At 64.6% G+C, this 409014-nt stretch carries 346 protein-coding genes, 1 rRNA gene and 2 other RNA genes; 131 read left to right on the top strand and 218 right to left on the bottom strand.

The features are described from left to right. Positions 1-138, top strand: a 138-nt coding sequence (locus tag KUV74_RS18360) for an IS3 family transposase (protein ID WP_409996594.1), incomplete at its 5' end; no start/stop codon positions are given. A gap of 233 nt (positions 139-371) precedes the next feature. Here the strand turns inward: KUV74_RS18360 and KUV74_RS18355 are convergent. The 4 genes from KUV74_RS18355 to KUV74_RS21015 all read right to left on the bottom strand — a co-directional run bounded on the left by KUV74_RS18355 (position 372) and on the right by KUV74_RS21015 (position 5008). Continuing rightward, entirely contained in the window at positions 372-1184 is an 813-nt protein-coding gene (locus tag KUV74_RS18355; protein ID WP_222517039.1) for a glycosyltransferase family A protein, read from the bottom strand. Further along, complete coding sequence (locus KUV74_RS18350) at positions 1156-2367, bottom strand: hypothetical protein (protein WP_222517038.1); 1212 nt, start codon at positions 2365-2367, stop codon at positions 1156-1158. The genes KUV74_RS18355 and KUV74_RS18350 overlap by 29 nt, the downstream gene beginning before the upstream one ends. A gap of 652 nt (positions 2368-3019) precedes the next feature. Next, positions 3020-4429, bottom strand: a complete 1410-nt coding sequence (locus tag KUV74_RS18345) for an MBL fold metallo-hydrolase (RefSeq protein WP_261395557.1) — start codon at positions 4427-4429, stop codon at positions 3020-3022. A 96-nt stretch (positions 4430-4525) separates the two neighbouring features. Next, a complete protein-coding gene (locus KUV74_RS21015) occupies positions 4526-5008 on the bottom strand; it encodes a prepilin-type N-terminal cleavage/methylation domain-containing protein (protein WP_222517037.1) in 483 nt (160 codons plus the stop codon). Positions 5009-5384: 376 nt separating this feature from the next. Here KUV74_RS21015 and pilB point away from each other — a divergent pair, with 376 nt between their 5' ends. Both pilB and KUV74_RS18330 read left to right on the top strand, forming a co-directional pair. After that, on the top strand, positions 5385-7190 hold the full coding sequence (gene pilB / locus KUV74_RS18335; RefSeq protein ID WP_261395556.1) for a type IV-A pilus assembly ATPase PilB: 1806 nt from the start codon (positions 5385-5387) through the stop codon (positions 7188-7190). A 370-nt stretch (positions 7191-7560) separates the two neighbouring features. Next, positions 7561-8700, top strand: coding sequence for a type II secretion system F family protein (locus KUV74_RS18330; RefSeq protein WP_315900865.1), 1140 nt, complete (start codon positions 7561-7563; stop codon positions 8698-8700). 137 nt (positions 8701-8837) lie between these two features. On the opposite strand, the gene KUV74_RS18325 is transcribed toward KUV74_RS18330, so the two are convergent. Both KUV74_RS18325 and KUV74_RS18320 read right to left on the bottom strand, forming a co-directional pair. Continuing rightward, entirely contained in the window at positions 8838-9356 is a 519-nt protein-coding gene (locus KUV74_RS18325; protein WP_222517035.1) for a L,D-transpeptidase, read from the bottom strand. 21 nt (positions 9357-9377) lie between these two features. Continuing rightward, positions 9378-10058: a TetR/AcrR family transcriptional regulator gene (locus tag KUV74_RS18320; protein WP_222517034.1), complete on the bottom strand. Its 681-nt coding sequence runs from the start codon at positions 10056-10058 to the stop codon at positions 9378-9380. A 309-nt stretch (positions 10059-10367) separates the two neighbouring features. Here KUV74_RS18320 and lexA point away from each other — a divergent pair, with 309 nt between their 5' ends. Both lexA and dinB read left to right on the top strand, forming a co-directional pair. Continuing rightward, the gene (gene lexA / locus KUV74_RS18315) at positions 10368-11033 is read left to right on the top strand and encodes a transcriptional repressor LexA (protein WP_108132779.1); all 666 of its coding nucleotides are present in this window, start codon (positions 10368-10370) and stop codon (positions 11031-11033) included. Positions 11034-11072: 39 nt separating this feature from the next. Beyond that, complete coding sequence (gene dinB / locus KUV74_RS18310) at positions 11073-12131, top strand: DNA polymerase IV (RefSeq protein WP_222517033.1); 1059 nt, start codon at positions 11073-11075, stop codon at positions 12129-12131. Here dinB and KUV74_RS18305 read toward each other — a convergent pair. Together KUV74_RS18305 and KUV74_RS18300 are read right to left on the bottom strand one after the other, a co-directional pair. Beyond that, entirely contained in the window at positions 12120-12665 is a 546-nt protein-coding gene (locus KUV74_RS18305) for a hypothetical protein (protein WP_222517032.1), read from the bottom strand. The genes dinB and KUV74_RS18305 overlap by 12 nt on opposite strands. A gap of 28 nt (positions 12666-12693) precedes the next feature. Next, on the bottom strand, positions 12694-12996 hold the full coding sequence (locus KUV74_RS18300) for a succinate dehydrogenase assembly factor 2 (protein ID WP_045994570.1): 303 nt from the start codon (positions 12994-12996) through the stop codon (positions 12694-12696). 238 nt (positions 12997-13234) lie between these two features. Between KUV74_RS18300 and KUV74_RS18295 the strand changes: the two genes are divergently transcribed. The 3 genes from KUV74_RS18295 to lapB are packed head-to-tail and all read left to right on the top strand — an operon-like array spanning position 13235 to position 15070. Beyond that, positions 13235-13531 carry an integration host factor subunit beta gene (locus KUV74_RS18295; protein WP_045994571.1) on the top strand — a complete coding sequence of 99 codons (297 nt, stop codon included), beginning with the start codon at positions 13235-13237 and terminating at the stop codon, positions 13529-13531. 54 nt (positions 13532-13585) lie between these two features. After that, positions 13586-13891: a lipopolysaccharide assembly LapA domain-containing protein gene (locus KUV74_RS18290; RefSeq protein ID WP_045994572.1), complete on the top strand. Its 306-nt coding sequence runs from the start codon at positions 13586-13588 to the stop codon at positions 13889-13891. Next, the gene (lapB, locus tag KUV74_RS18285; RefSeq protein WP_045994573.1) at positions 13892-15070 is read left to right on the top strand and encodes a lipopolysaccharide assembly protein LapB; all 1179 of its coding nucleotides are present in this window, start codon (positions 13892-13894) and stop codon (positions 15068-15070) included. Between the two features lie 100 nt (positions 15071-15170). Here lapB and pyrF read toward each other — a convergent pair whose 3' ends face one another. After that, entirely contained in the window at positions 15171-15872 is a 702-nt protein-coding gene (gene pyrF, locus KUV74_RS18280) for an orotidine-5'-phosphate decarboxylase (RefSeq protein ID WP_146164658.1), read from the bottom strand. Between the two features lie 317 nt (positions 15873-16189). Here pyrF and KUV74_RS18275 point away from each other — a divergent pair, with 317 nt between their 5' ends. Then, the gene (locus KUV74_RS18275; RefSeq protein ID WP_308812428.1) at positions 16190-16549 is read left to right on the top strand and encodes a ComEA family DNA-binding protein; all 360 of its coding nucleotides are present in this window, start codon (positions 16190-16192) and stop codon (positions 16547-16549) included. A gap of 120 nt (positions 16550-16669) precedes the next feature. Here KUV74_RS18275 and KUV74_RS18270 read toward each other — a convergent pair whose 3' ends face one another. Next, entirely contained in the window at positions 16670-17728 is a 1059-nt protein-coding gene (locus KUV74_RS18270) for an Rpn family recombination-promoting nuclease/putative transposase (protein ID WP_222517031.1), read from the bottom strand. Positions 17729-17800: 72 nt separating this feature from the next. Beyond that, on the bottom strand, positions 17801-18562 hold the full coding sequence (locus KUV74_RS18265; protein WP_045994575.1) for an SDR family NAD(P)-dependent oxidoreductase: 762 nt from the start codon (positions 18560-18562) through the stop codon (positions 17801-17803). A gap of 441 nt (positions 18563-19003) precedes the next feature. On the opposite strand from KUV74_RS18265, the gene KUV74_RS18260 reads away from it, so the two are divergent. From KUV74_RS18260 to KUV74_RS18240, 5 genes are all read left to right on the top strand, one after another. After that, complete coding sequence (locus tag KUV74_RS18260) at positions 19004-19549, top strand: FxsA family protein (protein WP_108132773.1); 546 nt, start codon at positions 19004-19006, stop codon at positions 19547-19549. Between the two features lie 505 nt (positions 19550-20054). After that, entirely contained in the window at positions 20055-20348 is a 294-nt protein-coding gene (locus KUV74_RS18255; protein ID WP_045994577.1) for a co-chaperone GroES, read from the top strand. A gap of 69 nt (positions 20349-20417) precedes the next feature. Beyond that, positions 20418-22061 (top strand): chaperonin GroEL, encoded by a 1644-nt coding sequence (gene groL / locus KUV74_RS18250; protein ID WP_045994578.1) that lies wholly within the window; start codon positions 20418-20420, stop codon positions 22059-22061. A gap of 189 nt (positions 22062-22250) precedes the next feature. Then, positions 22251-23186 (top strand): homocysteine S-methyltransferase family protein, encoded by a 936-nt coding sequence (locus KUV74_RS18245; RefSeq protein WP_261395555.1) that lies wholly within the window; start codon positions 22251-22253, stop codon positions 23184-23186. A gap of 132 nt (positions 23187-23318) precedes the next feature. Further along, positions 23319-24146 carry an RNA methyltransferase gene (locus KUV74_RS18240; protein WP_222517030.1) on the top strand — a complete coding sequence of 276 codons (828 nt, stop codon included), beginning with the start codon at positions 23319-23321 and terminating at the stop codon, positions 24144-24146. 64 nt (positions 24147-24210) lie between these two features. Here the strand turns inward: KUV74_RS18240 and sodC are convergent, their stop codons facing one another. From sodC to KUV74_RS18175, 13 genes are all read right to left on the bottom strand, one after another. After that, complete coding sequence (gene sodC / locus KUV74_RS18235; protein ID WP_222517029.1) at positions 24211-24744, bottom strand: superoxide dismutase family protein; 534 nt, start codon at positions 24742-24744, stop codon at positions 24211-24213. 273 nt (positions 24745-25017) lie between these two features. Then, positions 25018-26376, bottom strand: a complete 1359-nt coding sequence (locus KUV74_RS18230) for a Na+/H+ antiporter family protein (RefSeq protein ID WP_222517028.1) — start codon at positions 26374-26376, stop codon at positions 25018-25020. Positions 26377-26826: 450 nt separating this feature from the next. Next, positions 26827-27870, bottom strand: coding sequence for a branched-chain amino acid transaminase (locus KUV74_RS18225; RefSeq protein WP_222517027.1), 1044 nt, complete (start codon positions 27868-27870; stop codon positions 26827-26829). Continuing rightward, positions 27867-29078 (bottom strand): class II histone deacetylase, encoded by a 1212-nt coding sequence (locus KUV74_RS18220; protein WP_222517026.1) that lies wholly within the window; start codon positions 29076-29078, stop codon positions 27867-27869. Before KUV74_RS18220 ends, KUV74_RS18225 begins: the two co-directional genes overlap by 4 nt. Positions 29079-29086: 8 nt before the next feature. Continuing rightward, positions 29087-29443: a RidA family protein gene (locus KUV74_RS18215; RefSeq protein WP_108132815.1), complete on the bottom strand. Its 357-nt coding sequence runs from the start codon at positions 29441-29443 to the stop codon at positions 29087-29089. Between the two features lie 91 nt (positions 29444-29534). Next, a complete protein-coding gene (locus KUV74_RS18210; protein WP_045994862.1) occupies positions 29535-30569 on the bottom strand; it encodes a histone deacetylase family protein in 1035 nt (344 codons plus the stop codon). Between the two features lie 41 nt (positions 30570-30610). Beyond that, positions 30611-31888, bottom strand: a complete 1278-nt coding sequence (locus KUV74_RS18205) for a TRAP transporter large permease (protein ID WP_108132764.1) — start codon at positions 31886-31888, stop codon at positions 30611-30613. Then, on the bottom strand, positions 31885-32529 hold the full coding sequence (locus tag KUV74_RS18200; RefSeq protein ID WP_261395554.1) for a TRAP transporter small permease: 645 nt from the start codon (positions 32527-32529) through the stop codon (positions 31885-31887). Before KUV74_RS18200 ends, KUV74_RS18205 begins: the two co-directional genes overlap by 4 nt. 64 nt (positions 32530-32593) lie before the next feature. After that, positions 32594-33646 (bottom strand): TRAP transporter substrate-binding protein DctP, encoded by a 1053-nt coding sequence (gene dctP, locus KUV74_RS18195; protein WP_045994863.1) that lies wholly within the window; start codon positions 33644-33646, stop codon positions 32594-32596. A gap of 510 nt (positions 33647-34156) precedes the next feature. Continuing rightward, positions 34157-34921, bottom strand: a complete 765-nt coding sequence (locus KUV74_RS18190) for a helix-turn-helix transcriptional regulator (protein ID WP_108132813.1) — start codon at positions 34919-34921, stop codon at positions 34157-34159. Positions 34922-35075: 154 nt separating this feature from the next. Then, positions 35076-35369, bottom strand: coding sequence for a hypothetical protein (locus KUV74_RS18185; RefSeq protein ID WP_108195016.1), 294 nt, complete (start codon positions 35367-35369; stop codon positions 35076-35078). 19 nt (positions 35370-35388) lie between these two features. After that, the gene (locus tag KUV74_RS18180; RefSeq protein WP_045994856.1) at positions 35389-35571 is read right to left on the bottom strand and encodes a hypothetical protein; all 183 of its coding nucleotides are present in this window, start codon (positions 35569-35571) and stop codon (positions 35389-35391) included. A 181-nt stretch (positions 35572-35752) separates the two neighbouring features. Further along, entirely contained in the window at positions 35753-41908 is a 6156-nt protein-coding gene (locus KUV74_RS18175) for a carbohydrate-binding protein (protein WP_222517025.1), read from the bottom strand. Between the two features lie 522 nt (positions 41909-42430). Here KUV74_RS18175 and KUV74_RS18170 point away from each other — a divergent pair. The 4 genes from KUV74_RS18170 (at position 42431) to KUV74_RS18155 (ending at position 46913) form a co-directional block, all read left to right on the top strand. Continuing rightward, the gene (locus KUV74_RS18170; protein WP_222517024.1) at positions 42431-44239 is read left to right on the top strand and encodes a type I secretion system permease/ATPase; all 1809 of its coding nucleotides are present in this window, start codon (positions 42431-42433) and stop codon (positions 44237-44239) included. After that, positions 44236-45606 (top strand): HlyD family type I secretion periplasmic adaptor subunit, encoded by a 1371-nt coding sequence (locus KUV74_RS18165; RefSeq protein WP_222517023.1) that lies wholly within the window; start codon positions 44236-44238, stop codon positions 45604-45606. Before KUV74_RS18170 ends, KUV74_RS18165 begins: the two co-directional genes overlap by 4 nt. A 231-nt stretch (positions 45607-45837) precedes the next feature. Continuing rightward, the gene (locus KUV74_RS18160) at positions 45838-46239 is read left to right on the top strand and encodes an MbcA/ParS/Xre antitoxin family protein (protein WP_222517022.1); all 402 of its coding nucleotides are present in this window, start codon (positions 45838-45840) and stop codon (positions 46237-46239) included. Beyond that, positions 46236-46913: an RES family NAD+ phosphorylase gene (locus tag KUV74_RS18155; protein ID WP_222517021.1), complete on the top strand. Its 678-nt coding sequence runs from the start codon at positions 46236-46238 to the stop codon at positions 46911-46913. Before KUV74_RS18160 ends, KUV74_RS18155 begins: the two co-directional genes overlap by 4 nt. A gap of 421 nt (positions 46914-47334) precedes the next feature. Here KUV74_RS18155 and KUV74_RS18150 read toward each other — a convergent pair whose 3' ends face one another. Next, positions 47335-62100, bottom strand: coding sequence for a carbohydrate-binding protein (locus KUV74_RS18150; RefSeq protein ID WP_222517020.1), 14766 nt, complete (start codon positions 62098-62100; stop codon positions 47335-47337). Between the two features lie 759 nt (positions 62101-62859). Here KUV74_RS18150 and KUV74_RS18145 point away from each other — a divergent pair. Next, on the top strand, positions 62860-64632 hold the full coding sequence (locus tag KUV74_RS18145) for a type I secretion system permease/ATPase (protein ID WP_108447747.1): 1773 nt from the start codon (positions 62860-62862) through the stop codon (positions 64630-64632). Continuing rightward, positions 64629-65945: an HlyD family type I secretion periplasmic adaptor subunit gene (locus KUV74_RS18140; RefSeq protein WP_108132754.1), complete on the top strand. Its 1317-nt coding sequence runs from the start codon at positions 64629-64631 to the stop codon at positions 65943-65945. Before KUV74_RS18145 ends, KUV74_RS18140 begins: the two co-directional genes overlap by 4 nt. A 74-nt stretch (positions 65946-66019) precedes the next feature. Here the strand turns inward: KUV74_RS18140 and KUV74_RS18135 are convergent, their stop codons facing one another. Then, positions 66020-66910: a helix-turn-helix transcriptional regulator gene (locus tag KUV74_RS18135; protein WP_222517019.1), complete on the bottom strand. Its 891-nt coding sequence runs from the start codon at positions 66908-66910 to the stop codon at positions 66020-66022. Between the two features lie 157 nt (positions 66911-67067). On the opposite strand from KUV74_RS18135, the gene KUV74_RS18130 reads away from it, so the two are divergent. From KUV74_RS18130 to KUV74_RS18065, 14 genes are all read left to right on the top strand, one after another. After that, entirely contained in the window at positions 67068-67766 is a 699-nt protein-coding gene (locus KUV74_RS18130; protein ID WP_108132752.1) for an ABC transporter permease, read from the top strand. Further along, positions 67763-68488, top strand: coding sequence for an ATP-binding cassette domain-containing protein (locus KUV74_RS18125; protein ID WP_108447746.1), 726 nt, complete (start codon positions 67763-67765; stop codon positions 68486-68488). Before KUV74_RS18130 ends, KUV74_RS18125 begins: the two co-directional genes overlap by 4 nt. A 50-nt stretch (positions 68489-68538) precedes the next feature. After that, positions 68539-69387 carry a substrate-binding domain-containing protein gene (locus KUV74_RS18120; protein ID WP_222517018.1) on the top strand — a complete coding sequence of 283 codons (849 nt, stop codon included), beginning with the start codon at positions 68539-68541 and terminating at the stop codon, positions 69385-69387. Between the two features lie 172 nt (positions 69388-69559). Then, entirely contained in the window at positions 69560-70063 is a 504-nt protein-coding gene (locus KUV74_RS18115) for a cupin domain-containing protein (RefSeq protein WP_045994996.1), read from the top strand. A gap of 445 nt (positions 70064-70508) precedes the next feature. Then, positions 70509-71678 carry an isovaleryl-CoA dehydrogenase gene (locus KUV74_RS18110; RefSeq protein ID WP_108132750.1) on the top strand — a complete coding sequence of 390 codons (1170 nt, stop codon included), beginning with the start codon at positions 70509-70511 and terminating at the stop codon, positions 71676-71678. Between the two features lie 12 nt (positions 71679-71690). Continuing rightward, positions 71691-73298 (top strand): carboxyl transferase domain-containing protein, encoded by a 1608-nt coding sequence (locus KUV74_RS18105; RefSeq protein WP_222517017.1) that lies wholly within the window; start codon positions 71691-71693, stop codon positions 73296-73298. Positions 73299-73318: 20 nt separating this feature from the next. Further along, on the top strand, positions 73319-74185 hold the full coding sequence (locus tag KUV74_RS18100) for an enoyl-CoA hydratase-related protein (protein ID WP_222517016.1): 867 nt from the start codon (positions 73319-73321) through the stop codon (positions 74183-74185). Next, entirely contained in the window at positions 74182-76332 is a 2151-nt protein-coding gene (locus KUV74_RS18095; RefSeq protein WP_222517015.1) for an acetyl/propionyl/methylcrotonyl-CoA carboxylase subunit alpha, read from the top strand. Before KUV74_RS18100 ends, KUV74_RS18095 begins: the two co-directional genes overlap by 4 nt. Continuing rightward, the gene (locus tag KUV74_RS18090; protein ID WP_222517014.1) at positions 76332-77246 is read left to right on the top strand and encodes a hydroxymethylglutaryl-CoA lyase; all 915 of its coding nucleotides are present in this window, start codon (positions 76332-76334) and stop codon (positions 77244-77246) included. Before KUV74_RS18095 ends, KUV74_RS18090 begins: the two co-directional genes overlap by 1 nt. 156 nt (positions 77247-77402) lie before the next feature. Next, a complete protein-coding gene (locus KUV74_RS18085) occupies positions 77403-77612 on the top strand; it encodes a hypothetical protein (RefSeq protein ID WP_108132745.1) in 210 nt (69 codons plus the stop codon). A 17-nt stretch (positions 77613-77629) separates the two neighbouring features. Then, on the top strand, positions 77630-77800 hold the full coding sequence (locus KUV74_RS18080) for a hypothetical protein (protein WP_157033145.1): 171 nt from the start codon (positions 77630-77632) through the stop codon (positions 77798-77800). Between the two features lie 369 nt (positions 77801-78169). Further along, a complete protein-coding gene (locus KUV74_RS18075; protein WP_222517013.1) occupies positions 78170-80086 on the top strand; it encodes a cation:proton antiporter in 1917 nt (638 codons plus the stop codon). Between the two features lie 104 nt (positions 80087-80190). Beyond that, entirely contained in the window at positions 80191-80532 is a 342-nt protein-coding gene (locus KUV74_RS18070) for an MliC family protein (RefSeq protein ID WP_108447738.1), read from the top strand. Between the two features lie 138 nt (positions 80533-80670). Beyond that, on the top strand, positions 80671-81081 hold the full coding sequence (locus KUV74_RS18065) for a RidA family protein (protein WP_222517012.1): 411 nt from the start codon (positions 80671-80673) through the stop codon (positions 81079-81081). 53 nt (positions 81082-81134) lie between these two features. Here KUV74_RS18065 and KUV74_RS18060 read toward each other — a convergent pair whose 3' ends face one another. Next, a complete protein-coding gene (locus KUV74_RS18060; protein WP_045994283.1) occupies positions 81135-81746 on the bottom strand; it encodes a LysE family translocator in 612 nt (203 codons plus the stop codon). Positions 81747-81853: 107 nt separating this feature from the next. On the opposite strand from KUV74_RS18060, the gene KUV74_RS18055 reads away from it, so the two are divergent. The 5 genes from KUV74_RS18055 to KUV74_RS18035 all read left to right on the top strand — a co-directional run bounded on the left by KUV74_RS18055 (position 81854) and on the right by KUV74_RS18035 (position 88633). After that, on the top strand, positions 81854-83251 hold the full coding sequence (locus KUV74_RS18055; protein WP_222517011.1) for a PLP-dependent aminotransferase family protein: 1398 nt from the start codon (positions 81854-81856) through the stop codon (positions 83249-83251). A 287-nt stretch (positions 83252-83538) separates the two neighbouring features. Next, entirely contained in the window at positions 83539-85077 is a 1539-nt protein-coding gene (gene hutH / locus KUV74_RS18050) for a histidine ammonia-lyase (protein WP_222517010.1), read from the top strand. A gap of 91 nt (positions 85078-85168) precedes the next feature. Next, on the top strand, positions 85169-86584 hold the full coding sequence (locus KUV74_RS18045) for a YfcC family protein (RefSeq protein WP_222517009.1): 1416 nt from the start codon (positions 85169-85171) through the stop codon (positions 86582-86584). A 25-nt stretch (positions 86585-86609) separates the two neighbouring features. Further along, positions 86610-87812: an acetylornithine deacetylase gene (argE, locus tag KUV74_RS18040; protein ID WP_162816360.1), complete on the top strand. Its 1203-nt coding sequence runs from the start codon at positions 86610-86612 to the stop codon at positions 87810-87812. Next, positions 87809-88633, top strand: coding sequence for a phytanoyl-CoA dioxygenase family protein (locus tag KUV74_RS18035; RefSeq protein ID WP_108447733.1), 825 nt, complete (start codon positions 87809-87811; stop codon positions 88631-88633). The genes argE and KUV74_RS18035 overlap by 4 nt, the downstream gene beginning before the upstream one ends. A gap of 87 nt (positions 88634-88720) precedes the next feature. Here the strand turns inward: KUV74_RS18035 and KUV74_RS18030 are convergent, their stop codons facing one another. Then, a complete protein-coding gene (locus KUV74_RS18030; protein WP_108447732.1) occupies positions 88721-89170 on the bottom strand; it encodes a carboxymuconolactone decarboxylase family protein in 450 nt (149 codons plus the stop codon). Positions 89171-89367: 197 nt separating this feature from the next. Here KUV74_RS18030 and KUV74_RS18025 point away from each other — a divergent pair, with 197 nt between their 5' ends. Further along, complete coding sequence (locus tag KUV74_RS18025; protein ID WP_222517008.1) at positions 89368-89841, top strand: secondary thiamine-phosphate synthase enzyme YjbQ; 474 nt, start codon at positions 89368-89370, stop codon at positions 89839-89841. 129 nt (positions 89842-89970) lie between these two features. Here the strand turns inward: KUV74_RS18025 and KUV74_RS18020 are convergent, their stop codons facing one another. Beyond that, positions 89971-90630 carry a DNA-3-methyladenine glycosylase family protein gene (locus KUV74_RS18020; protein WP_108132734.1) on the bottom strand — a complete coding sequence of 220 codons (660 nt, stop codon included), beginning with the start codon at positions 90628-90630 and terminating at the stop codon, positions 89971-89973. 558 nt (positions 90631-91188) lie between these two features. On the opposite strand from KUV74_RS18020, the gene KUV74_RS18015 reads away from it, so the two are divergent. Further along, positions 91189-92487, top strand: a complete 1299-nt coding sequence (locus tag KUV74_RS18015; RefSeq protein ID WP_045994275.1) for a cation:proton antiporter — start codon at positions 91189-91191, stop codon at positions 92485-92487. 163 nt (positions 92488-92650) lie between these two features. Here KUV74_RS18015 and KUV74_RS18010 read toward each other — a convergent pair whose 3' ends face one another. After that, positions 92651-93859 (bottom strand): methyltransferase, encoded by a 1209-nt coding sequence (locus KUV74_RS18010; protein WP_222517007.1) that lies wholly within the window; start codon positions 93857-93859, stop codon positions 92651-92653. A 376-nt stretch (positions 93860-94235) separates the two neighbouring features. Between KUV74_RS18010 and KUV74_RS20925 the strand changes: the two genes are divergently transcribed. Next, positions 94236-95495 (top strand): ChaN family lipoprotein, encoded by a 1260-nt coding sequence (locus KUV74_RS20925; protein ID WP_261395553.1) that lies wholly within the window; start codon positions 94236-94238, stop codon positions 95493-95495. 11 nt (positions 95496-95506) lie between these two features. On the opposite strand, the gene KUV74_RS18000 is transcribed toward KUV74_RS20925, so the two are convergent. Beyond that, positions 95507-96043: a DUF523 domain-containing protein gene (locus KUV74_RS18000; protein WP_181248637.1), complete on the bottom strand. Its 537-nt coding sequence runs from the start codon at positions 96041-96043 to the stop codon at positions 95507-95509. Positions 96044-96209: 166 nt separating this feature from the next. On the opposite strand from KUV74_RS18000, the gene KUV74_RS17995 reads away from it, so the two are divergent. Continuing rightward, positions 96210-96488 carry a peptidylprolyl isomerase gene (locus KUV74_RS17995; protein WP_045994272.1) on the top strand — a complete coding sequence of 93 codons (279 nt, stop codon included), beginning with the start codon at positions 96210-96212 and terminating at the stop codon, positions 96486-96488. Positions 96489-96708: 220 nt separating this feature from the next. On the opposite strand, the gene KUV74_RS17990 is transcribed toward KUV74_RS17995, so the two are convergent. Then, complete coding sequence (locus KUV74_RS17990; protein ID WP_222517006.1) at positions 96709-97161, bottom strand: cupin domain-containing protein; 453 nt, start codon at positions 97159-97161, stop codon at positions 96709-96711. A 384-nt stretch (positions 97162-97545) separates the two neighbouring features. Between KUV74_RS17990 and KUV74_RS17985 the strand changes: the two genes are divergently transcribed. The 4 genes from KUV74_RS17985 to KUV74_RS17970 all read left to right on the top strand — a co-directional run bounded on the left by KUV74_RS17985 (position 97546) and on the right by KUV74_RS17970 (position 101299). Continuing rightward, on the top strand, positions 97546-98091 hold the full coding sequence (locus KUV74_RS17985; RefSeq protein ID WP_222517005.1) for a cytochrome b: 546 nt from the start codon (positions 97546-97548) through the stop codon (positions 98089-98091). Positions 98092-98257: 166 nt separating this feature from the next. Next, on the top strand, positions 98258-99190 hold the full coding sequence (locus KUV74_RS17980) for an ABC transporter ATP-binding protein (RefSeq protein ID WP_108132730.1): 933 nt from the start codon (positions 98258-98260) through the stop codon (positions 99188-99190). Beyond that, the gene (locus KUV74_RS17975; RefSeq protein WP_108132729.1) at positions 99187-99948 is read left to right on the top strand and encodes an ABC transporter permease; all 762 of its coding nucleotides are present in this window, start codon (positions 99187-99189) and stop codon (positions 99946-99948) included. Before KUV74_RS17980 ends, KUV74_RS17975 begins: the two co-directional genes overlap by 4 nt. Positions 99949-100180: 232 nt before the next feature. After that, complete coding sequence (locus KUV74_RS17970) at positions 100181-101299, top strand: nucleoid-associated protein (RefSeq protein WP_222517004.1); 1119 nt, start codon at positions 100181-100183, stop codon at positions 101297-101299. A gap of 154 nt (positions 101300-101453) precedes the next feature. Here KUV74_RS17970 and KUV74_RS17965 read toward each other — a convergent pair whose 3' ends face one another. Further along, a complete protein-coding gene (locus KUV74_RS17965) occupies positions 101454-101642 on the bottom strand; it encodes a hypothetical protein (protein WP_222517003.1) in 189 nt (62 codons plus the stop codon). A gap of 165 nt (positions 101643-101807) precedes the next feature. On the opposite strand from KUV74_RS17965, the gene KUV74_RS17960 reads away from it, so the two are divergent. After that, a complete protein-coding gene (locus tag KUV74_RS17960) occupies positions 101808-102656 on the top strand; it encodes an alpha/beta fold hydrolase (protein WP_261395551.1) in 849 nt (282 codons plus the stop codon). Here KUV74_RS17960 and KUV74_RS17955 read toward each other — a convergent pair. Together KUV74_RS17955 and KUV74_RS17950 are read right to left on the bottom strand one after the other, a co-directional pair. After that, positions 102653-103420 (bottom strand): metallophosphoesterase family protein, encoded by a 768-nt coding sequence (locus KUV74_RS17955; RefSeq protein ID WP_222517002.1) that lies wholly within the window; start codon positions 103418-103420, stop codon positions 102653-102655. The two genes, KUV74_RS17960 and KUV74_RS17955, sit on opposite strands and share 4 nt — an antisense overlap. 22 nt (positions 103421-103442) lie before the next feature. After that, the gene (locus KUV74_RS17950; protein ID WP_222517046.1) at positions 103443-104084 is read right to left on the bottom strand and encodes a LysE family translocator; all 642 of its coding nucleotides are present in this window, start codon (positions 104082-104084) and stop codon (positions 103443-103445) included. Positions 104085-104317: 233 nt separating this feature from the next. On the opposite strand from KUV74_RS17950, the gene KUV74_RS17945 reads away from it, so the two are divergent. The 6 genes from KUV74_RS17945 (at position 104318) to KUV74_RS17920 (ending at position 110016) form a co-directional block, all read left to right on the top strand. Further along, positions 104318-105235, top strand: coding sequence for an NAD(P)-dependent oxidoreductase (locus KUV74_RS17945; protein WP_045994265.1), 918 nt, complete (start codon positions 104318-104320; stop codon positions 105233-105235). An 85-nt stretch (positions 105236-105320) separates the two neighbouring features. After that, positions 105321-106166, top strand: a complete 846-nt coding sequence (locus KUV74_RS17940) for an AAA family ATPase (protein ID WP_045994264.1) — start codon at positions 105321-105323, stop codon at positions 106164-106166. Further along, a complete protein-coding gene (locus tag KUV74_RS17935) occupies positions 106166-107344 on the top strand; it encodes a vWA domain-containing protein (RefSeq protein WP_045994263.1) in 1179 nt (392 codons plus the stop codon). The genes KUV74_RS17940 and KUV74_RS17935 overlap by 1 nt, the downstream gene beginning before the upstream one ends. Positions 107345-107501: 157 nt before the next feature. Next, positions 107502-108134, top strand: a complete 633-nt coding sequence (locus KUV74_RS17930; protein ID WP_045994262.1) for a hypothetical protein — start codon at positions 107502-107504, stop codon at positions 108132-108134. Continuing rightward, positions 108131-108937, top strand: coding sequence for a DUF3307 domain-containing protein (locus tag KUV74_RS17925; RefSeq protein ID WP_222517001.1), 807 nt, complete (start codon positions 108131-108133; stop codon positions 108935-108937). Before KUV74_RS17930 ends, KUV74_RS17925 begins: the two co-directional genes overlap by 4 nt. Before the next feature lie 104 nt (positions 108938-109041). Then, positions 109042-110016: an N-acetylmuramoyl-L-alanine amidase gene (locus KUV74_RS17920; protein ID WP_315900863.1), complete on the top strand. Its 975-nt coding sequence runs from the start codon at positions 109042-109044 to the stop codon at positions 110014-110016. A gap of 19 nt (positions 110017-110035) precedes the next feature. On the opposite strand, the gene KUV74_RS17915 is transcribed toward KUV74_RS17920, so the two are convergent. Continuing rightward, positions 110036-110629 (bottom strand): helix-turn-helix domain-containing protein, encoded by a 594-nt coding sequence (locus tag KUV74_RS17915; RefSeq protein ID WP_045994260.1) that lies wholly within the window; start codon positions 110627-110629, stop codon positions 110036-110038. A 264-nt stretch (positions 110630-110893) separates the two neighbouring features. On the opposite strand from KUV74_RS17915, the gene KUV74_RS17910 reads away from it, so the two are divergent. Beyond that, positions 110894-112105, top strand: coding sequence for a benzoate/H(+) symporter BenE family transporter (locus KUV74_RS17910; RefSeq protein ID WP_083970565.1), 1212 nt, complete (start codon positions 110894-110896; stop codon positions 112103-112105). Positions 112106-112239: 134 nt separating this feature from the next. Here KUV74_RS17910 and KUV74_RS17905 read toward each other — a convergent pair whose 3' ends face one another. Further along, entirely contained in the window at positions 112240-112725 is a 486-nt protein-coding gene (locus tag KUV74_RS17905; RefSeq protein ID WP_253029412.1) for a hypothetical protein, read from the bottom strand. 305 nt (positions 112726-113030) lie between these two features. On the opposite strand from KUV74_RS17905, the gene KUV74_RS17900 reads away from it, so the two are divergent. Continuing rightward, positions 113031-114752 carry a proline--tRNA ligase gene (locus tag KUV74_RS17900; RefSeq protein ID WP_045994237.1) on the top strand — a complete coding sequence of 574 codons (1722 nt, stop codon included), beginning with the start codon at positions 113031-113033 and terminating at the stop codon, positions 114750-114752. A gap of 162 nt (positions 114753-114914) precedes the next feature. Here KUV74_RS17900 and ccoM read toward each other — a convergent pair whose 3' ends face one another. The 3 genes from ccoM to rfaH form a co-directional block, all read right to left on the bottom strand. Further along, complete coding sequence (gene ccoM / locus KUV74_RS21010; RefSeq protein ID WP_286985057.1) at positions 114915-115028, bottom strand: cytochrome c oxidase subunit CcoM; 114 nt, start codon at positions 115026-115028, stop codon at positions 114915-114917. Positions 115029-115223: 195 nt separating this feature from the next. Further along, positions 115224-115730: a peptidylprolyl isomerase gene (locus KUV74_RS17895; protein WP_222516999.1), complete on the bottom strand. Its 507-nt coding sequence runs from the start codon at positions 115728-115730 to the stop codon at positions 115224-115226. A gap of 22 nt (positions 115731-115752) precedes the next feature. Continuing rightward, positions 115753-116295 carry a transcription/translation regulatory transformer protein RfaH gene (rfaH, locus tag KUV74_RS17890; RefSeq protein WP_045994239.1) on the bottom strand — a complete coding sequence of 181 codons (543 nt, stop codon included), beginning with the start codon at positions 116293-116295 and terminating at the stop codon, positions 115753-115755. A 215-nt stretch (positions 116296-116510) separates the two neighbouring features. On the opposite strand from rfaH, the gene KUV74_RS17885 reads away from it, so the two are divergent. Next, positions 116511-117887, top strand: a complete 1377-nt coding sequence (locus KUV74_RS17885) for an AmpG family muropeptide MFS transporter (RefSeq protein WP_222516998.1) — start codon at positions 116511-116513, stop codon at positions 117885-117887. Positions 117888-118105: 218 nt separating this feature from the next. On the opposite strand, the gene KUV74_RS17880 is transcribed toward KUV74_RS17885, so the two are convergent. After that, complete coding sequence (locus KUV74_RS17880) at positions 118106-119947, bottom strand: SEC-C domain-containing protein (RefSeq protein ID WP_108447713.1); 1842 nt, start codon at positions 119945-119947, stop codon at positions 118106-118108. 68 nt (positions 119948-120015) lie between these two features. After that, on the bottom strand, positions 120016-121260 hold the full coding sequence (locus tag KUV74_RS17875) for an ABC1 kinase family protein (RefSeq protein ID WP_108132716.1): 1245 nt from the start codon (positions 121258-121260) through the stop codon (positions 120016-120018). A 206-nt stretch (positions 121261-121466) separates the two neighbouring features. Between KUV74_RS17875 and KUV74_RS17870 the strand changes: the two genes are divergently transcribed. The 7 genes from KUV74_RS17870 (at position 121467) to KUV74_RS17840 (ending at position 130385) form a co-directional block, all read left to right on the top strand. After that, positions 121467-123401 (top strand): DNA topoisomerase III, encoded by a 1935-nt coding sequence (locus tag KUV74_RS17870; protein WP_222516997.1) that lies wholly within the window; start codon positions 121467-121469, stop codon positions 123399-123401. Continuing rightward, the gene (locus KUV74_RS17865; protein ID WP_222516996.1) at positions 123398-124411 is read left to right on the top strand and encodes a ketopantoate reductase family protein; all 1014 of its coding nucleotides are present in this window, start codon (positions 123398-123400) and stop codon (positions 124409-124411) included. The genes KUV74_RS17870 and KUV74_RS17865 overlap by 4 nt, the downstream gene beginning before the upstream one ends. A gap of 363 nt (positions 124412-124774) precedes the next feature. Then, positions 124775-125434, top strand: a complete 660-nt coding sequence (locus KUV74_RS17860) for an outer membrane beta-barrel protein (protein WP_222516995.1) — start codon at positions 124775-124777, stop codon at positions 125432-125434. Positions 125435-125609: 175 nt separating this feature from the next. Next, positions 125610-126863: a M20 family metallo-hydrolase gene (locus KUV74_RS17855; RefSeq protein WP_222516994.1), complete on the top strand. Its 1254-nt coding sequence runs from the start codon at positions 125610-125612 to the stop codon at positions 126861-126863. 136 nt (positions 126864-126999) lie between these two features. Beyond that, on the top strand, positions 127000-127200 hold the full coding sequence (locus tag KUV74_RS17850) for a hypothetical protein (protein ID WP_213228762.1): 201 nt from the start codon (positions 127000-127002) through the stop codon (positions 127198-127200). Beyond that, positions 127197-128789: a sodium:solute symporter family protein gene (locus tag KUV74_RS17845; RefSeq protein ID WP_222516993.1), complete on the top strand. Its 1593-nt coding sequence runs from the start codon at positions 127197-127199 to the stop codon at positions 128787-128789. The genes KUV74_RS17850 and KUV74_RS17845 overlap by 4 nt, the downstream gene beginning before the upstream one ends. A gap of 120 nt (positions 128790-128909) precedes the next feature. Continuing rightward, positions 128910-130385 carry a sigma-54 interaction domain-containing protein gene (locus tag KUV74_RS17840; RefSeq protein ID WP_222516992.1) on the top strand — a complete coding sequence of 492 codons (1476 nt, stop codon included), beginning with the start codon at positions 128910-128912 and terminating at the stop codon, positions 130383-130385. A gap of 127 nt (positions 130386-130512) precedes the next feature. Here KUV74_RS17840 and ppc read toward each other — a convergent pair whose 3' ends face one another. The 5 genes from ppc to cysM all read right to left on the bottom strand — a co-directional run bounded on the left by ppc (position 130513) and on the right by cysM (position 138732). Beyond that, positions 130513-133161: a phosphoenolpyruvate carboxylase gene (gene ppc, locus KUV74_RS17835; RefSeq protein ID WP_222516991.1), complete on the bottom strand. Its 2649-nt coding sequence runs from the start codon at positions 133159-133161 to the stop codon at positions 130513-130515. 80 nt (positions 133162-133241) lie between these two features. Then, positions 133242-134132 (bottom strand): nucleoside triphosphate pyrophosphohydrolase, encoded by an 891-nt coding sequence (gene mazG / locus KUV74_RS17830; protein ID WP_222516990.1) that lies wholly within the window; start codon positions 134130-134132, stop codon positions 133242-133244. Beyond that, positions 134129-136387: a GTP diphosphokinase gene (gene relA, locus KUV74_RS17825; protein WP_108132708.1), complete on the bottom strand. Its 2259-nt coding sequence runs from the start codon at positions 136385-136387 to the stop codon at positions 134129-134131. Before relA ends, mazG begins: the two co-directional genes overlap by 4 nt. Next, positions 136380-137834 carry a TRAM domain-containing protein gene (locus KUV74_RS17820; RefSeq protein WP_222516989.1) on the bottom strand — a complete coding sequence of 485 codons (1455 nt, stop codon included), beginning with the start codon at positions 137832-137834 and terminating at the stop codon, positions 136380-136382. Before KUV74_RS17820 ends, relA begins: the two co-directional genes overlap by 8 nt. A gap of 1 nt (position 137835) precedes the next feature. Further along, positions 137836-138732, bottom strand: a complete 897-nt coding sequence (gene cysM, locus KUV74_RS17815) for a cysteine synthase CysM (RefSeq protein WP_222516988.1) — start codon at positions 138730-138732, stop codon at positions 137836-137838. Positions 138733-138881: 149 nt separating this feature from the next. Between cysM and KUV74_RS17810 the strand changes: the two genes are divergently transcribed. Next, on the top strand, positions 138882-141764 hold the full coding sequence (locus KUV74_RS17810; protein WP_222516987.1) for an ATP-binding protein: 2883 nt from the start codon (positions 138882-138884) through the stop codon (positions 141762-141764). A gap of 133 nt (positions 141765-141897) precedes the next feature. On the opposite strand, the gene acpS is transcribed toward KUV74_RS17810, so the two are convergent. The 12 genes from acpS to rpoE all read right to left on the bottom strand — a co-directional run bounded on the left by acpS (position 141898) and on the right by rpoE (position 153749). Next, complete coding sequence (gene acpS / locus KUV74_RS17805) at positions 141898-142278, bottom strand: holo-ACP synthase (protein ID WP_108132704.1); 381 nt, start codon at positions 142276-142278, stop codon at positions 141898-141900. Between the two features lie 84 nt (positions 142279-142362). After that, entirely contained in the window at positions 142363-143184 is an 822-nt protein-coding gene (gene pdxJ, locus KUV74_RS17800) for a pyridoxine 5'-phosphate synthase (RefSeq protein WP_222516986.1), read from the bottom strand. A 384-nt stretch (positions 143185-143568) separates the two neighbouring features. After that, a complete protein-coding gene (gene recO / locus KUV74_RS17795) occupies positions 143569-144267 on the bottom strand; it encodes a DNA repair protein RecO (RefSeq protein WP_108132702.1) in 699 nt (232 codons plus the stop codon). A gap of 79 nt (positions 144268-144346) precedes the next feature. After that, on the bottom strand, positions 144347-145246 hold the full coding sequence (gene era, locus KUV74_RS17790) for a GTPase Era (protein WP_045993485.1): 900 nt from the start codon (positions 145244-145246) through the stop codon (positions 144347-144349). Continuing rightward, on the bottom strand, positions 145243-145932 hold the full coding sequence (rnc, locus tag KUV74_RS17785) for a ribonuclease III (RefSeq protein WP_045993484.1): 690 nt from the start codon (positions 145930-145932) through the stop codon (positions 145243-145245). Before rnc ends, era begins: the two co-directional genes overlap by 4 nt. 57 nt (positions 145933-145989) lie before the next feature. After that, the gene (lepB, locus tag KUV74_RS17780; RefSeq protein WP_045993483.1) at positions 145990-146793 is read right to left on the bottom strand and encodes a signal peptidase I; all 804 of its coding nucleotides are present in this window, start codon (positions 146791-146793) and stop codon (positions 145990-145992) included. Positions 146794-146886: 93 nt separating this feature from the next. Further along, entirely contained in the window at positions 146887-148704 is a 1818-nt protein-coding gene (lepA, locus tag KUV74_RS17775; protein WP_045993482.1) for a translation elongation factor 4, read from the bottom strand. A gap of 206 nt (positions 148705-148910) precedes the next feature. After that, positions 148911-150332: a DegQ family serine endoprotease gene (locus KUV74_RS17770; protein ID WP_222516985.1), complete on the bottom strand. Its 1422-nt coding sequence runs from the start codon at positions 150330-150332 to the stop codon at positions 148911-148913. 181 nt (positions 150333-150513) lie between these two features. Further along, a complete protein-coding gene (locus tag KUV74_RS17765; RefSeq protein WP_222516984.1) occupies positions 150514-150939 on the bottom strand; it encodes a SoxR reducing system RseC family protein in 426 nt (141 codons plus the stop codon). After that, entirely contained in the window at positions 150936-152039 is a 1104-nt protein-coding gene (locus KUV74_RS17760) for a MucB/RseB C-terminal domain-containing protein (protein ID WP_222516983.1), read from the bottom strand. Before KUV74_RS17760 ends, KUV74_RS17765 begins: the two co-directional genes overlap by 4 nt. A 91-nt stretch (positions 152040-152130) precedes the next feature. Then, complete coding sequence (locus KUV74_RS17755; RefSeq protein WP_045993479.1) at positions 152131-152871, bottom strand: sigma-E factor negative regulatory protein; 741 nt, start codon at positions 152869-152871, stop codon at positions 152131-152133. A 275-nt stretch (positions 152872-153146) separates the two neighbouring features. Further along, positions 153147-153749: an RNA polymerase sigma factor RpoE gene (gene rpoE, locus KUV74_RS17750; protein ID WP_045993478.1), complete on the bottom strand. Its 603-nt coding sequence runs from the start codon at positions 153747-153749 to the stop codon at positions 153147-153149. A 301-nt stretch (positions 153750-154050) separates the two neighbouring features. Between rpoE and KUV74_RS17745 the strand changes: the two genes are divergently transcribed. After that, positions 154051-155124: a 3-deoxy-7-phosphoheptulonate synthase gene (locus KUV74_RS17745; protein ID WP_045993477.1), complete on the top strand. Its 1074-nt coding sequence runs from the start codon at positions 154051-154053 to the stop codon at positions 155122-155124. A 181-nt stretch (positions 155125-155305) separates the two neighbouring features. Here the strand turns inward: KUV74_RS17745 and dinG are convergent, their stop codons facing one another. Both dinG and rhlB read right to left on the bottom strand, forming a co-directional pair. Further along, positions 155306-157453 carry an ATP-dependent DNA helicase DinG gene (gene dinG / locus KUV74_RS17740; RefSeq protein ID WP_045993476.1) on the bottom strand — a complete coding sequence of 716 codons (2148 nt, stop codon included), beginning with the start codon at positions 157451-157453 and terminating at the stop codon, positions 155306-155308. Positions 157454-157555: 102 nt separating this feature from the next. After that, positions 157556-158830, bottom strand: a complete 1275-nt coding sequence (rhlB, locus tag KUV74_RS17735) for an ATP-dependent RNA helicase RhlB (RefSeq protein ID WP_124804378.1) — start codon at positions 158828-158830, stop codon at positions 157556-157558. A 214-nt stretch (positions 158831-159044) separates the two neighbouring features. Between rhlB and KUV74_RS17730 the strand changes: the two genes are divergently transcribed. Beyond that, positions 159045-159308 carry a hypothetical protein gene (locus tag KUV74_RS17730; protein ID WP_045993474.1) on the top strand — a complete coding sequence of 88 codons (264 nt, stop codon included), beginning with the start codon at positions 159045-159047 and terminating at the stop codon, positions 159306-159308. Continuing rightward, positions 159308-160123: an exodeoxyribonuclease III gene (xthA, locus tag KUV74_RS17725; protein ID WP_222516982.1), complete on the top strand. Its 816-nt coding sequence runs from the start codon at positions 159308-159310 to the stop codon at positions 160121-160123. Before KUV74_RS17730 ends, xthA begins: the two co-directional genes overlap by 1 nt. Before the next feature lie 148 nt (positions 160124-160271). Here the strand turns inward: xthA and KUV74_RS17720 are convergent, their stop codons facing one another. From KUV74_RS17720 to KUV74_RS17670, 11 genes are all read right to left on the bottom strand, one after another. Continuing rightward, positions 160272-160925: an SCO family protein gene (locus KUV74_RS17720; RefSeq protein ID WP_315900860.1), complete on the bottom strand. Its 654-nt coding sequence runs from the start codon at positions 160923-160925 to the stop codon at positions 160272-160274. 135 nt (positions 160926-161060) lie between these two features. Then, positions 161061-161498, bottom strand: a complete 438-nt coding sequence (locus KUV74_RS17715) for a copper chaperone PCu(A)C (RefSeq protein WP_222516981.1) — start codon at positions 161496-161498, stop codon at positions 161061-161063. Positions 161499-161598: 100 nt separating this feature from the next. Then, positions 161599-161934, bottom strand: a complete 336-nt coding sequence (locus KUV74_RS17710) for a hypothetical protein (protein ID WP_045993471.1) — start codon at positions 161932-161934, stop codon at positions 161599-161601. 51 nt (positions 161935-161985) lie between these two features. Further along, positions 161986-163200 (bottom strand): hypothetical protein, encoded by a 1215-nt coding sequence (locus tag KUV74_RS17705; protein WP_222516980.1) that lies wholly within the window; start codon positions 163198-163200, stop codon positions 161986-161988. Positions 163201-163233: 33 nt separating this feature from the next. After that, complete coding sequence (locus KUV74_RS17700; RefSeq protein ID WP_108132695.1) at positions 163234-164055, bottom strand: energy transducer TonB; 822 nt, start codon at positions 164053-164055, stop codon at positions 163234-163236. Further along, complete coding sequence (locus KUV74_RS17695) at positions 164052-164462, bottom strand: ExbD/TolR family protein (protein ID WP_108132694.1); 411 nt, start codon at positions 164460-164462, stop codon at positions 164052-164054. The genes KUV74_RS17700 and KUV74_RS17695 overlap by 4 nt, the downstream gene beginning before the upstream one ends. Then, on the bottom strand, positions 164455-164994 hold the full coding sequence (locus tag KUV74_RS17690; protein WP_222516979.1) for a MotA/TolQ/ExbB proton channel family protein: 540 nt from the start codon (positions 164992-164994) through the stop codon (positions 164455-164457). Before KUV74_RS17690 ends, KUV74_RS17695 begins: the two co-directional genes overlap by 8 nt. Beyond that, the gene (locus KUV74_RS17685) at positions 164972-166438 is read right to left on the bottom strand and encodes a MotA/TolQ/ExbB proton channel family protein (RefSeq protein WP_261395548.1); all 1467 of its coding nucleotides are present in this window, start codon (positions 166436-166438) and stop codon (positions 164972-164974) included. Before KUV74_RS17685 ends, KUV74_RS17690 begins: the two co-directional genes overlap by 23 nt. Next, positions 166438-167292 carry a DUF3450 domain-containing protein gene (locus tag KUV74_RS17680; protein ID WP_222516978.1) on the bottom strand — a complete coding sequence of 285 codons (855 nt, stop codon included), beginning with the start codon at positions 167290-167292 and terminating at the stop codon, positions 166438-166440. Before KUV74_RS17680 ends, KUV74_RS17685 begins: the two co-directional genes overlap by 1 nt. A 305-nt stretch (positions 167293-167597) precedes the next feature. Then, the gene (locus tag KUV74_RS17675; protein ID WP_045993417.1) at positions 167598-168524 is read right to left on the bottom strand and encodes an electron transfer flavoprotein subunit alpha/FixB family protein; all 927 of its coding nucleotides are present in this window, start codon (positions 168522-168524) and stop codon (positions 167598-167600) included. After that, on the bottom strand, positions 168521-169273 hold the full coding sequence (locus KUV74_RS17670; RefSeq protein ID WP_045993416.1) for an electron transfer flavoprotein subunit beta/FixA family protein: 753 nt from the start codon (positions 169271-169273) through the stop codon (positions 168521-168523). Before KUV74_RS17670 ends, KUV74_RS17675 begins: the two co-directional genes overlap by 4 nt. 379 nt (positions 169274-169652) lie before the next feature. On the opposite strand from KUV74_RS17670, the gene KUV74_RS17665 reads away from it, so the two are divergent. Then, complete coding sequence (locus tag KUV74_RS17665; RefSeq protein WP_045993415.1) at positions 169653-171320, top strand: electron transfer flavoprotein-ubiquinone oxidoreductase; 1668 nt, start codon at positions 169653-169655, stop codon at positions 171318-171320. A 316-nt stretch (positions 171321-171636) separates the two neighbouring features. After that, the gene (locus KUV74_RS17660) at positions 171637-172896 is read left to right on the top strand and encodes a dicarboxylate/amino acid:cation symporter (RefSeq protein ID WP_222516977.1); all 1260 of its coding nucleotides are present in this window, start codon (positions 171637-171639) and stop codon (positions 172894-172896) included. 201 nt (positions 172897-173097) lie between these two features. On the opposite strand, the gene KUV74_RS17655 is transcribed toward KUV74_RS17660, so the two are convergent. The 15 genes from KUV74_RS17655 to KUV74_RS17585 all read right to left on the bottom strand — a co-directional run bounded on the left by KUV74_RS17655 (position 173098) and on the right by KUV74_RS17585 (position 187001). Continuing rightward, positions 173098-173958, bottom strand: coding sequence for a sulfurtransferase (locus KUV74_RS17655; protein ID WP_045993413.1), 861 nt, complete (start codon positions 173956-173958; stop codon positions 173098-173100). Positions 173959-174071: 113 nt separating this feature from the next. Beyond that, positions 174072-176276 (bottom strand): ATP-dependent helicase, encoded by a 2205-nt coding sequence (locus tag KUV74_RS17650; protein ID WP_222516976.1) that lies wholly within the window; start codon positions 176274-176276, stop codon positions 174072-174074. Then, a complete protein-coding gene (locus tag KUV74_RS17645; protein ID WP_124804368.1) occupies positions 176276-176866 on the bottom strand; it encodes a DUF1285 domain-containing protein in 591 nt (196 codons plus the stop codon). Before KUV74_RS17645 ends, KUV74_RS17650 begins: the two co-directional genes overlap by 1 nt. Before the next feature lie 95 nt (positions 176867-176961). After that, on the bottom strand, positions 176962-177798 hold the full coding sequence (locus KUV74_RS17640; RefSeq protein WP_045993410.1) for a TatD family hydrolase: 837 nt from the start codon (positions 177796-177798) through the stop codon (positions 176962-176964). Between the two features lie 106 nt (positions 177799-177904). Beyond that, positions 177905-178906: a DNA polymerase III subunit delta' gene (locus KUV74_RS17635; RefSeq protein ID WP_108132685.1), complete on the bottom strand. Its 1002-nt coding sequence runs from the start codon at positions 178904-178906 to the stop codon at positions 177905-177907. Continuing rightward, positions 178897-179577: a dTMP kinase gene (gene tmk / locus KUV74_RS17630; protein ID WP_222516975.1), complete on the bottom strand. Its 681-nt coding sequence runs from the start codon at positions 179575-179577 to the stop codon at positions 178897-178899. Before tmk ends, KUV74_RS17635 begins: the two co-directional genes overlap by 10 nt. Positions 179578-179609: 32 nt before the next feature. Next, entirely contained in the window at positions 179610-180614 is a 1005-nt protein-coding gene (gene mltG, locus KUV74_RS17625) for an endolytic transglycosylase MltG (protein WP_108447681.1), read from the bottom strand. 106 nt (positions 180615-180720) lie between these two features. Then, complete coding sequence (gene pabC, locus KUV74_RS17620) at positions 180721-181539, bottom strand: aminodeoxychorismate lyase (RefSeq protein ID WP_222516974.1); 819 nt, start codon at positions 181537-181539, stop codon at positions 180721-180723. Positions 181540-181542: 3 nt separating this feature from the next. After that, positions 181543-182781 carry a beta-ketoacyl-ACP synthase II gene (gene fabF, locus KUV74_RS17615; RefSeq protein ID WP_108447679.1) on the bottom strand — a complete coding sequence of 413 codons (1239 nt, stop codon included), beginning with the start codon at positions 182779-182781 and terminating at the stop codon, positions 181543-181545. Positions 182782-183047: 266 nt separating this feature from the next. Beyond that, on the bottom strand, positions 183048-183281 hold the full coding sequence (gene acpP / locus KUV74_RS17610) for an acyl carrier protein (RefSeq protein ID WP_021820799.1): 234 nt from the start codon (positions 183279-183281) through the stop codon (positions 183048-183050). Positions 183282-183402: 121 nt separating this feature from the next. Next, complete coding sequence (gene fabG / locus KUV74_RS17605) at positions 183403-184146, bottom strand: 3-oxoacyl-ACP reductase FabG (RefSeq protein ID WP_045993432.1); 744 nt, start codon at positions 184144-184146, stop codon at positions 183403-183405. Positions 184147-184206: 60 nt separating this feature from the next. Next, the gene (fabD, locus tag KUV74_RS17600; RefSeq protein ID WP_045993431.1) at positions 184207-185154 is read right to left on the bottom strand and encodes an ACP S-malonyltransferase; all 948 of its coding nucleotides are present in this window, start codon (positions 185152-185154) and stop codon (positions 184207-184209) included. Positions 185155-185163: 9 nt separating this feature from the next. Next, complete coding sequence (gene plsX, locus KUV74_RS17595) at positions 185164-186237, bottom strand: phosphate acyltransferase PlsX (RefSeq protein ID WP_083970469.1); 1074 nt, start codon at positions 186235-186237, stop codon at positions 185164-185166. A 34-nt stretch (positions 186238-186271) separates the two neighbouring features. Beyond that, complete coding sequence (gene rpmF, locus KUV74_RS17590; protein WP_010627954.1) at positions 186272-186442, bottom strand: 50S ribosomal protein L32; 171 nt, start codon at positions 186440-186442, stop codon at positions 186272-186274. A 25-nt stretch (positions 186443-186467) separates the two neighbouring features. Further along, complete coding sequence (locus KUV74_RS17585) at positions 186468-187001, bottom strand: YceD family protein (RefSeq protein WP_045993405.1); 534 nt, start codon at positions 186999-187001, stop codon at positions 186468-186470. Positions 187002-187151: 150 nt separating this feature from the next. On the opposite strand from KUV74_RS17585, the gene KUV74_RS17580 reads away from it, so the two are divergent. Beyond that, positions 187152-187772, top strand: coding sequence for a Maf family protein (locus KUV74_RS17580; RefSeq protein WP_108132680.1), 621 nt, complete (start codon positions 187152-187154; stop codon positions 187770-187772). Here KUV74_RS17580 and sppA read toward each other — a convergent pair. From sppA to KUV74_RS17560, 4 genes are all read right to left on the bottom strand, one after another. Beyond that, on the bottom strand, positions 187760-188992 hold the full coding sequence (gene sppA, locus KUV74_RS17575) for a signal peptide peptidase SppA (protein ID WP_261395547.1): 1233 nt from the start codon (positions 188990-188992) through the stop codon (positions 187760-187762). The genes KUV74_RS17580 and sppA overlap by 13 nt on opposite strands. A gap of 68 nt (positions 188993-189060) precedes the next feature. After that, positions 189061-189705, bottom strand: a complete 645-nt coding sequence (locus tag KUV74_RS17570; RefSeq protein WP_108447678.1) for an HAD-IA family hydrolase — start codon at positions 189703-189705, stop codon at positions 189061-189063. 158 nt (positions 189706-189863) lie between these two features. Next, positions 189864-191090: a bifunctional alpha/beta hydrolase/OsmC family protein gene (locus KUV74_RS17565; RefSeq protein ID WP_045993401.1), complete on the bottom strand. Its 1227-nt coding sequence runs from the start codon at positions 191088-191090 to the stop codon at positions 189864-189866. A 232-nt stretch (positions 191091-191322) separates the two neighbouring features. Then, complete coding sequence (locus KUV74_RS17560) at positions 191323-192270, bottom strand: RluA family pseudouridine synthase (RefSeq protein ID WP_045993400.1); 948 nt, start codon at positions 192268-192270, stop codon at positions 191323-191325. Positions 192271-192839: 569 nt separating this feature from the next. On the opposite strand from KUV74_RS17560, the gene KUV74_RS17555 reads away from it, so the two are divergent. Then, positions 192840-196445: an Rne/Rng family ribonuclease gene (locus tag KUV74_RS17555; protein ID WP_222516973.1), complete on the top strand. Its 3606-nt coding sequence runs from the start codon at positions 192840-192842 to the stop codon at positions 196443-196445. Between the two features lie 109 nt (positions 196446-196554). Here the strand turns inward: KUV74_RS17555 and murB are convergent, their stop codons facing one another. The 7 genes from murB to KUV74_RS17520 form a co-directional block, all read right to left on the bottom strand. Continuing rightward, the gene (gene murB, locus KUV74_RS17550) at positions 196555-197526 is read right to left on the bottom strand and encodes a UDP-N-acetylmuramate dehydrogenase (RefSeq protein WP_261395545.1); all 972 of its coding nucleotides are present in this window, start codon (positions 197524-197526) and stop codon (positions 196555-196557) included. Positions 197527-197552: 26 nt separating this feature from the next. Then, positions 197553-198023 carry a low molecular weight protein-tyrosine-phosphatase gene (locus KUV74_RS17545; protein WP_222516971.1) on the bottom strand — a complete coding sequence of 157 codons (471 nt, stop codon included), beginning with the start codon at positions 198021-198023 and terminating at the stop codon, positions 197553-197555. Between the two features lie 23 nt (positions 198024-198046). Further along, positions 198047-198826 carry a 3-deoxy-manno-octulosonate cytidylyltransferase gene (kdsB, locus tag KUV74_RS17540; protein ID WP_213228679.1) on the bottom strand — a complete coding sequence of 260 codons (780 nt, stop codon included), beginning with the start codon at positions 198824-198826 and terminating at the stop codon, positions 198047-198049. Positions 198827-198840: 14 nt separating this feature from the next. Beyond that, a complete protein-coding gene (locus KUV74_RS17535; protein ID WP_045993429.1) occupies positions 198841-199062 on the bottom strand; it encodes a Trm112 family protein in 222 nt (73 codons plus the stop codon). A gap of 41 nt (positions 199063-199103) precedes the next feature. Next, positions 199104-200156 carry a tetraacyldisaccharide 4'-kinase gene (gene lpxK / locus KUV74_RS17530; RefSeq protein ID WP_222516970.1) on the bottom strand — a complete coding sequence of 351 codons (1053 nt, stop codon included), beginning with the start codon at positions 200154-200156 and terminating at the stop codon, positions 199104-199106. Then, positions 200157-201893 carry a lipid A export permease/ATP-binding protein MsbA gene (msbA, locus tag KUV74_RS17525; protein ID WP_045993428.1) on the bottom strand — a complete coding sequence of 579 codons (1737 nt, stop codon included), beginning with the start codon at positions 201891-201893 and terminating at the stop codon, positions 200157-200159. A gap of 146 nt (positions 201894-202039) precedes the next feature. After that, positions 202040-204385 carry a DNA internalization-related competence protein ComEC/Rec2 gene (locus KUV74_RS17520; RefSeq protein ID WP_261395544.1) on the bottom strand — a complete coding sequence of 782 codons (2346 nt, stop codon included), beginning with the start codon at positions 204383-204385 and terminating at the stop codon, positions 202040-202042. A 248-nt stretch (positions 204386-204633) separates the two neighbouring features. Here KUV74_RS17520 and KUV74_RS17515 point away from each other — a divergent pair, with 248 nt between their 5' ends. Beyond that, positions 204634-205167, top strand: coding sequence for a DUF2062 domain-containing protein (locus tag KUV74_RS17515; protein ID WP_045993394.1), 534 nt, complete (start codon positions 204634-204636; stop codon positions 205165-205167). A gap of 204 nt (positions 205168-205371) precedes the next feature. On the opposite strand, the gene KUV74_RS17510 is transcribed toward KUV74_RS17515, so the two are convergent. Then, the gene (locus KUV74_RS17510; RefSeq protein ID WP_045993393.1) at positions 205372-206103 is read right to left on the bottom strand and encodes an ABC transporter ATP-binding protein; all 732 of its coding nucleotides are present in this window, start codon (positions 206101-206103) and stop codon (positions 205372-205374) included. Continuing rightward, entirely contained in the window at positions 206096-207337 is a 1242-nt protein-coding gene (locus KUV74_RS17505) for a lipoprotein-releasing ABC transporter permease subunit (RefSeq protein WP_222516968.1), read from the bottom strand. The genes KUV74_RS17510 and KUV74_RS17505 overlap by 8 nt, the downstream gene beginning before the upstream one ends. Positions 207338-207479: 142 nt before the next feature. On the opposite strand from KUV74_RS17505, the gene KUV74_RS17500 reads away from it, so the two are divergent. Then, positions 207480-208532 (top strand): agmatine deiminase family protein, encoded by a 1053-nt coding sequence (locus KUV74_RS17500; protein ID WP_222516967.1) that lies wholly within the window; start codon positions 207480-207482, stop codon positions 208530-208532. Continuing rightward, positions 208529-209431 carry a carbon-nitrogen hydrolase gene (locus tag KUV74_RS17495; RefSeq protein WP_108132669.1) on the top strand — a complete coding sequence of 301 codons (903 nt, stop codon included), beginning with the start codon at positions 208529-208531 and terminating at the stop codon, positions 209429-209431. The genes KUV74_RS17500 and KUV74_RS17495 overlap by 4 nt, the downstream gene beginning before the upstream one ends. 210 nt (positions 209432-209641) lie before the next feature. Here the strand turns inward: KUV74_RS17495 and KUV74_RS17490 are convergent, their stop codons facing one another. The 4 genes from KUV74_RS17490 to KUV74_RS17475 form a co-directional block, all read right to left on the bottom strand. After that, positions 209642-210589 (bottom strand): Nudix family hydrolase, encoded by a 948-nt coding sequence (locus KUV74_RS17490; protein ID WP_045993389.1) that lies wholly within the window; start codon positions 210587-210589, stop codon positions 209642-209644. A 234-nt stretch (positions 210590-210823) separates the two neighbouring features. After that, positions 210824-212041 (bottom strand): bifunctional glutamate N-acetyltransferase/amino-acid acetyltransferase ArgJ, encoded by a 1218-nt coding sequence (argJ, locus tag KUV74_RS17485; RefSeq protein ID WP_222516966.1) that lies wholly within the window; start codon positions 212039-212041, stop codon positions 210824-210826. A gap of 76 nt (positions 212042-212117) precedes the next feature. Beyond that, a complete protein-coding gene (gene secA, locus KUV74_RS17480; RefSeq protein ID WP_213228685.1) occupies positions 212118-214859 on the bottom strand; it encodes a preprotein translocase subunit SecA in 2742 nt (913 codons plus the stop codon). A gap of 70 nt (positions 214860-214929) precedes the next feature. Further along, positions 214930-215274: a hypothetical protein gene (locus KUV74_RS17475; RefSeq protein WP_222516965.1), complete on the bottom strand. Its 345-nt coding sequence runs from the start codon at positions 215272-215274 to the stop codon at positions 214930-214932. Between the two features lie 163 nt (positions 215275-215437). On the opposite strand from KUV74_RS17475, the gene KUV74_RS17470 reads away from it, so the two are divergent. Next, positions 215438-215914: a DUF721 domain-containing protein gene (locus KUV74_RS17470; protein WP_045993385.1), complete on the top strand. Its 477-nt coding sequence runs from the start codon at positions 215438-215440 to the stop codon at positions 215912-215914. A 225-nt stretch (positions 215915-216139) separates the two neighbouring features. On the opposite strand, the gene lpxC is transcribed toward KUV74_RS17470, so the two are convergent. The 17 genes from lpxC to rsmI all read right to left on the bottom strand — a co-directional run bounded on the left by lpxC (position 216140) and on the right by rsmI (position 235433). Then, positions 216140-217051: a UDP-3-O-acyl-N-acetylglucosamine deacetylase gene (gene lpxC, locus KUV74_RS17465; RefSeq protein WP_045993384.1), complete on the bottom strand. Its 912-nt coding sequence runs from the start codon at positions 217049-217051 to the stop codon at positions 216140-216142. A 126-nt stretch (positions 217052-217177) separates the two neighbouring features. Next, positions 217178-218365, bottom strand: coding sequence for a cell division protein FtsZ (gene ftsZ, locus KUV74_RS17460; RefSeq protein WP_045993383.1), 1188 nt, complete (start codon positions 218363-218365; stop codon positions 217178-217180). A 34-nt stretch (positions 218366-218399) separates the two neighbouring features. Beyond that, positions 218400-219689: a cell division protein FtsA gene (gene ftsA, locus KUV74_RS17455; protein WP_045993382.1), complete on the bottom strand. Its 1290-nt coding sequence runs from the start codon at positions 219687-219689 to the stop codon at positions 218400-218402. A 230-nt stretch (positions 219690-219919) separates the two neighbouring features. Next, positions 219920-220645 carry a cell division protein FtsQ/DivIB gene (locus KUV74_RS17450; protein WP_108132665.1) on the bottom strand — a complete coding sequence of 242 codons (726 nt, stop codon included), beginning with the start codon at positions 220643-220645 and terminating at the stop codon, positions 219920-219922. Position 220646: 1 nt separating this feature from the next. Then, complete coding sequence (locus tag KUV74_RS17445) at positions 220647-221573, bottom strand: D-alanine--D-alanine ligase (protein WP_222516964.1); 927 nt, start codon at positions 221571-221573, stop codon at positions 220647-220649. After that, positions 221570-222982: a UDP-N-acetylmuramate--L-alanine ligase gene (gene murC / locus KUV74_RS17440; protein ID WP_045993379.1), complete on the bottom strand. Its 1413-nt coding sequence runs from the start codon at positions 222980-222982 to the stop codon at positions 221570-221572. Before murC ends, KUV74_RS17445 begins: the two co-directional genes overlap by 4 nt. 64 nt (positions 222983-223046) lie before the next feature. Beyond that, positions 223047-224099, bottom strand: a complete 1053-nt coding sequence (gene murG, locus KUV74_RS17435) for an undecaprenyldiphospho-muramoylpentapeptide beta-N-acetylglucosaminyltransferase (protein WP_222517043.1) — start codon at positions 224097-224099, stop codon at positions 223047-223049. 29 nt (positions 224100-224128) lie between these two features. Continuing rightward, a complete protein-coding gene (gene ftsW / locus KUV74_RS17430) occupies positions 224129-225373 on the bottom strand; it encodes a putative lipid II flippase FtsW (protein ID WP_045993378.1) in 1245 nt (414 codons plus the stop codon). Next, positions 225370-226785 (bottom strand): UDP-N-acetylmuramoyl-L-alanine--D-glutamate ligase, encoded by a 1416-nt coding sequence (murD, locus tag KUV74_RS17425; protein WP_222516963.1) that lies wholly within the window; start codon positions 226783-226785, stop codon positions 225370-225372. The genes ftsW and murD overlap by 4 nt, the downstream gene beginning before the upstream one ends. 7 nt (positions 226786-226792) lie before the next feature. After that, entirely contained in the window at positions 226793-227875 is a 1083-nt protein-coding gene (gene mraY / locus KUV74_RS17420; RefSeq protein WP_108132663.1) for a phospho-N-acetylmuramoyl-pentapeptide-transferase, read from the bottom strand. A gap of 9 nt (positions 227876-227884) precedes the next feature. Further along, positions 227885-229270: a UDP-N-acetylmuramoyl-tripeptide--D-alanyl-D-alanine ligase gene (gene murF / locus KUV74_RS17415; protein ID WP_222516962.1), complete on the bottom strand. Its 1386-nt coding sequence runs from the start codon at positions 229268-229270 to the stop codon at positions 227885-227887. Beyond that, positions 229267-230775 (bottom strand): UDP-N-acetylmuramoyl-L-alanyl-D-glutamate--2,6-diaminopimelate ligase, encoded by a 1509-nt coding sequence (locus KUV74_RS17410; protein ID WP_222516961.1) that lies wholly within the window; start codon positions 230773-230775, stop codon positions 229267-229269. Before KUV74_RS17410 ends, murF begins: the two co-directional genes overlap by 4 nt. 23 nt (positions 230776-230798) lie before the next feature. Next, complete coding sequence (locus KUV74_RS17405) at positions 230799-232466, bottom strand: peptidoglycan D,D-transpeptidase FtsI family protein (RefSeq protein WP_371931872.1); 1668 nt, start codon at positions 232464-232466, stop codon at positions 230799-230801. 53 nt (positions 232467-232519) lie between these two features. Then, complete coding sequence (gene ftsL, locus KUV74_RS17400; protein ID WP_052704393.1) at positions 232520-232843, bottom strand: cell division protein FtsL; 324 nt, start codon at positions 232841-232843, stop codon at positions 232520-232522. Positions 232844-232852: 9 nt separating this feature from the next. Continuing rightward, positions 232853-233809, bottom strand: coding sequence for a 16S rRNA (cytosine(1402)-N(4))-methyltransferase RsmH (rsmH, locus tag KUV74_RS17395; RefSeq protein ID WP_213228693.1), 957 nt, complete (start codon positions 233807-233809; stop codon positions 232853-232855). 142 nt (positions 233810-233951) lie between these two features. Next, positions 233952-234303, bottom strand: an RNA gene (gene rnpB, locus KUV74_RS17390) — RNase P RNA component class A. Positions 234304-234578: 275 nt separating this feature from the next. After that, entirely contained in the window at positions 234579-235433 is an 855-nt protein-coding gene (rsmI, locus tag KUV74_RS17385) for a 16S rRNA (cytidine(1402)-2'-O)-methyltransferase (protein WP_222516960.1), read from the bottom strand. Between the two features lie 46 nt (positions 235434-235479). Between rsmI and KUV74_RS17380 the strand changes: the two genes are divergently transcribed. From KUV74_RS17380 to KUV74_RS17365, 4 genes are read left to right on the top strand one after another with little or no spacing between them, the layout of a single operon-like run. After that, on the top strand, positions 235480-237234 hold the full coding sequence (locus tag KUV74_RS17380) for a penicillin-binding protein activator (RefSeq protein ID WP_222516959.1): 1755 nt from the start codon (positions 235480-235482) through the stop codon (positions 237232-237234). Then, a complete protein-coding gene (locus KUV74_RS17375) occupies positions 237221-237595 on the top strand; it encodes a YraN family protein (protein WP_222516958.1) in 375 nt (124 codons plus the stop codon). Before KUV74_RS17380 ends, KUV74_RS17375 begins: the two co-directional genes overlap by 14 nt. Positions 237596-237638: 43 nt before the next feature. Beyond that, on the top strand, positions 237639-238232 hold the full coding sequence (locus tag KUV74_RS17370) for a phosphoheptose isomerase (RefSeq protein ID WP_045993370.1): 594 nt from the start codon (positions 237639-237641) through the stop codon (positions 238230-238232). 1 nt (position 238233) lies between these two features. Beyond that, positions 238234-238824, top strand: coding sequence for a BON domain-containing protein (locus KUV74_RS17365; RefSeq protein ID WP_108132656.1), 591 nt, complete (start codon positions 238234-238236; stop codon positions 238822-238824). A 204-nt stretch (positions 238825-239028) separates the two neighbouring features. Here the strand turns inward: KUV74_RS17365 and KUV74_RS17360 are convergent, their stop codons facing one another. The 8 genes from KUV74_RS17360 to zapE all read right to left on the bottom strand — a co-directional run bounded on the left by KUV74_RS17360 (position 239029) and on the right by zapE (position 245652). Then, positions 239029-239535 carry a ClpXP protease specificity-enhancing factor gene (locus KUV74_RS17360; RefSeq protein WP_222516957.1) on the bottom strand — a complete coding sequence of 169 codons (507 nt, stop codon included), beginning with the start codon at positions 239533-239535 and terminating at the stop codon, positions 239029-239031. A gap of 91 nt (positions 239536-239626) precedes the next feature. Further along, positions 239627-240253, bottom strand: coding sequence for a stringent starvation protein SspA (gene sspA, locus KUV74_RS17355; protein ID WP_045993367.1), 627 nt, complete (start codon positions 240251-240253; stop codon positions 239627-239629). Between the two features lie 177 nt (positions 240254-240430). Next, a complete protein-coding gene (locus KUV74_RS17350) occupies positions 240431-241201 on the bottom strand; it encodes a cytochrome c1 (protein WP_045993366.1) in 771 nt (256 codons plus the stop codon). Next, positions 241201-242460 (bottom strand): cytochrome b, encoded by a 1260-nt coding sequence (locus KUV74_RS17345; RefSeq protein ID WP_045993365.1) that lies wholly within the window; start codon positions 242458-242460, stop codon positions 241201-241203. Before KUV74_RS17345 ends, KUV74_RS17350 begins: the two co-directional genes overlap by 1 nt. Further along, complete coding sequence (gene petA / locus KUV74_RS17340; protein ID WP_045993364.1) at positions 242460-243059, bottom strand: ubiquinol-cytochrome c reductase iron-sulfur subunit; 600 nt, start codon at positions 243057-243059, stop codon at positions 242460-242462. Before petA ends, KUV74_RS17345 begins: the two co-directional genes overlap by 1 nt. 373 nt (positions 243060-243432) lie before the next feature. After that, positions 243433-243822 carry a 30S ribosomal protein S9 gene (rpsI, locus tag KUV74_RS17335; RefSeq protein WP_045993363.1) on the bottom strand — a complete coding sequence of 130 codons (390 nt, stop codon included), beginning with the start codon at positions 243820-243822 and terminating at the stop codon, positions 243433-243435. Between the two features lie 13 nt (positions 243823-243835). After that, positions 243836-244264, bottom strand: a complete 429-nt coding sequence (gene rplM, locus KUV74_RS17330) for a 50S ribosomal protein L13 (protein ID WP_045993422.1) — start codon at positions 244262-244264, stop codon at positions 243836-243838. A 221-nt stretch (positions 244265-244485) separates the two neighbouring features. After that, the gene (gene zapE / locus KUV74_RS17325; protein ID WP_045993362.1) at positions 244486-245652 is read right to left on the bottom strand and encodes a cell division protein ZapE; all 1167 of its coding nucleotides are present in this window, start codon (positions 245650-245652) and stop codon (positions 244486-244488) included. 215 nt (positions 245653-245867) lie between these two features. On the opposite strand from zapE, the gene KUV74_RS17320 reads away from it, so the two are divergent. After that, entirely contained in the window at positions 245868-246311 is a 444-nt protein-coding gene (locus KUV74_RS17320; RefSeq protein WP_052704392.1) for a YhcB family protein, read from the top strand. A gap of 80 nt (positions 246312-246391) precedes the next feature. Here KUV74_RS17320 and KUV74_RS17315 read toward each other — a convergent pair whose 3' ends face one another. Continuing rightward, entirely contained in the window at positions 246392-247153 is a 762-nt protein-coding gene (locus KUV74_RS17315; RefSeq protein ID WP_222516956.1) for a Nif3-like dinuclear metal center hexameric protein, read from the bottom strand. A 122-nt stretch (positions 247154-247275) separates the two neighbouring features. Here KUV74_RS17315 and KUV74_RS17310 point away from each other — a divergent pair, with 122 nt between their 5' ends. After that, the gene (locus KUV74_RS17310) at positions 247276-248529 is read left to right on the top strand and encodes a Do family serine endopeptidase (RefSeq protein WP_222516955.1); all 1254 of its coding nucleotides are present in this window, start codon (positions 247276-247278) and stop codon (positions 248527-248529) included. Between the two features lie 156 nt (positions 248530-248685). On the opposite strand, the gene hisD is transcribed toward KUV74_RS17310, so the two are convergent. The 9 genes from hisD to KUV74_RS17265 form a co-directional block, all read right to left on the bottom strand. Next, a complete protein-coding gene (gene hisD, locus KUV74_RS17305; RefSeq protein WP_108447962.1) occupies positions 248686-249999 on the bottom strand; it encodes a histidinol dehydrogenase in 1314 nt (437 codons plus the stop codon). 66 nt (positions 250000-250065) lie between these two features. Then, a complete protein-coding gene (hisG, locus tag KUV74_RS17300) occupies positions 250066-250716 on the bottom strand; it encodes an ATP phosphoribosyltransferase (RefSeq protein ID WP_045993265.1) in 651 nt (216 codons plus the stop codon). A gap of 88 nt (positions 250717-250804) precedes the next feature. Next, positions 250805-252067 (bottom strand): UDP-N-acetylglucosamine 1-carboxyvinyltransferase, encoded by a 1263-nt coding sequence (gene murA, locus KUV74_RS17295; protein ID WP_045993264.1) that lies wholly within the window; start codon positions 252065-252067, stop codon positions 250805-250807. A gap of 13 nt (positions 252068-252080) precedes the next feature. Then, complete coding sequence (locus KUV74_RS17290) at positions 252081-252335, bottom strand: BolA family protein (protein WP_045993263.1); 255 nt, start codon at positions 252333-252335, stop codon at positions 252081-252083. Between the two features lie 283 nt (positions 252336-252618). After that, positions 252619-252954 (bottom strand): lipid asymmetry maintenance protein MlaB, encoded by a 336-nt coding sequence (locus KUV74_RS17285; RefSeq protein ID WP_240184120.1) that lies wholly within the window; start codon positions 252952-252954, stop codon positions 252619-252621. After that, entirely contained in the window at positions 252951-253601 is a 651-nt protein-coding gene (locus KUV74_RS17280; RefSeq protein ID WP_045993261.1) for a phospholipid-binding protein MlaC, read from the bottom strand. The genes KUV74_RS17285 and KUV74_RS17280 overlap by 4 nt, the downstream gene beginning before the upstream one ends. A gap of 34 nt (positions 253602-253635) precedes the next feature. After that, positions 253636-254100 (bottom strand): outer membrane lipid asymmetry maintenance protein MlaD, encoded by a 465-nt coding sequence (gene mlaD, locus KUV74_RS17275; protein ID WP_045993260.1) that lies wholly within the window; start codon positions 254098-254100, stop codon positions 253636-253638. Positions 254101-254117: 17 nt separating this feature from the next. Then, positions 254118-254900, bottom strand: a complete 783-nt coding sequence (gene mlaE, locus KUV74_RS17270; RefSeq protein ID WP_045993259.1) for a lipid asymmetry maintenance ABC transporter permease subunit MlaE — start codon at positions 254898-254900, stop codon at positions 254118-254120. Continuing rightward, complete coding sequence (locus KUV74_RS17265; RefSeq protein WP_045993258.1) at positions 254897-255709, bottom strand: ATP-binding cassette domain-containing protein; 813 nt, start codon at positions 255707-255709, stop codon at positions 254897-254899. Before KUV74_RS17265 ends, mlaE begins: the two co-directional genes overlap by 4 nt. Positions 255710-255958: 249 nt before the next feature. Between KUV74_RS17265 and KUV74_RS17260 the strand changes: the two genes are divergently transcribed. From KUV74_RS17260 to bioA, 13 genes are all read left to right on the top strand, one after another. Next, positions 255959-256909 carry a calcium/sodium antiporter gene (locus KUV74_RS17260; protein ID WP_222516954.1) on the top strand — a complete coding sequence of 317 codons (951 nt, stop codon included), beginning with the start codon at positions 255959-255961 and terminating at the stop codon, positions 256907-256909. A 30-nt stretch (positions 256910-256939) separates the two neighbouring features. Beyond that, a complete protein-coding gene (locus KUV74_RS17255) occupies positions 256940-257938 on the top strand; it encodes a KpsF/GutQ family sugar-phosphate isomerase (RefSeq protein ID WP_108447960.1) in 999 nt (332 codons plus the stop codon). A 32-nt stretch (positions 257939-257970) separates the two neighbouring features. Continuing rightward, the gene (locus KUV74_RS17250) at positions 257971-258537 is read left to right on the top strand and encodes a KdsC family phosphatase (RefSeq protein ID WP_222516953.1); all 567 of its coding nucleotides are present in this window, start codon (positions 257971-257973) and stop codon (positions 258535-258537) included. Then, the gene (lptC, locus tag KUV74_RS17245) at positions 258534-259109 is read left to right on the top strand and encodes an LPS export ABC transporter periplasmic protein LptC (RefSeq protein WP_108447662.1); all 576 of its coding nucleotides are present in this window, start codon (positions 258534-258536) and stop codon (positions 259107-259109) included. Before KUV74_RS17250 ends, lptC begins: the two co-directional genes overlap by 4 nt. 12 nt (positions 259110-259121) lie before the next feature. Further along, entirely contained in the window at positions 259122-259652 is a 531-nt protein-coding gene (gene lptA, locus KUV74_RS17240; protein ID WP_083970449.1) for a lipopolysaccharide transport periplasmic protein LptA, read from the top strand. After that, entirely contained in the window at positions 259652-260377 is a 726-nt protein-coding gene (lptB, locus tag KUV74_RS17235) for an LPS export ABC transporter ATP-binding protein (RefSeq protein WP_045993254.1), read from the top strand. The genes lptA and lptB overlap by 1 nt, the downstream gene beginning before the upstream one ends. A 270-nt stretch (positions 260378-260647) precedes the next feature. After that, the gene (locus tag KUV74_RS17230; RefSeq protein ID WP_222516952.1) at positions 260648-262060 is read left to right on the top strand and encodes an RNA polymerase factor sigma-54; all 1413 of its coding nucleotides are present in this window, start codon (positions 260648-260650) and stop codon (positions 262058-262060) included. A gap of 159 nt (positions 262061-262219) precedes the next feature. Further along, positions 262220-262528, top strand: a complete 309-nt coding sequence (gene hpf, locus KUV74_RS17225; RefSeq protein WP_108447660.1) for a ribosome hibernation-promoting factor, HPF/YfiA family — start codon at positions 262220-262222, stop codon at positions 262526-262528. Positions 262529-262533: 5 nt separating this feature from the next. Next, positions 262534-263019: a PTS IIA-like nitrogen regulatory protein PtsN gene (ptsN, locus tag KUV74_RS17220; RefSeq protein ID WP_045993251.1), complete on the top strand. Its 486-nt coding sequence runs from the start codon at positions 262534-262536 to the stop codon at positions 263017-263019. 53 nt (positions 263020-263072) lie between these two features. Beyond that, positions 263073-263954 (top strand): RNase adapter RapZ, encoded by an 882-nt coding sequence (gene rapZ, locus KUV74_RS17215; protein ID WP_222516951.1) that lies wholly within the window; start codon positions 263073-263075, stop codon positions 263952-263954. Positions 263955-263956: 2 nt separating this feature from the next. Continuing rightward, positions 263957-264226 carry an HPr family phosphocarrier protein gene (locus tag KUV74_RS17210; protein WP_045993249.1) on the top strand — a complete coding sequence of 90 codons (270 nt, stop codon included), beginning with the start codon at positions 263957-263959 and terminating at the stop codon, positions 264224-264226. Positions 264227-264277: 51 nt separating this feature from the next. Then, positions 264278-264802, top strand: a complete 525-nt coding sequence (locus KUV74_RS17205; protein WP_124804346.1) for a hypothetical protein — start codon at positions 264278-264280, stop codon at positions 264800-264802. Between the two features lie 194 nt (positions 264803-264996). Continuing rightward, positions 264997-266271: an adenosylmethionine--8-amino-7-oxononanoate transaminase gene (bioA, locus tag KUV74_RS17200; RefSeq protein ID WP_222516950.1), complete on the top strand. Its 1275-nt coding sequence runs from the start codon at positions 264997-264999 to the stop codon at positions 266269-266271. A 192-nt stretch (positions 266272-266463) separates the two neighbouring features. On the opposite strand, the gene KUV74_RS17195 is transcribed toward bioA, so the two are convergent. From KUV74_RS17195 to KUV74_RS17180, 4 genes are all read right to left on the bottom strand, one after another. Further along, on the bottom strand, positions 266464-267879 hold the full coding sequence (locus KUV74_RS17195) for a 4Fe-4S binding protein (protein ID WP_315900854.1): 1416 nt from the start codon (positions 267877-267879) through the stop codon (positions 266464-266466). 107 nt (positions 267880-267986) lie between these two features. Continuing rightward, a complete protein-coding gene (locus KUV74_RS17190; protein WP_222516949.1) occupies positions 267987-268829 on the bottom strand; it encodes an FTR1 family protein in 843 nt (280 codons plus the stop codon). Continuing rightward, the gene (locus KUV74_RS17185; protein WP_231498632.1) at positions 268826-269224 is read right to left on the bottom strand and encodes a cupredoxin domain-containing protein; all 399 of its coding nucleotides are present in this window, start codon (positions 269222-269224) and stop codon (positions 268826-268828) included. Before KUV74_RS17185 ends, KUV74_RS17190 begins: the two co-directional genes overlap by 4 nt. 12 nt (positions 269225-269236) lie before the next feature. Then, entirely contained in the window at positions 269237-269782 is a 546-nt protein-coding gene (locus tag KUV74_RS17180; RefSeq protein ID WP_222516948.1) for an iron transporter, read from the bottom strand. Between the two features lie 223 nt (positions 269783-270005). Between KUV74_RS17180 and KUV74_RS17175 the strand changes: the two genes are divergently transcribed. Beyond that, the gene (locus KUV74_RS17175) at positions 270006-270323 is read left to right on the top strand and encodes a helix-turn-helix domain-containing protein (RefSeq protein WP_213228702.1); all 318 of its coding nucleotides are present in this window, start codon (positions 270006-270008) and stop codon (positions 270321-270323) included. Between the two features lie 50 nt (positions 270324-270373). Here KUV74_RS17175 and KUV74_RS17170 read toward each other — a convergent pair whose 3' ends face one another. Continuing rightward, positions 270374-270724 (bottom strand): hypothetical protein, encoded by a 351-nt coding sequence (locus tag KUV74_RS17170; protein WP_222516947.1) that lies wholly within the window; start codon positions 270722-270724, stop codon positions 270374-270376. A 110-nt stretch (positions 270725-270834) separates the two neighbouring features. Here KUV74_RS17170 and KUV74_RS17165 point away from each other — a divergent pair, with 110 nt between their 5' ends. Next, positions 270835-271740: a cation diffusion facilitator family transporter gene (locus tag KUV74_RS17165; protein ID WP_213228704.1), complete on the top strand. Its 906-nt coding sequence runs from the start codon at positions 270835-270837 to the stop codon at positions 271738-271740. A gap of 11 nt (positions 271741-271751) precedes the next feature. On the opposite strand, the gene KUV74_RS17160 is transcribed toward KUV74_RS17165, so the two are convergent. From KUV74_RS17160 to KUV74_RS17120, 9 genes are all read right to left on the bottom strand, one after another. After that, positions 271752-272291, bottom strand: coding sequence for a GNAT family N-acetyltransferase (locus tag KUV74_RS17160; RefSeq protein WP_213228705.1), 540 nt, complete (start codon positions 272289-272291; stop codon positions 271752-271754). Between the two features lie 85 nt (positions 272292-272376). Next, positions 272377-273162: a diguanylate cyclase gene (locus KUV74_RS17155; protein ID WP_222516946.1), complete on the bottom strand. Its 786-nt coding sequence runs from the start codon at positions 273160-273162 to the stop codon at positions 272377-272379. Continuing rightward, a complete protein-coding gene (gene siaC / locus KUV74_RS17150) occupies positions 273159-273551 on the bottom strand; it encodes a biofilm regulation phosphoprotein SiaC (RefSeq protein WP_249742852.1) in 393 nt (130 codons plus the stop codon). Before siaC ends, KUV74_RS17155 begins: the two co-directional genes overlap by 4 nt. A 15-nt stretch (positions 273552-273566) precedes the next feature. Continuing rightward, positions 273567-274097, bottom strand: coding sequence for a biofilm regulation protein kinase SiaB (gene siaB, locus KUV74_RS17145; RefSeq protein ID WP_108132639.1), 531 nt, complete (start codon positions 274095-274097; stop codon positions 273567-273569). Further along, positions 274085-276154, bottom strand: a complete 2070-nt coding sequence (siaA, locus tag KUV74_RS17140; RefSeq protein ID WP_213228708.1) for a biofilm regulation protein phosphatase SiaA — start codon at positions 276152-276154, stop codon at positions 274085-274087. Before siaA ends, siaB begins: the two co-directional genes overlap by 13 nt. Positions 276155-276414: 260 nt before the next feature. Next, positions 276415-278226, bottom strand: coding sequence for an acyl-CoA dehydrogenase C-terminal domain-containing protein (locus KUV74_RS17135; protein ID WP_222516945.1), 1812 nt, complete (start codon positions 278224-278226; stop codon positions 276415-276417). 121 nt (positions 278227-278347) lie between these two features. Continuing rightward, positions 278348-279109 carry an SDR family NAD(P)-dependent oxidoreductase gene (locus KUV74_RS17130; protein WP_213228710.1) on the bottom strand — a complete coding sequence of 254 codons (762 nt, stop codon included), beginning with the start codon at positions 279107-279109 and terminating at the stop codon, positions 278348-278350. A gap of 106 nt (positions 279110-279215) precedes the next feature. Next, positions 279216-280868, bottom strand: coding sequence for an AMP-binding protein (locus KUV74_RS17125; RefSeq protein WP_213228712.1), 1653 nt, complete (start codon positions 280866-280868; stop codon positions 279216-279218). Between the two features lie 388 nt (positions 280869-281256). Next, positions 281257-281823, bottom strand: a complete 567-nt coding sequence (locus tag KUV74_RS17120; RefSeq protein ID WP_045993235.1) for a TetR/AcrR family transcriptional regulator — start codon at positions 281821-281823, stop codon at positions 281257-281259. Positions 281824-282054: 231 nt separating this feature from the next. On the opposite strand from KUV74_RS17120, the gene KUV74_RS17115 reads away from it, so the two are divergent. Together KUV74_RS17115 and KUV74_RS17110 are read left to right on the top strand one after the other, a co-directional pair. Further along, a complete protein-coding gene (locus KUV74_RS17115) occupies positions 282055-283239 on the top strand; it encodes an acetyl-CoA C-acyltransferase (protein ID WP_108132634.1) in 1185 nt (394 codons plus the stop codon). Positions 283240-283412: 173 nt separating this feature from the next. Beyond that, positions 283413-284603, top strand: coding sequence for an MFS transporter (locus KUV74_RS17110; protein WP_108132633.1), 1191 nt, complete (start codon positions 283413-283415; stop codon positions 284601-284603). A gap of 163 nt (positions 284604-284766) precedes the next feature. Here KUV74_RS17110 and pstB read toward each other — a convergent pair whose 3' ends face one another. The 6 genes from pstB to KUV74_RS17080 form a co-directional block, all read right to left on the bottom strand. Beyond that, a complete protein-coding gene (gene pstB, locus KUV74_RS17105) occupies positions 284767-285606 on the bottom strand; it encodes a phosphate ABC transporter ATP-binding protein PstB (RefSeq protein ID WP_108447959.1) in 840 nt (279 codons plus the stop codon). 33 nt (positions 285607-285639) lie between these two features. Continuing rightward, positions 285640-286806 (bottom strand): phosphate ABC transporter permease PstA, encoded by a 1167-nt coding sequence (gene pstA, locus KUV74_RS17100; protein ID WP_108132632.1) that lies wholly within the window; start codon positions 286804-286806, stop codon positions 285640-285642. A gap of 18 nt (positions 286807-286824) precedes the next feature. Further along, positions 286825-288081, bottom strand: a complete 1257-nt coding sequence (pstC, locus tag KUV74_RS17095) for a phosphate ABC transporter permease subunit PstC (protein ID WP_108132631.1) — start codon at positions 288079-288081, stop codon at positions 286825-286827. 106 nt (positions 288082-288187) lie between these two features. Next, positions 288188-289201, bottom strand: a complete 1014-nt coding sequence (locus KUV74_RS17090) for a substrate-binding domain-containing protein (protein ID WP_222516944.1) — start codon at positions 289199-289201, stop codon at positions 288188-288190. A 318-nt stretch (positions 289202-289519) separates the two neighbouring features. Beyond that, on the bottom strand, positions 289520-290290 hold the full coding sequence (locus KUV74_RS17085) for a sulfite exporter TauE/SafE family protein (protein WP_308812435.1): 771 nt from the start codon (positions 290288-290290) through the stop codon (positions 289520-289522). Continuing rightward, positions 290287-291486: a Bcr/CflA family multidrug efflux MFS transporter gene (locus tag KUV74_RS17080; protein WP_222516943.1), complete on the bottom strand. Its 1200-nt coding sequence runs from the start codon at positions 291484-291486 to the stop codon at positions 290287-290289. The genes KUV74_RS17085 and KUV74_RS17080 overlap by 4 nt, the downstream gene beginning before the upstream one ends. A 132-nt stretch (positions 291487-291618) precedes the next feature. On the opposite strand from KUV74_RS17080, the gene tal reads away from it, so the two are divergent. Next, a complete protein-coding gene (gene tal / locus KUV74_RS17075) occupies positions 291619-292557 on the top strand; it encodes a transaldolase (protein ID WP_108447650.1) in 939 nt (312 codons plus the stop codon). Between the two features lie 210 nt (positions 292558-292767). Here the strand turns inward: tal and KUV74_RS17070 are convergent, their stop codons facing one another. The 9 genes from KUV74_RS17070 to KUV74_RS17030 form a co-directional block, all read right to left on the bottom strand. Further along, the gene (locus KUV74_RS17070) at positions 292768-293277 is read right to left on the bottom strand and encodes an STAS domain-containing protein (RefSeq protein WP_045993227.1); all 510 of its coding nucleotides are present in this window, start codon (positions 293275-293277) and stop codon (positions 292768-292770) included. After that, positions 293264-294457 (bottom strand): PP2C family protein-serine/threonine phosphatase, encoded by a 1194-nt coding sequence (locus tag KUV74_RS17065; protein ID WP_045993226.1) that lies wholly within the window; start codon positions 294455-294457, stop codon positions 293264-293266. Before KUV74_RS17065 ends, KUV74_RS17070 begins: the two co-directional genes overlap by 14 nt. 12 nt (positions 294458-294469) lie before the next feature. Continuing rightward, positions 294470-295240 (bottom strand): VacJ family lipoprotein, encoded by a 771-nt coding sequence (locus KUV74_RS17060; protein ID WP_045993225.1) that lies wholly within the window; start codon positions 295238-295240, stop codon positions 294470-294472. A 160-nt stretch (positions 295241-295400) separates the two neighbouring features. Beyond that, a complete protein-coding gene (locus tag KUV74_RS17055) occupies positions 295401-296528 on the bottom strand; it encodes a beta-ketoacyl-ACP synthase III (protein ID WP_222516942.1) in 1128 nt (375 codons plus the stop codon). Positions 296529-296620: 92 nt separating this feature from the next. Then, positions 296621-300559 (bottom strand): ATP-dependent RNA helicase HrpA, encoded by a 3939-nt coding sequence (hrpA, locus tag KUV74_RS17050; protein ID WP_409996593.1) that lies wholly within the window; start codon positions 300557-300559, stop codon positions 296621-296623. A 240-nt stretch (positions 300560-300799) separates the two neighbouring features. Then, entirely contained in the window at positions 300800-302488 is a 1689-nt protein-coding gene (locus KUV74_RS17045; protein ID WP_222516940.1) for an AMP-binding protein, read from the bottom strand. Positions 302489-302613: 125 nt separating this feature from the next. Beyond that, positions 302614-303399: a class II glutamine amidotransferase gene (locus KUV74_RS17040; RefSeq protein ID WP_108132628.1), complete on the bottom strand. Its 786-nt coding sequence runs from the start codon at positions 303397-303399 to the stop codon at positions 302614-302616. Continuing rightward, positions 303392-305206: a vWA domain-containing protein gene (locus KUV74_RS17035; RefSeq protein WP_222516939.1), complete on the bottom strand. Its 1815-nt coding sequence runs from the start codon at positions 305204-305206 to the stop codon at positions 303392-303394. The genes KUV74_RS17040 and KUV74_RS17035 overlap by 8 nt, the downstream gene beginning before the upstream one ends. A 180-nt stretch (positions 305207-305386) precedes the next feature. Continuing rightward, entirely contained in the window at positions 305387-305839 is a 453-nt protein-coding gene (locus tag KUV74_RS17030; protein WP_222516938.1) for a hypothetical protein, read from the bottom strand. Between the two features lie 70 nt (positions 305840-305909). Here KUV74_RS17030 and KUV74_RS17025 point away from each other — a divergent pair, with 70 nt between their 5' ends. Together KUV74_RS17025 and KUV74_RS17020 are read left to right on the top strand one after the other, a co-directional pair. Then, positions 305910-308093 (top strand): S9 family peptidase, encoded by a 2184-nt coding sequence (locus KUV74_RS17025; protein ID WP_222516937.1) that lies wholly within the window; start codon positions 305910-305912, stop codon positions 308091-308093. A gap of 57 nt (positions 308094-308150) precedes the next feature. Then, on the top strand, positions 308151-309029 hold the full coding sequence (locus KUV74_RS17020) for a hypothetical protein (RefSeq protein WP_222516936.1): 879 nt from the start codon (positions 308151-308153) through the stop codon (positions 309027-309029). A gap of 97 nt (positions 309030-309126) precedes the next feature. Here KUV74_RS17020 and KUV74_RS17015 read toward each other — a convergent pair whose 3' ends face one another. The 6 genes from KUV74_RS17015 to KUV74_RS16990 form a co-directional block, all read right to left on the bottom strand. Then, on the bottom strand, positions 309127-310461 hold the full coding sequence (locus KUV74_RS17015; protein ID WP_124804330.1) for a purine-cytosine permease family protein: 1335 nt from the start codon (positions 310459-310461) through the stop codon (positions 309127-309129). A 208-nt stretch (positions 310462-310669) separates the two neighbouring features. Beyond that, on the bottom strand, positions 310670-311674 hold the full coding sequence (locus KUV74_RS17010) for a biotin-dependent carboxyltransferase family protein (RefSeq protein WP_222516935.1): 1005 nt from the start codon (positions 311672-311674) through the stop codon (positions 310670-310672). Then, complete coding sequence (locus KUV74_RS17005; protein ID WP_222516934.1) at positions 311664-312578, bottom strand: 5-oxoprolinase subunit B family protein; 915 nt, start codon at positions 312576-312578, stop codon at positions 311664-311666. The genes KUV74_RS17010 and KUV74_RS17005 overlap by 11 nt, the downstream gene beginning before the upstream one ends. Further along, the gene (locus KUV74_RS17000; RefSeq protein WP_222516933.1) at positions 312575-313963 is read right to left on the bottom strand and encodes an acetyl-CoA carboxylase biotin carboxylase subunit; all 1389 of its coding nucleotides are present in this window, start codon (positions 313961-313963) and stop codon (positions 312575-312577) included. The genes KUV74_RS17005 and KUV74_RS17000 overlap by 4 nt, the downstream gene beginning before the upstream one ends. Then, on the bottom strand, positions 313960-314217 hold the full coding sequence (locus tag KUV74_RS16995) for an acetyl-CoA carboxylase (RefSeq protein WP_222516932.1): 258 nt from the start codon (positions 314215-314217) through the stop codon (positions 313960-313962). The genes KUV74_RS17000 and KUV74_RS16995 overlap by 4 nt, the downstream gene beginning before the upstream one ends. 81 nt (positions 314218-314298) lie before the next feature. Then, entirely contained in the window at positions 314299-315054 is a 756-nt protein-coding gene (locus KUV74_RS16990) for a 5-oxoprolinase subunit PxpA (RefSeq protein ID WP_222516931.1), read from the bottom strand. Positions 315055-315186: 132 nt separating this feature from the next. On the opposite strand from KUV74_RS16990, the gene KUV74_RS16985 reads away from it, so the two are divergent. Then, a complete protein-coding gene (locus tag KUV74_RS16985) occupies positions 315187-316095 on the top strand; it encodes a LysR substrate-binding domain-containing protein (protein ID WP_045993213.1) in 909 nt (302 codons plus the stop codon). Between the two features lie 95 nt (positions 316096-316190). Here KUV74_RS16985 and KUV74_RS16980 read toward each other — a convergent pair whose 3' ends face one another. The 6 genes from KUV74_RS16980 to dnaX all read right to left on the bottom strand — a co-directional run bounded on the left by KUV74_RS16980 (position 316191) and on the right by dnaX (position 321656). Beyond that, a complete protein-coding gene (locus KUV74_RS16980; RefSeq protein WP_045993212.1) occupies positions 316191-316649 on the bottom strand; it encodes a YcgN family cysteine cluster protein in 459 nt (152 codons plus the stop codon). A 4-nt stretch (positions 316650-316653) separates the two neighbouring features. Beyond that, positions 316654-316956 (bottom strand): YcgL domain-containing protein, encoded by a 303-nt coding sequence (locus KUV74_RS16975; protein WP_083970450.1) that lies wholly within the window; start codon positions 316954-316956, stop codon positions 316654-316656. A 117-nt stretch (positions 316957-317073) separates the two neighbouring features. Next, positions 317074-318207, bottom strand: coding sequence for a ribonuclease D (gene rnd, locus KUV74_RS16970; RefSeq protein WP_045993211.1), 1134 nt, complete (start codon positions 318205-318207; stop codon positions 317074-317076). 36 nt (positions 318208-318243) lie between these two features. Further along, positions 318244-318849, bottom strand: a complete 606-nt coding sequence (gene recR / locus KUV74_RS16965; protein ID WP_045993210.1) for a recombination mediator RecR — start codon at positions 318847-318849, stop codon at positions 318244-318246. Between the two features lie 92 nt (positions 318850-318941). Beyond that, positions 318942-319268: a YbaB/EbfC family nucleoid-associated protein gene (locus tag KUV74_RS16960; RefSeq protein WP_045993209.1), complete on the bottom strand. Its 327-nt coding sequence runs from the start codon at positions 319266-319268 to the stop codon at positions 318942-318944. Between the two features lie 39 nt (positions 319269-319307). Beyond that, on the bottom strand, positions 319308-321656 hold the full coding sequence (dnaX, locus tag KUV74_RS16955) for a DNA polymerase III subunit gamma/tau (RefSeq protein ID WP_222516930.1): 2349 nt from the start codon (positions 321654-321656) through the stop codon (positions 319308-319310). A gap of 281 nt (positions 321657-321937) precedes the next feature. On the opposite strand from dnaX, the gene KUV74_RS16950 reads away from it, so the two are divergent. Further along, complete coding sequence (locus KUV74_RS16950) at positions 321938-323215, top strand: hypothetical protein (RefSeq protein ID WP_222516929.1); 1278 nt, start codon at positions 321938-321940, stop codon at positions 323213-323215. A gap of 18 nt (positions 323216-323233) precedes the next feature. On the opposite strand, the gene KUV74_RS16945 is transcribed toward KUV74_RS16950, so the two are convergent. The 4 genes from KUV74_RS16945 to KUV74_RS16930 form a co-directional block, all read right to left on the bottom strand. Continuing rightward, positions 323234-324265: a histone deacetylase family protein gene (locus KUV74_RS16945; RefSeq protein WP_045993206.1), complete on the bottom strand. Its 1032-nt coding sequence runs from the start codon at positions 324263-324265 to the stop codon at positions 323234-323236. Between the two features lie 205 nt (positions 324266-324470). Continuing rightward, positions 324471-325214, bottom strand: a complete 744-nt coding sequence (locus KUV74_RS16940) for a tellurite resistance TerB family protein (RefSeq protein WP_108132614.1) — start codon at positions 325212-325214, stop codon at positions 324471-324473. 249 nt (positions 325215-325463) lie between these two features. Next, a complete protein-coding gene (locus KUV74_RS16935; protein WP_222516928.1) occupies positions 325464-326834 on the bottom strand; it encodes an NAD-dependent succinate-semialdehyde dehydrogenase in 1371 nt (456 codons plus the stop codon). Positions 326835-327005: 171 nt separating this feature from the next. Then, entirely contained in the window at positions 327006-328031 is a 1026-nt protein-coding gene (locus KUV74_RS16930) for an aldo/keto reductase (protein ID WP_222516927.1), read from the bottom strand. A gap of 221 nt (positions 328032-328252) precedes the next feature. Between KUV74_RS16930 and KUV74_RS16925 the strand changes: the two genes are divergently transcribed. After that, positions 328253-329215: a hypothetical protein gene (locus KUV74_RS16925; RefSeq protein WP_045993201.1), complete on the top strand. Its 963-nt coding sequence runs from the start codon at positions 328253-328255 to the stop codon at positions 329213-329215. A gap of 305 nt (positions 329216-329520) precedes the next feature. Here KUV74_RS16925 and ffs read toward each other — a convergent pair. Then, positions 329521-329617: signal recognition particle sRNA small type (ffs, locus tag KUV74_RS16920), an RNA gene on the bottom strand. 324 nt (positions 329618-329941) lie between these two features. Here ffs and KUV74_RS16915 point away from each other — a divergent pair. Both KUV74_RS16915 and KUV74_RS16910 read left to right on the top strand, forming a co-directional pair. After that, positions 329942-331165, top strand: coding sequence for an acetyl-CoA carboxylase biotin carboxylase subunit family protein (locus tag KUV74_RS16915; protein WP_045993197.1), 1224 nt, complete (start codon positions 329942-329944; stop codon positions 331163-331165). Between the two features lie 174 nt (positions 331166-331339). Next, positions 331340-333361: a hypothetical protein gene (locus tag KUV74_RS16910; RefSeq protein ID WP_124804319.1), complete on the top strand. Its 2022-nt coding sequence runs from the start codon at positions 331340-331342 to the stop codon at positions 333359-333361. Positions 333362-333614: 253 nt separating this feature from the next. On the opposite strand, the gene KUV74_RS16905 is transcribed toward KUV74_RS16910, so the two are convergent. From KUV74_RS16905 to KUV74_RS21095, 5 genes are all read right to left on the bottom strand, one after another. Then, on the bottom strand, positions 333615-334178 hold the full coding sequence (locus tag KUV74_RS16905; protein WP_222516926.1) for a GNAT family N-acetyltransferase: 564 nt from the start codon (positions 334176-334178) through the stop codon (positions 333615-333617). 83 nt (positions 334179-334261) lie between these two features. Beyond that, entirely contained in the window at positions 334262-334645 is a 384-nt protein-coding gene (locus KUV74_RS16900) for a VOC family protein (RefSeq protein WP_315900852.1), read from the bottom strand. A gap of 641 nt (positions 334646-335286) precedes the next feature. Further along, complete coding sequence (locus tag KUV74_RS16895) at positions 335287-335697, bottom strand: VOC family protein (protein ID WP_124804317.1); 411 nt, start codon at positions 335695-335697, stop codon at positions 335287-335289. A gap of 166 nt (positions 335698-335863) precedes the next feature. Continuing rightward, the gene (locus tag KUV74_RS16890; RefSeq protein WP_261395562.1) at positions 335864-336211 is read right to left on the bottom strand and encodes a GFA family protein; all 348 of its coding nucleotides are present in this window, start codon (positions 336209-336211) and stop codon (positions 335864-335866) included. 133 nt (positions 336212-336344) lie between these two features. Beyond that, on the bottom strand, positions 336345-336749 hold the full coding sequence (locus KUV74_RS21095; RefSeq protein ID WP_222516924.1) for a GFA family protein: 405 nt from the start codon (positions 336747-336749) through the stop codon (positions 336345-336347). Between the two features lie 1011 nt (positions 336750-337760). On the opposite strand from KUV74_RS21095, the gene KUV74_RS16880 reads away from it, so the two are divergent. Next, positions 337761-338519 (top strand): TlyA family RNA methyltransferase, encoded by a 759-nt coding sequence (locus KUV74_RS16880; RefSeq protein WP_222516923.1) that lies wholly within the window; start codon positions 337761-337763, stop codon positions 338517-338519. Between the two features lie 129 nt (positions 338520-338648). On the opposite strand, the gene mscK is transcribed toward KUV74_RS16880, so the two are convergent. Then, positions 338649-342083 (bottom strand): mechanosensitive channel MscK, encoded by a 3435-nt coding sequence (gene mscK, locus KUV74_RS16875; protein WP_222516922.1) that lies wholly within the window; start codon positions 342081-342083, stop codon positions 338649-338651. A 151-nt stretch (positions 342084-342234) separates the two neighbouring features. Between mscK and KUV74_RS16870 the strand changes: the two genes are divergently transcribed. The 5 genes from KUV74_RS16870 to KUV74_RS16850 all read left to right on the top strand — a co-directional run bounded on the left by KUV74_RS16870 (position 342235) and on the right by KUV74_RS16850 (position 345594). Continuing rightward, a complete protein-coding gene (locus KUV74_RS16870) occupies positions 342235-343359 on the top strand; it encodes a phospholipase A (RefSeq protein ID WP_108132605.1) in 1125 nt (374 codons plus the stop codon). Positions 343360-343495: 136 nt separating this feature from the next. Further along, the gene (locus KUV74_RS16865) at positions 343496-343885 is read left to right on the top strand and encodes a YqjD family protein (RefSeq protein WP_045993309.1); all 390 of its coding nucleotides are present in this window, start codon (positions 343496-343498) and stop codon (positions 343883-343885) included. Continuing rightward, positions 343885-344301, top strand: a complete 417-nt coding sequence (locus KUV74_RS16860; protein WP_222516921.1) for a phage holin family protein — start codon at positions 343885-343887, stop codon at positions 344299-344301. The genes KUV74_RS16865 and KUV74_RS16860 overlap by 1 nt, the downstream gene beginning before the upstream one ends. A 38-nt stretch (positions 344302-344339) precedes the next feature. After that, the gene (locus tag KUV74_RS16855) at positions 344340-344639 is read left to right on the top strand and encodes a YqjK-like family protein (RefSeq protein WP_045993311.1); all 300 of its coding nucleotides are present in this window, start codon (positions 344340-344342) and stop codon (positions 344637-344639) included. 220 nt (positions 344640-344859) lie between these two features. Further along, a complete protein-coding gene (locus KUV74_RS16850) occupies positions 344860-345594 on the top strand; it encodes a ParA family protein (RefSeq protein WP_124804312.1) in 735 nt (244 codons plus the stop codon). A gap of 62 nt (positions 345595-345656) precedes the next feature. Here the strand turns inward: KUV74_RS16850 and KUV74_RS16845 are convergent, their stop codons facing one another. The 6 genes from KUV74_RS16845 to KUV74_RS16820 all read right to left on the bottom strand — a co-directional run bounded on the left by KUV74_RS16845 (position 345657) and on the right by KUV74_RS16820 (position 354241). Continuing rightward, positions 345657-346691, bottom strand: coding sequence for a CHAD domain-containing protein (locus KUV74_RS16845; RefSeq protein ID WP_222516920.1), 1035 nt, complete (start codon positions 346689-346691; stop codon positions 345657-345659). Positions 346692-346744: 53 nt separating this feature from the next. Next, positions 346745-348679 carry a vWA domain-containing protein gene (locus KUV74_RS16840; RefSeq protein WP_222516919.1) on the bottom strand — a complete coding sequence of 645 codons (1935 nt, stop codon included), beginning with the start codon at positions 348677-348679 and terminating at the stop codon, positions 346745-346747. A 206-nt stretch (positions 348680-348885) separates the two neighbouring features. Beyond that, the gene (locus tag KUV74_RS16835) at positions 348886-349449 is read right to left on the bottom strand and encodes an RNA polymerase sigma factor (RefSeq protein ID WP_197037111.1); all 564 of its coding nucleotides are present in this window, start codon (positions 349447-349449) and stop codon (positions 348886-348888) included. A gap of 277 nt (positions 349450-349726) precedes the next feature. After that, complete coding sequence (locus KUV74_RS16830) at positions 349727-351913, bottom strand: TRAP transporter permease (protein ID WP_222516918.1); 2187 nt, start codon at positions 351911-351913, stop codon at positions 349727-349729. Between the two features lie 97 nt (positions 351914-352010). Continuing rightward, complete coding sequence (locus tag KUV74_RS16825) at positions 352011-352988, bottom strand: TAXI family TRAP transporter solute-binding subunit (protein WP_045993315.1); 978 nt, start codon at positions 352986-352988, stop codon at positions 352011-352013. Between the two features lie 188 nt (positions 352989-353176). Continuing rightward, complete coding sequence (locus tag KUV74_RS16820; protein WP_045993316.1) at positions 353177-354241, bottom strand: tartrate dehydrogenase; 1065 nt, start codon at positions 354239-354241, stop codon at positions 353177-353179. 124 nt (positions 354242-354365) lie between these two features. Between KUV74_RS16820 and KUV74_RS16815 the strand changes: the two genes are divergently transcribed. After that, a complete protein-coding gene (locus tag KUV74_RS16815) occupies positions 354366-355268 on the top strand; it encodes a LysR family transcriptional regulator (protein WP_045993317.1) in 903 nt (300 codons plus the stop codon). 20 nt (positions 355269-355288) lie between these two features. On the opposite strand, the gene KUV74_RS16810 is transcribed toward KUV74_RS16815, so the two are convergent. Continuing rightward, entirely contained in the window at positions 355289-356464 is a 1176-nt protein-coding gene (locus KUV74_RS16810; protein WP_222516917.1) for an NAD(P)/FAD-dependent oxidoreductase, read from the bottom strand. A gap of 435 nt (positions 356465-356899) precedes the next feature. Here KUV74_RS16810 and KUV74_RS16805 point away from each other — a divergent pair, with 435 nt between their 5' ends. Together KUV74_RS16805 and KUV74_RS16800 are read left to right on the top strand one after the other, a co-directional pair. Further along, positions 356900-358024, top strand: a complete 1125-nt coding sequence (locus tag KUV74_RS16805) for an efflux RND transporter periplasmic adaptor subunit (RefSeq protein ID WP_045993319.1) — start codon at positions 356900-356902, stop codon at positions 358022-358024. Continuing rightward, positions 358024-361137, top strand: a complete 3114-nt coding sequence (locus tag KUV74_RS16800) for an efflux RND transporter permease subunit (RefSeq protein ID WP_222516916.1) — start codon at positions 358024-358026, stop codon at positions 361135-361137. The genes KUV74_RS16805 and KUV74_RS16800 overlap by 1 nt, the downstream gene beginning before the upstream one ends. Positions 361138-361161: 24 nt before the next feature. Here KUV74_RS16800 and KUV74_RS16795 read toward each other — a convergent pair whose 3' ends face one another. The 5 genes from KUV74_RS16795 to KUV74_RS16775 form a co-directional block, all read right to left on the bottom strand. Continuing rightward, positions 361162-362169 (bottom strand): ArsA family ATPase, encoded by a 1008-nt coding sequence (locus tag KUV74_RS16795; protein WP_222516915.1) that lies wholly within the window; start codon positions 362167-362169, stop codon positions 361162-361164. Between the two features lie 165 nt (positions 362170-362334). Further along, positions 362335-362601 carry a cory-CC-star protein gene (locus KUV74_RS16790; protein ID WP_045993347.1) on the bottom strand — a complete coding sequence of 89 codons (267 nt, stop codon included), beginning with the start codon at positions 362599-362601 and terminating at the stop codon, positions 362335-362337. A 17-nt stretch (positions 362602-362618) separates the two neighbouring features. After that, positions 362619-364292: a carbon starvation protein A gene (locus tag KUV74_RS16785; RefSeq protein WP_222516914.1), complete on the bottom strand. Its 1674-nt coding sequence runs from the start codon at positions 364290-364292 to the stop codon at positions 362619-362621. Between the two features lie 172 nt (positions 364293-364464). Continuing rightward, on the bottom strand, positions 364465-364956 hold the full coding sequence (locus KUV74_RS16780) for a VOC family protein (RefSeq protein ID WP_222516913.1): 492 nt from the start codon (positions 364954-364956) through the stop codon (positions 364465-364467). Between the two features lie 259 nt (positions 364957-365215). Next, positions 365216-365740, bottom strand: coding sequence for a hypothetical protein (locus KUV74_RS16775; protein WP_213230607.1), 525 nt, complete (start codon positions 365738-365740; stop codon positions 365216-365218). 281 nt (positions 365741-366021) lie between these two features. Here KUV74_RS16775 and KUV74_RS16770 point away from each other — a divergent pair, with 281 nt between their 5' ends. Next, positions 366022-366453, top strand: a complete 432-nt coding sequence (locus KUV74_RS16770) for an STAS/SEC14 domain-containing protein (protein WP_045993324.1) — start codon at positions 366022-366024, stop codon at positions 366451-366453. 21 nt (positions 366454-366474) lie between these two features. Here the strand turns inward: KUV74_RS16770 and KUV74_RS16765 are convergent, their stop codons facing one another. From KUV74_RS16765 to KUV74_RS16735, 7 genes are all read right to left on the bottom strand, one after another. Beyond that, on the bottom strand, positions 366475-367713 hold the full coding sequence (locus KUV74_RS16765; RefSeq protein WP_108132597.1) for an alpha-hydroxy acid oxidase: 1239 nt from the start codon (positions 367711-367713) through the stop codon (positions 366475-366477). Next, on the bottom strand, positions 367710-368732 hold the full coding sequence (locus KUV74_RS16760) for a 2-hydroxyacid dehydrogenase (protein WP_222516912.1): 1023 nt from the start codon (positions 368730-368732) through the stop codon (positions 367710-367712). Before KUV74_RS16760 ends, KUV74_RS16765 begins: the two co-directional genes overlap by 4 nt. Further along, complete coding sequence (locus tag KUV74_RS16755) at positions 368725-369666, bottom strand: dihydrodipicolinate synthase family protein (protein ID WP_261395532.1); 942 nt, start codon at positions 369664-369666, stop codon at positions 368725-368727. The genes KUV74_RS16760 and KUV74_RS16755 overlap by 8 nt, the downstream gene beginning before the upstream one ends. A gap of 76 nt (positions 369667-369742) precedes the next feature. After that, entirely contained in the window at positions 369743-370864 is a 1122-nt protein-coding gene (locus KUV74_RS16750) for a mandelate racemase/muconate lactonizing enzyme family protein (protein ID WP_222516911.1), read from the bottom strand. A 99-nt stretch (positions 370865-370963) separates the two neighbouring features. Beyond that, positions 370964-372472, bottom strand: coding sequence for a tripartite tricarboxylate transporter permease (locus KUV74_RS16745; RefSeq protein WP_045993329.1), 1509 nt, complete (start codon positions 372470-372472; stop codon positions 370964-370966). A 79-nt stretch (positions 372473-372551) separates the two neighbouring features. Next, on the bottom strand, positions 372552-373070 hold the full coding sequence (locus KUV74_RS16740; protein ID WP_222516910.1) for a tripartite tricarboxylate transporter TctB family protein: 519 nt from the start codon (positions 373068-373070) through the stop codon (positions 372552-372554). A 57-nt stretch (positions 373071-373127) separates the two neighbouring features. Beyond that, a complete protein-coding gene (locus tag KUV74_RS16735; RefSeq protein ID WP_045993331.1) occupies positions 373128-374099 on the bottom strand; it encodes a tripartite tricarboxylate transporter substrate binding protein in 972 nt (323 codons plus the stop codon). A gap of 331 nt (positions 374100-374430) precedes the next feature. On the opposite strand from KUV74_RS16735, the gene KUV74_RS16730 reads away from it, so the two are divergent. After that, positions 374431-376185: an IlvD/Edd family dehydratase gene (locus KUV74_RS16730; protein ID WP_222516909.1), complete on the top strand. Its 1755-nt coding sequence runs from the start codon at positions 374431-374433 to the stop codon at positions 376183-376185. A gap of 107 nt (positions 376186-376292) precedes the next feature. Continuing rightward, positions 376293-376985 (top strand): GntR family transcriptional regulator, encoded by a 693-nt coding sequence (locus KUV74_RS16725; protein ID WP_108447591.1) that lies wholly within the window; start codon positions 376293-376295, stop codon positions 376983-376985. Between the two features lie 136 nt (positions 376986-377121). Here the strand turns inward: KUV74_RS16725 and KUV74_RS16720 are convergent, their stop codons facing one another. After that, complete coding sequence (locus KUV74_RS16720) at positions 377122-377799, bottom strand: GntR family transcriptional regulator (protein WP_045993333.1); 678 nt, start codon at positions 377797-377799, stop codon at positions 377122-377124. Positions 377800-378071: 272 nt separating this feature from the next. Between KUV74_RS16720 and KUV74_RS16715 the strand changes: the two genes are divergently transcribed. The 8 genes from KUV74_RS16715 to KUV74_RS16680 all read left to right on the top strand — a co-directional run bounded on the left by KUV74_RS16715 (position 378072) and on the right by KUV74_RS16680 (position 386635). Next, on the top strand, positions 378072-379526 hold the full coding sequence (locus KUV74_RS16715; RefSeq protein ID WP_222516908.1) for a Na+/H+ antiporter NhaC family protein: 1455 nt from the start codon (positions 378072-378074) through the stop codon (positions 379524-379526). Positions 379527-379764: 238 nt separating this feature from the next. Next, positions 379765-381426 (top strand): gamma-glutamyltransferase family protein, encoded by a 1662-nt coding sequence (locus KUV74_RS16710; RefSeq protein ID WP_261395530.1) that lies wholly within the window; start codon positions 379765-379767, stop codon positions 381424-381426. Positions 381427-381429: 3 nt separating this feature from the next. Further along, complete coding sequence (locus KUV74_RS16705; RefSeq protein WP_222516907.1) at positions 381430-381996, top strand: chromate transporter; 567 nt, start codon at positions 381430-381432, stop codon at positions 381994-381996. After that, positions 381996-382526 (top strand): chromate transporter, encoded by a 531-nt coding sequence (locus tag KUV74_RS16700; RefSeq protein WP_045993337.1) that lies wholly within the window; start codon positions 381996-381998, stop codon positions 382524-382526. The genes KUV74_RS16705 and KUV74_RS16700 overlap by 1 nt, the downstream gene beginning before the upstream one ends. Positions 382527-382653: 127 nt before the next feature. Beyond that, complete coding sequence (locus tag KUV74_RS16695) at positions 382654-383655, top strand: Bug family tripartite tricarboxylate transporter substrate binding protein (protein ID WP_222516906.1); 1002 nt, start codon at positions 382654-382656, stop codon at positions 383653-383655. Next, positions 383652-384185, top strand: coding sequence for a tripartite tricarboxylate transporter TctB family protein (locus tag KUV74_RS16690; protein WP_052704387.1), 534 nt, complete (start codon positions 383652-383654; stop codon positions 384183-384185). The genes KUV74_RS16695 and KUV74_RS16690 overlap by 4 nt, the downstream gene beginning before the upstream one ends. A 30-nt stretch (positions 384186-384215) precedes the next feature. After that, on the top strand, positions 384216-385715 hold the full coding sequence (locus tag KUV74_RS16685) for a tripartite tricarboxylate transporter permease (protein WP_249743023.1): 1500 nt from the start codon (positions 384216-384218) through the stop codon (positions 385713-385715). A gap of 110 nt (positions 385716-385825) precedes the next feature. After that, entirely contained in the window at positions 385826-386635 is an 810-nt protein-coding gene (locus KUV74_RS16680; protein ID WP_124804274.1) for a transporter substrate-binding domain-containing protein, read from the top strand. A 126-nt stretch (positions 386636-386761) separates the two neighbouring features. On the opposite strand, the gene KUV74_RS16675 is transcribed toward KUV74_RS16680, so the two are convergent. After that, the gene (locus KUV74_RS16675) at positions 386762-387700 is read right to left on the bottom strand and encodes an oxidoreductase (RefSeq protein WP_222516905.1); all 939 of its coding nucleotides are present in this window, start codon (positions 387698-387700) and stop codon (positions 386762-386764) included. Positions 387701-388107: 407 nt separating this feature from the next. On the opposite strand from KUV74_RS16675, the gene KUV74_RS16670 reads away from it, so the two are divergent. After that, positions 388108-389055 carry an alpha/beta fold hydrolase gene (locus KUV74_RS16670; protein ID WP_222516904.1) on the top strand — a complete coding sequence of 316 codons (948 nt, stop codon included), beginning with the start codon at positions 388108-388110 and terminating at the stop codon, positions 389053-389055. A gap of 279 nt (positions 389056-389334) precedes the next feature. Next, on the top strand, positions 389335-390306 hold the full coding sequence (cysK, locus tag KUV74_RS16665; RefSeq protein ID WP_222516903.1) for a cysteine synthase A: 972 nt from the start codon (positions 389335-389337) through the stop codon (positions 390304-390306). Positions 390307-390419: 113 nt separating this feature from the next. Here cysK and KUV74_RS16660 read toward each other — a convergent pair whose 3' ends face one another. Continuing rightward, positions 390420-391271 (bottom strand): SDR family oxidoreductase, encoded by an 852-nt coding sequence (locus KUV74_RS16660; protein WP_222516902.1) that lies wholly within the window; start codon positions 391269-391271, stop codon positions 390420-390422. Between the two features lie 309 nt (positions 391272-391580). Between KUV74_RS16660 and KUV74_RS16655 the strand changes: the two genes are divergently transcribed. Then, complete coding sequence (locus KUV74_RS16655) at positions 391581-393554, top strand: acyl CoA:acetate/3-ketoacid CoA transferase (protein ID WP_213230575.1); 1974 nt, start codon at positions 391581-391583, stop codon at positions 393552-393554. Between the two features lie 136 nt (positions 393555-393690). Here the strand turns inward: KUV74_RS16655 and KUV74_RS16650 are convergent, their stop codons facing one another. Then, on the bottom strand, positions 393691-403101 hold the full coding sequence (locus KUV74_RS16650; RefSeq protein WP_222516901.1) for an immunoglobulin-like domain-containing protein: 9411 nt from the start codon (positions 403099-403101) through the stop codon (positions 393691-393693). Positions 403102-404362: 1261 nt separating this feature from the next. After that, a complete protein-coding gene (locus KUV74_RS16645; RefSeq protein ID WP_222516900.1) occupies positions 404363-404803 on the bottom strand; it encodes a hemerythrin domain-containing protein in 441 nt (146 codons plus the stop codon). 639 nt (positions 404804-405442) lie between these two features. Between KUV74_RS16645 and KUV74_RS16640 the strand changes: the two genes are divergently transcribed. Beyond that, complete coding sequence (locus tag KUV74_RS16640) at positions 405443-406495, top strand: c-type cytochrome (protein WP_222516899.1); 1053 nt, start codon at positions 405443-405445, stop codon at positions 406493-406495. Here KUV74_RS16640 and KUV74_RS16635 read toward each other — a convergent pair. The 3 genes from KUV74_RS16635 to rrf all read right to left on the bottom strand — a co-directional run. Further along, the gene (locus KUV74_RS16635; RefSeq protein ID WP_108447578.1) at positions 406482-406970 is read right to left on the bottom strand and encodes a DUF2938 family protein; all 489 of its coding nucleotides are present in this window, start codon (positions 406968-406970) and stop codon (positions 406482-406484) included. The genes KUV74_RS16640 and KUV74_RS16635 overlap by 14 nt on opposite strands. Before the next feature lie 371 nt (positions 406971-407341). Then, positions 407342-408220 carry an MBL fold metallo-hydrolase gene (locus KUV74_RS16630; protein WP_124804256.1) on the bottom strand — a complete coding sequence of 293 codons (879 nt, stop codon included), beginning with the start codon at positions 408218-408220 and terminating at the stop codon, positions 407342-407344. A 694-nt stretch (positions 408221-408914) separates the two neighbouring features. After that, positions 408915-409014 (bottom strand): 5S ribosomal RNA (rrf, locus tag KUV74_RS16625); the annotation flags it as partial.

Genomic DNA, 409014 nt, shown 5'->3' with positions numbered 1-409014 from the left:
GGCGAGCGACTCACGACCCGAGAAACCATGCGACGGCAGGTGTTCGAGGACATTGAGTTGGACTACAACCGGCAACGCCGGCACAGCGCGATCGGGATGATCAGCCCAGAGGCCTTCGACGCTCGAATGATCGCTTAGACCTGTGTCCACCAGTGCTGGGTAAGATAATAGATCTGGTATCGTTGGGTCTGGGTCAGCTATCGGTATCCCATGCTCTGCTTCACTTTGGACGGTGAGCCGAGAAGGGTACCGGCGCTGCCCCTCCTGCCTCTACCTCGTGGGCCAAAGTGCTGCGGTTATTCTATGTATCCAGGAAAAACAGCTGGCAGAAATGGTGTTGAAGTGTAAAGTTTTAACACTAACTCTCACAATCATTCAAAAAAAGAATTAAAGAAGTAAAGTATTTTTAGCGGACACCGCCTTTTAAAGTTTATTATAACTGACATAAAAAAAGATTTAAAAATAACCAAGAACGAATAGAACATCGTTTCAGCCCCATGGTTTGCAAAAAAAGCCTTTTTAGATATTATCGAAACGTATCCAAGGCCTTCCAAACCGTCGGAATAACTGGTAGCAGTACTCTCAGTGGTATCATAATAGTAATAGGCCTTATCTATCGATTCAATGCTCCCCCTCGTCATGGCCATCAAAAGAAAACCGATATCTTCTCCGTGCTTATACCTTTCATCAAAATACACCTGGCTTGTTAATAAACGAGAATTAAAAATGCTCGAACAAACACTAAAAGGCCAATCACCAATAGCCATACATTTCAATGAATAAGATATTAACTTATCACCTTTTATTTCTTTGCATTTCTTTCCTTTAACTGGCGTAGCAATTACATCTTTACCACTTGGGTATACTCGATTGACCATCAAGTCATCAAGTACGTCGGAATCTACCCAGTCATCAGCGTCCACAAAAGTGAAATAATCCGTCGAAACATATTTCAAACCAATGTTTCTAGCAGATGAAACCCCACCATTAATTTTTTTTAACAGCTTAACCTTACCTAGAACAATGTTTTTTCTAAACTTGTCGCTTATAAAATCCAACCCACCATCGCTAGACCCATCATCTACCACTACGACACTAACAACCTGATTTGAAGAGAGAATACTTAACAGACATCTCTCAACTGTTCTTTTATTATTATAAATTGGAACTATTACTGTCAACATTTAACAATATTCCTATTGGGAAAATAAAATCCACAAAAATATAAACTACCAAGAAAGAAACAGAGGCGCCCAAAAGACCAAATTCATTCGCTAAAAACGGGAGAAGCAACGTATACAATGCAACTCCAACTATTAGCTTAAGAGCTTCGCTTCCTGCCCTATTATTCAAAAAAACCAACTTACTAAAAAACTGTCCCCAAAAAATAAATAAAGCTGCATACTTGACAATGGAGAATGATGAACTAACTCCATACCATTTCTCTTTGAACAACATGGAAAAAAACAAATTTATAAAATCTTCCAGAAGCAGCATAACAACAAGACTCGAAAAAAACATAGAAACAATTAAAAGCAAACACTTATTCTTATTGTCTAAAAAGAAATTATAAAAGAATTTTGAAGAAACAGCACTCATAACAGCTCCAATCGCAGCGACCGGCAACACCACCCTAACTGCACCAATATAGTACGTAAATTGTTCATCTGTAAGAAACTGCTTCGCAATCACCACATCGATATACATAAAAATCGAAGATAAAGCGGTCGCCAGAAGCAGCTTCTTATCACTCAATATTAAACCAACTGCTTCTCTAATATAGAAAACTCGGGAATCAATCTTTCCAAAGACTTGCATAAATACCAAGAGCACCATAATGAAAAAAATCATTGACTCAAATAAGTGAGCGTAATAAAAAGAAAAATCAAAATATACAAGCGAAGCTAGTAGCAATATAAAAACAGCACGACCAACAACAGACGAACAAGCCACCCACATAACTTTCCCACGGTTTAGCAATGCATACTGAAATATCTCAACCCTTCTTAACAACGTGATAATGGATACAACTATTGCTATTAATATAGGAATCTCTGAATATTCAGCAACTAAAACAAGCACAATTGATACGAGCACCACCATCACTAACTGTACAGTGAAATAGCCTCCCCAGAGATTTACATCGTAGTTTTCTGAAACTATTTCTTTATTTACCCTTACAGACACTCCTAGATTATAAAAAAAACCCAACGCCCCCATAAATGACAACAGGTAAAAAAAATCAGCTATCTCTTCTTCATTATAGTTCCCAAAAATTATAGAAATCCCAGCAAACGAGCATACTAGGTACAGAATTTTTTCCAGGCCCGCCAAAACGGGCTTTATGACTATTAGTACCTTGCGCATTTTTACTCTACAGGATTCTCAGGCATAACCAGTGAAGGAGTTTTGCCTGATTGACAAAATTCTAAAAAAAACTATAAAGAAACATTGTAAGCACATCTCTCAGCCAAACCCTAATTACTTTGAGAGACTGCTTGTCCGCAAAATCGGAGTGCAACACATTACTAAAACGGGCAAAAGTAGCACTCAGAATTTACGCCCAGACTGCTTTTCGCTGAGCCTTCCAGCATCAACCAGCCCGTGTCTTAGATGGCTTAGGAAAAGATATATAATGTGCGGTCATTTAGATCCATTCATTCCAGTGTGAAGGCCAATTGCTTAAGACACCGGCGTTTGTGACTCAGGCAATGGCAGAACGAAAACAGGCGCGCCAAGGCACAATTTGATTGTCGTCATGATTAATGTCGCGCCAGAGTGGCTCTGACACTCACCAGATTCGCTTAATAGCCCGCTTAAGAGGGAACCGTATGCTGAGGCAGTTCCCTGAACATTGTACCAACCTCCCGCCCACGTTGCTTTATGATGGAGCGTATCAAGAGACCTTCACGTATCCGCATGATAATGGTGACACGTTCGTCAGCAGCAATGAGTTATAACATAGCCGTCTGATCGATAAGCACTTACCTCCTGCTCATGGATGCGGTCCATTTCCTACTCAGTCAGAATAGTTAACTCCGGATTTACAGCTAAAATCAATGTTTGCAACATACGTTCTGAGTGCTTCCAGCAACTTGCGCTTGCTTTTACACGCTCCATGAACCAGTCGTACGTTAACAACCAGCGGACACGATTGAGAGACAAAATCAATCAAGTTCCTTTGATCTGCATGTGCTGAAAACCCCGAAATACTCTTGACGTAGGCATTCACCGCCATGCGATCTCCGTCGACAACGACTTCGCTTCCAGGTTTCGCTCGCTGAATCTTCCTTCCAGGCGTGCCCTCGGCTTGATATCCAACAAACAATACAGTGTGGCGAGGATCAGGAAGGAACCGCTTCAAGTAGTTGACCACCCTGCCCCCGGTGGCCATGCCGCTGGCGGCGATGACGATGGCCCAGGTGTTGGTGGTGGCGAGGTGCTCGACCATGGCGAGATGGTCGTCGTGGCTATCGACGGTGACGAGGCCATCGAAGCTCAAGGGATGGCGGCCTTCATCAAGCCGCGCCTTGGCTTCGCTGTCCCACCAGGGCTTGAGGTCTCGGTATACTTCGGTGAAGCGGGCAGCCAGCGGTGAATCGACGATAATCAGGGGGCGCTCGCCTTTCTCTCCTTCCTTCCGCTCGTGCAGAAGGGTCTCGATTTCGTAGAGCAACTCCTGGGTGCGGCCGATGCTGAAGGCTGGAATGACCACGCTACCGCCCTCGCGCTGTGCACGATAAATCATTTCCTTGAGCTGTGCGCGCCGCGTCCTGCGACCTTCATGCCTTCTATCGCCGTAGGTGCTCTCGAGCACCAGCACGTCTGCCCGCTCCAATGGTGTGGGATCCGGCAATAGCGGAGTGTCGGGCGGCCCAAGGTCCCCCGAGAAGACGTAGCGATTATCCAGACTCGCGCGCTCGTCCTCAACATCAATTTCGACGTATGCTGAACCGAGTATATGCCCCGCGTTCTGTAGACGCACCTTGACCTTGTAACGCTCATCGTTCAGCAAGCTTTTCCAAGCACCATAGGGACTTGGATCAAGATGCATCTGAACGGTATCAAGAAAGCGCTCGATTAGCCTGCGGTCACGGGTAAAGCCGATTTTAAGGGCATCCTCGATCACCAGCGGCAGCAGCCGCGCACTCGGTGGGGTGCAGATGATAGGGCCCTTGAACCCTGCTGCCATCAGGTAGGGCAGGCGACCGATATGGTCGATATGGACGTGGGTCACCACCAGGGCGATGACGTCGTCGATCGGAAATTCGATCTGGTGTCGCTCGAAGCTGGACTGGCCCTTGAGGTCCTCTCCCTGAAACAGCCCACAGTCGATCAGGATGGCGTGGTCAGGAGAAATCTGTAGCCGGTGGCAGCTTCCGGTGACGCCATCGGCGCCACCGTGGTGGATAATGGACGGATATTCCAATAGATCCTGCTCCTTGTTGACTGAATCCAGGTGCCAGGCTCCGACGCCCGCTTCCTGGCGCCTGGGAGCACGCGATTGGAGCTTCCCCGCCCGATCTCAAGGACTATCGATATCAATGACCTTGGGCAGGACGAGGGTGGCGGCATTCTCTGCTACCGCGAATTGGCTCGGGGATGGCCAGCCCAGGAGCGAACCTTCTTCCGTCGTGGTTGGAGCGGTATAGGCAATACTTGAATCCAGACATGCAGACCACGCATACGCATTGGCCATGTCGGGCGAGGCTTCATCAAAGGTCCCATCAACCGCCAACGCCGTCCTGGCCGCCGCCAGCTCTTCCTTGCAGGCATTCACCGCGGCACGCTTCTGAAAGTTGGTGTACTGCGGTATGGCGATGGCTGACAGCAGCCCGATGATCGCCACCACCACCAACAGCTCTATCAGGGTAAAGCCGCCCTGCCCTGCCGGTATCACGGTTCCGCTCTGCTCAGAATTACTGATACTGATACTGGTACTGGTACTGGTACTGGTACTGGTACTGGTACTGGTACTGGTACTGGTACTGCTTTTACTGTCTTCCATGTCTGATGCTCCCTGTTGGCTTTTTGCCGTTTCACGGTGGTGCACTTCCTGACCGGTGGTGCGGCATGGCGAAAATGGCGCTGAGCCAGGCCATCAACCCCCATAACGCCGCCCTACCGGGTTCGGAGCATATTACTTGGCGCTGGGAGCGCCTCTGAGGGCTATACGCCCAAACCTTGACGCCGATTCGGGTTCGGACAACAAAACCGCCTGTGCGGCCTCTATGGGCGTTCTATCGCGGGGTAGACTGACGGCTAGATTCAGGATGTCGCCGACGGGAGCTATCGGGCCCATCTTGGGGCCCACTTCCAGGGAGGGTGCAGTGCCATTTGACCAGGGGTTCGGAAACGGCTCGCCGCAGGGGCCAAACAGTGGATTGGCCCAACGGCTGGTGTCACAGGGGTTACTGAGTCCTCCGGCGGCGCTGCGGGCCGAGCGGGAGGCCCAGGACAGCCACAGCACGCTGTTGCGCTACCTGGTGGAGCATGAACTGGTGAGCGTAGGGCCAGCGACCCGAGCAGCGGCAGAAGAATACGACCTGCCATTTGTCGATCTACAGGAGCTGGAGCCGAGCGAACTGCCGGCGCTCTCTCACTTCCCCGAAGCCCTGTTGCGCGAGCATTCAGTGCTGCCGCTTAGCCTCGATGATCATCAATTGCACGTGGCGGTACCCTACCCTTCTACTCTTGCTCGCCTGGGTGAGCTTCAGTTCGTCACCGGCAAGAGCTTGAAGCCGGCGCTGGCACCGCTGGATCAGATCCGCGTGCTGCTCGACGCCTACCTGGGTGCAGATCGCCCTGATGACGGCGCCATCGCCGTCGCTCTGGGCGCGCTTGGTGCCTCAGGCGCGAACAGTGCGGGCGCCGACGAGCGTAGGGGGAAGATGCATCCGTCACGGCAGTCGGATCTGGCTTCTGGCCAGGGCGTGGCTTTCGATACTGAAAAGGATGCAGATCTGGACGAGGAGCTCCATGCCGGGCTGGGTTCCGGGCTGAGCTCCAGCCTGAACGACCAGGCCGATGACGCGCCGGTGGTGAAGTTCGTCAACACTATCCTGCGTGACGCGGTAAGAAAGCGTGCCTCGGACATCCACTTCGAGCCCTTCGAGGAGTCCTTTCGGGTGCGCTTTCGCATCGATGGCCTGCTCCACGAGGTGGCCCAGCCGCCGCTTAACCTTCGCGGGCGCATCGCCTCGCGCCTCAAGGTGATGGCGCGAATGGACATCTCGGAACGCCGCCTGCCCCAGGACGGCACCATCAAGGTCCAGCTCGACGATGGCGAGGACATCGACTTCAGGGTCAACTCGCTGCCTACCGTCTACGGCGAGAAAATCGTGCTCAGACTGCTGGGCGCCAAGTCGGCACGCCTGGGTATCGAGCAGCTCGGCTTTTCACCGGACCAGCGACGGCTGTTCGAGACCGCCCTGGCAAGTCCCCAGGGGATGATTCTGGTCACCGGTCCCACCGGCAGCGGCAAGACGGTGACGCTGTACACCGGCATCCATCAGCTCAACGCCGTCGAGCGCAATATCTGTACCGCCGAGGACCCGGTGGAGATCAAGCTGTCCGGGATCAACCAGGTCAATGTGGCGCCACGCATTGGCCTCGACTTCGCCAATGCACTGCGCGCCTTTCTGCGCCAGGACCCGGACGTGGTGATGGTTGGCGAGGTGCGCGACCGGGAAACCGCCGAGATCGCGATCAAGGCCGCCCAGACCGGCCACCTGGTGCTGTCCACGCTGCACACCAATTCCGCCGCCGATACCCTGTCGCGACTGTCGAACATGGGCATCGAAGCCTTCAATATCGCCAGTGCGGTCAGCTTGATCGTGGCCCAACGCCTGGCCAGACGCCTGTGCAGCCAGTGCCGGTCCCCGGTCACCCTGCCTGTAGAGGTGCTGGTGCAACGGGGCCTGACCCAGGCCGAGGCCGACACCGCCCAGCTGTACGAGGCCGTGGGCTGTCGTCACTGCACCCAGGGCTACAAGGGGCGGGTCGGGCTATTTGAGGTGGTGCCCGTGGACCAACACATGCGCCGGCTGATCCTGGAAGGGGGCAGCGCCGATGACTTCGACGCCCTGGCCCGCGCCCAGGGCTACCCGAATCTTCGTCGCAGCGGCCTTGATCGGGTGCTCGAAGGCGTGACCAGCCTGGCCGAGGTCTGCCGCATCACCGCCGCATGAGACCGCCATCTTTCCCCCGTCCACCACTCGAGTCCACCGACACGTGCCCTTTCGTCATCACTCGCCTTCTACGGCTCCGCCTGCCTCTTCGTCCCTGTCGTCGTCCTCGCCGGCCTCGCCTCCTGGCCCCCCCGGGCAGGCGGGTGGCTACCCGCCTGATGCGACGCCGGGGGGGCCAACCTCTTCTGCCTCAGGTGGATCGGGTTCCCACGCTGGCCACAGCCACCTTTCAGCCGGGTCAACTGGGTCAAACGGGTCAAGCGGGTCACGCGACCACCTGCGCAGTGCACGCCGTTCCGCCCCCCCGCATCCGCGCCAGAGGTGCTGGCACTGGAAAGGCGAGGATCGCCAGGGCCAGCGGCGCAGCGGGGTGCTGCTGGCAACTGGCCGTCCCGAGGCCCAGCGCCAGTTGCATCAGCTTGGTGTGATCCCGCGCAAGCTGCGCCAGGGCGGCACGCTTGCACGCTTCGAGCGCCAGATATCGCCCCGGGATCTCACCCTGTTCTCGCGCCAGCTGGCGACCCTGCTGACCGCCGGCGTGCCGTTGTTGCAGGCCTTTCACGTGCTGGGCGAAAGCCTTTCAAAGCCAGCCATGCGGCTAGTCGTTCAGGCACTGGGCATGGACGTCAGCGCCGGGGCCAGCATGGCCCAGGCGCTGTCCCGCCACCCGCTCACCTTCGATGCACTGTACGTCAATCTGGTCGCCGCCGGTGAGCAGTCGGGTACGCTGAACCGCATGCTCGAGCGTTTGGCCGGCCACCTGGAAAAGCGCGAGCGATTGAAGGCGCGGGTTCGCAAGGCGCTGTGGTATCCCTCCACGGTGGTGGCGGTGGGCATCGCGGTCAGCGCCATCCTGCTGATCAAGGTGGTGCCCCAGTTCGAGCAGATGTTCGAGGGCGTCGGGGCAAGCCTGCCCCCGCTGACTCGCCTGACCATCGAGCTTTCGGAGTTCGCCCAGCAATGGTGGCTGGTGCTGCTGGGAAGTGCAGGCGTGATGGCCGGTGCGGCGAGATGGTGGATCAAGCGCTCGGCCAGGGCGCGCTTCGCCGCTCACGGCCTGGCGCTCAGGCTACCGGTGGTAGGGACGATCCTGGAACAGGCCTCGGTCGCACGCTTCTGTCGCACCCTGGCCACCGCCTTCGCCGCAGGCGTGCCCTTGGTGGAAGCGCTGAAAACCGCTGCCGGGGCCTGCGGCAATGACGTCTACTGCCAGGCGGTGGCGGCAGTGCAGACCGAGGTCGCCAGTGGCCAGCGACTCCACCTGGCGATGCGGGCGACGAGGCGCTTCCCGCCACTGGCGCTGCAAATGGTGGCCATAGGCGAGGAAGCCGGCGCGCTGGACAGCATGCTGACGCGGGTGGCGGATCACTTCGAGCGCGAGGTGGACGATCGCGTCGACACCCTGACCAGCCTGCTGGAGCCGCTGATCATCGTGGTGCTGGGCGTGGTGGTGGGTGGCCTGGTGCTGGCGATGTATCTACCGATCTTCCAATTGGGCAACGTCATCTGACCAAGCCCCGGACTGATGAATCCAGGCATGTCGAATGCCGACCTGAGGAGCCCAGGCTCGACGAAGCCTGAGCCGACGAGGACTTCGCTCAGTGACGCCTTTATTGACGTCTGTATTGGCTTGATCAGTGGACGTGATCAGTCATGCAGCCACACCGGCGTGCCGGGCGTGGCTTCATCGAACAGCCGCAACAGGTCGTCGTCACGCAGGCGAATACAGCCATGGGAGTCGGCCACCCCCATGGGCTTGTCAGGCGGGGTGCCGTGAAAATAGATATAGCGGCGCTGGGAATCGACGTCGCCGCCTCGATTGAAGCCCGGCTCCAGACCGCTGAGCCAGAGGATCCGGGTCAGGATCCAGTCGCGCTCTGGCTGGGCCTGGCCTAGTGCCACGCTGTAGACCTCACCGGTGGGCCGACGGCCACGAAAGACACAGCCCACGGGCTGCCCCTTACCGATGGCCGCACGGATCTGGTGCCAGCCCAGCGGGGTCTGGCCACTGCCCTCTTGCTGGCCGGTACCGGCAGCACCGGTGGACACCAGGCATTGCCAGGCAGGGGCTTCGCCCCGCCATAGCGTCAGCTGCTGGCGGGCGGTGTCGACCTCCACCCACACACCTTCGGTGGGGGGAAGCGCTGCCAGTTGCGGGGTATGCATCACCCTGACTCCCTTTTCGGCTTATGCAGTTGGCTCGCGCGTCGGCGGTGGCATCGTCGGCGCCGGCTCCGGCAGTGGCGCCTTCAGCGCTGACACCACCACCGGCATCATGCGGCGCACCAGATCGCGCACCGAGACGTGCTCGTCGTAGTCCTTCTCGGCGATGTCGCGCAGGGCATCGAGCCCCGACAGGGTAAAGATCACGGTGCCCAGCGCAAAGTGCAGACGCCAGAAGCGCTCGGAGTCCGGCAACTCCGGCGTGGCCTTGCGCACCAGCGCCACGAAACGGGTGAACACGGTGCCGTACTGGTCCTGAATATAGCGACGCAGATGCCCCTGGGCCTGACTGTAGGCCAGCCCCAGCAGGCGCATGAACACCTTGAGGCTGTGCCGTTCGGCCGGTACCTCGAGCACGGTGCGGGCCATGGTCTCGAGCAGCACCTCCAGCGGAATCACGCGATCACCATAGCCGCGCTCGAGCTCATCGATGGCGGCATGAAAGCGATCGGAGAAGGGATCCAGGTAGCGGGAGAACACCGCCTGGATCAGCGCCTTCTTGGAGCCGAAGTGGTAGTTGACGGCGGCCAGGTTGACCTTGGCCTTGCCGGTAATGTTGCGCAGCGACGTTTCCGCGAAGCCGCGTTCGGCGAAAAGCACCTCGGCGGTGTCCAGGATGCGCGTCACGGTATCGGTCTGGGCCATTCGCGGGCTCCGTCCAGTCTTGTCAAGGGCAGTTGGAAACAATTGTTTGAATACTGGCTTGAGTGTAAGGGAGCCGCCCTTCTCGCACAATCAACCCTGGCTCCACCCTGTTTCAAACGAATGCATCAGGCGGCGGCCCACTACACCAATGCCCTGGCACACTATTCCTGGCCTTTCGCGGTTTTACTGGATGTACATCCATACTGTACACTTCACCAAGGGCGAGCATTGACGCCCTCAGCATTGGCAAGTGCCGGCAGCAAGCCGCCGCCAAGCCACCCTGTTCCATCGCCGCCCGTGGGAGGCCGCATGACACGTCCCCTGACCCCTCGCCAGCAAAATGTCTATGACTTTATCGTCAAGACCATGAACGAGCTGGGGTACCCGCCCACCCGGGCGGAGATTTCACGCGCCCTGGGCTTTCGCTCCCCCAATGCTGCCGAAGAACACCTGCGGGCGCTCGAGCGCAAGGGCGCGATTCGCGTGATTCGTGGTACCTCTCGCGGCATCCGCCTGCCGGCCCAGGAGGCCGACTCCGGCGCCGCCAACGAGTCGCCCCAGGAAGCCAGCCCCTCACAGGGACTGCCGATCATCGGCGAGGTCGCTGCCGGCAGCCCGATCCTCGCCGCCGAGCACATCGACCGCTACTGCCCGCTGCCGCCGGACTACTTCACCCCCCGCGCAGACTATCTGCTGCGCGTGCGCGGGCTGTCGATGAAGGACGTCGGCATCCTGGAAGGTGACCTGCTGGCGGTGCATCGCACCGAGCGCATCCGCAACGGCCAGATCGTGGTAGCACGCCTGGAAGATGAGGTGACGGTCAAGCGCTTCCAGCGTGACGGCCATCAGGTCACCCTGGAGGCCGAGAACCCCGACTTCGCGCCCATCACCCTGGACCTGCGTCGCGACAGCCTGGATATCGAGGGCGTCGGGGTTGGGGTCATTCGCGGTGGCAACGGCCAGGCCCTGGGCTAGTCGCCGTTTCACCGACGTCGTGCCAGCGCCTGCCTGCCCATGCCAGCACCCGTACGCAAGATTCTGCATGCCGACTGCGACTGCTTCTACGCCGCGGTCGAGATGCGCGACAATCCCGCCCTGCGGGACATTCCGCTGGCGGTGGGCGGCGCGCGCGAGGGCCGCGGCGTCATCACCACCTGCAACTATCCGGCGCGCAAGTTCGGCATCCATTCGGCGATGCCGACCGCCCGCGCGCTGCGCCTGTGTCCGGAACTGACACTGGTTCCGCCGGACTTCGACAAGTACCGCGAGGTGTCGAGGCAGATTCAGGCGATCTTCCATGAGCTGACGCCACTGGTCGAACCGCTGTCGCTGGACGAGGCCTATCTGGACGTCAGCGATGTCGAGGGGTTCAAGGGCAGCGCCACCTGGATGGCCCGCTGGCTGAAGGAGGAGAGTCTGGCGCGCACCGGCATCACGGTGTCGGTGGGGGCGGCACCGTCCAAGTTCCTGGCCAAGATCGCCAGCGACTGGGACAAGCCGGACGGCCTGACGGTGATACCCCCCGACCAGGTAGAAAGCTTCGTACTGGCCCTGCCGGTGCGCAAGCTGCACGGCGTGGGGCCCGCCACCGGCGCCCGTCTGGACGCACTGGGCATCACCACCTGTGAGGAGCTGCGCGAACAGCCCATCGACAAGCTGCTGGACGAGTTCGGCAAATTCGGGCGACGCCTCTATGAACTCGCCCGCGGCATCGACGAGCGCCCGGTCAAGGTGGAGCGCGAACGCAAGTCGATCAGCGTCGAAAGCACCTACGGCCGGGACCTGCCGGATCTGGCCGCGGCCCAGCAGGCGCTGGTCACCCTCTGCGAGAAGTTGAAGGCGCGCATCGACCGCAATGGCCGCCCGCCCCTGGCCGGTGTGTTCGTCAAGGTGCGCTTTGACGACTTCACCACCACCACCCTGGAGTCGAAGGGCCTGGAGCCGGATCTCGCCAGCTACCGCCAACTGCTCGACCAGGCCTGGCAACGCGCCCACCGCCCGGTGCGCCTGCTCGGCGTCGGCGTGCGTCTGGTGCCACAGGAAGCCAGGCAACAGCTGTCATTACCGTTTTGACGTCTGAGAACCCAACGCCACTGGCATGCCAAGCAGGTAGCGTCTCAGCACGCGGTGCTCTTCGGGTGTCATCGAGTCGGGCCACAGCCAGTGGGTGTGCCCCTGCCAACGCAGGGAGATCAGCCTGGCGCCGACGCTTTCGCAGGTCAGCTCGATCTCGCGCCAGTCAGCGTCATCCGAATAAAGCCTCCCGGATTTGTACGCAGATGGCGCCAACGGACACCACTGCCAACGCCCAGGCACCGGGGCCCTGGGCTTGCCCCACCAGCGCATAAGCGCCTGACTCAGGGCGCGCAGAAGGCGTCGCTGCCGACGCTGCCATACGGAAAGGCCCACCTCTTCGGTTTGCTCGTCATCCACGGCGCCCAGCGTTGCCCCAGCTGTCGCTGCTGGCTCACTCTCGACCAGGCACCTTAGCTGACCCTGAAACGGATGGCGGTGGGCATGAATCAGTCTGCTGCAGAGAACTGCGGTGAGTAGCGCCCCCACCGGCGAGGGCGTGGCGCCGGCGACGACCAGCGCGATGGTCGCCACCAGCGCCCCCTGGAAGAGATGCTGCTGCTCAGAGGCCCCGATTGTGACCGTGACCGCTGGTCTCGGCATAGTCCACGATCATCTGCACGATACGGCGACGGCTGGGCTCTTCCGGCCACTCGCGACGCATCAACCACATGAACAGGTCCTGGTCCTCTTCGGTGATCAGCTGGCGATAGGCGGCCTGATCGGCCTCGTCGAGTTCATCGTAGCAATGCTCGAGAAACGGCAGCAGCAAGAGGTCCAGCTCCCACATGCCACGGCGGGAGTGCCAGTGCAGTCGCTTGCGCTCGGCCTCGAGGCGGGAGGCCACGGAAGACGGTTGATCCAAGGGGAACCTCGTCAGGGATGGAATGTGTGGCCTCAGTATACCGCAGCACGATCCGCCAGGCAGCCGCCGGCGTATCCCGAAGGTGACCCGGCGCAAGATCATTGCCACGAATGTAGTGCGTTGTTTTCTCAAGACTTGAAAAGTATGCTATCTAAAAACAAGAGGCTGTGACGGATACGGCCTTCGCCACTGGCTTGGCCAGCGCTCAACACCCAGGTGGGACTCACGGAGACAACCGATGACAAAGTCCGAACTGATAGAGCAGATCTCCATGCGGCAGCCGGAGCTGTCGATCAAGGACGTCGAGGCCGCGGTGCGCCTCATTCTGGACGACATCACCGATACCCTCGCCGATGGTGGGCGGGTCGAGATACGGGGTTTTGGCAGTTTCTCTCTGCACTATCGGGAGCCCCGGGTCGGCCGCAACCCCAAGACAGGTGAAGCGGTGGAGCTGGAAGGCAAGTTCGTGCCACACTTCAAGCCCGGAAAGGAGTTGCGCGAACAAGTCGACGCCAGCCGTGCGCTGGGCTACTGAGTTCGCTGGCAACCGCTCTCTCCGTTCTCTTTGTCTCACTATGGGAAGTCACACATGCGTTGGCTAAAAGGCCTGATCATGGCCATCATTCTGCTGGCGGTACTGGTCATCGGTATCCTGTTCGCGACCAACAACCAACAGGCCCTGCCGCTGAACCTCATCTGGTTCGAATTGCCCGAGGCCTCCCTGTCGGTGTGGCTGCTGGCCTCCCTGGCTGTCGGTGTGCTGCTTGGCATGCTGGCGATGAGCGGCGTCTACATTCGGCTGCGCGCCCTGCTGACTCGCGCCCAACGCCATAACCAGCAGCAGCGCAAGGAACTCGATCGTCTTCGCGTGCAGGAGATGAAGGAACTTCCCTGAATGCCCGATCTTCTGCTGCTGGGCCTGCTGGTCGTCGCCCTCGCCATTGGCTGGGCGCTCGGCCGGCGGGAGAGTCGACAGCAAGAACGCCCCGCCCCAAGTCTTCACCGCGACTACTTTGTCGGTCTGAACTACCTGCTCAACGATCAGCAGGACCGGGCCATCGAGACCTTCATCTCTGCGTTGGAGGTCAACAGCGATACCATCGAGACCCACGTCACCCTGGGCAACCTGTTTCGCTCTCGCGGTGAGGCCGACCGCGCCGTCAAGATTCACCAGAACCTGCTCGCACGTCCTTTCCTGGACGGCCACCAGGGAGCCTGGGTGCAGCTCGAGCTGTCCCGGGACTTTCTGCAGCTGGGTCTGCACGATCGCGCCGAACGGCTGCTGAAGGGGCTGGTCAAGGAAGAAACCCACGCCGAAGTACGCCACCATGCCAAGCGGCTGCTGGTGGACCTGTTCGAGCGCGAGGGTGAATGGCAGCAGGCGATCGACGAGGCCGTTCCCCAGTTGACCCGACGCCATGATGACCTGCGTCGGGCCGCTGCCCACTGGCACTGCGAACTGGCCGCAGAGGCGCGAGCATCCAATAGCCACGGCATCGCCAGAAAGCACCTGAAGCAGGCGCTTTCCATCGACGAACGCTGCATCCGCGCCAACCTGATCCAGGCCGAGTTGTGCCACGACACCGGCCAGTACCGCCAGGCGCTCAAGCATCTGGATCGCATTCCCCAGCAGGACGCCGACTTTATCCCGACGCTGCTTGAGCCGCTGGAACGCACCTATCAGCTTCTTGACGACGCAGAGGGACTGATCGCGCACCTGCACCGGCTGCTGGAGCTGAATCCCTGCACCAGCGTAATGCTGCTGTTGGCGCAGACGCTGCGCCAGGTGCGAGGGAGTGATGAGGAGGCGATAGCGCTGATCACCGAACAGCTCAGGAAGGAGCCGAGCCTTGGTGGGGTGGACTACCTGATGGGGCTGTACCAGCGTAGCGAGGCAAGCGAAGGCGATCCCCGTTTCGACCTGCTGCGCCAGCACACCCAGCCGCTGATCAAGGCGCTCCCCCGCCACCGCTGCCGGCGCTGCGGCTTCTCAGGTGAACACCTGCACTGGCAGTGCCCCAGATGCAGGAATTGGGGCACCACCAAACCCATCACCGGTATAGAGGGAGAGTAGCGGTCACTTGGCCTCTAACTCCTTCTCGATCGCCTCGAGTGCGGCCATCGGATCTTCTGCCTGACTTGATCCGGATCGTAACCAGCCGACTCCGACTGGGTTACGCCTCTTTCAGCTCCTTCTCGATCGCCTCTAACGCCGCCATCGGGTCTTCTGCCTGAGTGACAGGTCTTCCCACCACCAGGTGCGTGCTACCGGCGTCCATGGCCTCGCGCGGGGTCATGATTCGGCGCTGATCGCCGGCCTGGGCAAAGCTCGGGCGAATACCCGGGGTGACCTTGAGGAAGTCCTCCCCACAGGCTGCCTTGAGACGCGCCGACTCCTGCGCCGAGCACACCACACCATCCATCCCGCTGGCCTTGGCCAGTCGCGCCAGGTGCTCCACCTGCTCGTCCAGGGCTACCGAAACATTAGTAGCTGCAAGTTCCTCGGCGGTCATGCTGGTCAGCACCGTCACCGCGATCAGGCGGGTCGCAAGGCCCTCTCTATCGAGCCGTTCGCGCGCCGCTTCCATCATGCGGGCGCCGCCGCTGGCATGAACATTGACCATCCACACGCCTTGCTCTGCCGCCGCCTGAACGGCAGCCGCCACGGTATTGGGAATATCGTGAAACTTGAGGTCGAGAAAGACCTCGAAACCCCGGCCATGCAGCGCTTCGAGCACATTGGGGCCGCTGCGGGTGAACAGCTCCTTGCCAACCTTGAGACGACAGCGCTCGGGGTCCAGTCGGTCCGCCATGCACAGCGCGGCGTCCATGGAGGGATAATCGAGTGCGATGATCAAGGGCGATGAGGTAGTCACGGAGGCCTCCGGCACAGTGGAATCGAAGGGCGCACCTGCGGCCTGCATGACGTGAGCCAAGCCGGCCCGGTCGCGAGACACAGGACCCGGAGCGCCAAAACGCCGCAGTATATCAGCCCAAGCGACTTCCGCGCGGCCCTATGGCTTCATCTGAATATCTAATTCCACTGATATTTTTATAAGTAATTTCTTATAACTGGATTCGTCGCTCGGCGCCTAAGGTGAAAGTCGAGACCCAACGGCATCACGTCGAACGGACTCGAAGGGGCAAGCCCCCTACGTCATGAAGACGACTTTCAACACCAAGGAGATGTCCGATGCAGACCCACAACGCACAACAGGCTGTTCGCCATCCATCGATGAACGACAACTCGAGCACCCTTTCCGCAAGCAAGCGGTCCAGGTTATGGACTATCGCACTACTGGCACTGACCTGGATGTTGCTGGCACAGCCAGTCATGGCCGAAGAGCAGCTGAGTATCGAGCCGATCAACATCAACGAGGCCAGCGTCGAGTTGCTGGCGGAACTCCCCGGCATCGGCCCAGGCAAGGCTCAGGCCATCGTCGAAGACCGCCAGGCCAATGGCCCCTTCACCACCATCGAGGACCTGACTCGAGTAAAGGGCATCGGTGACGCCACCGTCGCTCGGCTCAAGGATGAAATCAGCCTGCGCTAGACACCGGCTGCACCCAAGCCCTCCGCCGCGCAGTGCTGCGGAGGGCTTGTGGGGGTGAGGAATAATCAACACTTCAGGCAACGGGATTTCTGTTAGCAACCAACAGGCCATGATAGACCATCAGCTGGAGCGCTCGATTTGCTCTCGCAGTTCGCTGACCAGTTCTATCGAAATCTCGGCCACTTGCGCGATCGTCTGATCATCCAGCGAAGTCTGCTGAATCATATTGCGGGCTACCTCTAGCTTGCCTTCTTCGCGCCCTTCCTGACGCCCTTCCTGACGCCCTTCCTGACGCCCTTCCTGACGACCTTCCTCGCGCCCTTCCTCGCGCCCTTCCTCGCGCCCTTCCTCGCGACCTTCCTCGCGACCTTCCCGACGGCCCTCCGCCAGCCCCTGCTGCTTCCACTGCTCAGGCCACCGCTTAGCTCTTTCTGCCAGCATATTGTGCACCTCGCTCAATTCATTCAGGGCCTGCCATCCGCCCTGTTCCTCATTTGACACCCAGTTTGGCAATAGTACTCGCTTGATCCAGATGACGAAGTGTCGACGCAAATCTGCCTGCTCTGGTGTCTGCAACCATTTCACCAGCAACCCGATCAGCTCAACCGCATCTGCGGGACTCCGGTGATGCTCCAGCTGGAAGATGGCCGACACCACATTACGCGCTTCGCTGGAGAACTGCTGGTCGGCAACGAGGGCACCTTCATCCAATAGCAGAAAGGACAGATCCGGTCGGTATTGCGCCAGGCTGCCAGGCCCTGCCTGAATGAGATCCCGAACGTTGACAGGCGCGCTCCAGCGACGCTCTCCATTATAGAGCACGATAGGCAACACCGGCGGTAGCTTGCCCGACCGAGTCAGCTGTTTCTGCTTGACCAGATCCTGGTAGAGCAACCCGACGTAGGTCATGGTGCGAAGCGCCATGAAACGATCCACCGTGCTCTGAAATTCCAGCAACAGGTACACGTAGCACCACTCATCACCGAAGCGCGCGCGCCAGATGACATCGTTTTCGCGATCACGCAGGTCATCAGTGACGAAGCTGCCACTGACCCGCTCCAGCGAGTCGAGGTCCAGCTTCTCGATCCAGTCTTCACCGATAAAGCCGGTCAGCAGGTCTCGGATCACCCTCGGCTCGCTGAATAGCAACTTGTAGCTTTGATCATGCTGGTTTTTCATGGCGTGCCCGGCCAGGCGGCCGGCCTCTTCCCTTGGCTAGACCTAGCCCTAGACCTAGACCTAGACCTAGACCTAGAGCCGCAGCCCCCCGTCCACCTCCATGACACGGGCGGTGAAGTAGTCATTGTCAAAGATGAAGGCAACGCTCTCGGCGATGTCGGCAGGGGCGCCAAGGCGGCGCAGGGGCACGCCTGCGGTCAGTTTTTCGAGCATGTCGTCACGCATGGAGGCGGTCATCTCGGTTTCGATGAAGCCAGGTGCCACCGCGCCCACGCGAATACCATGACGGGCCAGCTCCTTGCCCCAGGTGACGGTCAGAGCGGCAACGCCGGCCTTGGCCGCGGCATAGTTGCTCTGCCCCATGTTGCCGGCGCGCGAGATGCTCGAGATATTGACGATGACACCCCGACGATCATCCTCGATCATGGCCGTGGCGGCGGCACGCCCGCACAGGAATACACCGGTCAGATTGACATCGATGACCGCCTGCCACTCGTCCAGTCCCAGCGTCTTTTCGACCTTGCCGTCGCGCGCCTTGACCAGCAGGCCGTCACGCAGGATACCGGCGTTGTTGACCAGACCGTCGAGCGGCCCCATGTGCTCGCGAATGTCCGCAAAGGCTTCAGTGACAGAGGCCTCGTCTGCCACGTTAGCCACGAAGGCTCTGGCGGTGATGCCGGCATCGAACAGACCATTGACGGCCTGGTCCAGCTGGTCGTTGTCGGTATCGATGAGCGCGACCCGCGCTCCACGGCGTCCCAGATGGTGCGCCATGGCCAGGCCGAGTCCACGGGCTCCGCCGGTGATGGCGATCAGGGCATCGTTGAGTTGCATGCGGTTTCCCCTTGCAAGACGCGTCATACACGCGCGTTTTCAGATGGTTTTTTGGTAAGGCGCCAAGGCGTGACAGGCCGCACCTGCCGCCAGGCAAAGCGGCCGCGTGATACACCAAAGCACCACATATGAGCCCACTAACCATTGGTGCACCGCATCATGACAACCTTTCAAAACCCCCGCCACTCTTCCTTGGTCTAGCGCAAGCCTGCGCAACCCCCTGCGACCGAATCGGGCAAAAAAAGAAGATCTTTGCCACGCCGAGCGGCTGAAACCGTAAGCACGACTGCGCGAGTGGCCGCGCCAGAGTCGGCAAGGCGCTGCCAGCAAATGAAAGCCGCCGCCAGCAAAACAAAGGCGCAGTCAGCAAAAGCCACAGCAACGCTTGAACTCCGAGGAGGCCACCCCCATCTTGAACGGAGATCACAACGCGGAGCTGACATGCCCTTTCTTCTTATCTTCACCATCTTCGCCCTGCTCGACTTCGCTGTACTCTTTTCGGTGGGTAGCGAAATCGGTCTGCTTTCCACCCTGGCGCTGGTGCTGGCCACCGGCTTCATCGGTCTGCACCTGATCCGTCGCGAAGGTGTGGCCACCTTCGCACGCGCCCAGGAGCGGATGTCACGCGGCGAGATCCCCTCCTCGGAGCTGATGACCGGTGCCGCGCTGATCTTCGGTGGCGCCCTGCTGATGGCGCCGGGTTTTCTGTCTGACGCACTCGGCTTCATGTGCCTGATTCCCAACGCTCGCCGCCTGCTGGGCAAGGCGCTGGCCAAGGTCGGGGTGCGCATGAAGGGCTTCCAGATGGGCGGCACCCATTTCGGCGGTACCGAGGAAGGGGGCTTTGCGGGCCCGAAGGCCAATGCCGATGGATGGGACGAGGCTTCCGGCCGCCGCCGGGATGACACCAGCTGGCGCGAAAGTTCGGCCGGCGATGAAGAACCGCTGGAGGGCGAATTTATCAGCAAGGATGAGCGACGCCGCTAGGGCTTGTCTGAAAAGTGTCTGCGCTCGGTAATACGGCGTTAAAAATCGGATCAAAATGCTCATTTACACCACGTAAACTGCGCTTTCTCACCGATTTTTGCCTTGTCTAACCTTCGCTCGTCGACTTTTCGGACTGAGCCTGAGGCTTGCGCGGCGGACCCACCCTTGCCGCATCATCGTCTTGTCCCACGCATCGGCACCCTTCGGGGTGCCGATGCCGTTTCATGGGCCCCGTCAGCCTTGGATGCAAGAAGACAAAAAAATTTTCATCCAAGCCCTTGAAAGCCCCCACTCCAGCCCCACTTACCAGAGCAGCACCAAGCTTCGGTGAGGGAGCACGCTCCCCCGCCATTGACAGGAGGGCCGACAAGGGCCTGCCACTTCATCGGCAGCCCGGCAATGACCTCCAGCTCTCGCCGAGTCGCAGGGCGTCACGACGAGAGTGAACAATGAACCGCCGGGGTGGATGCCCCGGCCTTGCAAAACCATCAGGAGAACGTGAGCAATGAACATCCGTCCCTTGCACGATCGCGTCGTCATCCGTCGCGTTGAGGAAGAGCAGAAGACCGCAGGCGGCATCGTGCTTCCGGGCAACGCCCAGGAAAAACCGACTCGTGGCGAAGTTCTCGCCGTCGGTAACGGCCGGATTCTCGAGAGCGGCGACGTGCGTCCTCTGGACGTCAAGGTCGGCGACACCGTGATCTTCAAGGATGGCTTCGGCGTCGAAAAGCAGAAGATCGACGGCGAGGAAGTCCTGATCATGAGCGAGTCCGACATCCTGGCGGTCGTCGAGGGCTAAGCCCTGCCCCGCAGACTCACTCGTTTCAACGTTCACTTTTGACGCTTAGATTCTAAGGAAGTACAGAAAATGGCAGCGAAACAAGTCAAGTTCTCTGATGATGCCCGCAAGCGCATGGCGCGTGGTGTCGATGTCCTGGCCAATGCCGTCAAGGCTACCCTGGGCCCGAAAGGTCGCAACGTGGTGCTGGAGAAGTCCTTCGGCGCGCCGACCGTGACCAAGGATGGCGTCAGCGTCGCCAAGGAAATCGAACTGAAGGATCGGTTCGAAAACATGGGCGCGCAGATGGTCAAGGAAGTGGCTTCCAAGACTTCCGACGTGGCCGGTGACGGTACCACCACCGCTACCGTGCTGGCCCAGGCCATCGTCGCCGAAGGCCTGAAGGGCGTGACCGCCGGCATGAACCCGATGGACCTCAAGCGCGGCATCGACCAGGCCGTCATCGCTGCGGTCAAGGAAATCCAGGCTCTGTCCGTGCCCTGCACCGACTCCAAGGCCATCGCCCAGGTCGGCACCATCTCCGCCAACGGCGACTCGCGCATCGGCGAGATCATCGCCGAGGCGATGGAGAAGGTCGGCAAGGAAGGCGTCATCACTGTCGATGAAGGCCGTGGCTTCGAAGACGAGCTGGACGTGGTCGAGGGCATGCAGTTCGACCGCGGCTACCTGAGCCCGTACTTCGTCACCAACCAGGACACCATGGCCGTGGAACTGGAAGATCCGTTCATCCTGCTGGTGGACAAGAAGATCTCCAACATCCGCGAACTGCTGCCGACCCTGGAAGCCGTCGCCAAGGCTGGCAAGCCGCTGGTGATCATCGCCGAAGACATCGAAGGCGAAGCGCTGGCTACTCTGGTGGTCAACACCATGCGTGGCATCGTCAAGGTCGCCGCCGCCAAGGCGCCTGGCTTCGGTGATCGCCGCAAGGCCATGCTGCAGGACATCGCGATCCTGACCAACGGCACCGTGATCTCCGAGGAAGTGGGTCTGAACCTCGAGCAGGCCACCCTGGACCACCTGGGCACCGCCAAGCGCGTGACCATGTCCAAGGAAAACACCACCATCATCGATGGTGCCGGCAACGATGGTGACATCGAAGCACGCGTCAACCAGATCCGCGCCCAGATCGAAGAGACTTCCTCCGACTACGATCGCGAGAAGCTCCAGGAGCGTGTCGCCAAGCTGGCCGGCGGTGTTGCCGTCATCCGCGTCGGTGCCGCTACCGAAGTCGAGATGAAGGAGAAGAAGGCCCGCGTCGAGGACGCCCTGCACTCTACCCGCGCCGCGGTCGAGGAAGGTGTCGTGCCTGGCGGTGGTACTGCCCTGATCCGCATCCTGACCAAGATCGCTGGCCTCAAGGGTGACAACGAAGACCAGACTCACGGTATCGCCATCGCTCTGCGCGCCATGGAAGCACCGCTGCGTCAGATCGTCACCAACGCTGGCCAGGAAGCCTCCGTTATCGTCAACCGCATCAAGGACGGTGAAGGCAACTTCGGCTACAACGCCCAGACCGGCGAGTACGGCGACCTGTTCGAGATGGGTGTGCTGGACCCGGCCAAGGTGACTCGCAGCGCGCTGCAGTCCGCTGGCTCCGTTGCTGGCCTGCTGATCACCACCGAAGCCATGATCGCCGACGATCCGGACGAGAAGGACGCTGCTCCGGACATGGGCGGCATGGGTGGAATGGGCGGCATGGGCGGCATGATGTAACGCCTGTCCCGGGCAGCTCCGGCTGCCCGACCCGCGCACCCCAAGCGCACAAAGCCCTGCCTGATGGCAGGGCTTTTTTGTGTTCCACCATTCATCGAGCCGCCTCATCCAGAGGTTGAGGACTTTTCAATTTATTCCCGCCCCCGGGACATGATTCACTATCGGCTGGATCAACTTGCAGGCAACATCATGGATTTGACGCTACTGGACGGCGGCATGGGGCGCGAGCTCAAGCGTATCGGCGCCCCCTTCTCACAGCCCTTGTGGAGCGCCCAGGCGCTGATCGAAGCTCCCGACCGGGTCATCGAGGCCCACCTCAACTTTATCCGGGCCGGCGCCCGAGTGATTACTGCCAACAGCTACGCCTGCGTGCCGTTCCATCTTGGCGAGCGGCGCTATCGAGAAGAGGGGCCGGCACTCGCTTCTCTCGCGGCACGATTGGCAGCGCAAGCGGCAAGCCGCTGGCAGGAAGAATCCGTCCAGCCACCATCGCAAGCCAATGCCCCAGAAGCCTCGATCAGCGTAGCCGGCTGCCTGCCTCCCGCCCTGGGCAGCTATCGTCCCGATCTGTTCGACCCCAGCCGCGCTAGAGAGATCACCACCGCCCTGTATCATGCGCAGGACCAACACGTGGATCTGTGGCTCGCCGAGACACTGTCGAGTCTTGCCGAGATCTCGGTCATGCAGGAGGTTCTGGCGGCTTCCGAGAAGCCTCGCTGGTACGCCCTCACCCTGCAGGACGAGGTGTCCGACATCGCACGCCTGCGCTCCGGAGAGTCCGTTGCCGAGGCGACCCAACAGCTATGTCAGGGCGGCGCCGACGCCATCCTGTTCAACTGCTCGATTCCGGAGGTCATGGCGCAGGCACTGGTCGACGCCGGCGACGCCATGCAACGACTCAAGCTATCGCGCCCGCTGGGCGCCTACGCCAACAGCTTCTCGCCGATCGGCGATGCCCACCGGGCCAACACTACCTTGACGGCAGACCGGGAGCTGACCCCGGCAGGCTACCTGGACTACGCCAAACGCTGGCACTCCCTGGGAGCAAGCCTGATCGGCGGATGCTGCGGCATCCATCCGGCTCATATCGAGCGGCTTAATGAGTGGTGCCAAACACATCGCTAGTCACTGAAGCTACAAAGTCTCCAGCCCTCACCCCCCTCTTTGGCGCTCCAAGTGCTCTGACACCATCCTTCGCTTTGGGCGAAAGTGGCGGTATGGTGTCGCTCGTTTTCCCATCGACGGTTGCCGTGCTCCATGACTCAAGCCTTGCCCTTCGCCAATCTGCGCATCGTTCTTGTCCAGACCTACCATCCCGGCAACATCGGCTCCGCCGCTCGCGCGATGAAGACCATGGGACTTACCGATCTGGTGCTGGTCAATCCACGCGTCTTTCCCGATGCAGAGGCCACCCGCCTGGCCGCAGGTGCGGCAGATGTGGTCGAAAACGCCCGCGTGGTGGAACGTCTCGAGGACGCCATCGATGACTGTGTCAGGGTGGTCGGGGCCAGCGCCAGGCTGAGAAGCCTGCCACTGCCCCACTATGACGAACCGGACGAGATGGCCCAGGCGCTGGTGAAGGACGCGGTGCATGACCCGGTGGCACTGGTCTTCGGCCGCGAGCGCTTCGGTCTGACCAACGACGAAATCCGCCTGTGCTCGCATCAGGTCAGCATTCCGGCCAATCCCGATTACGGCATCCTGAACCTATCCCAGGCGGTGCAGGTGCTGGCCTACGAGTTGCGCCGGGCCTGGCGCCGACTCCCCTGCCCTGATGTCGCCGTCGATAGCGATGCCGACACGGATACGGATACCGACACCGATACCGACAGCGTCGCCACCTCGGCGACACCACCCAGGCTTCGCCAGCCCACCCGAGAGCAGGTCGCCCACTTTCAGGCACATCTGGGCCGGGTAATGCGCGACAGTGGTTTTATTACCCAGCCCCACGCTCGCACCGAGGAACAGCTCCAGGCGCTGTTCGCCCGGGCCACGCCCACGCGCAAGGAACTCTCGCTGCTGCGCGGCCTGCTGTCATCCCTCGAGACACACCTGCCCCCTTACAGCGACGATCGCCAGGACTGACGTCACTACAGCAAAAGGCCCCACCTGAGCGGGGCCTGGATGGCCATGTCGGGCGTGGTGTCGATCAGCCTTCGATGACGCCACAGGCGACGCGGGCACCGCCACCGCCGAGCTTGGGCTGGTCGGAGTAGTTGTCACCACCGGAGTGAATCATGATGGCGTGGCCTGCCAGGTCATCCTCGCTGATGCGCGGCGCCAGGGTCGGCAGTGTCGCCTCGCCCTGCTGTCCCACCGCCAGCGCCGGCAGGTCACCTAGGTGGCCGTCACCGTAAGGACCCTGGTGGGTGCCGGTGTCCTCCGGGTCGAAGTGGCCTCCGGCGCCAGCCGCCGCTACCGTCTCGCCATCCTTCTCGGCCGGCTCGCAGCTCGGGTTCACGTGAACGTGAAGGCCGTGGATGCCGGTGTCCAGACCCTCGAGGTCGGGCGTGATCCTGAGACCATGCTCACTATCCTCGAAACTGATGGTGCCGAGGGAGTCGCCAATACCGTCGGTGCTAACGCTGTGCATCTCCACCTCCGTGGCGGCGTGGGCGGCGCCAGTTACCAGCAGGCCTGCCCCCAGCAAGCACGATCCGGCAAACACGCGTGCCTTCAACATCTTGTCGCTCCTGTCCATGTGTCGATCCTCTCCATCTGTGAACAAGTGTCTTGCTGCGCCCTGGGCTCGATAACTCCTTCATCTTCCCGGGAGCGCCACGACCCACCGGTCGATGAGTCTCCCCCAGCGTGGACCATATCGACGGATCTGCACAACCCGTAGCACTCATGTCTCACTATTGCGGTGGCTCACCCGTCGGTGTTCGGGCCGGGCCTTGCGCACAAAAAAACGCCCGCGCGAATAGCGCGGGCGTCTGAGCTTTCCGGTGGGCGATCACAGCGTCATCGCCGCCAGCCAGCCAAAGCCGATCAACGGGATGTTGTAGTGCACGAAGGTCGGCACCACGCTGTCCCAGATGTGGTCATGCTGACGATCCACGTTGAGGCCGGAGGTCGGCCCGAGAGTGGAGTCCGACGCCGGGGAACCTGCGTCACCCAGGGCGGCGGCGGTGCCGACCAGGGCCACCGTCGCCAGATCGGAGAAGCCGAACTGTACCGCCAGCGGAACGAAGATGGCGGCGATGATCGGGATGGTCGAAAACGACGAGCCGATGCCCAGGGTGATGAACAGCCCCACCAGCAGCATCAAGAGCGCCGCCAGGCCACGATTGTCGCCGATCACCTCGACGCTGGCGCTGACCAGGGTCTCGATCTCGCCGGTGGCGGTCATCACGGCAGCGAAGCCGGAGGCCGAGATCATGATGAAGCCGATCAGGGCCATCATGCGCATGCCGCTGGTGAACAGATCATCGGCTTCGCGCCAGCGGAAGATGCCACCCATGGACAACAGCGAAAAGCCCACCAGGCCACCCAGGATCATCGAGCCGGTATAGAGCTGGATGCCGAGCGCAGCGACGATCGCTATCACCGACATGATCAGGCCCAGGGTGTGAGGCTCCTCGATCTCGCTGTAGTCGTGGCCATGGCCGTGGGCCGGCGTATTGCCAAGCTCCACCTCGTCATAGACCCGAGGCTTGCGGTAGGACAGGAACACCGCCACCAGAAGGCCGAGGAACATGCCGGCGACCGGCACGCCCATGGCCATGGGGACCATGGCGCGGTCGATCTCGAGGCCCAGTGCGGCGCCAGCCTCGTTGATGTTGGCCAGCAGGATGTCGTTGAGGAAGATTGCCCCGAAGCCTACCGGCAGCAACATGTAGGGCGCGGTCAGGCCGAAGGTCAGGGTACAGGCGACCGCGCGGCGGTCCATCCTGAGCTGATTCATCACCTTGAGCAGCGGCGGAATCAGGATCGGAATAAAGGCGATGTGGACCGGGATCAGGTTCTGGGAAGAGATCGCCACCAGCAGCACGCTACCGATCAGCAGGTACTTGACCGTGGCCTGACGGGACGCGCTGGACTCCTGCCCCAGCAGAGTGATCAGGCGGCGTGCCAGCAGGTCCGGCAGGCCCGAGCGAGAGATCGCCACGGCGAAGGCACCGAGGGTGGCGTAGGCCAGCGCCACCTTGGCACCGCCACCGACACCGTCGTTGAAGGCCGCCAGGGTGTCCTCGATGGACAGACCACCGGCCAGGCCGCCCACCAGCGCCCCTACCACCAGGGCCAGCACCACGGAGACCCGCGCCAGCGACAGTCCCACCATCACCAGCACGGCAAGGATTACAGCGTTCATAGACGAATCCAGGTTTATGTTCGAGAGAGGGTTTGCGCGATCAAGGCTTGTCGGAAAAGCACCTGCGCTCGCCGGCTTTTCGTGCCATGCCTGGTGCCTGGCGAGACGGCCTCGACTGCCGTACGCGACGGCGCCTGGGCATTTCGCCGGTAACAGGCGGCGCGAATGGTACCAGAAAAGTCCTGTGGCCGGGATGTCACCAAAGGGTCATGAGGCGGTTATCTGAGTGACACACGCCTGGCCGATACTATCTCTGTGTTCAGGCGACACCGGGCAAGGGACACTGCCCCTCGAGCGTCACGGAGGCGACGGCGCGGGAAGCGCCAAGGGAGCAACACGGGCACAGGGAAGCTGCCCCAGGGAGGAAAGACGGCTAGCTGCGCCACGACTCAAGGGTCGTGGCGCCTTTCTTTGTGGCCATCGTGCAGCCGCCTGGTTGTGTAAACCGTCCTAGTCACTGTCCGTATCGCTGTCTGTGTCGATATCCACTTCGTTATCCGTCGGGACCAGGCTCAGCCAGTCGGCGTAGCGGGCCAGGTCATGGCGATCTCCGTTGGTCGCCGGTGACAAGCGACCTCGACAGACGTCGCGATACAGTCGCTGCAGTCTTGCCGTCAGGCTATCGGCGGCTATCGGCTCAGCGACCCCGGGTGCCCCGGCACGGGCGCCGATATGGCGACCATCGAGCTCCCGCAACGGCAGTATCTCGGCGGCGGTGCCGGTAACAAAGGCCTCGTCGGCGATGTACAGCTCATCGCGGGTGATGCGGCGCTCCTGCACCTCCACGCCCAACACCTCACGCGCCAATCGGATCACGCTGTCCCGGGTGATCCCCTGCAGGCAGGAGGTGACCTCCGGGGTGTGCAACACCCCGTCTCGATAGAGAAAGACATTGGCCGCGCTGGCCTCGGCCACGTAGCCTTCGGCGTCAAGCATAATCGCCTCGTCAAAGCCCGCCTTCACCGCGGTATTCAATGCCAGCATGCTGTTGACGTAGTGGCCGCTGGTCTTGGCCCGACAGGCGCTGATATTGACGTGATGGCGCGCCCAGGACGAGGTCAGGGCCCTGAGCCCGACGGCAGCGGTCTCGGCGCTGACGTAGGGTCCCAGGTCCCAGGCCACCACCATCATCTGACAGCTCAACGCCTTGGCCCGCAGCCCAAGGCCCTCGGGACCGAGAAACACGGTGGGCTTGAGATAGGCATCGGTCAGTCCGTTGCGGACCAGGCACTGGCTTTGCGCCTCGATCAGCTCTTCATGGCTCCAGGGCACCTCGAGGTCGAGGATATGGGCGCTGTCCAGCAGGCGTCGGGTATGCTCGTGGACCCGAAACAGCCGGGCATTGCCGTTGTCGTCACGATAGGCGCGCACGCCCTCGAAGCAGCCCATGCCATAGTGCAGCGAATGAGTCAGCAGATGGGTCGTGGCCTCCCGCCAGGGCAGCCATTCGCCGTTCTTCCAGATCCAGCCGTCGCGCTGGTGCAGTCCACTCATGTGCCTGGCTCCCTGTCCCTGTTCCTGTTTGCGTCGCTGTCCCTGCCACAGACGCAGGCGATAGCCTCTTCAGCCTGGCTATCGTCGCGGGCCTCGGTGATCTGCCCAGGCCAGTCGCGCCGCCAGCCATCGATCAGTTCACGCTGGTGGGGCTGCAGTGCCTGATAGCCCCAGGCGGCGATCTCGTCGTTCTGTGGGTCATCCACGCCGATGTCGCTGTCGGCCAGCGCCTGAATCACGGCGTGGCCACACAGCGGGACATAGCCTTCCGAGTAGCCGCCTTCGTGGACGACCACCAGGCGCCCTTCACAACATCGCTGAGCCAGCGCCTTGACCGACTGGGCCATGCGCCCGAAGGCATCGCTATTGAGCAGCATCTTGCCCAGCGGGTCCTTGGCGCAGGCGTCATAGCCACAGGCCACCACGATCAGATCCGGCGCGAAGGCCTCGATGGCCGGCAGCACCAGGCGCTCGACCGCATAGTCGTAGGCGCCAAGCCCCGAGCCCGGCGGCAACGGCAGATTGAGACAGGACCCCGACGCGCCCTCACCGCCCTGCTCGTCGAAGCCACCGGTCTCGAGCGGATAGTTGCCGGCCTGGTGCAGCGATACCGTCAGCACATCAGGGTCGTCCCAGAAGGCGCTCTGCTGGCCGTTGCCGTGGTGCACGTCCCAGTCGAGGATCGCCACCCGCCGCACCAGCCCCAGTGCCTTCGCTCGCATCACCGCCACCGGAATATTGCCGAGCAGGCAGAAGCCGCGACCGCGATCGGCTTCGGCGTGGTGCCCCGGTGGACGGCACAGCGCATAGGCGCTGGCGTGGGTGCCACGGGCCACCGCCTCCACCGCTGCGATGGCAAGCCCGGCGGACTGCCGGGCGCTGGCAAGGCTGCCCGGGCGATAGGGCGCAGCCTCGCCGGCATCGCCACCCAGGCCCGCATCACCCGCCTCCAGCGCATCAAGGTAGCCTTTCGTGTGGAAGCGCTGCAGGTCCTCGCGGCCGGCCGCCGGCGGCTTTACCACCTCAAGCTCGTCGATCAGCCCGCTGACCTCCAGCAGGTTCTTGAGACGGCGCTTGCTCTCCGGGCTCTCCGAGGCCGGCTGGGGCTGCAGCCAGGGCCCTGGCGCCGAAAATACCCCGATCGCCCCCTGGTCGTGCCAGAAGCAGCGCTCGTGCCAATAAAAACCGGTCGTCTTGCTGTGGCTCATGGGTGACCTCAGGCCTGGGGCAAGGCGGCCACCACCATGATCTCGACCTTCCACTCCGGCCGGGCCAGGCGCGCTTCCACCGCGGCACGCACCGGCGGACGACCGGGGCTGACCCAGGCGTCCCAGGCGGCATTCATCTCGTCAAACTCGGCCATGTCGGTAACCCACACCTGGGCCGAGATCAGTCGATCCTTGGAGGTCCCGGCCTTGGCCAGCAGTTCGTCGATTCGCGCCAGCACCTGCTCGGTCTGGCCGCGCATGCCTTGGCTGGCGTCCGCCGGTACCTGGCCGGAGAGGTAGACGGTGCCATTGTGAACGGCGATCTGGCTCATGCGGTCGTTGCTGTCGTGAAGGGTCGGGCTCATGGTGTTTTCCTTGTGGGAGATCATCCGCGGGATGATCGTTGGGCTAAGTATTGAGCTGTTCAGGGCTGTATCAGGCTTTTTCAAGCTATGGTCAGGCGTCGTTGAATCCGCGCAGGAAGGCGGCCAGGTTATGGCTCAAGGCCGCGGTCGGATAGCCGCCCTCCTGCACCAGCACGGTGGGCAGGCCCAGCTCACCGATCTGGCGACCGATGGCGACGAAGTCCGGGGTTTCAAGCGTCAGCCCCGCCAGCGGGTCGTCCTTGTGGGCATCGAGTCCCAGCGCCACAACCAGCGCGTCCGGGCTGAAGCTCGCCATGGCGTCGAGCAGCTCATCGAGACCGGCCTGAAAGGCCTCGATACCGCTGCCTAGTGCCAGCGGCACATTGAGGTTGGCGCCGAGTCCAGGACCGATACCGGTCTCGCCGGCTCCGCCCCAGTAGTAGGGATAGAAGTCGCTAGGATCGACGTGCAGCGATCCTGTCCAGACGTCGCCACGGTCGTAGAAGATGTCCTGGGTGCCGTTACCGTGGTGGAGGTCGATATCGAGAATCGCCACCTGGGACACATGCTCGCGCAGCACCGTGGCCGCGAGGGCCGCGTTATTCAGAAAACAGAAGCCCCCGGCACGATCGGGGCCGGCGTGGTGCCCCGGCGGACGACACAGAGCGTAGGCGGTGCCGCCGCCGGCGACGATGCTCTCGGCGGCGGCCTGGGCGGTAGCGGCACTGGCCAGGATGCCCTGAAAGCTGGTCTCGGTCATCGGACAGGCCATGTCGTGCATGTGCCAGCCCACCTGCCCCACCGGATGGCGCGGGTAGTGCTTGCCGCCGCCGCAGGGATGGACGTTCGGCGCCACGAATTCGGTGGCGTCCGGCAACGCCTGCCAGCGGGCATGGATGGTCTCGAGAAAATCCAGGTAGCGCTCGCTGTGGATCTCCTTGAGACGCTCCCTGAGCGTGGGACTGTCGACCTCGGCCGGCGCGGTCAGGGCCAGGCCGACCTCGGCCAGGCCTTCGCTCAGAAGCTCCGCCCGGCGGGGCCCTTCGGGGGAATCGGTGAGGGCTCCACGCTTCAGGAACTGAGGCGGCGCGTGACGTTCCTGGTCAGGATGGTAGAAAAGTTTCATCTGCATCTGTCTCCGGTGATGACGCTCCGTCACTGCTCACATCAGTCGAGCAGCGAGGGGATCCATGTCGATAGTGCCGGAAAACCCGCCAGCAACACCACTACCAAGATAAAGGCGGTATAAAACGGCAGCGACGCCAGGATCGCCTTTTCGTAGGGGACCTGGGCGATTCTTGCCGCCGTCATCAACGTCATGCCCACCGGTGGCGTGACGTTGGCGATGTTGAGGGTGACGATCATGACGATGGCGAAGTGCAGTGGATCGAAGCCCAGGCTGACCATCGCCGGCACCACCACAGGGCCGATGACCACTAGCGCCGGCAGTACATCCATGACCGTGCCGATGACGATCAGCAACAGGCACACCAGCAAGATCTGCACGAAGGCGACATCGCTCAGGGAGGTGATCAGGCTCGCCGCCTCCCGGGCGACGCCAGAGCGGGTGACAAACCAGCCGAGCACCGCCGAGGTCGCCAGCAGAAAGAACACGACACCGGAAAACTTGACCGTGGTCACGAGCGCCTGGGCCACCTTGGCCAGAGTCAGGTTGCGATAGAACAGCATGCCGATCAGGATCGCGTACACTGCGGCAAAGCCTGAAGCTTCGGTGATGGTGGTCATGCCCGAGAGTATCCCGCCGAGGATGATCAACGGCACCAGCATGGCCGGCAGCGCCGAGAAGAATGCCAGCAGAGCCATCTTCAGCGGTGTCGGCGCCTGCTTGGGGTAGCCCCGCCGCCAGGCCAGCACGATGCTGGTGGCCAGCAGCGCCACGGTCATCAGAATGCCCGGCACGATGCCTCCGGCAAACAGGTCGATGACCGAGACGTCCCGCAGCAGGGTGGCGTACACCACCATCACCACGCTTGGGGGAATGATCGGCCCGATGATCGAGGAACAGGCGGTGATCGCCGCCGCGTATTCGGCGTCGTAGCCCTGCTTCTTCATCTCCGGAATCATGATCTTGCCGATCGCCACGGTATCGGTGATGGCGGCCCCGGTCAGCCCGGCGAAGAACAGCGACACCGTCACGTTGACGTGAGACAACGCCCCCCTCACCCGACCGAACAGCGCATTGTTGAAGGCGATCAGCTTCTGGGTCAGCCCGCCCTGGTTCATCAACTCGGCGGTAAAGATGAAGTACGGCACGGCGATCAGCATGTAGCCGGAGACACCGGAGAACATGCGATCGGCGATGATCCCCACCAGGCGCTCGCCGCCCAGCTCATAGACCCCGGCAACCCCCGAGATCGCCATGACCACGGCGACCGGGGCGCCGATCGCCAACACCAGGATAAAGGCCAGAATCGCGGCGGTCATGGGCGTGGCTCCCGGGCGACAACGTCGCCTTGTGATGAAGAGGGATCGGAGGATTCGACACGGCTGTCGACCGCCTGCTCGGCGTTGCTGCCGGCGCCATTGTCATTGGAATGAATCGCCTGCTCGATCACCGCGTCGCTGTCGATGAAGTGCTCGAGCAGTGCAAAGCCGTTCACCAGATGCAGTGCGATGATGGCGCCGGTCAGCGGCACCGCGAAGGTGGTCCACTTGTAGGAAATCTGAATACTGTCGGACACCATGTAGCTCTGGCGGGCGTTGGAGAAGAAGTCCCAGCCGTAGAACATCATCAGCACCGCCAGCGCGCCGATGACGGCCAGGGTCGCGCCGGCTGCCAACACCACCAATGGGCGCGGCAGCAGCTTGACCAGCAGTGTCATGGCCACGTGCTCGCCGGAATGCAGCGCGATGGTCGAGGAGATCAGCCCGATCCACGGCAGGAACAGGCGGGCCAGGGAATAGGTCCAGCTGAGCGCCCCGCCGGTAAACAGGGTGTACAGAAACCCGGTGAACGAAATACCCAGCATGGCCAGGACGCAGCCGACGCAGAACACGATGGCGAGGCGATTGACGCCGTTGCTCAGGCGCTGGAGCCAGGCCTGAAGAGATCGCAGTGATGACATGACAGGAGAACTCGGGCAAGGCGGTGGGCACTGGCGGGGCGGCCTGGCCGCCCCGCCGCGACAATCACTGGCCGTAGCGGCTGTAGGCCTCTTGCGGCAGCGACTGGCGCAGGCCATCGACCTCGGCCAGCAGGTCGTCGATCAAGGCGGCGTCGAGTCCGAAGTCATCGACGATCCAGCTCTTCCAGGCCGGACGCGCCACCTCTGCCATGCGCTGGCGCTCTTCTGCCGGCATCAGGTAGCACTCCTCGAAGATCTCGCAGGACGTCTGCCAGCTGGCGGTCGCCAGCATGCCGGAAGCGCCATGGCTCAGGCTGACCGCCTCACGGGCGGCGTTGGTGATGACCCGCTGGTGCTCCTCGGGCAGCTCCTGAAACCAGCTCTCGCTGACCATCCAGCTGGCGCTGTTGTACACGTGCCCGGTCAGGGTGGTGTAGTCGGTCACCTCGTCCAGGCCGAAGGTGGTGTTGATCACCGGCGCGTTGAACTGACCGTCGGCGAGTCCGGTCTCCAGCGCGGTGATCAGCTCGCCCCACGGCAGCGGTGTGGCGGAGGCACCCAGCGCCTCCATGGTGGCGACGTGGGCCGGGTTTTCCTCGGTGCGGATGTTGAGCCCCTCGAGGTCATCCACGGTCTTGATCAGCCGCTCGTTGTTGGTGAAGGCGACAAAGCCGCCACCATCATCGAAGGTCCCCAGATAGCGCATGTCCGCCTGTTCGATGGCGCCCTGCATGAAGTCGGCGAACCACTCGCCATCGAAGAAGGCCCAGGCCTGGCGCCAGTCATCGAACAGGAAGGGGGCCGTCACCGCCTGATACTCGGGGTAGAACGACGACATCGCGCCGGAGGTCAGAATGGCGGACTGCAGCGCCCTGCCACCGGCCTGGACCTGGGAACCGGTCTCGACTTCGGAGCCCATCTGGCCGCCACCGAAGATGCTGACGGTGACGTCGCCTTCGGTGCGACTTTCCACCAGTTCCTTGAAGTGGACGAGGGCAGGATAGATGGCGTTGTTGGTCAGGTTCTCGGGGATCAGGGTAGCGATGGCCATCTCGTAGGACTGAGCCTGCGCCTGGGACGCCATCAGCGCCAGCGGCAACGCCGCGAGCGCCAGCATCGGCGCTCGTCGCCGCTGTCTGGCCCGTTGGCCACGCCGGGCGCCTACCTCGTGGTTATCGTGCGAGCGGCGGTCAGCCGCAATGCGGTCGTCAGTGCGGGCGGAGGCAGGAAGGGAGGTCGAAGACATCAGTAACTCCGGTTGTTGTCATGGTTGTTGTCATTGTTGATGGCGCCAAATCAAGGCCGGCGCCGAGTGACTCCTTTTCAGGCTATGCGCGAAACCCATCGTCAACTTGCCCGAGACTACGAAAACCTTGCCCGGGACTCAGGCAAACCGTGTCGTCGGACCCAACGTCACCGCGACGAGAGGAGAAAAGTGACAGGTGGCGGAGCGCGAGAGCCGAGAGAAGCTGGCTGAATCGCTGTCCAGGCATTGTTTGAAAAGTCGGCGAGCGATGGTTAGACAAGGCAAAAATCGGTGAGAGAGCGCAGTTTACAAGGTGTAAATGAGCACCTTGATCCGGTTTTTAACGCCGTATTACCGAGCGCAGGCACTTTTCATCAAAGCCTATGGATCTGTGCGCTCCCGGGAGGGCGCTACCCCATGAACCCTGCGATAAGCTCGGGAAAAACTGCCCTGGTCACGAAAGCCCACCAGCGCCCCAATCTGCCCCAGCGGCAACTCGCTGTGACGGATCAGCGCCTGGGCGTGGCTCAACCGGCGTCGGCGAACATAGGCCTGCGGCGTCATCCCGGTGGCCTGGCGAAAGCTGGCGTGGAAGTGACCGGGGCTAAGCGCGCACAAGGACGCCAGGTCATCCACGCGAATGTCGCTGGCCAGGTGCCTATCGATCCAGTCGTCCAGCAGACGCAGATCGAGCCGACCGCTGACGCCCGTCGATCGTGTTGGGGCACAGGTTTCGCTGGAAGCCTCCAGATGGAGATAGAGCGCGCGTAACAGAAGCGCTGCGATATCGTTGCCCAGGGTGGGGAATTGATCCAGTTGCCGCATCAGGCTGTCGGCAAGTCGCTGCAATTCGGGGGGCACCGCAAAGAAACGCGGTCGCTCGAACAGTCGGGCCACGTCGACGTCTGGCAGCCCGAAGACCACCGGCACGTCGAGCACGAAGGTACGATTGTTGCCGTCTCCCAGGTAGTCGTGATGGCAGTTGCCTGGAATCAGGCAACCACGCTCGGCGGTGACCCGTTGCTCCCGCCCCTCAAGGGATAGTTCGGTACTGCCGCAGGTGGGCAGAATCAACTGGTGGTAGCCGTGCACGTGGGACACGTGCTCGTTGGCCAGGGTCTTGGTCCTGAGATCGATCCGGCTCACGATCGCCTCGCCTGAAGAAGATACCTCTACCATGCCGCTCACCGAACAGCCTGACAAGCCGGGGCGAACGCCCGGCTTCACGCGACCTCAACGCTTGTCGCCTGGGCATCCTTGTGGCGGGGGCATGGCGGCCGTTGTCAGACTCGGCGTCTTCTCAACAGCGACCCTTCTTGGCCTGTCCCGGCGGGCAGAAGTCGCCACGCCGATCGTGGTCGTCGTAATAGCGATCATGGTCATGATCGTGATCATCGTGGCGATGGCGGTCATGGTCCCAATCGCGATCATGCCAGTCGTCATCACGGTGGTAATCGCGGTCACGGTGGTAGTCGCGGTCACGATGGTCGTCGACGACGATCAAGGGCTCTGCACTGATCCGTGCGGGATCGTAACTGCATCCCGCAAGACCCATCAGCACGAGCAAAAGTACGGCTGTACTCACTGTCTTCATGCGCACTTCCCGGCCACCTTCAGCAACGACCCTTCTTGGCCTGTCCCGGCGGACAGAAGTCGCCACCGTCATGATCTCGATGGTCGCGATGATCGTCATCGATGATGATCAGTGGCTCCGGCGAGACCCGTGCGGGGTCATAGCTGCAGCCCACCATCAACACGGCCATCACCAGGAAAACAATCCATCCAGCGGTTCGCATATGCATGACTCCTTCCGTTCAAATTGACACCAGCCTAACGCAAAGGTCGCCTTTTCGCCGCTGTCGACGCCCTGCAACACCCGGTGTCTGCCAACAGCGACAACTACTCTCTGGATCCGGCGCCCAGAAAAATGCCGCTCCCGGGGGAGCGGCATTCACACGGTTGACAGTGGCAAGCCTGTCAGAACAGTTCGTCGGGTTGCTGCTGGGGCAGGCCCTGCAGATCCAGCGGATCGACCACATCGGGCACTTCCTGCGCAGACTCACCCTGCTCGGCGGCCACGGTGAAGCGCGACGATGGCACCACCTGGTCGGTTTCCTCCGGCGGGACACCGTTGCCTTCGTACATCGGCTTGATACCCTCGATAACGAACATGTTGTCGTTGTAGTCGAGGTTGGATCCGGAATAGTCCTGAAGCACCAGATAGGTATCAGGAATCTCGTTACCTTCATCGTCCAGCGCCTTGAACACGCGAACGTAGTAGCCACGCTCCAGATCCGGCGAATCCGCCGGTGGCTTGCCCTTGCCGGGAGGATTCAACGAGGGATCGGAGGACAGGGTGGCCACCTCGAGGCCGAACAGATCGTTGCCTCCCCAATTGTCAGGAATATCGTCTCGGGTGAAGGTGGCTGCCGGTTCCTGACGATCAAGATAGGTCAGCGGCAGAAAGGACTGGTTCTGGTCCGCATCGTGGCGGATCAACTTGATATCCTGGGAGGTATTCTTGAAGGCGTGGAGTCCGAAGGCAGCCACACCCGCCCCATGCAGTGCGACTATCTGACTCACCTTGGCTTCATCGACCCCGTCGGCCAGGGTCCAGTAGCGCGACAGCACTTCCTCCTCGCTGACGGCGCGATAGAAACCGTAGTCATCGAAGGCCGAGCCTCTGGCGCCACCGTCCGTCGGAATACCGCCGATCCGGTTGCCGAATCCGGCCACATTCCAGACCTCGTCGACGGTCGGTTCCCAGCCGCCCTCATCCTGAGCCTGCCAGAACCCGGCAAGCGTCAACTCCTGGACCGGGGCATCGGCGTCGTTGGTCACCAACCTCAGACTCCCGAAGAAGCTGCCGTCATCGGCGTTGCTGGCGGGCGGACGATAATTCGCGCGATCGAACAATACATCGATCTCGAGCGATTCCCCCGGTGCCAGTGTCACCCCTTCAAGGGCCGCCGCGTCAGCAAGCACGAAGGGGCCATCCAGTGAGACATCAAGAATGGTCAGCGGGTCGCTGCCATCATTGGAAATGACGGCGGTAGCACTTTCCTTGAAGTCCCGATCCGGGCCACCAAAGTCGTTTTCATCGAGATAGTTGAACAACAGGCGATCACTGAAGTAATTGACGTCACCACTCTCCAGGTGGGCCACGGCCTCGGCAGTGACGGCGACTGGCGTCACATCCAGGTAGTCGATGCGCTGACTGCACAGATCATCGGACACCATGTGCAGGCGGTACTCGATCCCGGGCTCCAGCTCGACGTAGTAGGACTCTTCACCCGCCGTTCCTGCTCCGGGAAAGGACATCACGGTCAACGGCTTGCCATTGAGACTGAGGGCCAGATCCTCGCCACGCAGCACACCGGCATTCGCCGCCAGATCGAGCCGGTAGAGGCCTCGAGTATCGACCTCGAAGAAGAAGTCAGCGCTTCGCGGGTCGACGCTGAGCGCCGAGATGCCATCCTCAAGCTCGATGCGCACGCCATCGGTGGCGTCGGCTGGCCCTAGAACGGCGGCCCGAATCGCTTCCAACGACTGGTCGGGCACCCACAACAGGTCCATGTCCGGCCCAACCGCCGCCGGCGCGGTCACTACCAGGGTATTGATCCCCGCCTTCAGGCTGACCAGCACGTTATGATAGATCCAGTCAGCGTTATTCTCACTCAGCCCTGCGAAGTCGAGTTCATCCTGGGCGACACCGTTGATACTGAAAGACAGCGGTCGATCCGCCTTGGTCTGAGAAAGGTTGTAGCGGAAACCGATTTCATAGGTTCCCGCTTCTTCGACACGAATCGACCAGGTGATGGTCTGGTCTTGCGTGCCCCTGAAGTCGGCGTAGGCGTTCTCCGAGACGTCGCGCACGTCACCCACTTCGATCACTCGAGGACCGTTGAGCAGTGCATCCTCGGCCTCGTAGATGCCGAAACCGGGCGAAGGCTCGTGCACCACTTCCAGCTGATCCACGTTAGGCCCAGCCCGGGACACCGACTGCAAACGCACCTCGACATCGCCCGGCGTCAGGTTCACCTCGATATCCTGGGTCATCCAGAAACGCCAGCGGTCGGAACCCTCGAGGCTGTCCGGTGCCGGTGGAAAGTCGGCGATACCCACACTCAGGCCATTGACGAAGACCTCGAGAGGTCGATCCGAAAAGCCACCATTGGCATAGCGCACCCGCAGTACGGTGTCACCACCATCACCGGCTTCCAGGGTGAAGCCAAAGGTGATGGCATCGTCCGAGTTCCTGCCGAAATCAGCGTAACCGCCACCGACCCCGTCGTTGTCATCCAGATTGCCGTCATTGCCAAAGCTGCCCGGCTGTAGCCCCGGCACCTCACTGGCGATCCCTTCACGGATGATGATCTCGGCAGCGCCGCCCTCGCTGATGGTGGCGCTGGTGCCGTCGTCAGGGGTGTTGTCCTCGGCCTGGATGGTTGCCAGTATCCTCATCGAGTCAGTGCCAGCCCCTCCGGACGACATGGGTTCGACGGGATCCAGGCGGACCAGCTGACTCTCGCCGGTCCGGCGGTTCAGGGTGACCAGATACAGGCGCCCTGTGGCGGGGTTCTCTATGATATCCAGAGGATCGGTATAGGTGATGACCTTGCCGGCGGCATTCCGAAGAACGTCGTCACCGATGACCTTGCCTTCGGCATTCACCGTGATCCAGCGAATGTCGTCTCCTCCGGAATACTCGGTGATCAGCAGACTGCCCTTGAAGGCATTGCCGAAGGTATCACCGACGTATTCGGTCGCGCCGTTGGCAGAGCGGTTCTCCCCCAGCGAGTAGGCATCGTCGATGCGATAGTTGGGGTCGGGCTCGATGCCTGGATCGTAGGACGTGACCTCGTTGATGTCCTCCAGCCGGGTGGGGTTACCGCCGTTAAGGATGTACTCGTCCTGCAGAGGATTCGGGTGGCCGTAGTACCCCCCCTGCTCGACCTTGAACAGATAGTCATCCTGCTTGACCACGTTGGTCGCCGATTCGTCGATCAGCGTCGAGGGGTCATCCGGCACGGCACCGCCCGCCGCCGAGCCATTGGTCGGCGTGTACAAGTAGCCATTGGAGTGCCAGACCAGATCGTAGGCGTTGCGGACCCCGGTGGCGAAGATCTTGACCACGGCATCATCGACGAAGGGATCGTAGAAGCTCTCCAGCACGAGGCCATCAGCGTCCTGGACGCTGGCGACACCCTTGTCGTCAAACACCAGAAAGCGCCCTTCCTCCATGGGAATGGGGGCATTTTTCAGGTCATTGTCGACGTCGAGGAAGCGTGTCTGGTCTTCCGGCAGGGGCTCGGTGGTGACATCGAAGCCACCAGCGGGCGGCGAGCGCGTCGGATCCACCTCCAACACCGCCGCAGACAGCAGACGTTCGGGCCTATTGCCCCAGGCACTGTCGCCGTCCCCCATGGCGGTATTGGACCCCTGGGTCAGGTAAAGCAGATGCGAGGGTTCAGTGGGCGACGCCTCTGCATCAAACGCCGGATTTTCCCGAAACTCGATGCTGTTGGTGACGTGGTCCGCCACCGAACGGGGAAGTCCGGTCAGGTAGACTTCGGCACTACCGCTGAAGTCGTCTCCCTCGTCCAGGGTAATCTTCAACAAGCGACCGCTGAAGTCGGGGGTCGAGGTGTCGCGTCCGGACAGCGGGATCGGATAGTTGTCGGTCACCCACAACACCTTTGGATCGGTCGGGTCCACCGCGATGCCGATGATACCCCGCCGATTGTTGAAGGCGTCGGCGTCGGGCTCCATGAAGGGATCCAGGGCCAGCGACAGGGCCTCCCCGGGGCCCAGCGAGCCGTCCTCAGGGTCCAGCGCGTAGCGCACGATCTGGCCGCCCATGCTGACCACGTACAGCGCATCACCCCCGGCGCTGACCTCGAGGGAGGTAAAACCGAAGGCTCCGTCGACGGAACCGTTCAACTCCACCGTTCCCTCGAAGGCCACATCACTGGGCAGGATATCCGGTTCTGGCCCGGTAACGAAGGTATTGGTGTACTTCAGGAATTCCCGGGTCGGCAAACTGCTGTCGGTGTTGTCGCCACGATCCTGAAAGCCATCGATCACCAGGCTATAGCTGGTGAAAGGCTTCAGCGTTTCCTTGGGGGAAAGGGTCAGTGAATCGAAACCGCCGGTGGTGTTGATATCAAACGCCACCTCGATGCCGGTGACGGTCTCGAACAACCGTACCGAACCATCGCTCAGGCTCTTCAGGAGTGCGCCTCCTCGGCCCTCGACCACCTGAACGCCGACGAAGATATCGGAGGTGGGATCGACTCCGGTGGGCAGGCTACCGTCTTCCCTGTCCAGATCCACGACAACGGTATTGGTAGCAACACCGGCGATGGCCCGGGCATCGGTAAAGTGCGCATAGTCGAGGCTCGCTGGCTGGTCATCTTCCGGAGTCAGGTCCGGCAGCGGTCGGATCTCCAGATACTGCAGCTTGACGTTCTTGCTGTCGACGTCGAGCGCATCCAGCGTCAGACGACCATCGGTCACCTCAACCACCCGGGTGACCAGATCCGAACGCAGGCCCTCGGTGTCATTGGTCGGCGTCGCATCGATGGAAAAGTCGTCTGGACGCCCTGGGGTAAAGGCATCGGTGAAGGCAACACCCTCCGCATTGACCCCGTAGAAGGCGTCGAAGTTGCCGGAAGCATCGCCCACCGACAGGGTCACCTCGTAGAAGCCGGGCTCCAGCTCAATTTCCCAGCCTGCATCGACGAAGCCGTCGCGCTCGCTGGTCATCTGGGCAAAGGTCGCCTGGCGCGGGTCCAGGCCGACGAAGCGCTCGGAGCGATCCACCAGGGTAAAAGCACCCTGACTCGCCAGCGACAATGGATCGGTGCCGTTCTCAGTTCCGTCGGCAATGCTTTGCTCGGTGACCCAGCCGTAGCGGTAGGTCTTGCCGTCCACTTCCAGCATCTGTGTTCCAAAGGCCTGGCCGGTGTCCGCGACATAGCCCTCGGGAACGTCGGCCCCCTGTGGCTGGAAGTTGATCTTCAGTGTCGGACGCTCGCCGGGCTCGACGACGAGCGGAGACAGCTTGACCAGGTCAAGGTTGGCCCCCCCTGACGTGAGATTCTCAAGGCGAACAGAATGGGTCCCGGCTTCGAGCTTGAGTTCAAGCGACTCTTCCCGCCAGCGTTGCCAACCATCATCACCAGCCCCGGTGGAAGCAAACTCGAACTCGCCTACCCTGACGCCATCAATGTAGAGCGCCATGGGGCGATCAGCGTTGCCTCCATTGGCGTAGCGGGCGTCCAGTCGGAAATTGCCGCCTTCCTCCACGGTGACTTCGAATACCCCGGCATCGCCGACATCGTTGCCCAGGTCAAGGTAACCCTCGCCACTGTAGCCAGGCCTGAGCGAATCCACGCCATCGGCTTCCAGACGCGCCGTCGTATCGGCCGGGCTGCCTGGATCCGACTCCTGATCGTCGATGGTAAAGGTTTCCGCCTCGAACGACATGATGCCTGTTTCCGGCTCCGGATCGGGATCGGGATCGGGATCGGGATCGGGATCGGGATCGGGATCAGGATCGGGATCGGGATCGGGATCAGGATCAGGATCGGGATCAGGATCGGGATCTGGTTCGTCTTCCACCTTTACCAGTGTCAGCTGATCCAGGTTGGGTCCCTGGCCCACGCCACCCTGTTCCGCCGTGGGGATCGACAAAAACAGCTGATGCGACCCCGGCTCAAGCTCAAGTTCGACCGTCACCTCCTGCCAGCTGCTCCAGCCACCGGTTCCAGGAAAGCTCACCGACGTCGTGACGCCGCCATCCACCTGAAGCGCCAACGGACGATCACTGTTGCTGCCGTTGGCATAGCGCAGGGTCAATTGGTAGCTGCCTGCCGTATCGACGCTGATGTCATACTGGACACCATCACCGGGATCCCTGCCAAGATCCACATAGGCATTGTCGACAGCACCGGGCCTGGCGTTGCTACCCGACACCACTTCGGTGACAGCGCCGGAGGGTCTACCGCCAACGTCGATGATGGTGCCCTCTTCCGCCTGCCAAACCAGAAGATCGGCATCCTGTGGCACCACCAACATCTGGGCGGTTCTTCCCGTGATCGGGCTGACCATCTCATCGTTACTGCTCATGGTGACTCCATATATTTTCTACATGTCATGCCCCATGAAAACCGTTTTACATTCGGAAACAAATAGCAAATATCTTACACCAACATCAGAAGTTGAGGGTTTTTTTTGACCCAACTACTTCGTCTTGATCAACTCGCCCTTCCATAACAGAACTTTTTTGACGCATCCAAAATCGGCCAAAAAACGATTAACACCCTCTAAAAACAATGACTTCAATATTCCTCACAATAATCGTCGACAAAATCAGCACAGAATTCTTCAAAAATTCAACAAAAGAATACGGAAACATCTATTGCGATTCTTCATTTTTATGCCGTTTTACATAGATTTGTAAGCTCTAAAAAAGTCGTTTCGGCGAACTTCTCCCTAGCCTCTCACTCCCTGCCAACTCCATACTTCATTCCATCAGATTTCGGACACCCTGCACGACAAGGTGCTAAACGACGTCAGGCATCGCTCTTCGCTCCGGCTGCCAACACCACCAGAACTTCGCCGCAAATCCAGAAAACGAGACGCCTTTACATGACCCCCACCCGTTACAATATTCGGGAGGCGATACTTCGCTGCCGACGCGGCCTCTTCGACGTCGGACTGTTCAGCCTGTTCATCAACCTGTTGATGCTGGTGCCTTCGCTATACATGCTGCAGGTGTATGACCGGGTGCTGGCCAGTCGCAGCGTCGAGACCCTGGTCATGCTGACGTTGGTAGTGGTGTTCCTGTTCGCCGTCATGGGCGGACTCGAGTGGGTTCGCTCGCGACTGCTGGTGCGCATCGGCAATGCCCTGGATGAACGGCTCCAGCCGGCTGTCCATCAGGCCATCTACGATCAGGCCCTGCGCCGTCCGGGTGCCACCTCGACCCAGGCGCTGGATGATTTGGCCACGCTGCGCCAGTTCGTCTCCGGCCCCGCCCTGCTCGCCTTCTTCGACACGCCATGGATCCCCCTCTACCTGGGGGTACTGACGCTGTTCCATCCGCTCTACGGGCTCTTTGCCCTGGCCGCCGGCATCCTGTTGCTGGCCCTGGCCGCGATCAACGAGGCCTGCACCCGGGGTCTGCTGAAACAGGCTGGCGGCCACCAGGTCGCCAGCCGCGACGAAACCGCCGCCAACTTGCGCAACGCCGAGGTGCTCCATGCCATGGGCATGCTGGAGAGCGTAAAGCGACGCTGGCAGTCGCAACACCGTGACTCCCTCGCACTGCAATCCCGGGCCAGTGATCGTTCAGGTGTACTCACCCACCTTTCGAAGATACTAAGGCTGCTGTCCCAGTCGCTGATCCTCGGCCTGGGGGCATGGCTGGTACTGAAGGCGGAGTTGACCCCAGGAATGATGATCGCTGGCTCGATCCTGCTGGGGCGAGCTCTGGCCCCCATCGATCAACTGATCAATGGCTGGAAGAGCTTTATCGCCGCCCGTAACGCCCGCGAACGCCTGGGCCAACTCATCGACAGCGAGGCGCCATCACCACCGATGCCGCTGCCCGCCCCGAAGGGCCAGCTTTCCCTCCAGCAGGTATGTGCCGGCCCACCTGGAGCGACCATTACCTCACTCAACGCGATCAGCGTCGACCTCAAGGCTGGCGAACAACTCGCTATCATCGGCCCGAGTGCCTCGGGAAAATCGACCCTGGCACGGGTAGCCCTGGGCATCTGGCCGAGTCTCGACGGATGCGTACGCCTCGATGGCGCCGACATCCTGCGCTGGGAACGCAGCACCCTGGGGCCCCACCTGGGCTATCTGCCCCAGGACGTGGAGCTGTTGGCCGGAAGCATTGCAGACAACATCGCTCGCTTCGGCCCGGTCGACGCCGACGCAGTACTCAAGGCAGCCCACCTGGCCGGCGTCCACGAGTTGATCCTCAAGCTCGACGAAGGCTACGACACCACCATCGGACACGGCGGCACGGGTCTATCCGCCGGCCAGCGTCAACGCATTGGCCTTGCCAGAGCCCTGTACGGCGAACCATCGCTGGTGGTGCTGGACGAACCCGATTCCAATCTGGACGAAAGCGGTGAGCGAGCCCTGGTGGAAACCCTGGTCCGCCTGCGCCGGCTCGCCACCACTACCCTGGTGATCACCCACCGACAGCGCCTGCTGGCCCAGGTCGACCGGGTAATGTTCCTCGACAACGGCCGAGTGACGTCCCTGGCTCCTCCCTCCCCGGCCGGCGGGGCAAGACTCAAGGGAACGGTGTCCTCGGCACGGGTGGTGAAGCAAGTCGCCGGTGCCGGCACGCCCTTTTCTCAACGAGCCCCGTCCGGCGTTGCGCCATCGAACCCACTGCCAACGGATCCCCCTTCATCCAACAGCTCGAGGACACCACGATGAGCGCTCAAGTCTCTACTTCGGTGCCCGTCGAGACCGCCGCCATCGACTCGAGCTCGGCCACCGCGAGTCCTGAGAATCAAGTACCGGTGGACCTTCGGCCCTATCGCCGCTGGGGCCTTGCCATCCTGCTGGTGGCCTTCGGTGGCTTCGGAGTCTGGTCGGTCACCGCTCACCTGGCGGTGTCGGTGGTCGCCCCCGGTTCGGTCTCGGTGGAAAGCTTCACCAAGACGATCCAGCACCTGGAAGGCGGCATCGTCGCCGACGTGCTGGTCGAGGACGGCGATCACGTGGAAGCCGGCGACCCACTGATCGTGCTGGACGACACCCAGGCGCTGGCGCAACAGCGCATCGCCGAAACCGAGTACCTGATCACTCGGGCCAGCGAGGTGAGACTGCTGGCGGAACAGGCCGACAGCGACAGCCTGGTCTTTCCACAAGAACTGATCGCGTCCAGCAATTCGCGGGTTCAGGAGGTGCTGGGCGTGCAGCGGCGGCTGTTCGAGGTACGCCGGCAATCGCTGGACGATACGCTGGCCGCCCTGGACCAGCAGATTCTTCAACTGGAAGAGCAGATCACCGGCCTGGGGCAAACCCGTTCGATCACCCAGCAACGCATCGACTCGCTGGAGGGTGAGGTCGCCAACCACCGCAAGCTGTTTCGTGACGGAATGATCAGCAGCCAGCGTCTGCGTGAGCTGGAACGCGAGAGCCTGGAGTACCAGAGTGACAACGCGGGACACGCCTCGGAGATCGCCCGACTGCGCGCCCAGATCAGTGAAAACACCCTGAACAAGCAGATTCGCCTGCAGGCATTTCAACAGCAGGTGGGCGAAGCGCTACGTCAGGTCCAGGCCGAGGTCGCCGACGCCGAAGAGCGCCTGGTCGCCCTCAATGACACCCTCGCGCGCACGCGGATCACGGCCCCTGTTGCGGGTACCGTGGTGGACCTGCAGGTGCACACCCTGGGCGCCGTGGTACGTGGTGGCGACCCGCTGCTTGACCTGGTCCCGGCCGGCGACGGTTTCGTGATCGAGGCCCGCGTCCCCAACCACGATGTGGATCACCTCTACCCCGGCCAGTCGGCGGAAATCCGCTTCAGCGCCTTCAACCAGCGCCTGTCCAATGTCATCGACGGCGAGGTGATCCGCGTCAGCGCCGACAGCTTCGAGGACGAGGCCACCCGCCAGCGCTACTACAAGGTCCGCGTCGGCGTGACCGACCTGGGCAAATCGCAGCTGACCGACAACATGCGTCTTGTCGCAGGCATGCCGGCAGAGGTGATGATCCTCACCGGGGAGAGAAGCTTCGCCAGCTATATCACCAAACCGATCAACGATATGCTCGCCCGGGCCATGCGTGAGGAATGACGAAAGAGCAATCACCAAACCACTGATTCAATGGCGACATGCTCGCTAGGGCAATGCGCGAGGAATAGGTGAAGAGCGATCACCAAACCGCTGATGCAATGGCGACATGCTCGCTTGGGCCATTCTCCCCACCACCGTGACACCGGCCGCCAAATGAGCGACAATTTCTTAACTTTTACCATTTGGCGTCCATCTTCCAACAACCAGTGCCGTCAATGCGAGGAGGTTGTCATGGCGATTGCGCAACTGACCGCTGACAAGCGTCGCGACATGGGTGCGGCTGCGATGAGGACCTACCCCAACATCATCCGTGACTGGGGGCTGCCGGAACAGGACGCCGCAGTGTTGCTCGGGCTGGCCGATTCCACCTATCGACGCTGGCGCAAGGATCCAGAGTCTGCGCGATTCGATGTCAACCATCTGGAGCGCATGTCGCTGATCATGGGGATCTACAAGGCCCTGCAACTACTGCTGCCGCGCACGGATGCCGCCGATTCTTGGCTACAGCGTCCCAACAGCAACCCGCTTTTCGGTGGACGTCCCCCTATCGAAAGGCTACGCCAAGGCCAAGTGTCGGACCTCTATGTCGTGCGCCAGCATCTCGATGCGGCAAGAGGGGGCGGCCACGCGTGACCTTTCCGGTCTCTCGGGTGACCTGGCGTCCCTGCTACCGAATCGTACCCTCACGCTTCCCACCGATCGACCTGTTCGAAAGGGTTGCCGAGCCCGGTGATCGGGAGCTGCTCCAGGAGCTCGAGGGGGCGACTTCCCCGCGCCTGAGGGAGCAGGCCGGTGAGATACACCTGGTGAGGGACGAAGATCGTCGCTATGGCCCTGGCTGGACACCGGTGATGGCGGCTTTTTGCCATTTCAACAGCCGCGGGACCAGATTCACCGATGGCACCTTCGGCGCCTACTACACGGCGATGAGCGAGGCTACGGCCATTGCAGAAACGCGATATCACACAGAACGGTTCCTGAGAGAATCCGATGAGCCTCCCATGCAGGTGCAACAACGTGTCTACCTGGCCAATCTCGACGGCGAATTGCTTGACCTGAGAGGAAGCCCGCCTGGCGCCGAGACTCTGCTCGCACCAGATGACTGGAGGGCCAGTCAGGCCTTTGGAAGACGCGCCTGGGAAGACCGCAGCGACGGTATCGTATACCCCAGCGTGCGCGACCAGGGAGGCCAATGCGCCGCGATATTGCGGCCTCCTGCCGTATCCGCGACATGGCAGGGGCGTCACCTCGGGTATGAGTGGGATGGACACCAGATCCGGCACGTTCTCGAATTGCGGCTCGTATGAAGTACGCTTTAGCGCTGGTTCGACGGCGCCATGCACACGCGCAGACTGCCAGTTCCAGGAAGGGGCCCCCCAGAGGGATCAAACAGTGCGATCAAGCAGAGGGATCAAACAGTAGGATCAAGTACTGGGATCAAGCAGAAGAAAATGACGAGGACCGAGTTGGACCACTCGGCTCGTTGATGGCAAGAAAAAGAACTGCGCGGACCAAGGTTCAGGGGGGGACGGTCCGCGCAGGGCCAGCTCCCTGCCGGCACGGGACACCATGACAGCGACTCTGCTGCATCTTTCTGGAGCATAGGATGGCCCCCCGGCCATCCTCCCTCCTCCATTTTTCTTGTTGTCAGACCCCGTTGCCGGGGCCTGACATGGCTTCCTCCCTCGTTTTTCTGTTCCGCCTTGGCTTGTTCTCCAAGCCTCAGCCTCAGAAGCCGGCGTCGTCCTGCTGAACGCCCTGGACCCCGACATCGTCGCTCATCGGCTGACTGTCGATACCATCGTCGGCCTGGCTGGCGAGCGGATCGTCCGCCAGCAGCAGACTGGCGCTGGCCGCGTTGGCCGCCGCCACGTCCGGATCACGGGTCAGCTCGAAGGACGCGATGTCCTGGGAACCGCCGTTGAAGGTCAGTCGCAGCACCTGCACGCCTGCCTCCAGATCCAGGGTCATCGACGCCGTGTCGACGAACACGCCCCAGTCGCTAGTCACCGGCGTGTCGACGCTGCCCTGCTCGTAGACACTGCCGTTCTGCTCCACCGAGGCGGTGATACTGCGTCCGCCATTGGGGCCAGAAGTGACGAAGGACAGGGTATGGCTACCGGCCTGCTCGACGTTGATGGTGTACTCGAGCCACTCGCCATCCTCGATCCAGCCCACGGCCTCACCCTGGCCGACGATATCTACCGGGGTATCGCGGAAGTCACTGCCGAACTGCGCCGCGCTCAGCTCGTTGAAGGCCTCGCCCTGCTCGCCCTCGTCGAACTGCACCGCATCCAGCGCAAGGCCATCGTCGGCGTCCACCAGCCAGGGGGTACCACCGGCGTTGAACGCCTGCTGCCCATCCCGTGACAGCGAGAAGCCCTCAAGGTCCATGGACCCGCCGTTGAAGGTCAGGCGCAGCACCTGCTCGCCGGCCTCCAGCGTCACCTGGGTGCTTTCGGTCTCGACGAAGTTGGTCCAGCCACCGGTGGGCTCGACCCCCACCGGCGTGGCGGTGGCGTAGGGCGTGCCGTCGTCCTTGGTGAAGCTGGCGGTAATCGAGCGCTGCCCACCGCCGGTGGTACCCAGCGAGGCCAGGAAGGCCATGTCGTAGGTCCCCGCCTGCTCGATGTTCAGGGTGTACTCCACCCATTCGCCATCCTCGATCCAGCCGATGGCGCTGCCGCCGTTGGACAGATCCACCCCCTCGCCGCGCACGTTGCTGCCGAGCTGCGCCTCGCTGGTGTCGTTGTAGGCGACGTCCTGTCCGCCCTCGTCATAGTTCACCGCATCGAGGCTGAACTCGCTGCCCACCTGCCAGGGCTGGCCATCGTCGGTGAATGCCTGCTGGCCATCGTCCACCGCTCCCACCGGCGCCAGGGTAAAGCTCGCCAGATCCATGGAGCCGCCGTTGAAGGTCAGGCGTACCACCTGTTCGCCCGCCTCCAGCGCCACCTGGGTGGTCTCGGTCGGCACGAAGTTGCTCCAGCTACCGGTGTCGTTCACCGCCACCGGCGAGGCGCTCACGTAGGGGCTGTCGCCGCCCTTGGCAAAGCTTGCGGTGATGGTGCGCGGCCCGGGGAAATTGGTGTCCATTGAGGTCAGGAAACCAAGATCATAGAGCCCGTCCTCGGCCACGTTGATGGTGTACTCGACCCACTCGCCTTCGGTGATGTAGCCGATGGCCAGTGACGGCGTGGAGATGTCCACCGCCTCGTCCGAGCGGAAGCCATTGCCCTGATGCGCCGCGGTGGAGTCGTTGTACGACACCCCCTGACCGCCGCTATCGAACAACCGCGCCTCCAGGGTCAGACCGTCGGCGTCCACAAGCCACGGCGTCTGGGTGTCGTTGAACGGGTCCTGACCGTCGTCCACCGGCTCCACCAGATCCAGGCTGAACGATGCCAGATCGAGCTGACCGCCGTTGAACGTCAGCCTGAGCACCTGCTCACCCTCTTCCAGATCGAAGGTCAGGGGACCCACCTCGGTGAAGCTGGTGAAGCTGCCGGTGTTGGGCAACGCCTGCGTCTGGGCATCGGTGTAGAAGCTGCCATCCTGCTCGAAGGCCGCGGTGATCGACTTGCCACCTGAGACCGCCGAGGTGGAGAAGTTCAGCGTATAGGTGCCCGCCGTCTCCACGTTCAGGGTGTACTCCAGCCACTCGCCGTCGGCCACATAGCCGATGGCCAGGCTACCGTTGGAGATGTCCACCGCCTCGTCGGAGCGGAAGCCATCGCCCTGGTGCGCGTCGGTGGTGTCGTTGTAGGCCACTCCCTGACCCCCGTTGTCGAAGAACCTCGCCTCCAGGGTCAGGCCGTCCGCTCCGACGGCCCAGGCGCTCTGGTCGTCGTTGAAGGCGGTCTGTTCCACCGGCGTCGGATCGTCGAGGAAGTTCGGGGTACCGTCGCCATCATCGTCGTCGTAGAGGTCCACGCGGCCGTTGCCGTCGGCGTCCTCGGCGCCGGTCGGATCATAGGTGGTGACGTTCTCGACAAGGAAGATATTGTCGTTGTAGTCGTAGTTCACCCCCGCGTAGTCCTGGATGACGATATAGGTGTTCGGGATCACGTTGCCGTCGGCGTCCTTGGCCACGTACACCCGGATCAGGTGACCGTCGTTCTCGTCCCAGTTGAGATTGGCCCCCGGGATACCGATGGCATCGATGGTGTCCTCGTAGAGGTTGGCATCGGGATCGGACCAGGAGATGTATCCCGGACGATCGGAGATCTCGGCATAGAAGCCGAAGGGATCGTCACGATCCAGGGTCGCCACCGCCAGGTTGTCGCCATCGTTCAGGGTACGCGGCAGCAGGGTCTGACCGTCGGCCTCGTCATGGGCGATGATCTCGTCAATGTCGCGGCTGTCGACGTCGTGGATGAACAGCCGGGCGATGTCACCCTGGCCATGGTAGGCCGCCAGCTGGGTGATGGTGATCGGCGAGGCCCCGTCGGCGCGCTGGAAGTACGGCGCCAGAACCTCGTCGCCGTTGGCCTCCACCAGGCCGCCCTGGTTCATCTGTCCCTGGGCCACGTCGGTGGAGTAGCCGAAGGCGTTGACGATCTCCTGCACCGTCGGCTCCTGGCCGCTCTCGGACTGGTTCTGGCTGATACCGGCCAGTTCGATCACCTTCTCGGCCTCGTCGGCGTCGCTTGAGCTGATGATCAGGCTGGCCTCGTAGAGCGAACCGTCGTTGGGGTCATCGGCGATAAAGCGCACCGTCACCTCCACCGACTCGCCCGGCGCCAGGGTCACCGCGCTGAACTCCTCGGTCAGCTCGAACAGCGAGGTATCGCTGACCTCGACGTCGTCGATGGTCAGGGCATCGAAGCCGTCGTTGGACAGGGTGATGGTGACCTCGTCGTGGACCTCCTGGGCATCATTGACCGGGTTCTCGATGCGCGACATCACCAGCCGCTCGTCGGAAGGCACGCCGTCGTTGTTGGTCACGGTCAGCGAGCCACCGGACACCGGCTTGACCCCTTCGATCACGAACATGTTGTCGTTGTAGTCATAGTTGATGCCGGTGTAGTCCATGATCCCCAGGTAGGTATTGGGGATCACGTTGCCGTCGGCGTCCAGCGCCCGGAACATGCGCACCGTGTAGCCCCGCTCGATGCCGTCGGCGTCCGCCGGCGGCGTGCCTCCACCCTGGGGGTTGAGCGACGGATCGGTGGAAAGGCCGGCCATCTCGATGCCGAAGACCTCTTCGCCGGCCCAGCCATCGGGGATGGTATCCCGGCTGAACGTCGCGGTGGCAAAGTCACCGTTGTTGACCAGCGGCAACAGCGTCTGGTTGTTGTCTCCCTGGTGGTTGGTAAAGATGATGTCCTGGTTCTTGTTGCCCGGCGCATGGATACCCAGCGTCGCCCCGCCACCACCGTGGTAGGCGGCGATCTGGGTGATCTTGGCGTCGCTTACGCCGTCGGCCAGCGACCAGTAGCGCGACAGCACCTCGTCGTCGTTGACCGGCCTATACAGGTCGAAGTCGTTGAGCACCGAGTTCTGGCCGCCACCGGTGGTCGCCAGACCATCGATCTGGTTGCCGAAGCCGAACACCTCCCAGACCTCGTTGACGTTGGGTTCCCAGCCACCCTCGTCACGCGCCTGCCAGAAGCCGGCCATGTGGATCTCGGCAACCGGCGAGTCCTGGTCATTGGTCACCAGTCGAATGCGACCCTCGAAGACACCATCCGCGGCGTCGGTGGTCGGCGCCGTATAGGCGTCCCGGTCGAACAGCACCGTGACCGTGAGCGACTCACCGGCAGCGAGGGTCAGGCCGTCGAACGCGCCCGGATCGGCCAGCACGAAGGGCCCGTCGATATCGGACTCGAGAATCTCCAGCGGCTCGCTGCCGCTATTGGAGATCGTCACCGTGGCGCTGTCCTTGAACTCGCGATCATCGTTCGAGGCGCTGTTGTTCTCCAAGTAGCTGAAGTGCAGGCGGTTGGCGAAGTAGGCAGCATCGCCGCTCTGCACCTCGATATCGGCGTTGTCGTTACCGGTCAGCGGCGACACGTCGAGGTAGTCGAGGTCATCGGCACCATCGGCGCTGGATACCGCGCGCAGGTTGTACTCGATGCCGGCCTCCAGCTCGACGTAGATGCCCTGCTCGCCGGCGTCACCCACCCCGGGATAGGCCAGGCTATCGATGGTCTGCCCATTGAGGGTCAGCGCCAGCGAGCCACCGTCATCGGCACCGGCGTTGGCCGCCAGGTCCAGACGATAGAGACCGTCGCTGTCCACCGTGAAGTAGAAGTCGGCGGTCAGCTCATTGACGGTACGCGCACTGTTGCCGTCCTCGAGCTCGATGCGGCCACCATCGGAGACATCGGCGTAGACCGGGATGAAGATGTCACCACTGTCGTCCGGCACCCGCAGCAGGTCGATATTGGGGCCCACTGCATTCGGCGCGGTCAGCACGATGGTGTTGCTGCCGGCTTCCAGGTTGACCAGCACGTCCTGGAAGAACCAGTCGGTCTCGTCGTCGTTGCTCTGGCCGACGAAATTGAGCTGGCCCAGGTCATTGCCGTTGATGGTCAGGCCCAGCGGACGGTCGGCCTTGCTCGCGGCCAGCGCGTAGCGGAAGCCGATCTCGTAGCTGCCCGCCTCGTCCACGTTCACCGTCCAGGTGATGGTCTGGTCCCCGGCACCGGCAAAGTCGACGAAGCCATCACCGGAGGCGTTGCGGTCGTCCTGGCTCTCGGGGACTACAACGGCCCCGCCGAGCGCGGCGTCCTCGGCCTCGTAGAGGGTGAAGCCGGGCGTTGCATCCTCTTCCTGGAGGATCGCCAGCTGGTCGATGTTGGGCCCGGTGTTGTCGGTGGCCTGGAAGCGCACCGTGTTGAGACCGGCTGCCAGATCGGCATCGATATCCACCGTCAGCCACTCGGCCCAGCGCGAGTCTGCGTCATCAAGTGCCGGGTCCTGGGGCGGCGGGAAGGATACGACGCCCACCGAGACGTTGTTGATGAATACCTCCAGAGGACGATCGGCATTGCCGCCGTTGGCGTAGCGCACCCTGAGCACCGAGTCGCCGGCCTGATCGGGGTCCAGCTCGAAGCTGAAGGTGATGAAGTCCTCATTGGTGCTACCGAAGTCGGCGTAACCGCCGGGCACACCGTCATCGTCGACGTCATTGCCATCGACCCCGAAGGCGCCGGGGCGCAGGCCGTTGGGCAGATCTGCCTGGTTCGGCTCGGGATTGTTGATGTCGCGGATCTCGATCTCGGCGCCAGCACCGGAGGCCACGACCACCGAGGTGCCGTCATCCGGGGTCATGTCCTCGGCCTGGATGGCCAGCACCATGACCAGATCATCGACGGGATCGGGATCCGGATCGACGGGACCGGTGGTGCCACCCGGGGCCGGGTCGAGGCGAATGATCTGGCTCTGGCCGTTGCCGCGGTTGAGGGTCAGCAGGTAGAGCTGGCCGGTAGCCGGGTTCTCGATGATGTCCAGCGGGTCGACGTAGGTGATGACGTTACCGTCGGGATCACGCAGTACATCGTCGCCGATGACGTTGCCGTTGGCGTCCAGGGTGATGGAGCGCACGTCGTCACCGCCGGAGTACTCGGTGAACAGCACGTTGCCCTGGAGGTTGCCGCCGAACACACCGCTGGTGTATTCCACCGCGCCGTTGGGCGAGCGGTTCTCGCCCAGCGAATAGACCCCGGCGATGTCGTAGGTGCCCTCGGGAATGGTGCCCGTCGGGTACTTGTCGACCTGGTTGGGGTCGTTGGCACCGGTGGGATTGCCGCCATTCAGAATGTACTCGTCACGCAGCGGGTTCGGATGGCCGTAGTAGCCGCCCTCCTCGATACGGAACAGGTAGTCATCCTGCTTCTCGACATTGGTATAGCGCTCGTTCTCCGGCGTGGAGGGATCGTCCGGCACGTTGCCACCGGCCGCCGAGCCGTTGGTCGGCACGTAGAGGAAGCCGTTGGAGTGCCACACCAGGTCGTAGGCGTTACGCGCCCCGGTGGCGAAGATCGTCAACACCGCGTCGGGGGCGTAGGGGTCGTAGTAGGTCTCCAGCACGTTGCCGCTGGCGTCCTGGACCGTGGCTACCCCGCGATCGTCGAACACCAGGAACTCGCCGTTGCCCATGGGGATGGGATCATCCTTGGGATGACCGTCGGGGTCATCGAAGCGCCGATTCAGGCCATCGTCGGGCAGCGGTTCGGTGCTGACGTCGAAGGGGCCATTGGACACGTCACGGGTCGGATCGATTTCCAGCACCGCGGCGTTCAGAAGACGCTCGGGACGGTTGCCCCAGGCGCTGTCCGGCTCGCCCATGGCGGTATTCGAGCCCTGGATCAGATACAGCAGATGGCTCGGCACGTCCGGGTTGGTGTCCGGGTCGTAGTCCGGGTTCTCGCGGAACTCGAGGCTGTTGGTCACGTGGTCGCCGTTGGAGCGCGGCAAGCCGGTGATATAGGCCTCGGCGGTACCGGAGAAGCCGGGTCCATCATCCAGGGTGATCTTGGTGATCCGTCCGCTGAAGTCCGGCACACCGTTGTCACGTCCGGTCAGCGGGATCGGATAGTTGTCGGTGATCCACAGCACATTGGGATCGGTGGGGTCCACCACCAGACCGATGATGCCGCGCTGCTGACTCTGTCCCGGCTGGTCGAAATAGTCGTTGGGCAGACTCAGATCCTGGCGATTGGACAGCGAACCGTCGATCGGGTCGACGTCGTAGCGCAACAGTTCACCGCTGATGGTGGCGATGTACATGTAGGCGCCATCCGGGCTCATCTCCAGCGAGGTGAAGCCGAAGGCACCGTCGGCGGCGCCGTTGAGTTCCACCACGTCGTTGAAGGCCACGTCGCGCGCGACCACCTCCGGCTCGGCGCCGGTGACGAAGGTGTTGGTGTACTTCTGGAACTCGCGGGTCGGCGCGCTCGCATCGTCGTTGGGGCCACGGTCCTGGAAGCCGTCGATCACCAGGGTGTAGCTGGTGAACGGCTTGAGGGTCTGGCTCGGCGAGATGGTCAGCGAATCGAAGCCGCCGGTGGTGTTGGCGTTGAAGCTGACTTCCTGACCGGTGACGGTCTCGAACAACCGGATCGAGCCGTCGCCCAGGCTTTCGAGCAGGGCTCCACCACGTCCGTCCACCACTGAGATGCCGACAAAGATGTCGGAGGTCGGATCGACCCCGGTGGGAATGGCACCGTCATCCGGATCGAGATCCACCTCCACCTCGTTCTGGCCGACCCCGGCGATCGCCCGGGCGTCGGTGAAGAAGGCGTAGTCTTCGGCGGCATCGCGATCGTCCCCAGGGGTCAGGTCCGGCAGGGCCTGAATCTCGATGTACTGGATCTCGGTGTTCTCGTTGTTGAGCCCCATCGAATCCAGGGTCAGACGACCGTCGGTGACCTGGACGATGCGGGTGACCAGGTCAGAGCGCACGCCGTCGGTGTCGTTGGACGGGTTGGTGTCGGCCGGGAAGTCATCCGGGCGGAACGGGGTGAAGGGGTCGTTGAACAGCTCGCCCTCGGCGTTGAGCACGTTGTTGCTGTCGTAGGGCCCACTGGTATCACCGATGGAGATGGTGACCTCGTAGAAGCCGTCTTCCAGCTCGATCTCCCAGCCGGCCCGCACATAGTTGGGTCCCGGCTGGTCGAAGTGGGCGTAGGTTCCCTGACGCGGGTCGAGGCCGGCGATGTCATCGGTGCGATCATTGACCGCAACGCTGGTCAGCGAACTGATGTCCAGTGGCTCGGTGCCGGGATCGCCATCGTAGATCGACTCCTCGGTGACCCAGCCGTACTGGTAGGTCTGGCCGTCGACGGTGACCGACTGGGTGCCAAAGGCCTTGCCGTTGTCGGCGATGTAGCCATCCGGCACCGCGGTGCCCTCGGGCTGGAAGTTGATCTTGACCGAGAAGCGATCGCCCGGCTCCACCGGACGATCCGGTGCCACCCCGTCACGACTCACCGTCAGGCTGTCGATGTTGGGGCCAGCGTTGCCGATATTGGCCAGACGAATGGTGTTGTCGCCGGCCTCAAGCTCCACCTCGATGGTGGTGGTGGTCCAGTTCTCCCAGCCGGCCGCGTCGGTTCCGGTGGAGGCAAAGTCCAGGCTGCCCTGGCTCTGGCCGTCGACCAGGATATCCATGGGACGGTCGGCGCCGTTGGTGCCGGCGTTGGTATAACGCACCTCCAGGGTGTAGGTGCCGGCCTCATCGACGCTCACCTGAAACTCGGCGGCGTCACCGGCGTCGGCGCCCATGTCCAGGTAACCGCTACCGGAGAAGCCATTCCATAGACCGTCGGGGCCGGCTGCGGTGTTGGTTTCCGGATTGTCGGCGTCGCGCACCTGGGTGTCGCCGTCGGCGTCGACGATGGTCAGCGCCTCACCCTCGATGGCGAAGTTGAACGCCGGGGTGCCGACGTCGGCCTCGTTGAAGTCGAACACCACCTGGTCGATGTTGGGACCGCCGGTGGCGCCCGCGGGCATGGTCAGGGTGAAGGTGTTGGCGCCCTCGACGAGATCCACCTCGACTTCCAGGGTCTGCCACTCGTTCCAGGCGTCCGCGCCGGTGGCGTTGGGGAAGCCGAGCTGACCCTGATCATCGCCGTTGACGGTCAGATCCAGCGGCCGCGGGGCATTACCCCCGTTGGCATAACGCACGGTGGCGGTGTAGCTGCCGGCCTCCACCGCGTTGACGTTGAAGGTGATCTGGTCGCCGGGGTTGGAGCCGAAGTCCAGGTAGGCATCACCCACCGCGCCGGGACGATGATTGCCGAAATCGTCGGGATTGTCCGCGTCGACCGGCCGGGTGACCTCGCCCTGGGCGGTACCGCCCACATCGACGATGTCGGCGTCCTCTCCCTGCAGGGTGATCGGCGCCACCACCACGTCGTCGTCCTCGAAGCTGACCACTTCGGTGGCGCTGGCCTCGTTGCCGGCGGCGTCGGTGACAAACAGCGAGACGGTGAGATCACCGCTCTGGTCGTCGAGCTGACCGCTCAGGTCCAGGGTAATGTTGCCCGAGGCATCCGGCGTCACCTGGGTGCGGGTCGCGCCACCGTCGAAGGACACCTCGACGGTGGTGACGTCGTCATCGACGCCCAAGACATTGAACACCGCCGCCGCCAGCTGGCTGGCGTCGAGGGTATCGTCGTCGGCGACGATGGCGAGATCGCCGTCCTCGTCGGCGCTGACGTCCTCCGCAATCGGGCCGCTGCCGCCTTCGGTCACCTCGATGCGATCGATGTTGGGACCGGTATTGGCACCTGCCGGGATCGCCAGGGCGATGGTGTTGCTGCCCGCCTCCAGGGTCACGGTGACGGTCTCGAACTGCCAGTGGTCGAAGCCTTCCTCGGGGCCGGTGCCGTCCGGATCGGTGCTGACCATGGCCAGGGCGAGCGGATCACCGCCGTTGATCACCAGATCCAGCGGACGATCGGTATTGGTGGCGTAGCGCACGCTGATGTCGTACTGGCCGGCCTGGGCCACGTCGATCTGCCAGCTGACGTTGTCTCCCGGGGTGTCACCGAAGTCCAGATAGCCGGTGCCACTGAACCCCGGACGCAGTCCGGTGGGCTGGTTCGCCTCGGGGTTGTCCGGGTCGCGAACCTGGGTGTCGGTGTTGTTGGGGTCGGTATCGAAGCTCTCGACCACACCGTCCTCGGCCTGAAGGCTCAAGGGCGAGAAAGGCGCCTCGTCGACGTCGTTGACGGTGACCGACACCAGCTCGGTGGTGGAAAGATCGCCGTCGCTGACGCTGACCTCGACCTCATAGACGTTGTCTTCGTTGGCGTCCGCCGCCAGCTCGAAGTCGCGCGCCGAGGTGAAGGCCAGCGCTCCGGTATCAGGGTCGATGGTGAACAGCGGCGCGTCGACACCACCGGTGATGGCAAACACCGGCGCCGTCAGGGTGGCCGGCTGACCGTCCTCATCGAGCACCGAGATGGACCCGATCTCGGTCAGGTTCTCGTCGATGGCAAGTGCGGTTGCACCGATCGAGAGACTCTCGTTGACGTCGTTGACCGTGACCAGAGTGGCCTGGGACACGCTGTCTTCGCCGTCGCTGACGATGACCGTCAGCTCATAGACGCCGTCTTCGTTGGCGTCGGCGGCGAGCTCGGCGTCCGGGGCATTGACGAAGCTCAGTACGCCGGTATTGGCGTCGAAGCTGAACAGCGCGGCATCGGCGCCCTCGAGGGTCACCGTCAGAGCGTCACCGTCCAGGTCGTCCAGTGTCAGGGGCGCCACGGCACTGGTGTTTTCATCGACACTGACGCTGTCGTCGAGGCCGTCAATCGTCGGGGCGTTGTTGACCGGCTCCTCGATGCGCAGGAGGTCCAGCGAGTCGATGCGCATCAGCTCGCCGCCCTCGCCTCTAAGCTCCAGCGACAGCAGCGAATCGGCGGTAATCTCCACCGGGGTCTCGAACACGATCTCCTTGCGGTTGCCGCTCTGACCGGCGTTGCCCCGGCCACCACTACCCACCAGGGTGCCGAAGTCGTCGCTCAATACGACGTCGGAGGTCAGGCTGTCGCTCGACAGATTGCGCGCCTCGAGGGCATTGCCGTCGATGGACAGGGTCAGTTCACCCTCACCGTCGGTCTCGTCGAAGACGTAAAGGGTAACGCGATACCAGCCCGGCTCGACGCCTGCGGCCGCAAGCTCGGTGCCCACGGTGGCGGGCGCGTTGCTGGTCACCCGGATGAGCTCGTTGCCCGAGGCGCTGGCGTTACCGGTGGCGATGACGTTGTCGGCGTCCAGGTCGGTAAAGGCCTCGGCCTCGATGGTCACGACGTCACCGATATCGGTGCCCTCGATCTGGAACTCCAGCACCTGGGTCGCCGACAGACCGCCTGGATCGGTGGCGCGCAGGGTCACGCTGAAGTTGCCGCCCTGGGAGGGCGTGCCCTGGATCACGCCATTGACCACCTCGAGTCCTTCCGGCAAGTCTTCGACCGTCAGGGTCAGGTCGTCACCGTCGGGGTCGGAGAACAGCGGCGCGAAGTCGGCGATCGCCACCTGACCGAAGGCCTCGCCGACTTCACCGAAGAACGGCTCCAGCGCCGCCGGTTCCGCTACCGGGGCGTCGTTGACGTTATCGATGGTCAGCACAAAGCTGTCGGAGGTCTCGATCTGCCCGTCATCGGCAAACAAGGTAACGGTATAATCACCGGGTTCCAGCCCGTCCAAGCTGCCGCTCAGCACGCTGCCGTCGATGGCAAGACCAGCGGCGTCGACAGGCGCACCATCGGCGTCGGCCACCTCAAAGCGGTAGCTCAGGTCGTCGCCGTCGGGGTCCTCGAAGGCCAGGTCGACCTCGAGGGTGGAACCTTCATCGAGGGCAAGGTCGGCGACGCCACCACCGACCACCTGCGGCGCCTGATTGACGTCGCCGGTGGTGGCCTCGCTCAGGGTCACGTTGGAGAAGCGCGCGCTGCCCTTGGCGCCCAAGTCGTCGTCGTTGACGAACACCAGCGAATCGATGGTGGTGCCCGCGTGGGCCGACAGATCGATGGTAAAGCTGACGACGCCATCACCGTCGTCATCGACGCCCTGTCCACGCAGGTCGACAAAACCACCCTGGCTCTGGGTGCCGGCCAGCTGGTAGGCGCTGTTGCCACCGTTGAAGGGGTTGTCGTCGAGGTCAAAGCCGATCGCGATGATTTCCGACACCGGGGTGTCAGAGGCGCTGAGTTCGAGCGTCAGGCGGGTGTCGGCGGTGATCTGGTAGCTTTCGCCCAGGGCCACCCGCTTCCACACGTTGTCGGTCAGGGCGAGCGTCGCGCCGGCGTCTTCCACCGCCGCGCCGGTGCCCTGGGACGGGTTGTCCTGGTTGCCGCCGTAGGACGAGATCGCCCCCGCCGAGAAGTCCACCGTCAGCGGGGCATCGTCGGCTTCCAGGGTGACCTGGGTGCTGGTGCTGGCTTCGTTGCCGGCGGCGTCGGTGACGTAAAGGGTGACGTCCAGGGTGCCGGCGTCCTGGCCGGACAGGTCCAGCTGGACGCTGCCGCCATCGACACCCACCGGGGTGCGGGTGGTGCCGCCGTCGAAGCTTACCTCGACGACATCGGCGTCGGTGTCCAGCCCCGCCAGGTTGAAGGTGACAGCGTCGCTGTCATCCGCGGCTACCGGATCGACCGGGCCGCTGAGCGCCAGGTCAGCACCCTCGTCGGCGGTGGTATCCAGCGTCAACGAAAGCTCGCGAGTCGCACGGTTGCCGAAGGCATCCATCGCGATCAGGCTGGCCGCCAGCGGCCCATCGGCCTGGCCGGACAGGTCGAGGCTGAAGTCACCGTTGGCGTCCGGGGTGACCTCCTCGACGTTGACGCCGCCATCGAAGCTGACGCCGACGAAGACGATGTCATCATCCAGCCCCGTCACGTTGAAACCCGCCGAGGCAGCGGCGTCGGCATTGATCAGGGCGGAAGCGGAGCTGAACGACAGGTCGTCGCCTTCGTCGCCCTCGACATCGCCGACCGGACCGGTACCCGACGTGGTGACCTCGAGACGATCGACGTTGGGTCCATTGTTGCGGCCAACCGGGATCGCCAGGGTGATGGTGTTGTCGCCGGCCTGCAGGCTCGCCGTCAGGGTCTGATAACCCCAGACATCGAATCCCTCGGGATCGACATTGCCGGCGTTGGGGTCGGTGCTGGCAAAGGCCTGGGTCGAGGCGTCTCCCCCGTTGATCGACAGATCCAGCGGGCGCGCCCCGTTGCTGGCGTAGCGGAAGTTCAGGTCGTAGTCACCCGCCTCGGCCACGTTGACGGTAAATGTCAGGCTGTCGCCGGGTGCGCTGCCGAAGTCCACATAGCCGGTGCCGGAGTAGTCCGGGCGCAGCCCGACAAAGCCGCCGCTCTCGGGGTTCTCGGCGTCGCGCACCAGGGTGGCGGCACCGTTGTCGACGCCGAGCTCGGCGTCCTCGGCCTGCACCACCAGCGGGTCGATCACTGGATGGGTGACCGCAGCGCTGACCAGGGCCAGCTCGATCTTGTCGATATTGGGGCCATTGGTATAGCCGCCGCCCAGACGCAGGGTATTGGAACCGGCAGCCAGCTCGACCTCCAGGGTCTCGACGGTCCAGCCTTCCCACTCGCTGCTCTGATTGGGCCGGTTGGCAGCGTCGAGATCGGACTCGACATCGTCGGGGTAGTAGTCCGGCGCCGTGGTTGTCGCGAAGGCAAAGGTGCCCAGGGTGGTGGTGGTCGCGCCGTCCACCAGTATAAGGTCCAGCGGGCGGGGGCTGGAGGTAGCGTAGGTGATGCTTACCGTGTAGGTGCCGGCGGTGGCCACGTCCAGGGTGAAGTCAGCGCTGGCATTGGCATTACCGAACGCCCAATCCAGGTAGCCGGCGCCTTCGGCGCCGACCCGGAAGGTCTCGTTGCCATTGGTGAAGTCAACGATGCTGTCGAGCGTCGCCACCCGGTTGGTACCGGTGTCATTGACGTTCTCGGCGGGCGACAGCAGCATGTCCTCGCCTTGCACCACGTAGCGATCGGGGTCCGGGGCGGTGATTTCCAGATAGTCGATGTTAGGCCCGCTGGCCCCGTTGGAGGTCAGCGTAATGGTGTTGGTGCCCTGGGCCAGGGTCACCCGTACCGGCTGGGTCAGCTCGAAGTTGGTGAAATCATCGCCGGTAGCGGGCAGGTCGAACATGCGGTCGAACAGCTCGCCGTTGACGTCCAGGCGCAGGGGACGGTTGCCGTCGCCCATGGCGTAGCGCAGCACCAGGTCGTATTCACCGGCCTCCGGCGCCTCGAAGGTAAAGGTCAGGCTCTCGCCACCGGCCACGCCGTTGCCGTAATCCACGTAGGCGTTGCCCTCGGCATCGGCGGCATCAGGGTTAGCCGGATCACTGACCACGGCGATTCCGGTATCGCCGGAAATACTTGCCGAGGCGCCGTCGCTGGCGTCATCGTCCTCGGCCTGGATACGTAGCGAAAAGCCGATCGGTGCGGCTGCGGCCACTATTGAGGGGGTGGCTGAAAGCGCCGCGGCTGGGGTGGTAGAGAGCGCCGCGGCTGGGGTGGTAGAAAGCGCCGCGGCTGGGGTGGTAGAAAGCGCTGCAGGGGTTGCTGCCGAGCTTGATGCTGGGGTTGCCAAAGGCGCTGCGCTATCGGACGCAGCAGGCGCGCCTGGTGCCGACGCCGGCGCGGCATCTGCCGGGATGCCCTGATCACCAGACGCTTGATCCGCTCCTTCCAGACCTGCACCGTCCTGCCCCGCTTCCACCTGGCCACTCGGGCCTGCGTCTTCATCGTCACTGGCAGCCTCCGCGTCCTCGATGAGCACGTCGAAGGCGGCACGAAGTCCGCCCAGAGCCTGCCCTTGCCCGTCGAGAGCATCGATCACCATGGCCAGCTTGCCCGGTTGCGGCGTCGGCAGATGGTCAAACACGAAGGGCCGTTCGAAACGCTCGAAGACGCTTTGTGCGCCGGAGGCATCTTTCCAGGTCATCCGCACGGCTTCGACCGCGTCCCGCCATTGGCCAGGATGCGGTGCGACCACCAGATCATGCATCTCGAAATCTTTTGTCCGAAATTCCGCCTTCTCTGCCAGACGCTTTTGAAATGACTTTTGCCCACGGCTCACAAATGACATGGAAAACATGGCCTGCCCCCTGACGATTATTTTGGATAGTGATTGCCACCAACTACCAACAAGAACCCATCGACTTTCTTCGAAGATCTCTCTCGCCGCTTTACAGTCCGCCCAGACGAATCCCCAACTTCCGCTGAGACAACAAACGAACCGGCAGCCAGAAAGAGATGGCTCTCTCTGATTCTATAACCCGACGGAGGTACATCAAGATTTTTTTGACAGCGCTAACCATGCGAAATAAACGGTAGAGAAACCCTCATCAACGGTGCGTTATCTAATTGTTTTTCAATGTTTTATTAAATTATTAACCTCTCTGCATGCAGTATACCCACCACCGTAAAACCAAGAACAAGACACCTTGAAGACCAGCGTAACAACACTCAAACATGAGACTTTTATTATGCCAACATCGGATATATATTCAGATTTTCACTATTAAAAAATCAGAGATACAGCCCGCAGATAACTGGGGAATAAAATCCAAAGAATAACTAGGCAAAAGCCCCTATAAAGTAGTTGCAAGGTAGAAAAATCCGCATAACATCTTTAGTCATTCGACGTCCGAGTTGACCCACGACATTCACCATCCATGGGCAAATGGCCCAACCGATTTTCAAAAAAACGGCGCAATGTTCGCCAAACAAGAAAAATGACGTAACGTCCAGGGGGAGCGGGAAGATGTCTGCGGAACACAACGATCTGCGCAAGGTGCTGGCCTTCTGCCGGCGCAGCTTTGGCTATGTGGCCCTGTTCAGCCTGTTCATCAACCTGCTGATGCTGGTGCCGCCACTCTATATGCTGCAGGTGTATGACCGGGTGCTGACCACCCGCAGCCAGGAAACCCTGTGGATGCTGACGCTGGTGGTGGTGTTCCTGTTTCTGGTGATGGGTGGGCTCGAGCTGATGCGCTCACGCATCCTGGTCCGGGTCGGCAATCGCCTCGATGCGCTGATCAGTCCCCGGCTCTACAGCGCCATGTTCAAGCGCACCCTGTCGAGTCCCGGCAAGCCCTCCGCCCAACCGCTCAACGACCTGACCAGCCTGCGTCAGTTCCTCTCCGGCAACGGCCTGTTTGCCTTCTTCGATGCGCCCTGGGTACCGGTCTACATCGGGGTGCTGGCACTCTTTCATCCGTGGTTTGGGCTGTTTGCCCTGGGCGCCGGCGTGATCCTGGCCACCATCGCGGTCATCAACGAGCGTATGACCAAGCAACTGCTGACCGAGGCCAACGGTCGCCACGTGCAGTCCCAGGACCTGGCCAACAGCAACCTGCGCAACGCCGAGGTGCTGCACGCCATGGGCATGCTGCCCGGCATCCAGGGCCGCTGGGCGGCGCGCCATCGTGAATACCTGGTGCTGCAATCCCAGGCCAGCGATCGTTCGGGCCTGCTGACCAATACCTCCAAGGTGCTGCGGCTGATGTTCCAGTCGCTGATCCTGGGCATCGGTGCCTTTCTGGTGCTCAGGGGCGAGCTGACCCCTGGCATGATGATCGCCGGTTCGATCCTGATGGGCCGCGCCCTCGCCCCCATCGACCAGATGATCAACGGCTGGAAGGGCTTTTCCGGGGCACGCACGGCCAAGGGACGACTCGAGGCGTTGCTCGACGAGGTGCCCGCCGATCCGCCGACCATGCCGCTGCCCCGGCCCCGCGGTCAGCTCAGCCTGGAAGGCGTCAGCGCCGCGCCTCCCGGCGTGCGCCTGCCGACCCTGACCAACATCGACCTCAAGCTTGCCAAGGGCGAACACCTGGCCGTGGTCGGCCCCAGCGCCTCGGGCAAGTCGAGCCTTGCCCGGGTGGTGCTCGGGCTATGGCCGGCTCAGCTTGGCTGCGTGCGCCTGGATGGCGCCGATATCAACAAGTGGGATCGCACTGCGCTGGGCCCCTACCTCGGCTATCTGCCCCAGGACATCGAGCTGTTCGACGGCAGCGTGGCCGAGAACATCGCCCGCTTCCAGGAGGTCGACCCCGAGCAGGTCGTACGTGCCGCCCGCCGTGCCGGCGTGCATGAACTGGTGCTGAAGCTGCCCGAAGGCTATGACACCTATCTGGATCACGGCGGCACCGCGCTGTCTGCCGGTCAGCGCCAGCGTATCGGCCTGGCCCGAGCGCTCTACGGCGACCCCGCGCTGATCGTGCTGGATGAACCCGACGCCAATCTGGACGATGCCGGTGAGGCCGCCCTGGCCGAGTGCCTGCTCCAGCTGCGCCAGCAGGGCACCACCGCGCTGGTGATCACCCATCGCCAACGCCTGCTGAGCAACGTCGATCGTATCCTGGTACTCAAGGACGGCCAGATCGCCTCGCTGACGCCGCCCCGCCGCAACACGCCGGCGGCCGCCGTGGCCACCGCTGGACGGCGCTCGCCCGGCGTCACCACCCTGCACCCCAGCGCCCGGGGGCGCTCCCCCGTCAACCGCCGCAGCGGCGGTGAGGAGACCTCATCATGAACAGCCCCTCCCCTTCCCAGGACGACCTGCCGCTGCAGGACACTCGCTATCGGCGCATGGGCCTGATCATCCTGCTGGTCGCCTTCGGCGGCTTCGGTAGCTGGTCGGTGATGGCCAGCCTGGCGGTCTCGGTGGTGGCTCCAGGCTCGGTGTCGGTGGAGAGCTTCACCAAGACGGTGCAGCATCTCGAGGGTGGCATCGTCGAGCAGATCCACGTCGAGGATGGCAGCCAGGTCGAGGCCGGCGCACCGTTGATCACCCTGGATGACACCCAGGCGATGGCCCAGAGTCGTATCGTCGAGACCGAGTACCTGATCGCCCGCGCCAGCGAAGTACGCCTGCTGGCCGAACAGTCCGGCGCCGAAACGCTGGTCTTCCCCCAGGCCCTGATCGATTCGGACAACGCCCGGGTACAGGCGGTGCTTGAGGTTCAGCGACGGCTGTTCGAGGTACGCCGCGACTCGCTGGAGGGCACCCTGGCGGCGCTCGACCAGCAGATCCTCCAGCTCGAGGAGCAGATCACCGGACTCGAGGAGACCCAGGTCATCACCCAGCGGCGAATCGACTCCCTCAACGGCGATGTCGCCAACCACCGCAAGCTGTTTCGTGATGGCTTGATCAGCAGCCAGCGCATGCGCGAGATGGAGCGCGAGAGCCTGGAGTACCAGAGCGACAACGCTCGTCACGTCTCCGAGGTGGCCAGGCTCAGGGCCCAGATCAGCGAGAACACCCTGAACAAGCAGATTCGCCTGCAGGAGTTCCAGCAGCAGGTCGGCGAGGCGCTGCGCCAGGTGCAGGCCGAGGTGGCGGACGCTGAAGAACGTCTGGTGGCGCTGAACGATACCTTGAAGCGCACCCAGATCACCGCCCCGGTAGCGGGCACCGTGGTCGGGCTCAAGGTGCATACCCTGGGCGCAGTGGTGCGCGGCGGCGACCCGCTGATGGACCTGGTGCCCATGGGCGACGGCTTTATCGTCGAGGCCAAGGTGGCCAACCACGACGTCGACCATCTGTACCTTGGCCAACCGGCGGAAATCCGCTTCAGCGCCTTCAACCAGCGGCTGTCCAACGTCATCGACGGTGAGGTCGTCCACGTCAGCGCCAACAGTTTCGAAGACGAGGCGACGCGCCAGCGCTATTACAAGGTACGCATCCAGGTCACCGAACTCGGCGAGAAGGACATGACCGAGAATATGCGGCTGATGGCCGGCATGCCGGCAGAGGTGATGATCCGCACCAGCGAAAGAAGCTTCGCCAGCTACGTGGCGAAACCGATCGTGGACATGCTGGCACGGGCGATGCGGGAGGAGTAAGTAGGGAGACCGCCTTTTCACGCGACACCCTTGCGCGCGTGAAAGGCGGAACACCAAGGATCACCGACCTCGCATCAGGCGTTGAAGCGAATCGTCCCGATCCGCGAAACCTCGTAGCCGCCAAGGCTTTCCGCCTGGTCGCGTAAACGCTCACCCCGGGCGAAGGCGAACAGCCGCTGCAGGGCATCGCTGAAATAGCTGCGTCGCCGCAACAGCAGGTCGAAGGACTCCTGGTGCAGGGGCAGGAAATAAAGCCCCTGGCGCCTTGCTGCGGCCTCCACACCAAGCCCAACGTCCGCCCTGCCCTGGGCAACGGCAAGCGCCAGGTCGTCCTCGCTTGTCGCCGGATGCTCCAGCATATCCAGCCGCTCAATCTCGATGCCCTGCCGCTCCAGCAGCCAACCCAGCAAGCGGTGGGCGCCGGCACCCTCGGGTCGCCGACCGATACGCAGCCCCGGCCTTGCCAGGTCACCCAGGCCTTCGAGGCCAAGCGGGTTGCCCGGCGCCAGCATCAGCCCCTGGGTACGTCTGGCCCAGTGCACCACCACCAGGTCCCGCATGCCACCGAGGCCAAGCTCCGAGGGCACATTGTAGCGCCCCGCCCCGTCCAGCAGATGAGCCCCCACCACCATGGCCTTGCCCGCCAGCAGCCGCTGGATGCCGTCGCCGCTGCCCAGGCAAAGGCTCGCCAGGCCACAGCCGCTCTCGCGCATCGCCCAGTCCAGCAGCGGATCCTGACTGCCGGCCATCACCTCCAGCGGCTCGGTCGCGGAAGACTGATCCCCCTCCAGGTGATTCATCAGCCACAGGTCGATGGCGTGACGTGGAAACAGCAGTTTGCCGGTGGCACGGGTGCAGGGAATCTGCCCCTGGCGGACCAGATCGTAGACCTTGCGTGGCTTCAACCGCAGATAGTCGGCCACCTCTGCGGTGGTGAGGTAGCGAGGCAGGACGGGTTCGACCATCGGGTTACCTCCAAAAGGTGTAGAGGACCACTTTGCAGCAAGTGGTCTATGGCTGCATATTTTACGGCCATGGGGTGCGCGCCGCAGTAGATCATCACATCATGCCGGTAGACCGGAAAACGGCAAGCACCCGACGCCCCAAATCGACCGAGACACGATGACCGACTCTGCCTTCCTTACTGCCCTTGAACTCGTCATCGGTCTGGACGCCGACCTGCTCGACATCGTCGGGCTATCGCTGAAGATCTCGCTGACCGCTGTCGCCATCGCTGCCCTGCTGGCCTTTCCATTGGGGGCGGCGCTGGCGCTGTTTCGCTTTCCAGGCCGTGCCCCTCTTATCGTCACCCTCAATGCCCTGATGGGCCTGCCGCCGGTGGTGGCGGGGCTCGCCGTCTATCTATTGCTGTCCCGGGCAGGGCCGCTGGGTTCACTAGGGCTGCTGTTTACCCCCACCGCCATGGTCGTGGCCCAGGTCATCCTGGTGCTGCCGATCCTGGCGGCCCTGACCCGTCAGAAGGTCGAGGAGCTCCACGGCGAGTACGCCGAACAGCTCGCCTCCATCGGGGTTTCTCGGCGGCGCCGTATTCCGACCTTGCTGTGGGACGCCAGGCTGTCGCTGATCACTGTGGTGCTGGCCGGCTTTGGCCGCGCCAGCGCCGAGGTCGGAGCGGTGATGATCGTCGGCGGCAACATCGATGGCGTCACCCGGGTCATGACGACGGCCATCGTGCTGGAGACCAGCAAGGGCAACCTGCCCCTGGCGCTGGGCCTGGGTATCGTGTTGCTGACACTGGTGGGGGTCATCAATGCATTGGCACATCTGCTGGGCGAAGCGACGCGGAGGCAGCTCGGATGACCCATTTGACCCTTTCGGTGCCGGCCACGACGCCACGCCTGAACTTCGATCGCGTCAGTTACGCATCCCGTGGGCAGACGCTGCTGGGGCCGCTGTCGCTGAACCTGGAGGGCCATCGCCGCACCCTGATCATGGGGCCCAACGGCGCCGGCAAGAGCCTGCTGATGCGCCTGGCCCATGGTCTGCTGCAACCGACGTCGGGGCGCCTGGTGTGGGAAGGCGCGGCGCCACGCCAGGCCATGGTGTTCCAGCGCCCGGTGCTGCTCAGACGCTCGGCCCTGGCCAACCTCGAGTATGCCCTGGCGGTGCAGCGGGTGCCGCGGCGTCAGCGCCGCGAACGGGCCGGGGAGGCGCTGACACGATTTGGCCTGGAGGCGCTCGCCCGGCGACCGGCCAGGGTACTGTCCGGCGGCGAACAGCAGCGCCTGGCGCTGGCCCGGGCCTGGCTGCTGTCGCCCGAGGTGCTGTTTCTCGATGAGCCCACCTCGGCCCTGGATCCCGCCGCCATTCGCGCCGTGGAGGCCGCCATTGGCGACTTTCACCGCCAGGGCGTACGCATCGTGATGACCAGCCATGACCTTCATCAGGCGCGCCGACTGGCCGACGAGGTGATCTTGCTGCACCACGGCAGGCTGGTCGAACAGAGCCCTGCGGCGACCTTCTTCGACGCCCCGGTCACCGCCGAGGGCCACGCCTTTGTCCACGGCGAGCTGCTCGATTGAGCGGCCTGCCCCATCCAGAAGTCCGATCAACCCACGCAAGGAAGGCCCCCATGACAAGATATCCAGACTCCACTCCTGCCAGTGCTCTGCTTTCCGGCGCCCTGCTGATCGCCGGTCTGGCGGTGTGCGCCACCAGTGCCCAGGCCGAGGATGAGCCCCCTTTTATCACCCTGGCCTCGACCACCTCGACCCAGAACTCGGGGCTGTTCGACGCCATCATCCCGAGCTTTACCGAGGACTCCGGCATCGACGTCCATGTGGTCGCCGTGGGCACCGGACAGGCCTTCGAGATCGCCAGGCGCGGGGACGCCGACAGCCTGCTGGTGCACGACACCGCCGGTGAAGAGGCCTTCGTGGCGGACGGATACGCCACCGAGCGCGCCGACGTCATGTACAACGACTTCGTGCTGATCGGCCCGGCCGAGGATCCCGCAGGCATCCGTGACGCCGACAGCGCCGCCGAGGCGCTCAACCTGATCGCCGAGCACAAGGCGCCCTTCGCCTCCCGTGGCGACGACAGCGGCACCAACCGGGCGGAGCTGCGGCTGTGGGAGTCGGCGGGGGTCGAACCCGGCGGCGACTGGTACCGTGAACTGGGCAGCGGCATGGGGGCCACCCTCAACACCGCGGCGGGCATGGGTGCCTACGTGATGTCGGATCGTGCCACCTGGGTGGCCTTCGATAACCGTCAGGATCTCGAGCTGCTGTTCGAAGGGGACGAGGTGCTGTTCAACCAGTACGGCAGCCTCAAGCTGTCACCCGAGCGCCATCCGGAGCTCAAGCACGACCTGGCCAACCAGTGGCACGACTGGCTGTTGTCCAAGGCGGGCCAGCAGGCCATCGGCGACTTCGAGGTCAAGGGCCAGCAGCTGTTCTTTCCCAACGCCGACGGCGAGTAATCGCTGGCTTGCGCTGAAGCCGGCGGCCGCGCCCGAGGCAGCAACGTCAACTGACCAGGGTCGTAGCGGGGTCATATATCTCGGTCTAGGCTGATACATGGATTGACGCGAGACGGGCGAAGGCACGCGATCGGCGTGCTTCGTTCGTCCCCATGACCGACAAGGACCCTCAATGCGAGCTCGCATCCTCTCTCTCTGCCACTGCCCGATCCCCCGCCAGGACCACCAGCACGGTGACAAGGTCGATGCCAAGATCATCAACCTGACGCCGGTGCTGGGCATGCGCGACCTCGGCTGTCGCCGAGTCACCCTGGCACCTGGCTGCCACGCCTGGCCTTTCCACTTCCATCACAACAATGACGAGATGTTCATCGTGCTCAAGGGCAAGGGCAGCGTGCGTCTGGGTGAGAAACGCTACCCCATCGTCGAGGGGGAGCTGATCGCGGCCCCCGCCGGCGACGCCGACTGCGCCCACCAGATCATCAACGACTCCGACGAACCCCTGACCTATCTGTGTATCAGCAGCATGAACGCACCGGACGTGATGGAGTATCCCGACTCAGGCAAGTTTGGTGTACTGGCCGGCAGCGCTCCGGGCGGCGACAAGGCCGAGCGCAGCTTCGAACACTACGGCATGCGCCAGGACGCGGTGGACTACTGGCAGGACGAAGGTTGATGGGACGGGCGTGCCTGGCGGCAGATGGCTCACCCTCGCCGTATCGCTCCATGCCTCGTGCCAGACGCGCTTTCTCAGACGTTGCCGATCTCGTCCCTGAATCTGGCCTGGCATTGAACCACTGCCATTATCCTGATCCCGATCTGAACCGCACGGCCACCCTGTTCACCCCATGGCCCTGACCCGAAGGCGTCGTCTGGCGCTTCTGGTGGCGACCCACTGCCGGGCGCCTGCCGCTCGACTACCCGCACCTATCTACCAACTTTGGTCGCAAGCATCACAAGCTGCACTTTACGTTAACGTAAACCTTGCCTAGTCTTCTTGTCATCCCGTGAACGCTCACCGCCTGCGGTGCCGTTTCACCTCGTCACCAACACCATCAATAAAGATGGTCCGGCCCCCTCCTGGCGCCGTATCGACCATCAAGGATGCCCCGGAGCCCATCATGTTCAGCCCCTACACGCCTCTCGATTTCGGCCTCGACGAAACCCTGGTCATGCTGCGCGACCAGGTCAACGCCTTCGCCCGCGACGAGATCGCTCCCCGCGCCGGCGAAATCGACGAGAAAAATGAATTCCCCGCCGACCTGTGGCAGAAGTTCGGCGACATGGGCCTGCTCGGCATCACCGTGTCCGACGAGGACGGCGGCACCGGCATGGGTTATCTGGCCCACTGCATCGCCATGGAAGAAATCTCCCGGGCCAGCGCCTCGGTGGGCCTGTCCTACGGCGCCCACTCCAACCTGTGCGTCAATCAGCTGAAGATCAACGCCTCCGCCGAGCAGAAGGCCAGGTACCTGCCCAAGCTGATCTCTGGCGAGCACGTGGGCGCGCTGGCCATGTCGGAGCCGGGCGCCGGTTCCGACGTGGTGTCGATGAAGCTGCGCGCCCGCAAGGACGGCGACCGCTACATCCTCAACGGCAACAAGATGTGGATCACCAACGGCCCCGACGCCGACGTGCTGGTGGTCTACGCCAAGACCGATCCTGACGCCGGCTCCAAGGGCATGACGGCCTTTATCATCGAGAAGGGCTTTGCCGGCTTCTCCACCGCCCAGAAGCTCGACAAGCTCGGCATGCGCGGCTCCAACACCTGTGAACTAGTGTTCGAGGACTGTGAAGTCCCCGCCGAGAACGTGCTGGGCGAGGTCGGCAAGGGCGTGCGCGTGCTGATGAGCGGGCTGGACTACGAGCGCACCGTGCTGGCTGCTGGCCCCATCGGCATCATGCAGGCGGCGATGGACGTGGTGGTGCCTTACATCCACGAGCGCAAGCAGTTCAACCAGTCCATCGGCGAGTTCCAGCTGGTCCAGGGCAAGGTCGCCGACATGTACACCACCCTGAACGCCTGCCGCGCCTACCTCTACACCGTCGCCGCCGCCTGCGACCGCGGCCAGACCTCGCGCAAGGACGCCGCCGGGGTGATCCTCTACTGCGCCGAGAAGGCCACTCAGGTGGCGCTGGACGCCATCCAGCTGCTCGGCGGCAACGGCTACATCAACGAGTATCCGACCGGGCGCCTGCTGCGTGACGCCAAGCTCTACGAGATCGGTGCCGGCACCAGCGAGATCCGGCGCATGCTGATCGGGCGTGAGCTGTTCAACGAATCCAAGTAAGGGGAGCCGGTCATGGCGATTCTGGACACCAAGATCAACCCGCGCTCCGAGGACTTCAAGGCCCGGGACGCGGCCATGCGCGCCGAAGTCGGCAAACTGGCCGAACTGACCGCTGCCATCCGCCGTGGCGGTGGCGACAAGGCCCGTAGCCGGCACGAATCCCGCGGCAAGCTGTTCGTGCGCGACCGCATCGACCACCTGCTCGACGAGGGCTCGCCCTTCCTCGAATTGTCGGCGCTGGCCGCCCATGAGGTGTATGACACCGAAGTGCCGGCGGCCGGCATCGTCACCGGCATCGGCCGCGTTTCGGGCGTCGAGTGCGTGATCGTCGCCAACGACGCCACCGTCAAGGGCGGCACCTATTTTCCGCTGACGGTGAAAAAGCACCTGCGCGCCCAGGAAGTCGCGCGCAAGCATCGCCTGCCCTGCGTCTACCTGGTCGACTCCGGCGGTGCCTTTCTGCCGCGCCAGGACGAGGTATTCCCCGACCGCGACCACTTCGGCCGGATCTTCTACAACCAGGCCACCCTGTCGGCGGAGGGAATTCCCCAGATCGCCGTGGTGATGGGCTCGTGCACCGCCGGTGGCGCCTATGTGCCGGCCATGGCCGATGAATCGATCATCGTGCGCGAGCAGGGCACGATCTTTCTCGGCGGCCCGCCGCTGGTCAAGGCCGCGACCGGCGAGACCATCAGCGCCGAGGACCTGGGCGGCGCCGACGTCCATACCCGGATCAGCGGGGTCGCCGACCACTACGCCGACAACGACGCCCACGCCCTGCAGATCGCCAGGCGCTGCGTGTCCCGCCTGAACTGGCAGAAGCGCGGCGAGCTGGCGATGGCCGCTCCGCGCCCGCCCAGCCTCGACCCCGAGGAGCTCTACGGTATCGTCGGTACCGACCTCAAGAAGCCCTTCGAGGTGCGCGAGGTCATCGCGCGGATCGTCGACGGCTCCGACTTCGACGAGTTCAAGCGCTACTACGGCGATACCCTGGTCACCGGCTTCGCCCATATCCACGGTCATCCGGTGGGCATCGTCGCCAACAACGGGGTGCTGTTCTCGGAGAGCGCGGTCAAGGGCGCCCACTTCATCGAACTGTGTGCCCAGCGCAAGATTCCGCTGGTGTTCCTGCAGAACATCACCGGCTTCATGGTCGGCTCGAAGTACGAGCACGAGGGCATCGCCAAGCACGGCGCCAAGCTGGTGACCGCGGTGTCCTGCGCCAAGGTGCCCAAGTTCACGGTGCTGATCGGCGGCAGCTTCGGTGCCGGCAACTACGGCATGTGCGGCCGCGCCTTCGAACCCAACCTTTTGTTCATGTGGCCCAACGCCCGCATCTCGGTGATGGGCGGCGAGCAGGCCGCCGGCGTGCTGTCCCAGGTCAAGCGCGAGCAGATCGAACGCGCCGGCGAGTCCTGGTCCGCCGAGGACGAAGAGGCCTTCAAGAAGCCGACCCGCGAACAGTACGAACACCAGGGCCATCCCTACTACGCCAGCGCCCGACTGTGGGACGACGGTGTGATCGACCCGGCCCAGACCCGCGATGTACTGGGCCTGTCGCTGGCCGCCGCGATGAATGCCGAGATCGAACAGACGCGCTTCGGCGTCTTCCGCATGTAATGCCCTCAAGGATGGATCCCATGTCAGACATGTCCCAACTACGGATCGACGACCGGGGGGTTGCCTGGTTGACACTGACCCGCCCCGAGGTGCACAACGCCTTCGACGACGCCCTGATCGGCGAGCTCAACGCCCACCTGGATCAGGTACGCCAGGCCGCCGACAGCGGCAAGGTACGAGTGCTGGTGCTGGGTTCAGAGGGCAAGAGCTTCTCCGCCGGCGCCGACCTCAACTGGATGAAGCGCATGGTCGACTACAGCGTCGACGACAACCTGGCCGACTCGCGTGAGCTGTCTCGCCTGATGCACGGCCTCGACAGCCTGCCCTGCGTGACGGTGTGCCGGGTCCAGGGTGCGGCCTTCGGTGGCGCGGTAGGCCTGGCCGCCTGCTGCGACATCGTGATCGCCTCCGACAGAGCCAAGTTCTGCCTGTCCGAGGTGCGCATCGGCCTGTCGCCGGCGGTCATCAGCCCCTACGTGCAGCGCGCCATCGGCAGCCGTCAGATGCGCCGCTACGCGCTCAGCGCCGAAGTCATGGACGCCGACACCGCCCAGCGACTGGACCTGGTCCACCGGGTGGTCGCCGCAGAGGAACTCGACGCCGCCATCGACGCGATGCTCGACACCCTGCTGGCCACCTCGCCCCAGGCCAGCCGGGCCACCAAGGGCCTGCTGGCGGAAGTCGCCAGGGACACCGACAGCGACGCCACCCGCGAGCGCACCTGTCAGGTCATCAGTGAACTGCGCACCAGCGCCGAAGGCCAGGAGGGACTGGCGAGTTTCCTCGAGAAGCGCCGTCCGGCCTGGGCCGACACCGCCTCTTCCACCAGCCCCCCTTCATCCGCCAGCCCCCCCTCATCCACCAACAAAAAAGGGAGCGCCTCATGAGCTCGAATCCGTCAGACCGCCAGCCGCGCTTCGACACTCTGCTGGTGGCCAATCGTGGCGAGATCGCCTGTCGTGTCATGGCCACCGCCCGGGCCATGGGCCTGAAGACGGTGGCGGTGTACTCCGACGCCGATGAAGGCGCGCGCCACGTGCGCGAAGCCGATGAGGCGATCCGCATCGGTCCGGCGCCGGCCCGGGAAAGCTATCTCGATGTCGACAAGGTCATCGCGGCGGCCCGCCGCAGCGGCGCCGGCGCTATCCATCCCGGCTACGGTTTCCTGTCGGAAAACGAGGCCTTCGTCAGCGCCTGCGAAGACGCCGGTATCGTCTTCGTCGGCCCGCCCGCCTCCAGCATCAAGGCCATGGGCGACAAGTCCGCCGCCAAGGCCCGCATGATGGACGCCGGGGTCCCGCTGGTGCCGGGCTACCACGGGGATGATCAGGACGACGACCTGCTCAAGCGCGAGGCCGACGCCATCGGCTATCCGGTGCTGCTCAAGGCCAGCGCCGGTGGCGGCGGCAAGGGCATGCGCGTGGTCGAGAACGCCGACGAGTTCCAGGCGGCCCTGGACGGCTGCCGACGGGAGTCCCGCGCGGCCTTCAACGACGACCGCATGTTGATCGAGAAGTACCTGACCCAGCCTCGCCACGTCGAGGTCCAGGTGTTCTGCGACAGCCACGGCGGCGGCGTCTACCTGTTCGAGCGCGACTGCAGCGTGCAGCGTCGTCACCAGAAGGTGCTCGAGGAAGCCCCTGCACCGGGCATGACCCTGGAACTGCGCCAGGCCATGGGCGAGGCGGCGGTGCGCGCGGCCCAGGAGATCGGTTACGTCGGCGCCGGCACGGTGGAGTTTCTGCTCGACGCCTCACCGGGGCAGGACGGCTCCTTCTATTTCATGGAGATGAACACCCGCCTGCAGGTGGAACACCCTGTCACCGAGATGATCACCGGGCAGGACCTGGTCGAGTGGCAGCTGCGCGTGGCCATGGGCGAGCGCCTGCCGCTGAGCCAGGATGAGCTGACCATCAATGGCCACAGCTTCGAGGCGCGGCTTTACGCCGAGGACGCCGACCAGGACTTCCTGCCCGCCACCGGCCTGCTCAGCCACTTTTCGCTGGACCTCGAGGGCGCCTCGCTGGACCCGGCCAGGGTGCGCCTGGACAGCGGGGTCGAAAGCGGTGACATGGTGTCGATGCACTACGACCCCATGCTGGCCAAGCTGATCACCCACGGCCCCGACCGCGCCTCGGCGCTGGCGACCCTGAACCGCGCCCTGGCGGCGCTGGACGTGCGTGGTGTGGTCACCAACCGCGGCTTCCTGCAGCGCCTGGCCACCCACCCGGACTTCCAGGCGGCCAACCTCGATACCCGCTTTATCGAGCGCCACGAGGACAGCCTGTTCGCCTCCCGCGGCCTCGACCAGGACAGCCTGGCCAGCGCCGCTCTGGTGGCGCTGCATCAGCTGTCTCGGGAGTGCGAGAGCGACTCGCCCTGGGACCGCCACGACGGCTTTCGCCTGAACGGCCCGCGCCAGATTCGTATCGCCCTGTGCGACCCGCGCGAGGCGCTGGACGCCGAGCCTGCCAGCCTGGCGCTGGTCGAGGGACGTCATGGGGCCAGCGACGACGCCTGGCAGCTCAGCATCAGCGGGGCCAATCGCGACGAGGTTCAGCAGGTATCGGCGAGCCTCACCGATCTGCCCGGCGACGCCGTGGCGATCACCCTGGACGGCCACCGCCGCCGCCTGCAGGCGCGCCTGGTGGGCGAAGGCAAGGAGCGCAACGAGATCGTGCTGTCGAGCCCCGAGGGCGAGGTCCGCCTCTACTGGCGGCGTATCGACGCCATCGACCACGGCCAGCACGAGGTCGAGTCGACCCTGACCGCGCCCATGCACGGTACCGTGGTGGCGCTGCTGGTTGCGCCCGGTGCTGCCGTTGCCAAGGGTGACGCCCTGATGGTGATGGAAGCGATGAAGATGGAGCACACCCTCACCGCCCCGGCCGACGGCGCCGTGGCCAGCTTCCACTTCGCCGCCGGCGACACCGTCGGCCAGGGCGACGTGCTGCTGGAGTTCGACGCCGGCGCGTCGTCAACAGAGGCGCAGTCAGAGACACAGCCCGAAACCGAGCAAAAGGAGTCCCGCTGATGGCCCTTCCCGCCAGCGTTCGCATCGTCGAAGTCGGGCCTCGCGACGGCCTGCAGAACGAGCCGGACCCGATCACCACGGCGACCAAGCTCGAACTGGTCGAACGCCTGGCCAAGGCCGGCCACCGCCATATCGAGGCGGCCAGCTTCGTGTCGCCCAAATGGGTGCCACAGATGGCCGACCACCGCGAGGTGATGACCGCCCTGATGCGAGAGGGCAAAGGCCAGCCAGGGGTGCGCTATTCGGCGCTGACTCCCAACCTCAAGGGACTGGAGGCGGCCATCGAGTGCGGCGTCGATGAGGTGGCGGTGTTCGGCGCGGCCTCGGAGTCGTTCTCGCAAAAGAACATCAACTGCTCCATCGCCGAGTCGCTAGAGCGCTTCGCCCCGGTGGTGGAACGCGCCCGCGATCAGGGGATCCAGGTGCGCGGCTATGTTTCCTGCGTGCTCGGCTGCCCCTACGAAGGCGAGATCGCGCCAGAACAGGTGGCGGCGGTCGCCCGGGCGCTGGACGAGATGGGCTGCTACGAGGTGTCACTGGGCGACACCATCGGCACCGGTACCCCAATCAAGGCCCGGCGCATGCTCGAGGCGGTGGCCCGTGACGTTCCGGTCGAGCGTCTGGCCGCCCACTTCCACGACACCTATGGCCAGGCGCTGGCCAATCTGGCCGCGGTGCTCGAGGACGGCGTCCAGGTGATCGACAGCTCGGTGGCTGGCCTCGGGGGCTGCCCCTACGCCAAGGGCGCCAGCGGCAATGTCGCCACCGAGGACGTGGTCTACCTGCTTGAAGGCCAGGGCATCGAAACCACGGTGGACCTCGAGCGCATCGCCGCCGTGGGCGACTGGATCACCCGCGCCATCGGGCGTCCCAATCGCTCCAAGGCCGGTGTGGCGGTGGTTGCCAAGGGCTGACCAATGCCGAGGGGGAAGGAGGAAAGCGAGAAACAGGGCCTGAGCGATTCTTCCCTCCCTTCCCTCTCTCTTTCCTCTCTCTTCCGCTTCCTTTCCATCCCGCGACATACATCGCATCGTGCTATTCTCAGTGTCAGTCCATGAGAGGAACAGGACATGAGCGCACAGGGCCAACGCATTCTCGAGCAGATTCAGCAGCAGCTGCAGCAATCTACCGAGGCGGCAGAGACGGCAGGCTGGGATGACGTGGATATCACTGCCTCGGGTACCGTGGTGGTGCGCAGGTACGCCAGCAAGGACGCCGCCGAGCTCGAGCGCCAACGCATCGACCAGAGCTTCCCCCTGGCTTCCCACGAAAGCCAGTAGCAGCGTAGCCGCCCACCATGATCGGGCTGCTCATCTTTCCCGTGCTGGTGTGTGGCTATATCTACCTCACCGAAAGCCCTGCCGAGCGCATCCGTATCAGCCTCTACCATGGCTGGTCGCTCTACATTCGTGCCGCGCAGTTCGGCATTCTTATTGTCGCGGTGGTCGCCTTGCTGTTCGCCAGCTGATGGCAACCGGACTTTATCTGCAACGCCTCCTCCTCCCGCCACCATGGCATCGCTTCCGATTGCTTCATTCCTCACGAACAGAACACGCAGGGCGAACACTTCCCCGCCCTCGGTAGTACGAAGGCTCCTTCAATGCCTGCGTGGCGCAGGCCCCTGAGCCTCCAGGCAACTGTGCCGATCGGGTCGCAAGCGTTTACAGGGTTGGTTGTGAATGCAGCGGGCGCCGCCTAGCGTTAGATGGCATCGCTTGCCGACTTTGCGCGCCTGACTTGTCGTGCCTGACGTTTCGCGCTCGACGTTGCGTAGCCAGCCTGGTTGGCAAAGTATTGGCTGCACTGACTGCACCGATTGGACCACAGGGAAGCCCTCATGACCCCCGTTCTCGTCTTCTGCCTGATCGCGGCGCTCGGTATCGGCGCCCAGTGGCTGGCCTGGCGCTGGAAGGTGCCGGCCATCGTCCTGCTGCTGCTGAGCGGCGTACTCATTGGCCCGGTAACCGGCGTGCTCGACCCACGTTCGGTATTCGGCGACTTGCTCGAACCGCTGATCGCGGTCGCCGTGGCGATGATTCTGTTCGAGGGCGGCCTGACGCTGAACCTGACACGGCTGAAGGGCGCGGAGCTTGCGGTGAAGCGCCTGGTGTTCTTCGGCGGCCCGCTGGTCTGGCTGCTGGCGACCCTGTCGGGCCACTACATCGGAGGGCTGACCTGGGCATCGGCCTCGGTGCTGGGCGGTATCCTGATCGTCACCGGCCCCACCGTCATCATTCCCCTGCTGCGCCAGGCCAGCCTCAAGCGACGACCGGGGGAGATCCTGCGCTGGGAGGCGATCCTCAATGACCCGGTGGGCGCCCTGGCGGCGGTGCTGGCCTTCGAACTCGCCATCGTCCTCAACTCCTCTCACTCGCTGTCGATGACCCTCGGCCATATGGCGCTGGGAATCGCGGTGGCGAGCGCGGTGGGACTGGCCACCGCCTGGGGCCTGATCCGCGCGATCAAGGGCGGCCATATCCCCGAGTTTCTCAAGGTGCCGGTGATCATCTTCTTCGTCATGGCCACCTACGCCCTGCCCAATGCCCTGCTGCATGAAAGCGGCCTGCTGGCGGTCACCGTGATGGGCGTGGTGATCGGCAATTCGTCGCTGTCGTCGCTCGACGAGATCCGCCGCTTCAAGGAGAACATCACCGTACTGCTGGTCTCCGGGGTATTCATCCTGCTGGCCGCTCAGGTGGACCTGGGCACCCTGGCCACCCTGACGACCCGCGAAATCCTGTTCGTCGCAGTGGTACTGCTGCTGGTCCGCCCGCTGGCGGTCTTCATATCGTTGATCAAGGTCGACCTGCCCTTCGGCGAGAAGCTGATGGTCGGCTGGATCGGTCCACGCGGGGTGGTCGCGGTGGCCATCGCCGGTCTGTTCGGCGCGCGCCTGGTCGACATCGGCATCGAGGACGCCGCCCTGCTGTCGCCATTGGCCTTTGCCATCGTCGCGGTCACGGTGCTGCTTCACGGCTTCTCGCTGCAACCCCTGGCCCGTCGCTTCAATCTTCAGTCCACCGATACCAAGGGGCTGTTGATCATCGGCGCCAACCCCTTCACGGTCGCCCTGGCCGAGGCCATCCAGTCCACCGGGCGCCCGGTGCTGATCGCCGATCGCAACTACAACCATCTGCGCCAGGTCAGAGGCCGCGACATTCCCACCTACTACGGCGAGGTACTCACCGAGGAGGCCGAGCTGACGCTGGAGTTCAGCCGCTTCGACAGCATGGTGGCGCTGACCGACAACGACGACTACAACGCCCTGCTGTGCATGCACTATGCTCCCGAATTCGGCCACCATCAGGTGTACCGCTTCGCCCCGGGGGGCGGTGCCGGTGGCGATCATCTGGAGCAGACCCTGGGCGGGCGCTTCTTCGCCAAGGAACTCGACTTCGAACAGGCCACCAACTACATCCGCGAGGGCTGGTGCGTCCGTCTGACGCGCCTCAGCGAGAGCTATTCGTTCGAGGACTATCGACGCGACAACCCCGACGCCCGGGTGATCTCGACCTACAACGAGGATGGCGAAGTACGCGTCATGCACAAGGATGAAAGCTTCGATGCCGGTGACGGCGAGACCCTGCTCGCCCTGGTGCCCGACGACACCCATCGCGGCAAAGCAGAGCGCCACGCCAGACGCCAGGAGCAACAACCAGCGGATGTCAGCGTTGACGACGGGGCCCATGACGATGACGACGGCGACTCCCGCGGCAACACGACTCCCGGACGCGAACCGCCCGAGCAGGGCTGATCCGGCGAGGTATCGTGGCGGATGCGGAACTTGTGTAGCCTGGGAAGGCCTAACGCCAGGCGAGCCTTTTCCACGGCTCCCTTCATATGACAAGGAGATGTTTCATGAACGCCAGCTGGATCCCTGTTGCCGCCTTCACTGCGCTGTTCACCGCCCTGGCCGGCTGTGCCGGCGGCAGTGGCCATGATGACAGTGCCGACGCCGCAGCCTCGCCCTCTGCCGACTACATCTGCCAGGATGGCAGCCAGTTCACCATCGTCTTCGACAGTCAGGACAGCGCCGAGGTACAGATGCACGGCGACAGCTTCCCGCTCGAACGCCAGCCCGCCGCCTCGGGCATGCACTACGCCTCGGAAAACGGCCAGCACGTCTTCCGTGGCAAGGGCAACGAGGCCACCTGGACCATCGGCCGGCGCATGCCGGTGCAGTGCGAAGTCAGCAGCTGACGCCCGCGCTATTCCCGGACGCTCTCCGCGGTCAACCGACAAACGCATTTCCGCCGCCTGCTTTCCGCAAGGAAAGTCGGCGGCATTCGCCAGACATTTCTCCAGCGGCACAACGACCAGGCCGCAGCAGGAGGCAAGATGGCACGCTACTTCAACGACCCCACCCTACCCAGCCCCGAGTTTCCGGGCTCCCATCTGGTCATGGACGAACACTACGTCCATCTGTCGGGGCTGACCGCCGCCGATATCCAGGGCAGTGACGCCATTCTCGGTGACGCCGCCGAAGAAACTCGCTGGATCCTCAGGCGACTGTCTCACCTGCTCGAGCAGGCGGATTGCACCCTGGCCGACACCGTGCGTGTTCAAGTGCACCTCACCGACCTGTCGCTGCAACAGGCGGTGGATGATGTCTACTCCGAGTGGTTCGAGGCTGCGCGCTATCCGGCGCGTACCTGCACCGTGTCGCCACAGCTGCATGGCGGCGCCGCCGTGGAGATCACCCTGACCGCCCGGCGGCCCGAGGGGGCATCGCCTGATGAGCCCAGCTAGGGCTGAGTCTTGTCGACCAAGCCTCAGGCTCCGATCGCGCCAGGCTGAATGGTTCAGGCCAGGATCATCACCACGCAGGCCGCGGTGAGCGCTCCCATCACCCCATTGAACACCCGCCAGGATCGGTCGCTCTTCAACAGGCGGCCGATGGCGGTGCCAAACCCTGCCCACAGAGCGATGCAGGGCAGCCCCACCAGTTCCGCCACGCCCGCCAGCAGCAGGGCGTTGACCCAGGGGTTGCCGCCGTCCGGCAGGAACCCCGCCATCAACGCGATACCCATGACCCACGCCTTGGGGTTGGCGAACTGGAACGCCGCCGCCTGCACGAAGGACAGCGGGCGGGCATCGCCTACCCGCAGGTCCGGCGGTGGGGCCGTCGCGATCTTCCAGGCCAGGTACAAGAGGTACAGGCTGCCGACCAGCTTGAGTCCGCCCTGCACCACCGGATAGCGCTCGAACACCACCCCGAGCCCGAGCGCTATCGAGGCGAACAGCACAAAACAGCCGCCCAGGATGCCGAACAGGTGTGGCAGGGTACGCAGGAAGCCGTAGTTGGCGCCGGAGGCGGTCAGCATCACGTTGTTGGGACCCGGCGTGATGGTCATGGACACCATGAACAGCGCTGCCGGAAGCAGAAAGGCGAGCTGACTAGCGGTCTCTTCCATGATTGTACCCCTACAATTTTTGCATTATGGTGTGAAACAAGGTGAATTGACCCCGGTTTTTAAAGCATACTCAGGCAACAATTGCCGTCAAAGAGTTTATTGTCACCATGACAATCTGGACTCCCTCCCTCGAATTCGACTCCAGCTCGGCCCGCTATCGTCAGATCGCCTCGGCCATCGGCGAGGCCATCGACCAGGGCCAGCTCGCCGCCGGCGATCGACTGCCCCCGCAACGGGCCCTGGCCGACGCGCTGGGCGTCACCGTGGGCACCATCACCCGCGCCTACAGCGAAGCCCAGCAACGGGGCTGGGTATCGTCCCGGGTCGGCAGTGGCACCTACGTCAATGACGCCGCCGCCGGCAACAGCCCCTTCGATGTACACGTCGCAGCCGACTCCGATGGCGTGGTCGACATGAGCCTGAGCTTTGCTCCGCCGCACCCCTGGCGTCATCAGTGTCTGCAGCAGGCCCTGGCGGAGGTGACCGAGGACCCGGCCTGCCTTGCCATGGTCGCCGCCTACCAGCCCGACATCGGCACCCGGCAGCACAGAGAGGCGCTGTCACGTTGGCTTGAGGATCTCGGCTTTCCCCTGCACGAGGTGCTGGCGATCACCCAGGGCGGCCAGCACGGCATCGACCTGTGCCTGAGAGCCCTGACCCGCCCCGGCGACAGCGTGGCCGCCGACGCTCTCACCTATCCGGGGTTCAACGCCGCCACCCGCCACGCTCACCTCAAGCCGATGGCGGTGCCCCTGGACGACGACGGCATGGACATCGATGCACTGGCACGCCTGTGCCAACGCCAGGTGCCCCGCCTGGTCTACCTGACCCCGGACCAGAACAACCCCACCAGCGCGGTGCTTTCGCCGCAGCGCAGGGAACAGCTCGCCGCCCTGGCGCGCCGACATGACTTCTGGCTGATCGAGGACGCCGTCCAGTACCTGCCGCGGGAGGATCGCGGTGTGTCTCTGCTGGAACTGGCGCCGGAACGCACGCTGCAGGTATTCAGTACCTCCAAGGTGCTTTCCGGTGGCCTCAGGGTCGGCACGCTGCAGATGCCGGCCACCCTGCGCGAGCGCATCGGCAGCCTGCTGCGGGCGCAGCTTTGGATGTGTCCGCCGCTGATGACCGAGGTGGCGCGGCGCTGGATCGCCTCGCCCCGCTACCCCGAACTGCTGGCCTGGCAGACCGCAGAGCTGGCCGCTCGGCAGCGTCTGGCACGGGCAAGCTTCGAGGCCCTGACGCCCCGCCATCTCACCCACGGCGCCAACTTCTGGCTACCGCTGCCCGAGGGCCGCCGGGCCAGCGAGGTACAGGCCCTGCTGAAGAGCGAAGGCGTGCTGGTGGCAACGCCTGAACCCTTCTGTACCGGCAGCGAGCCGGCGCCCCAGGCCATTCGCCTGTGCGTGGGCGCCCCCGAAAGCCGCGAGTCCCTGCAACAGGCCCTCGCCACCGTGCGACGTGTGCTGGAACAGGGGGACACCAGCCCCTGGGCAACACTGTAGCGACGGTCCGACACCTGCCTGAATTCGCTGACGTTGTGAACCAGGTCCAGACGTCCATCACCCCATCCCTGCGCTAGCCGACCCGGTCGCTGCCCCCGATCATGTCAGCGGCAAAATCTGTATAGAAGATCGGGCACAATCTGTAACACACATCGTCACTCCCCCCTGGCGATTCTTGCCTGCCGTTCGACGATAGCCGCCTTGACGCCGCGCCATTGCCCTGCTGTTAATGTATATACATTAAAGTTTTCCCATCATGTTCGGCCACGTCTCGGGAGCTCGCCACCATGCATCGACTCGTCATCACCCCAGGCCAACTCACCCTCCAGGACATGCGCCGGCTCCTCACGTCACCGACAGTGGTGTCTCTGGAGCCCTCGGCATACACCGCCATCGACGCCTCGGTGGCGACGGTGGCTGGCGTCATCGACGAGGGGCGCACCGCCTACGGGGTCAACACCGGCTTCGGCCTGCTGGCCCAGACCCGCATCGAGCGCGAACGCCTGGAGGACCTGCAGCGCTCGCTGGTGCTATCCCACGCCACCGGCGTCGGTGAACGCCTGGACGACGGGCTGGTAAGGCTGATCATGACGCTGAAGGTGGCAAGCCTGGCACGCGGCTACTCCGGCATTCGCGGCGAAGTCCTGGACGCCCTGATCACCCTGATCAACACCGAGGTCTGGCCGGTCATCCCCGCCAAGGGCTCGGTAGGTGCCTCGGGCGACCTGGCGCCACTGGCCCATATGAGTCTGGTGCTGCTGGGCGAAGGCCAGGCACGCCACCGTGGCGAGACCCTCTCGGGACGGGACGCCCTGAACGTGGCTGGCCTGTCGCCCCTGACCCTGGCACCCAAAGAGGGCTTGGCGCTGCTCAATGGCACCCAGGTCTCCACCGCGCTGGCGCTGCGCGGTCTGTTCGAGGCCGAAGATCTGTTCGCCAGCGCCACCGTGTGCGGCGCCCTTAGCGTAGAGGCGAGCCTGGCCTCGCGGGTTCCCTTCGACGCCCGCATCCACGAACTGCGCGGCCAACCCGGGCAGATCGACGTTGCCAGGGCCTATCGTCACCTGCTCGAGGACACCAGCGAGGTGGGGGCCTCCCACGCAGACTGTGACCGCGTCCAGGACCCCTACTCGCTGCGCTGCCAGCCTCAGGTCATGGGCGCGGTGCTCGACCAGATCCGCCACGCGGCCAGGGTGCTCGAGATCGAGGCCAACGCCGTCACCGACAACCCGCTGGTGTTCGCCGACAACGGCGACATCCTCTCGGGCGGCAACTTCCACGCCGAGCCGGTTGCCCTCGTGGCCGACAATCTGGCGCTGGCGCTGGCGGAGATCGGGGCCCTGTCGGAACGACGCATCTCGCTGATGATGGACACCCACATGTCCCGGCTTCCCCCCTTCCTGGTGGAAAACGGCGGCGTGAATTCCGGTTTCATGATTGCCCAGGTGTCAGCCGCCGCGCTGGCCAGCGAGAACAAGGCTCTGGCCCACCCTCACAGCGTCGACAGCCTGCCTACCTCGGCCAATCAGGAGGACCATGTGTCCATGGCGCCGGCGGCGGGACGGCGACTCAAGGAGATGGCGGCCAATGTTCGCGGCGTGCTGGCAATCGAATGGCTGGCAAGTTGCCAGGGCCTCGACATGCGCGAGGGGCTCGCCTCGACACCTTTGCTGGAGCAGGCCCGTCAGCGACTGCGTCGCCGGGTGACCCACTATGACCACGATCGTTACTTCGCACCGGACATCGAGGCCGCCACACGTCTGCTGGACGAAGGCGCATTGTGTGACCTCGTTCTCGACGATCTTCTGCCCAGCCGCGCGCCCTGACTCGACAGGCTTCGCTGGTTCGGACTAAACCGAAAGGATCAATGAACTCAGCCCCAGGCGCCATAAACCCGCCACCAGCGAGAGCCAGCCGATGAATCATGACAAGATGGCCGCCAGACCACACGTCGAGCAACAGAGGCCGCTGCCCCACGCCTTCGTCATCCTCTTCTTTCTCGCCCTGCTGGCGGCCATCGTCACCTGGTTCGTCCCCAGCGGAAGCTTCGAACGCATCACCAACGCCGACGGGCGCTCGGTCATCGTCGCCGGCACCTACCAGGCCATCGACTCCCCGGGCATCGGTCCCTTCGAGTTCTTCAACGCCTTCTTCGAAGGGATGAAGAGCGGCTCGTCGATCATCTTCTTTCTGGTCATCGTCGGCGGTACCTTCGGGGTCCTGAGGCGCTCCCGCGCCATCGAAGGGCTGGTCCACTTCCTGCTGGTGAAGCTCAAGGGCCGCGAGATCCTGATCATCCCGCTGATGATGACCTTCTTCGCCCTGTGTTCCGGTACCTACGGCATGATCGAGGGCAGCATCGTCTACATCTTCATCCTGCTGCCGCTGGCGCGACGTATCGGCTACGACGCCGTGGTCGCCGCCGCCATCCCGCTGATCGGCACCGCCATCGGCTACACCGGCTCCTTTCTCAATCCCTTCAACGTCGGCGTCGCCCAGAGCATCGCCGAATTGCCGCTGTTTTCCGGCATGGGCTACCGCTTCGTCTGCTGGCTTGCGTTCGTCCCCCTGAGCATCGGCTACGTGATGTTCTACGCCCGTCGCGTGCAGGCAAGGCCAGAGCGCAGTGTGGTCTACGGCCTGGCCCCGCCCGATGAAGAAGGACCGGGCGATCACGTCGACCTGACCCCTCGCCACCTGCTGATCCTCGGCGCCTTCGCCCTGGCCCTGGTGGCGATCATCGCCGGAGTCAGTGCCTTCGGCTGGTACCTCAAGGAGATGGCCGGCGTCTTCCTGCTGCTGGGTATCGTCACCGGGCTGCTCGCCGGCATGCGAGCCAACACCATCGCCGGGGCCTTTTCCACCGGCTGCAAGGACATGATGGACGGCGCCCTGGCGGTGGGCCTGGCCTTCACCATCGTGGTCATCGTGCAACACAGCGAGATCATCGACACCATCATCCATTCGCTTTCCACGCTGATCGGCGACACCTCGGCGTCGGCCGCAGCACTGGGCATGTTCGCCATGCAAAGCGCGATGAACTTCATCGTCACCTCGGGCAGCGGCCAGGCGGCGCTGACCATGCCCATCATGACGCCCATCGCGGACCTTGCCGAGGTACACCGCCAGGTCGCGGTGCTGGCCTTCCAGTTTGGCGACGGCATCTCCAATGCCTTTACTCCTACCGCCGGCTGGTTGATGGCGGGACTCACCATCGCCGGCATTCCCTGGAGCCGCTGGATGCGTTTCATGCTGCCGCTGATCGCCCTGCTCTATGCCCTCGGCGCTGTGCTCATCCTGCTGGCGACCCTGGTGGTCTGGCCCCTCGCCTGACGGTCTGCACTCACGGAGCCTCGTCTTGACCAGCAACACGCTACCCTTGAGCCTTGCGATGATTGAACGCCTGGTGGCCTTCGACACCACCAGTCATCGCTCCAACCTTGAACTGATCAACGACGTCGCCGGCTGGCTCGAGGCGCGTGGGGCGGCGGTGACCCTGCTCTACAACGACAGCGGCGACAAGGCCAATCTGATCGCCGAATTCGGCCCCCACGACGCCCCGGCCCTGCTGGTTTCCGGCCACACCGACGTGGTGCCGGCAAGCCCCGCAGACTGGCGCGTCACCGCCCCGTTCACGCCGAAACGCCACGCTGAACGCCTCTACGGTCGCGGTACGGCGGACATGAAGGGATTCATCGGCGTGGCCCTGACGAAACTGGCCGCCTGGCAGGCAGAGCACTCGCGTCACTCGGTGTTGCTGGCGCTGTCCTTCGACGAAGAGGTCGGGTGCCTGGGTGCCCCGCTGATGCTGCCGTTTCTCGAGGCCCACAAGGAACGCCTGCGGGGCATCATCGTCGGCGAGCCCACCGCGATGCGCATCGCCAACGCCCACAAGGGCCACGTCGGCATGCGCGCCACCATCGAGGGTGTGGGAGGCCACTCGGGCTACCCGGGGCGAGGCGTCAACGCCATCGACGTCGGCGCGGGCGTGGTTGCGCAGATCCGCCAGCTGGCACGGGAAAAGCGCCTGATGTCGCTCACCGATCAGCGCTTCGATCCCCCCTACTCCACGGTCCACGTCGGGCTGATCGAGGGTGGCAGCGCGCTGAATCAGATCCCCGAGCACTGCCGCATCGACTTCGAGATGCGCCCGCTGCCCGGGCAGCCCGCCATGGAAATCCTCGAGCGCCTGCGCAAGGACTTTCCCTGCGGCCTGGATCGCGACCTGATCGGCCTCGGCCGTCGCGCCAGACTGACCCTGGAATGCCGCGGCCAGTACCCACCGCTGGACGAACGCCGCCAAGGCTACCTGTCATGGATCGCCGAACTGGCCGAATGCAGCGTCGAGCCGTTGGCGCTCGGCTTCGGCTGCGAGGCCGGGCTGTTCGCCCAGCTGGGCGTCCCTACCGTGATCTGCGGCCCCGGCAGCATCCATCAGGCCCATCAGCCAGACGAGTTCATCGCCTTCGATCAGATCACGAAGTGCGAAGGCTTCTTCGACCGGCTGTTGTCACAGCTGTCCTTTCCTCTTCCTGACTTCCACCGCCTGGAGGCCCCATGAACCTGCGCATCCATCCCGACACCATGGTCAGCGACGAAGACGTCGCCGCCTTCCAGCGCGACGGCGCCATCTGTCTACGCGGCATCTTCTGCCCTCAGGAGCTCAAGCGACTAGCGGAGGGCATCGAGGACAACCTGCGCGATCCCAGCCCCCGGGCCAAGGTCGCCAGTCGACCCGATGACCCAGGCTGGTTCTTCGAGGACTTCTGCAACTGGCAGACCAACGAAGCGTATCGGGGTTTCATCTTCGACTCGCCGCTGGGGCTTATCGGGCAACGCCTGATGGGCTCACGCCAGGTACGCCTCTACCACGACCATCTACTGGTCAAGGAACCGGGCACGCGCCAGCGTACCCCCTGGCACCAGGACCAGCCCTACTACAACGTGGAAGGCAGTCAGAACGTCAGCATGTGGCTACCGGTGGATCCGGTATCCCGGGCGGCCACCCTGGAGTTTGTGGCCGGGTCCCACAAGGGGCCCTGGCTGATGCCACGGACCTTCATGGACCACCAGGCCAGCTGGTTCCCCGAGGGCAGTCTGGCCGAGCTGCCTGACATCGAGGCCCAGCGTGAACGCTACTCCATCCTTGGCTGGGCGCTGGAACCCGGCGACGCGGTCTTCTTCAACATGCTGACCCTGCACGCCTCGGGCGGCGTCAGCGGCCCTCATCGCCGTCGCGCTTTCTCGGTGCGCCTGCTGGGTGACGACATGGTCCACGCACCGCGGGCCTGGACCACCTCGCCGCCTTTTCCCGGCCTCGCCGACGAACTGCCCGCGGGCAGCCCCATGGAGCACCCGCTGTTTCCGCTGCTGGCAGGATGATCTTTCGCGCCGGCCAGCTTGGCGGAGCATAGTGGCAAGACGACGTCACCTACCAGCGCGGGAGACGTTCGGTCGCGCCGCAGCACGTCACTCCACCGGGAAGGCGAACGCCAGCGCGATCCGGTTCCAGGCGTTGATGGAGACCACCAGCGCCGTCACGTTGACCTGCTCTTCGGGGGTGAATTCCGCGGCCAGGCGGGTGTAGTCGCCGCCGCCGATCTCCTGGCCGCTGACCAGCGTCAGCGCCTCGGTCCAGGCCAGCGCTGCCTGTTCACGGCGACTGAAGAGCTGGGTCTCTCGCCACGCCGACAGAACATCCAGACGCGACTGCTGCTCACCGTCCTCGCGTGCTTCCTGGCTGTGCATGCGCAGACAGAAGGCGCAACCGTTCAGCTGGGAGGCGCGCAGCTTGATCAGGTGCACCAGCTCAGACTCGATGCCCGCCTCGGCCACGGCACGCTCGAGTTCCACCAGGGACTTGGCCAGCATCGGCTGGTGGCGAAAGACGTCGGCCCGGGTCAGACGTTGATCTTTCATTCGGGACTCCTCACAGGACGGGAAAGGAGGTAGTCTTTGCGCGTTTAAATTCCTTACCGCTGGCCGCCTGATGGCGCCTGTCTGCCTCGAGCGATGGCCCTGCTGCACAGGGGCTTTCCTGCACAGGGGCTTTCCTGCGCAGGGGCCTTGCCCTGCCATGGCCTCCAGCGTCAACGCCGACAACGAGACCGTCCTAGATGTGGTTCCAGAGCACCCTTCGCCTCGCTGCCCGCCCCCGGGGCTTTCACCTGATCACCGATGAGGTCGTTCAGGCACTGCCGGACCTGCCGAGCATGCGCATCGGCCTGCTCCACGTCTTCATCCAGCATACCTCGGCATCGCTGACCATCAACGAAGACGCCGATCCCACGGTACGTGGCGACTTCGAGCGTCACTTCAATGTGATGGTGCCGGAGGACGCACCCTACTACCGCCACACCCAGGAAGGCAGCGACGACATGCCGGCCCACCTCAAGGCCAGCCTGCTGGGGCCCTCACTCAGCATTCCCGTCACCGAAGGGCGCCTGGCGATGGGCACCTGGCAGGGTATCTATCTGTGCGAGCACCGCGACCACGGCGGGCCTCGCCAGCTTGTGCTGACCTTGAACGGCGAGCGCGCCCGCTGGCGCCCGGAACAGGCGATGCCCGACCCCTACCGCCGTCGCAACTAAGTCACCCTGCTGTCGCCATCAGCGGGTACCGCATGCGCAGCAACGGCTGCGAACCCTGCACGGCTGTCGCCGGTCATCCTCGCTGCTGCCTCTGCTCCTTCCTTGCCTTCTCGGCTTGCCTGGCCCGGTTCAGGACTTCGCCAGGCGTCGGTAATCCGGTTGTTCGTTGCAGCGCCACAGATACCAGGACGCCACCGAGCGCCAGGGCCTGCAGGGTTCGCACAGCTCGCGGGTCTCCCTTGGCGTCGGCATGCGTTCCCAGCCGAACAGGTAGCGCGCGCCGTCGCGGATGCCCAAGTCATCCACCGGCAGGATATCGGGACGTCCAAGGGTGTTGATCAGCATCATCTCGACGGTCCAGCGGCCGATACCCTTGATGGCGGTGAAACGCTTGATCAGCTCTTCGTCCTCCATCTCGGCGGCCTGTTCGCGGTTGGGAATTCGACCGTCCAGTGCCGCCTCGGCGAGGCCCTGGAGGGTCGCCTGCTTGCGTGCCGAGAAGCCACAGGCTCGGAGCTCCTCCGAGGAGAGCTCGGACAGTTGCCGGGGACTGGGGAAATCCTGCCCCGGGAACAGCGCCGTCAGACGGCCGACAATCGCCGCCGCCGCCTTGCCATGGAGCTGCTGATAGGCCACCGCCCTGGACAACGACTCGTAGGGGCTGCGATCGAGGGCGGTGGTCAGTCCGCAGTCGCCCACCCGATCGATCAGCCCCGCCCAACCGTCATCCAACTGGCGCAGATGGGCCTGGGCAGGACCCAGGTGTACGGCGATATCGTGTACTTGCATAGAGGTTCCTTGTCGTCTGGGCGCTCGCTTGAACCGAGCGACACACGCCTTTGGTTTCAGACCTTTGTCGTAGACAAGCCAGGCGCCTGTCAATCCTCGCCCACGCGCTTCAAAAAAAGCGACATCCGGGATGTACCCGCACCGCGACCCGCGTATACTTTGTTGCACTGCGAAACGCCGATATAGCCGACTCGTGTCTCACGCGTCGAAGGCCTGGACGCCTGGCTTCAGCGCCTCCGAGCATGACGCCGCAGATGCTGACCGCCGGGACATCCGTATCCAGCGTACAGGCGCTATTCGCAAGCCCAGTTTGCAAGACCTGTTCGCAAGCCCTATCCGCTGCCCCTGGTCCAACCGGCCAGGGCGTAGCACACCACGCTCAGGACCGAACTCCCGCGATGGACACGTCACAATCGCCTCCCCCGTCACACCAGCGCCTGACCTCCTCGGGTGATGCGACGGGCCGAGCCGATGTGCCTGCTGCTGCCCCCCTTTTACGGCCTCGAGCCAGCGCTCGAGCCGACACGACTCACCCATCCTACCTAGAGGCCTCCCTCCATGTCGGTGTACGACACCCTTTGCCTGCTCGCCGCGATGGCGATGGTGATCTCCCTGATCAACGGCAAGATCGGAAAATTTCAGACCACCATCGCGATCACTGCTGGCGCTCTGATACTGTCGCTGGCCATCGTCATCGCCGGTCACGCGGGCTGGTTCGCCCTCGACGAAACCGCTAAAACCGCCATCAATCAGTTGAATTTCGAGGATTTCCTGCTGAAGGGCATCCTCGGATTTCTGCTGTTTGCCGGAGCGCTGGGGATCAAGCTCCCCCACCTGCGTGACCAGAAGTGGGAAATCGCCATCCTTGCCATGGGCAGCACCCTGTTCTCGACCTTCTTCATCGGCTACAGCCTGTGGCTGCTGGTGGGCTGGCTGGGTATCGACTTCGATCTGATCTACTGCCTGCTGTTCGGCGCCCTGATCTCTCCCACCGATCCCATCGCGGTGCTCGCCATCGTCAAGAAGATGAACGCGCCCCGGCGCATCTCGACCCAGATCGAGGGCGAGTCGCTGTTCAACGACGGCTTCGGTCTGGTGCTCTTCGTCACCCTGTTCGCCGTCGCCTTCGGCGGCACCACCCCCACGGTAACCAGCGTCGGCCACCTGTTTCTGCAGGAGGCGCTCGGCGGCATCGTCTACGGCTTCGTGCTCGGTCAGCTGTTTCATCAGTTGATCCGTCACACCGACGACCACTCCATGGAACTGATGCTGACGCTGCTGGTGCCCACCACCGGCTACGTGTTCGCCGAGTTTCTCGAGGTCTCCGGGCCCCTGGCCATGGTGGTGGCCGGCATCATCATCGGCAACCGTACCCGTCGCAAGGGCTTCTCCGAGGAGTCCCGGCAGCATCTCGACCACTTCTGGGAGCTGGTCGACGAGTTCCTCAATGGCGTGCTGTTCCTGCTGATCGGCATGACCATGCTGTCGTTCAGCTTCCACCCGGAGGACTGGGTGCTGATGATCGCCGCCGTGCCGCTGGTGCTGCTGTCGCGCTATCTGAGCGTGCGCCTGGCCTACCTGGGCTTCCGGCGCTTTCGTCGCTACAACCCCTACTCGGTGCGCATCCTGACCTGGGGCGGACTGCGTGGTGGTCTGGCGCTGGCCATGGCGATGTCGATTCCGTCGGGGATCACCGTGATTCCCGAAAAGAACATCGACGTGCGCGAGATCATCCTGGTAATGACCTACTCGGTGGTGGTGTTCTCGATCCTGATCCAGGGATCCAGCATCACCCCCTTGATCAAGCGCGCCAAGGTCTGGGAAACCGAGCAATTCAGGCGTAGCAAGCGCAGCTGATCCGGCGTGCGGCGCCAGCCGAGCTATCCCCTCCCTTGAAGAAAACACGGCCCCGGACAGTTCAAGTGTCCGGGGCCGCCTCGTCTCGACCACCAGGGCAGCGCCAGTAACTGGACTTGCCGCGCCTGCGGGAACGTCGTGACCGGCTGGTGATCACGCGGCCTTACGTCGGTTGCGCCACCAGGGCAAGATTACGCGGGGTCAGCGCGCGCGGGCAGAACTGGCTCAGACTGACCTCGAAGCCGGCCTCCTCGAGCCACAGGGCCCGGTCCAGCACCAGCCACACCTCCAGCGGCCGGCGAAACAGATGGCGCACCAGCTCGAGTCGATTGACCCGCTTCAGACACGCTTCGCCACGACGTCGATAGGCGTCCCAGTCGATCCCGTCGGGCACTGTCAGTCCCTTCTCCCGGGCGGCCCAACGGCAGAAGTCCTCGAAGCGCTCCGGCATCCTGCCGTAGGCCAGACTCGGCACCGCCAGATAGTCGTCGACCCCGCGCAGCCGGCGCTGAAGAGCATCGAAACCCAGTCGCCAGGCGTTCGCCTGTTCACGCTTGCGTCGCTCTCCCTGGCTGGCGGTCACGGTCTCCTGCACCGACAGCGCCAGCGCCTCTCGATCCAGCGACAGACCATGGCGCTCTGCCTGTTGCTGCGCCTGACGCGACAGGGGGCGATAGATCTTGTCACGGGTACGCTGGTAGCAGCAGGGAGCCAGACTGATCGCCACCTTCTGTTCACGTGCCAGCTCCAGCAGGCGCACGTGAAGATCGCCACAGGCATGCAGCGCCACCACCCGATCGGCGTCACCGAGGTGCCGGCTCACGCTGGGCGCCATCACGTCCTGCTCGACCAGCGTCACCTCCAGTCCCTGCCGCTCGGCCAGCGCCTGGCCGCTTTCGCACAGCGCCGGCTGCCACTCCAGCGCGCAAATGGAGCCGTCGTGGCGGCGCGCTAGCAGGCGCGACAGGTGTCCCTTGCCAGCACACCACTCGACAAGCGCTTGCCCCTGGCCGATCGCCACCTGGGGCGCAAAGGCCAGCATCTGCTGCCACTTGCGACCTCCCACGTGGGCCGCCCACGCCTCGGGCGCCTGGATCGGCGGCGCTCCATCGGGAACCCTGACCAGGCGCGCCAGTTCATCCACCGGTAGCCAGGCGGCCAGCGGCGAGGTATCGAAGGGGCGTTGCTGCAAGCGCTGGCACCGAGCGTCGTCCAGCGCCTGCAGGCAGGCGGCGATATCGCCGGCGGGCGCCCGCTCGGGCCAGGGAGCCCCGGCATGGGTAAAGGGCGCCGGCGACCAGAGCCAGTGCCAGTCGGCGAGCAACCGAGTCAACGCCTCGAGGCGCTCGGCGTGGGGCAAGGGAGTGTTCATGCATTCGCGAAGATCATGGTGGCTAAAGGTGGGTGTTGGGCGATGGACAGTGGACGGCGTGCGTCATGGTACCAGCAGGGCGCAGGCGGGACATCGATCAAGCGATGGACAGGCCACACTGGATCGTCGGCGCCGGGGCGGCTAGCCTGAACCTTTTCGACTCTCGCTTCGGTCTGGTTTCGGCTTCGTTCCGGTCCGAAGCTGCGCTGGTTCCGCTCTTGGTTCACTCTTGGTTCACTCTTGGTTCACTCTTGGTTCTCTCTTGATTCACGCTGGATTCACGCTGGCCCCGCTCATGCCCCTTCTGCGATTTCGACCGTCACATCTCTGCTCTCTCCCGCGCCGATGGGCGACGCCGAGGCTGGCTACTCTGACGATGCTGCTGGTGCTCGGCCTCGATGCCCAGGCATCCTGCACCAGCACTGCAACAGGCGCTGGCCTGGCGCCAGGCGACTGGGTCACGCCCGGCGACACTCGCGCCCATACGGCGCCGGCGATGGGCTGGCCGATGCTTGCCCGCCAGCAGGTGGTCCTGCTGGGTGAACAGCACGATCGTCCCGACCACCATCGTTTCCAGCTGGCGAGCCTGGCCGCCCTGCACGCCCATCATCCGAATCTGGCCATTGGCCTTGAGATGCTGCCGAGGGAAAGCCAACCGGCACTGGACGCCTGGATCGCCGGTGACATCGAAGAGGCCGCCCTGCTCGAGCAGAGCCAGTGGTACCGCTACTGGGGCTTCGACCCCGAGCTGTACCTGCCGGTGCTGCGCTTTGCCCGGGACCAGGCGCTGCCGCTGAAGGCACTGAACGTCACCCCTGAGCTGCGCCAACGGCTGGTCGAGGATGGCGTCTCCACACTGCCGCCGGCACAACGCCACGGCATTCCCGAACCCGTACCGGCCATGCCGTCCTACCGTGAACGGCTCGAGGCGAGTCTCGAGGAACACGCCCTGGAACTTGCTGGCGAAGGCTTTGGCGAGGGCTTCGACGACGACATGATCGACGGCTTCGTCTACGCCCAGCAGGTGTGGGACATGGCCATGGCCCAGGGGCTCGCCGCCCTGGTCGAAGATGGCCACCTGGCGGTGGGCCTGGTGGGAATGGGTCACGCCAGCCACGGCGAGGGAATCGAGGCACAGCTTAAGAGCCTGGGTATCGCCGATGTCGCGAGCCTCTTGCCGCTGTCTGCCGACGACGCCTGCGAGGCCGAAGCGGGACTCGCCGACGCCGTCTTTGTGGTACGCGAAGACAAGCAGAGCGAGGGGCCGCGACTCGGGGTAGGTGTCGAATCAAGCGAGGACCGACCGGGCCTGGTGGTGACCGAGGTGGTCCCGAACAGCCCCGCCGAGGCCGCGGGGCTGCGCGTCGGCGACCGCATCCTGAGCTTTGCCGGGCATGGCATCGCGCATCCCTACCAGCTCAAGGCACTGGTGCCTCGCGTCCTGCCAGGTACCCAGGCCAGCATCACGGTGACGCGCGATCACCAGCGCCAGACGCTGACGGTGAGTTTCCCGATCGTGGCATCTGGCCCGGACGTCGAGCGAGGAGATGGTACTCGACAGCACCAGCGACCCGCACTGCAACAAGAGCAGCAACAAAAGCAGCAACAAGAGCAGGAACAGGTGCCTCAAGAATAGCGCTCCGGCGTTCAACGCCGCCGGTCGGTATCCAGCTCGACCAGACGGCGAGCCAATTCCTCTAGCTGATGCGGGGCGAAGACCTCGATGCCGGCATCGCGCAACAGCGCGGCGGTCACGCCTTCACCGGCGATCCTGCTGCCACTGAAGCGGCCATCGTACACCTGAGTGCTGCCACAGGACGGACTGGCGTCGGTCAACAGCGCCAACCGGCAGTGGTAGCGCCTGGCGGTGGCGAGCGCTCGCCTGGCGCCCGCCACAAAGGCCTCGGTGGGATCACCGCCGTCGATGTCGACGATCCTGAGTTCGCCTGCCAGCACCTGAGCGCCGCTGCCTCCTGCGATCTCCGCCGCGGGGCGCGGTGTGGGCAGGCCTCCCGCCACCTCGGGGCACACCGGCACCAGCCGTCCCTGGTCACGCCATTGGGCCAAACGCTCGTCGCCGAGCCACTTGTGCCCGGCGTCATATCGCACCGGATCCCCGAGCAGGCAGGCGCTGACCAGAAGTGGGGTCAGTTCTGCGGCGGCGGATGATGATTTCGGGTCCATCGTATCTACTCGTTCTACACAAGAGAGGGCGCAAGGGCGGCGACGACAGTCCCATGGTGCACCGGACCTGGACACAGACCAAGCCCGGTGCCGCCTCGGCGGCACCCGTGGTAAGCTCGCGTCTCGCAACATCAGCCAACCTTCAGTGAAGTTCAGGAGTCATCCCATGGTCCAGGCCACCGCCCGCCACATCCTCGTCGACAGCGAAGAAAAGTGCCAAACCCTCAAGACCGAGATCGAGAACGGTCGTGATTTTGCCGAGGTTGCCCGCGAGCACTCCTCCTGCCCGTCCGGCCGCCAGGGCGGCGACCTGGGCAGCTTCGGCCCCGGCCAGATGGTGCGTGAGTTCGACGAGGTCGTCTTCTCCGCCGACCTCAACAAGGTGCAGGGCCCGGTGAAGACCCAGTTTGGTTATCATCTGCTGGAAGTCACCAGCCGCGGCTAGGCTTGCCGAAAAGGCGCCTGCGCTTGGCGACCTTTCGACCGAGCCTCAGGCTTGCCTGAGCAGCAACGACAACGCCGCGAGAGATCGCGGCGTTGTCGTGTCGGCGTGTCGAATAATCCGCAGGGCACGGTCCAAGCGGGGCTATCAGAGCGATGCCGTCAGAGCGATGCCGTTAGAGCGACGCCGTCGGAACGTCGCTATCAGAGCGACGCTTTCAGCGTCATTCCACCCGGGTCAGGGGTTCGCCCCGGGTGTGGATCATCACCACGATCAGTTCCGCCGGTGTGTCGTCGCTGGCATTGACCAACTGTACGTGGCGCACGCCCTCGGGCTCTCGCCATTCGTCTCCGGGGCCAAAGCGTTCTTCTTCCCCCCCTTCAAGCTGCGAGATCACCTCACCGGTGGCCACCTTGACGTAGGCCGGCCCTGCGTGACGGTGAGGCGGCAGGCTGGCCCCCGGGTCCAGGGTGACCAGCACCATGGTCGAGATCAGGTTCGAGTCATCGGACACCCACTTCTGCTGCATGATGTTCTGGGACACGCTCGGCGTTACCTGCTCGCCCGCCTGCGCCGACGCCTGGGGCGAGACCGCGACCATCAGCGCCAGGCCGAGCCCCAGCAGCACCAGCGATCGCCAGGGTGACTGCACCAACGCCACTGCCCTGCTCGCCATTGGCTGACTTGCCATTGCACTGCTGGCCAATGCACTGCTTGCCATAGTACCGCTTGCCATAGCACCGCTTGCGATTGCTCTGCTTGCCATTGCTTCAGCCACATTTTTTTTATACGTCAGGGGGGACACTCGAGCCATGGATCGATCCTCTTGCCGAAGACGCCGTCGAATTGGGAATCCTTGAGTAGCGCGGCTGCGGCCTTCCTTACACGAGTCTGTCCAACGCACATCGTCGAACACCGTGTTCCACGCGTGACTGCCGGTTCTTGCACAGTCTCTTGGGAGAATTCACCCGCCTGGTCCGCAGGGCTGGGTTAGCCTAGGCAAAAAACAAGAACCCATGGACCGCGACGCTATCTGTTACCCGATGATGAGGACCCCCCTATGCCGATCACCGACACTCCCGACCGTTACGGCAGCATCAGCCGTTTCTTCCATTGGGCCATCGCCGCGTTGGTGGTGTGGCAGCTCGTTACCGCCAGCGCCAGGTTCCTGTTCGAGGACTCCTGGCTGGATGAACTGCTGTGGGGCAGCCACAAGCCCGTGGGATTGACGATTCTGGTGCTGATGCTGCTACGCGTGAGCTGGGCGCTGATCAACCAGCGGCGTCGCCCGGCACGGGTCAACCTGGCGTCGCACCTTGGCCATGTCGCGCTCTATGGACTGCTGATTCTCATCCCCTCCATCGCGCTCCTTCGCCAGTACGGCTCCGGCCGCGCCTTCTCGCCTTTCGGCATCGAACTGATGGCCGGCTTCGAAGGAGACGAGATCGCCTGGATGGAGGCCCCCGCCAACCTGCTCCATGGCTGGCTGGGCTGGGCCCTGTTCGCCCTCGCCCTCGGCCATGTGGTAATGGCGATGCTCCATCGCGTCAGCCGCCACAGTCCCGACGTACTGCCGCGGATGACCAACGTCACCCCACGCGACTGAGACGCGCCGGGACGGCGCCCGACTGTGTGCAGATCAGAGCGGTCGCGCTAGGATGGGCGGGGTCAATCGATAAGGACGTCTCCATGCCTCGCCCGCATCCCTCAGCATCTCTATCCGCCCGGGTCGCACCCGGGCGGCCTGTACCTGCCGCCGAAGGGGCCCAGACATGAGCGCCCCGATCATCGACGTCAAGGGACTGACCAAGGTCTACAACGGCGGTTTCGAGGCGCTCAAGGGCATCGATCTTGAGATTCGTCGCGGCGAGATCTTCGCCCTGCTCGGACCCAACGGCGCCGGCAAGACCACCCTCATCAGCGTCATCTGCGGCCTGGTCAATCCGTCCTCCGGGCGTGTGCTGGTCGATGGCCATGACATCCTCGACGACTTCCGCGCCGCCCGCTCGCGCATCGGGCTGGTGCCCCAGGAGTTGACCAGCGAGGCCTTCTCCACCGTCTGGGATACCGTCTCCTTCAGCCGCGGCCTGTTCGGCAAGCCGAAGGACCCGGCGCATATCGAGAAGGTACTGCGCCAGCTGAGCCTGTGGGAGAAACGCAAGAATCGCCTGATCACCCTGTCCGGCGGCATGAAACGACGAGTACTGATCGCCAAGGCGCTGGCCCACGAGCCCCAGGTGCTGTTTCTCGACGAACCCACCGCCGGGGTCGACGTCGAACTGAGGCGCGACATGTGGGAGGTGGTACGTGGACTCAGGCAGAGCGGCGTCACCATCATCCTCACCACCCACTACATCGAAGAAGCCGAGGAAATGGCCGAGCGCATCGGCGTGATTCGCGCAGGCGAACTGGTGCTGGTCGAAGACAAGCAGACACTGATGGCGAGCCTGGGGCGCAAGGAGCTGACCCTGCACCTGCGAGAACCGCTCTCCCAGTTGCCCGAGGCGCTCGCCCACCGCAGCCTGACCCTGGCCGATGACGGCCACGCCCTGGTCTATCGCTACGACGGTGCCGACGACGGCGAAGGCGCCATCGCCGACCTGCTGGGCGAGGTCGACGCCGCCGGCATCACCTTCAAGGACCTGCACACCCGTCAGAGCTCGCTGGAAGAGATCTTCGTCAATCTGGTCAAGGAACGGACATGAACCTCACCTCGGTCAAGACGCTGTATCGGGCCGAAATGGCCCGCAGCCTGCGCACCATCCTGCAGAGCGTGGTCTCTCCGGTGCTGTCGACCTCGCTGTACTTCGTGGTGTTCGGCTCGGCCATCGGGTCCCGCATCAGTGAGGTCGAGGGCATTCCCTACGGGGCCTTTATCGTGCCTGGCTTGATCATGCTGATGCTGCTGACCCAGAGCGTCTCCAACGCCTCTTTCGGGATCTTCTTTCCACGCTTCTCCGGCTCCGTCTACGAAATCCTGTCGGCGCCGATCTCGCCGCTGGAGATCGTGCTGGGCTTTGTCGGCGCCGCCGCCACCAAGTCGATCGTCCTGGGGCTTATCGTGCTGGGTACCGCCAGCCTGTTTGTGCCCTTTACCATCGAGCATCCACTGATGATGCTGCTGTTTCTGGTGCTCACCGCCCTGACCTTCAGCCTGCTCGGCTTCATCATCGGTATCTGGGCCGACGGCTTCGAGAAGCTCCAGCTGGTGCCACTGCTGGTGATCACCCCGCTGACCTTCCTCGGCGGCACCTTCTACTCCATCGACATGCTGCCACCGCTATGGCAGACGGTGACCCTGTTCAATCCGGTGGTCTATCTGGTGTCGGGCTTTCGCTACAGCTTCTACGGGCTCGGTGACGTCAGCGTGTGGATCAGCCTGGGCATGATCCTGTTGTTCATGGCCGTGGCCCTGGTGGTGATCCACGCCATCTTCAGAAGCGGCTATCGACTCAAGCCCTGAATCCAGGGACCCTTTCGACCCAACGGAGCAAGGGAAGCGCTGAAGAAATGTCGCGAGCGAAGAGAGGTCAGCTGCCGCCGGAGCGGAAAGTTTCTATTTTACATATGCTTAAATGAGAAGCTTGAACACCGCCGGCGGCCAATGGACGGCCCGTGAGTATCGAGCGCAGCAATTTATGCAGTGGTTCCCAATTGCGTTATCATCTGCCGCCGCCCCTTCCCACGAGGTCCCCATGCCGATATCCGCCTGTGTCATCCAGCGCCTCGAGAAGAGCGCCAGCGACAGTCCGGCAACCCTTGTGCCCGCAAGCGAACTGCATCCCGACAGTGACGCCCTGGACAGCCTGGTCACCCGCCTGACCGATGCCTACCACGGCAAGGCCAAGCGCTGGGGACGGCTCAATGAGCATACTGTCGCGGTGAGCGAGGTAGAGCAGGACGCTGTGGGCGCCAGCGATGCCTCTGTTGACGAGCCCCCGGCTGATGATACCCCGCCCTGGGACGACGCCGCGGCTGAATCCACCGGCCTGGTCGCCACGTCCAGCCGCTTCCCGGCCGAGTTCAAAGCCTACCTTCAGGACGAACGCGACCTGCAAACGCTCGCGGCGTCTCTGGGTGAAGCGATCAAGACACTGGTCGACGACCACCTGCCCACCGGTGGGCACCTGATCCTCGCCGACCAGCGCCAGGGCGAAACCCGTCACCTGTTTCTGGCGCTGGTGCACCATCGTGACGGCTTCGTCATCGGTGACGACGGCCGCGTCGCCATTACCGGGCAGGTCAACCACAGCCAGATGTCGCTGGCCTTTCGCCTCAACCTGACCCAATGGCAGGAAGGCGGCCCGTCGAGCCAGTACCTGTCACTGCTGGCCGACCGTGGTGCGCGCAAGCTGGCGGACGACCTGCAGGCGCTGCTCGGCGCCAGCGAAGGGGTCGACCCGAAGAGCGAGACCCGCACCCTGCTCAAGGCGTTCAGCGACTACGTGGAGCGCGAGGACATGGCCGAGGAGACCTCCCGCGAGAAGACCGACGCGCTGATCGACTACGCCCAGGATCAGGCCAGCCGTGGTGAGGCCATGACCCTGGACGAGCTGTCCGCGCTGGTGGACGACGACAAGCCGCGGGCCTTCTACGAGCACATCCGCAACGCCGACTACGGGCTGTCGCCGGAGATTCCGCCGGACAAGCGCACCCTGAACCAGTTCCGCCGCTTCACCGGCCGCGCCGAGGGCGTCTCGATCAGCTTCGACTCCCATCTGCTCGGCAACAGCATCGAGTACGACGAGGAGCGCGACCGGCTGATCATCAAGAAGCTGCCCAACAAGCTCAAGGAACAGCTCCAGGGCGGCTAAAAGTCCTCTATCAGGGCCAAGAAGGCTCGCCAGAAGAGCCTTCTTGGCCCTGCTTCAGCCTCAGTGCATGACGATCCCTGGCCAACGACGAGAGCGGCGACCATCCGGTCCCCTGTCGTCGCTCTTCTCGCTGCATCCAGTTCCTTCCCGCAACTCACGTCTCTTGCCGCAACGCCCCTCCCTGCAGCTCTTCTTGCTGCAACGCCCCTTGCCGCAACGCCCCTTTCTGCAGCTCCTCTTGCTGCAACGTCCCTTGCCACAACGCCCCTTTCTGCAGCTCCTCTTGCTGCAACGTCCCTTGCCACAACACCTCTTCCCACAACGCTTCATGCCGCAACGCCATGGGTCCTGCATTGCGGGCATGCACATCTCTTGAACCATTTTAGAGCGATCACTCAAAAATAGTTTGAGTGATCGCTCAATGACCGTTAGGGTGACGACGCGACATCGCAAAGGTCAGTCCGTGACCTCAGGTACATCGACGCACCGCCACCAAGGTGCAAGGGAGATGAGCAACGTGAGCGACGTAATGGAACATGTCGAAACGCGCCATACTTGGATCGAAGGCCATCGCCTCGCCTACAAGGAGATGGGACAAGGCCAGCCGCTGCTGCTGATCCACGGCATTCCGACCAACAAGTTGATGTGGCGGCATGTGATGCCGGAACTAGCCCGGCAGTATCGCGTGATCGCACCGGATATGCTCAATTACGGCGAGTCGGACATGCCCACGGATGCCGACGTCTCCATCAATGCCCAGGCCCGCCTCCTCGTGAAGCTGATGGATGCCTTGGGAGTGCCCAGCGCCGACATCGTCTCCCACGACATCGGTGGTGGCGTCAGCCAGCTGATCGCGGTCAACCATCCAGAGCGGGTACGCCGCCAGGTACTCATCGACAGCGTGTGCTTCGATTCCTGGCCGATACCAGAGTTCAAGCAGATGCTGGAGCCGGGGGTCGAGGCGTCCACCAGCGTCGAGGAGTTCATCGCGACCATGCGCGACTTCATGCCCAAGGGCGTCCACGATCCCGAGGCGGCGACCGAGCGCCTGAAGGAAATCTACGTCGAGCCGTGGAACAGCGCCGAAGGCAAGGCGGCCTTCTTCCGCAACATGCGCCGCCTCAACAAGGAATACACCCAGGCCATCGCCGGTGAGCTGAAGAACCTCGAGATCGATACCCTGGTGCTATGGGGCGACAAGGACAACTTCCAGAAGCCGGACTACGCGCCGATGCTGGCGGATGCCATACCCGGCGCCAGACTTGAATGGATCAAGGACGCCGGCCACTGGGTGACCGACGAGCAGCCGGAGGCGACCAGCCGTCATATCCTCGAATTTCTCGACAGGTCTGCCTAGACCTCGACCACACGATCCAGGCGCAGGTCATCCTCCGGGCGCTCGCCGGGATAGCCGCCGGGCACGGCCACCACGCGGGTGTCCCCCACCGTCAGCATCACCGGGTCGTGGACGTGGCCGTGGACCCACAGCGCCACGCCCTCCATCAACGCCTCGAGGCGCGAGGCGAAGGCCGGCGACAGCGGGTCGCCCTGATAGTGGGCGGGAATGCACTCGGCCAGGGGGGCGTGGTGGCTGACCACCACCGTGGCACCGCCAAACGGCCTGGCGAGCTCGGCCTCAAGCCAGGCCCGGTCCTCGCGGTGCAGCTCGACGCTGCGTTCCGGCGAGAAGACCTCACCTTCGGGTTCTTCGATGACCGCGAAGTCGGGCATCTGTCGCAGTGCAGCGGACAGCGTCTCGGTGGGGATGTCCTGCGGGTCGGGACGCTCGTCGTAGAGCGCGAAGTCGGTCCACAGTGTCGTGCCCAGAAAGCGCACGCCGCCGAGTTCCAGACTGGCATTGTCGAGCAGGTGAATGCCAAGCTCCCCGGCCCGTGTGGCCATCTCCCGGCGCAGGGCGCCCATGCGGTGCTCGTAGAATTCGTGGTTGCCGGGCACGTAGATCACCGGCTGATCCGCAAAGCGCCTGGCCGCCCACTCGAGCCCCTTGAGCCCGAGGTGAATGTCCCCGGCCAGGATGACCGCGTCGGCTTCGATCTCCGGTAGCTCGCGATCTCCGTCGAAGTGTTCCAGGTGCAGGTCGGACAGTATTCTCAGGCGCATGGTGTCGCCTCCCGGTTCCCGGCTAGAGGTTACGCTCGGTCAGGGCAAGCCTCGCGCCCAATCCCACGAACAAGGCACCCAACCCTCGTTCACACCATAGCCCAAGCCTGCGACTGCCGCGCAGGGCCTTGGCCAGCCTGGCCCCGGCGATCACCAGCGGAGGCTCGACCACGGCCGCTACCAGGATGATGGCCAGCCCGTGCAGCGCCAGCTGTAGGCTGACGGGTCCCGCCCCGGCCACCACGAACTGGGGCAGGAAGGCCAGAAAGAAGATGGCGACCTTGGGGTTGAGCAGCGAGATCATGATTCCATGGCGATAGATGCGGGTGCCGCTGGCAGGCACGACAGGCACTGCGGCGTCGTCCTCTGTCCCCCGCGCCAGCAGCGACTTGAGCCCCATCCACACCAGATAGGCGGCACCCAACCACTTCACCAGACTGAAGGCCAGCGCCGAGGTGGCGAGGATCGCCGACAGACCCAGCGCCGCCATGACGACGTGCAGCCCCGCCCCGCTCCATACCCCGAACATGGCGGCAAAGCCGCCACGGCGGCCATGGCGTGCGGTCTGGCCCAGCACGTAGGCCATGTCCGGCCCCGGGGAAAGGTTGAGCAGCAGTGCCGCCGACAGAAACGTGACCCAGTGGGCCAGGGAGTACTCGAGCATCGCGGTCTTGGCCTGGATAAAGATGGAGTATCGAATAAAGGAACACGCCAGACGCCCCGATGGGGGCATGGGGTGAATCCCCAGACTAGGTCGCGCGTCCGGGCGCGTCCACACTATCAGTTGAGGGAGCACGACCGACTGACGCATGCTAGACGCTTCCCCCCACTCACGCCCCCCCCTGGCACTGGCCAACCGGGGTGTCACGACCACCCGCCCCTGCACAGGAGTTCGTCATGCCGCTTCCCCGCTCGACCACATCATCTACGCTGCCTCACCTCGGCTTTATCGGTATCGGCCTGATGGGCGATCCACTCAGCCGCCGGCTGGCCGAGGCCGGGCATCCGTTGACGCTGTATAACCGCACCCGGGCCAAGGCCGAGGCGGTGGCCGCCGACACCGGTGCCCGGGTAGCCGACAGCGTCGCCGAGCTGACCGCCGAGGTGGACGTGATCCTGAGCTGCGTGGCCAATACCGAGGTGCTGCGCGAAGTGATGCTCGGCAGCGACGGCGTCATCGCCCGGGCGCGACCGGGACAGCGCATCATCGACATGACCAGCGCCGACCCCGCCGCCACCCGGGAGCTGGCCCAGGCCGCCAGCGAGGCGGGCGTGAGCTGGGTGGATGCGCCGGTCTCCGGCGGCGTGGCCGGCGCCGAAGCGGGCAGCCTGGCGATCATGTGTGGCGGCGACGCGGCGGACGTGGAGGCGGCCCGTGAGGTCCTCGCCCCGCTGGCCTCGCGCATCACCCACATGGGCCCGGTGGGCTCGGGCCAGGTCACCAAGCTGTGCAATCAGCTACTGGTCGGCTGCACCACCGCAGCCATCGCCGAGATGGTGGCGCTGGCCGAGGCCAGCGGGGTCGACGCCAGTCGCTTGCCCGACGCCCTGGCCGGTGGCTTCGCCGACTCGACGCCCTTTCGCATGCTGACCCCGCGCATGGCCAGTCGCGACTTCGAGGCGCCGAGCTGGCACCTGCGCACCCTGCTCAAGGACGTCGACATGGCCACCGCCCAGGGGCATCGTCAGTCCAGCGCCACGCCCATGGCGGCCCTGGCTGCCCAGCTGATGCGCAGCCGGCTCGCCCGCGGCGAGGGTGAAAAGGATCCGGCGACGCTGATTCGCCTGTATCGAGACGACGAGGCCCAGCACTGACGCCGAGGATTGTTCCGCCCACGGGGCTACCGTACACTCGTTTGAAATCACTTCGTTGCCACTTCGTTATTCAGGATCCTCGCCCATGGCGTTTGACTCGACTTCCACCTACGTCGCCACGGATGCCCTCAAGCAGGCCGTCAATGCCGCGGTAACGCTGAAGCGCCCGCTGTTGATCAAGGGTGAGCCGGGCACCGGCAAGACCTTGCTGGCCGAGGAGCTCGCCGCCTCGCTCGGCACCCGGCTGATCACCTGGCACATCAAGTCCACCACCAAGGCCGCCCAGGGGCTCTACGAGTACGACGCGGTCAGCCGCCTGCGCGACTCCCAGCTTGGCGTGGAAGGCGTCGACAACGTCGCCAACTACCTGCGTCCGGGCAAGCTGTGGGAAGCCTTCACCGCCGACGAACGGGTGGTGCTGTTGATCGACGAGATCGACAAGGCCGACATCGAGTTCCCCAACGATCTGCTGCAGGAACTCGACCGCATGGAGTTCTTCGTCTACGAGACCGGAGAGACCATTCGCGCCCGTCACCGGCCCATCGTGGTGATCACCTCCAACAACGAGAAGGAGCTGCCCGACGCCTTCCTGCGCCGCTGCTTCTTCCACTACATCGAGTTTCCCGACCGCGCCACCATGGAGCGCATCGTCGCTGTGCACTTCCCGGATATCGCGCCGCGGCTGGTCAGCCAGGCGCTGGAGGTGTTCTTCGAGCTGCGCGAGGCGCCGGGGCTCAAGAAGCGCCCGTCGACCTCGGAACTGGTCGACTGGCTGAAGCTTTTGATGGCCGACGAGGTCGCCCGCGAGGCCCTGAGCCAGCGTGATCCGGCCAAGAGCCTGCCGCCGCTGGCCGGCGCCCTGGTCAAGAACGAGCAGGACACCGCTCTGCTGGAGCGCCTCGCCTTCATGGTGCGGCGTCAGGGTCGCTGATGTTTCTCGATCTATTCGACACCCTGCGCCGTCACCAGGTGCCGGTCTCGTTGCGCGAGCTGCTGGATCTGCACGCCGCCGTCGAAGCCGGCGTAGTATTCGCCGATATCGACGACTTCTACCGGCTGGCGCGTACCGTGATGGTCAAGGACGAGCGCCATTTCGACCGTTTCGATCGCGCCTTTGCCGCCTGGATGGGGTCGGTGGAAGGCCTCGATGCGGCCATCGATGCGTTGATCCCGGACGACTGGCTACGCCGTGAATTCGAGCGTCAACTCAGCGACGAGGAGAAGGCGCAGATCCAGTCGCTGGGTGGGCTTGAAAAGCTGATCGAGACCTTCAAGCAACGCCTGGCCGAGCAGAAGGAGCGCCACGCCGGCGGCAGCAAGTGGATCGGCACCGGCGGCACCAGCCCCTTCGGCGCCTACGGCTACAATCCCGAGGGCGTACGCATCGGCCAGGATGGCTCGCGCCATCGGCGTGCGGTCAAGGTCTGGGACGAGCGGCGCTTTCGCGACTACGACGACGACCAGGCGCTGGGGCCGCGCAACATCAAGATGGCGCTGCGTCGCCTGCGCCGCTTCGCCCGCCAGGGGGCGCTCGAGGAATTCGACATTGACGCCACCATCCGCGATACCGCACGGGACGCCGGTCTGCTCAACCTGCGCATGCGCCCGCCGCGTCACAACGCGGTCAAGGTGCTGCTGTTTCTCGACGTGGGCGGGTCCATGGACGACCACATCCGCGTCTGCGAGGAGCTGTTCTCGGCGGCGCGCTCCGAGTTCAAGCACCTGGAGCACTTCTACTTCCACAACTGCCTCTACGAGGGCGTCTGGCGCAACAACGCCCGACGCCACAAGGAGCGCTTCTCGACCTGGGAGTTGATGCGCACCTACGGTGCCGACTATCAGGTGGTGGTGGTCGGCGATGCGTCGATGTCGCCCTACGAGATCACCCACCCCGGCGGCAGCGTGGAGCACTTCAACGAGGAACCGGGCGGGGTCTGGCTCAGGCGCCTGGCCGAGCGCTACCCGCGGCTGGTCTGGCTCAACCCCAACCCGCCGCGCTATTGGGAGTACACTCCTTCGACCCGGCTGATTCGCGAGCTGATCCACGAGCGCATGTATCCCATGACGCTGGAGGGACTGGATGAAGCGATGCGCGAACTGGCGCGCTGACCATGGTGTTGCTGGGGGACCGGACAGTTGGCACCACCTCGCCGTCGCCCGCAATCACCGCATCAGGCAATTTCGTGAGAAAATAGCCGAATCAAGCTATAAATAGGCGTAATAGGTCTCTAGCGCTATCCGCGCTCACCACGGAGCCATCCGCGTCATGTCCGATCCCATCATCGCTGTACTCACTGGCGACCTGATTGCCTCTCGTCAACGTGATCGCGAGGCCCTCTACCGCTGCCTCGATGACACCCTCGAGGCCCTGGCCAGACGCCACGACGGCGACTTCCACCGCTTTCGTGGCGATGGCTTCCAACTGGCCATCCGCCAGGGCGACCGGGGCCTTGAGGCGGCGGTGGCATTGCGCGCCAGCCTGATCGGCCAGAGTCCAGCCCACGAACGCTGGGACGCCCGTATCGCCGTCGCCCGGGGCCCGGCGGGCTGGGCCCCGGGCGCCCCCCTGGCCGACGCCGATGATCCCCCCTTCATGGCCTCAGGGCAGGCCCTGGACGGTCTGTCCGCCCATGGCGCTCACCTTGGCTTCGACCAGCCCGAGACCACCGCCGAGTCGCTGCTGATACGCTATCTCGACGAGATGATCGACGCCTGGTCCAGCCCCTCCGCTCAGGTGGTGGCCCTCAGCCTGGCCGAGCCCGAGCTGACCCAGGCCGAGATGGCCGGCCGACTGGGCATCCGCCAGCCCAGTGTCCACAAGCGACTGAAGACCGCCCGTTGGGCACTGCTGAGCGATACCCTGGCCTGTCTGGCGTCGGCGGCGCAGGAGCGCACATGAACACTCTGGTCCTGGATCTCGCACCAGCGTCATCGTCGTCGCTGTCGCTTCTACTGGCCCTGCTGCTGGCGCACCTGCTTGGCGACTTCGTGCTGCAACCGGATCGCTGGGTAGCGGATAGACAGACCCGCGGCATACGCAGTCCCTGTCTGGCACTGCACGCTCTGGTGCATGCCGTCCTTGCCTGGCTTGCGTTGTGCGCCTTGCGGTCTGTCGCCGGTATCGACGACGGCATCGACGCCACCATGGCGGCCGTGATGCTGGGGCTCGCCCACTGGACGATCGATGCCGCCAAGGCCAAGGCGACGCGCCGCTGGCCCACCCGGCAACTTGGCCTGTTCATGCTCGACCAGGGCCTGCACGGCGCGACCATCGTGCTGGTGTGGCTGTGGCTCGTCGGTAGCCTGTCGCCACTGACAGCGATGCTTGCACACCTGAGCACACCGTCCTCGCTGCTCCTGCTGCTCGCCTATCTGCTGGTCACCCGGCCCATGGCGGTCGCCATCGCCCTGGCCATGGCCCCCCTGGCTCGACAACTCAAGGCACCCGGTACGCTGGATCGGGCCGGCGCCCGCATCGGCATCCTCGAGCGCCTGCTGGTACTGACCCTGACCCTGCTCGACCAGCTCACCGCCGGCGGCTTTCTGCTGGCGGCCAAGTCCGTGCTGCGTTTTGGTGACCTGAAGGAGAGCCGAGACCGCAAGTTGACCGAGTATGTGCTGCTGGGAACCCTGGCCAGCGTCACCAGCACCCTGGTGCTTGGCCTGCTGGTGCGACTGTGGCTTGGAGGCCAAAGCGGATGACAGAACGGATGCCAAAGTGCATGACAAGGTGGCTGACCAGGTGGCTAACCGGGTGGCTGACCAAGTGTATAAGGAAGTGGACAGGGCAAAACGCCACGATCTTCGTGACTGCGCCGGGGCATCTCCGCGATCGACGCAGGCCCGCGCTGCTCGTCAGTACACTGCTCGTTTCACTGATCGGGCTTGCCGGCTGCGACCTTGCCGGCGGCCTGGCCACCGAGGCGCTGATCCAGCGGGGCCCCGCCCTGGAGCCGCGCGACGGCTATGTGGTGGACCATCGCCACCCGGCTCGGGGCCACAATAGCCGCGTGCACTTCCTGATCCTGCACTACACCGACGAGAACCAGGCCGACTCCCTGCGCGCCCTGACCGGGCCCCGGGTATCGAGCCACTACCTGGTGCCGCTGCCCACACGCCGCCTGCAGAATACCCCGGTGGTGTTCCAGCTGGTGCCCGAGAGCCGCCGTGCCTGGCACGCCGGCGCCAGCCGCTGGGGAAATCGCGTGGGGCTCAACGACACCTCCATCGGCATCGAGATCGTCAACCAGGGGCCCGATCGCCCCTGGGTCGGCAGCGAGCTAGATGCCCCCGAGGGCCCGGTGCGCTGGGCAAGCTACCCCGATGACCAGCTCAACGCCTTGATTCCGCTGGCCCGGGATATCATCGAGCGTCACCGGATCGCCCCGGAGCACGTGCTGGCGCACTCCGATGTGGCACCGCTGCGCAAGCTCGACCCGGGGCCGGCCTTTCCCTGGCGCAAGCTTCACGAGGCCGGCATCGGCGCCTGGCCCGAGGCCCCGCGCGTCGCCCACTACCGCAGCCGCTTCGAGCGTGAACCACCGGCGCTGATCGAATGGCAGCGGGCGCTGGCCGCCTGGGGCTACGGGATCGAAGCCAGTGGCGTGTGGGATGACGCCAGTCGCGCCACCCTGCGGGCCTTCCAACTGCACTTTCGACCGGCGAACTTCGATGGCCAGCCAGACGCCGACAGCGCGGCAAGGCTATGGGCCCTGCTCGAGCGCTATCGACCCGAGGCGCTGGAGCAATTGGAACAAGGAGCGCAACGGAAAGCACTCTGACGACGTGACGGGACGAGCTTCAACCGGAACCGTCGCTGGCGGCACCGGGTAGATAGTGGATCACATCGTGAAAGCGCAGCGTCCCCGGCCCCTCATTGCGCATCAGGTGGGGACGATCGGCGAAGAAGCGCAGCCCTTCCCCCGCCTTCAACAGATGCCAGTCGTCGTCGATCGCCAGCACCAGCTCGCCCTCCACCACCACCAGATGCTCCACCACCCCCGGCGCATGGGGACTCGAAGCGCTCTCGGCGCCTTCGGCCAGCTCGATCTCGAACATCTCGAAACCCAGCATGGGATCATAGGGAAACAGCAGCTTGGCGCGCATGCCGGCGCTGTCCCTGCCCCATACCGAATCGTCGATACTCACGCGCCGTTCTTCCAGGGGGCCGTCCATGGCCCGTGTCGGGCTCCCGAACAGCGACGAGAAGCTGACCCGAAAGCCGCTGGCGATACGCCATAGCGTGGCGACGGTGGGACTCGACTCGCCACGCTCGATCTGGCCGAGCATGGCCTTGCTGACGCCGGTTTCGCGAGCGGCACGCTCGAGACTCCAGCCCTGAGCCTGGCGCAGTCCCTTCAGGGTGGTGGCGATATGGTCGGCAATATCCTGCATGGCGGCCTCCAGAAAGGTCGGCCCAGTATACGCAAGGTTTACGCCGCTGGCCCGCCGTCGCTTGCGGTCAGCACACCACACCTTACGCGCCACGACTCCTGCCTCTTGTTCCTCTTCTCTTGTTCCTCGTCTCTCGTCTCTTCTCTCTTCTCTCACTTCAGCATGCTTGTGCGTTATAACGTCCACTGCTAGCCTTGGACGTTATAACGCACAAGCACCAATGTACCCGCTCCGCGGTTTCCCTGGCTTTTTCTGGACCGTCTCATGAAAGCTTCGCCAAGTTCACTGGCCGCCAAGGCTGGCCAGACGCATCGCCCGAAGATGCTCGACGACCTTCATCCCTCCACGCTGGCCGCCGGGTTCGCCGCGGTCTTGATCGGCTACGCCAGTTCCGCCGCGATCATCTTCCAGGCGGCCCAGGCCGCCGCTATCGATCAGGCCCAGATCGGCTCCTGGATGTGGGCCCTGGGCATCGGCATGGGTGTGACATCGCTGGGGCTGTCCTGGCGCTATCGCATGCCGCTGCTGACCGCCTGGTCGACGCCCGGGGCGGCGTTGCTGGTGACCCAGTTGCCCGGCGTGCCCTTCGACCAGGCCGTCGGTGCCTTCCTGCTGTCATCGCTGCTGATGCTCGCCGTCGCCGCCAGCGGCCTGGTCGAGCGCATTATGGCGGTGGTGCCGGCGTCGATCGCCTCGGCCATGCTGGCCGGCATCCTGTTGCCCTTCGTGCTGGAAGTCTTCACCACCGTGCAGACGGACCCCTGGCTGCCGCTGGCTCTGCTGGGTGTATGGATGCTGTGCCGCCGCCTGGCGCCACGCCTGGCCATCGTCACGGTCCTGGCCGCGGGGGTGGCGCTGTGCCTGGGCCGCGGCGACTTGAGTCTGGCGGGTGTTGCCGTGAGTCTGACCCGTCCCGCCTGGGTGACCCCGGCCTTCGATCCTGTGGTGTGCCTGGGTATCGGCATACCGCTGTTCGCGGTCACCCTGACCACCCAGAACCTGCCGGGGTTCGCCATGGTCAGAAGCGCGGGCTTTACGCCGCCGGTGGCGGCAAGCCTGGGGGCCACCGGCCTGGCGTCGCTGCTGATGGCACCCTTCGGTGGCCACGGCGTCAACATGGCGGCGATCAGCGCGGCCCCCTGCCTTGGCGAAGAGGCCCACCGCGAGCCTGGGCGACGCTACACCGCCGGCATTGCGGCGGGAATGGGCTATCTGCTGCTGGGCGCCCTGGGGGCGACGGTGGCGTCGTTGTTCGACGCCCTGCCCAGCGCCATGATCGCGGTGGTGGCGGGACTTGCGCTGATGGCCACCCTGGGCGGTGCGCTACGTACCGCCTTCAGCGACGGCGACAACCTGGACGCGGTGCTGGTCACCTTCGCCATCACCGCATCGCCATTGACCCTGGCGGGCATCGGCTCGGCCTTCTGGGGCCTGGTGGCGGGGCTGATCGTGCTGAGACTGCAGCGCAGGCGCTGAGTCGGGGGCGGTAGAGATTGCGGGAAGGATGCTGCGGGGGCGGCCGCTCAGGCGGCGATGGAAGGATCACAAGACAAGGGAAGAACCACAGGAGCAGCCGCCGGGTGCTGCGCGCGCACCCGGCGTGATCGATCTCAGCCGTCCAGCGACACGCTGTCGGGCGAGGCACTGGCTGGCAAGGCACGGGCTGGCAAACCACGGCCAGCGTGGGTCGCCTCGTCACTGGCCATGCGCACCATGGCCAGGGCCTCATCCAGGCTCTCGACCTGCTCGACACGCACCAGCTCGTCGCTCAGCTTGACCTCGGTACCGACACGTTCGCTGACCAGCCGCTCGAGGCTCGCCAGATCGCGTCCCTCGCCCATGGGCAGAGAATCGACGCTGGCGGAGCCCGTACCCGGCAGGTAGATGGTGCCGTTGGAGAAGTCCACCGCGTAGGCGATCACCCCGGGCACGATAAAGAACAGCAGGCCGACGCCGTTGGCCACCGCCACCACCGGGTCGATGCGACCACTGATCTGCCCCTTGCGTTCAGGGTGAAAGACGGTGCCGCAGCCGACGAGCGAGGTCAGGGTGGTGGCAAGCACCAGGCCGGTAAGCAGACGGGGCGGACGCAGCATGAACAACTTCCTCTTGCAGTAATCTGGCATAAATGACGGAAAGCGGTGCCGACAACGACTCGACCGCTGCCCAGCATGATAAAACTCATGCGCATCCTACCACGTTCGCCACCCGTCGCTCCTTGTCGCCACCAACGGTGGCGGTTGCTTTTGCCGGCATGACACCTTCCCCGTACAATGCACGTCACTTTCATGGCCGGATGCGAGTCGCCGAGGATGCCCCTCGACGGCCATCGACGGGACAGCCTGCTGTCCTGCTCGCCTCCAGCGCTTACCAGACTCGATGTGAAGGAACCTGCGGACCCATGCGCGCCACCGAACTTCTGATCAGTACCCTGAAGGAAACTCCTGCCGACGCCGAGGTCATCAGCCACCAGCTGATGCTGCGCGCGGGCATGATTCGCCGCCTCACCTCCGGCCTGTACACCTGGCTGCCGCTGGGCCTTCGCACCCTGCGCAAGGTGGAGCGTATCGTGCGCGAGGAGATGGACCGTGCCGGCGCCCAGGAGCTGCTGATGCCGGCGGTGCAGCCGGCCGAGCTGTGGCAGGAGTCCGGCCGCTGGGAGCAGTACGGTCCGGAACTGCTGCGCCTGAAGGATCGACACCAGCGTGACTACTGCGTCGGCCCGACCCACGAAGAGGTGATCACCGACCTGGTACGCAAGGAGATCGCCAGCTACAAGCAGCTGCCGGCCAACTTCTACCAGATCCAGACCAAGTTCCGTGACGAGATCCGTCCGCGCTTCGGGGTCATGCGCTCGCGTGAGTTCATCATGAAGGACGCCTACTCCTTCCACCTGGACGAGGCCTCGCTCAAGGACACCTACCAGAAGATGTACGACGCCTACGTGCGCATCTTCACTCGCCTGGGTCTCGACTTCCGTCCGGTGATCGCCGACAACGGCTCCATCGGCGGTACCGGCTCCCACGAATTCCACGTACTGGCCGACTCCGGCGAGGACGATATCGTCTTCTCCACCGAGTCCGACTACGCCGCCAACATGGAAAAGGCCGAGGCCCTGCCTGCGCCCCTGGACAGCGATGCCCGCCGCGCCGAGCCCGCCGAGGAGCTGAGGCTGGTCGACACCCCCAATGCCAAGACCATCGCCACCCTGGTCGAGCAGCACGGCCTGCCCATCGAGAAGACCATCAAGACCCTGATGGTGCACGGCCACGAGGGCGGCCTGGTGGCGCTGCTGGTGCGCGGTGATCATGAACTCAACGAGGTCAAGGCCGAGCACCTCGAGGAGGTGGCGACGCCGCTGACCATGGCCAGCGAAGAAGAGATCCGCGCCGCCGTGGGCGCCGGCCCCGGCTCGCTGGGCCCGGTGGGGCTCGAGATGCCGATCGTCATCGATCGCAGCGTGGCGCTGATGAGCGACTTCGGCGCCGGTGCCAACGTCGACGGCAAGCACTACTTCGGCATCAACTGGGAGCGCGACGTGGCCCTGCCCAAGGTCGCCGACCTGCGTAACGTGGTCGAGGGTGACCCGTCACCCGACGGCAAGGGCGTGCTGTCGATCAAGCGCGGCATCGAGGTAGGCCACGTGTTCCAGCTCGGTCGCAAGTACAGCGAGGCGATGAATGCCACCGTGCTGGGCGACGAAGGCAAGGCGGTTCACCCCTGGATGGGCTGCTACGGCATCGGCATCACCCGCGTGGTGGCCTCTGCCATCGAGCAGAACCACGACCAGGGCGGGATCATCTGGCCCGACGCCATCGCCCCCTTCCATATCGCCATCGTGCCGATGAACGCCCACAAGTCCCAGCGCGTGCGCGAGACCAGCGAGCGCCTGCACGACGAACTCAGCGCCGCCGGCTTCGACGTGCTGCTGGATGATCGTGATCTGCGTCCCGGCGTGCGCTTCGCCGATCAGGAACTGATGGGCCTGCCCCATCGACTGGTGGTGGGCGATCGCAGCCTCGACAAGGGTGAGCTCGAGTACAAGGGTCGCCGTGACAGCGAGGCCACCATGGTGCCCGCCGACGAGATCGTCGAGTTCCTCAAGCAGCGCATCGCCCTTTAAGGCCCCGCGTGGCGCGCCGCGGCTTGTCGCGGCGCGCCTGGCAGGCGGATGGAATTCAGGCGAGTTCAGGTGATCTCAGAAGCAATAAACCAAAAAAAACCGACCCCGAAGGGTCGGTTGAAAAAGGGGGATGACTCCCCCTCCCCTGACGCTGGTTGACGGCTATCGCTTGCGACGGTGAGCGTCGCGGATGATAAAAGCGATCCAGCCGGCCATGAAGGCCACAGAGAGAGCGACGGCACCCAGCCCGAAAATGACGGCGTTGTCGACGTACATGGCGCTGTCCTCCTGTCTCTGTGTCGATGAATTCATGGTACCCGGTCGGCCCTTGAATTGTGCTGACCTGCGTCAAGGGTGACCGCGAGACATCGGCCCGCCATGACGACGAAAAAGCCGCCTTCAAAAGGCGGCTTTTTCGTCGTCTGTGGCACCCTTTCAGCGAAAGCGCCTCCAGCTACCGCTGCCGGGACCCTAAAGGACCTTGCGGTCCTCCACCTCGGAGGCCTCGGTACCCGGCGGCAGCGGGTGCCCCTTGGCCAGTTCGGCTCGGGTGGCCTGGCGAATTTCGAGCACCTCAAGGCGATACGACAGGGTCTCCCCGGCCAGGGGGTGGTTGGTGTCCACCACCACGCTGTCCCCCTTGACCTCTACCACGCTGACGATCTGCGGGCCGGCATCGCCGGGGGTCTGGAAGCACATGCCGGGGCGCAGATCGGTGCCGGGAAAGGCCTGGCGCCCCACCTCGCGCACCAGCGACTCGTCGCGCAGGCCGTAGGCCTCGGCCGGGGACAGGGTGACGCTGAGGCGGCTGCCGACCTCGGCGTCGACCAGAGCGCGCTCGAGGCCTTCCATCAAGTTGCCGTGGCCGTGCAGATACTCCAGCGGCTCATCGCGCTTCCAGGAATCGTCCAGGACGTCGCCCTGCTGGTTGCTCAGGACATAGTGCAGACGCACCACACACTGGGGAGAAATTCTCATCTCGGGCTCCTTGGAGTCGACATCAGTCCTGGCGCTTGAGCGCGGCGACGGGCATTTCCAGGCGCTGCTGGCGATGCAGCATGTTGAGCAGCACGATCGCCCGCTCTTCGCCCTTGTGGCTCTCGAACACCGCCTTGAGGTCCTTGAAGGGTCCGTCGGTAATCTCCACCGACTCTCCGGCCCGGAAGTAAAGCTGGCCAGGATCGTCGTCCTTGGCTTCGCCGTGCTGGCGCAGCAGGTCGATCAGCTCATCGCTGACCGGCACCGGCATCGACAGCCCGAAGGTCACGATCTTCAACACTCCGCGGGTCGAGCGAATCGGGCGCCAGTTGCTCTCGACCTGGTCGAGCCGCAGAAACAGATAGTAGGGGAACAGCGGCTCCTCGACCCAGGTCAGCTTGTTGCGGCGCTTCTTCTGCACCTCCAGCACTGGATGAAAGAGCTCGTATCCCTGGTTGGCCAGATGCTCGGCGGCCCGGAACGACTCTCCGCCCTTGCACTGGACCACGTACCAGCGCGGGGTGGCATCGCCCCCCAGGCCCGCCTCGATATTGCTGTGACTCATGTGACTCCTTCCAGACTCAACCACCACCAGCCACCAAGCCGGCAGTATCGCCTGTCATTGACGCGGTTCCCGGTGCGTTGCCGACGACCCTTGATGATCACCGCTGGTATCGCCCCTGCGGCTTTGCAACAATTCGTCGAGCCGCACCGAGATGTTGCGCGCATTTTACCATTCGGAAGGCGGCCTGTGGCCGACCAACTGCAAGGAGGCTATCCATGCCCACCTCGTCCGGCCAGCATCCCTGGGTCGACGCCCTGCGCGTCTACCTGCGACTACCCGTGCTGGCCATGCTGTTTCTGGGCTTTTCTGCGGGCCTTCCCTTTCTGCTGGTGTTCTCCACCCTGACCACCTGGCTGCGTACCAGCGGGGTCGAGGTTGCCGCCATCGGTTTCTTCTCGTGGATTGGACTGCTGTACTCGATAAAGTTCTTCTGGGCACCGGTGGTGGACGCCTTCCGCCTGCCGCTGCTGACCCGCCTGCTGGGCCAGCGGCGCAGCTGGATGCTTGCCGGCCAGGCGCTGATCATGGGCGGCCTGCTGGGCCTTTCGTCGCTGGACCCGGCCTCCCAGCTCGGCGCGGTGGCGCTGTTTGCGCTGATGGTGGCCTTCGGCTCGGCTACCCAGGACATCGCCATCGACGCCTTTCGTATCGAGTCGGCCGAGGACGAGGTCCAGGCAGCGATGGCGTCCACCTACATCATCGGCTATCGCGGCGGCCTGATCATGGCCGGTGCAGGGGCGCTGTATCTGGCGTCGGCCTTCTCCTGGCAGGTGTCCTACCAGTGCATGGCGGCACTGACGGCGGTGGGCATGATCACCGTATTGCTGCGTCCCGAGCCGCCGCGCCAACCGCTGGCCAGTCGCCTGGCCAAGGAGCCCCGGGTGCGCGCCTTCCTGCGCGCCAGCCGCGGCCGGCCCGCATGGGTCCGGCGCACCGGCGCCTGGTTGATCGGCTCCGTGGTCTGCCCCTTTCTCGACTTCTTCGGGCGCTTCGGACTGGGCGCACTGGGACTTTTGCTGTTTATCGGCATCTATCGCATCAGCGACCTGGCGATGGCCTCGATGGCCTATCCGCTCTACGTCGACCTGGGCTTCAGCCTCGACACCATCGCCACCGTGACCAAGGTGTTCGGCGTCATCATGAGTCTTGTCGGCGGGTTGGTCGGCGGGGTGCTGGTGGTGCGCTACGGCATCGGACGCATCCTGGTGCTCGGCGCTACGGCCACCGTGCTGACCAACCTGATGTTCGCCTGGCTGGCGCTCAGTGGCGCCCAGCACTCGCTGCTGGTGCTCACTATCGTCGGCGACAACCTCAGCAATGGCCTGGCAAGCGCAGTGTTCATCGCCTTCCTGTCGAGCCTGACCTCGCGGGCCTACACCGCCACCCAGTACGCCCTGTTCTCGTCGTTGATGACCCTGCCCGGAAAGTTCCTGTCGGGCTTTGGCGGGCTGGTGGTGGAGGGAATGGGCTACCCGAGCTTCTTTGTGCTGGCCTCGGCGCTGGGCGTACCGGCCATCCTGATGGCGCTGTGGGTCTGGCGATACCATGTGCGCGACCCAGGGGATCACGCCGTCAGCCTCGACAAGCCATGACGCCATCGATGCAGCGTGCATAACCAAAAGAGGGCCGACATTGTCGGCCCTCTTTTTCCATGGTACTTCAGCGTTTGGCCCCGTAACTGGGGGTCTGAGTAGACCTTCGGCGCTACGCGCCCCCAGGCTCGGTCGGAACCGTCATCCAGCGCAGGCACGTGACCAATCCCACCTTGCTGAGCCCGCCTTGTAGTGCATCCCTTGAACAGGGCTTGCGATCAACCGCGCCGTCCGCTGCGCTCTTCCAGCCAGGCCAGCGCGCCCGGTGTGCTGCGCCACTGATCGCGCATCAGGGTACGGTACTGCCAGGCCTCGGCGCGGGTGCCGGGCTCGGCCAGCTGGCCATTGCCGGGGATGGCGCCACGTTTGGGGTTGTCGCTGCAGAGAAGCGCCACCGCGTGGGCGTTGTGGCGCTGGGCGCTTTCCAATGCCAGGGCCGCGTCGTCGAGCTGGCCCAGTCGGTACAGCGCCAGCACCTGCCCCATGTACATGCCCAGCAGCGGCGTCTCGTCATCGGCAGGGCCGACCTCCAGGGCCTGGCGGCTGATCTCCAGCGCCTCGTCGTCGCGGCCTTCACGCAGCAACTGGTCGAGCACCAGCTCGCGCAGCCCCAGACTGTCCTGCTCGTCCAGCGACAGCAGCAACTCGGCCAGTTCCCGCGAGTGCTGGCGGGAGCCACGTTCCATGCCCACCACCAGTGCTAGCCCCGCCCGCAGCAGCTGAGCGTTGTCTTCCTGGTCCCACTGGAAGGCGCCGTCGCCACTCTGACGAATCTGTAACAGCCAGCGCTCGAGACGCTCGGCCAGGGGCTCGAACAGACTCGGCGCCATCCACGGCAGACTGCCAAAACGGCTGGTCAGCGCCAGCGACACCGACTGCAGCACCGCCGGTGAATCAAGCTGTTCGGGGTTGGCACACAGCGCCGGCAACCAGGCTGCGGCATTGAACCAGGGATCTCCGAGAAAGCCCATCGGCGCATCCGGATCCACGTCGACCTGAAAACCCTCCTGGAAGGCGGCGAACAGCGTGTCCTCCCGCGCCGTGGAGCGATACAGCAACTGCCCATCTTCCTCCACCACCTTGATCGGCGGGGGCGGCGGCAACTCCGCCAGCAGGGTCTGCAGACCCACCAGGGGCTCGCCGAGATCCTCTTCGGCGCACAGCAGCTGATCGGCCAGGGTGGCGCCGGGGTTGTCGGCCAGGTCGGCCAGGAACTGCAGCTGGTCGGGGTCGAGATCACCCTGGCGGGTCAGCCGCCGCAGCCAGAAGCGCGAGCGCTCCATGGCTTCCTCGTCGTGACCTTCGTGGAGCAGCAGCATGGCCTCGATATAGGCCAGGGTCGGCGAATCGGGAAGGGCCTGCTGGGCACGCACGAAGGCCGAGCGAGCACTGTCGAGATCGTCGTTGTCCAGGTGCATCAGACACAGCCGCTCCAGCGCCACGCCACGCAGGAACATCGGTCCCCGCTCCAGCACCTCGTCCAGCAGCGCCTCGCGCTTGCGGTGGAAACCGCGCTCCTGGAAAAGGTCCAGCAGGATCTCGAAGGCGGGCTCGGCCTGTTCCGGCAGGCGCTCCCAGTCGGCATTGTCGAACAGTGACTCGAGGATCTGCTGGGCACGTCCTCGCTGGCCCGATTCGGCTGCGATCAGCCCCGCCTCCAACAGCGCCTGGGCAGGGGCGCGACCACTGGCCAGGGCAGCCTTCAGCGTCTCCCCTTTCCACTCGCGCAGCGACAGCATCCACATCAGATGAGGCGGCAGGTGACCGGGCAGGCTGACGGCACCGCAGCACTGCTTCATCTTGCGTCCAGAGTCGCACCAGCAAGGCTCGTTGCGGCCAGGGCGTGCCAGGGTTTCACAGGCGAAGTCGAGACGTGCCAGGGGCGTCTGGGACCACAGTTCGGGAGCCAGCGCCTGGGCCAGGGCCTTGTCACCGCCCACGCAGGCAGGCCCCTCCTCGCGCGCCCAGCTCATCAAGCTCGGATAGCGTTCATCCTGCCGAATGGCTGCCAGGGCGCCCGCGGCAAAACCCAGCAGTTGATCCACCCATAACGCCAGCATCGCTATCTCCCCGAAATTGAAAACGGCACAGTCTAACAGTGCATGCACCGGCTGGGCAGACCCGCGCCTCAGACGGCGTAGGCATCCAGCAACTGTGCACTCCGTGAATGCATGTCCAGGCGCCCCTCGAGCCGCACCAGGTTCCAGTAATGACCATTGAGCGTACGCGCCAGCAACAGCATGCCGGCAGGGGGCTGCAGGCGGTCCAGCGCGCCCCACACCCGGGGGCTCAGCTCGCGCAGACGCCGATGCACCCGTACATCGCCGAAGTCCTGCTCACCGGGCGCGAACAGCGGCGACACCGCTTCCGCGGATTCGCGATACAGCGCCAGCGGCGCGCCCTCTCCCTGTCGACCGCCGAGCCCGCGCACGGCCTCATCCATGGCCATGGGGTCGCCGTCCAGGGTTGCCCCAAGTAGCGCCACCAGACCGGCCAGCCGCTCCCGGGGGACCGCGATCACGGCGCCCAGGTCATACACCACCAGCCGGCCCTGTTCATCGACGGCAAAATTGCCGGCGTGGGGATCGGCGTGCAGTTCATGGTGGGTGAACAGCTCCTCGGTGATCCAGTCCGCCAGGGTGCGCGACACCCGCTGACGAAGGGTATCGTCGGCACCTTCGAGGTCACGCAGGGGCGTCCCCGGCAGATACTCCATCGCCAGCACCCTTGGACCACTGAGCTCCTTCACGGGCTGCGGCATCACCAGGTCGGGGTGATCGGCATAGCGCCGCCGGTAGCGCTCCAGTGCGTCCGCTTCGGCGCGATAGTCGAGCTCGCGCCGCAGTCCATCGGCGAGTTCGTCGAATAGAGCATCGAGGCGTGCCTGGGACACCTTGAGCCAGCGACCCAGTCGCAGCAGCCTTCTGACCTGCACCAGGTCCTGTTCCAGCACCCGATCGAGCCCCGGGTACTGCACCTTGAGCACCAGGGTACGACCGTCCCGGGTCCGGGCCCGATGCACCTGTCCCATGGAGGCGCTGGCAAAGGGCTCGGGCTCGATCTCGTCGAACAGGGCATCGAGGTCGCCGAGCTCTGCCTCAAGCGCCACCTTGATCTCGGCCCAGGGCGCCGGAGCAGCATCCTTCTGTAGCCGGGCAAGCTCTTCGGCCAGGGCCGGGGGCAGCAGGTCATCCCACTGGGACATGACCTGAGCGATCTTCATCGCCGGCCCCTTGAGCTCGGAGAGGCCTTCAAACAGCGACTCGCCGAGCGCCTGCCAATCGGCCTTGCCGCCGATTCTCGAGCGCAGCAGGGTCGATCCGGTACGAGCGGACAACCCGAGCATCCGGCGTGTCCGGCCTGACTGACGCATGCTGCCTCCTGCCCGTACGGGCGCCCTGCAAGATGCTGGCAACGCTGGCCTCACCGGGAGGATAGCGCGTCACAAGACGGTCACCTTACCCGCATCTGCACACAAAAATGATATAGGACTTGTACACTTTTCACTCCATGGTACACCTGGCATCTCATCACACATACTGGAAGAATATCCAGACGATTCACCCGCACCGGTGCGCTATGCGATTGATCATTGCGGAAAAACCGAGCCTGGCTCGCTCCATCGCCGAGGCGCTGCCCGGGGCAGCACAGAAAAAAGACGGCTACCTGTCCGTCGGCGACACCGAGGTCACCTGGTGCCTCGGCCACCTGCTGGAGCAGGCGCCGCCGGATGCCTACGACCCGGCCTTCAAGCCCTGGCGACGCGACCACCTGCCCATCGTGCCCGGTCAGTGGAAGCTGGTGCCCAGGCCCAAGGCCCGCGGTCAGCTGTCGGTGATTCGTGCGCGCCTGAAACAGGCACGCCAACTGGTGCACGCCGGCGACCCCGACCGCGAGGGCCAGCTGCTGGTCCAGGAGGTGATCGAGCACCTGGGCTGGAAGGGGCCCGTCCAGCGTCTGCTGATCAACGACCTCAACCGGCCTGCGGTGGCTCGAGCACTCGGGCGGATCGAGGACAATGCCAGGTATTACCCGCTCTACCGCGCCGCCCAGACCCGCGCCCGCGCCGACTGGCTGTACGGCATCAACCTGACCCGCGCCTGGACCCTGATCGGCCGCCAGGCGGGCCACGATGGCGTGCTGTCGGTGGGGCGCGTGCAGACGCCGGTGCTCGGCCTGGTGGTGCGCCGCGATGAGGAGATCCGTCATTTCACGCCCTACCCCTTCTATGTGCTGTGGGCTCACCTGCGCGTCGGCGCCGGCACCTTGAAGGCCTGGTGGGTCCCCGGCGAGTCCCATCGCCTGGACGAGCGCGGTCGACTGCTCGACGCCGCTCCTGCTCAGACGCTGGCAGAGCGCCTGCCGGGTGCTGAAGGCCAGGTGAGCAGCGTGGACTCCCGTCGTCGTCGCCAGCCGCCGCCCTTGCCTTACTCTCTGTCGGCGCTGCAGGTCGATGCGGCACGCCGCCACGGGCTCTCGGCCAAGGCGGTGCTGGACATCTGCCAGCGCCTTTACGAGCGCCATCAGTTGATCACCTATCCGCGCTCGGACTGTCGCTACCTGCCGCGTGAACACCTGGCGAGCCTGCCGGGCCAACTGGCCAGCGCCTGTCGCGATGACACCACCCTGTCCGGTTGGCTGGCCAACGCCGACATGGGGCTTCGCTCACGCGCCTTCGACGACGCCAAGGTCGGCGCCCACCACGCTCTTGCCCCCACCGGCAAGCCCTTCGTTGCCGAGCGCCTGTCGCGTCAGGAAGCCGACGTCTACCGTCTGATCGCGCGCAACGTGCTGGCCCAGTTCTATCCGGCGCTGGAAACCCAGGAGGTGAAGGCCGAGTTCCGCCTGCTGGACGAGCGCTTCCAGGCCTCCGGCCAGACGCTGCTGGTGCCCGGCTGGAAGCCCCTGTTCACCACCCGTGACGAGCCACCGCCGTTGCCGGCGCTGGTCGAGGGCGAGGCCTGTCAGGCACTGGAGGCCCAGGTCGAACAGCGCGAGACGCGCCCACCGGAGCCGTTTACCGATGCCAGCCTGATCAAGGCCATGATGAATATCGCCCGCTACGTGGAGGACCCCGAGGTACGCCGCACCCTCAGGGAAACCGACGGTCTGGGTACCGAGGCCACCCGTGCCGGCATCATCGAGACGCTGCTGGAGCGCGGCTATCTGGTGCGCAAGGCCAAGGCGCTGCGCGCCACACGCCTGGGGGTGGGTCTGATCCACTCGCTGCCCGAAGCGGTCAGCCGCCCGGAGCGCACCGCCCTGTGGGAACAGCGGCTGGAAGGCATCGCCGAAGCCCAGGCCGAACCGGAACCCTTCGTCGCCCAGCTGGTCGAGGACCTTCGCACGCTGGTGGGCAGCGCCGACAGTCAGCGGCTGAGTGCCGCCCTCGGCGCCGCCCAGGGCGAGTCGCCGGAAGCCGGCCCCGCCAGCAAGCGAGGCCGCCGCACCAACTCGCCACGCCGCAGCGCCGGGCGTAAACGCCGCCCCTCCCGTAAAGGCAGCACCACATGACCACACTGATCATCGGTCCCGGCGCCATCGGCCGCCTGCTGGCCTGTCGGCTTGCCGCTGGCGGCCAGAGCGTGCGCCTGCTGGGGCGACGACCGCTGCCGACGATCCAGACCCTGACCTCACCGGATGGCACGACCCAGCGCCTTGAACTGGCCACCACCACCGAGCCACGCCTTGCCTGCGTCGATGTCGACCAGGTCATGCTGACCACCAAGGCCTACGCCGCCAGGGCAGCCTTCGCTGCGGTGGCCGACCATCTGCCTGCCGCCACACCGCTGGTGCTGTGGCAGAACGGGCTGCGCGTGCAGCGACCCTTGACCGATACCTGGAGCGGGCCGGTGCTGTGCGCCTCCACCACCGAGGGCGCCTTTATCAGGGCGGACGACAGCGTCGTCCACGCCGGCCAGGGTCAGACCGTCATCGGTCATCTCGACGGCGGCCTCGACGGCCATCCAGGCGAAGGCCACGGCCCCCATACCCAACCCCTCCGGACTGACGCTCTCCAGACCCAAGCCCTCCAGACCCAAGCCCTGGCCAGTTCGCTGGCCACCACCCTGAGCGCCGCCGGCCTGGCCACCGAGGCGGTGGACAATATCGCCACCCGGCTGTGGCACAAGCTGGCGGTGAACGCCGCCATCAACCCCCTGGTGGCACGCTACCGACTACGTAATGGCGAGCTGCGCGGGCATCCTTACCGCGACATGGTCGACGCCACCGTCGACGAGGTGGCGCAGATACTGGCGGCACTGGAGATTCCCGCTCCCGCCATCGACGTTCCCTCCATCAACATTGCTGCCAACGACGTCAACGATGGCAACCGCGCCTGGCGCGCCCTGGTCTGGCAGGTCATCGAGCGGACCGCCGCCAACCGTGCCTCGATGCTGCAGGATATCGAGGCAGGCCGGCCCACCGAACACGACGCCATCCTCGGCCCGCTGCGCGAGGCCGCCACACGCCTGGGCCTCCCTTGCCCCCAGCTCGACGCGCATTGGCGCTTTCTGAATGCCTGAAACGAGCAAGCCCAGGCTGGCGGTACACAAAAGCGATTGCTATTTTAACGGTTGGCAGTGATTCGACTCCCACCTGAATATCGACTCGAATCACCTTGCCGGGCCGGCCCTCGAACAAGTCTGTGTCCCTGCATACGGTCTTGCCTTTGTGAGCCATGTTCACTACGAGCTGCGTTCACACTGCGCCGTGTTCTCAATCAGCCTCGTTCAATATGAGCCGCGTCAAGATTGAGAGCCAAGGTGAGAGCTGAGGTTGCTGAGATTTAAGTTGGCTGAGTCTAGAATTGAGAGCCGAGCCCTTGAATAAAACCGAAGCATGATCGATCAGGTGCCACCCGCGGAGGCTATTCCGCCAGGACAACCATGATGACTGCTTGTCGCTTGCCCTCTCTCCCCGCTCGACGCCCCACGTCGCACACCTTGCTGGCGGGTCTGCTTGCGGCACTGACCCTTGTCGCCTTCTCGGCCCCTGTCCTGGCGAGCGAAGACGCTGCCGACCCGCTGGCCGACAATGACGCCGCCCACTCGGCCACCCCGGCCTTTTCCGGCATGGGCCAGGAAATCGTCAGGCTCGACAGTGGCGTCCTGGTGCAGGGCGACAAGGTCCACACTCCCGACGGCTACACCTCCGGCTTCCGCCTGACCGCCGGCATGGCGCCACAGCAGGAAACCGGCTGGGACCTGGGGGCCGAGCTGCGCTATCGACAAAGCGATGACGTCCCCATGTCTTCCAGCGACAGCCAGCATGTCCAGGACGTGACCAGCCTGGGGGGCAGCCTGGTCGCCGGCTTCCGTGTCGGCCACTTCGGCGTCTACGGCAAGACCGGCATGGCCCAGTGGGTCAGCGATCCGGTCACCGGTCGCAACACCTTCGATTCCACCAGTGGCTCCACCCGGGTCCAGGGTCTCGGGGCCCGCTGGATGACCCGCAGCTGGATCGGCCAGGTCGAGTTCGAGGAGGTCAATGACCCCGAGCTTGAGCATCTGAATATGATTACGGCCTCGTTCCACCTCCCCTTCTAGCCCCGCCGGCAAACCGAGTCGAAATCGACTCGATCGCGTTACACGCAGTGACTTTTGACGTCGCCTTGCGCCACGCCTCATCTTTATGCGCTTGTTTTAAAGACATTTTTCTGAGCACGGCATGAGAATAGCTTGGTGGTTTGGCATAACACCAAATCACAAGGAATCTCCTGCCATGTCATCGATCCCCCACCGCTCCATCGATATCGACGCCAACCGCCTGTGGGACAGCCTGATGCAGATGGCCGAGGTCGGCCCTTCCCCCAACGGCGGCAGCCGCCGTCTTGCCATGACCCCTGAAGACGCCGATGGGCGCCGCCTGCTGCTGGACTGGGTCGAGGCGCTGGGCTGCACCTGGCAGCGTGACAAGGCCGGCAACCTGTTTATCCGGCGTGCCGGACGCGAGGACCACCTGCCCCCGGTGTCCATGGGTAGCCACCTGGACACCCAGCCGCTGGGCGGACGCTTCGACGGCGTGCTGGGGGTACTGGCGAGCCTGGAGGTGCTGCGCAGCCTTCACGACAACGCCATCACCACCCGCCGACCGTTGTCATTGATCGTCTGGACCAACGAGGAAGGCAGCCGCTTCGCCCCGGCCATGGGCGGCAGCGGCGTCTGGACAGGCCGCCTCGATGAGGCGACCTTCTTCGGCGCCAGCGACAGCAAGGGCGTCACCTTAGGCGAGGCCATCGCGGCCTGCGGCGAGGCCGGCGATCTGCCCCTGGGCGAACCCGAGCTCGACGCCTACTTCGAGCTGCACATCGAGCAGGGCCCGGTGCTCGAGGAGCAGGGCCATCCCCTCGGCATCGTCACCGGGGTCCAGGGCATCCGCTGGTACGACCTGAGTCTGCGCGGTCAGTCGGCCCACGCAGGCCCCACGCCGATGAGCTATCGCCGTGACCCATTGCTCGCCGCCACCGCCATGATCCAGCGCATGCGCGAGGTGGTCATGGCGGACCCGGACGGCGCTGCGCGCCTGACCGTGGGCGACTTCCAGGTGGTAGAGCCCTCGCGCAACGTGGTCCCCGGCGAGGTCCGCCTGCTGCTGGACCTGCGCCACGTCAGCGACGAACGCCTCGATGCACTGGATGCCGAACTGGAACGTCTGGCCAGGGACGCCGCCGACGCCGAGGGCGTGGAGCTGACGTTCGAGCGCCGCTGGCATTCTCCGGTCACCCCCTTCGACGACGCCCTGATCGACTCCCTGCGCGAGGCCGTCAAGGCGCGCGAGCTCGACGCCCCCTGCATGATGAGCGGCGCCGGGCACGACGCCGTGCACCTGTCCCACGTCACCCCCACGGTGATGATCTTCGTGCCCTGCCGCGACGGCATCAGCCACAACGAGGCCGAATACGCCGAGCCTGAGCACTGCGCGCTGGGCACCCAACTGCTGTGCGACGCGGTGCTGGCACGCGCCGAGCGCGACTGAGATCGCCATCAGTGCCCTGAACAATCCACAATGAATCGATTTCGATTCATCGAGTCGGAATAGCATCAAAGGCCCTTTGCCCGATCAGCCGACTCGCTCCCCGGACGCTCAGGCCATTCACAACAAGAGATACCTTATGGACATCAACTCCCATGTGCTGCTGCTGTTTGCCAACGCCTTTCTGACCACCGCCCTGTCGGTGGTCATCGTCGGCGTCATCCTGCTGCGCGAATACCGGCCGACCATTCGTCGCCTGAAGGACGAGGCGGCGGCTTCGTCTTCAGCCGACACGACCAACCACAACAAGACTTCATCTGACCTGAGAGACCCGTCATGACCCTGGCCATCTTCGCCATCGTACTGACCGCCTACGTGGCGGTGGCGGCCCTGCTGGCACGCCGTATCAAGAACAAGGACGACTTCTACGTCATGGGTGAGCAGGGCTCGACGCTGCTGATCGTCGGCACCCTGGCCGCCACCTTCCTCAGCGCCGTGACCCTGATGGGGATCGCCGGCATCTCCTACAGCGAAGGCCCGCTGGTGATCGCGGCGCTGGGCTCCTTCGGCGCCTGGGTCGGCACCCTGATCGCGGTGGTGCTCATCGGTCGCAAGCTCAAGGCGCTGAACTGCCGCACCATGATGGACTTCTTCGACTACCGCTTTAACAACAAGTGGGTCAGCGTGGTCGCACTGATCCTGATGGTGATCGGCCTGCTCGGCTACGGCATCATCCAGCTGATCGGCGCCGGCCTGGTGCTGGCCGAGATCATCGATATCCCCTTCCCGGTGATCATCGTCGCCTTCACCCTGGCACTGCTGGCGTTCTGTTCGCTGTCCGGCATGTATGGGGTGGTCTACACCGACACCATGATGTTCTTCACCATGCTGGCCATCGCCTTCGTCATCGCACCGATGTTGATCGGCGACGCCGGCTTCGAGGCGATGAAGGGCCTCGGCGAGACCCTGCCCGGTTTCTGGACCGTGGGGGGCGCCAACGACCGCCCGCTGGGCTGGTCGATCTCCCAGTTCCTGGTGTGGATCCTGTTCTTTGCCTGCACCCCGGCGCTGGTGTCCCGCGTCTTTCCGGCCAAGAACGACTTCGTCATCCTCAAGGTGGCGGTGATCGGCGTGTTCTTCGCCCCGGCCATGCAGCTGCTGGTGTTTCTGGCGGCCAGCGCCATGCAGGTGATCCAGCCCGGCATCGAGCCCACCGACCGCGCCATGATCGTCGGCTTCATGGAACACACCAACCCGACCCTGGCCGGTATCGGTCTGGCCGGCCTGATGGCGTCGATCATGTCCACCGCCTCGACACTGTTCGTGCTGACCGGCTTCGCCCTGGCCCGCGACCTCTACGAGAAGTTGTTCGACCGTGAGGTCAGCGAACGCAAGGGCGTGGTACTCGGCCGCATCTCCCAGGCGGTGGTAGCGCTGGTAGTGTGCGCCGTGGCGATCTCGCGCCCGGCGGGTATCTACTGGATATCGATCTACGCCGGCGCGATCTTTGCCGTGGCCTGGCTGCCGACCATCGTCGCCGCCATGCACTGGCGTCGGATGAACGCCAACGCCGCGCTGGCCTGCATGCTGGTGGGCTCGATCACCTTCATCGTGGTGGGCGAACTCGAGCGCCACGGCCTGGTCAGCCTGCCGCTGCATATCGACAACCTGCAGGTGGCCATCCTGCTCGGCACCCTGGCGCTGATCGCGGTGGGACTGAAGAGCCAGCCTTCCGAGTACGAGCTCAAGGTATTCGACGACATTCGTGCAAGACGACTGTCCGACACCACCATCCGCGACATCCTGGCCCGCCCCGATGGCGCCCGCGAGCTGGTGCGCGAATACCGCCAGGTATGGGGCATCATGGTGCTGTTCGTGATCATCGCAGGCGCCCTGTGGGGCTACCTGTTCAGCAAGCTGGGGACCTGAGCCCACCGTCACCGCTGCTGTCACTGATCCACCAGGCCGGCGCCGTGAGGCGCCGGCCTGGCTTTACTAACACGCGCTCCCGGCACACCATTGACGTTCTCGACCCTGCCTGGAGCCTCGATGAACCACGGCCCCCTCATGCCCCGACAGCTACTGGCCATCCTCAACGCCCTCGAGGACGGCATCTTCATCACCGACCTCAAGGGACGCCCGCTGTGGGTCAACCAGGCGAGCCTGTCGCAGCTCGATGCCAGCGCGGAACACCTCTACCAGAGCGACGTCTACCGGCTCGAGGAGGAAGGTGTGTTCTCGCCCTCGGTCACCCGCTTCGTGATCGAGGAGCGGCGACCGGTCAGCGTGGTGCACCGTTATCGCGGCAAGGACTACCTGGTCAACGGCAGCCAGTTTCACTTGGGCGGCGACCCTTCCGGTGAACCCGATGCGGTGCTGGTCCAGGCCCGCAACCTGGACCGCGACGTGCTGGCCTCGCGCTCGCCGGACACCACCCAGGCGCTGCTCGATCACGTCATGCATCAGCTCAAGCGCATCCGCCAGGAACAGGTAGCAACGGGGGCAAGTCCCGCCTCATCCAGCCGCAGCCCGCGCTATCGCCGGTGTCTGGAGCGCCTCGAGCGCGCCGCCGCCAGCGATACCACGGTGCTGCTCAGCGGCGAGACCGGCGTCGGCAAGAGCTGGCTGGTCAATCGCCTGCACCAGTTCAGCCCGCGCTCGGACAAGCCGCTGATTCACGTCAACTGCGCGGCGATCCCCGAGGCCCTATTGGAAGCCGAGCTGTTCGGCCACGAGAGCGGCGCCTTCACCGGCGCCCATCGCGACGGGCGGGTCGGTTACGTGGCCCTGGCCGAGGGCGGCACCCTGTTTCTCGACGAGATAGGCGAACTGCCGCTGACGCTGCAGCCCAAACTGCTGCAATTACTTCAGGAACGTCAGTACCACCCGCTGGGCGGCAAGCCGCGCAAGGCCGAGGTACGCATCGTCGCCGCCACCAACGCCGACCTGGCCGCCCGGGTGCGGGATGGCAGCTTCCGCGCCGACCTGTACTACCGACTCAATATCGTACCCATCGAGATCCCACCGCTGCGCGAGCGCGCCGAGGACATCCCCGGTCTGGCCAATCAGCTACTGGCCAGGATATCCCGCCGCCACAAGCGCCGTATCACCCTGGAGCGCGACGCGCTGAGAGCGCTGACCCACCACTCCTGGCCCGGCAACGTGCGAGAACTGGAAAACCTGCTCGAGCGCCTCAGCGTGTTCTGTGAAGACGACACCATCGGCATCGACGATCTCGCCCTCGACCACCCGGAGCTTGTGCCCGCTAGCCTTGCCGACCGCGTTTCCCTCAACGGCTCGCGCAAGAGCTCCTGGCAAGACGACGGCCAAAGCGACGGGGCTCTGTCGCTGCCACTGGACGATTCCCGCCCCCTGCCCGAGCGCTTGGCCGAGATCGAACGCCAGGCCATCGATGACGCTCTGTCCCGCGCCGGCAGCACCCGCAAGGCAGCCCAGGACCTTGGCGTCAGCCAGTCCTGGTTGATGCGACGGCTCAAGCGCGATCGGTCGAGCTCGTCCGACTGAAACGTCGGCATCCACAACACATCCCGAAACGCCCGACCGACACACCCAACCGATGCGCTCACCCAAGACGCCAGCGCCCGGCCATCTGGCCGGGCGCTGGGTGTTCAGGGTATCGCTCGCGGTGGCGTCAGCCGGTGTTGCGAAGGCCAGCGGCGATCCCCGCCATGGTCACCATCAGGGCGCGGGACAGGTCCGCGCTGATGGCGCCGTCGGCGTCGCGGTTACGCTGCAGCAGCTCGGCCTGCAAGCCATGCAGCGGGTCGATGTAGGGGTTGCGCACCTCGATGGCCTGGCGAATCAGCGGCGTCTTCTCGAGCAGCTCCTGCTGATCGAGGATCTTCAGAAGTTCCTCGTTGAGCTTGCCGAAACGCTCCCGCAGGCGGTTGCCCAGGGCCTCCAGGCTCGGCTCGTCCACCAGGCGATGCTCGTAGTAGGCGGCCAGTTCCACGTCGGCCTTGGCCAGCAGCATCTCGAGCATGTCCAGGTAGGTGCCGAAGAACGGCCACTGCTCGCGCATCTCCTGCAGCACCTCGAGTCCGCCGGGCTCGGCCAGGCGGGTGGCGAAGGCCTCGCCGGTGCCGAGCCAGGCCGGCAGCATCAGACGGATCTGGGTCCAGGCGAAGATCCAGGGGATCGCGCGCAGGGTCTCGACGCCGCCGTCCTGACGTCGCTTGGTCGGCCGTGAGCCCAGCGGCAGGCGACCGAGCGCCCCTTCCGGGGTGACCGCACGGAAGTACGGCACGAAATCGGGGTCCTGGCGCACCACACCGACGTAGGCACCGTGGGCGATCTCGGCCAGGCGGTCCATCTCGTCGCGCCAGGCCGGCTTGGGCTTGGGCGGCGGCAGCAGCGACGCCTCCAGTACCGCGCAGGCGTAGATCTCCATGGAGCGCAGGGCGATATCGGGCTGGCCGAACTTGAAGCGGATCATCTCGCCCTGCTCGGTCACCCTGAGGCTGCCGTTCACCGAGCCTGGGGGCTGGGACAGGATGGCGGCGTGGGACGGACCGCCGCCACGGCCCACGGTGCCACCGCGGCCGTGGAACAGGGTCAGGTCGACACCATGGCTTGCGCAGACGTCGACCAGCGCCTCCTGGGCCCGGTACTGGGCCCAGGCCGCCGCCAGCTGGCCTGCGTCCTTGGCCGAATCGGAGTAACCGATCATCACCTCCTGGCTGTCACCGGCGAACTGGCGGTACCCGGGTAGCGCCAGCAAGCGGTCGATGACGTCACCGGCGCGGTTGAGGTCGTCCAGGGTCTCGAACAGCGGTGCGATGGGCATGCCGACACGGCCCCCCACCTCCTTCATCAACAGCGCCACGGTGAGCACGTCCGAAGGCTGCGCGGCCATGGAGATGATGTAGGTACCCAGCGCCTCGCCATGCTCGGCGGCGACCACCTGGAAGGTGTCCAGGGTCTCGCGGGTCTCGGCGGAGCACTCCCAACGCCGCGGGATCAGCGGCCGGGTCGACTCGAGCTCCGCCAGCAGGAAGGCCTGGCGCTGCTCCTCGCTCCATTCGCGGTAGTTGCCCAGGCCCAGGTCGTGGGTCAGTTCTTCCATCACCAGGGCGTGGCGGCTGGCCTCCTGGCGCAGATCGAGCTTGGTCAGGGTGACGCCGAATACCGCCACACGGCGCAGGGTGTCGAGCAGCACACCGTTGGCGATGGTGTCCAGGCCGACGTCGCATAGCGAACGGTAGCAGGCCAGCAGCGGCGCATAGAGCTGGTCCCGGGTCTCGATGATCGGCCCACCGTCATAGCTCTTGCCGTCGAGCTCGGCCTTGGCCCAGTCGCGGGTGGCCTCGACCTTCGCCACCAGACGCTTGAGTAGCTCGCGATAGGGCTCGGCGACGTTGCCGACCTCGGCACGCAGGGCACTGTTGGTGCTCCACATGGACAACTCGATCTTGAGCTGCTCGAGATCACGCAGGTACAGGTCCGCCGCCATCCAGCGGCCCAGCAGCAGCACCTCCCGGGTGACCCGGGCAGTGACGTTGGGGTTGCCGTCGCGATCGCCACCCATCCAGGAAGCGAAACGCAGCGGCGCGGCGTCCAGCGGCAGACGCTCGCCGGCGCTTTCCAGCAGCAGGTTATCCAGGTCCCGGTGGAAGTCCGGCACCGCCTGCCACAGTGAATTCTCGATCACCGCAAAGCCCCACTTGGCCTCGTCCACCGGGGTCGGCCGGTCGTGGCGGATCTCGTCGGTGTGCCAGGCCTGGCTGATCAGCTCCTCGAGCCGCCCCTTGGCCCTGGCCGCACGCTCGGGGTACTCGCTGGAGGACTCGATGGCGGTGAGACAGTCATCGATGGCGTCGTACTTCTGAATCAGGGTGCGCCGGATGACCTCGGTGGGATGGGCGGTCAGCACCAGCTCGACGCGCATGTTGGCCAGCGTCTCGACCAGGGTGCGCGACGAGTGGCCTTCGCGCCGGGCGCGCTCGAGCAGCTCACCGAGCACCGGCTGCATCCCCGGCTTGTAGTCCTCGACCCGACGAAAGCGGGCACGGTAGTGCTGCTCGGCGATGTTGGCCAGGTTGAGGAACTGATTGAACGCCCGGGTCACCGGCAACAGGTCCTTCTCCGGCAGCCGGCGCAGGTACTCGATCAGCTCCTGCTGGCCGGCCTCTTCGCCCTGGCGGCCCCGCTTGGCCAGTCCGCGAATCGTCTCGATGCGTGACACGAACTCGGGTCCGAGATCATCGGCGATGGTGCGTCCCAGGCTGTCGCCGAGGATGCGGACGTTATCGCGCAAGGATTCGTGCAGATCGTGGCTCATGGGGTCTCCTTGGGTGTGGTGTCCAGCGGGTCCCGAGCGTGCGGCCCCGCCTTGTTATCGATAGGGTCTGGCCGGCCTCGTCAGTCCATGGTCGGATCGAACGGATCGGACGGCTCGGCGCGTTCGGCACGCTTGGCCTGCTGCCAGTGCTCTTCCATGCGCTCCAGCGAGGCCCGGCCGAGCGGCGTGTCCTGGGCTTCCAGGGACCGCTCCATATGGCGAAAGCGGCTCTCGAAGCGCTGATTGGTGCCTCTCAGGCAGGCTTCCGGGTCGACTCCCAGGGTGCGCGCCAGATTGACGGTGGCGAACAGCAGGTCGCCCACCTCGGTGGCGGCGTGGTCGCGATCCCCGGCCGAGAGCGCCTCGCGAATCTCGCCCAGCTCCTCTTCGAGCTTGTCGAGCACCCCGTCGGTGTCCGGCCAGTCGAAGCCCACCCGGGCCGCGCGCTTGGACAGCTTGGCGGCGCGGCTAAGCGCCGGCAGGGTCCGCGGCACGTCATCCAGCGCCGAGACAGAAACCACCGCTTCGGCCTCGCCCTGCTGCGGGCCGCTGCGTCCTTCCCGTTCCTCGGCCTTGAGCGCCTCCCAGCGGGAGTGGACCTGACGGGTCTCGACCTCGGCGGCACTGACGCCCTGGCGGCGGGATTCAAGGGTGCCGTCGGGAAACACGTGGGGATGGCGACGCAGCATCTTGTCGGTCAGCGTGTGCACCACGTCATGGAAATCGAAACGCCCTTCCTCGCTGCCGAACTGGCTGTAGTAGACCACCTGGAACAACAGGTCGCCGAGCTCCCCCGGCAGCTCGTCGAAGGCGCGTCGCTCGATGGCGTCGGCGACCTCGTAGGCTTCCTCGAGGGTGTGGGGGACGATGGTGTCCCAGTGCTGCTTGACGTCCCAGGGGCAGCCCTGCTGGGGGTCCCGCAGCACCGCCATCAGGGTCAGCAGGTCATCGATGGAATAGCGCCGGCTCATGTGCGACGCCCTCCCTGACCGCGCTTGCGCTTGACCTCGATGATATTGGGCAGCTGCTGGATGCGGGAGAACAGCCGGCCCAGGGTCTCCAGTCCGTCCACCTCGGCGGTGATCGAGATGCGCGCGATGCCGTCGTCGGTGTTGGTCAGGGTGTTGACCGAGAGCACGTTGACCTTGTCCTGGCCGAGCACGGCGGTGACGTCGCGCAGCAGACCGGAGCGGTCCCAGGCCTGGATCTCGATATCCACCGGGTACTGGCTGCTGGAGCGCTCGCCCCACTCCACCTCGATCACCCGCTGGGGCTCGTCGACCCTAAGCTGCAGGATGTTGGGGCAGTCCTGGCGATGGATCGACACGCCACGGCCCTGGGTAATGAAGCCGACGATCGGCTCGCCGGGGACCGGATGACAGCAGTTGGCCATGTTGGTCTTGAGGTTGCCGACGCCCAGCACGGTGATCTCGCCGTCCGGGGTCTTGGCCGGCTTCTGACGCGGCTTGGCCAGCAGCCGGTCGAGGTGCTCTTGCTCGTCGCTGTCGCCGAACAGCTGCTGGGCCTGGTGCAGCACCTGACCGATACGCAGGTCGCCGGCGCCAAGCGCGGCGTACATGTCGTCGGCATTGGCGTAGTTGACCTTCTGGGCCAGGGTGGCGAGGTCCATGTCGTGGACGTCGAGACGCTTCATCTCGCGCTCGAACAGCGCCTTGCCCTCTTCCAGGTTCTGGTCACGCGCCTGGTGCTTGAACCAGGACTGGATCTTGGCCCTGGCCCGGGAGGTGCGCACGAAGCCCAGGTTGGGGTTGAGCCAGTCACGGCTCGGGGCGCTCTTGTTGGCGGTCAGGATCTCGACCTGCTGACCGGTCTTGAGCTTGTAGGTCAGCGGCACGATGCGACCGTTGACCTTGGCGCCGCGACAGCGGTGGCCCACCTCGGTGTGCACGCGGTAGGCGAAGTCGATGGGGGTGGCCACCCTGGGCAGGTCGATGACGTGACCGTCCGGGGTGAACACATAGATGCGATCCGGCGCCACGTCGCTGGTCAGGCCCTCGCGCAGGTCGCCGAATTCGCCGATCTCCTCGTGCCACTCGAGCACCTGACGCAACCAGGCGATCTTTTCCTCGTAGCTGTCGCTGCGGGCATTGGTATCGTGGCCCTTGTAGCGCCAGTGGGCGCAGACCCCAAGTTCGGCCTCTTCATGCATGGCGAAGGTGCGGATCTGGATTTCCAGCACCTTGTTCTCGGGGCCGATGACCGCCGTATGCAGGGACTGGTAGCCATTCTTCTTGGGGTTGGCGATGTAGTCGTCGAACTCGTCGGGCACGGTGTGCCAGCGCGAGTGGACGATGCCGAGCATGGTGTAGCAGTCCTGCACCGTGGGCACCAGGATGCGCACCGCGCGTACGTCGTGAACCTGGGAGAAGTCGATGCGCTTGCGCTTCATCTTTCGCCAGATGGAGAAGATGTGCTTGGCCCGACCGTCCACCTGGAACTGGTGGATGCCCTGGGCCGACATCAGCGACTTCAGAGTCTCCACCACCTCCTGGATGTAGCGATCGCGATCCAGGCGCTTCTCGGCCAGCTGCCGGGCGACGGTCTTGTAGTCGTCCTCGTGGAGGTAGCGGAAGGACAGGTCCTCGAGCTCCCACTTGAGGTGGCCAATGCCCAGGCGGTGGGCCAGCGGAGCGTAGATGTCGAACACTTCGCGGGCGACCCGCACCTGCTTCTCGCGCGGGGCATCGCGGACCTGGCGCAGGGCGCAGGTGCGCTCGGCGATCTTGATCAACGCCACCCTGACGTCGTCGATCATGTTGACCAGCATCTTGCGCAGGTTGTCCTGCTGATCCTGCTGCTGCAGGCCGGCGGTGGTGGCCTGGGTATTGCTGATTGCGGCCATCTGCAGCACGCCCTCGATCAGGCTCGCCACCTCGCGGCCGAAACGCTTGGCCACCTGCTCGGGCTTGATCAGGTTCTCACGCACCGCGCGATACAGCACGGCGGCTTCGATGGCGGTCTGATCCAGGCGCAGCTCACCGAGGATATCGGCCATCTCGAGGCCCATGCGAAAGCTCGAGCCGTCCTTCAACCAGGACTTGTGGGGCCGCTCGGAGGCCTGCTCCAGCGACTGCGCCAGCTGGCAGGCCTCGACCAGTTCATCGGCGTCGGCCAGCTTGACGTCGTCCTGCAGCCGCGCGACCCACTGATCGATATCGACCCGACCATCCGCGGTCAACGGCTGGTCTTCCCGCACTTTAACCATCTTTCCTGACTCCTTGGCGTGGCGACGGCCCCTGGCGTTCGAACAGTACCATCGACTCGAGGTGCGAGGTGTGCACGAACATGTCCGCCATGGCGACCCGTTGCAGACGATAACCTCCCTGCAACAAGTGTGCCGCATCGCGAGAAAGCGTGGCGGGATCACAGGCAATATACAAGACCCGGGACACCGTACTTTTGGCCAGTGCCCGGCACAGCGCCTCGGCCCCCTCGCGCGGTGGGTCCAGTACCACCACCTCGGCATCATGGGTACGCAACAGCCTTGCCACCTGCCCTTCGTCATGCAGGTTGCCCTGGAGGGCAGCCACGTCCAGATCCGCGCCCGCGGCGTTGTCGGCCAGGCGCGCGGTCATCTCCGGCGAGCCTTCCACCGCGCTCACCGCGTAGCCCGACGCCGCCAGCGGCAGGCTGAAATTGCCGATCCCGGCGAACAGATCCAGCAGGGGTTCATCGACCCGGCGAGGTGTTCCCAGCCAATCCAGCGCGGTCTCGATCATGCGCTGGTTGACCTGGGCGTTGGCCTGCAGGAAGTCGCTCGGTCCGACGCCGAGGCTGAGCGGGCCACGCGCCGACGGGACCGTCACCTGGAGTCCTCGGGGCGGGGTCACCAGCCACTCGAAGCGCACCTGTTCACGGCCTGCCAGCACGCCGACGGCGATGCCTCGCTCATCGGCCCATGCACGCCAGCGTGCCAGGTCCGCGGGTTGCTCGCGCAGTTGGCGGATCACCAGGGTCACCTGGCCGTCGCTGGCCAGCAGTTCCAGATGGCCGACCTGGCGTGGCGCCTCGAGGCTCGCCAGCTGCTGGTGCAACGGTGCCAGCAGCGACGACAGCTCCGGCACCAGAACGGTGCAGCTCTCCACCGATACCAGCCGGTGACTGCGCCTGGCGCGAAAGCCCAGATGGATGCCGCCGTCGGCATCGACCCTGACCCCCAGCCGAGCACGGCGGCGATAGGCGACGTCATCACTGGCCAGCACCTCGATGCGTTCGAGGTCGACCTCGACGCCCTGACGGGCCAGCAGCTCCGACAGTACGACGGCCTTGTGACGACGCTGGGCGTCGAGTTCCAGATGCTGCAGATCACAGCCGCCACAGCGCTCGATGTAGGGACAGGGCGGCGTCACCCGGGTCGGCGCGGCCTCGATCAGCTCACGCAGGTGGGCCTCGTCGTAGCGCTTGCGGGTGCGATGCACCGCCACCCTGACCCGCTCGCCGGGCAAGGCCCCCTCGACAAACAGGGTCTTGCCGGCGGGCGAACGGGCAATCCCGCGGCCATCGTGGGACAGCCCCTGAATCTCGAGCTCGTCGGGCAGCTCATCGGACGTGTCGGTCTGGTAGGCCCGGCGAGTGTCCGACGGGCGCTTGTGAGCAAGCCCCGAGACACCGGAGCGCTGACGCGGCGGACGGCGTTTTCCTAGTCCAGCCACCTCAGGAGTCCGGCGCCAGCAGACCGGTGGAGAGATAACGGTCTCCCCGGTCGCAGACGATGAACACGATCACCGCGTTCTCGACCTCTTCGGCCACCCTGAGCGCCCCGGCCAGGGCGCCCCCCGAGGATACCCCCGCCAGGATCCCTTCTTCCCGGGCCAGTCGGCGCATGTGTTCTTCGGCCTCGTGCTGGCCGATGTCCAGTACCCGATCGACCCGCTGGGGTTCGAAGATCTTCGGCAGGTAAGCCTCGGGCCAGCGACGAATCCCGGCGATGCTGGCGCCGTCCTCGGGCTGCAGGCCGATGATCTCGATGTCGGCGCGCTGCTCTTTCAGGTAACGCGACACCCCCATGATGGTGCCGGTGGTCCCCATGGAGCTGACGAAGTGGGTAATCCGACCGTCGGTCTGCTGCCACAGCTCGGGGCCGGTGGTGCGATAGTGACCCAGCGGGTTGTCGGGATTGGCGAACTGATCCAGCGACTTGCCCTCGCCTCGAGCGACCATGCTATCGGCCAGGTCACGGGCCTCTTCCATGCCGCCTTCCTTGCTGACCTCGATCAGCCTGGCACCGTAGGCCGCCATGGCCTGCTTGCGCTCGCTGGAGGCGTTCTCCGGCATGATCAGCACCATGCGATAGCCCTTCATCGCCGCGACCATGGCCAGGGCGATGCCGGTATTGCCGGATGTCGCTTCGATCAGGGTGTCGCCGGGGGCGATCTCGCCGCGCTTTTCGGCCTCGTCGAACATCGACAGGGCCGGCCGATCCTTGACCGAGCCCGCCGGATTGTCACCCTCGAGCTTTGCCAGCAGCACATTGTTGCGCCCGGCGCTGATGCGCTTGAGGCGGACCAGCGGGGTCTTGCCGACCAGCTGGTCGAGGTAGGGGAATTCCATAAGACTTTCCTTGTAACGTCATCTGACGCCATTATATCGACGCCCCTCGCCACTGGACAGGCATGGTCCCATGGGGTGACATGGAGACGTACGAGACGGCGGTGGCCGCTCTTCGTCCGCGCCTATTCCCGGCCAGGAACGCAGCGCCTATGAGTTTGAGAACACGGTTGATGCTAGCCCTCGTGGGGCTGCCGCTGCTGCTGCTGGGGCTGGCGATCAGCCTCGCCTTGTATCAGGACCATGGCCTGCGCGAGGCCGCCATGGAAGAAAACCTCTCTACCGCCACGCGGCTGGTGGCCCCCGAGCTGGGCGAGGCCCTGTCGCTGGACGATATCGCCGGCGTTCAGGCGGCTGCCAATCGCCTGATGGATATTCCCAGCGTCCGTGCCCTGCGCCTGGTGCAGCAGGATCAGGTGGTGCTTGAACTCGGTCGACTGCGGGCCGAAGCGCTGAACGTCGAGGCTCCCAGCCAGGGGCTGTTGACCCAGCACTATCGCCAGTGGGTGTTGACGACGCCGATCACTGCCGTGGACGGCGCCTACCTGATCCTCGATATCGACGCCTCGCTGCTGTTGCTCGCCACCTACAGCGATATCGCCAGGGGCGCCATGATCCTGCTGGTCTGCGGCCTTCTGCTGTTTCTGGTGGCCTTCACCCTGGGCCGCCGCCTGACCCAGCCGCTGGATGACATCGCCCACCTGCTCGACCAGCTGGCCGCCGGTCGTCAGCCCCACCACCTGCCGCTGGACCACCCGCTGGAGCTGGCCGAGCTGGGGCGCCGGGTCAACGCCCTGATCGACCACCAGGCGCGGGCCCGCGAAGACCTGCAGCAGCAGATCGAACACGCCACCTCGGAACTTCAGGAGTCCATGGAGACCATCGAGGTGCAGAACATCGAGCTCGACATGGCCCATCGCCAGGCGGTGGAGGCCAACCGGGTCAAGTCGGAGTTTCTGGCCAACATGAGCCATGAGATCCGCACGCCGCTCAACGGCATCATCGGCTTCTGCCGGCTGCTGGGGCGCTCGTCGCTGGACCCGCGTCAGCGCGAGTGGCTCGACCAGGTGCAACGGGCCTGCGACAACCTGATGTCGCTGGTCAACGATGTGCTCGACTTCTCCAAGCTGGAAGCCGGTCGTCTGGTGCTGGAACAGGTGCCGGTGGACCTCCAGTCGCTGGTCGACGAGGTGCTGGGGCTGCAGGCGCCACTGGCCCAGCAGAAGGGCCTGCAGCTGCTCAGCCTGATCTATGACGACGTACCGGCGGAAATCACCGGTGATCCGCTGCGACTGCGCCAGATCATCACCAACCTGGTCAACAATGCCATCAAGTTCACCGACCGCGGCGAGATCATCGTGCGGGTCATGGTCGAACAGTCCCGTCACGAGCGCTTCACCCTGCGCATCAGCGTCAGCGATACCGGCATCGGCCTCAGTGACAGCCAGCAGCGTCGACTGTTCCAGGCCTTCCGCCAGGCCACCGCCGGACACAGTCGCCAGTACGGCGGCACCGGCCTAGGGCTGGCCATCTCGCGGCAACTGATCGAGCAGATGGGCGGCACCATCGGCGTGGACAGCACCCTCGACCACGGCTCCAACTTCCACTTCACCCTGCCCCTGACCAGCACCGCAAGCCAGGTGCGTGCGCCCGAACTGGCGCTCGACCAGGCCTCGATCTTTGTCGAGGAACCCCACGGCCCCACCCGCAGGGCCCTTTTGCATATGCTCGAACAGTGGGACGCCCGGGTTGTGGCGAGCCCTCAGCAGGCCGCGCTGGCACTGGAAGCCATCGCCATCGAGGAGCTCGAAGAGGGCCGCATCGGCGAGCTGCGCACACGACTCAGGCAGCGCAACTGCCCCACCCTGCTGTTGATCAATGCAGGACTTCCGGATGTGCCCGGACTGGGTCTGCCCGATGGCTCGAGCGTACTGTCCAAGCCGTTGGCTCGCCAGACCCTGGCGGAAGCGGTGGAGGGCGCCCTCGCCGGTACTCGCCACAGGCCGAGCCTGCCTGCGCCGACGTCCCCGCCGGCGCTACCGTCTCGCCAGCCCTATGTGCCCGACGAGACGTCGACAGCGGCCCCGGCTGCACCGCCCCAGTGGAACAACTCACAGACCCCGCCGCCTTCGCCGGACACGCAAACCTCTATGGCCAGCCTGCTGATCGTCGATGACAGTGAGACCAACCGCCTGCTGCTGCGAGAACTGGTGGAAGGCCCGGAGCGTCGCGTGACCCTGGCCACCAGTGGGGAAGAAGCCCTGGCACTGGCCCAGCAGCAGCTCTATGACATGGTACTGATGGATATTCGCATGGGTGGCATGGATGGTGTGGAGACGACCCAGGCGATCCGCCAACTCAGCCCCGCCTGGGCGAAGAGACCGATCATCGCGGTGACCGCCCACGTGCTGGAACACCAGCGCCGAGCGCTTCTGCAAAGCGGCATGGACGATGTGCTGATCAAGCCACTCGACACCGAGTGCCTCGACCGCCTGCTTAGAGAAAGGCTGGGCAGCGGACTGACGGAAACGACCCCGGCGCCGAACTCACCGGTCACCGACAAGTATCGACAGGACGCCGGTGACGCTGATGACTCGGTCGAGCCGGCCGTCCCAGACCAGGCCCATGGCAAGGACCAGGGCCAGACCCGTGACAACAGCGATGACCAGGGCAACGACCTGCCCGACATCGACATCGCCCTGGGCACCCGCCTGGCGGGTGGGCGCGAAGCGCTGGCCAGGCAATTGCTGGCAAGCCTGGGGGCATCGCTGGACGAGACCCGTCGAGAGATCGAGGCGGCGCTGGCGGCCGAGGACGAAGAGGCCCTGCTCGATAGCATCCACGCCCTCAACGGTGCCTGCCGCTACTGCGGTGTACCGCGCATGGCGCTGCTGGTGGAAACCCTCGAGACCCGACTTCGCTCACGAGGGATCGACGGCGTTCGTCCGCTGCTGCCCACCCTGGAGCAGGCCATGACCCAGGTCGAGCGCTGGCAGCAGGACAGCGGAGAAACCCCACTGAAGGGACCGGTTTAGCCGACGCGGACAACTGTCGCTCGCAACTTTCGCTCGCAACTATCAACTATCGCTCGCACTTCGGGCGCCAGCGCCTGATCGTGCAACGACCGATCTTGCAGCGCCCCCCGTGCAGCGGCGCCCCCCGCAGCGATCAACGCCTTTCGAGCACCACGAAGGCCAGTGCCACATCGCTCTCGTCGCTGAGACTCAGGTGACAAGCGCCGACACCCGCCTGGTCGGCCAGACGTAGCGCTTCCCCCGAGACCACCAGCTCCGGCCGCCCCAGGGGATCGTTGACCACCTGTATCTCGGTCCAGCGCATGCCATGGCGAAGACCGGTGCCCAGTGCCTTGAGCCAGGCCTCCTTGGCGGCGAAGCGCTTGGCCAGAAAGGCCGAAGGCCGTGGCGCCTCGGTATAGCGCTCGGCTTCCAGCGGCCCCAGGATACGCTCGGCGAAGCGCGCGCCATGGCGCGCAATGGCCGCATCGAAGCGTTCGATCCGCGCGATATCGGTGCCGATGCCGAGGATCATGCCAGGGCTCCGACAGACCCGGTATTCCCGGGCAAGGCCCCGACAGACAGACCTCCTCGAGCCGGCGCTGACATCGGCAACGCCTCAGTGCTGATGGTCGTGGTCGTGGTCGTGGTCGTGCTCATGCTCGTGCTCTTGCTCAAATTCGTCGATGGCCGCGACCAGCCCCGCCTCGTAGCCGGCCAGCATCAGTCGCTTCATCTCCGCCACCGCCTCCTTGAGGCCGACGAACAGCGCCCGGGCGATGATGGCGTGACCGATATTGAGCTCGTTGAGGCCGGGGATGGCGGCGATGGCCTCGACGTTATGGTAATGCAGGCCATGACCGGCATTGACGATCAGATCGAGCTCGACGCCCATTTCGGCGGCGGCCACGATGCGCTGGTACTCGCGCGCCCGATCGCTGTCGTTATCGGCCTCGGCGAAGGCGCCGGTGTGCAGCTCGATGGCCGGAGCACCGGCGCGCCTGGCGCTGGCGATCTGATCCGGATCGGGATCGATGAACAACGATACCTCTGCCCCCACGGCGGCCAGTCGGCGACAGGCGGCTTCGATGGCGTCGAACTGGCCGACCACGTCCAGGCCACCTTCGGTGGTCAGCTCCTCGCGCTTCTCCGGCACCAGACAGACGTGGGCCGGACGTACCTCTTCGGCCAGCGCCAGCATCTCCTCGGTCACGGCCATCTCGAGATTCATGCGGGTGTTGAGAACCTCGGCCAGCAGGCGCACATCGCGTTCCTGGATATGACGGCGGTCCTCCCGCAGATGGACGGTGATGCCATCGGCGCCGGCTTCTTCGGCGACCAGGGCCGCCTGAATCGGGTCGGGATAGCGGGTACCGCGGGCCTGGCGCAGGGTCGCGATATGGTCGATGTTGACGCCGAGCAGCAGTCGAGGGGGATGCATCAAGGTTCTCCGTCATGGGGATGAAAGACGAGCCCTATGGTAGCACCGCCGACAGGCCGGCGGTCACCCGCGGCCAGGCGATATCAGCGCGCTGAAGCGTCAGCGAGACTGGCGGCGACGCTCGGCCATGGCGACCATCAGCGCACGGGAGCGCAGCGGACGGTCGCCAAGCAACGGCGCCAGGGCGACAAGGGTCAGCGCGCCTGGCGGCGACGCTCGGCCATGGCGACCATCAGCGCACGGGAGCGCAGAGGACGGTCGCCAAGCAACGGCGCCAGGGCGACAAGGGTCAGCGCGCCTGGCGGCGACGCTCGGCCATGGCGACCATCAGCGCACGGGAGCGCAGCGGACGGTCGCCCAGCAACGGCGCCAGGGCGACAAGGGTCAGCGCGCCTGGCGGCGCCGCTCGGCCATGGCAACCATCAGCGCACGGGAGCGCAGCGGACGGTCGCCCAGCAGCGGCGCCAGGGCCGCACGCGATAGCGCCTTGGCCGGCCCCGCGAGCCCGGCCTCGCCCCAGTCGGCCCCGGCCAGCAGGCGCAGGGTGCGCCCGTCGATGCCGCGCTCTGCGACGACAAAGGCCCGACTGCCGGGCTCGAAGCGGTAGCGCCGCTGGGGATCCAGGCCGCCACCGTCGGGCGTGGTGAAACGCGGCGCGGCGTCCAGCGCATCGAGTAGCGCAAATTCGAGCCGACGCAGGGCCGCAGCGCGGGAGGCCGGCGTCGCCAACTCGTCCAGCGCCGAGGTGTAGAAGGCGAACACCTGCCCCACCGGCAACTCCACCGGCAGCAGGCGGGTCAGCAATTCGTTGGCGTAGAGACCGCACAGCAGCCCCTCGCCGGCGAGCATCGCCGCCGGGCCACGGGACTCGATCAATCGCAGCCGCTTGAGCTCGCGATCGCCCTGCCAGGTCAGGTGCAGGGGCGCGAACGGCTGCATCTGACTGCGCGAGCGACTACCGGGACGCTGCACGCCCTGGGCCACGGCGCGCACACGACCGTGGTCCAGAGTCAGCAGTTCGACCAATGCACTGGTCTCGCGGTAGGGACGCTTGTGGAGCAGAAAGGCGGGCTGGGGCTGCATGGGGATCCCGACGTCGGGGCAACAGGATCACAACAGGACCATCGTCGTCGATGATCCTGCCGGGGCGCGGGGGAACGGCTCAGTCGAGGTCGTAGCCGAGGCTCTTGAGGGCGCGTTCGTCGTCGGACCAGCCACGCTTGACCTTGACCCACAGGTTGAGCATGACCTTCTTGTCCAGCGCCCGCTCCATATCCAGGCGTGCCTCGCGGCCGATCTTCTTGATGCGATCGCCGCTGTCGCCGATCAGGATCTTCTTCTGGCCCTGACGCTCGACCAGGATCAGCGCGCTGATGTGCACCACCCGGGCCTCGTCACGAAACTCCTCGATCTCGACGGTCATCTGATAAGGCAGCTCGTCGCCGAGCTGGCGCATGACCTTCTCGCGTACCATTTCGGCAGCCAGAAAACGCATGCTCTTGTCGGTGACCTGATCTTCCGGGAAGAAGTGGATACCCTCGGGCAGGTGCTTGTCGATCTCGGCCTCGAGCTCCGGCACATTGGTGCCGTGCTGGGCGGCGATCGGCACCACCGCGGCGAACTCGCGCTTGTTGCCGAGCTCGGCCAACCACGGCAGCAGGGTGGCCTTGTCCTGCAGGCGGTCCACCTTGTTGACCGCCAGGATCACCGGCGCCTCGACGTTGGCCAGGCGGTCCAGCACGATCTGGTCTTCCTCGGTCCAGCGGGTGCGGTCGACCAGAAAGACCACGCAGTCCACGTCCCGCAGGGCCTGCACCGCCGCCTGGTTCATGAAGCGGTTGATCGCCTTGTTGCGGTCCTTGCCGAGGATATGGATACCCGGAGTGTCGACGAAGATGGCCTGAGCGTCGCCTTCGGTCTTGATCCCCAGCACCTGGTGGCGGGTGGTCTGCGGCCGCCGCGAGGTGATCGAGATCTTCTGTCCGAGAATACGGTTCATCAGGGTGGACTTGCCGACGTTAGGACGGCCGACAATGGCCACGAATCCACAGGTCTGACTCATGCGCTGACTCCCTTGGGATCGAGGCGTTGCAGGGCGCTTTCGGCGGCCATCTGTTCGGCGTGGCGGCGGCTGGCGCCGGTGCCGACGGTGTGTTCGTCGAGCATCTCGACGTGGCACTCCACGGTAAAGGTCTGGGCGTGGGCCTCGCCTTCCACCGAGGTCACCTCGTAGCGAGGCAGCGGTGCCTGACGGGACTGCAGAAACTCCTGCAGGCGGGTCTTGGGGTCCTTCTGGGACTGCTTGAGGTCGATGCGCGCCAGGCGCTCCTCGAACCAGGCCAACACCCGCGTGCGTACCGCGTCCATGCCGGCGTCCAGGTAGATGGCACCGATCACCGCCTCGACGGCGTCGGCGAGGATCGATTCACGCCGATGGCCGCCACTTTTCATCTCGCCGGAACCCAGGCGCAGGCATTCGCCAAAGCGCATCTCCCGGGCCAGCTCCGCCAGGGTCTGGCCCTTGACCAGGCGCGCCCTCAGGCGCGAAAGCTGGCCTTCACGGGCCTCGGGAAAGCGCTCGAACAGCGCCTCGGCGATGACAAAGTTGACGATCGAGTCACCCAGAAACTCGAGGCGTTCGTTGTTGCGCCCACCGAAGCTGCGGTGGGTCATGGCCAGTTCCAGCAGACTCGCGTCCTGGAATTCATGGCCGATGCGGCGACTGAAGGGGGTCAGGGAATTGCTCACGACGCTCCTGTTAACTCTTTGTGCTGGCGATGGAAGAACCAAGCGGCGTTGAAGCGATCACGGGATCGTCCTCACGCTGGAAAAGCTCGGCAGTCCACCGTCCCAATGCATCCATACCGCGAAGGCCTTGCCGACGATGTTGGCTTCCGGGATAAAGCCCCAGTAGCGGCTGTCATTGGAGTGGTCCCGGTTGTCGCCCATGGCGAAGTACATGCCCTCGGGCACCACGACGTCGTGGACCAGCGGGCCGCGATCGCGGGGATTATTGTAGATCTGATGCTGATGTTCGCCCAATTGCTCGGAGAACAGCAGCTCACCTGGCGCGCTCTCCGGAGCGTCGTCGAGCAGCGTCTTGGGCACCGGCTCGCCGTTGACGTAGAGCTGTTTGTCGACGTAGCGCAGGGTATCGCCGGGCAGCGCCACCACGCGCTTGATGAAATTCACCGCCGGGTCCTGGGGATAGCGGAAGACCATGACGTCACCCCGCTCCGGCTCGTTCAGATCGAGGATCTTGGTGTTGGCCACCGGCAGCCTCAGGCCATAGGTGAACTTGTTGACCAGGATGAAATCCCCGACCTCCAGCGTCGGGCGCATGGAGCCTGACGGAATCTGAAACGGCTCCACCACGAAGCTTCTGAGCACCAGCACCACCAGCAGCACCGGAAAGAACGACTTGGCGTAGTCGACCGGCCAGGGGTCCTTGCGCGAAAGCTCCCGAGCGGACAGATCCACGCCTTCGGTGGTGCCGGTTTCGGCAGCTGCGGTGACGGCTTGACGCCGGGGGCGCCACCAGACCAGGTCGAGCAGCCAGATCAGACCGGTGACGGCGACCGCGATCACCAGCAGCAGGGAGAAGTCCATATCAGTGTTTCCAGGTGGCTTGTAAGTCGGTATCTGAGGGAGGGGCAAGCCGTCCCGGCGTCACACCGGGACAGATCGACCGCCGCTGGGGCATCAGTCGTTCACCTTGAGCACGGCGAGGAAGGCGTCCTGAGGGATCTCCACGCGACCGACCTGCTTCATGCGCTTCTTGCCGGCCTTCTGCTTCTCGAGCAGCTTCTTCTTGCGGGTCATGTCGCCGCCGTAGCACTTGGCGGTCACGTTCTTGCGCAGCGCCTTGACCGTGGAACGGGCCACGACCTGGCCACCGATGGCGGCCTGGATCGCCACGTCGAACATCTGACGCGGGATCAGCTCTTTCATCTTCTCGACCAGCACACGACCACGGCTGTGGGCGTGATCGCGATGGATGATCACCGCCAGGGCATCGACCCGGTCGCCGTTGATCAGCACGTCGAGGCGTACCAGCTTGGCCGCCTCGAAGCGCTCGAAGTTGTACTCGAGCGAAGCATAGCCCTTGGAGATGGACTTGAGCCGGTCGAAGAAGTCCATGACGACTTCGCTCATCGGCAATTCGTAGGTCAGCTGGATCTGGCTACCCAGGAACAGCATGTCCTTCTGGGTGCCGCGACGCAGCTCGCACTCGCTGATGACGTTGCCGACGAATTCCTGGGGCACCAGGATGCTAGCGCGCACGATGGGCTCGCGCATCTCCTCGACGTCGGCCATGTCCGGCAGCTTGGACGGGTTGGAGACGTAGCTGACGTCACCGTTCTTCATCGCCAGTTCGTAGACCACCGTCGGCGCGGTGGTCAAAAGGTCCAGGTCGTACTCGCGTTCCAGACGCTCCTGCACGATCTCCATGTGCAGGGTGCCGAGGAAGCCGACGCGGAAACCGAAGCCCAGGGCGTCGGAGTTTTCCGGCTCGTAGTCCAGCGAAGCGTCGTTGAGCGCCAGCTTCTCGAGCGCATCGCGGAAGTCTTCGTAGTCGTCGGCGCTGACCGGGAACATGCCGGCGTAGACCTGGGGCTTGACCTTCTGGAAGCCCGGCAGGCGCTTGACGTCCGGCGTCTTGGCGTGGGAGATGGTATCCCCCACCGGAGCCCCCTGAATGTCCTTGATACCGGCCACCACGAAGCCCACTTCACCGGCGCGCAGGATGTCGGTCTCCTTGCGCAGCGGGGTGAAGATGCCGACCTCGTTGGCCTGCCAGTCACGTCCGGTGGACAGGATGCGAATCTTGTCGCCCTTCTTGAGCACGCCGTCGAAGATCCGTACCAGCGATACCACGCCCAGGTAGTTGTCGAACCAGGAGTCGATGATCAGCGCCTGCAGCGGCTTTTCGGGGTCGCCCTTGGGCGGCGGAATATCGCGCACCAGCCGCTCGAGCAGCGCATCGATGCCCAGACCACTCTTGGCCGATACCTGACAGGCGTCGGTGGCGTCGAGACCGATGATCTCCTCGACTTCGTGGGCGACCTTGTCGGGGTCGGCCTGGGGCAGGTCCATCTTGTTGAGCACCGGCAACACCTCGAGACCCTGCTCGATGGCGGTGTAGCAGTTGGCCACCGACTGGGCCTCGACACCCTGGGCGGCGTCCACGACCAGCAGTGCGCCCTCGCAGGCATACAGCGAGCGCGACACCTCGTAGGAGAAGTCGACGTGCCCCGGGGTATCGATGAAGTTGAGCTGGTAGGTCTCACCATCGTTGGCGTGGTAGTCCAGCGTCACCGACTGGGCCTTGATGGTGATGCCGCGCTCGCGTTCCAGATCCATGGAGTCCAGCACCTGATCCTTGAGCTCGCGCTCTGACAGGCCACCGCAACTCTGGATCAGGCGATCGGCCAGGGTGGACTTGCCATGGTCGATGTGAGCGATGATCGAGAAGTTACGTATATTATTGATTACCTTGCGGTTATCAGGATCAGACATGCAGGATGATTCCATCTTGAGAACGCACCGGACAGCGACAGGCTCGCCCTGCCCCGATGACGCGGAAAAAAAAGTTGGCGCTATTGTACCGGCATCCCCTGCCCCGCGCATCCCAAGCCGTTGCGGCGGCTCGATTCGATATCACAGGACGACAACGCCCGAGGGCCATGGCGGCCCTCGGGCGTCGTCGGTCAGCGGGACGCGCCTCAGTCGTCGGCCAGGCGCAGCGCCACGAACAACGAGCGGCCGTCACGGTACAGACGAACCGGCACCGCCTGATCGGCAGGCAGCTCACGCACCAGCTGGCTCAGCTGGCGACCGCTTTCCACCGCGACCTGGTTGACGCTGACGATGATATCGCCACGCCGGATGCCGGAAGCCGCCGCCACGCCACGCGGGTCGACGTCGCTGACCCGCACGCCGGCGTCGATGCCGTACTTGTCACGCTCGGCGTCGGACAGCGACTGCACCGCCAGACCCAGGCGTGCCGGCGACGCGCTGCCGGACGACTGACCGCTGCCACCGGCCAGCTCCTCGGGCCAGTCGCCAACGGTGACGCTGAGGGTCTTGCGATCCCCGGCGCGCAGCACGGTCAACTCGACCTCGCTGTCCGGAGCGACACGGCCGATCAACCGCGGCAGGTTGCTGGAGCGCTCCACCGTCTCGCCATTGACCGCGAGCACGATGTCACCGGCCTGGACGCCGTCACGCGCCGCCGGCCCGTCGGGATCGACGTCGGCGATCAGGGCACCCTCGGGGCGGTCCATGCCGAACGACTCGGCCAGGTCCTTGGACACCGGCTGAATCATCACACCGAGCCAGCCCCGGGTGACGTGACCTTCGCTTCGCAACTGGTCGGCGATGTCCATGGCGACATTGATCGGAATGGCGAAGGACAGCCCCATGAAGCCACCGCTACGGGTGAAGATCTGGGAGTTGATGCCGATCACCTCGCCGTCGAGGTTGAACAGCGGTCCGCCGGAGTTACCTGGGTTGATCGCCACGTCGGTCTGGATGAAGGGCACGTAGGCATCACGCGGCAGAGTGCGGTTGATCGCCGAGATGATGCCTGCGGTGACCGAGTGATCGAAGCCGAACGGCGAACCGATGGCGGCCACCCACTCCCCCACCTTGAGGTCGTCGGAGTCACCCAGGGATAGCGTCGGCAGATCGCTGGCATCGACCTTCAGTACCGCCACGTCGGTCTTCTCGTCGGCCCCGACCAGCTCGGCCTTGAGGTCACGACGGTCATTGAGGCGCACCATGATCTCGTCGGCGCCCTCCACCACGTGGGCGTTGGTCATGATGTAGCCGTCCGCGTCGATGACGAAGCCGGAGCCCAGCGACTGACGCTCCTCGGTGCGACCACCGCCTCCGCCGGGCGGTACCGGGAAGCGATCACCGAAGAAATGACGGAAGATGTCGGGGATTTCCTGGCCACCGAAATCGCCGAAGGGCGTGGAGTAGCCCTCGGTGACCCGGGTCGTCGAGATGTTGACCACGCCGGGGGCGGCCTCTTCGACCAGTTCGGTGAAATCAGGAAGATCCCTGGCCAGGCTGGATTGGGCGACAACCATTCCCACCACCAGCGTCATCCACATGGACAGGGTGCGAGTCATTGGCTTCATGCAAGGCTCCTGCGTAAGACTCAGATAGGACTCAGAGTGCATTTGACGCAACCTCGAGGGTCGCTTCTTGTAGTACCGTCACGCCGCCAAAAGGTTCAGTCATTAGCGGGCAAAATAACGCGACAAGGGCCCGTGAAGTGTTCGGGCAAAGGGCTATCACAACAGAGCTATCACAACGGGGCTAGAGCACCAAGGTCGGCCGATACGCCTCGGCGCGGCGGCGCAGATGCCGACGCAGCACCACGCCGCCAAGGGCCAGGCCCGCGATAAACACCAGCGGCAGCGACCAGTGATCCGGCGACTGGACGTTGACGGCAAGGGTCGCCCCCAGCGCCAGCCATAGCGGCAGGCCGTAGACCAGCACGCTGGCGCGCACCAGGCTCGTCCGGGACAGGGCCAGGGTCACCGTCTGCCCGATGGCGGGACGCTGCTCGGTTTCGATCTCGAGCTCACGCCGATCGTCGCTCCTGCGCAGCAGCCAACGCGCCCCGCAGCCGCCCCGCGCAGCGCAGCGCCCGCAGCCGCCGGTTGCCGCCAGCGCTACCCTGACCCCTGCGGTCGTCCAGCCCACCACTCGCGCCTCTGCGGTCGCGCAGTCGGTGCTCATGACGACGCTTCCTGATGGACATTGCTCACCGCCTCAGGGCGCGCACCATCGCTCACACCCTGCGACTGCCCCTCGGCCAGCTCAAGGGTTTCGGCCACCTTGACCAGCACGTTGGGGGGCAGCTCGCCTACCGCCACCACCTGAAGCAACTGGCCTTCACGCTGCACTCGGCGCACCGCGGCGTGACTGGCGCCCAGTCGATGGACACCCGGCCTTAGTACCCGGGAACCCGCTACCGGTTCGACGAACAGGCTGATGGTCGACAGGCCATCGCTGTACAACTTGTGGCGGCGAGGCCCATCGCTGTCGGATGCCATCGCCATCAACGGCTGGGCAACAAAGCCGCGAGGCAGCCAGCCTGCGCGCCAGTCGAGCCTGGCCGAGGACGGCGGCCGGCGCAGCTCCACCTTGCCGTCGTAGCGTTCCGGCGGCGTCATCGCCACCAATTGGAAGGTATCCAGCACCTGGCCCCGCTCATCGATCAGGGTGCGCTTCAAGGGGATGGCGGTCTCGCGGTCGAGCCAGATGCGATAGCCGTAGCGCATGGCGTCAAGCGGCAACAGTTCCAGACGGATCGCGTGACGATTGGCGATGCGCTCCTCGCCGTCGAAGCGCAGCCGATAGAAGCGTGACAGGTGCTCGACCAGCGCCTGGGGAGAGGCCGGCGCCGCCCCCTGGCTATCACCGAGCTCGAAGCGAAAGGCGCCCCCCTCTCGCAGCAGCGAGCGACTGGGGCCATCGAGGAAGTGGAGGCGATCGCGCTCGACGCCCTGCTGGATGTCGCGAGCCACCGACAGCGTCACTACTTCCTCATCGACGATGCGAACGGCGCGCGCCTGATACTGGTAGCAATGGGAAGCCCAGACACTGCGCTCGAACCAGTCTCCCGGAGACTCGGGAGGTGACAAGGCGGTCAAGGCGCTGCAGTCGTAGACGCTCTGGATACTATTCGGATCAGCTACCGAGTCAGCCGAGGCCTCGGCGTTCGCCGTTACGGCGTCGACACCAGGGTCGGCAACGGCCTGGGCGGGAAGAGAAAGACAGACAAGGGAAAGCGTCAGCCAGCCGGCCAACGCTGCAAGCGACCCCTGATGTGGCATAGAAATCATGTCCTGACAGGCACTGCTGAGAATGCGCTCGGCCCCACAGGGCCGAGCAGATCATTGCTATCTCGATGCCAGATCGATCACCTCAACGGGCTTCCGCCGGGGTGCTGCGCAGCATCGGCATCCAGTTGTCGGCACTGCTGAAGGCCGCCCCCTGGGCATGACGATCGAGGTACGACTGCAACAACTGGGCCTGCGCCTGGTCACTGACCCGCGACTGCTGGGCAGATGGCGACAGCATCATCGGCGAGGCCACCTGGGCGCCGACGGTCATCAGGCCATTGCTGGAGCCTGTGCCGGACTGAAACATCGGCAGATCCATCAGCGAAGGCCGAGACGCCGCTACGCTGGCGAGCTCTGCACCTGGCACGGCGGACGCTGTCTGTGCTGCGCCGCTATTTACGCCGCCGCTTACGCCACCCGCAGCCCCGCTGCTGGCCACACCGGCACCGGAACCGTCGATGGAGCCATCGAAGGCGCCGTTATAGAACTGAACCCCGCTGATCACCATCAACGAGACCGCCGCGGCAATACCGGCACCGCGTGCGAGCCCCATTCCGCCGCGCTTGGCGACCGCGCCGTCGGCGGGAGCCTCCATCTGCGGCGCAGGCTCATCCTCGAGGCGAGCCAGGATACCGGCGGACAGATCCACCGAGGGGTCACTATCGGTCTCGCGGCGCAGCGCGGCACGCATCAAATGGTAACGACGCCAGCTCTCGGCGCTGTCCTGGTCGCTCTCGAGCGACTTCAGCACTCGACGCAATTCCAGCTCGTCACCTTCATTGTCCATCAGGGCTGAAAGCGATTCCCGTGCGTTCAGACTCATTCTCCACACCTCATTTCGACGAAGCGTCGCGCCTCCAGCTCCATAGACCACCGGAGATGCGCCAGGTTCCGCCACCGATTCTCGGTTACTCGCCACCGGCTCGAGCGCCAGGTGACGACCGTCGTTGATTGTTGCATCGGGCCGGTCACTGGGTAAGACGCCCAATCTGGCGAACAGTTCATCCCAATTTGAAAAAAATGGGGAATTCGGCAGCAAAAGGGGTCCCCTGCCTCACCCCTGCGCCCACGACCAGCTCACAGGCTCACGATAGCGAATCAGGAAAGTGACTCGGCGTTTCGCGAGGTCGTCATCAGCGGCTGAATATGTTGATCCACCGCCTCCCTGGCGCGAAAGATGCGCGAGCGCACGGTACCCACCGGGCACTGCATGATCTGGGCGATGTCTTCATAGGAAAGACCATCGAGTTCGCGCAGGGTAATGGCGGTGCGCAGGTCATCGGGAAGATTCTCGATCGCCTCGAATACCGCCGCCTCGAGCTGGTCCCTGGCGATGGACGCCTCCGGTGTCTCGATATCGGCCAGCCGGCCACTCATGTCGACGATCTCGGCGTCATTGATATCCAGATCGCTGCCCGGCGGACGACGCCCGCGGGACACCAGATGATTCTTGGCGGTGTTGATGGCGATGCGGTACATCCAGGTATAGAAGGCGCTCTCGGCGCGAAACTTGCCAAGCGCCCGGTAAGCCTTGATGAAGGCCTCCTGGGCCACGTCCTGCACCTCGGCGTGGTCGCTGATGTAGCGGCCGATCAGGCCCAGAATCTTGTGCTGGTACTTCTTGACCAGAAGGTCAAAGGCTCGGGTATCGCCCTTCTGCGCGCGCGCCACCAGCTGCTGGTCCGTTTCCTTGGGCGTCATGTCTCTCCTCCCCGACGATGTCGGGCTGACGACGCCGGACCCTCGGTCTGGCCCTTGGCAACAGGGTGCCACCTTTCGCCTGTCGGCGATGTATAGGTCATGGGTCTCGTCATGATAAAAGGCACAAGTGTTCCTGTTTCCTTGGCTCGCATCAAGCGTTCTCTGAGTGCATCTCTCGACGCCGCTCCGACATCGGGTGCGCGACAAGGTTCCCTCAGGCGATTGAATTTACCCCTCCCTCAAGGGATAGTAGAGCCACGCAGAAACGTCAGCGCTGACACGATACACACAGGTAGACCTCATGTCCGACAAGCAGGTGAACAACCTCAACGTCCTGGCCCAGGATGTTCTCGTCACTCCTGAGCAGTTGAAGCAGGAAATTCCTCTTTCTCCCGAGGCCGAGGCCACGGTGATCGAGGGCCGCAAGACCGTGCAGAACATCCTCGACGGCACCGATCCCAGGCTGCTGATGGTGGTGGGCCCCTGCTCGATCCACGATGTGGACGCCGCGCTGGACTACGCACGTCGCCTGCGCCGCCTGGCCGACGAGGTGAAGGACAGCCTGTACATCGTGATGCGCGTCTACTTCGAGAAGCCGCGCACCACCGTGGGCTGGAAGGGTCTGATCAACGACCCCCACCTGAACGGCTCCTTCGAGATCGAGGAAGGCCTGCACATCGCCCGTCGCCTGCTGGTGGAGCTCTCCGAGCTGGGCCTGCCGCTGGCCACCGAGGCACTCGACCCGATCTCGCCCCAGTATCTGCAGGACTGCATCAGCTGGTCGGCCATCGGCGCCCGCACCACCGAGTCCCAGACCCACCGCGAGATGTCCTCCGGCCTGTCATGCCCGGTGGGCTTCAAGAACGGCACCGACGGCAGCCTCGACGTGGCCGTCAATGCGCTGCAGTCGGTCGCTCACCCGCACAACTTCCTGGGCATCGACCAGCAGGGCCAGGTGGCGATCATCCGCACCCGCGGCAACGCCTACGCCCACGTCGTGCTGCGCGGGGGCAACGGCAAGCCGAACTACGACAGCGTGAGCGTAGCGCTGGCCGAGCAGGAGCTGAAGAAGGCCGGGGTCAAGCCCAACATCATGATCGACTGCTCCCACGCCAACTCCAACAAGGACGCCGCCCTGCAGCCGCTGGTGCTCGACAACGTCACCCACCAGATTCTCGACGGCAACCGTTCGATCATCGGCCTGATGGTCGAGTCCAATATCGGCTGGGGCAACCAGAAGATCACCGAGGACCTGAGCGAAATGGCCTACGGCGTCTCCGTGACCGACGCCTGCATCGACTGGGACACCACCGTGGAGGCCTTCCGCAGCATGAACGAACGCCTGGCGCCGGAGCTGGCAAAGCGGGTGAATTGATTCGCCCCTGGTGCGAGGTAAGGGGCTGAAAGGCCCCGACGCCAGGCGCCAGCGGCGCCATCATCCCCAGCGCCAGCGACGCCTGCAGAAGCAACGCCCACGACAGCAAGGAGCCCGCCAAGTTGGCGGGCTCCTTGTTTTTGGCCGGTGTATCACGCCTGCTCGCGAGGCGCGGCTTCCCTCAGCCGGCCTGGCTTACGCCGTCGATCTCGCGCACGAAGGGCGGTAATGCGTCGAGCAGCGCGCGGCCGTAGCGGCGAGTCAGCACGCGGCGATCCAGCAAGGTGATGCGGCCACGGTCGGCCTCCTTGCGGATCAACCGACCACAGGCCTGGACCAGCTTGATCGAGGCATCCGGCACGCTGATGCGCATGAACGGGTTGCCGCCCTGGCTCTCGATCCATTCCGCCAACGTCGCTCCCACCGGGTCGTCCGGCACGGCGAACGGCAGCCGCGTGATCACCACATGGGTCAGGTAGTCGCCGGGCAGGTCGATGCCCTCCGCGAAGCTCGCCAGACCGAACAGGATGCTGCCCTCGCCGGCGTCGATACGCTGGCGATGGCGGCTGACCAGCTCGCGCTTGGGCAGACGGTCCTGGGCCAGCACTCGCTCTCGACGCTCCCGCGACAGGGCCTTCTCCACCCCGCGCAGCTGGGCCCGGGACGAGAACAGCACCAGCACCGCTTCCTTGTCGTCGAGAGCCTCGACGAAGTCGACGATGGCCCGCTCGTGGCCGTCACGGTCGGCGGGGTCCACCGCCTCCCGGGGCACGCTGAGCACCGCTCGGGAATAGTCGAAGGGACTCGGCAGACGCTGGTAGCGATAGCGGTTGGCCAGCCCCGCCCTCTCCTGCAGGCGCTCGAAACGGCCCAGGGCGGTCAGGGTGGCCGAGGTCACCACAGCGCCGTGACAGCGCCCCCACAACGAACGCGCCAGGGTATGGGCGGCAGATACCGGGCTGGCCGAGAAGATCAGCTCGGGCTCGCCCTGGAAGCGCTCCAGGGTCAGCCAGCGTGCCCGCGGCGGCGCGTCCGCCGGATCGCCCTCGGCAAAGGCCTGCCACAGGGCGTGGGCCTCCAGCGCCCGGCCGTGCAGCAGCGCCAGCAGCGGCAGCCAGGCCTCGGCCTGCTCCCGGGCAAGGCCGGTGGACTTCTCCGGGTCCAGGCTCTCGCGCAGGATGTCGGTCATCGACTCGAGCAGACGGCAGAGCTCGGCGAAGGGCACCACCAGCGCCTCGGCCTGGGCCCGCAGGGCCTCGGGCACACGCCCCATCTCGAAGCGGTGCTGAGCACCGTCCTCGTCGTCGTTGAGCCCATGGGGCCGCTCGGCCAGCTGGTGGCCCAGCGCAAACACCTCGCCCAGGCGTGGCTCCAGCGCTTCCATCGCGGTGGGCAGCGCGCCCAGCAGTCGCGCCAGGGTCGGCTGCACGCCCAGGGCCGTATTCAGCTCGGTCAGCGAGCCCCTGAGGTTTCTCAGCCAGCGCAGCCCGCCGCCCACGCTGAAGCGATGGGTAAAGTGGGAGATCGCCTTGTCCGGCAGGTGGTGGCCCTCGTCGAAGACGTAGATACAGTCGGCAGGGTCGGGCAGCACCAGGCCGCCGCCGAGCGCCAGATCCGCCAGCACCAGATCATGGTTGGCGACGATGACGTCGGCCTGATCCAGGTCGCGCCGAGCACGAAAGAAGGCACAGGCACCGAAGTGCCCGCAGCGGCGATTGGTGCACTGGCGGTGATCCACCGTCAGTCGCCGCCAATGGCTATCGTCGATGGCTTCGCCCCAGCTATCGCGATCCCCTTCCCAGCGACCGTTGCCGTAGGCGTCTCCCATGGCAGCCACCAGCGCCTTGAAGTCATCGCCGGTGGCGGCGTCCAGGCTCTGCTCGAACAGCGACAGGGTCGGGTTTTCCTCGGCGCCGTCCATGGCCGCGTCGAGCTTAGCCACGCACACGTAGCGCCCGCGCCCCTTGGCCAGGGCAAAGTCGAAGGACAATCCGCTGTGGGCCTTCAGCGACGGCAGGTCCTGGTGCAGTACCTGCTCCTGCAGCGCCACCGTGGCGGTGGCCAGCACCAGGCGCTTGCCGCGCGCCTTGGCCACCGGCAACGCCGCCAGCAGGTAGGCCAGGGTCTTGCCGGTACCTGTGCCCGCCTCCAGCACGCAGACGTGCTCGTCGCTCACCCGCTTGCCATCCTCGTCGGTCTCGATGCCGGCCAGGGTGCGGGAGATCTCGGCGATCATCAGTCGCTGGCCGTAGCGCGGGGTCAGCTCCAGCGCCTCCAGCACCCGACGATAGGCGCTTTGAATCTCGCTCTTGAGGGCGTCGTCTAGCATGGCGGGTCCACGACAATTGAGAAAAAGGACAGGGGGAAGAGACGCAAAGGGCCGGCGCTGGGCCGGCCCTGACTGCGTACAAGCGTCAAACGCCTGACGGGCTTACAGAAGCCCTTCCGGCGGATGCTCGCAGGGCAGCTTGTCGCCGATGAAGCGCTCGATCTCGGGCAGCGAGAAGGCGTCTTCTTCACCCACGAAGCTGATCGACACGCCCTTGGCGCCGGCACGGCCGGTGCGCCCGATGCGGTGGACGTAGTCCTCCGGATCCTCGGGCAGGGTGTAGTTGATCACGTGGCTGACGTCCTCGATATGGATGCCACGGCCGGCCACGTCGGTGGCCACCAGCACCTGAATCTCGCCCTCGCGGAACTGCTCCAGGGTGCGGATGCGCTGGTTCTGCGGCACATCGCCGGACAGCATGGCCACATTGATGTCGGCCTTCTTCAGCAGGTCCAGCAGCTTGCGCACCAGATCGCGGCGATTGCCGAACACCATCACCCGGTCGAACGACTCCTGCTGCAGCAGGTTGACCAGCAGTCGCTGCTTGTCTTCGTCGCCCACCATGTACACCCGCTGATCGATATCGGCGGCGTTATCCACGGTGACCGCGATCTCGACGTGGGCCGGCTGATGGGTCCACTGGCTGGCCAGGTTGAGGATGTCCTCGGTGAAGGTCGCGGAGAACAGGAAGGTCTGCCGCTCTTCGGTCTTCGGCGTGTAGCGGATGATGCGCTTGACGTCGGGAATGAAGCCCATCGACAGCATGCGATCGGCCTCGTCCAGCACCAGCACCTCGACCTGACCGAGGTCGATGTCTCGCTTCTGCTGGAAGTCCAGAAGGCGGCCCGGAGTGGCCACCAAGATATCGACGTTGCCGGCAAGCCCCTCGCGCTGCTTCTGGTAGTCCATGCCACCGACGACGCTGGTCACCTTGAGCGAGGTGAAGCGCGCCAGGGCCTTGGCGTCCTTCTCGATCTGCAAGGCAAGCTCGCGGGTCGGCGCCACGATCAGTGCGCGCGGCGTCCCCGGCTTCTGGCCATCCGGCACCTCCTCCTCGAGGAAGTAGGCCATCATGGAAATCAGGAAGGCGGCGGTCTTGCCGGTACCGGTCTGGGCCTTGCCCACCACGTCTCCACCCATCAGGGTGTGGGTGAGGGCCTCGGCCTGAATCGGCGTGCAGTACTCGAACCCGAGCGCATGGATGGCGCGCATCAGCGGCAGCGGCAGATCGAAGTCGTGGAACCGCCACTTGCCCGCCACGGCGGGCACCTGAAACTGGCGCAGATCCCAGTTGGACTGGCGGCGCCTCGGCTTGCGGCGACGACGCTTGGGCTTGCGGCTCTCGGCCGGTGCGGTGGTCTGTTCCGACTCGCTCATAGGCTGTGCTGTGTGTCCGTCTCGAAGAGAAGTTGAAGGAAAGCGGAAAGCGTCGAGGCAACGGCACAGGGCCCCCTCGAGTTTCCTCAAGCCGGGTATTGTACCAGCGTCTGGCCGTTTGGGCTTGCCCGATGCGCATCGAATCGTGTCTAGCGGCTGTCCTGGCGGCCCCGCACTGATAGAATGTGCCCATTGAATACAGGAGCCCCGCGTCATGACACGCCGCAAGAAGACCCGTTCCCTGGCCGACAAGGTGACCATCCGTACCGGTCGGCGCAAGGACTACAAGCAGTGGCGCCACGAAAATCCCGATGAGGTCACCTCATCACGGCGCTTCTCCGCCAAGAAGCGCCAGCAGCGCAAGGCCCAGGCCGCACGCCGGCTGGAGCGCATGCGCGCCGCCCCGTCGATCGAGATTCACCCCGAAGGCAAGGGGCCGGACAGCAGTAACAGCGACAGCAACAAGGGAGAGCAGTAATGCGCCTGGTGTGCTTCAACATCAACGGCATCCGCGCACGCCTGCACCAGCTCGAGGCGCTGATCGCCTCCCACCAGCCCGACCTGATCGGTTTGCAGGAAACCAAGGTCCAGGACAGTGAATTCCCCCGCGAGGCGGTGGAAGCCATGGGCTACCAGGTGCACTTCCATGGCCAGAAGGGTCACTACGGCGTCGCCATGCTGACCCGCGAGGCCCCGGAGGAGGTTCGCTATGGCTTTCCCGACGACGGTGAAGACGCCCAGCGCCGCATGATCGGCGTGCGTCTGCGCGCCGCCGACGGCGAGCATGTATGGGTCTACAACGGCTATTTCCCCCAGGGCGAGAACATCGAGCACCCGACCAAGTTTCCCCACAAGCGCGCCTTCTACGCTCAGCTCCAGCGCCTGCTCGACGAGGACCACTCCCCCAGCGAACGCCTGGCCGTGATGGGCGACTTCAACATCTCGCCCGCCGACATCGATATCGGCATCGGCGAGGCCAGCCGCAAGCGCTGGCTGCGCGAAGGCAAGACCAGCTTTCAGCCGATCGAGCGCGAATGGCTGGATGGCATCAAGGCCTGGGGCCTCGAGGACAGCTATCGCCGCCTCTACCCCGAGGTGGACGATCGCTTCAGCTGGTTCGACTATCGCTCGAAGGGCTTCGATCGCGAACCCAAGCGGGGCCTTCGCATCGACCATATCCTGACCACGGCATCGCTGTCCGAGCGCGTCACCGACGCCGGCATCGACTACGACCTGCGCGCCATGGAAAAACCCTCGGACCACGCCCCGGTGTGGACCGAACTGAATCTTTAGAACTTCACAACACCACGCGCGGCACCAGAGACTGCATCAAGCTGCCACGCAGCGAGGCGTGAAGGCGCGTTACCATCGAGACGCGAAAGGGCCACTTCAGGTGGCCCTTTGCTTTTCCAGCTGCATTTTTGCAAGAAGATGGGGACCTCTACCCCTTCTCCACCAGCCTTCGGATGTCTGCGGCGATGGAGTCCACCGGGTCGGTGTCACGCATCAACAGACGGGCGTCGCCGCCAGAATCGAAGGCGAAGATGGCGCTGGAATGATCGACGTCGTAGCTGCCGTCGGCCTCGGGTTCGCCTAGACGATAGCTGACGCGGTAGCGGTTGGTGACCGCGTCGAGGGCCGCCTTGTCGCCGGTCAGGCCGATAAAGCGCGGCCCAAAGGCTTCGGTATAGGCGTCGAGCACCTCGGGGCTGTCGCGCTCGGGATCCACCGAGACGAACAGCACCCGGACGGCGTCGCGGGTGGGCTCGTCGAGTTCCCGAATCGCCGCTGACAGCCGCGCCAGCGCGGTGGGACAGACGTCCGGGCAGTGGGTGAAGCCGAAGTAGACCAGGGTCGTCTTGCCAGCGTAGTCACCCTCATCGACAGGCTGGCCGTTCTCGTCGATCAGCTCGAAGTCCAGCGCCGGCATGGCGTCGGAGATGTCGGTGCCACGCCAGTTGACGTCCTCGCAGCCGGCAAGGGCAAACAGCGCTGTGGTAAGCAGCAGTGCCGCACCAGCCCTGGCGACTGCCTGGCTCGCACCAGCTCCCCTTCTCTGCACCCTGCCATTGCCGCCGGTCCTGCCCTGTCGCATTGCCAACCTCGTAGCTTTCATTTCATGGGCCGTTGTCTCGGCTCTACTTTGCAGCCCCTGCTCCCGACACCGTTCTCTCGACATCACTTTGCCCACCCAACTGTCTCAGCAGTCTCAGCTGTATCAAGACCGTCGTTACAGCGCCGCCGGCGAGACCACCTCGAAGGTCGTCTCGATGCGCTCGTCCCCTTCGAGGATCAGGCGGACCTCGACTTCATCGCCAATGTTCAGCGACTGTTGCGGCTTCATGAACATCAGGTGATAACCCTGAGGGGCGAACTCGCGGGTCTCGCCGGGGGGCACTTCGAAGCGCTCGACGCCGTGCATCATGGCCATGCCGTCTTTCTCCATGCTCATGTGCAGCTCCACCGAGGCGTAGGCGTCGGTCTCTGCTCCGACCACCGCTGCCGGCTCGTCGCCCGCATTGTAGAGCTTGAAGTAACCGGCACCGGGGCGGTCGCCGGGCAGCATGCGCAGCCTGGCGTCGCTGATCTCTAGCTCGGCGGCAAGCACCGGGGTAGTCGCGAGCAGCGACAGCAGTCCGGCAACCAGGGTGCCCTTGAACATGCGCATGAAAACGTCTCCTTGAGAAAGTGCCGGCACGAGCCTGTGTCGACGAAGGTGGCTCAGTCGTCAAACGCCAACCAACACCGGTCACCGTCGATGGATACCATCAGCACAGCGCCGACAGGCCACAGTGGGTATTGAAACGACGGGAGTTGACGTCCAGCTCCACCTCGCCGCTCTGGGTATCAAGATAGAAGGAGGCAAAGCCTTCGTCCGATGCCAGCCGATAGGAGCCGCACACGCCATAGCCGTAGCGCACCTCCTGCAAGTTGGCGAGCTCGATCGGTGCCGAGGTCTGAAGTGACGCCGCCAGGGCGGCGCGCGCGTCATCGTCCAGACGGCTGTCGGACATCGCCTGGGAGCCAAAGATGGCCGCCCCGAGCAGCACCACGGCCACCGCGGGAACGATGACCAACAATATGAGGCTTCTGGAATTCTTCATGGGGCGAATTCTACGCTGAGGGTCATTTTTGCCACAAGGCAGCGAGCCGCCTCAGCCAGCGCCTTCATCGGAGGGTCGAGGTGACTCCGTGGCGCCAGCGCCAGGTTCAGCGGCCGCGCCCTGCCCCGTCTGCGAGCCCGCGGACAGCGCGCCCAGCCAGGTTTTCGCCTCGTCCTCGCCCTTGGCGAGTGCGCGGTTCAATGCCTCGCGCGCGGTCTGTTCGCGGCCCCAGCCTGCGGCAATCTGTCCCAACCGGAGCCAGTCCGAGCCAGCGTCGGAACGCTCGGCAAGGGCCAGCCAGGCGTCCAGCGCCTGGTCATGGTCGCGAGCCTGAAACCAGGCCTCGGCCAGCAACCGGCGACGTTGCTCGCTATCCTCGAGGACGCCTTCCGCCAGCGCCCGTTCGAGCAGCTCGGCGGCGCGTGCGGGGGTACCGGCGGCCAGGTGGAGCTCGATGCGACGTTCAAGGTCATCGTTGCCGGACAGGGCGCCCTGACGCCAGCCGGCCTCCCACAGCGCCGCGGCCCGGACCGGATCCCCCAGGCGCTGGGCCATGGCCGCGGCCCGGCGCCAGGCATCGGCATCAGCAGGATCGGTGGCAAGCCGCGCCTCCAGGGCCGCCAGGGCCTGATCGAGACGACCGCTCTTGTGCATCACGCCACCGGCGAAATCGAGCCGCGCCTGACTCGGCTGCGGGTCCGCCGCCTTGGCCCGTTCGACCCCGTCGGCGGCGGCCTCCCAGTCCTCGTCGGCGGCCGCCAGCTCGGCCAGGGTCCACAGCGCCTCGACATCCTCGTGGCGCGATAGCCAGTCTTCCAACAGCGTTCTCGCCTGCTGACGTTGCTGCGCCTGGATGCGCTGTTCAATCTCCTGGCGCAGCCAGCGATCTCGCTGGGCCTGCTCGACCCCATCGATCCGGCGGGCGCTGGCCAGGTGATCGGCCGCCTCCTCGGGCCGGTTCTGGGCCGATGCCGCCCCGGCGGCAAGCTGCAGGTAGAGCGCCCTGGCCCAGCGGTCCGAGGCGTTGCCTCCGGTGAGCCGCTCGGCCTGGCTCTCGGCCTTGGCCTCGACCCCTGCCGGGTCGTCGGCCAGGCGCTGCTCGAGGCTCTTGAGGTCGGCGATGATGCCACCGGACAGGGTCGGCGCGGCGCTTGCCGCAGGACTTGCCAGTGCGCCGGCCAGACCCGCCATCAGGCCCAGCGCCAGGGCGGCACCAGTGCCTTGCAGGTAGCGCCCCAGCGGGTTGGTCTTCAACAGTACTGCCATGGCGATCGACCCCTTGTGTGGCTATCTCGACATCTATCTCAACTGGAACTCGAGTCGTTGACGCGCCCGCCGAAGCCCTGACGCCGCCTCGAAGCGCCAGCCGGCGATGGCCTGACGCGCAGCGTCCTCGAATACCCGGCGGGGGCTGGCCTCGAGTACCTGAATGCTGCCGCGATCGACGCTGCCGTCGGCGCGGATGATAAATTGCATCACCACATAGCCCTCGAGCCCACGACGCTGGGCCCGGCGCGGGTACTCCGGCGGCACCTTGCGCGTGGCCCGGGCCGAGGTGCCCACGTCCACCGGCTCGTTGGACGCAGGCGCGGCGGCGCCGGCCCCCGCCGCGCTGGCGCTGCCCGTGTTGCTGGTCGCATTGGTGGCCACGCTGGGCGCTGGCGTTGGCTGTGGTGCGGGCTCGGGCTGCGGTGCGGGCTCAGGCTGCGGCGTCGGCTCCGGCCGGGGTTTCGGTTCGGGCCTGGGCTCGGGTTCGGGCTCAGGTTCAGGTTCTGGCGGCGTCTCGGTCAACTCCGGCAAGGCGCTGTCCAGTGCCTTGGGCTCTCGTGGCGGCGGTACCACCTCGGGGTCCGGCAGCTGGATCTCGCTGACAGCGGTCTGGGCCGGGCTCGGCGGCGGCGGCGCGGCGGCCACCGGTGGTGGAGGTGGCGGCGCCGATGCCGAAGCAGCGGAGGCCTCCGCCGGGGCCTCGGCCTGGGGCGCCACCGCCTCGGCCAGGCTCAGGGTGATTTCCTCGCGCAGCTCAGGCTCGGCCTCCGGTGGCACCACCAGCAGCGCCAGCAGGGCGAACAGTACCAGGGTCAGCAGGCTACCCGCCGCCAGAGAGACCACTCGCCTCATGCGTCGGAGCTCCTTTCGGCGGCGACGGCAACCTTGTCGACACCGGCGTCGCGCAGCCGGTCCATGGTCTCGATCAGCACCCCGGTAGCGGCGTTGCGATCGGCCTGGATCACCACCGAACCATCCTCGGAGAGCATGCCGGCGACGGTGGTGCCGACGCGATGGATGTCCACCGGCTCACCGTCCACCCACAAGGCGCCTTCCGGCGTGATCGCCACCAGCACCTGGACGTCGGGACGGGAAGAGGCGGCGCTGGACTCGGGGCGCTCGATCTCCACCCCGCTCTCCTTGATGAAACTGGTGGTCACGATGAAGAAGATCAGCATGATGAAGACCACGTCCAGCATCGGGGTCAGGTTGACCTCGCTGGCCTCTTCGGCGCCGGCGGACAGTCGACGTCTACGCATGTGCATCCTCCGCGGCGCGGGCAAGGCGGTCGTGCAGCCGCTGATCCTCGCGCCGAATGATATGTTCGAGCCGTGTAATGAACAGAAGCCCCACCACCGACACCGCCATCCCGGTCAGGGTCGGCAAGGTGGCCCGGGCAACGCCGTCGGCCATGGCGCGGGCCTGGTTGCTGTCGGCCATGGACAGACTGTCGAATACCGTGATCATGCCGGTCACGGTGCCGAGCAGCCCGAGCAGCGGGCAGATCACGACCAAGAGCTTCAACCAGGGCAAGGGGCCACGCAGGCGCCTGATCAGCTCCGTCACCCAGACCTCGCGCAGGGTGTGGGCACTCCAGCTCTGGTGGTCGGGCCTCTCGACCCAGCGGCGCATCAGTTCGGCCCGGGCCGGGCGATAGTGGAAGCGAAAGAACCACCAGCGCTCGAGCCCCACCGAGAACAGCAGCATGGCCACCACGGCGATCACCACCAGCACCGGCCCGCCGGCGTCGATCAGCCGGACGAGGGGATCAAGCCAGGGGTGCATCGGCATGGCGCCTGCTTCCTTGCTTAGCGTCGGTGGCCGGCTGCAGGGCCTTGCGATCGGCTTCCAGACGGTCGGCCAGCACGGCGCTGGCGCGGCCTTCCATGGTGCCGATCAGGGCGCGCGAGCGTGACGACATGGCGGTATGGGCGAACAGCAGCGGTACCGCGGTGATCAGGCCCAGCACCGTGGTCACCAGCGCCTGACTGATACCGCCGGCCATCAACTGGGGGTCGCCGGTGCCGAACACCGTGATCGACTGGAAGGTCACGATCATGCCGGTCACCGTGCCTAGAAGGCCCAGCAGCGGCGCCACCGCAGCGAGCATCTTGACCAGTGCCTGGCCGCGCTCGAGACGCGGCTGCTCGGCCAGCATCGACTCGTCCAGACGTGCCTCCAGGGCTTCGGGGGCATGGCCGGCACCGAAGGCATGGAAGCGCTGGAGCACCCGGCCCAGGGGGTTGTCATTGGACAGCTCATCCATGTTGGCGAGCTGGCGACGGGTGGTCATGCTGACCCGCAGCAGGTACAGATACTGGCCAAGGGCGATCAAAAGGCCCAGGGCGCCCAGGGCGACCACCACATAGCCGACCGCACCGCCCTGATGGAAGCGCTCGAGCAGCGTGGGCTGGCGCGACAGCGCCTCGATCACCCGTCCGTCGACGGGATCCACCGGCAGCAGCTGGCCATCGCCTGACTGATAAGCGTCGAGCACAGCGCCGACGCGCTCAGGCGTGTGTTCGAGGGCGGAGAGCCGCCCTTCTTCGCCGACCCGCTCGAGCAACTGGCCGCCGCCAAAGGCCATCAGGTCACCCACACGGGTCACCTGACGTGGCGCGACCTCACCGCTGCCTGCGGCCACCGGCGCCTCGAATCGACGCACCAGCCCGGTCTCGGCGGTCAGCCCCATCAGGCTGTCGGCCAGGGTCTCGATCTGGGCGACGGTCAGGATGGCGTCGTCGTCCAGCCGCGGCGGCAAATCGACGTCGGCGCCCAGGGTCAGCAGGCTCTGGCCGAGATCGTCTCTCAGTTCACCACTGGTGCCGGCCACCGCGCTGAACACCGCGTTGAGGTCGCCGCCCTCGGCATCACGCTGGGCACCGATCTCGTCCAGCACCTGACGCGCCTCGGCCATCTCGGCCTCCAGACGCTCACGCTCTTCCCGGGCGGCGTCACGACGGGCCTCGGCCTCCTCGAGCGAGGCGGACAGCGCGTCACTGTCCTCCACCAGCTCGGCCAACCTCGCCTGATCACGTGCCTCGGCGGCCTCTCGCTCCAGCTTGAAGCTCGACAGTACGCTGTCGCTATCGCTGTGCTGCTGGGCCATGGCGGCAGGCGCAGCGGCGGCCAGCAGCGCGGTCACGGCGGCACCCAGCACCAGCCTGCGGGCGAGGCCCTTGCCCATCGAGTTGTGCCGATTCAGCGACACCGGGAAATCCGTCAAAGACACCATCAGGAACGCTCCTCGATCGGTTGGGTCAGCGGCAGCGTCAGCAGTTCCGGTGCACGCTGGTCACGCACGATCTGCAGGCCCTTCTCCACCTGGTCGCGCTCGGCAGCGGACAGCGACTGCCAATCTCCGTCGTTCCATACGCCACCGTTCTGGCCATCCGGGGTCAGGTAGTACCAGCCCACGCGTCCCAGTCGCAGGAAGTCGACCTCGCGGGTCTGATCGCCCTCTTCCAGGGTGCCGCGCCAGGCATCGAGATCGCGCCCATAGTCGAGCTCGGCACGCCAGGCCGCCAGCACCCGCTCAAGCTTCTCGGCTGCGGTCAGCTCGGGGTTGGCCAGGGAGGCCTCGAGCGACGCCACCCGGGCCTTGCGCTCGCCATGGAGGAATGGCACGTCCTGATCGACCCAGGCGTCGAGGCGGCGGGTCATGCCGTTCAACAGGCCCGGCAGGGCGTCGCGGGTCTCGGCCATGGTCGCCATGCCCTGACTGCGCTGCTCGAGGGTCGCCTTGAGCTGCTCGAGCTGGGGGGCCAACGCCTGGTTGTAGGACTGAAGCCGCTGGGCCTCCTGCTCGGCCTGGCGCAGCGCCTCGATACGCTGACGCACCTCGTCGTCGGCCTGGTCGATCCGCGCCTGCAGCTCGGCCTGGGTCGTCTGGGCCGCCAGGGCCTCGTCGCCGAGATTGTCCGCCGTGTTCTGTGCCTGGGCTACCCCGCTGTGCCCCAGCGCCAGCGCCAGCGCACAGGAGACGCCCAGCAGGCTGTTCCTTGCCGCTGCGCCAGCCGTCACCACATCGCTGGGGCTAGCCTGTGATGGCCCGGCGAAGGGCCGCCCGTTGATCTGCTTGTTCGCCATTCCAAGGCCTCCGACCTGCTCTCGCGCCGCCTTGGGGCGCCGCGTCAAATGCCACGACAGTACCCGAAACACGAATTGTTATCAATGCGAGCAAGGTGCCTCTACCCCGAGTTCATCGCTGTCAACACCTCCCGAGCAAGGGCATCGACGCCCCTGTCCGACAGCGGATCGGCACGCCTGGCGAGGGGTTGGCGGCCATGCACATCGATGCCAGACACCCACCAATAAAAACGCCGTGGCGTTGGCCGCCACGGCGTTTGTCAGCGTTGCCGGCCTAGCCGGCACACCGTTTCTACATCTTGCACTCAGAGCTTGCTGTCGAGTTCCGGAATGGCCTCGAACAGATCGGCCACCAGGCCATAGTCGGCGACCTGGAAGATCGGCGCCTCCTCGTCCTTGTTGATGGCGACGATGACCTTGGAGTCCTTCATCCCGGCCAGGTGCTGGATGGCACCGGAGATGCCCACGGCGATGTACAGGTCCGGCGCCACGATCTTGCCGGTCTGGCCGACCTGCATGTCGTTGGGCACGAAGCCGGCATCCACCGCCGCACGGGACGCACCGATGGCGGCGCCCAGCTTGTCGGCGATGTTGTCGAGGATCTTGAAGTTCTCGCCGCTGCCCATGCCGCGACCACCGGAGATGACCACGCGGGCAGCCCCCAGCTCGGGACGATCGCTCTTGGCCAGCTCTTCACCGACGAAGCTCGACAGGCTGTTGTCGATGCTCGCCTCGACCGGTTCGATGGCAGCGGAGCCACCCTGGCCGACGGCGTCGAAGGCAGTGGAACGCACGGTGATGACCTTGAGCGCGTCCTCGCTCTGGACGGTGGCGATGGCGTTGCCGGCGTAGATCGGACGCTTGAAGGTGTCGGCGCTCTCTACCGCGATGATCTCGGAGATCTGTGCCACGTCCTTCAGTGCCGCCAGGCGCGGCAGCACGTTCTTGCCGGTGGTGGAAGCGGCCGCCAGCACATGGCTGTAGTCGTCGGCCAGGGCCACCAGCAGGTCGGCGGTGGGCTCGGCCAGCAGGTGAGCGAAGGTCTCGCTGTCGGCGACACGCACCTTGCTGACACCATCCAGCTTGGCTGCGGCCTCGGCCACGGCGGCCACGTCCTGACCGGCGACCAGCACGTCGATATCACCACCGATAGCCTGGGCGGCGGCCACCACGTGGGCGGTGGCGTCGGCCAGCTGGCCGTCGTGGTGTTCTGCCAGAACCAGAATGCTCATGAAATCACCTTCGCTTCATTCTTCAGTTTGTCCACCAGCTCGTCCACCGAGCCCACCTTGACGCCACCCTGGCGCTCGGCCGGCGGCTCGACCTTGACCAGCTTGAGACGGCTGGCCACCTCGACGCCCAGATCGGCCGGGGTCATCACGTCCATCGGCTTCTTCTTGGCCTTCATGATGTCCGGCAGCTTGGCGTAGCGCGGCTCGTTCAGGCGCAGGTCGGTAGTGACCACCGCCGGCAGCTTCAGCGACACCGTCTGCAGTCCGCCATCGATCTCGCGGATGACCTTGAGGGTCTCGCCTTCGACTTCCACCTCGGAGGCGAAGGTGCCCTGGGCCATGCCGGTCAGCGCGGCCAGCATCTGACCGGTCTGGTTGTTGTCGGAGTCGATCGCCTGCTTGCCGAGGATGACCAGCTGCGGCGCTTCCTTCTCGACCACCTTGGCCAGTGCCTTGGCCGCGCCCAGCGATTCAACGCGCTCGTCGCTCTCGACGTGGATGGCGCGATCGGCCCCCAGCGCCAGGGCCGTGCGCAGCTGTTCCTGCGCCGCCTTCGGCCCCACGGTCACCGCCACCACCTCGGTCGCCACGCCCTTCTCCTTCAAGCGCACCGCCTCTTCCACGGCGATTTCGCAGAAGGGATTCATGGCCATCTTGACGTTGGTCAAGTCAACGTCGCTGCCATCCGGCTTGACCCGGATCTTGACGTTGTAGTCGATGACGCGTTTGACCGCGACGAGTACTTTCATGTTGTCCTCGCTTGGTTCATCTGGGGAACCTTGAATGTAAGGAAGGAACCATCAACACGTTGGCGGTGACGGGCACCGCATCGATTTACGCATCGCGTGTCCCGAGAGGACACCACGATTGAGAACTTTTCGCTATGCCCTTATGCGTTTCATGCAAGCGTTTGATAGGGGCTCGGTGCGTACCTTCAATGTGCCACAGGCCGGGCCTTGGCAACAATCCCCGCATGCCGAGTCGACCATTGGGGAGGGTCGACCATCGTAAGGATGACCCGACGACGCTATTATGCCTATCATGGGACACACCGTGAAGCAAACGACCGTTTAAAATCTGTACGACGTTGGTGGCACCCCAACGTCACGCCGAGGAGGAAAGCACCCGATGGCAGAACAAGTAGAACGCGACACCATGGAGTTCGACGTGGTCATCGTCGGCGCCGGTCCGTCTGGACTGGCCGCCGCCTGCCGACTGATGCAGCAGGCCAACGAGGCCGAGCAGGAGCTGACCGTCTGCGTGGTCGAGAAGGGCTCCGAGGTGGGCGCCCATATTCTGTCCGGAGCGGTGCTCGAGCCCCGCGCGCTATTCGAGCTGTTCCCCGACTGGGAGGAGCGTGGCGCCCCGCTGACCACCCCGGCGGTGCGTGACGAGCTGTACCTGCTCAAGGACGCCGAGAAGGCCCAGAAGCTGCCCAACGCGCTGGTGCCCAAGAGCATGCACAACACCGGTGGCGACATCACCCGCTATGTGATCAGCGCCGGCAACCTGTGCCGCTGGCTGGCCGAACAGGCAGAGTCCCTGGGCGTCGAGATCTTCCCGGGCTTCGCCGCCCAGGACGCCATCGTCGAGGACGGCGTGGTACGCGGCATCCTGACCGGCGACATGGGCGTGGCCGCCGACGGCAGCGAGAAAGGCGGCTACGCACCGGGCATGGAGCTTCGTGCGAAATACACCCTGTTCGCCGAGGGCGCCCGTGGCCACATCGGCAAGCGCCTGATCCGCGAATTCCGCCTGGACGAGGGCAAGGATCCCCAGCACTACGGCATCGGTCTCAAGGAATTGTGGGACGTACCGGCGGAACAGCACGAGCCAGGGCTGGTGCTGCACGGCTCCGGCTGGCCGCTGGACAAGAACACCCACGGCGGCTGGTTTCTCTACCACGCCGAGAACCAGCAGGTGGTGGTCGGCCTGATCATGGACCTGGCCTACCAGAACCCCTACCTGTCGCCGTTCGACGAGTTCCAGCGGATGAAGCACCACCCGGTGCTCAAGCGCTACCTGGAAGGCGGCAAGCGGGTGGCCTACGGGGCCCGTGCCATCGCCAAGGGCGGCCTCAACTGCCTGCCGAAGATGACCTTCCCCGGCGGGCTGCTGATCGGCTGTGACGCCGGCACCCTCAACTTCGCCAAGATCAAGGGCATCCACACCGCCATGAAGTCCGGTCTGGTGGCGGCAGAAAGCGTGTTCGAGTCGCTCAAGGACGGCAACGAGGGCGGCGACGAACTCAAGGCGTTCGAGGCCAGGTGGCAGGACAGCTGGGCCTACAAGGAGCTCGAGCAGACCGCCAGCTTCGGTCCCGCGATCCACAAGTACGGCACCGTGGGCGGTGGGGCCTACAACTTCGTCGATCAGTTGCTCGGCGGCAAGCTGCCCAGGGTCCACGACACCACTGCGGACCATGCGGCGCTCAAACCCGCCAGCGAGTTCGAGAAGATCGACTACCCCAAGCCCGACGGCAAGCTGTCCTTCGACAAGCCCTCCTCGGTGTTCCTGTCCAACACCAATCACGAGGAAGACCAGCCCTGCCACCTCAAGCTCGAGGATTCGGAAATTCCGATCCACAAGAACCTGCCGGAGTACGCCGAGCCCGCTCAGCGCTACTGCCCCGCCGGGGTCTACGAAGTGGTCGAGGGTGACGATGGCCAGCCGCGTTTCCAGATCAACTTCCAGAACTGCGTCCACTGCAAGACCTGCGACATCAAGGACCCCGCCCAGAACATCACCTGGGTCGCCCCTGAAGGCGGCGGTGGTCCCAACTATCCCAATATGTGATCGCGGGCGGGCCGCGTCGCTGCCGAACGCGGCCCAACCATGACCCAGGGCGTTGACACGCCCGTTAGCCAACACCCTCAGCGGACGGGCCCAGCCCCGTCCGTTTTTTTATTGCAGGGCATACACTTAACGTCATAACAAATCGGTCTATTGGGCTTCTTGCCAAGACATCGCCGAGCCCTAATAGTGTGCCCCCTTATCGATCGCCCCCCCTGCCGAACACCCGCCTTGTCATCGGCCTATCCGGCCGAACTCCAGGCCAGGGCCAGGGACAGCGACAGGGCAGCCGTGATCGAGGCCGCTACAGGGAGATACCATGGCCCACACCCGTCAAATACTGCTGGCCCTGATCCTCGGGATCCTGGCCGGCGGCGCCGTCAATCTGTTCCTGCCCCAGTGGGCGGGCGTCCTGGATACACAACTGCTGACCCCACTGGGTCAGGTATTTCTGCGCCTTCTGCAGTTTATCGTGGTGCCTCTGGTGTTCTGCGCTCTGGTACTGAGCTTTACCCAGGTCGATCGCAGCGAAAGCGTCGGGCGCTACGCCGGCAAGCTGCTGATGCTCTATGTGCTGACCAGCGCGGTGGCCCTGGCCATCGGCATGGGCATGGCCGCCTGGCTGACCCCGGGCCTCGGCGTGGACAGCGCTCAGGCCGCCGGCGTCGAGGCCCGCGACCCGACCCCGCTGGCCCAGTGGCTGGTGGGCCTGGTACCGAAAAACCCCTTCGAGGCGCTGGCCGAGGCCAACCTGCTGCAGATCATCCTGGCCGCCGCCCTGGTCGGCGTGGCCGCCCGCCAGCTACCGGAACAGAGCCGGCCGCTGGTCTCGCTGCTGCAGAGCGGCTACGACGTGACCCTCAAGATCCTGTCGATGGTACTCAAGCTCGCCCCCATCGGTGTGTTCGCGCTGATCGCCTCGGTGGTGGCCACCCAGGGGTTCGACCTGCTGTTGAAGCTCGGCCTGTACGTGATCGGCCTGCTGGCGGCCATCGGCGCCATGGCGGTGTTCTATCTGGCCCTGCTGGCGATCACAGGTGCCCGCCCCATGGCCTACCTGCGCCACTTCGGCGAGGCCCTGAGCTTTGCCCTTGGCACCGCCAGCTCCAACGCCACCCTGCCGATCGCCCTCAACAATGCCCGGGCCTACGGTGCACCACACCAGCTCAGCGCCTTCGCCCTGCCCTTCGGGACCGCCCTCAAACGTGACGGCGCCGCCGTGCTCCAGGGCTTCAATGCGCTCTTCGTGGCGCAGCTTTTCGGTGTCGAGGTGACCCTGACCCTGGCCGCCACCATCTTTACCACCGGCCTGCTGGTATCCTTCTCCACCGCTGGCGTGCCGGGCGCTGGCCTGGTGGCCATGAGCACCGTGCTGTCGGCTGCAGGGCTGCCACTGGAGGGCGTCGCCGTGGTCGCCGGCGTGGACCGCTTCACCGATGGCTTCCGCACCTCTCTGAACGTGATGGGCAATACCGCCAACGCCATGCTGCTGAGCCGTCTGGAGGGCCGCCACCATGCCGCCCACCCAGCCGCCCACCCAGACTCTGGCCAGACAGGCGCCAGCGAGGCAGGCCGCTAGACGATGAATCGACAGGGCCCGGCTGCGCAGGAGAGCCAGGCCCCACCTCGACCAGGTACTGATGATTCAGCGACATGCTGATAGTCCAACGAGCACGGCCCCGTCACCTGATGACGGGGCCGTGCTCGTTGATGGTGTTGACGCTAAAGGACCGCTGTAGGCGCCACAAGGCGGCGCCAGCAAGGGACGTCAGCAGTGGCGTCAGGAAGCGGTGGCGGGGCCGGTCTCGGCCGGGCGTGCGGGATCGCCGCTCCACTCGCTCCAGGAGCCGACATAGAGCCGCGGGGCCGGCAGACCCGCCAGGCGATAGGCGAGAATGTCATGGCAGGCGGTAACGCCGGAGCCGCAGTAGGCAATCACGCCAGGATCCTGCTGCGACGTCTGGGGCAGTTCTCTTGCTAAAGCCTCCGGCGACTTGAAGCGTCCATTGTCGTCGAGATTGAGGCTACAGGGGCGATTGACCGCACCAGGGATATGCCCCGCTCGGGGGTCCATCGGCTCGACCTCGCCGCGGTAGCGCTCACCGGCCCGGGCGTCCACCTTCAGCGCCGCAGTCGACGCCATCTCCTCGAGGACGACGAAACGACTGTCGTCGAATTCGGGTGTCCACTGCGACGGCGCAGGAGGCGCACCCTCCCCCACCTCCCAGTCGCCATTGATGCCCTCCCAGGCGGCGAGGCCACCGTCGAGCAGGCGCACCCGCGGGTGGCCGGCCCACTCGCTCAGCATCCACCAGGCCCGCGCCGCCGCCAGCTGGCCGCCGGCATCATCGAGCACCACCACCTCGCGCTCAGGCGCAACGCCCAGTCGCCGAAGGGTCGCGGTGAAGTCGGCGTGGCTCGGCAACGGGTGTCGTCCGCCTGCCCCGGAGCCAGCGTCCCTGGGTCCGGACAGGTCACGGTCCAGATCCAGGTGCAGACTGCCGGGAACATGGGCCTGACGCCACAGCGCCGCCCCGGCCTCGGGGTCGTTCAAGCGCACGCGGCAGTCCAGCACCAGCGGCGGGGTGTCGCCGTCTAGCGCGTGTCGCAAGCTATCGGCGTCGATCAAGGGATGGGTCATGACGAACTCCTTCTCATGTCAGAACACTGTCTGGTGGCGCAAGGCTTTCTCGCACCGGAGCCTTATCGTATCGAAGCGTTTTCGCGCGTCTCGACAAGTGGCCCGCGCCCTGATCAGGCGCTCGACAGCCGCTCGATCGGGGCGCGATGGGCGATCAGGCGGCGCTTGCCGGCACGATCAAAGCGCACCTCGATGACCGGATTGGCGGGGTCGCCTTCCACCAAGGCGACCTCACCGTCACCGAAGACGCCGTGGCGAATGCGCTCACCCACCTGGTAATGGCCATTGCCTGGCGCTCGCTCAAGCGCCTTGATCGGCAGCGGCTGCCCCAGGGCATTCAGATAGCGCCCCACCAGTGCCGGCTCGGCGACGCTCACCTCCTCGGGCTCGGTTCCGTCAGCGCATCGGTACAGCGCCCTGGCCACGGCGCTGGCGTCGCGGCAGGCGCTCTCCTGGATAAAGCGGCTGGGACGATGATCGCCGCCATCGTGGAGGATGACCAGGCGTTCGATGGCCCGGGTGATGGCCACATAGTAGAGCCTGCGCTCTTCCTCGAGACGCTCGGGGGACAGCGGGTTGTCACGACTGTAGTGGGGAAAGTCCTCTTCATTGACCGCCCCCACCATCACCAGCGGCCACTCCAGGCCCTTGGCGCCATGAACCGTGTTGATCAACACCCCTTCGTCGCGGTTCTGCACCGGGCGTCGCAGCAGCTCGATAAAGGTGGCGATGTCGCCGACCTCCCGAGCCTGCTCGATCAGGACATCGAGCAGGCGCACGTCCTCCTCGCCCTTGTCGCGGCGGGAGGCGGCGCGCTTGAGCACCTTTTCCGCCTCGACCTCCGCGACCACATGCTCGAGCAGCGCGTCGGCGGACAGATGGGCAAGCTTCGGCAGCTCGCACAGCAGTTGCCAGCGACGCTTGAGGGTGCGCTTCTGGTGGGGCTTCAGTCGCGCCAGCAGCGCGTCGCCCGGCCCTGGCCAGGTCTGGGTGTCGGCCAGGCGCTGAACCAGGCCAGCGAGCACTTCACGTGGTACGAAGCAGGTCGGCTGGGCAAACATCGGCATCAGCGCGCCGGGGTCGCGCAGCTGCTCGGGCGACAGCGCCAGCGATAGATAGCCGGCCAGAGCCTCCACCAGCGGCAGGCGAAAGACGAAGCGATCCTCCCGGGCCAGGCGAAAGGGAATGCCTTCGCGCAACAGCGCCAGCTGCATCGGCACCGACAGGGTCCAGCTACGTACCAGCAGACAGGCTTCGTCGAGACGACGGCCGGCTTCCACCCAGCGCTTGAGTCCATCGAGGAAGGCACTGGCGCCCCGTGCCACCTTGAGCTCGGTACGCGGATTGGTGGGCGCCGCCAGGCATAGCTGGTCCGGGCGACGCGGGTTGCCGGCGATGGCATGATTGGCGGCCAGCGCCAAGGCGTGACCATGGCGAAAGGTGGTCGACAAGGGGTAGTCGGTGGCGGCACCGAAGATCCGGGTAAAGTTCTCGAGCATGGCCTCCGGGTGGGCGCCGCGCCATTCATAGATGCACTGGTTGGCGTCACCCACCGCCATCACCGAGGCCTGGTCGCCGGCCAGCACCGCCAACAACCGCTGCTGAGCGGCATTGATGTCCTGATACTCGTCGATGATCACATGGTCGAGGAAGCCCTGAACCCGCTGGCGCAGCGCGGGATCACCTTCGAGTGCCAGCAGCGGTCGATACAGCAGATCCGAATAGGTCATCACGCCGTGATCGGCCAGCAAGGTCTCGAGGCACTGGTGGGCGACGACGAAGTGGCGAGTCCCCTCGCCGAGCTCGAGCCGCTCATACAGCAACTGGGGGTCGATCACCTCGGCCTTGACCAGCGAACAGAAGTGGGCGAGTTCCTCGATGCGATCGGGCTCGAGCGCGGCGTCGCGATCCTCGTCGACCTGGGCCAACGCCTCCAGGGTCGCCTGGCGCAGCAGTCGCTCCTGCTGCCAGTCTGCGGTCAGCAGTTCGCGCCGTGGCAGCGCGCCCCAGCGGGTCAGGCTCTGACTCAGACGATGACCGAGAGAGTGAAAGGTACGCACCTCCGGCAGTTCCATACCGGGTTCGGCCATGGCCACCAGACGGCGCTGAAAGTCTTCCCGGGCGGCGCGGTTGAACATCAGCACCATCATGCGCCGGGCGCTGACTCCGTGGGACAGCAGGTGCAGCACCCTGGCCACCAGGGTGGTGGTCTTGCCCGCTCCGGCCACCGCCGCGACCCTGGCGTGGCCTGCCGGGTGGGCGACAACGCAGCGTTGTTCGGGCGTCAGCGCGAGCCGCTCCAATGCAGGTGAAGCCATCAGTGCGCGTCACCCTCCAGGCGTCCCAGCGGCTGCCACACGCCGTCGCTGGTAAGCCCCAGCTCGCCGCGCTCGGTGCACGCTTCGGCCTGCTCGACCAGACGGTAGAAGACGTTACGCCCGAGTCGAGCACTCACGCCATAGGGCAGGCACACCTCGGGCACCTCCTCGCCCGCCGGTGTCGTCGACAGCGACAGTCGATACTCATGACCCAGGGCGATACGCTCGCCGACGTTGGTGGTCAGCCACCAGCGCTTGTCTACGTGGTCTTCTGGCTGGCCTTTTGACTGGCCTTCCCGCTGAGCGTCTGCCTGCTCGGCCTCCAATACCACGAAGGCGGTGTCCTCGACGCTGATCCGCCACTTTTCGATAGGCGTGACCAGGTAGTGGTGGCCGTCGTCCTCCCGTCGCAGGATGCGCGCGAACAGGCGCACCAGCTCAGGACGCTGGATCGGACTGCCTTCGTGGATCCAGCGCCCGTCTCGGGCGATCACCAGGTCCATCTCGCCACTCGCTTCGGGCTGCCAGTCGGACAAGGGCGGGCGCTCACCAAGCTCGGCGATGCCGTTCAGGATGTGATCGAGTTGCATGGAGGCTACCTCGTCGAGTTATCGCTCAAGGCCCGGCCAACAGACCGGTGCCAGTGCCGACCGGGGCCGTGGGCCCTGTTCACAACAAAGCCCGCTTAGCCCTGGTCCACAAAGCCCGCGTCGCGAAGGGCCTGCTTGAGGTCCTCCGGGGCGGCAGGCTGGGCCTTGGGAAACAGCCGGTAGAAGTTGGCGGTGGTCTGCATCGCCACCTCTTCCACGCTGATTCCTCGCTCGTCGGCGATGCACTGGGCCACGTCGACCACCCAGGCCGGCTCGTTAGGCTTGCCACGGTGCGGCACCGGCGCCAGATAGGGACTGTCGGTCTCGATCAGCAGACGATCCAGCGGTACTTTTCTGGCCACCTCGCGCAGCGACTCGGCGGTGCGAAAGGTGACGATCCCCGACAAGGAGATATAAAAGCCCAGGCGCACCGCATCCCGCGCCATCTCGAGGTCCTCGGTGAAGCAGTGCAGCACCCCGCCGACCTCGGGATCGCTGTACTGACGAATCAGCGAGAGCGTGTCCTCCCTCGCTTCCCGGGTATGCACCACGATCGGCAGCGACAGCTCGGTGGCGGCCTGCAGATGGCGAGCGAAACGCTCGTGCTGCACCTCGGCGGGAACACTGTCGTAATGATAGTCCAGTCCCGATTCGCCGATGGCCACGGCGCCATGCTCCTTGGCGCAGGCGACAATCTCGGCAACGCCGGGTTCGTGCTCCACCTGATGCAGTGGATGCACCCCGGCGGAGATCACCACATCGTCGTGGGCCTGGCGAATTGCGGCCAGTTCGGGTACGCCGTCGAGGGTCACGCTGATGGCCAGGAACTGCTGGACGCCGCGCGCGCGGGCGGCGTCCAGGGCCCGCGACAGATCGCCGCCATGGGTATCAGGAGAAAGGCGATCGAGATGGCAGTGGGAATCGACGAACATGAAGATCTCTCGGGGCTTGAATACGGATGTCAGGGACGAATACCGGCGACGATGATCAGAGACGCCAGCGAGCCTCCGGGGAGGACGTCTGGGCACACGACGTCGCTCAGGAACGCAACAGGGCCGCCCAGCGGACCAGCCAGGCCTCGAGCACCAGTTGCGGGTTGGGATTGCCGCCTTCACTGAGCAACCGACGCTGCTCACGGGCGTAGTCGAGCAGGCGGAACCAGTCGCGCACCCGGCCATTTTTCACCGCCTGACGATAGAGCGGTGCCAGGTCGGGGTTTCTGAGGCCTTCAGGCTCGCCGGAAAGCCCCAGGCGAATCAGATCCTCCAGCCAGGCGATACCGTACCACAGGATGGCATCGATGGCCTGGCGGTCCAGCCGGGCCGCCTCGGCCACCGGTTCGGCGCCACGTACCAGGGCGTCGAAGGTCTCGTGCAGCTGTTGACGCAGCGCCCGCGAGCCCGGCTCGGCAAGCTGTCGCGCTGCCAGCGGCAACCCACCGGCGGCTCGAAACCAGAAGCGTGCTTCGTCCTCGGAACCGAGTTCCTTCGACAGCCAGTCCAGGCAGTCTTCGAGTTCCGGCGGCTTGAGCGTCCACTGCTGGCAGCGCGAACGGATCGTCGGCAGCAGGTGGGACGGCATGTCGGAGACCAGCACGAACAGGGTGTCCTGCCCCGGCTCCTCCAGGCTCTTCAGCAGGGCGTTGGACGCGGCCACGTTCATCGCCTCGGCAGGACGGATCTCGATGACCCGGTGCCCACCCTGCTGAGCGGTCTGGGAGACGAAGCCATTGACCTGACGGATCGGGTCGATGCGAATCATCCGCTTGCCCTCCTCCGGCGCCACCCGAAGCAGGTCAGGATGGTAGCCCGAGGCCAGCATATGGCAACTGTGGCACTCACCGCAGGCGGTCTCGCCTGGGCGGGCACACAGGGCGCGGGCAATCAGTGCCTCGGCCAGGGACTGCTTGCCGAGCCCGCGGGGGCCCGACAGCAGCACGGCATGGGGCAGACGACCGGCGTCCATCAGCCGCACCAGTTCGTGCCAGCGCGGCGCCAGCCAGGGCATCGGCGGCTGGGCGACGCTACTACTCACGTCCATTGCGCCACCCGCTCGTCCAGTACCCGCGTGATCCGCCGCTGCACCTCTTCGAGGCTGGCGTCAGCGTCGATCCTGACCATCCGCTGCGGTGCCTGCTCGGCCCGGGCCAGGTAGGCCAGGCGCACCCGCTCGAAAAAGTCGCGGCGCTCCTGCTCGAAGCGATCCTTGCGCGTGCCGGTGCGGTCCAGACGACCCGCCAGGCGACGCTCCGCCGCGTCCAGCGGCATGTCCAGCAACAGCGTCAGATCCGGCGTCAGTTCTCCCTGGACCAGACGTTCGAGCTGGACGATGCGCTCGAACGGCAGGCCTCGACCGCCACCCTGGTAGGCAAAGGTGGCGTCGGTGAAGCGGTCGCTGACCACCCAGGCGCCGCGCTCCAGGGCCGGGCGAATACGCTGGGCAAGATGCTGGGCCCGTGCCGCGAACACCAGCAGCAGCTCGGCGTCACTGTCCAGCGGCTCGTCGCTGGACGCCAGCAGCAGTTCGCGAATGGCCTCGGCCCGAGGCGTCCCTCCAGGCTCGCGGGTCTGTACCACCTCGATGCCACGCGCCTCGAGGGCGGCGACCACGAAGGCCAGGTTGGTGGACTTGCCGACGCCTTCTCCGCCCTCCAGGGTAATGAAGCGCCCGCGTGCGCCGGAGGTGGGCTCGGCCGGTCGTGTCTGCGTCATGGATACCACTCCTGGTTCGGGAGACGTCCGCGTTAACGGCGCCGAATATAACGATTGACGGCGTTATTGTGCTCACGCAGCGTGCGGGAGAAGTGGTGGGTGCCATCTCCCTTGGCGACGAAGTACAGGGTGTCGCCCTCCTCTGGGTCGACGGCGGCCTCCAGTGCAGCCCGCCCCGGCAATGCGATCGGGGTCGGCGGCAGGCCATCGATCACGTAGGTGTTGTAGGGGGTGGCCTCGCGCAGGTCGGCCCGAGTGATATTGCCCTCGAAGCGATCGCCCATGCCGTAGATCACCGTTGGATCGGTCTGCAGCCGCATGCCACGCTCCAGGCGGCGCTTGAACACCCCGGCAATCTGACGCCGCTCTTCGGGGGCGCCGGTCTCACGCTCGATCAGCGAGGCCATGATCAGCGCCTCATACGGCGTATCGATGGGCAGATCCTCGGCGCGATCGGCCCACACCTCCTCAAGCAGGGCCTCCATGCTCTGATTGGCCTGGCGCAGAATCTCCAGATCCTCCACCCCCTTGTGGTAGGTGTAGGTATCGGGGAAGAAGCGCCCTTCCGGATGCTCGCCCTCGTGGCCCAGCGCCGTCATGATCTCGTCGTCGCTCATCTCGGCACTGGCGTGGGCCAGCTTCTCGGCCTCGGCCAGGGCCGCGCGCATCTGCTGGAAGGTCCAGCCCTCGGGAATGGTCACGCTGTAGGTGACCACCTCGGCGCTGGCGAGCTTATCGAGTACCTGCATGCCACTCATGCCTGGCTCCAGCGAGTACTCGCCGACCTTCAGCGACGGCACACGATCAGGCTCCACTCGCGTCAACAGCTTGAAGGCCCAGGCGTCGGCCAGCACACCCTGGGCCTCGAGATCATCCACCACCCGATTGAAACCGGCCCCGGGCGGCACCTCGTAGAGCATCGGTTCATCGAGGGTGATCGGGGCCTGTAGACGCGTCTGCCAATAGTGATAAGCGCCGTAGCCGCCAATAGCGGCAATGACGACAAGAGTGAGCAAGACCTTGAGCGCGGTGCGCATGGAAGTTCCTTAGTCTGGTCGCGCCGGCGCACGGCGCTTGTCTGAAGCGGTCAGAATAGTACGGCAAAGCGGATGCAGGCACCCCGGCTGGAAGCGCCCGGGTGACTCAGTCGGCCCCGGCATACCCCAGCAGGCGGTGGGCTCGGTGCTGAAAGGCGCGATGGACATCATTCAGCTCCCAGCCATGCTGGGGCTGCCCTTCGCTGTCGTCGAGCCGCGCGACGGGCCACACCCCCTGGACGCTGTTGCCAAGCCATACAGCCTCGCAGGACGAAAGCTCGTCGGCCAGCAACGGCGCCTCCACCACCGCGCCCTGTTCCAGCAAGGCGGCCCGCAGGGTACCTGCCACGCCACACTGATCCAGCGGCGGGGTCGATACCTGTTCGGCGCCCCGGGCGAGAAAGAACACGTTCATGGCGGTGGCTTCGACAAGCTGGCCTCGATCATCCTCGAGAAGCCCCTCGGCGATAGCGGGGCCCCGCCACTCGGATCGTGCCAGCACGTTCTCGAGACGGGCCAGATGCTTGATCCCGGCCAGCACGGGCTGGCGTGCCAGGCGCAGGCGGCAGCGACGCACCCTGACCCCGGCTGCCCAACGCTGTTGATCGGGTGCGAAGCTCGACCACAGCGCCTCAAGCCTGGGGTCTGAGGACGCCGGCGGCGCGTAGCCCCGTCCACCGCTGCCCCGGGTGTAGACCAGCTTGAGCACACCAAGCCCCGGCCCCGCGCCAGCGAGGGCGGATGCCAGGGCCTCTGTACGGGGCGGGGGCAGGTCGAGCACCCGGCAGCCCTTCAGCAGTCGTGCCAGGTGCTCAGACCACAACAGCGGCGTGCCGTCGCGAACCAGCACCGTCTCGAAAAGGCCATCGCCGTAGGCCAGCCCCCGGTCACTCAGGGGCAATGTCGGCTCGGACGGCCTATTCATCCATCAGGCCTTCTTGAACACCAGGGTGCCGTTGGTGCCGCCGAAGCCGAAGGAGTTGGACAGGGTCACGTCGACCTTGGCATCGCGGGCGGTATGCGGCACGTAGTCGAGCACGCACCCTTCCTGGGGGTTGTCCAGGTTGATGGTGGGCGGCAGCGCCTGATCACGAATCGCCAGGATGCTGAAGACCGCCTCCACCGCACCGGCGGCGCCGAGCAGGTGGCCGATCATCGACTTGGTGGAGCTGACCGCGACGCTTTCGGCGGCGCTGCCCATGACCTTCTCCACCGCCCGGCTCTCGGCCAGGTCACCGGCGGCGGTCGAGGTGCCGTGGGCGTTGATGTAGTCGATCTCGCTGGCGTCGATACCGGCGTCCTTGATCGCGTTGGCCATGGAGGCCGCCGCGCCGCGACCGTCTTCCGGCGGCAGGGTCATGTGGTAGGCATCATCGCTCATGCCGAAACCGATCAGCTCGGCGTAGATGGTCGCCCCACGTGCCTTGGCGTGTTCGTACTCTTCCAGCACCACCACGCCGGCGCCGTCGGACAGCACGAAGCCGTCGCGATCCTTGTCCCAGGGGCGACTGGCCGCCTGGGGATCGTCATTGCGGGTGGACAGTGCCCGCGCGGCGGAGAAGCCGCCCAGCCCCAACGGTGTGGTCGCCATCTCGGCACCGCCACAGACCATCACGTCGGCGTCGCCGTAAGCGATGGTGCGGGCGCTGTAGCCGATATTGTGGGTGCCGGTGGTGCAGGCGGTGGTGATGGCGATATTGGGACCACGGAAGCCGTGCTGAATCGCCAGATTGCCCGAGATCATGTTGATGATGGAGCCGGGCACGAAGAACGGCGAGATACGCCGAGCACCGCTCTTGTTGAGCGCGTTGTGGTTGTGCTCGATCATCGGCAGCCCACCGATTCCCGAGCCGATGGCCACGCCGATGCGATCGGCATTTTCCTCGGTGCACTCGATACCGGCGTCCTCGATGGCCTGAGCCCCCGCGGCAATGCCGTACTGGATGAACAGGTCCATCTTCCTGGCATCCTTGGGGTTCAGGTAGGGGCTGATATCAAAGTCCTTCACCGAACCGCCGAAGCGCGTGTTGAAGCCGCTGACATCGAAGTGCTCGATGGGCGCCACACCGCTCTTGCCGGCCAGGATGCTGTCCCAGCTTTCCTTGACGGTGTTGCCCACCGGTGTGACCAGGCCGAGACCCGTCACCACTACCCTTCTACGAGACATCAGCTTTCCTCCAGACATCCAAAAAGTTACGGCCCAACTGTGGAGGACCGTCGGTTGCGCGCATTATACCCGAGACACAGGCCGCTGTGCTCCCCCCGGCGCCGAGGCTTTACCGGGAAGGCTGGCACAGGACCCTGCCTTCGAGGCCTGGACACGCAAAAGCCGCCCTGGCGAACCAGGACGGCTTCCGCGGGGATTGCATCCCCGCCTTTCAGCAAGCGGCCATCGCCGCCACCGGCAGACTGACTCGGAACACCGAGCCGGTCTTACTGGTTGGCGTTGACGTAGTCGATCGCTTCCTGAACGGTGGTAATCTTCTCGGCTTCTTCATCAGGAATTTCGGTATCGAATTCCTCTTCCAGCGCCATCACCAGCTCAACGGTGTCCAGGGAATCAGCGCCCAGGTCCTCGGTGAAGGAAGAGGAGTTCTGAATATCTTCTTCCTTGACGTTCAGGCGCTCTGCCACAACTTTCTTCACGCGCTCTTCGATGGTGCTCATTTAGACATACTCCAGTCGTTCACGTTAGCCGTTCTGATGACCAGCTGGTTAATTCCGCAAGTAAACTGCGGGGTAGTTTATAGACCCCTTCGGGTCGACGCAACACACGCAGGAAGCGCATTCAGCGCATGTTCATCCCGCCATTGACGTGCAGGGTTTCGCCAGTGATATAGGCTGCGCTATCGCTGGTCAAGAACCCGACCGCCGCGGCGATTTCCTCGGGCTGCCCCAGACGCGCCAGAGGCACCTGCCCCTTGAGCATCGTCTGCTGATCCTCGGACAGCGCCTGGGTCATGTCGGTGGCAATAAAGCCAGGCGCCACGGCGTTGACGGTGATGGCACGGGAGGCCACCTCGCGCGCCAGCGCCCGGGTGAAGCCTTCCATGCCCGCCTTGGCGGCAGCATAGTTGCTTTGGCCGGCGTTGCCCATGGTGGCGACCACCGAACTGACGGATACGATACGGCCCCAACGAGCCTTGCTCATGCCACGCAGGCACGCCTTGCTGAGGCGAAAGACCGACTTGAGGTTGGCGTCGAGTACACCATCCCACTCATCTTCCTTCATTCGCATCAGCAGATTGTCACGGGTAATACCGGCATTGTTGACCAGGATGGTCGGCGCACCAAACTCGTCATTGATCGACTTCAGCAGTGCTTCGACGCTGGTCGGATCGGTGACATCTAGGCGGCGCCCTGCGCCCTGAAACCCCTGCTCCTTGAGGTCCGCATCGATGCGGTCGGCACCGGCATCGGTGGTGGCGGTGCCGATCACGATGCGACCCTGCCGCCCCAGCTCGTGGGCGATGGCACGGCCGATACCGCGGCTGGCCCCGGTAATCAGGGCGACTCTAGGCTCGGTTGTCATGGTCACTTCCATTGCTTCGTCGTTGTCGCCCGGCACAGCGCCGGGCCAGGAGGCTTTCGATCAGTTGATCTCGCGAGCCAGCTCAAGGGCTGCACTGAGACTGTCGGGATCATTCACCGCCAGTCCGCGACTGCCCCGGGCAATACGCTTGTTGAGGCCGGTGAGGACCTTGCCGGGCCCGCACTCGATGAACACCTCGGCACCGCCGTCGACCATCTTCTCGACGCAGGAGACCCAACGCACCGGCTGGTAGAGCTGCTCGATCAGGCGAGTGCGCAGGGTGGCCACATCGGCATGGGCCTGGGCATCGACGTTCTGCACCACGGTATAGCGCGGCGCCTTGAGCTCGATATCACCAAGCGCCTGCTCCAGCCGCTCGGCAGCCGGCCGCATCAGGTCACAGTGGGAAGGCACCGATACCGGCAACGGCATCGCGCGCTTGGCCCCGGCCTCCTGACAGGCGGCGATGGCACGATCCACGGCGGCCTTGCTGCCGGCGATCACCACCTGCCCGGGAGCATTGTAGTTGACAGCAGAGACCACGTCCCCGTCGGCCGCCTTGGCGCAGGCCTGCTCGACGGCCGCGTCGTCCAGACCGAGAATCGCTGCCATGGCGCCCTGCCCGGCCGGCACGGCCTGCTGCATGGCTTCGCCGCGCAGGCGAACCAGACGAACCCCTTCCGCAAAGGAAAGCGCGCCGGCGCACACCATGGCGCTGTATTCGCCGAGACTATGGCCGGCCATGGCACCGGGGCGCGGGCCCTCGAGTTCCTGCCACACGCGCCAGATCGCCACACTGGAGGCCAACAGTGCCGGCTGGGTGCAAGCGGTGGCATTGAGCGCCTCCGCAGGACCTTCCTGGACCACCTGCCACAGGTCGTAACCCAGCGCCTCCGAGGCCTCCTCGAAGGTCGTCCTCACCACGCTGTAGCGTTCGGCCAGATCGCGCAGCATGCCGACCTGTTGCGACCCCTGCCCAGGGAAGATAAGGGCAAGCGGTTGAGTCATCTTGATCACCTATAGCTCTTGTTGGCCATCATCCATATCCACACTGCCCCCTGACAAGGGACCGGAAGATGGACGACGATGGTCGAGCTCGGCCTCCAGCCGGCTCGGCAAGTCACGGCTGACCTCCTGGGAGGCGCGCTTCAGGGCGTAGTAAAAACCCTGAGCGTCACAGCTGCCATGACTCTTTATCACAATACCCGCCAGCCCCAGCAGGCTGGCGCCGTTGTAGCGAACCGGATCCAGTTCACTCTTCAATCGTCTGAGCGCTGGACGGGCCAGCATCCCCACCAGCCGACTCCCCCAGTGCGCCTCGAAGGTCGCCTGGACGCGACCGACCAGCATCTTGGCCAGGCCCTCGCTGGCCTTGAGCAGCACATTGCCGACAAAGCCGTCACAGACCACGACGTCCGCCTGACCGGCAAACACGCCATCGCCCTCGATAAAGCCAAGATAGTCGATCCCGGCCACCTGGCGCAGTGCCGCATCGGCCTGCTGTACCGCCAAGGAGCCTTTGGTCGACTCCACCCCAACGTTGAGCAGGGCAATCCGCGGAGCCGCCAGACCGTCGACGTGGCGCGCCATGATATCGCCCATCAGGGCGAAGTCCACCAGGCGCTCCGCCGACACATCCACATTGGCACCCAGATCAAGCAAATAGCAGCGTCCGTCGCCTCGCGTCGGAATCGCGGTACTGATGGCCGGGCGCGGCACGCCCGGAACCATGCCAAGGGCGCGGCGCGACAGCGCCATCAAGGCGCCAGTATTGCCGGAACTGACGCCGACATCGGCCTCACCCGCCGCCACACAGTCAAGCATGCGAGCCATGCTTGAAGCATGACCTCGGCGCAGCGCCTGAGAGGCGCGCATATCGGCGGGGATGATATCGGGTGCGTCACACAGGTGCAGATGCGACGCCGCCGCGGCCAGAGGCCGCGGCAGGCGTGAAATCTCGTCATCCAGCAGGCCCGCAGGGCCAAACAGCTGAATGTCGAGCTGCGGGTCCTCGATGACTGCCCTGGCCGCCCCCGCCACGGTGGCGCGGGGACCCTTGTCCCCGCCCATGGCATCTACGGCAATCCGCATCCCGGCGGCCAGGCGCTATCGAGGCGTCGTCAACTTATACGTCGACGACCTTGCGACCGCGATAGAAACCGTCCGGGGAGACGTGGTGACGCAGGTGAGTGGTGCCGGTCTCCTTGTCCTGGGACAGGGTCGGTGCACTCAGGGCGTCGTGGCTACGACGCATGCCGCGCTTGGAACGGGTCTTACGGTTCTGCTGAACTGCCATGGGAAATCACTCCACAAAAAATCGATCAGGTATCGGTGTTGCCCTTGAGGCGCTTGAGCACGTCAAAGGGACTGCCAGAGGGCGCTTCCGAGACTTCGGCATCCGCCCCGCTGCTCAGCTGGTCGCGCGAGACAGGACACTCTGACTCGTCGTGGTAGACCACCTGGGGCAGACTGAGGATAAGTTCATCCTCGACCACACCCAGCAGGTCCAGCTGTTCATTCTCCACCAGCACCGGTTCATGGGTGCTCGGCAGATCGGCGGCCAGGTCGTCACTGCTGACGAGCCCGAGCAGGAAGTCGCTCGTGACATGTTGGGCCATGGGCTCGAGGCAGCGGCGACACGGCAGCTGCAGATCGGCCTCCAGGCGCCCCCGGATCACCCGACGCCCCTGAGCGTCGATGGCGAATTCCAGCCAGGCGCTGGCATCGCCCTGTTGAGCGCCGACCTCTTCGGTCAGGCGGCTCATGTCGGCCAGCGCCACCAGGCCTTCGAGGTGTTCGGCTTGGGCGGCGAGCTTGTAGGGCTCGACCCGGCCGGGCAATCGTGAGGTCAACATAGGCGCGCAATGATAGGCACTCGTTCCGCCCCTGTCAAAGCCCTGTGCTCAATAGGTTACCATGTCCCGGGATCCGCTCGAACCCGACGAGCACAACCTGCCCATAGCGGGCCTCCCCGACACGACTCCACACATTGCAAGGAAGGACGCATGACCCCACTGGTGCTTGCCTCCAGCTCACCCTGGCGCCGCGAACTGCTTGAACGGCTGGGCCTGCCCTTCTCCTGGGCGAGCCCGGACATCGACGAGACCCGCGGCACGGACGAGACGCCCACATCATTGGTGCAGCGGCTGTCGCTGACCAAGGCCGAAGCGCTGGCCGACGCCTACTCGCGCCACCTGATCATCGGCTCCGACCAGGTAGCCCTGTTCGACGACCAGATCCTGGGCAAGCCCCACACCCAGGAGCGCGCCTGCGCACAACTGCGAGCCTTCTCGGGGCAACGGGTGCGTTTTGTCACCGGACTGGCGCTGCTCGACACCGCCGAGCATCGCCATTGGGTCGGCTACCAGCACTATGACGTGGTCTTTCGCCGTCTCACCGACACCGAGATCAGCACCTACGTCGCCCGCGAGCAGCCGCTTCAGTGCGCTGGCAGCTTTCGCATGGAGGGTCTCGGCATCACCCTGTTCGAGCGCCTGGAGGGTGACGACCCGAACAGTCTGATCGGCCTCCCTCTGATTCTGCTGTGCCGGTGGCTGCGCGAGGCTGGCGCCGACCCCCTGGCGGCATCCGCCACCGATGTCGCGAACGGCGATCAGGGCAACTGATAACGCACCGGCGATGACGCCTGCGGCAGCCCCATCCACTGGGCCACGCCCACACCGAAGCGCCGAGCCAGGCGGTCGAAGGGGTCCTGGGATGGGGTGTAGTCCTTGATTCGTGGCTGGTCGAGCCATTCATGGGCCTCTTCGTCCAGGGTACCCAGGCGATCCACCAGGCCCAGCTCCAGCGCCTGCTCTCCGGTCCAGATCAGGCCGCTGAAGATCCGGGGATCATCGGCCAGACGATCACCGCGCCCTGCCTTGACCGCATCGATGAACTGCTGATGGGTCGTATCCAGCACCTCTTGCCAGAACGCCTGCTGTTCGGGACGCATCTCGGAGAAGGGATCGAGAAAGGCCTTGTTGTCGCCTGCGGTGAAGACGCGCCGCTCCACACCCAGGTCATCGATGGCCCCCTCCAGCCCGAAGCCGGCGTAGATGACGCCGATAGAGCCGACCAGACTGGACGGCGCAGCGACAATCTCGTCCGCCGCAGACGCCATGTAATAGGCGCCGCTGGCCCCCAGGTCCTCGACCACCGCGACGATCGGCTTGTCGCCGCGCTCGCGCAGGGCCATCACCGCCTTGTAGACCCGCTGGGACTGCACCGGACTGCCGCCCGGACTGTTGATATGCAATACCACCGCGGCGCTGCTGGGCGACTCCCAGGCGGCTTCGATACCTTCGATCAGGCGCTCGGCATTGGCCGGCGACTCGCTATCGATCACACCGTCGACCTTGACCACCCCAAGATGCCTGGCCTGCTCTCGCTCATCGCCAGGCACCATCAGCAGTGCAAAGCCCACCAGCGCCGCCACTCCCAGCAGCAGCGCCAGCCAGGCGAAACGAAAGAACAGCTTCCAGCGCCGACTGCGCCGCTGCTCGACGAGTACGCTCTGGATCCAGCGGTCCATGCTCTCGATCTGGGCAAGGCGCTGGCGCTCCCGCAATACTTCGGCGCTGTCGCCGGACGATTCAGCCGGCCCGCTGCCGCCGGGTTCAGCCGGCCCGCTGCCGCCGGACGATCCAGCCGGCCCGCTGCCGCCGTGCTCAGCCGGCCCGCTGCCGCCGGACGATTCAGCCGGCCCGCTGCCGCCGGACGATTCAGCCGGCCCGCTGCCGCCGCTCTTGTCCGGCCCACTACCGCCGGCTGCCGCCGCTCCCTTGCCGCTGGAAGACGACATCTCCCCCTGGGTCCAGGGGTCATCCTTGGGGGTATCCGACATCCCACCACTCCTTGCAAGCCTGGCGACAACCAGGAATAGAAAACGATTTGCCAGACGATCGACGCGATCTAGCCAGCCAGGTGATCCAGCACCTGATCGAAGCGATCCGCCACCAACAGCGGCTCACTGCGCGACAGCCGCTGCACATCGTGCACACCATACGAGACAGCGATGCGCGGCATGCCGATGGCACGCGCCATTTCCATATCGTACTCGGTATCGCCGATCATGACGGCGCGGGAGGCGTCGACGCCGCACTCTTCGAGCAGCTCGACCAGCATCAGGGGATCCGGCTTGGAACGCGTCTCGTCGGCGGTACGACTGGCACGAAAGAAGCGACCGGTGTCGCTCTGGCGGAAGATACGATCGAGCCCGCGACGGCTCTTGCCGGTGGCCACGGCCAGCGCCGAGGTCGAGGATAGCGAGGCCAGACCCGCCTCGACGCCGGGATAGAAGGTGACCGGGGTGGCATCACCCTCGACGAAGTGCCAGGCATAGCGTGCCTTCAAACGCTCGGCCTGCTCCGGCTGGATACCCGGACACAGTGTGGCGATGGCTTCCGGCAGGCCGAGACCGATGATATCGCGAATCTCGCCCTCCCCCAGCTCGCCCCACTCGGCCTCGCGGCCAGCCGCCTGCATGCAGGATACGATCCGGGCGATGGAATCCATCAGGGTGCCATCCCAGTCAAAGATGGTCAGGTCATAGCGCAAGAGACAACTCCTCGAGAGACGACGGCGTCCACGCCATCGCCCATGGATAAATGCCTCTTCCCCGATGATGGGTCACTCAAGCACGCAGACCGGCTCGGCGCAGCACCAGAGAACCAGACGCCACGACTAACAGTGACAGCGGCCTGCGCCCGTCAGGACTAGTCTGCCAGCCGAGTCACCACCCTAGCCTTGCCCTCCAGCGTCAGATGCACCGGACACAGGTCAGCGATGGCCAAGAGCTTGTCGCGGGCCTCCTGGTCGAGATCCCCCGTCAGGAAAAGGACACGTTCGAAGTGGTCGATTTTGCCACTGGTCGCCTCGCACTCGCCACAATCCTTGGCGTGAATCTTGTCATGGGAGACGTCCACGGTGACATCATCGAGCGGAAGCTTCTTGCGCCTGGCGTAGCTGCGCACGGTCATCGCCGTGCAGGAGCCGAGCGCCGCCGCCAGCAACTGGTACGGCGTAAAACCGAGATTGGTCCCACCGTAGGAAAGCGGCTCGTCGGCCAGCAGGTGGTGCGCACCCGCGACCACATCCTGACGAAAGCCTGCAGGATCGGCTTCGGATACTCGGGTGACGCCTTCAGGCGCTCCCGCGGGGGGCTTCGGCGCCTCCAGGCCCAGATAGCGCGACGCCCAGCCGACGATGACCTCGGCGGCGTACTCGGCGTCCTGGGGCCGGGTCAGCAGATGATCGGCGTCATCCAGCGAAACAAAGCTTCTGGGATGACGGGCGGCGGTGAAGATGGCCGAGGCGTTTTCGATCTCCACCGTTTCGTCGTTGGGCGCGTGCAGCACCAGCAGCGGACGCCCCAGGTTCTCGATGCGCTCGTGCTGACGCTGACTCTGGAGATCCTCGATAAAGGCCTTGCGGATGGTAAAGGGACGACCCGCCAGGACCAGCTCGGCCTCCCCTTCGCGTTCGATGACGTCGAGGTTCGAGCCGAAGTTATGCACCACATGAGCCGGGTCGTAAGGCGCCCCGACGGTGGCCACCGCCTTGACCCCGGGCAGTCGCTCGGCGGCGGCGATCACCGCCGCGCCGCCCAGCGAATGACCGACCAGCAGAGACGGCGACAGCCCACGCCCCTCGAGATGCTTGGCGGCGGCCACCAGGTCATCGACGTTGGAGCTGAAATGGGTATTGGCGAACTCACCCTCGGAATGACCAAGACCGGTGAAATCGAAGCGCAATACCGCCACGCCCCGCGACACCAGTCGTGCGGCGATACGCTTGGCGGCGAGGATATCCTTGGTACAGGTAAAGCAATGGGCGAAGATCGCCACCGCCTGGGGCTCACCCACCTCCGGCCGGTCGAACCTCGCCGCCAGCTGGTTGCCGTCGTGACCGGGAAACTGTTCTCTTTCGCTGATGACACGCATGACCGTCCTACCCTCCGAAGACTCATGGGCGCATCGCCGGCACAAACCGCCGATGCCTTACCTGAATCCTTGGCCGAGGACGATCGTTTGGCAACCTGGCTCGCCTGCCCGGCGCGGGCTCACCACGTCCGCCAGACACAGCGATTCACCCACACTTGCTCATTTAGCGCACTGTAATTTCAGTCTTTCTTGCCACAAGGCGGGCACCAGGCAAGGCCGCCGGCGACATCTTTCACTGTCGCCGCCGAGCCTTGTCGAGCACAGTTTCCAGGGCATCGTCGAGGGGAGCGCGAATCTGCACCGGCCGCTGACTGGTCGGCTCGGGGAAGGTCAGCGAGGCAGCATGCAGAAACAAGCGATCCAGCCCCAGTTCGCGCCCAAGGCGAGCGCCCTCTCGGGTACCGTACTTGTCGTCGCCCAACAGCACGTGTCCGGCGTGGGCAGCGTGGACGCGAATCTGATGGGTACGCCCGGTGATCGGCTCCGCCTCCACCAGGGTTGCACCGGCAAAGGTCTCACGCACACCAAAGCGGGTCCGAGCCACCTTGCCCTGCGGATCGACCCTGACTCGACGCTCGCCGTTGCCGGCGTCGTAGCGATCCAGGCGGGCACTGACGAAATCCCGACGGGCTGGCCAGCGGCCTGCCACCAGCGCCAGATACTGCTTGTTCATCTTGTGCTGCTTGAGCGACTGGTTCAGCGCAAGCAGCGCCGGCCGGGACTTGGCCAGCAGCAGACACCCTGAAGTATCCCGATCCAGCCGATGCACCAGCTCCAGGAAGTCCAGGTCCTCGCGCACCTGCCGCAGCGCCTCGATCAGTCCGATCTTGACACCACTGCCGCCGTGCACCGCCAGTCCCGACGGCTTGTTCAAGACCATCCAGTCAGGCCCTTCCAGCAGCACGCTGCCGGCCAGCAGATTACGCAGATTATCGCTGACCTCGCGCACTGCCTCCTGCGGTGCCAGCTTGAGCGGGGGAATACGCACCAGATCGCCAAGCGCCAGACGGGTATCCGCCTTGACCCGCTTCTTGTTCACGCGCACCTCACCCTTGCGCACGATGCGATACACCAGCGAACGGGGGGCGCCCTTGAGGCGACTCATCAGAAAATTGTCGACGCGCTGGCCGACCTGGCCTTCGGTCACTTCCACCCACTGCACTTCACGCCCTTCGGCCACGCTGTCACCCCACTCGAAACCCGCAATAAAGCGCCATTCTAGCGCAGCTTGTCGCCAATTGCTGACCCCTGGCATTGCTGTTATATTGCTTGTTCGCTCCCCGGGTCCGATTGACCCCTGCAAGCGCCTGCACGACTAGACACGCAGGCCCGAGCGAAACGTGACTGACACAGCGTTTGCCACAGAGGCCGCGACGACCCACAGAGGTCCCGCCGCCGATGTCAAGTGACAACACCGAGCCCGGCGCGCTCCACCCCAGCTGGATACCTTTCCGAAGGGGTGGGCCGTCGCCGGGAGACGTACAACACCGTGCCGGAGGCCGGCAGCGGTGAATCGATGAATGCCAGGTGTTGGCGGTGACGGCAGGACCGGATGGGCAAGGCCCCACCGAGACACGTCCTCCCTCCGCCCCGTACTCAACATGATCATGCCGTGACGTTCCTGATGAAGTAACGTCGCGGCCGGGCGCAGCTTCCGCGACATGCGCTGAGCACAAGCACGCTGCACCAACGGTTCACCCTTGCCGTTGCCCATGGGCGCCCTCCGGCGCGCCCATATTGCGAGACAACATGAAACGGATGCTCATCAACGCGACCCAGCCCGAAGAGCTGCGTGTCGCCCTGGTGGATGGACAACGCCTGTACGACCTGGACATCGAATCCGGTGCCAGGGAACAGAAAAAAGCCAATATCTATCGCGGCAAGATCACCCGCGTGGAACCCTCCCTCGAAGCCGCCTTTGTCGATTTCGGCGCCGAACGCCACGGTTTTCTGCCCCTCAAGGAAATTGCTCGCGAGTACTTCGTCAAGGAGCCTTCCGGCCGCCCCAGCATCAAGGAAGTACTGAAGGAAGGTCAGGAAGTCATCGTTCAGGTCGACAAGGAAGAGCGTGGCAACAAGGGCGCCGCCCTGACCACCTTTGTCAGCCTGGCCGGCCGCTTCCTGGTGCTGATGCCCAACAACGCCCGCGCAGGCGGCATCTCGCGTCGCATCGAGGGCGAGGAACGCGCCCAGCTGAAGGAAGCCATGGGCCAGCTCAGCGTGCCCGACAAGATGGGCCTGATCGTGCGTACCGCCGGTATCGGTCGTTCGCCCGAAGAGCTGCAGTGGGACCTCGACTATCTGGTACAGGTGTGGGAATCCATCACCGAGGAAGCCGGCAAGCGCGCCGCCCCCTTCCTGATCTACCGCGAGTCCAATGTCATCATTCGCGCCATGCGCGACTACCTGCGCCAGGATATCGGCGAGGTACTGATCGACAGCCCCGAGGTGCACCAGGAGGCGCTGGCCTTCATTCGCCAGGTGATGCCGTCCTACCAGCAGAAGATCAAGCTGTACGCCGACGAGGTGCCGCTGTTCTCGCGCTTCCAGATCGAGTCGCAGATCGAGACCGCCTACGAGCGTGAAGTGAAGCTGCCCTCCGGCGGCTCCATCGTGATCGACCACACCGAGGCACTGGTGTCCATCGACATCAACTCGGCGCGAGCGACACGCGGCAGTGACATCGAAGAGACTGCGCTGCAGACCAATCTGGAGGCGGCCGACGAGATCGCTCGCCAGTTGCGCCTGCGTGACATCGGCGGCCTGGTGGTCATCGACTTCATCGACATGGGGCCAGCACGCAACCAGCGCGAGGTCGAAAACCGCGCTCGCGACGCCCTCAAGCTCGACCGTGCCCGGGTACAGATCGGCCGTATTTCGCGCTTTGGCCTGATGGAAATGTCGCGTCAGCGTCTGCGTCCGTCCCTCGGCGAAACCAGCGGCGTGGTATGCCCCCGCTGTGACGGCCAGGGCACCATCCGTGACGTGCGTTCGCTCTCGCTGTCGGTCATGCGCCTGATCGAAGAAGAGGCCATGAAGGAGCGCAGCGCTCAGATCCGCGCCATCCTGCCGGTGCCTGTCGCTACCTACCTGCTTAACGAGAAGCGCGCCATCCTGGCCGACATCGAGCGTCGCCAGGGCGTCCGCGTGGTCATCCTGCCAAGCCCGGACATGGACACCCCCCACTACGACGTCCAGCGTCTGCGCGACGACCACGTCGACGAGGAAGGCACCGCCAACGCCTCCAGTTTCGAGCTGTCCACCGACACCGAGGTCGGCAAGGAGCCCGACGCCGCCTTCGGCAAGCCGGTGCAACGCGCCGAAGCCGCGGTCAAGAGCGTGGTCCACAACGCCCCTGCCCCCGCTTCCTTGAGCCAGGAAGAGGCTGCCAGCGAGGACAAGCCCGCACAGCCCAGTCGTCAGCCCAGCGCTCAGGGCGCTCAATCCGGTCGCCAGGCCTCGTCGTCCAGCCGCAGGCAGAGCAGCCCTCAGGCTAATCGCCAGTCAGGCCGTCAGAGCCCCGCAGAGTCTCGTCAGGCGGTTCAGAACGCCGGCCTGTTCGGTCGACTGGTCAAGGGCTTCGCTCGCTTCCTCGGCGGCGAGGAAGAAACCAGTAACGGCGCCACGAGCGGCAGCCAAGGCTCGAGCAGCACTCGCACTCAGTCCTCGAGTCGCGACGACAATGCTCAGCGCGGCGCCCAACAGCGCAGCGACAGCGGCCAGCAGCGCGGTAGCGACACGCGACAGCGCAATCGCCGTGGTGGCAGCCAGAACGGCCAGCGTCAGAGCAGCAACAGATCCAACCGTAGCGATGGCAACAGCCAGGACCGTCGCCAGCAGGATCGCCGCCAGCCGGCCGCCAAGAGCGACGGCCGCAGCGAGACTCGAAACGACGCACGCACCGACAGCAAGGCAGACACTCGAGCCGACAGAAATGACGGCAACGACAACCGCCAGCGCTCTCGCCGTGACGACAATCGTCAGCAGGACAACCGCCAGGCTGAAGGACGTCAGCAAGAGGGTCGTCAGCAGGAGGGTCGTCAACAGGAAAGCCGCCAGCCGGATAGCCGCAAGAGCGACGACAACAAGTCGCCCCGTTCGGCCAGCCGCGGTGAAACGCAGCAGGCAGATGCTGCCAGCAGCGATGCTGCCAAGGACAGCAAGCCCAAGCGCACCCGCAACAATCCGCGCAACCGCAGCCGCAAGCACGCCATCAACCCCGAGGCGCTGAAAGAGCAGCAACGCCTGCAGGCGGAAGCGGCCGCGGCTCAGGAAGCTCAGCCCGATGCGGGCCAGGCAAGCGCTGCGGAAGCTACGGCCGAACAGACCAAGCCCGAAGCAAAAGCCGAAACAAGAGCCGAAGCAAAAGCCGAAGCAAAAGCCGAAGCCAAGGCCGAAGCCCCCAAGGCTGACGCCAAGGCCGAGGCTCCCAAGGCTGGCGACAAGCCCGTCGAGAAAGCTGCAGAGAAAGCCAAGCCAAAAGCCGAAGCCAAGGCCGAGACTTCCAAGGCTGACGACAAGGCCGACGCCAAAGCCGAAGCCCCCAAGGCGGATACCAAGCCCGTCGCCAACGCCGAGGCTCCCAAGTCGGACGACGCCAAGCCCGTAGAGAAAGACGAGCCGAAGACCGAAGCCAAGGCCGAGGCTCCCAAGGCTGACGCCCAGCCTGAAGCTGCAGCCAAGGCTCCCAAGGCTGACGCCCAGCCTGGAGAGAAAGCCGAGCCGAAAGCCGAAGCCAAGGCCGAGACTCCCAAAGCTGACGCCAAGGCCGTCGAGAAAGCTGCAGAGAAAGCTGCAGAGAAAGCCGAAGCCAAGGCTGAGGCTCCCAAGCCCGAGGCTCCCAAGACTGAGGCCCCCAAGGCTGACACCAAGCCTGCAGAGAAAGCTGACGAGAAAGCCGAGCCGAAAGCCGAAGCCAAGGCTGAGGCTGAGGCTCCCAAGTCCGAGGCTCCCAAGCCCGAGGCTCCCAAGACTGAGGCCCCCAAGGCTGACACCAAGCCTACAGAGAAAGCCGAGCCGAAAGCCGAAGCCAAGGCCGAGACGCCAAAGGCCGAGACTCCCAAGGCTGACACCCAACCTGCAGAGAAAGCCGTAGCGAAAGCTGCAGAGAAAGCGGAGGCACCCAAGGCCGATGCCAAGGCGGAAGAGAAAGCCGAGGCGCCCAAGACTGACGCCAAGGCCGACGACGCCAAGACAGAAGCCAAGACTGACGCCAAGGCCGAAGACGACGCCTTGAGTGGCGCCACTGATGATGGCCAGGCGCCTCGCCGCCGTCGCCGTCGCCGGGCCCACAACGACCCGCGCGAGCGTCGCAAGCTCGAGGCCGATAAGGCAAGTGACGGCCACAACAGCTGATCACTCGCCGTAAAGCAAAACGCCCGCGTCCAAGGACGCGGGCGTTTTCATTTATGCGCTTTCGTTACTCACACAGCGCCTCCGGTGCCGGCAAGTCAGGTGCTACAAATCAGGCCAGGCGCGGCTCTCGTTCGAGCGTCACACCGAAGCGTTCGGCGACCCGCGCCGACACCTGGTCGGCGAACGCCAGCAATTCCGTGGCATTGCCGCCACCGTGGTGCACCAGCACCAGCGCCTGACGATCATGGACGCCAAAGTGACCCTGTCGCCAGCCCTTGAGGCCGCACTGATCGATCAGCCACCCCGCCGCCAGCTTTACCCGTCCGTCTTCCAGTTCATAGGCCGGCATACCCGGATAGCTCTCGCGCAGTGCCCCGGCACGCGCTGCCTCGACCACAGGATTCTTGAAGAAGCTGCCGGCATTGCCGAGCTGCTCGGGGTCGGGCAGCTTCTCGCGGCGCACCTGGCAGACCGCCTCGGCCACCGCCAGAGGAGCGGGGGCCTCCCCCACCCGGGACGCCAGATCGCCGTAGCCAAGCTTCGGCGCGCCGTGACGGCTGACCCTCAAGGTGAGGTCGGTGATGATGACCTTGCCGTCCCACTCCCCCTTGAAGCGGCTCTCCCGATAGCCGAAGCCACAGGCACCAGCCGGCAAGCTTTCCACCGCACCACTGTCGCGATGGACCAGGGTCACCGACTCAAGCACATCGGCCAGTTCGACCCCATAGGCACCGATGTTCTGTACCGGTGCCGCACCACAGTGCCCGGGTATCAGCGCCAGATTCTCGATGCCCCACCACCCCTTCGACGCCAGCGCCATGACCAGTCGATGCCAGTTGACCCCGGCACCGACATGCACCAGCGCATCCTGTCCGCGCCGCTCGACCCACCAGTAATCGAGCCGCGGTCGCAGCGTCATCCCCGGCAGATAGTCGGGCAGAATCAGATTGCTGCCGCCGGAGAGCAGGGTCAATCGGCGGTCTCCGACCTGCCTGATCAGGGAGGCGAGCTGATCACGACTGAAGACGTCGACGACCTCTTCGGCGACACAGGGCAGCCCCAGGGTGTTGGCTCGGGTCAAGTCCTGATCGAGGCCTATGACGGGCCTCAAGACGACGCCCCCAGACGCTGCGACAAGGTGGCCACCAGGCCATCGGCGGCACGCTCGATCATCGCGTAGACACCATCGAAGCCGCCCTCGTAGTAGGGGTCCGGCACCGCAACGCCGGGCTCCCCGGCGAACTCCATCAAGAGGCCGATATGGGCCTGGCAATTCGCCGGCGCCTGGCGCTCGAGCACGCTCAGGTTGTCGGCGTCCATCGCCAGCAGGTAGTCACACGTTTCGAAATCGGCGACCTCGAGCTGGCGACCGCGCAGGGCCGACAGGTCGATACCCCGTTTGCACGCGGCCTGCTGGGCGCGGGCATCCGGTGGCTCACCCACGTGCCAGGGCCCGGTGCCGCAGGAATCCAGCACCACCCGGTCCGCCAGACCGTGCTCCTCGAGTCGCTGCCTCACTACCCCCTCGGCGGTGGGCGAGCGGCAGATATTGCCCAGACATACGAACAGTACCCGCATGCTTGTCTCCTGATCGTTGGCCTTCACTGGTCCGGCGACGTCTGCTGGCCGGCGAAATGGGCGCGAACCCGCTCAAGATCCTCGGCGGTGTCCACCCCCGCCCCGGGCGTCTGCTCGGCCAGCGCCACCTGGATGGCGTGCCCATAGTGCAGCGCGCGCAACTGCTCGAGCTGTTCGAGCTGCTCGATGGGAGCCGGCAGCCACTGGCTGAAGGCCCGCAGAAAGCTCGCTCGATAGGCATAGAGGCCGATATGGCGTAGCCAGGCGTCGGTGGTGAGCAGCGCTGGCGGCTCACGAAAGCCCTCCCGGTCCCAGGGCATCGGGGCGCGAGAAAAGCTCAGCGCCCTGCCCGATGCGGCCCGGGTTACCTTGACCACATTGGGGTTGAACAAGGTATCGACGTCGCCGATGGACTCGGCCAGGGTCGCGACCGAGGCGCCCTCGTCGCGCATCAGCCGCCCCGCCACCTGATCGATCAGTTCGGGCGGCAACAGCGGTTCGTCCCCCTGGACGTTAACCAGCACCGCCTCGTCCGGCAGCGCCAGGCGCTCGACCACCTCCGCCAGCCGATCGGTCCCGGTGGTATGGTCCTCGCGGGTCATCACCACCTCGGCGCCCAGCTCGAGCATCACGCTTTCGATGCGCGCATCGTCGGTGGCGATCACCACTCGACTCGCCGAGGAGCGCCGGGCCTGATCCCAGACCCGGGCGACCATGGGGCGGCCGGCGATATCTGCCAGCGGCTTTCCGGGCAGACGACTCGAGCCGTAACGCGCCGGTATGACAACGATAAAATCCTGCATCGGCTAGCGCTCCTTCACGTCTGGTCCGTGCTGGAGGCGCCCCGCCCGGGGTTGGTCTTGAGGGTCTCGTCGACCTCCATGACCCGCGCCTCCTCGACCAGCATCACCGGGATGCCGTCACGGATCGGATAGGCCAGGCCATCGAACTGGCAGCACAGCTCGCCGGCATCGCGGTCGTAGCGCAGCTTGCCCTGGCACTGGGGGCACACCAGCATCGCCAGTAGTTCCTTGTCCATCATCGTTTCTCCTGTTGAATTTGAGCCTTCGGCGGCAGCGCTCAGTCACTCTGCCGCTGCGCGATCCCGGTATCATGAGCGACCCGCGCATCGTCGGTGCCTCGCCAGGCGGACACTCGCCGATCGAACCAGGCCACGAAGGACGCCTCGGGTCTAGCCTCGACATCCAGGGCCCAGCAATCGTCGGGAACAAAGCTTCGACACTTGACCGCATCCTTGGCGGTCATCACCACAGGTCGCTGGTCGCTGGTGGTCAGGTCGGCCGGGCTGAACCGGTGGTGGTCGGAAAAGGGGGCCGGTCGATGGGCGACCCCCAGCTCCGACAGGGTGGTAAAGAAACGCTCCGGATGACCGATCCCTGCCACTGCGGTGACCGGAGTGGCGAAAGGCAGCGGCGTCAGTGGACGCCGCTCGTCGTCACCGACCCTGCGCCAGCAGGCGGGCTCCAGTTGCATGGTGAAGCCGTCAGCGGCAAGCGCGCTCGACGATTCGCCGTTGACGATCAGTGCGTCGATGCGCTCCAGCCGCTCCAGCGGTTCGCGCAGCGGCCCTGCCGGCAGGCAGCGCCCGTTGCCGAAGCCTCGCTTGGCGTCCACCACCACCACCTCGAGATCACGCCCCAGGGCATGGTGCTGAAGACCGTCGTCGGTGACGATGACGTCACAACCGGCGTCGATCAGGCATTGGGCCCCACGCGGGCGGTCCGGGTCGACCACCACCGGCAGCCCGGTCTGATCGGCCAGCATTCGCGGCTCATCGCCGCTGGCCGCTACTGGTGTATCGGCGGCAAGGTGCAGGGGGTAGCCATCGGCCTTGCCACCGTAGCCCCGTGACAGAATCCCGGGGCGAAAGCCGCGTTCGGCCAGGTGCCGCCCCATCCAGGCGACCAGCGGCGACTTGCCGGTGCCGCCGAGAGTCAGGTTGCCGACCACGATGACGGGTACCGAAGCGCGCCACACCGGCTTGTCGCCACGCGCAAAGGCGTCGGCTCGCCGGCGTACCTCGCGGCGATAGAGCGCCTCCAGCGGCCGCAGGACGGCAAGCCAGGGAGCCCCACGATAGGCCGCCTCGAGCCAGCGCTGCCCAAGCCCCATCTACGCCTCCTGGAATTGCAGCTGGTGCAACGCGGCGTAGGCACCGCCATCGCGTTCCAGCAGCTCGGCGTGGGAGCCCTGCTCGATGATCTCGCCCTGCTCCATGACCAGGATGCGGTCGGCCCGTTCGATGGTCGACAGGCGGTGGGCGATGACCAGGGTGGTGCGGTCCTTGCAGACCTCTTCCAGGGCCGCCTGGATATGGCGCTCGGACTCGGTGTCCAGCGCCGAGGTCGCCTCGTCGAGGATCAGGATGGGAGCATCCTTGAAGATCGCCCGAGCGATCGCCATGCGCTGACGCTGACCACCGGAGAGCATCACGCCGTTGTCTCCGACCAGCGCCTGGTAGCCGCCGGGCATGCGCTCGATGAACTCATGGGCGTGGGCGGCGCGGGCCGCTGCCTCGATGTCAGCAGGATCGGCATCGGGGACCCCGTAGGCGATGTTCTCGGCGATGGTGGCGTTGAACAACGTCACCTGCTGGGACACCAGCGCAATCTGCTGTCGCAGCGCCGTCAGCTGGTACTCCTCGATGGGGGTGCCATCGATCAGGATACGCCCGCCCGTCGGTCGGTAGAAGCGCGGCAACAGGCTGACCAGGGTCGACTTGCCGCTGCCCGAGCGGCCGACGATGGCCACCATCTCGCCCTTGCGCACGTCCAGGTCGATGCCCTTGAGCACCTCGGGCTGATCGTCTCCGTAGGCGAAGCGCACCTGTTCGAGCTGTATCCGCCCCTGCAGGCGCTCGGGCATCAGGGTTCCGGTGTCGCGTTCCTCAGGCTCGTCGAGCAGCCCGAACAGTTCACTGGAGGCAGCGATACCCTTCTGGATGGTGCCGTTGATCTCGCTGAGCGAGCGAATCGGCTTGGCCATCAGCGAGGCGGCGGTGATGAAGGCCACGAATTCGCCCGGCGTCATGTTGTCCATCAGCGCCGGTGACATGGCAAGCCACACCAGCAGCGCCAGCGACAGTGCCACCAGCATCTGGATGACCGGAGTGCTGGTGGCCTTGGTCAGGGCCTCCTTCAGGCTCTGGCGACGGTTGACTTCACTGGCGTCGTGGAAGCGCCCCATCTCGTATTTCTCGGCGCCGTGGGTACGCACCACGCGGTAGCCGGTCAAGGCCTCGGAGGCGACGTGGGTGACGTCCCCCATGGAGCGCTGGATGCGCTTGGAAATGCGCCGAAAGCGCTTGCTGGCGTAGCTCACCACGCCACCAATCAGCGGCGTCACTGCCATGAACAAGAGCGTCAGCATCCAGTTGGTCCACAGCAGATAGCCCAGCAGGCCGAGCACGAACAGCCCTTCCTGCAGGATTACCGTGATCGCCTTGGTGCCTGCGCCGGTCACCTGCTCCACATGGTAGGTCACCCGCGAGATCAGGTGGCCGGAAGAATGATTGTCAAAGAAGCGCCCCGGCAGGCGCAGCATATGGTTGAAGACGTCACAGCGCAGCGCGTGCACCATGTTGCGTGCAACGTTGCTCATGAAGTAGGTGCCGAGAAAGGTGCCGACACCCCTGGCGCCGAACATGCCGACGACGAACAGCGGCAGAAACAGACGAAAGGCGGCGTCGGGATTCTGGATGCCATCGATCAGGCGCTTCATCATCTCGGCCAGGGCGGTACTGGACGCCGCGTAGATGGCGTAGCCGACCACGGCGACGAGAAAGGACTTCCAGAAGGGTTTGACGTAACCAAGAAGACGCTTGTAGAGCGTCCAGCCGGAGTATTCGATCACGTTGGCTCCAGTTGCGAGGGAATCGGTCCTGTCTGGCCGCCGCGGATGGTCCAGGTGGCGATCACCCGGACCCGCACGGCCGTCTGCCGCCGACAGCGGACGCGGCGTCGCTCCTGGCCGGCCGACACACAGGGCAGTGAGATTCAGTGCCGCGATTCTACCCCATGGCAGGGGCCTTCGACACCGCCACCGGTCAGACGGGGATGGATACCCTGCGCCGCCGCTATCCCGACCTGCGACAGGAGGATGTTCACTCGCCCATCCACAGCGGTGTCCATCAGGCAACTGCCGACGCGTCGCAGGCGACGCACCACCTGGTCGGCAGGATGACCGAAGCCATTGTAGGCACCGCGGGAAATCACCGCCAGGCGGGGCGGCCTGGCCGTCACCAGGGCCTCGCCGGTGCTGTCCGCGCTGCCATGATGCCCCACCACCAGAACCGCAGGCGCCAGCGGCAAGCGCGGGATCAGGAAGCGCTCGACGCGTTTTCCCGCATCGCCGGTAAGCAACACGCTGCCACCGGCGGTACTCACCAGCAGCACGCAGGAGCGATCATTGCTGCCATGCCCGGCAACGTCGCTTGCCGTTGCGCTGCCGGCCGAGGCAGGCGGCCACAGAAAGGTGAAGTCGACACCGTCCCAGCGCCACCCCTCCCCGGCATGACAAGGGTGTCGCGGCGTGTGCGCCGACAGCGCCAGCGTCTCGCCCTCGGGGTACCACCAATGAGCCACCCGATGATCACGCACCAGGCTGGCGAGTCCTCCTGCGTGGTCCTGGTCGGCGTGGCTGATCACCACCTCGTCAAAGGCTTGCGGAGATGCCCAGATGGACGCCAGCGGCGTAAAGCCGGAGCGAAAGCGAGGACCGCTGTCGTACAGCAGTCGATGACGGGCGGTGATCAGCTCCACCATCAGTCCCTGCCCCACGTCCCAGACCATCAGCCGCACCTCGCCCGGTCCGGGCCTGCCACCGAAGGCCGGAATCATCGCCATGGCCGCAACAAGTGCCAGGACGCTTGCTGATCGCAGCCCGGCACCCAGGCCAGGTAGCAACAGCAGCGCGCCCAGGCCCAGCAGCAGAATACCGAGTGTCCAGCGCCCTCCTTCTCGCAGCGACAGACCGGGTGACAGTTCGGCGAACATCCGCAACGACGCCAGCATCACCTCAAGGCCCGCTTCGAACAGCCACCAGCTCGCCATCGCCGCCTCAGACGACACCGTCGACAGCACCCAGCCCAGCATCCCCAGCGGCACCAGCACCAGCGTCACCAGGGGCACCGCCAGCAGATTGGCCAAGGGGGCCAACGGCGCCACTTGACCCATCGCCAGCAGCACCAGACCCGCCATGGGTAGCGCCAGCAACAGCTGGGTACGCAATAGCGCCGCCAAGGCACCCTTGAGCCCGGACGGCACCTGCCTGCCCTGCCACATCAGGATCAGCAGGGCTACAGCACCGAAGGACAGCCAAAGCCCGGGGCGCCACAGCGCCAAAGGATCCCACAGCACGACCACCGCCCAGGCCAGTGCCCAGCCCTGCCACGGCGAAGGAGAATGCCGCCCCCCGGCCACCCAAAGGGCGATAAGGACCATCACCAGTGCCCGCAGCGCCGGCGGTTCGGCGCCGACCAGCCAGACAAAGCCGCTGGTGGCCGTTGCGGCGGCCAGCCACGGCCAACGCAAAAGCCGCCAGCGCCCCGGCTGAATCAACCGCGCCACCAGGCGCGACAGTGTCAGCGCCAGCGCTGCCACCAGGCCCACGTGCAGCCCGGACACCACCGCCAGATGGGTCGTCCCGGTGGCGTTGAGCAGCGCCCAGTCGTCGGCCTCGAGTCGCTCGCCACGCCCCAGGGTCAAGGCCGCCAGCCAGCGCTGCGTCGTCTCATGCAGCGGCTGGCCATCGAGCTGTCGCAGTAACACTCGGCGTGGGTCCCGGGGTGCGGCGGCCAAGCGTTGCGGCGGCGGTTGTCCGATGACCGACCCGGTGGCGTGGATGCCTTCCCGCCACAGCCAGCGGCGATAGTCGAAGCGCCCGGGATTGGCGAGGCCACCAGGTGGGCGTAGTCGTACATCGAACCGCCAGCGCTCACCGACGGCCATCATCGTGTGCGCTGTTGCCGACGCGGTCCCGACCTCGCCGTCCATGGTGCTATAGCGACTGACCCGTATCCGCTCGAGTCCCGAGCAGTCAGGCAGCCCGGCTTCCAGGGGACGGCAGCTCTCGACCCTCATGGTCAGACGCTGCAGGCCATCGCTCTGGCGACTTGCCAACACCCGCCCCTCGACCGTCAGCGGCACCCCGGCAAGCCCCGAGGGCAAGCGGGCCGCCTGCTGCTGCAACAGACAGCCAAGCACCCACAGCCCGGCCAGACAGACCAGCAGCGCCGCCGTCCGGCGCAAGGCCAGTGATACCAGTGCCGCCACTGTCAGCAGATTCAGGCCGAGGGCGGCCTCGGGCAGCGTCAGACCGGCGCCTCCAAGGACGCTGCCCAAGGCCAGCGCCCATGCCAGCGAGAGGGAACAGGTGCCTTGACAGGAGCGGCCTGGCGGCCGACGTATCGATCGTTGCCAATCTTCGTCAGATTCCATCGCCCTCTCTCTGGAGCCCTGGAGGCTTGGGGCCCCGAAGCCCGACAGCCTGTCGGCGGCGTCACGCATGCCCATCGTTGGCCGACGTCATGGCAAGGGCGGCGGCTTGTATGGATAATAGCCACGCATCCGCAGCCTCGAGCTGATTCGCCATGCCGCGTCGACTACTCAAGCGCTATCTGCCCTCGCCGGACGCCCTGCGCCGGCAGCGCTCGCTACGCTTCATGGCGCACCTGATCGCCGACCCCGCCCTGTGGGTGCTGACGCGCCGCAGCGTGGCCAACGCCTTCAGCGTTGGCCTGTTCAGCGCGCTGCTGCCGATCCCGTGTCAGATGGTCGTCGCCGCCCTCGGCGCCCGTGTCGGACGCTGCAATCTGCCGCTGTCGGTGGCTCTGGTGTGGATCACCAACCCGCTGACGATGCCGATCATCTTCTACGCCAACTACTGTCTCGGCGCCTGGCTGATGCAACGCCCGGCGCTGGAGGCGCCCCATCGGCTGACCACCGACTGGCTGCAGTCCCAGTTGCTGGACATCCTGCCGTCCCTCCTGATCGGCTCGCTTGTGGCGGCGATCGCCGTCGGCGGCCTGGCCAACCTGGTGATACGCCTGCTATGGCGCTGGCAGGTGGCACGCAGCTGGAAGGCACGCGCGCGCCGGCGACGCCGCAGGACCCAGCCGCACTGAACCAACCACACTGACTCAACCGCATCGACCCAGCCACACTGCCCCAGCCGCACTGACTCAGCCTGCGCAAAAGGCCCTGCTCGGCCCGGCGCCGTTCCCGCTGGTCTGCCGAGAAAGCCCGGACAAGCAATCCCCTACGAAAGAAGGCCCCGATGCGATTGCATCGGGGCCTTCTTCTGGCTTCTTCTGGACGCTGCGAAAGACCTACTCGGCGTGCAGCTTGCCGTTGTCGAGTCTCAGCACGCGGTCCTGATGGGCGGCCAGGGCCGGGTCATGGGTGACGATGACGAAGGCGCAGCGAGCGCTGGCGGCAAGCTCATCCATCAGCGCCAGGATGCTGGCGGCGGTGTGCTTGTCGAGGTTGCCGGTGGGCTCGTCCATCAGCATCAGGCTGGGATCGGTGACCAAGGCCCTGGCGATCGCCGCACGCTGGCGCTCACCGCCGGACAGCTCGCCGGGCTTGTGTTCGGCCCTGGGGCCCAGCCCTACCTTGTCCAGCAGAGCACGCGCCTTGTCCTCGGCGTCACGCTTGCGGCTACCGCGAATGATCAACGGCAGCGCCACGTTCTCCAGCGCCGAGAACTCCGCCAGCAGATGGTGGAACTGGTAGACGAAGCCGATGTGGCGATTGCGGAAGCGCCCGATCTCGGCGTCGCCCATCTTGTGCAACACGGTGTCGGCCACCCGTACTTCGCCGGCGCTGGGGCTGTCGAGGCCTCCGAGCAGGTTGAGCAGGGTGGTCTTGCCGGAGCCGGAACTGCCGACCACCGCGACTCGCTCGCCGGCGTGCACCTTGAGCTCGAGCTGGTCGAGCACCACCAGGTCGGCGGGACCTTCATCGTAGACCCTGGACAACTCGCGGCACTCGAGCATCAGATCGTTGCCGGCGGGGGTCGACGCCTCGACACCAGGCTTGGCGATTACCGAATCATTCATAGCGCAGCACCTCGGCAGGCTGGACCCGCGCCGCGCGCCAGGCCGGATACAGGGTGGACAGGAAAGTCAGCACGAAGGCGGCCCCCACGATCTGATAGACATCGCTCCAGATCAGCTGGGACGGCAGGTCACTGATGAAGTAGACCCCCGCGTCGAGGAAGTGGATACCCAGGGTCGACTCGACGAAGGCAATGATATCGGACACCGTCAGCGCCAGCAGAATACCCAGCGCGACCCCGATGACGATACCGATCACCCCGATGGCGATACCCTGGACCATGAAGATGCCCATGATCGAACCCGGGGTGGCGCCTATGGTCCGCAGGATGGCGATGTCGGCGTGCTTGTCGGTCACCACCATCACCAGGGTCGAGACGATATTGAAGGCAGCCACGGCGATGATCACGGTCAGCAGCAGGCCGATCATGCGCTTTTCCATCTGGATCGCCTGGAACAGGTTGCCCCGGGTGAAGGTCCAGTCGTAGCCGCGATAGCCACCGCCCAGCTCATTGACGATGGCCTGGGTCTCCTGACCGGCCAGGAACAGATCGTCGAGCTCCAGACGCAGCCCGCCAATGCTGTCACCCATGCGCGCCAGGGTCTGCATGTCCTCGATGTTGGCGTAGGCCAGGTTGGCGTCCAGGTCGGCACCGACACTGAAGATGCCACTGACGGTGAAGCGCTTGAGCCTGGGGAAGACGCCTGCCGGGGTGATCGAGGCCTCCGGCACCAGCAGGGTCACGCTGTCCCCCACGTCGACGTTGAGGTTGTTGGCGAGGATGGAGCCGAGCACGATGTGCCACTCCCCTGCCTTGAGGTCGTCCAGCGAGCCACGCGACATGTTCTCGTCGACGATTGACACCCGGCTCTCCCAGTCGGGCTCGATGCCGTTGACCATGGCGCCCTGATTGCGCCCGGCCACCGAGAACATGCCCTGCTGCTGGATATAGGGCGCCGCCCCGATGACATGTTCGCGCTGGGTCAGGCGCTCGGCCAGGGGCTGCCAGTCGGTCATCCCACCGGCCTGTTCGATCTGGGTGTGGGGCACCATGCCCAGCACCCGCTGGCGCAGCTCCCGGTCGAAGCCGTTCATCACCGAGAGCACCAGGATCAGCACCGCCACGCCCAGGGTAAGACCCAGCATGGAGGTCAGCGAGATGAACGAAATGAAGTGGTTGCGTCGCTTGGCTCGCACATAACGCAACCCGATCAGAAAGGGCAATCGATCAAGCATGGACTCGTTCCTTGTCGGCGGGCCGTCATGGTACGGTTTTTTGCGAGCGACTGCATCGCCACGGCAGAGGAATTGCGAGATCCTTGCATCTTCGGTCACAGCCGCCTACATTTCGCCGTTTCTTGGCCCCAGGACATCACCCATGCCCCGCCTGCTACCCGAATGGCACCCTCAGGATGCCGTCCAGCTGACCTGGCCCCGCCGCGACAGCGACTGGGCGCCGACGCTGCCCGCCATCGAGGCGATGCTCGAGCAGCTCGCCCTGATCATCAGTCGTTATCAGAGCGTGATCATCGGGGTGCCCGACCACGCTACCGGCGAGGCGCTGTCAGGCCGCCTGGTGGCCCGAGGCGCGCCACCCGAGCGTCTGCGCCTGACCGTGGTCGACGCCGACGACACCTGGGCCCGGGACCATGGCCCGCTGGCGACCGGTGACGGCAACGGCGTTACCTTCCATGACCTCGGCTTCAACGGCTGGGGCGGCAAGTTTCCGGCCGATCGCGACAACACCCTGACCCGCCAGCTCAAGGATGCCGGCTTGATCGCCTGCGCGACAAGCGATAGCGCGGTGATCATGGAGGGCGGCGCCCTGGAGACCGATGGCGAGGGGACGCTGCTGACCACCGAGGCCTGTCTGCTCAATCCCAACCGCAACCCCTCGATGTCACGGGCCGATATCGAGACCTGGCTGGCCGAGACGCTGGGCATCCACCGGGTGCTGTGGCTCTGCCACGGACATCTCGAAGGCGACGATACCGACAGCCATATCGATACCCTGGCGCGCTTCTGTGATCCCCAGACCATCGCCTATGTGCGCTGCGATGATCCGAGCGATGCGCACTACGCCGAGCTCGCCGCCATGGAGCGCGAGCTCAAGGCGCTGACCCGCGCCGACGGCTCGCCCTATCGCCTGGTACCGCTGCCCTGGCCTGGCGCCTGCCATGACGCCGAGGATGGCCACCGCCTGCCGGCCACCTACGCCAACTTCCTGATCATCAACGGGGCGGTGCTGGTGCCGGTCTACGGCGATCGTCACGACCTGGCGGCGCTAGACGCCCTGGCCGGAGCCTTCCCCGACCGGGATATCATCCCGGTGGACGCCAGCGCCGCCATCGTTCAACACGGCAGCCTGCACTGCCTGACCATGCAGTGGCCCCAGGGCACCCTCACCACCGCCGAAGGAGACCGCCGATGACACGCCAATTGACCGTGGGCCTGGTCCAGCAACCCGCCTGGCCCGACAAGGCCAGAAGTCTCGACGCCAGTGAAGCGAGCATCCGCGATCTCGCAGGCCGCGGTGCCAGACTGGTGATGCTGCAGGAACTCCACGCCACCCACTACTTCTGTCAGTACGAGGATCCGGCGCTGTTCGACCTGGCGGAGCCGCTGGACGGGCCCACCGGCACACGACTGGCCGAACTCGCCGCGGAGCTCGACATCGTGCTGATGGGCTCGCTGTTCGAGCGCCGCGCGCCGGGCATCTATCACAACACGGCGGTGGTCTACGACGGCGCCAAGGGCGCGGTGGGTCACTACCGCAAGATGCATATCCCCGACGACCCGGGCTTCTACGAGAAGTTCTACTTCACCCCCGGAGACCATGACGCCTCTCTCGGACAAGGGTTCACCCCCATCGACACCTCGGTGGGCCGGCTCGGGGTACTGGTGTGCTGGGATCAGTGGTACCCGGAGGCCGCGCGCCTGATGGCCCTGGCCGGTGCCGAACTGCTGCTCTACCCGACCGCCATCGGCTGGGCGCCGGGCGACGACGACGCCGAAAAGACGCGCCAGAAGGACGCCTGGACGCTGATCCAGCGCAGCCACGCCGTGGCCAACGGTGTCCCGGTGCTGGTCGCCAACCGGGTGGGCCACGAGGAGGATCACTCGAAGGTCAGCGAAGGCATCGACTTCTGGGGCGGCAGCTTTGTCGCCGGGCCCCAGGGTGAGCTGCTGGCCCACGCCGGCACCGAGCCCGAGACCCTGCTGGTGACCCTGGATCTCGACCATGGCGAAAACGTGCGGCGGATCTGGCCCTACCTGCGGGACCGGCGCATCGACGCCTATGGAGATCTGACCCGCCGCTACCGCGACTAGGGCTTGCCGCCAAAGAGCCGGGCTTCGTCGACTTCTCGCATAAAGCCCAGGGCTTGTACGAAAAGCGCCGACGCTCCTCGAGCTTGAGAACAGAGCCACGCGGCAATGGAACGACATGCCCCTGAACGCAAGAAACCCCGCCAGGTCTCCCTGGCGGGGTTTCTTGCATCTGGTAGCTAACGGCCGGTGCTGGCCCTTTTCGCCAATGCCCTAGCGCCAGAAGTCACGGATGGACGCGATCCCCTGGGCCCCCACGGCGCGGGCATGGCTGGCGTCGTGGCGCGTCATGCCACCCAGCGCGTAGACCGGCATGCCGGCGCGTTCGACCAGTTGCTGGAAGTCATGCCAGCCGATCGGTGCCACTTCCGGATGGGACGGAGTGGTGCGCAGCGGTGACAGGGTCACGAAGTCGCAGCCAATGGCGTGGGCCTGGTCGAGCTGGGCCTTGTCGTGGGTCGAGGCCGCCAACCACTTGGCCTCGGCGATGGGGCGACGCTCCAGGCCCATCAGCCGCTCGCTGGTCAGATGGATACCATCGGCATCGATCCGCTCGAGCAGCTCCGGTTCACCGTTGAGCATCAGCTTGGCACCATAACGACGGCACAGCGCCAGGGCACGCTCCGCACGGGCCACGTAGGCGTCCTCGTCGAGGGTCTTGGCGCGCAGCTGAACCAGACGCACGCCATCTTCCTCGAGGGCCCGCTCAAGCTTGGCGTCGAAGGCGTCCTCGTCGGCTTCCTCGTCACTGATCAGGTATTCCGAGGGCAGCATCACCGCACGCAGGATCGGCAGGTTGGCGGCCGGGAAGGGATAGCCAATCAGTTCGCCCATGGGCACCCAGCGTACCGCCTGTCCTTCTCGACCGAAGGGCTCACCGGAGAAGTCCTTGACCTGCCAGACGTCGAGCAGAATGTGCTTGTCGGAGTACTCGTGGTGGATGCGAATCAGCGGTTGGGCGCGACGAATTTCGATGCCGAGTTCTTCGTGCAACTCGCGCTTGAGCGCCTCAAGCCCGGTCTCGTAGGGCGCCAGCTTGCCACCGGGAAACTCCCAAAGGCCGCCGTGGTCCACATTGGAAGGACGCCGGGCCAGCAGCACTTCGTCACCGTTCGGGCTGATGATGGCGGCCGCCGCCACGTGCACCCTTCTCTTCACCATAGTGTTCATTCAACAATACCAGCTTCGGTTCGCGGGCCACGCCCGCACCAGTTTTCAGTCGGGAGGGCGATAAAAGTCGGCATAGGATACCGATTCGCTCGCCGAGATTCATCTGCCGCTGATGCATCGCCGATGGATCGGCTCCACCGCTACCCGCCGGACAGGCAAAAAAGACGACACAGGATACCGATTCACTGGCCGAGATTCATCTGCCGCCGACGAACCCATGCGGAATCAACTGCGGTAGTCGGCGTTGATCGAAACATAGTCGTGGGACAGGTCGGAGGTCCACACCCGCGCGGCAGCGTCACCACGCCCCAGATCGATGGCAATGGTGATCTCTTCTGCCGCCATCACCGCACTGCCGGCGTCCTCACTGTAGCCCTCTGCACGCCCACCGTTCTCGACCAGGCGCACATCGCCCAGATCGATGGTCACCCGATCGACATCGAAGTCCTCGACCCGGGCACGCCCCACCGCGGCGAGGATACGGCCCCAGTTGGCGTCACTGGCGTACAGTGCGGTCTTTACCAGCGGCGAATGGGCCACCGTAAAGGCTACCTCGCGCGCCTCCTCGACGCTCAGGGCGCCGCTGACGTCCAGGGTGACGAACTTGGTCGCACCCTCGCCGTCGCGAATGATCGCCTGGGCCAGCTCCACCAGCACCTCATCGAGGGCCTGACGAAATATCCGCTCGTCATCGTCATCGGCGAGTGCTGCGCCCTGGCCGGTGGCGATCAGCATGCAGGCGTCGTTGGTCGAGGTATCGGAGTCCACGGTGATGCTGTTGAACGAGCGCTTGACGCCCTCCCTGAGCAGGGCATCAAGACGCTCGGACTCGATCGCCGCGTCGGTGGCGACAAAACCCAGCATGGTGGCCATGTCGGGACGGATCATGCCCGACCCCTTGGCGATGCCATTGAGGGTGACAGTGCCCTGCTTGAGCGTTACCTGGCGGGTCGCGCCCTTGGTCCGGGTGTCGGTGGTGAGGATGCCTTCGGCCGCCCGAGCCCAGGCGTCGCCACCGTCGTCGAGCTGGTCGAGCGCCTCTGGCAGGCCACCGAGAAGTCGCTCCATCGGCAGCGGTTCGCCGATCACGCCGGTGGAGAACGGCAGCACCTGGTCGGCCGACACCTCGGCGAGTTCGGCCAGCGCCTGACAGGTGGCGTGGGCGTCGCGCATGCCGATCTCGCCGGTGCCGGCGTTGGCATTGCCGGTATTGATGACCAGGTAGCGAACCGCGTCGCCCGCGGCCAGATGCTGGCGGGCCACATGGACCGGCGCCGCGCAGAAGGCGTTGCGGGTGAAGGTGCCGGACACCCTGGCGCCCGGGGCCACCTCGATCACCACCAGATCACGCCGGCCCGGCTTCTTGATGCCTGCCATGGCACTGCCCAGGCGAACCCCGGGGATCGGCCCCATTGCCGGAAAAATGCTGTCACCGACTGCCATTGTTTTCTCCTTGCGTCAAAGACGACCCCAGGCCTTGAAGCCCGGGGTCGCCGTCGTCATGGGTTGCGAGGCTTGCTCAGCTGAGCTTGCCGCAGCACTGCTTGTACTTCTTGCCGGAGCCGCAGGGGCAGGGATCATTGCGGCCAACCTTGGGGGCGTCTCGACGCACCGGGCGCTGATCGGCAACCTCGTTGACGTGACGCTCGCCGCCCTCGTCGGCCATCTCGGCGTCCGTCGCGGCAGGTGCGTCGTGGCGACTGGCCGCCTGGGCGCTCTCGCGGGCAAGGGCCTCGCGACGCTGACGCTCCAGGGCGTCCACCTCCTCGGGGGCACGCACCTGCACGTGACTGAGGATACGGGTGACGTCGGCCTTGATATTGGTCAGCAGGTTCTGGAACAGCTCGAAGGATTCGCGCTTGTACTCCTGCTTCGGATTCTTCTGAGCGTAGCCACGCAGATGGATACCACGACGCAGATGGTCCATGGACTGCAGGTGTTCCTTCCAGCGGGTGTCCAGCACCTGCAGCATGACCTGCTTCTCGAAGCGCCGCATCAGCTCCTCGCCAGCGATGGCGACCTTGGCCTGGTAGGTCTCGCGATGCTGGGTCTGCAGGCGTTCGCGCAGCTGCTCCTCGTGGAACCGCTCGTCCTCCTCGGCCCACTGCACCACCGGCGCGTCCAGCTGGTACTCGCTCTTGAGGTGAGCCTCGAGCCCCGCCAGGTCCCACTGCTCGGGCAGGCTCTGGGGCGGCACGTAGGCACTGATGGCCTCGTCCAGCACCTCTTCACGAATGCCCATGACGTTGTCGGAGACGTCGCTGGCGGCCAGGATCTCGTTGCGCTGCTCGTAGATCACGCGACGCTGATCGTTGGCCACGTCATCGTACTCGAGCAGCTGCTTGCGGATATCGAAGTTGCGTCCCTCGACCTTCTTCTGAGCACGCTCGACGGCGTTGGACACCATCTTGTGCTCGATGGCCTCGCCCCGCTCCAGGCCAAGCGCCTGCATCAGCTTCTGCACCCGTTCGGAACCGAACAGACGCATCAGGTTGTCTTCCAGCGACAGGAAGAAGCGGGTCGAGCCCGGGTCGCCCTGGCGGCCACTACGACCACGCAGCTGATTGTCGATGCGCCGTGACTCATGGCGCTCGGAGCCGATGACGTGCAGACCACCGGCGGCCAGCACCGCCTCGTGGCGTTCGCGCCAGGCCTCCTTCAATGCCTCGACCTCGGCGTCGCTGGCGTTTTCCAGCTTGGCCGCTTCGGCCTCCCAGTTGCCGCCGAGCACGATATCGGTACCACGACCGGCCATGTTGGTCGCGATGGTCACCGCACCTGGGCGCCCGGCCTGGGCGATAACCTCGGCCTCGCGCTGGTGCTGCTTGGCGTTGAGCACGTTGAAGTCGATGCCCGCCTTGCGCATCAACTCGGCCAGGTATTCGGACGTCTCGATGGACGCGGTACCCACCAGCACCGGACGGCCGGCCTCGACCTGGACCTTGACGTCCTCGATGATCGCCTCGAACTTCTCTTCGGCGCTGAGGTAGACGAGGTCGTTCATGTCCTTGCGCGCCAGCGGCCTGTTGGTGGGGATGACCACCACATCGAGCCCGTAGATCTGACGGAATTCGAAGGCCTCGGTATCGGCGGTACCGGTCATCCCGGACAGCTTCTCGTACAGGCGGAAGTAGTTCTGGAAGGTGGTGGAGGCCAGGGTCTGGCTCTCGCGCTGGACGGTCACACCCTCCTTGGCTTCCACCGCCTGGTGCAGGCCCTCTGACCAGCGACGTCCCGGCATGGTACGCCCGGTGTGTTCGTCGACGATGACCACCTGTCCCTCGCTGACGATGTAGTCGACGTCAGGGTGGTACAGGTGGCGCGCACGCAGCGCCGAGTGCATATGCTGCAACAGGTTGAGGTTCTGGGCGGCGTAGAGCGAGTCGTCCTCGCCGAGCAGCCCCTGGGCGCGCATCAGCTCCTCGACCTTGTGGTGGCCGCGCTCGGTCACCTCGACCTGCTTCTGCTTCTCGTCGAGGGTAAAGTCGCCGCTTTCGGGATCTTCCTCGTCGCTGCAGGGCGTGAGCTCCCTGGCGAGCCGATCCACCACCTTGTACAGCTCGGTGTTCTCGTCCACCGCACCGGAGATGATCAGCGGCGTGCGCGCCTCATCGATAAGGATGGAGTCGACCTCGTCGACGATGGCAAAGTGCAGTTCCCGCTGAACCTTGTCTTCCAGCGAAAACGCCATGTTGTCGCGCAGGTAGTCGAAGCCGAACTCGTTGTTGGTGCCGTAGGTGATGTCGCAGGCGTAGGAGTCACGCTTCTCCTCGGAGGTCTGGCCGGAGTAGATCACGCCTACCGACAGGCCGAGGAACTCGTACAGGGGGCGCATCCAGTTGGCGTCACGCCGGGCCAGGTAGTCGTTGACCGTGACCACGTGCACGCCCTTGCCGGGCAAGGCGTTGAGGTACACCGCCAGGGTCGCGACCAGGGTCTTGCCCTCACCGGTCTTCATCTCGGCGATCCGGCCGCGGTTCAAGGTCATGCCGCCGATCAGCTGTACGTCGAAGTGACGCATGCCCATCACCCGCTTGCTGGCCTCGCGCACGGTGGCAAAGGCTTCGGGCAACAGGGCGTCGAGCGACTCACCGGCCGCCAGACGCTCACGGAACTCAGCGGTGCGGGCGGCCAGCGCAGCGTCATCGAGGGCTTCGAGGCTCGGCTCGAGCTCGTTGACGGCGCGAACCTGGCGGGACATGCGCTTGACGTCGCGGTCGTTCTTGGAGCCGACGACTTTACGCAGCAGAGAATTGATCATGAAACTTCCTGAAATCTGGAACCTGAAAAAGAGGCCGCCAGGCATTGGCGACCGTCACGCTTCATCGAATTCAGGCGATGTCAGGAGGACCCCGGCGGGACACCACGTCGAGGGCGGCCACCGGCACCAGCATTGGCGCCGACCAGGCCACCGTCGGGGACGATGGTTTGGGCAGGGTCTTGAGGGGATGTCGGGCCAGCCGATGGCGGCAGGCCTTGAGCATGGTATGGGCCCGGATGACCGCCGGCGCCATGATGCAGATCTGCACCAGTCGCTCGGTGGCTCGGGGAGATTCGGCGGCGCTCAGGCTCGCCGGCAGCAGGCAGCCCACCAGCAGCCCTGCCAACCACCATCTAGCCACCCGACGGGCACGAGCCTCGCGGGGGCAGCAGCGATGTGGGTCGATGGCAGTCATGCTGTCGGGGAACTCCCTGGCGTGCTAGTCTCGGGCCGGCGCCATGCCGGCTGCCCATCACTCGAGCGGCCATCATGCAAACGGCCATGACACCTGCGTTCCACAGACGAACGCCGCCGAGCAACAAATTCATTGATCCTGGGGCATCCCAAGACACAAGCACATGAGTATAAAGGTTAAGCGGTTCCGCGCCCAGTCCATGACAGGGCTTCTTCAGGGCCGCGGCGAACTGGGCGGACTGATGCGCATGGCGCGCCTGATCGAGCGCGCTCAGGAGCATCTGCGCAATGAACTCTCGCCCACCCTGGCGGAACACCTGTTTGTCGGTGGCTTCCGTGACGGCCGCCTGACCCTGATCACCGACGGCGCAGCCTGGCTGACCCGTCTGCGCTACGAACAGCCGCGTCTGCTCGACTGCCTGCACCAGTTGCCGGAGTTCCAGGCGGTGACCGGCTTCCACCTCAAGGTACGTCCGGTGCGCCCGGCCAAGGTGGCGCCGCGCCAGGTAAGGCGCCTGCCCGCCCAGGCCGGTGACGAGCTCTCGAGCTGCGCCGCCGATGTCGAGGATCCGCGACTCAAGCGCGCCCTGGAGCGCCTGGCGGCCCACGCCGAGTCGCCTTCAGGGAAAGACGACGCCTAACCCCATCGGCGTTCCCCGCACATGAATCGCCGCGGCCTCCCGACCCTGCCCGCGCCGCTTGGCGACGCCGAACATGACGTGAACATGAGGCGAACATGAAACCCCAGACAGCAGAACGCCGCCCCGAGGGGCGGCGTTCATGCGAGTGATGGCCGAAGACAAGTTGCTACGGGAGACTGGCGATCTGCGGGGCTAACCTTGGCCTGGCCATCACCGAGGCTCGCATCACGCCATGGCCGGTGCCGCGTAGGAAATCGGCGCCGATTCGGCTTCGCTCTCGTAGGTCACGATCTCCCAGGCCTCGGGCTGCTCGATGAGCGCACGACACAGCTGGTTGTTCAGCGCATGGCCGGACTTCACGCCACGGAACTCGCCGATCAGGCTGTGGCCGAGCTGGTAAAGGTCACCGATGGCGTCCAGCACCTTGTGCTTGACGAACTCGTCGTCGTAGCGCAGACCACCGTCGTTCACGATGCGGTAGTCGTCCACCACGATGGCATTGTCGAGGCTGCCACCAAGCGCCAGGTTGTTCGAGCGCAGGTACTCGAGATCACGCATGAAGCCGAAGGTCCGCGCGCGAGACACCTCCTTGACGAAGGACGTCGTGGAGAAGTCGACCATGGCGGTCTGCTTCTGGTCCTCGAACACTGGGTGATCGAAGTCGATGGCAAAGGAGACCTTGAAGCCCTGATGGGGCAGGAAGACGGCTTCCTTGTCGCCTTCGCTGACCTTGATCTCACGCTTGATGCGGATGAACTTCTTGGCCGCGCTCTGCTCCTGGATCCCGGCGGACTGGATCAGGAACACGAAGGGTCCGGCACTACCGTCCATGATCGGCACTTCGGGCGCGCTCACATCGACGTAGGCATTGTCGATGCCGAGACCCGCGAAAGCGGACATCAGGTGCTCCACGGTCGCGACCTTCTCACCATTCTGAGACAGGGCGGTGCAGAGAGTGGTGTCGGTCACATTCAACGCCTGGGCGGGAATGCGGACCTCCGGCTCGAGGTCGGTGCGCACGAACACAATGCCCGTGTCCACCGGCGCGGGGCGAAGCGTCAGGTAGACCTTCTTGCCGGAGTGCAGTCCCACGCCCGTGGCGCGGATGACATTCTTGAGGGTACGTTGTCTGATCATTGTGCAGTCGCCAGGCAGTCGTTGGTTATCAAACACCGTTCACTATAACACCAAACGGACGTTTCAACAAAAAAACATCGCCTTTCGATCCCTGCACCCCGGAAATTTCGCGCACTCTGCTCTCGATCAGTCCGCCTGACGCCGCAGGAAGGCGGGAATATCGAGATAATCGTCCAACTCCTGAGACTTGCGCTTCTCGGCCTGCGGTCGCGGTGATTCCTGCGCCTCTGGCTTGCTCGCTGCGGCCACACCGGCGCCGCCCTGGGCGCGATTGATCGCACTCTGCTGAGGACGCTGGCGCGCCTCGGGACGACGAACCTGCTGCTGCGCCGCCGGCTTCTGCTGGCGTGACACCTGATTGTCGAGACCCGCCGCGACCACGGTGACCCGCAGCTCGTCGGTCATATCCATGTCGATGGAGGTACCCACGACGATGGTGGCGTCCTGGGAGGCGAACTCCTGCACCGTGGCGCCGACGTCGTTGAACTCACCGATCGACAGATCCGGCCCAGCGGTGATGTTGACCAGGATGCCGCGAGCGCCGTGCAGATCGATATCCTCGAGCAGCGGGCTGCGGATCGCCTTCTCGGCGGCCTCGCGAGCGCGATTTTCGCCGGTGGCACCACCGGTGCCCATCATCGCCATGCCCATCTCTGACATCACGGTGCGCACGTCGGCAAAGTCGACGTTGATGATGCCCGGGCTGGTGATCAGCTCGGCGATACCCTGAACGGCACCCAGCAGGACGTCATTGGCGGCGCTGAAGGCAGTCAGCAGTGTCGCGCTCTTGCCAAGCACGGACAGAAGCTTCTCGTTGGGAATGGTGATCAGCGAGTCGACATGCTCGGACAGCTCCTTCATGCCCTCTTCCGCTGCGCGCATGCGCTTGGGGCCTTCGAAGGGGAACGGGCGGGTGACCACCGCGACGGTCAGGATGCCCAGCTCCTTGGCGACCTGGGCGACCACCGGTGCCCCGCCGGTGCCGGTACCACCACCCATGCCGGCGGTGATGAAGACCATGTCGGCGCCACCGAGCAACTCGGCGATCCGCTCACGATCTTCCATCGCGGCCTGACGACCCACTTCGGGGTTGGCACCGGCGCCAAGCCCCTTGGTGATCTCGCTGCCGAGCTGCAACACGGTCTTGGCGGAGACGCGCTTGAGCGCCTGGGCATCGGTATTGGCGCAGATGAACTCCACCCCTTCGATGCTGCTCTCGACCATGTGATTGACGGCATTGCCGCCGCCGCCACCGACGCCGATGACCTTTATGACCGCGCTGCTTGAGGGCGCGCTATCTACGACTTCGAACATTTGCCCCGTCTCCTGAGCCGCTTGTGCGGCCCTTTCAGAAATTTCCTTTGAACCAGCCTTTGATCTTTTCCAGCGCCGGAGTCCTTTCCTCTGGTCCACGCCGGGAGACGTCCTCGCGTCTCGATTGCGACGAGATGGTGCCACCCTGCCCCTGGTGGACACGACCCTGACGGGCCTCATGTAGAGCGTAATGTAACAAACCGACACCCGTCGAATAAATCGGATTTCGCACCACGTCAGCCAGGCCCCTCACATTCTGCGGACAAGCGACCCTGACCGGCATGTGAAATATCTCTTCGGCAAGCTCCACCACACCTTCCATGCGTGATGTGCCACCGGTCAACACCACCCCTGCGGCGACCAGATCCTCAAAGCCGCTGCGGCGCAGTTCGTCGCGCACCAGGGTGAACAATTCCTCGTAACGCGGCTCGACCACTTCGGCCAGCGACTGTCGAGACAGGTCTCTGGCGGGACGGTCGCCGACACTCGGTACCTTGATCATTTCGTCGCTGGAAGCCAGCTGGGTCAGCGCACAGGCGTACTTGACCTTGATCTCCTCGGCATACTGAGCCGGGGTACGCAGCGCCATGGCGATATCGTTGGTGACCTGGTCACCGGCGATGGGTATCACCGCAGTGTGGCGGATGGCGCCCTCGGTGAATACCGCGATATCGGTAGTGCCCCCGCCGATGTCGACCATGCAGACGCCCAGTTCACGCTCATCCTCGGTCAGCACGGCATGACTGGAAGCCAACTGCTCGAGGATGATGGCGTCGACGTCGAGCCCACAGCGACGCACGCACTTCTCGATGTTCTGTACCGCGTTGAGTGCGGCGGTCACCAGATGAACTCGTGCCTCCAGACGCACACCCGACATGCCCAGCGGCTCACGGATACCGCCCTGGGTGTCGATGGCGAACTCCTGGGGCAACACGTGCAGCACCCGCTGCCCTTCGGAAATGGCCCTGGCCCGCGCCGAGTCGATCACTCGCTCGATATCGGAAGGCGCAACTTCGCGCTCCTTGATCGCCACGACCCCGTCGGAATTCATGGAACTGATATGACTGCCGGCAATGCCCACATAAACCGAATGTATGTCGCAACCGGCCATCAACTCAGCTTCTTCAACCGCACGCTGAATCGACTGGACCGTGGATTCGATATTGATCACCACTCCCTTCTTCATGCCACGGGAGGGATGAGAGCCGATACCGGCAATTTCGATACCACCATCGTCGGTGGGTTGCCCCACGATCGCGACGACCTTGGATGTTCCGATATCCAGCCCGACTACCATATTGGACACGTTGGATGGACCTGCCATGAGCCGGGAAATCTCCTTGAACGGATTCCGTTACCTCGGAACCTGCCTCTGTTATAAAAAAACCTGGGACGATTATAGGAACAATAGCGCTTGTTCGACCAGCCCGGGGCGTACATTCATTCCACGATACGGACACATTTAAACAAAAGAAACCGAGAAAACTTTGCCGATGGCCGGAAAAGTGTCGCCATATAATTCCGTTCTCGCGTCTGATCCATGCCGTCTTTTCGTTAACCGCGAGTCGCGGCCTCATCATCGACCGGCTCCGTCTCGCCATGCCAGGCCACGGCGACGCCGTTGGGGTAGCGCAGATCGATGTAGCGAATGTGCGACGCGACCTCACCCAGTTCACGCCGCCAGGCCGCCTCGAGACGCCCGAGGCGGGCGTCCAGATCTCCACGGCCGAGCATGATCCAGACGCCGCTGTCCAGCTGAAAGCGCCAGGCGCCGCGGGCTTCCAGACGTAGCTGGTCGATCCCGAGCCCCATCTTGTCCAGCCGCTGCCCCAGGTCATCGAAGTAGGCCAGCACCTCGGGACCGGCGCCACCGGGTCCCGCCATATCCGGTAGTCCCATGGGCGGCTCCACCGGGGCAAAGACAAAGGGCTCGCCATCGCCGTTGAGCAGTTGATCGTCGTTCCAGCGCGCCACCGGGCGCTGCTCCTCGAGCTCGAAGGTCAGTGCATTGGGCCACTCGCGACGAATGCGCACCTCCTTGAGCCAGCCCACCTGCAATGCCTGCTCACGCAGCGCTTCCAGGTCCACCGACAGCCAGGTCCGGCCCCTGACCAGCGGCGCCAGCTGGCCCTTGAGGTAGCTGGCGTCCACGTGGTGCAACTCACCACCGATGGACACCCGCTCGATGGGCCGATCCAGCCACAACCACAGCGCCTTGCCACCGGCGCCCACCAGGGCAGCCAGCAGCACGACGCCAAGCCAGGTGCCGCGCCTGGCCATCTCAGCCGCGCTCCCTGGCGGTATCGAGAATACGCAGGACCAGCTCGTCGAAGTCGATGCCGGCATGGGCCGCCGCCTGGGGCACCAGACTGTGATCTGTCATGCCGGGCACGGTATTGACCTCGAGCAGCCAGAACCGACCTTCAGCGTCGCGCATCACATCGACACGGCCCCAGCCCTGACAGCCCACCGCCTCGAACGCCGCCAGGCACAGCTCGCCCAGCGTGGTCTCCTGCTCGGCATCCAGACCACAGGGCAGGTGGTAAAGCGTCTCGTTGGACAGGTACTTGGCCTCGTAGTCGTAGAAGCCGCTGGGCACCTCGACGCGAATGGCCGGCAGCGCGCTGTCGCCAAGTACCGACAAGGTAAATTCGTCTCCCGACACAAAACGCTCGGCCATCACCCGAGTATCGAAGGTGGCGGCCTCACGATAGGCGGTTTCGAGTTCATCACGGCTGTTGACGATGCTGATGCCGATGGTCGAACCCTCATGGACCGGCTTGACCACCAGCGGCAGACCCAGTCGGTCGGCCACCTCGTTCCAGTCGGCTTCGGGCGACAGCAGCACGCTCTCGGGCGTCGGCAGACCCAGGGTCTGCCACAGCGCCTTGGTCCTGAGCTTGTCCATGCCCAGCGCCGAGGCCAGAACACCGCTGCCGGTATAGGGGATTCCCGCCAGCTCAAGGGCCCCCTGCAGACAGCCGTCCTCCCCTCCCCTGCCGTGCAAGGCAATGAACACCAGATCGGGGTTCAGCGCCTGCAGCCCGGCGACGCCGCCCTCGGCAAGGTCATAGCCGGTCACTTCAAGGCCCTGGCGCTGACACGCCGCCAGCACGGCGGCACCGCTGTTCAGCGACACTTCTCGTTCGGCGCTATGGCCACCGTAGATGACCACCACATGGCCGTAGGACTGTACTTGTCGTGTCACAGGATCACCTCGTCGAACTGAAGCTGGGCATCCGCCAGACGCTGGGAGATGCCACCCACGTCACCGGCGCCCTGGGTAATCAGGATATCGCCGGGTCTGAGCACCTTGGCCAGCAGCGCCGGCAATTCCGCCTTGTCCTGGGCGAAGATCGGATCGACTTCGCCACGCTGACGGATGGAACCCGCCAGGCTGCGACCATCGGCGCCGGGCAGCGCGGCTTCGCCGGCACTGTAGACGTCGAGCAGTACCAGCGTATCGACGCCAGACAGCACCCTGACGAAGTCCTCATAGAGATCGCGCGTGCGTGAGTAGCGATGAGGCTGGTAGACCATCACCAGCCGGCGCTCGGACCAGCCATCGCGCACCGCCTTGATGACCATCTCCACCTCGCGGGGGTGGTGACCATAGTCGTCCACCAGCATCACCTCACCTTCACCGTTCGGCGCGGCGAAGTGACCGTGTACCTGGAAGCGACGGCCAACCCCGGCAAAGCTCGCGAGTCCCCGCAGAATCGCCTCGGCGTCGACCCCGGCGTCGCTGGCCACGGCGATCGCCGCCAGCGCATTGAGCGCATTGTGACGGCCCGGCATGGCCAGACTGACATCGAGATCCTCGAGGTTGCCGGGCCGCACTGCGGTAAAGCGGACTTCGCCGGCACTCTGGGTGAAGTTCTCGATGCGATAGTCGGCGTCGTCGGAGAAGCCATAGGTGACGAACTGGCGATTGATGCGGTCGAGCAGGCCACGCACGTTGTCGTCATCGATGCACAGTATCGCCAGACCGTAGAACGGCAGGTTATGCAGAAACTCGATGAAGGTGTGCTTGAGACGCTCGAAGTCGCCACCATAGGTGCTCATATGGTCGGCATCGATATTGGTGACGATGCTGACCATTGGCTGCAGGTGCAGAAAGGAGGCATCGGACTCGTCCGCCTCGGCCACCAGGTAGTCGCCCTGCCCCAGCTGGGCGTTGGTGCCGGCGCTGGTCAGCTTGCCGCCGATGACGAAGGTCGGGTCCAGCCCGCCCTCACCCAGAAGAGTGGCGGTCAGGCTGGTGGTGGTGGTCTTGCCATGGGTCCCGGCCACGGCGATGCCGTGACGGAAGCGCATCAGCTCGGCCAGCATCTCGGCGCGACGTACCACCGGCACGCGATGCTCGTGGGCCCACACAAGCTCCGGGTTGTCCGCGTCCACGGCGGTGGATACCACCACCACATCGGCACCGGCGGCGTGCTCGGCAGCGTGTCCGATGAACACCTGGGCGCCGCACTGTTCGAGTCGCGCCACCACCGACGAATGACGCAGATCGCTGCCGCTGACCTGGTAGCCCTGATTGGCCAGCACCTCGGCGATGCCGCACATGCCGGCGCCGCCGATGCCGACGAAGTGGATACGACGAATGCGCCGCATGCCGAGACCGGGCCTGGTGGCAGCGGATGAGCTCAGTTGGCCGGGGACCGGCCCTTGGGTCGAATTACTCAAAACCTGTCTCCATACAGCCCGCCACCAGCCGTTCCACAGCGTCAAGGTGGGCCTCGGCCCTTGCCTTGCTCGCCATGGCCGCCAGGGTGTCGGGCTCAAGCAAGGTCCCCAGGCGCTCGGCCAGGGACGTCGGATTCATGTCACGCTGCTGAATAAGCGCCGCGGCACCGGCACCGACCAGCGCCTGGGCGTTGGCCGTCTGATGATCATCCACGGCGTGGGGGAAAGGTACGAACAGCGCCGGCTTGGCCGCCGCCGCCAGCTCCGCCACGGTCAGCGCGCCGGAGCGACAGACCACCAGATCCGCCCAATCGTAGGCGTCGGCCATATCTGCGATAAAGTCGCTGACCTCGGCGTCAACGCCGGCAGCCTGATAGCCCTCGCGGGTCGCCTGGTCCTTGTCTCTACCGGCCTGGTGGCGCACCTCGGGACGCGACTCGGGGGGTAGCTCGGCCAGCGCTCTGGGCATCTGCTGGTTGAGCGCCAGCGCCCCCAGGGAGCCACCGACCACCAGCAGACGAAGGCGTCGTCCGCGCATCTGGTCGGCCACACGTGCATGCTCGCCAAGGGCGGCGATGTCATCCCTGACCGGATTGCCGACGACCTCGGCGCGGCCACCGAAGGCCTGGGGAAAGGCGGCGTAGACTCGCTTGGCCAGGTGCGACAGTGCACGATTGGTCAGCCCGGCCACGGCGTTCTGCTCGTGGATGACCAGCGGTCTGCCGCACAGTCGGGCGGCAAGCCCGCCGGGACCGCTGGCAAAGCCTCCGAGCCCGACCACCAGCTGTGGGTCGAACTCGCGAATCACGCTTCTCGCCTGGCACACGGCGCGCCCAAGGCGCACCGGCGCCTTGAGCCAGCCCGCCAGACCGTTGCCCCTGAGGCCGCTGATGGCGATCTGGTGAAGCACTATGCCGGCCTCGGGCACCAGGCGATTCTCGATACCTCTGGGACTACCCAGCCACGCCACCTCGACGCCCTGCTGCTGCAATCCCCTGGCCAGCGACAGCGCCGGGATGACGTGCCCCCCGGTGCCGCCGGCCATGATCAGCGCTCGCCTTCCCTGTGTGTCACTCACGGCTTCACTCCTGCAGCCTTGGTTCTCCTGGGCGCTTCGCGGGCCTGGTCACGCCGCGCCGCCGGCGACTGCCGACGCTGGCGCTCGCGCGTCTCGATGTCCACCCGCAGCAACAACGCCACCATGATACAGCTCACCACCAGGCTCGACCCACCGTAGGACAACAGCGGCAGGGTCAACCCCTTGGTCGGCAACATGCCGGTACTCACCGCGATGTTGATAAAGGCCTGGGCGCCGATCACCAGGGCGATGCCATAGCTCAGGTAGGCGGCAAACGGCAGCCTCGCAAGCTCGGCCCGACGCCCTACCGCCATGGCCCGCCACACCAGCAGTGCGAACAGGCCGACCACGGCGATCGCGCCGACCATACCGAGCTCTTCGGCGAGCACCGCAAAGACAAAGTCGGTGTGGGCCTCCGGCAGGTAGAACAGCTTCTGTACGCTGTTGCCGAGGCCCATGCCGATCAAGTGGCCGCGACCGAAGGCGATCAGCGCCTGGGTCAGCTGGTAACCGCTGGCGAACTGGTCCGCCCAGGGATCGATGAAACTTGTCAGTCTCGCCATGCGGTAAGGTTCGGCCACCGCCAGGATGGCACCCAGGGTTCCCACCAGCACGAACAACAGCAGAAAGCGCCCCCAGGGCGCCCCGGCCATCAGCAACATGCCCATGACGCAGCTGGTCATGACCACCACACCGCCGTAGTCGGGCTCGAGGATCAGCAGCACGGCCACCACTCCGACCACTACCAAGGGGCGCAGAAAGGCCCCCCACTGACGCCTGACCTGTGGCAGAAAGCGCTCCAGATAGCCCGCCATGTAAGCGATCAAGCAGAGCTTGGCGACCTCCGAGGCCTGTAGATTGAAGGGCACCCCGGGGATCGACAGCCAGCGGCGGCTGCCGTTGACCTCGCGCCCCACCAGCAGCACCAGCAACAGCAGCACCAGTCCCACCACCAGCAGCAGCGGGCCATTGGCCTTCCACCAGGCCAGGGGGACGCGCAGCGCCAGGCACCCCACGGTCAACCCGCCCAGCACGAAGATGCCGTGGCGAATACTGAAGTACCAGGCGTTGCCGGTCAGGCTCGACGCCACCTCGGTGGAGGCCGACGTCACCATCACCCAGCCGATCAGCAGAAGCGACAGAGTAGCCACCACCAGCCAGCCATCGAAGGCATGGTCGCGGGTGGAAAGACGCTCGCGCAGGGCACCGAGGCGCTGGCGAGATCGGGCGAGACGACTCATGGCTTGGCTCCGCTGGAAAGGTCCTGCACCCAGGCGCGAAAGGCGTCTCCCCTGGCCTGATAGTTGACGAACTGATCGAGGCTGGCGCAGGCCGGTGACAGCAGCACCGCATCACCGGGCCTGGCCACCTCCCGTGCGCGACACATGGCGGCGTCCAGATCGTCGACGCGGGTGATGGCGACCGCTCCCTTCAGGGCCTGGGCCAGCGCCTCGGCGTCGCGGCCGAACAGCACCACCTCACGGGCGTAGCGCGACAGCGGGGCGGCCAGCGGCGAGAAATCGGCACCCTTGCCGACACCGCCGGCCAGCAGTACCAGACGCCCATCCAGGGTCGGGCCGAGTCCGGCGATGGCGGCCAGGGTCGCGCCCACATTGGTGCCCTTGGAGTCGTTGATCCAGTCGACGTCGTCGATGGTGGCGAGCCACTCGCTGCGGTGGGCAAGCCCGCTGAAACGTTCGAGCACCCGGGCCATGGACTCCAGCGGAAAACCCAGACGCTGGCCCATGGCCAGGGCGGCCAGCGCATTGGCCTGGTGGTGACGACCGCTCTGGCGCATGCGAGCCACCGGCAACAGCGGTTGGTCCGCGTGGAAGAACCAGGGCTCGCCCTGGTGCTCCACCACGCCCCAGTCGTCGCCGGATTGCGGGGCCGTCACGCCAAAGCGCGACAGTGCAGGCAACGCCTCGTCCGGCCAGGTCAGGGGGTCCTCGGCGTTGACCACCGCGTGCCTGGCACCACGAAAGATCGCGAGCTTGGCGCGGCGATAGCCGGCCATGTCGCCGTGGCGATCAAGGTGGTCCTCGCTGAGGTTCAGGAAGGCGGCACTGTCGGCCCCCAGACACGGGGTCGTCTCGAGCTGAAAGCTGGACAGCTCCAGCACAAAGAGATCCGCCTCGGGTTCCTGCACCAGCAGGTCCAGCGCCGGGGTACCGAGGTTACCCCCCACGGCCACCCGCCGCCCCGCCTCGCGGGCCATCTCGCCGACCAGGGTGGTGACGGTGGACTTGGCGTTGGCACCGGTGATGGCCGCCAGCGGCGCGCGACAGGCCCGCCGGAACAGCGCGATCTCACCCACCAGACGGGGCTCGCCGGTATCCGGATCGATGCGCCTGGCCGGCGCCTCGAAGCACGCCTGATGGGGGTCGATGCCGGGGCTCAGGATCACCTCCCGCGCGTCGTCCAGCACCAATCCATCGAGCGGCCCCAGGCGCACCGGCACCCCCGGAAAGTCCGCAAGGAAGACGTCGAGTCCCGGCGGCGCCTCGCGGGTATCCACCACCATGAAATCGCGGCCTTCACGCTTGAGATGACGACAGATCGCCATCCCCGAAAGGCCGAGCCCTACCACCACGCTAAGGTGGGCGGGCACGACATGGCGTTGCGGCAGTCGCACATCCTGACTGGCGTCCATGGCCACCTCAGCGGATCTTGAGGGTGGCCAGACCCAGCAGGACCAGCACCACGGTGATGATCCAGAAGCGCACGATCACGCGAGGCTCGGGCCAGCCCTTGAGCTCGAAGTGGTGATGCAGCGGCGCCATGCGGAAGATACGACGACCGGTCAGCTTGTAGGAGCCGACCTGCAGGATCACCGAGATGGTCTCCATGACGAAGACGCCACCCATGATGAACAGCACCACTTCCTGGCGCACGATCACCGCGACCACGCCCAGGGCCGCCCCCAGCGCCAGGGCGCCGACGTCACCCATGAACACCTGGGCGGGATAGGTGTTGAACCACAGAAAGCCGAGTCCGGCGCCGGAAATGGTGGCGCAGAATACCGCCAGCTCGCCGGCACCGGGGATCATCGGAATCTGCAGGTACTCGGAGAATACCGCGTTGCCGCTGGCGTAGGCGAAGACGCCAAGGCCCATGGCGACCATCACCGTGGGCATGATCGCCAGGCCGTCGAGGCCGTCGGTCAGGTTGACTGCGTTGGAGGAGCCGACGATCACCAGGTAGGTCAGCAGGATGTAGAAGCCACCCAGGGGCAGCACGAAGTCCTTGAGCAGCGGCAGGATCAGACTGGTCTCCACCGGCGAGGCCGCGGTCAGGTAGAGCACCACGGCGGCGCCCAGGCCGATCACCGACTGCCAGAAGTACTTCCAGCGGGCCGGCAGCCCACGCGGGTTCTTTTCCACCACCTTGCGATAGTCGTCGACCCAGCCGATGGCGCCGAAGCCCAGCGTGACGACCAGCACCACCCACACATAATGGTTGGTCAGATCGCCCCACAGCAGGGTACTGACGGCCATGGCCATCAGGATCATGGCGCCGCCCATGGTCGGCGTACCGGCCTTGGACAGGTGGGACTGGGGACCGTCATCGCGCACCGCCTGGCCGATCTGACGCTCCACCAGACGGCGGATCATCAGGGGGCCAAACCACAGACACAGCACCAGCGCGGTGATGGTCGCCAGAATCATCCTCAGGGTGAGGTATCCAAAGACGTTGAAGGCGCTTTGATAGTTCGCCAACAATTCAGCCAGGAAAAGCAACATGTATCAGGTTCACCTTGAAACATCCGGCCGCAAGGCCGCCACGACGCCTTCCATCCCCGCGGCGCGGGAGCCCTTGACCAGCACGCTGGCCGCCTCGGGCAGATGTTGACGCACATGGCGGACCATCGCCGCCTGATCAGAAAAATGGTACCCGCCTTCGCCGAAGGCTCGGGCGGCGGTCTCGGCCGCCTCGCCCAGAGTACCGAGAAATGTGATGCCGCGTTCCCGCGCGTAGCGTCCGATCTCTGCGTGCAGATCGGCAGACGCTTCACCCAGCTCTCCCATGGCGCCGAGCAGGCACCAGTGCGGGCCGGGCAGTCCCAGCAGGGCGTCGATGGCCGCCTTCATCGCCCCCGGGTTGGCATTGTAGGTATCATCAAGCAGCCGCGCACCGCGTAACCCCTCCTCCACGGTCAGGCGTCCCGGCGTCGGCACCACCTCGCCAAGCCCCGCCACCACGTCGGCGGCGGGAAGTCCCATGGCCAGCGCCCCTGCCGCAGCCGCCAGGGCATTGGACACGTTGTGACGGCCCATCAGCGGCAGCTCGACACGACCCAGCACCTGAGCGTCGAAAGTCAGCGTGAAAGCATAGCGCCCGAGCGTATCGCAGACCAGCTCCCCGGCATGGAGGCGCGCCTCGGGCGTCAGTCCGAAATCGATCACCTCACGGGGCGACGCCAGGCGCTGCCACAGCGAGAAGTAACGGTCGTCACGGTTGAGTACGGCGACGCCCTCGGGGCCGAGTCCGCCGAGAATCTCCCCCTTGGCCTGGGCGATGCGCCCCATGCCACCGAACTCGCCGACGTGGGCCCCGGTGACATTGGTGATGATGGCGACCTGGGGTTCGGCCAGCGCTACCGTCCAGGCGATCTCGCCCAGGTGATTGGCGCCGAGCTCCACCACGGCTCTCTGGTGATCCGAGGCAAGCGCCAGCAGCGTCAAGGGCGCGCCGATATCGTTGTTGAGGTTGCCGTGGGTGGCGAGGGTCTCGCCCTGACGAGCCAGCAATGTCGCCAGCATCTGCTTGACCGTGGTCTTGCCACTGTTGCCGGTCACCGCCACCAGCGGACCACCCCAGGCCCGGCGCCGCTCGCGGGCCAGCAGCCCCAGCGCCATGCGGGTATCGCCCACCACTAACTGGGGCAAGGGGTCGTCCACCGGGTGCTCGACCACCGCCGCCACGGCGCCGCCTTCGCGGGCCGTGGCAATAAAGTCATGGGCATCGAAGCGCTCGCCCTTCAAGGCCACGAACAGGGTGTCCGCCGCCACCCGACGGGTGTCGGTGACGATGGCGGCTATCGGCGAGTTGGCAAGCCCCTGAAGGCCGCCGCCCTCTCCATCGACACCCAGCGCCCGGCACACCGACCCCAGCGACGCGAGCCCTGGCGCGCTCATTGGTCCCGCCCCTGTCGACGCTGGTCCAGGGCGGCTTCAGCCTCGGCCAGGTCGGAGAAGTCGTGGCGCACGCCCTGAATCTCCTGGTAGGCCTCGTGTCCCTTGCCGGCGATCAGAATCACGTCATCGGCGCTCGCCTCGGCGATGGTACGGGCGATGGCGTCACCGCGACCGGCGATGTTCCATGCCTGCTGGCGGGCCTGGCCCTCCAGCCCCGCGAGCATCGTCTGGCGAATGGCGTCCGGGTCCTCGCTTCTGGGGTTGTCGTCGGTGATCACCAGTCGATCGGCCTGGCCTGCGGCCGCCTGGGCCATCAGCGGGCGCTTGCCGCTGTCGCGATCACCGCCGCAGCCGACCAGGCACCACAGCGCCCCGCGTCCGGGCAGATGGGCGCGAAGCGCCGCCAGGGCGTTGTCCAGCGCATCCGGCGTGTGGGCGTAGTCGATCACCACGGTGGGAGCCCCGGGCCGCGTCAACGCCTGCATCCGTCCCGGCACCGGCGTCAGGGTCGCGGCGGCAGTCACCAGCTCGTCGATGCCGACACCCAGACCGTAGAGGGTGGCCATGGCCAGCAGGACGTTGTCGAGATTGAAGCGACCAAGCAGCGGCAGCACCACCACCTTCTCGCCTTCCGGCGTGGCGATCAGCGCACGCTGCCCACCGACGTCGGGCTCGACATCCAGCACCCTGAGCGAGACGGCATCGTCTTCACCACAGGCCAGCACCCGGGTGCCCTCACCGATGCCCGCCAGCATCAGCCGAGCCAGGGGATCGTCGCCATTGACCACGGCCAGACTGATCTCCGGGCGCTTGAACAGCTTTGCCTTGGAGGCGGCGTAGGCGATCATGCTGCCGTGATAGTCGAGGTGGTCGCGGCTCAGGTTGGTAAATACCGCGGCAGTGAAGCGACAGCCCGCCACCCGCTCCTGCTCCAGGGCGTGACTGGAAACTTCCATGGCTACCCGAGTGATGCCCTGGTCGGCGAGCTCACCCAGCTGGCGCTGCAGCGCCAGTGGCTCGGGGGTGGTCAGCATGCCCTGGGTCAAGGCACCCGGGCGGCCGTGACCCAGGGTACCGATCAGGCCACAGTCGCTGCCCGTGGCGCGGGACAGCTCGGCAATATAGTGGGTCACCGAGCTCTTGCCGTTGGTGCCGGTGACACCGATCAGTTCGAGCCCATCGGGCACCTGATACAGGGTGCGCGCGAGCTCGCCGAGTCGGGCGCGCAGCCCGGGCAGCCACATTACGCGACCATCGACCCGCGGCGGGGCGTCTTGCGGGCCTTCCGCCAACACCAGGCAGGCGCCGGCCTCCAGTGCCTTGTCGATGTAGTCGCGGCCATCGGCGGCGACGCCGGGGATCGCGACAAAGGTCGCGCCGGGCGACACCTCGCGGCTGTCGGTAGTGAGCCAGGTCGCCACCTCGCCGGCGACCGCGGCGTTCGGCGCAAGCTCACTCCAGAACTGGGTCAGCACGTCGTCAAGACGCGCCAGGGATAAGGTCATGGCGGATTCCGTCGCCTTCTGCGTCATGGGCTGTCGCCCTCCTGTTCGGGGCGATCCGGCGGTACGTCGAGGATGCGCAGGGCACTGCCCGCCACCCGCGAGAACACCGGGGCAGCGATGGCGCCGCCGTAGTAGGCGTCGCCCCGGGGATGGTCGATCATTACTACGGTGATGATGCGCGGGTCGGAGACCGGGGTAATCCCGACAAACAACGACCGGTAGGCGTTCTGCTCGTAGCCACCGCTGCCGCTCTTGCGCACGGTGCCGGTCTTGCCGGCCACACTGTAGCCGGGCACCAGCGCGCGCCGGGCGCCGGTGCCTGGTGCCACCACCTCATCCATCATGGCCAGGACGCGGTCGGCGACCTCGGGCTCGATGACCGGCTCGCCCTGGGCGGCGCGGTTGAGGCGCAGCAGTGACGGCGGCAGGCGTTCGCCATGATTGGCGATGGAGGTATAGGCACTGGCCAGCTGCAAGGCGGTGACCGACAGACCGTAACCGTAGGACAGTGCGGCCCACTGACTGCTCGACCACACCGCCGGCGCCGGCATGTTGCCGGTGGCCTCTCCCGGGAAGCCGGTGCCCGGGGCCTGGCCGAAGCCCAGCGCGCGGTAGCGATCTGGCACCACCGGGTCGTCGAGCTGCAGGGTCAGCTTGGCCATGCCGATGTTCGAGGACTTGCGCAGGATCCCGGCCAGGGTCAGCTCGCCATTGTTGGAAACGTCGCGGATGGTATAGCGGTCGATTCGCATCCAGCCCGGCGACGTATCCACCACGGTGTCACGTGGAAAGCGACCGGTCTCGAGCAGCGCCGACATGGCCAGCGGCTTCATCACCGAGCCCGGTTCGAACACGTCGACCATGGCCCGGTTGCGCAGCCCCTGGGGGTCCAGGCCGGCGCGATTATTGGGGTTGTAGGAGGGCTGGTTGGCCATCGCCAGGACCTCGCCGCTGCGCGCGTCCATCATCACCAGTACGCCGCCGTCGGCGTCGTTTTCATCCACGGCAGCCTTGAGCTCACGGTAGGCCATGTACTGCAGGCGCTGGTCGATGGACAGCGTCAGGTTGCCGCCTGGCTCTGCCTCCTGCAGCACCTCCAGATCGCGCACCAGACGTCCACGGCGGTCCTTGAGCACGCGGCGCTTGCCGGGCTCACCGGACAGGTAGGATTGATAGGCCAGCTCCAGTCCTTCCTGGCCCTGGTCGTCGACGTTGGTGACCCCCAGCAACTGGGCGGTCACCTCGCCGGCAGGATAGTAGCGCTTGTACTCTTCCCGGGCGTGGACGCCAGGCACCCGCAGCTTGAGCACCTCCTCGGCCTGGGCCGGGGTCATGCGCCGACGCAGGTACATGAACTCCCGTTCGCTGTAGCGGGCGATACGCTCGTTGAGGGCATCGAGGTCCTGGCCCAGCGCCTGGGCCAGGCGCAACCGCTGGATGTCGTCGGCGGGCAGGTCCTGGGGGTTGGCCCACAGCGTCACCACCGGGGTCGAGATCGCCAGCGGTTCGCCGTGACGATCGGTGATCATGCCCCGGTGGGCGGGGATCGGATCGGTTCTGAGGGTACGGGCGTCCCCCTGCACCTGAAGAAAGTTACGATCGATGACGTGAAGATCGACGATCCGCCCGGCCAGCAGACCCAGGCCCAGCAGGATCAGCGTCATCATCACCACGTAGCGCGCCCGCCCCATCGGCTCCATCGGCGGCGGGCGGCGAGGTGTCACGCCCCGGGGGAGTTCCGCGGTCATGGCGTGATCACCTCGATGTCATGGATATCGGGCAGCCGCATCTCCAGACGCTCCACCGCCAGGCGTTCGACACGCGACGGCGTCGACCAGGCGCTCTCCTCCAGCAGCAACTGCCCCCACTCCGTCTGCAACTGCTGCTGTTCACGCTCCAGCTCCTGGAGCCGAGCATACTGCTGGCGAGTCTGGTGACTGACGCTGATCACCGCCAGCGCCGACACCAGGCATGCCAGCAGCAGCGCCACCACCAGCAAAAGGCGTGGCGACATGGTGCGCGGCAGCGGCCAGCCAAAGGCGTTGATATCCAGTCGTCCTTGAGCCATGGAAGGTCCTCAGTAGCGCTTGCGCGCCATGCGCATGACGGCGCTGCGGGAGCGTGGATTGGCCTCGACCTCTTCGGCGCTGGCCTTCATCGCCTTGCCCAGTGACTCCAGCCGTCGCGCGATCTGATCGTCGCGCAGCGGTATTCCCCGGGGCACCTGGGTATCGCCCTTGACGTGATCGCGGATAAATCGCTTCACCCGTCGATCCTCCAGCGAGTGGAAGCTGATCACCACCAAGTGTCCGCCGGGCGCCAGTGCCTCCAGCGCGGCTTCCAGCGCCTGATCGAGCTGATCGAGCTCACCGTTGACCTCGATACGCATGGCCTGGAACACGCGAGTGGCAGGATGCTTGCCCTTCTCCCAGGCGGGATGGGCGGCCTTGACCACCTCGGCAAGATCGGCCGTGCGGGTGAAAGGCCGTTCCTGGCGCCGAGCGATGATGGCCCGCGCCAGCCGACGAGCGTAGCGCTCCTCGCCGTAACGCTTGAACACCGAAGCCATCTCGGCCTCGCCCACACGCGCAATCCACTGGGCCGCGCTCTCGCCCTGGGTCGGATCCATGCGCATGTCCAGCGGGCCATCGCGCAGAAAGCTGAAACCGCGATCGGGATCGTCAAGCTGAGGGGAGGACACGCCAATGTCGAGCAGGATACCGGACAGCTTGCCATCCAGGCCGTGATCGCGGGCAACCTCTCTCAGCCGCGCAAACTCGGCACGTTCGATGGTAAAGCGTGGGTCATCGATGCTGGCCGCCTCGGCGATCGCCTGGGGGTCGCGATCAAGGGCCAACAGGCCACCGTCTTGTGCAAGGCGGGAAAGGATGGCGCGGGAATGACCGCCTCGTCCGAAGGTGCCATCCAGATATACGCCAGCGGGATCATGCACCAGGGCGTCGACGGCACCGTCGAGCAGGACGCTTTCATGAGCGAAGCCGCGCACGGAGGATTCAGGGGAAGGTGACGGCATGCGGGTCTCGTTCGACGGCGGTGTTCCTACGCGCGGCCAGCCGTCAGCGCCGTCAGCGGTGGAAAACCCTCACGCCACTGGACTCCTGGCCGCACAAACTCGTGATCGCGCCGCTCGAGCCAGGCCCGAGCGCGCAAGAAAAATGGGGAGTCGGCCGATAAGCCGGGTTCTGTCGAGGACAGTCATTCCTCTAGGAGCAGTGTCACCACTGCCCTCAAGCAACCTACCCGAACCCAGCGCGGGCCACGCCAACGGGTTCCTATTTGGTCTTGCTCCGAGTGGGGTTTACCGTGCCACGCACTGTTGCCAGGCGCGCGGTGCGCTCTTACCGCACCCTTTCACCCTTGCCGGCCTCCCGAGGGAGACGTAGGCGGTCTACTCTCTGCTGCACTTTCCGTCGGCTCACGCCGCCCAGGGGTTACCTGGCACTCCGCCCTATGGAGCCCGGACTTTCCTCCCCCGCATCAAGCGGCGGCGACTGTCTGGCCAACTCCCGCGGCAAGCATACCAGTGCCCTGCCACCCCCTCAATCCCCGCCTTGCCGTGACGGGCCTGGGACAACCCCCAGCCTCTTCAGGCGATCGCTCCTGATGCCCTCTCGATGCCCTCGATCCCCGCCTTGCCGTGGCGGGCCTGGGACAACCCCAGCCTCTTCAGGCGATCGCTCCTGATGCCCTCTCGACGCCCTCAATCCCCGCCTTGCCGTGACAGGCCTGGGACAACCCATAGCTCGTCCTAACGGCTGCCTGGCAGCGAACCGGGGCTGGATTCAATCGGCGTCCTTCAATGCCTGCGCCTGGGCGTACCACTGTTTCTTCGGCCCGCCGAGCACGCGCGCGGCCACGGCCGCGGCCTGCTTGACCCCCACCCCTTCGGCCAGCAGCGCGCGCAGCAGCGCTTCATCATCCACCGCTCGCTGGTCCGGCGCCGGCCCCGAGGCCCCGGCCACCATCACCACGAATTCGCCACGTGCCTGATCAGGGTCAGACTCCATCAGTGTCAGCAGCTCCGCGGCGCTGCCGTCGAGGAAGGTTTCGAAGGTCTTGGTCAACTCACGCCCGAGCACGACTCTGCGCTCGCCCAGTACGGCGGCGAGATCGGCCAGGGTGTCGCGGATACGATGAGGTGACTCGTAACAGACCTGGGTAACGGCCGAATTCCTCCAGGCCTCGATGCGCGCTCGCCGCCCCGCACCCTTGGCCGGCAGGAAGCCATGAAAACTGAAATGATCGGTAGGCAGTCCGGCGGCACACAGCGCAGTGACCAGTGCGCAGGGGCCGGGGATCGGCACCACCCGAAAACCCGCCGCCCTGAGTTCTCGCACCACGACGTAGCCGGGATCGCTGATCAAGGGAGTACCGGCATCACTGATCAGCGCCACGTCGTCGCCCTGGGCAAGCCGCTGCCTGAGCGTCTCGACTCGGGACGCCTCGTTATGGTCGTGCACGGAAATCATCGCCGGCGACAGACCGAGATGACGCATCAGGCGGGCACTGTGGCGGGTATCCTCCGCCGCGACTAACGCCACCTGGCCCAATACCTGGGCGGCGCGGGGACTGAGATCATCCAGATTCCCAATTGGCGTGGCGACCACGTACAATGAACCAGCTTTCGCTTCTGACATCTTGGCTCCCTGGGCTGCCATCCGGAACACGGACAAGGAAGGATTCATGAGGACTTTGACTCGCGGCCCCGTGGCCGCCGCTGTACTGGCCATCACGCTGGCCGGCTGCAGCTTCACGCCGAGCATCGTACAGCGGGCCATGGACGACGACCCGGACCAACTACTGGCGCAAGCCGCCCAGCAACAAGGCGCCGAAGCGGCACAGACCCGGCTGAGGGCGGCCGACATCCTAGCACGCTCCGGACGCCGCCCCCAGGCACTGGAAGTCCTCAACAGCCTGGACGACAGCCAGCTCTCCGGCGACAGCCGGCGTCAGTGGGCACTGCTGCTGTCCGAACTGGGGGACAGTGAGGGCGATCCCCAGGCGGTCGTCAGAGCCGCCAGCGTGCTCGACGAGATGCAGCTGCCCAACGACGAAGCCAATCTGCTGCGCCTGCGCCAGGGGCTGGCGCTGGGCCAGCTGGGCGAACCTCTCGAGTCGGCTCGCCTGCTGATGCAGGTGCAGAGCGCCACCGGCCGCGAGGACATCAACGACGCCATCTGGGACCAGTTGAGCGCACTCAACGGCCGCCAGCTCGAGGCACTTGAAGAGCCCGACAACGCCATCGTCACCGGCTGGCTCGAGCTGACCCGCCTGGTCAACCAGAGCGGCGGTGACATCCAGAGGCTATTCGCTCGCCTCGATGACTGGCGCGTGGCCAATCCGGACCACCCCGCCAACCGTCGCCTGCCTACCCAGATCACCCAGTTGCGCGAACTGCGTGGCAAGAGCGTGCAGAACATTGCGGTGCTGCTGCCCGAGTCGGGCCCGCTTTCCGGCGTCGCCGACGCCATCGAAAAAGGAATTCGCAGCCACCAGGCCAATGTGGTCAACGGCGGCGGAAACGGGGCCCAGCTCAGCTTCTTCGACGCCTCCAACGGCAACCTCGACGAACTCTATCAGCAGGCCCAGAGCAGCGGCGCCCAGGTGGTCATCGGCCCGCTGGACAAGAGCGACGTGACTCGTCTCGAAAGCCGCGCCGAGGTGCCCCTGCCGACCCTGGCACTGAACTACGGCCAGTCCGCCTCCAACCAGACCAAGAACCTCTACGAGTACGGCCTGTCGGCAGAAGACGAAGCCCGCCAGGCGGCCCGCCGCGGCTGGCAGGACGGCCACCGCAGCGCCTCCATGCTGGTACCCGACAACGACTGGGGTCAGCGGGTCGGCGAGGCCTTCTGGAACACCTGGAGCGAACTGGGCGGCGATATCGCCACGGCGGTGCGCTACAACCCCGGCGCCTCGGCCACCGACAGCACCCGCCGCGCCATCAGCAACCCGCGTCCGGACATGCTGTTCCTGCTGGCCCTGCCGGACTTCGCCCGCCAGGTGCCGCCGACACTGGAATACTATTCGGCCTCCGATCTGCCGGTGTACGCCACCTCACACCTCTACGAAGGCACCCCTCAGTCGCGCCTGGACCGCGACCTCGACGGCGTGCAGTTCCCCGATATTCCCTGGAACATTCCCGACGCCGCCGTGGGCGGTGCCGAGGCTCTCCCATTCTACGACACCTATCAAGAGCTCAAGGCCGAGAACAGGCCAGCCATCTTCCGCCTGATGGCGATGGGCGTCGACGCCTACGAACTGGCACGCCGCATGCCGCAGATCCAGGCCCTGCCGGGTTCACGCATGCAGGGCGCTACCGGCACCCTGAGCGCCGCCGGCGATGGCCGCATCTACCGCGAACTGCCATGGGCGCAGTTCAGCAGCGGCGTGCCGGCACCCGTGTTCAGTGACGGCCTCGGTGATGCGGCGCCCTGACGCCATAGACGCCGTCGCCCGCGGCCAGGCCATCGAGCGTCACGCCGAGGCCTGGCTGTGCCAGCGTGGACTGATACCGATCTCGCGCAACCAGCGCGCCAAGGGAGGCGAGATCGATCTGGTGATGCGCGACGGCGAGACCCTGGTGTTCGTCGAGGTGCGCCACCGCCGCAGCATCCGCCACGGCCATCCTGCAGAAACAATCACCATCACCAAACAACGCCGCCTGATCCAGGCGGCGCGTTTTTATCTCCACCGCAACGGGCTATCATGTCCTTGCCGCTTCGATGTCCTGGCCGTTACCGGCTCGTCACCGAGCCTCGACATCCAGTGGATCGCCGGTGCATTCGAAGCAAACTGACACAGCGGGCTCCCGGCGAGCCCCCATGGACCAGGAAGGCAGCATGGATTTCCAGAGCCGAATTCTCGGACAGTTCAACGACAGTATCGACACCAAGACCTACGCCAGCGAAGTGCTTCCACCGTTCATCGAGGTCGCGAGCCAGATGATGGTCCAGAGCCTGGTCACCGACGGCAAGATTCTCGCCTGTGGCAACGGCGGCAGCGCCGGCGACAGCCAGCACTTCTCCTCCGAACTGCTCAATCGCTTCGAGCGCGAGCGCCCCAGTCTGCCGGCCCTGGCCTTGACCACCGACACCTCGACGTTGACCTCCATCGCCAACGATTACAGCTACAACGAGGTGTTCTCCAAGCAGGTGCGCGCTCTGGGCCAGCCTGGCGACGTGCTGCTGGCGATTTCCACCAGCGGCAACTCGGCCAATGTCATCCAGGCCATCCAGGCCGCTCATGACCGTGACATGACGGTGGTGGCCCTGACTGGACGGGACGGCGGCAACATGGCCTCCCTGCTGGGACAGGACGATTGCGAAATCCGGGTGCCGGCCACCTCCACAGCCCGTATTCAGGAGGTTCACCTGCTGGTGATCCATTGCCTGTGTGACCTTATCGACGAACAACTCTTTGGTGCGAGTGAATAACATGACGCAACGCGATTCCCGTTCGACACGCCCCCTGATGACCGCCCTGCTGCTGTCCGCCCTGCTGGCCGGCTGCACCACCGTAACCTCGGTGACCAACCCCGGCACCATCGACGAGGATTACGGCGAGCGCACCCTGGGCGCGACCGTCGAGGACGAGAGCATCGAGACCAAGGCCGCCCACAACCTGGGACGCGTCGATGCACGCCTGAAGGACGCCAGGATCAACGTCGACAGCTACAACGGCGTGGTACTGCTGACCGGCCAGGTCCCCAGCGAAGAGCTCAAGCAGCGCGCCGAAGAGATCGTCAGCCAGGTGCGCAACGTTCGCCGGGTCCACAATGAACTCAGCGTGGCGGCCAACCTGCCCACCAGTCAGCGCCTCAACGACGCCTGGCTGGACACCAAGGCACGTACCGCCCTCGCCACCAGCGATCAGGTCGACTCCGGCCGCATCACCGTGGTCACCGAGAACGCTACCGTCTACCTGATGGGCCTGGTGACCCACGCCGAGGCCGACCGTGCGGTCAATGTGGTATCCAACGCCGGCGGCATGGAGCGTATCGTCAAGGTATTCGACTACATCGACTGATGGCGACAGGCGTGCCCTCGCAAGAAGGCACGCCCCTCAAGCGCAAAAGATGCACAAAAAAGCGGTGAGCCTGAGGGCTCGCCGCTTTTTTGAGATACTGCTTGTGAAGAGATCACACTTGTAAAGAGGTCACGCTTTTCCAGCAGATCAAGCCGACGACAGCTCGCCGCCGACCACCTTTCGAGCACGATGCGCCCGATGGCCTTACTTGATCACCCTGAGGGATGGACGCCCCTTGCGAGGCGGCTTGGACCTCTCGACACCTCCATCCACGCCATCGCCGCCATCGGACTCACCGCCTGCGTCCTCATCGGAAGCGGCAGGAGACTCCTCCTCTGACGAATCCTTGACGCTCTCCAGGGCCGGCGCATCGACGTCGTTGGCCTCTTCGACGGGAAGCTCAGGCTCGTGACCAAAGACCATGCCGACGCCGTTCTCGCGGGCGTACAGGGCAATCAGTGCAGGCAGCGGTACAAACAGCAACTCCGACTTGCCACTGAAGCGCGCCGAGAAACGAATCACGTCGTTGCCCATGTCCAGATCACGCACGGCGGTAGGGCCAAGGTTCAGCACGATCTGGCCGTTCTGCACGAACTGCCTGGGAACCTCGACGTTCTCGTACTCCGCATCGACGACGATATACGGCGTCAATTCATTGTCCAGCAGCCACTCGTACAGCGCCCTGGCCAGGTAGGGACGGCTCGACTTCATGATATGGCCCTCTTGGTTGGCGAATGGGAACTCGGGCGACTCCGGTGGCGACCGGACACACACGGCTCAGGCATTCCGTTCAAGCAAAACATCAGGGACGAATTTCGCGCTCGGCCTCGGACAGCGCAGCACGGAAGCCATCACGGGCGAACACGCGCTCCATGTAGCCCATCAGCGGCCGCACCTGCTTCTCGGGCAGCTCGATATTGAGCGCAGGAAGACGCCACAGGATCGGCGCAAGGCAGCAGTCCACCAGGGTGAACTCCTCGCTCATGAAGAAGGGCATGTCCTCGAAGATCGGCGAGATACCGATCAGGCTTTCACGCAGCTCCTTGCGCGCCTTGTCGGCTTCCTTCTTGCTTCCGGACAGGATGCGATCGACCATCGGGCACCACTCGCGCTCGATACGATGCATCCACAGTCGGCTCTGGGCACGCGCGACAGGATAGACCGGCAGCAACGGCGGGTGCGGGAAACGCTCGTCCAGATACTCCATCATGACCTTGGACTCGTAGAGCACCAGGTCACGATCCAACAGCGTGGGGACGCTGTTGTAAGGGTTCAGGTCCGCCAACTCCTCGGGATGCTTGTCGTCGGTCACCTCGACAATATCCACGGCCACGCCCTTCTCAGCCAGCACGATCCGTACACGATGGCTGAAATGGTCCTCGCCACCGGAGTAGAAGATCATCGACGACCGCTTGGCCACTACACCCATGAAACAATCCTCGCATCAGTTCAAGCCGGGATGATAACACGACAACCCCCTTCTCGGGGGGGCATCAGGGGCACATCTTTGCTCCCGCAGCGGGTCCGCCCGGGCGCAACGATGATACCAGAAAAGGCAACGGGCGCGTGGTCATCGACCCCGCGCCCGCCATGGTGGACCAATCGGTCAGTGAATGTCTCGCCAGTACTCGCGCTTGAGGAAGTAGGCGATGATGCCAAACAGCAGGATGAAGATCAGCACCTTCGGTCCCAGCGCCTGGGCATGCAGCTTGGACGGCTCGCCCACGTAGGCCAGGAAGTTGGTCAGATCATACACCGCCTGCTCGAACTCCTTGGGCTCCATGCTGCCCGGCGACGTCACCTGCAGGGTCTCGCAGGACTGGTACTTGCCGGTCAGCGGATCGAGTTCGGCGTCACCGACCGCATGGTCGGAGGCTGCACAGACCTTCTCCTGCACCCCCTGCAGCGGCTCGAGCACGTTGGGCATGCCCACCGCCGGGAACACCACATTGTTGACCCCGGTGGCACGCTCGCTGTCACGATAGAAGCTCAGCAGATAGCTGTAGATCCAGTCGGTGCCGCGCAGCCTGGCTTCCAGGGTCAGATCCGGCGGCGCCTTGCCGAACCATACCTCGGCATCCTCGGCGCTCATCGCCTTGTGCATCTGGTCGTTGTACCCCAGTTCCGGCGAGAAGATCAGATTGTCCTCGACCAGATCCTGGGGCATCCCCAGATCCTCGGCCGCGCGGGAGAAACGCTGGTACTCCAGGGAATGACAGCCCATGCAGTAGTTGACGTAGAGCTTCATCCCGTTCTGCAGCGAGGCCTGGTTCTCCAGATCCGGCGACATGCTGCGCAGGTGCACCCCCTCGCCGCCCGCGGCGAAGGAGCAAAGCGGGACCAGCGCGAAGAGCAGTGCGAACAGTTGCTTTTTCATTAGCCAGTCACCCTTTCAGGAACGGGTTTGGTCTTCTCCAGCCGCGTATAGATGGGCATCAACACGAAGAAGGCGAAGTAGATCACGGTGCAGATCTGGGCCAGCAGCGTCCTGGCGCCGGTCGGCGGCAGCACCCCGAGCACCCCGAGGATGACAAAGCTGATCGCGAACAGCACCAGCATCACCTTGGAGATCCAGCCCTTGTAGCGCATGGAGCGCACCGGAGAGCGGTCGAGCCAGGGCAGCACGAACAGCACCGCAATGGCCGCCCCCATGAAGATGACCCCGAGGAACTTGGCGTCCAGCCCAAACAGCGAGAAGGTGATGGCGCGCAGGATCGCGTAGAAGGGCGTGAAGTACCACACCGGGGCGATATGATCCGGCGTCTTCAGCGGGTTGGCCGGCTCGAAGTTTGGCTTCTCGAGGAAGTAGCCGCCGCCTTCGGGGAAGTAGAAGATCACCGCGCAGAACACGAACAGGAACACCGCCACTCCGACGATATCCTTCACCGTGTAGTACGGATGGAAGGGAATGCCGTCCAGCGGCTTGCCGGTCTCGTCCTTCTTGGCCTTGATATCGATGCCGTCGGGATTGTTGGACCCCACCTCGTGCAAGGCAATGATGTGCAACACCACCAGCGCCAGGATCACGATAGGCAGCGCCACCACGTGCAGGGCAAAGAAGCGGTTCAGCGTGATCCCGGAGATCAGATAGTCACCGCGCACCCACTGGGCCAGGTCGGGACCGATACTCGGGATGGCGGAGAACAGCGAGATGATGACCTGGGCACCCCAGTAGGACATCTGTCCCCAGGGCAGCAGATAGCCCATGAAGGCTTCGGCCATCAGCGCCAGGTAGATCGCCATGCCGAAGATCCACACCAGCTCGCGCGGCGCCTTGTAGGAGCCATAGAGCAGGCCGCGGAACATGTGCAGGTAGACCACCAGGAAGAACGCCGAGGCGCCGGTGGAGTGCATGTAGCGGATCAGCCAGCCGTACTCGACATCACGCATGATGTACTCGACGGAGGCGAAGGCACCCTCGGCGCTGGGGTTGAAGCTCATGGTCAGCCAGACACCGGTGAGGATCTGATTGACCAGCACCAGCAGCGCCAGGGAGCCGAAGAAGTACCAGAAGTTGAAGTTCTTGGGCGCGTAGTACTCGGACAGATGCTCCTGCCACATCTGGGTGGCGGGGAAGCGATCATCGACCCAGCGCATGAAACCGCGTTCGGCCTTGGCCTTGTTGGGATTCGCCATTATGCGCCCTCCCCGTCTTCGCCGACCACGATGACCGACTCGTTGACAAAGTAGTAGGGTGGAACTTCCAGGTTCACCGGAGCGGGCACATTGCGAAACACCCTGCCCGCCAGGTCGAAGCGCGAACCATGGCACGGGCAGAAGAAGCCACCGGGCCAGTCATCGACACCGACGCCTTCGGCGTTGGGCTCCGGCTTGAACAGCGGTGAACAGCCCAGATGCGTACAGATGCCGACCAGCACACCGATCTCGGGCCGAATGGAGCGCAGCGAACCGCCGGCATAGTCCGGCTGCATCGGCTTGGCGGAATCCGGATCTGCCAGCACCTCGTCGGTCAACGCCTCGGTACGTTCGATCATCTCCGGCGTGCGATTGATGACCCATACAGGACGGCCCCGCCACTCGACGGTCATTCGCTGCCCGGGTTCGAGCTTCGAAATATCCGCCTGAACGGGCGCACCCGCCGCCCGAGCCCTGGCACTAGGCTGCCAGGAAGCCACAAAGGGTACCGCTACCCCGACGGCGCCGACTGCTCCAACTACGGAGGTCGCCCCTACGAGGAAACGGCGTCGCCCTTTGTTCACGCCGTTGTCTGCCATGATCTGGTTTCTCCCATCAGACTTTATCCGTTGTTGTTTTCACGGCCCCTTGAATGTCCGTGACCACGGATACAAGTGGATTGTATGTTAGGAAATCCCCCCCACCGGCACAAGAAGCCGGCTGACCCAGACCCCCTGCGCAAGCCCCAGACAATTGACGTGGAACAACTTTATACCACTGTGCCTGTTCGCCTTGAGGGACAGGGCGGCTCAAAAGGCATAGACGATGACAGATTAACGAGGGAAACAAGCGCCGCCAGGCGACCCGATGATCCCCACCACCAGAGCACTACAGCACACAATTTTTCGAACCCCGGACACGACAACGCCCGGGCCAATGGCCCGGGCGTTGTTGATCGGCAAGCGTGGCTGATTAACGCTTGGAGAACTGCGGGCGACGACGCGCCTTGCGCAGACCGACCTTCTTACGCTCGACTTCACGTGCGTCACGAGTGACGTAGCCGGCAGCACGCAGCGGCTGACGGAAGTCCTCGTTGTACTGCATCAGGGCACGGGTGATGCCGTGACGAATGGCGCCGGCCTGGGCGCTGCCGCCGCCACCCTTGACGGTGACATAGACGTCGAACTGGCCGAGGGTCTCGGTCAGTTCCAGCGGCTGGCGAACCACCATGCGGCCAGTCACGCGACCGAAGTATTCGTTCAGGTCACGGCTGTTGACGGTGATCTTGCCGGTGCCCGGCTTGAGGAAGACGCGCGCGGTTGAGGTCTTGCGGCGCCCGGTACCGTAATACTGCTGTGTCATGGCGAAGATCCCCTCAGATGTTCAGTTCTTGCGGCTGCTGGGCAGCGTGCGGATGTTCGGAACCGGCGTAGACCTTGAGCTTGGCGTGCATGGCACGGCCCAGCGGACCCTTCGGCAGCATGCCCTTGACGGCACCTTCGATGACACGCTCGGGAGCGTGGTCGATCAGCTGGCTGAAGGTCATGGAACGCAGGCCACCCGGGTAACCGGTGTGACGATGGTACATCTTGTCGCTGGCCTTGTTGCCGGTGACCTTAACCTTCTCGGCATTGATCACGACGATGTAGTCGCCGGTATCAACGTGAGGAGTGTATTCCGGCTTGTGCTTGCCACGCAGGCGGCGAGCAATTTCGGTAGCCAGACGACCGAGCGTCTTGTCCGCGGCATCGACGACATACCAGTCGCGCTGGACGGACTGCGGCTTAGCACTGAACGTCTTCATGGATGAAATCACCAATTCGATGTGTTGGATCCCTTTCGTCGTGTTGTGGACACCCGACAGGTGTTCAGCGAGACCACGCCGCGAAGAGATCATCCCTATTTTTCTTGGTTGCGCGGCACCCGGAAATCCGGACGATGCCGCCACAACGGTCGAGCGAGCGCGCATTCTACATGAGCGAAAGCGTGCCGTCACCCCCTCGGACACACGCAATCACCGTCGGTTCAAGGCTTGTGGGGCAGCGCCAGGTACTCCCGGGACTGCATCTCCTGAAGTCTGGACAGAGTGCGCTCGAACTCGAACTCCAGCTTGCCACCCTCGTACAGCGCCTCTGCCGGCGCTTCGGCGGACATCAACAGCTTGACGCCACGGTCGTAGAACTCGTCGACCATGTTGATGAAGCGCCTGGCCTGATCGTCGGTGGCGGCGTCCATGCGCCGCACACAGGACACCAGGACCGTGTGGAACTCGCGAGCCAGCTCGATGTAGTCGTTCTGACTGCGCGGCCCGTCGCACAGCTCGAGAAAGTCGAACCAGACCACGTCCTCGTGCAGTCGACGCGCCTTGAGGATGCGATGGTTGATCTCCACCGGCACCTGCTCTTCCCCCGCCTGACCGGCGATCTCGCGAAAGCTGCGCTCGAGCTCCTGATCCGCCGCCTCGTCCAGCGGCGAATGGAAGATCTCGGCGCGCTCCAGCGCCCGCAGTCGATAGTCGACGCCGGAATCGACGTTGACCACCTCACAGTGGCGCTTGAGCAGATCGATGGCCGGCAGGAAGCGAGAGCGCTGCAGGCCATCCTTGTACAGATCGTCCGGCACGATGTTGGAGGTGGCGACCAGCACCACACCGCGCTCGAACAACGCCTCGAGCAGATTGGCCAGAATCATGGCATCGGTGATGTCCTTGACGAAGAATTCGTCAAAACAGATCACCCTCGCCTCCTCGGCAAACTTGCCGGCGATCAGCCGGAGCGGGTTCTTCTCGCCCTTGCAGTGATCCAGCTCGTTGTGGACACGCTGCATGAAGCGATGGAAATGGGTGCGCATCTTCTGGGGAAACGGCAGCGCTTCGTAGAAGGTGTCGACCAGGTAGGTCTTGCCACGACCGACGCCGCCCCAGAAATAGAGCCCGGAGATGGCTGGCAGCGCCGGCTCCTGCTCTTCCTCCTTGCGCCCGAACAGGCCCTTCACCTTCGACGCCCAGCCGTCACGCGCCGCCGCCGGCGCCTTGGCCTTGGGCGCTGCCACCAGCTCGTCATACAGTCGCTGCAGATGCGCCACGGCATTGGCCTGGGCGGCATCCTCCGTGAAATCATCACGTTGGAGGTCGCGCCGGTAGCGTTCCAGCGGAGTTTCTGGCCGACCACTGCTCGACGGGGAAGAGCTCATGTAGCGTCCTGACTGTCAACAAGTTCGGAGCCGCATTATACGCAGACCACACAGGAATGGCAGGTCCCAGGCCGCGACCGGCAACAGCGCATCACGCCAGCACGACAAGGGAGGCCCCAGGCCATTGACCCTTTATGAGCCAACGCCTCTATAATGGGCCGTCGGCCAGGCCGGCGGCGGCCGCGGGTCGTCCGAAAGAGCTCAGGGAGAACTACGTGGAACCAAGCAACTTCAACATGATCCTGGCGGCGGCTTGCCTGGTGGCCGGAATTGGACTCGGCGCACTGGGCTACCACCTGCTCAACGGCGGCGCACGCAGTGCCCAAAGGCTGCGCCTCAAGCTGACCGAACGGGAACGCCAGCTGACCGAGTGGAAAGACGGTGTCGACGATCACCTGCAACAGATGGACGACCTGGCCCGGCAGGTCTGCGATGACGCCCTCACCCTGCAGCGCCAACTTCACGAGTCGGCGCGCCAGCTTGGCAGCAAGGCCATCGGCGGCGAGGTGACACCGCCCAGCGAACCCGGCGAGACCAGCGATGATATCGCCATTCCGCGGGACTACGCCGACGGCAACCGCGGCACCCTGTCAGAGGACTTCGGTCTGCGCCAGGCCAATGACGACCAGAACGCAGAACCGCGCCCGCCACGTTACTGACCACCCCGCCATGACTGAGCCCGCACACGGTGCGGGCTCTGGCGTTGGCAGCGACACAAGCGGTCGATGGCGCTTGCTGCTCAAGCAGGGTTGTCGATGTCGACGAAGCGGTGCTCGACACCAAAGCGCTGCGCCAGCCATTCCCCCAACGCCTGGACGCCGTAGCGCTCGGTGGCGTGATGACCCGCCGCCAGATAATGGATCCCCATCTCCCGCGCCAGGTGGGTGGTGCGCTCGGATATCTCGCCCGAAACGAACACCTCGGCACCGGCCTCGGCGGCCGGGATGATCATGTCCTGGGCGCCGCCGGTACACCAGGCGATTCGACTCACCGCGTCGGTACCAGGCGCCTCGATCACCAACGGCTCGCGTGCCAGCGACGCTCCTACCTGGGCAGCCAGCTCGGCAACGCCCATTGGCCTTTCCAGCCGACCGTGCCACAGAAGCCCTTCGCCCATGGGCGCGTCCAGCGTTCCCTCCACCGTCCACCCAAGGCGCTGCGCCAGGGTCGCATTGTTGCCAAGCTCGGGATGGGCGTCCAATGGCAGGTGGTAGGCCAGCAGGTTGATGTCGTTGGCCAGCAAGGTCGCCAGCCGCCGGCGCTTCATGCCGGTAACCGCCACCGGCTCGTTCTTCCAGAAGTAGCCGTGGTGCACCAGCACCAGATCGGCCTGCCAGCGCACCGCCTCGTCAAGCAGCGCCTGACAGGCGGTGACGCCGGAGAGCACACGGGTGACCGTGCGTGCGCCCTCCACCTGCAGCCCGTTCTCGGTGTAGTCCTTGAAGCGCCGGGCCTCCAGCAGCTGCTCGCAGGCCGATACCAGTTCGTCGCGGTCTATCATGAGATCTCCTGAAATAGCTCCAAACAAGCATCAGGTTGGCGATGCTACAATGGCGCACATTGTACGCACCGCCCCGCCGGCCCGCGACCGCCTCACTGCCAAGCGCCAAGGATCATCGCCGCATGCGACGCACCCTCTCGACCTATATCTGGCCGGTCCTCATCGGCATTCTGCTCGCCATCGTGCTGATCAATGCCTTCCCCGAACGGCTCGGCAGACTACCGTCACCGAGCGGTGACAGCCTGACGGTAGTTCCCGCCACGCCACCAGCGACACCCACCGAGCAGCAGGCACCGCAACGGCCTGCCCCTGAGGTCAAGGAAGCTGCGCCGCTGGACCGCCGTGGCGGCCCCGTGAGCTACGCAGAGGCGGTGGAGAAGGCCGCGCCCGCGGTGGTCAACGTCTACTCCTCGCGGGTCGTGGAACGGGAAACCCACCCGCTGATGTCAGACCCCTTCTTCCGCCAGTTCTTCGGCAACAATGACGTGCCGTCGCGCCAACGTATGCTTTCGAGCCTTGGCTCCGGCGTCATCGTCAGCGAGGACGGCTACGTGCTGACCAACCACCACGTCATCAGCGGCGCCGACCAGGTCCAGGTGGCGCTGCGCGACGGCCGCGAGACCCTGGCCCGGGTCATCGGCACCGATCCCGAAAGCGACCTGGCGGTACTCAAGATCGATCTCGGCGACCTGCCGGTGATCGAGCTGACCGACTCGCGCAAGGTCGCGGTGGGCGACGTTTCGCTGGCCATCGGCAACCCCTTCGGGGTCGGCCAGACGGTGACCATGGGCATCATCAGCGCCACCGGTCGCAGCCATCTGGGACTCAACGCCTATGAGGACTTCATCCAGACCGATGCGGCGATCAACCCGGGCAACTCCGGCGGCGCCCTGATCAACCCCGACGGCGCCCTGGTCGGCATCAACACCGCCATCTTCTCCCGCTCGGGGGGCTCCCAGGGTATCGGTTTCGCGATCCCGGCCAACCTGGCCCGCAGCATCCTCGACGAGCTGGTCACCCACGGCCGGGTCATCCGCGGCTGGCTCGGCATCGAGGCCCAGGAGCTGAACCAGGAACTGGCCGCTTCCTTCGGCCTGCAGGCGCCAGCCGGGGTAATCATCGCCGGCGTGGTGTCCCAGGGACCGGCCGACCGGGCGGGACTGAAACCCGGAGACGTACTGCTCGAGGTCGACGGTCGCGCGGTGATCGATCCGCGTCGGACCATGAGCGACATCGCTGCGGTGGCTCCCGGCACCACCCTGACCGTCAGCGTCGCCCGCGACGGCAAGCCGATCGAGGTGGAACTGGAAGTCGGCGAGCGCCCCACGCCCCAATCCCAGTCGCAGCAGACCGGCAGCAGCCAGTCAGCCCCCTGAGACGCACTCCGAGGTGGGTAACGCAGAGGCAGTGTCCAGGCGTGCCCCACCGTCCAGACATGAAAAGGCCCGGAATTGCTCCGGGCCTTTTCATGTCTGGATGCCTGTCTGGGGCCGGGGGCGCTCGGTCACAACGACCACCGGCCCTGCGTCGCTTCAATCCTTGATGCGGTACTCCGCCGAACGCGCGTGGGCGGTCAGCGATTCACCACGAGCCAGCACCGAGGCGGTCTTGCCCAGGGTAGACGCCCCCTGTGGCGAGCAGTGAATGATCGAAGAGCGCTTCTGGAAGTCGTAGACGCCAAGCGGTGACGAAAAGCGCGCCGTACCCGAGGTCGGCAGCACGTGGTTGGGACCAGCGCAGTAGTCGCCCAGCGCCTCAGCGGTATGCCGTCCCATGAAGATGGCTCCGGCATGGCGCACCTGCTCCGCCAGTCGCTCCGGGTGCTCCACCGACAACTCCAGGTGCTCCGGCGCGATGCGATTGATCAACTCCAGCGCCTCGCCCTCGTCACGACAGGCGATCAGCGCACCGCGCGTACGCAGCGAGGCCCCGGCGATGGCTTCGCGCTCGAGCGTCGGCAGCAGCCGTTCCATGGACGCTTCCACCGCCGCCAGATGCTCCACGTCCCAGCTGACCAGGATCGCCTGGGCGTCTTCGTCGTGCTCTGCCTGGGAGAACAGGTCCATGGCCAGCCAGTCAGGATCGGTCTGGCCGTCGGACACCACCAGGATCTCGGAAGGCCCGGCGATCATGTCGATCCCCACCTGACCAAAGACCGCGCGCTTGGCGGTGGCCACATAGATGTTGCCCGGCCCGACGATCTTGTCGACCCTGGGCACGCTTTCGGTGCCATAGGCCAGCGCCGCCACGGCCTGGGCACCGCCCAGGGTAAACACCTTGTCCACCCCGGCTAGATGCGCCGCCGCCAGCACCAGATCGTTGACCACGCCGTCGGGCGTGGGCACCACCATGATGATCTCCCGCACTCCCGCCACGTGGGCCGGCACAGCGTTCATCAGCACCGATGAGGGATAGGCGGCCTTGCCGCCGGGCACGTAGATACCGGCGCGATCCAGCGGCGTGACCTTCTGCCCCAGCACGGTGCCGTCGTCTTCGGTGTACTGCCAGGAAGTGGGCTTCTGGCGTTCGTGGTAGACGCGGATACGCTCGGCGGCGGTGGCCAGCGCCTGACGCTGGTCGTCGGGCAGAGACGCGTAGGCGGCCTCGAGACGATCAGCCCCCAGGGTCAGATCCGCCATGCTCGAGGCCTCGAGGCGATCGAGGCGACAGGTCAGCGCCACCAGGGCGGCATCCCCCTCCCGACGCACCTGGCTGATGATCTCGGAGACCGCCTGCTGGACACCATGGTCCGACACGCCTTCCCACGCCAGCAGGTCGGTGAGACGGGACTCGAAATCCTCGTCTCGGGTCGAGAGTCGGGCCACCAGGGGCGTGTCTTGGCTCATGTCGGAAATCTCCGCTTCTGTCTTGGCCATACGTTGAGAACCCTCGGGTTCCGTTGGCTGGTGCGCTCAGCTTGCCGCCTGCCGCCGCGCCTCGACGGCGTCGCTCAAGCGGCGCAGCAGCGGTTTGATCTGATCATGCTTGATGGTCATCGAGGCCTGATTGACCACCAACCGGGTGCTAATATGGGCCATCAGTTCCCGTGGCTCCATACCGTTGGCACGCAGCGTATTGCCGGTATCCACGATATCGACGATCTCGTCGGCCAGGTTCATCAGCGGCGCCAGCTCCATGGCACCGTACAGCTTGATGACCTCGGCCTGGATGCCCTGCTCGGCGTAATAGCGCCGCGCCACATTGACGAACTTGGTCGCCACCCGACGCCGGGCACGGGCGGGCTCGGCACCCTGAATACCAGCCGTCATCAGCTTGCAACGCGCGATATTGAGGTCCAGCGGCTCATACAGCCCCTCGGCACCGTGCTCCAGCAGCACATCCTTGCCGGCCACCCCCAGGTCCGCCGCCCCCAGCTGCACATAGGTCGGCACATCGGTGGCACGAATCACCACCAGCTTGACGTCTGGCAGATTGGTGTCGAACAACAGCTTGCGACTCTTGCCCAGGTCCTCGGCGGGCCGGATGCCGGCATCCGCCAGCAGTGGCAGCGTCTCGTCGAGAATGCGCCCCTTGGAGAGCGCCACTATCAATTGCTTGCTCATGGTCTCGCCCGGTTGTCGGGTTGGAAGTCAATGTGGCGTGTTTCCCCGCGCCGGCTCGGGCAGTCCGAGCCGGCTGGGCGAAGAAAGCTCAGCCCGGGACGCGCTTGATCCGAGCACCCAGCAGGTGGAGCTTTTCCTCGATGCATTCGTAGCCGCGATCGATGTGGTAGATACGATCGACCAGGGTCTCGCCCTTGGCCATCATCGCCGCGATCACCAGTGAGGCCGAAGCGCGCAGATCGGTGGCCATCACCGGTGCACCGGACAGATGCTCGACGCCTTCGATGACGGCAGTGTTGCCTTCCAGGGCGATGTTGGCGCCCATGCGGTTCAACTCCTGCACGTGCATGAAACGATTCTCGAAGATCGTCTCGACCACTCGCGAGGAGCCCTCGGCCACCGCATTCATGGCCACGAACTGGGCCTGCATGTCGGTGGGAAAGGCCGGATACGGAGCGGTCCTGATATTGACCGCCCTGGGCCTGCGCCCTTCCATGTCCAGCTCGATCCAGTCCTCACCGGTGGTAATCCTGGCCCCCGCCTCCTCGAGCTTGGCCAGCACCGCCTCGAGAATGTCGGCACGGGTACGACGCACCCGAACGCGGCCACGGCTGAGCGCCGCTGCGACCAGGAAGGTGCCGGTCTCGATACGGTCCGGCATGACGTCGTGGCGAGCTCCATGGAGCCGCTCCACCCCTTCGATGGTGATGGTGTCGGTACCGTGACCACGGATATCGGCACCCATCTTGATCAGGCATTCGGCCAGATCCACGATTTCGGGTTCCTTGGCGGCGTTCTCGAGCACCGTGGTGCCGTCGGCCAGGGTCGCGGCCATCAGCAGGTTCTCGGTACCGGTCACGGTCACGGTATCGAAGAAGATGGTGGCGCCCTTGAGGCGGCCCGGCGTGGTAGCACGGATGTAGCCACCCTCGACCCGGATATCGGCACCCATGGCCTCGAGGCCACGAATGTGCAGGTCCACCGGACGCGAGCCGATGGCGCACCCGCCCGGCAGCGACACGTCGGCCTTGCCGAAGTGGGCGAGCAGCGGTCCCAGCACCAGGATCGAGGCGCGCATCTTCTTGACCAGCTCATAGGGCGCGTGGCAATCGCTGACCTGGGCTCCGTTGAGCTGAATGCACATCTTTTCGCCCATCACCGCCTGCACGCCCATGTGGCCGAGCAGTTCCAGGGTGGTGGTGATGTCCTGCAGATGGGGAAGATTGCCGATGGTGACCGGCTCTTCGGACAGCAGGGTGGCGCACAGGATGGGCAGCGCTGCATTCTTGGCGCCACTGGCCCAGACGTCGCCCTCGGCGGGTCCGTTGCCGGTAATGATCAATTTGTCCATGAAGGCGGTACCATCAGGCTCCGGTGTTTTCGGCGGCAGCCTGCCACTGTGCGGGGGTATAGGTCTTGATGCTGACCGCATGAAGGGCGCCGGAGGCGATTTCCTCGGACAGCGCACCATAGATGACCTGCTGACGCTTGACCGGTGACAGCTCGGCGAAGCGTTCGCCCACCGCAATCACCTGAAAGTTGCAGCCTTCACCCTGGATATGAAATTCACAGCCGTCGACACGGCTCTCGAGCAGCGCTTTGACGTCGCTGGGTTGCATGCACCTGCTCCTTGACCAGACCAATGACGGGAGACGCCCACGGCCTCGCCGTGACGTCCCGAAAAAACTCAAAGGGCATATGGTAAAGAAAAGCGGCGCGCTTGGCGATGACGCAGCGAGGTTTCCACCTATACATCCGTCACAAAAAAGACACCCCCGGCCACCTTGCGGTGGTCGGGGGTGCCGGAAGGGCTAGCGGCGAGGACGAGCAGCCCAGATCAAGGCGCTGGATTCAGACGTCGAACCAGGCGCATCACGGACACCAGCAGCCAGACAACCGCCGCTAGGCGGTAACGGTGCTGGAAGGCAACAGATCATCCAGACCGGCCAGCTCGGTCAACTGCCTGAGCTGCGCCGACAGCTTGATGCTGTTGAGCGACAGCCCGATCCGACGAATGGTACGCGCCCACTCGAGCATCATGGTCAGCGCCGCGCTGGAGACGTGCTCCACCTCGCTCAGGTCGAGGCACACCGAGGTGCCCGATGCCCGACTCTGGAGCCACTCACGGCCTGCCTCGGCCATGTCCGCGGCCCCGTCGAAGTCGACCTTGCCACACACCCGGAGTGTATTTCCGTCCTCGAGCAGGCGGGCCGACGCCACTTCCATCAACACGCTCACGCACCGCGCTCCAGTTCGTCGACGCCGACATCCGGCGACCAGTTGTTGATCACGGCGTCGTAGTCACGGTTGTGGTCACGCATGGCCTGATCGAACTGGTTGCGGAAGGTCAGACCGAGATTGATGCCGTTAACGATGACATTGACCACCCGCCACTGGCCGTTGGACTTGCGCAGGGTGTAGTTGACCGGGTAGATGGTGCCATCGGTGGCCACCACTTCCATCTCGACGCTGTCCTGATCGTCATAGCGTGAGGCGGACTGGTTATCGAGCACGCGAACTTCCTTGTACTCGAAGGTCACCAGGCCCTTGGCATAGGTGTCGAGCAGGGTCTGCTTGAACACCTCGACGAAGCGCGAACGCTGCTCCGGCGTGGCATTGTTGAAGTAGCGGCCCATCACACTGGCGCCGATGTAGCGAAAGTCGGCGACCCCACGCAGACTCTCGTCAACCATCTGCTTGAGCTCGTCGGGACGGTCCATGAAGTAGGCCTCTCGGCCGCCGATCATCCCCATCAGATCATTGACGCTGTCGCGAATCAGCTGTTCGGGGGATTGCTGGGCCATGGCCGGCAGACTGGCCAGCACCATCATCAGCGCCATCAACCAGCGGCGCAGGTGAACCATTGCGGGCAAAGAACGGGTCATGGGTTGCCTCCTTGTATCTCCGGAAACTGCCGGATCAGTCTTTCGTCAGATTGGACACGAACTGCTGGATCAGTTCCTCGAGCACCAGCGCGGACTGGGTATCACGAATCGCCTCACCCTCGGCGATCATCTCCGGTGATCCCCCGACCGACAGCCCGATGTACTGCTCACCAAGCAGGCCCGAGGTAAGGATCGCCGCGGTGCTGTCGTCCGGCAGCTTGCCGGCCAGGGAGCTGTCCAGCGACATCACTACCACGGCATCGTAGAACTCGGTATCTAGCTCGATGCTCTCTACCCGTCCCACGGTCACCCCGGCCATCGTCACTCGTGCCCGCGGCTTGAGCCCACCGATATTCGCGAAGTTGGCCCGGAGCTCGTAGGTGTCGTCGGCACGTTGCAGGTCCAGGCCGCTGACCTTGAGCCCCAGGAATACCAGCCCCAGGATACCGGCCAGCATGAACAGGCCCACACCAAACTCCATCGTCTTGCTGCGCTTCATGGACAGTCTCCGCAGAATCAGGAAAGCCCGCCGAACATCACGGCGGTAAGAACGAAATCCAAGCCCAGCACGGCCAGGGAGGAATACACCACGGTACGGGTGGTGGCCCGCGAAATACCTTCCGAGGTCGGCACCAGATCATACCCCTGGAACACGGCAATCCAGGTGACCACTATGGCGAACACGATGCTCTTGACCACGCCGTTGCCGATATCGGTAAAGAAGCCGACGCTGGCCTGCATGTTGCCCCAGTACGAGCCTTCGAACACCCCGAGCCACTCGACCCCGACCAGGTAGCCGCCGTACACGCCGACCACGCTGAAGCCGATGGTCAACAGCGGCAGCGAGACGAACCCCGCCCACAGGCGTGGCGCCACGATACGACGCAGCGGATCGACGCCGATCATCTCCATGCTGGTCAGCTGCTCGGTGGCCTTCATCAGGCCAATCTCGGCGGTCAATGCCGAGCCCGCGCGCCCGGCGAACAACAGCGCCGCCACCACCGGCGCCAGTTCACGCAACAGGGCCAACGACACCATCTGGCCGAGCGCGTCCTCGGCACCGAACCCGACCAGGATGGTGTAACCCTGAAGCGCCAGCACCATGCCGATGAACAGCCCCGACACCAGCACGATGGCCAACGACAGCACACCGACCGCATAGACCTGGGCCACCCACAGGCTGAACCCTTCTGCCGAGGGGCGCCCCAGCATGGACTGGCCGAGAAAGATGCTGGCCCGGCCGACGGCCTCCAGCAGGTCGCAGCCGCGCCGTCCCATATGGGTGATTCGTTCGATCATGGACGGCTCCCCTGGCCCAGAATGTCATCGTGAAAATCGTTGGCCGGGTAGTGAAACGGCACAGGGCCATCCGGCTCACCATGCACGAACTGACTGACTCGGGCGTCCTGTTCCACGTCCAGCGACGCCGGCGTGCCGTGGGCCATGACCCGCCCGTCGGCGACCACGTAGACGTAGTCGGCGATGGACAGGGTCTCCTTGATATCATGGGAGACCACCACCGCCGTCAAGCCCAGCGCCTGATTCAGCCGTCGAATCAACTGGACCAGCACACCCATGGAGATCGGATCCTGGCCGACGAAGGGCTCATCGTAGAGAATCAATTCAGGATCCAGCGCCACCGCCCGCGCCAGCGCCACACGCCGTGTCATGCCGCCGGACAGCTCTGCTGGCATCAAGTCTCTGGCCCCACGCAGCCCCACCGCCTCGAGCTTCATCAGCACCACGTCACGCACCATGCTTTCCGGCAGATCGGTGTGGACCCGCAGCGGAAAGGCCACGTTCTCGTAGACACTGAGATCGGAAAACAGCGCGCCACTCTGGAACAGCATGCCCATGCGCCGACGCATCTGGAACAGATCCTTGCGCGACAGGCGATGGACGTCCTGACCATCGATCAGGACGCGTCCGCCACTGGGGTTGAGCTGCCCCCCGATCAGTTTCAGCAGGGTAGTCTTCCCGGTGCCACTTGGCCCCATGATGGCCGTGATCTTGCCGCGGGGTATGGAGAGATCCACGCCGCGAAAGATATCCCTGTCGCCGCGCGTGAAATGCAGATTCTCCACCTCCACCAAGGAGGAAGCCGTCATCGCAGTCCCTATAGAGTCAGTATCACCGTGAACCGGCGGTTCAGACCGGACGCCCGCCCCGAATCCTCGGATTCGACGCCTGGCCAGACCTGAGCCCGAACCTTGAGAATAGAGCGCCTTGAGCCGCGCTCGGTTTTCGAACATCGTATCTTAACTCAAATGCAGCATGCCAGTGCCCCGGTTGCGCGCTTGCGCGCAGGTTTATCTAAGGGTTCAATGGGCGCCCTTTCTGCAACCAAGTCGTTCTCCATGCTGTTACCGTCTGTCGTCGTCGCCCTGGGCCTGGTGGGCCTGCTCTGGAGCGCGGATCGCTTTGTCGGCGCCGCCGCCGCCACCGCCTACCGCGCCGGCATGAGCATCATGCTGGTCGGCATGACCATCGTCTCCATCGGCACCTCTGCCCCGGAAATCGTGGTCTCGGTGATGGCCTCGCTGGATGGCGCCCCCGACCTGGCCACCGGCAATGCGCTGGGCTCCAATATCGCCAACATCGCGCTGGTACTGGGCGTGACTGCACTGGTGGTGCCGATCCCGGTGCGCTTCACCATCGTGCGCCGCGAGCTGCCACTGCTGTTGGGCGCCACCGGCCTCGCCGGCTACGCCCTGGCCGATGGCAGCCTCGAACGCCTCGACGCGGCCCTGCTGATCGCGCTGCTGGTATTCAGTCTGTGGTGGCTGTTTCGCGCCGACGAGGCCGAACAGGAGATGGCCGACGACATTCCCGGCATGGCACTGGGCAAGGCCATCGGCTGGCTGGTGCTGACCCTGGCGGTGATGATCGCCAGCTCCCGCGCCCTGGTCTGGGGCGCCACTGAGCTGGCACGCACCTTTGGCGTAAGCGAGCTGGTGATCGGTCTGACCGTCGTCGCCATCGGCACCAGCCTGCCGGAACTCGCCGCCTGCGTGGCCAGCGCGCTGAAGCGCCACCACGATCTGGCCATCGGCAACGTCATCGGCTCCAACCTGTTCAATATGCTGGCGGTACTGCCGGTACCGGCGCTGCTGGCGCCGGGAGCCACCGATCCCGCAGCCGCCGGCCGCGACTTTCCGGTAATGCTTGGCCTGACGCTGCTGCTGGCGGCGCTGCTGCTGTGGCAACGCCGAGGGCGCCTGGGGCGCTGGATCGGCGCGCTGCTGGCCTGCACCTATGCGCTTTATCTGACCTGGCTCGGCCTTTCGGTCGCGGCAGGCCCCTTGTGACAACGGCAGTAAACGGCAACAATCATGGCCATGAGCAAACACCCCTCCTCGGCGCAGACGCCGACCCTGAGCGTCCGCGATATCGCACGACGCACCCTGGAGCTGGAACGTGACGCCATCGACGCCCTGATCGGGCGTCTCGACGGCGACTTCGACCGTGCCTGCCAACTGCTGCTGGCCTGCCGCGGCCGGGTGGTCGTCACCGGCATGGGCAAGTCGGGACATGTCGGCGGCAAGATCGCCGCCACCCTGGCCAGCACCGGCACGCCGGCCTTCTTTGTCCATCCCGGCGAAGCCAGTCATGGTGACCTGGGCATGATCACGCCCGGCGACGTCGTCCTGGCACTGTCCAACTCCGGCGAAACCGCCGAGGTCACTGCCCTGCTGCCGCTGCTCAAGCGCATGGGCATTCCACTGATCAGCATGACCGGCCGAGCACAGTCGACCCTGGCCCGCCACGCCGAAGCCCATCTATACGCAGGGGTCGAGCGCGAGGCCTGCCCACTGGACCTGGCCCCGACCTCTTCGACCACCGCAGCGCTGGCGCTGGGCGACGCCCTGGCGGTGGCGCTGCTCGAGACCCGCGGCTTCACCGCCGAGGATTTCGCCCTGTCCCACCCGGGCGGCAGCCTGGGCAAGCGACTGCTGTTGACCGTGGCCGACCTGATGCATACCGGCGACCGGCTGCCCTCGGTACCGTCGGGCTCGCCGCTGCGCGACGCCCTGCTCGAGATCACCCGTCAGGGACTCGGCTTTACCTGCGTGGTGTCCCCCGACGGCACCCTGGCCGGGGTCTATACCGACGGCGACCTGCGCCGTACCCTGGATCGCCATCAGGACTTCAGCTCGCTTACCGTGGATGACGTGATGACCACCCCCGGGCGACGCATCGGCCCCGCCACCCTGGCGGCGGAAGCCGTCAAGCTGATGGAGGAAGGCCGGATCACCGCCCTGGCGGTGGTCGATGACGAGCAGCGCCCAGTCGGTGCACTGCATATGCACGACCTGCTGGCCGCCGGTGTCATCTGAGCCTCATTTATCCCTTTACAAGGAACGCCGTCATGTCTCACGAGCTTCTCGCCTCCCTCGCGCCGGAACTGGTGGAGCGCCTGCGCCACATCAAGCTGCTGGCGCTGGACGTGGACGGCGTACTGACCGATGGTCGACTGCACTTCCACGCCGACGGCTCCGAGTTGAAGGCGTTCAACACCCTGGATGGCCACGGCCTCAAGCTGGCCAAGCGCGCCGGTATCCAGGTGGCCCTGATCACCGGGCGCAGCTCCCCCATGGTCACCCAGAGAGCCAGAGCACTCGGCATCGAGCACGTACAGCAAGGGGTCGAGCGCAAGCTGCCCGCCCTTGAATCGCTGTGCGATTCGCTTGGCCTGACCCTCGACCAGGTCGCCTACTGCGGCGATGACCTGCCCGACCTTCCCTGCATCCATCGCAGTGCGGTCGGCATCACCGTGCCAGGCGCCCCCTGCTATCTTCGTCAGCACGCCGACTGGGTCACCCAGGTTGCCGGCGGACATGGCGCGGTGCGCGAGATCACCGACACCCTGCTGATGGCCCAGGGCCGCCTCGACGATATCATCGACAGCTACCTGAGCAACGGACCGCTGACATGAAACTGAGCGCACTGCGTCCAGGCTTTCGCTTCTGGCTGGTCATCCTGCTGCTGGTACTCGGTGGCGGCCTGACGTTGCTCGACCCCCGCGAGAGCAACGTCCCCGACCTGGTACCCAATGACAAGGCCGGCGAGCCCGACTACTACCTGGTGGATGCCCGCCTGACCCGCTTCGATGCCCAGGGCACCCCCCACCAGCGCATCGATACGCCACGCCTTGTGCACACACCGCTCGACGACATCACCCGGGTGGACCAGCCGGACCTTGCGCTGATCGACGACAGCGGCCGAGAGTGGATCGCCGACGCCGACAACGGTGAACTGGGTCCGGACGGCAACCCCCTGACCCTGTCGGGCGACGCCCATCTCGAGGCCCCCGCGGAGCGTTGGCAGCTTGATACCGAGGTATTGGTCTACGACAGCGACAGTGGCCATGTCTGGAGCGAAACGCCAGCCGTCCTACGCCAACCCCCTCAACAGATGCAAGGGGAGCGCTTCGACGCCTGGATCCATGACAATACCGCTCGCCTGACCGACAATGTCACCGGTCATCATCCGCCAGAGCCTCAATAAGGAGCCCCTTCCATGATGCGTCCAAGTCCCGCCCTCCTGCTTGCCCTGGCCCTTGGCCTGGCCGCCGGCGCCACCGGCAGCAGTGTCCTGGCGCTGGAGAGTGATCGCAGCGCACCGATTCAGGTGGAGGCCGACCAGCTGGATCTCGATGATCGCGCCGGTACCGCGGTCTATACCGGCGACGTGCGCATTGTGCAAGGCAGCATGATCCTCACCGGCGAACGCGTCGAGATCCAGCGCAACGACCAGGGACAACTGTCACTGGCGACCGCGACCGGCTCACGTGCCTACCTCGAGCAGAAGCCATCCCCGGAAGAACCGGTGGTCAAGGGCTGGGGCCGCAAGGTGATCTACCACGTGGCCGAACGCCGCATGGAGCTGATCGACCAGGCTGAGCTGCACAAGGCCAATGACACCTTCGACGGTGCCTATCTGGAGTACTTCCTCGATCGCCGCGTGGTCCAGGCCCGCTCCAGCGCCCAGGGCGTCCAGGGCGAGCAGCGCATTCGCATGACCCTCGAGCCGGAAAGCCAAGGAAACTGATGAAGACTCTCCACGCTCGCCATCTGGCCAAGAGCTACAAGAAGCGTCGCGTCGTCCAGGACATCAGCCTGTCGATCGAGCAGGGCAGCATCGTCGGTCTGCTGGGCCCCAACGGGGCCGGCAAGACCACCTCCTTCTACATGATCGTCGGCCTGGTCAGAGCCGACGCCGGCAGCATCAGCATCGATGATCGGGACCTGAGCCGCGCGGCCATGCACCAGCGCGCGCTGGCCGGTATCGGCTACCTGCCTCAGGAGGCTTCGATCTTTCGCAAGCTGTCGGTGGCCGACAACATCATGGCGATCCTCGAGACCCGCAAGGACCTCGACCGCGAGGGCCGAGAAGCACGTCTCGAGCAACTCCTCGAGGACTTCCACGTCAGCCATATTCGCGACAACCCCGGCATGAGCCTGTCCGGCGGGGAGCGGCGCCGAGTCGAGATCGCTCGCGCCCTGGCCACCGAGCCGGCCTTTATCCTGCTCGATGAACCCTTCGCCGGGGTCGACCCGATCTCGGTGGGCGAGATCAAGTCCATCATTCGTCAACTCAAGGCCCGCGATATCGGCGTCCTGATCACCGATCACAACGTGCGCGAGACCCTCGATATCTGCGATCGTGCCTACATCGTCGGCGACGGCCAGATCATCGCCGAGGGCAGCGCCGAGTCCATCCTCGCCAACCAGCGCGTCAAGGAGGTCTACCTGGGCGAGAACTTCCGCCTCTAGACCGCAGGGCCGCCCGACAGTCGCAGTCGCATCAAGCGGCCGCAACACTTACCAGCATCAGCATCCAACCGCCGGCCCCGAAAGGGTCGGCCTCACCTTGCACACAGGGCCTCCCTCGAAAGAAGCACCTCCCCCCCTACCAAGTTGTTCCACATCGACCTTTCCACTCCCTCCCACAGGTCAAAAAACACCAACTTGGCAAGATGCTTGCATGTCTGATGACTCGTCGTTAGGGTAAAGCCTTTCGACAACACTGGTGGATCCCGACCCATGGCCCTCAAGGCGTCACTGCAGCTGCGCATCGGTACCCAGCTGACCATGACCCCGCAACTGCAACAGGCGATCGGCCTGCTGCAGCTTTCGACTCTGGACCTGCGCCAGGAGGTCCAGCAGGCGCTGGAGGCCAACCCCATGCTCGAACTCGAGGACGAGTTCGGCGAACAGCAGACCAGGGAAGCCGTGGAAGATGACTGGGCGGATCAGATTCCCTCGGAACTCAGTGTGGACAGCGACTGGTCCGACACCTACCAGGACCTGGGCACCACCCCCGCCGGCAGTGGCGAGGCGCCGGATTTCGAGCGCCAGGCAAGCTCCCAGTCACTGCACAGCCACCTGAGCTGGCAACTGGCGATGCTCGACGTCAACGACCAGGAGCGCCTGATCGCCGAGAGCCTGCTCGACGCGGTCAACGCCGACGGCTATCTCGAGCAGACACTGGATGACATCGCCCAGGGGCTCGAGCAAGACGGTCGTCGCCCCCCTCCCCTCGCCGAGGTGGAGGCGGTGCTGGTTCGGCTGCAACAGTTCGAACCGACCGGAGTGTTCGCCCGCGACCTGCGCGAGTGTTTGATGCTGCAACTGGATAGTCTGCCTCGCGATACCGTCCTGCTGCCCCAGGCCGGACGACTGGTAAGACAGTTTCTCGAGGCACTGGCCAGCGGCGACCGACGTCTGCTGAAGCGCCGGCTAGGACTCGATGACGACCAACTCGACAGCGTCATCGAGCTGATCCGGAGCCTCGACCCACGTCCCGGCAGCCAGTTCGGTGACAGCGATAACGACTACGTCATACCCGACCTGGTGGTACGCCACACCGAAGAGGGCTGGCGTGTTGAACTCAATCCGGATGCAATGCCCCGACTGCGCATCCAGCCCGACTATGCTGCGCTGATTCGGCGCGCGGACAAGAGCCAGGACAACCAGTTCCTCAAGGACCACCTGCAGGAGGCGCGCTGGCTGATCAAGAGTCTGTCCAGCCGCAACGACACCTTGCTGAAGGTCGGCCGGGAAATCATGGTGCGTCAGATCGACTTCCTCGAGCAGGGAGAAGCGGCCATGAAACCGTTGGTGCTGGCCGATATCGCAGACAAGGTGGAGATGCACGAGTCCACCATCTCCCGCGTGACCACCCAGAAGTTCGTGCACACGCCTCGCGGCGTGTTCGAGTTGAAGTATTTTTTCTCGAGCCAGGTCGGCCAGGATGGCGACGCCCATTCCAGTACCGCCATCCGCGCCATGATCAAATCGTTGATTCAAAAGGAACCTGCCCGCAAACCTCTGTCGGACAGCAAACTGGTGGAATTGCTGGCGGAAGACGGCGTCAATGTCGCCAGACGCACCGTGGCAAAGTACCGGGAAGCCATGAATATTCCGTCTTCCAGCGAGCGCAAGCGACTGCGCTGAGGCCTTGCGCTGCGGCGTCGCTAGCCTAGTTATCGGGAAAGCGCAAGCACTTGAAATTTCGCATGACATCTGCGTCTTTCTGCGTAGCGTCGAGGGGGTTTGCAGGATCGGAAAAAGGGTTACAATCAAGCCACCACCCGAAAGAGCAAGGAGCCTGTCATGCAAGTCAACATCACCGGCCACCACGTCGAATTGACCGATCCCCTGCGTGACTACGTACAAGAGAAGCTCACCCGTGTGGAGCGCCACTACGACAACATCACCAACGTCCAGGTGACCCTCTCGGTGGAAAAGGAACGCCAGCTGGCCGCCTGCACCCTTCACGCCGCCGGTGCCGACCTGCATGCCGAAGCGCAGGACGGCGACATGTATGCCGCTATCGACGCCCTTGCCGACAAGCTGGACCGCCAGTTGGTCAAGCACAAGGAAAAATCCCAAGCCCGCGCCCAAGGCGCCGGAATTCGCTGACTCTCATGACATTGGAAGCCATTCTCCCTCCCGAGCGCACATTGTTCGATGTCCCGGGAGGCAGCAAGAAGAGGGTGCTGGAGTTTTTCAGCACCTTCATTGCGCAGAACACCCCGAGCCTGGACAGCCAGGAGGTCTTCAGTCGGCTGATCGGACGTGAGCGCCTGGGCAGTACCGGCATCGGCAATGGCGTCGCCATTCCCCATGCCCGCAACCCCCACTGCAAGGCGCCCATCTCCGGCTTCCTCAAACTCGCGGAACCTGTCGACTTCGATGCCATCGATGGTGAGCCCGTCGATCTGGTGTTCGTGCTGCTGGTACCGGAAGAGGCCGACGACGCCCATCTCGCCCTGCTCGGCCAGGTCGCCGGCGTCATGAACGACGCCGACACACGTCACCGTCTGCGCCACGCCAGCTCCCAGCGCGAGCTTCACGAGCGCCTGCAGGAAGCCATCCGCCAACAGGCGCCGGGGGACGACACTCCCTCCTGATCGCGGCCTTGCCTAGGCCATCAGCAATGGACGCCTGCCCAAGGAGACAGGACATGCAGCTCGTGATCATCAGTGGTCGCTCCGGCTCGGGAAAGTCCGTGGCCCTTCAGGCCCTGGAGGACCTGGGGTTCTACGCCATCGACAACCTTCCCGCGACCTTGCTGGGCGCCCTGGTGGACGAGCTGGAAAACGGTCATTCCCGCCGTATCGCCGTCAGCGTCGACGCCCGCAACCTGCCTGAGGCGTTGGAACGCTTCCCCGCCCAGCTGGCGTCCCTCAAGCAGAGTCCGATCGACTGCCAGGTGGTCTACCTGACCAGTGATGCGCGAATTCTGCTCGAGCGCTATTCCCACACGCGGCGCCGTCACCCCCTGACCCGTGATAGCGACATGACCCTGGCGGAAGCCATCGAGTCCGAGCAGAAGGCCCTTTCGGGTATTCGAGACCTGGCCGATCTGGTCATCGACAGCTCTCGCCTGTCGGTGCACGAACTGCGTTCGCGCATCGCCGAACAGGTCGCCGACCACCGCAGCGGCCAGTTGAGCCTGACCGTGGAGTCCTTCGGCTTCAAGCGTGGCGTGCCGCCGGATGCAGACATCGTGTTCGATGCCCGCTGTCTGCCCAACCCCTACTGGGAACCATCGCTGCGTGATGCCAATGGCTGCGATCCCAGCGTCATCGACTTCCTCGAACGCTATCAGGACGTCGCCGACATGAAGCGCGACATCCTCGGCTGGGTGCGCACCTGGCTACCGCGCTATCAGCAAAGCCAGCGCAGCTACCTCACCGTGGCGGTGGGCTGCACCGGAGGACAGCATCGTTCGGTCTACCTGGCCGAGGGAATCGCCTCGGCCCTGGCCGACCAGCATCCCCGCGTCCGTCTACGCCACCGCGAACTCGGCCAGCAACGCCGACTGGACAGCGGAGGACTCTAGGCGTGGCCCGACGCACCCTGACCCTGACCAATCGTCGCGGCCTGCATGCACGCGCCGCGACTCGCCTGGTTACCTGCTGCCAACCCTTTGACGCCACCGTCACCGTCCACCATGGCAGCCGCTCGGGTGACGCCGCCAACATCATGTCGCTGCTGATGCTGGCCGCCCCCTGCGGAACGGAACTGACCCTGGAGGCCGAAGGCAAGGACGCGGACGCGGTGCTGGACGCTCTGGAGGCACTGTTCGACGCACGCTTCGACGAAGACGCCTGACGTCTTCCCTCTCCTTGTTTTGACCGCCACCCCCTGCCTGCCAAGGACGCCATGCAACTGATCCAGACCGGCAAGTACACCGAGGTCCACTACGATCCGGACCAGGACGCCTTCATCAAGACCTTCACGCCCAAGACCAGCGATCGCTGGCGCTACCGCCTGGGCATCCGGCGCTACCCCGGCCACAATTTTCGCTATGTCGCCGGCCGACTGGAGCGACTGGGTATCGCCACACCGAAAATCCTGTCGGCAGAGCGCTATCGCCTGGTCACCGCCAACGTGCACGGCATCGCGCTTAAAAAGCTGGTCCTCGACTCTCCGGAACTGCAGAACCGCTACCTGGACATTCTCGAAGCCTTGTACCGTGACCGTATCCACTGTCGTGGCCTGCACACCGAGAACTTCCTGGTCGTCGACGGAGAGGTGATCGCCATCGATCTGGATGCCTACAAGGCGCCGCGGGTCTTCACCTATCCGCGCCGAGAGTTCATCGACTGCCTGAGTCGCTCGCTGAAAAACGACGAGGCGTTCCTGTTCGAGCGCTTTCTCGAACGTGTCGACGCCCAGCATCCCTGAGCCCAGCATCCCTGAGCCCAGCATCCCAGAGCCCAGCATCCCTTAGAAAGCACCGCTCCGCCTTGTACCCTCGCCTGCCCCGCTCTACCCCGGTTTTCCGGGTACGAGCGCTGGTGTTGGCGACGGCAGCAGCAGCGGTGGTAAACTTTTAACTCGCCACTCAGTTTACCACCAAGCGTCCTTCAGGAGCCGACATGACCTCTCCGGTGTGGCATCCCTACGCCCATCTCAAGACCCAGGCCCCTGCCCCCCGGGTAGTCGGCGGCCAGGGCACCCGCTTTACCCTGGACAGCGGCGAATCATTGCTCGACGCGACCTGCTCCTGGTGGTGCATGATCCACGGCTACGGACATCCACGGCTGGTCAAGGCGATTCAGGAGCAGGCTACCACGCTGTGTCACGTGATGCTTGGAGGACTAACCCACGATCCCGCCGACCAGCTCGCCCGGGAACTGGTTCGCGTCACGCCAGAGGGCCTCAACCACGTGTTCTTCTCCGACAGCGGCTCGGTGGGCATGGAGGTGGCGATGAAGATGGCGGTGCAGTACCACCATCTGCGCGGCCGCCCCAACAAGCACCGCATGCTGTCGCTGATGAAGGCCTACCACGGTGATACCGCCGGCTGCATGGCGGTGTGTGACCCCGAAGAGGGCATGCATTCGCTGTTTTCCGGCTTTCTTCCGAAGCACCATTTCGCCCCGGCGCCGACGGCACCCTATACGGCCACGCCAGAGCAGGTCGCCGCCGACCTCGACGCCTTGCGAGCGGTGCTGGAAGCCCACCACCACGAGATCGCCGCGCTGTTGATGGAGCCCCTGCTGCAGGCTGCCGGTGGCCTCAACATGACCTCTCCGGACTATCTGAAGGGTGCTCGCGCCTTGTGTGACGAGTTCGACGTGCTGTTGGTGTTCGACGAAGTGGCCACCGGCTTTGGCCGCACCGGGCGCATGTTCGCCGCCGACCATGCCGGTGTCAGTCCGGACATCATGGTGCTGTCCAAGGGGCTGACCGGCGGCTACCTTGGCCACGCGGCGACCCTGGCCAACGACCGTGTCCATGACACCTTTATCGGCGACAGCGAGCTTCACGCCTTTATGCACGGCCCGACCTTCATGGGCAATCCGCTGGCCTGTCGCGTGGCACTGGAAAGCCTCAGGGTCTTCGAGGAGGACGACTATCTGGGCCGTATCGCTCGGCTCAACGCCATCCTTGTGCAGGAACTCGCCGGCGACAGTGACCTGCGCGCCCACCCTGCGGTGGCCGACATCCGTGTGCTCGGCGCCACCGGCGTGATCGAGGTGCACGACAGTAAAGCGCTGAAAGGCGCCGCCGCCATCGCCCGTGAACAGGGCGTGTGGCTGAGGTCCTTCGGCAGATGGCTTTACACCATGCCTGCCTATATCACCTCGGATGACGAGATGCGCCAGATCATCAAGGCCATGAAGGCTCCTTTCACAGCAAACGCATAACTTTCACAGCAAACGCATAATTAGTGGGCAGGGTCGGCGCTGGCTGGCTCTCTACCAGCCCGCCGGCCTATATCACCTAGGATGAGGAAATGCGCCAGATCATTGCGGCCCCGCTTTACCAGAGACAGGCCCCTTTCACCGCAAACGCATAATTAGTGCGGTGGCTGGCTCTCTACCAGGCGATACCACGCTCTACCAGCCCCAGAACAGCAGCCACCAGGCGCCGATCACCGGCGCCTGGGCGGCGAGCATGGGCAGCATGGCCAGAAGTCGACGCGGGCCACTGGCGTAGCGTCCGAGGATGCCCCATCCAAGCCCCGCGCTTGCCAGTACGCCAAGCCCCAGCAACAGCGCCCTGGCGTCATTGGCCCAGTGGATCAGCAGGCCATCGCCTCGCAGCAGGGTCAGGGTGGTCATCGACAGGCCCAGGAAGACGCCGACCGCGGCCAGGGGTATCAGGGCGTAGGACAGGTGCCACAGTCGCTGCCAGCGCCAGCGGCCAAGCAGACGGTTGGTCAGCGACAGCGACAGCGAGACAAGCCCCCCCAGCACCAGGGTCGTGGCACCGATATAGCCCAGCAGCAGGGCTCCATCGAGCAGGGTGAAGACGTCGTTGTGTTCGGGATAGTGGGTCAGCAGCCACCAGGGTGCGCTGGTTTCCAGCGGCCATCCCCAACCGTGCTGATAGAGCCAGACAGCCGCCTGCTGCTTGGCGGCCACGAACCAGGGGCTCGCCGACCAGTGGAATGCCCCCACCGCGATGCCCAGCAGGCCGAACACCACCAGCACGAACTCCCACAGGGTCGCGGGTCGCTGAGGCGGTGGCGACAACACCTCGATGCCGGGCGCCCTGAGCTCGAGATGGATAGCATCCTTGTAGCCTGAACAACGCGAGCACAGATGGCAGTCACTGGCGCTGTCCAGCTGCTTCAGCGGGATCAGCACCGGGCAGTCCGGAGCCCGACTTCTTGACACCTCACGCCGGCGCTGGCGCCGTCCGTGTTCGGTCCACACCTCGGGGTCGGCGCGGTAGTGCAACGGCGCCAGCTTGGCCAACAGCGCAAAGACGCCGCTGACCGGACACAGATGGCGACACCAGACGCGCTTGCCCTTGCCGTAGACCAGACCGATCACGGCCGCCGCCAGGGTCGAGCCCCCCAGCACCAGCAGCGCGGCCTTGGGATACTGGTAGACGCTGACCAGCTGCCCATAGATCGTGGTCATGGCGAAACCCACGAACGGCCAGCCACCCCAACGCATCCAGCGCGGTATCGCCCGGCCCATGCCGACACGGCTGGCTGCTTCCGTGATGGCACCCTCCGGACACATCATCCCGCACCATAGCCGCCCCGCCACCACCATGCTGACCATGACAAAGGGCCACCAGATACCCCAGAACACGAACTCGGCGAACACCGTGAGGTGATCGAGGATGCGTGCCTCATGGTTCGGCAGGGGCAACAAGGGCGGCACCAGCAGCAGCACGGCGTAGAACGCCACCACGGCCCACTGCAGTGTCAGAATCCAGCGCCGATGATGCTTCAGCCAGGCTCCCAGACGTGCCCAGCGTCGGGTCTTGCGGGCGCCTGGATGCCGATTCTCAGCCACGGTTGGCCGAGTCTCCTTGCCAGGCCCGCAGCGACGATCGCTGGCTTCTGGCATCACTGCTGGCGTCACTGTTGCCGTCCCTGTTGCCGGCACTGCCGCCGCCTCGTTCACGACACCGCTCCCTCAACGACGTTGTGGGACGGGCGCTGCCCGCCCACCCACCAGTAGACGAGCCCCCAATAACACAGGTAGCCGAGCACCAGCGTCGAGGAAGGCCAGGCACGGTAACCGGCGATACTGGCCAGCAGTCCGCCGACTCCCTGGCCATCATCCAGCCATACACTGGTGTCCCACAGCGGATCGATCCCGACCGGCAACCAGCCCAGATTCATCAACCGCTCGAGCGCCGCCACCCACAGGCCCGCCGCCACCAGCAGCAGCAGGATCTCGCTGGCCCGGAAGAACCCGCGCCAGGCCAGTCGTCGCGAGGACCACTGCAGCATCACGAAGCAGGCAGCCGCCGTGACAAAGCCGAGACCTGCGGCCAGGACGAAGGAGGTCAGTTGTCCGCCTCGCCACTGGGCCAGCCCCAGACCGTACAGAAACACCAGGGTCTCGGCGCCTTCCCGAGCCACCGCCAGGGCCACCAGGGTAGCGATGCCCCACAGCCGTGAGCGCGACAGACACAGCATGGCGTCACACTCCATGGAGCGTTTGAAGGAGGCACCGCGACGGCGCATCCACGCCACCATCTGCACGATCAACGCGGCGGCCAGCGCCGACATGGCGGTCTGAAACAGGGTCTGGGCGTCACCGGTCAACCAGCGCCCTACTCCCATCAGCACAGCACCGAGCACCACCGCCAGGGCGATACCCGCCGCGACACCGCCCCACAGCCAATTCAAGGCATCACGACGCCCCTCTCGGGCGAGCCAGGCGTAGACGAGGCCGACCACCAGGATGGCCTCCAGGCTCTCGCGCAGGACCACGATAAAGGCCGCTTCGTTCATGGGTGTGCCTCCTCGGAGGCTTCCCGAGCGATGATCACGCCCTGGGCATCGGGCAGGTGAAACTCGTCGAAGTAGTCGTAGCGCCCCGGCTTCAGCGGGTGGACCACGACGAAGGAGTGAACGCCGGGACCCATCACCTTTTCCTGGCGAAGCCGGCGACTCTCGAATTCCACCGGCGTACTTCCGGCATTATGCAGTTCGATCTTGAACCGCTGCCCGGCGACGACCTCGAGTTCGACGGGATCAAGCCTGCCGTCAACAAGGGTCAACCGGTAGGTAGGCAGCGCTCCGGCTTCTGCCTGACCAGAGGTGGCGCACAGTGTCATCAGCGACAGCGCGACCAACGGCGCCGTGATCAGCGCGCCCGAGAGACGGGAACGACGTAGCAGCAACATGACCGCCTCCTCTCAGTAGCCGCCCTTCTTGCCCACGCCGGCGTAGACAAAGTCGTACTCGACGTCGAAGGGCGCATACCAGGGTGCCACGCCGGTTTCCTTGTCGATGTGACGCATCAGGTGCGGCGCTTCGATGTGGAAGCTCAGGTGATAGCGCTCCATGCCCTCGAGCGCCACATTGACACCATAGTGGGTGCCGTCGCTGGCGATCATCGGCATCAGGCTACCTTCGATCACACTGTCGCTGCCTTCCTTCTGCAACCGATAGTCAATGTGCAGAAAAGGAATCCAGGCGCCAGGAGGAAAACCGTTGTCGTTGTCCTCGAGGGCGTGAATATCCGCCTCGAGATGAATATCGGCCTCGGCAGCGGCCAGCTCACCGGCAGGCTCCATGACCACCGGCTGCAGGTAGACCGCGGCGACTTCCATGCCGTTGACCAGTTCGGGCTCGCCGATCGGATACTCCAGCGCCGAGGCACTGCTGGAAAAGACACCAAGACAGAGGGTGGTGGCCAGGGCGGCCAGGGCGGAGCGGTCAAAGATCGGCGATGCAGACATGCGAGAACCTCGGGATAGAAAATGGCGAGAACCGTTCGCGCTTCAAGAATCATTTCCATGACGAAGTTCATGAAGCACCGCCCGGTGTCGCCACACTCTAGCCTGTGCCGGCAGGCACGCCTGTGACGTGCATCAAAGTCTCGAACCTCTGTTGCACTGGCCGCGCTTTTACGTGACGCTGCACCATCGGTACCAAAGGCCCCTGACGAGATAGCGAAAGCCCATGACCAGCCTCAGCAAGACCCGCACCAGCTTCTATCGACGCCTCTACCTGGCCCATCTGGTGGCCACCGGCATCGATAGCGTGCCGGCCATCACCGCCGCCACCGGCATGCCGAGACGTACCGCTCAGGACACCCTCGCCGCCCTCGAGGAACTGGACATCCGCTGCCGCTTCGAGCATCAGCCAGGCAAGCCTCATAATATCGGCCACTATCGCATCGAGGACTGGGGGCCGATCGATCCCGACTGGCTGTCGCTTCACGCCGAGCGCCTGGGGCAGTTGCTGGGCTACCCCTCCCTCGCCAACGCGCACCCTTGATCCCTTCACCGCGCAGGCAGCGAGCGCCCATGGGTGGAGATCACGACGGCTCAGTCAACGGGGCGTGCATGCCCGAAGCTCTCTCGAAGTGCATCACTGGCACGGAGCGTCGATACCTCCAGCCCCAGCCTCTCCACCCATTCAAGCGTCGTCTCGACCCAGCCGCCCCGTGAGACCATGAGCCGGTCACCACAGCGGCGGCAACTCTCCACCAGCAAGCGATGCTCTCCGCGCCGTTCATCCGTGAGCTCGAGCCAGTCCGCCCCTTGCGTCAACTGCAGCGCTGTCTCCGGCCACCAGGCCAGCCTCAGGCGAGGATCGACGGCCTCGGGTTCACCGGCGACCAGCAGCGCAATGGCGCCGCAGCCACACTCTGCCCTGGCGTAGAGATTGTTGCTCATGGTGTTCTCCCTGTTGATCCACGCCCTGTGATAGCCGACGCGAACGCCCCGGCTGGTGCCAAACGACGCCAGCCCCTATAGTCGAGCTTTCCTCGACACTGCATCGGATCATGGATTCACGACTCGAACAACGGGCCCTGTCGCTCTCGATCATCACCACCCTGGGCGTCGCCCTGCTCGGGGTCAGTTTCGGCCTGCTGGCCGGCTCCCAGTCGATCCTCTTCGATGGCGTCTTTTCCACCATTGACGCCGCCATGTCGGGGCTTGCGCTGGCGGTATCGCGGCTGGTCGTGCGCGAGGCGACCTCACGCTTCCAGCATGGCTTCTGGCACTTCGAGCCGATGGTGGCGGCGCTCAACGGTGGCATTCTGCTGCTCTTGTGCTTCTACGCCTTTCTCAACGCGCTGCGGGAATTGCTGGGCGGCGGCCACGCCCTCTCCTTCGGCGCGGCCACCCTCTACGCCGCCGTGGTGCTGGTGATCTGCAGCGCCATGGCGGTGTATCTGAAGAAGATCAATCGCAGGGCCAACTCCGAGTTTCTGCGAATCGATCAGAAGAACTGGCTGATGGCGGCGCTGATCACCGGCGCGCTGCTGGTGGCCTTCGTGATCGCCCTTATGCTGGAAGGTACCGCGCTCGACCACTGGACACCCTACGTCGATTCGGCGCTGCTGGTGGTGCTGACCCTGGTGTTCATGCCGGTGCCCATCAACATCATTCGGCGAGCCGCCAAGGACATCCTGCTGATGGCACCCAGCGCCATCGATCGTGAGGTACACGCGGCGATGAAGGAGATCATGCAAAGAGAGGGTCTCAGCCACTACTACAGTCATGTGGCCAAGAGTGGCCGGGGCCACTTTATCGAGATCCATATCGTGACCGCGCCGAACTTCGCTGCCGGGCGCGGCATGGTAGAGATGGACGAGATCCGCGAGGAGATCTCCTCACGACTGAGCATTCCCCCCGAGCGCCGCTGGTTTACCGTCGCTTTTACCGCCGAGGAACGCTGGGCCTGAAGGCGAGGCCGTCAGCCCGGCGCGGGGTCACCGGCAAGACGCGAATAGACCACATGGGACAGCGCCCGTCCGCCGACCCATTCGCACTCGCGCAGCACGCCTTCCTGGCGAAAGCCGAGTCGCTCGGGGATAGCGCGACTACGGCTATTGCCTTCGGCACAACGAATCTCGAGTCGATGAAGCTCGAGTTCGTCGAAACCCCATTCCACCAGGGTTGCCACGGACTGCGACATCCGGCCCCCACCCTGGCGGTCGCTGCGCAGCCAATAGCCCAGCGACGCCCAGCGGTGACGTTCGACGATGCGGTTGAAGCCGACGACGCCGATCAGCTCGTCGTCCTCGAGCAAGGCAAAGTGTCGAGCGGTGCCCAGACGCCGCTCGGCCATGGCAGCGGTGACGAAGACCTCGCAATCTCCCTGCTCGCGGGTCGCATCGACCCACGGCAGCCAGGGCCTCAACGACTCCCGGCTGGCGTCGATGGCGTGCCACAGAGCGTCACAGTGTTCCTTGCCGATCGACGCAAGCCACAGCCGCTCGGACACCCTCAGCATGCTGCCGGTACCTCCTGCCTGCCAGGTCCGGACCCGCGCAACCTCCAACGCCGACACACCATCTGATGCTGAGTCAGAACGCCCGTCACTCGGCGGCCTCCCAGCGATCTCGCCCATTGCGCTTGGCCTGATACAGCGCCTGGTCGGCGCGATTCATGGTCTGCTCGTAGGTCTCGTCATGGCGGTGCTCCGCCGCGCCGATGCTGACGGTCAGCGTCAGGGAGTCGTCGCTCACCACCTGGGTGGTACGCAACTTGGCCTGGAGCCGCTCGAACAGGGGTTCAGCCGCCCACAGCGAAGCGCCGGGCAAGGCGATCAGAAACTCTTCCCCACCCCAGCGACCGACGATATCGCCACCGCGCAGGGTGTCGTCGAGGACCTTGGCCACTACCAGCAGCGCCTGATCGCCGACATCATGCCCATGCTCGTCGTTGAAGCGCTTGAAGTGGTCGATGTCCACCATCGCCAGGGTAAAATGGCGTTGCTGTCGGCTGGAGGCGGCCATCAGTCGACGCAGCTCGGTGTGCAGGCCACGACGATTGGGGATCTTGGTCAATGGATCGAGCATGACCTCGCTTTCCAGCGTCTGCTTGCGCTCGAACAGCAGCTCCTGATAACCATCGGCGATGCGTGACAGCTTGTGCTGGCGACGCTGCTGTCGCTCCAGCCGGCGTTCGGCGGTGGACAGGTCGCTCTTGACGTTGCGCTGAAAGCCATCGGAAATGGCAGCCATGCGGTCCAGCCGCTCAAGCTGCTCGGTATGCCGCCGGTAGAGCGCTTCGAGCGGTGCCTTCAGTGGATTGTCCTGATGCTCGGACGAGGCCAGCAGTGCCTCGATGTCCCGCAGCAGCTGACGATCCCTTTCGGTCATGAACTGGTATCCTCGACGGGGGTGATCGCAAACGGAAAACTGCAGTCTTCCTTGAACTCCTCGGCCAGCTCGGCGATGCGTTCGTTTCTGACATCGTAGCGCCAATCCACGCTGCAGGCCTTGCCTTCCAGGTGGGCCTCCTCCATCAGGTCGAAGATGTCCATCATCGCCTTGACCGAGCTGGTGTTGAGGTAGACCAGTTCCAGGCACACTTCGAGGGGGCTCTCGCCGTCTCGCAGGTAGTGATCTACCCAGTTCAGCACGCCACTGTAGAGCTCGAAGGTGTTTTCGGGATAGGAATCGCCACGCATGGTCAGCGTTCCGGCGTCCCAGTCAGAACGAATGTCAGGGGTCGACTGGGTCCCGTCAATCGCAATGTCGTTGATCATTTTCTCGACTTTCCGTCAGATAGTGGCGGTGATGCAGAAAAAGCTCTGTTGATCGGAGAGCGGCGTCAGGTTCGACTGAAGCGGCTGGCAGGACTTTCGCGCCATGTCGATCAATCCCAGCCCTGCTCCCCGGGAGCCGTCTTCCCGCGGCTTTCTGAGTTGCTGCTTGTAGCATCGCTTGAGCTCGACCGCGTCCATCTCGCCGAGTTCCTCGACGGTCGCCATCAGACGCTGGCCATCGGCATGCTCGACCACGTTGCCCGCCGACACCAGATAGTGACCCTGCTCGCCCCGCGCCACCGCAACGGTGGCGGTGGCGCGCTGTTCGTCATAGCCCATGGCGGTGGCGTAATGGCTGATGTTCTGGGTCATTTCGATGTAGGTCGAGAACACGTCCATCGCCGCCGATGGTGCCGCAGATTCGCTGTTGAGGTAGTTGCGAATGGCCTTGCCGATCTCTTCGATCAGGCTATGGGAAATCGGGCCATTGAAGCTTAGCAGCACGCGCTGTTTCTCGAATTGGTCGCGCAGCGTCAAGAGGTCCATGGAATTTCCTCATCATGACCGTGGTGAATATTGGACGTCGCGGACGCGGTGCCGTCCTGCTCGTCCTCGACCGCCGGCTGGAAGCACAGCAGGGTGATATCGTCACGCTGGTGCGCCTCACCCTGGAATCGCGCCAGCGCATCCAGGAAGGCCGCAACCTGTGCCCTGGGATCGAGCCCGGCGTGCTCCAGCAGCATGGCCTCGAAACGCCGCCTGCCAAAGCCAAACCCGTGCTCGCCGCCCGCCTGATCCAGGAAGCCGTCACTGCACAGCGTACAGGACCAGCCAGGCACCAGTGCCAACGTTTGATTGGTGAACTCCCCACGACGCTTGAACGCCAGGGCGCGTCGGCCACCGGCCAGTACCTCCAGGCGCTGGCCATCGGTGGCATAGAGATCCAGCTTGGCGCCGGAGAAGGTCAATTGCTGCTGGCCGGCGCCGACCCACACCAGCCCCGCATCCATGTGCGGCGTCACGCCGTGAGCCTCGCTGTCGGCCTCGAGCGTGCGGCGAATGCGCCGGTCCATCTCCTCGAGGATACCCGCCGGATTCTCGGGCCCCACCTGGTTGACCGAGTTGTCGAAGGCCGCACGGGCGAGCATGGTCATCAGGGCGCCGGGCACGCCGTGTCCCGCGCAGTCGATGACCCCCAGCAGATAGCCGCGGTCATGACCGAAGTCCCGAAACACGAAGATGTCGCCGCCGACCGTATCCTTGGGACTCCACAGCACGCCGTGCCTTAGCCCGGCGCAGCGTTGCATGTCGCGGCTGGGCAGGATCGCTTGCTGCAATACCCGAGCGCAGTCGAGGGAATCATCGATCTGACGCTTGGCCTCACTCATCTGCCGGTTGGCCAGGGTGAGATCCATGGTGCGCTGACGGATGCGTTCCTCGAGCTCCTCGGTATGGGCCTGAACCTGATCGGCCATGCGCTGGAAATCCCGTGACAGATCGCCGATCTCGTCACCGCGGTCACTGTCGAGCCTGGTGTCATAACGGCCCTGGGCCAGCGCCTGGGCGGATTGACTGAGGCGACGCATCGGGTTGACGATCAGCCGCCGCAGGGCGATCACCACCACCAGCAGCACCACCCCGAGACTGGCCACCAGGGCAAACATCAGCGGCCACAACCAACGCTTTTCCAGCAAGGTGGCGGCGTAGGGATCGACCGCCGACACCAGCCACCAGTCGAGCTCCGGCATGTAGCTGACCGCCACCACTCGCTCCTCACCGGACCACTCGAGGGTGCGGGTCTCTACCTCTCCGCCGCTCTCCCGGGCCGATGCCAGCATCTCGGCGAGGGCCTCGGGATCCCCGACCGCCGCATCGAGCACGCCGCCACCTTCATCGACCTGGCTCAAGTCGGTCGCCTGGAGCTCTCCGTCCTCTGCCATCGCCAGCACCCGACCCTCGCGGCCGAGCAGGAAGGAAGCCACGCCCAACGGTTGATCGTCGAAGCTGCTGGCCAGAAGGCGGTTGAAATTGAGGCCGCCACCGACCATGCCAAGGGGCCCGTTCTCGCCGTCGACGCGAACATTGATCCACACCCGGGTGATGTCCAGCGCCGGACTATAGGCGACCTGAACCCGGGTAGGCGCCCCACTGTCCATCATGCGGAAGTACCAGCTGTCTTCACTGTCACTGCGTGACAGCTGGTTGCGGGGGGCACGGCTCGGACTCATCTTGCCGTCGTTGAAGTAGAACTGGCGGCTGTCGTGATGCACCACAAAGTAGTCGTCACCGTCGAACTGCTGGCGAAATCCCTCGGACTCGGCGAAGAAACGGGCCTTGAGTTCCTCGTTGTCGATATCCGAGAGCCAGTCGCGGGTGACCGTCAGATCGCCGAAGCGCCTGGCCAGGGCCAGCTCGGTGGACAGCGGCGTCAGCATGCGCTGGGTATGCAGTTGGCTGTACTGCTCGGCGAAGCGTTGTCCGAAGTGGCGCTCGACGTCCTGAAGCGCGTGGCTGCCGATCCACAGCACCGGCACCAGTGCGACCAGAAAGGACAACAACGGGATAAGTAACGACTTGACCCCCAATCCCAGGTGGCGGCTCATGATGCCTCCTTGGCGAGAATCGACAGATGGAGAGAGTCTTGCATCACCTTCACTATAAGAATATGCGTATCGGCGCATCATGCCATGAAACCCGTATGGCGGCTAATGAAGTGTCTCAGTCTTCTGCTCCGACAGACGCATCCCCCGGGCTCGCTTCGCCTCGATAAAAAAAGGGCGGCGAGCCAGGCTCGCCGCCCATCAACGATCAGTCACCCGATCGAGAGAGCTCAGCAAAACATCGTGTCGACAGGCAGTCCCGTCTATACCTCGAAACCAAGGCCGAAACTTTCCGCGTCCATCGCCATCAGGCCCTCGGCCCCTGCCTGCATCTGGGCGGCGTGGGTACGGGTGCGCGGCAACAGCCGTTCGAAGTAGAAGCGCGCGGTGTGGATCTTGGCCTGGTAGAAGCTGGCGTCGCTGGGCGAGTCCGCCAGCGCTTCCCGGGCGCACTTGACCGACCGGGCGAACAGATAGGCCAGGGTCACGTAGCCCGAGTACATCAGGTAGTCCACCGAGGCTGCCCCCACCTCTTCACGATCGCTCATGGCCTTCATGCCGATGCCCATGGTCAGCTCGCCCCATTGACTGTTGAGCTTGGCCAGCGGGCCAACAAAGGGCGCCATGGCCTCGTCGTCGGCGTTGGCCTGACAGAACTTGTGGATCTCCTTTGTGAAGACCTTCAGGCTCTCGCCCTGGTTCATCAGCACCTTGCGTCCCAGCAGGTCCAGCGCCTGGATCCCTGTGGTGCCTTCGTACAGCCGTGTGATGCGTGCATCACGCACCATCTGCTCCATGCCCCATTCCTGGATAAAGCCGTGGCCGCCGAACACCTGTACCCCTTCGTTGGTGGCCTCGAAACCAAGCTCGGTCAGGAACGCCTTGACGACAGGGGTCAACAGGCCCAGCAGGGTCTCGGCCCGCTCGCGCTCCTCGCCGGCCGAACACTGCTCGACCACGTCCACCAACTGGGCGGTATACAGCACCAGCATCCGGCCGCCTTCGGCGATGGCCTTCTGGGCCAGCAGCATGCGCCGCACGTCCGGATGGACGATGATCGGGTCCGCGGCTTTTTCGGGTGCCTTGGGGCCCGACAGCGCGCGCATCTGCAGTCGATCCCGGGCGTAGGCCAGGGCGTTCTGGAAGCTCGCCTCGGCGAGCCCCAGGCCCTGGATACCGACCCCGATACGCGCGGCGTTCATCATGGTGAACATGCACGCCAGCCCCTTGTTCGGCGCACCGATCAGGTAGCCGGTGGCGCCGTCGAAGTTCATCACGCAGGTAGCGTTACCGTGGATGCCCATCTTGTGTTCGAGGGAGCCGCACACCACGCCGTTGCGCTCACCCGCTTCGCCCTGGCCATCAGGCAGAAATTTCGGCACCAGAAACAGCGAGATGCCCTTGGATCCCTCGGGTGCATCCGGCAGCTTGGCAAGCACCAGGTGGAGGATGTTGTCGGCCAGATCGTGCTCACCGGCAGAGATGAAGATCTTGGTCCCGCTGATACTGTAGCTGCCGTCATCCTGGGGCAGCGCGCGGGTCTTGATCAGCCCGAGGTCGGTACCGCAGTGGGGCTCCGTCAGGCACATGGTGCCGGTCCAGCTCCCCTCCACCAGCTTGGTCAGGTAGACACGCTGCTGCTCTTCGGTGCCGTGGTGACGCAGCGCGTCTGCCGCCCCGTGGGACAGCCCCGGATACATGCCCCAGGCCAGGTTCGAGCCACAGATCATCTCCGACAGCAGCATCGACAGTGACGGCGGCAGGCCCTGGCCGCCGTGCTCGGGCTCTGCGGCAAGGCTCGGCCAGCCACCCTCCACGTACTGTCGATAGGCCTCGCGAAAACCGCTCGGCGCCTTGACCTCGCCACCTTCGAGACGACAACCCTCGCGATCACCGCTCTGGTTGAGGGGCAGCAGCACCTCGCGGGCGAAGCGCGCGCCCTCCTCGAGGATCGCCGCCACCACGTCGGGCGAGACATCATCCCCGGCAGGAAGACGAGCATAATGGCTCGGGTAGTCGAACAGTTCGTCCATCACGAAGCGCATGTCGCGCAGCGGGGCCTGATAGTCGGGCATGGGGCACTCCTGGATTCGGTGGCTGCGCCTGCGATGGACCTCGCCAGGACGCACTTTCAAACATGTGTTTGAAAGTAGCGACGACCGCCCTCTAAGTCAAGCGTTCGTTTCAGGGCAGGATTCACTGCATGCGAATACCGCCATCCAGGCGAATGACTTCGCCATTGAGCATGCTATTGGTGATGATCTGCTCCGCCAGGCGGGCAAATTCATCGGGCTTGCCCAGCCGCTTGGGGAAAGGCACCGCCTGGGACAGCGCGGCGACGGCATCCTCGGGGATGTCCGCCATCATCGGCGTCTCGAACACGCCCGGCGCGATCGCCATCACCCGGATGCCGTGACGCGACAGTTCCCTGGCGGCCGGCAGGCTCATGCCTACCACCCCCGCCTTGGAAGCGCTGTAGGCGCACTGCCCCACCTGGCCATCGAAGGCGGCGACCGAGGCGGTATTGATGATGACCCCACGCTCACCGTCATCTCCCGGCGGGTTCTGGCTCATGGCCGCCGCCGCCAGGCGCATGACGTTGAAGGTCCCGACCAGGTTGATCTGCACGGTGCGTGCATAGGCGTCGAGGTCGGCCGGGTTGCCGTGGCGATCCACCAGCTTGGCCACACTGACCACACCGGCGCAGTGGATCACTCCGGCAAGGCCGTCACCGTGGGCCTGGGCCGCGTCGATCACCGCCTGGATGTCATCCGCCGAGGTGACATCGCCCTGCACCGCGATGGCAGCGTCGCCCAGGCGACTGGCCTGGTCCTGCACGCCCTCGCTCAAGTCGCACAGCACGACTCGACCACCGGCGGCCACCAGGCGTTCGGCACAGGCGGAGCCAAGGCCGGAGCCGGCACCGGTGATGACAAAGGTCGCGTTCTCGATACGCATGCGAATTCTCCTGATCAATCATGCAACAAGCCCCGAGCACTCGCTCGGGGCGTAAGGTAAAAACGTCTATCTGGATGCCTGGCCCGACACCATACCGACGGCTCGCTCAAGCCTTTTCGGCGGCATCGGCTCGCAGCTTGAAGCGCTGAATCTTGCCGCTCGGGGTCTTCGGCAACTCATCGACAAACTCGATCACCCGAGGGAAGGCGTGGGTCGACAGGCGCTCTCGCACCTGCTGACGAATTTCATCGGCCAGGGCATCGCTGGCCTCGAAGCCGTCACGCAGCACCACATAGGACTTGATGATCTCGCCGCGGATCTCGTCCGGCTGCCCCACAGCCGCGGATTCCGCCACCGCGGGGTGGGTCAGTACCGAGTTTTCGACGTCGGTGGGGCCGACCCGATAGCCGGCGGTGGTGATGATGTCGTCGTCGCGCCCGGCGAACTGGAAGCTGCCGTCCTCGTTGCGCACCACCACGTCTCCGGTCAGGTAGTAACCCTCGGCGAAGGGATGCTTCTCCTGCCAGGTATAGCCCGGGAAGAAGTGCGCCGGCGAGCGTTCGATATCCACCGCCAGCACGCCGGGCTCACCGGGGGGCAACTCCTGGTACTCGGCATCGAGGATCACCAGGCGGTAACCGGGCATGGGTACGCCCATGCCGCCGATGTGCTTCGGGTGCTCGAGCCGGTGGTGGTTGTTGCAGGTCATGCCGGTCTCGGTCTGGCCGTAGTGATCCATCACCGGACAGCCCAGCGCCGACTCCACCCAGCTCACCACTTCTGTATTGAGCGGCTCGCCCGCTGAACTCGCCGCGCGCAACGACAGCGTCTCATGGGCATTGTCGAACAGACCCGAGGCCTTCATCAGGCGGTAGGCGGTGGGCGCCGCGGCAAAGTTGGTGATGTCATGACGCTGCATGAAGGCAAGCGCTCCCTCGGCGCTGAACCCCGCCTCGCAGAAGTGGGTGGTGACGCCCAGCAGCAGCGGCCCGGCGATGGCGTAGTAGAGGCCATAGGCCCAGCCTGGATCGGCCATGTTCCAGAAGCGATCTTCGGGGCGCAGGTCCACGGCCAGCTCCATGTACAGCGCAAAGGCCGGCATGGCCGACAGCGGCACCGCCACCCCCTTGGGCTTGCCGACGGTGCCGGAGGTAAACATCTGCAGAAAGGGGGCGTCTGGCGACAGCCGCGGCGGCGAGTCCTGAAGCGCTTCGCTGGCCAGCGCCTCATCCCAGGACAGGTCCTGCGGGTGCGCCTCGCTGGCCCCACCCAGCGCCAGCACCGGGGGACAGCTTTCCAGGCCGTCGAACTTGTGACGATTGGCCGCGTCGGTGATGACCAGGCGGGTGTCGGCGCGTCCCAGGCGGTAGTCCACCGCATCCGGCCCGAAGGCGGTAAACAGCGGCTGGTACACCGCACCCAGACGCCAGGTCGCCACCACTGCGACCAGCAGTTGCGGCGAACGCGGCAGCATGCAGGCGATACGGTCACCGACACCCAGCCCCCGAGCCGCCATCCAGCCCGCCAGACGCGCGCTTTGCTGGTCGAGCTCACGATAGGTCAACCGGCTCACCTGACCGGCGGTGTCCTCATGCACCAGCGCCAGGACGTCGCCTCTGCCCTGCCCTAGATGTCGACCACAGCAGGCATGATAGGCGTTGAGATATCCATCCTGGTGGTCGTCCAGACGATCGATCACCTGCTGGATGTCGAAGGTCTCGCGATAGCTCTCGGCATCGACGGGCGTGACGTGGCTCATGACGGGCCTCTTGCGTTGTGATTGTTGATGAAGCTCTCCAGGGTGACCCCGGCAGCAATATTCCGTTGACGTAAGCGTCAACCTAGCAAGCGCTAGGGTTGAAGCTAGAGGCTTCAACGTCATGACACAAGCAAGAGTGCGCTAGACCATCGTCTAGGAAAACCTCGAAGTACCGCACCGACCGAGCACGACGGACGTGCCCGCGCCCTCGGCGAAAGAATGAACCTCATCGAGGCAACGACAACGCGGGAATGGGAAGAGGAGAACAGGAGCAAAAGAGAAAAGAGAAAAGAGAAAAGAGAAAAGACGAGCAGAACCGACTACCAGGCACACGGCGCGCCCCAGCTGTCCATCACAGGGGGCGGCCCGCTACTCTGCCCTTGGCAGATCAAGGACGGCGGGTGATCATCACGACCAGTTCGTGGGCCAGCTGTTCGGGGTCACGCGGCCCGTCCGGGTCGTACCAGCGCACCGTCCAGTTCAGGGCGCCCAGCACAAAGCGCGAAACCAGGGCGCGATCGCCGGTGACCAGATCCGCTGCGATGGCGTCATCCAGCACCTCGTTCCACAGCGCCTCGTAGGCGTCACGCAGGTGGGTCAGGTGGTCCCGAGCGCCATCGTCGAGGCGCCGCCACTCATACAGCGCTACCACGTGGGCGTTGCGGTCGGTCAACAGCGTATCCAGATGGGCCCGCGCCATGGCATGCAGCCTGGACAAGGGGTCGGGCGCACTGTCCTTGAGCGCGGCTCGAGCCAGCGTCAAGGCGTTCTGGGTGCCCTCTTCGATGACCGCAGCAAGAATCTCCTGCTTGTCACGAAAGTGGTGAAAGAGGCTTCCTGACTTGATCCCCATTTCCTGTGCCAGCATGCGCACGGTGGTGCGATCGAAGCCTTCCTGGACAAACAGCTGAGCGGCGAGCCGGGTCAGCTCCTTGCGACGGGGCGAGTCATTCATTACATTCATCGACAGTTACACTAGCGCTTGCTTGGTTTCGTTGAGAAAAGCATAGCCCACCCTCGGGGTCAACGTCGTTTGCTGACCTTGTCGTACGCGATTCGCGTCGCGAGCGAAACCCCGGGGACTGAACCACACTGACATCACAGCGCCGTGTCCACGGCCCACACAAACACAACACCTTGCCGCTCGATCGCAGAATCGACATGCAAGAGTTTCAGGAGTCACGCCATGAGTCAGTCCGATATCGTCTTTCTTGCCGCTGCCCGCACCCCCATGGGCGGCATGCTGGGCTCCCTGTCCAGTCAGACCGCCCCCGAACTGGCCGCCTGCGCCATTCGTGCCGCCATCAAGCGCGCCAGGATTCCGGCAGACGCCATCGAAGAAGGGATCTTCGGCTGCGTGCTGCCGGCCGGGGTCAAGCAGGGGCCGGCCCGTCAGGCCATGCGCCAGGCCGGCATTCCCGACCACCGCGGCGCCACCACCATCAACAAGCTCTGTGGCTCGGGCATGAAGGCCACCATGCTGGCCCACGACCTGATCAAGGCCGGCACCGCCGAGGTCATGCTGGCCGGCGGCATGGAGTCCATGTCCAACGCCCCCCATGTGTTGACCAAGGCCCGTGGCGGCTACCGCCTGGGCCATGGCGAGCTCAAGGACCATATGTTCCTCGATGGCCTGGAGGACGCCGAGACCGGCAAGCTGATGGGTGGCTTCGCCCAGGAGGTCGCCAGTGAGCGCGGCTACGAACGCGAGCGCATGGACGACTTCGCCATCGCTTCACTGGAGCGGGCGATGCAGGCCACCGAGGCCGGCCACCTGGCCGCCGAGATGGCCCCCGTCACGGTCTCCAGCCGTCAGGGTGACACCCTGGTCGAGCATGACGAGCAGCCTTTCCAGGCTCGTCTGGACAAGATTCGCACCCTGAGGCCGGCCTTTGCCAAGGACGGTACCATCACGGCGGCCAACGCCAGCTCCATCTCCGATGGCGCCTCTGCCCTGATCCTGTCCACCCAGGCAGCGGCGGATCGCCTCGGCGCCACCCCGCTGGCCCGCATGCTTGGCCACAGCACCCACTCGCGCCACCCCAGCGAGTTCACCATTGCCCCGGTGGGCGCCATCGAGTCACTGATGAAGAAGCTCGACTGGTCGGTGGATGATGTGGATCTGTTCGAGATCAACGAGGCCTTCGCCGTGGTCACCCTGATGGCCATGGACGATCTCGGGCTGCCCCACGACAAGGTCAACGTCTTCGGCGGCGCCTGCGCCCAGGGTCACCCGGTCGGCTCCACTGGCTCGCGGATCATCGCCACCCTGATCCACGCCCTGCGCACCAAGGGCGGAAAACGCGGGATCGCCAGCCTGTGCATCGGCGGCGGTGAAGCCACCGCCGTGGCGGTGGAACTGATCGACTGAGGCCGAGAGCTGATCGACTGACGTCGAGACCTGGTTAGCCAACGTCGTAGTCTGAAAGGCAGGCGCGATGCTTGCCTTCCACGCCAATAAGCGGTCAGCATGGCCGGGGGCGCCCACAGGCGCTCCCGGCCATTTTTTTGACCTCAGGTCTGGATCCACAACAGGACTCACGCATGGAGCGCTCTCGCCTGGCCCTGCCGCTGATCGTGCTGGCACAGTGGTGCGGTACATCGCTGTGGTTCAGCATCAACGGCGTTGCCGCCTCGCTGGGAAGCGACCTCGGCATTCGCGAGGCCGAAATCGGCCACCTGACCCTGGCAGTGCAACTCGGCTTTATCGTCGGCACCCTGACGATCGCCGCCAGCGGACTCGCCGATCGCTACCGTGCCAGCCGCATCTTTCTAAGCGCAAGCCTGGCAGGCGCTCTGGTCAACCTCGCCTTTATCACGGTTGCCGAGCACCACGCCCTCGCCCTGCTGCTGCGCTTCGCCACCGGGCTCTGCCTGGCCGGCATTTACCCGTTGGGCATGAAGCTGGTGATCGGCTGGACCCCGCGTCACACCGGGGCCGCCCTGGCCTGGCTGGTGGGCATGCTGACACTCGGCACGGCCATGCCCCATCTGCTGCGCGGCGCCACCCTGGACCTCCCCTGGGCCTGGACCCTGATCCTGTCCTCGGCCCTGGCAGTGGCCGGTGGCATCGCCGTGGCGCTATTGGGCGACGGCCCGCACCTGCCAGCAAACGCGTCTCGCGCCAGGCTGAAGGATGGCCTTGCCGCCTTTCGTGATCGCCACTTTCTCAGCGTCGCCGGCGGCTACTTCGGCCACTGCTGGGAACTCTACGCCTTCTGGCTGCTGGTGCCCTTCCTGGTCGGCCGTGAGGTCACGCGCCTTCAGGCGCCAGCCGACTGGGCGCCCTGGCTGAGCTTTTCGGTCATCGCCGTGGGGGCGCTGGGCTGCATCCTGGCCGGCGCCCTCAGTCGACGCCACGGCAGCGCCAGCGCCGCCAACCTGGCGCTCGCCACCTCCGGCGCCCTGTGCCTGATCTACCCCTGGCTTGGTCAGGCCAGCCCCCTGTTACTGCTGGGCCTGCTGTACCTCTGGGGCTTCAGCGTCATCGCCGACTCGGCCCAGTTCTCGTCACTGGCCTCGGCCACCGCCCCCAGGGCGCATATCGGCGCGACCCTGGCGGTGATGAACGCCATCGGCTTCACCCTTACCCTGCCCGGCATCTGGCTCGGTGCCAGCCTGTGGCAGGAGCACGAACTGAGCGTGTTGTGGCTACTGTTGCCCGGACCGGTGCTGGGACTGTGGTCGATGCGTGGTGTCGCCGCCTACGTCCGCCGCCAGCCCGCCAGCTCCTGATGCCATCCCCCTGACACCAGACCCTGACATCAGACGCAGACACCAACCCTGACTCCAGAGCGGACCACCACGGCTACTGGCCCCGGTTCACAGGTAGTAAAAAGGGAGGCCTGAAGGCCTCCCTTTGCTACCGCGGTGAACGCTACCACGCACGCCTCTCGGCTTAGCCGTAACGACCGGTGATGTAGTCCTCGGCCTTCTTGGTATGCGGGGTCGAGAACATGGTCTTGGTGTCGTTGTACTCGATGACCTCGCCTAGGTGGAAGAACGCCGTGTAGTCGGCGACACGAGCCGCCTGCTGCATATTGTGCGTCACCGTGATGATGGTGTACTGCTGCTTGAGCTTGTCCATCAGGTCTTCGATGGTGGCGGTGGAGATCGGGTCCAGCGCCGAGGTCGGCTCATCCATCAGGATCACGTCCGGCTGGACCGCGATGGCACGGGCGATGCACAGACGCTGCTGCTGGCCACCGGACAACGAGGTGCCGGGCTGGTGCAGCTTGTCCTTGACCTCTTCCCACAGGCCGGCGTCACGCAGGGCGCGCTCGACCAGCTCGTCCTGGTCGGCCTTGCGGCTGACCAGGTCATGCATCTTCGGGGCATAGACGATGTTGTCGTAGATCGACTTAGGGAAGGGGTTCGGCTTCTGGAACACCATGCCGACCCGACGCCGCAGCGCGACCTCGTCCATCTTCGGCTCGTAGACGTCGCGGCCGTCCATCTCGATCAGGCCCTTGACGCGTACGCTCGGGATCAGATCGTTCATGCGATTCAGGCAACGCAGGAAGGTCGACTTGCCGCAACCGGACGGGCCGATCAGGGCGGTCACGTTCTTCTGGTACAGATCCATGTCGATCGACTTCAGCGCGTGGAAGTCTCCGTACCAAAGATTCAGGTCGTTCACTCGAATGCTCAACTCGTGGTTGGCATCCTCGTTGCGAGTGACCGGCTGGCCGGGCTGGTCCTGCTTCATCACGCTTTCTCCGCGCTGGGCAACTTTCATGTTCATGGCAACGTATCCTGTTTGGGGGCCGGTTTACCAGCGCCGCTCGAATTTCTTGCGCAGCACCACCGCGGTGGCGTTGAGCGTGATAAGGATCGACAGCAGCACCAGAATGCCGCCCGACGTCTTCTCGATGAAGGCCCGGTCAGGCTCGCCCGCCCAGGTGAATATCTGTGCCGGCAGCACGGTGGCCGCCTCGGTAAAGGAGTTGGTCACATCGGGGATGAAGGCCACCATGCCGACGATGATCAACGGAGCGGTCTCGCCCATGGCCTGAGCCAGGCCGATGATCGAACCGGTCATGATGCCCGGCAGCGCCACCGGCAAAACATGGTCGCGCACCATCTGCCAGCGTGAGCAGCCGACGCCGAAGGCGGCATGACGGATGGAGTCGGGCACGCTGCGAAGCGCGGTCCGGGTGGCGATGATGATCACCGGCAGGGTCATCAGCGCCAGGGTCAGGCCACCGACCACCGGGGAGGAGCGCGGCACGCCGAAGAAGTTGATGAAGATCGCCAGGCCCAGCAGACCGAACAGGATCGAGGGAATCGCCGCCAGGTTGTTGATGTTGATCTCGATCAACTGGGTAAAGCGGTTGTCCGGCGCGAACTCCTCCAGGTAGACCGCCGTCATCACGCCGATGGGAAAGGCTACCGCCAGGGTCACCAGCAGGGTCAGCACGGTGCCCATGGCCGCCGAAGCGATACCGGCGAGCTCGGGCATCTTGGAGTCACCGCTGGAGAAGAAGGTCGAGTTGAAACGCAGCTCGGCCCGCCCATCCTCTTTCAGCCGATCGACCACCGCCATTTCCTTGTTGCTGAGCTTGGCGTGGTGGCCCTTGAGGTACTGGTCCACCTGGCCGTCGGCCAGCACCCACTCCATGCGGGAGGTACCGAGCAGGTCCGGGTTGTCTTCCATGCGACCCGGAATCAGGCGCAGATAGCCGCGACTGACCAGCGGGCGGACGTCTTCCTGAACCGCCGCCAGGGGAATCTGGCTGGCCTGCTCGGAGTAGTCCACCTCGACCTGGATCTGGGCCTGCTGGAAGGCCGGCAGCCCCTTGACCAGCATGTCGGCAAAGAACAGCACCAGGAACAGGCCGGCAAGACCGAGCGCTCCCATGGACGCCCACTTCAGTCGGGCCGACCTGCGGTGGCGAGCGCGGAGCTGGGCGCTGATGTCATCGAAGGATTGTCTCATTGGCTTTGGCTCCACGGCTTACAGGTTGTTGACGCGATACTTTTCGCGGAAGCGACGGATCATGATCACCGACACCAGATTCAGGCTCAGGGTCACCACGAACAGCATCAGTCCAAGTGCGAACGCCGACAGCGTCTCGGCACTGGCGAATTCCTGGTCACCGGTCAGCGCGGCGACGATGCGCACGGTCACGGTGGTCATGTCTTCCAGCGGATTGAAGGTCAGGTTGGGGCGCATGCCTGCCGCCATCACCACGATCATGGTCTCGCCCAGCGCCCGGGACACCGCCAGCAACGAGGCCGAGATGATGCCCGGCAGGGCTGCCGGCACCACGATGTCGCGAATCATCTCGCCCTTGGTCAGGCCCAGCGCAAGCGAACCTTCGCGCATGCTGTTGGGCACCGAGTTGATGACGTCATCGGACAGCGAGGAGATGAACGGAATGATCATGATGCCCATGACGATGCCCGGGGCCAGGGCGTTGTTGAACGAGGCCTCGAGACCGAAGAACCCGGCCACGGCAACGATGATCGGCGCCACCGTAATGGCGGCGAAGAAGCCGTAGACCACGGTCGGAATGCCGGCCAGCACCTCGAGCACCGGCTTGGCGATGGTACGCACCTTGGGCGGCGCGAACTCGGCCATGTAGATGGCCGCCAGCAGACCGATCGGAATCGCCACCAGCATGGCGATGAAGGTGATCATGAAGGTACCGGCGAACAGCGGCACCGAACCGAACTTGGCGGCACTGGCCCCTTCCTCGGCGCGACCGGCGGCCTCGAGGAAGCTGGCACCCGGATTCCAGGTGGTGCCGGTGATAAAGTCCCAGAAGCTCTGCATCTGGAAGAAACGGATCGCCTCGAAGACGATGGACAGCAGGATCCCCAGGGTGGTGAAGATGGAGATCAGGGCCGCGCCGGCGAGAAAGAAGCGGATGACCCGCTCGATCGCCTGACGCGCGTGGAAGTCGGGACGCACCATCGCCACGCCCAGCACCAGGCCGATGCAGGCGATGACCAGGCAACTGGCCAGCAGCAGCAGCGGCGGAATCTCGGCACCCACGAGCAGCATGATGAAGCTACCCACGGCACCGACCACCAGCGCCGGACCCGCCGTGGACATGACGGTGAACCAGCCGTACTGATCGGGCTGAGCGTACATGGAGGTGCCGGAGGCTCGGACTCTGGCGGCCTTGCCGCGGGCCAGGAAGAAGGCGATCAGACCGAGCAGAAGCAGCGAGCCGCTGAACATCGCCAGGAGTTGATTGGTCTGCATGGGTGTCTCTCGGGATTCTGTGCTCAAGCAAGCATGGGCTTGCCGGAACGTGTACCGGCCGACACCCGTTGCAGGATGCCGGCCGGCGTGATCAGGACCGTGTCCCTTACTTCAGGTCGGCCAGCTCGAGGGTCTCGTGGTTCTCGACGGCACTGCGAGCCTCGGCGCGCTCGTCTTCCGGCGCCGGGATCAGGCCGATGCCCTTGAGGTAGCCGAGGTCACCGACCATCTGCTCGCTCATGAACATGTTGGCGTACTCGTACATGGCCGGCACGTCTTCGGCGTGCTGGTTCTTCACGTAGAAGAACATGGAGCGAGACACCGGGTACTCACCGCTGCCGATGGCGTCCGGAGTCGGCTCGACGCCGTCGATGCTGGAGCCGATCAGGGTGTCGGCGTTCTCTTCCAGGAAGGAGTAGCCGAAGATGCCGAAGGCCTCGGTGTTCTCGGCCAGGCGCTGAACGATCAGGTTGTCGTTCTCGCCGGCGTCGATGAAGGCACCGTCGGCGCGCACGTCGGTGTAACCTTCACCGCCGTAGGCCTCCATGTCCTCGGAAACGGCTTCCATCACGAGCTCAGCGAAGGCATCACGGGTACCGGAGGTGGTGGGCGGTCCATAGACGGCGATCTCGCGATCCGGCAGCGAGGAATCGATGTCGCTCCACTTGGTGTAGGGGTTGTCGACCAGCTCACCATCGACCGGCACCTTGGCGGCCAGCGCCAGGAAGATCTGCTCGCGGGTGACGTCCATCGCCTCGTTGTCGCCGGACTGGGCGAAGGCGATGCCGTCATAGCCGATGAAGGCTTCGGTGATGTCGGTCACACCGTTGGCTTCACAGGTCTCGAACTCGGAAGTCTTCATGCGACGCGAGGCGTTGGTGATGTCCGGGGTATCGTCACCCAGACCGGAGCAGAACAGCTTCATGCCGCCACCGGAACCGGTGGACTCGATGACCGGCGTCGGGAAGTCGGTGGTGGCACCGAACTCTTCGGCCACGTAGCTCGAGAACGGGTAGACGGTGCTGGAACCAACGATACGGACTTGATCGCGGGCTTGAGCGACACCCACCACGCCCATGACGGCGGCGGCGATAGCGGTGGTCTTGAGGATGCGGTTCATGGAGAAAGCTCCTGATGATGAGATGGTCAACCTTCGCGAAACACACAATGCCGCAGAAAAATGACAGCTTCATGACAGCACACTCCGGTTGACGCCTTCCCGATACCTCTTACGTTTCCTCCCTGCCCCTCCTCCTGCCCGGCCATGTCATGACAGCGTCACGGCCCTGTCACCGCGACCCCGGTCATCGCCACCCTTTGACAGCCGACAGCAACCTGAGCGGACACAAAAGAAGCTGCCGCAAAAAAAGGCCGCCCGGCTTTGCGCCGGACGGCCAATCTGGTGTCGCTTCGATAGCGACGACATGAAACAACCGGGTCAGCTGATCAATAGCCCCAATGCCGCCGCGGCGCACAGGGTCAAGGACGCCGCCTGCAACAGTCGCCGAGGCAACTTCGGCGCCAGCACCGCCCCAAGGGCGTGGCCCGCCACCACCATGGGCATGAAACTGAGACTCACGCCCAACAGCCACAGCGGCACCCTGCCCACGGCGGCCAGGCTCGCCAGGGTCATCAGCGACGAGATAAGAAAGAACGCCGCCAGGTTGCCCCTCAGGCGGTCCATCGGCATGCCGTGCATCAGCAGCACGATGGGCGGTCCGCCGATCGCCGCCACGGCACCGAACACTCCCGACAGAAAACCAGCACCAAACAGTGACGAGCGATTGACCGGCAGGCGCAGCTTGAACAGCGTCACCACCACCGCGAACAGCACGATGCTGGCGATCATCACCTCCAGTGTCGCCATGGGTGCCACCAGCAACAGCCAGACCCCAAGCAGGGTTCCCGGCACCTTGCCCACCAGGGCCATGGAGATATCGGTCATGGCGACTTCCCGGCGATAGCGGCGTACCACCAGACAGGACACCAGAAAGCCGTAGACCACCAGCACCACCGGCACCAGGGACGGCGCCTTCAACAGGATCAGTGGCGCCCCCACCACCGCCATGCCGAAGCCGGTGGTACGCTGGACGAAGGTCCCCAGCGCCAGTACCGCCCCCACCCACAGCCACGAGCCGAGGGTCAGCTCGCTGAGCACCCACCACTCCCTTGCGCAGTCCTGCACTGCGGCCAGCAACGACGCCATCATGACGCCGCCTCCTCGGCCCGAGGCGGACGTCCGGCGAGCACGCGCAGGCCGACGTTGCCGATCAACGCCACCGTGACCATGGCGATCACCATGGGCCAGGCAGAGTCGATTTCAAAGGCGGTGACCAGGGCACCGGACAGTGCTGCACTGCTGAACTGGATACTGCCGAGCAGCGCCGTGGCGGTAGCGCTCATATGACTGAACCGCTCCAGCAGCGATGAAATGGCGTTGGGCGAGATCAGCCCCACCACGCCCAGAAACGCCATCACCAGCGGCACCACCGTGAACAGCGAGTCCGTCCCCGTGGCCACTACCACCAGCAGGCCGCCGGCGGCGACCAGCTGAATGGCGAGACCAAGGCGCAGGTTCTGCTGGGGTGTACGCCGACGCAGCAGGCGAATATTGACCCGGTTGGACAGCGCCATCACCACCACATTGGCACCAAAGACGAAGGGATAGGCTGCCGGCGACAGCCCGTAGTGCTGCATGTAGAGAAACGGCGACGAGGTGACGAAGGCAAAGATGCCGGCGAAGGACGCCGCCACCGCCAGGATGTAGCCCATGGCCTGACGGTCGGTCAGCACACTTGCGTAGTTGCGCAGCACCTGACGGGGCGAGGCCACCGGTGCCCCTGCAGGCCGGGTCTCCGGCAGAAAGGCCCCGAGCAGCCACATCAGGAAGGCGGCATAGACCGCCAGGAAGACGAAGATCAGCCACCAGTCGGCCAGGTACAGCAGCAGGCTGCCGACCATCGGCGCCACCAGCGGCGCCAGCATCAGGATCATCGCCATGGTCGACATGACCTTGGCCGCCTCGCGACCACTGAAACAGTCGCGCACGATGGCTGCGGAATTGACCACGCAGGCGCCGCCGCCCAGCGCCTGGACAAAGCGCCAGACCAGAAGCTCCGTCAACGAATCGACGCTGACGATCACCAGGCTGGCGATCAAGAACAGGATCTGTCCGGCCAGCAGCACCGGCTTGCGTCCGATGCGGTCGGAAAGCGGCCCGCAAGTGAGCTGGCCCACGGCAAAGCCGACCATGAACACGCTGAGTGAAAGCTCGGTGTGATGAACACTGGCCCCCACCGACTCGGCCAGCGCCGGCATGGCCGGCAGGTAGGCGTCTATGGCGAAGGGGGCAAGGGCAGTATTGGCGGCCACCAGCAGGGCGACACGCCGGGCATTCAGGGACACAGGCGCTCCATGAAGAACAAGGTTTGAAAAATTGTCATCGGGTTGATCGTGACGCCGCTGCGGCTGTTGTCCACATCGACGCCTTGGTACAGTAGGTCCAGCTCACCACCGCCCAACTACGGAGATTGGCCCATGGCAGACGATCTGCTGACCCAACTGAAGGCGATGACCACGGTGGTCGCCGACACCGGCGACCTGGACGCCATTCGTCGCTTCCAGCCCACCGACGCCACCACCAACCCGTCGCTGATCCTGCAAGCCGCCAGCCACGCCGATCGTCGCGCCCGCCTGGCCGCCATCGCCAAGGAGGCCAACGACATCGATGACGCTCTCGACGCCGTGGCGGTGGACATCGGCAGCGAGATCAGCGAGCTGGTGCCTGGCTATGTGTCGACCGAGGTCAGCGCACGGCTATCGTTCGATACCGAAGGGACCCTGGCCCGCGCCCATTCACTGATCGAGCGCTATGCCCGCAAAGGCGTCGGCGCCGAGCGCATCCTGATCAAGGTGGCGTCCACCTGGGAAGGCATTCGTGCCGCCAAGACGCTGGAGCGAGAAGGCATCCGCACCAATCTGACGCTGCTGTTCAGCTTCGCCCAGGCTCAGGCCTGCGCCGATGCCGGGGTCACGCTGATCTCGCCCTTCGTCGGCCGCATCCTCGACTGGCACAAGGCCCAGCAGCCGGAGGCCGACTTCAGCGGCGACAACGATCCCGGCGTGCAATCGGTCAAGCGCATCTACGACCACTACAAGGGCCACGGCTACTCGACCATCGTGATGGGCGCGAGCTTCCGTAACACCGACGAGGTCAAGGCGCTGGCCGGCTGCGATCGTCTGACCATCTCGCCGGCACTGCTCGAGGAATTGCACGGTCAGCAAGGCGCTCTCGAACGCCGCCTCGTCCGCAGCGACGCCGAGACCAGCGCACCGGAGCCCCAGACCGAAGACGACTTCCGCTGGGCCATGAACGAAGACGCCATGGCCACCGAAAAACTGGCCGAAGGCATCCGCAAGTTCATGGCCGATCAGCGCAAGCTGGAAAGCCTGCTGACCGAACTGCGCCAGGGATGATCACGAGCGCACCACCGGCAAGCCTGGCTGGGCCTGGCTGCAGATGATCAAGAGGGCGATCCATGGATCGCCCTCTTGCATTATGCGCTTGCCAGCTTACGGCGATCTGACACCGTTTTCCGCTTTTGGAGTTCGCCATTTTCTACGCCTTCGGCGCCTTCTGCTGAACACGCCTTCGGCGCGTCGACGTCAGGCCCGGCACGGGCTGGATCAGGCCTTGTGCGAAGCGTCGTTCTGGGCCTCGAGCATCTCGACCAGCGGCTGGAACTGTTCGTGGTTATGCTCGTTCATGCGCATCAGGATACGATGCGCTTCGAGGATGCGCTCCCGCAGCCCCTCTTCATCGGCGGGCACTTCGGGGAGCTCCTCGAAGTCGTCGACCTCGGCGATGGGACGCTCCAGCAAGGTAAAGAAAGCGCCAAAGCCCATCACCTCGAGCATCCGCTTGACGTCGGGATTGTCGGCCACGATGGTCGGCGCCTGCTCGAGCTTGCCGCGCAGCGCCATGGCCACCTTGGCCAGGAAGCCAAGCGCCGTGGAATCGACGTTGCTGGCCTCGCGCAGGTCGATCATCACCGCCTTGAGTCCCGGCGTGTCGGCCAGTTGCTGGGCCTGGAGATCCAGGGTGGCACACAGGGTCAGGCGCACGTCGCCACATAGCTTCAGGACGAACACACCGGCCTCGAATGCCGCCTTCAGTCGACCTTCATGCACTTTCATCGCCAAACCCGCTCACCAACATGATCGTCAAGTCGTCGGGCAGCTCTTCGCGCCCCGAGGTGGGGTCCTCCAGCGCTTCTTCATCGCTGGAGAGCGCCCCCAGGGCCAGCCCCCGACGCATCGTATCCAGGGAATCGCTGTCTTCGACCCGCTGCCTGAGATCGTCAAGGCGCGCCTCGAGACTGTCCCCCGGCAAGCACTCCAGCACCCCATCGGAGCAGAGCCAGAGCGAAAAGTCATCGGGCAAGTCACATCCCAGTGCCGGATAACTGACCTCCGGAAACAAGCCTACCGGCATGCCCTCTCCCGCCAGCGTGGTGACGCCCTCGTCGGACTTCAATAGCGGCATCGGCAGCTGCGCGCCGAGAGAATAGTGCAGATAGCGCTTCTGCTGGTCGATAACGCCGACGAACAGGGTGGCGTGCTTGCCGATCCCCGTGTCCAGCAGCTCCCGATTCAACTGGGACAGCCAGCGCGGCGGCAATGCCTCGGGTGCCTCACCGTCCCACTCGCCTTGCCAGCGATTGAACAGATACTTGAGCAGCACCGTCACGAAGGCGGACGAGGCTCCGTGGCCCGACACATCAGCGAAATAGAATAATGTATAGCGCTCATTGTACGCCTGGATATCGAGAAAGTCGCCTGACAGATACAACGAGGGCGCAAGCCAGTAGTCACAGCCGATCGCCCCCAGCTGCTGCGGCCTCGGCGGCAGCATGCGACGCTGGATCTGGCCGCCGGCCTGCTGGTCGAGCCGGAGCATCGCCAGGTGGGTCTCCAGGCTCTCGTTGAGCTCTTCCAGTCGCGCTCGATCCTCTTCGCGCTCCCGGGCCAGACGATTGACGTCCACCACACGCCGGATCATCCGCCTGAGCAGATGGGCATGGCGCAAGGGGTCGATCACGTAGTCGACAAGGCCCGCGTCAACGGCCTTGAGCAGATCGTCGTCTCGCCGGTCCTCGCTGACCACCAGGGTGGGCCAGCGCTCGGCCAGCACCATCCACTCGCGACTCGGTACCGCCAGCGAATGTGCCACCACAAGCGCCGTGGAGCCGGGAAGCTCATCGGCGCTGGCGGCGGCAAAGACCGCAAGTCCGTCGCGAGCAATCGCGTCCACCAGGGCGTCGCGGTGCTCGCCCGGGTGGTCGATTACCCCGATCAGAGGTTTGGCTGCTTGCATGCAGATGCCACCTTACTCGGCGAAGGCATCTTCGTCGTAGTCAAAGCCATCGTCGATAAAGCTGTCGTCACCAAGCTCACCATCGGTGACCTCGAAACGACGACGCTGTAGCCAGGCGTCACGAATGAAGCTGTAGCGATCACCGCGAATCAGATCCTCCTGATCGAGCAGGCTGGCACGCGCGTCGAGCAGCTCAAGACCACGCAGCGAGTAGCGCACGGTGTCGTCCTCGACGTAGGTCAGCGGGTAGGTGTACCAGTCGACCGGCAAGGCGCTGGTGTCACGCACTGTGCTGGGGCCGAGGAACGGCAGTACCACGAAGGGCCCCTCGCCCACGCCCCAGGCAGCCAGGGTCTGGCCGAAGTCTTCCTCGTCGGCGATAAAGCCGGCATGGGTCGCCGGATCCAGAAGACCACCCAGACCGAAGGTGGTGTTCATCAAAAAGCGCATGCTCGAGTTGCCCGCATTGGCACCCTTGCCCTGCAACAGGCTGTTGAACACCGTGCGCACTTCGCCGAGGTTGTCGAAGAAGTTGCTGACACCGCGCTCGAGCGGGTCCGGGGTCACGTAGCGATAACCCTGGGCGGCAGGCTTGAGTGCATAGCGATCCAGCACATCGTTGAAGGCGAAGACCCTGCGATTGAAGCCCTCCCAGGGGTCCGCTGGATTGGGCTCGCTGGATACGCCGCTGCTGGCGCAGCCGCTTGCCGCCAGGGCGACGGCCATGACCAGGACACCCCTCTGCATGCCCTTGCCCAGGGCACCGCTGTAGTTCGCGTTCATCGTTCGACTGCCTCCCTTGCCTGTCCTTGTCACGATCGTCAATCTATCGGCGCTGTTGTCCGGGGTTGGACTCCGGGTAGCGTCAGCGACGACGCCTCTGCGTACGGCAGTCGTCTGGTTCCGCCGACGAGTCAGCTGTCGGTTCCCCGGAGGGTCGGCCTCAGTCCCTGCGAATCACCACGCAGCCCGCACTGTAGCCCGCGCCGAAGGAACACACCACCCCGGTAGCGCCCGGTTCCAGGTCCTGATGATGCAGATGGAACGCAATGATCGAACCGGCAGAACTTGTATTAGCGTAACGGTCAAGAATAATCGGCGCTTGATCCGGAGCAGGCTCCTGGCCCAGCACCCTTCGTGCGATAAGATCGTTCATGTGTCGATTGGCCTGATGCAGCCATAGCCGCGACAGCGTACCAGGCGCGATATCCAGGCTCTCCAGGTGGTCACGGATCAACTGTGCCACCATCGGACAGACTTCCTTGAAGACCCTGCGGCCTTCCTGCACGAACAGCTTGTCGGCTGCCTGGGGGTCGGCGTCGGTGACGCGGTTGAGAAAGCCCGCATTATTGCGAATGGCGTTGGAAAACTGCGTCACCAGTCGGGTCCCGAGCACCTCGAACCGTGTCTCGGCTTTCGCCACCTGGTCGCTTTCCAGCACCAGGGCGGTACAGGCGTCGCCAAAGATGAAGTGGCTGTCGCGGTCGCGGAAGTTCAGGTGTGCCGAACACACCTCGGGGTTGACCACCAGGGCGCGGCGCACGCCGCCGGAGCGGATGGCATTGGCGGCGTTGTCGATGGCGAAGGTGGCCGAGGAACAGGCCACGTTCATGTCGAAGGCGTAGCCCCCGGTGCCCAGCGCACGCTGCAACTCCACCGCCACCGCCGGATAGGGGCGCTCCAGATTCGAGCAGGCCACGATCACCAGGTCGATGTCGGCGGCCTCGACCCCCGCTGCGGCCAGCGCCTCGTGCGAGGCGGCCAGCGCCATCTCGCACTGGATGCCAGGGCTGTCGTTGTCGCGCTCGTCGAGCTTCGGGCGCATGCGCTCGGGATTCAGGATGCCCTCGGCGTCCAGCACGTAGCGGCTATGGATACCCGAGGCCTTGACGATGAATTCACTGCTGGAATGCGCCAGGGCGTCACGTTCCCCGGCCTCGATCGCCTCGCGGTGGCGGGCATTCTCGGCATCCACCCAGGCGTTGTACGACGCCACCAGGGCGTCGTTGTCGATGGCGTTGGCCGGGGTATACAGGCCGCTGCCGGTAATAAGCACCTTCGCTGGGGTCATGCCCTTCTCCTTCATGCGGCACCTCGGTGCCGCCGGTCGATCGCGACCACCCGGGGCGGCCACTCACTTTCGTCATCTTTGGCGCGGGGGCCTTACCCCCGCCCGGTCAATTCCGCCCAGCGTTTCTCCAGGCGCTTCTCCGATACCGGCATGGCGGTACCCAGCTGCTGCGCAAACAGCGATACCCGCAACTCCTCGATCCACCAGCGAAACTCGACCAGCGATGGATCTTCGACGCCGCCTCGGTGCTCGGCCTGTCGACGCGTCTCGAGGCGCGTCTCGAAGTCCTGCACCGTCTGCATCAGCATCTGGTCGCGCATGCGCTCGCGCGGGGCCTTCTCCAGGCGCACCTGGGCGGCCTCCATGTAGCGCGGATAAGCCTCGAGCCAGGCACCGGCGTCGGTCACGAAGCCCGGGTACACCAGCCGCTGCATCTGTGCCTTGAGATCACTGTATACCAGCGCCAGCGACAGGCTCAGGTTACCCTTCAACGCCTTTGTCACCGCCAGGTGGCCCTCCAGTGCCGGCTTGAGCACCGCCACCAGCTTGTCGGCATGGGGAACGATATCCTGGCGAACCGCCTGAATGCGTTGTTCCAGGGCCTCGGCACTGCGCGGCAGCGGATCCACCGCCACGACCTGCCGGAAGACGGCCGTCACCACATCTTCGGTCAGTGCACGCTTGCTGCCTACCTTGGCGAACAATAGAGCACAGGTCGACAGTCCCTGGGTACGCTCGATGGCCTTCACTTGATCTGGCAGGCGTTCCATCGCCGCCTTGACCACCCCGCGGCGATGCGCTTCATGGGCCTTGGCCGGATGGTCGAACAGCTCGAGAGTGAGCCCGCTCGACGAAGGCACCAGCGCCGGGAAAGCCTCGACACGAATCCCGGCCTGGGAGGTCACCCGCGATTCCGGCAATGCCTGCTCGGGGAAGCCCGACAGCTCGGACTGGCTCTCCACGCTCTTGGCCAGCGCCCGGGCACCCTGACTGGCGGCAGCCTCGAAGCGCCGCTCCAGCGCCCGCAGGTCACGGCCCTGGCCCAGCACCTTGCCGCTGTGGTCGACCACCTTGAGGTTCATCACCAGATGGGGCTCGAGCTGATCGAGGCGCCAGTCGTCCGGCGACAGGCGCAGCCCAGTCTTGACCCGCAGAAATTCACCGAGCGCCTCGGTCAGGCTGCCGTCCCCGGGCACCAGTGCCTCCAGCGCTGCGTCGACCCAGTCGGGTATCGGCACCACCTGTCGGCGTATCGACTTGGGCAGCGACTTCAACAGGGCGATGCACTTGTCCCGGAGCAATCCCGGCACCAGCCACTCGAGACGAGACGACGACAGCTGAGACAGCATCGCCGCCGGCACCGTCATGGTCACACCGTCATCCTCGGCCCCCGGCGCGAAGTGATAAGCCAGCGGATAGCGCACACCGTCGATCGACAGCTCGTCAGGATAGGCGTCACCGGTGACGTCATCCGCCTCCCGTGCCAGCAGCGCCTGACGGTCGAACTTGAGCAGCTCAGGGTCACTGCGCTCGGCCTTGCGCCGCCAGGCTTCGAAGCCCTTGCCGTTGACGATATCCTCAGGCAGGCGAGCGTCGTAGAAGTCGAACAGCTGCTCCTCGTCCACCAGAATGTCGCGCCGCCGTGCGCGATCCTCGAGGTCCTCGACCTCGTCGATCAGTGCCCGGTTGTGGGCGAAGAACTCGCCCTTGGTGCGAAACTCGCCTTCCACCAGCGCCCGGCGGATAAACAGCTCACGGCTTTCGACCGGGGCGATGGGGCCATAGTGGACCTTGCGCCGGGCCACGATCGGCAGCCCGAACAGGGTGACCTGTTCGAAGGCCACCACCTGTGCCCGCTTCATCTCCCAATGGGGCTCGCTGTAGCTGCGCTTGACCAGATGGCCCGCCAGAGGCTCGATCCACTGTGGCTCGACCTTGGCCACGCTGCGCGCGAACAGCTTCGAGGTCTCGACCAGCTCCATCGCCATCACCCACTTCGGAGACTTCTTCGAAAGCCCCGATGCCGGATGAATCATGAACTTGCGATTGCGCGCCCCAAGATACTCGCGGTTCTCGGTCAGGGTGCCCAGGTGGCTCAGCAGGCCGGTCAACAGCGCCTTGTGCATGGCCACCGTCTGCTGACGCTTTCGCTCCTTGGCCTGACCATCGTCATCTTCACCTTCGGCGGCGATGGCGGGCCTGGCCGACGGCACCTGGATATCCATGTCCTTGAGCAGCTGACGCAACTGGCGGAAGGTATCGTGCCACTCGCGCAGGCGCAGGTAATTCAGGAAATTATCGCGACACCAGCGACGCAGCCGGTTGCCCGAGAGTTCCTCTCGGGCGGCTTCGAAGCCGTGCCACAGATTGAGCAGCGCCACGAAGTCGGAATCCGGATCCTGCCAGCGGCGGTGGGCCTGATCGGCGGCTTCGCGCTTGTCGGAGGGTCGATCACGCGGGTCCTGCACCGCCAGCGCCGAGACCACGATCAGCACCTCGCGCAGGCTCTGTTGCTCGACCCCGGCCAGCACCATGCGGGCCAGGCGCGGATCGATGGGTAGTCGCGCCAGCCGTCGCCCCAATGTCGTCAGGCGACTGTTGTCGTCGACCGCACCCAGCTCATAGAGCAACTTGAAGCCATCGGTGACAAAGCGCGAGTCGGGTGGATCGACGAAGGGAAAGTCCTGGATGTCGCCCAGTTTCAACGACAGCATCGACAGGATCACCGAGGCCAGGTTGGTGCGCCGGATCTCCGGATCGGTAAACTCAGGGCGCGCCAGGAAGTCGTCTTCGTCATACAGACGGATGCACACCCCTTCCGCCACCCGGCCGCAGCGGCCCTTGCGCTGATTGGCGCTGGCCTGGCTGACCGCCTCCACCGGCAGGCGCTGAATCTTGGCGCGATAGCTGTAGCGACTGATGCGCACCAGCCCCGGGTCGATCACGTAGCGGATACCCGGCACCGTCAGCGAGGTCTCGGCCACGTTGGTGGCGAGCACGATGCGCCGCCCGCTGTGGGGGGCAAACACGCGGTTCTGCTCGGCGTTAGAAAGCCTGGCGTAGAGCGGCAGTATCTCGGTGCTCTTGAGATCGGCACGCCGGAGCACGTCGGCGGTCTCGCGGATCTCGCGCTCACCGGGTAAAAACACCAGGATATCGCGGGGACCATGGAACCAGCGCTTTTCGCGCTCGATGGTCTCGATTTCCTCCACCGCGTGAAGGATACCCTCGCTGAGGGTGCGGTCTTCCTCGTCATCTTCGTCGCGAATCAGCGGCCGATAGCGCACCTCCACCGGGTAGGTACGACCCGAGACCTCCACCACCGGAGCAGGACGCACGACGCCGTCCTGGTCTCGGCTGGCAAAGTGCTGACTGAAGCGCTCCACATCGATGGTGGCGGAGGTGATGATGACCTTGAGGTCGGGGCGGCGATCGAGCAGGCGCTTGAGGTAGCCGAGCAGGAAATCGATATTGAGGCTGCGTTCGTGGGCCTCGTCGATGATCAGGGTGTCGTAGCGGCGCAGGTCCGGGTCCTGGCGGGTCTCCGCCAGCAGGATGCCGTCGGTCATCAGCTTGACCAGGGTGTCGTCGTTGGTCTGGTCGGTGAAGCGGACCTGATAACCCACCTGCTCGCCCAGCGGCACCTGCAGTTCTTCTGCCAGACGGGTCGCCACCGAGCGCGCCGCCAGGCGCCGCGGCTGGGTGTGGCCAATCAGCCCGCGACGGCCAAGCCCCAGCTCCAGACACAGCTTGGGCAGCTGGGTGGTCTTGCCGGAGCCGGTTTCGCCGGCCACCACCACCACCTGATGGGACTCCAGTGCCTTGAGGATATCGGCACGCCGCGCCGCCACCGGGAGCTGCTCGGGATAGTCGAGCGTGACCGGGCGCGCCTGGCGCGAGGCCAGGGTCTGACGAGAGCGCTGCCAGTGGTGCTCGACCTCCTTGAGTCCCCGGTCGATGGGCTTGCCGTCGCGTCGACGACGCTCGAGACCGGCCAGACGCTTGGCCAGCGTCGGGCGATCGCGAAGCATCACCTGTTCCAGTCCTTCGGTCAGAGACTTCAGGCGAGAGGCGTCGTCGGCGTTTTGCTGGGCGGTGGGCGTAGAACTACTCACGTTGGGGTCGAAGGCTCCGGGTGGATCATGGGCGCCGCGTCGCACGGACGCGGGGCGGGAAGGCTCCCGCAACGCAAAGGGCGCTATTGTAACGCCGCAGCCAAGGCAAGGGCCAATCGCCGGCCCCTGCCCTTCCCCGGACCTTGTCGGCGGGCGTCAGCCGTCGGTGCCGGTCCCGGTTTCGGTGCTGCCTTCGTCACGCAACTGGCGCCTGAGCACCTTGCCGACGTTGGTCTTGGGCAGTTCGTCACGAAACTCCACCAGCTTGGGCACCTTGTAGCCGGCCAATTCCTGCTTGCACCAGGCGCGCAGCTCGTCACTGGTCAAGGAGCTGTCCTTGGCCACCACGAACAGCTTGATGACTTCGCCGCTGGTCTCGTCGGGCACCCCGACGGCGCAGGACTCGACCACCTTGGGATGGGCCGCGACCACGTCCTCGATCTCATTGGGATAGACGTTGAAGCCGGACACCAGAATCATGTCCTTCTTGCGATCGACAATACGCACGTAGCCATCGTCCTGGATGACCGCGATGTCACCGGTATGGAAGAAGCCATCGGCATCGATGACCTTGGCCGTCTCGTCATCGCGGTTCCAGTATCCCTTCATCACCTGGGGGCCGCGCACGCACAGCTCGCCCGGCTCGCCCGGCTCGGGGTCGCCACCGTCAGGGTTGCACAGCTTGAGCTCGGTGCCGGCGACGGGGCGGCCGATGGTGCCGAGCTGGATCGCCTCCACCGGGTTGAAGCTGACGATCGGCGAGGTCTCGGTCAGGCCGTAACCCTCGGCGATGGGGCAGCCCGTCACCTCTTCCCAACGCTTGGCCGCGGCCTTGGTCAGCGCCATGCCACCGGAGATGGTCAGGTGCAGGTGGGAGAAGTCCAGCGCCTTGAAGTCGTCACGATTGCATAGCGCATTGAACAGCGTATTGAGCCCGACGAAGCCGGTGAAACGCGTCTTCGAGAGCTCCTTGATAAAGGTATCGAGGTCCCGCGGATTGGTGATCAGCAGCGAATGGTTGCCGCCTTCCAGCATGAACAGGCAGTTCACCGTAAAGGTATAGATGTGATAGACCGGCAGCGGCGCGACGACCACCTCGCTACCCTCGCTCAAGCCACCCCCGATGATCTGCTTGGCCTGCAGCATGTTGGCCACCAGATTGCGGTGGGTCAGCATGGTGCCCTTGGCAAGCCCGGTGGTCCCCCCGGTGTACTGCAGCGCGGCGATATCGTCGAGCTCGCGTTCTACCTCACGGTGCTCGAGGGAGGCGCCTTGCTTGAGCACCTGACGCAACCTGACCGCCTTGGGGATCGAGTAGCGCGGCACCATCTTCTTGACGTACTTGACCACAAAGTTGATCAGCGGTCGTTTGGGGAAGTCGTGCAGATCACCGATCTCGGTGATCACCACATGCTCGATGTCGGTCTTGTCCAGCACCCGCTCGAGCTTGTCTGCCATGTTGGCCAGGATCAGGATCGCCTTGGCGCCGGAATCCTTGAACTGGTGGGTCATCTCGCGCTCGGTGTACAGCGGATTGGTGTTGACCACCACCATGCCGGCGCGAATGGCGCCGAACACCGCTACCGGGAACTGCAGCAGGTTCGGCAACTGGATCGCCACCCGATCACCGGGCTCAAGGTTGGTCTCGTGCTGCAGCCAGGCGGCGAAATCACCTGACAGCCGGTCAAGCTCGGCGTAGGTCAGGGACTTGCCCATGCACGAGAAGGCCACCTTTTCGTCGTAGCGCTTGACGGAGCGGTGGAAGATATCCATCACCGAATGATAGTCATCGAGCCCTTCCAGGGCCTCCCCCCGAACGATCGATGCAGCGGCGTTCTCACTCATGGGCGTTCTCCATTCGGGGGACCAGGTCCCCTCTTATTATCAAATTGTGGTGTCGACACTGGCTACCATAGCCCAGTCCCGCAGCGACTGTAATACGCTTGATTCAAACTTTCGTTTAAAACCCGCTATTCATCGCTTAGATAACGGGCCACGATCTCGCCTTCCCGCCACACCAGCAGCTCACCCGGCTGCATGCGTACCCACTCTTCGTTGTCGGTGAGCGGTTCGGTGGCCAGCACCGAGACCACATCGTCGGGGGTGGTGTGCTCGACAAAGTTGACCACCATCTCGGCGTCCGACAGGTTGGCCTCGCCAAAGGGCGCGCGGCGGGTGATATGGGCGAGCTTGGTGGAACAATAGGTGTACAGGTACTCGCCGTCGGCCAGCAGCAGGTTGAAGACGCCCAGACCTCTGAGCTTCTCGCACAGCTCGTGCAGCGACGACCACAGACCGCGACGATCCTCCGGCGGGTCTGGATAGCGCCGCCTGAGCTCACCCAGCAGGTGGCAGAAGGCGTGCTCGCTGTCGGTGGACCCCACCGGTCGATAGCTGGCGAGGTCCAGCGTCTCCCAGCCGGACAACTGGCCGTTGTGGGCATAGCACCAGGGCTGCCCCCACATCTCGCGCACGAACGGATGGGTATTGGCCAGCTTCACTCCACCCACATTGGCCTGGCGGATGTGGCTGATGACGATATTCGACTTGATCGGGTATTCACAGATCAGCCGGGCGATTCGCGAGTGCACCGAAGGATGAGGGTCGCGAAATTCGCGATAGCCCCCCTCTTCGTAAAAAGCGATGCCCCAGCCGTCACGGTGGGGGCCGGTGCCGCCGCCACGATGCAGAAAGCCGGTAAAGCTGAAACAGATATCCGTGGGCACATTGGCACTCATGCCCAGAAGCTCACACATGGGGTTCCTCTCTTGTTGACCCGGCCGCAGCCAGGCGAGTGCGCCGGCGACGCCACAACAGCCAGGCGATCACCACCACCGCCAGGATAGCGGCTACCAGCCAGCTGCGCGGATCATGTCGAGCACGCTCGAGGGCGGGCTCAAGACCAGGCCTTCCCTCGCGCCACCACTGCACCAGCCGCTCGGGGCCTTCATTCACCAACGCCACAAACTGGTCGGCCAGCGCCTCGCCAGCCTCCTCCTCGGCCTGTCGCTCACTGGCTTCGGCGAAGCGTTCACCAGAGAGGGTAGGGCCGGCCAACGCCCGATCCAGGGCCACCTCACCATCGCGATTGATCCACAGCGGCGGCAGGTTCCAGCGGGTCTCGCTGCCGTCGATCGTCGCCACCGCCGAGATCCGCAGCGGACGGCTGACCTCATCCTCCTGGGGCGGAATTTCCAGGCTCCAGCGCCTGGCGTCTGCCGGGGCCACCTCCAGCGACTGGCCCAGCAGATCGGCCTCGAAGCGGGTGTTGTCGTGGCCAAGGCGCGGATGTTCGGCCACCAGCGTCACCCGACGCCCGGATTCGTCCAGTGCCGCGCCGACGGCCGGCAGCACATTGACCGCCTGCACCCGTCGGCGATGGAAGTCCTCGCCCTCGGCGGTGATCACCAGCTCAGCCGCGCCGGTGCCCGACGGCGACGGCAGCCGCCCGCGAAACACGCCATCATCGTTGCCAAGCGCCAGGATCTGCAGGCCGTCCACCGCCTCGCCGGACAGCTCCGCCGTCACCTTGAGCCCCTCGGGCACCGTCACCTCGCCGTCACTTTCGACACGCACCGCCAACGGCACCTCGAAGCCGGAATACAGCGTCGCGGGCAGCGCCTCCGTCACCAGGTGGCGATCGCTGTTGACGGTAATCCGCGAGTCCGCCGCCAGAGGACCCTCGATCCGCCACTCCCCCTGGGCGGGGTCGGGTACGCGGATCAGGTCGAAGCGTGGTTCCCGCTGCCAGCGCACCTCTGCGGGTGCGGTGTCGCGGGTGTAACGGGTGCCGTCCGGCGCCACCAGGGTCACCTCTCCCTGGCCGGGGTCGTGGAAGATCAACGCGGAAAAATCGTCGACGCCGGCATCCACGGTGAAACGGCGGTCCTCAAGCGGCACCTGATCCACCGGGAAGATGCGCTCGACGATATCGAGAAAGGCGCCCAACAGGGCGTCCGGTGTCTCGACCACCGCCGCCAGTCCCCCGGTGCGCTGCGCCAGTCGCTCGACCAGGGCAACGTCGGCGCCTGGCGAAAAGGCGATGGCGTGGATGGCCACCCCCTGGTTGGCCAGGTCCGGCACCATCGCCTCGACCAGGCGTTGGCGAGAGGCAAGGTCCACGTCGGGCTTGGCACCCCGGCCCGGCGACAGGTCGATCACCCCGTCGGTCAGCAACACCAGGTGGCGCCAGCCGTCCCCCTCGGCTGCAGCCGCGGTGCGCAGCGCCGCCTCGATATCGGTATGCTGCTGATACTGTTCCAGCGCCGGCGGCAGCGCCAAGGCCCGCTCGCGCCACTGGGCGTCGACCTGCCCCAGAGGCAACGGATTGTCGATCGACTCGCCGAAGGTCCAGATGCCGGCGCTGACACCACTCGGCAACAGCGCCACCAGCATGTCCAGCGCACTGCCTGCCAGGCGATTGGGGTCATTGGTCTTCATGCTGCCGGACACGTCCACCACGACGCGAACGTCCGGTGGCTCATCCGAGCCCGCTTGCCCAGTCGCCGACTGGGCAAGCGCCGTCAGCGGCGACAGGCACAACGCCACGATTGTCGCCATCATTACCCCTTTCCCGCAGCGTTGCTGGCCCCGCTTGGCCATGTGTCCTCCTTGGAACTCGCCCGGAATCTCCAGGCCGTGGGCGGTGGACGTCTTTTACATCCCCCTTCGACGTGTTCATCGATGGTCCACCGTTCACGGTGACCAGAGCGACGTCGCCGGCAGTTTCTAGCCGAACAGTTTCTAGCCGAGCACCGGCTCCTGACGCTCCCGCCCTTCTTCACGCGGCGTCCCATGAGCCTCTGCGTCCTGGTCACGCGCCGCTGCAGCGGCCTCGGCCTTGCGCAGACGGCGACGACGGCCACTCCACCACAGTGCCAGTCCGAACAGCGCACCGATCGCCGCGCCGACGATGACGCGCGTGGCCGCCGGCACCAGCACGCCATTGTTGCCGTCCATGAAGGCGACCGCTGCCACCATGATGGCCGGCGCCTGACCGCTGTAGACCTGGCCTTCCTCGATCAACGGCAGTTCGAACATCGACGGCATCCACATCACGCCGGCCACTGCCCAGGTCAGCACCAGGCGTGGCAGGCGCGGTAAAAAAGCCAGTCCAAGGTAGCCAGCCAACAGTACGACCAGCGACAATGCGCCATAGATCAACCACAGCGTGGACATGGAATCCGAAATCAACATTGCATGCTCCAACCTGACGTGCGCGCCGCGCACAGATGAAATTTCTCTTGAGTATGGTACATCTCGCACCATGAAAGCACAGCCGCCAAATGCACCGGCCGCAGCAACTCGGGGCCCCGCCCTGGACTTCACGCGTCAGGACGATAACGCCTGGCACTGGCTCGAGAATCGCGACGATCCCGCCGTGAGTGACTTTCTCGAGGCCGCCAACCGCCAGGCCGACACCTGGTTTGCCCCTCTGGAATCCTTGATCGAGCGACTCTACCAGGGCCACCTGGCGCGGCGAGAGCTGGCCGTCAAGGGGCTGCCCAGTCGCCTGGACCACTTCACCCTGTGGAGCGAGACCGCCGCCGACGCCGACTATCCGGTCTGGTGGCGCCACCCCAACGATGCCCCACAGTCGCGCGAGGTGTTCTTCGACCTCGAGGCCAGAGCGCAGGAGCACACCTTCCTCGAACTCGGTGACATGGCGCTGTCCCCGGACGAGCAGTGGCTGGCCTGGACCGAGGACACCCAGGGTGACGAGACCTATCGCCTGTTCATCAAGCGCCTGCCCGATGGCGCCGAGCATCGACTGCTGGACGACATCGGCCCTGAGCTGTGCTGGGCCGAGGACGGCCAGACCCTGCTGTTCACCCGCTACGACGCCACCCAGCGACCCGACAGCGCCTGGCGGCTCAGCCTGTCGCTGGATACGGCCAGCGCAGACGCCAGGGTCGAGACCGACGAGCTGGTCCTGCGCGAGGACGACGCCGAGTTCTGGATCGGTCTGGGCAAGACCCGATCGCGGGCCTGGCTGACCATCGAGTCGGCCTCCAAGGACACCAGCGAGACCCATCTGGTTCCGGCCCACGCGCCAGCGACTCCCCCGCTCTGCTTTCAGCCCCGTCGCCCGGGCGTTGAGTACGCCCTCGATCATCGCCCCGGTCACTTCTATGTGTTGCACAACGAAGGGCTGGTGCACTTTCAGCTGGAAGTGGAGAACGAGGACCGCTCCGGTCAGCGGCGAGTACTGGTGCCCCATCGCCAGGAGACCACCCTGGAGGGTGTCGATGCCTACGCCTGGGGCCTGGTGATCGCCGAGCGCGACCACCTCGAAGCCCAGGTGCGCCTGCGTCGCCTCGAGTTCGACAGCGACCACAGCGTCACCCTCGACGCCCCCCTGCCCTGCTCGCCCGCACCGCTTAGCCTGGGGCTCGGCGACAGCCCACACTTCGACGACCGGGTACTGCGCCTGCGCGAGGAATCCTTCTGCACCCCGCCAAGCTGGTGGTCGCTGGATCTTGATAGCGGCGAGCGCCGACTGCTCAAGCGGCAGCCTCTGCACGGCGATCTGGCACCGGAAGACCTGCACTGCCAACGGCTGTGGGCCGAGTCCCACGACGGCGAGCGGGTACCGGTGTCCGTGGTCTGCCGCAAGGACCTGGCGAACCAGCCGCTGCCGACGCTGCTGTATGGCTACGGCGCCTACGGCGAGGCGCTGGACCCATGGTTCTCGGTATCCCGCCTGGAACTGCTCCAGCGTGGCGCAGCCTTCGCGGTGGCCCACGTGCGAGGCGGCGGTGAGCGCGGCGAACCCTGGTACCTGGCCGGAAAGCTCGAGCACAAGCCCAACAGCTTCGAGGACTTCCTGGCCGCACGTGACGCCCTGGTCGACGCGGGTGTATCGAATCCCCAGCGTATCGTCGCCTACGGGGCCAGCGCCGGCGGTCTGCTGGTGGGCGCCAGCCTCAATCGCGCGCCACAGGCATTCTGCGCGGCGGTACTCGACGTGCCCTTTGTGGACGTCCTGCGTACCATGGAAAACCCGGACCTGCCGCTGACCACGGCGGAGTACACCGAATGGGGCAATCCCAGCCACGCCGCCGACGCCCGACGCATCGGCAGCTATTCACCGCTGGACAACCTCGATGCCGAGGCCTGGCCGCCGGTATTCCTCCAGGGTGGCTGGCACGATAGCCGTGTGCCCTACTGGGAGCCGGCCAAGCTCTACGCACGCCTGAGCCTGGCGAACGCCGAGCAGGCGGCACTGTCCAACCGGACAACCCTATTGAAGACCGACATGACGTCCGGTCACGGCGGCGCCTCGGGTCGTTTCAAGGCCTGGCGCGAAGGGGCACGCCAGGATGCCTTCGTGCTCTGGGCCCTGGACTTGCTGGATGCAGACCTGGTGAATGCGGACCTGATGGACAACTCTCCGGTCGAATCACCAAGGCCCCATCCCTGCTCCACCGACGAGAGCCCGCAGGCCTGACCGCACCTTTGGACGCCCTTGGCCGCTTTAGCGGCCACTTTCAGAATAAGGAATTTCATGAACGCCAAACCGATGCTCGCCCTCACCGCTGCGCTATGGCTCGGCACCTCCCTCGTCGGCTGCTCCGACGACAGCGATTCCGAGACGTCCGAGGGCGCGTCACAGCAGAGCGAAAACGTCACCTCCGGTAATGGTGGCGGCAGCAACGAGAGCGCAGACTCAGCCAGTGAAGACGACACCAGCGACGAACAAGGCGACGACATCTCGGAGATGAGCCAGGCGGATCGCCGCGAGGCACTGGAGCAGTCCCTGCGCGCCAACTTTGATCCCCAGCTCGGCGAGATTCGCTACCTGGTCGGCTGGAGTGACCTGAACGACGATGGTCAGGACGAGGCCGTGGTCCACGTGGTCGGCCCGATGGTCTGCGGCACCGGTGGTTGCGATACCCTGATCCTCGAAGCCCAGGACGACGCCTATCGCGTCATCAGCGCCCAGCCCACCACCCAGCCTCCGATCCAGCTTGGCGAAGCATCTCACGAGGGCTGGAGAGACCTGGTGGTCAAGCGCCACCTGGCCGCCGATCAGCCGGCTCAGGCCCTGCACCTGCGCTTCGACGGCAGCAGCTACGTCGAAGCCGAAGGCAACGAAGGCGAGGCCGAGAACGCCACCGTCCTGATTGAAGACTTCAACAGCCTCGATGACGCCCGTCCGCTGTTCACCGGTGAGGGGGCCATGTCGGGGTCTCTCGAAGGTGACATGGAAGGCGAGATGGAAGAAGCGATGGAAAGCGAGCGCTCAGAGCCGGCGGTCGACCCCGACGCCGCCGCTACAGCCGCCGAACCGCAAGGTAGCGATGACGCCCAGGCTGACAACGAAGGAGAAAGCACAGAAGAAGGCGACGACCGGCAGACGGACGCCAGCCACAGCGGCAATTGATCGCCAACACTCGGCGAAGCCTTCTTTGCCGACAAGGCGCCGGGCCTCTTCACGAGGCCCGGCGCTGTCGTTTCCCTATCTAGCCGGTCATAGCCGGTCAGGCAGCGGTGGCTCCATGCCGGGCCAGACCACGGCCCAGGGCGTAGCTCCCCCAGGCCACCACAAAGGTCAGCGGTGCCGAGGCTCCGGCCAGACTCGGCGACAGCATCAGCGCGATGCCGACAATCGCCGCCAGGGCCCAGGCCGCCAGCCCCACAGGGTTGAAGGCGCTGATGTCAGCGTCCAGATCGACCTCGAGACGCCCCTCCGGCGACAGGATATGGGCCAGTGCCACCCCCACCCAGGCCACCACGAACACGCCTTGATAGGCCAGGGCCGCCAGCAGGTAGCTGAACACGTCCGCCCGCATCAGCAGGTAGGCAAGCCCGCCCACCAGACAGCCGGCCAGGATCTTGTTGAGTTTGAGGCCGGTGAGCTTGCCGACGAAGGCCTCGAGATTGACCGTCGCCAGGTAGAAGTTGGCGGTGTTGATGCGGCTCTGGGTCACCCACACCAGCGCCAGCCCGCCGAGCCCCATCAACTCTAGCAGCCCCAACACGATGGACGCCTCCGACAGGCCGTCGGTAGGCAGGCAGGCGTCGAGCAGGATCCCCACCACTCCGCTGAACACGAAGGTCATCAGATAAAAGGGAATGCCGAAGGTGACGCGGGCATGGAAGCGGCTATCCTCGACGCGACCGAAGCGGGCGTAGTCGAAGGTAAACATCATCAGCACCCAGACCCCCATGTAGTAGGCAAAGGTGGACAGCCAGCCGAAGGGACTGGCGCCTCCTTCGGGCACCCGGGAGAGCCAGCCGGAGGGATAGCCGAACTCGGCCATCGCCATGCCCACGGCGATCAGCATGCCGACGATGTACACCGGCAGCAGCACGCCGTTGAACTTGTCGAGCCAGTGCTGGACGCTGCCGAAGATCAGCGAGACTCCGACCACCACCACGATCAGGGTAGCGCTGGCCATGCCGAGCGAGGGCGACCACTCGGACAGCACCAGCGCCATCACATAGCCTTCGAATACCGCGTAGTAGAGCGCCGTGGCAAAAAAGATCAGGGTCGCGATCATCGCTCCCAGATGACCGAACAGGACCCGGGAAAACAGCGCCACGGTCAGCCCGGTACGTATCGCATAGCGGCTGATCACCGCATTGATGACGCCGTAGCAGACCACCGTCAGGGCGATCCCGATCAGCGCGTTGGTGGTGCCGTAGCTGCGGGCCATGGCGGCGGCCACCACCATGTAGAAGATGGCGCTGCATACCGCCCACCAGGCCATCATCAAATTGCCTCTGGGCATGCGTTGGTCCAGGGGCATGGGGCGGTCGGCGAAGTCGCCGGCGCCTTGCCCAGCCTTCTCGTGGGATGTCGTGTCGTTCATGGTTGTTGCCTCGTGCTGTTGTTGTGGTTGGACGAAGCCCTTGGACCGAAAAGCCAGCCCATACCTCGGTGACAGGGCTCGAGTGACATTCCGGGCAAGGGGAGCCCGGGCGGAGACATCTGGCTCCGCCGGGCAAAGTGGCAATTGCGGGAATAAGTGAGACGGGATCGAAGCACTCAGGCTCTTGCCTTCGATCCTTTTCAGCCGGCTAGTCGAGCGCCTGACCCTGGGCCTGGCCCAAGGCGATGCGCAGCGCCTCCAGGCGCTCGGCGTAGGCCTTACGCGCCTCCAGCGCCTGTTCGAGGGACACCTCCACGAAGCGCACCTTCTGATGGGGCTGAATCTGGCCCACCAGATCCATGTCGGCGCTGATCACCGTGCCAACCATGGCGTAGCCACCGCCGGACACGGCGTCTCGGTGGAGAATGATCGGCTCGCTGCCGGCGGGCACCTGGATCGAACCGATGGGATAGCAGGCATCGACGATGTTGGACGGGTCGTCACCGGCACCGAAGGGCGGCTCTCGCTCGATGAACCGAAGCGGTGTACCGCCCTTGAAGCGATAGCCGATGCGATCGGCCTCCGATGCCACGCTCCAGTCCTCCTGGTAGAAGCGTTCCCTCGCCTCTTCCTCGAGCAGGTGGTCGTAAAGTCCGGGCACAACGCGCAACTCATAGTGCTTGGCAAAGCGCGGCACAAAGGCCTCGGGAATACGCCGACCGACTGCCGCGCGGGTTGCGGCGTTCGATTGACCGACGGGCAGCACATCGCCAGCCTTGAGCGGACGCCCCTCGTAGCCACCGAGGGCGCCGAGCGCGTAGGTGCTGCGGCTACCCAGACGCTCGGGCACATCGATGCCACCCTCCACCGCCAGGTAGAGCCGCGCCCCGGCGCGCACGAAGTCGAAACTCAGCACACTGCCCGCCGGCACCTCGAGCACCTCGAAGTTGGGGTGGGCCTGGCCATCGATCTTCGGCACCATTTCCGCGCCGCCGGTGGCAATACGGCAGGCCTGGGTAAAGCGCAGCTCCGGTCCCATCAAGGCGCACTCGAGCACCGCGGCGTCCTCGGCGTTGCCCAGCAGCAGGTTGGCCGAGCGCATGGCGAACTTGTCCATGGCGCCAGAGGGCGGAATGCCCAGGTGGTAATGACCGGCGCGTCCGGCATCCTGGACCGAGGTCGCAAGCCCCGGCTTGATCACTTCAATGCTCATTGAGCACCTCCTCGACGCGACGGGCCACGGCTTCGGGGGCCTCGCGATATTCATCCAGGTCGAACACGAATGGCGCGGTTTTCGGGTGGAAGCGCCCAGCCTCGGCAGCGGCCACCATGGCGTCGTACTCGCTGCGATCGACGGGCCGATGCTTGACGATGTCACCGGGGCGGAAATAGATCATCGAGTCATCGATGTGGGGCTGGCTGCCGCTGGGATCGTAGATCGGCATGGGGGTCACCCCGAACATCTGATAGCCCCCGGCGCCGCGCACCGAGTAGATGCAGCTGAAGCAGCCGCCATAGCCGACGGTCTGCTTGGGCGTATCGGTACGAGGCCGCACGTACTTGGGCACCTCGATCTGCCGCTCACGGGGCACCATCTGGTACATGAACGGCAGGCCGGCGACGAAGCCCACCATGGACACGAACCAGGGACTGGCGCTGTGGGCCTCGATAAAGCCATCGACGCTGGTAAAACCGTTGATCCTGGCGGCGTACTCCAGGTCGGTGCCTGACGGGTCCTGGTGGCGATCGCGAAAGCGCATCAGCGTCTCGTGGGTCCAGGGGTCGTTGTAGAGCACCGGCACCTCCACCACCCGGGTCTCCAGGCGCTGAACCTGCTGGCCGAGCACCTCGGCATCGATCTGCTCCAGAGTCTCGATCAAGCGTGACAGCGGCAGCCGGTCGGGATCGTAGCGCACCTGATAGGAGGCGTTGGCGGGACAGATCTCGGTCACCCCGGGGATCTCGCGCTCGGCAAGCCGACTGGTGATCGACACCCCGCGAAAGAAGGCTTCCAGGTTCATCGCCTCGGACAGTTCGACGAACAGAAACTCGTCACCGGCGGCGCTGTAGCGTGCGGGCTTGGCCTGCCCGGGGTCACGCTGGGAGGATGGTTTCATGACGCTTGCTCCTGTACTGATGGCGCTGACGCCGCCGATGCTGTGTCTAGCCAGAGCTCCAGGGTGCCGGTATGGAAGTCGCCGCGACGTACCGCTTCGTCCGAAACCAGCCGACGATGCAGCCCCGCCGTGGTGGTGAAGCCCTCCAGCGTGAACTCGTCGAGGGCACGGCCGGCACGGACCAGCGCCGAGGCGCGATCCTCGTCCCAGACGACCAGCTTGGCCACCAACGAGTCATAGAACGGCGGCATCCTGTAGCCCTCGTACAGGGCGCTGTCGACGCGTACTCCCGGGCCGGTGGGCCAGATCAGTCGCTCGACCTGCCCCAGCGACGGAAAGAAGCCATTGTCCGGGTCTTCCGCGTTGATACGCATCTCCACGGCCCAGCCACGTATCGCGATATCGTCCTGGACTACCCCCAGCGGCTCACCCAGGCATACCCTGAGCATCGCCCGCACCAGATCGACCCCGGTGATCATCTCGGTGACCGGATGCTCCACCTGGATGCGGGTATTCATCTCGATAAAGAAGAACTCGCCGCTGTCATCGTCGTACAGGTACTCAAGCGTCCCGGCGGCCTTGTAGCCGACGTGCTCGGCGAGCGCCACCGCGGAGGCGCAGAGGCGCTCGCGGGCGGCATCACCCAGCGCCGGCGACGGGCTTTCCTCGAACACCTTCTGACGCCGTCGCTGCAACGAGCACTCCCGCTCGTACAGATGCACGGCACGCTCGCCGTCGGCCAGGATCTGCACCTCGATATGCCGCGCATGCTCGATAAAGCGCTCGAGATAGACGCTGTCATCGCCGAAGGCGGCTCGCGCCTCGCTCTGGGCCAGAGGCAGCTGGGCGCGGAGTTCCGCCTCGTCGGCGGCGGTACGAATACCGCGCCCGCCGCCACCGGCGGCGGCCTTGATCAGCAGTGGATAGCCGACCTCGAGTGCAACCTTCACCGCCTCCTCCACGTCGGCTACCGCCGACGGCGACCCCGGCACCACCGGAACACCTGCGGCCAGTGCGGTGCGCCTGGCCTCGGCCTTGTTGCCCATACGCTCGATCAGTTCGGCGTCGGGGCCGACGAAGATCATGCCGGCCTCGACCACACGGCGCGCGAAGTCGGCGCTCTCCGACAGGAAGCCGTAGCCGGGATGGACCGCCTCGGCACCGACTTCCCGGGCTGCCGCCAGGATCGCCTCGATGTTCAGATAGCTCTTGGCGGCCTGGGCCGGGCCGATACATACCGCCTCATCGGCCAGTTTGACCGCCAAGCTGTCGGCGTCGGCCTCACTGTGGGTGACGATGCTGGTCAGGCCGAGTTCGCGGGCGGCGCGCACCACCCGCACGGCGATCTCACCGCGATTGACGATCAACAGACGGGTCGCGTTCATGCCTCGCCCTCCGACACGTCGATGACCAGGATGTCCTGACCGGCTTCCAGCACATCGCCGTCATCCACCTCGATGGACACGATCTGGCCTGTCACCTCGGCCTTGAGTTCGCAGAATTGCTTCATCACTTCGAGCAGGCCGATGGTGTCGCCGGCCTGGACGCTATCACCCGGGGACACGAAGGCCTCGGCCTCGGGCGAGGGACGGCGATAGAAGACGCCGGGAAAGGGGGCTTGCTGTGTTTGCTGGGACATGAGGTCTCTCGCTTGTCATTGGAATTAATTTGCGCTGAACACGATCAAGGTGAAGATGGCTGTGGCCAGGCGGCCGCAGGCTCAGGGAGCCTTGAGCTCGATGCCGGCATCGGCCAGCCGGCGGCGGATGGCGTCGAGCATCTCCAGCGCCCCGGGGGAATCGCTGTGCAGACACACCGACTGAAAGCTGACCGGTACACGCTTGCCGCTGGCGGTCTCGACCACGCCCTCGCGGGCCGCCAGCAGCACCTTCTCGGCCACCGTTTCGGGGTCGAGGCGCTGCACCTGCCGGACAAAGACGATGGAACCCTGATCGTCGTAGTCACGATCGGCGTAGAACTCGTGGACGCGCTGGATGCCTTCGGCCTCGGCGACGCGATCGATCACCGACCCTGCCAGGCAGTAGATCGGCAGATTGGCGTCGATGGTCATCAGTGCGCGGCATAGCGCCGTGGCGAAGCCCTCGTCCCTGGCCGCGTGCATGAACAGGGCCCCGTGAAGCTTCAGGTGATGAAGGCCTAGGCCCTCCCGGGCGGCCAGTTCGCGCAGGGCGCCGAGCTGATAGATGACGTCATTGACCAGTTCATCGGCGGCGGCGTGAATATGCCGGCGACCAAAGCCGACCAGATCGCGAAATCCTGGGTGGGCCCCCACCGCGACCCCGTGCTTCGCCGCCTGACGCAGGCTATGGGACATGATGGTGGGATCGCCGGCGTGAAAGCCGGTGGCGATATTGGCGGAACTGATGCCGGCCATGATGCGATCGTCGATGTCTCCGCCGATGCGCCAGGCGCCGAATCCCTCCCCCATGTCGGCATTGAGGTCCAGTGTTGTCATTGTGGGTCTCCTCGCGGGTGTTCCATCGTTGTATATGAGAGACGCCACTGATTGGAAATACCAATTCTTGTTTGGCATTATCAAAAAATCCGAATAACAGGTTCGAACAACAGAACTTGAGGGAGATCTCACATGGCGCGCAGTCCTTCCCTTCGCAAGCTGCGCTACTTCGTGGCGGTGGCGGAAAGCGGCAAGGTGACCCAGGCCGCGGTGGACCTGAACGTGTCCCAGTCGTCGATCACCACCGGGGTGCGGGAAATCGAGGACGAGCTGGGCGTCAAGCTGTTCGACCGACAGGCCCAGGGCATGGTGCTGACCCGCGAAGGCACGCGTTTTCTCGACCGGGTCAGACACGTCTTCCAGGCGGTGGACGAGGCCTTCGACTCGACCCGGGTGCACTCGCCGACGCTGGAGGGACGCCTCGATCTGGCCATGAGCTATACCGTGGCGGGTTACTTTCTTCCGCCGCTGCTGGCACAGTTTCAACGTCGCTATCCCGGTGTGACGGTACGCCTGCACGAGGCCTCGAGGCCGACGATCCAGGCCGGCCTGCTCGGCGGGCGCTTCGATCTGGCCATCATGTTGATCTCCAACCTTGAACCGGGTGCCCCGCTGGCCCAGCACCTGCTGATCCGATCGCCCCGCCGCCTGTGGGTCGCCAGCCACCACCCTCTTCACGGCAGGCGCGACGTTGGCCTGGCCGACGTCGCCCGCGAGCCCTATATCATGCTCAACGTCGACGAGGCCGAGCAGACCGCACTGCGCTACTGGGCACCATCGGGACTCGGTCCACAGACGCTGTTCAGCACATCCTCGGTGGAAGCGGTGCGCTCCCTTGTCGCCAGCGGCTCGGGCGTCAGCATCCTGTCGGATATGGTCTATCGGCCCTGGTCGCTGGAGGGCCGACGCATCGAGCACATCGACCTGGCCGACCCCATCCCGACCATGGACGTGGGCTTCGCCTGGGACCGCAAGAGAGCACTGTCGCCGCCGGCCCAAGCGTTTCGCGACGCCCTGATCGAGGCCATGGCGGCGGGCTGACGGCACGCCAGGTACCAGGGGCATGCCACAACGCAAGCGACCTCCCGAAGGAGGTCGCTATCAGAGATTGCAGGTGGCGTTGCCACAAGAGGCATTCAGCCCTCGACCGGGATCACTGCGATGATGTGGTCCTCGAGGTCGGCCTCGTCCACCTCGGTCTCGGGGATGGCGAAGCTGCGCACGCTGATACCCTTGCGGTGGACCCGCTCGGGATCACCGCAGATCAGATGGTGCCAGCCGGCGAGCTTTCGTCCCTCGGCCAGCCGTCGGTAGGCGCAGGAGTGCGGCAACCACTTGAACTGGTGGGCGAGCTCGGGCGTCAGTTGGGTGCAGTCCGGCACCTTGGCGAGGCGATTGTCATAGTCGCTGCAGCGGCAGCTGTGGGTATCGAGCAGCCGGCAGGACAGGCCCAGCACCGCCAGATCGCCGGTGTCCTCGTCCTCGAGCTTGCGCAGGCAGCACTGGCCGCAGCCATCGCACAGCGCCTCCCATTCCTGCTGGGTCAGCTCATCGAGCGCGTAGCGCTCCCAGAAACGTTCTCTCAGCTCGGCCATCACGTCAGTAGCGGGCTTCGGTGGGGGTGCGATACAGGTCCAGCAGATACTCGTCCTTGGCCGGCGGCATCTGAAAATAGAACCCCTTTTCCTCGATCGCCGCCATCACCTCGGCGCCGCTGGCGCGCGCCAGCGCCTTGTCGGCGGTGAGGATCATGGTCATCACCGATACCGGCGTGCCGAAGCGCTCCATCAGCGCTTCGGGGACCCGCTTGAGCCCCTCGCGCTTGTCCACGTAGAGATACATCTCGTCCTTGCGCGAGCTCTTGAATATCTCGCACAGCATCTTGCCCTGCATCGTCGTCATGTCGGTCTCATCGGGCGCCACCTGGGCTGCCCTGTCGGTCTGGTGGGCGTCCTTTCGATTCATCGGACGCCTCGTCGTTGCTGTTAGTGTTTCGTCAGCCTGGTCGAGTCCTTCTTTCTAGCCGGCTTGGGCCAACTCCCCCAGGGCTCCTTCAAGGCGCTCATTAAGTCGTTCGCCACGCCAGCCACTGGGCAGCGGCAGCGGCTGGTTGCGCAGGCTGGCGGTGACCAGGGCTTCCAGCTCACGCCGGCGCAGCAGCACCTCGGGGGCGACGCCCAGCGACTCGGCGTCGAGATTGACCACCTTCTTGAGCGCCTTCATGCGCGCCTTGAACGGCGGCAAGGTTGGTGCCAGTGGCGCAGGTGCGAGCTCCGAGACCTCTCGGTGGGCGGCCTGCTTGACCATCGCCAAGAGGGTGTCGCCCTCTCGCTTGATCAGGGTCGGCTTGACGCCCTCCACCGCCGCCAGGTCATGACGGTTGGCCGGCATCTTCTCGGCGATGGCGTAGAGCACACGATCCTGAATCACCCAGTTGCGCGGCAGGTCCCTGGCCCGGGCCTCGCCCTCGCGCCAGGTGGTCATCAGGCGGTAGGCCTCGACCTGACGCGGGGCCAGCCGCCATAGCTGACGCTGGCGCAGGTACCACTGGCCGTCGCTTTCGCTGGAGCGCTGCGACTGGGCCACCAGGTCGGTACAGTCCTCCAGCACCCACTCGAGTCGACCGTGGCGCTCCAGCGACTCACGCTGGTGCTGCCACACCATCAGCAGGTAGACCACGTCCAGCGCCGCGTAGCTCAGCTGGGAATCGCTCAGGGGGCGCTCCAGCCAGTTCGAACGGGTCTCTTCCTTGGGCAGCGTCTCGCCCACCCAGAACTCCACCAGCCGCTGGTAGCCCATGGCGGCGTCTTCGCCCAAGAGCCCCTGGGCCACCTGGGTGTCGACCAGCGGCGTCGGCGCGACCCCGGCCCAGTGGCCGAATACTTCGAGGTCCTCGCTGCTGGCGTGCAGGAGCTTCAAGGCGTCATTGGTCAGCAGTTGCCGGCAACGCTCGGTGCAGGCGACCTCCAGCGGGTCGATCAGATAGGTGGCGTCGCCACCGTAGATCTGGATCAGTGCGGGAACCGGGTGAAAGGTCTTCTCGCGAAAGAACTCCGTGTCCAGCGCCAGTACCGGTGCCTGGGACAGCGCCTGGCAGGCGTCGTCGAGAGCGTCGGCGCTATCGATCCATCGAATATCAGGGATTACAGGCATTCAAGCATCCATTTGAGGCAACAACGTTCGCCCGACTTATTCACTGTCGAAGGGCAGGCGACCGGAAAAGGCGCGGCTCAAGGTCCCGCCGTCGACGTACTCGAGCTCACCCCCCATGGGAACACCATAGGCCAGGCGCGACAGACGTGCACCGTGGCGCTGGATCTGGGTGGCGATATAGTGGGCGGTGGCTTCGCCTTCCACGGTGGGATTGGTCGCCAGCACCACCTCCTCGATCAGACCTTCTTCCATCAGGGTCTCGAGCTGATCGAGACCGATGTCCTCGGGCCCGATACCGTCCAGCGGCGACAGGTGGCCGTGCAACACGAAGTAACGTCCCTGAAAGCCGCCGGCCTCCTCGATGGCCAGCATATCCGCCGGCGACTCGACCACACACAGCAGGCTGTCGTCCCGACGCGCGCTCTGACAAAGCCCGCACAGCGGCTCTTCGGTCAGGGTCCGGCAGCGCTGGCAGTAGCCTACCCTTTCGACCGCCTCACGCATCACCTCGGCCAGACGCTGGCCGCCTTCACGCTGGCGCTCCAGCAGGTGCATGGCCATGCGCTGGGCGGTCTTGGGCCCGACGCCCGGCAGCACGCGGAGTGCGTCCATCAATTGCTCGACCAGGGGAGAAAAACTCATGGGCAAACTCGTCCAGCGCCGGGCAAACACTGCGTCCGGCGGATACACTCTCGCCCGGGCCAGTCGCTGGCCCGAGTCGCGTCAGGGTCGGCTTAGAACGGCATCTTGAAGCCGGGCGGCAGGTTGAGGCCCGAGGTCACCTCTTCCATCTTGGCCTTGGAGCTGGTCTCGACCTTGCGCACGGCATCGTTGACCGCAGCGGCCAGCAAGTCCTCGAGCAGTTCCTTGTCCTCTTCCATCACCGACGGGTCGATCTCGACCTTGCTGACGTCATGGCGGCCGTTCATGGTCACCTTGACCATGCCGGCGCCGGCTTCACCCAGCACCTCGGCCTTGGCGATTTCTTCCTGGACCCGCTGCATCTTGTCCTGCATTTCCTGGGCCTGCTTCATCAGGTTACCCATTCCACCTTTCATCATGGTCCGATCCTCTCGTTTTAAACTGTCAGGCGCAGACGCTCAGCGTCTGGCCTTGCGGGTCTCGCCGGCGGGGGTCACGGTGGACTCCACCAGCCTGGCGCCGAATGTCTGCTGCAATTGTTGAATATGGGGATCACGCTTCAAGGCCTCAACCGCTTCGGCGTGGCGTTCCGCTGCCAGGCGTTCGGCCATCTGCCGCGGAGTCTCGACGCTGGTGTCGAGCTGACGCACCTCGATCTCGAGTCGACGGGGATACCCCAGGGCCTCGAGCGCATCGCGAATCCGGTTCTGGTGAACCTCGGCGTTCATCGCCGATTGCGACGGGTCCAGATGCAGATGTAGCCGTTCACCGTCGTCGGCGGCCACCACGCAGTGGGCGGCAAGGTTACGGGTCAGGCCCGACACGCCAAGATCGTCGAAGTGGGCCAGCCAGGCGCTGTGAGTCAGCGCCCCTGTCGACGTCGCGGACGTCTCGCCGACGGCGGGCTCTGCGGCGTGCTGCTGGTGCTGCGGCGCCTCGTCGACCATCGCCTCGGCCGCCATCGCCTCGGCCGCCCTCTCCTCGACCTCGGCGTCGGGCTCAAGGCTTGGCTCAAGGCTTGGCTCGGGGCTGGGCTCTGGGCTTGGCCCAAAGCTTGGCTCTTCGCTACTCGCTTCGCTCCCGGCGACCGCAGGCGTTTCGGCCAGGTGCGGTTCAACCGGGTGCGGTTCGGTCGGGAGCGGCTGGTCCTGTGTGGACGCCATCGCTTGCCCGGCCTGGGCCTCGGCGGACGGCGTCTCGGCCAGGCCGACCGGCTCATTCGAGGCGGTCGGTGCCGGCTCGCTGGCGACGGCGGTGGGCGCCTCAGCGCCCGGCGTAGGGTCCTCGGGAGCACCGCCCTCCCAGGGCGGCGGCACGTCACTGGCGTGGTTGTTCGCACGATAGTCGGCTTCGCCGCCACTATCATCGCGACTGTCTGGCGCTTCACCCGGCATGGGCGCTGGCCCATCGACGGGCGCCGGCGCGGCATCGACACTGGCCTCGACCGGCGCCGCCGTCTGCGCCTGGGTCTCGGACGAGGATGGCGCACCAGGCTCGGGCTGTGGTTCAGGCTGCGGTGCGGGCTGAACGTGAGGTTGAGGCTGAGCTTGGTTCTGAGCTTGGTTCTGGGCTGGGGTCTGAGCTTGTGTCTGAACTTCGGGCTGCGGTTCGCTCCGAGAGTCAGGCTGCGCGGCAGGCGGTGAACCCGCCTGCGGCGCTGTCTCGCCGCGCATCGGCAGCGGCGTCCGGGCGGGCCTGGGCACGCCCTGGGGACGAAACGCCAGCATCCGCAACAGGGTCATTTCCAGGGCGGTACGCAGATCAGGGGCGTGGGCCATGTCGGCACGTCCCTGTACCCCGATCTGATAGTAGAGCTGCACGTCCTCGGCGGCGAAGCGTCCGGCCAGTTCAAGCAGCGCCTGACGGTCGCCGTGGCCGTTGTCCAGCGCCGACGGCACCATCTGACCGATCGCCAGGCGGTGCAGCACCGCCGTCAGATCGTCGAGCACCGCGCCGAAGTCCGGGCCCTGCTCGGCCAGGCTCGCCACCTCCTGGAGCAGCCGTGCGGCGTCCACCTCGGCCAGCGCCTCGATCAGCGCCAGCACGTGGCGATGGTCGAGGGTACCGAGCATGGCGGCGACGTCGGCGTGGCGGACCTCACCCTGGCCGAAGGCGATCGACTGGTCGGTCAGACTCATGGCATCGCGCATGGAGCCGGCGGCGGCCTTGCCCAGCAGCCACAGCGCAGACTCCTCGAAGGGTACCTGCTCGGCTTCCAGCACCTTGGACAGGTGGCCGACGATACGCTCCGGCGGCATATGCTTGAGGGTAAACTGCAGGCAGCGCGACAGCACCGTGGGCGGCAGCTTCTGCGGATCGGTGGTCGCCAGCAGGAACTTCACATGGGGCGGCGGCTCTTCCAGGGTCTTCAGCAGCGCATTGAAACTGCTGGTGGAGAGCATGTGCACCTCATCGATGAGGTACACCTTGTAGCGGCCCTGGGTCGGCGCGTACTGAACATTGTCGAGCAGCTCGCGGGTGTCTTCGACCTTGGTCCGAGAGGCGGCGTCGACCTCGATCAGGTCGACGAAGCGGCCCTGGTCGATGGACTGACAGCTATCGCAACGGCCACAGGGGGTCGAGGTCACGCCGTCGTCACCTTCCCCCTTGTCGGTGCAATTGAGGCACTTGGCCAGGATACGCGCCAGGGTCGTCTTGCCGACACCTCGGGTCCCGGTGAACAGGTAGGCATGGTGCAGGCGGCCCTGGTCCAGGGCATTGACCAACGCCCGCTGGACATGCTCCTGCCCCACCAGTTCATGGAAGGTGCGAGGCCGCCATTTGCGGGCCAGTACCTGATAGCTCATTGAACGTTCTTTCCTGCGGCTGGGCTTTGGGCCAGGCGACCCGCTGAGACAACGCGGCGGGAGCGAGGCGGCGTGGCGGTCACGCGACGGTGTTTCCCGCCCGATGGTCGTGGCATTCTACCGGGTGGGGCCTTGGGCGCAAAGGCCAAGGGGGTTCACGCCGTTGAAGCGGCACCTCACGCCTGTTCGCCCGCCTGGCATTACTCGCATCCGCCACTGGTGAGAGGTACCCGCAGCCAACCGACGGTCGCGTCCCGCCCTCTCTTGTCACAGGACCCTTCATGCCTGACTCCGTGCTCACCTCCTCTGAGACGCCCCCCACCGCGAAGCGGCGGCTATCGCCCTCACGGCGACTGAAGGTGCTGCTGACGCTGGCCATCGTCGCGGTGATGGCGCTGTCCTGGCTCGATGTGCTCGACCGTGCGACCCAGCGCCAGGTCGAGGGCGCCACTACCCAGGCGCTGCTCGCCTTCGCTGCCGCCCGCGGGCTCAATGCGGGCATCTCGGTGCTGCAGTCCACCGAGATGGGCGTTGGCGTGTCGACCCATCCCTTCGAGGCGCTGGACCCCTTCAACGACCTGGTGGAGGACTATGCCAGCGTGATGAAGCTGGCCATCGGCTCACTGATCGGCCAGACCCTGCTGCTGGAAATCACCGGCTCGCTGATGTTCAAGATTGCCTTGAGCCTGGCCGGGGCATTGCTGATCCTGTGCCTGTGGCGAGATTGGCGGCTGACGCCACTGGCGTGGAAGGCCTTCGCACTGATCGGACTTGGCCGGTTTCTGCTGCTGTTGACACTGGTGGCCAGCACCCTGGTGGACCAGGCCTTTCTCGATGAGCGCACCAGCGCCAGCATGGCCGAGGTCCAGGGCCTGTCCGAAGAGGTCCAGGCCACCGGCCTGGCAGAGGCCGGCGATGCCCTGACGCCACAGCAGCGCGAGCGGCTTGAGGCCGAGATGGCCGATACCGACCAGCGGCGCCAGCAACTGCGCGAATCGCTGATCGAGACCAATCGACAGATCGGCAAGGCCGAGGACGCGGTGGAACAGAGTCGCGGTCGGCTGTCGCTGTTGACCGCCCGGCTGAGTCTGACCGAGCGCCTCAACCCCTTCCACGACAACCCCGAGATCGAGCGCCTCGAACAGCAGCTTGGCCAACGGCGACAGCGCCTGGCCGAGCTCACCGACGAGCGCGAGAATCAGCTCGCCGAGCTCGCCGCCGTGGACCGCGAACGCGATACCCTGCGCCGTCGCCTTGCGGGCGAGGACCCGGACGAAGGTCTGTTCGACGGCCTGGCCGAGCGCATCGGAGCCCTCACCGACGGCCTCAGCATCAGCGCCATTCAGAGCCGGATCGAATCCGGCACCAACGCCATCCTCCAGTTGATGGCGCTGTTTGTGATGCGCACCCTGGTGATTCCGCTGCTGTTTCTATGGCTTGGGCTGAAGCTGTTCAAGGGGCTGTATTCGCGGCCCGGGGCATCCCTTCGCCTGCCGCCACCCAGGCAGGAGCGGGTGATCCATCCGCCGCCCCAGGCAGACGTCGAGTCGCGAGACTGAACGCCGCCCCCTGGAAGCCTAGGCGCCCTGGAAGCCCTGGAGCACCTTGGCCACATTAATACCGATCTCCTCCACCGCGTAGCCGCCCTCCATCAGGATGACGGTGGGCAGGCCCAGGCTCGCCAGCCGACGCCCCATGTCGAGGAAGTCATCGCTCTTGAGGCGGAAGCTCGAGATGGGGTCGCCTTCGAAGGTATCGACACCCAGCGACACCACCAGAAGGCTTGCCTGCTTGTCGCTGATCTCGGCCAGGGCAAGCTCCAGGCGCTCGCGCCAGGTGGCATAGTCGGTACCCGGCGGCAGCGGATAGTTGACGTTGTAGCCAAGCCCCGGCCCCTCGCCCTTCTCGTCGGCGTGGCCGAGATAGTAGGGAAAGCACTGGTCCGGGTCGCCGTGGATCGACTGGGTCAGGACATCGTCACGGCCATAGAAGATCTGCTGGGTGCCGTTGCCGTGGTGGAAGTCGACGTCGAGGATCGCCACCCGAGCGTGACCATCGTCGAGCGCACGCTGGGCCACGATGGCCGCATTGTTGAAAAAGCAGTAGCCACCGAACTGATCACTGGCGGCGTGATGACCCGGCGGGCGGCACAGGCCAAAGCTGGGCTGGCCGCTGGAAGCGGTGTGCTCGTAGGCCGACAGCGCCACGTCCTTGCTGGCCATCGCCGCCTCGAAGGTACCGGGGGAGATCGAGGTGTCGCCACCGAGGGCATAGTAGCCGAGCTTGCCGCCGACATGGCCGGGAATACGATCTTCGCGCATGGTACGCGTCGGCCAGATGGTAGGGATGGCCTCGCCGCCGTGACCGGCGGCCTGCCATTCGTCCCAGCAGGTCGAGAGAAACTCGACGTAGGCTGCATCATGCACCGCCAGCACCGGCGCCAGGCCGTGCTCCCTCGGCGCGGCGACCGGTCCGACACCGCTGTCACGGAGCTGTGCGAGCACCAGGTCGACCCGCTCGGGGCACTCGAAGGGGGTCATCAGCTGGCCATCGTGGAGTTCGGTCCTGGCACGACGCAGCTTGGTCGCTTCACTGTGGTACACCTGCATGCTTGCATTATTCCTTTTGTTGACCGGCGACGGGTTGACCGACAGCGCCTTCAGCGCAAATCGGCCGAACGTATTGTGCCGCCGGGCCCGTCAACAAGGGAAGCCCGGCGACCGGCGCCGGGCTTCATCATCAAAAGGCTTTTCTGTCAGGCCTCTTGTCAGAGCTTGTCCGAGGGCTTCTCAAGTGGTCGTGCGTGACGGTGGCTCAGCCCTGCCCCTCGAGCTGACGTTCCAGTTCGCGACGCACGTTCTCGTCCAGCGACAGCGCGGTGCCCAGCTCGTCCAGCCAGGCACGCTCCATGGCATTCTGGTCGTCGATCACCGCGGCGCTGGCCAGGTACATCTCCCGCGCCGCCTGGGGCGAGTCGGCCTGACTGGCCAGGGCCTGGGCGTCCAGCGGTGCCTGGAGCTGACGCTCGACCCAGGCATGCAGCTCATCATCGGCCCCGAGCTGCTGAATCTGCTCGCTGATCAGGGCGCGCTCCTGGGCGTCGATGTGGCCGTCGGCCCGGGCCGCCATGATCACCGCCTGCAATACCTCCAGGCTACGCCGTTCCTGGGCCTCGCCGCCGAGCTCCTCCAGCGGAGCCCCTTCACCGGATTGAGCCCCCTGAGACGCGGGGGTGGCCTCGTCACCGCCACGGGACTTCTGCCAGGCCTTCCAGGCCAGCATGCCGACGCCGGCGATGGCGCCGTACTTGATCGCCTTGCCGCCCATGCTGCGGCCGCGCTTGGACCCCATCAGCATGCCTAGCGCACCGCCGCCGAGCAGGCTCTTCATGTCCATGCCGCCGCCACCGCTGGACGACGACGATCCCCCGGACAGCTGGGACGAGACGCTGTTGATCAGCCCCTGCACGTCGAAGCCGCCCTTTCCGGAAGACGAACCGCCGGAAGACGAACCGCCGGCCTGTTTCATCAGTTGGTCGAGCAGGTACTTGGCATTCATATCGCACTCCTCCTTGGTCGATGGTCATTGGAAAGCTCGACGACGGCGAGGTTCCCTGGATACGAGCCGCCATCTCGATTCAACCGCGGACAAGGGCCCATGGCGTCACCATAGACACTGGCACCAGCCTTGGCCTCCTGTTTTGTCCTCGCGGATCGAGTCCTCCTGAACGCAAGAACCCGCCAAGCGAACTTGACGGGTCCTTGTCCAGCGGCGCATCGCGCTGTCGGCTCAGATGTCGGCCCGGGATCAGCGTGCCATCTTCACCATCTGGCGGTTGACGAACTCATCCATGCCATCCTTGCCAAGCTCGCGGCCGAAGCCGGAGCGCTTGACGCCACCGAAGGGCAGCTCGGCTTCACTGCCGGGCGGCTCGTTGATGTGGACCATGCCCACCTCGAGACGATTGGCCAGCTCGAGCGCTCCCTCCGGGTTGGAGGTCTGGATCACCGCGCCCAGGCCATAGGGCGTGTCGTTGGCCAGGTCGATCGCATCCTCCAGATCGGCGGCGCGGTAGACCACGGCCACCGGTCCGAACAGCTCCTCCTGGAAGATGCGCATGTCGCGGGTCACGCCGGTCAGCAGGGTCGGGGCGTACCAGGCGCCCGCGCGATCCAGGCGCTTGCCGCCGGTGACCAGGGTCGCGCCCTGGCGGATCGCATCCTGGACCTGAGCATCCAGGTTGGTAAGCGCCTGCTCCGAGGACATCGGCCCCATCACGGTATCGTCCGCCATGGGATCGCCGACCTTGATCTGCTCCACCGCCTCGTGGAAGGCCGCCAGGAAGTCGTCGTAGACGGCGTCGTCGACGATGATCCGCTTGGCCGCGTTGCAGGCCTGACCGCAGTTGCCGAAACGTCCCTGCACCGCCTGCTTGACGGCCTGCTCCAGATCGGCGTCGGGCAGCACCAGGAAGGGATCGGAGCCACCCAGCTCCAGCACCACCTTCTTGAGCTGGCGACCGGCCTGCTCGGCCACCGCCGCGCCGGCACGCTCTGAACCGGTCAGCGACACGCCCTGCACCCGCGGGTCGGCGATCAGCTCACCCACCTGCTCGTTGCTGGCGTAGAGGTTGGTGTAAAGCCCCTTGGGCGCCCCCGCCTCGGTGAAGATGTCCTCGATGGCCTTGGCCGACTCCGGACACTGGGGAGCGTGCTTGAGCAGGATGGTGTTGCCGTTGAGCACGTTGGGACCGGCAAAGCGCGCCACCTGATAGTAGGGGAAGTTCCAGGGCATGATGCCCAGCAGCACCCCGAGCCCCTGCTTGCGCACCTCGGCCTTGGCGCCGCCGGTGACGATGGGCTCCGGCTCCAGCCAGGCCGGGCCGTTGTCGGCGTAGTAGCGGTATATGTCCACCACCACCGACATTTCGCCCAGGGCCTGGGACTTCGGCTTGCCCATCTCGCGCACGATGATATCGGCGAGCTGGTCACGGCGCTGTTCGTGCAGGTCGGCGACCCGGTGCAGCAGCGCCGCACGCTCGGCGGGGGTGACGTCACGCCAGGCCAGATACGCCTGATGCGCCGACTCCACGGCCTTCAGAATCTCGCCGTCGCTGGCGTCGGGGTAGGTGGCTTCGACCTCTCCGGTCGCCGGGTTGGTAACCTTGTAATGGCTCATGGCTGTCTCTCCTTGCGGCATGGCTGTGCGACCAGCCTTCGCATGGCGAAGGCTCTCGGCAGATTCAGGGGGCTAAACAGCATAGCGCCGGCCCGCCACGGTGGACAGGAGGATTCGACCAGAGTTCGGCGTGGCTGCCGAACAAATTTCTCCCCGAGGCCTGTCGACGCTTCAGTGATCCCCGTCGCCACGCGCCGTTGCAAACTCCTCGGTGTCGATATCCGCCTGCTGGGCCTCGCTGTAACGCGCACCGACCACCTGGTCCGCCGTCATCATGGCGTTGATCAGCGCAAGCGTGCCGGCATCCAGCGTCAGCGCCTCGGCAGCCAGGTTCTCTTCCTGGTGGGTGGCTGTACGTGATCCGGGGATCGGTATCACGTCCGCCCCCTGCCCTCTCAGCCAGGCCAGCGCCAACTGGGCGGGGGTGCACTCGCGCTGGCGCGCCAGCGCCTCGAACTCGGCCAGCAGGGCAAGATTGCGCGGGTAGTTGTCGGCACTAAAGCGCGGCATGCCTCGGCGCATGTCGGCCTCCTCGAGCCTGGCGGGGTCACGCAGGGTACCGGTCAGAAAGGCGCGGCCCAGCGGGCTGAACGCCACCAGCACGGTATTCGACTCACGGCAGGCGTCGAGTAACGCGATCTCGGGGTTGCGCGTCCACACCGAGTATTCCGACTGCACCGCCGCGATGGGATGCTCCTGCCGGGCCTGCCTGAGCGTCGCCGCCGACACCTCGGACAGCCCGACCCCACCGATCTTCCCTTCCTGCTCGAGTCGTCCCAGTTCTCCCACGCTCTCCTCGATCGGCACCTGACGATCCCGTCGATGCAGGTAGTAGAGATCCAGATGATCGGTCTTCAGTCGCGAAAGGCTCTGCTCGCATTGGCGGCGCAGCGTCTCAGGCCGCCCGTCGATGCGCTTGGCACCGATCTCCGGGTCGAAGGCCATGCCACACTTGCTGGCCAGGAAGACCTCTTCACGGCGACCGGCAAGCGCTTGCCCCACGACTCGCTCATTGGCCGTCTTGCCGTAGAGGGTGGCGGTATCGAAGTGGCGGTAGCCCACCTCGAAAGCGTGCTGCAACACCCTGACCGCCTCGGCTTCCGGCAACGGACTGCCATAGGCGTGGGACACGTTCATGCAGCCAAGGCCGATGGCTGGCGCCCGCAACCGCTCGAGCCGACGAAGGACGTCTGACATGCAATCTCCCGATCATGTTGATAAAAAACTGACAACCCACATCGAAACGACGGGATTTCCGCTTCTAAGCGTCATCGACAACCACTACTATCGTATTAGCCTGCTTCAGCATACTTGTTTAAGGCTACACCAGTATGCCCGTGAGACGGCCATCGCTTCTGGTAACCCCGGAAGCGATTCCCAGCACATAACGATAACCCCTAAAAAGGATAGACAACGCAGTGGACAACCTATCGATTGGCGTGGACATCGCCACCAGCCTGGCGATCCTTGGTGCCTTCGTGTCCTGGACGCTGGACAATCACCGTCAGCGGCGCATGGCTCGCGAGGTCGGCATCAATGACCAGGCCCGCGCCATCGCCGTGACCAAGGTCCAGGAAACCACCATACAGCTGTCAAAAGACTTCAACAGCATGATCACCAACGCCGGCAAGATCGAACGACGCCTCAACCGGCTGTGGAAACAGGATGGTGTGGATGCGGTCCAGCGGCATATCGAGCAGAACGACGACTACCTGGAAGAGGTCGGCGAATACCTGCAGGCGTTCAAGGACGAGGTCTCGCGCTACTACGAGAGCTGCCACGTCCACAAGTACCTGCTGTTCCCGGTCCTCGGCAGCCTGCCCGAAGGCGACGGCATGGTCGCCAGCATCAAGAGCGACTTCGACGATATCGCCCGCTGCCATGACGAGATCAACTCAGGCTACGCCCACCTACTGCGTGAGCTCGAAGGCGCGGTCAAGATTGCCGACCGGCTCGCCAAGGTCGACGAGCAGGATCCCGAGCACGCCGCCCTGAAAAAGAAGCTGGTCAACGCCGTCAGCAGCATCGCCTACGACCCCGACTACAAGGAGTTCATCCACTACTTCATCCCCGACGGTCAGGAAGAGGCCTTCTACCGTGAGTACGACAATCGGGAGATCCAGGACCAGGAGCTGAGCGGCGTGGTCATCGGTAACCTTTACGGCACCCTGATCAAGCGCCCTGCCCGCGCCCAGGCCATGTGCCTGCTGCTGGCGCGCCAGTCGATCCAGCGCACCCGCACCGAATGCAAGGAGGTGCTGTGCTCGCTGAGCGCCGTCGCCAGCGTGCTGCTGTCGCGCAACGAAGAATCCACCCTCTCGGCGGAAATCGCCAAACTCAAGTCCGATGACTACTTTGCCCTAGATCGCGAGATCCGCTAGGCAAGGCAGTATCCGCCTGGGCGAGGAAGAGCCGAGACGAGAAAGACAGGTAGGGGCGCCGAGCAAGGCGCTCCGCTGTGTAAACAGGAAGTTCCTGGTATCGCAGCGCAGGCGGCGCATCAGACCGGCGAATGCCACATCGAAGGGGCACCTCAATACCGACCCACAAATGCGGGAATAAGGAATACTCAGCGCAAGATAGCAGACACGGTTGTCCCACCTCTTTGCACCACTGTTGTGTAACAGCGGGATCAATGAGGCAGAAGGTCCTGCAGGATCAAAGGCATGGCCTGAAATGGAGGCGGCCCCGACAGCCACATCCCGGCACACGCGTCCACCACTACCGTTGCTCCCTTCCGGGCCTGGCGGGGTTTGCGGTCTAGCGTTGCGGGAGGACCGACAGGGCCACCACAGCAAGGCGAGCTCGACAACAAGGAAATGTCGACTGCCTGAAAACGTCACCGGGCAAGGCCTGAAAAATCAGCCTCTTGCTCAGGACGCGGGCACTATACCAAGGTCATGCCCGGGCCACAAGGGTAAACCCAGTAGACTTTGCCTCAACAGTCATGCAGCGCTCGAAATGTGAGACTTCTACACTGAAGCTGTATGGTGGAAGCACCTTAACGCCTGGGAGCTCATACTCACCAGGCGTCACTTTTTGAGGATGACGACCACGAACAACCAGCACCATTACGCCCACCAACGCCCATTCCAAGGAGGCGCTGCATGAACAAGGATCCCAACAAAGGCTACATCGCACTACTCGGCTGGAGCCTGAACGCCATCGAGGCCGCCGAGAATTTCGACCGTCGCTACGTTGTGGTGGCCCCAGACTGGGCCGAGGACTACTGCAAGCAGCACGATATCCCCTACGTCTCCTGGAACTTCGAACGGCTCAACGACCGCTCACTGGAAATCGCCGAGACCCTGCGCGACATGGGCGTGGACGTGTCCATTCCGCTGTTCGAGGAAACCGTGGAGTGGGCCGGAGCGATCAACTCAGTGCTACTCGACAACCCGCGCCTCTACGGCCAGTCGCTGCTGCTGCGTGACAAGGCCCTGATGAAGCGGCGTGCGCAGCTCGGCGGTATTCGCGTCGGCATCTTCGAGGAAGCCCACGACCACCAGGACGTCATCCGCTTCCTCAAGCGGGTCAACCAGACCCTGCTCAAGCTCGACGGTGACCCCAACGACCCGATCCACCTCAAGGCCTTCGATAAGGCTGGCTGCCTTGGCCACCGGGTGATCCGCACGCCCGACGAGGTCGACACCATCCCGGAAGAGGAATTTCCGGTGCTGATGGAATCCCACCTGGATGGCTGGGAGTTCGCGGTGGAGGCCTGGATCCATGACGGCAAGATCGCCTTTCTCAATATCTCCGAGTACGTGACCCTGGGTTATTCGGTGTTCGTGCCGGCCTCGCCGGAGCTTGAGCGCTACCGCGAGCAGATCCGCGTGCAGATCGAGAAGCTGATCAAGGCCTTCGACATCGATTTCGGCCTGATCCACCCCGAGTACTTCGTCACCAGCGATGGCGAGATGTACTTCGGCGAAGTGGCCTATCGTCCGCCCGGCTTCAAGGTGTTCGAGCTGCTCGAGCGGGTCTATGGCTTCAACGCCTACCAGGCCAGCATGCTGGTGTTCGACCCCAAGACCACGCCCGAGGAAGTCGCCGAGTTCTTCCCGCGCGAAGTGGTCGACGCCAACGGCTTCGCCGGCTGTTTCGGGGTCTATCCGCGCCGCCGTGTGGTCAGCCGTCTGGAAATCCCGGAGTCGGTGGAAGACCACCCCTACTTCGAGTCACACGAGCTGACCGCACCTCTGGAAGAGACCGTCACCAAGCGTACCGCCTTCGGTACCCACTGGGGCCTGGTCTACTTCAAGGGCGACGACGCCCATACCTTGCGCGACCTGTTGAAGGCACAGGAAGACGAGGACTACTACATCTAGGCCTGCCTGTTAAGCGCTGCCCCGTCGGGGCAGCGCCGCCGGATTGGCGACGCCGCCGCCCGAGCATGCGTATACTGGCGTCGTCCGCTCGACGTGACACGACTCGACCCCCTGATGTAGGGACTGCTGCCGGAACTCCTCCGGGAGCCAACTTCAGGACGACAAGGAGCCGGTGTGACCAACCCAGACACTCCATCCCCCGCGGATAACGACAAGCTTCGGGGCCTGCTGACCAAGCTGGACGACGCGATCGCCAGCCTTGGCGAGTCCCGGGAGTTCGCCAAACCGGCCAAGCTGCCTCGGGTCATCGATACCTGCCGCCGTGTGCTGATGCAGCCAGGAGGCTGCGCGGAAATCGAGCAGCGCGCCGAAACCCTCGAACAGGCAGGCCTGTTTCTGGGATCGGACTGGGCCAGTCCGCATATTCTGATCCCCTCCCTGACCACCCAGTCGCTCAAGAGCGCCGATAGTTCGCTGGTGGTTATCGAGGCCTTGAGCGAGTTGCGCATGCTGGCAGTCGCCAAGGGACGCTATCGCCACCACCTCATTTCCGATGAGGGGGCCCACCACTACCTCACCCAGGTCATGGCGATCAATCTGCCGCTGCTGTTTTCCGCCCCGTCGGAAGCCGAGCGTGAGACCCAGGGCCGCCTGGCCGAGATTCCCCGCCAGCTGTTTCAGTACCTGGCCGAGCGCATCGGCTACGAACACGTCATCGACGAGCTGATCAGCGAGATCTGGCGGATCCTGCAGCAGCGCCCGATCCAGGTCGATCCGGTCAAGCAGATGATCACCCAGATCGCCCTGTGTCAGGCCAACCCCGAGATCGACCTGGGCGCCAGCGGCCAGGGCGCGGACCGCCTGGTCAGCTCGCTGTTCGGCCCGACCCAGGGCTGCCGTGAGGACCCCGGCATTGAGGTCTACCGCGAACGGCTAGCCAGCATGGACGCGAGAGGCCTGCAGTACGAAGCCAGCGGTTTTGCCAGGGCGATGCACGACACCGGCCTGGTCTCGCCCTATCACCCGGTGCTACTGCGCCACCTGCTCGACTTTGGTGACAACCTGCTGTCCGAGGCGCTGGGGCTTTCGTCCACCGGCCGCGATTGCCTGCTGTGCTACTGCGATCTGGTCCACACCATGGTGCGCACCGCCATCTATCCCGAGACCGCCCAGGCCGTCTATGGGCTGGCGCTGACCCTGGAACGTGGCATCCTTTACCAGCCACCGGTGGCGCCGGCACTGTGGCGCCAGCTTGGCCTGAAGCTATCCGACTGGTCCGAGGCGCGACTCCACGCCGCCTTCGGTGATGGCGTGTCCTACCGGGCCCGCCTGATGGAAGGTGTGCTGTGCATGCTGGGCCTTCCATTGGGGGTCGGACAGGGCAACAACCCGACCTGCCAGTCGGCGCGAGCGCTGTCCATGTGGGCCTACAACGACCCGGACTATCTGTTGCAGATGGTGGCCTGGGCCGCCCGCGACGATGAGATCCTGATGCACTTCGAAGGCCAGCCGATCTCGTCTCAGGAGAGCCTCTCCGGCGTCGCACAGACCCTGCCGCTGGACCTTGATCCAGTGTCGCTGCTGGTGGTGCCGCATCTGGACCGTATCTACGCCGAGATGGGGCGTCGCTGCCTGGGCCGTGAGGGAGACCCCCACCGCTGGGTCAACCCGGAGTTCCATGGCTGGTGGGCAGGACGCGGGTTTCGTATCAATGTCGACGTGGCCACCGGCCAGCTCACCGACCTGGACACCTTCCTGCGCCATTTCTATGCGAGCTACCACCCCTACTACAACGGTAACCAGCCGCTGATTCACCCCCAGCCCGCCGGCATCGCCGTCACCGACAGCGCCGGGCGCTTCATCGGCTGGCATGCCATCACCGTGTTGCGGGCCTCGCTGGATCCGTCGGGACAGATGCGCATCTACTTCTTCAACCCCAACAACGATAGCGGCCAGGACTGGGGCATGGGCGTGAAGGTCAGCACCTCCAGCCACGGCGAGCGCTTTGGCGAGGCCTCTCTGCCCTTCGAGCAGTTCGCCTCGCGTCTGTACATCTACCACTACGACCCGCTGGAGCACGGCGAACTGGCCCAGGTCGACCAGCAGGAACTCGACCGCGTCGTCGCCATGATTCAGGAAAGCTGGGGCGCCGACCGCATCCCGGCAGGTGGCCTACAGGCCGACGAGGGCGTCTAAAACGCCACTGGCCCGGGCTTGGTGGAAGAGTACTTCCTTCCGCCAAGCCCGGGCCAGTGCCCTTCCCTCTACCTGTGTAAACCTTTTGGCATCGTCTTCCAGACACGACAGACACCGACCACACGGTGTCAGAGGGACTGCTACCCTCGCCGCCACCCGACTCGGCTTGCCAGGAATCCCGGTGCATGAATGTCTGGATTCAAGGTCGTTTAGCTCATTGACGTCGCCATCATGCGCTTGCCACGTGCAATTCTCAGCTAGCCATTGCTGAAGGGCCGCTTGCCAGTCGACCATACATTGCCGAGTCAGAGACAATGCCGTTGACTTCCCAACGCGGCCTTAACAAGCCTTCTCGGGAAAACCCGAGTCTCTCTAGCGCTTTTGCAGAGGACTGGTTGTCCGGGTCGATCTCTGCCTCAATTCGACGAAGCCCCAGTGAATTGAAACCATACTGAATTAATGCCTCGCCTGCCTCACCAATGTAACCCCTTCCCCAAGCAGAGCGACCCAACCCAAATCCGATCTCGGCACGCTTGGATTCCTTGTCATAGCCAAACAACATACATTTACCGGCCAGCTCACCTGTAGACTTCAGATATACGCCAAGAACGAGCGATTTTTGACGTCCCATCAAATCATTACTCGCATTGATGAAGTCAATGGCGTCCTGAAGGGTTTCCCAAGGCGCAGTATTCCAATACCGCATAACCTCAGGATCAGAGAAAATTCCCAGCAGGCTTTCCGCGTCCTCAATTGCTATAGGCCTAAGTTTTAATCGTTCAGTTTCCACAACTGGAAAAAATAACTCTTTCGACATTCACCTCTCCACTTTTGCGTATAACGCTGAGCAAAGCGACGCCACTTCAGTAGCAGCCAATGGCCCTGTACTGACGCGATTCATTATGCAGTGATCTGTTGCACAAAGCCGGACTCATCCCGAACTCCAACTCGGTTGCCATCAGGATCACTGATATTGATGGTTCTTCCCCATGCACTCTCGGTAATAGAAGCTTCGATGCCCCATGACCTAATTTCCCTCAGCGCATCTTCCAGGTCATCAACGTTGAACCGCAACTTGAAACTGCACTCTTTTGGCGACTTGATTCCTTTCTTCGCCTTGCCCCCCTGTTCAACCATCAGGTATCCGCTTCCATACTCGAAACAGGATAATTTAAAGTCATCCTCATTTTTTTCGAACAGTAGAGGAAGACCAAATAGGTCGCGATAAAAAGCAACGCAATCCGAATAGTTTTCGGAGTTCAGAATGATTCCGTAACGGGACACATTCGCGTACACAACTCCCCCTACTGCTTGACGTTTAGCGTACCGGCGAAATATGGAGCGCAGCGACAAAGCTTGCCCGCGTTCACGCGGTGGTTAGGCGAGTTTACTCCATATCGCAAAGATAACCGACATATCGACCACAATATAAAATAAATGGTAAAGGCCCAACTTTCTTGCGTCTTCAGCCACTTGTCACACCGCAACTAAGCTTCATTAAATGCGTGCTCACAGCTCAAACACTTAAAATTATCAAGAATATTCTCGTCTACTGCCCTACCCGTCATCGCTCCAGCCGTAGCACCTACTGTACCTCCTGCCAAGGCACCCGCGATAGCTCCCGCCACTGTTCCAATCGAGGCTCCCGCTGCCGCACCGAGAGGGCCAGCAATCACGCCAACTGCCGCACCTGCCTTTCCTCCCGCAGCAGCGCCAGCAACGGCGGTTGCCGCCCCACCGGCTGCTCCACCCATCCCCCCGATGGTAGCGCCGGCTCGCTTTCCATAATTCCGCTTGTCAATCTTTAAAGATCCACACTTTGGACACTGCATTGTCACTCTCCTTCTGCATAACGCCCAGCGTAACCGGTTGGCTTTTCAGCGTCAGCGGAAAAGCCAGTCCGCGTTGATGCTATGGTTAGGCTCTTATTCATGAAGCCATGGCGCATAACTCAGACCTACCAACACTCCCTCGGGGCTCATAAACCTTGCAACTGTCTGCCCCCAGGGTTCAGTCCGGGATTCATGAACGAACTCCTGCCCCCTTTCCTTCAATTCTTTCACTGCCGCTTCCACTGCAGCTGGGTCCGCCAACTCAAATTCAATTGTAGCTGTCGGCTCAGGAACATGGTCAGGCCATTCCTCCTGCCCAAAACAAGATTGGGCCGCCATAGCGAGGGGCCATACCCCGAAATGATTCGCTCCTGGGAATTTATCCATGAAGCGATAATCGTCCATCTTTTCTAGCGGCAGACCTAGCGCATCCTCATATAAGGACGTACTTGCCGCAGGGTCTTTGGTAATAGATGCAAAGCCTGCAATACACTTGATTTCCACTCAATTCCTCCGTGGCTCATGGAGCCTAACACCTGAACTCAGGGGCATTTGCGCTTTGCGATAGCAAAGCGGGTGACGGGTCAAATGTCCCCTACAGCAACTGGTTAGGCCACACTGGCTCAACCTTTGATGATTGTGAAAAGAAGCGCGACGATTCATCGGCGGCCTATTCTTCAACACGGCTCGTGGGGTCACGATCTTGGGTGTAGCGCCGGACAGATGGAAACGCCGGCAACCAAGACTCTCGACGGCTCGTCCAGAGTTCGTAGGTCGGGGTTAGTTGATCAGGAAAGTCCAGCGAACCTAGATTGACCTCGATTTCATCTGCGCTGCACGAATAGACCGATGAGCCGCATTGTGGGCAGAAATGACGCTCCTCATAGTTTCTGGTCTCGCCATCGATCATGACTGCGTCTCTGGGAAAAACGGCGGAAGCGTGAAAGAGGGCACCATGGTGCTTGCGGCAGTCAAGACAATGGCACAGGCCGACGCGATAAGGCTGGCCTGATGCCATAATTCGAACGGCACCACATAGGCAACCACCGTTGTATGTGGCCATTCATTGCCTCCAGTGAGCAGTACGCATCCGTGCGGCCTAACGCCTGAGATAACCGGCATGCGTAAGCATGTCCGAGTTGATTGATTTGTTAGGTATCTTCACCTTCATGCCCCTCTAGGTAAACAGGCAAATCATCGCCTAGTTGAAACCAGGACAACTTATATTTAGCCATAGTTAAGTCCTTTGGTGGTAAATTCTCAGGGTCATCCAAGGTGCAGGTGGTAACATCAATAGACGATGGTGATTCAGTAGAACTGAAGGTTAGTGGTGTACCGCAGTCTGGGCAGAATGTACGAGTACCATGAGCGGAAGACTTAAATATTGAGGGACTGCCACTAATAAAATGGAAGTCTTCAATTGGCACCGTGAACCAAGTGACGAGTGGAGCTCCACTGGTACGGCGACAAATAGAACAGAGGCAATTGGTTTCGAAGCTGGGTGAATGGCCAGCCTCGTAGATTATTTTGCCGCAGAAGCAATGACCCTTTAACATAAGACTACTCACTGATACCTAACATTTTTAATCGTAGGCGTGCTCAAATTTTCCGCGACTAGTTCCGCAAAGCCCCCGATTATCTACTTGAAATCCCACGGGTGGTTTCACTTCTCCGTCAATTCGCGAAATCTGAAAACGTGCATGCTCATTTTTTCCGATAACCGTGCCGCATATTGCTTCGAGGCTTTTTTCTATCCTTTTGTTTTTCCAACCAAAACCTTGAGACTATGCGCATTAAGTGAGCACCCACTTTCAGCATTCCCTGCCGGCCCTCGGCGTGCAGCCAGATATACTGTGTATAAATCCATTTTAGTACGAGCGCTGCGGCCCCATCAGGAGACCCTTGCTGGCCTCCCCCACAGGGCAATCAGTCGTTGTAAATCAGGTGGCGGAGAGATAGCGGTGGAAAGCGGCGAGACAAACCGTTCGGGCACCCTACCGGGAGGACATGCCACCCGTGCAAGTCCCTTCCCTGAACATCACGGTGGCGACGTCATCGCTCTCTGGCGGGGAAATATTACAAGTTGGGTAGGCTGGGACTGGGTGCTGCGCGTGGTGTGACATGACGTATTAGCAGCCAAGGTTGTGGCTTTGGCTTGTCACCTGATTCCGTCGTTCGATCAGCATTCCCTCGCCGTACTGCTTGTCACGCCGCCACTTGTCGCAACTCCGCACAGAACCTGACGCCTTGTGCAATCCTAAGTAAGCTTGTTGGTTTTTAGCATAGCCTGCGATCCTGGCCATTTCGACCGGAAGGTGGCGCTAAAACTGGATAGTCTCCCTACGGTGTGAGAGCCCAGGCGATGTTGAAAGGGGACGAGCGCTTACCATCGGCAAACGACAGGTTAGCGAGTAGTAACTGACGGGATGTGATGAAGGGTGGTGATAGCCGGCTCAAAGCGGTGGAGGCTGGTGTGCGCCCCCACAGGGGCCTCGCCGTGGCATAATGCGCCGGCATTTTCTGCTTGAACTCCAGACGGCCCGACCAAGGCGCCACAGGAACACCCCATGCCACGTCTCGACCAACTCCTCGTCAGCCAGGGCCTGGTTCGCTCTCGCACCCGCGCCCAGCGGTTGATCCGCCACGGCCGCGTCTCCCGCCGGGATGACGGCAAGGTTTTGACACGCCCCGGGGAGAAGTGCCCCGACGACCTCGCTCTGGTGGTCGCCGAGGACCCGGAGGAGCGTTACGTTTCCCGCGCCGGACTCAAGCTGGAAGCAATGCTCTCGGCGCTGGAACTGTCACTGGACGGCCGCCTGGTGCTGGACGTGGGCCAATCCACCGGGGGCTTTACCGACTGCGCCCTGGCCGGCGGTGCGCGCCACGTCATCGGCATCGAGGTAGGCCACGGACAGCTCGACGATAGCCTGCGGGGCGACGCCCGCGTCAGTTGTCTGGAGGGGCTCAACGCCCGCCACCTTAGCGAAAGCCGCGAACTGGCGACGCTGATGGAGAAAATCGGTCGGCCGGAGGTGGCGGTGATGGACGTGTCCTTTATCTCGCAGACGCTGATCCTGCCGGAGCTGGCGACGCTGCTGGCACGGGACGCCCTGCTGCTGTCTCTGGTGAAGCCCCAGTTTGAGCTGGGGCCTGGTGCGGTGGATCAGCGAGGCTTGGTCAGCGACCCACGCCGCTACGCCGAGGTCGAGCAGCGCATCCGCGAGTGCTGCGCCTCGGTCGGCTTCGAGATCCTGCACTGGCAGGAAAGTCCGATCCTTGGTGGCGACGGCAATCGCGAGTTTCTGCTACAGGCCCGCCGGCGCTAGCGATAGGCTGTGCGACGTGTCATGCGACGGGCTATGCGACATGCCATGCAACGGGCTGTGCGACATGCCATGCAGCAGGCCTTACAGCAGACCATGTAGCCTTTCGCCAGCGACCGCGGTCGGTCGCCCTCAGCGCCCGCCGGCGTCTCCGCCCCCATCGCTGCCGCCGCCATCCCCGATACCGACGTCACCCGGGTCACCCTTGGCCCCGGGGGGCGGATGGCCTTCCTGAGGGTCGCCCTTGACCCGATGCACGCCCTTCCACACGTCGCGCTGCCCCGAGCGTCGAATGTGTACATCGAGCTGGTCGAAGGCGATACGGATGCCATGCTCGGAGAACATGTCGCCGATGCGGCCGTTGAGCTCGTCGGTGGCCAGCAGTCGATCCCCCAGGGCATTCACGTAGATGCGCAGTTCGTACTCCATGGTGCTGGCGGTGTAGGCCATGAAGTAGATCTCGGGGGGCGGGTCGGACAGCACCCGCTCGTTCTCCTCGGCGGCCTGCTCGAGCAGGCGATGCACCAGGCTGCGATCGGCGTCGTGGCTGACCCCATACTTCAACGTCACCCGCGTCACACTGTCCGACAGTGACCAGTTGATCAGCTGGTCGGTGACGAAGGTCTTGTTGGGGATGATGATCTCCTTGCGATCGAAGTCGGTGACCGTGGTCGCGCGGATGCGAATCCGGCTCACCGTACCGGTAAGGTTGCCCAGGGTAATGGTGTCACCGATGCGTACAGGCCGTTCGAACAGGATGATCAGACCCGAGATGAAGTTGGCAAAGATCTCCTGAAGACCGAAACCGAGACCCACGCCAAGCGCCGCTACCAGCCACTGCAACTTGGCCCATGACACCCCGAGTGCGCCCAGGGTCATCACCGTACCGGTGCCGACGATGGTGTAGGACAACAGCGAACTGATGGCGTAGGCGCTGCCCTGCTTGAGCTCCAGGCGCGACAGCACCATCACCTCGAGCAGACCCGGCAGGTTGCGCGCCAGCATCATGGTCACCCCGGCGATGAACAAGGCCACCAGCACGTCGCCGACACTCAGGTTGTCCTCAAGCGCCTCGCCACCCTCTCCGGTGGCACCTTCCACCAGGGTGACGTTATCGAGGTAGCCGATGACCCCGAGAAAGTCGGTCCAGACCAGATACAGCAAGGCGGCGAAGCCGATGGTCAGCAGCAGCTTGGACAGCCTCAGCGACTGCTGGTTGACCTGCTCCATGTCCAGCGGCGGCTCTTCGACGATATCGAGGCCACGGTCGTTGTCGTCCTGGGCCAGGGCTCGCCGGCGAGCCAGCGCACGACGATAGGCCAGGCGTCGGGCCGCCACCGCCAGTCCGCGGACCACCGCCGCCTCGACCAGGATCCACACGCCCAGCAGGTACAACGAGATCACGAAGCGGCTGACCAGGCTCAGCGCCGAGTAGACGTAGCCATAAAGCACGGCGCCACCCAGCACCACCGGCACCATCGCCAGCGCCAGCCCCAGCACCAGACGAAAGAGCTTCACCCCGAAGAAGGGGGTATGGGCCATGATCAGCTTGCTGAGCGCCACGCTCATGCCGATCAGCCCCAGCAGCAACAGCCCGAGCCCCAGCGGGCGCTGGTTGAAGGTCACCGCAGCGTCCCTGGCAAGCGGCGCGATCAGCAGCACCGGCGCCATGCTGACGCCAAGCCACAAAAGCCACCAGCGCAGCTTGCCCACGTACTTGACCGGCCAGTGGAAATGACGTGTCGCCACGCCGTCGCTGACCAGCAGGCGACGCGACCAGGCGACCACGCCCCAGGCCAGTGAAAGCTGCAGTACCGAGTAGCCGACATCCGCTGCCACCTCGGAGCCACCGAGGGTCAACAGCAGGCCGAAGGCCACCAGGCACAGCGGTCCCGGTGCGGCCACCAGGGCGTTCAATGCCACCGCCTTGGGCGTATGCAGCTGAGAATCGTAGCGAAGTCGACCGATCTGGTCGTGCAGGGTGACCAGGCGACGCATGATCGCGCGCCTGAGCGCCAGCAGCAGCAACACCACCAGCAGTACCGGGACCGCTACCCAGGCACCAGGCCCCGGCCAGCGCCAGTTGTGAGGCAGGATCTGGCGCCACTCGCCCTCCCGCCACTCCATCATCAGGTTCTGGGGGATCTTCATCAGCCAGCCGAGATCGATGGGCCTGGCGTTGGCCACCCAGAACAGCTGTTCGTCGATGCTGGTGCGCAACTGCGCACTGATGTCGAGCAACTGCTGCTGGTTGAGCTGCATATCGATGGCAGCCGTGAGGATCTGACCGTAGGTGGGCTCTAGCTGGCTGATCAGCTCACGCCGAGAATTGAACAGCTGCACCAGGGGCTCCACCAGGGGCTCGGGCTCATCCACCTCGGCCTGCGCCAACACCTCCCTTGCCAGTGCCTCCGGGGAGCGCAAGGCGTCGCGTTCGCTGTCGAGTTCGAACTGCGCCAGTCGTACATCGGCGATCTCGTCACGCAGGCCCGGTCGTGGCTGCACCTCGGGCAGCGATCCGCGCTGCTCACGCAGGATGCGCGACAACAGCACACTGCCGCGCACCGCCTCGATGTTCTGGGTCAGCCCCTGCTGCAGGCGACGCACCCGTTCGAGCTGGCGACGCACTTCGAGTCCGTCACGCACCAGATCGTTGGCTCGCGAGGTGGCGTTGAGCAAGTCCCTGGAGAGCTGACGGTTGGTGGTCTGGGCCGCCTGAATCACCGGATGCCGTGAGATGGCCTCTGGCTCATCGCGTACCGCCTCGGCGATGGCCCGCTCGGTCTGCTCGCGGCGCAGTCGATCGAGCCGGCCCTGCAGAGCGGAGACCCAGGCCTCCTCGCTTGCCGCCTCCAGTTTCAACAGCGCGAGGCGCTGCTGCAGCACCTCACGCATACGTGTATTGGTATTGAGCTGACGCTGGTGCAGCTCGAGCTGAGCCTCGGCCAGAGCCTGGCGCGCCCGCGCCGCCACCCGCAAGGGGGCATCTTCCGGCACGTCACGACGATTGAGGTCTTCGAGCTTGACCCTCGCCTCATCCATCTCCCGATTGGCCTCGGTGATGGCCTGTTGCGCCCGCTCCGGCAGCGTCTGGGCCCCCAGCAACTGGCTCTGCACACTAGTCAGGGTATCCTGGGTCGACTGCAGCACTCGGGTGGCGTCGCTCAGGCGCTGCTCGACGGCCGGCATCTTCAGCCCCTCGAGCTCAGCCAGATTGTGCGACTCGCCTTCTTCACTCTGGCGCAGCGCTTCCTCCAGCGCCGCCAGCCGTTCCGGTGCCTCCTCGATACGCCGCTCTAGACTCTCCAGGTCACGCTCGACCTCGGCCAATTTCTCCACCGCATCGATCGCCTCTGACAGCGCATCGATCTCTTCCTGCGCCGTGGCGCTTGGCGGATCGCTGGCATTGGCGACGCGCTCGTCAAGGCGCGACTGCAGCTCTTGCTTGTCCGGCAGCCTCTTCTCGGGCGCTTCCTGGGCCACCACCGCAGATACCGACAGCAGAGACAGCAGCAACACCAGCAAGAGGGGGAGTATTCGGAACAACGAAGAAGGCGAGCTGGGCATCTTAAGAGAACTTCCTGTCGCAGCGTGGAGGAGGCGAGATTCTCAACCCAGTGTGTCAGTATGGCAATCCAGTGCAAGATTCTTCCACGAAGTTGACTCGCTGCGCCGCCATGGTAGAACAACGCCTCCACCTGTCGAATGGATTCACCCTATGACCCGCCCCGCCGTCCGTTCCTCCCTGTTCCCTTCCCTGCTGGCGCTTGCCATCAGTGGACAGGCCGTCGCCGACGGCGGCCTGACCGACGCCGAGCGCGCGGCCAAGGAGGCGCGTATTGAGGCCCTGAAGGCTGAGCTCGCCAAGCTGGAAAATGAACTCGACGATGACGAGGCCCAGCGCGAGGGTGCACAGGCCGTGGCCGTCAGTAGCGCCGGCACTTCATCGACGGTCAACGCCGAAGCCCCCGACACCACCGGTCTGCCCGCCTCCGAGGAGATCGTTGCACGTGCCTCGGGCAAGCCCATCGAGGAGACCGTCGAGGAGCGTCGTCAGCTAGAGCAGGAGTCCGAGAGCAACCCGTTCTCGATCACCACCCACCGGCGCAACTACATCCTGCCGATCAGCTACAACACCAACCCGAATTCCGGCGCCTTTCGTGCCGGTGAAGACGATGCTGACATGGACAACACCGAACTCAAGTTTCAGTTCAGTGCCAAGTTCAACATCGCCGAGGACGTGCTGTTCGACAACGCCGACCTCTACTTCGCCTACACCCAGAAGAGCTGGTGGCAGGCCTACAACAGCGACGAGTCCTCGCCGTTTCGCGAGACCAACTACGAGCCTGAGTTCTTCATCGACTTCCAGAACGACACCACCCTGTGGGGCTGGACCAACGTCAACAACCGCATCTCGCTCAATCACCAGTCCAATGGCCGCTCGGACCCGCTGTCTCGCAGCTGGAACCGGGTCATCGGCACCACTTCCTGGATCAACGACGAGTGGGCGCTGGCAGTCTCGCCGTTCTGGCGCATCCCGGAAGACGATAGTGATGACGACAACCCCGACATCGAGGACTACGTGGGTTATGCCGACGTCACCGTGGCCCGGCAGATGTTCGACACTCACGAAGCCAGCCTGCTGATGCGCGGCAACCCCGACGAAGGCAACTACGGCACCCAGCTCGACTACTCCTGGCCGCTGTTCGGCAAGGTGCGTGGGCACGTGCAGTACTACTATGGCTACGGCGAGAGCCTTATCGACTACGACGAGCGCGTCAATCGCCTGGGTATCGGCTTCAGCATGAACCCGCTGTTCTCGGCGGGCGGCTTCAATCCGTGATGCCGGCGGCGGCCAATTGTGCTTCTTTGCACAGTCGGCCGCCGGCCATTGCCGTGACTGCTATTCTGATGCGAGCATGAACGGGTAAAGATTCATCTTTGGTACCGTTAATCCACCTGCGTCAAAGGAAGACACGATGGCTACACGAAGCTCCAGCACCACCGCCAGCAAGTCCAACGCCAAGAGCGCGGCAAGCGACGCGGACACCAGCAGCTCCAGCGCCTCCACCGAGCAACTCAGGGACGACCTCAAGCAGCTGTCGAGCACCCTCGAGGACCTGCTGAGCGCCACCGCCGACGACTCCAGCGAGACCGTCAAGGAATGGCGCAGCAAGGCAGAGGCGCGACTGAAGGACACCCGTGCTCGCCTCGAAGCCACTGGAGAGCGCGTCTACCGTCAGACCCGCGACAGCGTCACCGACCAGGTCGATGCCTGTGATCGCTACGTCCACGACAACCCCTGGAAGAGCATCGGCATCGGTGCTGCCGTCGGCTGCATCGTCGGTATGCTGATCGGGCGGCGCTGATGGCAGACAGCCAAGGACCGGTACAACGGCTATTCGGGGCGGGCAAGCGCGTCCTCTCGACCCTGATCGCCACCGGCGAGACGCGCCTGCGTCTCGCCGTTCTGGAACTCGAGGAAGAACGCGCTCGACTGGTAACCCTAGCCCTGTTGCTGGGGCTGAGCATGGTGTTGCTGATGCTCGGCATCGCCACCCTGACGGCCTTCGTCGTGGTGCTGTTCTGGAACTCCTTCCGGCTGACCGCCATCGCCGTATGCGCGGCGGTGCTTCTGGCAGGAGGCGTCGGGCTGGCCCTGGCGGCAATGCGCCTGGCACGCCGTCGCACGCTGCTGGTCAGCACCTTGAAGCACCTGGCACTGGATCGAGAGCTTGCCGAAGAATCGATGCGGCCGGACGTCGATGAGCCACATCGTCGATGAGCCGCCATCTTTCTGCCGACACGTCAGGGAGCAATGCCATGAGCCGCGATGACCGCCGTGCGAGCCCCTCTCGCGCCGAGCGCAAGGCCGAACTCGAGGCCACCATCGAACAGCAGCGGCTGGACATCCTGCTGGCCTCGCGCCGTTTCCATCTTGCCGGAGAGCGCATCGACGCCGGCTGGCAGGCGCTTAGTCGCTATCGCACGCCGGCCCTGCTTGCCGCCGGCACGGCGCTGATTCCCGTGCTGCGCCACCCCGGCCGACTGGCTCGCTGGGGTCGCAAGCTGGTAGTGACCGGTCTCGCCATCCAGCGCGTCAGGCGCCTGGTCAAGCGCTGACAGGACACCGCCACCCCACTGTCCAGCTCTACAGCACCCAGCCCCTCTGCGCCCAGACCTTCAGCGCCCCAACCTTCAGCCAAGAAAGTTTGTTGTTGCAGCGACTACCAAGACCGTATACAAAACAACGTCAATATCCCCTGGTGAACAACGCCATTCACTGCACAAAGCTGTGCTAAAGTCGTTGTTCTAGTTCATCAAATTCACGGGGCGAATTGCGATGCGGATGTTGTCGCTTTACAGCATCAAGGGGGGCGTGGGCAAGACGGCGTCGGCGGTCAATCTAGCCTGCGAAGCCGCCGCCTGTGGCCACAGGGTGCTGCTGTGGGACCTGGATCCCCAGGCGGCAACGACGTTCTATCTGAAGATCAAGCCCAAGATCCGCGGTGGCGTCGAGAAGTTGGTGAAAGGCAAGGCGGCCTTCAACAAGGTCATCCGCTCGACCAACGTGGATGGCCTCGATGTGCTGCCGGCCTCGCTGGATTCCCGCGAGATGGACCAGCTGCTCGAGCATCATGGCTCCAGTCATCTGCGTCAGATCCTCGGCAAGGTACGCGACGAGTACGATCTGGTCATCCTGGACTGCCCACCGACGCTGTCCCACATGTCCGAGAACATGTTCACCAGCGTCGACGCCCTGCTGGTGCCGGTGGTGCCTTCCACCCTTTCGCTACGCACCCTGGAGCAACTCGAGACCTTCCTCGACGACCAGGATCTGGTCTGCCCGCTGTGGCCCTTCATCACCCTGGCCGATCGTCGCCGCACCATGCATCGCGAGGTGATGGAAAGCTTCGGCAAGCGCTGGCCGCTGCGGCTGTCCAGCGTCATCCCGGCGGCCAGTGCGGTCGAGCGCATGGGGCTTGAGCGCGCCCCAGTACGCCACTTCGCCCCCTATACCCCAGCGTGCCGCGCCTACGCCAGCCTGTGGAAGGAGATCGAACAGCGCCTGGCCTGATTGAACGGCCCGAGGCTTGTTCTCGGGCGCGCCCTCAGGGCCGCCCTGGGTCTTTTTCAGCGCTATTGCGGAGCCTTCATCAGTGTCACGGCCTCATTGATCCTGGCCTCGAGACGCTCCAGGCGCGGCTTGCGACATAGCGCCTGCACCCGCTTGAGGTTCTGCTCTGTCTGCGCCTCGTGGTGCGCGTGCAGCAGCATGAAGCCGCGTAGATGGCGAGGCGCGGTGGCCCTGGGTGAGGCCTGCTCGAGCGCTGCCTCCAGGCGATCCAGGGTTTCTTCCTCGGTATGCAAGAGCGCCGCCGTGGTCAGCACGTCGCCCCTCACCAGGTCGTCGTGGAGATCGCCAAAGGCATCCTGAAAGGTCTTCAGCTCTTCCTCGAGCTCGGCGAAGACCTCGCCCTGTTCCCGCCAGGGACGCAGCAGGTAGCGCAGCCGCTTGCCGGTGATACGCGGACGGTGCAGCGTCTCTTCTTCCTCGCGCCCTTTTACCGCGGCGAGCTCCTCAAGCCAGCCCTCACCAAGCCGGGCCAGCACCTGGGCCGAGGCGTCACCAAACCGAGGCTCCTTGCCGGCCTTGTTGCTGCCTTTTTTCTTGTCCTTGTTCTTGTCCTTCTTCTTGCTGTCCTTGTCTTTGCCCTTGTCCTTGAGAGCGGCCTTGCCGGCAGCCTCGCGCAGGCGGGTGTCGAGCAGCGGAAACCCCGCCACACTGGCGTCGATGGAGGCGTACTCCTGTTCCACCTGCGCCGCCAGGCGCTCCCGCCACCAGCCGATGGCGCCACGCTCCGGCGCTCCCGTCGTCTCGGCCACACTATCGAGCCAGGCCAGCATCACCTCACCGTCACGAGCGTCGTTGGTGGCTCGCGCCAGCGCCGTCAACTGGCGCAACAATGCCTTGTCGATCGCAAACCCCGGCTGATCGCCAAACTCCTTGATGGTGCTGCGCAGGCGCCTCAAGGCCACCCGAAAATCGTGCAGCCCTTCGCTGTCCTCGGGTTCCTGGATGCGCGGATAGGCCTGACGAGCCTCATCGAGCATCTCAAGGATGACGGCTTCAAGCACCGTCCCCAGCCGCCGTTGTCCCAGCGCCTTGGCCATACACTCTCTCCTGAACAAGAAATAGATGATGCATTCAAGCGTAGCGCAGAAACTCAGCGATCCGACAGTCCGCCGGCCAGGCGCATCAGGCGTACCGCCTCGGCGCGATAGCCGTAGCGGTCCTTGCCCTTGCTGGCCTCGGCCAGCGCGATAGCCTCATCCCACCCCCAGTCGCCCAGGTAGCGATCGTCACCCAGCAGCTGGCCGAAGCCTGCGATGGCGGCGGCGAAGGACGCCTCGCTGTCGGCTGTCGTCACGCCTGGCGAGATCGGCGTTTCGATCAGGCGGCTTTGCGACTCCCCCGGCACCTTGTAGCGCAGCGCCACATGCCCCAGCTCGTCATGCTGGCCCCCCGTCAGTTGCTGTCCCTGCTGATAGCGGGATGGCCGGGTCAGGGCAGCGCTCGAGCCCACAGGGGCAATCTCGTAGAGCGCCGTCACCTGATGACCCGCGCCGATATCGCCGGCATCGACGCGGTCGTTGCGGAAGTCCTCTCGCCTGAGCGCGCGGGTCTCGTAGCCGATCAAGCGGTACTCCTGCACCCGCGCCGGATTGAATTCGACCTGCACCTTGACGTCGTTGGCGATGGGCTCGAGCGACGCCGCCAGTTGGTCCACCAGCACCTTCTGCGCCTCGGCCAGACTGTCGATATAGGCGGCCTGGCCGTTGCCATGCTGGGCCAGCGACTGCATCACGGCGTCGTCGAGATTACCTCGGCCAAAGCCCAGCACCGACAGATACACGCCGCCCTCACGCCGGTCGGCGATAAAGCGCTCTAGCGCCTCGGGATCGCTCAGGCCAAGATTGAAATCGCCGTCGGTGGCCAGCAGCACCCGCGTCGTCTCGTCCTCGCCGTTCATCTGCCCCGCCAGCCGATAGGCCTGGCTCAGGCCGGCTTCGCCGGCGGTACCACCGCTGGGCGCCAGGCTCTCGAGCGCTTGCATGATCTCCTCTGTGTTCGATGCCTCAGTCGGTGCCAGTGCCACCCCGGCGCCGCCGGCGTAGGTGACGATGGCGACCTGGTCGTCGTCATTCAGCTCACCCAGCAACAGCGCCATGGAGCGCTTGAGCAAGGGCAGCTTGTCTGGCGAGCGCATCGAGCCGGAGGTGTCGATCAGCAGCACCAGGTTGACCGGTGAGCGGGGCCCAGGCGTGGCCGCCCTGCCCTGCAGCGCCACGCGCACCACCTGACGCTCGGGATTCCACGGCGAGGCAAAGACATCGACCATCGGGCGAAACGCCTCGGCGTCCGGCTGGGGGTAGTCGTAGCCGAAGTAATTGATCATCTCCTCGATACGCACCGCCTGGGGCGGCGGCAACTGCCCCTGCATCAGCGAAGAACGCACCACCGCGTAGCTTGCCGTGTCCACGTCCACCGAGAAGGTCGACACCGGCGTCTCGGCGGTCACCCTGACACTCGAGGCGTCGAACTCGGGATAGGCTTCCGAGGAGGCGGTGGGCATCTGGACCGAAGGTCCCGGGCTCGGCAAGGGCGCTATCCGTGCGACCTCCTGACTCGGCATCAGGCCGCGCATCTCCATCGATGTCGAAGGAGAGAGCGACGTCGATGGTGAAGAAGAGAGCGCGGGAGATCGCGACACAGAGAGCCTGGGAGCCTCGGCCAACTGAGTGACCTGCCCCGCAGACTTGCTTTCCGTCTCGACAGCCGTCACGACGGCCGTATCAAGGGGCATGTCACCGGCCATCTGGTCTGCCACCGGTCCTGTCTTGCTCGCCACAATCGCCAGACGTTCGCTCTCGTTCGACTCAGGGGCAGACTCGGGCTTGCCGGCAGTTCGAGGTGGCGAGACGGCCATCTCGGCATCCTGGCTCGGCTCGGGCCCTGTCATGGCGTCGAAGTCCTGGCCCTGGGGCCACAGCAGGTAAAGCCCCAGTGACAGCGCCGCCAGCGAGGCGGCCGCAGCCACTGATGGTCGACGATGCAATGGGCGACGGTGTGACGGGCTGTGGCTAAGCGATCGATTCATGCTGGCATCCCTCCGGGGTGAACGCGGCCGCGACCTGATGTCGTCGCGACCTTCCCCCGAGAGACGTGGCTCGGCGTTGGACTCTTGGTCGGCGGCCTGACGTTGATCGAACCGGTCAAGCGCCGCCTTTAGATGCCCGGACTTCACCTCCGCCTCCGGCGCGGGTGCCGATGACAAGGCCCGTTCGAGGCGCTTCAGCTCATCACTCATCTTTCCTCCTCCGCCTGGGCCAGCGCGCTCAATTGTCGTTTCACCTCGCTCATGCGCCAGGCCACGGTACCTTCTGAAACCTCCAGCACCTCGGCCACCTGCGCCTGGGTCATGCCTTCGCCCAGGGACAGCGCCACGGTGTCACGCAGGTCAGTCGATAGCGTCGCCATCGCCCTGGCGAGCCAGCGCTGTTCATCGTCGCGCTGTCGATTGCGCTGGTGTCGGCCACGCTCCCAGGCCTCCCAGCCCTCGGCAGCCTTGCGCCGCGTGGCCTGCTGCCGGCGACGATCGTGGGCGGCGTTGACCGCTACCCGATAGAGCCAGGTAGTAAAGGCGGCGCGCCCGTCGAAGCGGATTAGCTTGTCGGGCAACGCCAGGCAGATGTCCTGGGTCAGATCCTCGGCCTCGGCGCGGCTGCCGGTCAGCCGCCAGGCCAGCGCATAAAGCCGGTCGTAGTGGCGAGACAGCAGGCACGCGAAGGCCTCACGCTCGCCTCCGGCGGCGCCCTTCACCAGTTCTACATCCGTTGGCGCCCGGGTTTCGGGCTCTTGAATCGACAAGTGGCCGCTCCTCGCGGTCGGGCTCTCGGAAATACACATCAGCCCACAGGGGGGCATCTACATGTAAAGACGTCGCTGGTAGCCGATTCCTTGGGCGGCTGAGAAAAAAAGTGGCGGACAGGGATCGCTTGAACAGGAAGCCTCCACGTCTGCAAACGGTAGTAGCACAAAAAGAGGCGGCCCGTAGGCCGCCTCCCCCGCGATTTACCACCTGGGCTTGCGCTCAGGTCCAGGACGCCAGGTACCGCGGCGTCCTGGCTTTGCTGCCTTGCGCTCCTCAGGAGGGCAGCGTACCGGCGCTCTTGTGGCGCCAGCGTTGCACGCCCCAGATCGCCGCGCCCAGTCCCAGGCCGATCAAGTCGGTGACGAGGCCACCGGAGATCATCGCCAGGGCGGCTGCCCCAAGCACCACACGCTGGAGCAGATTCGCCGGAGCCGCCAGGAAATAGCCCTGAAGCGCCGCCGCCAGCAGATAGATGCCGATACCGGCGGTGATCGCCACCCTCAGGATCGCCCACCAGGCCCCCTGCATCAGAAGCTCGGGGCTGTAGAAGAACATGAAGGGCACGATGAACGCCGCCAGGCCGAACTTGAACGAAGTGGCCGCGGTCTTCAGCGCATTGGTGTTGGAGATCGCCGCCGCCGCGTAGCCGGCCAGCGCCACTGGTGGCGTGATCGCGGACAGAACCGCGTAGTAGAACACGAAGAAGTGTGACACCAGCGGCGAGATACCGATCTGCTGAAGCCCCGGCGCCACCACCGACGCCGCCACCGCGTAGGCCGCCGTGGTCGGCATGCCCATGCCAAGCAGAATCGAGATGCACATGGCGAAGAACAGCGCCAGGAAGTGGCTGGTGTCGGCCAGCCCCAGCAGCATGGAGGCAAAGCGCGCACCGACGCCGGTCAGCGAGATCACGCCGACGATGATGCCGGCACAGGCGCACACTGCGATCAAGGGCACCGACATTCGGGCCCCCAGTTCCAGCGCCCGCAGCAAGGCCTTGGGCCCCATCCAGTGCGGCGTCAGCCAGGACACCACGGCGGCGCTGGCCATCGCCAGGGTGCCGGCACGGATCACCGAATAGCCCATGAACAGGGTGGTGATCAGGATGATGATCGGCAGGAACAGATAGACCCGCTTGAGCATCTCGGTGACCAGCGGCAACTGGTCCTTGGGCAGACCCTGCATGCCGTCGCGGCGGGCTTCCAGGTCCACCATCAGATAGATGGCGAGGAAGTACAGCGCCGCCGGTATCAGCGCGGCGAAGGCGATCTCGGTATAGGGGATGCCGGTGATCTCGGCCATGATAAAGGCGCCGGCGCCCATGATCGGCGGCACGATCTGGCCACCGGTGGAAGCTGCCGCTTCGATGCCGCCCGCGCTGAGCGGATGGTAGCCCACCCGCTTCATCAACGGGATGGTCAGCGAGCCTGTGGCCACCACATTGCCCGCCGAGGTGCCGTTGATCATGCCCATCAGCCCCGAGGCGAACACCGCCACCTTGGCCGGGCCACCGCGCGAACGCCCGGCCACGGCGAAGGCGAAGTTGACGAAGTAGTCCCCGACCTTGGAGGCCTGCAGAAAGGCGGCGAAGGTGATGAACAGGATGATGTAGGTGGACGACACCGCGGTGGTCGGCCCCAGCACCCCGCTGTCGGTGTACAGGTAGGTGAAGAAGCGCTTGGCCGTGTAGCCGTCATGTTCGAGGATGCCCGGCAGGTAGGGCCCGGCAAAGGCGTAGAGCAGGAAGACACTGGTGATGGCGATCAGCGCCAGACCGGCGATACGCCGGGTCAGCTCCATGATCAACAGCACCCCACTGGCCGAGACCAGCAGTTCAGGCGTGCCCACCAGCGGAGTGCCCGCCGCCATGCGCCAGCGTCCCAGTACGAAGATCAGAAAGGCCGCCACCACCAGCGCCGATACCATCAGCGCCAGATCCGGCCAGTGAATGCGATCACCACGACTGGGAAAGCACCAGCTCGATACCACCCCCGCCACGCTGGCGATCGCCAGCGCCACCGCCAGATGCAGCGGCAGCCAGTTGGTCACCGCCACACCAGGGCCTTCACTCAGCCCCCACAGGGCCAGCGCGCAGGCACCCGCGTAGCCACTGGCGAGTGCCGTGATCAGCGCAGCGAGACGTTCGAGTCCTGCTGGCCTTGAGCCCTTGCCGGCCCCGCCTTCAGGGTCCACCGACATCGCTGCGGTGATGGCAAAGCCGACCATCAGTCCACCGGCGATGTGCAGAATGCGAAAGGTCCAGGTCTCGATCGGCGCGATATTCAGCGCGTAGAGGTGCATCGCGGTAAACAGCACGCAGCCGAGCATCACTGTCCTGCCGACCAGCCCGCCGAGGACGCGCTCGTTGTGGGCACGGGGCAGCTCGTCGGCGCCATCCGCCACCACCGTCTGAAGCGGAGCCACCTCGTCGGCGGGCTCCGGTTGTCTTGTCGTTGTCATCTCGCTGTACCTCAGGTCACGAGGGCCGAGGCCCTGGCGGACCCCGGCTCACGAGCTTCAAGGGCCGACCGTCTCAGACGGCCGGCGCCATAGCACTTCAGCCTTCCAGATCGTCCGGGATGTCGTAGCCGTTCTCCTCGAACCAGCGCACGGCGCCCGGATGCCAGGGCATGAAGCTGTTCTGGGAGAAGTTTTCCGGCAGCGTCTCCTTGGCCGAGCCATGGACCTTGAGCATGCGCTCATGCTCTTCCATCACGGCCTTGGTGACCTCGTAGACCAGTCCCTCCGGCATGTCCTTGTGGGTGATGGCGAAGTTCCAGATCGACACCGCCGGTGTCGGCTCGTCCAGCGACTGATAGGCGCTGGCCGGGATCGACGAGGCGCTGAGTGCCGGGAAGTCCTCGAGGAACTGCTCACTCTCCTCCGGCGAGAACGAGAAGATGTTGACGTCGGCCTGGGCTTCCAGCTGACTGAACGCCGATACCGGAATCCCCGAGGCGAAGGCGAACGCATCGAGCAGGCCATCCTGGACCTGACCGGCCTGGTCGGCAGCGCCGCCGTTGCGGGTATCTGCCTCGATCCCGAGCTTGTCGAAGATCTGCGGGAAATACAGATCGCCGGTACCACCGGCCGGCCCGATACCGACGGTCTTGCCGTCGAGGTCATCGATGGAGTCGATGCCCGAGTCCTCGAGCGCGATCACCTGCAGCGCCGTCTGGTACATCGGGAAGACTGCGCGCACGTCGGTGTGCTCGACCCCCGGAGCCAGCTTGCTGTTGCCCTGCCAGGCCTGGTAGGCCGGTCCCATGGTGACCATGCCGAACTCGTGCTCGCCCATCTGCACCATGGTGACGTTCTGTACCGGGCCACCGGTGACCTCGGCGCCGAACGAGATGCCGGTGCGCTCACCGACCAGGTTGCCCCAGCCGCTGCCGTAGATGTAGTAGGTGGCGCCCTGGCTACCGGTGCCGATGGTGACACTCTGGGGCCAGTCACTCTGGTCGTCGGCGGCCATGCTCGGACTCGCCGCCACCGCGGCGATCACTGCACTGAAAAGAAGGGTTTGGGATTTCATGGCGTTGCTCCTTGGCGTTGTGATTGTTACTGCCAAGCCTCTCGATGGGCTCGTGGAGCGGGGAGTCTCTGCTCGAAAGCCGAGCCTCCCCGAATCCCGCGTCGGTGTTTCGGCATCGATGCCATCCGACGGGGACAAGGTCATCGCCTCCTGCCCGCAGGGGGCAGGAAACGACGGGGATCTCAGACTCAGCCCTGGGCCTCGATGTCGGCGCAGATGGCCGCCGTCACGTCGCGGGTCATGGCGTCGCCGCCCAAGTCCTTGGTCTGCATGCCGGACTCGGTCAGGCGCTCGATGGCTGCCATCAGGCGCTCGGCGGCGGTGTTCTCGCCGAGGTATTCGAGCATCATCGCCGCGGTCCAGAACGAGCCCACCGGATTGGCGATCCCCTGGCCCGCGATATCGAAGGCAGAGCCATGGATCGGCTCGAACATGGAGGGGAAGCTGCGCTCGGGGTTGAGGTTGGCGGTAGGCGCAATACCCAGGCTGCCGGAAAGCGCTGCCGCAAGATCCGAGAGGATGTCGGCGTGCAGGTTGGTGGCGACCACCACATCCAGGGTCTCGGGCTTGAGCACCATGCGGGTGGTCACCGCATCGACCAGCTCACGATCGATCTCGACCTCGGGGAAGTCCTTGGCCACCTCGAAGAACACCTCGTCCCACAGCACCATGCCGTGACGCTGGGCGTTGGACTTGGTCACCAGGGTCAGCTTCTTGCGCGGGCGGCTCTGGGCCATCTCGAAGGCAAAGCGATGGATCCGCTCGATGCCCTTGCGCGAGAAGATGGAAAGCTCGGTGCCGATCTCGTCGGGCAGCCCCTGGTGCACGCGCCCGCCGTTGCCGGAGTATTCACCCTCGCTGTTCTCGCGGATGATCACCCAGTCGATCTTGTCGGCGCCCTCGAGACGACTCTTCACGCCCGGCAGCACCCGCGCCGGGCGCACATTGGCGTACTGATCGAAGCCCTGGCAGATGGCCAGGCGCAGATCCCACAGCGACACGTGGTCGGGCACGTCCTGGCTGCCCACGGCGCCAAAGTAGATGGCGTCGAACTTCGCGAGCTTCGCGAGGCCACCCTCGGGGATGTACTCGCCCTGTTCCAGATAGCGCTTCGAGCTCCAGTCGAAGTCCTCGAATTCGAAGTTGAAGTCGCCGCTCTTCTTGGCCAGCGCCTCGATGACCTGCTTGCCTGCCTCGATGACCTCAAGGCCGATACCGTCACCGGGAATCACCGCCACCTTATGCGTTCTCATCTGCTGTCACCTCACTGAAGATTCTGTAAACCGGAGGTCTTGCCGGGTTCACGAAGGCTAGGTGACAGGGACAATTGGCGGCAATAGACTGGCGGTTGAAGCTACCATGACGCCTGGGTTAACCATGAAATCGCTTGCCGACCTCGAATTCTTTGTCATCCTGTGTGAAGCGGGCAGCCTGTCGCGCACCGCAAAGGATCTCGACATCACCCCGGCTGCTGCCAGCAAGCGCTTGGCAAATCTGGAAAAATCCCTGGACACCCAGCTTTTTTACCGCACCCCGAGAGCTATGAGTCTGACCCCGGACGGGGTCGTCATGTTGCGCTACGCGAAGCGCATGCTGGCCGACATGGAAGCGCTTCACCATGCACTAAAGGTGAACGCCGACGAAGCCTCGGGACAGATAAGAATCAACGCCCCCTTCGGATTCGGTCGACGTCATATTGCTCCTTTCGTCGCATCTTTCGTCGAACAATTCCCCGATATCGACTGTCAGCTTCACCTCTCGGATCACCCGCTTAATCTGGTGGCAAATGCCTTCGATATCGGTATCCGATTCGGCACCCTTCCCGACTCGGGACTGCATGCCAGAAAGATCGCCTCCCACCGACGTCTGCTTTGTGCATCACCCGAATATCTGAAGAACCACGGGCATCCCGACACCCCGGAAGCATTGAGCGAACACAACTGCATCGTGCTCAGACAGAACGAGGACACCTACGGCAACTGGCGCTTCACCCGGGGAGAGCGTCACCATCAGGTCAAGGTCCGTGGCAACCTGTCGGCCAACGACGGCGAGAGCGTGCTGACCTGGGCCATTCGCGGCCACGGCATCGCCGTGCGCGCCGAGTGGGACGTGCACGAACATCTGGAGCAGGGACGCCTGGTACGGGTGCTGCCGGACTACCAGCTACCCAACGCCGACATCTACGCGGTCTACCCCTACGCCGATCACCTGCCGATCCGCATCCGCCGCTTTATCGACCATCTGGTCAGCGAGATGGAGGCCTTGCCGTCGCACGAGTAGGCAGGGGGGGGACGAAGCGTCTACACCGACTGGCCGCAGGCCACGGCCGACGCCCAGGCCCACTGGAAGTTGTAGCCGCCGAGTTCGCCGGTGACATCGAGCACCTCGCCGATAAAGCGAAGCTGGGGCAGGCCCTGGACTTCGAAGGTCTTCGACGAGATGGCGTCGACGCAGACGCCGCCCATGGTCACCTCGGCGGTGCGCCAGCCTTCGGTGCCGGAGGGCTTGATGCGAAAGCGGTTGAGGAAGTCCGCCCAGGCCGCAAGGCTTGCGTTGGAGCGCTCGGCGAGTACGCCGTCATCGCCCTGCCACTCCACCAGGGACTGCGCCAGGCGCTTGGGGTAGTGCTCGGACAGCCAGGTGGACAGGCGACGCTTGGGGGTATCGCGGCGGGCCTGACACAGCGCCTCGAAGGCGTCCTTGCCGGGCATCAGGTCGATCTCGAGGTCGTCGCCGGGCTGCCAGTAGCTGGAGATCTGCAGCATGGCGGGACCGGACAGCCCACGGTGGGTAAACAGCAAGGGTTCACGATACTCGCCCCCGCGACAGCGGGCGACGACGTCGGTGGACACCCCGGCAAGCGCCGCCGCCCGCTCCTTCCACTGCGAAGTGAGGGTAAAGGGCACCAGCGCCGCCCGGGTATCGGTGACCTCCAGGCCGAACTGACGGGCGATATCGTAGCCAAAACCGGTGGCGCCCATGCTGGGGATCGACAGCCCACCGGTGGCGACGACCACTGCACCGGCATCGATGCGCCCGGCGGAGGTGGCCAGGCGCATGCCCTCGCCCTGGCGTTCGATGCGCTCGACACTGGTCTTCAGGCGTAGCTCGACGCCGGCCCAGTCGCATTCGGTCAGCAGCACCTGGAGCAGGTCCTTGGCGGAGTCGGCGCAGAACAACTGTCCCGGCGCCTTCTCGACGTACTCGAGGCCGTGGCGTTCGACCAGCTCGACGAAGTGCTCGGGGCGATAGCGCTTGAGCGCCGAGATGCAGAAGTGGGGATTGGCGGAGAAGAAGTTGGCCGGGGTCGTCGCCATATTGGTGAAGTTGCAGCGCCCCCCGCCGGACATCAGGATCTTCTTGCCCGGCTTGTTGGCGTGATCGATCACCAGCACCGAGCGTCCGGCGTAGCCCGCCGTCAGCGCACACATCAGACCGGCGGCTCCGGCACCAATCACTACCACGTCAACCTTCATGGATCCTTCCCCTCACCGCCCGTTGTTAGCATCACGCCCTGGCGCCCTCGTCGGCCGCGCCTCACCCTGGGCTGGTCGCCATGTGCAAGCGCGCTGCCGAAACCCTTGGCGCAACAAAAGCCCGCCATACTAGCAGAGCCGTCCACTCGATTCGCCCTGAAACACCGTGGCATGCAACGGCCTGTTGTTACTCGGCGAACGACTTGCGAAAAGATTGTGCAACCCGCACCTTGCTCAAGCCAGCGAGGCCATGTCTCAGGCATGCTGTCGCTATCCTCGGACACTTGTGTACGACCATCGTATCCGATCGTTTACGCTGTGCGTCGGCCACGCCTTGAGCGCCGTCCACCGTAGAATGCCCAACGCAGGAAGCTTGCCATGCCGTCAGTTCGTTGCCCCAGGACCCTATCGCATCGCACGTCGAGACCAGGGAGGATGGGGGTTCGCCTGGCCCTGGCTCTGGTGTTGGCCCCGGTGCTGGCGGGTGTGGTGTCGCCCAGCCTGGCGCAGCAGCGCGGTGCCGGCACCCAGGGGCCTCCCCCCACCCCGGTGATCGCCGCCGAGGTGACCCAGGAGGCCTGGTCCGATCCGCTGGAGTCGCTGGGGACGCTGTCGGCCAACGAGAGCGTGACCCTGTCGGCCACGGTGACCGACACCGTCTCGGCGCTCAACTTCGAGGGCGGCGAAGAGGTCAGCCAAGGCGATGTGCTGGTGGAGCTGTCCGACATCGAGGAACGCGCCGCCCTGCGCGAGGCCCAGGCACTGCGCACCGAGCGACAGAACGCGGTCAATCGCTTCGCTCAGCTCGAAAGCCGCAATCTGGCGCCCCGCGCCGACGTCGAGGACAGCCGTGCCCAGCTTCAGCAGGTGGACGCGACCATCGCCGGGCTCGAGGCGATGCTCGAGAACTACCGGGTCAAGGCGCCCTTCGACGGCGTGGTCGGGGTACGCGATATCAGCGTCGGCACCCTGGTCACCCCGGGCACCGAGCTGACCACCCTGGACGACGTCTCCCACATGAAGCTCGACTTCGACGTGCCCGAGGTCCAGCTCGGTTCGCTGTCACGGGGGCTCACGCTTACCGCCACCACCGCGGCCTACCCGGACCGGGTGTTCGAGGGAGAGATCGCCACCATCGACTCGCGCATCGACCCGATCAGCCGCAGCATCTCGGTGCGTGCCCTGCTCGACAACGAAGAAAGGCTGCTGCGTCCCGGCATGCTGATGCGGGTGACCATCGCCAGGAGCCCGCGTCAGGCGCTGGTGATTCCCGAGTCCGCGCTGGTCCCGGAAGGCCAGCGCCAGCGGGTCTGGGTACTGACCACGCGTGAGCCGACGTCGACCGAGGCCGGTGAGGTGGTCCGCCGGGATATCGAGGTAGGCTCGCGGCGCGAAGGCGACGTGGAAGTCGTCAAGGGACTCGAGGCCGGCGAGCTGGTGGTCACCCACGGCAATGACCGCCTGCATGAAGCCTCCCGGATCACGCTGATCGGCATCGAGGACGAGACCACCAGCGTCAGCGACATCCTGCTCGAGCAGCGCCAGGGAGACGACACCTGATGCGCCTGTCCGACGTTTCCGTCCAGCGCCCGGTGCTGGCCACCGTGCTCGCCGCCCTGATCGTCGCCTTCGGCCTGCTGGCGCTGACCCGTCTGCCGCTGCAGGAATACCCGACCATCGATCCGCCCATCGTCAGCATCCGCACCGCTTACCCCGGGGCGTCCGCCGACGTGGTCGAGACCCGTATCACCCAGGTACTGGAAGAGCGCATCGCCGGCATCGCCGGCATCGAGGTGATCTCCTCCACCTCCACCGACGGCAGCTCCAATATCAACGTCGAGTTCAGCCTGTCCACCGACATCGACGCCGCCGCCAATGACATGCGCGACCGTATTTCCGGCGCCGCCGACAATCTGCCGGACGAAGCCGACCCGCCGGAGGTGCGCAAGGAGGACACCAGCTCCGAGGTGGTGATGTGGCTGATGCTGTCCGGCGAGGGCTATACCACGGCGGAGCTGACCGACTACGCCGAGCGCTACCTGGTGGACAGCTTCTCGGTGCAGGAAGGCGTTTCCGGGGTGTTCGTCGGCGGCGCCAAGGAATACGCCATGCGGGTGTGGCTCGACAATGACGCCCTGGCCGCCCGCGGCCTGACCGTCAGCGACGTGGAGTCCGCACTCAGGGCTGAAAACGTCGAGCTGCCCGGCGGCGCGGTGGAGTCACAGGATCGTCAGTTCATGGTGCGCCTGCCACGAAGCTTCTCGACCCCCGAGGACTTCCGCGCCCTGGTGCTCGATCGCGGCGACGGCGGCTATCTGGTGCGGCTGGCCGACGTGGCCCGGGTGGAACTCGGCACCGTGGAGGAGCGCTCGCTGTTTCGCGGCAACGGCCAGACGGTGGTGGGCCTTGGCATGGTCAAGCAGTCCACCGCCAACGTCATGGCGCTGTCCAAGGCGGTGCGCGCCGAAATGCAACGGCTGTCCCCTCGCCTGCCGGACGGCATGAGCCTGTCACTCAACTACGACGCCTCCACCTTCGTGTCCGGCGCCATTCGCGAGGTGGTCAGCACCCTGTTGATCGCCATCGGCCTGGTGGTGGTGGCGATCTTCGTGTTCCTCGGTAACCTGCGCACCACCCTGGTGCCGGCGGTCACCGTACCGGTCACCCTGATCGGCACCTTCGCCGCCCTGGCGGCCATGGGCTTCACCATCAACCTGCTGACCCTGCTGGCGCTGGTGCTGGCCATCGGCCTGGTGGTGGACGACGCCATCGTGGTACTGGAAAACATCCATCGACGCATGCACCTGTACGGCGAGACGCCGCTGGTGGCGGCCTTCCGCGGCGCCCGCCAGCTGGCCTTCGCGGTTATCGCCACCAGCCTTGTGCTGATCGCGGTGTTCGTGCCCCTGAGCTTTATCCAGGGCGACGTCGGCAAGCTGTTCACCGAGTTTGCCCTGACCCTGTCGGCGGCGGTGGCCATCTCCACCCTGCTGGCGCTGACCCTGACACCGATGATGGCTTCCAAGATCCTGTCGCCGAGCCTTCACGAGGGACGCCTGGCGCACTGGGTCGACCAGGGGCTGAACTGGGCCCAGGGCGTCTACCGGGCTTGCCTGGAGGTCGTGCTCAAGGCGCGCTGGCTGGTGGTAGCCTGCTTTGTGGCGATGCTGGCCGGGATCGCCTGGCTGTATCCTCAACTGCCGGCCGAGTACACCCCGCGGGAAGACCGCGGCACCTTCTTCGTCATCATCAGCGGCCCGCCCGGCGCCACCTTCTCCTATATGGAGGACTACATGGACGAGGTCGAGGCACGGCTGTTGCCCCTGCGCGAGACCGGCGAGGTCGAACGGGTGCTGATCATCGCTCCCCAGGGGCGCGGCAACACCGAGAACTTCAACTCCGGTTTCACCATCGTCGGCCTGTCGGACTGGGCCGAGCGTCGACCCGCCTGGCCGATCATGAACGAGGTGCGCCAGTCACTGGCCGACCTGCCCGGCATCCGCGCCTTCCCGGTGATGCGCCAGGGCTTCGGCGGCGGCACCGAACAGGGCGTGCAGTTCGTGCTTGGCGGGGGCAGCTACGAGCAGCTGGTGACCTGGCGCGACGCCCTGATGGACCATATTCGCCAGACCAATCCGAGACTGTTGAACCTCGAGAGCGACTACGAGGAAAACCAGCCCCAGCTCAACGTCAATATCGACTACACCCGCGCCGCGGATCTCGGCGTCACCGTCAGCGAGATCGGCCGCACCCTGGAGACACTGCTGGGTGGCCGCACCGTGACCCGCTTCACCGACCAGGGCGAAGAATACGACGTCATCCTCGAAGGCGAGCGCGGCTCCACCCCCACGCCGAGTTCCCTGGACAACGTGCGGGTACGCTCGGACCGCACCGGTGAGCTGATCCCGCTGTCTAGCCTGGTCACCGTCGAGGCCTTCGCCGGGCCCAGCCAGCTCAACCGCTACAACCGCCTGCGCGCGATCACCCTGCAGGCCGATCTGGCCGACGGCTACTCCATGGGCGAAGCGCTGGACTACCTCGAGAACGCCGTCAGTGAGGTGCTGCCGGCGGGCGTGCAGACCGACGTCAAGGGCGCGGCCCGGGACTATCGCGAGTCCACCGGCGCCACCACCTTCCTGCTGGTACTCGGCACCCTGGTGGTCTTCCTGGTGCTGGCGGCCCAGTTCGAGAGCTTCGTCCATCCGCTGGTGATCATGCTGACGGTGCCCCTGGCCATCGGCGGCGCCCTGCTCGGCCTGTGGCTGACCGGTCAGTCGCTGAATATCTATAGCCAGGTGGGCCTGGTCATGCTGGTGGGCCTCGCCGCCAAGAACGGCATCCTGATCGTCGAGTTCGCCAACCAGCTCAGGGACGAAGGCACCGAGTTCCGCGAGGCGCTGATGCGTGCAGCCATGACCCGCCTGCGTCCCATCGTGATGACCTCGGTCACCACCATCGCCGGCAGCGTGCCCTTGATCCTGTCCAGCGGCGCCGGCGCCGAGACGCGCATCGTCATCGGCACCGTGATCTTCACCGGCGTCGCCGCCGCCACCTTCTTTACGCTGTTCGTGGTACCGGTGGCCTACGATCTGATGGCACGGCGCACCGGCTCGCCCGGCGACGTGGCGCGCAAGCTGGAGCGAGAGATGGAACAGTCGCCGGACGCCCACTGAACCGTTGTCCTGGAAACCAGCGTTCTAAAAACCTGCGTTCTCCAGGCAGTCGGCCAGGGTCTCCAGCGCCGGGACACCCTGGACGTCGGTGGCGAGCCAGGGCACCCGCGGACGCGGCAGGTGGGCGAAGGTCGCATCGATACGCGCAAGGTAGGTCTCTTCCTGCACGCGACGGGCGGCAAGAAAGCCGCCGTCCGCCTCTACCGGCAGTACGCGGTTGACCAGGGTGGCGGCAACGGGAATCCCCGCCTCTTCCAGTGACGCCACGGCACGGGCGGTCTCGAGGATCGGCAGGCGCTCCGGCGTCAGCACGAACAGGAAGCCATTGTGACTTGCGTCCTGGATGCGCCGGCGGGCCTGGTGAAACAGCCGTCGTCGCGCCAGCAGGGTCTCGGCGATATCCCGGGTGCGCGGGTCCTGATCCCGGGACGCTGCCTCGTCTTCCGACTCGAACGGCGAGGTCACGTCGCGCCGAGAGCCAGGCGTCAGATGGGCCAGCACCTTGCCCAGATGCTCGGACTTGCGGCTATGGGCGAGCAAGCCGTCGGTCCAGGCGGCCATGGCCTCGGGCAGGCTCAACAAGCGCAGGGTATGACCGGTGGGCGCGGTGTCGAACAGCACCAGATCGTAGGGCAGGCTGTCGTCGGTCATCAGTCGCGACAGCCGCTCCAGCAGCGCCGCCTCCTGGGTCCCCGGCGACTGCCGCGACAGGCGCATCTGACGTTCCAGCTCATCCATCATGGCAGGCGCCGCATAGCGCCGCATCTGGGCGGTTACCCGCGCCAGATGCGCCTCGACCTCGCGATCAGGATCGATCTCCATGGCGTCCAGGCCGGACAATAGCCGCCGCGGGGTATCCCCGAGTTCACTGGCAAAGACGTCGCCCAGGCTATGGGCGGGGTCGGTGGAGGCCACCAGCACGCGCTTGCCTCGGCGTGCCGCCAGCACGCCCAGCGCCGCCGACATCGAGGTCTTGCCGACGCCGCCCTTGCCGCCGACCCACAGTCGGCGACGATCCAGCAGTTCCTTCATGGTCTTCCCTTGTCCATTCTGGTCCCTTGTCAGCCCAGCCCTTGTCAGCCCTGCCCTTGTCAGCCCTGTCCTTGTCAGCCCGGTACAGCGTTACCCCCTGTCCAGCGCACGCTCGGTCCCGGCAATTGTTGCTAGAGGGTGTCGTGATCGTCCTCCGCCCCCGGTTCAACAGCAGCGGAAGTCGTCCAGCGGCGAGCGCTCCATGCCCATGCGCTGGTGCCAGTCATGGAACCGTTCCATCAACAGTGGCTGAAGCTCCAGAGTGTAGTAGCCCACCGGATTGGGCATGCCCATCAGCTCCGAGAACACCAGCAGCATGAACAGGTCGTCCTCGTCGCGCCGGGCGCGGGCGATGGCGCCGCGATACGGCGCCGAGTAAGACTCCTCGGCGAAGTGGCGCGCCGACGACAACCAGCGACGCCACTTGGCCAGACCCTCGTCGTGATCGCTCACGGCGCCTCCCCGCGCACTTCATGACGCAGCCGCTTGAGCGCCGAGGCGCACTCCATCGCCACCAGCACCGAGGCGATCAGCACCACGATATCGAGCGCCAGCAGGAAGTAGTTGCCTGCGACGAAGAAGCTCTTGAGCTGGGCCAGCAGCGCCAGCACCGTGACGATCAGCAGGAACACCAGGGGAATCAGGGTGCAATAGACCGGGCGATGGTTGCGCATCAGCATCACCGTGACCACCAGCAGGGTCAGGCCGGCCAGCAGCTGGTTGGTAGTGCCGAACAGCGGCCAGATGATCAGGCCACCGGAACCGTCTGCCCCGGCACCGAAGGCCAGCACCAGGCACGACAGCACCGCCAGCAGGGTCGCCACCGCCGGCTTCTTCATCCACGGCTGGTCGTAGATCTCACCCCACTCCTGGAAGATGTAGCGCTGCAGGCGCAGGCCGGTATCCATGGTGGTGCCGGCAAACAGTGCCGCCATCACCGTGAGCAGGGTCGCGGCGGTGGCCTGGGGCAGACCGATGCCGTTGTGGATGATGAAGGCACCGCCCTCGACGAAGGCGTTGACCCCGCCCTTGCCGAAAGCGTCGTACATGGCCTGCCAGTCGCCGAGGGTGGCGAAGCCTGCGGTGGCTGCCAGGATCGACCCCAGCGCCAGCATGCCCTCGCCCACCGCGCCGAAGTAGCCGACGAAGCGCACGTCGGTCTCGCGATCCAGCTGCTTGGAGGTGGTGCCGGAAGACACCAGACCATGGAAACCGGAAATCGCGCCGCAGGCGATGGTCACGAACAACAGCGGGAACAGCGACGGCGTGCCCTCGGGCACATCGCTGTTGAAGCCAGGCGCAACAATGTCCGGGTTCAACAGCGCCAGGGCGCCGTAAAGGATGATCAGGCCGATGAACAGCTGCAGGCCGTTGATGTAGTCGCGCGGCTGCAGCAGCATCCACACCGGCAGCAGCGAGGCGATGGCGGCATAGCCGAACAGCAGGAGGATCCACACCGCCTGACCGGACAGCACGCCGACCTCGGTGGGCATCTGGATCGGCACCGCCGGCCCGATGCCGATCAGCGCGTAGAGCGCCACCACACCGATCACCGATACCAGGCCAAGGCCGATGATCCGGCGATAGATCAACTGACCGATGACCAGCGCCACCAGGATGGCGCCCCACACCGGGATGACAGCCGAGGGGAACTTCATCATCAGGCCGGCGATCACCACGGCAAAGACCGCGTTGACCATCAGCAGCAGCAGGAAGATCACGATCATGAAGATGCTGCGGGCACGGGTGCCGACCACTTCCCCGGTGAGCGCGCCCACCGACTTGGCCTTGTTGCGCACGCTGGCCCAGATCGCGCCGGCGTCATGGACCCCGGCGAAGAAGATGGTGCCGAAGATGACCCACAAGAAGGCCGGTACCCAGCCCCAGATGACCGCGATGGCCGGGCCGACGATCGGTGCCGCTCCGGCCACCGAGGTGAAGTGGTGGCCCCACAGCACGTAGCGGTTGGTCGGCACGAAGTCGACGCCATCTTCGAACTCGTGGGCGGGGGTGACGAAGTCCCTGGACAGCTTCAACACCTTCTCGGCGATGAACTTCGAGTAGATGAAGTACCCGAGGGCCATGGCGGCCAACCCCAGGACCAACACGATGACTGCACTCATGAGCGACTCCCTTGCGGCAGGTTATTGGTAACGGCCTTGCGTCGAGGGTCCCTTCCTGAAAGCACAGCACCCGTAGCCACCAGGCTCTCCTCGACGTCCTATCCCCTGCTTAACAGCTTTGTTTTTATTGGAAAAACAGCATCCTGGATATCCGCCAGAATGTGGACCGAGATCAACTATCTTTGCTGGATCTGGCGTTGCTGGACCTGGCTCTGCTGGACCTGGCCTGGGGTTCGCCCGGTCCAGGCCAGAAGAAGGGATTGTGGGCCACCTCCCAGAGGTGCCCGTCGGGGTCGGCAAAGTAGCCTGAGTAGCCGCCCCAGAAGGCCTTCTGCCCAGGCTTGAGCAAATTGCCGCCCGCTCGTCTGGCCTGGAGCAGCACCGCGTCCACCTCATCGGGGTCCTCGGCCATGTAGGCCAGGGCCACGCCACGAAAGCCCTCGCCACCGGCGTTGACCATCAGGTCATCGGCCAGATCGTGCCAGCCGTACAAGGCAAGCCAGGTCCCCTGCAGCGAAAAGAAGGCGATCCTGGGGGCGCTGTCCTCCAGGCGTGGCCAGCCAAGCCCCTGTTGATAGAAGTCGATGGCCCGTTCGAGCGAGTGAACACCGAGGGTGACCATTCCGATACGCGGCTTGGGCGCGCGGGGTTCGACCTTTGCCATCTGGCCCTCCTGACGCTTTGGCGTACGACAGCTATTGCTGAGAGCCTAGACGGGAAAACTCTGATGCTGGAGATACAAAAAACCCGCCGTGTCGAAACGACACAGCGGGTATCAAGGTGGTTAAGCTTTTTCGTCGGCGGCGTAGGCGATCGTCAGGTGTCGTGATCCACTGACGGTGATGAGATCACCGACATGCCTGGGCATGGCCCGAATTGTCGACGAGCGCAGGTGCTTGCCGCGCAAGCCTTCCGCTTTATCCTTAGCCTTCGACAACCAGCTTATAGTCCAGGGTCGGATTCAGCGGGCAGGAGTAGACGTATTCACCGGGTTCCAGGCTGACGGCGAAATCCCCGGTCTGGCCGGTGCCGAGGCCGCCGCCGGATACGCTGGGTAGCCGAGCGCGGTTGAGCAGGCCGTCGCCACGCAGCCAGAAACCCAGGTCATAGGGCACGCCCTCGTTCTTGACCCGGAACACATAGTCTCCGGCGGGCACTTTCAGCACCCTGGCCTCTGCCAGCCGCGCCTCACCGGTGTCGTCGTTGAAGGCCTCGCAGTCAGCCTTGCTCTGCGGGTGAATGCCGTGATCGGTGCCGTTCTCGCTTTCCAGGAACTGACAGCCGACCTGGGTCAACTCGATGACGGTTGCCTGACCGGATGACGTGTCGGCTGCCTGGGCTTGCTGTGAATGGGCCGGCGCGACCCAGCCCAGTGCCCCCACCAGGCCGAAGGCCAAGGCCCAGCTCGCCCACCCCACCGTCTGGCCTTTCTCTCCATCCGCTTGCATGTTCGCCACCCTCCTTTGCATGATGATGCCTGGTCTGGTCATGGCGCCGACATTGCTGTGTTCACACCTGTATCTATCGCTACGTTCGAAGCAAGGTCGGGGCCTACCTGTCGTTGTCGCTATCGTTACGTCAGGCCTTACGACCGAGTGCAAGGACGGCAAAGCGTTGGCGTCGAACACGGAAGATCGGCCGCCATGGATGCCACAGCGACTATGCTGAGAAAATCCCGTCACGCTGCATCGCGACGTGAGTCCCGCCGTCCCCGACAAGGAGATTCAAGATGCTCGAGCAGATTCCCCACCCGGCCGAACACGTGGTCGCTATCCGCGCCGGCGGTACCGTGACCGCGCAGGAACTCCAGCAAGCCATCGATCTGATCGAAATGACCAAGAAGCGCTGCCCCAAGGTCAGCCTGGTGGCGGAACTCGACAACCTGCGCTGGATGACCCTGACCGCGCTGCTGCGTGACCTGGGCTATGGACTAACCCAGATCGGCGAGCTTGACCACTACCATCGCGCCGCGGTGATCACCGACAAGGAGTGGATCAAGCACATCGCCCATCTCGAGGACAAGCTGGTCAGGAAGATCGAGATCCGCACCTTCTCCCACAAGGAACACAGCGCGGCCATGGAGTGGGTGGCCGAACTGCCCGAAGCAGCCACCGATGACGCCGATGAAGAGCCCGAGCAAAAGGGCTACCACGGGGCCTGACGCACATCAGGCGCGAGCGGCTCAGTCGGATGCCTTGTCGCCGGTCTCGACGCCTGCCCCGACACCCGTATCGGCGGCTGTCGTGGCACCCGCCGTGCCACCTTCCCTGCGGCGTAGCAGGTGGGGGCCGAGCTGGTCGATGGCGGTTACCCCGAGCAGCGCCATGTTGCGCTCGATCTCCTCGCTCATCAGACGAATGGCGTGGGCGACCCCCGCCCCTCCGGCGACGCTCGCCGCATAGTTGAAGGGCCGGCCGACGAACACGAAGTCGGCCCCCAGCGCCAGCGCCTTGAGCACCTGGCCGCCGCGGCGAAAGCCGCCATCGATCATCACCGGAACCTTGCCCTCCACCGCCTTCACCACCTCGGGCAGCATGGTCATAGGCGCCACCGTAGCGTCGAGCTGGCGACCGCCGTGGTTGGACACGATCAGACCGTCGGCGCCCGCCTCGCAGGCCCGGCGTGCGTCGTCGGGATGCAGGATCCCCTTGACCACCAGCTGGCCGGGAAAGCGCGAGCGCACGTGCTCGAGGGTCGACCAGTCAAGATGACGCCGGCCGGCGAAGTCGCGCGCGGCGTGCTTCGCCAGCACCGGCACCCCGCGCGTCGCCGCGTTGTTCTCGAAGTGGGGAACGCCATGACGCAGCAGGGTGCGCAGGAAGGTGCCGGTGAGCCAGCGAGGGCGAGTCAGTCCATCCCAGGCCAGCCGCGCGCTCGGCTTCAAGGGGCTCGAAAAGCCCGAGCGACGATGGTTTTCCGGGTTGGGCGGCACCGGGTAGTCGACGGTGATGACCAGACGCTTGTAGCCGGCCTGGATGACCCGTTCAAGCAGGGCGTCGATGCCCTCCAGGGTGCCGGGCAGGTAGGCCTGGAACCAGTCCGCACCGGTGGCCTCGGCGAGTTCTTCCATGGGTATCAACGAGGAGGCGCTGACGATCATCGGGATCTCGGCACGCTGGGCCTGTTCTGCCAGCACCATGTCGCCCCGGTAGGCGGTCAGCGCGCTGATGCCCATGGGGGCGATACCGAAGGGCTGCGAAAACCGCTGCCCCAGCAGCTCCACCTCGGTGGAAATCGACGACACATTGACCAGCGCCCGGGGCAGCCAGTGCACTTCATTGAAGGCCTCGCGACCAGCCCTTGCCGTCTCGCCCTCCTCGGCCACGCTGGCGACATAGCCGAACAGGGGCCGCGGCAGGTGGCGACGCGCCGCCCGCTCGAAGTCGTCCAGACTCAGGATGCGCTCGAGACGTCGCTTCATGATGCCCTCCCTGCTCGCCAGGACGCCTGGTTGACGGCGTTGACCGGGCCTTCGCCGACCAGCGCGCCGATCAGGTTGTCCACCGCGCGCCGCGCCATGGCCGCACGGGTCTCGTGGGTGGCCGAACCGATATGCGGCAGCACCACCACATTGTCCATGCGCGCGAGCGGTGAGTCGGCGTCCAGCGGCTCCCGGGTGAAGACGTCGAGCCCGGCGGCGCGGATGGTGCCCTGTTCCAGCGCCTCGATCAGTGCCGTCTCGTCGACGACCTTGCCCCGGGCGATGTTGATCAGCGCGGCGGAGGGCTTCATCCGGGCAAGGGCGTCGGCGTCGATCAGGTGATGGGTGTCATCGCTGTAGGGCACCGCCAGACAGACGATGTCGGCACGCCCGAGCAGCTCGTCCAGGGAGCAGTGTTCGGCGCCGAGGTGTTGCTCGAGCTCAGGCTTCGGTGCCCGCGCGGTGTACAGCACCGACATGCCGAAGCCCAGCGCGCCGCGCCTGGCGATCGCCGCGCCGATACGCCCGGCGCCGACGATACCCAGTGTCTTGCCGTGCACGTCGTGACCAAACTGGTCGGGCCCGACATGAGACGTCCAGCGCCCTTCCCGCACCATGCAGGACAGCTCCACCAGCCGCCGCTGGGTCGCCATGATCAGGGCAAAGGCGGTATCTGCGGTGGTCTCGGTGAGCACGTCCGGGGTATTGCACAGCAGGATGCCCCGACGATTCATCGCCTCGAGCGGCAGTTGGTCATAGCCGACCGAGATGGTCGACACCACCTCGAGATGAGGCGAGCGCTCGAGCATCGCCTCATCGAGTTCGAGCTTGCCGCCGATCAGACCGTGGGCGCTGGCCATCGCTGCCTCGAAGGCCTCGCGATTGCCCTCGTTCAGATCCTCGAAATAGTCCACCTGCCCCACCTCGTTCAAGGCCGCGAGTTCCTCCTCGCCCAGCCGCCTCAGGGCGACGATACGAGGCGCCTTACCACGATCGCGGGCAGCGGGTGCTTTATCCATGTTGTTCCTCCTTGAGTCCCGGCATGGCGAAGTCTCGCTCTTCCAGCGCCGCGATCAGCTCCTGGCGACGCCCTGACGCCAGTTCAATCAAGGGCGGGCGTAGCGTCGCCCAGGACGCCTGTCCCGAAAAATGTGCGGTAGCCGCCTTCATCGCCGGTATCAGCGGGTAGTGCTCGAACAGATCGCGCATGGCGTTCAACCCTGCCTGGCGTTCATCGGCTTCGGCTGTCTGCCAGTCGGCGGCGAGCCCGGCGATGGCCGCCGGATTGACGTTGGCGGTGGCACTGATGCAGCCCGCTCCCCCGCCGCGCAGCGTATCCAGCAGAAAACGCTCGCTGCCGGCGTACACCGCAAAGCCGTTGGCGCCGAAGGCGTCGATCAGTGCCTGGGTGTTGGCGAAGTCGCCACCGCTGTCCTTGATCCCCGCGACCAGCTCGGGGAAGGCCTCGCGCAGCCGTGCGATCAGCTCGATCGACAGCGGCACCTGGGCCACCGGCGGAATATGGTAGAGATACAGCCGCAGGCGCGCATCGCCTACCCGCTCGATGACCTCGGAATAGTAGCGATAGAGGCCCTCGTCGCTGACGCCCTTGTAGTAGAACGGCGGCAGCATCAGCACTCCGGCCGCGCCCATGGCCACCGCGTCGCGGGTCAGCGCAACCGTATCGTCGATGGCGCAGTGGCCGGTGCCCGGCATCAGCCGGGAGGGATCGATGCCCGCCTGTCCCAGCTGTGAGAGCAATTCGCGCTTCTCGCCAAGGGTCAGCGAGTTGGCCTCGGAGTTGGTGCCGAACACCGCGAGTCCGACCCCGTGGGAGTCAAGCCAGCGGCAGTGGGCAACGAAGCGCTCGGTATCGACGGCGAGATCCGACGTGAAGGGGGTGATCACCGGCGACCAGGCGTCGCCGGCATGGGACAGGTTGGTGGCTGTCATGATGCGATTTCCTTAAATGGGGTGGAGCGCTCGATCGGGGTCGGGCGCCGCCCGACCAGCGTCCGATGACGACGGGTCACGACCAGGGCTCGCTGGCGTAGCGCTCCAGCGCCTCGCTGTCGAAGTTGAAGCCAAGGCCCGGGGCGCTCGGCAGCAGCAGGTTGCCGTCGGAGAACTGAAGCTGGGTGTCGATCAGCCGGCGGAAGTTGAGGACCTGGTCATCGGCGAAGAACTCCACCATGCGCGCGTTGGGCGCCGAGGCCACCAGGTGCACGTGCAGGTCATGGAACCAGTGGGGATAGACCTCGACCCCGTAGCTCGACGCCGTGGCGGTGATGCGGCGAAACTCGGTGATGCCCCCGCACACCGCGGCGTCGGTCTGCAGGATCATCGCCGCCTCCTTGTCCAGCAGCTCCTTGAAGCGCCAGCGTCCGGCCTCGATCTCGCCGGTGGCCACCGGCACCGGGGTACGCTCGGCCAGACGGCGGTGGTTGTCGATGTCGTCGGGGCTGAACGGCTCCTCGATCCAGAACGGCGAGTACGCTTCGGCCATGCGCATGAACTCGAGCGCAGATGGCAGGTCGCGCCAGGCGTTGTTGGCATCCATCATCACCGCCACATGGGGGCCGACCGCCTCGCGCACCGCCGCCAGTCGCGCCTCCTCCCCGGCCAGGTCCTCGCGGCCCACCTTCAGCTTCACCGCCTTGAAGCCCTGCGCGACGTAGCCGGCCATTTCCTCGCCCAGCATCTCCGGCGTCTTGCCGTCGAGGTAGTAGCCGCCGCTGGCGTAGGCCGGGACGCTGTCGCTGTCACTCGCCCCCAGGTACTTGTACAGCGGCAGCCCCGCCGCCCGGGCGTTGCGATCCCACAGGGCGGTGTCGAGAATGCTGATGGCCCGCATCACCGAGCCGCAGCGACCATGCAGCAGAGACTCCTGATACATGGCCTGCCACAGGCCTTCGGTGGCGTGGGCGTCGGCCCCCAGCAGTACTGGCCTCAGCAGCTCACGAACCGCCTGTGATACCAGCAGACCGGCATTGTTGCCGCCGTAGCAGAAGCCGATCCCGACCACGCCGTCGTCGCCTTCGACCTCCACCAGGGCGTAGTCGCGCTTGAACACCTGACGATTGGAGAAGCTGGTGGGATGGTCCAGCGGAACACTGATGGTGCGGGCACGGACGTCGCTGATACGCGTCATGGTGGGCTCCTTTCAAGATATTGTTGTGGTTGTCGCTAGCGTGGTTGCAGGCGTGGATGAAGCGCTGTCACCGCTATTGAAGCGGTGACAGCGCCTCGATCAGCCGGTGCGTGCCCCGCGCCGCAACGAGCTTCGCAGCCAGCGGAAGACCGGCGTGGCCTGGAGGATCGACAGCACCGCGATGCCGAGCAGCACCATGGCGATGGGGCTTTCGACGAAGATCATCGGGCTGTTCTGGCCGATCAGCATCGACTGCTGGAAGCTGGTTTCCATCACCGGCCCCAGGATCAGACCGATGACCATCGGCGCCGGTGAGATGCCGGCCTTGTTCATCCAGTAGCCGAACAGGCCGAAGCCGAGCATCAGCCCCACCTCGAACAGACTGTTGTTGATGGCGAAGGCGCCGATCACGCACAGGGTGATGATGGCGCAGGCGACGAAGCTGTCCGGCACCTTGGTCACCCCGACGCACAGCCGGGTGAACATCAGCCCCACCGCCAGCAGGCCGACATTGGCGAAGATCACCGCCCAGATCAGGGTGTAGGTGACGTCGCCATAGTCGGTGAGCAGGTTGGGGCCTGGCAGGATGCCCTGGACCATCAGCGCTCCCAGCAGGATGGCGGTGGACGAGCTGCCGGGAATGCCGAGGGCGATGGTCGGAATCAGTGCGCCGCCGACCACCGCGTTGTTGGCGGCCTCGGGGGCGGCGACGCCGGCGATGTCGCCCTTGCCAAAGCGGCTCTTGTCCTTGGCAAAGCGCTTGGCTTCGTTGTAGGCAAACCAGCTCGCGGTGTCGCCGCCGGTGCCGGGGATCAGGCCGGTGACGATACCGATGCCGCCGGAGCGCAGGATGTTGGGCATCAGCGTGCGCAGCTCTTTCAGCCGCGGCACCAGCCGATCGGTGATCTTGCTGGCCACCTTGTCGCTGTCGTGGGCGTTTTCGATCAGGATCAACGCCTGGGGAATCGAGAACAGCCCGATCAGCGCCACCGTGAATTCGATGCCGGAAAACAGGTTGATGTTGCCGAAGGTCATGCGCGGTGTGCCGGTGATCAGGTCCATGCCCACGGTGCTGAGCAACAGCCCCATGATGCCGGACAGCAACCCGCTGACGATGGAGCCCTGGGACAGCGAGCCGATGATGGTGATGCCCAGCACGGCGATGGCAAACAGCTCCACCGGGCCGAACTTCAACACCAGCACCCCCAGCAACGGTGCGGCGGTCAGCAGGGCGATACCGCTCATCAGGCCGCCAAAGAAGGAGGCGAACAGCGACACCCCCAGCGCCTTGCCCGCCTGCCCCTGCTGGGACAGCGGAAAGCCGTCGAGCACCGTTGCCGCCGCCGAGGGCGTGCCTGGGGTCCGCAGCAGGATGGCGGCGATGGAGCCGCCGTAGGAGGCGCCGACGTACAGCGAGGCCAGCATGCTGAGCCCCGTCGCCGGGTCCATGGTAAAGGTCAGCGGCAACAGCAACGCCAGCGCCATGGTGGCGGACAGCCCCGGCATGGCGCCGACGAACAGCCCCAGCAGGGTGCCGCCGAGGATCAGCGCAATATTGGTGAAGGTGAGCACGTTGCTCAGCCCCACCATCACAAGCGAGTCGTTCATAGGGTCAGGCTCCAGGTTCGCGCGGGTGCAATGACGACCTCAGCGAAGCCGATCGGTGTGGCGAAGCGCACGACAGGACTTAAAACAGCGGTGGCAACAGCGGCACGGGCAGGCCCAGAAAGCCAATGAACACCAGGCAGACCACGGTGATCAGACCGGCGATGCCGATCAGACTGAAGCGCAGCGACACATGGCGCACCAGCCACAGCGACAGGCCCATGAAGACCGCCGTGGCGACCACATAACCGAGCCAGGAGATGCTGTAGATGTAGACGGCGGCGAACACGAACACCGCCATCGCCTTGAGCGGCCTGGCGGGCGGCGCGGGCGGCGCGGGCGCGCTATCGCCCTCGGTGAGTTCGCCCTCGGCCAGCTGACTGCCCTCGAGGGTGGGCGCGGCGCTCGACGAGGCCTGGGCCCGCGCGCGGGAATGCGCGGTCAACTCCTGCACGATCATGGCGATGGCGAATAGCCCCACCACCACCGCGTAGATCAGCGGCATCCGCGCCGCGGCGTCGGGATAGCCCAGCGAGGTGACCCCGAACAGCGTGGCCACCCCCAGGGCGAAAAGGCCAAACAGCAGGCGACTGAGTTTCATCAGTATGACTCCCTCGGTCGCTTGCCGACGGGCCTGGCCCGTCGGCAAGCGCACCGATCAACCGTTGATCTCGTCCTTCACGCTGGCCCAGATCTCCTCGAACTGGCCTTCCATGTCCTCGATCATCTGGCGATAGTCGTCGCCGGTCTGGATATCGAGGTTCATGGCCCGCTCCTCGGCGACCTTCTTGAACTCCTCGTTGGTCTTGAGTGCCTCGAAGGCGTCGATCAGCTGCTGGCGCGCCTCATCGGGGATGCCGGCCGGTGCGCTGTAGCCACGTGAGGAGCCGGCCACCACCTCGATGCCCTTCTCGCTCAGGGTCGGCACGTCGGGCAGCATCGACAGGCGCTCGCGGGCAAACACCGCCAGCGGCCTCAGGCTACCGGACTGAATGTGCCCGTAGACGTTGCCCAGGTTGTTGAAGCTGGCGTCGATCTGCCCGCCCATGGCGGCGGTGGCCGAAGGTCCGTCACCCTGGAACGGCACCTTCTGGAAGCTGATCCCCGAGGCCTGCTCGATCAGGATGGTGGAGAAGAAGTCGTCACCGCCCACGCCGGAGTTGCCCACGGTGATGGTGCCCGGATTCTCTTCGGCGGCGGCCAGGAACTCCTCCACCGTCTCGTAGGGGCTCTCCGCCGGTACCACGATAATGCCTGGGTCGGTCACCACATTGGCGATCGGGGTCAGCTCGTCCACCGAGTAGGTGATGGTGTCGTTCATGATGTAGTTGGTCATCAGCATCGGCGTATTGGTGATGCTGATGGTGGTGCCGTCGGCCTCGGTCTGCTTGGCCAGGCGGGTCCAGGCGATGGCTCCGGTAGCCCCCGGCAGGTACTCGTTGACGAAGTCCACTCCCAGCGACTCGCGCAGGAACGGCTGGGTCAGCTGGGCCAGGGCGTCACTGCCCCCGCCTGCCTTGAATCCCTGCAGCACCTTGATCTCGTCGCCGGCGGAGTACTCCGCCATGGCGGCGCCGGGCAGAAGCAGGGTCGACAGAAGGATGGCGGCGTAAGCTCCACGGTGTTTCATGGCTGCACCTCTTGTGCGGTTGTCGTTGTCTTTATCGTTGTCATGCACTGGTACGTGCGACGGGCGCGGTCATCGCGCCCCTGCTCAGGCGCTGTCTCCGAGCGCTGGGCCCTGTCTCAGGACGCTGGGGCGCTGTCTTGGGGCGCTGAGTCGGGGCGAAGGCGCCGGGCACGTCGTGACTGCCAGATTCAACGTAGTCGCTCGCCAACAAAATTGTCAATAATCTTGTTAACCATCTTTTCTCGTCCTAACCTAGCTAGCGAACCACGACGCAACGCCCTCCTGCGAAGGGGCTGTTCGGCGCCAGCGATAAGGATACGAGGACCGATCGATGAGCCAGGACTCAGACAACAACCACAACAACGCCACCCGGGGCATGTCCAACCGCCTGACCAACTACGGTGACGCCGACTTTTCGCTGTTTCTGCGCAAGGCGTTCATCAAGGGCATGGGCTATACCGACGATGCGCTGTCACGGCCGGTGATCGGCATCGCCAACACCTACAGCGGCTACAACGCCTGTCACGGCAACGTGCCGGGGCTGGTCGAGAGCGTGAAGCGAGGGGTGATGCTGGCCGGCGGGCTGCCGGTGGAGTTCCCCACCATCACCTTGCACGAGTCCTTCGCCCACCCCACCAGCATGTACCTGAGAAACCTGATGGCGCTGGACACCGAGGAGATGATCCGTGCCCAGCCGATGGATGCGGTGGTGGTGATCGGTGGCTGTGACAAGACGGTGCCGGCCCAGCTGATGGCGGCGGCCAGCGCCGATATACCCACCGTCCAGCTGGTCACAGGGCCCATGCTGTCGGGCTCCCATCGCGGCACCCGGGTCGGCGCCTGCACCGACTGCCGTCGCTACTGGGCGGCCTACCGAGGCCAGGACATCGACGACGCCGAGATCAGCGAGGTGAATGACAAGCTGGTGCCTACCGTGGGTACCTGTTCGGTGATGGGCACCGCCAGCACCATGGCCTGCCTGGCCGAGACCCTGGGCATCATGCTGCCCAACAGCGCCACCGCGCCGGCGGTCTACGCCGACCGCCAGCGCATCGCCGAGCAGTCCGGGACCGAGGCGGTACGGCTGGCCCGTGACGGGGTCACGCCCTCCCAGATCCTGACCCCCAAGGCCTTCGAAAATGCCCTGCGGGTGCTGCTGTCACTGGGTGGGTCGACCAACGGTCTAATCCACCTGACCGCCATCGCCGGTCGGCTGGGCATCGACATCGACCTGGACGCCTTCGATCGCATGAGCCGCGAGACGCCGGTGCTGGTCGACCTCAAGCCCTCCGGCGAGGGCTACATGGAGGATCTGCATCGCGCCGGTGGCCTGCCGACGCTGCTGCGAGAGCTGAAGCCGCTGCTGCACCTGGACACCATGACGATCAATGGTCGCACCCTGGGCGAGAACATCGACGCGGCGGTGCATCTGGTCGAGCAGCCGGTGGTGCGCCCACGCTCCCGTCCTGTCTACGCACAAGGCGGTATCGCCGTGCTGCGCGGCAACCTGGCCCCGGCCGGCGCCATCATCAAGCAGTCGGCGGCGTCTGCGGAGCTGATGCAGCATCGCGGACGGGCGGTGGTCTTTCATTCGCTGGAGGATCTGGCGACGCGCATCGACGATCCGGACCTGGACGTCAACGCCGACGACGTCCTGGTGCTGGCCAACATCGGCCCCAAGGGCGCCCCGGGCATGCCCGAGGCCGGATACATTCCGATCCCGAAGAAGCTCGCCACCCAGGGCGTCAAGGACATGGTGCGCATCTCGGACGGACGCATGAGCGGCACCGCCGCCGGCACCATCGTGCTGCACGTATCGCCGGAGGCCGCCGAAGGAGGAACGCTGGGCCTGGTTCGCGACGGCGACATCATCGAACTCGACGTCTCTGCCAACCGTATTTCGCTGGAAGTGGACGAGCAGACCCTGGAGAGCCGCCGCCAGGAGACCACGGCCCCGCCGCGTGAGCAGCCACCGATGCTCGGCTATCGTCGGCTATTCATGGAGCAGATCCTGCAGGCCGACCAGGGCTGTGACTTCAAGGTGTGCCGCCCCGAGCCCCACTGTCGCGTGCCGACCCAGGAGTGAGGAAAGTCATTCGAGCCGATGAAGGCGGTGAGCGCTATTGATAGACTGGAGTCGGCGACGGGACCGTCTCGTCGCCGCTTCACCATCGTGATCGCAGAGGATGCGAGATGAGCCAGGTCAGCGTGCAGGACCCTTCCAACAGCACCCGTCGACCCAGCGCCACCAGCGTGGCGGAGGACATCGTCGGCAGTGTCGAGGAGGACATCGTGCTGGGGCGTCTGCACCCCAGGGAGCGACTGGTCGAGGAGGACCTGATCGAGCGCTTCGACTGCAAGCGCCACGTGGTGCGTCAGGCGCTGTTCCAGCTCGAGAGCATCGGCCTGGTCGAACGCATCAGAAACCGCGGCGCCTTCGTCAAGGCCTACACGCCCGAAGAGGTCGAGCAGCTCTACGCCATGCGTGAGATCCTCGAACTCGCCGGTGTCGACGCCCTGCCACTACCGGCGCCGGAGCAGTGGCTGAGCGAGCTCGAGGACATCCACCAGCGCTACAGCACCGCCGTGGACGCCCATGATCTGCGACGGGTATTCCACCTCAATATCGCCTTTCACCGCACCCTGTTCGCGGCGACCGGCAATCCCTACCTCTACGAGACCATCAACGAGTTCGCCCAGAAGGCCCACGGCATTCGTTTTATCGCCATCGCCGACAGCCACAGCCTGTCCCGGGCGCGCCACGAGCATCAGGCGATGATCGAGGCGATCCGACAGCAGGACCGCCACGCGCTGCGCGAGCTATGCCGTCAGCACCTGCTGCCCTCCAAGAATCGCTACCTCGAGCTGCATCCTTCCAATCGCTAGGCGCTGCCATCCGTCGCAGGCATCCCTTGAAGGCGCCCCTTGCAGGCGCCCCTGGCGACCTCCGGGAACTGACGCGCCATTCGCCTCTTCCAGCGCGTCCTCCAGCGCATCTTCCAGCAGCCGACAGGACGAGCCTTCAGCCTTGCTCGCAGGCGCCCTTGGCGACCTCCCAGGACTGACGGATATGATCTTCGAGAAGGTAGCGGGCATCGTGGATACGCCGGTCCAGCGCCAGCTCGACCAGCTCGCCGTGCTGGGCATCGAGGCGGTCACGAATCTCCGGGTTGCCCGGGGCCAGACGACGATAGCGATCGAACTGATCGTGCAACTGCTCGATGAAGCGTAACAGCCAGTGCGAACCACAGGGCGCCAACAGGGTGCGGTGAAAACGCTGGTGGGCCTGCTCCCACTGTTCGATCTCGCCCTGGGCCTTGTTGGCCCGCGACAGACGATGGCTGGCGGCCAGCAACTGCGACTCCCACTCGGCGTCACCCTCCTGGAAGGCCTGGGTCAGCGCCATGCACTCCAGCTGCATACGTAGCCGAGAGATATCCTCGAGTTCTTCCGCCGACAGCGGCGGCACCCGGAAGCCGCGCTGATTGTGCTGCTCCAGCAGGCCGTAGGCGGCCAACCGGTTGAGCGCCTCCCGCAGCGGGCTCAGCCCCACCTCGTAGCGCTCTTTCAGCGCGCTGATGGCGAGCTTCTCCCCCGCCGCGAAACGCCCACGGATCAGGTCCTGCTTCAGCGCACTGAACACCTGGCTCGCCGCCGTTTCGCCGCTCGCCGCCACCTCGGCTGGTTGGGAATTGATCATGACAACACTCGCAAATAACAGGCTTGCAGAGTACGTCGGCAATTGACGTTCGCCAAGCGCTGGGCCATAGTTTTTCCAAAATATCGATATTAAATACAGTAGACGATATTTCTTACAACGATCGAGATATTTCTTCCACAAGGGTCGATATCTCTGACAAAACAGGCCCTGGCACAGAATGCCCTGACACAGAAAGCCCTGACACAGAAAGCCCTGACCCAACAGGGCGGAGCCTGTCCCCTTCACCACAACAACAGCCTCGGAACACGCCCATGTCCCAAGACGCTTCCCCTTCGACAGCGCCCGCTGTCTCGCTGTCTGGTTCTCGCCATCTGATTCTGCTCATCGCCGCCATCGGCAGTCTGCTGGTCGGCATCATGGGCCTTGGCATTCCCACCGCGGTGGCGCTGATCGTCGCCGGCGCCATCGCCATGACGCTATGCCTTGCCTGGGGTATCGCCTGGTCCCGTCTGGAAAGTGATCTGCTCAAGGGCATCCAGGCCATGCTGGTACCCATCCTGATCCTGATGAGCGTCGGCATGATGGTGGGGGTATGGATGCTCTCCGGCACCATTCCTGCCATGGTCACCCTGGGCCTCGAGTCGCTGACGCCGGGGCTCTTTCTGGTCGTCGCCTGCCTGTCATGCTCGCTGATGTCGGTCATGGCCGGGACCTCCTGGGGCACCCTCAGCACCATCGGCGTGGCGCTGATGGGGGTCGCGCAGGGACTCGGCATTCCCCCGGCCTACGCCGCTGGCGCCATCGTCACCGGCACCTTCTTCGGCGACAAGCTGTCGCCGCTGTCGGATACCACGGTGATGGCCTCGGCGGTATGCGAGGTCAATATCATCACCCACATCCGCCATATGCTGTATTCGACCCTGCCGGCCTACCTGATCGCCCTGGCGGTCTACGCCTGGCTCGGCAGCGACGTCGCCACCTCCGGGGCGACCCTCGCCGGTGACGGCATGTCGACCCAGACCCAGGCGATCATCGACACCCTGGCCGCCACCTTCAGCGACAATCTGCTGACCCTGTTGCCGCCCCTGGTGGTGTTCGGCTGCATCCTGGCCAAGAAGCCGGTGCTGCCAGCCTTCATGCTCGGCATCGTCAGCGCGGCGCTGATCGCGGTGGTACTCCAGGGCGCGAGCCTTTCCGAGATCGGTTCCGCCATGAACGCAGGCTTCGTCGCCGATACCGGGGTCGCCATGGTCGACAAGATGCTGTCCCGGGGTGGCCTGCAGGGCATGATGTCCACCGTGGCGGTGCTGATCGCCGCCGCCGTGTTGGGGGCCCCGTTCAAGAGTGCCGGCACCCTGGACGCTGCCATCGCCTACCTGGCCCAACGCCACGCCGGCCGGCGCCAGGTGCTCGGTGGCTCCATGGCGCTGCATAGCCTGGCCTTTCTGCTGACCGGCAGCTACTACGTGACCTTCTCGCTGCTTGGCCCGCTGCTGCGCCCGCTGGTCGCCAGCAGTGGCAGTCCGACCAGGAACCTGTCACGTATCCTCGAGGACACCGGCACAACCCTGTCGCCGCTGGTGCCCTGGGGCGTCACCGGCGCCTTCACCGCCGCTACCCTGGGGGTCGCCACCGCCGACTTCTTCGTCTACGCCATCCTCTGCTACGGCGCCATCGCCTTCTCGTTGCTCTATGTACTCACCGGCCTGACCCTGGGTCATGGCAGCGACGAGCGCCAGCCGGCCGGCTCCGCCTCCGGGGCCTGATATTCCGCCAGGGCCTGCGTCACCGCTGGATCGCGGCCACGATGAACATCACACCCGCCATCATACTCGGGGCCCGCCTTGCCGGGCCCCGAACCGTTGGATCGCTCTTCAGGGGATTGACGGCCTTTCGAGGGCGCGGCATAGTCGGGTCATAAAATCGATTTTTAACACCAATAACGATTGACCCGATCCAGCTTGGATCAGCGACCTCGAGTCAGCCACCTTGAAGAGAGACGCCATGTCTTCCCAGCGCGCGAACCCCAGCTCCCTGTCCACTCCCGACCCCGATGCCACGCCCTACCCGTCCCGGCGCAGCCCGACCTATTCTCGCGATGGCATGGTGGCGGCGTCCCAGCCCCAGGCCGCGCAGATCGGCCGCGATATGCTCGCCCGCGGCGGCAACGCGGTGGACGCCGCCATCGCCACCGCCGCCGCGCTGACGGTGGTCGAGCCCACCGGCTGCGGCATCGGCGGCGATGCCTTCGCGCTGGTGTGGATCGCCAACGACGATCAGGGCAACGGCGAGCTGCACGGGCTCAACGCCAGCGGCGTGGCGCCCCAGGCGCTGAACCGGGAAGCGCTGGTCGAGGCCGGCCACGACAAGGTCCCGCTCTACGGCTGGACCCCGGTGACGGTGCCTGGTACGCCATCCGCCTGGGCCGAACTGTCGCGCCGCTTCGGCAAGCTGGACTTCAAGACCCTGCTCGAACCCGCCATTCGCCTGGCCCGCGACGGTTTTCCGGTGTCACCGGTCATCGCCAGCCTGTGGCAGCGCGACACCGCGACCTTCCACAAGCACCTCGAAGGCGAAGCCACCCAGCCCTGGTTCGACACCTTTACCTTCGATGGCCGCGCTCCCGACGCCGGTGAGTGGTTTCGCAATGAAGACCAGGCCAGGACCCTGGAGGCCATCGCCGAGAGTCAGGCGGAGAGCTTCTACCGGGGCGAGCTGGCCGAGGCCATCGACGCCTTCTCGCGTCGCACCGGCGGCTATCTGCGCAAGGACGACCTGGCGGCCTATCAGCCCGAGTGGGTCACCCCGATCTCGGCCCGCTACCGCGACGTCGACGTCTGGGAAATCCCGCCCAATGGCCAGGGCCTGGTGGCGCTGATGGCGCTGCGCCTGCTCGATGGCTATCCGGCGTCCCACCGCGACGACCCGGAACTGCTGCATCGTCAGCTCGAGGCGATGAAGCTCGCCTACACCGACGGCAAGACCCATATCAGCGAGCCACAGGCCATGACCTACACGGTCGAGGAGCTGTTGTCCGACGCCTACACCGAGGCCCGTCGCGAGCTGATCCAGGACGCGGCCATCGACCCGCAGCCGGGCAAGCCCAGGGCCGGTGGCACCGTCTATCTGGCCACTGCTGATGCGGACGGCAACATGGTGTCCTTCATCCAGAGCAACTATCACGGCTTCGGTTCCGGCATCGTGGTGCCGGAAACCGGCATCGCCTTGCAGAACCGCGGTCACGACTTCAGCCTCGACGAGAGCCACGACAATGTGCTCAAGCCCGGCAAGAAGACCTTCCACACCATCATCCCGGGCTTCTTGACCCGAAACGGCAAGGCGTTGGGGCCCTTTGGCGTGATGGGTGGCTTCATGCAGCCCCAGGGCCACGTCCAGGTGGTGATGAACCTGGTCGACTTCGGCCTCAACCCCCAGTCGGCGCTGGACGCACCGCGCTGGCAGTGGATGGGCGGTCGCACCATCGGTATCGAGCACGGCTATCCGGCACCGCTGGTACGTGCCATGGCGGCCCGTGGTCATCGCATGCAGGTGGATACCGACAGCCGCAGCTACGGCCGTGGCCAGGTGATCCTGCGTGACCCCGAGACCGGCATCTACTGTGGCGGCACCGAGCCCCGCACCGACGCCACCATCGCGGTGCTCTGACCCATGAGCGTACAAGCTTCGCTATTTGCCGCCTTCTTTCGCATCGGCATCTTCGGCTTCGGCGGCGGTCCGTCGATGATTCCGCTGGTCCACCAGGAGGTGGTCAAGCGCCACGCCTGGATGGACGACGACGCCTTCGCCGATGTCCTGGCCATCGGCAATACCCTGCCGGGGCCCATCGCCACCAAGATGGCCGGCTACATCGGCTATCGGGTCGGCGGGGTGTTCGGCGCCATCAATGCGGTGGTGGCGGTGATCGTGCCGGTAATCTTCGCCATGATCGCGCTGCTCGGCCTTTACAGTCGCTACGGCGACCAACGCTGGGTGCAGGGCATGGGGCTGGGCGTGGTGCCGGTGGTGATGGTGATGATGGCCCAGCTGACCTTCGACTTCTTCCAGAAGTCCCGGGCCGGGCTCGGCGTGGTCGCCACCCTGATCATGGGAGTGGCCGCCGGAGGCCTGATCTATGGTCTTGGCGTACACCCAGGGCTGATCATAGGCGCCATTCTGATCGCCGCTCTGCTCAGGCCCGAGAAGCCCCGCAACGCCCCTGAAGGAGGTCGCTCCTGATGATCTACTGGCAGCTGTTTCTGGCCTTTTTCATCCCCAATATCGTCGGCTACGGCGGTGGGCCCGCGATCATTCCGCTGATCGAGAACGAGGTGGTCGGCACCTACGGCTGGATGACCCATCAGGGTTTCGCCGAGACGCTGGCGCTGGGCAATGCCCTGCCGAGCCCCATCGCCACCAAGATGGCCGGCTATATCGGCTACGAAGTGGCCGGCGCCGGCGGCGCCATGGTGGCGGTGCTGGCCACCGTCGGTCCCTCGCTGCTGTTGATGCTGGCGGCCCTGGGCACCCTCTATCGCTACCGCGACTCGATCAAGGTCAAGTCCATGAGCCAGTGGGTCCGTCCTGTCGTCATGGTGCTGATGGCCTACCTGACCGTCAGCTTCCTCAAGGAGGGCATGGCGACCTCGGGCCTGGTGCACACCCTGATCATCGCCGCTGTGGCGGCACTGCTGCTGCTCAAGACCCGCGTACACCCGGCCCTGGTGGTGTGCTTCGGGCTCGGCTACGGCGCCCTGCTGCTGGGCTGAGAGACGACACGACACCACCGATCCATCCACAACAACGACGCGTGACCTTCGATCCACCCATAACAATCAACCCGACCACCCAATCCAACAATCACTGACAAAAGCCCTCAACGCACAGGACAATCCCATGACCCTGCACCGTACCCCGTCAAAGATCGCTCTTTCCCGCCGCTCTTGCACCCGGACCGCGCTGGCCCTGGTGGTCTCTGCCTCCGCCCTGGCCGCCGCCAGTGTGGCCGTGGCCCAGGACGCCTACCCTGACAAGCCGGTGGAATTCATCGTGCCCTGGTCGCCGGGTGGCGGCAGCGACACCCTGATGCGCCTGGTCGCCAACCACGCCGAATCCCAGCTTGGTCAGCCGATCCCCGTGATCAACATGCCCGGGGTCAGCGGCACCACTGGCCTCAAGGAACTGTCCCGGCGTGACGCCGACGGCTACACCATCGGTCAGGTCCACGAAGGTCTGATGGTGGCCCACCACACCGGCCTGACTCCGCTCAACTACGATGACTTCGAACCGGTGGCCGGCGTCACCCAGTCGCCCCAGTACCTGACGGTTCCTGCCGGCGCGCCCTACACCACCTTCGAGGAGTTCGTCGAGTACGCCAAGGCCAATCCGGGTGAGGTCCGCTTCGGCGTGACCCTGGGCGGCGTGCCGCATATCCACGCCGCCATGATTGAAGAAGCCGAAGACCTGCAATTCCGCTACGTCGGCTTCGAGGGCACCGGCTCGCGCATCCGCGCCCTGGTCGGCGGCCACATCGACGCCGCCATCGGCGACATCTCCTCAAGCGGCGAGTTCGTCAAGAACGGTGACCTGCGATTCCTGGCGGTGGGCAGCGAGGAGCGCCAGCCCGAAGCGCCGGACGTACCGACCTTCACCGAGCTCGGCCATCCTGAGCTCAAGCTGAACATCATTCGCGGCATTCTGGCACCCAAGGGCACCCCGGAAGAACGCATCGACACCCTGGCCGAGGCCTTCGAGGCCATGAGCCAGGACGAGGCCTTCGCCCAGTCGGTACACAACGCCGGCGCCAGTGTGGTGTTCGAAGGCCCCGAGGCGTTCGCCGAGTACCTCGAGACCAGCAACGCCACCATCGAGCGTCTGTCAGGGAAGCTTGCACGATGAGCCAGAGCACCACCGACCGCTCCCCTTCCGGGGAGCGGCACGCCCCGGGCCGGGGTGGTCCCCTGGCCCATGTGCTGTTGAACATCGCCCTGGCGGCGCTGTTCACCGCGCTCTTTGTCAGGGCCCAGGCGCTGCCATCGTCGATGTGGGAACCACTGGGTTCGGGCAGCTTCCCGCGGCTGGTACTGGCGGCGCTGGTGGCATTGAACCTGGCCATCGCCTTCAAGGAGGCGCGTGCCTTCCTGCGCCAGAGCGCCGGTGAGCGCGGCCAGGTCGGCGCCTGGATCTGGCGTCACCGGCTGGCCTTCGCTGTGCTGGCGCTGTTTGCGGTGTACATCATCGCCCTGCCCTGGCTGGGTTTCAGCCTGGCCTCGCTGGCCTTCCTGCTGGCGGGTCAATGGCTTCTGGGCGCGCGCTCGCTCAAGGCCCTGGCCATCGCTGTGGTGGTCGCCCTGGTGTTCTCGCTCGGGGTCGACACCCTGTTCCGCGACGTCTTCGTCATCAGCCTGCCCCGCGGCCTGTTCGGCTGAGGCGGCAACGACTCCTCGAGGAAATTGCTCATGATGGATGCGCTGCTGTCCGGCATGGACCAACTGTTTACGCTCTCGACCATGATCGCCATGCTGCTGGGTGTCATCGCCGGTGTCATCGCCTCGGCGATTCCTGGCTTCACCATCACCATGGCCATCGTGCTGACACTGCCGCTGACCTTCACCATGGACCCGCTGCAGGGCGTGGCCACCATGCTGGCGGTCTATGTCGGCGGTTATACCGGCGGCCTGATCTCCGCCGCGCTGCTCGGCATCCCCGGCACGCCGTCGTCGGTGGCGACCACCTTCGACGCCTTCCCGATGGCGCGCAAGGGCGAGCCTGGCCGCGCCCTGGCGCTGGGTATCTGGGCCTCCTTCTTCGGCGCGCTGGTCAGCGTGGTGGTGTTGATCATCGCCGCCCCACCGCTGGCACTGATCGCCGTCAAGCTGGGCGCCTGGGAGTACTTCTCGCTGATCATCTTCGCCATGACGGTGGTCGCAAGCCTGGTCGGCAAGTCCATGCTCAAGGGCCTGATGACCGGCCTGCTGGGACTGTTCATTGCCACCGTCGGCTCCGACCCGATGATGGGAGTGGCACGCTTCACCTTCGACTCGGACCTGCTCGCCAACGGCTTCCCCTTCCTGGTGGTGCTGATCGGTATCTTCGCCGTCAGCCAGCTGCTGTCCGAGGTGGAAGACGCCGAGGGCGTCAAGCACGGCAAGGCGCTGATGCCCGACGACGTCAACTTCAACCCCATGGCGGCGCTGAAGGAAACCTTAAGCTATCCGGTCAACCTGGTGCGTTCTTCACTGGTCGGGGTGTTCATCGGTGCGGTGCCCGGCGCCGGCGGCAGCATCGCCAACCTGCTGGCCTATGACCAGGCCAAGCGCGCCTCGAAGACCCCGGAGGCCTTCGGCACCGGGACGCCGGAAGGGGTGATCGCCTCGGAGTCCGGCAACTCGGCCACCTCCGGTGGCGGCCTGATTCCGATGATCGCCCTCGGTATCCCAGGCAGCGCGGTGGACGCGGTGCTGATGGCCTCGCTGATGGTCCATGGCATCGGCGTCGGTCCGCGCCTGATCATGGATCACGGTGATCTGGTCTACGGCATGTTCATGGCGATGCTAGTGGCCGCGCTGATGGTGCTGGTGGTGTGTCTGTTCAGCATGCGCTGGTTTCTGCGCGTCACCGAGGTGCCCAAGTCGATCATCGTGCCGGTGGTCCTGGTGTGCTGCGTGATCGGTGCCTTCGCGCTGAACAACCGGGTCACCGACGTCTACCTGCTGCTCGGCGTGGGCGTCTTCGGCTATGTGCTCAGCAAGCTGGACTACCCGCTGGCACCGCTGGTACTGGGCGTGATTCTCGGCCCCATCGCCGAGACCAACCTGCGCCGCGCGCTGATGTCCGACGAGAATTGGATGCTGTTCTTCACCCGTCCTATCTCGCTGGGCCTGCTGTTGCTGGCGGCACTGTCGATCGTGCTGGCGGTACGTCACCACCGTCGCGCCAAGCGCCTGCAGGCGGCCTGACGGCCTGGGTGCAACTCACCCGACAGACCCTCGGCGGGGCCCTGCTGGCCCCGTCGACGGTCACCATAACGATAACCCCTCCCCCTTCTTCCCTGACGATAAGGTTCCCCATGCGCTCTTTCTCCCAGCGTCTGCTGTCCCCCCTGGCCATCGCCTGCGCGACGATGCTGACGATGCCCGCCGCCTTCGCCGACGAGGCTCGCCAGGTGCGTATCGCCGTCGATGTGCCTTATCCACCGTTCGAATACCGCGATGCCAACGGCGAACTCGCGGGCTTCGAGATCGATCTGGGCAACGAGTTGTGCAAACGCGCCGAACTGGACTGCGAGTGGATCGTCCAGGGCTGGGACGGCATCATCCCCGGCCTGCTGGCACGCAAGTACGACGCCATCCTGTCGTCGATGCGCATCACCGAAGCGCGTGAACGCCAGGTTCGCTTCAGCGAGCCCTACGCCATGTCGCCCAAGGTCTGGGTGGCCCGTCGCGGCGAGGCCGTCGACCCAGAAGACCTGGCAAGCCTCGAGGGCATGACCGTCGGCGTCCAGCGCGGTACCACCCAGGACACCTACATCACCGGGCGCTATCGCGACACCCTCGATATCCGTCGCTACGCCACCGCCGACGAGGTCGCCCTCGACATGGAAAGCGGGCGTCTGGACCTGGCCTTCATCAACTACCCGGTGGCCATCGAGGCGCTGGATATCAAGGCCGAGGATGGCGACTTCACCCAGGTCGGCGAGCGTATCAATTCGCCAGAATCGATCTTCGGGCGCGGCAACGCCATCGCCGTGCGCCCCCGCGATGAAGCCCTGGCCGAGACCTTCAACCAGGCTCTAAACGAGGTCTACGCCGACGGCACCTTCCAGCGACTGATGGAGCAGTACTTCGACTACGATCTGCGCCCCGCCAGCCGCCTGTAACCGGCATGGCAATCACAAGGGCCCGCCTGAGCATGGCGGGCCCTTGTCGTTTCCTTCGTGGTTTCCCTTGTAGCTTCCCTCGATGCTTCCCTTGATGCTTTCCACGTTGTTCTGACCGGCGTCGGCTCAGCTTTCCGCCTCACCCCGCTGTTCGCCGTCGCGTGGATTACCGCTTTCGTTGCTGTTTTCCGGGCCGCTGTCAGGGCCGGCCTCGTCTCCGTCGACACTAGCACCGCAGCCGTTGTCGTCACTCGCTTTGCGGGCATAGCGTGCCAGCAACCACCTGACGCCTCTCTCCCACGCCCAGGTGGGTAAAAGCCAGTGCAGGAAGATCAATATCCTGGCGTCCCGAGGCCGCGCGTAGCGTCGACGCGGGCGACTGGCGGTCAGGGCATGGACCACCGCCTCGGCGATCATCTCGGGGGTGCCGGCCCGGGAGTGATCGGCGAGGATGGCGGCCATGCCACGCTTGATCCGCGCATAGGGCGCCTCGGGAGGGTTCTCGCACAAGGGCTTGCGGGCAATCGCCGCCCATTCGCTGCGAATCACCCCGGGCTGGATCAGGCTGACGGACAGGCCAAAGGGGCGCGTCTCGACCCTCAGGGCATCACTCAGCGCTTCCAACGCGTACTTGGTGGCGTGGTACCAGCCACCCACCGGAAACCAGATACGGCCGGCCATGGAGCCAATATTGACGATGCGACCGCGCCGTCGACGTCGCATGCCGGGCAAGACCTCCCGAGTCAACGCCATCAGCCCGAACACGTTGACCTCGAACTGACGCCTGGCCTCCTCGATCGGGACTTCCTCCAGCACGCCATAGCTGCCGTAGCCTGCGTTGTTGACCAACCCATCGAGCTCGACGCCGTCGCGCTCGATACGTGTCAGCACCGCGGCCATGCTGTCGGCGTCGGTGATATCCAGCGACAGCACCCGGGCGCCCTTGTCAGCCAGGTGGCTCATGCGCTCGACCCGACGAGCGCCTGCGTAGACGATAAACCCCTGCTCGAGCAGCGCGGTGACGATCGCCTCGCCGATCCCTGACGACGCCCCTGTCACCAGCACGCACCTTTCAGTCCCTTGATGGTTCAACGGCCAAGCTCCCTATTTCATGGATTCGGTTACCACGCTAGCGCGTTTGAATTCGAAGATGGCACTCACCTTTCGAGGTAGGTGCTCGATCTTGCGCTCTTTTTGCCCCGACCATGGTGAAGAGGCACAGGCCTCGGAGAGAAGGCACAGACTCGAGCTTTCATCACGTTATGCTCAAACATGCTTGGACAATCCAGGGGGGCTTCTTATCGGGTAACGCTGATCTAGAGTATGAAGTGCCTTTGAAGCGACTGGCCTCGGCCCTCGGCCGGCCACCGTCTCCCATGTCAGCACCGCCGTTGACACTCGTGCCTGCGCCACCGCCATCACGACCGTGTTCATCGGCGCCAGCGCTATCGATAACCGTCCCAGGAGCCGCCATGCCCATCCGCACGATCAACGCCCTTGCCCTGTCGCTCGCCCTTGCCATCACACCGCTTGCCGTCACACCACTTGCGGCCTTTGCCGACGAGATGCCCGGCCGTCAGTTTGCTGATGTAGGAGACTTTCGCGTCGCCTATCGCGAATGGGGCGAGCCTGGTGACCCGGCGGTCATGCTGATCCATGGCATTCCGCTCAACAGCGTGCTGTTCTCCCGGGTGGGCCCGCTGCTGGCGGAACAGGGCTATCACGTCTTCGCGCCCGGCCAACTCGGGCTCAGCTACACCGACGGCCCCATGGATGCCGACCACTCGCTCAAGGGCCAGGCCGAAATCATGACCGACTTCGCCAATCAGGTGATGCCCGGCCCCTACATCCTGTTCGGCCACGACCTGGGAGGCGGCATCGCCCAGATCATGGTGACCGATCCCGAGCTCAAGGAGCAGAACCAGGTCCGCAAGATCGTGATCGGCAACTCCGCCGTGCTCGACATGTGGCCGGTCCCTGAGGCCAACGCCGCCATCGCCAAGGCCAAGTCCGCCGAGGCCAGCCAGATCTTCAGTGCCGACAACGTCCGCGAGATCGTCAAGAACTTCGCCTCGGCAGGTCTCATGCAGCCGGAGGAGACCCTGACCGACGAGATCCTCGAGGACCTCTACGGCAACTATGCCGAGAACGAGTCGACCCGCAACCATTTCATCGAGTACCTCAAGGCCATGGATAACCGCCTCACCCTTGAGGCCTCACCTCAGATGGTGATGTGGAACAAGCCTGCGATGCTGCTGTGGGGCGTGCATGACCCCTTCCAGCCGCCCTACGTCTCCGGCGTGGCGCTGGCCCGCATCATGCCCCACGCCACCTGGGAATATCTGGACGCCAGCCACTTCTATCCGCTGGAGCGCCCACAGGAGGTGGTCGACGCCTTCGTTGCGTGGGACCAGCAGTAGGAGGTTCCGCCCTTGTCAGCGCTGCTCGCCGGGAGACCCGACCTTGGGTCCTGAACGGCGACGGCGTTCACCATGCAAATCACGCGCCCGCTTGATGCGGGCGCGTGCTGTTTCGCCAGCCGCTTTAATTCCTCTGGCGGTAAGCGAGCCCTCGCTCTCTCGTGGCGGGCGCCAACCTGAGGCATAGTGGACGCTCGATAGATTTCTTTCGCATCCATCATTTGCCCCTGGTCGACTCGCCTGTACTGGCTACCCGGGGCCCTGCAACGGAGGTCAGACATGGCTCGCATCCACGACGACAATGCCCAGGCAATCGGCAACACCCCGCTGGTGAGGCTGAACCGGGTCAATGAAGGCGCCACGATCTGGGCCAAGGTCGAGGGGCGCAATCCGGCCTACAGCGTCAAGTGCCGGATCGGTGCGGCGATGATCTGGGATGCCGAGGAACGCGGCGTGCTCAAGCCGGGCATGACCATCATCGAGCCCACCAGCGGCAATACCGGCATCGCCCTGGCCTTCGTTGCCGCCGCCAAGGGCTACCCGCTGACCCTGACCATGCCGGCCTCCATGAGCCTGGAGCGGCGCAAGGTACTGAAGGCCCTGGGCGCCGAGCTGGTGCTGACCGAGCCGGCCAAGGGCATGCCCGGCGCCATCGCCAAGGCCGAAGAGATGGCCAAGTCCGATCCGTCGACCTACTTCCTGCCCCAGCAGTTCTCCAACCCGGCCAACCCGCGCATCCACGAGACCACCACCGGTCCCGAGATCTGGAACGATACCGACGGCGAGGTCGATGTCTTCGTAGCGGGCGTCGGCACCGGGGGCACCCTGACCGGGGTCTCGCGCTACATCAAGAAGACCCAGGGCAAGGCGATCACCACCGTGGCGGTAGAGCCCACCGACTCCCCCATCCTGACCCAGGCCAGGGAAGGCAAGGAACTCAAGCCCGCTCCCCACAAGATCCAGGGTATCGGTGCCGGCTTCGTGCCGGACAATCTGGACATGGATCTGGTCGATCGCGTCGAGACGGTCACCAACGAGGACGCCATGGCCATGGCCCATCGACTGATGCGTGAGGAAGGCATCCTCTGCGGCATTTCCTGCGGGGCAGCGGTCGAGGCTGCGGTGCGTGTCAGCAAGCTGCCCGAGTTCGCCGGCAAGAATATCGTGGTGGTACTGCCAGACAGCGCTGAGCGCTATTTGAGCTCGGCGCTGTTCGCCGACCTGTTCACCGAGCAGGAACTCAACCAGTAACGTCGCCCAGACGGTCAACAGGCGAGCCGGCCCGTGCCGGCTCGCCTGTCATTTCGATCCCGCCTTTCATCGCTGCCGCTGGAGAGGCGAGTCGCGCAGCCTCCCGCGGCATCTCAGGTATTGAGCACCACGCCGCCATTGAGGTGCAGCGTCTGGCCACTCATGTAGGACGACTCTTCGCTGGCCAGATAGACATAGGCGGGCCCCATCTCACTGGGTTGGCCTGCCCGATTCATCGGCACCTGACCACCGAACTTGGCGACCTTTTGTTCGTCGAAGCTCGCTGGGATCAACGGCGTCCATACCGGCCCCGGGGCCACTGCGTTGACGCGAATCTCGCGATCCATCAGGGTCGCCGCCAGCGAACGTACCAGTGCCTGCACCGCCCCCTTGGTTGCGGTGTAGTCGAGCAGGGTGTCATTGCCCTTGAAGGCATTGATCGAGGAGGTAGCGATGATGGTATCGCCGGCGTCGAGGTGGGGCACCGCCGCCTTGGACAAATAGAAGTGGCTGTAGACATTGGTGCGGAAGGTCCGCTCCAGCTGCGCCTCATCCACCTCGGTAATATCGGACCAGTCATACTGTTCGGCGGCGTTGTTGACCAGGATATTGAGCCGTCCAAAGCGCTCGATGGTGCTGGCCACGGCCTGACGACAGAAGTCGGCATCACCGACGTCCCCCTTGAGCACCAGGCACTCACCGCCTTCCTTCTCGACCATCTGGCGGGTGGTCTCGGCGTCCTGATCTTCTTCCAGATGCACGATGGCGCAGTGCGCGCCCTCACGGGCATAGTGCACCGCCACGGAGCGACCGATACCGCTGTCGCCGCCGCTGATCAGCGCCACCTTGCCGTCCAGCTTGCCGCTGCCACGGTAGCTGTCACGGATCACCTCGGGCTCGGGCTGCATGGCCGACTCGCTGCCGGGCTGACGATGCTGTTGCTGAGGGGGTTGCTGTGTAGACATGGATCCACTCCTTCGGCTCATCGACATGGCGAACGTCATGACCCCCGCCACCACGGGCATCCCTGGGGGCCGGCGGTACGCAACAGACGTCTGCGGCAGAAGCCCTTCTCTGCACGTGACGTGAAGGTTGTGTACCACTTTTGTATAGAGTGGGACAGTCAGCGACTGACTTCAAGGGCCAAGCAACGACTCTCTCCTTTGCACCGTCAAGCATCTCGACCTCTCGCCGCCTTCATGTCGCTCACACTGGTCCATAGGCTCTGCGTGCCGACGTGCCCCCCTATCCCCATGGCTTGAAAAGGAACACCCATGCCCCATCGCACTCCTCCCAGCGTCAGTCGCCAACGCAACAAGGTGGTCAGTGCCGAGGAGTCGGTACAGCTGATCCGTGACGGCGACAGCCTTGCCACCGGCGGCTTCGTCGGGGTGGCCTTTCCCGAGGCACTGGCGGTAGCGCTGGAGCAACGCTTCGTGGAGTCCGGCCATCCTCGTGACCTGACGCTGATCTACGCCGCCGGCCAGGGCGACGGCAAGGGCCGTGGCGTCGATCACTTCGGTCACCCGGGACTGCTCAAGCGCGTCATCGGAGGCCACTGGGGGCTGGTACCCCGCTTGCAGAAGCTGGCCATCGACAACCAGATCGAGGCCTACAACCTGCCACAGGGCGTGATCTCCCATCTATTTCGCGACACCGCCGCCGGCAAGCCGGGCACCCTGACCAAGGTGGGGCTCGATACCTTTGTCGACCCACGCCAGGGGGGCGGCAAGATCAACGAGCGCACCACCGAAGATCGCGTGCGGCTGATGCCTATCGATGGCGAGGAGTACCTGTTCTACCAGGCTCAGCCGATTCAGGTCGCGCTACTGCGCGGGACCACCGCCGACGCCGACGGCAATGTGACGATGGAGCGTGAGGCGCTGTTTCTGGAGATGCAGGCCATTGCCATGGCGGTGCACAACTCCGGAGGCATCGTCATCGTCCAGGTCGAGAGTCTGGCCGAACGAGGCACCCTCAAGGCCAAGGACGTGAAGATCCCCGGCGTGCTGGTCGACGCCGTGGTGCTGGCACAGCCCGAGCATCACTGGCAGACCTTCGCCACCCAGTTCAGTCGTGCCTTCGCCGGCGAACTGAAGGCGCCGATGAATGACATCGCCAGCCTCTCGCTGACCGAGCGCAAGGTCATCGCTCGCCGCGCCGCCTTCGAGCTTCGGCCCAACAGCATCGTCAATCTGGGCATCGGCATGCCCGAGGGCATCGCCAACGTGGCCAATGAGGAAGGGCTGCTGGAGTACCTGACGCTGACCGCCGAGCCCGGCGTCATCGGCGGTCTGCCGGCGGGCGGGCTCGACTTCGGCGCCGCCATCAATACCCAGGCGATCATCGACCAGCCCAGCCAGTTCGACTTCTACGATGGCGGCGGCCTGGACATCGCCTTTCTCGGTCTCGCCCAGGTCGACCAGGAGGGCAGCGTCAACGTCAGCCGTTTCGGCCCCAGGCTTGCCGGCGCTGGCGGCTTTATCAACATCAGCCAGAACGCCAAACGGCTAGTGTTCGTCGGCACCTTCACCGCCGGTGCCCAACTGTCCATCGAGTCGGGAAGACTAAAGATCGACGCCGACGGCAGCCAGCGCAAGTTTGTCGAGCGCGTCGAGCACCGCACCTTCAGCGGTCCCCTGGCGGCGAAGCGCGGCCAGCCGGTGCTCTACGTCACCGAGCGCTGCGTGTTCGAACTGCGCGCGCAAGGGCTGACGCTGATCGAGATCGCCCCGGGGGTGGAACTGGAGCGCGACATCCTGGCGCTGATGGACTTTCGGCCCCACATCGACGCGCCCCTTGCCACCATGGATCCCCGCCTGTTCGACAGCGCCTCCATGGACCTGCTCGAGACCCTGCTGGAGCGCCCGATCGCCGAGCGCTTGAGCGTCGATCTCGACACTTACCAGTTCTTCATCAATTTCGAGGGACTGGCGGTCAACGACGATGACACCATCGCCACCATCGAGAGGGAGGTCGAACGCCTGCTTGAGCCCCTGGGCCGTCCTGTCTATGCCATCGTCAACTACGACAACTTCACCATCGCGCCGCACCTTGTCGAGCGCTACACCGAAATGATCTGCGGATTGTCCGAGCGCTTCTACGAGCGCGTCACTCGCTACACCACCAGTGCCTTCCTGCGCCTCAAGCTCGGCGACGCGCTGGAGCGCCGTGCCGATGCACCGCACATCTACGAAAACCGCAAGGACGCCCTGAGCCACCTGCTCGACGAGCAGCAAGACAGCTGACCATTCTGCGGCTCAACTGCCTGTGCATCTGCTTGCGAAGAGGCGCCACGACTACCCCCGAGCCAGCGATTCACGCTAGCCATGCGGCAACGGGGGACCGTGTCCCCCGTTGCCACCTGCCGGGCAAGTCGGCGAATCAGATGTCCACGTCGATACCATCCTGGATCTTGAGCACGGCGTTGCCGTTTCCATCGTAGACGTTGTAGGTGATGCCATCTTCCTGCACCTGATTGCCGGTGGCGGACCATTCATCGGCTCTCAAGGAGACCCTGTCTCCGGCGTCACCACGCACAAACAGCTCATCACCACTGGTCATGTCGAGCACATCCTGTGCACTCAAGGTAACGTCATGGTCCTGGCCCTCCCCCATCAGGTCCAGTGTCTCGATATTGCGCACCTTGCCGGGATCGATGTCCTCGCCAAAGCGCAACTCGACCACATCGTCACCACCGAGACCATTGATCGCCTTGCCGCTGTAGAGCAGCGTATCGTCACCGGTCGTCGGCTCCACTGCGCGGATATCGAGATCCACCTGGCCTTCATAAGGCGGGTCGAGGGTATCCTGACCGTCCACGGTGGCCAGGCTGAAGTCCAGGGTGACATTGCCATCGGTCGCCTTCTGCACCAGCGTCAGCGCATTCAGTTGGTCGATTGAGATGTCATCGATCACATAGGTATCGGTTCCGGCGTCGTAGGTCCAGTCCAGAAGATTGTCGCCACTGAAGAAGCTGGCGTGCTCCCCCAGCCCCTTGAGGGTCAACGTCACCTGTTCGGAACCGTCTCGATCCAGCACCGAGGCGTTGAGGTTGAGCGGAATTCTGTCGCCCTCATCGCCGAAGCTCAGCAACGGATCGGCCTCGATCGGATCGGCCACGGCGTCCACCAACACCGAGAACGCCTCGTCACCGATGTAACGTTCGCCATCACGGCCGGCGATGGCTGTCACCGAGAGGCTATCGGCGCCACTGAGGTCTCCGCTCCAGTCACGTGGAGGGATCAGGCCGACGTAGGCAGGCAAACTCCCGTCAGGCTTGAGAATCGACCAGCTGCCCTTGCCTACGTTCTCCGCCAGGGTCGCGGAAGCCGCGTCGGCACCCGTCATCACCAGCCAGCCGTTAGGCAGGCCATCGATCAGCACCGCTTCCAGGGTCTGGGAGGGGTCGAGCAAATCAACCTCGAGACCGCTGACATCGATCAGGCTGTCCTCCTCGCCCCGGATGTCGTTGACCGACACTTCCGGCGGCGGCGGCGGTACCTCGACGCTGGCCTGGTCCTGATCGGCTTCCCGATTGGTCGCGTCGGTTTCCTGGGTGGAGCCTTCGGCGACAAGCGAGACGTCTCCCCAGACCCCCACCGCCGGACGGTAGGTCAGATTGACCGTGTCTCCGACTGCGACGCCGTCGATGACGTAGCGACCATCTGATCCTGGCGTCAGCGCCTGGCCGTTGTAGAACAGGGTACCGCCTGGCGCGGCACCACCATCGGCATCGGTTGCTCCACTCTCGTCGAGGGTCAGAACCAGTTGACCGTCCACCAGCGTAACGTCCGGGCTGTCGGCAGGGCTGGTGACGCCGACCTCGAAGTCAACATCACGACCATTGTCGGCCAGCTCGCCCGATACGCTGACCTCGGGGGTATCCGTCACCGGAGTAACCGGGGGGTCCACGGTGACAGAATGTGAGTTTTCCTTGCCACTGGATGAGCGGGTGGTCAGGGTGGCGTCGAAGGTGAAATCTTCGCCATTGTCATTCCAGTTGGCCGGTGGCGTCACGCTGATCGACGCCATCAGGTCATCCAATGCGGCCTGACCACCGCCGTCGGTACTGGCGTACCACACCGATTGGCCGTTGACCGTGGTCTCCTCCATGCCCGTAACCACGGTCCCCGGCGGCAGATTGCTGAGGGTGATGGAGCTGGCACCGTCGTTCCCGGCGATCTGGGCATCGATCAGCTGCGACAGCGGAGACGCCGAGTCCTCGGTCATGGCAGCACTGGAGTCGTTGTCCCAGCGCTCGATATCGGAGGCATCCTCCCCGTCGTTGTCATCGCCACTGCCGCTCAGCGTCCAGCTTGCGCTGGCGCTCTGCTCCAGGGTGTTGCCCCCGGCGTCCTGGGTCACCGCGGTGATAGTGATGGAGTGGTTGTTGATATCGTTCAGTTGCCCCCCTTCCCCCAGGACAAAGACGAAAGAGTGCTGCTGCGGAATGGGGCCGTCGAAACTCTGGGGCGGGTCCAACTCGATTCGCCACTGGCGGCCGCCGCTGTCACCGGCCACCACGCCGATATATTCGGCCCCTTCCACACTGACGCCCTCCGGCACACCATCGATCAGGAAATAGCGGAGCGACTCACTGCCGTCCTCGTCGGGCTGGTTGCCTGCGTCGGCGTCGGCGGACTGATCGACCGCGACATTGACCTGAACGCGATCACCGGTCCCGGCATTGACGTCATTGCCGGTGATGCTGACACCACCGCCCGAGAGGTTGACGATGCTGGTGATATCGATGGTCGGCGTGTCGGTGACGGCATCGATGACTACCTGATGAATGGCATCCCTGGGTGCCGACGTCACGTCATCCACCTGACCTTCGTAGCCGGCGTTCGGTGTGTCGGTCACCTGGTAGCGCAGCGCCAGTTCGGCGCTACCCGCACCGAAGTTGGCATCTCCCTTGGCGTAGAGACGCTCCCAGGCGCCATTGGTCAGCTTGTACTCGCCGCCCTCCAGAGTGACATCCGGGTCTGTGGCCGCCGCCTGGGCGAGCGTGGTGCTCGTGGAATTGCCGACGTAGATGGTAAATGGCGCCTGGAGCACATCAGCGGCGTCGATCCACACCGTCTCGAGCATCTCGTTGGTGTCGCCATTCTGTGTTACCAGACTGAAATCGAGCTTGCCCAGGGTATCCTCGACAAGACGCGAATCGGTCTCGATCACCCCTTCAGGACTCGGCGTCACTTCGAACGAGACCTGATGCTGGTCCCCATCGCGTGAATCGCCATCATCTTCGGTCACCACCGGGGTGACACTGAAGTCGACACGACCGCTGAAGTTGTCAGGGGTGGTGATGCGCACGTCGGCAAGCTCTCTGGTGACCCAGACCCGCTCGTCGCCCTCGGCATCCTCAGGACTGATCAGCACCGCACCGGCCACGGCGAAGCCTTCGTCCAACCCGCTGATGCGGTAGGCCAGTGATTCAGAGTCATCACGATCACCACTTTGCACCGTGACAAGATCGCTCAATCGTACCTCGGTCACGCCATCGTCCAGCGCCTGCTCCACGTAGGACTCGACGCTGGTGGCCACCTCGGGAGCGTCTGCGACTCCCTTGACCTTGACCAGGATATCGCGTGCTTCACCGGTGAACTCGCTGGTGACGCCACCGAAGGTGTCCACGCTGACAGGTGTTGCCTTGATGGAAAAATCTTCGTTGCTGTCCGGTGGAGGTGTAATGGTGAGAGGCACACTGGCATCGAAGTTGTCGATGATATAGTTGCCATTGCCGTCATCGGCCACCTGCTGACCATTGTAGTGAAGCACCGCCCCATCCGGCAGATCGGACAGGGTCATGCGATAGACCTCGTTGGGATCATCGCTCTGGGGCCGAAGTTCAAGCGCCACCGCCGTGTCTTCATCGGTCTGGGCCACCGGCTCGTAGCCCAGGGACACACGATCCGCTACTGGTTCCTGGACGCGGATGCCGGTCAACAGCGCCTCGCCGGACACCGCAGTGTCCACGTTGCCCTCTCCATCGGTATCCACCGTCTTCGCTTGCACGCGGATCTGGAAGGTGCCCTTGCGATTGGTCGGCGGGCGAAACTCCACGCTGGAAAGATGCTGGACCGGAATTTCTACCGGGGTCCCGTCGTAGGACTTTTCTACCCACTGACCAGCCTCATCGAGATAGCGGAAGCTGGCACCGATCATGTCTCCGGCCTGACCATCCAGCTGCTCTGGCGTCAGTCGGGCGAAGGTCTTCTCCGAACCATCGCTGTCCTGATTCGACCAATCGTCCTTCAAGTCGAAATCATCATTGGTCAGCTTGAACCACTCGTCCTCGGCGACACCGTCGCTGGCGCCATAGGTATGCCCACCGGTCATGGTGAGATCGGCCTTGCCATCGCCATCGCTGTCGCTGACGCCGCTGGCGGCAATGACCTCCGCCTTGGGCGCGACCTTGGGCGAGTAGGTCACCTCCTTGACCTCCTCATCGCTGACAGTAGCGCCATCGATGGTGGCCGTATCGGTGACCCCGACCTTGAGCGTGAGGCTTGGGTCATCGCTCTCGTGGGCCGGCCCGGTCAGGCTGTAGTTCTTGAAGGCACCGCTATCCACGTCACTCTTGGGTACGCTGAACCCATCGCTGCCGTTGCCGGTGTGCACCAGGTTGCCGTCGGCGTTGCGGATCTCCCAGCCATCGGGTACCACGGCGATCTCGATCGAGGTGATCGTCTCGCTGGTCGCACCACCACCGTCGTCATCCCCGACCTTGAGCGAGGCGAGAAACTTGAAGGCCTCATCTTCAGTACCGCGCGCGCTGACGGAAGGCTTATCCACCACTGGAGTCACATCGATGTCCAGAGTGACTTTGTCTTCCTTCCAGGCGCCGGTCGGCGAGGGACCATCGGCGTCGCCATCCCGCGCTCTCAAGGTTACCGAGACTCCCTTGATTTCACCGCTGAAGTCATCCGGCGGCGTAATGGTGATCTCGGGGAAGTCGGTAGTCGAAGCACTCAGCCCACCGGCGGGTACCCGCACCTGGCCACTGGCGCCAACGACTCGCGTCAGGTTGTCGTTGACGGTAACCACGGTGCCCTCGGGCAATCCCTCGAGCAGCAGTTCACGATACTCGCTGCCGTCCAGATCCTCGAAAGACGCCTTCAGCGTCTCGCTCAGGTTGAAGGCGACGTCTTCCGCGGTCTTGAAGACCTTGTGATCGGTGTCGTCAGCGAAGGTCAAAGTCACGTCATCGGTGACCGCCTGGACCGTTACCGGGACACGAATCGCCGAGGTGGCTCCCGGGATGCCGCTCAGACGCTCGCCGTCGGCGTCGACCTCATAGCTCGAGACCTGGATCGATAACGAGAAATTGCTGCCGTCCTGTGCCTTCGGCGCTACCTTCAGCCCCTCGAATTCCGCACGGGTCATCACCAGGTCAACATCACCGTCGTCCAAGGTCGAAAGATGGGAGCCATCGGACAGCTTGATGGTCAGCGTGCTCTTGCCCTTGGTGTCGATAACGCTACCGTCGGCCTTCAGCAGCTTGGCTCCAGAGGGAAGCCCGGACACGGTAATGGCCCCCAGTAGTTCGGGGTTGTCCCCTGCTGCCCCCATGTTCTGATCGGTGGTGTCGGTAGGCGATGGTGCGGCAAGACCAAGCGCCACCGATACATCTTCGTCGGTCGCCGCCGATGATGACGGAAGATCCGGCTTGTCAGCCACGGGGGTGACGGTCACATCGACGTCTACCGAATAGGTGGTGCCGCCCTCTGTGTAGGTATAGGTAAAGGCATCGGCGCCACTGTAGTTGCCGTCGGGCTTGTAGGTCAGTCTGCCGTCGGCACCGATGGTGACACTGCCATACTCCGGCGCGTCGCTGATCGCCAGGGTATCTTCGGTAGCGTTGGCGGGGGTGGAGAAGGTTTTCTTGCCATCTTCTTTCAAGGTGATGCTCTGAGACTCCTGCGCCGGGTCATCGACCACGGTCACCTGGAAGTCGTCTTCATCGATATCGCCGTCGCTGTCGATCACCTCGAACGGTAGCGTCAGCACGATATTGCCGTTGCTATCGACCACCGAGGTCACGTGATCCAGCGGGCCCTCCAGGGTGAAGCGGTAGCTGGCATCGTTGCTACCGGCATCGAGCACGCTGATGGTAAATACCGTTTCGCCGTCTGCACGGGCGGTCAAGGTGTGCCCATCACTGGAAAGCGAATAGCCGATCGCCTGATTCTCGGAGGTCAGCCCAAGCTGATTCAGGGTCGCCACGGTATCAGCGGTGAACCGGGTATCGATGCTGTCCTGACCTTTGTTGACATCAAGATCACCGCTCACCGAGCGTTTGCTGGTGTTCGGCTCGGAGCCAGATGCCAGATACTGTTCGTCGAGGCGTCCATCGGTCGGATCACCGATGCTCGGTTCGGTGTCTTTGACCAACACCGGCTGCTGCGCGGTGTTCGACCGAGAGCCGTCTGCATCAATCAGCACATAGCTGAAATCGTCGCGCAGCGTATCGCCGCTGTCATTACCCTGCGGGCGAGGATGGGCGGCGCTGGCGACAGGCGTATAGCTCCAGTTTCCATCACTTGCAACGGTCAGGCTGCCGTAGCGAGTCTCCACAGTAACACTGCCGCCGTCGGAAATGCTGCGGGCGGTCGTGGCACCGCTGCGATCGATAAAGGTGATGCTCTCGACCCGGGCCCCATCGGCGCCCAGGGTGTCGTTGACCAACAGGTTGGTGCCGCTTGTACGCGCGTCGCCCTCGGTGGTGGTCTGCAGAGAGTCGCTGGTGGCAGAGGGACCGTCGTCGCGGATCAGGATATCCAGATTATCCTGACGGCTGTCACCGGAGTCATCGGTCACCTTGACCGCTAGCGAATCCACCACCGAACCACTGGCGTGATTTGCTGGTTTCGTCAACGTATAGGTGTAGGACAGTTCATCGGCAACCGCGTCGTACCCTGTGATCGACAAGGTTCCGTAGGCCATGTCGATAGAGATCGGCTGGCTGGCGCTCGCTGCCTGAAGCTCTGCCAGGGACTTGCTGATGGAACCGAATGCAACACTGGCCACCTCGTCGACTCCGCCCGAGCCCACGGCGATGGCTCCCGACACCACATCGCTATCGTCAGCCAGCGAGCCTGATTCGAGGCCGGCTTCGCTGACGCTGGCGTCTCCTGCCACAGTGGGACCGTTGTCATCGGGGATCGTCAGTTCGGGGACATCGCTATGGACGATGACCGTCTTGTCGCCCCCGGCAACCAGCTTCTCGTAGTTACCCCCCGTCAAGGTATCGATGCCAATGGTCCAGGAAGCGGTATCATCGGCGCTTTCGCCTGGCCCCAGATTCTGGTCCTGATCGGGAGCACGCAACGTCACCTGGGCACTGGTGGCGCCCTCGGCGATGACCACTTTGGTGCCATCGTCGAGCGTAATCGTCAGAGGGCCGCCTTGGGGTGGTTCCTCGACGGTCAGTGTGACGCTGACCGCCTGTCCTTCATCCGCATCGTCAGGCGCACTCAGGGAGACCACCACTTCATCGATGGTGTCATTCACCTGAGTGCTGACCGTGGCGGAGTCGACCTCGAGCTTCTCCAGCATGCCAATACCGCTGGCCGGCTGGCCATCAGGCTCCACTTCCTTCGCCTCACGGATCGAGTTGACCACCTGGCCGGGATCGACGTAGACATCGTCTGATGGCGCGGCCACCGTGACCGAGGCGCTGGTCTGACCCGCCGGTACAGTCAGCGACTCGCCGTTGGCCAAGGTCACAGCGATCGCCTTGTCGGCGCTACGGGGCTGGCCCTGAGGATCCTGCAACTCCACCGTGTAGGTGATCGCGCCACCTTCCTTCACCTCAGGAGTGGCCTTGAGCACCAGTCGAGTAATGTCGTTGTCGTCCACCATCAGGGTAGTGACGCCATCGCCAAGATCGACCTGGTCGTAGCCGGTGGGCGTGGCCGACTCGATGGAGAAACCCCGGCTCGTCTCCCCCTGATTCACATGCTCATCGGGTCGGCTCGCCACCTGAATACTGGCACTGCGCTCGCCCTCGACAATGGTGATGGTATTTCCGTCTTCGAGCGTCACCACCACATCGCGATCGGCCACATTGTCCATGGTCGCGGTTACGGTAATGAACTCACCCTCGACGACCGTGCTGCTGGCGCTCAATTCGATGCTCAGCGCTACCGGCTTGCGATCCAAGGCGTCGTCGGAGTTGCCCGCCGGATCGGTGACCCGAGCATTTGCCTGAACGTGGGTCTGACCGGCCACCACCGGCACTTCGACGTCGAGCCCATCGCTCAGGTCCTGGGCGGTGACGCTACGCTCGAGCAGCACGTTGCCTTGACCATCGGTCACTCTCAGGGTGTCGCCCACTTCGGTGCCGGCACCCAGGTTCACCCGCGCGGTAACACTGTCGTCGTTGCCGATCTCGCTCTGCTGGTAGGCACCATCATCACCGGCCCCGATCAGTGAGATCGTCACGCTCGGCGGCTGGTCGTCGATGGGCTTGGTGGCGTCGTCGCTGTCGCTGTTGCCGGCGGGATCGGTGACGGTGGCGGTGACGCTCACGCTTTCGTCACCCGTGGCGACAGGCACCTCGACGTCGAGCCCATCGCTCAAGTCCTGGGCGGTGACGCTACGCTCGAGCAGCACATTGCCTTGACTATCGGTCACCCTCAGGGTGTCGCCCACTTCGGTGCCCGCGCCCAGGGTCACCCTGGCAGTAACACTACCGTCGTCGCCGATCTCGGCCAGGTTATAGACACCATCGCTTCCGGCGCCGGACAGATTGACCTCCACCGTCGGCGGCTGGTCGTCGATCGGCTTGGTATCGTCGTCGCTGTCGCTGTTGCCGGCAGGATCGGTGACGGTGGCAGTGACGCTCACGCTTTCGTCGCCCTTGGCGACAGGCACCTCGACGTCGAGCCCATCGCTCAAGTCCTGGGCGGTGACGCTGCGCTCGAGCAGCACATTGCCTTGACCATCGGTCACCCTCAGGGTGTCGCCCACTTCGGTGCCCGCGCCCAGGGTCACCCTGGCAGTAACACTGTCGTCGTCGCCGATCTCGGCCAGGTTATAGACACCATCGTCACCGGCGCCGGACAGATTGACCTCCACCGTCGGCGGCTGGTCGTCGATCGGCTTGGTGTCGTCATCGCTGTCGCTGTTGCCGGCAGGATCGGTGACGGTGGCGGTGACGCTCACGCTTTCGTCGCCCTTGGTGACCGGCACCTCGACGTCGAGCCCATCGCTCAAGTCCCGGGCGGTGAGGCTGCGCTCGAGCAGCACGTTACCTTGACCATCGGTCACCCTCAGGGTGTCGCCTACTTCGGTGCCCGAACCCAGGGTCACCCTGGCAGTGACACTGCCGTCGTCGCCGATCTCGGCCAGGTTGTAGACGCCATCATCACCGGCGCCGGCCAGATTGACCTCCACCGTCGGCGGCTGGTCGTCGATCGGTTTGGTGTCGTCGTCGCTGTCGCTGTTGCCATCGGCGTCGGTCACGGTCGCCTGGACACTGACACTGTCATCGCCGGGCGCAACAGGCACTTCCAGATCGACGCCTTCCGTTAGATCAGTCACCGTGACCGGGCGATCCAGCAGTACACTGCCATCGGCGGCAACCACCACCAGGCGATCACCGACCTCCGTATCGTCACCAAGAATCACTCTGGCGGTGACGCTGCCATCATCGCCGATTTCCGCCAGAGAAAAGATGCCGTCGGCTCCCGCGCCCAACAGTTCGACGCTCACGCTGAGCGCATCATCCAGCAAGGCACCATCATCATCGTCGATGGGGTCACCGTCACGCACTTCAATGCCCACCTCATCCGCCAGTGGGAAATTGAATGCTAGCGGATCCACGTTTTCGACGATGCGCAAAAGGCGTACGAAACCGTGTCCTTCATTACCGCTCCCTCCAGCCGATGAGCTACTACCCGCCTGGGGAGGATTCTCCTCGAGTTCAGCCAGCAGCTCATTCAGGGTTTCGTCACCGATCTCCTCTCCCGTACGACTGAAATCCCCTTCACCGAGGGGCGTGTCATCATCGGGCCCGCGGTAAAAATCGCCCGAATCGGATGGCGAAGGGCTCTCACTCAGCAGTCGAGAAACGAGCACGCCATCCGTCGTCATCAGGTTCAGTCTAAGGGCTGGGTCTCCTTCGAGTACCAAGGTGGCGGCTTGGGGAGCCGAAACAACAGCATCGGTAGATAGGCTTTCGCCTACTCTCAGCAGACGCAGTTGACCGGAGTCATCACGAATCCAGACCTCCCCTTCCATGTCGAGAATTCTAACCCGTGAATTCATAGCACCAAGCCCCTGTCGTAGATCGATTATCATTGTCACTGGCCAGTCACCCAGGCTCCTGGACCGAACCCTCGGAAGGAATGCAAACCGACGTATCACAACCGGTGAACAAGGAGGGAGACCACATTGATCAGTGCCTTAACACCGGTAAGATGCATCCAAGAAACCTTGCCCGAGTTATAGCACTTTGGAACATTTTGTTACATTTTTAGCTAAAAAACGTCTCAAGAATGCACGAAACTGCATATTAGGTAACACTCACGCCTCTGCGTGACACCATGCTTCTCGATTCCAGAAACCACTATATAAAACACCTTATATTATTATTCTAGATATTAAGGTATTATAATTATAACTATTAAAGTACGTTTCTCATCATTCTTTTTTACTAATCTTTTCAGGCGGGCCGACTTGGCCAGGCTGCACCCACCTCTGCCTTGTGGCATAGAGCGCTGGATATTCGGCGAAGCTACGGAGGTAGCACCGTTGAAGGCATTCGCTGGGTGGAGCGCTGGAAACCTGGTCCGCCGGGGCGCCACTCCGACACGCCCGGTCCTAGGCGCTGTCCGAAAAGTCGACGAGCGAAGGTTAGACAAGGCAAAAATCGGTGAGACAGCGCAGTTTACGGGGTGTAAATGAGCATGTTGATCCGATTTTTAACACCGTATTACCGAGCGCAGGCACTTTTCAGACAAGCCCTAGAGTCCTGTCACACGACAAAGGGCGCCGGAGTTTCCTCCGGCGCCCTTTATGCAAGCGGCTTGGAAAGCGTCTGCCTTCAGCCGGCTTCCCGATCCTGCATGTCCTGCAGGTACTCTTCGGCGAGGTTGGCCTTGGTGGCATCGTCAAAGGCGCGTCCGGCGAGCTGGAACACCTCCTGCTCTTCCTCGTCGAGGTGATGAGTGACCAGATGCTGCAGCTTCTTGGCGCTGGCAAGCCAGCCCGGTGAACTGTAGTCGGTCGTCTCGAGCGCCTCGATCAGCTCATCGATCTCGTGGTGCTCGGCCACGCTGTGCCGCGCCTTCTCTTGGGTCATGTCATGCTCCATCATCGGCATGTACAGGGCCCGCTCTTCTGCGCCAGCGTGGTTCTCGAGCTCCTTCTTGACGCGTTTGAACAGCTCATCACGCCCGTTACTGTCGCCTTCGGTCTCCACCAGCAGTTCCAGCAGGCGGCGCTGCTTGTCGTGGCTCTCACGCAGGGCTTCAAAGATGGTCACGGATCTCTTCCTCCTTGTCGAAGCGAAGCCAGGATCGCGCCGTCGACGGCGTCTGTTCCATGGCGATGTCACGGCTCTTCCATATACCAAACTTGTACAAGGATGGTTATATTGTTCAAGATCCGCAACCCGAAGCCTACGATCGCCTAAGTCTACCGAGTCTTTTGCCCAATTCTGCTCCACTCCTGCTGGGCTTTACTCCCAGGCCAGACGGCTACGGGAAGAAAGCTTGCTCAGGGAACCCGCGGGAGCGCTTTGCGAACGCTTGAGGACGCTAGCCGGTCGGGCTCGTCCAGGAGACGCCAGGTAGCGACCGCCAGCATTGGGACAGACGTCATTTTCGGGCGGACCCAATTGGCAAATTCTTGTTCGGTACGTGCCAAATCGGGCGGCTTCGGGAACACCTCGAGTCGCACCGACAGGTTGTCGATTAGCATCCGACAGAGGCTACGTCGACTGACTACAAACTCGGCCGTCGGCCGCCCTGAGTCGGCAATTCCGGCTACAGTGTGTGGGCACCAAGGAGCCGGGGGTGGACGATGGTAGCTTGCCCAGTCACTCGGAAGCTGCGTTACTGTACATGGACACGCAATAGCGGGAGGACACCCTGCCTTGAGAGCCAGCATTCGACTTGCCGTCATGGCCTCATGCATCGTGCTTTCCGCCCGAGCCGCCGACTCCCCTCCTCTGACGTCAGGACAGACCCTCTACCAGCAGGGAACCCACGGCGAGTCGCCTCATACCTCCTGTGCAAGCTGCCACGGTGTCGATGGCCTGGGGATCGATGGCACTGCGCCTGCTGTCCATTGGACGGCATTGACCAGCGAAGACCACCAGCCTGGCTATGATCGAACGAGTCTGCTGAAGGCACTGAGTCAGGGCATCGCTCCCGATCAACGCCGACTGTCTGCGCAGATGCCACGTTATGCACTGGACGACGACGTTCTGGACTCGCTGATCGACCACCTGCAACAGCTCTCGGCGGCGACGGACACCGGCATCGAACCCACACGAGTGCTGGTGGGCATCTCCGGAAATTCGGACCTGGATATCGGCTTCAGCGCGGCCATTGCTGCCTTCAATAGCCAGGGCGGCGCTTTTGGTCGACGTATCGAGGTGACGACGCGGCCTGACGTGTTGACGACCCTGACCGAGATCGACGACCGGCTGGAAGAGCGCTTGCAGACGGCCTGCCTGGTGGCCGCCGTCAGGGAAGTGCGCAATACCAGCGCACAGCGCGTGGGCCTGCTCGGCCGCCATGGCGATGAATTTCGCTTTCGGCTGATGACCATGAGTCTTCCGCTCTCGGCGGCAGCCGATGTGACCCTGGTCGCCAGCGACAATATTGTCGACGAACTGGAAAATGGTGAACTGCTGGACACCCCCAGAACCCTGGTCGGTTGTCTGGATCATCTCGGCGAACACGCCGCTGCCCTGGCAGAAGCCGGCCATAAGGTTATCCTCGCCATACCGCACCAGGACGCCCTGAGCTGGGCCGCCCTCCACGATCAGGGGCCCGAAGCCCTGCGCGGCTACGCCCTTGGCGCCCTGCTCGGAGAAGCCCTGGCTGCAGCGGGGGCCGATCTGACACCGGAGCGATTGAACAAGGCACTCGAGAGCATTGCTCTGACGGCCCAGACCGTCTATTTGGAACCTCGCTTCACCCCAAGGTATCTGCTCAGCCCGCCGTGATCAGACGCGCCGTCAGATACATGCCCAGGGCAAAGACGATATGGCCCACCACGTTGTTCATGCGGGCGAGGCTCGGGTTGGGAGCGCCCGAGCAGGCAACCCCCACTCCCATGCCAGGCTGCAGGATGAACCAGCCCGCGCCTACCGTCACCAGGCCTACGATCAAGGCCGGGCCAAAGGTCGGTGCCAACGCCCAGCCATCTCCCCACACCAACAACAGCGCCAGGGCAAAGCTCACGCCCACGACGTAGTGCATGATCCAGCCGATGGCGAGCTCACCGCCGATCGCAGGCGAGGAAGCGATCCCCTGGCGATGGACCAGTCTCCCCTTGGGCAAGCCCGAAAACCAGCGGCCGACCAGATGCCAGGGTGGCAGTGGTTGCCCTATCGACTTGTTCAACAGCCAATTCCACAGATCCAGCAGCGCCGTCCCGCCGACACCGATCACCAGGGCAAGACCAAGCGTATCGAACATCCCTTTCTCCTGACACTGGACTCCATCAATCGCCCTGGAGCCGAAGGCATAAGCGCCCATCACACGATCGGCGTCACCACCGACGCGCGCAGGCTAAGTGGAAATACTATCCATCAAGCAGAGGCGCCATTCATGCCACCTGAGCCGACAACCGCCTGACCAACCTAGCGTGAAAGCAGACACTTCACCAGAAACGCATGCCCAAGCGCCCGCGCTAGATAACGACGTCGATATCGAAGTCGCTATCGAAAGGGCAAGGCCCGAGGAACCATCACTGGATGATATTCACCGGACCCTATCGGCAAGCGCCCGCCGCAGAGATATTCATGGACTCCGCTCTCGGAGGCCGTTCTCAGCAGCCATTACGGCGCTTAAAAGGCGTTCACCGGGATCTTGAGGTAGCGACGACCGTTGGACTCTGCCTTGGGCAAACGTCCTCCAAGGATATTCACCTGGAGTGACGGCAGCATCAGCGCAGGCATCGGCAAGTCCTGGTCGCGTCCATTGCGCATGGCGATGTAGCCGGCCTCGTGCTGACCCTGGAGATGGATGTTGTCACGGCGCTGCTCAGCCACCGTGCTCTCCCACCGTGGCTCTCGGCCTCCAGGGCGATAGTCGTGCCCGGTAAATATGCGGGTATCTTCCGGCAAGGCAAGCAGGTCCTGTATCGACTGCCACAACGCCTGAGCGTCGCCACCGGGAAAGTCAGCCCGGGCCGTGCCGAAGTCAGGCTGAAACAGGGTGTCGTGGACGAAGGCAGCATCACCGACGCGGTAGGTAACCGACGCCAGGGTATGCCCGGGAGAGAACATCACCTCGACCTCGAGACTACCGATGGAGAAGCGATCCCCCTCGGCCCACAGCCTGTCCCACTGACTACCGTCGCAGGCCAGCTCCGGCCAATGATAGATATCCTTCCACAGCGCCTGTACCTCGGTGATCTTCTGCCCAATCGCCGTCGGCGCCCCCGTCTGCTGCTTGAGATACTGCGCCGCCGACAGATGATCGGCATGGGGATGGGTATCCAGCACCCACTCCACTTCGAGGCCGTGCTCCTTCACGTAGCCAAGCAGTTCATCCGCGCTGGCGGTGGACGTCGCACCGGAGGCCGCATCGAAATCAAGCACCGGATCGATGATGGCACACCGTCTGGTATCGGGGTCCGTGACCACGTACTGGACGCTCGATGTCGCGGTATCGAAGAACCCCGTCACCTGTGGCCGTCCCTCGGAATGACGAATTCGTTGCATCTGGCACCTCCTTCGCTCTGTGTACGATGAATATGCCATTTCGATCTTTCTTTAGCACCTTTGTTCCATCCAGAGCAGCATTCCGCATAGGAAGCAGAAACGAAAGAAGCCCAACTCCTCTCGGAATTGGGCTTCTTCTAAAGAAAATCCTGACGATGACGCTTAGACAGCGAGGTCGCTCGCATGGGGGTGAGTCACCCCAGCGCTCTTTACAAGTGCTGCAGCGAAGCTGCAAGGGGGGACGAACGACGCGAGCTTGCCCTTGAGAAGAGCCAGGCCGGACCGCGCCGAGGGGGTTATCGGCGCGGCCCCACATATAAAGAGAGGGGCTGAACTTGTAGAGAGACCATGCATGCGCTCTTTACAAAAAGAAGGCCCGACTATCTCTCGATAACCGAGCTTCTTCTGAATAAATGCCTGATGGACGGTCCCGCCTTCTGCTCTACAGCGCCCGTCCGTCCTGGCCGCCGCTCTTCCCTGAAGACTGCCGGATGACGCCACCAAGATAACAATGTTTCTCGCATGGGGGTGAGTCACCCCAGGGTTTTGCGGCAACGCCGCAAGGGGTGACGAACGACGCGAGCTTGCGAGCGGCCGGACCGCACGCAGTGCGGCCCCACATATAAAGAGAGGTCTTCCCCATGCATGCGAAAAAGCCCAACTCCTCTCGGAATTGGGCTTCTTCTGAATAAATGCCTGACGATGACCTACTCTCGCATGGGGAGACCCCACACTACCATCGGCGCTGAGCGGTTTCACTTCTGAGTTCGGCAAGGGATCAGGTGGTTCCCACT

It is taken from the genome of Halomonas sp. DP1Y21-3 (genome assembly GCF_019801245.1).
In the GTDB taxonomy this organism is placed as follows: Bacteria; Pseudomonadota; Gammaproteobacteria; order Pseudomonadales; family Halomonadaceae; genus Halomonas; species Halomonas litopenaei.
This window is presented reverse-complemented; position numbering and strand designations above follow the sequence as displayed.

Coding starts and splice junctions, on each gene's coding strand:
- KUV74_RS16730 (WP_222516909.1), top strand. CDS start 374,431: ATGAGCCAGGACTCAGACAACAACCACAACAACGCCACCCGGGGCATG.
- KUV74_RS18135 (WP_222517019.1), bottom strand. CDS start 66,910: ATGGTCGAACCCGTCCTGCCTCGCTACCTCACCACCGCAGAGGTGGCC.
- KUV74_RS17510 (WP_045993393.1), bottom strand. CDS start 206,103: ATGAATGATTCGGTAATCGCCAAGCCTGGTGTCGAGGCGTCGACCCCC.
- acpS (WP_108132704.1), bottom strand. CDS start 142,278: ATGATCCTCGGCATCGGCACCGATATCGCGCGGATCGAACGCTTCGAT.
- KUV74_RS17880 (WP_108447713.1), bottom strand. CDS start 119,947: ATGCTGGCGTTATGGGTGGATCAACTGCTGGGTTTTGCCGCGGGCGCC.
- KUV74_RS18185 (WP_108195016.1), bottom strand. CDS start 35,369: ATGAAGACAGTGAGTACAGCCGTACTTTTGCTCGTGCTGATGGGTCTT.
- KUV74_RS17515 (WP_045993394.1), top strand. CDS start 204,634: ATGCCGCGTCGACTACTCAAGCGCTATCTGCCCTCGCCGGACGCCCTG.
- KUV74_RS16725 (WP_108447591.1), top strand. CDS start 376,293: ATGAGCCAGGTCAGCGTGCAGGACCCTTCCAACAGCACCCGTCGACCC.
- KUV74_RS17365 (WP_108132656.1), top strand. CDS start 238,234: ATGACGCAACGCGATTCCCGTTCGACACGCCCCCTGATGACCGCCCTG.
- KUV74_RS18150 (WP_222517020.1), bottom strand. CDS start 62,100: ATGCATGATCTGGTGGTCGCACCGCATCCTGGCCAATGGCGGGACGCG.
- KUV74_RS17375 (WP_222516958.1), top strand. CDS start 237,221: ATGCGGCGCCCTGACGCCATAGACGCCGTCGCCCGCGGCCAGGCCATC.
- KUV74_RS21095 (WP_222516924.1), bottom strand. CDS start 336,749: ATGTTAAAGGGTCATTGCTTCTGCGGCAAAATAATCTACGAGGCTGGC.
- KUV74_RS17870 (WP_222516997.1), top strand. CDS start 121,467: ATGCGATTGATCATTGCGGAAAAACCGAGCCTGGCTCGCTCCATCGCC.
- KUV74_RS18160 (WP_222517022.1), top strand. CDS start 45,838: ATGGCGATTGCGCAACTGACCGCTGACAAGCGTCGCGACATGGGTGCG.
- KUV74_RS17370 (WP_045993370.1), top strand. CDS start 237,639: ATGGATTTCCAGAGCCGAATTCTCGGACAGTTCAACGACAGTATCGAC.
- KUV74_RS17160 (WP_213228705.1), bottom strand. CDS start 272,291: ATGCTGAGGGTGTCCGAGCGGCTGTGGCTTGCGTCGATCGGCAAGGAA.
- sodC (WP_222517029.1), bottom strand. CDS start 24,744: ATGTTGAAGGCACGCGTGTTTGCCGGATCGTGCTTGCTGGGGGCAGGC.
- KUV74_RS18215 (WP_108132815.1), bottom strand. CDS start 29,443: ATGAGCCCGACCCTTCACGACAGCAACGACCGCATGAGCCAGATCGCC.
- lexA (WP_108132779.1), top strand. CDS start 10,368: ATGACACGTCCCCTGACCCCTCGCCAGCAAAATGTCTATGACTTTATC.
- KUV74_RS18220 (WP_222517026.1), bottom strand. CDS start 29,078: ATGAGCCACAGCAAGACGACCGGTTTTTATTGGCACGAGCGCTGCTTC.
- hpf (WP_108447660.1), top strand. CDS start 262,220: ATGCAAGTCAACATCACCGGCCACCACGTCGAATTGACCGATCCCCTG.
- KUV74_RS17190 (WP_222516949.1), bottom strand. CDS start 268,829: ATGAACGAAGCGGCCTTTATCGTGGTCCTGCGCGAGAGCCTGGAGGCC.
- era (WP_045993485.1), bottom strand. CDS start 145,246: ATGAGTCAGACCTGTGGATTCGTGGCCATTGTCGGCCGTCCTAACGTC.
- KUV74_RS18090 (WP_222517014.1), top strand. CDS start 76,332: ATGGCCCTTCCCGCCAGCGTTCGCATCGTCGAAGTCGGGCCTCGCGAC.
- KUV74_RS17765 (WP_222516984.1), bottom strand. CDS start 150,939: ATGAGCACCGACTGCGCGACCGCAGAGGCGCGAGTGGTGGGCTGGACG.
- KUV74_RS18085 (WP_108132745.1), top strand. CDS start 77,403: ATGAGCGCACAGGGCCAACGCATTCTCGAGCAGATTCAGCAGCAGCTG.
- ftsL (WP_052704393.1), bottom strand. CDS start 232,843: ATGGCTCAAGGACGACTGGATATCAACGCCTTTGGCTGGCCGCTGCCG.
- KUV74_RS18165 (WP_222517023.1), top strand. CDS start 44,236: ATGAGCGCTCAAGTCTCTACTTCGGTGCCCGTCGAGACCGCCGCCATC.
- KUV74_RS16825 (WP_045993315.1), bottom strand. CDS start 352,988: ATGAAATCCCAAACCCTTCTTTTCAGTGCAGTGATCGCCGCGGTGGCG.
- KUV74_RS17230 (WP_222516952.1), top strand. CDS start 260,648: ATGGCCCTCAAGGCGTCACTGCAGCTGCGCATCGGTACCCAGCTGACC.
- KUV74_RS17405 (WP_371931872.1), bottom strand. CDS start 232,466: ATGGGGCGGGCGCGCTACGTGGTGATGATGACGCTGATCCTGCTGGGC.
- KUV74_RS16805 (WP_045993319.1), top strand. CDS start 356,900: ATGGGGGTTCGCCTGGCCCTGGCTCTGGTGTTGGCCCCGGTGCTGGCG.
- KUV74_RS16845 (WP_222516920.1), bottom strand. CDS start 346,691: ATGGCCAAGGCGCTGGGACAACGGCGGCTGGGGACGGTGCTTGAAGCC.
- KUV74_RS16940 (WP_108132614.1), bottom strand. CDS start 325,214: ATGAATGCCAAGTACCTGCTCGACCAACTGATGAAACAGGCCGGCGGT.
- KUV74_RS21015 (WP_222517037.1), bottom strand. CDS start 5,008: ATGGAAGACAGTAAAAGCAGTACCAGTACCAGTACCAGTACCAGTACC.
- KUV74_RS17915 (WP_045994260.1), bottom strand. CDS start 110,629: ATGCAGGATATTGCCGACCATATCGCCACCACCCTGAAGGGACTGCGC.
- KUV74_RS17565 (WP_045993401.1), bottom strand. CDS start 191,090: ATGCGTGTCATCAGCGAAAGAGAACAGTTTCCCGGTCACGACGGCAAC.
- lepB (WP_045993483.1), bottom strand. CDS start 146,793: ATGGACTTCTCCCTGCTGCTGGTGATCGCGGTCGCCGTCACCGGTCTG.
- KUV74_RS17545 (WP_222516971.1), bottom strand. CDS start 198,023: ATGCGGGTACTGTTCGTATGTCTGGGCAATATCTGCCGCTCGCCCACC.
- KUV74_RS17025 (WP_222516937.1), top strand. CDS start 305,910: ATGAAAGCACAGCCGCCAAATGCACCGGCCGCAGCAACTCGGGGCCCC.
- rsmH (WP_213228693.1), bottom strand. CDS start 233,809: ATGCCGTCACCTTCCCCTGAATCCTCCGTGCGCGGCTTCGCTCATGAA.
- KUV74_RS16810 (WP_222516917.1), bottom strand. CDS start 356,464: ATGAAGGTTGACGTGGTAGTGATTGGTGCCGGAGCCGCCGGTCTGATG.
- KUV74_RS17860 (WP_222516995.1), top strand. CDS start 124,775: ATGATGACTGCTTGTCGCTTGCCCTCTCTCCCCGCTCGACGCCCCACG.
- KUV74_RS17675 (WP_045993417.1), bottom strand. CDS start 168,524: ATGAGCATTCTGGTTCTGGCAGAACACCACGACGGCCAGCTGGCCGAC.
- KUV74_RS16935 (WP_222516928.1), bottom strand. CDS start 326,834: ATGAGCCATTACAAGGTTACCAACCCGGCGACCGGAGAGGTCGAAGCC.
- KUV74_RS16915 (WP_045993197.1), top strand. CDS start 329,942: ATGAACAAGGATCCCAACAAAGGCTACATCGCACTACTCGGCTGGAGC.
- KUV74_RS18270 (WP_222517031.1), bottom strand. CDS start 17,728: ATGAAAAACCAGCATGATCAAAGCTACAAGTTGCTATTCAGCGAGCCG.
- KUV74_RS17120 (WP_045993235.1), bottom strand. CDS start 281,823: ATGAATGACTCGCCCCGTCGCAAGGAGCTGACCCGGCTCGCCGCTCAG.
- mltG (WP_108447681.1), bottom strand. CDS start 180,614: ATGCGCACCGCGCTCAAGGTCTTGCTCACTCTTGTCGTCATTGCCGCT.
- KUV74_RS16640 (WP_222516899.1), top strand. CDS start 405,443: ATGGCCTCATGCATCGTGCTTTCCGCCCGAGCCGCCGACTCCCCTCCT.
- KUV74_RS18060 (WP_045994283.1), bottom strand. CDS start 81,746: ATGGAAGAGACCGCTAGTCAGCTCGCCTTTCTGCTTCCGGCAGCGCTG.
- KUV74_RS17810 (WP_222516987.1), top strand. CDS start 138,882: ATGAGTTTGAGAACACGGTTGATGCTAGCCCTCGTGGGGCTGCCGCTG.
- KUV74_RS18145 (WP_108447747.1), top strand. CDS start 62,860: ATGTCTGCGGAACACAACGATCTGCGCAAGGTGCTGGCCTTCTGCCGG.
- KUV74_RS17850 (WP_213228762.1), top strand. CDS start 127,000: ATGGACATCAACTCCCATGTGCTGCTGCTGTTTGCCAACGCCTTTCTG.
- KUV74_RS16795 (WP_222516915.1), bottom strand. CDS start 362,169: ATGAAGGAACTGCTGGATCGTCGCCGACTGTGGGTCGGCGGCAAGGGC.
- KUV74_RS17500 (WP_222516967.1), top strand. CDS start 207,480: ATGCCCCGCCTGCTACCCGAATGGCACCCTCAGGATGCCGTCCAGCTG.
- KUV74_RS16770 (WP_045993324.1), top strand. CDS start 366,022: ATGCTCGAGCAGATTCCCCACCCGGCCGAACACGTGGTCGCTATCCGC.
- KUV74_RS17005 (WP_222516934.1), bottom strand. CDS start 312,578: ATGAAACCATCCTCCCAGCGTGACCCCGGGCAGGCCAAGCCCGCACGC.
- KUV74_RS17755 (WP_045993479.1), bottom strand. CDS start 152,871: ATGAGTCTGAACGCACGGGAATCGCTTTCAGCCCTGATGGACAATGAA.
- KUV74_RS17315 (WP_222516956.1), bottom strand. CDS start 247,153: ATGATAGACCGCGACGAACTGGTATCGGCCTGCGAGCAGCTGCTGGAG.
- argJ (WP_222516966.1), bottom strand. CDS start 212,041: ATGGCAGTCGGTGACAGCATTTTTCCGGCAATGGGGCCGATCCCCGGG.
- mlaD (WP_045993260.1), bottom strand. CDS start 254,100: ATGAAGCGCAGCAAGACGATGGAGTTTGGTGTGGGCCTGTTCATGCTG.
- KUV74_RS17055 (WP_222516942.1), bottom strand. CDS start 296,528: ATGACCCCAGCGAAGGTGCTTATTACCGGCAGCGGCCTGTATACCCCG.
- KUV74_RS17955 (WP_222517002.1), bottom strand. CDS start 103,420: ATGCGCCTGAGAATACTGTCCGACCTGCACCTGGAACACTTCGACGGA.
- kdsB (WP_213228679.1), bottom strand. CDS start 198,826: ATGCAGGATTTTATCGTTGTCATACCGGCGCGTTACGGCTCGAGTCGT.
- KUV74_RS17715 (WP_222516981.1), bottom strand. CDS start 161,498: ATGCGCATGTTCAAGGGCACCCTGGTTGCCGGACTGCTGTCGCTGCTC.
- KUV74_RS16785 (WP_222516914.1), bottom strand. CDS start 364,292: ATGAGTGCAGTCATCGTGTTGGTCCTGGGGTTGGCCGCCATGGCCCTC.
- KUV74_RS18290 (WP_045994572.1), top strand. CDS start 13,586: ATGCGTTGGCTAAAAGGCCTGATCATGGCCATCATTCTGCTGGCGGTA.
- KUV74_RS17700 (WP_108132695.1), bottom strand. CDS start 164,055: ATGAGGCGAGTGGTCTCTCTGGCGGCGGGTAGCCTGCTGACCCTGGTA.
- KUV74_RS16980 (WP_045993212.1), bottom strand. CDS start 316,649: ATGGCCGAGCTGAGAGAACGTTTCTGGGAGCGCTACGCGCTCGATGAG.
- petA (WP_045993364.1), bottom strand. CDS start 243,059: ATGGCAGACAACGGCGTGAACAAAGGGCGACGCCGTTTCCTCGTAGGG.
- KUV74_RS17115 (WP_108132634.1), top strand. CDS start 282,055: ATGAGTCAGTCCGATATCGTCTTTCTTGCCGCTGCCCGCACCCCCATG.
- ppc (WP_222516991.1), bottom strand. CDS start 133,161: ATGAGCCACGATCTGCACGAATCCTTGCGCGATAACGTCCGCATCCTC.
- KUV74_RS18030 (WP_108447732.1), bottom strand. CDS start 89,170: ATGAAAGATCAACGTCTGACCCGGGCCGACGTCTTTCGCCACCAGCCG.
- KUV74_RS18000 (WP_181248637.1), bottom strand. CDS start 96,043: ATGGACCCGAAATCATCATCCGCCGCCGCAGAACTGACCCCACTTCTG.
- KUV74_RS17205 (WP_124804346.1), top strand. CDS start 264,278: ATGCAACTGATCCAGACCGGCAAGTACACCGAGGTCCACTACGATCCG.
- KUV74_RS17580 (WP_108132680.1), top strand. CDS start 187,152: ATGACCCCACTGGTGCTTGCCTCCAGCTCACCCTGGCGCCGCGAACTG.
- KUV74_RS17280 (WP_045993261.1), bottom strand. CDS start 253,601: ATGACCCGTTCTTTGCCCGCAATGGTTCACCTGCGCCGCTGGTTGATG.
- KUV74_RS18255 (WP_045994577.1), top strand. CDS start 20,055: ATGAACATCCGTCCCTTGCACGATCGCGTCGTCATCCGTCGCGTTGAG.
- murG (WP_222517043.1), bottom strand. CDS start 224,099: ATGGCCGGCGGCACCGGGGGGCACGTCATCCCGGCGCTGTCGCTGGCC.
- KUV74_RS18260 (WP_108132773.1), top strand. CDS start 19,004: ATGCCCTTTCTTCTTATCTTCACCATCTTCGCCCTGCTCGACTTCGCT.
- pstC (WP_108132631.1), bottom strand. CDS start 288,081: ATGCAGACCAATCAACTCCTGGCGATGTTCAGCGGCTCGCTGCTTCTG.
- KUV74_RS16930 (WP_222516927.1), bottom strand. CDS start 328,031: ATGTCAGACGTCCTTCGTCGGCTCGAGCGGTTGCGGGCGCCAGCCATC.
- KUV74_RS18115 (WP_045994996.1), top strand. CDS start 69,560: ATGCGAGCTCGCATCCTCTCTCTCTGCCACTGCCCGATCCCCCGCCAG.
- KUV74_RS16890 (WP_261395562.1), bottom strand. CDS start 336,211: ATGGCATCAGGCCAGCCTTATCGCGTCGGCCTGTGCCATTGTCTTGAC.
- KUV74_RS18020 (WP_108132734.1), bottom strand. CDS start 90,630: ATGCAAGTACACGATATCGCCGTACACCTGGGTCCTGCCCAGGCCCAT.
- KUV74_RS17745 (WP_045993477.1), top strand. CDS start 154,051: ATGTCCGACAAGCAGGTGAACAACCTCAACGTCCTGGCCCAGGATGTT.
- KUV74_RS16840 (WP_222516919.1), bottom strand. CDS start 348,679: ATGAATCGATCGCTTAGCCACAGCCCGTCACACCGTCGCCCATTGCAT.
- KUV74_RS18010 (WP_222517007.1), bottom strand. CDS start 93,859: ATGAACACTCCCTTGCCCCACGCCGAGCGCCTCGAGGCGTTGACTCGG.
- KUV74_RS18130 (WP_108132752.1), top strand. CDS start 67,068: ATGACCGACTCTGCCTTCCTTACTGCCCTTGAACTCGTCATCGGTCTG.
- KUV74_RS16695 (WP_222516906.1), top strand. CDS start 382,654: ATGACCCTGCACCGTACCCCGTCAAAGATCGCTCTTTCCCGCCGCTCT.
- KUV74_RS17875 (WP_108132716.1), bottom strand. CDS start 121,260: ATGCGTCAGTCAGGCCGGACACGCCGGATGCTCGGGTTGTCCGCTCGT.
- KUV74_RS16950 (WP_222516929.1), top strand. CDS start 321,938: ATGCCTGACTCCGTGCTCACCTCCTCTGAGACGCCCCCCACCGCGAAG.
- KUV74_RS16775 (WP_213230607.1), bottom strand. CDS start 365,740: ATGCAAGCGGATGGAGAGAAAGGCCAGACGGTGGGGTGGGCGAGCTGG.
- KUV74_RS17170 (WP_222516947.1), bottom strand. CDS start 270,724: ATGAGCAACAATCTCTACGCCAGGGCAGAGTGTGGCTGCGGCGCCATT.
- KUV74_RS17960 (WP_261395551.1), top strand. CDS start 101,808: ATGAGCAACGTGAGCGACGTAATGGAACATGTCGAAACGCGCCATACT.
- KUV74_RS18015 (WP_045994275.1), top strand. CDS start 91,189: ATGTCGGTGTACGACACCCTTTGCCTGCTCGCCGCGATGGCGATGGTG.
- KUV74_RS16830 (WP_222516918.1), bottom strand. CDS start 351,913: ATGACAACGACAAGACAACCGGAGCCCGCCGACGAGGTGGCTCCGCTT.
- tal (WP_108447650.1), top strand. CDS start 291,619: ATGGCAGACGATCTGCTGACCCAACTGAAGGCGATGACCACGGTGGTC.
- secA (WP_213228685.1), bottom strand. CDS start 214,859: ATGATCAATTCTCTGCTGCGTAAAGTCGTCGGCTCCAAGAACGACCGC.
- dinB (WP_222517033.1), top strand. CDS start 11,073: ATGCCAGCACCCGTACGCAAGATTCTGCATGCCGACTGCGACTGCTTC.
- KUV74_RS17490 (WP_045993389.1), bottom strand. CDS start 210,589: ATGGTGAAGAGAAGGGTGCACGTGGCGGCGGCCGCCATCATCAGCCCG.
- cysK (WP_222516903.1), top strand. CDS start 389,335: ATGGCTCGCATCCACGACGACAATGCCCAGGCAATCGGCAACACCCCG.
- KUV74_RS17165 (WP_213228704.1), top strand. CDS start 270,835: ATGGATTCACGACTCGAACAACGGGCCCTGTCGCTCTCGATCATCACC.
- KUV74_RS18295 (WP_045994571.1), top strand. CDS start 13,235: ATGACAAAGTCCGAACTGATAGAGCAGATCTCCATGCGGCAGCCGGAG.
- KUV74_RS16685 (WP_249743023.1), top strand. CDS start 384,216: ATGATGGATGCGCTGCTGTCCGGCATGGACCAACTGTTTACGCTCTCG.
- KUV74_RS17945 (WP_045994265.1), top strand. CDS start 104,318: ATGCCGCTTCCCCGCTCGACCACATCATCTACGCTGCCTCACCTCGGC.
- KUV74_RS17045 (WP_222516940.1), bottom strand. CDS start 302,488: ATGAGTGAGAACGCCGCTGCATCGATCGTTCGGGGGGAGGCCCTGGAA.
- KUV74_RS17505 (WP_222516968.1), bottom strand. CDS start 207,337: ATGCTTGATCGATTGCCCTTTCTGATCGGGTTGCGTTATGTGCGAGCC.
- pstA (WP_108132632.1), bottom strand. CDS start 286,806: ATGAGACAATCCTTCGATGACATCAGCGCCCAGCTCCGCGCTCGCCAC.
- KUV74_RS16870 (WP_108132605.1), top strand. CDS start 342,235: ATGACCCGCCCCGCCGTCCGTTCCTCCCTGTTCCCTTCCCTGCTGGCG.
- KUV74_RS17885 (WP_222516998.1), top strand. CDS start 116,511: ATGCCCACCTCGTCCGGCCAGCATCCCTGGGTCGACGCCCTGCGCGTC.
- KUV74_RS17020 (WP_222516936.1), top strand. CDS start 308,151: ATGAACGCCAAACCGATGCTCGCCCTCACCGCTGCGCTATGGCTCGGC.
- KUV74_RS16995 (WP_222516932.1), bottom strand. CDS start 314,217: ATGTCCCAGCAAACACAGCAAGCCCCCTTTCCCGGCGTCTTCTATCGC.
- KUV74_RS17255 (WP_108447960.1), top strand. CDS start 256,940: ATGAGCAAACACCCCTCCTCGGCGCAGACGCCGACCCTGAGCGTCCGC.
- bioA (WP_222516950.1), top strand. CDS start 264,997: ATGACCTCTCCGGTGTGGCATCCCTACGCCCATCTCAAGACCCAGGCC.
- KUV74_RS17410 (WP_222516961.1), bottom strand. CDS start 230,775: ATGACCTTATCCCTGGCGCGTCTTGACGACGTGCTGACCCAGTTCTGG.
- KUV74_RS16800 (WP_222516916.1), top strand. CDS start 358,024: ATGCGCCTGTCCGACGTTTCCGTCCAGCGCCCGGTGCTGGCCACCGTG.
- fabG (WP_045993432.1), bottom strand. CDS start 184,146: ATGACAACCGAGCCTAGAGTCGCCCTGATTACCGGGGCCAGCCGCGGT.
- KUV74_RS17250 (WP_222516953.1), top strand. CDS start 257,971: ATGTCTCACGAGCTTCTCGCCTCCCTCGCGCCGGAACTGGTGGAGCGC.
- KUV74_RS17090 (WP_222516944.1), bottom strand. CDS start 289,201: ATGAACCGCATCCTCAAGACCACCGCTATCGCCGCCGCCGTCATGGGC.
- KUV74_RS17035 (WP_222516939.1), bottom strand. CDS start 305,206: ATGATGGCGACAATCGTGGCGTTGTGCCTGTCGCCGCTGACGGCGCTT.
- KUV74_RS16755 (WP_261395532.1), bottom strand. CDS start 369,666: ATGACAGCCACCAACCTGTCCCATGCCGGCGACGCCTGGTCGCCGGTG.
- KUV74_RS18275 (WP_308812428.1), top strand. CDS start 16,190: ATGCAGACCCACAACGCACAACAGGCTGTTCGCCATCCATCGATGAAC.
- KUV74_RS17635 (WP_108132685.1), bottom strand. CDS start 178,906: ATGGACGTGAGTAGTAGCGTCGCCCAGCCGCCGATGCCCTGGCTGGCG.
- KUV74_RS17180 (WP_222516948.1), bottom strand. CDS start 269,782: ATGTCTGCATCGCCGATCTTTGACCGCTCCGCCCTGGCCGCCCTGGCC.
- KUV74_RS17030 (WP_222516938.1), bottom strand. CDS start 305,839: ATGTTGATTTCGGATTCCATGTCCACGCTGTGGTTGATCTATGGCGCA.
- KUV74_RS16735 (WP_045993331.1), bottom strand. CDS start 374,099: ATGAAACACCGTGGAGCTTACGCCGCCATCCTTCTGTCGACCCTGCTT.
- KUV74_RS17970 (WP_222517004.1), top strand. CDS start 100,181: ATGCCGATATCCGCCTGTGTCATCCAGCGCCTCGAGAAGAGCGCCAGC.
- KUV74_RS17845 (WP_222516993.1), top strand. CDS start 127,197: ATGACCCTGGCCATCTTCGCCATCGTACTGACCGCCTACGTGGCGGTG.
- ccoM (WP_286985057.1), bottom strand. CDS start 115,028: ATGTACGTCGACAACGCCGTCATTTTCGGGCTGGGTGCCGTCGCTCTC.
- KUV74_RS16985 (WP_045993213.1), top strand. CDS start 315,187: ATGGCGCGCAGTCCTTCCCTTCGCAAGCTGCGCTACTTCGTGGCGGTG.
- murA (WP_045993264.1), bottom strand. CDS start 252,067: ATGGACAAATTGATCATTACCGGCAACGGACCCGCCGAGGGCGACGTC.
- KUV74_RS17535 (WP_045993429.1), bottom strand. CDS start 199,062: ATGGACAAGGAACTACTGGCGATGCTGGTGTGCCCCCAGTGCCAGGGC.
- KUV74_RS17705 (WP_222516980.1), bottom strand. CDS start 163,200: ATGGCAGTACTGTTGAAGACCAACCCGCTGGGGCGCTACCTGCAAGGC.
- KUV74_RS17665 (WP_045993415.1), top strand. CDS start 169,653: ATGGCAGAACAAGTAGAACGCGACACCATGGAGTTCGACGTGGTCATC.
- KUV74_RS17000 (WP_222516933.1), bottom strand. CDS start 313,963: ATGAACGCGACCCGTCTGTTGATCGTCAATCGCGGTGAGATCGCCGTG.
- KUV74_RS17995 (WP_045994272.1), top strand. CDS start 96,210: ATGGTCCAGGCCACCGCCCGCCACATCCTCGTCGACAGCGAAGAAAAG.
- ftsZ (WP_045993383.1), bottom strand. CDS start 218,365: ATGTTCGAAGTCGTAGATAGCGCGCCCTCAAGCAGCGCGGTCATAAAG.
- KUV74_RS18065 (WP_222517012.1), top strand. CDS start 80,671: ATGGCACGCTACTTCAACGACCCCACCCTACCCAGCCCCGAGTTTCCG.
- hisG (WP_045993265.1), bottom strand. CDS start 250,716: ATGAGCAAGCAATTGATAGTGGCGCTCTCCAAGGGGCGCATTCTCGAC.
- KUV74_RS18105 (WP_222517017.1), top strand. CDS start 71,691: ATGGCGATTCTGGACACCAAGATCAACCCGCGCTCCGAGGACTTCAAG.
- KUV74_RS18075 (WP_222517013.1), top strand. CDS start 78,170: ATGACCCCCGTTCTCGTCTTCTGCCTGATCGCGGCGCTCGGTATCGGC.
- KUV74_RS16960 (WP_045993209.1), bottom strand. CDS start 319,268: ATGATGAAAGGTGGAATGGGTAACCTGATGAAGCAGGCCCAGGAAATG.
- KUV74_RS17950 (WP_222517046.1), bottom strand. CDS start 104,084: ATGCTCGAGTACTCCCTGGCCCACTGGGTCACGTTTCTGTCGGCGGCA.
- KUV74_RS17495 (WP_108132669.1), top strand. CDS start 208,529: ATGACACGCCAATTGACCGTGGGCCTGGTCCAGCAACCCGCCTGGCCC.
- pabC (WP_222516974.1), bottom strand. CDS start 181,539: ATGAATAGGCCGTCCGAGCCGACATTGCCCCTGAGTGACCGGGGGCTG.
- KUV74_RS18035 (WP_108447733.1), top strand. CDS start 87,809: ATGAACCTGCGCATCCATCCCGACACCATGGTCAGCGACGAAGACGTC.
- KUV74_RS18095 (WP_222517015.1), top strand. CDS start 74,182: ATGAGCTCGAATCCGTCAGACCGCCAGCCGCGCTTCGACACTCTGCTG.
- KUV74_RS18180 (WP_045994856.1), bottom strand. CDS start 35,571: ATGCGAACCGCTGGATGGATTGTTTTCCTGGTGATGGCCGTGTTGATG.
- KUV74_RS18100 (WP_222517016.1), top strand. CDS start 73,319: ATGTCAGACATGTCCCAACTACGGATCGACGACCGGGGGGTTGCCTGG.
- rhlB (WP_124804378.1), bottom strand. CDS start 158,830: ATGAGCGAGTCGGAACAGACCACCGCACCGGCCGAGAGCCGCAAGCCC.
- pstB (WP_108447959.1), bottom strand. CDS start 285,606: ATGAAAGTTGCCCAGCGCGGAGAAAGCGTGATGAAGCAGGACCAGCCC.
- KUV74_RS18320 (WP_222517034.1), bottom strand. CDS start 10,058: ATGGCCCAGACCGATACCGTGACGCGCATCCTGGACACCGCCGAGGTG.
- KUV74_RS17720 (WP_315900860.1), bottom strand. CDS start 160,925: ATGCGACAGGGCAGGACCGGCGGCAATGGCAGGGTGCAGAGAAGGGGA.
- mscK (WP_222516922.1), bottom strand. CDS start 342,083: ATGCCCAGCTCGCCTTCTTCGTTGTTCCGAATACTCCCCCTCTTGCTG.
- lpxK (WP_222516970.1), bottom strand. CDS start 200,156: ATGGGGCTTGGGCAGCGCTGGCTCGAGGCGGCCTATCGTGGGGCTCCC.
- KUV74_RS18325 (WP_222517035.1), bottom strand. CDS start 9,356: ATGCATACCCCGCAACTGGCAGCGCTTCCCCCCACCGAAGGTGTGTGG.
- KUV74_RS18230 (WP_222517028.1), bottom strand. CDS start 26,376: ATGAACGCTGTAATCCTTGCCGTGCTGGTGATGGTGGGACTGTCGCTG.
- KUV74_RS17925 (WP_222517001.1), top strand. CDS start 108,131: ATGAACACTCTGGTCCTGGATCTCGCACCAGCGTCATCGTCGTCGCTG.
- relA (WP_108132708.1), bottom strand. CDS start 136,387: ATGGTTAAAGTGCGGGAAGACCAGCCGTTGACCGCGGATGGTCGGGTC.
- sspA (WP_045993367.1), bottom strand. CDS start 240,253: ATGGGTGTAGTGGCCAAGCGGTCGTCGATGATCTTCTACTCCGGTGGC.
- KUV74_RS18070 (WP_108447738.1), top strand. CDS start 80,191: ATGAACGCCAGCTGGATCCCTGTTGCCGCCTTCACTGCGCTGTTCACC.
- KUV74_RS16710 (WP_261395530.1), top strand. CDS start 379,765: ATGTCTTCCCAGCGCGCGAACCCCAGCTCCCTGTCCACTCCCGACCCC.
- KUV74_RS17680 (WP_222516978.1), bottom strand. CDS start 167,292: ATGGCGAACAAGCAGATCAACGGGCGGCCCTTCGCCGGGCCATCACAG.
- KUV74_RS17940 (WP_045994264.1), top strand. CDS start 105,321: ATGGCGTTTGACTCGACTTCCACCTACGTCGCCACGGATGCCCTCAAG.
- KUV74_RS17345 (WP_045993365.1), bottom strand. CDS start 242,460: ATGGCGAATCCCAACAAGGCCAAGGCCGAACGCGGTTTCATGCGCTGG.
- rapZ (WP_222516951.1), top strand. CDS start 263,073: ATGCAGCTCGTGATCATCAGTGGTCGCTCCGGCTCGGGAAAGTCCGTG.
- ftsA (WP_045993382.1), bottom strand. CDS start 219,689: ATGGCAGGTCCATCCAACGTGTCCAATATGGTAGTCGGGCTGGATATC.
- KUV74_RS17965 (WP_222517003.1), bottom strand. CDS start 101,642: ATGGCGTTGCGGCATGAAGCGTTGTGGGAAGAGGTGTTGTGGCAAGGG.
- KUV74_RS17350 (WP_045993366.1), bottom strand. CDS start 241,201: ATGAAAAAGCAACTGTTCGCACTGCTCTTCGCGCTGGTCCCGCTTTGC.
- xthA (WP_222516982.1), top strand. CDS start 159,308: ATGCGCCTGGTGTGCTTCAACATCAACGGCATCCGCGCACGCCTGCAC.
- KUV74_RS16905 (WP_222516926.1), bottom strand. CDS start 334,178: ATGTCGAAAGAGTTATTTTTTCCAGTTGTGGAAACTGAACGATTAAAA.
- lptA (WP_083970449.1), top strand. CDS start 259,122: ATGATGCGTCCAAGTCCCGCCCTCCTGCTTGCCCTGGCCCTTGGCCTG.
- KUV74_RS17010 (WP_222516935.1), bottom strand. CDS start 311,674: ATGAGCATTGAAGTGATCAAGCCGGGGCTTGCGACCTCGGTCCAGGAT.
- KUV74_RS18140 (WP_108132754.1), top strand. CDS start 64,629: ATGAACAGCCCCTCCCCTTCCCAGGACGACCTGCCGCTGCAGGACACT.
- pdxJ (WP_222516986.1), bottom strand. CDS start 143,184: ATGCATCCCCCTCGACTGCTGCTCGGCGTCAACATCGACCATATCGCG.
- KUV74_RS17975 (WP_108132729.1), top strand. CDS start 99,187: ATGAACCTCACCTCGGTCAAGACGCTGTATCGGGCCGAAATGGCCCGC.
- KUV74_RS18025 (WP_222517008.1), top strand. CDS start 89,368: ATGTGGTTCCAGAGCACCCTTCGCCTCGCTGCCCGCCCCCGGGGCTTT.
- KUV74_RS17985 (WP_222517005.1), top strand. CDS start 97,546: ATGCCGATCACCGACACTCCCGACCGTTACGGCAGCATCAGCCGTTTC.
- tmk (WP_222516975.1), bottom strand. CDS start 179,577: ATGACGCAGACACGACCGGCCGAGCCCACCTCCGGCGCACGCGGGCGC.
- KUV74_RS17905 (WP_253029412.1), bottom strand. CDS start 112,725: ATGCTGCGTCCGCCCCGTCTGCTTACCGGCCTGGTGCTTGCCACCACC.
- KUV74_RS17070 (WP_045993227.1), bottom strand. CDS start 293,277: ATGAAAGTGCATGAAGGTCGACTGAAGGCGGCATTCGAGGCCGGTGTG.
- KUV74_RS16745 (WP_045993329.1), bottom strand. CDS start 372,472: ATGAACGACTCGCTTGTGATGGTGGGGCTGAGCAACGTGCTCACCTTC.
- KUV74_RS18205 (WP_108132764.1), bottom strand. CDS start 31,888: ATGACCGCCGCGATTCTGGCCTTTATCCTGGTGTTGGCGATCGGCGCC.
- KUV74_RS17930 (WP_045994262.1), top strand. CDS start 107,502: ATGTCCGATCCCATCATCGCTGTACTCACTGGCGACCTGATTGCCTCT.
- KUV74_RS17840 (WP_222516992.1), top strand. CDS start 128,910: ATGAACCACGGCCCCCTCATGCCCCGACAGCTACTGGCCATCCTCAAC.
- KUV74_RS16815 (WP_045993317.1), top strand. CDS start 354,366: ATGAAATCGCTTGCCGACCTCGAATTCTTTGTCATCCTGTGTGAAGCG.
- KUV74_RS18200 (WP_261395554.1), bottom strand. CDS start 32,529: ATGTCATCACTGCGATCTCTTCAGGCCTGGCTCCAGCGCCTGAGCAAC.
- KUV74_RS17935 (WP_045994263.1), top strand. CDS start 106,166: ATGTTTCTCGATCTATTCGACACCCTGCGCCGTCACCAGGTGCCGGTC.
- KUV74_RS17760 (WP_222516983.1), bottom strand. CDS start 152,039: ATGCCACATCAGGGGTCGCTTGCAGCGTTGGCCGGCTGGCTGACGCTT.
- KUV74_RS17730 (WP_045993474.1), top strand. CDS start 159,045: ATGACACGCCGCAAGAAGACCCGTTCCCTGGCCGACAAGGTGACCATC.
- KUV74_RS17555 (WP_222516973.1), top strand. CDS start 192,840: ATGAAACGGATGCTCATCAACGCGACCCAGCCCGAAGAGCTGCGTGTC.
- KUV74_RS18080 (WP_157033145.1), top strand. CDS start 77,630: ATGATCGGGCTGCTCATCTTTCCCGTGCTGGTGTGTGGCTATATCTAC.
- rfaH (WP_045994239.1), bottom strand. CDS start 116,295: ATGAGTCACAGCAATATCGAGGCGGGCCTGGGGGGCGATGCCACCCCG.
- lptC (WP_108447662.1), top strand. CDS start 258,534: ATGAAACTGAGCGCACTGCGTCCAGGCTTTCGCTTCTGGCTGGTCATC.
- murC (WP_045993379.1), bottom strand. CDS start 222,982: ATGCGGCGCATTCGTCGTATCCACTTCGTCGGCATCGGCGGCGCCGGC.
- rpoE (WP_045993478.1), bottom strand. CDS start 153,749: ATGACGCCCAAGGAAACGGACCAGCAGCTGGTGGCGCGCGCGCAGAAG.
- fabF (WP_108447679.1), bottom strand. CDS start 182,781: ATGTCTCGTAGAAGGGTAGTGGTGACGGGTCTCGGCCTGGTCACACCG.
- dctP (WP_045994863.1), bottom strand. CDS start 33,646: ATGCTGGCGCTCGCGGCGTTGCCGCTGGCGCTGATGGCGTCCCAGGCG.
- rnd (WP_045993211.1), bottom strand. CDS start 318,207: ATGCCTGTAATCCCTGATATTCGATGGATCGATAGCGCCGACGCTCTC.
- KUV74_RS16750 (WP_222516911.1), bottom strand. CDS start 370,864: ATGACGCGTATCAGCGACGTCCGTGCCCGCACCATCAGTGTTCCGCTG.
- KUV74_RS16780 (WP_222516913.1), bottom strand. CDS start 364,956: ATGGCAAAGGTCGAACCCCGCGCGCCCAAGCCGCGTATCGGAATGGTC.
- KUV74_RS18110 (WP_108132750.1), top strand. CDS start 70,509: ATGTTCAGCCCCTACACGCCTCTCGATTTCGGCCTCGACGAAACCCTG.
- KUV74_RS17450 (WP_108132665.1), bottom strand. CDS start 220,645: ATGGCCAGGCGCGGCACCTGGCTTGGCGTCGTGCTGCTGGCTGCCCTG.
- KUV74_RS16680 (WP_124804274.1), top strand. CDS start 385,826: ATGCGCTCTTTCTCCCAGCGTCTGCTGTCCCCCCTGGCCATCGCCTGC.
- hisD (WP_108447962.1), bottom strand. CDS start 249,999: ATGAGCCAAGACACGCCCCTGGTGGCCCGACTCTCGACCCGAGACGAG.
- KUV74_RS16700 (WP_045993337.1), top strand. CDS start 381,996: ATGATCTACTGGCAGCTGTTTCTGGCCTTTTTCATCCCCAATATCGTC.
- KUV74_RS17650 (WP_222516976.1), bottom strand. CDS start 176,276: ATGGCTTCACCTGCATTGGAGCGGCTCGCGCTGACGCCCGAACAACGC.
- KUV74_RS18240 (WP_222517030.1), top strand. CDS start 23,319: ATGACTCAAGCCTTGCCCTTCGCCAATCTGCGCATCGTTCTTGTCCAG.
- hutH (WP_222517010.1), top strand. CDS start 83,539: ATGCATCGACTCGTCATCACCCCAGGCCAACTCACCCTCCAGGACATG.
- KUV74_RS17085 (WP_308812435.1), bottom strand. CDS start 290,290: ATGATGGCGTCGTTGCTGGCCGCAGTGCAGGACTGCGCAAGGGAGTGG.
- KUV74_RS18055 (WP_222517011.1), top strand. CDS start 81,854: ATGACAATCTGGACTCCCTCCCTCGAATTCGACTCCAGCTCGGCCCGC.
- KUV74_RS16945 (WP_045993206.1), bottom strand. CDS start 324,265: ATGCAGGTGTACCACAGTGAAGCGACCAAGCTGCGTCGTGCCAGGACC.
- KUV74_RS17310 (WP_222516955.1), top strand. CDS start 247,276: ATGCGACGCACCCTCTCGACCTATATCTGGCCGGTCCTCATCGGCATT.
- KUV74_RS17155 (WP_222516946.1), bottom strand. CDS start 273,162: ATGACCGAAAGGGATCGTCAGCTGCTGCGGGACATCGAGGCACTGCTG.
- KUV74_RS16850 (WP_124804312.1), top strand. CDS start 344,860: ATGCGGATGTTGTCGCTTTACAGCATCAAGGGGGGCGTGGGCAAGACG.
- KUV74_RS18170 (WP_222517024.1), top strand. CDS start 42,431: ATGACCCCCACCCGTTACAATATTCGGGAGGCGATACTTCGCTGCCGA.
- recR (WP_045993210.1), bottom strand. CDS start 318,849: ATGAGTTTTTCTCCCCTGGTCGAGCAATTGATGGACGCACTCCGCGTG.
- mlaE (WP_045993259.1), bottom strand. CDS start 254,900: ATGATCGAACGAATCACCCATATGGGACGGCGCGGCTGCGACCTGCTG.
- KUV74_RS16740 (WP_222516910.1), bottom strand. CDS start 373,070: ATGAAACTCAGTCGCCTGCTGTTTGGCCTTTTCGCCCTGGGGGTGGCC.
- KUV74_RS17290 (WP_045993263.1), bottom strand. CDS start 252,335: ATGCAACCCAGCGACGTCAAAGCGCTGCTCGAGAGCCGTGTCGACGGC.
- zapE (WP_045993362.1), bottom strand. CDS start 245,652: ATGAGCTCTTCCCCGTCGAGCAGTGGTCGGCCAGAAACTCCGCTGGAA.
- KUV74_RS16855 (WP_045993311.1), top strand. CDS start 344,340: ATGAGCCGCGATGACCGCCGTGCGAGCCCCTCTCGCGCCGAGCGCAAG.
- KUV74_RS16990 (WP_222516931.1), bottom strand. CDS start 315,054: ATGACAACACTGGACCTCAATGCCGACATGGGGGAGGGATTCGGCGCC.
- KUV74_RS16690 (WP_052704387.1), top strand. CDS start 383,652: ATGAGCCAGAGCACCACCGACCGCTCCCCTTCCGGGGAGCGGCACGCC.
- KUV74_RS17770 (WP_222516985.1), bottom strand. CDS start 150,332: ATGAAGCCAATGACTCGCACCCTGTCCATGTGGATGACGCTGGTGGTG.
- rplM (WP_045993422.1), bottom strand. CDS start 244,264: ATGAAGACGTTCAGTGCTAAGCCGCAGTCCGTCCAGCGCGACTGGTAT.
- lapB (WP_045994573.1), top strand. CDS start 13,892: ATGCCCGATCTTCTGCTGCTGGGCCTGCTGGTCGTCGCCCTCGCCATT.
- KUV74_RS16880 (WP_222516923.1), top strand. CDS start 337,761: ATGCCACGTCTCGACCAACTCCTCGTCAGCCAGGGCCTGGTTCGCTCT.
- mazG (WP_222516990.1), bottom strand. CDS start 134,132: ATGAGCCGGCGCTATTCCATCGATGACCTGCTGACCCTGATGGCGGTG.
- KUV74_RS16705 (WP_222516907.1), top strand. CDS start 381,430: ATGAGCGTACAAGCTTCGCTATTTGCCGCCTTCTTTCGCATCGGCATC.
- KUV74_RS16760 (WP_222516912.1), bottom strand. CDS start 368,732: ATGGATAAAGCACCCGCTGCCCGCGATCGTGGTAAGGCGCCTCGTATC.
- KUV74_RS18120 (WP_222517018.1), top strand. CDS start 68,539: ATGACAAGATATCCAGACTCCACTCCTGCCAGTGCTCTGCTTTCCGGC.
- lptB (WP_045993254.1), top strand. CDS start 259,652: ATGAAGACTCTCCACGCTCGCCATCTGGCCAAGAGCTACAAGAAGCGT.
- KUV74_RS17685 (WP_261395548.1), bottom strand. CDS start 166,438: ATGGTGTCTTTGACGGATTTCCCGGTGTCGCTGAATCGGCACAACTCG.
- KUV74_RS17060 (WP_045993225.1), bottom strand. CDS start 295,240: ATGAACGCGAACTACAGCGGTGCCCTGGGCAAGGGCATGCAGAGGGGT.
- KUV74_RS17640 (WP_045993410.1), bottom strand. CDS start 177,798: ATGTTCGTCGATTCCCACTGCCATCTCGATCGCCTTTCTCCTGATACC.
- KUV74_RS16635 (WP_108447578.1), bottom strand. CDS start 406,970: ATGTTCGATACGCTTGGTCTTGCCCTGGTGATCGGTGTCGGCGGGACG.
- rpsI (WP_045993363.1), bottom strand. CDS start 243,822: ATGACACAGCAGTATTACGGTACCGGGCGCCGCAAGACCTCAACCGCG.
- KUV74_RS17380 (WP_222516959.1), top strand. CDS start 235,480: ATGAGGACTTTGACTCGCGGCCCCGTGGCCGCCGCTGTACTGGCCATC.
- KUV74_RS17015 (WP_124804330.1), bottom strand. CDS start 310,461: ATGAACGACACGACATCCCACGAGAAGGCTGGGCAAGGCGCCGGCGAC.
- mraY (WP_108132663.1), bottom strand. CDS start 227,875: ATGTTGCTTTTCCTGGCTGAATTGTTGGCGAACTATCAAAGCGCCTTC.
- KUV74_RS16765 (WP_108132597.1), bottom strand. CDS start 367,713: ATGAAGCGACGTCTCGAGCGCATCCTGAGTCTGGACGACTTCGAGCGG.
- KUV74_RS18045 (WP_222517009.1), top strand. CDS start 85,169: ATGAATCATGACAAGATGGCCGCCAGACCACACGTCGAGCAACAGAGG.
- sppA (WP_261395547.1), bottom strand. CDS start 188,992: ATGTCGGATACCCCCAAGGATGACCCCTGGACCCAGGGGGAGATGTCG.
- KUV74_RS16860 (WP_222516921.1), top strand. CDS start 343,885: ATGGCAGACAGCCAAGGACCGGTACAACGGCTATTCGGGGCGGGCAAG.
- KUV74_RS17710 (WP_045993471.1), bottom strand. CDS start 161,934: ATGAAGAATTCCAGAAGCCTCATATTGTTGGTCATCGTTCCCGCGGTG.
- ftsW (WP_045993378.1), bottom strand. CDS start 225,373: ATGAGTCGTCTCGCCCGATCTCGCCAGCGCCTCGGTGCCCTGCGCGAG.
- cysM (WP_222516988.1), bottom strand. CDS start 138,732: ATGGAATTCCCCTACCTCGACCAGCTGGTCGGCAAGACCCCGCTGGTC.
- KUV74_RS18175 (WP_222517025.1), bottom strand. CDS start 41,908: ATGAGCAGTAACGATGAGATGGTCAGCCCGATCACGGGAAGAACCGCC.
- KUV74_RS16865 (WP_045993309.1), top strand. CDS start 343,496: ATGGCTACACGAAGCTCCAGCACCACCGCCAGCAAGTCCAACGCCAAG.
- KUV74_RS16655 (WP_213230575.1), top strand. CDS start 391,581: ATGCCCCATCGCACTCCTCCCAGCGTCAGTCGCCAACGCAACAAGGTG.
- KUV74_RS16630 (WP_124804256.1), bottom strand. CDS start 408,220: ATGCAACGAATTCGTCATTCCGAGGGACGGCCACAGGTGACGGGGTTC.
- KUV74_RS18265 (WP_045994575.1), bottom strand. CDS start 18,562: ATGCAACTCAACGATGCCCTGATCGCCATCACCGGCGGAGCCCGTGGA.
- KUV74_RS17175 (WP_213228702.1), top strand. CDS start 270,006: ATGACCAGCCTCAGCAAGACCCGCACCAGCTTCTATCGACGCCTCTAC.
- KUV74_RS17475 (WP_222516965.1), bottom strand. CDS start 215,274: ATGACTGCCATCGACCCACATCGCTGCTGCCCCCGCGAGGCTCGTGCC.
- acpP (WP_021820799.1), bottom strand. CDS start 183,281: ATGAGCACCATCGAAGAGCGCGTGAAGAAAGTTGTGGCAGAGCGCCTG.
- KUV74_RS17135 (WP_222516945.1), bottom strand. CDS start 278,226: ATGCCCGACTATCAGGCCCCGCTGCGCGACATGCGCTTCGTGATGGAC.
- KUV74_RS18210 (WP_045994862.1), bottom strand. CDS start 30,569: ATGAAACTTTTCTACCATCCTGACCAGGAACGTCACGCGCCGCCTCAG.
- KUV74_RS17900 (WP_045994237.1), top strand. CDS start 113,031: ATGCGCGCCACCGAACTTCTGATCAGTACCCTGAAGGAAACTCCTGCC.
- KUV74_RS17895 (WP_222516999.1), bottom strand. CDS start 115,730: ATGAGAATTTCTCCCCAGTGTGTGGTGCGTCTGCACTATGTCCTGAGC.
- siaC (WP_249742852.1), bottom strand. CDS start 273,551: ATGATCAACGACATTGCGATTGACGGGACCCAGTCGACCCCTGACATT.
- KUV74_RS17990 (WP_222517006.1), bottom strand. CDS start 97,161: ATGGCGAGCAGGGCAGTGGCGTTGGTGCAGTCACCCTGGCGATCGCTG.
- KUV74_RS18225 (WP_222517027.1), bottom strand. CDS start 27,870: ATGAGTGGACTGCACCAGCGCGACGGCTGGATCTGGAAGAACGGCGAA.
- recO (WP_108132702.1), bottom strand. CDS start 144,267: ATGCAGCCCCAGCCCGCCTTTCTGCTCCACAAGCGTCCCTACCGCGAG.
- KUV74_RS17265 (WP_045993258.1), bottom strand. CDS start 255,709: ATGACGGCTTCCTCCTTGGTGGAGGTGGAGAATCTGCATTTCACGCGC.
- rsmI (WP_222516960.1), bottom strand. CDS start 235,433: ATGTCAGAAGCGAAAGCTGGTTCATTGTACGTGGTCGCCACGCCAATT.
- KUV74_RS17865 (WP_222516996.1), top strand. CDS start 123,398: ATGACCACACTGATCATCGGTCCCGGCGCCATCGGCCGCCTGCTGGCC.
- ptsN (WP_045993251.1), top strand. CDS start 262,534: ATGACATTGGAAGCCATTCTCCCTCCCGAGCGCACATTGTTCGATGTC.
- KUV74_RS17470 (WP_045993385.1), top strand. CDS start 215,438: ATGAGTATAAAGGTTAAGCGGTTCCGCGCCCAGTCCATGACAGGGCTT.
- KUV74_RS17040 (WP_108132628.1), bottom strand. CDS start 303,399: ATGTGTGAGCTTCTGGGCATGAGTGCCAATGTGCCCACGGATATCTGT.
- KUV74_RS17585 (WP_045993405.1), bottom strand. CDS start 187,001: ATGTTGACCTCACGATTGCCCGGCCGGGTCGAGCCCTACAAGCTCGCC.
- siaA (WP_213228708.1), bottom strand. CDS start 276,154: ATGAGCCGCCACCTGGGATTGGGGGTCAAGTCGTTACTTATCCCGTTG.
- siaB (WP_108132639.1), bottom strand. CDS start 274,097: ATGGACCTCTTGACGCTGCGCGACCAATTCGAGAAACAGCGCGTGCTG.
- KUV74_RS17980 (WP_108132730.1), top strand. CDS start 98,258: ATGAGCGCCCCGATCATCGACGTCAAGGGACTGACCAAGGTCTACAAC.
- lepA (WP_045993482.1), bottom strand. CDS start 148,704: ATGTCTGATCCTGATAACCGCAAGGTAATCAATAATATACGTAACTTC.
- hrpA (WP_409996593.1), bottom strand. CDS start 300,559: ATGCTTCGCGATCGCCCGACGCTGGCCAAGCGTCTGGCCGGTCTCGAG.
- KUV74_RS18125 (WP_108447746.1), top strand. CDS start 67,763: ATGACCCATTTGACCCTTTCGGTGCCGGCCACGACGCCACGCCTGAAC.
- KUV74_RS18355 (WP_222517039.1), bottom strand. CDS start 1,184: ATGTTGACAGTAATAGTTCCAATTTATAATAATAAAAGAACAGTTGAG.
- lpxC (WP_045993384.1), bottom strand. CDS start 217,051: ATGATCAGACAACGTACCCTCAAGAATGTCATCCGCGCCACGGGCGTG.
- murF (WP_222516962.1), bottom strand. CDS start 229,270: ATGAGCGCGCCAGGGCTCGCGTCGCTGGGGTCGGTGTGCCGGGCGCTG.
- KUV74_RS17110 (WP_108132633.1), top strand. CDS start 283,413: ATGGAGCGCTCTCGCCTGGCCCTGCCGCTGATCGTGCTGGCACAGTGG.
- KUV74_RS20925 (WP_261395553.1), top strand. CDS start 94,236: ATGCTGCTGGTGCTCGGCCTCGATGCCCAGGCATCCTGCACCAGCACT.
- rpmF (WP_010627954.1), bottom strand. CDS start 186,442: ATGGCAGTTCAGCAGAACCGTAAGACCCGTTCCAAGCGCGGCATGCGT.
- KUV74_RS17130 (WP_213228710.1), bottom strand. CDS start 279,109: ATGCGTATCGAGAACGCGACCTTTGTCATCACCGGTGCCGGCTCCGGC.
- murD (WP_222516963.1), bottom strand. CDS start 226,785: ATGGACGCCAGTCAGGATGTGCGACTGCCGCAACGCCATGTCGTGCCC.
- KUV74_RS17360 (WP_222516957.1), bottom strand. CDS start 239,535: ATGAAGTCGAGCCGTCCCTACCTGGCCAGGGCGCTGTACGAGTGGCTG.
- KUV74_RS17695 (WP_108132694.1), bottom strand. CDS start 164,462: ATGCGTAGACGTCGACTGTCCGCCGGCGCCGAAGAGGCCAGCGAGGTC.
- KUV74_RS17690 (WP_222516979.1), bottom strand. CDS start 164,994: ATGCCGATGCACCCCTGGCTTGATCCCCTCGTCCGGCTGATCGACGCC.
- KUV74_RS17660 (WP_222516977.1), top strand. CDS start 171,637: ATGGCCCACACCCGTCAAATACTGCTGGCCCTGATCCTCGGGATCCTG.
- plsX (WP_083970469.1), bottom strand. CDS start 186,237: ATGCGGATTGCCGTAGATGCCATGGGCGGGGACAAGGGTCCCCGCGCC.
- KUV74_RS17670 (WP_045993416.1), bottom strand. CDS start 169,273: ATGAAAGTACTCGTCGCGGTCAAACGCGTCATCGACTACAACGTCAAG.
- KUV74_RS17645 (WP_124804368.1), bottom strand. CDS start 176,866: ATGCAACTCGATCACATCCTGAACGGCATCGCCGAGCTTGGTGAGCGC.
- groL (WP_045994578.1), top strand. CDS start 20,418: ATGGCAGCGAAACAAGTCAAGTTCTCTGATGATGCCCGCAAGCGCATG.
- KUV74_RS17185 (WP_231498632.1), bottom strand. CDS start 269,224: ATGTTGCTGCTACGTCGTTCCCGTCTCTCGGGCGCGCTGATCACGGCG.
- fabD (WP_045993431.1), bottom strand. CDS start 185,154: ATGACTCAACCGCTTGCCCTTATCTTCCCTGGGCAGGGGTCGCAACAG.
- KUV74_RS16660 (WP_222516902.1), bottom strand. CDS start 391,271: ATGTCTACACAGCAACCCCCTCAGCAACAGCATCGTCAGCCCGGCAGC.
- KUV74_RS17855 (WP_222516994.1), top strand. CDS start 125,610: ATGTCATCGATCCCCCACCGCTCCATCGATATCGACGCCAACCGCCTG.
- KUV74_RS16820 (WP_045993316.1), bottom strand. CDS start 354,241: ATGAGAACGCATAAGGTGGCGGTGATTCCCGGTGACGGTATCGGCCTT.
- KUV74_RS17260 (WP_222516954.1), top strand. CDS start 255,959: ATGCTGTTACCGTCTGTCGTCGTCGCCCTGGGCCTGGTGGGCCTGCTC.
- KUV74_RS16720 (WP_045993333.1), bottom strand. CDS start 377,799: ATGATCAATTCCCAACCAGCCGAGGTGGCGGCGAGCGGCGAAACGGCG.
- dinG (WP_045993476.1), bottom strand. CDS start 157,453: ATGCTAGACGACGCCCTCAAGAGCGAGATTCAAAGCGCCTATCGTCGG.
- dnaX (WP_222516930.1), bottom strand. CDS start 321,656: ATGAGCTATCAGGTACTGGCCCGCAAATGGCGGCCTCGCACCTTCCAT.
- KUV74_RS17655 (WP_045993413.1), bottom strand. CDS start 173,958: ATGACCCATCCCTTGATCGACGCCGATAGCTTGCGACACGCGCTAGAC.
- KUV74_RS16715 (WP_222516908.1), top strand. CDS start 378,072: ATGTCCCAAGACGCTTCCCCTTCGACAGCGCCCGCTGTCTCGCTGTCT.
- KUV74_RS17065 (WP_045993226.1), bottom strand. CDS start 294,457: ATGCAAGCAGCCAAACCTCTGATCGGGGTAATCGACCACCCGGGCGAG.
- KUV74_RS16670 (WP_222516904.1), top strand. CDS start 388,108: ATGCCCATCCGCACGATCAACGCCCTTGCCCTGTCGCTCGCCCTTGCC.
- KUV74_RS18350 (WP_222517038.1), bottom strand. CDS start 2,367: ATGCGCAAGGTACTAATAGTCATAAAGCCCGTTTTGGCGGGCCTGGAA.
- KUV74_RS18245 (WP_261395555.1), top strand. CDS start 22,251: ATGGATTTGACGCTACTGGACGGCGGCATGGGGCGCGAGCTCAAGCGT.
- KUV74_RS16975 (WP_083970450.1), bottom strand. CDS start 316,956: ATGACGACGATGCAGGGCAAGATGCTGTGCGAGATATTCAAGAGCTCG.
- KUV74_RS17125 (WP_213228712.1), bottom strand. CDS start 280,868: ATGAGCCACGTCACGCCCGTCGATGCCGAGAGCTATCGCGAGACCTTC.
- KUV74_RS17910 (WP_083970565.1), top strand. CDS start 110,894: ATGAAAGCTTCGCCAAGTTCACTGGCCGCCAAGGCTGGCCAGACGCAT.